The sequence below is a fragment of the Paenibacillus sp. FSL P2-0121 genome (assembly GCF_037975345.1).
GTDB lineage: Bacteria > Bacillota > Bacilli > Paenibacillales > Paenibacillaceae > Paenibacillus_AQ > Paenibacillus_AQ odorifer.
Map to the genome: position 1 here is coordinate 5,475,591 of NZ_CP150245.1, position 461,373 is coordinate 5,936,963.

Annotated in this window: 381 protein-coding genes, 10 tRNA genes, 3 rRNA genes, 1 pseudogene, 3 riboswitches and 4 other annotated features (2 of these 402 running past the window's edge); of the genes and pseudogenes, 86 read left to right on the top strand and 309 right to left on the bottom strand. The window is 44.8% G+C overall.

Annotated elements, in window-relative coordinates; translation table 11 throughout:
- From MKY54_RS24205 to MKY54_RS24215, 3 genes are all read right to left on the bottom strand, one after another.
- Positions 1-173: the start of a glycosyltransferase family 4 protein gene (locus MKY54_RS24205; RefSeq protein WP_280753810.1), read on the bottom strand. The gene continues 928 nt to the left of window position 1, outside the view; only the first 173 of its 1,101 coding nucleotides appear in the window; it begins with the start codon at positions 171-173; the stop codon falls past the left edge of the window.
- A 22-nt stretch (positions 174-195) separates the two neighbouring features.
- On the bottom strand, positions 196-1,404 hold the full coding sequence (locus tag MKY54_RS24210) for a glycosyltransferase (protein ID WP_076185497.1): 1,209 nt from the start codon (positions 1,402-1,404) through the stop codon (positions 196-198).
- Positions 1,405-1,562: 158 nt separating this feature from the next.
- The gene (locus tag MKY54_RS24215) at positions 1,563-1,937 is read right to left on the bottom strand and encodes a hypothetical protein (RefSeq protein WP_339188196.1); all 375 of its coding nucleotides are present in this window, start codon (positions 1,935-1,937) and stop codon (positions 1,563-1,565) included.
- A 273-nt stretch (positions 1,938-2,210) separates the two neighbouring features.
- Between MKY54_RS24215 and MKY54_RS24220 the strand changes: the two genes are divergently transcribed.
- Positions 2,211-2,654 (top strand): carboxymuconolactone decarboxylase family protein, encoded by a 444-nt coding sequence (locus tag MKY54_RS24220; protein WP_076129676.1) that lies wholly within the window; start codon positions 2,211-2,213, stop codon positions 2,652-2,654.
- Positions 2,655-2,832: 178 nt separating this feature from the next.
- Here the strand turns inward: MKY54_RS24220 and MKY54_RS24225 are convergent, their stop codons facing one another.
- Positions 2,833-3,285, bottom strand: coding sequence for a MarR family transcriptional regulator (locus MKY54_RS24225; protein WP_076105880.1), 453 nt, complete (start codon positions 3,283-3,285; stop codon positions 2,833-2,835).
- A gap of 128 nt (positions 3,286-3,413) precedes the next feature.
- On the opposite strand from MKY54_RS24225, the gene MKY54_RS24230 reads away from it, so the two are divergent.
- The 3 genes from MKY54_RS24230 (at position 3,414) to MKY54_RS24240 (ending at position 4,998) form a co-directional block, all read left to right on the top strand.
- A complete protein-coding gene (locus MKY54_RS24230) occupies positions 3,414-3,860 on the top strand; it encodes a GNAT family N-acetyltransferase (RefSeq protein WP_076129675.1) in 447 nt (148 codons plus the stop codon).
- Positions 3,857-4,474, top strand: a complete 618-nt coding sequence (locus tag MKY54_RS24235; RefSeq protein ID WP_339188199.1) for a YitT family protein — start codon at positions 3,857-3,859, stop codon at positions 4,472-4,474. The genes MKY54_RS24230 and MKY54_RS24235 overlap by 4 nt, the downstream gene beginning before the upstream one ends.
- A gap of 68 nt (positions 4,475-4,542) precedes the next feature.
- Positions 4,543-4,998: a GNAT family N-acetyltransferase gene (locus MKY54_RS24240; RefSeq protein WP_036677596.1), complete on the top strand. Its 456-nt coding sequence runs from the start codon at positions 4,543-4,545 to the stop codon at positions 4,996-4,998.
- Between the two features lie 202 nt (positions 4,999-5,200).
- Here MKY54_RS24240 and MKY54_RS24245 read toward each other — a convergent pair whose 3' ends face one another.
- Positions 5,201-5,620 (bottom strand): Rrf2 family transcriptional regulator, encoded by a 420-nt coding sequence (locus MKY54_RS24245; RefSeq protein ID WP_036677599.1) that lies wholly within the window; start codon positions 5,618-5,620, stop codon positions 5,201-5,203.
- A 294-nt stretch (positions 5,621-5,914) separates the two neighbouring features.
- On the opposite strand from MKY54_RS24245, the gene mnmA reads away from it, so the two are divergent.
- The gene (mnmA, locus tag MKY54_RS24250; RefSeq protein WP_076129704.1) at positions 5,915-7,036 is read left to right on the top strand and encodes a tRNA 2-thiouridine(34) synthase MnmA; all 1,122 of its coding nucleotides are present in this window, start codon (positions 5,915-5,917) and stop codon (positions 7,034-7,036) included.
- 368 nt (positions 7,037-7,404) lie between these two features.
- On the opposite strand, the gene MKY54_RS24255 is transcribed toward mnmA, so the two are convergent.
- The 10 genes from MKY54_RS24255 to MKY54_RS24300 all read right to left on the bottom strand — a co-directional run bounded on the left by MKY54_RS24255 (position 7,405) and on the right by MKY54_RS24300 (position 23,990).
- Positions 7,405-10,389, bottom strand: coding sequence for a glycoside hydrolase family 48 protein (locus tag MKY54_RS24255; RefSeq protein ID WP_081393676.1), 2,985 nt, complete (start codon positions 10,387-10,389; stop codon positions 7,405-7,407).
- 32 nt (positions 10,390-10,421) lie between these two features.
- Positions 10,422-13,154 carry a glycoside hydrolase family 9 protein gene (locus MKY54_RS24260; protein WP_339188201.1) on the bottom strand — a complete coding sequence of 911 codons (2,733 nt, stop codon included), beginning with the start codon at positions 13,152-13,154 and terminating at the stop codon, positions 10,422-10,424.
- Between the two features lie 292 nt (positions 13,155-13,446).
- Complete coding sequence (locus MKY54_RS24265; protein WP_076129672.1) at positions 13,447-15,297, bottom strand: oligopeptide ABC transporter substrate-binding protein; 1,851 nt, start codon at positions 15,295-15,297, stop codon at positions 13,447-13,449.
- A gap of 19 nt (positions 15,298-15,316) precedes the next feature.
- Entirely contained in the window at positions 15,317-16,222 is a 906-nt protein-coding gene (locus MKY54_RS24270) for an ABC transporter permease (protein ID WP_076129671.1), read from the bottom strand.
- 27 nt (positions 16,223-16,249) lie between these two features.
- Complete coding sequence (opp4B, locus tag MKY54_RS24275) at positions 16,250-17,212, bottom strand: oligopeptide ABC transporter permease (protein ID WP_036677612.1); 963 nt, start codon at positions 17,210-17,212, stop codon at positions 16,250-16,252.
- 4 nt (positions 17,213-17,216) lie between these two features.
- The gene (locus tag MKY54_RS24280; protein ID WP_036677615.1) at positions 17,217-18,152 is read right to left on the bottom strand and encodes an ATP-binding cassette domain-containing protein; all 936 of its coding nucleotides are present in this window, start codon (positions 18,150-18,152) and stop codon (positions 17,217-17,219) included.
- On the bottom strand, positions 18,139-19,155 hold the full coding sequence (locus MKY54_RS24285; protein ID WP_076129669.1) for an ABC transporter ATP-binding protein: 1,017 nt from the start codon (positions 19,153-19,155) through the stop codon (positions 18,139-18,141). The genes MKY54_RS24280 and MKY54_RS24285 overlap by 14 nt, the downstream gene beginning before the upstream one ends.
- 379 nt (positions 19,156-19,534) lie before the next feature.
- A complete protein-coding gene (locus MKY54_RS24290; RefSeq protein WP_076281197.1) occupies positions 19,535-20,839 on the bottom strand; it encodes a replication-associated recombination protein A in 1,305 nt (434 codons plus the stop codon).
- A 294-nt stretch (positions 20,840-21,133) separates the two neighbouring features.
- Positions 21,134-21,415 (bottom strand): CD3324 family protein, encoded by a 282-nt coding sequence (locus tag MKY54_RS24295; protein WP_076129667.1) that lies wholly within the window; start codon positions 21,413-21,415, stop codon positions 21,134-21,136.
- Positions 21,416-21,806: 391 nt separating this feature from the next.
- Entirely contained in the window at positions 21,807-23,990 is a 2,184-nt protein-coding gene (locus MKY54_RS24300; protein WP_339188206.1) for a UvrD-helicase domain-containing protein, read from the bottom strand.
- 500 nt (positions 23,991-24,490) lie between these two features.
- On the opposite strand from MKY54_RS24300, the gene MKY54_RS24305 reads away from it, so the two are divergent.
- Entirely contained in the window at positions 24,491-25,258 is a 768-nt protein-coding gene (locus tag MKY54_RS24305; RefSeq protein WP_339188207.1) for a hypothetical protein, read from the top strand.
- Positions 25,259-25,313: 55 nt separating this feature from the next.
- Here MKY54_RS24305 and MKY54_RS24310 read toward each other — a convergent pair whose 3' ends face one another.
- From MKY54_RS24310 to MKY54_RS24355, 10 genes are all read right to left on the bottom strand, one after another.
- Positions 25,314-26,612, bottom strand: coding sequence for an NCS2 family permease (locus tag MKY54_RS24310; protein WP_036677630.1), 1,299 nt, complete (start codon positions 26,610-26,612; stop codon positions 25,314-25,316).
- 239 nt (positions 26,613-26,851) lie between these two features.
- Positions 26,852-27,607 carry a tRNA threonylcarbamoyladenosine dehydratase gene (locus tag MKY54_RS24315; RefSeq protein ID WP_076130395.1) on the bottom strand — a complete coding sequence of 252 codons (756 nt, stop codon included), beginning with the start codon at positions 27,605-27,607 and terminating at the stop codon, positions 26,852-26,854.
- 61 nt (positions 27,608-27,668) lie between these two features.
- On the bottom strand, positions 27,669-29,447 hold the full coding sequence (gene aspS, locus MKY54_RS24320; RefSeq protein ID WP_076130396.1) for an aspartate--tRNA ligase: 1,779 nt from the start codon (positions 29,445-29,447) through the stop codon (positions 27,669-27,671).
- Positions 29,448-29,502: 55 nt separating this feature from the next.
- The gene (hisS, locus tag MKY54_RS24325; RefSeq protein ID WP_036677635.1) at positions 29,503-30,756 is read right to left on the bottom strand and encodes a histidine--tRNA ligase; all 1,254 of its coding nucleotides are present in this window, start codon (positions 30,754-30,756) and stop codon (positions 29,503-29,505) included.
- Between the two features lie 192 nt (positions 30,757-30,948).
- Positions 30,949-31,086 carry a hypothetical protein gene (locus MKY54_RS24330; RefSeq protein WP_175617365.1) on the bottom strand — a complete coding sequence of 46 codons (138 nt, stop codon included), beginning with the start codon at positions 31,084-31,086 and terminating at the stop codon, positions 30,949-30,951.
- 367 nt (positions 31,087-31,453) lie between these two features.
- Positions 31,454-31,903 (bottom strand): hypothetical protein, encoded by a 450-nt coding sequence (locus tag MKY54_RS24335; RefSeq protein WP_036677637.1) that lies wholly within the window; start codon positions 31,901-31,903, stop codon positions 31,454-31,456.
- Between the two features lie 48 nt (positions 31,904-31,951).
- Entirely contained in the window at positions 31,952-32,461 is a 510-nt protein-coding gene (locus tag MKY54_RS24340; protein ID WP_076105448.1) for a type 1 glutamine amidotransferase domain-containing protein, read from the bottom strand.
- 150 nt (positions 32,462-32,611) lie between these two features.
- Positions 32,612-32,767 carry a hypothetical protein gene (locus MKY54_RS24345; protein WP_175617366.1) on the bottom strand — a complete coding sequence of 52 codons (156 nt, stop codon included), beginning with the start codon at positions 32,765-32,767 and terminating at the stop codon, positions 32,612-32,614.
- 133 nt (positions 32,768-32,900) lie between these two features.
- On the bottom strand, positions 32,901-33,344 hold the full coding sequence (dtd, locus tag MKY54_RS24350; protein WP_036677641.1) for a D-aminoacyl-tRNA deacylase: 444 nt from the start codon (positions 33,342-33,344) through the stop codon (positions 32,901-32,903).
- Between the two features lie 21 nt (positions 33,345-33,365).
- Complete coding sequence (locus MKY54_RS24355; RefSeq protein ID WP_036677643.1) at positions 33,366-35,546, bottom strand: bifunctional (p)ppGpp synthetase/guanosine-3',5'-bis(diphosphate) 3'-pyrophosphohydrolase; 2,181 nt, start codon at positions 35,544-35,546, stop codon at positions 33,366-33,368.
- A gap of 313 nt (positions 35,547-35,859) precedes the next feature.
- On the opposite strand from MKY54_RS24355, the gene uraA reads away from it, so the two are divergent.
- Positions 35,860-37,173, top strand: coding sequence for a uracil permease (gene uraA, locus MKY54_RS24360; protein WP_038572987.1), 1,314 nt, complete (start codon positions 35,860-35,862; stop codon positions 37,171-37,173).
- Positions 37,174-37,426: 253 nt separating this feature from the next.
- On the opposite strand, the gene MKY54_RS24365 is transcribed toward uraA, so the two are convergent.
- The 6 genes from MKY54_RS24365 to MKY54_RS24390 all read right to left on the bottom strand — a co-directional run bounded on the left by MKY54_RS24365 (position 37,427) and on the right by MKY54_RS24390 (position 44,295).
- The gene (locus tag MKY54_RS24365) at positions 37,427-37,945 is read right to left on the bottom strand and encodes an adenine phosphoribosyltransferase (protein WP_036677647.1); all 519 of its coding nucleotides are present in this window, start codon (positions 37,943-37,945) and stop codon (positions 37,427-37,429) included.
- 208 nt (positions 37,946-38,153) lie between these two features.
- Positions 38,154-40,556 (bottom strand): single-stranded-DNA-specific exonuclease RecJ, encoded by a 2,403-nt coding sequence (gene recJ / locus MKY54_RS24370; protein ID WP_076130397.1) that lies wholly within the window; start codon positions 40,554-40,556, stop codon positions 38,154-38,156.
- Between the two features lie 29 nt (positions 40,557-40,585).
- Positions 40,586-41,536: a cation diffusion facilitator family transporter gene (locus MKY54_RS24375; protein WP_036677651.1), complete on the bottom strand. Its 951-nt coding sequence runs from the start codon at positions 41,534-41,536 to the stop codon at positions 40,586-40,588.
- A gap of 143 nt (positions 41,537-41,679) precedes the next feature.
- Positions 41,680-42,582, bottom strand: a complete 903-nt coding sequence (secF, locus tag MKY54_RS24380; protein ID WP_052097271.1) for a protein translocase subunit SecF — start codon at positions 42,580-42,582, stop codon at positions 41,680-41,682.
- A complete protein-coding gene (secD, locus tag MKY54_RS24385; protein WP_036677653.1) occupies positions 42,572-43,822 on the bottom strand; it encodes a protein translocase subunit SecD in 1,251 nt (416 codons plus the stop codon). Before secD ends, secF begins: the two co-directional genes overlap by 11 nt.
- A 221-nt stretch (positions 43,823-44,043) precedes the next feature.
- Complete coding sequence (locus tag MKY54_RS24390; protein ID WP_036677655.1) at positions 44,044-44,295, bottom strand: post-transcriptional regulator; 252 nt, start codon at positions 44,293-44,295, stop codon at positions 44,044-44,046.
- A 196-nt stretch (positions 44,296-44,491) separates the two neighbouring features.
- On the opposite strand from MKY54_RS24390, the gene spoVB reads away from it, so the two are divergent.
- A complete protein-coding gene (spoVB, locus tag MKY54_RS24395) occupies positions 44,492-46,090 on the top strand; it encodes a stage V sporulation protein B (protein WP_076185511.1) in 1,599 nt (532 codons plus the stop codon).
- Between the two features lie 4 nt (positions 46,091-46,094).
- Here the strand turns inward: spoVB and MKY54_RS24400 are convergent, their stop codons facing one another.
- Positions 46,095-46,859, bottom strand: a complete 765-nt coding sequence (locus tag MKY54_RS24400; RefSeq protein WP_076130399.1) for a DUF421 domain-containing protein — start codon at positions 46,857-46,859, stop codon at positions 46,095-46,097.
- 226 nt (positions 46,860-47,085) lie between these two features.
- On the opposite strand from MKY54_RS24400, the gene MKY54_RS24405 reads away from it, so the two are divergent.
- Together MKY54_RS24405 and MKY54_RS24410 are read left to right on the top strand one after the other, a co-directional pair.
- The gene (locus tag MKY54_RS24405; protein ID WP_036677660.1) at positions 47,086-47,478 is read left to right on the top strand and encodes a TIGR04086 family membrane protein; all 393 of its coding nucleotides are present in this window, start codon (positions 47,086-47,088) and stop codon (positions 47,476-47,478) included.
- Positions 47,479-47,572: 94 nt separating this feature from the next.
- Entirely contained in the window at positions 47,573-48,412 is an 840-nt protein-coding gene (locus MKY54_RS24410; protein ID WP_248549480.1) for a phosphatase PAP2 family protein, read from the top strand.
- 107 nt (positions 48,413-48,519) lie between these two features.
- Here MKY54_RS24410 and yajC read toward each other — a convergent pair whose 3' ends face one another.
- The 11 genes from yajC to MKY54_RS24465 all read right to left on the bottom strand — a co-directional run bounded on the left by yajC (position 48,520) and on the right by MKY54_RS24465 (position 61,335).
- Positions 48,520-48,840 (bottom strand): preprotein translocase subunit YajC, encoded by a 321-nt coding sequence (gene yajC, locus MKY54_RS24415; RefSeq protein ID WP_038572999.1) that lies wholly within the window; start codon positions 48,838-48,840, stop codon positions 48,520-48,522.
- A gap of 49 nt (positions 48,841-48,889) precedes the next feature.
- Positions 48,890-50,026: a tRNA guanosine(34) transglycosylase Tgt gene (tgt, locus tag MKY54_RS24420; RefSeq protein WP_036677666.1), complete on the bottom strand. Its 1,137-nt coding sequence runs from the start codon at positions 50,024-50,026 to the stop codon at positions 48,890-48,892.
- 21 nt (positions 50,027-50,047) lie between these two features.
- Positions 50,048-51,076 (bottom strand): tRNA preQ1(34) S-adenosylmethionine ribosyltransferase-isomerase QueA, encoded by a 1,029-nt coding sequence (queA, locus tag MKY54_RS24425; RefSeq protein WP_076130401.1) that lies wholly within the window; start codon positions 51,074-51,076, stop codon positions 50,048-50,050.
- A gap of 9 nt (positions 51,077-51,085) precedes the next feature.
- Positions 51,086-53,185 (bottom strand): SpoIID/LytB domain-containing protein, encoded by a 2,100-nt coding sequence (locus tag MKY54_RS24430; RefSeq protein ID WP_076130402.1) that lies wholly within the window; start codon positions 53,183-53,185, stop codon positions 51,086-51,088.
- Between the two features lie 32 nt (positions 53,186-53,217).
- On the bottom strand, positions 53,218-54,225 hold the full coding sequence (gene ruvB / locus MKY54_RS24435; RefSeq protein WP_036677672.1) for a Holliday junction branch migration DNA helicase RuvB: 1,008 nt from the start codon (positions 54,223-54,225) through the stop codon (positions 53,218-53,220).
- Between the two features lie 36 nt (positions 54,226-54,261).
- Positions 54,262-54,879, bottom strand: a complete 618-nt coding sequence (gene ruvA, locus MKY54_RS24440; RefSeq protein ID WP_036677675.1) for a Holliday junction branch migration protein RuvA — start codon at positions 54,877-54,879, stop codon at positions 54,262-54,264.
- A complete protein-coding gene (gene ruvC, locus MKY54_RS24445; protein ID WP_036677679.1) occupies positions 54,876-55,379 on the bottom strand; it encodes a crossover junction endodeoxyribonuclease RuvC in 504 nt (167 codons plus the stop codon). Before ruvC ends, ruvA begins: the two co-directional genes overlap by 4 nt.
- A gap of 245 nt (positions 55,380-55,624) precedes the next feature.
- Complete coding sequence (locus MKY54_RS24450) at positions 55,625-56,350, bottom strand: BofC C-terminal domain-containing protein (RefSeq protein WP_076130403.1); 726 nt, start codon at positions 56,348-56,350, stop codon at positions 55,625-55,627.
- 697 nt (positions 56,351-57,047) lie between these two features.
- Positions 57,048-59,174, bottom strand: a complete 2,127-nt coding sequence (locus tag MKY54_RS24455) for a CocE/NonD family hydrolase (protein WP_076130404.1) — start codon at positions 59,172-59,174, stop codon at positions 57,048-57,050.
- An 11-nt stretch (positions 59,175-59,185) separates the two neighbouring features.
- A complete protein-coding gene (locus MKY54_RS24460) occupies positions 59,186-60,346 on the bottom strand; it encodes a membrane dipeptidase (RefSeq protein WP_076278864.1) in 1,161 nt (386 codons plus the stop codon).
- Between the two features lie 14 nt (positions 60,347-60,360).
- Positions 60,361-61,335, bottom strand: coding sequence for an ornithine cyclodeaminase family protein (locus MKY54_RS24465; RefSeq protein WP_076185517.1), 975 nt, complete (start codon positions 61,333-61,335; stop codon positions 60,361-60,363).
- A gap of 182 nt (positions 61,336-61,517) precedes the next feature.
- On the opposite strand from MKY54_RS24465, the gene MKY54_RS24470 reads away from it, so the two are divergent.
- The 3 genes from MKY54_RS24470 (at position 61,518) to MKY54_RS24480 (ending at position 65,247) form a co-directional block, all read left to right on the top strand.
- The gene (locus MKY54_RS24470; protein ID WP_076278866.1) at positions 61,518-62,453 is read left to right on the top strand and encodes an aldo/keto reductase; all 936 of its coding nucleotides are present in this window, start codon (positions 61,518-61,520) and stop codon (positions 62,451-62,453) included.
- Positions 62,454-62,973: 520 nt separating this feature from the next.
- Complete coding sequence (gene fabV, locus MKY54_RS24475) at positions 62,974-64,164, top strand: enoyl-ACP reductase FabV (protein ID WP_076303067.1); 1,191 nt, start codon at positions 62,974-62,976, stop codon at positions 64,162-64,164.
- A 162-nt stretch (positions 64,165-64,326) separates the two neighbouring features.
- Positions 64,327-65,247 (top strand): aldo/keto reductase, encoded by a 921-nt coding sequence (locus MKY54_RS24480; protein WP_256715863.1) that lies wholly within the window; start codon positions 64,327-64,329, stop codon positions 65,245-65,247.
- A 210-nt stretch (positions 65,248-65,457) separates the two neighbouring features.
- Here the strand turns inward: MKY54_RS24480 and MKY54_RS24485 are convergent, their stop codons facing one another.
- The gene (locus MKY54_RS24485) at positions 65,458-66,240 is read right to left on the bottom strand and encodes a hypothetical protein (RefSeq protein WP_076281186.1); all 783 of its coding nucleotides are present in this window, start codon (positions 66,238-66,240) and stop codon (positions 65,458-65,460) included.
- A complete protein-coding gene (locus MKY54_RS24490; protein ID WP_339169432.1) occupies positions 66,237-67,178 on the bottom strand; it encodes an ABC transporter ATP-binding protein in 942 nt (313 codons plus the stop codon). The genes MKY54_RS24485 and MKY54_RS24490 overlap by 4 nt, the downstream gene beginning before the upstream one ends.
- Before the next feature lie 156 nt (positions 67,179-67,334).
- On the opposite strand from MKY54_RS24490, the gene MKY54_RS24495 reads away from it, so the two are divergent.
- From MKY54_RS24495 to MKY54_RS24505, 3 genes are all read left to right on the top strand, one after another.
- Positions 67,335-68,072 (top strand): LytTR family DNA-binding domain-containing protein, encoded by a 738-nt coding sequence (locus MKY54_RS24495; protein WP_076130411.1) that lies wholly within the window; start codon positions 67,335-67,337, stop codon positions 68,070-68,072.
- Positions 68,065-69,354: a sensor histidine kinase gene (locus MKY54_RS24500; RefSeq protein WP_076308784.1), complete on the top strand. Its 1,290-nt coding sequence runs from the start codon at positions 68,065-68,067 to the stop codon at positions 69,352-69,354. Before MKY54_RS24495 ends, MKY54_RS24500 begins: the two co-directional genes overlap by 8 nt.
- Before the next feature lie 560 nt (positions 69,355-69,914).
- Positions 69,915-70,544, top strand: coding sequence for a glycoside hydrolase domain-containing protein (locus tag MKY54_RS24505; RefSeq protein ID WP_076308783.1), 630 nt, complete (start codon positions 69,915-69,917; stop codon positions 70,542-70,544).
- 364 nt (positions 70,545-70,908) lie between these two features.
- Here the strand turns inward: MKY54_RS24505 and MKY54_RS24510 are convergent, their stop codons facing one another.
- From MKY54_RS24510 to MKY54_RS24530, 5 genes are all read right to left on the bottom strand, one after another.
- Positions 70,909-72,726, bottom strand: coding sequence for a M56 family metallopeptidase (locus tag MKY54_RS24510; protein WP_076308782.1), 1,818 nt, complete (start codon positions 72,724-72,726; stop codon positions 70,909-70,911).
- 2 nt (positions 72,727-72,728) lie between these two features.
- The gene (locus MKY54_RS24515) at positions 72,729-73,118 is read right to left on the bottom strand and encodes a BlaI/MecI/CopY family transcriptional regulator (RefSeq protein ID WP_076308781.1); all 390 of its coding nucleotides are present in this window, start codon (positions 73,116-73,118) and stop codon (positions 72,729-72,731) included.
- Between the two features lie 342 nt (positions 73,119-73,460).
- Positions 73,461-74,468, bottom strand: a complete 1,008-nt coding sequence (locus MKY54_RS24520) for an iron ABC transporter permease (RefSeq protein WP_076130413.1) — start codon at positions 74,466-74,468, stop codon at positions 73,461-73,463.
- On the bottom strand, positions 74,465-75,514 hold the full coding sequence (locus tag MKY54_RS24525; RefSeq protein ID WP_080742574.1) for an iron ABC transporter permease: 1,050 nt from the start codon (positions 75,512-75,514) through the stop codon (positions 74,465-74,467). Before MKY54_RS24525 ends, MKY54_RS24520 begins: the two co-directional genes overlap by 4 nt.
- Positions 75,501-77,486 carry an AraC family transcriptional regulator gene (locus MKY54_RS24530; RefSeq protein ID WP_076308780.1) on the bottom strand — a complete coding sequence of 662 codons (1,986 nt, stop codon included), beginning with the start codon at positions 77,484-77,486 and terminating at the stop codon, positions 75,501-75,503. The genes MKY54_RS24525 and MKY54_RS24530 overlap by 14 nt, the downstream gene beginning before the upstream one ends.
- A 652-nt stretch (positions 77,487-78,138) precedes the next feature.
- On the opposite strand from MKY54_RS24530, the gene MKY54_RS24535 reads away from it, so the two are divergent.
- Positions 78,139-78,459, top strand: coding sequence for a ParA family protein (locus tag MKY54_RS24535; protein WP_076308779.1), 321 nt, complete (start codon positions 78,139-78,141; stop codon positions 78,457-78,459).
- Positions 78,460-78,666: 207 nt separating this feature from the next.
- Here the strand turns inward: MKY54_RS24535 and MKY54_RS24540 are convergent, their stop codons facing one another.
- The 6 genes from MKY54_RS24540 to MKY54_RS24565 form a co-directional block, all read right to left on the bottom strand.
- The gene (locus tag MKY54_RS24540) at positions 78,667-79,821 is read right to left on the bottom strand and encodes a hypothetical protein (protein ID WP_036687478.1); all 1,155 of its coding nucleotides are present in this window, start codon (positions 79,819-79,821) and stop codon (positions 78,667-78,669) included.
- Positions 79,822-79,895: 74 nt separating this feature from the next.
- Positions 79,896-80,978 (bottom strand): hypothetical protein, encoded by a 1,083-nt coding sequence (locus MKY54_RS24545; RefSeq protein WP_339188213.1) that lies wholly within the window; start codon positions 80,976-80,978, stop codon positions 79,896-79,898.
- Positions 80,979-81,059: 81 nt separating this feature from the next.
- On the bottom strand, positions 81,060-82,268 hold the full coding sequence (locus MKY54_RS24550; protein WP_036687475.1) for an ABC transporter permease: 1,209 nt from the start codon (positions 82,266-82,268) through the stop codon (positions 81,060-81,062).
- Entirely contained in the window at positions 82,261-83,124 is an 864-nt protein-coding gene (locus tag MKY54_RS24555; protein ID WP_036687473.1) for an ABC transporter ATP-binding protein, read from the bottom strand. Before MKY54_RS24555 ends, MKY54_RS24550 begins: the two co-directional genes overlap by 8 nt.
- Entirely contained in the window at positions 83,114-83,782 is a 669-nt protein-coding gene (locus tag MKY54_RS24560) for a hypothetical protein (RefSeq protein WP_036687472.1), read from the bottom strand. The genes MKY54_RS24555 and MKY54_RS24560 overlap by 11 nt, the downstream gene beginning before the upstream one ends.
- Positions 83,783-83,825: 43 nt before the next feature.
- Positions 83,826-84,761: a serine hydrolase gene (locus tag MKY54_RS24565; RefSeq protein WP_036687470.1), complete on the bottom strand. Its 936-nt coding sequence runs from the start codon at positions 84,759-84,761 to the stop codon at positions 83,826-83,828.
- A 404-nt stretch (positions 84,762-85,165) separates the two neighbouring features.
- Here MKY54_RS24565 and MKY54_RS24570 point away from each other — a divergent pair, with 404 nt between their 5' ends.
- Positions 85,166-85,519 carry a BlaI/MecI/CopY family transcriptional regulator gene (locus MKY54_RS24570; RefSeq protein WP_051491512.1) on the top strand — a complete coding sequence of 118 codons (354 nt, stop codon included), beginning with the start codon at positions 85,166-85,168 and terminating at the stop codon, positions 85,517-85,519.
- Positions 85,520-85,745: 226 nt separating this feature from the next.
- Here MKY54_RS24570 and MKY54_RS24575 read toward each other — a convergent pair whose 3' ends face one another.
- The 44 genes from MKY54_RS24575 to MKY54_RS24790 all read right to left on the bottom strand — a co-directional run bounded on the left by MKY54_RS24575 (position 85,746) and on the right by MKY54_RS24790 (position 123,139).
- Complete coding sequence (locus MKY54_RS24575) at positions 85,746-87,599, bottom strand: ABC transporter ATP-binding protein (protein ID WP_036687469.1); 1,854 nt, start codon at positions 87,597-87,599, stop codon at positions 85,746-85,748.
- Positions 87,600-87,930: 331 nt separating this feature from the next.
- Positions 87,931-88,119, bottom strand: a complete 189-nt coding sequence (locus MKY54_RS24580) for a hypothetical protein (RefSeq protein WP_036687467.1) — start codon at positions 88,117-88,119, stop codon at positions 87,931-87,933.
- Positions 88,120-88,188: 69 nt separating this feature from the next.
- Positions 88,189-89,733, bottom strand: coding sequence for a radical SAM protein (locus MKY54_RS24585; RefSeq protein ID WP_076130852.1), 1,545 nt, complete (start codon positions 89,731-89,733; stop codon positions 88,189-88,191).
- A gap of 684 nt (positions 89,734-90,417) precedes the next feature.
- The gene (locus MKY54_RS24590; RefSeq protein ID WP_036687464.1) at positions 90,418-90,987 is read right to left on the bottom strand and encodes a sigma-70 family RNA polymerase sigma factor; all 570 of its coding nucleotides are present in this window, start codon (positions 90,985-90,987) and stop codon (positions 90,418-90,420) included.
- Between the two features lie 200 nt (positions 90,988-91,187).
- Positions 91,188-91,266, bottom strand: a tRNA-Leu gene (locus tag MKY54_RS24595).
- 19 nt (positions 91,267-91,285) lie between these two features.
- Positions 91,286-91,362, bottom strand: a tRNA-Arg gene (locus MKY54_RS24600).
- Between the two features lie 10 nt (positions 91,363-91,372).
- Positions 91,373-91,447 (bottom strand) — tRNA-Gly (locus MKY54_RS24605).
- Between the two features lie 36 nt (positions 91,448-91,483).
- Positions 91,484-91,556, bottom strand: a tRNA-Lys gene (locus MKY54_RS24610).
- 14 nt (positions 91,557-91,570) lie between these two features.
- Positions 91,571-91,648, bottom strand: a tRNA-Asp gene (locus tag MKY54_RS24615).
- Positions 91,649-91,673: 25 nt separating this feature from the next.
- Positions 91,674-91,750 (bottom strand) — tRNA-Met (locus tag MKY54_RS24620).
- A 90-nt stretch (positions 91,751-91,840) separates the two neighbouring features.
- A tRNA-Val gene (locus MKY54_RS24625) sits at positions 91,841-91,916 on the bottom strand.
- A gap of 89 nt (positions 91,917-92,005) precedes the next feature.
- Positions 92,006-92,080, bottom strand: a tRNA-Glu gene (locus MKY54_RS24630).
- A gap of 170 nt (positions 92,081-92,250) precedes the next feature.
- The gene (locus MKY54_RS24635; protein WP_143765096.1) at positions 92,251-92,460 is read right to left on the bottom strand and encodes a hypothetical protein; all 210 of its coding nucleotides are present in this window, start codon (positions 92,458-92,460) and stop codon (positions 92,251-92,253) included.
- 237 nt (positions 92,461-92,697) lie between these two features.
- Positions 92,698-92,814: ribosomal RNA gene (gene rrf, locus MKY54_RS24640) — 5S ribosomal RNA — on the bottom strand.
- A 137-nt stretch (positions 92,815-92,951) separates the two neighbouring features.
- Positions 92,952-95,876 (bottom strand): 23S ribosomal RNA (locus tag MKY54_RS24645).
- Positions 95,877-96,139: 263 nt separating this feature from the next.
- Positions 96,140-97,697: ribosomal RNA gene (locus tag MKY54_RS24650) — 16S ribosomal RNA — on the bottom strand.
- Together the 16S, 23S and 5S rRNA genes form the textbook arrangement of a ribosomal RNA operon.
- A 452-nt stretch (positions 97,698-98,149) precedes the next feature.
- Positions 98,150-99,799: a LysM peptidoglycan-binding domain-containing protein gene (locus tag MKY54_RS24655; RefSeq protein WP_339188216.1), complete on the bottom strand. Its 1,650-nt coding sequence runs from the start codon at positions 99,797-99,799 to the stop codon at positions 98,150-98,152.
- Positions 99,800-100,103: 304 nt separating this feature from the next.
- Positions 100,104-100,985, bottom strand: a complete 882-nt coding sequence (gene ilvE, locus MKY54_RS24660; RefSeq protein ID WP_036685189.1) for a branched-chain-amino-acid transaminase — start codon at positions 100,983-100,985, stop codon at positions 100,104-100,106.
- A gap of 4 nt (positions 100,986-100,989) precedes the next feature.
- On the bottom strand, positions 100,990-101,877 hold the full coding sequence (pheA, locus tag MKY54_RS24665) for a prephenate dehydratase (RefSeq protein WP_036685188.1): 888 nt from the start codon (positions 101,875-101,877) through the stop codon (positions 100,990-100,992).
- On the bottom strand, positions 101,874-102,851 hold the full coding sequence (gene thrB / locus MKY54_RS24670; protein WP_076129384.1) for a homoserine kinase: 978 nt from the start codon (positions 102,849-102,851) through the stop codon (positions 101,874-101,876). The genes pheA and thrB overlap by 4 nt, the downstream gene beginning before the upstream one ends.
- Before the next feature lie 59 nt (positions 102,852-102,910).
- Positions 102,911-104,197, bottom strand: coding sequence for a homoserine dehydrogenase (locus MKY54_RS24675; protein ID WP_036685184.1), 1,287 nt, complete (start codon positions 104,195-104,197; stop codon positions 102,911-102,913).
- 33 nt (positions 104,198-104,230) lie between these two features.
- On the bottom strand, positions 104,231-104,668 hold the full coding sequence (locus MKY54_RS24680) for an ACT domain-containing protein (protein ID WP_038573029.1): 438 nt from the start codon (positions 104,666-104,668) through the stop codon (positions 104,231-104,233).
- A 158-nt stretch (positions 104,669-104,826) separates the two neighbouring features.
- The gene (locus tag MKY54_RS24685; RefSeq protein WP_339188218.1) at positions 104,827-106,188 is read right to left on the bottom strand and encodes a hypothetical protein; all 1,362 of its coding nucleotides are present in this window, start codon (positions 106,186-106,188) and stop codon (positions 104,827-104,829) included.
- A gap of 66 nt (positions 106,189-106,254) precedes the next feature.
- A complete protein-coding gene (locus MKY54_RS24690) occupies positions 106,255-107,031 on the bottom strand; it encodes a hypothetical protein (RefSeq protein ID WP_038573031.1) in 777 nt (258 codons plus the stop codon).
- Between the two features lie 14 nt (positions 107,032-107,045).
- Entirely contained in the window at positions 107,046-107,792 is a 747-nt protein-coding gene (locus MKY54_RS24695; RefSeq protein WP_076129386.1) for a hypothetical protein, read from the bottom strand.
- A gap of 10 nt (positions 107,793-107,802) precedes the next feature.
- The gene (locus MKY54_RS24700; RefSeq protein ID WP_038573034.1) at positions 107,803-109,125 is read right to left on the bottom strand and encodes an SPFH domain-containing protein; all 1,323 of its coding nucleotides are present in this window, start codon (positions 109,123-109,125) and stop codon (positions 107,803-107,805) included.
- Between the two features lie 210 nt (positions 109,126-109,335).
- On the bottom strand, positions 109,336-110,646 hold the full coding sequence (gene obgE, locus MKY54_RS24705) for a GTPase ObgE (protein ID WP_036685174.1): 1,311 nt from the start codon (positions 110,644-110,646) through the stop codon (positions 109,336-109,338).
- Positions 110,647-110,661: 15 nt separating this feature from the next.
- A complete protein-coding gene (locus MKY54_RS24710; RefSeq protein ID WP_076105522.1) occupies positions 110,662-111,402 on the bottom strand; it encodes a Spo0B domain-containing protein in 741 nt (246 codons plus the stop codon).
- A 243-nt stretch (positions 111,403-111,645) separates the two neighbouring features.
- Positions 111,646-111,957, bottom strand: coding sequence for a 50S ribosomal protein L27 (gene rpmA, locus MKY54_RS24715; protein WP_036685171.1), 312 nt, complete (start codon positions 111,955-111,957; stop codon positions 111,646-111,648).
- A 17-nt stretch (positions 111,958-111,974) separates the two neighbouring features.
- Positions 111,975-112,310 carry a ribosomal-processing cysteine protease Prp gene (locus MKY54_RS24720; protein ID WP_036685168.1) on the bottom strand — a complete coding sequence of 112 codons (336 nt, stop codon included), beginning with the start codon at positions 112,308-112,310 and terminating at the stop codon, positions 111,975-111,977.
- Positions 112,311-112,322: 12 nt separating this feature from the next.
- Positions 112,323-112,634, bottom strand: a complete 312-nt coding sequence (rplU, locus tag MKY54_RS24725; protein ID WP_036685166.1) for a 50S ribosomal protein L21 — start codon at positions 112,632-112,634, stop codon at positions 112,323-112,325.
- Between the two features lie 14 nt (positions 112,635-112,648).
- Positions 112,649-112,735 (bottom strand) — a sequence feature (ribosomal protein L21 leader region).
- Positions 112,650-112,817, bottom strand: coding sequence for a hypothetical protein (locus tag MKY54_RS24730; RefSeq protein ID WP_155288184.1), 168 nt, complete (start codon positions 112,815-112,817; stop codon positions 112,650-112,652). Its footprint overlaps the feature before it by 86 nt.
- A complete protein-coding gene (locus MKY54_RS24735; RefSeq protein WP_076129388.1) occupies positions 112,798-114,039 on the bottom strand; it encodes an Rne/Rng family ribonuclease in 1,242 nt (413 codons plus the stop codon). Before MKY54_RS24735 ends, MKY54_RS24730 begins: the two co-directional genes overlap by 20 nt.
- Before the next feature lie 54 nt (positions 114,040-114,093).
- Entirely contained in the window at positions 114,094-114,936 is an 843-nt protein-coding gene (locus tag MKY54_RS24740) for a M50 family metallopeptidase (RefSeq protein WP_076129389.1), read from the bottom strand.
- Positions 114,929-115,825, bottom strand: coding sequence for a M23 family metallopeptidase (locus tag MKY54_RS24745; RefSeq protein WP_076303223.1), 897 nt, complete (start codon positions 115,823-115,825; stop codon positions 114,929-114,931). The genes MKY54_RS24740 and MKY54_RS24745 overlap by 8 nt, the downstream gene beginning before the upstream one ends.
- Positions 115,826-116,026: 201 nt before the next feature.
- Positions 116,027-116,821 (bottom strand): septum site-determining protein MinD, encoded by a 795-nt coding sequence (minD, locus tag MKY54_RS24750; RefSeq protein WP_036685156.1) that lies wholly within the window; start codon positions 116,819-116,821, stop codon positions 116,027-116,029.
- Between the two features lie 5 nt (positions 116,822-116,826).
- The gene (gene minC / locus MKY54_RS24755) at positions 116,827-117,486 is read right to left on the bottom strand and encodes a septum site-determining protein MinC (protein ID WP_036685154.1); all 660 of its coding nucleotides are present in this window, start codon (positions 117,484-117,486) and stop codon (positions 116,827-116,829) included.
- 79 nt (positions 117,487-117,565) lie between these two features.
- Entirely contained in the window at positions 117,566-118,096 is a 531-nt protein-coding gene (mreD, locus tag MKY54_RS24760) for a rod shape-determining protein MreD (RefSeq protein WP_081386380.1), read from the bottom strand.
- On the bottom strand, positions 118,096-118,974 hold the full coding sequence (mreC, locus tag MKY54_RS24765) for a rod shape-determining protein MreC (RefSeq protein WP_076129391.1): 879 nt from the start codon (positions 118,972-118,974) through the stop codon (positions 118,096-118,098). Before mreC ends, mreD begins: the two co-directional genes overlap by 1 nt.
- Before the next feature lie 62 nt (positions 118,975-119,036).
- Positions 119,037-120,071, bottom strand: a complete 1,035-nt coding sequence (locus MKY54_RS24770; protein WP_036685150.1) for a rod shape-determining protein — start codon at positions 120,069-120,071, stop codon at positions 119,037-119,039.
- A gap of 38 nt (positions 120,072-120,109) precedes the next feature.
- Complete coding sequence (gene radC, locus MKY54_RS24775) at positions 120,110-120,799, bottom strand: DNA repair protein RadC (RefSeq protein WP_036685147.1); 690 nt, start codon at positions 120,797-120,799, stop codon at positions 120,110-120,112.
- Positions 120,800-120,824: 25 nt separating this feature from the next.
- Positions 120,825-121,421: a Maf family protein gene (locus MKY54_RS24780; RefSeq protein WP_076277490.1), complete on the bottom strand. Its 597-nt coding sequence runs from the start codon at positions 121,419-121,421 to the stop codon at positions 120,825-120,827.
- Between the two features lie 34 nt (positions 121,422-121,455).
- Complete coding sequence (locus tag MKY54_RS24785; protein WP_036685144.1) at positions 121,456-121,701, bottom strand: DUF4321 domain-containing protein; 246 nt, start codon at positions 121,699-121,701, stop codon at positions 121,456-121,458.
- A 199-nt stretch (positions 121,702-121,900) separates the two neighbouring features.
- Positions 121,901-123,139: an SPOR domain-containing protein gene (locus MKY54_RS24790; RefSeq protein WP_076194477.1), complete on the bottom strand. Its 1,239-nt coding sequence runs from the start codon at positions 123,137-123,139 to the stop codon at positions 121,901-121,903.
- Positions 123,140-123,355: 216 nt separating this feature from the next.
- Here MKY54_RS24790 and MKY54_RS24795 point away from each other — a divergent pair, with 216 nt between their 5' ends.
- Positions 123,356-124,342 carry a diaminopimelate dehydrogenase gene (locus tag MKY54_RS24795; protein ID WP_339191276.1) on the top strand — a complete coding sequence of 329 codons (987 nt, stop codon included), beginning with the start codon at positions 123,356-123,358 and terminating at the stop codon, positions 124,340-124,342.
- A 92-nt stretch (positions 124,343-124,434) separates the two neighbouring features.
- On the opposite strand, the gene MKY54_RS24800 is transcribed toward MKY54_RS24795, so the two are convergent.
- The 15 genes from MKY54_RS24800 to hemA all read right to left on the bottom strand — a co-directional run bounded on the left by MKY54_RS24800 (position 124,435) and on the right by hemA (position 146,613).
- Positions 124,435-125,622 carry a glycosyltransferase gene (locus MKY54_RS24800; RefSeq protein WP_339188223.1) on the bottom strand — a complete coding sequence of 396 codons (1,188 nt, stop codon included), beginning with the start codon at positions 125,620-125,622 and terminating at the stop codon, positions 124,435-124,437.
- 337 nt (positions 125,623-125,959) lie between these two features.
- Entirely contained in the window at positions 125,960-127,132 is a 1,173-nt protein-coding gene (locus tag MKY54_RS24805) for a GGDEF domain-containing protein (RefSeq protein WP_143765076.1), read from the bottom strand.
- 18 nt (positions 127,133-127,150) lie between these two features.
- The gene (locus tag MKY54_RS24810) at positions 127,151-128,317 is read right to left on the bottom strand and encodes a GGDEF domain-containing protein (protein WP_076129397.1); all 1,167 of its coding nucleotides are present in this window, start codon (positions 128,315-128,317) and stop codon (positions 127,151-127,153) included.
- A gap of 209 nt (positions 128,318-128,526) precedes the next feature.
- On the bottom strand, positions 128,527-129,903 hold the full coding sequence (gene murC / locus MKY54_RS24815) for a UDP-N-acetylmuramate--L-alanine ligase (protein WP_036685137.1): 1,377 nt from the start codon (positions 129,901-129,903) through the stop codon (positions 128,527-128,529).
- 6 nt (positions 129,904-129,909) lie between these two features.
- On the bottom strand, positions 129,910-131,286 hold the full coding sequence (locus MKY54_RS24820; protein ID WP_339188226.1) for a folylpolyglutamate synthase/dihydrofolate synthase family protein: 1,377 nt from the start codon (positions 131,284-131,286) through the stop codon (positions 129,910-129,912).
- A 5-nt stretch (positions 131,287-131,291) separates the two neighbouring features.
- Positions 131,292-133,991, bottom strand: coding sequence for a valine--tRNA ligase (locus MKY54_RS24825; RefSeq protein ID WP_076129400.1), 2,700 nt, complete (start codon positions 133,989-133,991; stop codon positions 131,292-131,294).
- Between the two features lie 103 nt (positions 133,992-134,094).
- Positions 134,095-134,378: a binding site (T-box leader), on the bottom strand.
- A 194-nt stretch (positions 134,379-134,572) separates the two neighbouring features.
- Positions 134,573-135,940 carry a LysM peptidoglycan-binding domain-containing protein gene (locus tag MKY54_RS24830; protein WP_076305449.1) on the bottom strand — a complete coding sequence of 456 codons (1,368 nt, stop codon included), beginning with the start codon at positions 135,938-135,940 and terminating at the stop codon, positions 134,573-134,575.
- 331 nt (positions 135,941-136,271) lie between these two features.
- On the bottom strand, positions 136,272-137,207 hold the full coding sequence (locus MKY54_RS24835; RefSeq protein ID WP_339188228.1) for an RluA family pseudouridine synthase: 936 nt from the start codon (positions 137,205-137,207) through the stop codon (positions 136,272-136,274).
- Positions 137,204-138,490 carry a glutamate-1-semialdehyde 2,1-aminomutase gene (hemL, locus tag MKY54_RS24840; RefSeq protein ID WP_076129443.1) on the bottom strand — a complete coding sequence of 429 codons (1,287 nt, stop codon included), beginning with the start codon at positions 138,488-138,490 and terminating at the stop codon, positions 137,204-137,206. Before hemL ends, MKY54_RS24835 begins: the two co-directional genes overlap by 4 nt.
- Before the next feature lie 97 nt (positions 138,491-138,587).
- Positions 138,588-139,586 (bottom strand): porphobilinogen synthase, encoded by a 999-nt coding sequence (hemB, locus tag MKY54_RS24845; RefSeq protein WP_076129402.1) that lies wholly within the window; start codon positions 139,584-139,586, stop codon positions 138,588-138,590.
- Positions 139,587-140,470: 884 nt separating this feature from the next.
- Entirely contained in the window at positions 140,471-142,018 is a 1,548-nt protein-coding gene (gene cobA / locus MKY54_RS24850) for a uroporphyrinogen-III C-methyltransferase (protein WP_339188230.1), read from the bottom strand.
- A gap of 5 nt (positions 142,019-142,023) precedes the next feature.
- Positions 142,024-142,977: a hydroxymethylbilane synthase gene (gene hemC / locus MKY54_RS24855; RefSeq protein ID WP_076129403.1), complete on the bottom strand. Its 954-nt coding sequence runs from the start codon at positions 142,975-142,977 to the stop codon at positions 142,024-142,026.
- Positions 142,978-143,729: 752 nt separating this feature from the next.
- Entirely contained in the window at positions 143,730-144,377 is a 648-nt protein-coding gene (locus tag MKY54_RS24860; protein ID WP_339188232.1) for an NAD(P)-dependent oxidoreductase, read from the bottom strand.
- A 5-nt stretch (positions 144,378-144,382) separates the two neighbouring features.
- Positions 144,383-145,210 carry a cytochrome c biogenesis protein CcsA gene (gene ccsA / locus MKY54_RS24865; RefSeq protein ID WP_036685126.1) on the bottom strand — a complete coding sequence of 276 codons (828 nt, stop codon included), beginning with the start codon at positions 145,208-145,210 and terminating at the stop codon, positions 144,383-144,385.
- Between the two features lie 5 nt (positions 145,211-145,215).
- Complete coding sequence (gene hemA / locus MKY54_RS24870) at positions 145,216-146,613, bottom strand: glutamyl-tRNA reductase (RefSeq protein ID WP_076194493.1); 1,398 nt, start codon at positions 146,611-146,613, stop codon at positions 145,216-145,218.
- 631 nt (positions 146,614-147,244) lie between these two features.
- Between hemA and MKY54_RS24875 the strand changes: the two genes are divergently transcribed.
- Positions 147,245-147,679, top strand: a complete 435-nt coding sequence (locus MKY54_RS24875; protein ID WP_143766868.1) for a VanZ family protein — start codon at positions 147,245-147,247, stop codon at positions 147,677-147,679.
- Between the two features lie 412 nt (positions 147,680-148,091).
- On the opposite strand, the gene rfbB is transcribed toward MKY54_RS24875, so the two are convergent.
- The 31 genes from rfbB to MKY54_RS25030 all read right to left on the bottom strand — a co-directional run bounded on the left by rfbB (position 148,092) and on the right by MKY54_RS25030 (position 184,257).
- Positions 148,092-149,087, bottom strand: a complete 996-nt coding sequence (rfbB, locus tag MKY54_RS24880) for a dTDP-glucose 4,6-dehydratase (RefSeq protein ID WP_076099447.1) — start codon at positions 149,085-149,087, stop codon at positions 148,092-148,094.
- Between the two features lie 32 nt (positions 149,088-149,119).
- Positions 149,120-149,677 carry a dTDP-4-dehydrorhamnose 3,5-epimerase gene (gene rfbC / locus MKY54_RS24885; protein WP_339191278.1) on the bottom strand — a complete coding sequence of 186 codons (558 nt, stop codon included), beginning with the start codon at positions 149,675-149,677 and terminating at the stop codon, positions 149,120-149,122.
- A gap of 20 nt (positions 149,678-149,697) precedes the next feature.
- The gene (gene rfbA, locus MKY54_RS24890) at positions 149,698-150,576 is read right to left on the bottom strand and encodes a glucose-1-phosphate thymidylyltransferase RfbA (RefSeq protein ID WP_339188237.1); all 879 of its coding nucleotides are present in this window, start codon (positions 150,574-150,576) and stop codon (positions 149,698-149,700) included.
- Between the two features lie 144 nt (positions 150,577-150,720).
- Entirely contained in the window at positions 150,721-152,166 is a 1,446-nt protein-coding gene (locus MKY54_RS24895) for a hypothetical protein (protein WP_339188239.1), read from the bottom strand.
- Positions 152,167-152,243: 77 nt separating this feature from the next.
- Complete coding sequence (locus MKY54_RS24900; protein WP_076179302.1) at positions 152,244-153,248, bottom strand: glycosyltransferase family 2 protein; 1,005 nt, start codon at positions 153,246-153,248, stop codon at positions 152,244-152,246.
- A gap of 74 nt (positions 153,249-153,322) precedes the next feature.
- On the bottom strand, positions 153,323-154,540 hold the full coding sequence (locus MKY54_RS24905; RefSeq protein ID WP_339188241.1) for an O-antigen polymerase: 1,218 nt from the start codon (positions 154,538-154,540) through the stop codon (positions 153,323-153,325).
- 36 nt (positions 154,541-154,576) lie between these two features.
- Positions 154,577-155,680 (bottom strand): glycosyltransferase, encoded by a 1,104-nt coding sequence (locus MKY54_RS24910; protein ID WP_076179304.1) that lies wholly within the window; start codon positions 155,678-155,680, stop codon positions 154,577-154,579.
- Positions 155,677-156,273 carry a CatB-related O-acetyltransferase gene (locus tag MKY54_RS24915; protein WP_076179305.1) on the bottom strand — a complete coding sequence of 199 codons (597 nt, stop codon included), beginning with the start codon at positions 156,271-156,273 and terminating at the stop codon, positions 155,677-155,679. The genes MKY54_RS24910 and MKY54_RS24915 overlap by 4 nt, the downstream gene beginning before the upstream one ends.
- A 127-nt stretch (positions 156,274-156,400) precedes the next feature.
- Positions 156,401-157,720 carry a nucleotide sugar dehydrogenase gene (locus tag MKY54_RS24920; RefSeq protein WP_076179306.1) on the bottom strand — a complete coding sequence of 440 codons (1,320 nt, stop codon included), beginning with the start codon at positions 157,718-157,720 and terminating at the stop codon, positions 156,401-156,403.
- Positions 157,721-157,753: 33 nt separating this feature from the next.
- Positions 157,754-159,001 carry a glycosyltransferase family 4 protein gene (locus MKY54_RS24925; RefSeq protein ID WP_076179307.1) on the bottom strand — a complete coding sequence of 416 codons (1,248 nt, stop codon included), beginning with the start codon at positions 158,999-159,001 and terminating at the stop codon, positions 157,754-157,756.
- Between the two features lie 20 nt (positions 159,002-159,021).
- Positions 159,022-160,218: an ATP-grasp domain-containing protein gene (locus tag MKY54_RS24930; RefSeq protein ID WP_179087397.1), complete on the bottom strand. Its 1,197-nt coding sequence runs from the start codon at positions 160,216-160,218 to the stop codon at positions 159,022-159,024.
- Between the two features lie 46 nt (positions 160,219-160,264).
- The gene (locus MKY54_RS24935) at positions 160,265-160,885 is read right to left on the bottom strand and encodes a sugar transferase (protein WP_076179308.1); all 621 of its coding nucleotides are present in this window, start codon (positions 160,883-160,885) and stop codon (positions 160,265-160,267) included.
- Between the two features lie 14 nt (positions 160,886-160,899).
- The gene (locus MKY54_RS24940) at positions 160,900-161,907 is read right to left on the bottom strand and encodes an NAD(P)-dependent oxidoreductase (protein WP_076179309.1); all 1,008 of its coding nucleotides are present in this window, start codon (positions 161,905-161,907) and stop codon (positions 160,900-160,902) included.
- Positions 161,908-161,927: 20 nt separating this feature from the next.
- The gene (locus tag MKY54_RS24945; RefSeq protein WP_339188245.1) at positions 161,928-163,142 is read right to left on the bottom strand and encodes a DegT/DnrJ/EryC1/StrS aminotransferase family protein; all 1,215 of its coding nucleotides are present in this window, start codon (positions 163,140-163,142) and stop codon (positions 161,928-161,930) included.
- A 231-nt stretch (positions 163,143-163,373) separates the two neighbouring features.
- Positions 163,374-164,396 carry a copper amine oxidase N-terminal domain-containing protein gene (locus MKY54_RS24950; RefSeq protein ID WP_076179311.1) on the bottom strand — a complete coding sequence of 341 codons (1,023 nt, stop codon included), beginning with the start codon at positions 164,394-164,396 and terminating at the stop codon, positions 163,374-163,376.
- A 2-nt stretch (positions 164,397-164,398) separates the two neighbouring features.
- The gene (locus MKY54_RS24955; protein ID WP_076179312.1) at positions 164,399-165,061 is read right to left on the bottom strand and encodes a hypothetical protein; all 663 of its coding nucleotides are present in this window, start codon (positions 165,059-165,061) and stop codon (positions 164,399-164,401) included.
- Between the two features lie 23 nt (positions 165,062-165,084).
- Entirely contained in the window at positions 165,085-166,917 is a 1,833-nt protein-coding gene (locus MKY54_RS24960; protein WP_339188248.1) for a nucleoside-diphosphate sugar epimerase/dehydratase, read from the bottom strand.
- 41 nt (positions 166,918-166,958) lie between these two features.
- Positions 166,959-167,645 (bottom strand): CpsD/CapB family tyrosine-protein kinase, encoded by a 687-nt coding sequence (locus MKY54_RS24965; protein ID WP_036685074.1) that lies wholly within the window; start codon positions 167,643-167,645, stop codon positions 166,959-166,961.
- Positions 167,626-168,405: a Wzz/FepE/Etk N-terminal domain-containing protein gene (locus MKY54_RS24970; protein ID WP_036685072.1), complete on the bottom strand. Its 780-nt coding sequence runs from the start codon at positions 168,403-168,405 to the stop codon at positions 167,626-167,628. Before MKY54_RS24970 ends, MKY54_RS24965 begins: the two co-directional genes overlap by 20 nt.
- A 119-nt stretch (positions 168,406-168,524) precedes the next feature.
- Positions 168,525-170,516: an S-layer homology domain-containing protein gene (locus MKY54_RS24975; protein WP_076274666.1), complete on the bottom strand. Its 1,992-nt coding sequence runs from the start codon at positions 170,514-170,516 to the stop codon at positions 168,525-168,527.
- Positions 170,517-170,651: 135 nt separating this feature from the next.
- Positions 170,652-171,434 (bottom strand): CpsB/CapC family capsule biosynthesis tyrosine phosphatase, encoded by a 783-nt coding sequence (locus MKY54_RS24980; protein ID WP_339188250.1) that lies wholly within the window; start codon positions 171,432-171,434, stop codon positions 170,652-170,654.
- Positions 171,435-171,538: 104 nt separating this feature from the next.
- Positions 171,539-172,207, bottom strand: coding sequence for a ribosome biogenesis GTP-binding protein YihA/YsxC (gene yihA, locus MKY54_RS24985; RefSeq protein WP_036685063.1), 669 nt, complete (start codon positions 172,205-172,207; stop codon positions 171,539-171,541).
- Positions 172,208-172,219: 12 nt separating this feature from the next.
- Positions 172,220-174,583: an endopeptidase La gene (gene lon / locus MKY54_RS24990; protein ID WP_076279991.1), complete on the bottom strand. Its 2,364-nt coding sequence runs from the start codon at positions 174,581-174,583 to the stop codon at positions 172,220-172,222.
- Between the two features lie 234 nt (positions 174,584-174,817).
- Positions 174,818-176,527: an ATP-dependent protease LonB gene (gene lonB, locus MKY54_RS24995; protein ID WP_038573063.1), complete on the bottom strand. Its 1,710-nt coding sequence runs from the start codon at positions 176,525-176,527 to the stop codon at positions 174,818-174,820.
- Between the two features lie 933 nt (positions 176,528-177,460).
- Positions 177,461-177,604 (bottom strand): hypothetical protein, encoded by a 144-nt coding sequence (locus MKY54_RS25000; protein WP_179086850.1) that lies wholly within the window; start codon positions 177,602-177,604, stop codon positions 177,461-177,463.
- Positions 177,605-177,619: 15 nt separating this feature from the next.
- Positions 177,620-178,291 (bottom strand): BlaI/MecI/CopY family transcriptional regulator, encoded by a 672-nt coding sequence (locus MKY54_RS25005; RefSeq protein WP_339188253.1) that lies wholly within the window; start codon positions 178,289-178,291, stop codon positions 177,620-177,622.
- Positions 178,292-178,492: 201 nt separating this feature from the next.
- Positions 178,493-179,620, bottom strand: coding sequence for a flavodoxin-dependent (E)-4-hydroxy-3-methylbut-2-enyl-diphosphate synthase (ispG, locus tag MKY54_RS25010; protein ID WP_339188256.1), 1,128 nt, complete (start codon positions 179,618-179,620; stop codon positions 178,493-178,495).
- A 112-nt stretch (positions 179,621-179,732) separates the two neighbouring features.
- Positions 179,733-180,989, bottom strand: a complete 1,257-nt coding sequence (clpX, locus tag MKY54_RS25015; protein WP_036685052.1) for an ATP-dependent protease ATP-binding subunit ClpX — start codon at positions 180,987-180,989, stop codon at positions 179,733-179,735.
- Positions 180,990-181,001: 12 nt separating this feature from the next.
- Positions 181,002-181,592, bottom strand: a complete 591-nt coding sequence (gene clpP / locus MKY54_RS25020; protein WP_076129430.1) for an ATP-dependent Clp endopeptidase proteolytic subunit ClpP — start codon at positions 181,590-181,592, stop codon at positions 181,002-181,004.
- Positions 181,593-181,978: 386 nt separating this feature from the next.
- Positions 181,979-183,313: a trigger factor gene (tig, locus tag MKY54_RS25025; protein WP_076303255.1), complete on the bottom strand. Its 1,335-nt coding sequence runs from the start codon at positions 183,311-183,313 to the stop codon at positions 181,979-181,981.
- Positions 183,314-183,411: 98 nt separating this feature from the next.
- Entirely contained in the window at positions 183,412-184,257 is an 846-nt protein-coding gene (locus MKY54_RS25030) for a hypothetical protein (RefSeq protein WP_036685042.1), read from the bottom strand.
- A gap of 279 nt (positions 184,258-184,536) precedes the next feature.
- Between MKY54_RS25030 and MKY54_RS25035 the strand changes: the two genes are divergently transcribed.
- Positions 184,537-184,610 (top strand) — tRNA-Arg (locus tag MKY54_RS25035).
- Positions 184,611-185,580: 970 nt separating this feature from the next.
- Here the strand turns inward: MKY54_RS25035 and pstA are convergent.
- The 4 genes from pstA to MKY54_RS25055 form a co-directional block, all read right to left on the bottom strand.
- Positions 185,581-186,408 (bottom strand): phosphate ABC transporter permease PstA, encoded by an 828-nt coding sequence (gene pstA, locus MKY54_RS25040; protein ID WP_076194563.1) that lies wholly within the window; start codon positions 186,406-186,408, stop codon positions 185,581-185,583.
- Positions 186,409-186,458: 50 nt separating this feature from the next.
- On the bottom strand, positions 186,459-187,406 hold the full coding sequence (gene pstC, locus MKY54_RS25045; protein ID WP_339188260.1) for a phosphate ABC transporter permease subunit PstC: 948 nt from the start codon (positions 187,404-187,406) through the stop codon (positions 186,459-186,461).
- Positions 187,407-187,488: 82 nt separating this feature from the next.
- Positions 187,489-188,349 carry a phosphate ABC transporter substrate-binding protein gene (locus MKY54_RS25050; protein ID WP_038573065.1) on the bottom strand — a complete coding sequence of 287 codons (861 nt, stop codon included), beginning with the start codon at positions 188,347-188,349 and terminating at the stop codon, positions 187,489-187,491.
- Between the two features lie 54 nt (positions 188,350-188,403).
- Positions 188,404-189,840 carry a stalk domain-containing protein gene (locus tag MKY54_RS25055; protein ID WP_339188261.1) on the bottom strand — a complete coding sequence of 479 codons (1,437 nt, stop codon included), beginning with the start codon at positions 189,838-189,840 and terminating at the stop codon, positions 188,404-188,406.
- A gap of 341 nt (positions 189,841-190,181) precedes the next feature.
- Here MKY54_RS25055 and MKY54_RS25060 point away from each other — a divergent pair, with 341 nt between their 5' ends.
- The 6 genes from MKY54_RS25060 (at position 190,182) to MKY54_RS25085 (ending at position 197,124) form a co-directional block, all read left to right on the top strand.
- Entirely contained in the window at positions 190,182-190,370 is a 189-nt protein-coding gene (locus tag MKY54_RS25060; RefSeq protein ID WP_339188264.1) for a hypothetical protein, read from the top strand.
- Between the two features lie 60 nt (positions 190,371-190,430).
- A complete protein-coding gene (locus tag MKY54_RS25065) occupies positions 190,431-190,610 on the top strand; it encodes a hypothetical protein (protein ID WP_339188267.1) in 180 nt (59 codons plus the stop codon).
- Between the two features lie 563 nt (positions 190,611-191,173).
- Positions 191,174-191,905, top strand: coding sequence for an ABC transporter ATP-binding protein (locus tag MKY54_RS25070; RefSeq protein WP_339191281.1), 732 nt, complete (start codon positions 191,174-191,176; stop codon positions 191,903-191,905).
- Entirely contained in the window at positions 191,902-192,951 is a 1,050-nt protein-coding gene (locus MKY54_RS25075; RefSeq protein WP_076277516.1) for an ABC transporter permease, read from the top strand. Before MKY54_RS25070 ends, MKY54_RS25075 begins: the two co-directional genes overlap by 4 nt.
- A 57-nt stretch (positions 192,952-193,008) precedes the next feature.
- Complete coding sequence (locus MKY54_RS25080) at positions 193,009-193,698, top strand: TetR/AcrR family transcriptional regulator (RefSeq protein WP_076220316.1); 690 nt, start codon at positions 193,009-193,011, stop codon at positions 193,696-193,698.
- 81 nt (positions 193,699-193,779) lie between these two features.
- Positions 193,780-197,124 carry a DEAD/DEAH box helicase gene (locus tag MKY54_RS25085; protein ID WP_076303261.1) on the top strand — a complete coding sequence of 1,115 codons (3,345 nt, stop codon included), beginning with the start codon at positions 193,780-193,782 and terminating at the stop codon, positions 197,122-197,124.
- A 73-nt stretch (positions 197,125-197,197) separates the two neighbouring features.
- Here MKY54_RS25085 and MKY54_RS25090 read toward each other — a convergent pair whose 3' ends face one another.
- From MKY54_RS25090 to MKY54_RS25100, 3 genes are all read right to left on the bottom strand, one after another.
- Complete coding sequence (locus tag MKY54_RS25090; RefSeq protein WP_339188271.1) at positions 197,198-198,982, bottom strand: exosporium glycoprotein BclB-related protein; 1,785 nt, start codon at positions 198,980-198,982, stop codon at positions 197,198-197,200.
- 430 nt (positions 198,983-199,412) lie between these two features.
- Positions 199,413-202,124, bottom strand: coding sequence for a collagen-like protein (locus MKY54_RS25095; RefSeq protein WP_339188273.1), 2,712 nt, complete (start codon positions 202,122-202,124; stop codon positions 199,413-199,415).
- 45 nt (positions 202,125-202,169) lie between these two features.
- Complete coding sequence (locus MKY54_RS25100; RefSeq protein ID WP_036687001.1) at positions 202,170-202,529, bottom strand: hypothetical protein; 360 nt, start codon at positions 202,527-202,529, stop codon at positions 202,170-202,172.
- A gap of 249 nt (positions 202,530-202,778) precedes the next feature.
- Positions 202,779-202,997: a binding site (T-box leader), on the top strand.
- Positions 202,998-203,037: 40 nt separating this feature from the next.
- On the opposite strand from MKY54_RS25100, the gene argS reads away from it, so the two are divergent.
- On the top strand, positions 203,038-204,903 hold the full coding sequence (gene argS, locus MKY54_RS25105; protein WP_339188275.1) for an arginine--tRNA ligase: 1,866 nt from the start codon (positions 203,038-203,040) through the stop codon (positions 204,901-204,903).
- Positions 204,904-204,959: 56 nt separating this feature from the next.
- Here argS and MKY54_RS25110 read toward each other — a convergent pair whose 3' ends face one another.
- From MKY54_RS25110 to MKY54_RS25140, 7 genes are all read right to left on the bottom strand, one after another.
- Positions 204,960-208,304, bottom strand: a complete 3,345-nt coding sequence (locus tag MKY54_RS25110) for a cellobiose phosphorylase (protein WP_339188277.1) — start codon at positions 208,302-208,304, stop codon at positions 204,960-204,962.
- Positions 208,305-208,350: 46 nt separating this feature from the next.
- Positions 208,351-210,519, bottom strand: a complete 2,169-nt coding sequence (bglX, locus tag MKY54_RS25115; protein ID WP_076281897.1) for a beta-glucosidase BglX — start codon at positions 210,517-210,519, stop codon at positions 208,351-208,353.
- A 109-nt stretch (positions 210,520-210,628) separates the two neighbouring features.
- Positions 210,629-212,233, bottom strand: a complete 1,605-nt coding sequence (locus MKY54_RS25120; protein WP_076129208.1) for an extracellular solute-binding protein — start codon at positions 212,231-212,233, stop codon at positions 210,629-210,631.
- A gap of 57 nt (positions 212,234-212,290) precedes the next feature.
- On the bottom strand, positions 212,291-213,190 hold the full coding sequence (locus MKY54_RS25125) for a carbohydrate ABC transporter permease (RefSeq protein ID WP_036686985.1): 900 nt from the start codon (positions 213,188-213,190) through the stop codon (positions 212,291-212,293).
- 17 nt (positions 213,191-213,207) lie between these two features.
- Positions 213,208-214,131, bottom strand: coding sequence for an ABC transporter permease subunit (locus MKY54_RS25130; protein ID WP_036687012.1), 924 nt, complete (start codon positions 214,129-214,131; stop codon positions 213,208-213,210).
- A 62-nt stretch (positions 214,132-214,193) separates the two neighbouring features.
- Complete coding sequence (locus MKY54_RS25135; RefSeq protein WP_339188278.1) at positions 214,194-214,943, bottom strand: alpha/beta hydrolase-fold protein; 750 nt, start codon at positions 214,941-214,943, stop codon at positions 214,194-214,196.
- A gap of 24 nt (positions 214,944-214,967) precedes the next feature.
- Positions 214,968-215,981 (bottom strand): LacI family DNA-binding transcriptional regulator, encoded by a 1,014-nt coding sequence (locus MKY54_RS25140; protein WP_076142395.1) that lies wholly within the window; start codon positions 215,979-215,981, stop codon positions 214,968-214,970.
- Positions 215,982-216,425: 444 nt separating this feature from the next.
- Here MKY54_RS25140 and MKY54_RS25145 point away from each other — a divergent pair, with 444 nt between their 5' ends.
- Positions 216,426-217,334, top strand: a complete 909-nt coding sequence (locus MKY54_RS25145; RefSeq protein WP_339188280.1) for a serine hydrolase — start codon at positions 216,426-216,428, stop codon at positions 217,332-217,334.
- 1,618 nt (positions 217,335-218,952) lie between these two features.
- Here MKY54_RS25145 and MKY54_RS25150 read toward each other — a convergent pair.
- Both MKY54_RS25150 and MKY54_RS25155 read right to left on the bottom strand, forming a co-directional pair.
- Positions 218,953-219,026 (bottom strand) — tRNA-Arg (locus MKY54_RS25150).
- Between the two features lie 209 nt (positions 219,027-219,235).
- The gene (locus MKY54_RS25155) at positions 219,236-219,592 is read right to left on the bottom strand and encodes a hypothetical protein (RefSeq protein WP_036686975.1); all 357 of its coding nucleotides are present in this window, start codon (positions 219,590-219,592) and stop codon (positions 219,236-219,238) included.
- A gap of 144 nt (positions 219,593-219,736) precedes the next feature.
- Here MKY54_RS25155 and asnB point away from each other — a divergent pair, with 144 nt between their 5' ends.
- Positions 219,737-221,581: an asparagine synthase (glutamine-hydrolyzing) gene (gene asnB / locus MKY54_RS25160; protein WP_339188283.1), complete on the top strand. Its 1,845-nt coding sequence runs from the start codon at positions 219,737-219,739 to the stop codon at positions 221,579-221,581.
- Between the two features lie 113 nt (positions 221,582-221,694).
- Here the strand turns inward: asnB and MKY54_RS25165 are convergent, their stop codons facing one another.
- The 4 genes from MKY54_RS25165 to MKY54_RS25180 all read right to left on the bottom strand — a co-directional run bounded on the left by MKY54_RS25165 (position 221,695) and on the right by MKY54_RS25180 (position 224,704).
- A complete protein-coding gene (locus MKY54_RS25165; protein WP_036686969.1) occupies positions 221,695-222,531 on the bottom strand; it encodes an aldo/keto reductase in 837 nt (278 codons plus the stop codon).
- A 155-nt stretch (positions 222,532-222,686) separates the two neighbouring features.
- Entirely contained in the window at positions 222,687-223,142 is a 456-nt protein-coding gene (locus MKY54_RS25170; RefSeq protein WP_036686965.1) for a cupin domain-containing protein, read from the bottom strand.
- A gap of 102 nt (positions 223,143-223,244) precedes the next feature.
- Entirely contained in the window at positions 223,245-224,180 is a 936-nt protein-coding gene (locus MKY54_RS25175; protein ID WP_076129203.1) for an SPFH domain-containing protein, read from the bottom strand.
- Positions 224,180-224,704 (bottom strand): NfeD family protein, encoded by a 525-nt coding sequence (locus MKY54_RS25180; protein ID WP_248549552.1) that lies wholly within the window; start codon positions 224,702-224,704, stop codon positions 224,180-224,182. Before MKY54_RS25180 ends, MKY54_RS25175 begins: the two co-directional genes overlap by 1 nt.
- 512 nt (positions 224,705-225,216) lie before the next feature.
- On the opposite strand from MKY54_RS25180, the gene MKY54_RS25185 reads away from it, so the two are divergent.
- Both MKY54_RS25185 and MKY54_RS25190 read left to right on the top strand, forming a co-directional pair.
- A complete protein-coding gene (locus MKY54_RS25185; protein ID WP_339188287.1) occupies positions 225,217-227,196 on the top strand; it encodes a glycosyl hydrolase family 18 protein in 1,980 nt (659 codons plus the stop codon).
- 60 nt (positions 227,197-227,256) lie between these two features.
- Positions 227,257-229,683, top strand: a complete 2,427-nt coding sequence (locus tag MKY54_RS25190; protein ID WP_339188290.1) for a glycosyl hydrolase family 18 protein — start codon at positions 227,257-227,259, stop codon at positions 229,681-229,683.
- Between the two features lie 390 nt (positions 229,684-230,073).
- Here MKY54_RS25190 and MKY54_RS25195 read toward each other — a convergent pair whose 3' ends face one another.
- From MKY54_RS25195 to MKY54_RS25205, 3 genes are all read right to left on the bottom strand, one after another.
- Positions 230,074-230,730 carry an XTP/dITP diphosphatase gene (locus tag MKY54_RS25195; RefSeq protein ID WP_076220464.1) on the bottom strand — a complete coding sequence of 219 codons (657 nt, stop codon included), beginning with the start codon at positions 230,728-230,730 and terminating at the stop codon, positions 230,074-230,076.
- Between the two features lies 1 nt (position 230,731).
- Complete coding sequence (rph, locus tag MKY54_RS25200; protein ID WP_036686952.1) at positions 230,732-231,490, bottom strand: ribonuclease PH; 759 nt, start codon at positions 231,488-231,490, stop codon at positions 230,732-230,734.
- Between the two features lie 163 nt (positions 231,491-231,653).
- Complete coding sequence (locus MKY54_RS25205) at positions 231,654-232,787, bottom strand: GerMN domain-containing protein (protein ID WP_312151619.1); 1,134 nt, start codon at positions 232,785-232,787, stop codon at positions 231,654-231,656.
- A gap of 269 nt (positions 232,788-233,056) precedes the next feature.
- Between MKY54_RS25205 and MKY54_RS25210 the strand changes: the two genes are divergently transcribed.
- Complete coding sequence (locus MKY54_RS25210) at positions 233,057-233,665, top strand: phosphatidylglycerophosphatase A (RefSeq protein WP_339188294.1); 609 nt, start codon at positions 233,057-233,059, stop codon at positions 233,663-233,665.
- 1,341 nt (positions 233,666-235,006) lie between these two features.
- On the opposite strand, the gene MKY54_RS25215 is transcribed toward MKY54_RS25210, so the two are convergent.
- The 5 genes from MKY54_RS25215 to MKY54_RS25235 form a co-directional block, all read right to left on the bottom strand.
- Positions 235,007-236,017, bottom strand: a complete 1,011-nt coding sequence (locus MKY54_RS25215) for an MBL fold metallo-hydrolase (protein ID WP_339188295.1) — start codon at positions 236,015-236,017, stop codon at positions 235,007-235,009.
- Positions 236,018-236,055: 38 nt separating this feature from the next.
- Entirely contained in the window at positions 236,056-236,790 is a 735-nt protein-coding gene (locus tag MKY54_RS25220; RefSeq protein ID WP_076279956.1) for a class I SAM-dependent methyltransferase, read from the bottom strand.
- A 152-nt stretch (positions 236,791-236,942) separates the two neighbouring features.
- The gene (locus MKY54_RS25225) at positions 236,943-238,634 is read right to left on the bottom strand and encodes an alpha-glucosidase (RefSeq protein ID WP_076129196.1); all 1,692 of its coding nucleotides are present in this window, start codon (positions 238,632-238,634) and stop codon (positions 236,943-236,945) included.
- A gap of 71 nt (positions 238,635-238,705) precedes the next feature.
- Entirely contained in the window at positions 238,706-240,361 is a 1,656-nt protein-coding gene (locus MKY54_RS25230; RefSeq protein WP_339188297.1) for a response regulator, read from the bottom strand.
- The gene (locus MKY54_RS25235; RefSeq protein WP_339188298.1) at positions 240,362-242,182 is read right to left on the bottom strand and encodes a sensor histidine kinase; all 1,821 of its coding nucleotides are present in this window, start codon (positions 242,180-242,182) and stop codon (positions 240,362-240,364) included.
- A 238-nt stretch (positions 242,183-242,420) separates the two neighbouring features.
- Between MKY54_RS25235 and MKY54_RS25240 the strand changes: the two genes are divergently transcribed.
- From MKY54_RS25240 to MKY54_RS25250, 3 genes are all read left to right on the top strand, one after another.
- A complete protein-coding gene (locus MKY54_RS25240) occupies positions 242,421-243,797 on the top strand; it encodes an extracellular solute-binding protein (RefSeq protein ID WP_076186349.1) in 1,377 nt (458 codons plus the stop codon).
- Positions 243,798-244,004: 207 nt separating this feature from the next.
- The gene (locus MKY54_RS25245; protein ID WP_036679565.1) at positions 244,005-244,889 is read left to right on the top strand and encodes a sugar ABC transporter permease; all 885 of its coding nucleotides are present in this window, start codon (positions 244,005-244,007) and stop codon (positions 244,887-244,889) included.
- 27 nt (positions 244,890-244,916) lie between these two features.
- On the top strand, positions 244,917-245,807 hold the full coding sequence (locus tag MKY54_RS25250) for a carbohydrate ABC transporter permease (RefSeq protein ID WP_036679567.1): 891 nt from the start codon (positions 244,917-244,919) through the stop codon (positions 245,805-245,807).
- Positions 245,808-245,899: 92 nt separating this feature from the next.
- Here the strand turns inward: MKY54_RS25250 and MKY54_RS25255 are convergent, their stop codons facing one another.
- The 10 genes from MKY54_RS25255 to nifB all read right to left on the bottom strand — a co-directional run bounded on the left by MKY54_RS25255 (position 245,900) and on the right by nifB (position 256,916).
- The gene (locus MKY54_RS25255) at positions 245,900-247,030 is read right to left on the bottom strand and encodes a homocysteine methyltransferase (protein WP_076186351.1); all 1,131 of its coding nucleotides are present in this window, start codon (positions 247,028-247,030) and stop codon (positions 245,900-245,902) included.
- A complete protein-coding gene (locus MKY54_RS25260) occupies positions 247,027-247,779 on the bottom strand; it encodes a HesA/MoeB/ThiF family protein (protein WP_339188299.1) in 753 nt (250 codons plus the stop codon). Before MKY54_RS25260 ends, MKY54_RS25255 begins: the two co-directional genes overlap by 4 nt.
- Before the next feature lie 38 nt (positions 247,780-247,817).
- On the bottom strand, positions 247,818-248,384 hold the full coding sequence (locus MKY54_RS25265; protein ID WP_076186356.1) for a DUF269 domain-containing protein: 567 nt from the start codon (positions 248,382-248,384) through the stop codon (positions 247,818-247,820).
- Positions 248,368-248,772: a NifB/NifX family molybdenum-iron cluster-binding protein gene (locus MKY54_RS25270; RefSeq protein ID WP_076186358.1), complete on the bottom strand. Its 405-nt coding sequence runs from the start codon at positions 248,770-248,772 to the stop codon at positions 248,368-248,370. The genes MKY54_RS25265 and MKY54_RS25270 overlap by 17 nt, the downstream gene beginning before the upstream one ends.
- Positions 248,738-250,075, bottom strand: a complete 1,338-nt coding sequence (gene nifN, locus MKY54_RS25275; protein ID WP_076186360.1) for a nitrogenase iron-molybdenum cofactor biosynthesis protein NifN — start codon at positions 250,073-250,075, stop codon at positions 248,738-248,740. The genes MKY54_RS25270 and nifN overlap by 35 nt, the downstream gene beginning before the upstream one ends.
- Complete coding sequence (gene nifE / locus MKY54_RS25280; RefSeq protein WP_339188301.1) at positions 250,065-251,429, bottom strand: nitrogenase iron-molybdenum cofactor biosynthesis protein NifE; 1,365 nt, start codon at positions 251,427-251,429, stop codon at positions 250,065-250,067. Before nifE ends, nifN begins: the two co-directional genes overlap by 11 nt.
- Before the next feature lie 160 nt (positions 251,430-251,589).
- A complete protein-coding gene (nifK, locus tag MKY54_RS25285; protein ID WP_339188302.1) occupies positions 251,590-253,131 on the bottom strand; it encodes a nitrogenase molybdenum-iron protein subunit beta in 1,542 nt (513 codons plus the stop codon).
- A complete protein-coding gene (nifD, locus tag MKY54_RS25290; RefSeq protein WP_312149186.1) occupies positions 253,128-254,591 on the bottom strand; it encodes a nitrogenase molybdenum-iron protein alpha chain in 1,464 nt (487 codons plus the stop codon). The genes nifK and nifD overlap by 4 nt, the downstream gene beginning before the upstream one ends.
- A 75-nt stretch (positions 254,592-254,666) precedes the next feature.
- Positions 254,667-255,536: a nitrogenase iron protein gene (gene nifH / locus MKY54_RS25295; protein ID WP_235219430.1), complete on the bottom strand. Its 870-nt coding sequence runs from the start codon at positions 255,534-255,536 to the stop codon at positions 254,667-254,669.
- A gap of 3 nt (positions 255,537-255,539) precedes the next feature.
- Entirely contained in the window at positions 255,540-256,916 is a 1,377-nt protein-coding gene (gene nifB, locus MKY54_RS25300; RefSeq protein WP_339188307.1) for a nitrogenase cofactor biosynthesis protein NifB, read from the bottom strand.
- 661 nt (positions 256,917-257,577) lie between these two features.
- Between nifB and MKY54_RS25305 the strand changes: the two genes are divergently transcribed.
- Positions 257,578-258,405 (top strand): TerC family protein, encoded by an 828-nt coding sequence (locus MKY54_RS25305; protein WP_036679597.1) that lies wholly within the window; start codon positions 257,578-257,580, stop codon positions 258,403-258,405.
- Between the two features lie 78 nt (positions 258,406-258,483).
- Here MKY54_RS25305 and MKY54_RS25310 read toward each other — a convergent pair whose 3' ends face one another.
- The 6 genes from MKY54_RS25310 to MKY54_RS25335 all read right to left on the bottom strand — a co-directional run bounded on the left by MKY54_RS25310 (position 258,484) and on the right by MKY54_RS25335 (position 268,797).
- On the bottom strand, positions 258,484-260,145 hold the full coding sequence (locus MKY54_RS25310) for a response regulator (RefSeq protein ID WP_076194609.1): 1,662 nt from the start codon (positions 260,143-260,145) through the stop codon (positions 258,484-258,486).
- Complete coding sequence (locus MKY54_RS25315) at positions 260,123-261,886, bottom strand: histidine kinase (RefSeq protein ID WP_076310368.1); 1,764 nt, start codon at positions 261,884-261,886, stop codon at positions 260,123-260,125. The genes MKY54_RS25310 and MKY54_RS25315 overlap by 23 nt, the downstream gene beginning before the upstream one ends.
- 83 nt (positions 261,887-261,969) lie before the next feature.
- Positions 261,970-262,857, bottom strand: coding sequence for a carbohydrate ABC transporter permease (locus MKY54_RS25320; protein WP_076099478.1), 888 nt, complete (start codon positions 262,855-262,857; stop codon positions 261,970-261,972).
- A gap of 19 nt (positions 262,858-262,876) precedes the next feature.
- Entirely contained in the window at positions 262,877-263,782 is a 906-nt protein-coding gene (locus tag MKY54_RS25325; RefSeq protein ID WP_036679607.1) for an ABC transporter permease subunit, read from the bottom strand.
- Positions 263,783-263,965: 183 nt separating this feature from the next.
- Positions 263,966-265,630 carry an extracellular solute-binding protein gene (locus MKY54_RS25330; RefSeq protein ID WP_339188309.1) on the bottom strand — a complete coding sequence of 555 codons (1,665 nt, stop codon included), beginning with the start codon at positions 265,628-265,630 and terminating at the stop codon, positions 263,966-263,968.
- Positions 265,631-266,424: 794 nt separating this feature from the next.
- Positions 266,425-268,797: a YcdB/YcdC domain-containing protein gene (locus MKY54_RS25335; RefSeq protein ID WP_339188311.1), complete on the bottom strand. Its 2,373-nt coding sequence runs from the start codon at positions 268,795-268,797 to the stop codon at positions 266,425-266,427.
- 224 nt (positions 268,798-269,021) lie between these two features.
- Between MKY54_RS25335 and MKY54_RS25340 the strand changes: the two genes are divergently transcribed.
- Positions 269,022-269,906, top strand: a complete 885-nt coding sequence (locus MKY54_RS25340; RefSeq protein WP_339188312.1) for a serine hydrolase — start codon at positions 269,022-269,024, stop codon at positions 269,904-269,906.
- Positions 269,907-270,053: 147 nt separating this feature from the next.
- Here the strand turns inward: MKY54_RS25340 and MKY54_RS25345 are convergent, their stop codons facing one another.
- From MKY54_RS25345 to MKY54_RS25460, 24 genes are all read right to left on the bottom strand, one after another.
- Positions 270,054-270,416 (bottom strand): HAD-IIB family hydrolase, encoded by a 363-nt coding sequence (locus MKY54_RS25345; protein ID WP_256721105.1) that lies wholly within the window; start codon positions 270,414-270,416, stop codon positions 270,054-270,056.
- 131 nt (positions 270,417-270,547) lie between these two features.
- The gene (locus tag MKY54_RS25350) at positions 270,548-271,636 is read right to left on the bottom strand and encodes a low temperature requirement protein A (protein ID WP_076186426.1); all 1,089 of its coding nucleotides are present in this window, start codon (positions 271,634-271,636) and stop codon (positions 270,548-270,550) included.
- 199 nt (positions 271,637-271,835) lie between these two features.
- Entirely contained in the window at positions 271,836-272,828 is a 993-nt protein-coding gene (locus tag MKY54_RS25355; RefSeq protein ID WP_081387615.1) for a carbohydrate ABC transporter permease, read from the bottom strand.
- Between the two features lie 3 nt (positions 272,829-272,831).
- Positions 272,832-273,707 (bottom strand): sugar ABC transporter permease, encoded by an 876-nt coding sequence (locus tag MKY54_RS25360; RefSeq protein WP_081382489.1) that lies wholly within the window; start codon positions 273,705-273,707, stop codon positions 272,832-272,834.
- 4 nt (positions 273,708-273,711) lie between these two features.
- Positions 273,712-276,084, bottom strand: coding sequence for a DUF5696 domain-containing protein (locus MKY54_RS25365; protein WP_076194600.1), 2,373 nt, complete (start codon positions 276,082-276,084; stop codon positions 273,712-273,714).
- 18 nt (positions 276,085-276,102) lie between these two features.
- Positions 276,103-276,717, bottom strand: coding sequence for a YIP1 family protein (locus MKY54_RS25370; protein ID WP_076129177.1), 615 nt, complete (start codon positions 276,715-276,717; stop codon positions 276,103-276,105).
- On the bottom strand, positions 276,714-278,204 hold the full coding sequence (locus MKY54_RS25375; protein ID WP_339188314.1) for a hypothetical protein: 1,491 nt from the start codon (positions 278,202-278,204) through the stop codon (positions 276,714-276,716). Before MKY54_RS25375 ends, MKY54_RS25370 begins: the two co-directional genes overlap by 4 nt.
- An 11-nt stretch (positions 278,205-278,215) precedes the next feature.
- Positions 278,216-279,076: a carbohydrate ABC transporter permease gene (locus MKY54_RS25380; RefSeq protein ID WP_036679629.1), complete on the bottom strand. Its 861-nt coding sequence runs from the start codon at positions 279,074-279,076 to the stop codon at positions 278,216-278,218.
- Position 279,077: 1 nt separating this feature from the next.
- Positions 279,078-280,043 carry a sugar ABC transporter permease gene (locus MKY54_RS25385; RefSeq protein ID WP_052097291.1) on the bottom strand — a complete coding sequence of 322 codons (966 nt, stop codon included), beginning with the start codon at positions 280,041-280,043 and terminating at the stop codon, positions 279,078-279,080.
- Positions 280,040-282,970 carry an extracellular solute-binding protein gene (locus MKY54_RS25390; protein WP_280753685.1) on the bottom strand — a complete coding sequence of 977 codons (2,931 nt, stop codon included), beginning with the start codon at positions 282,968-282,970 and terminating at the stop codon, positions 280,040-280,042. The genes MKY54_RS25385 and MKY54_RS25390 overlap by 4 nt, the downstream gene beginning before the upstream one ends.
- Before the next feature lie 167 nt (positions 282,971-283,137).
- Positions 283,138-284,574, bottom strand: coding sequence for an extracellular solute-binding protein (locus MKY54_RS25395; RefSeq protein WP_339188315.1), 1,437 nt, complete (start codon positions 284,572-284,574; stop codon positions 283,138-283,140).
- 75 nt (positions 284,575-284,649) lie between these two features.
- Complete coding sequence (locus MKY54_RS25400; RefSeq protein ID WP_339188318.1) at positions 284,650-287,223, bottom strand: alpha-L-arabinofuranosidase C-terminal domain-containing protein; 2,574 nt, start codon at positions 287,221-287,223, stop codon at positions 284,650-284,652.
- Positions 287,224-287,693: 470 nt separating this feature from the next.
- Positions 287,694-288,446: an ABC transporter permease gene (locus MKY54_RS25405; protein WP_076129172.1), complete on the bottom strand. Its 753-nt coding sequence runs from the start codon at positions 288,444-288,446 to the stop codon at positions 287,694-287,696.
- Entirely contained in the window at positions 288,440-289,216 is a 777-nt protein-coding gene (locus MKY54_RS25410) for an ABC transporter ATP-binding protein (RefSeq protein WP_076129171.1), read from the bottom strand. Before MKY54_RS25410 ends, MKY54_RS25405 begins: the two co-directional genes overlap by 7 nt.
- Positions 289,197-290,189 carry a MetQ/NlpA family ABC transporter substrate-binding protein gene (locus MKY54_RS25415; RefSeq protein WP_143762423.1) on the bottom strand — a complete coding sequence of 331 codons (993 nt, stop codon included), beginning with the start codon at positions 290,187-290,189 and terminating at the stop codon, positions 289,197-289,199. Before MKY54_RS25415 ends, MKY54_RS25410 begins: the two co-directional genes overlap by 20 nt.
- A gap of 236 nt (positions 290,190-290,425) precedes the next feature.
- Positions 290,426-290,899 (bottom strand): YhcH/YjgK/YiaL family protein, encoded by a 474-nt coding sequence (locus MKY54_RS25420; protein ID WP_339188323.1) that lies wholly within the window; start codon positions 290,897-290,899, stop codon positions 290,426-290,428.
- 30 nt (positions 290,900-290,929) lie between these two features.
- On the bottom strand, positions 290,930-291,784 hold the full coding sequence (locus tag MKY54_RS25425; protein WP_051491079.1) for a MurR/RpiR family transcriptional regulator: 855 nt from the start codon (positions 291,782-291,784) through the stop codon (positions 290,930-290,932).
- 23 nt (positions 291,785-291,807) lie between these two features.
- Positions 291,808-292,686 (bottom strand): ROK family protein, encoded by an 879-nt coding sequence (locus MKY54_RS25430; protein ID WP_339188325.1) that lies wholly within the window; start codon positions 292,684-292,686, stop codon positions 291,808-291,810.
- Between the two features lie 23 nt (positions 292,687-292,709).
- On the bottom strand, positions 292,710-293,399 hold the full coding sequence (locus MKY54_RS25435; protein WP_339188327.1) for an N-acetylmannosamine-6-phosphate 2-epimerase: 690 nt from the start codon (positions 293,397-293,399) through the stop codon (positions 292,710-292,712).
- Between the two features lie 24 nt (positions 293,400-293,423).
- The gene (locus MKY54_RS25440; protein ID WP_080742596.1) at positions 293,424-294,266 is read right to left on the bottom strand and encodes a carbohydrate ABC transporter permease; all 843 of its coding nucleotides are present in this window, start codon (positions 294,264-294,266) and stop codon (positions 293,424-293,426) included.
- A gap of 13 nt (positions 294,267-294,279) precedes the next feature.
- Entirely contained in the window at positions 294,280-295,155 is an 876-nt protein-coding gene (locus MKY54_RS25445) for a sugar ABC transporter permease (protein ID WP_076129168.1), read from the bottom strand.
- A gap of 84 nt (positions 295,156-295,239) precedes the next feature.
- Complete coding sequence (locus MKY54_RS25450) at positions 295,240-296,646, bottom strand: extracellular solute-binding protein (RefSeq protein WP_076218768.1); 1,407 nt, start codon at positions 296,644-296,646, stop codon at positions 295,240-295,242.
- A 148-nt stretch (positions 296,647-296,794) separates the two neighbouring features.
- Positions 296,795-297,436 (bottom strand): SGNH/GDSL hydrolase family protein, encoded by a 642-nt coding sequence (locus tag MKY54_RS25455; RefSeq protein ID WP_076305162.1) that lies wholly within the window; start codon positions 297,434-297,436, stop codon positions 296,795-296,797.
- Between the two features lie 5 nt (positions 297,437-297,441).
- Entirely contained in the window at positions 297,442-298,353 is a 912-nt protein-coding gene (locus MKY54_RS25460) for a dihydrodipicolinate synthase family protein (protein WP_038573110.1), read from the bottom strand.
- Positions 298,354-298,860: 507 nt separating this feature from the next.
- On the opposite strand from MKY54_RS25460, the gene MKY54_RS25465 reads away from it, so the two are divergent.
- A complete protein-coding gene (locus MKY54_RS25465) occupies positions 298,861-299,046 on the top strand; it encodes a hypothetical protein (protein ID WP_036679656.1) in 186 nt (61 codons plus the stop codon).
- Between the two features lie 200 nt (positions 299,047-299,246).
- On the opposite strand, the gene MKY54_RS25470 is transcribed toward MKY54_RS25465, so the two are convergent.
- Positions 299,247-300,176, bottom strand: a complete 930-nt coding sequence (locus MKY54_RS25470; RefSeq protein ID WP_339191283.1) for a phosphotransferase — start codon at positions 300,174-300,176, stop codon at positions 299,247-299,249.
- Between the two features lie 248 nt (positions 300,177-300,424).
- On the opposite strand from MKY54_RS25470, the gene MKY54_RS25475 reads away from it, so the two are divergent.
- From MKY54_RS25475 to MKY54_RS25490, 4 genes are all read left to right on the top strand, one after another.
- A complete protein-coding gene (locus tag MKY54_RS25475) occupies positions 300,425-301,636 on the top strand; it encodes a sugar efflux transporter (protein ID WP_052097297.1) in 1,212 nt (403 codons plus the stop codon).
- A gap of 87 nt (positions 301,637-301,723) precedes the next feature.
- Positions 301,724-302,272 (top strand): hypothetical protein, encoded by a 549-nt coding sequence (locus tag MKY54_RS25480; protein WP_339188331.1) that lies wholly within the window; start codon positions 301,724-301,726, stop codon positions 302,270-302,272.
- Positions 302,273-302,527: 255 nt separating this feature from the next.
- A complete protein-coding gene (locus tag MKY54_RS25485) occupies positions 302,528-303,061 on the top strand; it encodes a sigma-70 family RNA polymerase sigma factor (RefSeq protein ID WP_076129163.1) in 534 nt (177 codons plus the stop codon).
- Complete coding sequence (locus tag MKY54_RS25490) at positions 303,048-304,217, top strand: DUF4179 domain-containing protein (RefSeq protein WP_339169596.1); 1,170 nt, start codon at positions 303,048-303,050, stop codon at positions 304,215-304,217. Before MKY54_RS25485 ends, MKY54_RS25490 begins: the two co-directional genes overlap by 14 nt.
- Positions 304,218-304,315: 98 nt before the next feature.
- Here the strand turns inward: MKY54_RS25490 and MKY54_RS25495 are convergent, their stop codons facing one another.
- Entirely contained in the window at positions 304,316-306,268 is a 1,953-nt protein-coding gene (locus MKY54_RS25495) for an AraC family transcriptional regulator (RefSeq protein ID WP_339188333.1), read from the bottom strand.
- Positions 306,269-306,389: 121 nt separating this feature from the next.
- Between MKY54_RS25495 and MKY54_RS25500 the strand changes: the two genes are divergently transcribed.
- Positions 306,390-306,719, top strand: coding sequence for a hypothetical protein (locus MKY54_RS25500; protein WP_339188335.1), 330 nt, complete (start codon positions 306,390-306,392; stop codon positions 306,717-306,719).
- Positions 306,720-306,892: 173 nt separating this feature from the next.
- Here the strand turns inward: MKY54_RS25500 and MKY54_RS25505 are convergent, their stop codons facing one another.
- From MKY54_RS25505 to MKY54_RS25540, 8 genes are all read right to left on the bottom strand, one after another.
- The gene (locus tag MKY54_RS25505) at positions 306,893-307,357 is read right to left on the bottom strand and encodes a phage tail protein (protein ID WP_339188337.1); all 465 of its coding nucleotides are present in this window, start codon (positions 307,355-307,357) and stop codon (positions 306,893-306,895) included.
- A 92-nt stretch (positions 307,358-307,449) separates the two neighbouring features.
- Complete coding sequence (locus tag MKY54_RS25510) at positions 307,450-308,349, bottom strand: hypothetical protein (protein ID WP_076186413.1); 900 nt, start codon at positions 308,347-308,349, stop codon at positions 307,450-307,452.
- Between the two features lie 622 nt (positions 308,350-308,971).
- Entirely contained in the window at positions 308,972-309,388 is a 417-nt protein-coding gene (locus MKY54_RS25515) for a hypothetical protein (RefSeq protein WP_081387279.1), read from the bottom strand.
- A gap of 32 nt (positions 309,389-309,420) precedes the next feature.
- Positions 309,421-311,160, bottom strand: a complete 1,740-nt coding sequence (locus tag MKY54_RS25520) for an ABC transporter ATP-binding protein (RefSeq protein WP_339188340.1) — start codon at positions 311,158-311,160, stop codon at positions 309,421-309,423.
- Positions 311,157-312,938, bottom strand: coding sequence for an ABC transporter ATP-binding protein (locus MKY54_RS25525; RefSeq protein ID WP_339191284.1), 1,782 nt, complete (start codon positions 312,936-312,938; stop codon positions 311,157-311,159). The genes MKY54_RS25520 and MKY54_RS25525 overlap by 4 nt, the downstream gene beginning before the upstream one ends.
- Before the next feature lie 171 nt (positions 312,939-313,109).
- On the bottom strand, positions 313,110-314,129 hold the full coding sequence (locus MKY54_RS25530; protein WP_179086330.1) for an AraC family transcriptional regulator: 1,020 nt from the start codon (positions 314,127-314,129) through the stop codon (positions 313,110-313,112).
- Between the two features lie 200 nt (positions 314,130-314,329).
- The gene (locus tag MKY54_RS25535; protein ID WP_076130854.1) at positions 314,330-315,091 is read right to left on the bottom strand and encodes a SagB/ThcOx family dehydrogenase; all 762 of its coding nucleotides are present in this window, start codon (positions 315,089-315,091) and stop codon (positions 314,330-314,332) included.
- 166 nt (positions 315,092-315,257) lie between these two features.
- Positions 315,258-315,482, bottom strand: a complete 225-nt coding sequence (locus tag MKY54_RS25540) for a LuxR C-terminal-related transcriptional regulator (RefSeq protein WP_019908812.1) — start codon at positions 315,480-315,482, stop codon at positions 315,258-315,260.
- 215 nt (positions 315,483-315,697) lie between these two features.
- Here MKY54_RS25540 and MKY54_RS25545 point away from each other — a divergent pair, with 215 nt between their 5' ends.
- The 8 genes from MKY54_RS25545 to nagA all read left to right on the top strand — a co-directional run bounded on the left by MKY54_RS25545 (position 315,698) and on the right by nagA (position 325,293).
- Positions 315,698-315,865: a hypothetical protein gene (locus MKY54_RS25545; RefSeq protein ID WP_169744806.1), complete on the top strand. Its 168-nt coding sequence runs from the start codon at positions 315,698-315,700 to the stop codon at positions 315,863-315,865.
- A gap of 1,162 nt (positions 315,866-317,027) precedes the next feature.
- A complete protein-coding gene (efeO, locus tag MKY54_RS25550) occupies positions 317,028-317,915 on the top strand; it encodes an iron uptake system protein EfeO (protein ID WP_339188343.1) in 888 nt (295 codons plus the stop codon).
- A 5-nt stretch (positions 317,916-317,920) separates the two neighbouring features.
- On the top strand, positions 317,921-319,258 hold the full coding sequence (efeB, locus tag MKY54_RS25555; RefSeq protein ID WP_339188345.1) for an iron uptake transporter deferrochelatase/peroxidase subunit: 1,338 nt from the start codon (positions 317,921-317,923) through the stop codon (positions 319,256-319,258).
- Between the two features lie 238 nt (positions 319,259-319,496).
- A complete protein-coding gene (locus tag MKY54_RS25560) occupies positions 319,497-321,101 on the top strand; it encodes an FTR1 family protein (protein ID WP_339188347.1) in 1,605 nt (534 codons plus the stop codon).
- A gap of 198 nt (positions 321,102-321,299) precedes the next feature.
- A complete protein-coding gene (locus MKY54_RS25565; RefSeq protein ID WP_076130419.1) occupies positions 321,300-322,280 on the top strand; it encodes a LacI family DNA-binding transcriptional regulator in 981 nt (326 codons plus the stop codon).
- A gap of 234 nt (positions 322,281-322,514) precedes the next feature.
- The gene (locus MKY54_RS25570; protein ID WP_339188350.1) at positions 322,515-323,393 is read left to right on the top strand and encodes a MurR/RpiR family transcriptional regulator; all 879 of its coding nucleotides are present in this window, start codon (positions 322,515-322,517) and stop codon (positions 323,391-323,393) included.
- Positions 323,393-324,121 carry a glucosamine-6-phosphate deaminase gene (nagB, locus tag MKY54_RS25575; RefSeq protein WP_076130421.1) on the top strand — a complete coding sequence of 243 codons (729 nt, stop codon included), beginning with the start codon at positions 323,393-323,395 and terminating at the stop codon, positions 324,119-324,121. The genes MKY54_RS25570 and nagB overlap by 1 nt, the downstream gene beginning before the upstream one ends.
- Positions 324,109-325,293: an N-acetylglucosamine-6-phosphate deacetylase gene (nagA, locus tag MKY54_RS25580; RefSeq protein WP_339188353.1), complete on the top strand. Its 1,185-nt coding sequence runs from the start codon at positions 324,109-324,111 to the stop codon at positions 325,291-325,293. Before nagB ends, nagA begins: the two co-directional genes overlap by 13 nt.
- A gap of 80 nt (positions 325,294-325,373) precedes the next feature.
- Here the strand turns inward: nagA and MKY54_RS25585 are convergent, their stop codons facing one another.
- Positions 325,374-326,408 (bottom strand): YhcN/YlaJ family sporulation lipoprotein, encoded by a 1,035-nt coding sequence (locus MKY54_RS25585; RefSeq protein WP_076281923.1) that lies wholly within the window; start codon positions 326,406-326,408, stop codon positions 325,374-325,376.
- A 201-nt stretch (positions 326,409-326,609) separates the two neighbouring features.
- Between MKY54_RS25585 and MKY54_RS25590 the strand changes: the two genes are divergently transcribed.
- Positions 326,610-327,677 carry a glycosyltransferase family 4 protein gene (locus tag MKY54_RS25590; RefSeq protein ID WP_076219322.1) on the top strand — a complete coding sequence of 356 codons (1,068 nt, stop codon included), beginning with the start codon at positions 326,610-326,612 and terminating at the stop codon, positions 327,675-327,677.
- 76 nt (positions 327,678-327,753) lie between these two features.
- Here MKY54_RS25590 and MKY54_RS25595 read toward each other — a convergent pair whose 3' ends face one another.
- The 8 genes from MKY54_RS25595 to wecB are packed head-to-tail and all read right to left on the bottom strand — an operon-like array spanning position 327,754 to position 334,712.
- Positions 327,754-328,791, bottom strand: a complete 1,038-nt coding sequence (locus tag MKY54_RS25595) for a glycosyltransferase family 4 protein (protein ID WP_339188356.1) — start codon at positions 328,789-328,791, stop codon at positions 327,754-327,756.
- Entirely contained in the window at positions 328,788-329,510 is a 723-nt protein-coding gene (locus MKY54_RS25600; RefSeq protein ID WP_339188359.1) for a glycosyltransferase, read from the bottom strand. The genes MKY54_RS25595 and MKY54_RS25600 overlap by 4 nt, the downstream gene beginning before the upstream one ends.
- A 33-nt stretch (positions 329,511-329,543) precedes the next feature.
- On the bottom strand, positions 329,544-330,119 hold the full coding sequence (locus MKY54_RS25605) for a class I SAM-dependent methyltransferase (RefSeq protein WP_076141519.1): 576 nt from the start codon (positions 330,117-330,119) through the stop codon (positions 329,544-329,546).
- A gap of 5 nt (positions 330,120-330,124) precedes the next feature.
- The gene (locus MKY54_RS25610; RefSeq protein WP_076130428.1) at positions 330,125-330,841 is read right to left on the bottom strand and encodes a glycosyltransferase; all 717 of its coding nucleotides are present in this window, start codon (positions 330,839-330,841) and stop codon (positions 330,125-330,127) included.
- A complete protein-coding gene (locus MKY54_RS25615) occupies positions 330,838-331,809 on the bottom strand; it encodes an NAD-dependent epimerase/dehydratase family protein (RefSeq protein WP_339188363.1) in 972 nt (323 codons plus the stop codon). The genes MKY54_RS25610 and MKY54_RS25615 overlap by 4 nt, the downstream gene beginning before the upstream one ends.
- Positions 331,806-332,645, bottom strand: a complete 840-nt coding sequence (locus MKY54_RS25620; protein WP_076130430.1) for an SDR family oxidoreductase — start codon at positions 332,643-332,645, stop codon at positions 331,806-331,808. Before MKY54_RS25620 ends, MKY54_RS25615 begins: the two co-directional genes overlap by 4 nt.
- Entirely contained in the window at positions 332,642-333,628 is a 987-nt protein-coding gene (locus MKY54_RS25625) for a polysaccharide biosynthesis protein (protein ID WP_036679704.1), read from the bottom strand. Before MKY54_RS25625 ends, MKY54_RS25620 begins: the two co-directional genes overlap by 4 nt.
- Complete coding sequence (gene wecB, locus MKY54_RS25630) at positions 333,618-334,712, bottom strand: UDP-N-acetylglucosamine 2-epimerase (non-hydrolyzing) (RefSeq protein ID WP_076195127.1); 1,095 nt, start codon at positions 334,710-334,712, stop codon at positions 333,618-333,620. The genes MKY54_RS25625 and wecB overlap by 11 nt, the downstream gene beginning before the upstream one ends.
- Positions 334,713-334,835: 123 nt before the next feature.
- On the opposite strand from wecB, the gene MKY54_RS25635 reads away from it, so the two are divergent.
- Positions 334,836-335,105, top strand: a complete 270-nt coding sequence (locus MKY54_RS25635; protein ID WP_339188367.1) for a hypothetical protein — start codon at positions 334,836-334,838, stop codon at positions 335,103-335,105.
- 258 nt (positions 335,106-335,363) lie between these two features.
- Here MKY54_RS25635 and MKY54_RS25640 read toward each other — a convergent pair whose 3' ends face one another.
- The 4 genes from MKY54_RS25640 to MKY54_RS25655 all read right to left on the bottom strand — a co-directional run bounded on the left by MKY54_RS25640 (position 335,364) and on the right by MKY54_RS25655 (position 339,502).
- On the bottom strand, positions 335,364-336,836 hold the full coding sequence (locus MKY54_RS25640) for a glycosyltransferase family 4 protein (protein WP_339188370.1): 1,473 nt from the start codon (positions 336,834-336,836) through the stop codon (positions 335,364-335,366).
- 171 nt (positions 336,837-337,007) lie between these two features.
- Positions 337,008-337,178, bottom strand: coding sequence for a hypothetical protein (locus MKY54_RS25645; protein ID WP_175619029.1), 171 nt, complete (start codon positions 337,176-337,178; stop codon positions 337,008-337,010).
- Between the two features lie 53 nt (positions 337,179-337,231).
- On the bottom strand, positions 337,232-338,347 hold the full coding sequence (locus MKY54_RS25650; protein ID WP_076134266.1) for a glycosyltransferase: 1,116 nt from the start codon (positions 338,345-338,347) through the stop codon (positions 337,232-337,234).
- A gap of 54 nt (positions 338,348-338,401) precedes the next feature.
- Positions 338,402-339,502, bottom strand: a complete 1,101-nt coding sequence (locus MKY54_RS25655) for a DUF3880 domain-containing protein (protein WP_076098583.1) — start codon at positions 339,500-339,502, stop codon at positions 338,402-338,404.
- A 253-nt stretch (positions 339,503-339,755) separates the two neighbouring features.
- Here MKY54_RS25655 and MKY54_RS25660 point away from each other — a divergent pair, with 253 nt between their 5' ends.
- The gene (locus MKY54_RS25660; protein ID WP_076130435.1) at positions 339,756-340,508 is read left to right on the top strand and encodes an AAA family ATPase; all 753 of its coding nucleotides are present in this window, start codon (positions 339,756-339,758) and stop codon (positions 340,506-340,508) included.
- A 328-nt stretch (positions 340,509-340,836) separates the two neighbouring features.
- On the opposite strand, the gene MKY54_RS25665 is transcribed toward MKY54_RS25660, so the two are convergent.
- The 12 genes and pseudogenes from MKY54_RS25665 to MKY54_RS25720 form a co-directional block, all read right to left on the bottom strand.
- Positions 340,837-341,751, bottom strand: a complete 915-nt coding sequence (locus MKY54_RS25665; protein WP_076280494.1) for a phosphotransferase — start codon at positions 341,749-341,751, stop codon at positions 340,837-340,839.
- A 77-nt stretch (positions 341,752-341,828) separates the two neighbouring features.
- Positions 341,829-342,761, bottom strand: a pseudogene (locus MKY54_RS25670) (IS1595 family transposase); the annotation flags it as partial.
- A gap of 287 nt (positions 342,762-343,048) precedes the next feature.
- Complete coding sequence (locus MKY54_RS25675) at positions 343,049-344,464, bottom strand: hypothetical protein (protein WP_076302431.1); 1,416 nt, start codon at positions 344,462-344,464, stop codon at positions 343,049-343,051.
- Positions 344,465-344,472: 8 nt separating this feature from the next.
- On the bottom strand, positions 344,473-346,371 hold the full coding sequence (locus MKY54_RS25680) for an LTA synthase family protein (protein ID WP_339188373.1): 1,899 nt from the start codon (positions 346,369-346,371) through the stop codon (positions 344,473-344,475).
- A gap of 206 nt (positions 346,372-346,577) precedes the next feature.
- Positions 346,578-347,741 carry a hypothetical protein gene (locus tag MKY54_RS25685; RefSeq protein WP_339188376.1) on the bottom strand — a complete coding sequence of 388 codons (1,164 nt, stop codon included), beginning with the start codon at positions 347,739-347,741 and terminating at the stop codon, positions 346,578-346,580.
- Positions 347,741-348,313: an RNA polymerase sigma factor gene (locus tag MKY54_RS25690; RefSeq protein ID WP_076130440.1), complete on the bottom strand. Its 573-nt coding sequence runs from the start codon at positions 348,311-348,313 to the stop codon at positions 347,741-347,743. The genes MKY54_RS25685 and MKY54_RS25690 overlap by 1 nt, the downstream gene beginning before the upstream one ends.
- 140 nt (positions 348,314-348,453) lie before the next feature.
- Positions 348,454-349,791 (bottom strand): 5'-deoxyadenosine deaminase, encoded by a 1,338-nt coding sequence (locus MKY54_RS25695; RefSeq protein WP_339188379.1) that lies wholly within the window; start codon positions 349,789-349,791, stop codon positions 348,454-348,456.
- Between the two features lie 70 nt (positions 349,792-349,861).
- A riboswitch (purine riboswitch) is annotated at positions 349,862-349,960 on the bottom strand.
- A gap of 1,759 nt (positions 349,961-351,719) precedes the next feature.
- Positions 351,720-352,250 carry a GNAT family N-acetyltransferase gene (locus MKY54_RS25700; RefSeq protein WP_076179672.1) on the bottom strand — a complete coding sequence of 177 codons (531 nt, stop codon included), beginning with the start codon at positions 352,248-352,250 and terminating at the stop codon, positions 351,720-351,722.
- 142 nt (positions 352,251-352,392) lie between these two features.
- Positions 352,393-352,809, bottom strand: a complete 417-nt coding sequence (locus MKY54_RS25705; protein ID WP_076130443.1) for a hypothetical protein — start codon at positions 352,807-352,809, stop codon at positions 352,393-352,395.
- Between the two features lie 4 nt (positions 352,810-352,813).
- Entirely contained in the window at positions 352,814-353,116 is a 303-nt protein-coding gene (locus tag MKY54_RS25710) for a hypothetical protein (RefSeq protein ID WP_051491084.1), read from the bottom strand.
- On the bottom strand, positions 353,113-353,457 hold the full coding sequence (locus MKY54_RS25715; protein WP_036679724.1) for a hypothetical protein: 345 nt from the start codon (positions 353,455-353,457) through the stop codon (positions 353,113-353,115). Before MKY54_RS25715 ends, MKY54_RS25710 begins: the two co-directional genes overlap by 4 nt.
- A 24-nt stretch (positions 353,458-353,481) precedes the next feature.
- Positions 353,482-353,769 carry a hypothetical protein gene (locus MKY54_RS25720; protein ID WP_036679726.1) on the bottom strand — a complete coding sequence of 96 codons (288 nt, stop codon included), beginning with the start codon at positions 353,767-353,769 and terminating at the stop codon, positions 353,482-353,484.
- 195 nt (positions 353,770-353,964) lie between these two features.
- On the opposite strand from MKY54_RS25720, the gene MKY54_RS25725 reads away from it, so the two are divergent.
- Positions 353,965-354,480, top strand: a complete 516-nt coding sequence (locus tag MKY54_RS25725; RefSeq protein ID WP_076278183.1) for a GNAT family N-acetyltransferase — start codon at positions 353,965-353,967, stop codon at positions 354,478-354,480.
- A gap of 65 nt (positions 354,481-354,545) precedes the next feature.
- On the opposite strand, the gene MKY54_RS25730 is transcribed toward MKY54_RS25725, so the two are convergent.
- The 6 genes from MKY54_RS25730 to MKY54_RS25755 form a co-directional block, all read right to left on the bottom strand.
- Positions 354,546-355,277: a sugar phosphate nucleotidyltransferase gene (locus MKY54_RS25730; RefSeq protein ID WP_076130445.1), complete on the bottom strand. Its 732-nt coding sequence runs from the start codon at positions 355,275-355,277 to the stop codon at positions 354,546-354,548.
- A gap of 47 nt (positions 355,278-355,324) precedes the next feature.
- Positions 355,325-356,062, bottom strand: a complete 738-nt coding sequence (locus MKY54_RS25735) for a glycosyltransferase family 2 protein (protein WP_076142551.1) — start codon at positions 356,060-356,062, stop codon at positions 355,325-355,327.
- Positions 356,059-356,979 carry a glycosyltransferase gene (locus MKY54_RS25740; protein ID WP_111505479.1) on the bottom strand — a complete coding sequence of 307 codons (921 nt, stop codon included), beginning with the start codon at positions 356,977-356,979 and terminating at the stop codon, positions 356,059-356,061. The genes MKY54_RS25735 and MKY54_RS25740 overlap by 4 nt, the downstream gene beginning before the upstream one ends.
- Positions 356,976-357,818 carry a glycosyltransferase gene (locus tag MKY54_RS25745; protein WP_256717266.1) on the bottom strand — a complete coding sequence of 281 codons (843 nt, stop codon included), beginning with the start codon at positions 357,816-357,818 and terminating at the stop codon, positions 356,976-356,978. Before MKY54_RS25745 ends, MKY54_RS25740 begins: the two co-directional genes overlap by 4 nt.
- 549 nt (positions 357,819-358,367) lie before the next feature.
- Complete coding sequence (locus MKY54_RS25750; protein WP_139330224.1) at positions 358,368-358,583, bottom strand: hypothetical protein; 216 nt, start codon at positions 358,581-358,583, stop codon at positions 358,368-358,370.
- Positions 358,580-363,268, bottom strand: coding sequence for a WIAG-tail domain (locus MKY54_RS25755; RefSeq protein ID WP_339188387.1), 4,689 nt, complete (start codon positions 363,266-363,268; stop codon positions 358,580-358,582). The genes MKY54_RS25750 and MKY54_RS25755 overlap by 4 nt, the downstream gene beginning before the upstream one ends.
- Positions 363,269-363,485: 217 nt before the next feature.
- On the opposite strand from MKY54_RS25755, the gene MKY54_RS25760 reads away from it, so the two are divergent.
- Together MKY54_RS25760 and asd are read left to right on the top strand one after the other, a co-directional pair.
- Complete coding sequence (locus tag MKY54_RS25760; RefSeq protein WP_076219591.1) at positions 363,486-364,580, top strand: YheC/YheD family protein; 1,095 nt, start codon at positions 363,486-363,488, stop codon at positions 364,578-364,580.
- A gap of 86 nt (positions 364,581-364,666) precedes the next feature.
- On the top strand, positions 364,667-365,458 hold the full coding sequence (asd, locus tag MKY54_RS25765) for an archaetidylserine decarboxylase (protein WP_076130450.1): 792 nt from the start codon (positions 364,667-364,669) through the stop codon (positions 365,456-365,458).
- Between the two features lie 1,743 nt (positions 365,459-367,201).
- Here the strand turns inward: asd and gpmA are convergent.
- The 3 genes from gpmA to MKY54_RS25780 form a co-directional block, all read right to left on the bottom strand.
- Positions 367,202-367,945 (bottom strand): 2,3-diphosphoglycerate-dependent phosphoglycerate mutase, encoded by a 744-nt coding sequence (gene gpmA, locus MKY54_RS25770; protein ID WP_076141983.1) that lies wholly within the window; start codon positions 367,943-367,945, stop codon positions 367,202-367,204.
- A 779-nt stretch (positions 367,946-368,724) separates the two neighbouring features.
- Positions 368,725-369,510, bottom strand: coding sequence for an AraC family transcriptional regulator (locus MKY54_RS25775; protein ID WP_036679782.1), 786 nt, complete (start codon positions 369,508-369,510; stop codon positions 368,725-368,727).
- A gap of 316 nt (positions 369,511-369,826) precedes the next feature.
- The gene (locus tag MKY54_RS25780; protein WP_339188390.1) at positions 369,827-371,332 is read right to left on the bottom strand and encodes a PLP-dependent aminotransferase family protein; all 1,506 of its coding nucleotides are present in this window, start codon (positions 371,330-371,332) and stop codon (positions 369,827-369,829) included.
- Positions 371,333-371,475: 143 nt separating this feature from the next.
- Between MKY54_RS25780 and MKY54_RS25785 the strand changes: the two genes are divergently transcribed.
- The 3 genes from MKY54_RS25785 (at position 371,476) to MKY54_RS25795 (ending at position 373,776) form a co-directional block, all read left to right on the top strand.
- The gene (locus tag MKY54_RS25785; protein ID WP_339188393.1) at positions 371,476-372,093 is read left to right on the top strand and encodes a pyridoxamine 5'-phosphate oxidase family protein; all 618 of its coding nucleotides are present in this window, start codon (positions 371,476-371,478) and stop codon (positions 372,091-372,093) included.
- 111 nt (positions 372,094-372,204) lie between these two features.
- A complete protein-coding gene (locus MKY54_RS25790) occupies positions 372,205-373,506 on the top strand; it encodes an aminotransferase class I/II-fold pyridoxal phosphate-dependent enzyme (protein WP_036679816.1) in 1,302 nt (433 codons plus the stop codon).
- A gap of 150 nt (positions 373,507-373,656) precedes the next feature.
- On the top strand, positions 373,657-373,776 hold the full coding sequence (locus tag MKY54_RS25795; protein ID WP_212592220.1) for a YjcZ family sporulation protein: 120 nt from the start codon (positions 373,657-373,659) through the stop codon (positions 373,774-373,776).
- A gap of 530 nt (positions 373,777-374,306) precedes the next feature.
- Here the strand turns inward: MKY54_RS25795 and MKY54_RS25800 are convergent.
- The 6 genes from MKY54_RS25800 to MKY54_RS25825 form a co-directional block, all read right to left on the bottom strand.
- Entirely contained in the window at positions 374,307-382,151 is a 7,845-nt protein-coding gene (locus tag MKY54_RS25800; protein WP_339188397.1) for a glycoside hydrolase family 3 N-terminal domain-containing protein, read from the bottom strand.
- A gap of 262 nt (positions 382,152-382,413) precedes the next feature.
- Complete coding sequence (locus tag MKY54_RS25805) at positions 382,414-383,634, bottom strand: ABC transporter permease (RefSeq protein WP_076141980.1); 1,221 nt, start codon at positions 383,632-383,634, stop codon at positions 382,414-382,416.
- Position 383,635: 1 nt separating this feature from the next.
- The gene (locus MKY54_RS25810; RefSeq protein WP_339188400.1) at positions 383,636-384,382 is read right to left on the bottom strand and encodes an ABC transporter ATP-binding protein; all 747 of its coding nucleotides are present in this window, start codon (positions 384,380-384,382) and stop codon (positions 383,636-383,638) included.
- Positions 384,379-385,887, bottom strand: coding sequence for a DEAD/DEAH box helicase (locus MKY54_RS25815; RefSeq protein ID WP_076127920.1), 1,509 nt, complete (start codon positions 385,885-385,887; stop codon positions 384,379-384,381). The genes MKY54_RS25810 and MKY54_RS25815 overlap by 4 nt, the downstream gene beginning before the upstream one ends.
- Positions 385,888-385,984: 97 nt before the next feature.
- Positions 385,985-386,761: an SDR family oxidoreductase gene (locus MKY54_RS25820; RefSeq protein ID WP_076127922.1), complete on the bottom strand. Its 777-nt coding sequence runs from the start codon at positions 386,759-386,761 to the stop codon at positions 385,985-385,987.
- Between the two features lie 28 nt (positions 386,762-386,789).
- Entirely contained in the window at positions 386,790-387,245 is a 456-nt protein-coding gene (locus MKY54_RS25825; protein WP_036679793.1) for a chemotaxis protein CheX, read from the bottom strand.
- Positions 387,246-387,499: 254 nt separating this feature from the next.
- Here MKY54_RS25825 and MKY54_RS25830 point away from each other — a divergent pair, with 254 nt between their 5' ends.
- Both MKY54_RS25830 and MKY54_RS25835 read left to right on the top strand, forming a co-directional pair.
- Positions 387,500-388,402, top strand: a complete 903-nt coding sequence (locus MKY54_RS25830) for a LysR family transcriptional regulator (protein WP_038573173.1) — start codon at positions 387,500-387,502, stop codon at positions 388,400-388,402.
- A gap of 71 nt (positions 388,403-388,473) precedes the next feature.
- Positions 388,474-389,283 (top strand): histidinol-phosphatase, encoded by an 810-nt coding sequence (locus tag MKY54_RS25835; protein ID WP_339188403.1) that lies wholly within the window; start codon positions 388,474-388,476, stop codon positions 389,281-389,283.
- 143 nt (positions 389,284-389,426) lie between these two features.
- Here MKY54_RS25835 and MKY54_RS25840 read toward each other — a convergent pair whose 3' ends face one another.
- The 7 genes from MKY54_RS25840 to MKY54_RS25870 all read right to left on the bottom strand — a co-directional run bounded on the left by MKY54_RS25840 (position 389,427) and on the right by MKY54_RS25870 (position 396,232).
- Complete coding sequence (locus MKY54_RS25840; RefSeq protein ID WP_339191286.1) at positions 389,427-390,158, bottom strand: NADPH-dependent oxidoreductase; 732 nt, start codon at positions 390,156-390,158, stop codon at positions 389,427-389,429.
- Positions 390,159-390,368: 210 nt separating this feature from the next.
- On the bottom strand, positions 390,369-390,911 hold the full coding sequence (locus tag MKY54_RS25845) for a GNAT family N-acetyltransferase (RefSeq protein WP_051491088.1): 543 nt from the start codon (positions 390,909-390,911) through the stop codon (positions 390,369-390,371).
- A 38-nt stretch (positions 390,912-390,949) separates the two neighbouring features.
- A complete protein-coding gene (locus MKY54_RS25850; RefSeq protein ID WP_339188407.1) occupies positions 390,950-391,879 on the bottom strand; it encodes a metallophosphoesterase in 930 nt (309 codons plus the stop codon).
- A 57-nt stretch (positions 391,880-391,936) separates the two neighbouring features.
- Entirely contained in the window at positions 391,937-392,728 is a 792-nt protein-coding gene (locus MKY54_RS25855) for a DUF3891 family protein (RefSeq protein WP_076127959.1), read from the bottom strand.
- A gap of 210 nt (positions 392,729-392,938) precedes the next feature.
- Positions 392,939-393,703 (bottom strand): succinate dehydrogenase iron-sulfur subunit, encoded by a 765-nt coding sequence (gene sdhB, locus MKY54_RS25860; RefSeq protein WP_036679800.1) that lies wholly within the window; start codon positions 393,701-393,703, stop codon positions 392,939-392,941.
- A gap of 75 nt (positions 393,704-393,778) precedes the next feature.
- The gene (sdhA, locus tag MKY54_RS25865) at positions 393,779-395,521 is read right to left on the bottom strand and encodes a succinate dehydrogenase flavoprotein subunit (protein ID WP_076127961.1); all 1,743 of its coding nucleotides are present in this window, start codon (positions 395,519-395,521) and stop codon (positions 393,779-393,781) included.
- Between the two features lie 45 nt (positions 395,522-395,566).
- Positions 395,567-396,232: a succinate dehydrogenase cytochrome b558 subunit gene (locus MKY54_RS25870; protein WP_036679804.1), complete on the bottom strand. Its 666-nt coding sequence runs from the start codon at positions 396,230-396,232 to the stop codon at positions 395,567-395,569.
- Positions 396,233-396,634: 402 nt separating this feature from the next.
- Here MKY54_RS25870 and MKY54_RS25875 point away from each other — a divergent pair, with 402 nt between their 5' ends.
- Positions 396,635-397,537, top strand: a complete 903-nt coding sequence (locus tag MKY54_RS25875) for a LysR family transcriptional regulator (RefSeq protein WP_076184757.1) — start codon at positions 396,635-396,637, stop codon at positions 397,535-397,537.
- A 524-nt stretch (positions 397,538-398,061) separates the two neighbouring features.
- On the opposite strand, the gene MKY54_RS25880 is transcribed toward MKY54_RS25875, so the two are convergent.
- Positions 398,062-398,733, bottom strand: coding sequence for a TrkA family potassium uptake protein (locus tag MKY54_RS25880; RefSeq protein WP_036679808.1), 672 nt, complete (start codon positions 398,731-398,733; stop codon positions 398,062-398,064).
- Between the two features lie 13 nt (positions 398,734-398,746).
- Complete coding sequence (locus MKY54_RS25885) at positions 398,747-400,105, bottom strand: TrkH family potassium uptake protein (protein ID WP_254857061.1); 1,359 nt, start codon at positions 400,103-400,105, stop codon at positions 398,747-398,749.
- A 64-nt stretch (positions 400,106-400,169) separates the two neighbouring features.
- A riboswitch (cyclic di-AMP (ydaO/yuaA leader) is annotated at positions 400,170-400,345 on the bottom strand.
- Positions 400,346-400,665: 320 nt separating this feature from the next.
- Here MKY54_RS25885 and MKY54_RS25890 point away from each other — a divergent pair.
- On the top strand, positions 400,666-402,342 hold the full coding sequence (locus MKY54_RS25890; RefSeq protein ID WP_339188412.1) for a CPBP family intramembrane glutamic endopeptidase: 1,677 nt from the start codon (positions 400,666-400,668) through the stop codon (positions 402,340-402,342).
- A gap of 88 nt (positions 402,343-402,430) precedes the next feature.
- Here MKY54_RS25890 and uvrC read toward each other — a convergent pair whose 3' ends face one another.
- Together uvrC and trxA are read right to left on the bottom strand one after the other, a co-directional pair.
- Entirely contained in the window at positions 402,431-404,383 is a 1,953-nt protein-coding gene (gene uvrC, locus MKY54_RS25895) for an excinuclease ABC subunit UvrC (RefSeq protein WP_303047858.1), read from the bottom strand.
- A 121-nt stretch (positions 404,384-404,504) separates the two neighbouring features.
- Positions 404,505-404,822: a thioredoxin gene (gene trxA / locus MKY54_RS25900; protein ID WP_036679814.1), complete on the bottom strand. Its 318-nt coding sequence runs from the start codon at positions 404,820-404,822 to the stop codon at positions 404,505-404,507.
- Positions 404,823-405,175: 353 nt separating this feature from the next.
- Between trxA and MKY54_RS25905 the strand changes: the two genes are divergently transcribed.
- Positions 405,176-405,334: a YqzM family protein gene (locus MKY54_RS25905; RefSeq protein ID WP_094902239.1), complete on the top strand. Its 159-nt coding sequence runs from the start codon at positions 405,176-405,178 to the stop codon at positions 405,332-405,334.
- 423 nt (positions 405,335-405,757) lie between these two features.
- Here the strand turns inward: MKY54_RS25905 and dnaI are convergent, their stop codons facing one another.
- From dnaI to MKY54_RS25920, 3 genes are all read right to left on the bottom strand, one after another.
- Positions 405,758-406,714: a primosomal protein DnaI gene (gene dnaI / locus MKY54_RS25910; RefSeq protein WP_339188415.1), complete on the bottom strand. Its 957-nt coding sequence runs from the start codon at positions 406,712-406,714 to the stop codon at positions 405,758-405,760.
- 18 nt (positions 406,715-406,732) lie between these two features.
- Positions 406,733-408,271, bottom strand: coding sequence for a DnaD domain protein (locus MKY54_RS25915; protein ID WP_076193307.1), 1,539 nt, complete (start codon positions 408,269-408,271; stop codon positions 406,733-406,735).
- Positions 408,272-408,511: 240 nt separating this feature from the next.
- Entirely contained in the window at positions 408,512-408,808 is a 297-nt protein-coding gene (locus tag MKY54_RS25920) for a YuiB family protein (RefSeq protein WP_036685224.1), read from the bottom strand.
- Between the two features lie 374 nt (positions 408,809-409,182).
- On the opposite strand from MKY54_RS25920, the gene hemQ reads away from it, so the two are divergent.
- Entirely contained in the window at positions 409,183-409,941 is a 759-nt protein-coding gene (hemQ, locus tag MKY54_RS25925; protein WP_339188420.1) for a hydrogen peroxide-dependent heme synthase, read from the top strand.
- 67 nt (positions 409,942-410,008) lie between these two features.
- Here hemQ and MKY54_RS25930 read toward each other — a convergent pair whose 3' ends face one another.
- Together MKY54_RS25930 and MKY54_RS25935 are read right to left on the bottom strand one after the other, a co-directional pair.
- Positions 410,009-410,287: a hypothetical protein gene (locus tag MKY54_RS25930; RefSeq protein WP_036685228.1), complete on the bottom strand. Its 279-nt coding sequence runs from the start codon at positions 410,285-410,287 to the stop codon at positions 410,009-410,011.
- Position 410,288: 1 nt separating this feature from the next.
- A complete protein-coding gene (locus tag MKY54_RS25935; protein WP_036685230.1) occupies positions 410,289-411,482 on the bottom strand; it encodes an NAD(P)/FAD-dependent oxidoreductase in 1,194 nt (397 codons plus the stop codon).
- A 331-nt stretch (positions 411,483-411,813) separates the two neighbouring features.
- Here MKY54_RS25935 and MKY54_RS25940 point away from each other — a divergent pair, with 331 nt between their 5' ends.
- Positions 411,814-412,788 (top strand): NAD(P)/FAD-dependent oxidoreductase, encoded by a 975-nt coding sequence (locus tag MKY54_RS25940; RefSeq protein WP_076128050.1) that lies wholly within the window; start codon positions 411,814-411,816, stop codon positions 412,786-412,788.
- Positions 412,789-412,919: 131 nt separating this feature from the next.
- Here MKY54_RS25940 and sda read toward each other — a convergent pair whose 3' ends face one another.
- Positions 412,920-413,063 carry a sporulation histidine kinase inhibitor Sda gene (gene sda, locus MKY54_RS25945; RefSeq protein WP_036685584.1) on the bottom strand — a complete coding sequence of 48 codons (144 nt, stop codon included), beginning with the start codon at positions 413,061-413,063 and terminating at the stop codon, positions 412,920-412,922.
- A gap of 315 nt (positions 413,064-413,378) precedes the next feature.
- Positions 413,379-414,041, bottom strand: coding sequence for a YheC/YheD family protein (locus MKY54_RS25950; RefSeq protein ID WP_076127972.1), 663 nt, complete (start codon positions 414,039-414,041; stop codon positions 413,379-413,381).
- Positions 414,042-414,374: 333 nt separating this feature from the next.
- Here MKY54_RS25950 and MKY54_RS25955 point away from each other — a divergent pair, with 333 nt between their 5' ends.
- Complete coding sequence (locus MKY54_RS25955) at positions 414,375-414,584, top strand: hypothetical protein (protein ID WP_036685233.1); 210 nt, start codon at positions 414,375-414,377, stop codon at positions 414,582-414,584.
- Between the two features lie 507 nt (positions 414,585-415,091).
- Here the strand turns inward: MKY54_RS25955 and MKY54_RS25960 are convergent.
- Complete coding sequence (locus MKY54_RS25960; protein ID WP_076128052.1) at positions 415,092-415,544, bottom strand: GNAT family N-acetyltransferase; 453 nt, start codon at positions 415,542-415,544, stop codon at positions 415,092-415,094.
- A 107-nt stretch (positions 415,545-415,651) separates the two neighbouring features.
- Entirely contained in the window at positions 415,652-416,011 is a 360-nt protein-coding gene (locus MKY54_RS25965) for an iron-sulfur cluster assembly accessory protein (protein WP_036685235.1), read from the bottom strand.
- A gap of 457 nt (positions 416,012-416,468) precedes the next feature.
- Here MKY54_RS25965 and mqnE point away from each other — a divergent pair, with 457 nt between their 5' ends.
- Positions 416,469-417,575, top strand: coding sequence for an aminofutalosine synthase MqnE (gene mqnE, locus MKY54_RS25970; RefSeq protein ID WP_036685236.1), 1,107 nt, complete (start codon positions 416,469-416,471; stop codon positions 417,573-417,575).
- 51 nt (positions 417,576-417,626) lie between these two features.
- A complete protein-coding gene (locus tag MKY54_RS25975) occupies positions 417,627-418,688 on the top strand; it encodes an NAD(P)/FAD-dependent oxidoreductase (protein ID WP_280753729.1) in 1,062 nt (353 codons plus the stop codon).
- A 410-nt stretch (positions 418,689-419,098) separates the two neighbouring features.
- Here MKY54_RS25975 and MKY54_RS25980 read toward each other — a convergent pair whose 3' ends face one another.
- Complete coding sequence (locus tag MKY54_RS25980; RefSeq protein ID WP_036685247.1) at positions 419,099-419,353, bottom strand: YuzB family protein; 255 nt, start codon at positions 419,351-419,353, stop codon at positions 419,099-419,101.
- Positions 419,354-419,434: 81 nt separating this feature from the next.
- Here MKY54_RS25980 and MKY54_RS25985 point away from each other — a divergent pair, with 81 nt between their 5' ends.
- Entirely contained in the window at positions 419,435-419,683 is a 249-nt protein-coding gene (locus MKY54_RS25985; protein WP_036685249.1) for a NifU family protein, read from the top strand.
- A 158-nt stretch (positions 419,684-419,841) separates the two neighbouring features.
- On the opposite strand, the gene MKY54_RS25990 is transcribed toward MKY54_RS25985, so the two are convergent.
- From MKY54_RS25990 to MKY54_RS26050, 13 genes are all read right to left on the bottom strand, one after another.
- The gene (locus tag MKY54_RS25990) at positions 419,842-420,708 is read right to left on the bottom strand and encodes a MetQ/NlpA family ABC transporter substrate-binding protein (protein WP_036685252.1); all 867 of its coding nucleotides are present in this window, start codon (positions 420,706-420,708) and stop codon (positions 419,842-419,844) included.
- Between the two features lie 57 nt (positions 420,709-420,765).
- Positions 420,766-421,425: a methionine ABC transporter permease gene (locus MKY54_RS25995; RefSeq protein ID WP_076099375.1), complete on the bottom strand. Its 660-nt coding sequence runs from the start codon at positions 421,423-421,425 to the stop codon at positions 420,766-420,768.
- Entirely contained in the window at positions 421,425-422,441 is a 1,017-nt protein-coding gene (locus MKY54_RS26000; RefSeq protein ID WP_076127976.1) for a methionine ABC transporter ATP-binding protein, read from the bottom strand. Before MKY54_RS26000 ends, MKY54_RS25995 begins: the two co-directional genes overlap by 1 nt.
- 102 nt (positions 422,442-422,543) lie before the next feature.
- Positions 422,544-422,679, bottom strand: a riboswitch (SAM riboswitch).
- 102 nt (positions 422,680-422,781) lie between these two features.
- Entirely contained in the window at positions 422,782-423,516 is a 735-nt protein-coding gene (locus MKY54_RS26005; protein ID WP_076127978.1) for a Cthe_2314 family HEPN domain-containing protein, read from the bottom strand.
- Between the two features lie 155 nt (positions 423,517-423,671).
- A complete protein-coding gene (locus MKY54_RS26010; RefSeq protein WP_339188424.1) occupies positions 423,672-424,655 on the bottom strand; it encodes a heme A synthase in 984 nt (327 codons plus the stop codon).
- Between the two features lie 101 nt (positions 424,656-424,756).
- On the bottom strand, positions 424,757-425,101 hold the full coding sequence (locus tag MKY54_RS26015) for a thioredoxin family protein (RefSeq protein WP_076127982.1): 345 nt from the start codon (positions 425,099-425,101) through the stop codon (positions 424,757-424,759).
- Positions 425,102-425,179: 78 nt separating this feature from the next.
- On the bottom strand, positions 425,180-426,805 hold the full coding sequence (locus MKY54_RS26020) for a polysaccharide biosynthesis protein (protein ID WP_076127983.1): 1,626 nt from the start codon (positions 426,803-426,805) through the stop codon (positions 425,180-425,182).
- Positions 426,806-426,831: 26 nt separating this feature from the next.
- Positions 426,832-427,317 (bottom strand): DUF456 family protein, encoded by a 486-nt coding sequence (locus tag MKY54_RS26025; RefSeq protein WP_038573189.1) that lies wholly within the window; start codon positions 427,315-427,317, stop codon positions 426,832-426,834.
- Between the two features lie 58 nt (positions 427,318-427,375).
- Complete coding sequence (locus MKY54_RS26030) at positions 427,376-428,143, bottom strand: Cof-type HAD-IIB family hydrolase (protein ID WP_339188426.1); 768 nt, start codon at positions 428,141-428,143, stop codon at positions 427,376-427,378.
- A gap of 75 nt (positions 428,144-428,218) precedes the next feature.
- The gene (locus MKY54_RS26035) at positions 428,219-430,324 is read right to left on the bottom strand and encodes a penicillin-binding transpeptidase domain-containing protein (RefSeq protein ID WP_076193375.1); all 2,106 of its coding nucleotides are present in this window, start codon (positions 430,322-430,324) and stop codon (positions 428,219-428,221) included.
- Positions 430,325-430,355: 31 nt separating this feature from the next.
- Positions 430,356-432,431, bottom strand: a complete 2,076-nt coding sequence (locus tag MKY54_RS26040) for a penicillin-binding transpeptidase domain-containing protein (RefSeq protein ID WP_339188428.1) — start codon at positions 432,429-432,431, stop codon at positions 430,356-430,358.
- 172 nt (positions 432,432-432,603) lie between these two features.
- Positions 432,604-433,749, bottom strand: coding sequence for a transglutaminase-like domain-containing protein (locus tag MKY54_RS26045; protein WP_076127989.1), 1,146 nt, complete (start codon positions 433,747-433,749; stop codon positions 432,604-432,606).
- 63 nt (positions 433,750-433,812) lie between these two features.
- On the bottom strand, positions 433,813-434,250 hold the full coding sequence (locus MKY54_RS26050) for a hypothetical protein (RefSeq protein WP_076127990.1): 438 nt from the start codon (positions 434,248-434,250) through the stop codon (positions 433,813-433,815).
- Positions 434,251-434,520: 270 nt separating this feature from the next.
- On the opposite strand from MKY54_RS26050, the gene MKY54_RS26055 reads away from it, so the two are divergent.
- Both MKY54_RS26055 and MKY54_RS26060 read left to right on the top strand, forming a co-directional pair.
- On the top strand, positions 434,521-435,708 hold the full coding sequence (locus tag MKY54_RS26055; RefSeq protein WP_076308836.1) for an MFS transporter: 1,188 nt from the start codon (positions 434,521-434,523) through the stop codon (positions 435,706-435,708).
- A gap of 133 nt (positions 435,709-435,841) precedes the next feature.
- The gene (locus MKY54_RS26060; protein ID WP_339188430.1) at positions 435,842-436,189 is read left to right on the top strand and encodes a DNA primase; all 348 of its coding nucleotides are present in this window, start codon (positions 435,842-435,844) and stop codon (positions 436,187-436,189) included.
- Positions 436,190-436,284: 95 nt separating this feature from the next.
- On the opposite strand, the gene MKY54_RS26065 is transcribed toward MKY54_RS26060, so the two are convergent.
- Both MKY54_RS26065 and cyoE read right to left on the bottom strand, forming a co-directional pair.
- The gene (locus MKY54_RS26065; RefSeq protein WP_036685589.1) at positions 436,285-436,902 is read right to left on the bottom strand and encodes an SCO family protein; all 618 of its coding nucleotides are present in this window, start codon (positions 436,900-436,902) and stop codon (positions 436,285-436,287) included.
- 23 nt (positions 436,903-436,925) lie between these two features.
- Positions 436,926-437,858 carry a heme o synthase gene (gene cyoE, locus MKY54_RS26070; protein ID WP_036685285.1) on the bottom strand — a complete coding sequence of 311 codons (933 nt, stop codon included), beginning with the start codon at positions 437,856-437,858 and terminating at the stop codon, positions 436,926-436,928.
- A 232-nt stretch (positions 437,859-438,090) separates the two neighbouring features.
- On the opposite strand from cyoE, the gene MKY54_RS26075 reads away from it, so the two are divergent.
- Entirely contained in the window at positions 438,091-439,092 is a 1,002-nt protein-coding gene (locus MKY54_RS26075; RefSeq protein WP_076218717.1) for a metal-dependent hydrolase, read from the top strand.
- Positions 439,093-439,197: 105 nt separating this feature from the next.
- Positions 439,198-439,386, top strand: a complete 189-nt coding sequence (locus MKY54_RS26080; RefSeq protein ID WP_036685291.1) for a hypothetical protein — start codon at positions 439,198-439,200, stop codon at positions 439,384-439,386.
- Positions 439,387-439,388: 2 nt separating this feature from the next.
- Here MKY54_RS26080 and trpS read toward each other — a convergent pair whose 3' ends face one another.
- Positions 439,389-440,375 carry a tryptophan--tRNA ligase gene (gene trpS, locus MKY54_RS26085; RefSeq protein WP_036685592.1) on the bottom strand — a complete coding sequence of 329 codons (987 nt, stop codon included), beginning with the start codon at positions 440,373-440,375 and terminating at the stop codon, positions 439,389-439,391.
- A 63-nt stretch (positions 440,376-440,438) separates the two neighbouring features.
- Positions 440,439-440,678: a binding site (T-box leader), on the bottom strand.
- A 134-nt stretch (positions 440,679-440,812) separates the two neighbouring features.
- On the opposite strand from trpS, the gene MKY54_RS26090 reads away from it, so the two are divergent.
- Together MKY54_RS26090 and MKY54_RS26095 are read left to right on the top strand one after the other, a co-directional pair.
- The gene (locus MKY54_RS26090) at positions 440,813-441,787 is read left to right on the top strand and encodes an aldose 1-epimerase (protein ID WP_076184767.1); all 975 of its coding nucleotides are present in this window, start codon (positions 440,813-440,815) and stop codon (positions 441,785-441,787) included.
- Positions 441,788-441,988: 201 nt separating this feature from the next.
- The gene (locus MKY54_RS26095) at positions 441,989-442,219 is read left to right on the top strand and encodes an alpha/beta-type small acid-soluble spore protein (RefSeq protein WP_036685295.1); all 231 of its coding nucleotides are present in this window, start codon (positions 441,989-441,991) and stop codon (positions 442,217-442,219) included.
- A 153-nt stretch (positions 442,220-442,372) separates the two neighbouring features.
- On the opposite strand, the gene MKY54_RS26100 is transcribed toward MKY54_RS26095, so the two are convergent.
- Positions 442,373-442,783 (bottom strand): hypothetical protein, encoded by a 411-nt coding sequence (locus tag MKY54_RS26100; RefSeq protein ID WP_036685297.1) that lies wholly within the window; start codon positions 442,781-442,783, stop codon positions 442,373-442,375.
- Between the two features lie 612 nt (positions 442,784-443,395).
- Positions 443,396-445,195, bottom strand: coding sequence for a M3 family oligoendopeptidase (locus MKY54_RS26105; RefSeq protein ID WP_076184769.1), 1,800 nt, complete (start codon positions 445,193-445,195; stop codon positions 443,396-443,398).
- A 118-nt stretch (positions 445,196-445,313) separates the two neighbouring features.
- On the opposite strand from MKY54_RS26105, the gene MKY54_RS26110 reads away from it, so the two are divergent.
- Positions 445,314-445,505 (top strand): YycC family protein, encoded by a 192-nt coding sequence (locus MKY54_RS26110; protein WP_036685305.1) that lies wholly within the window; start codon positions 445,314-445,316, stop codon positions 445,503-445,505.
- Complete coding sequence (locus MKY54_RS26115; RefSeq protein WP_036685307.1) at positions 445,502-445,732, top strand: hypothetical protein; 231 nt, start codon at positions 445,502-445,504, stop codon at positions 445,730-445,732. Before MKY54_RS26110 ends, MKY54_RS26115 begins: the two co-directional genes overlap by 4 nt.
- 78 nt (positions 445,733-445,810) lie before the next feature.
- Here the strand turns inward: MKY54_RS26115 and MKY54_RS26120 are convergent, their stop codons facing one another.
- A complete protein-coding gene (locus tag MKY54_RS26120) occupies positions 445,811-446,527 on the bottom strand; it encodes a DUF2225 domain-containing protein (protein ID WP_036685310.1) in 717 nt (238 codons plus the stop codon).
- 36 nt (positions 446,528-446,563) lie between these two features.
- Entirely contained in the window at positions 446,564-446,947 is a 384-nt protein-coding gene (locus MKY54_RS26125) for a globin (protein ID WP_076134176.1), read from the bottom strand.
- A gap of 412 nt (positions 446,948-447,359) precedes the next feature.
- Here MKY54_RS26125 and ylbJ point away from each other — a divergent pair, with 412 nt between their 5' ends.
- The 4 genes from ylbJ to MKY54_RS26145 all read left to right on the top strand — a co-directional run bounded on the left by ylbJ (position 447,360) and on the right by MKY54_RS26145 (position 452,352).
- Positions 447,360-448,622 (top strand): sporulation integral membrane protein YlbJ, encoded by a 1,263-nt coding sequence (gene ylbJ / locus MKY54_RS26130; RefSeq protein ID WP_036685315.1) that lies wholly within the window; start codon positions 447,360-447,362, stop codon positions 448,620-448,622.
- A gap of 74 nt (positions 448,623-448,696) precedes the next feature.
- Positions 448,697-449,500: an NAD kinase gene (locus MKY54_RS26135; RefSeq protein ID WP_036685317.1), complete on the top strand. Its 804-nt coding sequence runs from the start codon at positions 448,697-448,699 to the stop codon at positions 449,498-449,500.
- Positions 449,501-449,646: 146 nt separating this feature from the next.
- On the top strand, positions 449,647-450,831 hold the full coding sequence (locus MKY54_RS26140) for a copper amine oxidase N-terminal domain-containing protein (RefSeq protein WP_339188434.1): 1,185 nt from the start codon (positions 449,647-449,649) through the stop codon (positions 450,829-450,831).
- 81 nt (positions 450,832-450,912) lie between these two features.
- Entirely contained in the window at positions 450,913-452,352 is a 1,440-nt protein-coding gene (locus MKY54_RS26145) for a S41 family peptidase (RefSeq protein ID WP_076128004.1), read from the top strand.
- A 583-nt stretch (positions 452,353-452,935) separates the two neighbouring features.
- On the opposite strand, the gene MKY54_RS26150 is transcribed toward MKY54_RS26145, so the two are convergent.
- Both MKY54_RS26150 and lipA read right to left on the bottom strand, forming a co-directional pair.
- A complete protein-coding gene (locus MKY54_RS26150) occupies positions 452,936-453,601 on the bottom strand; it encodes a YutD family protein (protein ID WP_081387240.1) in 666 nt (221 codons plus the stop codon).
- Between the two features lie 236 nt (positions 453,602-453,837).
- The gene (lipA, locus tag MKY54_RS26155) at positions 453,838-454,743 is read right to left on the bottom strand and encodes a lipoyl synthase (protein ID WP_036685320.1); all 906 of its coding nucleotides are present in this window, start codon (positions 454,741-454,743) and stop codon (positions 453,838-453,840) included.
- Positions 454,744-454,997: 254 nt separating this feature from the next.
- Here lipA and MKY54_RS26160 point away from each other — a divergent pair, with 254 nt between their 5' ends.
- Complete coding sequence (locus MKY54_RS26160; RefSeq protein WP_076128006.1) at positions 454,998-456,098, top strand: M23 family metallopeptidase; 1,101 nt, start codon at positions 454,998-455,000, stop codon at positions 456,096-456,098.
- 38 nt (positions 456,099-456,136) lie between these two features.
- On the opposite strand, the gene MKY54_RS26165 is transcribed toward MKY54_RS26160, so the two are convergent.
- Positions 456,137-457,837: a glycoside hydrolase family 13 protein gene (locus MKY54_RS26165; protein WP_339188439.1), complete on the bottom strand. Its 1,701-nt coding sequence runs from the start codon at positions 457,835-457,837 to the stop codon at positions 456,137-456,139.
- Between the two features lie 122 nt (positions 457,838-457,959).
- On the opposite strand from MKY54_RS26165, the gene MKY54_RS26170 reads away from it, so the two are divergent.
- Positions 457,960-458,988, top strand: coding sequence for a LacI family DNA-binding transcriptional regulator (locus tag MKY54_RS26170; RefSeq protein ID WP_076128009.1), 1,029 nt, complete (start codon positions 457,960-457,962; stop codon positions 458,986-458,988).
- Between the two features lie 510 nt (positions 458,989-459,498).
- Here MKY54_RS26170 and MKY54_RS26175 read toward each other — a convergent pair.
- Positions 459,499-461,373, bottom strand: the 3' portion of a protein-coding gene (locus MKY54_RS26175; RefSeq protein WP_076184774.1) for a carbohydrate binding domain-containing protein. Its footprint extends 1,131 nt past the window's final position; 1,875 of the gene's 3,006 nt are visible here — the last part of the coding sequence; its start codon lies beyond the right edge, outside the window — the gene reads right to left on this strand; it ends in the stop codon at positions 459,499-459,501.

Genomic DNA, 461,373 nt, shown 5'->3' on the forward strand with positions numbered 1-461,373 from the left:
TCACTATTGGTAATATGCGTTTGAATGTTACGGATATTCTGCTGTCCTTTTCCATGGTGTGTATACAGTAAATGGCACTCTACACCGCGAGCATATAACGCTTGGCAGCGAACTCGGTTCAGAGTTTGCATACCACCACTCGGGTTATAAAAAGTGAACAAAATCTTCATCATGATCACTCATTCGCAAATTATTTTAGGTAAAAGAGGTCTTCAACAAATCATACAAATCTGCGCTGCGAAACAGCTCATTATAATAGTGGCTTTTGGTCGAGGGGACATGTCTGTGTCGAAATCCAATCAAGCTATGATCATCCGTGTAGTAGTTGGAAATCGTATCCCCACCCGTAGTAATCAAAGCTTCCAGCATGTACTCAATATCGAGCGCTCCTATAAAAACCTTTGGACCTAAAACTATCGTAAATGGGGTGGATAGCTGCTCAATAGCACTGCAAATCGCGTGTGACTCCACAGCCCCAGGCAGCCAAGCGAACGCTGTCGCAGGATGAGGTATGGTTTCCAATAGAGCTGATGGCTGACGTGTAGTTGATAAATCCAGCACCCGGCATTCATAATTGCTATACGTTTGTTCGTACAGATTCTCTATCCTCGTTATTTCATCCGCACAAGCATTCACTACAGGATATAAAACGGTAATCATCGCCGGAATCCCTCTGCGAAACCGCGCCTGATGGCGGGTCAAATGATAGGCATATCTCCATCTACGATGATTTTCAACCGAATGTAACTGGGCAGATACACTAAAGGTAGAATCTACACGATAATTCACCAGTTCCACCGGTATAAAGCGAATCTCACAATGTTCAGCCAGTCTCAGCCAGTAATCATAATCTTCCACCGGTTCCATTCCATAAGCTCCAACAAGCTTCGCAATCTGTGTTTTGTACATAAAAGATACGCCAATGAGCGAATAATCCAGCAATCTCTCTTTGGGCTGTGACTGATAATTACGCTGCGTAGCCAATTGATGTTCGTTGTGAAGAAACTTTCCCTCGTTATCGATGCTTTGAAAAGAACTGAACACGATGCCTAACTCCTGTGGACCTCTAACTAGCGCCCCCCGAAGGATTTCGAGGAAACGGGGTTCATAAACATTGTCGCTGGAAACCCAACTCAAATATTGAATACTGGGCTCACTAAACAAAAGATCAAAGCCAGTATTCAGTGCATGTGCTATACCCCTGTTCTGTGCGTAAGAAATAACCGTTACCCTCGGATCTTCGACAATAATGGATCTCACGAGCGGTTCCATATCTGGTGCTCCATCGATCACAACAACCAGCCGAAAATTGGTAAAAGATTGGTGTAGAACAGACTGCAGAGCTTGCCGCAGAAACTCCGGCTTTTGGGTATACACAGGCATAACTACTCCTACATCCGCCATGATTTTTACCTCTCTCTACATTGGAGTATAAAATCAGTATATTTTGATTCCTCTCATATGATTGTGTGAATGCCCCTAAAATACTTTATTGCGCCTAAAAAAGCAGCAATCGCCCTATTTCTTTCAGCGACTGCTGCTTAATGGTCTAAACGTTACTATTATATAGGGATAGATAATGCGGTAATCTGCATCAATTCAGATTGAAGCACTCGCTGATCAGTAACTAGATTTCCGAACTCGTCCAGCCCATACACGGAGGTAACTACTTCTGCCAAAGGAAAAGGACTACTAATTTGTACCTCGTAAGCCAAATTGCCCCCAATGAAAAACTCTCTAATATCAGAACTCTTTGCAGGAACGTAATACCCTGTGACATAAAGCGGAGTAAGAGCTGGCATCGAATATGGAACACCAAAAACTTCGACGATCATCATTGCACTCGCATTACTTGTGTTACGAACACTGACTACTACATTACTTGCTGCAGTACCAGTTGCTCTTGTATTTGTAATAAGACCTGTTGTATAAGGCATTTCCTCACTCCTCCTCTTGGTTTCTATCAACTTATTCACCAGGAAGCCGATAGTTGTGAGGCAAGAGGAAGGGGAAACTCGTGGAATAACAGCCAATTAGACAGGTAGAAGATTATATTGATATCATTTCCGTTCCGCTTTGAGGATATGTCGGCGGGTGATTTCTGCCTTCTTATAAATAAAAAAATAAGTACAAATGTTCGCATATAAAGAATAATAGTGTTAAAATAAAGTTATACTATTCCTAAACTAAAGCCTAAGGAGTCTTGCCTAATGAGTCAAAGAGTTGCTTACAATGAAGTTGCACCTGAGGGTATGAAAATCATGATGGATATGGAGATGTACACCAAAAAATCTACGATTAATCGGACTACAAGAGAACTTATCAAAATCAGAGTTTCTCAAATTAACGGATGTGCTTTCTGTATAGATATGCATACATCCGAAGCTCGTAAAATGGGTGAAACTGAACAACGAATTTATTGTTTAAATGTTTGGGAGGAATGTAGTTTTTATACACCTGAAGAGAAGGTTGCTCTCGAACTAGCTGAGCATATTACGCTGATCCCTTCCAAAAGAGTTCCGGATGAGCTATATAAGCAAGTACGTGAACATTACGATGAGAAACAATATGTTGATCTTGTGCTGATTATTAATCAAATCAACAGTTGGAACAGAATTTCTATTGCAATGGGAAATACCCCCGCAGCACAATAATTAACATTAATTAACCTTAATGAACACTTTAGGGTGTTCTTTTTTTATTCTCCGCTCCGTACGTTCCACGGCTCCGTTGATATATGAATCATCTTATTAAAATGCCCTGCCAGTATATCACTAGCAAGGCATTTTTTTATGCAATCGTGTTGGGTTAGTTCAATAACAATTGCTGATTTTAGTACTCTCTTTTATTTCCCTTCTTTACGTATTCCCACTCAACCTCAACATTTTTCCTAACTCTTTGCAAAAGTTGAAACAAGACTTCCGTTTCTTTTTCAGATAATCCTGCTAACGCAACCAAGTCGGTATGGTCCCCTTCTCTCTTCAGAAAAGAGTAGGCTTGTTTGCCTTTTTCAGTTGTGAATAACCTTTTTATTTTTTTGTTCGTTTCATCGTCTTTCTTTTCAATAAAACCTTGGATTTCAAGCTTCTGAATCGCACGTGCTGCTGTTGTTCGGTCCACCTTTATCATTTCCGACAGCTTTTCTTGAATAATGCCCGGATTCTCATATATCCGGACCAGATATAAATACTGCCCCTTTGTAAGCTCTAATTCCTTGAACTCTATATTACTTATGGAATCTAATGCCCTCGCTATCATTCCAACTTCACGAAGGATCTCTTTCATTCAATCACCTACCAGTTCCAATAATGTTGTATTTACAACAATATTGATTGTATATATACTTATAATTGTCGTTAATTCATTATGACGTTTTTCCTAAAAAAAACAAATACAGAATGGAGTAAGCAAGAATGAATCTTAAAAGAATTACACTAATCGAGGAACTTGAAGCTGCATTTTCAATCAGAAAAAAAGTATTTGTTGAGGAACAAGGCGTTCCCCTTAATGATGAATTTGATGAATTCGATACACTGAATGGAGAATGTGAACATGTCCTGGCCTATTATGATGGGCAACCAGTTGCCACAGGAAGGATCCGCGTTCTTGATGGTATAGGTAAGTTAGAGCGTATTTGCATCCTAGAACCTTATCGTAAATTTGGAATTGGGAAAAAAATCATTTCTGCATTAGAAGAGATCGTGGTGGAAAAGGGTCATCAAAAAGTTAAATTGCACGGGCAAACTCAGGCGGAGGGCTTCTATAAAAAACTTGGTTATCGGGCTTCATCTACTGAATTTATGGAGGATGGCATCCCTCATCTTTTAATGACTAAAGATCTTTCTGCTTCAAAAGAATGAAGAAGTTTAGTGTAACTACGTTTTCCATTTTCACTTGCGGGATTTTCATCTTAACCCTAGGCGTTTCACTAACAATAATCTCTGACCTTGGAGCGTCACCTTTTGATGCGCTTTTAGTGGGTCTATCCAAAAATGTCGGTCTTACAGTAGGCAGTTGGGAAGTGCTGATCGCATGCCTATTGATTGGATGTAATTCATGTTTATCCAAGCAAAGACCGGAATTATTAGGGCTGGTAACTGCATTCATAGCAGGCTTAGGTATTGATATGTGGCTTTTTTTGTTTAACCATCTGATCGAGCCTAATCTGTGGATCAGTAAAATTGCTTTTTATGGTTTAGGCTTAATCGCAATTGGATTAGGTACATCCATTTATTTATACGCAAATTTCGCACCGATTCCTGTGGACCGGCTAACATTAGTACTGCAAACGATAACTAGGCTTAGTATACTATTTACTAGAACAATCATTTATCTTGTTTTCTTATTTGCAGCTATTATTTTCAATGGACCTATTGGGATTGGCACTCTACTTACCATTTGTTTAGGCGGATTAATTCTTAATTACTTTATGCCACTTACACAGAAATTCTTGGACCGATTGCTACAACATTAATAGCGAACTCCGCTAAAGAAACTTGATGTATACAACAAACCATAATCTTATCATTGGGAGTGAATAATTTGGAGATTAGAATCGATAACTTAACCGGAACCGAAATCATAGCATTGATCAGTGAACATCTTCAGAGCATGTTTGAGCAATCTCCCCCAGAGAGTGTACATGCGTTGAATTTAGATAAATTAAAAACACCTGAAATCACCTTCTGGAGTGCCTGGGAGCAGGGCGAACTCTTAGGTTGCGGTGCTCTTAAAGACTTGGGTAGCCATCATGGTGAAATCAAATCCATGCGTACTTCTACCAAGCATCTTAGGAAGGGCATTGCATCTAAAATGCTTGCCCATATTATTAAAGAAGCTAAGCAACAAGGCTATCGGCGGCTGAGCTTGGAAACCGGATCCACTGAAGGGTTCGAAGCGGCTAGAAAACTATATGAACAATATGGGTTTGAATACTGTAGTCCGTTTGCAGATTACATTGAAGACCCCTATAGTGTTTTTATGACGAAAGAATTATAAGTACTGTAGAGGTGCTTACTTGACTACTAATCAATGGATACCGATTCTCGCAGCGTTCATCGGAGCCTTTTGCTGCTGGATTGCGCTCCTTAATAAACGTAAGAACAAATAGAATCACAGATAATAAAAGATAAAAAAAGACTCCCAAATGGGAGCCTAAAGGTTGATTCATAATACTGTTGAGTTATCTTTCATTGGAGATCTAAATATAAAACATGTAATTGTCAGCCAAACTCTCTTCTTTGTAGTTAATCAAATCATAAAGTGTTGTGGAATCCAGCACATCGGCAATACTGTCGCGAATACGCAACCATAAATCCCGTTTCGCTGCATCGTCCTCTTCCGTAAAGTCTACAGGAGAGATAGGACCCTCCAGCACACGGATGATATCACCGGCAGTGATAGCATTCGCCTCACGCGACAAAATGTATCCGCCATATGCTCCACGAATACTTTTTACAAGTCCTGCATTGCGCAGAGGAGCAATTAGTTGCTCCAGATAATGCTCGGAAAGACCATTTTTCTCAGCGATACTCTTAAGTGAAGTTGGTCCTTCACCAAATTTCAGTGCAAGCTCCATCATAATTGTTAGTCCGTAACGACCTTTGGTTGATATTTTCAAAGGGGCACCTCTTTCAGTTTAATGTCTGATTATTGTATACTATTGATTCGGCAAGTCATTTGGATTGTCATATCAAGGTATTCCGATAATTACTCTCAGTTTATGTTATCATATCCGAAGTCACAAATGAAATGGAAAACAAAACATTTTACGAGAATGTTCACCCCAGGTGGACATTTTGTTGTTTCCAGTCTCTTATTTCAGAGGTTTAGAGTAGACAGGTATGTTATAATACATTTTGAGCCGGGTGTTCCATGAATGACCGGTATTTTGGGTACAGAAATGGTGATTACGATGACAAAAGCAAAACAAGACACCCGTGTCGTCGTCGGCATGTCCGGAGGGGTCGATTCCTCCGTCACGGCGCTTCTGCTCAAGCAGCAGGGCTATGACGTCATCGGCATCTTCATGAAGAACTGGGACGATACCGACGAATTCGGAGTATGTACGGCCGAAAGCGATGCAGAGGATGTTCGCCGCGTATGCGAGCAGATTGATATTCCTTACTATACCGTTAATTTCGAGAAGGAATACTTTGATAAGGTATTTTCTTATTTTCTCGATGAATATAAGGCCGGCCGGACGCCAAATCCTGACGTCATGTGCAACCGCGAGATTAAGTTTGGAGAATTTTTGAACAAAGCTCTTCAGCTTGGTGCCGATTATGTCGCAACTGGACATTACGCACGTGTTATAGAAGAAGATGGTGTGTATAAGCTGCTCCGCGGCGTAGACAACAATAAGGATCAAACCTATTTCCTGAATGCACTGGGGCAACATCAACTCTCTAAAACAATGTTCCCTATTGGACATCTGCCGAAACCTGAAGTGCGGAGAATTGCTGAAGAAGCAGGACTTTACACTGCCAAGAAAAAAGATAGCACAGGCGTCTGCTTTATCGGCGAGCGCAACTTCCGCGAATTCCTCAGCCAATATCTCCCGGCACAAGCTGGCGATATGGTTGACATAGTAACTGGAGAGATCAAAGGCCGCCACGACGGACTTATGTATTACACGTTAGGCCAACGCCAAGGCCTTGGTATTGGTGGCTCTGGCAACGGCGAACCGTGGTTTGTAGCTGAAAAAGATCTTAGCCGCAACATTCTTTATGTAGTACAAGGAGACAAGCACCACAGCCTGTACTCCACTAGCCTGATTGCTTCCGGTGTTAACTGGATTGACGGTCAAGCGCTTGGGCAAGAGCCGCTGAAATGCACCGCCAAATTCCGGTATCGCCAGCCAGATCAAGGCGTGACCCTTACAGCGCGTGAAGATGGAACAATTAATGTAGCCTTTGATGTTCCACAAAAAGCGATCACACCTGGTCAAGCTGTTGTCTTCTATCTCGGCGAGCAATGTCTCGGCGGCGGAACGATAGAATACGCGGAGAAGGTTGTTCCTTCAGCACAAGTGTGAATGTAAACCAAGCTTCTATAAAAGCTTGATCTACAAGTATTCGTAGTAACTCACAATATCTAACTAACATACCAAAAGCACGAAATAGTTGTATTTAATACAGCTATTTCGTGCTTTTTTATTTCTTTTTGGGTTTTAGTTGCACATTGTACAGTTAAACTGAGCTTATATCTCAATAAGTATCCATATACTGATAAATAGTTGTATGAAGTGCAATTAAATTACGTTGGCGCGGCTAGAGCCTATTTTAGTTGTAGGAAATACAATTAAAATGGACATGAAGCCACAATTAGTCGAAGTGCAGTCGCTAACCAGCCAATAACAAAAAAAGCCCCAGCCAAATAGCTAGGGCTTCCCTCATTTAGACTTTAAGGCTCAAGTCCCCATGCTAGAGCACCATTCAAGTACAACGGCACATGATTCCATTCCGTGTACGATGTTTTGGTAGGGTCATAAGAGTAGTCTCCAACCTCGTTGTAATTACTCCAGTCCGTTTTATTGACCCGGATCTGGATATCACCCGTGTTGGCTCCCGGTGCAAGACTGCCTGCACCTGCGCCGAAGGAGATTTCTAAATAATAGTCCGCTCCAGTTTTGGCAGGGTCTACCTTCACGAATGTTCCCTGTATATTACTTCCACCGATGTTAGCATAGTCAACATTAAATTGTTGAGGTTTATCGCCATCAATCGTGTAATAATACCGCAGCTTTACATCGCTAAGCGCTACAGCCGTATCCCCATTGTTAACAATTTGCAGCTGCGGGCGGAACTGATTATCTCCCGGATTGGCATCACTTGTCCGATACTTCACCACCAAATCTCCTTGTGCCGGAATCGGTACATCCATAGGCTTGGCGTGTGCCTCAGGGGAATTCGGACTCTCCCCAACCACGTTGGAAGCACTAACTACATAGTAATAATCCGTACCGTTAACCACGGAAGCATCACTGTAAGTAGCTTGAGTGACAACAGCCACATCGCTATAAGGACCGCCAGTTGTTGCAGCTCTTTTCACAGTATAGCTTGTAGCTCCAGTTACGTTGTTCCAACTAAGATCTACAACTTGGTTACCAGCGACCGCACTTGGTTTAGAAGGTGCTTTTGGAGCTACTGGCTCAGTAGGCACGCTGCTGTTGATCAGTCGATCGTATTCTGCATAAGCAGTTGCCATATCTACTTGCGACCAGAAGCGATGGTAGGTAAATTCAGGGGCTCCATTGTCCCAAGTTTTAGTCACTTTATTAAAAGAAGTATTGTATTTGTCCAGCAGATATTGCCACTTGGAGTCATTTACGATATTTGGACGGATATCGGTATAGCTTGCATATACCCCATTTCCGCCTTTAGCAGGATCGGAAGGCACTGTTGATGTACCAGGGATCGTATTTCCTTGGCCGAATGTACCTGTCCAGCCGCTTGGGAAATAGACTTCTTTAGTGAAATAGCGAGAATAATCTGCACGGCTTTCGGTAGTTGCAATACCAATTCCATCGTTATAACCCCATGCCGTGTCTAACAAAGATTTAGCCAGTACCTGAGCTTCTCCTCCCAGAGTACTGTAGCTGCCATGTTCAGCTTTGGTGCCAGCCGCATAGAAGGTAAGTGCCTTAATATAGCTGCCCAGTACACCTGTATCTTGGCTTGGACTCTTAGTTACGGCTTTCAGGTTACTGTTTGCGGCAGAACCACTGAAGCCATTCCACGTATTAGGTTGTCCTGTCCATTCCACATTACCTGGAATCCAGAATTCTCCTGGTGCAGAGACTGTAGCCACTTGTGGATTGGCGCCTCCAAGAATTCGATTTCCTTGGCTGTTCAGATAGTAACCTTCTGCATCCGTAACTGGACGTTTGTTGGCAAAGGCATAATCTTTAGACCAATCTACCCAATTTTCTATAACTTGTTTTGCCATTTGGAAGTTTTCAGATGTAGTGTCTCCGTTAGAAGCAAGGATATAGTACAGCTCCGCTACCCGCTCCACACTCCATGCCTGCATTCCGAACCAGTTATTGGATGGAGGATCGTGGTAGACTGGAGCTTCGTCATAGGCCATGCCATAAAAAGTACTGGTTCCAGCTGGATAAGCCTTGTAGGCGCCTTGATAACTATTGGTCGCTCCACCGGCAATTGCCCCTTCAGAGGACTGCAGCCAAGTATAAAATTCCAATTGACGTTTCAGAGAGTTTTCCCAATCCTGCCCAGCTGTAGCTGATGACGGAATCAGACCACCATCCGAATCAGAAAGTGCGTAGGCAGCCACGACATTCTGATACCCTTGGTGGGCATGGCTCGCACCGATTCTCCAAGCCCAGTTTCCTGTTGCTCCAAGTCCACCGCCCCATGCGGTATACCAAGCCAGAAGATATTGATTGGAATCTTTGCCAGTCCCGGCATCAGGGGTGCCGTCAGTAGCTGCACTTCCTACTTTTTGGAAGTATTTATCATACATACCGTACCGCAGGAAATCGCCCATTTTCTTAGCTTTATTCAAATACACTGTATTGTTGTAGCCGAGCTCTTTAGCCCAGTACATTGCTTGTACTGCCCGTGCATCGGCATCTGTAGCATTCGTGTAACGCCATTGAGCGGAAGGCACGTTAGCTTCTTTTGTGAACAGGCTCATGAAGCCTTCGTTTGCTTTTCCGAACGTTTTGTCATCTTGAGACGGGTGAGGGACCGCCTCCCAAACGGACTCTTGTTCACCCCGTTGGAATGTATTCACATAAGCGGCTGTATGCGTAGGATTCAGCAAGTTGCCGAAGCCGTACCAGTTGTCCACGTCTACCAGCCAGTGCATCAAGTAGGTCTGGTTGTTGCCATACGTCGCCTTCAATTCAGCATCTAGCGGATCTTTACCTGCTGTATACTGGCCACCTAGCTGACTTGGATACTGATCCGGCTGAGCATGCTCCGCTGCATACGTAGCCGGGCTGTTCGGATTGTAATAACTCATGGTTGGCTGTTCTTCCTTGCCATCACCTTCGTTAATAGGAATGATATATTTCTCCATGTTGTCCCAAGCTGATTCCAGCTTAGTCCAGTCCCCTGTGTGATAACCATAGAGTACCTCAAGCCACATCCAATAACTGTAAGCTTCCGAGGTCGTCATATGTCCGTAATCAGGGGCTTCACTCATCAAGGTCTCTACCGCATGATAAGGTACTCCTTCGGCAGAGAAATAACCATTTGCGGGGTCTTTTAGCTGCGCATATAATTGCAGAAATCGCGTCTGCTCGTTAGTTGAAGCGTGAGCAGTCTGAGGTCTAAAATTAAATAGACCGGTCATGAGTGAGAGAAACAGGACTGCGGCCATTATTACAGAAACAGGCTTCTTTATTAAGCTCAATTTCATCATCTTAGGCAAGCTCCCTCTCTTGGATATATTTATGGTTCTAAGCCCCATACAAGTGTTTCACCTTGATAAAGTGTAACCTTATTCCAATCGGCAAATGTCTGCTGAACCACGCTGTAGGAATAATCATCCGTTTCATTATAAGCCGTCCAGTCCGTCTTATTGGTGCGAGCCTGAATCTCGCCGCTATCTCCACCAGGCGCTATACTTCCAGCCCCTGCACCAAAAGAAATCTCCAGATAATAATCCGCGCCCGTACTGGCGGGATTCAGCTTAACAAAACTGCCGCTTAAATTACCACTGCCCACTACAGCATAATCACAATGAAACTGTTGTGGTTTATCCCCATCCACAGTGAAATAATAACGCAGCTTCAAGCCGCTAAGTGCCACAGACTCGGTTCCTGTATTCATAATTCGGAACTGAGGGCGCAGCTGTCCATCACTGGCATTCGTATCATTCGTACGATATTGCACCTTCAAATTTCCCGTTGTGGGCTGTGTCGGTTCTTGGGGTTTAGCACTAACCTGTATAGATGGCAAGCTCTCCCCTACACTATTCGTGGCAGTGATCACATAATAATAAGTGGTTCCGTTCACCCGTCCACTATCCATGTAATCCGTTCCCGTGACATTCTCAAGCACCGTATACGGGCCTCCACTCACTTCACTGCGTTTAACGGTATATTCACTGACCCCGCTAATCGCACTCCAAGTCAAATGGACAGTCCCATTACCTGCTACAGCCTGAACATTAGTCGGACGTGCAGGGACTTGAGGTTCTCCAGGTTGTCCGCCACCCGCTGGAAGTTCTCCATACATGTGTACACCTGCATCAAACACCGGAATGTTCGCTGTTTTTACAGGAGTTACTCCTTGAGCTGCCACCCCTTGGAATGAAAAATCATTAGCATTATTCCAGAAGTTAGTGTTCAGCGGAGCTGCAATTCGGAATTGAATCTCCTTACGATGAGCAGATTGTCCACCCGGATAAATCAAAGTACCTGTAAAATCAACCTTAGTATAGTAGATATGGTTAGCTGCATCGTAAGGCTGAAGTGCAGACACCGTTCCACCCTGATTGTAGCCTCCCGCTGTAACCGTAATATCCTCAGGACCATAACCAGCCGCTATCGCTTCACTAAGATCCACATAATAGTTAAAAGACATCTCTTTACTGGCCCTTGCCGGCCAGCCCGTACGGTTATTCAGCAATGCTCGAATCTCTACGAAATTGCTGCCACTAGCATTCACAGAGGCTTCGACAAACATCTCATCTTCACGTGTCTCTGCAGGTGGAAATTGTGCAAGCGGCTGTTGCCCTTGTCCATGCAGCAGCACCATTTTTGCAATAGCTCCTGTAAAAGCTGCATTGTAATCGGTTGCAACTTCATTCGAGACATAATCGTTAATGGAGTCGGTGTAGCTGTCTGTTTTGGACGGGCCTCCAACTAGCGCTCCGTACAAGACATGGCGATGATTTACCGGAACGCTCTGACTATCATTCCATGATCCATGTGAGGTTCGATGATGGGGATGCTGAGGAGAATTGTTACCAAAACCGATAACATAACTGCTGTTTCGTGGATTGTCACCAAGCATATACGTAATTTGTCTCTCCGCGAAAGAGCGCGCCGTATCTTTCTTCACCGGATCGCTCACCCAGTCTGAGTAAACGAAGGCCATAAAAGCCTGATTGGCTGCATAACGCAATGCGCCCCATTGATCCAGATGGGCTAGTCCGCCAGGTGTATAGGCAACACGGTCACTTGTTCCACCAACTCCAGTCGTCCAATACTGCATATTCCGTTCAGTGGATTGAATGAACTTGGTCTGCCCGGTGATTCGTGCCAACAGTAATTGAGCGCCATAATGCTTGTCGTCCCAAGACTGTGTCCACTGATACCCCCAGTTTCCAGCCTGATTCGTTCCCCATTGATCGCTTGCTGCAATAGCCTTATTGAGATACTGCTGATCGTTAGTCGCCAAATACAACCAGACAGCCCCCCAGCTCAATTCATCCGCGTAACCGCTCCAAGAATTATAATATTGTTTGACGTCGGTAATGCTGTCGGAATAGGAGCCGCGATAAGTGTCTGCAAAATTGTAAAGCTGTTTAGCATGCAGCAGCAGCTTGTCCGCGTATACGGCATCCGTATCCCTGAAAATAATGGATGCTGAAGCTAACGCTGCAGCTGTTTCTGCGGCAAGATCTGATCCGGGATGAGTGGCATCAATTTTGTAGGAAGGTCTCTGCATCTGCATGACTTCTGCGGGTCCCCACCAATTATGATCGGTTGTTCCGTTACCAACTTGTCCCCACAGCTCGTTAGGAGCGGTATGAGCTTTCACAAAATAATCGGTTGCCCAGCGAATATTGTCTAAAATTTCCTCCAGCTGCCCAGACCCCTCATATCCTTGCTTGTACTCATAAACTGACCACGCCAGCATCGTTGTAGAATAAGCCATAGGCAAACCGAATTTAACGTGATCACCGGCATCGTACCAACCACCAGTCAGATCATGTCCCACATCCGCCCCGTCCAAAAGACCGGAATCGCCCCGCCATTCCACCCGATTGTTATCTGGCAATTCACCAGACCGCTGTGTTTCGTAGAAATAAATAGATTTTTGTAGAACCTCCGCATAGTTGTAGTCTCCGGCCGCTGCCTCTGCTATCGCCGGTTGAAATGCAGCATTTGAACAAAATGTAAGCGCAAACAACAAACTGAACACCAGTCCTTGTTTCCTATACCTCTTGATCATTTCTACTGCCCCTCTCTTCAGTGAATGCCACAAGAAAGATTACACCTCAGTCCCGTAACACCTCCCTCACTTGAATCAGGTACCCGTCATTGCGATCATCCACTCACCTCACTCTAAGAGCTATATTTAAGCGAAAGTTTCGCTCTCACCCAAAATATACCATATATTTCATTAAAACACTATATTTTTACAGTAAATAATGCACAAAATATAGGAATTATTGTTAATTTTATGAAAAATAAAAAACAGCAGCTCAGGATCTCTCCTTGAACTGCTGTTCATTAATCCCCTCTTACTGAGCTACCGCAGCTTTATCTGCAGAAACCGCAATGTCGTTATAATAGATTCCAACTCCATCACTAACAGCCCAATAATTCAGGACTCGGTTATTAACCGGCACTATTACAGCACGATAAAGTGTTGGGAATACTGGAATCTCGTCAACCATAAATTGTTGCCACTCTTTATAGATTTCTTTACGTTTGTCTACATCAAATGCAGCCTCGGAGATCCCTTCGGAGAGCAAACGATCGTTCTCTGCACTCGAGTAACGCGGGAAGTTATAGATTGCATCTTTGCCATACAGACCTGATGGGTCAACGTCAATCCCTACACCCCAAGCGCCTTGGTACACATCAACAGTAGGATCATCCTCACCATTTTGACCTATGCGATCATAGAAAGTATTAAACTCTACCATCTCCAAAGTTACATTCAGACCAATCGCTTTCCAGGATTGTACATAATATTGAGCCAACGGCTCAGCAATGTCTCCACCAGTCATCGAAATGAAATTAATCTTCAGCTCGCTGCCATCTGGATTCGTTCTAAATTCACCGTTTAGTTTGTAACCAGCGTCATCCAGGATCTTCTTAGCTGCTTCTGGATCATAAGCTACACCTGGATTGGAAGCATCATGGAATTCAGGATGGGAGGGTGGAATCAAGGTAGTCGCATTCCAACGCAGACCATTATAGAACTTTTTACCAACAGTATCATTGTCAACCGCTGCCCACATTGCTTTACGAAGATTCACATCCGCCATTTTAGCTTTAGGATCGGTAACAACCTCTTTTTTCGTTGCATCCCATTTACCAAGCTTAAAGCCTATATACGTATAAGCACGATCAACCGAACCCAGGAATTCAACGTTTGACATCTTTGCATTATCAGGGTATTGATCAATAGGGAAGGAATCCACCAAGTCAACTCCACCAGATTTCAGTTCTTGTACAATCGTTGTTGGGTTGATAACCTTCAAAATTACTTTATCCAGTTTAGGGGCTCCGCGCCAGTAATCTTCATTCTTAACAAATACTACAGACTCACCAGGAACGATACTCTCTACTTTAAAAGCTCCGAAGCCAATTGGCTTTTGGCGGACTTCAGGGGAAGAGGAGATTTTGGCAACATCCATGCCGCCAAAGATATGTTTGGCTAATGGATAAATCCATATGCTACCCGTTAACAAGGAAGGTGTAGATTGCTTATAAGTAATTTGCAGTTTCTTATCACCCAGCACTTTAATCCCGGATATGGTCTTGGCCTTACCGGAATGGTACTCATCCATGCCTTCAATATTAGTGAAGTCAGAACCGTAACGAGGACCATCATAAGCAGGATTACCAATAACTTCATGGGCGAACAACCAGTCTTCAGCCGTTACTGGCTTACCATCCTGCCAGTTTACATTGTCGCGAATCGTAAAGGTAAAGGTACGTCCATCTTCTGCAACTTCATAAGTAGCCGCACCATCATTAGTATAAACATAGTCTTTATCCCAAGTTAACAAACCTTCATCAAACCAGTTCAGAACTTGAGCATCTGGATCTCCAGAATAGAAGTTCCAGTTCAAAGTGCCTTCAAATGGACTATCGGAAACAAGTCCAAATGTAATTGTCCCTCCGTCAATAGCTTCACCTTGGTTAGTCTTAACGTTACTGAAATCTTTAATGTTATAAAGTCCGTCTTCTGCCTCAGGCGCGGCCGTTGCTTCTGCGGTTGCCGCAGGTGCGCTGGCGTTAGGAGCTGCTGTTGATTCAGCCGCTTCGTTGTTGTTCTTGGAGCCGCAAGCCGCAAGAGCGAACAACATTACAAACATTAATGAAACTAGTAAAGCTTTTGAACGAATGGCTTTTCTCATTTAATCATTTCCTCCCTTATTATCCTTTTCTTTGTCTTGCGTCGGTCGCACGTTTAAGCGCTTGACCCACATTATTTATACTCAACATCAATACCAGGATCAGCAATGATGCGGGTAACCAGATCCACCATCTGAACTCAAGAGTCTGCGGATTTCTCGCATAGCTTACTAGAGTACCCAGACTGGGTGTACTTTCTGGAAAACCAAAACCTAGAAAGGATAGGCCTGATTCCAATCCAATATTAGCTGCCAGATTCAAGGTCATTGTTACGATAATGATTGAGCTTAAGTTCGGCAGAACTTGCGTAAACATAATTTTTAGATTGGAGGAGCCTAGGGTCTTAGATGCCTGAACATAATCCAATTCCTTCTCTTGTAATGTCTTGGAACGAATGAGCCTGGCAATCCCCATCCAAAGAAATGCTGTCATGATAAAGGAGAAGGTCAACGTATTGTATTTAGGAACTGCGCTGACAAAAGCTATAACAATCATTAGAAAAGGTAGAATCATGAAGAAATCCACAATACGCATCGCGACATTATCTACCGTTCCACCAAAGTAACCTGAGACTAAACCTACCAGAATACCGATAATTCCCGTAAAAAATGTAACCATAAAGGCAATAGACATGGAATTTCGTGTTCCTATAATTAATTGACCGAATACATCCCGTCCTCCATAATCAGTCCCCAGCCAATGCACAGCCGAAGGCTTCTCATATAGGGCGAATAAGTCAACCGTGACAATTTCTTTCTGATCTAAAAATAAGGAGATCCCATATACAGCAGCAATAATCGTAAATAGGAAAATCAATGAGACCAGTGCCAGCTTATCCCGCACCATCTCCCGCCAAACAATTTTGAAGCCCGATGGACTTTTATCAGTTTCCTGCAGCAGAGCTATCTCTGCGCTCGTCTTTGCCATTTCATTCACCCCAAAGTGTTCATCTTCTTATTTAATCCGGATACGAGGATCTACGATACTTAAAATAATGTCTGATAACAACGCACCGACGATGGAAGCAACCCCATACAGAAGAACGAGGGCTGTTACCACGCTGAAATCCCGAATCGTTATCGAACTTAGAAACAGCAAACCCATTCCTGGATAGCTGAAGATCGTTTCAACGAACACCGTACCACCAATTAGCCCAGTGATCTCATATCCAAAAAATGCAGCGATCGGCAGCAAGGAGTTTCTCAAAATATGACGATTGTATACGCGTGACTCTGAAGCCCCTTTAGCTCTAGCAGTGAGAATGAAATCTTTTTGCTTCGTATCAATGATCTCATTTCTCAGATATTGTACGGTCCCAACCGTTGCAATTAGCGCCATAGATAGCGCAGGCAGAAGCAGATGATAGAATTTACTCCAGAAGTGACTTAGTGTACCTGGAACTTCCCCGGGACTGACACTGCCGCTGGTAGGAAACCAATGAAAATGAAATCCGAAAACCCATACCATTAAAAGTGCAAAAATAAACAACGGTGCAGCAAATCCAATATAGGTATAGCCAGTTATCAAGCGATCCAGCCACGAATCGTTATAACGTCCGCTGGTAATACCAAGCGGGATAGCAATAAGGTATGTAAGAATCAGCGTAACAATCGCCAGCCAAAGGGTATTCATCAGGCGTTGTCCGATTAGCTCTGAGACCGGCATTTTGAAACGGAAGGACTGGCCGAAATCCCCTTGTATCGCTTTAGTGATCCAATCCCAGTACTGGATGTACCATGGATCATTTAGACCGAGCTTTTCTCTCATCGCATCAATGGCCGCCGGATCAATATTCGGATCGAGCATTCCTGAGAGTGCGTCACCAGGCATCGCCTTCGCCATAAGAAAAACAAGAATACTTAATAGAACTACTTGAGGGATCATTATAAGAATTCTACGAACGATAATCTTCCACATATTCTCAACCTTTCTCAGGCAAGGCTACCAGATGAGTCTCGGAAATTGATTTTAATGGATAAGCCATGCCTTCTTCATCAAAATAATTCCGGTGCGCTTGTTCATATTCCTTGCTTACTGATTTTCTGAATTCCGTCTGCTTTTCTCTCTGTTTCGGATCAATATCAGGAATGGCGGCAATGAGTCGTTTGGTATAAATATGCTGAGGATTGTCAAAAATATCTTTAGCAGTCCCTTGCTCCACATGTCGTCCTTTATACATAATCCCTATGTGATCGCACATATGCCTGATGATCCCGAGATCATGACTGATAAATAGAAAAGTAAGATTCAGCTCTTTTTGAATGTCCTGCATGAAGTTAAGCACCTGTGCCTGTACTGAGACATCTAGCGCAGATACCGGCTCGTCAGCAATAATAAGTTTTGGCTTGAGTGCAATTGCTCTGGCAATTCCGATCCGCTGCCGCTGGCCGCCAGAAAATTCATGCGGATATTTCAGGATGTTCTCAGGACTTAAGCCTACTTGTAAAAGCAATTCCTGCACCCGGCGTTTTTCTTCCCCTGGAGACATTTTTTCGAAATTACGCAACGGTTCTGCAATAATATCGAGTACACGCTTCTTAGGATTTAAGGAAGAGTACGGATCCTGAAAGATCATCTGAATGTCTTTGCGGACATTTCTTTGCTTTCGTACACCCCTCAAGGCCAAATCTTGCCCTTCAAAAATCACGCTGCCGCTAGTAATAGAATTAAGACCTATAATCGCGCGACCCGTTGTCGTCTTTCCGGAACCAGATTCACCAACCAGACCATAGGTTTGCCCAGCTTCAATGGTAAAATTAACATTATCGACAGCCTTAACTACGCCAACTTCCCTTCGAAAAACACCGCCGTGGATCGGAAAATGTACTGCTAAATTTTTAACCTCAAGAAGTCCCATTGTGGATTGCCTCCTCGTTAGTATCAGGGAAATGGAAATTGTTATAACAGGTGCAGCGAACGAAATGTCCGGGTGCGACTTCATGCAGCTGTGGGTTCTCCTCATGCTCCGATTCAGGAATCCAAGGCGTCCGTGCCGAGAAACGGCAGCCCTTACGCGGAAGGTTTTGCAGTGGTGGAACAATCCCCTGAATCACATGCAACCTGGATTTTTCTTCTTTTGCCGTTGGAATGGAGTTTAATAAGGATCTCGTATATGGATGTTTCGGATTAGACGTCAACGTAAAAATATCTGCGATTTCGACGATTTGTCCGGCATACATCACCGCAACACGGTCAGCCATTTCGCTTACAACCCCTAAGTCATGAGTGATTAAGATAATGCCTGCTTCCATATCGTTTTTTAATTTTTTAATAAGTTCAAGGATTTGTAATTGGATAGTCACATCTAGTGCTGTGGTAGGCTCGTCGGCGATCAAAAGCTTGGGTCCATTGGCTATCGCAATGGCGATAACCACCCGCTGCCTCATGCCACCGGATAATTCGTGGGGGTATTGCTGATATGTATGCTCGGGACGGGAAATTCCAACCTTGGTCAAAAGATCAATGACCTTCTCTTTTCGCTGTTTCTTAGAAAGCTTGGAATCATGTAGGATAAGTACTTCTTCAATCTGTGAACCGATGATCATTAGCGGGTTTAAAGCGGATAAAGGATCTTGAAAAATCATAGACATTTCTTGGCCGCGCAGCTTGTTTAGTGCAGCAGGAGACATAGTAACGATGTCCTGGCCCTTGTATTTGATTTGTCCGTCAATTCTGGCTCTGGTATGCAGCCCCATAATGGAAAAGGCGAGCGCACTTTTTCCTGAACCAGATTCTCCAACGATAGCCAGAATTTCATTTTTGCGAACAGACAGGGTAACATCATCAACCGCAGCATAATAGTCGTCTGCAATTCTGAACGATGTCGACAAATTTTTGATTTCTAGTAGTTCTTCGCCCATATTCATCACCCTAACGACAAGGATTTCAAAATTAACACAATGAAAATATTATGTAAATTTTGATATAAATAGTGTTGATTTTCATGAAACATTTTGAAATAACCAATGTGATGATAATTAACACTGTTAAGAATACTACCAGTAGTTCAATCGGAAATAAAAATGAACATCTCGTAACTTTGTAGTTCATTTTAATTAACTTATGGTAAATTATCAATCTTTTCCTATAAAAAATTTTCAATCGATGTGATTAAAAGTAACGTAGGCAACAAAAAAACGGCTCTAGGCCGCCTTTTTTTGGGAATTATTTAGTTCGACTGAAAGTTAAAATCTTTGGCTTTCCAGCATGAAATTGGAAGGTATTACAGTCGCTAGCTGCTCACTGCTCCCGCCGAAGCTTTTGATTATGACGAATCTTAATCTCATTGCCTTGCTCAGTAGCTTGATAAAAAACATGCTGAGAAATCTCCTTAGGCAAATACTCTTGCTTCACATAATGCCCCGGAAAATTGTGCGGATATTGATATCCTTCATGCCCTAACGCAGTTGCACCTTTATAGTGCGTATCACGCAGATGCAGCGGTACCTCCGCTGATTTGATCTCATCCATACTTGCCATTGCATTGGAAATAGCCATAACCACAGCATTAGACTTCGGACTTTCCACTGCAAAAAGAATAGCTTGGGCAATGTTCAGCTTCGCCTCTGGCCAACCATTGTTTCGATACGCATCCAGCGCACTCACCGCTTGAACCATAGCTTGGGGATTAGCCAAGCCGATATCCTCACTGCTGGCTGCAATCAGGCGCCGAATAAAAGTCATAGGGTCCATTCCAAGCTTTTCTACCGCATACAGAAACCAAAACAACGCGGCGTCGCTGGAACCACGAATACTTTTATGAAAAGCGGATAGCACATCATACTGCGTAGATTCATCAGCCTTCACAATGGGGCGCCGAATGGATTCCTCCGCCACCTCCAGCGTGATATGAACACTTCCATCAACTTGCGGCGCGGTAGTCAGGGCTGCCAGCTCCAGCGCGTTTAGTGCCCGCCGGATGTCTCCATTAGCCATTGTTGCAATATGCAACAAAGCCTCCTCATCGACCTGAAGCTCCATAAATCCAAGACCTTTCTCTTTGTCCGCCAAGGCTCTGCGCATCGCGATCAAGCTGTGTTCACTCGTTAATGCCTCCAGCTGAAATAAGGTGGAGCGGCTCATAAGCGCCCCATTAACATAATGGAACGGGTTCTCTGTAGTCGCTCCAATGAAGGTAATAGTCCCTTTTTCTACTGCTGGCAAAAGCGCATCCTGGCGTGAGCTATTAAATCGATGCACCTCGTCCAGGAACAGGATCGTCTTAGTGCCGTACAATGTTTGATTGTTCTGAGCTCGCTCAATAACCTCCCGTACATCCTTCACGGTAGCTTCCACCGCATTCAGACGTACGAACTCTCCTTGCGTGTGATGAGAAATAATATGCGCGAGTGTCGTCTTGCCGCATCCCGGGGGGCCATAGAGCAAAATCGAAGAGACTTGATCCGCCTCAATCGCTCTTCGCAGCAGCTTCCCCCGACCTATGATATGCTCTTGACCAATATATTCATCAAGATTCTCCGGTCTCATCCGGTCCGCAAGCAGCCGTCCGCCCCCGGTGTCCTCTCCGAAAGAAAATAAATCCATAACTCCACTTCCTTGCTATATTCTTGTAAAAGCTCAATGTAAATCCTCTCTATCATACCATATCACAGGGAAGGATTAGGATGCCCTGCCGGGTCAAGGTAACAGTATCAGCATAGACTTATTTTACGCCAAAATAAAAAGAGCATGATCTCGTCTTAGAAAGGCGGGAGCCATGCTCTTTTTTCAAAATATAAGAAAGTATAGGTTTCACGCTACACTTTATCCTTATGATTTCTCGCATAACGCTTACCGTCCTTCTAAGGACACCAGAGGCGTTTATGCTTGAATTGCAAGCTAGCAATTTACTGCCAGCCGCATTTTTGATATGATTTTACGAATGCTTTCTTCCGATAGATGGTACTTCTTCTGAAGCTCCGCTACGGAATCACCGCTTCGATGACAACTGAAAATTTCCTTGTTCCGGTTCGCTATTTCTTTCCTCGAACCGCTGTTCTCGCCCCATCGAACCCGCTCTTCCGTCTTCTTCGGGATGTAGAGCAGTTCACCTTGGATGTATCCCTGAAGCTCTTCGAGCAAGCCAGGGGGGAGCACATCCTTCCCATTTACATAACTCAACTTGCATTTCCTCCTTCAACAGGTGTGTCCCTATGCGTCGGTCAACTAAGTTTTTAGTTATAATCACGTCACCTGCCTCCTTTCTTCTCCTCATATTTGGAAAAATCCGTAATTTCATTATATAAAAACCTTTTGGTAGCGTCTACATTCGATTTCATAAATTTCGTTCTTATGGATAAGTGTGGTACTTCTTATGTTAGTAATAAGGAGGCCGAAAGGCCTCCTCGCTTTAAGCAGGTTTCCGTCTTAAACGGAAACCACCTCGTATACTGAAATCATTTCAATCAGCCTCCTTCCAGAAGTGTTCTTGCCCGGCCGGACACTTATTATTAAGCCATACCTATGGGGGAGTTACAAGACCAAGAACAGTTATAACCATTCTCCACCAGTCTTACTCTCCCTCAGAATCGCTTCCAATCGCCGTTTGCACATAGGAAGGAACTTCCCCATTATGGAGCAGCCACAGCTCATGGAGAGCACGTGTACAGCCGACATACATCAGCTTCGCGTCCCAAGCCGTCGCTCCATAATGGTCTTGATCGGCATCTGCTAAGATCACCGCATCGAACTCCAAACCTTTTGATAAATAGACAGGAAGCACCGATAACCCGCCCTGATATTGCGTCATACTGCCATCAATCAGATGAATATCTTCAAAATGCTGTGCCAGCTCCGCATATAGTTCTGCAGCCTCATGAAGATTTCTTGTTAGGACAGCCACCGTACGGTATTCCCTTCCTGACAGAGACTTCAGTGCAGAGGTTATTGTCCGCAAGCGAGCTTGCTCATCAGCCACCAGTTCCCCGGCATCCTCGCCATAGGCGATCATACGCACGGGATCTCCACTACGAAACACAGGAACAGCCAGCAATGAGCTCTCCACACCTGAAGATAGAATTCCATTAGCGAAGTCTATAATTTCCATAGTAGAACGATAGCTGCGTGTCAGCGCGTGATAAGCCGTGTTCTCAGGGGCAAACAACGTCTGCATCTCTTCCCACGCGTGTACGCCTTTATAGGCATGTATGCCCTGCGATAGATCACCCAGGATCGTAAAGGAATGGCCTCGCACATATAAATCCAGAACGGCAATTTGGAAAGGTGAAAAATCCTGGGCCTCATCGATTACTACATGGTCAAAGCGAGTAACGCCCTCATCACCATTCAAAAGATAATGGATATACAGCAGCGGAGGTAAATCCTCTTCACGTATGATGCCTTTTTTCAGCTCTTTTGCCGTTTCCTTCAACACAGCTGCCGGAATTTCCTCTGGCGGTTCAACCGGCCAATCCTCAGGAAGTTTAGCTGCTCGGAAAATTTGCTTATAGATCGTTAATGGATCATATTTAGGCCATTTGGCACTATAAGCCTTCTCTCGCTGCGCGCCTTTTTTCTTGCGATCCTTCATAGCAGCAGCTGACGGACTCTTCTTCAGTTCCATCTCAATCCAGCGATGAATCCGCGCCATTACCCGTTCCTTGCGCTTGGCTGGAGGATAGGGAGCATACTCCTCATTATGCCAGCGCAAAATCATAGAACGGCGTAGCACCGCACCCTCCCACGGGCTAAAATCACCCTCAGGTACAGAGCTGCTTTCTAATAGCTCGATGCTGGAATCTATGATTCCCATCAGCACCGTGGAACCCTTGAAGCGCCCTGGTGTCTCTTCTGTAATTACCGGCATGCCGCCAGGGGTTTCGAACCAGCGGTTCATCGTCTCTGTCGCATCCTGTTCCGGCAATTCCAGTCCTAGTACATTAGCCGCCCAATCCGGAAATGTACTTTGAGCAATATTACCTACCCCGAGCTCAGGCAATACGTCCGAGATGTAATCCAAAAACATCCGGTTTGGTGCAAAAATGATCATTTTTTCCGCAGAAACCTGATCCTTGTATTGATACAGCAGAAAAGCAAGCCTGTGCAGTGCAACGGTTGTTTTACCGCTTCCTGCCACGCCCTGAATGATTAGCGCTGTATTTTTGGCAGCACGGATAATCTTGTCCTGCTCCTCTTGAATGGTCGATACGATATCCCGTAGACGATTATCCTTGTTCTCCCCAAGTCGATAGACGAGAAACTCATCTGATACAATCGGTGCATCGCTTTCCCGATTGTACGTATCCGCGACCCGCTCCAGAATTTGCTTCCGAATCACCACGTTGCGTTTGAGGTATACCAGCCCCTCTATTAATCCCTCAGGAGCTTCATAGGAGGCTGGCTCGGTACCGCCGGTAAACGAATAAAACAGGCTTGCTACCGGTGCGCGCCAGTCGATGACTAGCGGACGGTCGCTTACCTGCTCGCGGTCTACGCCGATTTTGCCTATATAGAGTGCCTTCCGTTCATTCTCATCATTGCCTTGAAAATCAAGCCGTCCGAAATAAGGCTCCTGCCTAAGCTTGGCAAGATCTTTGCGCTTCTGATCACGGTTCGCTTCCAGCACCTGTTCCGTATAGTCATGTCCCGTGTACACTGGTGTCTGCTGGAGCTTCTCCAGCAAAGTGTCAATTTCAGTAAGCGCTTGATTCAGCCTGTCTTCTTCCTCTTGATAGGCACTTTGAAAGTTGTCTTCCAATTTCAGTTACCTCCTAAAAGTTTATCGAGCTTAAATTTTCATGCTCCTACGCCCATTTCTCACGCAAAAGGATACCCATTGTAGCACAATCAGCACTTAAATACCAAATCTTTCAAATGATTTGACTAAACTTATAAGTTGTTCTCCAACCTAAAGCCCTTTGGTGCACCTTAGCATGCACAAGCGCCGAATGTTCGGGACAAACCAAAGGATTTTTTGCCTTTGGTTTCAGCGTTCGCACGCATTTAGCTCCGAGCAGAGGCTTTTTTGCCTTTGGTTTCGGCGTTCGCACACATTTCGCTCCAATCAGAGGCTTTTTTGCCTTTGGTTTCGACGGCCAGGCACATTTAGCTCGCATCAGAGGCATTTTCGCCTCTGTTTTCGGCGTTCGCTCGCATTTCGCTCCAATCAGAGGCATTTTTGCCTTTGGTTTCGACGTCCAGGCACATTTAGCTTCCATCTACGGTTTTTATACCTTTGTTTTCGTCGTCCGCTCACATTTGGCTCGCATCAGAGGCATTTTTGCCTTTGGTTTCGGCGTTCGCATACGTCTGGCTCCGATCAGAGGCATTTTTGCTTTTGATTGCGGCGTTCGCATACGTCTGGCTCCGATCAGAGGCATTTTTGCTTTTGATTGCGGCGTTCGCATACGTCTGGCTCCGATCAGAGGCATTTTTGCCTTTGATTTCGACGTCCAGGCACATTTAGCTCGCATCAGAGGCATTTTCGCCTCTGTTTTCGGCGTTCGCTCGCATTTCGCTCCAATCAGAGGCATTTTTGCCTTTAATTTCGACGTCCAGGCACATTTAGCTTCCATCTACGGTATTTATCCCTTTGTTTTCGACGCTTCCACGCATTTGGCTCGAATCAACGGTATTTTTCCCTTTGATTCTGACATCTACGCGCATTTAGCTCCATTCAACGGTATTTATACCTCTGTTTTCGACGCTTCCACGCATTTAGCCCCAATCAACGGTATTTATACCTTTGTTTTCGTCGTCTACGCGCATTTAGCCCCAATCAACGGTATTTATACCTTTGTTTTCGTCGTCTACGCGCATTTAGCCCCAATCAACGGTATTTATCCCTTTGTTTTCGACGCTTCCACGCATTTAGCCCCATTCAACGGTATTTATACCTTTGTTTTCGTCGTCTACTCACATTTAGCCCCATTCAACGGTATTTATCCCTTTCTTTTCGACGTCTACGCACATTTGACTCCAATCAGCGGCACACGCATTTACCTCTTTGATTTCAACGCGGGCTAATAGAGCTAATAAGTGTGTAACAGGTCCCTCGCAATCAAAGAAACCGGATGCCGCACTATAGCACAGCCTGCAAAATAAAGTTAGCCACAAACAAACCAGCAATTCCATACAACGCAGGTGGCACTTCCTTCCCTTTGCCCAGCGCCAGCTTCACAATTGGGTAGGTAATAAAACCAAAAGCCATACCGTCCACGATGCTATAGGTGAATGGAATCATAACCATGATTAGAAAAGACGGGAACAGCTCGGTCAAATCACTTAAGTCCATCTCACGCACATTTTGTACCATTAGTCCGCCGATCACAATCAGGATCGGTGCGATCGCACTGTCGGGAATATAGGATAACAGCGGTAGGAATAAAAAGGTCGCCCCGAATAGAAGCCCTGTTACCAGCGAGGTGAGACCCGAACGCCCGCCCGCAGCTATTCCTGCATTAGATTCTGCAGCGGCCACGACCGGACTGCTTCCGAAAAGACCCGCGGCGATATTAGCAAGCGAGAGCGCACGCAGGCTGCTTTTGAAGCGTTCTGGACGGCCTGCCATCATCGTCTGCGAGGCTACAAGACCGATATTTTCAAATACAACGATTAACAATAACAGGAATACAGCAATCCAGAACACCAGGCTCACAATGCCGCTCCAGTCCATACCGAAAAATAGGCCGCCATAACCTGAGAATACATGCCCTGAGGCCTGTTTTTCCGGTGCATGTGCAGCTCCCAGCAGATAGGCTAGTCCTGTACCAACCAGCATACTTATCAGCAGGCCTCCGTTAGTTCCCCGGATAAATAACACTAAAGCCAGCAATAAAGTCACACAGGATGTAATAACTGCAGGATCACTAAAATGTCCTATGGCAACAAAAGTAGTCTGATGGGCAATCACTATCCCACTCTTTTGCAGCCCTATAAAGGTCAGAAACAGCCCTATACCGACTGTAATGGCATGCTGCAGGTTTTGGGGAATTGCCTCACTAAGAATACGATAAAGTGATGTAAAGGCCACGATAGCGAATAACACGCCTGTTATAACGACTACAGTAAGCGCCTCTCTCCAGTCCAGTTTCATGGAATGAACAAGCGTATAAGTGAAAAATGCGTTAATCCCCATCCCGGGAACCACGATGATAGGCGTCTTCCCGCCAAAAGCCATCAGCAGACAGCCGGTAATTGCGGTCAACAGTGTAGCCACCATTGCCGGTCTAAGCGGCATCCCCGCGTCATGGAGAATCGTCGCATTCACCATAACAATATAAACTGAAGCAAAATAGGAGAGAATCCCTGCAGCCCATTCCCGTTTCCAGTCATTCTCAGGCGCAAGCCCCACACTATTTCGCCAAAAATTCGATTTCATGTACAAAAACCTCCACTGATATTAAGTTCCGCAGGCGGATATTACCCGGATTATAAATCTAATAATCAGCCGTTCATCCCGGTTCAGCTATTATGCCTATTTGTGGCCTGCTTCTTGCAGAACCCGCCTGTTTAACGACAACAAAAGGGCGTACGCAGCCGGATTCCAGCTACTCGCCCTTTTGTCCATTACTCTAATCCTATAACTATAATTGAAACAGCCTCAGCTCAGCGATTCACTTACAAGCTGACGCCTCCAGCCTCAAGCAAGTCACGCACGGCAACGCTGACCATAATTAGGCCGGCTACCGGTGGAACAAATGAATTGCTGGCTGGCGGTTGTTTCGCTTTACGTCGATCCGGCGCATTCTCCGGAACAATCTTGTCCGTAACATCCTGACGTGGCTTCATTGGCGGCTCCGTAGAGAAAACCACCTTCACGCCTTTCTTAATCCCATCCTTACGCAGCTTCTGGCGAATGACCCGGGCAATCGGATCATACGTTGTTTTGGAAATGTCCGCTACCTGGAATCTTGTAGGATCCATTTTGTTGGCAGCGCCCATGCTTGAGATCATAGGAATTCCACGTGCCAGACATTCTTTAATCAAATGGACCTTGTAGATAATCGTATCCGAGGCATCAATCACATAATCCGGTTTCAGCTTGAACAGTTCCTCATAGGTTTCTTCCGTATAGAACATGTTCAGCGCAATCGCTTCACATTCCGGATTAATCAGCTTCACACGGTCTACCATCAGTTCGGCCTTCTTTTGCCCAACCGTTGTAGTAAGTGCGTGGATCTGCCGATTCACATTGGTAATGTCGACGGAATCCTTATCAATCAGAATCAGTCTGCCGATCCCGCTACGAGCCAATGCCTCAACAGCCATACCGCCAACACCGCCGATACCAAGTACCGCTACTGTGCTGTTCTTCATAATCTCCAGACCTTCCGGTCCGATCGCCAGTTCCGTACGTGAGAACTGATGCAGCATGAGGTCAGCCTCCTTCAAAAGCTATGGCGAAGCAGAAATCTGCCTTGCCCGCTTTATTTAATTATTCTTTTTCTTTCTTTGGTTTAAGAGCCAGCTTAATATGCAGTTGCTCCAATTGTGAACCGTCTACTGGTGCAGGTGCATCCATAAGCAGGTCCGTTGCACTTGCCGTTTTCGGGAATGCGATGGTTTCGCGTAGATTTGTACGACCCGCCAGCAGCATAATTAGACGATCTAAACCGAAGGCAATACCACCATGTGGAGGTGTACCATATTCGAACGCATCCATCAGGTAACCAAATTTCTCGTAAGCAACCTCATCTGAGAAGCCGAGAGCTTGGAACATTTTTTCCTGTACTTCACGTTTGTAAATCCGCATGGAGCCGCCGCCTACTTCATAACCGTTCAGAACGATATCGTAGGCTTGTGCACGAATTGCACCTGGATCTGTGTCGAACAGATGAAGATCCTCTTCACGTGGACGAGTGAACGGATGGTGTTCTGCTACATAACGTTTCTGATCTTCATCATAACCAAGCAATGGGAAGTCAGTCACCCAAGCGAACTTGAACACGTTATCGTCGATCAGACCCAGCTGACGTCCGATTTTGACACGAAGGGCACCTAGAACGTCCGCTACAACCTTTTTGGTATCAGCGGAGAACAACAGTAGGTCGCCTTCTTCAGCGCCTGTACGCTCCTTCACAGCGGCAATTTCTTCTTCAGTGAAGAATTTGACAATCGGCCCTTTGAACTCGCCGTCTTTCACTTGAATCCAAGCCAAACCTTTCGCTCCATAACGCGCAGCATAAGGTCCGAGATCATCGATTTCTTTACGAGTCCAAGTCCCACAGCCTTTAGCATTTAGACATTTCACTTCTCCGCCTTTTTCGATCACGGAAGCGAATACCTTTACGCCACTTGTGGCAACAATATCGTTCATTTCTACAAGCTCTAATCCAAAACGCAGGTCAGGTTTGTCTGAACCGTATTTGCCCATAGCCTCAGCATAAGTCAAACGTTGGAATGGAAGCTGAATATCCGCTCCTACAGTTTCTTTAAACAAACGCTGCATCAGGTTCTCCATCATGCCAAGCAGCTCATCCTGAGACAGGAATGAAGTCTCGATGTCCACTTGTGTAAATTCCGGCTGACGGTCAGCACGCAAATCTTCATCACGGAAACAACGAGCAATTTGATAATAGCGTTCAATGCCACCCACCATCAATAACTGCTTGTAGATTTGTGGAGATTGTGGCAATGCGAAAAATTCGCCTTCATGCACACGGCTTGGCACCAAATAATCACGAGCACCTTCCGGTGAGCTCTTAGTTAGGATTGGCGTCTCTACGTCAATAAATCCTTCACTGTCAAGGAAATCGCGGAAAATCTTAGAAGCTTTCGAGCGTAGCAACAGCGTTTTTTGCATTTCTGGACGACGCAGATCCAGGTAACGATATTTCAGGCGAAGAGATTCGTCTACTTCCACTCCATCTTCGATGAAGAATGGAGGAGTCTTAGCAGCGTTCAGCACTTCGATGTCTGTAATTTGAACTTCAATCTCACCTGTTGGCAGATTGCGGTTAATGGTTTCTTCATCACGTTTAACCACTTTTCCTTTGACAGCCAAAACATACTCACTGCGAACCTTATCCGCAATTTGCAGTGCTTCGCCGGAGTAGTCCGGGTTGAATACAACTTGCACAATACCGCTTCTGTCACGCAGGTCAATAAAAAGTACGCCCCCAAGGTCGCGGCGGGTCTGGACCCATCCGTTCAAGGTTACCGTTTGTCCAATATGTTCTGGTGTTAATTGCCCACAGTTATGACTTCTTTGCATAATTCACCATTCCCCTTTTTATTTAAAAATACATTTCTACTTAAAAAGTCTTCTTCTATACCAACGCCTGAGCCAGCTCTTCGAGCTTCACAGTCTGCTGTTCCCCTGTGCTCATCGACTTCAGCGCAATTACACCATTCTTCAGCTCGTCTTCGCCAAGAATCGCAGTATAACGTGCCGACATACGGTCAGCTGACTTCATCTGCGCCTTCATCTTCCGGCCGAGGTAGTCGCGTTCTGCCGAGAACCCTTGGCTACGCAGAAAGTATAGCTGCTTGGAGATTTCAATGTCAGCCTCTTCGCCAAGAGCTACAAAATACACATCCAGTGGCTTCGCAGTCTCCAGCTCTACCTTCTGATCTTCCAGAATAAGAAGAATACGCTCCAGCCCGATCCCAAAACCAATACCCGGTTGATCCGGTCCACCGATTTCTTCAACCAAACCGTTGTAACGGCCTCCGCCGCCTACGGTATCAATAGAGCCAATGCCAGCTGCTTTATATTCAAACGCAGTATGCGTGTAATAATCCAAACCACGTACAAGACGAGGATTAATCGTGAACTCCACACCCATGATGTCGAGATGCATCTTAACCTTCTCAAAATGAGTTATGCATTCATCATCCAAACTGTCCAAAATGGAAGGCGCATCTGTAAATTTATCCTGATCCACCTTGCAATCCAGCACACGAAGCGGATTACGCTCGATTCGACGCTGACAGTCACTGCAGAGGTTATCCTTCATCGGTCTAAGGAATCCCAGCAGCTTCTCCCGGTAAGCCGCACGGCTTGGTGCATTACCCACGGAATTAAGCTCCACTCTTACATCCTTAAGACCTAGATCCTTATAGAATTGATAGCCCATAGAGATTACTTCTGCATCAATAGCCGGATCCACGGCCCCAAACGCCTCAATCCCAAACTGATGGAACTGGCGATATCTTCCGGCCTGCGGACGCTCATAACGGAACATAGGTCCGATATAATACAGCTTGCTTACATCAGGTTCACCGTATAGCTTGTTCTGAACGTAAGCCCGCACGACACCAGCCGTTCCTTCTGGACGAAGAGCCAAATCACGGTCGCCTTTGTCCTTGAACGTATACATTTCACCTTCCACGATATCCGTTGTTTCGCCTACTCCACGTTCGAATAACCCTGTGTGCTCAAACATAGGTGTGCGAATTTCCCGGTAGTTAAAACGGCGGCATAAATCTCTGGCCTTCCCCTCAATATACTGCCATTTCTCCACAGCACCCGGAAGCACGTCCTGCGTTCCTGTTGGTTTCTCGAATCTTTCTTTAGCCACAGTCTATCCCTCCTAAAAAATAACCCCTCTAAAGCTGTTCTCTTCATCTGTTTCTATTGCAGAAAAAGCAAAAAATCCCTCGCCCTGTTTTATAAAAAAACAGGGACGAGGGATTATCATAACCAATAATACACCACGTGGTACCACCCACATTCCGGATCAGTAAAAATATACTGAAGCCGCTCAAAGCGGTTAACGCCCGCCTACGCGTAAACGGCTACTGATCGCGGCAATCAACATTGCCCACTTTCGCCGTACGTTCTCGGGGAGGTCATTCATTCGCTCATCAACAGAATCCTTGCAGCCAAGCGATACCGGTTCATCATCCACTTAAGTAGATGTCATCCGAATCGACAAGGGATTCTTCTCTGGAGTTGTGGGTTCTCGAATTACTTGGTCCCGTCATCAAAACCATATGATAAAATCGTATATTGTTAACATTCTACTGAACTACTGCATTAAAGTCAAGGTAGTAAAAAGGATGCCTAGTATAAATTTTGACAGCTTCCGAGTTTTTTATTCAGCAATTATATTGTAATAAAAAAAATGACCTGCAGCCGAATGCTGCAGGTCCATCATCATATATTATTAAAAAGGGGGTCATGCCTTTATTATAAACACGCTATATTAAGGAATCATGTACGGAATATTACGATTATATTACATTCCATGAAAGCGGTTTATTTTTAATAGAATACTATTCGAATTGTTCAACATAAGCCCCTTTACCCCGGAGGATTTCCACAACTTCATTATAATTCTCTTCTGCTATACTTAGCTCCATCACATAACGAAGTTCACTTAAATCCCCATCTTCGAGATCTCCTTCTGCCACGTTCGCACTAACCTGATCTTCATTCACACTATAATGTGTTTCAGGGTCAGCCCGAGTGTCGGAAGCGGCAATGCCAGGAACCAGCATAGCTCCAGCTGCAGGTGTACTAGCCGTTCCAAGCGTTCCAGTTGTGCCTGCGACTACAGATGCACTATCCAGTGGAATGATTGGAAACAGAATATTACGATCATTGCCGATAGGGTCTGTGAGTGGCCAAACCTCCAAGCCATCCACCTTATAGCTAATCAATGCTGTTTTTGCGCCTTCTGCTTCATTTTCAGTTCTGAAATACGCTTGGATTTTTCTGCTCATTGCCATTACCTCCTTGGATTATAAGACTCTAATTTAAATATTGCTTATTTATTTCAGGACCTTCAATATTTCACGAACAAATGCAGGCTCATCTTTTGGTGTACGCGAAGTAATGTAATTGCGATCAACCACTACTTCCTCATCCTTAAACTCCGCGCCGGCATTCACAACATCATCCTTCAGCGGAGGATAAGAGGTAATGGTGCGTCCCTTAAGCAAGTCTGCACTGATCAGAATTTGCGGTCCGTGGCAAATAGAGGCGATAGGCTTGCCTGCTTCATTTGCTTCTTTTACAAACTTCAAAATATCGGCATTTTGCCGTAAATTCTCGGGGGAAGAACCACCCGGGATGACAATCGCGTCATAATCACTTGCTTGAACATCGGCGATCGCCTTGTCTGCTGCGTAGGAGACTTCTTTCTTTTTACCTAGCAAGGTCTCCCCTTTTTTCAAACCAATAATGTCAGCTTGATGTCCTGCCTTTATAATTTCATCATAAGGAACCTTCATTTCAGAATCTTCAAAATCATTAGCCAGTAAGAAAGCAACGTTACTCATGTAATAGTTTCTCCTCTCTGTCTTTAGCAATTAATGATGTTCTAATTATTCTTTCTTGTGGTCTATTACCCTTATGAGGATGCTTTCTAACCTTTAATCGGAAAAAAGGCTTCCTTCACAACACCGAAAAAGCCGCATTTTCCACCCGCTTCAGGTACGCGGCAAGAGATTGCGGCTTCTTCCTTTCATCACTAGTGGTTCGGTCTCGCCGTCTAGCTTTTTGGCTAATGCACAGGCTTCCATAGGACTCCCAGTCGGTAATGCCGGGATACTTCTCCATACCCATGCCTTCTGTGATTGTCTCATTCTTAAACTCCTGCCTTATGCGTGATATCTGCCTGCATTTAGTTTATCCAGCTCAAAGAAGCTCTATCCGCATAAAAAAAAGATGTCGAAAGTTAGCTCCGGCCAGAAGCAATCTTCGACATCCTCTATTTCGTTAGCTGCGGCTATCCAGAATGAGAGTAACTGGGCCCCAATTGGTCAGCGACACATCCATCATCGCTCCAAATATGCCCGTCTCCACCTGAAGACCTCCAGCTCTAAGCTCTTGATTAAAATAATCATAAAGACGCTCGGCCTCCGCAGGAGCTGCAGCTCCCATGAAATTCGGCCGTCTTCCCTTACGGCAATCTCCGTATAAAGTAAACTGGGACACTGAAAGAATAGCTCCGTTAGTATCCGTGACACTATAGTTCATTTTGCCAGCATCATCTTCAAAAATACGCAGTCCAGCTATTTTATCCGCTAAATATTTGGCATCCTTCTCTGTATCTTCATGGGTAACGCCGACAAGCAGCATCAGGCCATTGCCAATCGCTCCGGTCACTGTCTCATCCACGGTTACTTTGGCGTCCTTACAACGCTGTACTACAACTCTCATCGCACTACTTCGCTCCTTGCCTTATTGCATGATCCGATTCACTGTATATACATCCTTGACTCGTTTCACTTTATCTACAACGGATTGCAGATGCTCCGTATTACGAATAAGGATGGTCATATGAATCATTGCCATCTTATTCTTGTCAGAGCGCCCAGTGACCGCTGAAATGTTCGTTTTGCTCTCGGACACAGCCTGCAGTACTTCATTGAGCAGTCCATTGCGATCATGGCCTGTAATCTCAATATCCACACTATAGTTTGCTTCCATCGTGCCTTCCCATTCCACTTCAATCACTCTAGCTGCTTCTTCTCCGTCACCTTCACCCGGAATATTAGGACAATCCTGGCGGTGTACAGATACGCCCCGGCCCCGTGTAACATAACCTACAATGTCGTCACCCGGAACCGGGTTGCAACATCGTGCAAAACGAACAAGTAAGTTTTCAATTCCTTTTACACTAACGCCATTGGTGGGTTGATTTCTTCTCTCGCCGGAAGACTTGATCTCCTTCATCTCTGAAGTAAGCTCCAAGTGGTTAGCAGCTTCTTCCTGCTCCTTGCGCAGCTTCTCCGTCAAACGGGAGGCAATCTGCGAAGCGGTAATCCCACCAAAACCAACGGCAGACAACATATCCTCTACATCATTAAAAGCGAATTTTTTCGCAGCTTCCAACAGTTTTTCATCAGAAATCCACTCGGAAACTTCGACATTCAGGCGCTTCAGCTCACGTTCAATCGCTTCGCGTCCTTTTTCGACATTTTCCTCACGTTTTTCTTTTTTGAACCATTGTTTAATTTTGCTTCTTGCGTGAGAGGATTGTGCAATTTTGAGCCAGTCACGGCTAGGTCCGTAAGAATGCTTAGACGTCAAAATCTCAACAATATCGCCCGTCTTCAGCTTGTGATCAAGCGGCACGATCCGCCCGTTCACCTTGGAACCAATCGTACGATTGCCCACTTCTGTATGAATGCGGAACGCGAAGTCAAGAGGCACAGAACCGGCAGGAAGCTCAATAACCTCACCTTTAGGAGTAAATACAAACACGAGGTCTGAGAAAAAATCCATTTTTAGTGATTTTACGAACTCTTCGGCATCCTTAGCTTCATGCTGCAGCTCCAATATTTCGCGAAAGAAAGGCATCCGATTCTCCGGATTAGCATTATTACTGCTGCCTTCTTTGTATGCCCAGTGTGCGGCTATCCCGTATTCTGCCGTGCGGTGCATTTCCCAGGTGCGAATTTGCACCTCAGTAGGCTCTCCGCCTGGTCCTACCACAGTAGTATGCAGAGATTGATACATATTGGCTTTTGGCATAGCTATATAATCTTTAAAACGCCCCGGCATTGGCTTCCATAAGGTATGAATAATTCCAAGGGTTGCATAACAGTCCTTGATATTATCCACAATGATACGAATGGCCAGCAGGTCATAAATTTCATTAAACTGCTTATTTTTTGTGCTCATTTTGTTATAAACACTGTAAATATGCTTCGGGCGGCCGGAAAGATCACCTTCAATGCCCATTTCATCCAGCTTGGCACGAATACGGCCAATTACGCTGTCGATAAATTGCTCACGTTCAGCCCGCTTCTTATGCACCAGATTAGCAATCCGGTAATACTGCTGCGGGTTCAAGTAACGAAGCGCAATATCCTCCATCTCCCACTTAATCGCGGAAATCCCCAGCCGGTCAGCTACAGGACAGAAGATCTCCAACGTCTCATAAGAAATACGGCGCTGGCTCTCTTCAGATTGGTATTTTAACGTTCGCATATTATGCAGACGGTCCGCCAGTTTAATGACAATGACCCGGATATCCTGGGCCATAGCAATAAACATTTTGCGGTAATTCTCGTTCTGCTGCTCTTCCTTTGAGCGAAAGCGAATACGTTCCAGCTTCGTTAAGCCGTCAACAAGCATTGCGCAGGTATCGCCAAATTTAGCGCGGATTTGTTCCAGTGAGACCGTCGTATCTTCCACCACATCATGCAAAAGCGCTGCAACAATAGATATAACATCCATTTGCATATTGACGACAATATCTGCCACCGCCAGCGGATGCAGAATGTATGGCTCCCCCGACTTGCGGATCTGCCCGTGATGAGCCTGATCGGCAAATTCATAAGCTTCCCGGATGCGGAGAAGATCTTTATCTTTTATATAGGCGCCAGCCTTATCAATTAATCGCTCAATGCCCATTCTCGTCGTATCCGATTCCTTTCTATAATAAAATGAACCCGCAACTGTTCAAAAATCTGCAGGTTCCAATCATTTCATTTGTCCAAGCTTACTTACGCCCTTATTCAAAGTTGTCTATAATTATGAGGCTTAAGGAGGATTACGTCAACACTTGCCATCTCATGGTATTCCAGAAGTAAAAGTAATTAAATTCGGACAAATTAATAACACTTGTGAAAATGTTGTTGTAAAAAAGCCAAGTTCTATTTAATCTAGTAAAGGCGGATTTTCGCCGGACAACCTAATATCAGATAAGAAAGAGGAGTGAACTCCATTGCAACGCGAAATTCAAGTTAACGAAAAACTTCCATGGGGCCCAGGCTTTCTATTAAGTCTCCAGCATTTGTTTGCCATGTTTGGCAGTACAGTGCTAGTGCCTAACTTGTTCGGGGTCGACCCTGGAATGATTTTGCTTATGAATGGTATCGGTACATTGCTGTACATTTGGATCTGTCGCGGTAAAATCCCTGCGTACCTTGGTTCCAGCTTTGCCTTTATTGCACCGGTATTGTCAGTACTCAGTCGTTACCCAAATGATCACATGAAAGGATACTCGCTTGCTTTGGGTGCTTTTATCGTCACTGGTATTATATTCGTGCTCGTGGCATTGATCATTCGTTATGCAGGAACCAAATGGATTGATGTTGTTTTCCCTCCAGCAGTAATGGGAGCGATCGTAGCTACGATCGGACTTGAACTTGTACCTGTTGCCGCACGAATGGCAGGACTTATTGCTCCTGAAGGCGTTGCAGTTGCAGACTGGACTCCAGATGGCAAAACAATCGCACTTTCTATGGTGACACTTGGTGTAACTGTAATTGGAGCTGTACTCTTCCGCGGTTTTCCAAAAATCATTCACATCCTTATTGGTATCGTCACTGGTTATGGTTTAGCATATATTTTGAAAATGGTGGATACCGCTGCTATCTCTAATGCAAAATTTTTAGCGCATCCTTCCATTGTTACTCCTTCATTTGATTGGAATGTAATATTCACTATTATCCCGGTATCATTAGTTGTTATTGTTGAGCATATTGGACATTTACTTGTTACAAGCAATATTGTCGGCAGAGACTTGGCAAAAGATCCTGGACTTGACCGCTCTCTGATGGGGAACGGGATATCTACAATTATCTCCGGTTTTATCGGTTCTACTCCAAATACAACCTACGGTGAAAATATCGGGGTTATGGCGTTGACTAAAGTATATTCGGTATATGTAATCGGCGGCGCAGCGGTGATTGCTATTCTGCTTTCATTCTCTGGTACTTTCTCCTCCGTCATCGCTAATATTCCAACCCCTGTAATGGGTGGTGTATCCCTGTTGCTGTTTGGTGTAATTGCGGCTTCCGGATTACGTATTTTCGTTGAGCAAAAAGTTGATTTTTCCAAGGCTACGAACATGATCATGGCTACGTTGGTACTCGTTGTCGGAATCAGTGGTACAACCCTTACTATGGGCAACGTTAAACTAAGTGGTATGGCGCTGGCTACAATTGTTGGTATCGTATTGGCATTGTTCTTCAAACTCATTGAAGTGCTTGGACTGTCTAATGATGGCGGAGAAAGTGATAAAACTGCCCATTAATCGGTTATAAAAAATAGAATTTTAAAAAAGCTGCTCCAACATCCATTTATGGACTTGGGCAGCTTTTTTTATTGACTCAGATACAAAACAGCAACTCTCCGCCACAAGGCAGACAGCTGCTGTTATTATCTTACATTTTCCAATTAATGTTTAACTTCCACACTTTGCGTCACGCGCTAATCTTTGCACTTTTCAGCATAATTCGAGAGCCGAATCCCCGTTTATTTCCCGGGAAAAGACAAACTTTACAAGATTAATCCTCGTAATTCACCAAGGAAAGAACTTCAACTCCAGAAAGCTTATTACGCCCAGCAAGCTCAACCAGTTCAATCAGAAAAGCAGCACCTACCACTTTACCGCCAAGCTGTTCTACAAGGTTAACCGAAGTAGCAATGGTTCCACCAGTAGCCAATAAATCATCAGCGATCAATACTTTTTGACCAGGCTTGATGGCATCTGTATGAACAGCAAGGGTGTCCTTGCCATACTCAAGATCATAACCTACCTCTATAGTCTCATATGGAAGCTTGCCGCTTTTACGAATCGGCACAAAACCTACTCCCATCGCATAAGCAAGAGGTGCTCCAACTACGAAGCCACGTGCTTCTGGTCCAGCGATAACGTCGATTTCCAAGTGCGCTACGAGAGCTTTCAACGCGTCAATCGCTTGGCGGTAAGCCTCACCGTCTTTAAGCAATGTGGTGATATCTTTAAAACTAATACCTTCTTTAGGGAAATCAGGAATCACACGAATACTATCTTTAAAATCCAAATTTATCATCTCCTATAAGTTTTGTTAGCATAGCTGCTTTGATTTCAGATCGACAAAACTTGCTTCGTAAGCATTCGCTTTGTTTTGTAAGCATAAGCTACAGTGATTTCAGATCGGCAAAACTTGCTTCGTAAGCATTCGCTTTGTTATATGAGCGTTGCATTTTTATACACCGTTGGGTACGCTCAGCATCTCATATTTGCATGGATTATGATACGCCTAAACGACGCGATAACATCCAGTCCTGTAACTCTGACAGGCTGCCCTCCATGAAGTATTGCTCCATCTCCGCCATCTGTCCCAGTCGGACAAAATGACTCGAAGCTGTCAGACTTTTAGCTACTGGCTGAGTAATAAACGCCACACTTCCCTGACTTCTTTTAATAAAATCAAGCTCCTCAAACACATCAAGCATGTTGTTAAGCATGCGGATACTTAACGAGGACTGGCGGCTTAACCGCAGCAAAACTTCGTTCTCAGGCGTTGCAACTGAGGTGATCGAAGCCAACAGTTTATATAGTATTTTGAAATGATCCCGTGTCGGAGTAATAAGTCGTTCTCGGCCATCCTTGATAGAATGCAATAACGCAATATTATCAGCATTAGGGAAGGTTTGGAGCAGCGCATCCAGTTGTTCAGGAGTCTCCGGCATATCCAGTATGCATAACAGAGAGACATGCCCTGACTCCTGAAGGGGCTCATCCTTAACAGCAGCGCTAATGCCAGCTTCTTTATCATATACCCATAAAGACATTCCTATCAATTCACTTGCAGGCGTACTACGTCCGTTCTGAAACACTGCAGCAGCTCGATACGGACCCGCACCACTATAAGGAAGAAGTAGTTCTCTAATATGTGCGGCTTGCCGTACGGCGTCAGCAGCACCACGAAGATCGAATAACTGGGCATCCTGCACAGATAAATCCTGCAGCATCAGCTGTGATTTGCGTGAGCCATTCCATTCATTGATCGACAGCTCAGCTAACACGTTGATCGTAGTACCCGCCGGTAGCAGCCTGGATAAAGCGCCTTTACCAAACGCCAAGGCTTCAATGCTGTTTTTCCCCTGCTGCAATACAATCTTCAGGTGTTTTCCATCTTGACCCATTGTACGTGTCTCTTTCACAGTAGCCCCACGAATAATAAACTTCGGCAACGGATTAGACATTCCGAAAGGTGCAAGCCTTTCCAATTCTAGCGCGGTCTGCAGTGATAAATCCGAGATTGACACCTCTGCATCAGCGGAAGCAACAGGAACGAAATGCTCTGACGTTAACACCCCGGACGCATATTCATTTAATGCTGCAGCAAAGACTTCTAATCCATCCCGATGCAGGCTCATTCCCGCAGCGGCTGGATGACCTCCAAAATGATCCATTAAATCAGAACAAGAAGAAAGTGCAGCGTAGATATCAAGTCCAGGTATGGAGCGAGCAGAACCTTTGCACATTCCGGTCTCTGGATGTATATCCAGAATGATCACAGGCCGATAATAACGCTCCAGTAGTTTGGAAGCCACTATACCTACCACACCTACATTCCAGCCATGATCAGCAAGAACAATGATGTCTGGGATTTCGCCACCCTGTGTCATCTGCTCCAGCTTGGCAGTGGCCTCAACAACAATTCTTTCTACCACCAATTGGCGTTCTTTGTTAAGCAGGTCAAGCTCTCCAGCTAGCTGCTCTGCCTCAGCCGCATGCTCGGTAGTGAGGAGGGACACAGCCCGTCCAGCATGATCCAGGCGACCACTGGCATTGATGCGCGGCGCCATGCCAAAAGCGATATTGACCGCACTCACAGTGCTCATGTTCACACCGCTGACAGCGAGTAAGGCACGAATCCCCGGGAAACTTGAATGCCGCATACTTTCCAAGCCATTTCTAACAATCTCACGGTTCTCGCCAAGTAGCGGCATTAAATCCGCAACCGTTCCTATCGCTGCAATCTCTGCCCATTCTGTGGGAGTCTCTTCCCCTAGAATAGCCTGAGCAAGCTTATAAGCCACACCTACACCCGCTAATCCTTTGAACGGATAAGGGCAATCTGGCAGCTTGGGATTAATAAGCGTATAGGCCTCTGGCAAAAGCTCAGGAGGTTCATGGTGATCCGTAACGATCACATCGATCCCCAGTTCATTAGCGTAAGCAACCTGATGATAAGCGCTAATGCCAGTATCTACTGTAATGATTAAGGAGACACCTTGCTGTAAAGCCCAATCCAGGGCATGATTATGCAGCCCATAACCCTCATTAGAGCGGTGTGGGATATAAATATCAAAGGAAGCGCCTAAATAGCGCAGCAGATGAATCATAAGTGCTGTGCTGGACACCCCGTCGGCATCATAATCGCCATAAATAAGAATATGTTCTTCATCTTTTAAAGCCTTTCTAATTCTAGGAACCGCTTCAGCCATTCCTTTGAGTAGGAACGGATCATGCTGTTCTTCCTCACTGCCATCCATGAAGCTTAGAGCTTCATGAGGCGTGTTCATTCCTCTATTTACTAATAGTGAGGATAAGAGTGGAGAAATAGAAAGGCTCCGGGCCATATCCCTAACTGTGTCGGGATTGGCTGCCGGAGATTGCCATCTTGTTTTTGAATAAAGCAATAGAACTCACCTTTCTCTCACCTTGCAAACTACTGAAGCAACGTAGGAATATCATTATCCGGCAATTCATAATTGCTTTTGTACGGATAGCCGGGATCATAAGGAACAACGTCCATATGCACCTCACCGACATGAACAAACCGGTGCTGCAGCAGCTTCCTAGCGCATTCCGAAATATCCTGTGCTTCCATCACCGTAATCCGCGGATTCACACTGATTTTCACTTGAAGATTCACATAATTCCCTTGCTCAAGTGCCTTCAAATGTTCTACGCGAATGACGCCATGAACACGTTGCACTGTTTCAATAAAATTAGCGGCTTCCTCCGAAGGAAGCTCCTGCGCGTTTTTAGTGTTAATAGAGCTAGCAATGAGTGAATAGCCTTTACGAAGAATTAAAACTCCGGTTAAGAGCGCGGCAATAGGATCCATATAAGATAGAGGATGCCAATAGGTACCACCCATGGATAACGAAATTCCGACTAATACTGTGATAGATGTATATAAGCTGAAACGATGACTATTAACATATGCAGCATGACTGCCATCACCTATTTTTTTAAAGTAGCGATATTGATATTGAAAAACAGCTTCTTTAAACACAATAGATACTAAGACGGTTACAAACGCCAGCTGTCCGTGTGTAGATGATTTTCCATCTGTTAAGTCGCGGATTGCAGAGAATGCGATCTGCAGTCCCCCCATAAGAATAAATACCGAAAAAAGTATAGCCAGCAGCGGCTCCTTAGTGCCCCGCCGTTCTTCGATCCGTTGCTTACTCTTTCTCCCTTGCTCAGAGCGCCACGGAAGAATATCCGCCAGTTTAGCTGCTGCATCTGCTCCGGAATACAAAGCATCCCCCATTAATGCCTTGCTCCCTGAAATATAGCCAAAACTCCCCTTAGCTACTGCCAAAGTAACATCGCTAATGATCCCTGTCCAAGCAACCGTCTCGCTTTGCGGTGATCGTTCTTTATTCATACGAGGCCCTCCTTACCAATAGCAAGTAATCTCATGATGATTCAATACACATGACATGACCCTAAAGATTTCGAAAGCCGCGTCGCATTTGACGCGGCTTTCTTAAACGTATAAGAAAAGTAGAACTTCGATGCTAATTTCTTCTAACCTTTATTCGGGCTGCTCTTCACTTTAACCTTCTCACGCTTTTTAAGCACTAACCAGAGTGGACTTGCAATAAAGATGGAAGAGTAAGCTCCGAAGAGCAAGCCGATTACCATCGCAAGCGAGAACATCTTAATCGACTCGCCTCCGAACAATAACAGGAAGAACGCCGCAATAAATACGGTAAATGCAGTATAGAGAGAACGCATGAGCGTTTGAGCCACACTTTTGTTCACAAGGTGTTTCAAGTCTTCATAAGTTTTCTGTTTACCAAAACGTAAATTCTCACGGATACGGTCAAAGATAACGATCGTATCATTAATGGAATAACCGATGATCGTAAGCACCGCTACAATGAACGTCAAATCCACTTCCAAGCGGAAGATAGAGAAGAGCGCGACTACGATAAAGGCATCATGGAGCAAGGCCACAATCGATGCCACGGCGAAACGCCATTCAAAACGAATACTTACATAAATAATAATCCCCAGACAAGAAATCAGAACTGCATAAATAGCATTACGTGCCAATTCTTTAGCCATTTCAGTGTCCACGGTGTTAATTTCAAATGATGCTTTGTCATCCAGCTTAAGGATTTCAGCTTTTAGGGCTTCATCTTGAGCCTCATCAAGAACTTCGTCATAACGAATATTCACACGCTGATCACCAAACGAAATCGTCGGTTCATGATCGACATCGATTGCACTAGTTGCAGTCTTAACCTGATCCAAGTTCAAATTCTTGGATAGGGAGATGTCCACATTAGATCCAGCTTTAAAGTCAACGCTGTAATTCAGGCCAAATGTCGCCAGGAAAATCAATCCTGCTACTGTCAATGCGATAGAGAAAATATAGAAATATTTACTCAAATGTACGAAATCAAGCTCTTTCTTAAAGCGCACGGATTTCACTCTCCTTAACACCGAAGCTCTTCGGTTTGTTCAGCTTACCCGCTTTGACAAGCTGGCTAAGCAACCAGTGGGAGAAATAAAGATTCGTGGCGATACTCAGCACGATTTCTACAATCAGCACCAATGCAAAGCCTTTGACCGCACCTGTACCGAAGGCAAACATAACTGCTGCCACAATAATAGTAGTCACATTGGAGTCCATTACTGTCCGGAAAGAGGATTTATTCCCTGCCTTAACGGAGGACAGTATACTTTTTCCACTGCGCATTTCTTCCCTTATCCGTTCGTTGGTAATGATATTGGCATCGACCGCCATACCTATACCCAGAATAAATGCGGCTATACCAGGCAGCGTCAAGGTGAAGTCCGCGAAGACGAAGACCGCAATTAGCGCCCATGTATGCAAGAGCAAGGCAAAACTAGCCAAAAGACCTGGCAAACGATACATTCCGATCATGAAAATAAGGATAATCACAGAAGCCAGCAGACCTGCTCGAATCGTTTGATCAAGCGATTGCTTACCCAGGGTAGCACCCACACTTTGGGAATATTTCTCCGTCAGCTTCAGTGGCAATGCACCTAGGTTAATCGTGTCTGCAAGTTCGCGCGCTTCCTTAATTGTATAGTTACCAGAAATAGAAGCACTGCCATCGGTAAGTACTGCTTGTACCGTAGGGTCAGATAGTTTGTTCTCATCCAAGTAAATTGCGAGATTCTTTCCCAAGAGACGTTTAGTAATCTCTGCAAATTTGTCCTTGTCCTTAATCTTGATGCTGATGATTGGCTGATTCAGGTTATCCCGTCCAACTTCTGCAGCACCTTCAACAAAATCACTACCTACCAGTTCGATTTTGCTGTAAGTTCCCTCAGCGTCACCTTCAGCAGCACTACGGAAAGTCAGAACTGCAGGTTCCTTCATTTTTTTACGAACCTCGGCTTCATCCGTTACGCCCGCAATTTTCAAACGGATACGGTCCGTACCTTCAGTAGTTACCTCTGGTTCACTTGTTCCGAGCGCATTCGCCCGTTTTTCTAAGCTTTCCGCTGTCTTCAGCAGAGAAGCTCGGGACAATGCTGCTCCCGCTTCCATAGGCTCAGCATGATACAAAATCTCAAATCCGCCTTTCAGGTCAAGACCAAGTCTAACCTTGTCCAGCAGTCCAGGAGTAGTAAATGCCATAACGCCTGTCAAAACGAGCACGGTAATAAAAAAGCCCATTAGTCTCTTCATGCTCTAGCTAGTTCCCCTTTCATTAACTCAATATTCCTATTATAGCTACACGCGAAATGACCGTCAATTCACAGCATTGATAGAGCTATACTCACACAAAGAAACGGCCGCCCCTGCTTAAATCAGCAAGACATCCGTTTTAATAGGAGATGTGTAGTTATTATTCTCTTACTTTACTGCTTTATCAGGCAGTTCGCAAAAAGAAATATGTGGTTTATTGTTCAGTTCAACCCCCGATAGGCCGCAATAGTCAAATAATTCATGTAACTATTGGCTTTCAAGGAATAAATGTCGTTTACCAGCTTATGTAGGGGAGGCAAACCTTCCTTATCATAATTACGGCTGATGCAATCCCAAATATCCTTGCTGGTTACATACTCATAGCCGAGGAGCCGGAATTCTTCAGCTTTGCTGCGGCACATGGCTTCGATTTCTTCACTATGTTGATCATGATTCCACTGTTCCGATTCCACGTGTTGACACCTCCAAAGATCGCTCATGTTCGTATGCTCACCATAGATATTCGACTCTTGTTCTTCGCTTTCCTTCTTCCGTCACAAAAAGTTAATGCCACTAAAACAAGGCATGCCGAGATAGGGGTACAGCATATCCATAAGAATAGACAAGTTCGCCAGCGTTTTATTTCATTTTGGGAAGAAGGCGTGACCTTTGAAGAAACAGAGCTTTATACAAGGAACTTTAATCTTGCTAGCCGCCGGCATCATTAATCGGATGCTTGGATTTATTCCCCGGATTGCTTTACCCCGTATTATCGGAGCAGAAGGTGTGGGTCTGTATCAGCTCGCGTATCCTTTTTTTCTTGTGCTGGTTACTGTCATTACAGGCGGGATTCCACTGGCGATAGCCAAGATGGTGGCGGAAGCAGAAGGAGAGAATCGGCCTGAAAAATCACGGCTGATTTTACGTACTGGACTTGCTCTTAGTATTGGACTTGCAATCTTCTTTACATTGGTTGCTTTGGTAAGTGCCTCATGGGTCTCCAATGTTATCTTAACAGACCATCGAGTTTATTATACGTTTATTGCCATGATCCCAATGATTGGGATTGTCGCCGTATCTGCAATTTACCGCGGTTATTTCCAAGGCAAGCAGAACATGATTCCATCGGCGCTCTCCTCCATCTTCGAATCTTTAGTTCGAATATTCTTTATGCTCTGGTTCTCCTGGTTGTTGCTTCCTAAGGGTATTGCTATGGCGGCGGCTGGAGCGATGTTAGGTGTGACGGTTGGAGAAATTGGCGGAATGTTAGCGATTCTGTGGCAATATTATGTCATTACTAAAAAAGATAAAAAGCAGACAAATCCGACTCCAGAGCAACCCGCTCTCGAGCCGGAGGTTATCCCATCTGATACACAAGGTGTGAAAGCCAACTCCCCCATATTACGGCGGTTACTAGGCATATCCATTCCCGTTACGGCAAGCCGGCTTGTAGGCTCTTTTTCTTATCTGCTGGAATCTATTATTACTGTGCGCAGTCTCGCCTTGGCAGGTATAGCCGCTGCTGCCGCTACAGCTCAGTACGGGTCTTTACAAGGGATGGTTGTTCCTTTATTGCTGCTGCCCGGGGCATTAACCTCTTCACTTGCTGTGTCTCTGGTTCCTTCCATATCAGAAGCTGCGGCAAGAAAGGACTTGCCCACCATTCACAAGCGTATGCATCAAGCGTTGCGGCTTGCGCTGGTAACAGGGGCTCCTTTTGCTGTTCTTATGTATATCCTGGCGGTTCCGCTATGCAATTTGTTATATGGTAACGCGGATACAGCTCCTATGCTGAAGCTCATGGCTCCATTCGCCTTGTTCATTTATGTTCAAGCTCCTTTACAAGCTGCGCTGCAAGCTATGGATCGACCGGGCAGGGCACTCATCAATACCTTAATTGGAGCAGTAGTCAAAATCATTCTGATCGTAATACTGGCATCGCAACCTGAATATGGAATTTACGGCGCCATCATAGCCATTATTGTGAACAGCATTCTGGTTACGATGCTTCACGGATACAGTGTGGTCAGTCTTATTTCATTATCTTTAAGAGTAACCGAAACCATAAAAACCTTATGTGCAATGGTCATTATGGGAGCGGGCGTGCATTATGTATACACTTCCATTCCCATTGCAGATGTACAATGGATTCAATTTATATTTGCCTCTGCGATAGGAATGGTCCTGTATTTCGGAATCAGTCTGTTAGCTGGCCTTATCTCAATTCGTGACTTGGACCGTCTGCCGTTTATCAAACGCAGGCTCTAAAAAGCTATCTGTTGTCCAAACGGTCGACATAAATTCTGCCCTTATGATCTATGGAGCATAGAAATACATTTTTGAAATCAGATACTCCTTTTTGACGAATTTGAGTTCTTAACCAAAATCTGGTTTTTCCAATCATCTCTAAATTCTGATCCTGCACCTTGCCATCCATAATCAGAGGGATTGGAAGTCCTTCATATCTGATCTTATTCTTCGGCAGCTCTATCTTACGGTTCTTATTTCCTTTATTATCGTCACTCTTTTTATGCTCAGCAGCTGCACTGCTATTGCCTGATGGGTTAGAGGATGAACTCCCCTTCTCTTTCTCGAATACCGTTAGCTGTCCACTAGGCTCCAGGATTGCAAATTCCACGTCAGCAGGACTGGCGATGTTCTGTCCACGCAATTGCTGCAGCAGATCATCGATATTATATCTCTGCCTACGCATTTCACCCCGGTGCAGCTTGCCGCCAGAAATGAGTATGCTCGGTTTGCCGTCCATTAAAAGTCTGAGCTTTCTGCTCTTAAGACTGAGCTGAGCCACAATTACCTGTATCAACACCAATGTTGCCATCGGAACGACTCCTTCATAGATCGGCCGATTAATATCCTCAAGCACAAAAACAGCAATCTCGGCAATCATGATGGAGATCGTTAAATCAAATACAGACAGCTTACCTATTTCCCTCTTCCCCATGATGCGCATACACAGGAATATGAAGAAATACATCAGCACGGTCAAGAAAATATGGGTAGAGATATGCTGGAACATATAGCTTCGCTCCCCTCCATTCTCACCCGCAGACTTGTTTTCCCGGGTGGATTAATGTAACCCTATTCTGACCGCTCTGTGCAGGGAACATTCGGAAGCCGGCATATTAATTAATGGTAAAAAGGCTGCAATGCCCTTTCTTGTACTATTGGGGCAAGCCATCCCATACAATGAATAATAACTATGTTGATTCTTTTTCCTCAAAAAAACTTTAGGAGGTTGTACCATGTATTTAATCCGGCGCATGTTCTCGTGGAGAATAGCCAATCCTGTGTTATCTGGCCTATGTCGATCATTCCTTTGGATGCTGATGGGTGCGTTTGTCCTCTCACTTTTGTTATGGGGCAGCAGTCTGAAGGAGCAGGATCTCTCAATGTACACGTACATTGTACACGGCATAGCTGCAGCATTCGGAGGACTAACCGCCGGTCGCAGAGCCACGAGCAAAGGCTGGTATCAAGGAAGTCTTACAGGCGCATTTTATGGGATTATCGTTCTGTTGATCGGTTTTTTGGCACTGGACAGCGCACCCTCTGGTGTGGATCTGCTATGGGTTCTGGCAGCCGCAGCAATTGGCGCTCTCGGCGGAATGTTTGGCGTTAATTTACAAAAAAGCTAAAATTATAATTCCATTAAATTCGAAACATTCCTTGAAAATATGTTAAACTGTGATCATCTGACTTCATTAAGAGATCAAGGAGGCTTCGATTGCTTTGTTTTACCAATCAATGAACCATATTGTTTTGTACACAGTTGCATTAGTAGTGATATTAGTATGGATTGGCGCTAAACGTAATCCACTCATGGCATTGGTTGAAATTGGGAAAGAGATGCTGCGATCCTATAAGTTTTTGTTGCTGATTGCAGGAATGTTTGGCGTATTAGCCATAAATAAATATGAACTGCAAATTGAACAAAAAATGCATCTTACCTCTGATTATACGCCGTTTATATTTGGTCTAGAGGGTCATTTTGTCCAAGCCGTTCAGGATATATTCTACAGTCCATGGTTAACACCGATCATCGTCTTTTTCTACATTTTCATGCTTCAGTCTGTTCTAGCAGCATCATTAGGGGTCTATCTGTTAGATAAAAACCGGGTGATGTTATATGCCACCTGCTATGCTATTATTATCAACTATGCCTTGGCGATTCCATTCTATCTTTACTTCCCGGTAAACGAGGTTTGGTCCTATCTGCCAGCGGGCGTCAAATTTACTATGCTGGATGTATTTCCGAAATTCGAACAGGAATATAGACCGCTATCCGGTCTCAATAACTGCTTCCCGAGTCTACATACGTCCATATCTGTTACAATGGCACTTCTGGCCTTCCGTTCAGGGAACCGCCGCTGGATGGCCATCACTAGTATTTCCGCAGTTGTAATCGTCTTTGGAATTTTCTATCTGGGCATTCATTGGCTTACAGATATGATTGGTGGAACCTTGCTAGCTGTACTAGCCTCTACAGTTGGAGTTCAACTCGCCAAATTAACTTTGCGGGGACGTGAAGAGTCGCTTACCGTTCCGAGCCGCGTAACAAATGTACGTTAAAGTTAAAGTTAAAGTTAAACTGCTAAATCTTAATAACCTTAAAGATCAAAAAAGCGGTGTCCTCTCCAATGAGAAGACACCGCTTTTTATGTACTTAAATAACAAGTCTATACTTTCTCTTCGACATCCGTCGCCACAGCGTGGCTGATGGAACCGCGATCAAAAGTCAGCTTAGTTACATCGTTGACCCGCAGAACCACGATATCATCAGAAATCTCCATGATCGTACCGTGAAGTCCTCCAATAGTAACGATTTTATCGCCCTTTTTCAGAGCTTTCAACATTGCGTTACGAGTTTTGGTCTTCTTTTGTTGCGGACGAATCAGCAAGAAGTAGAATACTACAAACATAAGGACAAAGGGACCTACCAGGCCTAGTATACTACCTCCACCACCTGCGCCAGCTGCATATTGAAACGATTGAATCATATTTCTCCCCCCTTTCAAGTACATTAAAGCATGACTCTTAAATCAAACCCTAAAAGCCTTTAAGATTATCATATAATCCGTATTTGGCAAAAAACTCATCGCGAAAATCAAGCAGCCGATCTTCTTTGATGGCTTCACGCACTTTACGCATTAAATCCAACAAGAAGTGCAAATTGTGGTATGTCGTCAATCGAAGTCCGAAGGTTTCATCGGCTTTGATTAGATGGCGCAAATAAGCGCGGGAATAATTCCGGCATGTATAGCAATTACACTCCGGATCAAGCGGCCCAAAATCACGGGCATACTTAGCGTTGCGTACAACGAGTCTTCCCTGACTGGTCATCGTTGTTCCATTACGGGCAATACGAGTAGGCAAGACACAATCGAACATGTCTACTCCTCGGATTGATCCTTCCAGCAGCGCATCCGGTGAACCCACGCCCATCAAATAGCGAGGTTTGCCTTGTGGCAGCAGGGGAACTGTATAATCCAGCACTTCATACATTAGCTGCTTGGACTCTCCGACGCTGAGCCCCCCAATAGCATACCCCGGGAAATCCATGGAAGTCAAATCAGCCGCGCTCTGACGGCGCAGATCTTCATACATGCCCCCTTGCACGATAGCAAAAAGACCCTGATCGTTAGGACGAGCATGACTTTTCAGGCAACGTTCTGCCCAGCGCGTGGTGCGCTCTAGGGATTTTTTCACATAATCATATTCAGCCGGGAATGGAGGACATTCATCAAATGCCATCATTATATCTGAACCCAGAGAGTTCTGAACCTCCATCGCTACTTCCGGAGACAGGAATTTCTTATCCCCATTTAAATGGGAACGGAAATGAACTCCTTCTTCCGTAATCTTGCGCATGTCGCTTAACGAGAATACTTGAAACCCGCCGCTGTCTGTCAGAATCGGACGATCCCAGTTCATGAACTTGTGCAGTCCACCAGCTTCACGAACAATATCATGGCCTGGTCTTAGAAACAGATGGTAAGTATTGCTCAAAATAATATGGGCATCCATCTCTTTCAGCTCTTCAGGACTCATGGTCTTAACTGTAGCTTGTGTGCCGACTGGCATAAATGCTGGTGTCTCAATCACACCATGTGGAGTGTGGACTCTTCCAAGTCTGGCTCCGGATTGTTTGCACGTTTTGATGTGCTCATAAGTAATTGCTGCCATAAGTTAACCCATCCTCTTACCTTAATAAATAAACATTGCATCTCCAAAGCTAAAGAATCGGTACTTCTGCTCTATCGCTTCTTCATAAGCAGCTAGAATATGTTCCCGACCTGCCAAAGCGCTAACCAACATAACCAAAGTAGACTTTGGCAGGTGGAAATTAGTAATTAGCGCATTTACTACACTGAACTTATACCCTGGATAGATAAAAATATCCGTCCAGCCGCTGCATTCCACAAGCGGACCACCTTCACATTGTCTTCCGACCGTTTCAAGTGTCCGACAAGACGTTGTGCCAACTGCAATAATACGGCCGCCTCGTGCCTTAGTAGCATTTATGGTATCTGCCGTTTCTTGAGACATTACGAAATACTCAGAATGCATAACATGCTCTTCAACCTTCTCTACAGACATCGGACGAAAAGTACCGAGACCTACATGAAGGGTGATATAAGCGATATTTACACCCTTAGCCTCAATCTGTTTCAGCAATTCTTGGGTAAAATGAAGCCCTGCGGTAGGCGCAGCGGCCGATCCCTCATGCCGAGCATACACAGTCTGATATCGTTCACGATCATCCAGTGTTTCCTTAATATAAGGTGGCAACGGCATCGTTCCCAGCCTGTCCAGAATCTCCTGAAAAATACCCTGATATATGAAACGAAGCGTACGGCCGCCCATATCAGCTTCGTCCTCGATAACGGCACGAAGCTCATCACTAAAGATAATCACCGCGCCTGTCTTGAGCTTTTTCCCTGGCTTTACAAGTGCTTCCCAGCGATCATCCCCAAGATTCTTTAGGAGAAGCACTTCCGCCTTAGCACCAGTATCTTCTTTCACTCCAAACAATCTCGCTGGAATGACTCTCGTATCATTTAGAACAAGCGTGTCTCCGGGATTAAAATAATCAATAATATCGGTAAAATGCCGGTGAGCCAGCTCTCCATCCTCCTTATTCACTAGAAGCAGTCTAGAAGCACTGCGATCAGCGAGAGGTGTCTGGGCAATCAATTCTTCCGGCAAATGAAAATCATAAGCATCTACATTCATGGTCTGTCTTCATTCCTTAACTATAGTAACGTTCTTATAATAGTGTTGCAATATTTGCTTGTAATCATACCCGCTGTCCGCCATGCCTTTCACGCCCCACTGCGACATGCCTAGACCATGGCCGTTGCCTTGTCCAATGAACAGAAAGCCCGAGCTGTTAGTGATCACTCTGGCCGCAGAATCTCCGCCCATCACTACAGTTCCACTGCCATTCACATTAACCTTCCCCGATGCGGAAAGCACGCCAGCACTCTGCGAGCTGCTAATTGTGGCGGTAGCGCCGTCAGCGCCTAATACAGTATAACTTCCGGGTGCCACAATATCAAACAATGTACTAGGTAATCCATTAAACGCGGAGCGGAACATATCAGGATATTTCACATTCAGAGCCTGACCATTAGCTTTCACCTGAATCGCTCTTCCAGAAGGACCGCGCTGGGTGACCTGCAGGTTAGAGATGCTGGAAGGGAGCGTGCTTGTTGTTTTACCCTGCAGGCTTTTTAGAAGTTCAGCAGAGGTATACGGCCCTTTGATCCAGCTATAGCTGCCAGACTCATATACTTTATCCAGAGCCACAGCGTTCTCACCCGGATTCAGCTTTCCGACTGCACTAACACTGCTCTCAATAACTGGCAGAGGACGTATATTCACATCTTTGGTTGTAGCGGTAACTATATCGAGTCCGGCAGCGGTTTTGCTGCCCGTCAATTTAATATTATCTTCACGTGCATAACCAGAGGTACCATTCGCAAGCAGAACATAATACCACTTCTTAGCAGCAGCAGCCGAAACATCTTCAACGCTTGGAACACTAGCAAATACATCGCCACCATTCGCCCAAACCTCTGAAGGGTCAGCTGTCATACCTCCACTATTGGAAGAAAATACAGCCTCAACAACTTTACCACCACTCATCAGCACTTCACCAGCAGTAGTATCTACAGCTTTGATAATGGAGGGAGCTTCAGACCCGATTCCGTTATATACCTGACTAAGAGTGGTATCTACTACATTCGCTACATCAAAACGGTTGCCTTGGGACAGCGCATAGCTGCGGGCGGCGACAGCCTGAGCTTTTAGCGCTTCTTCTGGCCAGCTGGAGGAAACCTCTCCTCCAACTACGGCATACAAATATTGCTCCAGCGGCACTACATTAATTACAGCCAGCGATCCGCTCAAATTGCTCAGTTCCAAATTTCCGCGATATGTACGCTTGGATCTTTCCACTAACTGAATCCCAGCCTCGCTGCCTGCAGCAAGAAATTTAGCATTGCTTCCAGAAACCAGATAATGATCGGCTTGAGTTTCACTGCTAAAATCCAGTCCGGCATCCTTACGCAGTATTAATCCAGGCGAGGTCGCCACCGAAACCGTAAATTGTGGTGCCGCCGTAGACACAGCGGCCTGAACAGCTGTTAAATCACTATCGTTGGCAGCTTCGCCTACCCATACCTCTACTTGTGCACTGCCATCGTTTCCTGCCAGAAACACCTTCCAAGCATCCAAACCAGCTGCAGTGAGGCTATTAAGCGCCACATCTGCTTCCTGCTCCGAAGAATAGCGGCCAGCTGATAAATGTTTATTACCTTTCACTGCTGGGGTTTGGTCAGCAGGAATGCTCAACCCTGCTTTGACTACACGGGTAAGCCCATCCTTGGCAGCTGCTTCACTAGCATAGACGCCCGTGTACAACTGATACACAGTCGCTCCATTTCTGGAGATTGCAAAAATCTGCGGTTTATCGGAGGTGGATTGGAGCTTTTTAGCTGCATCCGCTGCTGTCTGCCAGCTTGAAACCTCCATCACCTTAACTCTATATCCGTCCAGACTTACACGAATTTGCTTCTGTGCTGGGACAGACACCAAAGGAGCACTTCCTGCTTGATCCGACAGCAAAGTAAAGCTTTGCGTTGATAGCAGTGTTACTGCTGGCACAGTGGATTTATATTTACTTCCAATATCAGCATAAAGAGCAACTCGTATCGTGCTATTAGAATCGGCATGACTGGCACCCGCAGGGATCAGGAAACTTCCTACAGCAAGCGCAGCCGCAAGCAATCCTTTGCTTAGCGGGGCGACCCCTCTCCATTTCCTCTTCGTATGCTTCATCCAGCATCCTCCTTTATAATTGTAGTGACGAACTAGTGCTGCTCCGGAGGGAGCGGAAGCCCTAAATGATGATAAGCGGCCGGGGTTACAATTCTTCCACGCGGACTCCGCTGCAAGAACCCTATCTGTAGCAGGTACGGCTCATATACGTCCTCAATCGTCTGACTTTCCTCACCAATCGTAGCTGCAATCGTATCCAGTCCTACAGGACCGCCGCGAAAGCTTGAAATCATAGCACTTAACATCTTGTGGTCAATACTGTCCAGCCCACGCGGGTCCACCTGAAGCATCTTCAATGCTTCCCCAGAAATTTCAGGAGTTATAATTCCATCTCCGCGCACTTGAGCAAAATCACGGACCCGCTTCAATAAGCGGTTAGCAATCCGCGGCGTGCCCCGCGAACGAAGCGCGATCTCTTCTGCCGCATCGCCAACAATCTCAATGCCTAAAAGATCCGCATTTCGAGAAACAATGTAACTCAGCTCATCTATGTTATAGAATTCCAGGCGACTGACCACTCCGAAACGATCACGCAGTGGCGCAGACAGTAGTCCTGCCCGGGTTGTGGCACCTATCAGTGTGAACGGCGGCAAATCCAATCGTACCGAACGGGCACTTGGCCCTTTGCCGATCATGATATCCAGCGCGAAATCCTCCATCGCAGGATACATAACCTCCTCAACCGTGCGGTGTAAACGGTGAATCTCATCGATGAAAAGCACGTCGCCTTCCTGCAGATTCGTCAGCAGAGCGGCAAGATCGCCTGGACGCTCTATCGCAGGGCCGGAAGTTGTTCGCAGGTTCACACCCAGCTCATTGGCGATAATATTAGCGAGCGTTGTTTTGCCCAGACCCGGAGGTCCGTACAGCAGTACATGATCCAGCGCTTCGCTTCTCATTTTGGCCGCTTCTATATATACTTTCAGGTTTTCTTTCACCTGAGTCTGGCCGATATATTCTCCCAGATAACGAGGACGCAAGCTTAGTTCTACCGCCTGCTCATCCATCATCAAATTCGCGGATATAATCCGGTCATCCATTTCCTATCGCTCCCTTTCTTTAGGATGTGTACGGCTTTACTTAGCTATATATAGCAGCCCTAGTGCTTTCTTCATCAGCACATCTACAGTGCCTGTCTCTGCTCCCTCTTTCTTCAACGCGAGCCACACGCGGTCCAATTCGCTTTCGGTATAACCCAGCCCCTTAAGCGCATCCCGCGCCTCTTGCCAGGCCAATCCATCCGTTGCTTCTTCCGTTGGCACTGCAAACAATCCCGTTTGCATTGAAGCCATACTGAGTCCGTCCAGCTTGTCCTTCAAATCAAGGATCATACGCTGTGCCGTCTTTTTGCCAATGCCCGGTAATTTCGTTAAGAACGTTATATTCTCTTGATAAATCGCTGAAATCAACTGATCCGGTGTTCCACCTGTCAGGATTCCAAGCGCAACCCTAGGACCGATGCCAGATACCTCTATCAGCTTGCGGAACAATTTTTGTTCCTCACGAGTCGGGAACCCAAATAATAGCGTAGCGTCCTCACGTGTTTGGTAATGAATATAGATCGTTACAGGTCCTTCTACTTTAGCAAAAGCATAAGGATTCGGGCAGAATACCCGGTATCCTACTCCCTGCACATCCAGCACCACATATTCCGACTCCAAATGAACGACGGGTCCTCTTAAGAAATCTATCATTTTCGCAATACCTCATTTAATTTAGAATTAAGACTGCTCGAATGGGCATGGCATACCGCTACCGCCAGCGCATCCGCCACATCATCGGGTTTCGGAATCGCCGATAGCTTCAGCAGCAGCTTCACCATTTCCTGGACCTGCCGTTTCTCAGCCTTACCATAACCCACAACAGCCTGCTTTACCATCATAGGTGTATATTCCGAGACGGGGAGACCCCGCTGTACTGCAGCTAATATAGTCACACCGCGGGCCTGCGCCACTGGCAATGCTGTAGTAACGTTGCGAGCGAAAAACAGCTTTTCTATCGCCACAGCATCGGGTTTATATTTATCAATGAGCTGACCCATGCCTTCATAGACATGCAGCAGTCGTTCTTCTTCAGGCGTATGAGCCTCAGTCTGAATACAACCATATTGGACGGGGGTCAGTTTATGTCCTTCCTTATCCACAAAGCCAAAGCCGACGATCGCCAGCCCCGGATCAATTCCCAAAATACGCAAACACGATCTCTCCTCTATAACAGGCAGATTATTCCACCGTTTTCATCCATTCCTCCGCCATGAAGCGAACATATGTATTCCTTCTAACCATTATAGCAAAAATCGCCCTTGCGGGAGAAAAAAAGTTTACTGTTTGCAGCGAAATGGCAACTTTAGGCCTACAGCTAAGACTCTTCCCCGTTTCATTTCACACAAAAAAGCTGCCCTCAGCCATTAATAATGACTTTAGGACAGCTTTATCAAAGCTATTGCTTGTTCTGCATGACATGCTCAGCAGCTTCGCGGGCATAATCACTGAAGGTAGACAGCACACTGTTGTACTCTTCAATATCCTGAACACGAATCCCCTCATGAAGCTCTTTCCAAATATTTTCCGGCAATGAGGATTTCAGGGAACCCATATCCATTTGAAAAAAAGTCTTCAGTACCTTCTCCTGAACTGGCGGACCTTTAAACAAGGTCAAATTCCCAAACGCATCTACACCAATGTAAGCTTCATTTTTTATCATTGTCGATAAATCATTCACTTTTTGTTCCAGCCACAAATCCCCTTCTGAACTAATCCAACCGCTCCATTCAGGGTGTTCATTGATTATAGTCTTCAGCTGAAGCGGGTTCTTTACGCCCGGCAACGTCTGAATCTCTTCTCCGGACACATAGGTTGTTTTTAAATGAACGGTTCTGCTGAGCCCACTTTGGGTGATGGTTTGCAGCAGTTGTTCATTATTTAAAGTGCCCTTCTCTTTTGCCTCATCACTGTCCTCGCCTACTTTAAAGACAGCTGCGGCCAGCTCACTATCGGCACTATCCGCCCAGCTAGAATTCGTCAGCAGTCCACTGATTTCCTCAGGTACCTGCATACTGCGCCAAGCCAGTACAGTAAAAGCTATACAAGCAGCTCCTACCCAAAGCGCCTTTTTCCAACGTCTCCATCGCCGCCAAAGTTGTTTTTTTAAGCGAAACGCGTTCACGTTAATCCCTTCATTCTGGTTTTTCCCTATTGTGACCTAAGAAGGGAGCATTTATGCGCTTTTCTGTGAATAATCGACATTTCTCCAAAAATACAAGGTTGACCTTGCAGTATAGTTCAAGATTTATGGTATAACCAATAGACTATTAGTTCTTAGTGCGCTATGCCATTGGATTGGGCGATGGCGTTTGGGATGGTGGCGATGTAGGCGTTCTGCGTTTGCGTGCTGGGGAATGCGTTCTGGTGCTGGGAGTATGTGTTCTGCGTTTGCGCGTTGTGCGGAGTGGATCTAAAACTAATTAGGGAAAAACTCCCTGAAAGTAGGAGAAATTTGCTCTAAATGAACGAAACCAGGGAATTCCTCCCTAATAAATAGGCTATTTTCCTTATTTCCGGGGAATCAGACATAAAATTAGGGAGTTTTTCCTCAATTATATGCCTGACGACCAGAATCCTAAGAATTTCAGGGAGAAATTCCCTAATCGCTCTATAAGAGTTTTACTTTTCGCTTCAATTGAAGCATAAGCTCATTCTTCACTTTTTGTTTCACCTAGGCCTCACTCGGTGTTCACTCGGTGTTCACTCAGTACTCTCTCGGTACGTCACTTGAAGCATCATTTGTCATCAAATGCTGCTTCAGCTTCAAGTGTTAATTCCCTTTACCTTTGTACAGCCCCTTCTTCGTATTAAAATCACATTTAAGCGTTAGGAACCACCGGTAGCTTCACATGGCTCGGATACTCACGATTATGGTAAACAGTCTGCAGCACAGTAATCGCTTCTGAATCTTCATACGGATTACTGCCTGTATTTGTATTAGGGAAAGCAACGAATTTACTGGACGAAGTAATCGAGAACCGAATTCGGTGTCCCACAGCAAATCTATGGGCAATATTCGGCATGAAAATATCATATTTCTCCACCTGCCCAGGAATCAGCAGCTCAGGCGCTTCCAATCCATGACGGTATTTAGCTCTGACAATATAATTGGATAACCGGATAGAGTCCCCTTGTTCATTCACGTCACTAAGCGTAACAACCCAATCCGTATCTTTGCCAGTGCTGGCAGCATAGATAACCGCAGACAATTCTCCGGCCACAGTCAGCTCATCCGTCAGAATATCACTAGTGTAGACAAGGATATCATTGCGCAGCTCGTATTTTCGCAAATTCTCAGGCTCTCGTTCACCGCTATCATTCATAGGATCATGAGGATTATAGATATAAGTATCTTCAGGAGAATGTTCCTCAGGCGCTGCAAGCAGTTGCCCATCCCCTTGTCCTGAATTCGCTCGCCCGCCGCTGGAAAGGTAGAAGGAAGAAGTTGTGGCTTCAGCAGGTGTCCAATCCGCGGACGTTCTCCACTGATTTTCACCAACAACATAATAAGAGGCTCTAGGCTCCTGATCTATTCCATTTGGAATGCCTTTGAGGAAGCGGTCGAACCAGCGCAGCACAGAAACATCGTAATCATAGATTACAGCATCATTGCCGAAGCTCACACCTTCATAGTCTCTGGCTCTGTTAGGCCCGTGCTCCCAAGCGCCCAGACGGATTTTTCGATTTGGCACATCATGTTCTGTTAGCATTCTCCATGTTTCCGATACGCCGGCGCTATCGCCGTCATACCAGCCTGAGATAACATACATAGGCACCTGCACCTGATCACCGCGCTCGGTAAAAGTACAGTTTTTCCAGAAATCATCATACTCCGGATGCTGGCTCCACAGATCCCATGGACCTGATGTTTTGCCAATCATTTGCTGAGGGATCTCTTTAATCGGTCTTGCATCAACGGCTGCTTCCGGATTCACCGTAATGCCTCCAAAGATATCAAAATCCGTCCGAGTACCCACAGATTGAGCAAGAGTCCAAGAGAGCAATGGCCAAGAACAAAGGGTTCCCCCTTTGCGAACGGTATCAACAAATGGAGAGCCCACGTTCACTTCATCCACAACCGCCTTCAGATTCGGGTGCCCACTGGTGGCCGCCGCCACAACAACAAAACCTAGATAGGATGCGCCCCACATGCCGACGTTGCCATCCGACCATTCCTGAGCAATAATCCAGTCAATCGTATCATAACCGTCATCCCGTTCATTATAAAAAGGAATCAGTTCGCCTTCCGAATCCGCCCGACCTCTAACATCCTGCGATACTACTGCATAACCTTTATTGGCCCATCTCATAAAAATCTCTTTTTTTCCGTTGCGGTCATAACATGTTCTTACGAGAATTGTCGGCAGCTTAGTTCCCGGCTTAATGCCCTCTGGTAAAAAAACATCTGTCGCCAACTTCACCCCATCGCGCATCGGAATCAGATCAGTACCCAAATCGTTCACACCATATTCTGCCTTGGATAGAAGAGGATCGTCGTAGACCACTAACGGAGTCAGCTTCTCATAACCTGCTTTAACCATAAGCTCAATACCATACCGATTCGGCGTTAAAAAAGCGATAATTTCCCCGTCCAAAGTCACAATGTCCAGAGCCGTCTCTTTGCGCAGCGCCCATACTTGTGAGGTCAGTTCGCGGCCTTCAATCTGCGCCTGATACTGGATATGCTTTTGATAGATATCGCCATTACTCAGCACTACCTCGTCTTCTGCCCATTCTGCATTAGCATAAGCATCCAAATGTTTATGGATTTTTTGAAGCGGGAGTACGGTCTTGAACTGTCCATCCAGCACATTGTCCTGCATTTGCGTTCTTCTGCGCGGATCGACCTTAGCTAGCATGATCTGTTGCTCTGTAAAATGAATTTTGCCTGTATAAACACCAGAAAAGTAGACGTTAAATGTAGATGTGTGTAAGTAGGTTGTCATCTGTTTATCCCCTATCCGCAAATTTCTTCAAATACGCGCAGCCAGTTGCCGCCCATGATCTTAGCAATATCTGCATCCGCATAACCGCGGGCAACCAAACCTCTAGTAAAGTTAATAAAATAACTATATTTCTCAAGTCCAGCAACGGTTTCTGTAGAAGGTCCGTCTCCTTTGGCGAATCCAAGCTTGGGTGCGATATGTTCTTTAAAATAAACCAATGACCAGAGCACATCGCTCATCGGCCAATCCGTTCCAATTCCGACATGATCCACGCCTACAAGCCGGATTACATATTCGATATGATCCAGCACATGGTCAATAGTTGTATGTTTAGGATCTTCATGAACAAACCAAGGCATAGCAAAAATACCAATAACTCCACCCGTCTTGGCTATCGCGATAATCTCCTCATCACTTTTACAGCGCATATGCGGATAGATCGCCTCTACACCCGTATGTGAAGCAATCACAGGAGTTGTGGAATAAGCGCAGGCATCTAACGTAGTCTGTTTCCCGCAATGCCCCGTATCTACAATGATCCCCAGCTTGTTCAAGCGTGCAATGAATCTTTTCCCAAAATTAGTGACCCCGGCGTTCGATTGTTCTGCGCAGCCCGCCCCAATCTGGTTCTGATTGTTGTAGGTCAATTGTATAATTCTTAATCCGAAGTTATAAAGTACATCTAATTGATCGAGATTCGTGCCCAGACCATCCGTTTCTTGTGCTGTGATAATGCCCGCTTTATAACCATTACGCTTGGCAGCACGTATGTCTTCGGCAGTTAAGGCTTTGATTAACCAATCTGCAGAATCAAATTGCAGCTGTACCTCTGCCATGCTTGTAATGATGCTGTCTAAGGATTCCAAATGAAGTTCGCGGTTCCCTGCTGTAATTCCGGACTTGTACCACTCTTCCTTATACTCAGGGATCTCTCCGCTCGCAGATAGCTTTGTGATGATTTTTGCAGGCATACTGCTGTATACCATTGGCTCATCTTTATAAGGCTCACATAATTCTTTGATTCTGTCAGAGATAGAGTCTGGAATCGCGCTTGGAGATAAGGGGCCTTGAAACAGCAGATCGATAATAATGTTCTGTTCATGCAAGCGTTTAGCCCGCTCCTCCTCTTGCTCCGTCAACTTGAAATCATACAGACCTTCATAAGTGCTCATCGTGTAGTCGCTCCTTAGAATGCAATTTCAGTGCCTTTATGTAATCTAACAGCTTCATTATATATAAAATTAGCTGCTGCTAAATCCTCAATGGCCAGCCCTAATCCTTTAAAAAGAGTAATGTCAGCTGCGGACCTTCTGCCCTCGATAGTGCCACTGATCAGCTCACCAATCTCCCCGACAATATGATCTGCTGTAATTTTGCCTTCGTTCAGCGGGATTAAATAATCACCAGATTCATTCTGAGCGGATTCCAGCCGATCTACATATAACTTAGCTAATTGGACGGTCTCCGAATCCAGCTCACGGTCATTTGGTCTGCATGCGCCGACAGCATTGATATGTACACCCGGTTTCAGCCATTCTCCCTTGAGCACAGGTTCGGTGGATGCCGTCACGGTACAAATGATATCCGCTGCGCTGACTGCCGCTTGAACTGTCTCGGCAACAATGATCTGCACATCATATTTTTGGCTCATCTCCATTTGAAAATCCTGTGCCTTTGCGAGTGTCCTGCTCCATACTTTTACCTCACGGATGGGTCGAACCCGCAACATCGCTTCCAGATGACTTTTTGCTTGTTCCCCAGTTCCAAGAAGAGCAAGGATTTCGGCATCCTCTCTGGCCAGATATCGGGTTGCTGCTGCACTGACTGCCGCCGTACGAATGGCTGTAATCTTTTGTCCATCCACTATAGCTTTCAGAACACCCGTAGATGAATCGAATAGGGTAACAAGACCTTGATGAGAAGGCAGGCCTGAACCATGATTGCTGGGAAATACACTGATGATTTTGGCACCAGCTACCTCTTCATGCTGCAAATAACCCGGCATTAAGCCGAGCAGATTGCTCTTTTGTAAAGGAAGCACTTGTCTTAAGCTTTGTACGGCTTGTCCAGCGGACAGAGCCTTCAAAACAGATTCCATAACGGAGATGCAAGATTCCATAGCTAACAGTTCGGCCACTTCATTTTGATTAATGACTAGCATAAGACGGACCTCCTTCTCCTCATCATGATTGCACGAACGCAAATATAAAATTTTCTTACTATCATAACTTATCCGGTTTAAATATTCATGTATAAAGCTGGAAGGCAAAATTTGTCCTGACCCGAGTTATTCTCTATACTTAATATAGTACGTATTATATTTTAAGGAGCTGACTATTGATTATGGCTAATAAAATAACTTTAGGAAAAACCAATCTGCAGGTTCTCCCGCTGGGTCTGGGTGCCAATGCTGTTGGCGGGCATAATTTATTTCCGGGTTTAAATGATGAAACCGGCAGAAATATTGTGCGCAGCGCTCTGGATCATGGGATTAATTTTATTGATTCCGCCTTTATTTATGGACCAGGAAGATCCGAGGAACTGATTGGCGAAGTGCTGAAGGAAAGAGGCGGCCGCGACAATGTGGTCATTGCTACTAAAGGCGCTCACGTGATTACCGGTGACAAGATTACACTCGACAACTCTCCAGCTTTTCTAAGACAGTCTGTAGAAGACAGCTTGAAACGCCTCCAGACCGATTATATTGATCTTTACTATATTCATTTCCCTGATGAAAGCACACCTAAGGACGAAGCTGTAGGTGAACTTAAGAAGCTGAAGGATGAAGGGAAGATTAGAGCCATCGGGGTGTCTAACTTCTCCATTGATCAGCTGAAAGAAGCCAACAAAGACGGTCATGTGGATGTTCTTCAATCCCACTACAATCTGCTGCATCGTGATGCGGAACAAGATTTGCTGCCTTATACGCAGGAGCATGGCATTTCTTTCGTGCCCTATTTCCCACTTGCGTCGGGCCTGCTGGGCGGCAAATATAAGCAAGGCGATACATTCAGCGACATTAGAAAAAATGACCCGCTATTTCAAGGGGAGACCTTTGCCAAGAATCTGGAGAAGGTGGACAAGGTTCGTCAGATTGCCAATGCTAAAGGTGTCGAAGTCGCACATGTCGTACTTGCCTGGTATTTGACCGTACCTTCCATCGATGCGCTTATTCCGGGCGCCAAACGTCCTGAGCAGATCGTTTCCAACTTAGAGACGCTGAAGGTGCGGCTGACACCAGAAGAGATCAAAACTATAGATTCCATATTTAAGGCGTAATCTAGCCTCATTAGATTAAGGGGTTGTCCCATGGCCACGAAATGGCTGCTGGGGCAGCCCCTTTTGTGCTTGGGTTCATCGGATGATTCGGGTTAGATAGTTCGATTGCCACGATTCGTAAGATTCGTCATTCGTTCGTTTTATTTCCTTCGTACGTTCGGTCGACCTATCACAGCTCCCCGCACAATGCCCCTATCGGACACAGTTGACCCTTAACGCAGCATTATTGCACATTTGGAATTCCAACGGACCTCATAGCCTCTATTGGCACAAAATACACCTAATATGAACCTTTTTCTAAGCAATAACGTCTCTGGGGTCCGAAACCCTGCTGAAAAGGCGATAAATTTGCATATAACGTCATCTGGGTCCGTAAGCGGCAGCGGATGGCAGTCGATCGTAGTGGAGAGCAATCATTCTTCTCCAATATCCTAAATTCTTTGTATTAGTAAATATTGTTTGCTATACTTTCTCTGAAGTAACATTGGACTTTAATTTTTATAAAAAGGGGAATTCCTTGATGATTATTCAACCTAAAACTCGCGGATTTATATGTACAACAGCCCATCCAGAGGGATGCGCCAAACAAATACAACAACAAATTGAATATGTAAAAGCACAAAAGAAAATTGAGGGACCTGCTAATGTACTAGTCATTGGCGCTTCTACCGGATACGGACTAGCTTCCAGAATTTCAGCCGCTTTTGGTGCGGGCGCCAACACCATTGGTGTTTTCTTTGATAAAGCTGCTGAAGGTCAACGTACAGCTTCTGCTGGCTGGTACAACTCTGCTGCTTTTGAACAACAAGCAGCGCAGCTTGGACTTAAATCTCACAGCATAGTTGGCGATGCCTTCTCCGATGCTATCAAAGAGAAGACCATTGAATTGATTAAAGCTGAATATGGCACAGTTGATTTAGTTGTCTATAGTGTCGCTTCACCACGCCGCACTCATCCGGTAACAGGAGAAACCTTCTCCTCCGTCATTAAACCGGTGGGAACCGCTTATTCGAACAAAACCTTGAACTTCCATACAGGTGAAGTTTCCATGACCACTATTGAGCCTGCTTCAGAAGAGGAAGTACGTCAGACCATCGCAGTTATGGGCGGCGAAGACTGGAGAATGTGGATCGATCAGCTTCAAGCAGCTGGCGTGCTTGCCGAGGGAGCTACAACCGTTGCTTACTCCTACATCGGGCCTGAAATCACTCACCCTATCTATCGCGACGGAACGATTGGTCAAGCCAAACATGATCTGGAACAAACAGCGATCCAACTGAATGATCGCCTGTCCACTCAAGGTGGACGTGCTTTTGTTTCCGTGAACAAAGCTCTGGTAACCCAATCCAGCTCCGCGATTCCTGTAGTCCCTCTTTATATCTCTGCATTGTATGAAGTAATGAAGGAAAAAGGGCTGCACGAGAACTGTATTGAACAAATGTACCGTTTATTCTCTGAGCATCTTTACAGTGGGGGCGAAGCTACTGCTGACGGAGGCTGCTTGATCCGAATTGATGACTGGGAAATGCGTGAGGATGTTCAGACTGAGGTTATGAAACGTTGGGACGAGCTGACAACCAACAATGCAGGTGAGCTTGCTGATCTTGAAGGCTACCGCCAAGATTTCTTTAATCTGTTTGGTTTTAGAACAGAGGGTGTAGACTACGAAGCTGACATTGATCCTAATGTCGACATTCCAAATATGTATTAATAACTGATCTATAGACAAATGAGGTTATCTCTGAAGTAGTGAATTCTACTGACGAGATAACCTCTTTCTCTTTTAGATAGACATTGGCTTACCTCCCCTCTTTATGATATGGTTTGATTGAATACTGCATGTTCTACTAACATTCGAAGGAGTGAGTCACTTTTGGTTAAAAAAATTAGTGTAGCAAACGGCGCACTTGAGGTGTCACAAATTTCGCTTGGCTGTATGCGGATTGCTGATTTATCTGCAAAAGAAGCAGATACACATGTACATAGTGCCCTCGAGCTCGGAATAGACTTTTTTGACCACGCCGACATCTACGCAGCTGGCAAAGCCGAGGAAGTATTCGCAGGTGTACTGGAGAACAATCCGGGTATGCGTGATAAAATGATGATCCAAACCAAATGCGGAATCCGCAACGGTTTTTTTGATTTCTCCAAGGAACATATCCTGCAATCCGTGGAAGGCAGCCTTAAGCGCTTGAAAACAGACTATATCGACGTCCTACTGCTTCACCGTCCTGATACGCTATTCGAGCCAGAAGAAGTCGCTGAGGCTTTTGATATTCTGGAAAGCAAAGGTATGGTCAAACACTTTGGTGTCAGCAATCAGAACCCGTTGCAAATCGAGCTGCTTAAAAAAAGTGTAAAGCAACCGCTGCTGTTCAACCAGCTGCAATTGAGCATTATGGTCACTGGCATGATTGATACAGGTTTCAATGTGAATATGACTAACTCCGGTTCAGTTGTTCATGATGGCGGGATTTTGGAGTACAGTCGCCTGCATGACATGACCATTCAGCCTTGGTCGCCTTTCCAATATGGCTTCTTTGAAGGCGTATTCTTAGATAACGATAAGTTCCCTGAATTGAACGAGGTCATTAACCGCTTAGCAGCTGAAAAAGACGTAACCAATACAGCGATTGCCATCGCATGGATTCTCAGACATCCGGCAAATATGCAGCCTGTCGTTGGCACAACTAATACGCAGCGCTTGCGTGATATTGCCAAAGCTTCCGATATTACTCTCACTCGGCAAGAATGGTATGAAATCTACCGTGCTGCCGGCAATGTCCTTCCATAAACACCTAAAGCCACGAGGTACGTTATTAACGTACGCCGTGGCTTTTTTACCAGAGAGCGATTCAATCCTCACGTTCTAGTAAAACTAGATAGACAGCGTCAAGATATTCGTATACTCACAAAAAGAACACAAAAAATAATAACTACTACCGAAATACTTAAGATCATAGTGAATCTTTTGTTATCCTTTTTCATAATCCATCCTTCCTTCCTATAGATGCACATCTCTCTTTTCAAAAGAAATTAAAGCAACGCTCAAGCAAACTCCTATGATTACAACAGGGATTAGGATCATACGAACACCCTCGTTTAGGGTATATATTTCATGTGAATTTACAGCAGAGAATTTAAAAATTTGCGTCGTTAGCGTATTTTCAGAAATCACTCTCAGATATACATACGAAGAGTCTTTCAGATAACCACTGAGCAGAAAATCGCCAAATACAAAAACAAACGTGGCAATAACAGCGGTAGCCGATTTTTTCATCAATACTCCTAACAACAGCACGACAGCGGAATAAGCTGCGAGATACAAAATATTGAATCCAATAGCCCCCATAGCAACGATAAACTTCCCCTCTAAGCTTTCATTTCCGATATGGGAACCCGTAACAAGCGCTGCCAGCATATACAATACATAAAAAAGACCAAAAAATTGAATTACCCACCATAATACCACTTTTAATTCGGTCAGATATTTTCCCAGTAAATATAATGACCTGCTCTGACCCGAAGCGATAATGGTTTGAACCGACCCATACTCAAATCCCTCGGTAGCAAAAAAACAAACGTAAATCGGGATGATAAAATACAGAAAAAAAGATAACTGAATGCTAGTGATTAAAGGCTCTAAAGGACTGTCTATATCAAATCCTACTTGTACCCCCATCCAAACCAGTAATAAGGCACTTCCAAACAGCAAAAGAAGACTTATCCCCTTGAACATGGGATCCTTGGTTACATAATAAGCTTCAGCCTTAAGAAAATTCCTCATTCGTTACCTCCAGCAATTAGATCCATATAATAGTTCTCAAGATTTGGAGCCGACAGGTTAATCCCTTCAATATGGATGCCCCGCTTTAGAAAAAAAGACATCAGCTCTTCTAGATTTGTACTCTCTTTAGGAATTTGAATTTCTCCAGCTTCGCTGATCGTAATGGTTTCTAGTTGGAGTTCACTTTTTAAAATCTGAAGTGTCGCTGCGGGATCAGCCGTTCGAATACAGATTTTTGTTTCCGCCGTATGTAAGAGTTCCTCCGCAGAAGCTTCTTTGATTAACCTTCCTTTATGAATAAAACCGTATTGGGTCGCAAGTAGCTGCAACTCACTTAAAATATGACTGGAGATTAATATAGTCACTCCTTGTTCTTTGGATAGCTTCTCCAGGATCTTTCGCACTTCAACAATGCCTGACGGATCAAGACCATTAATAGGCTCGTCCAATACCAGAAATTTGGGATCGTTAAGTAGAGCAATAGCCAGACCTAAACGTTGTTTCATCCCAAGGGAGTATTCTGAGGTTAGCTTAGAACCGGCATCTGCCAGAGAAACTGCCTGCAATACTTCCGCAATTCTGCTCTTATCCTTAATCCCAAACGCACGGCAATAAAACGTAAGATTTTGCTTCGCATTTAGATTAGGATAAAGCGCTGGCCTTTCAATTAGAAATCCAACCTTTCGCCTCGCCTCGTGAACAGCTTTTGTGTCCTTTTTTTCAAAAAGAGAGATTTCGCCATGTGTCGGATGTACCAATCCGCCTATTATTTTCATTAATGTAGTTTTACCTGCCCCATTTTCGCCAACAAACCCATAAATATCTCCTACCCCAATCGTCATATAGACATCCTGAAGCGCAAAAGACTCTCCGTATTGTTTGCTTAAACCTTTGGCCTCAAAGATCGTTTGAGTCAAATCAAACACTCCTCTTTTCACTTTTCCACATCCTAACATGTTGCCATGAACTCTACATTCAAACTGTAACAATCAAGTTAGTTAATGTAATTATTAAGAAGGATTTGTATAATGTGACTTATATGGTCGACAAATTCCCGGATATTTTGGACAATTCTTGGCGAAAGGAATGATAAAGTGATACGTATTGCTGTCTGTGATGATGACTTTCCCACTACTGAATTAATAGAGAGACTTATTCTGGAGACTCAAAGGAATTTCACAAGTAAAATAGAGGTGTCGATCTTTTATTCCGGAGAAAGCTTCACTAAGGCCATTCAAGAGGCCTGCGCGTTTGATATTATTTTTATGGACATTGAAATGGCGGATATGGATGGAATAAAAGCTGGGTATGTACTGCGGGGAAATGATGAAAATGATCTAGTGCAGCTTATCTATGTCTCTAGTCATGATGAATATCATCTGCAACTCTTCGATGTTCAGCCCTCGGGATTTATCAAGAAACCTATCGATTCAGAGATATTTAAGCAAAAACTGATTTCTACGATTGAAAAAGTAATTCGCAAGCTCCAGCAAGGCAAAAAAAACTTCTTATCACTACAGCAAAAAGGAAAAGAAATTCTAATCCCCTATCGAAATATCATCTATCTGGAAAGCAACCGGCGGAGAATTATTCTTTATTCCTGCAAGGATCAACTCGACTACTACAGTACACTAAACGAGGAAGAGCAGAAGCTTCCTGTGAGCGATTTTGTCCGAATCCATCAATCCTACATCGTTAACTTTTACTTTATTAAAGAAATCAGTAACCAAGGAGTAATTCTCCTAAATGGTGAAGCCTTACCCATTAGTGCAAAATACAGTGCCGATTTTAAGAAAAAATATCTGAAATTCAGGGGGAGTCTTGTTGGATAATATCTTTCTGGAGGAGTTATTTTATCTAGTAACGCTTCCACTTTTACCTATCATCATTCATTACTTCTACAGCCATTGTTTCGTTAGCCGACTTACCACCAAAGCCAATCTTGTTATCGTGTACTCCCTATATTTCCTCTGTATTGTCTTTCTGCACTATAGCTCACTGCCAGGCTCAATCCTACTCACTCTCAATATTGGCCTGATTGCTCTCTTATCTTTTTTTTACAATGGAAATATCAAATGGCGGATCGTTGCCGCTCTTTTTCTGGTTGCGCTTATTACGCTTAGTGAGTTATCACTGCCCCTATTTTACTCGACAAAGGGATATATTCTGAACCAGTTTCTTTCCAAGCTGCTGATGTTTATATTAGCTTTTGTATCCGTGCGCGTAGCTAAAGCCTTTGGAAATGGCGGGTTATCTAAATGGTATTGGGTTCTATTATTTATTTGCCCTTCTATAAGCACACTAGGGATCTACAGCTTCGCATCCAGCCTTTATATGCAGTCCTTCCCTACCCTTGTTCCAATCCTGTCCACAGGACTACTCATTATAAATTTATTGATATTTATCTTATGCGACCGTATGTTAGTTATCCAATCTGTACAGAACCAAAGTTATTTACTTGAGCAACAAAATGCTTACTATGTAAATCAATATCTTTTGACAAAAGAAATACAGGAAGAATCTTTTAAGTTCCAGCATGATATTAAAAATATTCTCATAGGTTTACGCGCAAAGGTACAATCCGGTGAAGCTGCCAATCTAAATGAGTTGGACAACTTACTGGGGCAAATAGACAACCCAATAGGCGTTAGCAATAGCGGGAATACGATTATTGATTCCATTATCAACTACAAGCAGCAGGTCGCTGAAAAGCATCAGATCCCCTTCAAGTTAGACTTGAACATCCCTGCACAACTGACGCTCGACACCACAGTTATCAGTGTGATTTTAGGAAATGCACTGGACAATGCCATTGAAGCTTGTTGCGATAAAAGAAATGAAGAGTGCTATATAACCATACATATGCATTATCTTAATGAAAGCTTGTTCATCCGGATTCAGAATCCTTATGTGAATGAAATTCATACGAATCGTTTTGGCGACATCTGCTCCACAAAAACTAATAAATCCGGTCATGGTATAGGCTTAAAAAGTATCCAGAAGGTCGTAGAGGATAGTAATGGCTTAGTAGATATTTCATATAACAATAATCTATTTCAAGTCGAAATTGTTCTTTTTATGGTCCCCTGTAAAAAAAGGAACAGCCTATCGTAAGTACAATAGGGTGTTCTTTTTTAGTTAACAGTAAGATAAATCGAACCTCCACAGTTTTCCTCTCGATTTTGAGTAAACATATTATTGTGAGGATACCGAAATATAAGTCTAAGAATAGAAATCTAAAAAGCCAAAAAAAATTCTTGTACAATGAAGCTTTTTCGCGGCTTTTTCCGCATTCACAAAAAGTCATAAGGATACAAAACTCCCACAGTTGGACATTAGAAAGAGAACGAAATGCACTACGAGAAAACCAACTCTCCCCTAACAAACTTAAGCGAAATTTAATAAAAATCTCAATAAAAATGCAGATCTGTTCTTCTTTTTCTAGATTAGATTTATAAATATGCTAGTTACTCCTCAAACAATGAATCTAGCACGGTTGAACCTCATATCCAACTAAAGTCAATTGCCTCTTTTATATCTACTAAATTATTCCCCCAAGAACTTGTGAACTATTTCTCATATACTATTTTAGGTTGGCGCCAATCTTTCTCATAGAGGTCTTATGAATGCAGTTTAAAGAAATCTATCTAATAATTTGAAAGAAGGAAACCACATTGGCACTGGGTTGTGATACTGCAACAAACGTTACTTCAGCAAGATTGATGACACTTCAAAATAATAACTTTACATTTGTTGGACGATACCTGAACCGTGTAGAAGGTTCTCATGACGGGCTTACAGATGCTGAGATTACACGAATTTCTAATGCTGGGCTGTTCATAGTATCCCTTTATGAAAACAAAGGTGGAACAACTGTCAGTTACTTTACGAATGCACAGGGTGTTAGTGATGCGAAAGATGCTGTAGAATTGGCAAATGACTTCGGACAAACGAATGCCACTCCGATTTATTTCGCCGTGGATCGCGATATGACCACTACTCAAATTACTGGAAATGTTGTGCCTTATTTCCAAGGGATAATGTCAGTTCTAAACAGCAGCACTCAAAATCCTAACGGTTATAAAGTGGGAATCTACGGTTCAAGAGCTGTTTGTGCCTACATCCGCGGCTCCTTCTCAGCTACGACACGTTATACTTTTATCGTCGATAATAGCTGGGCAGGGACTTTCAATGATTGGAACTTACGTCAATATAATTTTAACACCACGCTTGGCTCAGGCAACGGTCAGATTAAGATTGATTACGTAGAGTCATCTTCTCATGGAGGAGGGGGTTGGAAATAGTAACCTATTTTATTCAAATTGAGAAACAAATAGAAGGGATCCTTTAGCCTCCGAATTTTCTCACTGCTGCATGTACCGCTAGATACCTTATAATATCCTATAAGAAGTTGCATCTGTAACACAACATATTAATTCATTGGATTCATGTTATTTTTTAATCAATGAACGTTGCAAAATTGGATCCCTTACAATTCGCTAATACTCTTTTCGAATATTTCTCTCATAGGCTTCTATCCTTAGGCATACTTTAGGATAGAAGCCTTTTTGACTTTAGTTCGGGAATTAGTATTCATCGTATCTATTTTTCCATTATCTGAGATCCCATTGGACAATCAAAAAGCGGCCATTCCAATGGCCGCTTTTTTTAAGGATTTAGAAGCTTATCATAAGCTTCATCATAAACCCAAGTGATTCCTTCATCTTTACTGGTAAGATATATAGTTCCTGCCACACCGGTATCTTGATCAATTAACGAGATAGGGAACAGTCCTTCCTTTCTATTAAAGATAGGAGAAAGGGGATTTTTTTTATATTTATCAAACTTTTCTGGAAGCGATACAGCAAGCCTTTCCCAAGTTTGCCCCTGATCTTTGGTCCAATAAATTACAGGACCCTCATCCATATAATATCTGTACCCTAAAAACCCGATATCCGAACTAGAAAACCCCACGCCGGTCAAATGTTCCGAATAAATATCATTTGGATTGCCTATCTCTTTCCACGTCTTACCTCCGTCAGAGGTTTGATATACGTAATTCAGCGCACTCCCAACTCCTTGTGAAGCACCACTGACCAGCCAACCATCATTTTTATTCGTGAAACCGATAAATTTTGTTTCATATCCCATTGCTCCAGGAATAGGATAGTCATTCCATGTCTGTCCCTTATCATTACTGATTAAAACATGCAGCGGCAATGATTTTCCATCTGCAAAACCATAAACAATAGCTGTTTTATCCTCGGATATAAAATAACCGGTGTTCTCTTGCCCCATTCCCAGAACCCCTCCGGTCGTATCCAATTTTAATGGCACATTTGCTTTAACATCTCCATTCCGATATGAAACAGAAACGTTCCCCTCTGCATCTATGGAGTACGAATTGCCAGCATCATTAACAACAACTTGCTCCCCATCAAAGCCAATGGAATAGATCGTGCCGGGTTTGATGAATTCGCTGCCTTTTATATTAGTGCATGCCGCCAACACGCTGATTACCCCGATCAAAAGCAGGACGGTATAAAATAGAGTGATGCCGTTTCGTTTTTTCTTCGTATTAAGAATAGATATAAATCGCTCTTTCATAGAAATTCCCCCTCCTGAAAAGTTAGTTGATAAAGCCAAAAAGCGGGGATCCGAATTCTGCATGACAGATAAGATAGCCTCACAATATTTTTTACGGTAAGATAAGCTTCGTGTACCCACTACCGTCTCATCACAGTAAATTTCAATTTCACGTCCTGCTTGGCGTACCATGAACCACACGAAAGGATTAAACCAATGAATTGCATGTACAATTAAGAGGAGTATCTTGTATATAATGTCATGTCTCTTATAATGAACTAACTCATGCTTGAAGATAAATTCAAGCTCTTCATCGTTATATTGATCATGCGGCAAGAAGAGAATCGGCTTGTAAAAACCAACTAACATTGGATTTGGAACCTTTTCACTAATTAAAACGGTGATGGATAATTTCATTTTCATTTCTTTATAAACTTGGTTTATTTTCAATACCATCTGGTCACTTAAAAGAGAATTACTCCAACGAAGAGACTGTTTTCTGAAAAAGTAGTAACTGGTAAAATGATAAAGCAAAAAAAGTACGAACCCGGAAAACCAGAGCCAAGTTAAGATGTCCATAAGAGATGGTATATGATTTAACGATGCGGCCTGCTGAACAGGATGAGAAATCCCTGACATATCAATTTGTATGCTGTTGGAAGGAATGTCTTGAAACACTGTACTTATCTTTGAGCTATCAGGAAGCGGAATCCGTACGACATTATTGGCAAACGAAATGTTAAACGGAAGTAGCAAGCGTATAGTCAAAATCATCCATATCCAATATTTCCATTTTGCCGAATAGTTTTTGCTTAACCATGGAGACAAGAACATTAAAACGAAAATCATTAGACTTGTCGTTACTGAAATTATTAAAAAATCCGAAAAAAGGCTGGTCATTATCAGGATTCCTCTCTTTCTACCCGGTCAAGCATTTCACGCAGTTCTGCAAGATCATTTCTATCGATAGCCTTGCCATTGTACAGCGACATCACCATATCTTGAATAGAATTACCGAATAGTTTTTCAAGAGTAGATTTTCCTTCACATTCCTTATAATCCGTTTCTGAGATGGCTGCACGATAACTATTGCTCCGTCCCTCCTTTTCACAATACAGAAATCCCTTATCAACGAGTCGCGAAAGCACCGTCATTAAAGTAGCCAAAGCCCAATTTCGTTTATTACGTAATTGATCCGATATGTAGGAAGAACTCACTGGATTCCCAGTTTTCCAAATGACAAGCATAATTTCTAACTCTGCATCAGGTAGCTTCTTAATTTCATTAATCATGAATCAACCTCCATATTATACAGTTGTATAACTGCTTTTATTATACAACTGTATAAATAAAATGCAAGTGATCTTTTCTTTTGTTTCTATAAATTAGAGACGTTGAAAAGTAGGAAAAGGTTTGCACCTTATAGTATCAATGCTAAATCATCGAATGCGAAGCTAACGGTATATACTAGAACTTTGGAAATAGGGTAATTCAGAAGTAGTAGTAGAGGAAAATCTAATGCTCCTATTAGAAATTCAATAAGCTCTGAAAATGAAAAAGGTCTATAAAATCGCTTATTAAGCAATCTTATAGACCTTTTTAGTATACGGTGAGAGGCTCGAACCTATCGATATTTATTTTGAACGCATCAATAGATATAGGAAGTAAGGCACACTCAGCATTGTTACAATAATTCCTGCGGGAATATCTGACTTAAAGCTGACCGTTCGAGCAATCGTATCCGCTACAAGCAGCAATAGCGCACCAATAAGCGCTGAAGTAGGTAGAAGCACTTTGTAGTCGTGACCTACCAGCTTGCGAGCCACATGCGGACTAATCAATCCAATAAAGAAGATCGAGCCCCCGAGCGCTACACAGCCAGAAGCTATGCCTACAGCCGCAATCGCCAAGCGCAAAAATTTCTTCTTTACAGCGACTCCTAATCCTATCGAAATTTGGTTGCCTAGCACCAAGACGTTCAATGTCCTGAAATTAAAAAGAATATATACGAATAGCAGCAATACCCAAGGTGCCAACAAGCTGATATAAGACCACTTGTCCCCCCATAAATATCCTGCTTGCCAACGCTGCGCAAACTCATACTTCTGGTCATCAAGCTTTAAGGTCAGGAATAGCGACAGCGCACTAAACCCCATATTGATCGCAACACCAGTCAAGACAAGTCGTGTAGAAGAAATCATACGACGTTTTCTATAGGCTAGAACATAGATCAGAGCTGCTGCCAGCAGACCACCTAAGAATGCCATAGACGGCAGTAATAATGTTATAGCGGCGCCTTGAATGCTTACCGTTGAGATAATCAGCAACACCATAAGACCTGAACCTGAGCTAATACCAAGCATGCCGGGATCAGCCAGATCATTGCGCAGCAAAGCCTGCATAACTGCACCTGCCAGTGCCATCCCAAATCCAACAAGTATCGCTAATACGATCCGAGGAAGACGAAACTTATAAACAACGAGATTATGCTCCTCTGGACCTTGTCCAAGCAATACTTGAAATACTTCAAGTGGATTGAGGGACACCTTTCCCATATTAAGACTAAGAATAGCTCCTGCAATAAGCAGTATTAAAAGAGATAGAATCCATATTGTAGCCTTATGCGATTTAACAACATTCATTTGAAGGCTCTCCTCTCTTTGCTCGCAATTAGCAAGAAGAAAGGAACACCAATCATTGCAAAAATAATGCCCAGTGCTGTCTCTGCCGGACGATTAATCAGCCTTCCTGCGATATCCGCTACAACCATAAGTGCGCCGCCGTAAATGGCTGATGCCGGAATAATATAACGATAATCTACACCTACAAAAAAACGCATAATATGCGGAATAATCAACCCTACAAAGCCGATTGGCCCTACAAGTGCAACAGCTACACCCGCTAGTAAAAGGACCGCAAGCGTAGCTATCATCTTAACGAGAACGATCCGTTGCCCGAAGCCTTTCGCAATCTCTTCCCCCAAGTTTAAAACAGTGATAGAGCGTGCAATGAATAGTGACAAAGCCAGTCCACCTAAGAACCAAGGTATAACTAGCCTAATTTCCACCCATGTTGCTCCAGCCACACTACCCGAAGTCCAATAAGCAAGGGCACGACCAATTCCATAGTTTAATGAGATAAATGACCCCACAGCTCCAAATAGCATTGTAATTGATATTCCAGCTAGCACCAGTCGTTGAGGTGTCATTCCTGAACGATTCAATGAAGCGGCAAGATACGTTAATCCTGCTCCAAGTCCTGCGCCAATAAAGCTAACCAGCAAGGTTGTTGTCTGCAGTTGCCCTGGAAGAAAAACCAGTGTAACGGCCATTGCAAGAGCTGCTCCTGCATTTACTCCCATTAATCCGGAATCTGCTAAGGGATTTCGCGTATAGCCCTGCATAACCGCTCCTGCTACCGCGAGACACATACCTGCAATAATATCAGCTGCTGTACGCGGAATTCGAAGGGCATGAATAATCTGATGCTCGGTCAGTTCAGGATCAAAATTAAAAATCGCTGTCCATGCCATTTTCAGGCTCATGGAAGCAGAGCCAAATGAGATAGAAGCTGCTACTGAAAGTAGCAGCAGCAGTATCCCTAGGAGTAGAAACAGACCGAAATACGATTTCCCTCTTAAATCAGGGATAACGGTTGTTCTATCATCTAGCTTTCTATTTTTTTTCATACGCTGACACTAGCTTCTCAACTACAAAATCTAGCTGCTTATCAAGAGAGTAGATATCGGAATAATATGAAAAATCAAACCCGATTTCGATCAATCTACCTTCTTTGATTGCTGGAATGCTGTTCCAAATTGGATTGTCTGACAAATCATCAGCCCCATCCCATACAGAGCGGAACACGAAGTCTCCTATATACTCAGGTAACACCTCTAAGGAAACAAACCCTCCAGTAGCCTTCTCTCTGCCATCAATCTTTTTCTGAAGAATCTCTGGTGCTTTTAGCCCTAAATATTCATAAATGATCTGAGAGCCCCTTCCATAAAGCTTGCTATCGATCACCGCCATCTCTTTTTTGCCGCCTTCGATAATGGTTACTGTCTTATCCAAAATTCCAAGTTCATCAAGCTGCTGCTTGCTCTTCTCCAACTTCTCGTGGAAATTATCTAATAGAGCTTGTGCCTCCTGCTCCTTGCCAAATACCTCGCCAATCTTCATTACACGTTCATCCGTCGCCATTTTTTCATAAGGAATTGGAACGGTCGGTGCAATATCCTTAAGGATTTCGTAAGTTTCTTCAGAAGCAGCTATGATCAAGTCCGGCTTTACTGCCATAATAGCCTCTGGATTAGGCTCATACCATGAACCTAGATCTTCAATCCCCCCAAGCTCTTCTGCAAAGGCCGCTCCTTCAAAGACACTCGAAGTCCCTACTGGCTTAATGCCGAGGGCCACAAGATCCCCTTGAAGGTATAACACGACAACCCTCTTTGGATTAGCTGGAACAACAATATCTCCCTTTATTGTAGAGATAGTTCTTGTCTGAGTCTCCTTATTGGCATTGTCAGCTGCAGTTGAATTATTTGCTGGTGATGATGTAACTTCAGAAGCTTTGGATCCATTAGAATTTGTGACATTAGAACCAACACTTGCAGATCCACATGCACTTAATAGCAAGGTAAAGCTAAGCAGCATCGCTACAATAAAACTTGACGTCTTTGTTAATCTCATAGGTGAAGACCCTCCGGTTATTTCATTATGGTAATAGTAATGATAATGATTATCATACTCAATAACATTATATCGGGAGGATATGTGCTCGCCAATGGAGAATTTGGCGGTGGTAAATGGACGATTGTCCGATGAGCTCACCTGCCTGCTTTCCTTGCGGAACCGGATGGGAGATTGACCATTGTATTTACTGAACATGCGACTGAAGTAATATACATCGTTATATCCAACTTCTTCTGCAATATCGCGAAGTGGAGCATCGGTACATCGTAATAGCTCTTCTGCATGTTTAAGCCGGAATCGTATCAAATATTCAATCAAGCTAAACCCTGTCTCCCCTTTAAAGCGGGTTGATAAATGACGAGGGCTATAATTAAATTGCTCCGCTATAGATTCTAGTGATAAATTATGACGATAATGCTCCTCAATATAACGGACAACCTGCCCAATGACATCCGGTTGCCTGAGGTTAATTCCATCCTTTGTAAACTGCTTTAATAATTCATGTATAAACTGATAGAACAAGCCTTTAACTTGAATTCTTTCCAATTGGCTTCCTTGTGCCCAAAGTTGTTCCATTGCCATTAGTTGATAGTGCAGTGGTAATGGCTCCAAAGACTCGAAGCTATACTGCATCCGAAATGGATTGCTGCGTTCCAAAAGTCTTGCTAAATCCTTTCTTCCTGGCAAGGAGGCTCTATAGAATAATAAATAGTATTCAAACAACTTCCCTGTCTCTATACTTAGTCTCATGCCCTTGCCACCATGCACAATAAAGTGACGGTCTGCGTCGTAATCTATGCCGTTGAGATTCAAGCTGGCCGTACCCCGCACACAGTAGATAAATCCGCATGCTGGTAATACATAGCCTTGCAGCTTGTCCCCAGGCTCCATCACAGCATGTCGAATATCAAGTACTTTAACAGCGGCATAATTCCATGCGAAAATATGATCTTCCAGCCTCATCTTTGCAATACACTCCGATCTGCTCCACAATCTATTTGAATTAATTATATTTCACAATAAATGATAATGATTATCAATTAGTATTAGGTAGTTCCTCTATTTTGTCAATCGCTGTTTAGTATCATGATTGCTTATAGCTTTCGAAATGGAGCTTCCTCAGGAATGCCTCTATCTCATTCACATATCCGCTTACATTAATCTTCCTCAGTACAACTAAGTACAATTTCTTATTCACACTTGAAGGATGTATCAAAAGTTTTCCGGCACAGGCATGAACGGAATTGTAAAAAAACAAACAAAAAAGTTCATCAGATATAGTATCTAATGAACTTTGAGTTGATTTAGTTGGTACCGGTGAGAGGACTCGAACCTCCACGGTTTCCCTCTCGATTTTGAGTCGCTCATGCTATCGGGAAGATAGCAGAAACTAAGTCAAAGAAAAGGAATCTAAAGCCCGCGAAAATCCTTGTAAGATCAAGTTTTTTGCGGGTTCTTTCGTTAGATTTAAACGCCGCAAGGCTTCCGAGAATCTTCTCAAATAGTAGTCGCTTTTGCACAAATGAGAGAACTCGGAGAGAACTATAACAGATCAGCCCGCTCCCTATCATTGACAGATAATATCGAAGCTTTGGCTTCAGGGAGGGGAATTGATATGAGAAAAACAACATTAAACACTATCGCTAATCAAAAAGGCAGTACAGGTAAAACCACCACCGCTTATAATGAAGGAAAAAAGATATTACTGATTGATTTTGATCCTCAAGGGAATCTAACGATGTACTTTGGTATCGAACAACCTGATAAACTCCCTTACTCTATGTTCAACATCAAGAACGCGATGATGACGGACGAACCGCTTCCATCGCCCGATGAGTGCATTCATTCTCAAGGTAACATTGACCTGATTCCTAGCAACACTTGGCTTACTCAATATCAATGCTTTGGTAGCACTCAACTGCTCAGATCATTGTGAAGGTAAAGAAGCGAATCAATCCACATATTCGCATTGAGGGCGACTTGATGACCAGGTGCGACACCCGTACCAATTTATATAATGAAACCATTCGTCTAGTGAAAGTGTGGTGTATCATAGAAGTCAGTCGTCCGGCAAGTTTATTTTGATCAATGAAAATGGACTCTAGACTCCAAAGCGAGGAAAACTGTCGGCCTGTCTTTTACGTTATTCAAAAATAATTAAGTCATCTATCTCCCCTAACGCAAAATACAAGAATCCTTTGAATTTATCAATCGTAACATTCCGTAAAATATCAGCAAAATCTTCATAATCTTTTATTACTTGAAAATTATTAAAGTAAACTTTATTCAATATCTCTGCTTCGCATTCACTTCGACTTATTGGACTAAATCTATTACTGTATACATTTATCCTTAACTCCTCTTTTAACTCGTGGAAATTTACACTTTCAAGCATGAAATTTATTATCTGTTCCACATCTATGGTTATCTTATTTGGAGTCTCGTAAATATCATTGCTGCTCGTTAATTCAAATATATAGTAAATTCTAGTAGAGTCCTCATTACTAAAAAATATAATTTCAAATTTACAGTTATTTTTGACACCATAAGCTTTATCTAATAATTTGCAAATACTTATCAAGTACAATTCATTGAGAATCGTTTGTTCTTTGTTAAAAATCTTAGAAAAATAAGTACTAGAAAGTGCAACTTTTTTATCACTATTACAAAATAATTTAAATATTTGTACATCTATATATAAATTAGATGCTATCCGTTCCAGTTCTTTGTCATGGAATTCTTGCTTTTCCACACAACCTCTTCGCTTTGTTTTTTGAGGCAAGTCAGAAATAACAAACTCATTTTTTTCATGATTAAAAATGAAATATCTTAAATTTCCTGCTACATAAATACTACTTAAAGTCTCAAATAATTGGTCAACGTTCAAACTTTTTACGTCCTCAAGTAGGCCTATTGGTCGAGAAACAATATCTTTATTTAAAAAATGAATCATTACATTGATCTTTGCCACCTCATTGTGTTTCGATAGTATTTCTTCCTCGACCTCTCTAATGGCCATTAACATTAAGTCATAATATTCATTTTTATTATCTAATATCCTCCCCACATAGTTTTCAAATTCAAAGATAAGGTTTAAACCTACTTGGTACTTCGCATTGCTCCAACTATATAAGCAATAGCAGTAACTTGTTTGTCCTCTCAAATTACTTTCTTTCTCTGTGAAAAAATCTTTGAGCATCGCCAGTATAACAAAGTGCTCTAGAACGTGAGCTAAACCGTTGTTGCTAATACCATCTTTTTCTGATCCAGCTTCGCATAAAATAAAAAATGAATACATCATCTACCTTCTTTCCGAACTTCACTTCATTTTTTTATCCTTGATGTGTTTTAACTTTATGCGTAATGCTCAATCTAAGAAGTAAACCTCATTTTATTAATCCATCTTGGCAAAAATAGTAGGAGTATAAATAAAACTGCAACAGTAATGGAAGGAACGGCAATAATTCTAGAAATACCTCCATAGGGTTCAAAACTTGTGTAATAGCTATTGAACTTGGCTATCTGCATGGGCAGAAAATTGCCCACATAATGTTTCAGAAAGAATACCTCGCTCATCTGAATGGCGTAAGATATGGCTATGGTGAATAGTAACAGGGCGTAGCCAGTATAAATCTGTGTGACTAATACGCTGATCAATAAAGTAATCCCTGTCATCAGTGAGATTGCCACATATCCAATAACCAGGTTGATTAAAAACTGCTCGAAATAATTCACCGCAACCATTGATAAAAAAAATTGTGGACTACTTTGTATAGGCAAATCCGCTCCTTGTAAACCGTACATAAAGAATATAGGCGTAATGTAAATCGCTACCGCCGTCAGATAAAGCAATAAAGAGAGCTGGAAGGCGTTGATAATCCGTATCCTACTCAGCTTACGTTTTCCAAACCTCGTGGATTTGACCAGTCCGTCCACGCCCAAGGTCTCGTCTTCATTAAAAATTGGGACCAGTAGAATGGAAATGAGAACCAGGACAATAAAAACACACTGGCTCATCCCTGAGTTAACGTTCTTCCATCCCTCGGCATAACCCATCCGGATAGGTTCGGAGAGAGAAGCCGCTGCAAAATTCCCGTTGCTGATTCCTTCCCTAGAACTCCCCGCTTCCTTCTGTGCACTTTTGATGATGTCTGCCCTGTCCTGATAAAATTGTTCTGCTGAGACATCCCGTATTCCAGTCCAGTTCCAGCCATACACTTGGATAAGCATATCCAAGGCTGGCAAATCTGCAACATCCGCTTTATTCCTGTCTTCTGGTAGGCTAAGTTCTCTGTATTTTTCCAAAATTTTATTAATCTCAACTTCATCCAATACCTCCGGTTGATAGAAATACCGGTATTCCGTCCCATCTGTTACCTCATATCTTGCCTGATTTAAATAACCTGTTTTGATGGTGTCTAAGTTGTAAAAGGTAAGTATCAGAAACAATGCCAACAAAAAACCGAATATGTTTATGTTTAGGATTTTACTTCTGTTTACTTTTGATAAATAGCTCATGATTTCACCTACCTTCCTCTACTGTAAATAATATCTTCTCATCCATATAGAGATACCGATTCGAGATAAGAGAATGTACACAGTACCCAGAAACAGGGCGACAAAAACATAAGGAAATACAGTATTACCCACAAAATATAATTTCTCTATGCCTATAAGATTATTGATAAAGTTCTGAGGCATGAAGACCATCACTTTTTCAGTCAGCGCCCCCCTCCCCATCTGATAAGTATTTACGAGATAAAAATAAATCAGTGAAAGTGCTAATACCAGTTTCCCTCTTTTAAAAACCACGGACAAAAACAGGATAAGATGCGTCACGACAAGTGTGGAAAAGTATCCCATGGAAATATAGAGTAACCCCTCTTGAAGCTGATTCATAGAATAAAATGTAACTGTTCCGATTTGAACCGAAGAGTCCCAGCCGTGCAGCGTATACACTGCGGTAATAAACAGCAGTATGATCGCAATATACACAAAATAGGCTATCGTAGAAAACACACAAGCGGCACCAAGCTTGTAGCTGAGCAGCCTCCTCCTGCTCTCCTTGGTGGATAAGGTCACCTTGTCAATTCCTTTGCTGCTGTTTTTGGAGAATCCCTCGCATAGGATAAAGGCCAAGAACATAAAGAAAAGGTAGATCGTATTTAATAAACCTATTTTCAGGTACTCCCAGCCACTATCGTATTTGAATAAAAATGGGGTGGGTACTTTTTGCATTTTCTGGGATATGATTTCGATTTGTTTCTCTGTATAAGGAAATAGATTTTGTTCAGTGGATAAATATTCGGTAAAACTGCCCTTCCAATCTACATAAAAATTGGAGAGTTGCTCATCCGTTAAATTTAAGCTGTTATCGAGAACACGGTACTTTATATATGGAAAGTTCAGTTCCCAGTTCAGCGCATCGTGAGGAAAAGTTAATCTTTTTCCCAACTTGCGATCTGTATCTACTTCGCCTTCAATATAAGGTTTGTCCACGCTGTTTTCGTAGTTTTGTTTCATTTGTAATAAATAATCCGTCGTCATCGTGCCCTCAACCGTGCGCTCCCTTAAAATTTTCCAGCCTCCAAGACCGCTATGTATGGTTCCCTCATCATCCAAGACATCTATACTCTTGGCGGTTTGAATCCAGGGGATCAGAATAATAGTGAGAAAGAGTAGGCTGATAATTACTGTATTTTTATTTAATATTTTTTTCAGTTCTAATGGAATGAAATTACGCATGGCTCCCACTCCCTAAGTAGATGTAGTAATCTTCCAGCGTGGGCTCGCATACGATTGCGCCTGATTCCTTTTCTCCCAAGTAACGGACATTAACAACGTTTTCTTCCTGCCGGATCCGTACGATCAGGTGCTCCTTTTTAAAGGAGGCCAGTCGCTCTCTGTCCATCTCCTCAGTAAATACTTTTCCTTTAATCCCGGATAACATCTTTTGCACATTACCTTGCTCTTTAATTTTCCCCTGATTTAGGATGATCACATTGGTGGTAATTGCTTCGATATCCGAAATAATGTGGGTAGAAAACAAGATGATCTTGTCCTGTCCCATTTCGCTTATGATGTTTGAAAAACGGATTCGCTCATGGGGGTCAAGCCCAGCGGTGGGCTCGTCAAAAATTAATATCTTCGGATCGTTAATAATGGCTTGGGCAATGCCCACCCGCCTTTTCATCCCTCCGGAAAAGGTTTTGACCTTTTTATTAGCAACATTCTCCAGGTTGACAAACTGTAATACCTCTGGAACTTTGTGCTTCAGTTCTTTTTTTGACAACCCCTTCAGTGCTCCCATATATTCCAGATATTCTGTTGCTGTAAACGCGGAATAAACCTCGAAGTCCTGGGGAATATATCCCACAAGATTCCGGTAGTCGTCGTTCATATGGAAGATATCCTTGCCGTTAAAGGTAACCTTACCACTAGTTTGATGGTCAATTGCCACAAGAATTCTCATCAAGGTGCTTTTCCCTGCCCCATTATCTCCCAAAAGCCCATACACACCTTCAGGCAATGTAAAATTTAGTTCACTGATTGCCCGTTTCATTCCAAATGTTCTTGTTAAATTCTCCGCTTTAATTTCCATCGCTAATTTCCTCTCTCAATTGATATACGTCTCCTTCCGAGAGAACTTGCCATTCTTCTCCCGTAGACTTTCTACCTAACAGGAGGTTGGTATATTCTCCGTCCAGCTTTTTCACTTCCCATGCGAACAGATTTTCATTTTCGAATCCTGCTATGATACCTGTTTTTTCTTCCTTGTATAGAATATTTTGGATTCTCGGATCATCAGTGTTTCCCCTAGTGCCATTGTCCGCTGGTTCGGGAAACCGATCTGAATTTTCTCTCATGTATGCATCAACTGTTTTGTAGATGCCTGTTATATCCTCGATAGAAAGAGATGGAACTTCTATTGTTGGCCTAATTGAAGACTCTTTTCTTCCTTGCTCCCGATAAGTTCTTTCATTTTTTTTCCTCCCTTCATCAAGACGTTTGTCCAAAGCAATATCCTCAAAAGTCCTTTTATCATCTAGCGTTGCATCCTTTGGAGATTCCTCATTGCCCGGATTCTTATTCTCTGACTTTACATCCTTCGGATTATTATCTAAGGTAATTAAATCCTCTGAGATGGTTTTATCATCCTGTATGCTTGCATATTCTGAGTAGCTGCTTTGATTTTGGAAGTAGAGGCTTCCTCCAATCAAAATGGTTATAGTTAATACAAACATTAAGATTTTTTTCACTAAGACACCTCCATTTTTAATATGTAATTCTACATTTTATCGTTTATTTCAACTGACTTAATTTTCCGTATAAATTTAAAGTATCCCTAATCTGAGCCTGATCTGGATGACTAATGTCCTTTAATGGCGCCCCCATGACGATGATTATATACTCACGGTTATTCACTAACCCAAGTGTTGCCCAACATTGTCCAGCAGCAGATGTAGTTCCCGATTTACCTCCAATAATTTTGAAGCCGATTTGCTGATCTTCATTAAGGTACTTCAGTACCGTCGATTCTAACTGAATCCCTTCTGGATGGTCTGTTGTTGATGTCGTCAGGTATGTCTCTTGAGTAAACATCTTTTTAAAATCCTCGTTCGCTAATGCATAATCCAAAAGCTTTCCCACGTCTGAAGCGGTTGTATACTGATTGTCATCATGAAGGCCCTCAGGACTAGTGAAATGTGTACCATTTAAGCTGAATTCAGCGGCTTTATCATTCATCATCAAAACAAAATTTTCCACACTTCCCGCAACATGGACAGCTAAAGTGTTTGCCGCTTCACCACCAGAAGTGAGAAGCGTCCCATATAACAAGTCTTGGTAGGTAACCTCCTCATCTTCGCGAAATCCGGCCATAGAAGAGTTACTTGCAAGAAGCTCACCGAACGTTCTCCGGTCTACCGGCGCGATTACAGATAAGTCATCAACATGCTCAAGGGTGACAATTGCGGTCATAATTTTTGTCAGTGAAGCAGGATAAACCTTGGCTCCCGCACTTTCTTCGTAAATGGCTTGATCAGACTCTCTGTCATAGACATAAATATATGGACTGGCATAAGTGTTCTGTCCAAAGAATGGCAAGACCTTTTGTGAATCTAAATTCAGTTTACTTGCTGTTCCTATTAGCACTCCGAGAAGAACAATTGTGAATACTGATATTCTTACTAACTTGGGTTTCCTGTTCTTTAGCTTGCTACGTTCACCTTTCTCCATTTCCATTTTCTCCCTATTCTTCTTGGTACAAAGTATAGATTCAATACCTTAAAAATCTAGGTGTGTAGATCTTAAATTTTTCTTAAATAAATGGTTTGTGCTTTACTATTCTTCTCTACTTCATTAGTATCCAGCCGTACACGAACTTCAACCGAGCGTTATATATAAAATGTTTCAAATAAATAGTGACATCAAAAAAATATCATCTAAATATTTTACTGCAATGTTGGTATTGCCTAACGTTGATTCTTTCTTTGTAAATCACTCATATATCCCTTAATATGCTCCAATAACAAACCAGTAAATTTTAAGAATAAAAAAATATGATGTCACTATTTTAAGATTGATATATTGCAATTTAGCAATTATAATAAACACAACCTACTATATGAAAGGTGAATGAAATGAAAAAACTGCCTAGAATCAGTCAAAAAGAACAAGATGTGTTATTGGTTTTTTGGCGAGATGGCGGAAATTTAACCGCATCAGCCATCGCAGATAAAGGGGATGGATTGGGTATTAATACCGTTCAAGCAGCGGTTCGGAATTTATTGAAAAAGGAATATATTGAAATTTCTGACATTGTATATAGTGGCACCGTACTAACAAGAAGTTATAAGCCTGTTATAAGTGCAGAACAATATGCTGCATATCAGTTGCAAATTTTAAAAATAAATGCTAAGAATTTTTCAGTATCGAACTTTGTAGAACATTTTAAAGAAAATAATGAGTTAGATTGTTTAAAAGAATTGAAGTAGTTATATAAATCCAAGTTTAATCTCACCGTAGTTAAAGATAAAATTCATATAGGACGAGTATGAAAACTGAAAAATTAAGTATGTCAAGCATTTTGTTGATATATTATATAGACATCTGTTTATTCCTTCTTCGAGAATTACAACAATACAGGAGTATCAGATGTTTTTCCATTTTCACCTTTTGGACACTTTGTCAAGCACTGATTACTGCTTTGAGCTCTTTATATTATTTCAACAACTCACCTGCAAGAGCAGGCTCTTTAATGAATCCTTTATAGTTGTCTGCTTGAATGTCATACAGCTCCGCATATATTTTATTATTGCTAATCAGAAAATCATGATCACCCACAGCGTCTACTTTTCCTTCGTGTATTACAATTATTTGATCAATATTTTTTATATTAGTGAATCTATGAGTAATAATTATATTAATCCTCTCTGTTTTTTTATTTACCATATTTTCAAAGACTTCACTTTCTGTCTTAGCATCTAAAGCTGCTGTTGGTTCATCAAATACCATAACGTCTGCTTCCCGGACGAAACTTCTTGAGATAGCAAGTCTTTGCCATTGTCCTGTTGAAATATCCTCACTATTTTCCCATCCAATCAATAAATTTGTATCAAATTTCCTATTTAATTCATTAATAAAATCATGTGCTTGACCTAAGACGGAAGCTTCTATTATAACTGGCATATTGTTAATATTATCAACCATTGAAATTCCAATATTTTCTCTTATTGTAAGCGGAAACTTCACAAAATCCTGGAACATCGCGCTCATTTTCTCAAAATAGGCTTTCTTGTCGTACATAGTTCTATTAATGCCATTGATTAATATCTCGCCTTTTGTTGGTGCATATAACCCTAAAATGATCTTGATCAACGTAGTTTTTCCACTTCCGTTATATCCGACAACTGCATAATCAAATCCCTTTTTTAATGTCAAATTTATATCTTCTAATATATGGTTACATGAGCTTGGATATTTAAAATAAACTCCTATAAACTCAATTGAATCCACGACAAAATCCTTTATTAAATCCTCCCTAACTTCCTCGCTTTTTATTGAATTTATTTTGTTTAACCTCTCAAAGCTCAATAAATACAAACAATTTTCATATAGTGTCAAAGCACAGCTTATTAAATTGATCAAAGCATTTTGCAGCTTGGTAGCAGTTTCAATACTCATTATGATCACACCGATTGACAGTTTACTCATAATACCATTAACAACTATAATTATTTTCAATAAATAGGTCAGTAAATGTTGAATAGAATCACCTACTGTAGATTTTATAGTCAAAGTTCTTTTTACATTTTTATCTTGCTCAATTATCTTTTCAAAAATATTATTAATGATATTCTGTATAAAAGATATGTTGGAAAATAATTTCATTTCTTTGAAATTTTCATATGTAACTATCATATCCTTTAAAGAACTATAGTACCTAGTTTTTTCATATCGTTTATCATATACTTCAAATAACTTTGACATAGATTTTAAATTAATTATTGTACTTGGGACTATTGATAGTATGATGATAATCACTATACTTATCTGGTAAGATGCCAATATACTTATTGTACCAACGAATAAAGTCATATTCATGATAATCTCAACAATGTTATTCAAAATACCTATACTTCTCACTGTTGACTCGTCATTTGTTTTTTGGATGTCATTATGTAGTCTTGGATCTTCGAAATCTTGCATTTCCATGCTGTCTACAATTTCAATAGTTTTATTTGTTATATACTTATCAACTAATACAGTATAAATTTCCTTTACATAATTTGTAGTTTTATTAATAATTAATTTTATTAGTACAATAATGAAATGAAGAAGAAAGAGATATATTATGATAATATAATCTTTGTTGTCATTTATTAAAAGAGAACCTATTTGATCTATTATATGCTGCCATACAATTAAGTTTATGATATCAGGTAAAGCCATAACAGAACTTAAAACTAAAATTAATATGAAGTATTTTTTTGAAGAGGCGAATAATACGCTTAGAGTAGTTTTTATAATAGCAAAGTAGTTACTAAAGTGTCTAAAATTGTTGAATTTCTTCATCTCAATTATCCTCCAGTATTAATTGTGTTCTAAGTACTAAGGACGTGACTAAACCCTGAAGAATAATGTGGTATGGATATTGTATTTCAATATAGGTCATAGCCTTCTGAAGAGTAACTCCAGTCTAACAACCTTAGATTTGAATACAACAGTGTCTTCGTCGGTATTGGACGAAGACACTGTTGTATTGTGAAACTCAATTTCTTGCCGCGTCGGAGTTATACGCGTTGTTTACAGAACCGACGCAAGAGCAATTACAATCAGGTTCTGAAATTTTATTTAACTGAATAGTTCGTTAATTGAGAATTACACATACTGCTGGTTTGTAAAACTAGTTTCTTGCTGCGTCTTGGTTAGCCGCTTCATTTACAGAACCGATGCAAGAGCATTGACAACCAGTTCCTGAAACCTTAGTAGCTGCTTGGTTCGCTAATTTAGAGTTACACACACATGGCGCACGAAAAGCTATGCTCTCATTGTCAATAGCTTGCTGTTGATATGGATTCATAATTTTCAGCATATTCTCACCTCCTTTCATTATGTATTTATCCAGGTTTAAATGAGAACAATTAAACCGAGAAATTAATTGTTATAAAAGAACATCTTCGTTAAAGATTGCTAATTGTTCCGGTGATGTCCTAAGTAAGTTGTGATAATTCCTTAAACTACGTTCTGTTGTACTTCTATAATATTCACACTCTGCAAGATCAGGTTCCCTGACTCCCGAAGAATCCATTCTGTCTACATAACAACTACTACAAAGTTTAGCAGCCCAACAATCAGAGCAAATATTTTCCCAAACTTCGGAAAATTCATAAACATATTTTTTATAAATCTTTTCCTCAATAATCCCTTGATTTATATTTCCTATTGAAGGACTGTTTCCTATCCTTTCACATGCGAGAAAATCGCCATCTGCGGAAACAAATAATCGTCGGGATCCAACAACACAACAACCGTTCATTGGCACAAAATTAGTAGCTCTTTTTGTTACGCTTCTTTTATGAATTCTATCAAGTGAATTAAAGATAGTTTGTTCTTTAATTTCTTCCAAATTGCTAGTAATACTGATTTGCTTATCCTGCCATTGTCGTAGCGATTGGTCATTATAATCGGAGCTTTTAAGCAATTCTTCAGGCACAGTACCAGGACCGGCATAACCTAATTGATATCGGAAATCTTCATGAGTAAAATCTAAATTTGTAAAAAAGTCATCTATTTGAGAAACCTTTTCTTCGCTAAACGGAGGCATGTACACCGCATTTGCACTTATGTGCATTTCCTTACCATTTTTTCTAGCTACACTATTTAATAATTTGAATTTCTTGAAAACGTCATCAAATGAGCCTGAGCCATTCTTATAGACTCGATACATATCATGTATTTCTTTGGGACCATCAATGCTACAAAGAATAGATAAATTGTCAACGGTAGAAAAATATTCAGCCATTTTGGGGGTTAATACAGACAAGTTAGTAGTAAAAGAAAATTGTATAGTCCTTCCTGCTAAAGCAACCTTCGAGTATTCAATAACTTCTTTTAATAGCTCGAATTCAAGTAAAGGCTCTCCACCGTAAAAAGTAATAGAAACTTCCTGCTGATCCCCATAAAGTTTCATGTAATCAATAGATTTAAGCGCCGTATCAGATGACATTCTTTTTGAAGTAAACGCCCGATTGTGAGGATACCCATCATGGTATATACAATAGCGACAACGCATGTTGCATTTTCCAGTTAATTCTAAAATGAGTTGCGTTGTCCCTGTATTCATTTCATTTTTTATATACTCTAGGGATATGTCATTATATAAGTGCTTAATTTTGAATCCTTTGAATAAATCCTCCTCATTAATTGAAGTCATTAATTCATCTACATTAACGTTGTGAGCATAAATATATTGATTTAATTCATCTAAGCTTTTATTAGAGGAAATTAACAATTCAAATAACTGAGCTATATCATTGTCAAGCATCACAACCTTACTTGTACCACTATCGTAGAAGTAGTAAAAGTTATGTTCAGAGAATATCTTCCCTATGGAAAGTGCTGTTTGTGCTGGTTTTTCTTTTTTGTATTCTTGGATGTAATTAAAGAGTTCTGAAAAGTTTTCGAAGTTATCTTTATATAGATCCATTTCATTACCTCCTGCCATTAAAATACAACTCTTGAATATTATTATAGTAACATATTAAAAAAATATCAACACATTAATTTTTTAATATGTTACTTTCGGTCTTACCACATCTAGGTTATGAAGTTTAGTAGGCGAAAACTCTACTTGATAAGACTAAACCGAGCCCCATATTTTAATAGACAACTTCGCATAGAAACCTGCAACACTCTAAATCAAAAAAGAGCAGCATAAGCGCTGCTCTTTTTTGCTAGGCTAGAATCGGAGTCTTAATACTTGAATTCATACGAATAGGAGTTTATTGTCTCCAGAACCGTACTATTTTCCACAAATTTTGTTATATGTACCACCCGGTAGGTATTCCCGGAATTGACATAGTTAAACCCGTTCGAAGCATGTGAGCCCATGCTCGAGAAAGACTAGGTCCAAGACTTCACATCAGACCATTGATTGCTGCTGTTTTACCTCTTTTGTAGGGTGAGAGTAATAGAAGTATCATAATCCGTATAAATCTTTATTGTTCTCCCACTCTCGATAGTCAGCGAAACAGATGTCACCGAGATATACTATAAAGGGTATTATTATCTTCTCCTGTACAGCAGGTTCAGCATATTCTACTCTCTAAGGTCATGCAAATAAAGATTTCTTCGTAATTCCCCTCTATTTTTTTCTTATTCAGATGTTTCTTCATACTCCACTTCCGCCATTCTTAAGAAGCAGCTTCATTGCTCTGCGCCTGGCTCTGGTCAAATAAGATCTAATATTCACCGCTTGGACATCCATAGAAGCAGCAAGCTTGTGATCACTCCATTCAAGAATGTACTTGTTATACAATAAAGTCTGATCCCGTTCTGATAACTCACTGAGTATCTTGGCAATCTCTGTGTAATCCTCCTTGAGGCTATACATCTCCTCGATGCTAGGCTGCTTGTCGGCTATTTGCTCTATACTGTCAGCGGTTATCCCTGAAGAGGTATGATTCAGATGTCTTTTGCGCTGCTTCGCATGATTAATACTAGTATTATGTACGGTATGGACCAGATAGGATACTTGTTTATGCAGGTCTAGGGAACGCAATAATGCGGCTTTACTGATTAGTCTGACGAAGGACTCCTGTATCATATCATCAACAACATCATAGTCCTGCAAGATCTCATAAGCCTTCTTTTTCATAATAGGATAATACCTATCGTATAGCTCTGTTAGAAATACAACATCCTCGTTAACTTCTACAGTAGATAGGATGGTGAAGAACATGAATATTCTCACTCCCTTTAATTTACATTATAATACATAATAATAGTTTATCCACCTTATTATGGAAGTGATGTATGATTCACAATATATGCTACTAGAAGCATTCAGCGAAACAAAAAGACCACTCTAAATAGCTATATTTAGAAAATAAAAAAAACTTGTAAAATTGCTGGAAGCAATCTTACAAGTTTTTTTCGATATACCGGTGAGAGGACTCGAACCTCCACGGTTTCCCTCTCGATTTTGAGTCGAGCGCGTCTGCCATTCCGCCACACCGGCAAAGTATTAAGTTAAAATATGGCGCGCCCTGAGAGATTCGAACTCCCGGCCTTTTGATTCGTAGTCAAACGCTCTATCCAGCTGAGCTAAGGGCGCAAAATTTATATGGAGCGGACGACGGGAATCGAACCCGCGACCCTCGCCTTGGCAAGGCGATGCTCTACCGCTGAGCCACGTCCGCACACGGTATGTATTGATGTCCGACTCACTAAAGAAGTGAGCCATGAAGGACTCGAACCTTCGACACCCTGATTAAAAGTCAGGTGCTCTACCAACTGAGCTAATGGCTCATAAAGCAAGAAAATGGCGGAACCGACGGGATTCGAACCCGCGGTCTCCTGCGTGACAGGCAGGCATGTTAGGCCAACTACACCACGGTTCCAGAAGAATAATTGCTTAATGAAAATTGGTTGCGGGGGCAGGATTTGAACCTGCGACCTTCGGGTTATGAGCCCGACGAGCTACCGGGCTGCTCCACCCCGCGTCAGTAAAAAAAGTATTAATTCCCTTGGATCCCCCGGAAAGTATCCGGAATCCTCAGTGAAGCATTAACTTCACTTTTGGGGATGTGTTATGGTGGAGGCTGAGGGGATCGAACCCCCGACCCTCTGCTTGTAAGGCAGATGCTCTCCCAGCTGAGCTAAGCCTCCATATAAAGAAGCAACTTAATTATCATAACATAATCAAATCTGTAATGCAACCATTTTTTCTAGAAGTCTGATGCTGTTTCAAGAAGAAGTGGTGACCCGTATGGGATTCGAACCCATGTTACCTCCGTGAAAGGGAGGTGTCTTAACCCCTTGACCAACGGGCCGTTTTAAAAACAAATTGTTTTGACAACAAAAAAGATTATATCATGTATTATTAAGTATAGCAATACCTAAACTAATTATTTTTCTTTTTACTCTTCCCTAGGTAATAGATTGATATGAAGCTTTTGAGCTATTATCTCAACGATTTCACCTATAGTTCTATCATTCGTGTCTAGATGCTGCTTAAATACCTCGTGATCAAGCCCTCTGATGCACCTGTCGATCTGCTGAGCAGCCCAAGAGTCTTTTCCTTCACTCTAATGCTTAATCTCTTAAGCAAGGTCTCTCGGGAGGCACACAAACTAAAATGATAAAGCTCTATACCTCCATCAATTAACTTGCCGATGATTTCCCTGCAATAATCCGGATTCACTAGGGTCATAGGTACGATAATTATTCCATCATATTCGCTAGCTATATTTTTCTTCGATAAATTTCATTTGCGGTTTCTGTCTTCGCTGGACCAAAAGCACCATTTATCCATATAATCATGATCATTTGCCTCCATGATACTAATTTTCATTCAAAAACCACTTCACAGTGATTGCCTATCCTTATAATAAGCTGCTAAATATCGTACAAAAAGACCACTGTCGATTACTCAACAGTGGTCTTGCGTGCTTGGCAACGTCCTACTCTCCCAGGACCCTTCGGTCCAAGTACCATCGGCGCTGGAGGGCTTAACGGTCGTGTTCGGGATGGGTACGTGTGGAACCCCTCCGCTATCGCCACCAAACATGGGCATTTGCGCGTAAATGCATCAGGTTCATCGCCAAATGCTGAATGAATTCATCATCACACAGTCATTTGGACTATATAAATCTGAGCTTGATTCCTGAAAACTGAATCCGAAACGAATCTGCATTCTACGTATAGGATAAGCCCTCGACCGATTAGTATTGGTCAGCTCCATGCATTGCTGCACTTCCACCTCCAACCTATCTACCTCGTCGTCTTCAAGGGGTCTTACTAATTGGGAAATCTCATCTTGAGGGGGCTTCACGCTTAGATGCTTTCAGCGCTTATCCCGTCCGTACGTAGCTACCCAGCCATGCTCCTGGCGGAACAACTGGTGCACCAGCGGTACGTCCATCCCGGTCCTCTCGTACTAAGGACAGCTCCTCTCAAATTTCCTGCGCCCACGACAGATAGGGACCGAACTGTCTCACGACGTTCTGAACCCAGCTCGCGTACCGCTTTAATGGGCGAACAGCCCAACCCTTGGGACCTACTTCAGCCCCAGGATGCGATGAGCCGACATCGAGGTGCCAAACCTCCCCGTCGATGTGGACTCTTGGGGGAGATAAGCCTGTTATCCCCAGGGTAGCTTTTATCCGTTGAGCGATGGCCCTTCCATGCGGTACCACCGGATCACTAAGTCCGACTTTCGTCCCTGCTCGACTTGTAGGTCTCGCAGTCAAGCTCCCTTATGCCTTTGCACTCTGCGAATGATTTCCAACCATTCTGAGGGAACCTTGGAACGCCTCCGTTACTCTTTAGGAGGCGACCGCCCCAGTCAAACTGCCCGCCTGACACGGTCCCCGTACCCGGTAAGGGTACTAGGTTAGAACCTAGATACGATCAGGGTGGTATCCCAACGGCGCCTCCACCGAAGCTTGCGCTCCGATTTCTACGGCTCCCACCTATCCTGTACAGATCGTACCCAAATTCAATATCAAGCTGCAGTAAAGCTCCATGGGGTCTTTCCGTCTTGTCGCGGGTAACCTGCATCTTCACAGGTATTAAAATTTCACCGGATCTCTCGTTGAGACAGCGCCCAAGTCGTTACGCCATTCGTGCGGGTCAGAATTTACCTGACAAGGAATTTCGCTACCTTAGGACCGTTATAGTTACGGCCGCCGTTTACTGGGGCTTCGGTTCATAGCTTCGGGTTACCCCTAACCACTCCCCTTAACCTTCCAGCACCGGGCAGGCGTCAGCCCGTATACTTCGCCTTGCGGCTTCGCACAGACCTGTGTTTTTGCTAAACAGTCGCTTGGGCCTTTTCACTGCGGCCCCCTCGTGCTATTCACACTACCGGGGCACCCCTTCTCCCGAAGTTACGGGGTCATTTTGCCGAGTTCCTTAACGAGAGTTCTTCCGCGCGCCTTAGAATTCTCTTCTCGCCTACCTGTGTCGGTTTGCGGTACGGGCACCTTCTCCTGGCTAGAGGCTTTTCTTGGCAGTGTGAGATCATGACCTTCGCTACTACAATTTTCGCTCCCCATCACAGCCCAGCCTTAACGATGTGCGGATTTGCCTACACATCAGCCTCACTGCTTAGACGGACATCCATCAGTCCGCGTCACTACCCTCCTGCGTCACCCCATCGCTCATAGCGGATTACGGTGGTACAGTAATTTCAAACTGTTGTCCTTCGACTACGCCTTTCGGCCTCGCCTTAGGTCCCGACTTACCCTGAGCGGACGAGCCTTCCTCAGGAAACCTTGGGCTTTCGGCGGATCAGATTCTCACTGATCTTTTCGTTACTCATACCGGCATTCTCACTTGTGTAGTGTCCAGCGCTCTTTTCAGTACACCTTCAACCCCTACACAACGCTCCCCTACCCCAGATACATAGTATCTAGCCATAGCTTCGGTGGTGTGTTTAGCCCCGTTACATTTTCGGCGCAGAGTCACTCGACCAGTGAGCTATTACGCACTCTTTCAATGGTGGCTGCTTCTAAGCCAACATCCTGGTTGTCTGTGCAACTCCACATCCTTTCCCACTTAACACACACTTGGGGACCTTAGCTGATGGTCTGGGCTGTTTCCCTTTTGACAATGGATCTTAGCACTCACTGTCTGACTCCCGGCAATAAGTATATGGCATTCGGAGTTTGACTGAGCTTGGTAATCCTTGCGGACCCCGCACCCAATCAGTGCTCTACCTCCACTACTCTTATACCGAGGCTAGCCCTAAAGCTATTTCGGGGAGAACCAGCTATCTCCGAGTTCGATTGGAATTTCTCCGCTACCCCCACCTCATCCCCGCACTTTTCAACGTACGTGGGTTCGGGCCTCCAGTGCGTGTTACCGCACCTTCACCCTGGACAGGGGTAGATCACACGGTTTCGGGTCTACGTCCACATACTCAATCGCCCTATTCAGACTCGCTTTCGCTGCGGCTCCACCTTCTCGGCTTAACCTTGCATGTTAAACGTAACTCGCCGGTTCATTCTACAAAAGGCACGCCATCACCCATTAATAGGGCTCTGACTTTTTGTAAGCACACGGTTTCAGGTTCTATTTCACTCCCCTTCCGGGGTGCTTTTCACCTTTCCCTCACGGTACTGTTTCACTATCGGTCGCCAGGTAGTATTTAGCCTTAGCAGATGGTCCTGCTGGATTCATACGGGGTTTCACGTGCCCCGCACTACTCGGGATCCGTCTCGGAGAGAATACAGTTTAGGTTACAGGGCTTTTACCTCTATCGCGGGCCTTTCCAGACCTCTTCACCTACCATATTCCTTTGTAACTCCATGTGAGACGTCCCACAACCCCTAAGAGCAAGCTCTTAGGTTTAGGCTGTTCCGCGTTCGCTCGCCGCTACTGACGGAATCACTATTGTTTTCTCTTCCTCAGGGTACTTAGATGTTTCAGTTCCCCTGGTCTGCCTCTACATTTCCTATGTATTCAGAAATGAGTAACTGCGAATTACCACAGCTGGGTTTCCCCATTCGGACACCCCCGGATCAAAGCTTGCTTACAGCTCCCCGAGGCAGTTTCGTTGTTCGCCACGTCCTTCGTCGGCTCCTGGCGCCTAGGCATCCTCCGTGTGCTCTTATTAGCTTAACCTTGATTTTTCCGCAGGAAAATATCATACGATGACATTCTCTTTGGAATCATCTCACTAATAACATTTACTTGTTTGCACAAGTTGCTAAAAGATGTTCTAAAACGCAAATTCGTTTCGGTATCCAGTTTTCAAGGATCAAGTCTTACTTGAGAGCTTAAACTCTCAAAACTGAGCAACGAGTGAGTAACAGGCCTAAACCTGAGATTGTGGAAGTTAAACTTCCGATTTGAATGTTCTCATTGCAGAGAACGATTCTCCATAGAAAGGAGGTGATCCAGCCGCACCTTCCGATACGGCTACCTTGTTACGACTTCACCCCAATCATCTACCCCACCTTCGGCGGCTGGCTCCCTTGCGGGTTACCCCACCGACTTCGGGTGTTGTAAACTCTCGTGGTGTGACGGGCGGTGTGTACAAGACCCGGGAACGTATTCACCGCGGCATGCTGATCCGCGATTACTAGCAATTCCGACTTCATGCAGGCGAGTTGCAGCCTGCAATCCGAACTGAGACCGGCTTTGATGGGATTGGCTCCACCTCGCGGCTTCGCTTCCCGTTGTACCGGCCATTGTAGTACGTGTGTAGCCCAGGTCATAAGGGGCATGATGATTTGACGTCATCCCCACCTTCCTCCGGTTTGTCACCGGCAGTCACTCTAGAGTGCCCAACATTACTTGCTGGCAACTAAAGTTAAGGGTTGCGCTCGTTGCGGGACTTAACCCAACATCTCACGACACGAGCTGACGACAACCATGCACCACCTGTCTCCTCTGTCCCGAAGGCCGCTGCTATCTCTAGCAGATTCAGAGGGATGTCAAGACCTGGTAAGGTTCTTCGCGTTGCTTCGAATTAAACCACATACTCCACTGCTTGTGCGGGTCCCCGTCAATTCCTTTGAGTTTCAGTCTTGCGACCGTACTCCCCAGGCGGAGTGCTTACTGTGTTAACTTCGGCACCAAGGGTATCGAAACCCCTAACACCTAGCACTCATCGTTTACGGCGTGGACTACCAGGGTATCTAATCCTGTTTGCTCCCCACGCTTTCGCGCCTCAGCGTCAGTTACAGCCCAGAAAGTCGCCTTCGCCACTGGTGTTCCTCCACATATCTACGCATTTCACCGCTACACGTGGAATTCCACTTTCCTCTTCTGTACTCAAGCCACCCAGTTTCCAGTGCGACCTCAGGTTGAGCCCAAGGTTTAAACACCAGACTTAAATAGCCGCCTGCGCGCGCTTTACGCCCAATAATTCCGGACAACGCTTGCCCCCTACGTATTACCGCGGCTGCTGGCACGTAGTTAGCCGGGGCTTTCTTCTCAGGTACCGTCACTCCGGTAACAGTTACTCTACCGGACGTTCTTCCCTGGCAACAGAGCTTTACGATCCGAAAACCTTCATCACTCACGCGGCGTTGCTCCGTCAGGCTTTCGCCCATTGCGGAAGATTCCCTACTGCTGCCTCCCGTAGGAGTCTGGGCCGTGTCTCAGTCCCAGTGTGGCCGTTCACCCTCTCAGGTCGGCTACGCATCGTCGCCTTGGTGGGCCGTTACCCCACCAACTAGCTAATGCGCCGCAGGCCCATCCCTCAGTGACAGATTGCTCCGTCTTTCATTCTTCTCTCAGGAGAAAAAAGAAATTATCCGGTATTAGCTACCGTTTCCGGTAGTTATCCCAGTCTGAAGGGCAGGTTGCCTACGTGTTACTCACCCGTCCGCCGCTAAGTTATTTTGAAAGCAAGCTTTCAAAATAACTCCGCTCGACTTGCATGTATTAGGCACGCCGCCAGCGTTCGTCCTGAGCCAGGATCAAACTCTCCAATTAGTATTGAAAAGAGCGATATGCTCATTTTGAAACATCTGACGAGAAAATTAATTCTCTAATTTTGGATTTCACTTACGTGATTTCCTACTCACTCGTTGTTCAGTTTTCAAAGATCAAGTTCTCGTTGGCGCCGTTTAATGTCTCAGCAGCAACTCTTATAATATATCATGCTTTCTGATTTATTGCAACTTTTTTTTCAAAGTTCTTTGCAATCTAATTCAGATTAACACTCACCAACCGAAAGCTTTATAGTTCCTCTTTGCGACTGGATTTATAATGTACCATATATCCCTATATAAAAACAATACTTAAAAATTTATATTTTATAAATAAGTGCTTTTGCCCCACTTTATTTAACATCTTTTATCCCTATTTACCTATAAAAAAACGTGTAGATTCTTAGGATACAGAATCTACACGTAAGTCAAACAACGGCTTAATATATAAATTTATTAGTTTGAAATCCAAGGATTTCTACGTTTTTTAGTACTCGCTGCTGAACCTTGAGATTTCGTAGCAGCTTTGCTTTTCTTGCTGCTAGGTTGACCTGAAGTCTTTGCTTTTTTGCCTGTTACTGTTTCCTTTGCTACATTCCCCTTATTCTTGAGAGAAGCGTTAGAAGTTGACTCATCAGTCTCTGTTCTAGCCGTTTCGGGAGATTCCTGCACGAACGCTTCAGGTTCTTGAATTTCCGGCACCCGATTATGCTGCGAATAATTACCTATCCCTGGATACTGCGGATTGGATGGAATATTAGAGTTATCCGGTCCACCAAATGCTCCAAGCGTAGAAGTAGGTACCATTCCCTGATTAGGCATTCCTGCTCCATATGCGGAAAAAGCGTTTGGATTCCCATATTCAGGATAGGTGTTATATACAGGCATGTCATATGAATAAGTTTGCACTGGTTGAATATGCACGCCTCCGCACCCACAAGTTGGCCAAGGAAGGTTCGGCGTCTGTCCTCCATATTGAGGAACAGCATACGGGGAGAAATCCCCGCCAACATTCATGCCAGCAACATTAGCCTCCATCGGATTCCATTGTTCTGGGCTTATGTTTGGCGCGGCATTTGGATTCCATTGCTCTGGGCTTATGTTTGGCGCGGCATTTGGATTCCACTGTTCCGGGCTTATGTTTGGCGCGGCATTTGGATTCCACTGTTCTGGACTCATATTAGAATACATATTGCCCGAAAAATAACATGGTGAAATACATTCTGGTGCATAAGCCATTGGCTGAACATAACTTGGTGCCCAGTTCATGTTCATATTAGGGCTATTTTGATATGAATCATAGAGATAAGGATTTCCTCCCAGGCCCGGGTATCCGTTGGAATTGTCCCATGAGCAATCATTGTCTGCTTTCTTCTCAGCTTTAGGTGCTTCTTGTTGAGCAATCGGTTCTTGATTTGGAACCGTAATCTGAACAAATAAACTCTGCATTTCAATTTCTTGCACTGGAGCAACTTCCATTTGCATATTAGGCGCAGGATTGGGTGCAATGTTTTGTGTATTAATAGGGGCGATGTTTAGCGATGGGTGTGGTGCAGAATTGGATTCAGGTGAGATATTTGTCACTGGTTTAGGTGCAGGTTTAGCTTCTGGCTTGGTCTCTGGTTTTACTTCTGGTTTAGTTTCTGGTTTAGGTGCAGGCACTACCTCAGCAGCAGGCTGTTCTTTAGGACCTGTATATTCCTTGCCACCCACCTGCGTTTTCTCTGAGGCGTTAGAAGGTGTATACCCAGGCTGTGTCGGTGAGGTATTGGATACTTTTTTAGGAATATTAACTACTTCCCCTAGCATAAGTACATTTGGATTCTTTAGTTGGGGATTGGCCTCAACCATATCCTTTAAAGGAATTCCCCAGGCTTTAGATAATTTCCACAAGGTATCTCCTTGTTTAACGGTGTGCTTGTAGTAAACTTCACTGTTCTCCGGTACGGATACAGGGGCCGTAGGTATTTTTACTTTGTCTCCAACCGCTAACACATTCGGATTACTGATCTGCGGGTTTGCTTCAATAATTTTTTGTAACGGCACTCCGTACTTTTGCGATAAGGCATACAAACTATCGCCTTGTTTGACAATGTGTATTTTCACGTAGCATTAACCTCCTAAAAGTTTTGTGGAGTATTGCTTTCTTTACAGCTACACAGCAAAACTGACTTCGAAAGCAAACACCCTTTTCATGGAACATTGCTCTCTTACAAAGTTATATGCGGTACAGCCGCCTCCTTCGTTACTACATCTTATGCAGCCCATGGGCGAATGACATCCCCGAAATAAAAAAAATCCTTTCATGATCCATGAAAAGATTAACCGGAGACTCCCGTTTTCTTCTGCATGTATGCATAAAAGGACTTCTGATGCGTATTCAATGCTATTTACATTGTATGATTAGTCTTTATTCCCAAACCTTATAGCCATCTTTATCAACCACATTACGGAACTCTTCGAGCAGCTTCAAAGTGATTGGACCCGCTTGTCCTTCACCAATGATCCGGCCGTCAATTTCACGTGCTGCAATAACCTCAGCAGCTGTGCCAGTGAAGAACACCTCGTCCGCTATATAAACATCATGCATTGTGAACGGTTCTTCTTTCAGTTTAATACCTAATTTCTCACAGAGCTCAATGATCGCCAGACGGGTAATTCCTTCAAGGGCTCCCAAGTAACATGGAGGAGTGAAAACTACACCATTTTTGATGATGAAAATGTTATCGCCCGATCCCTCAGTAACATAACCTTGAGCGTTCATCATGATGGCTTCGTCGGCTTCTGCCAAGTTGGATTGGATTTTTACTAGGATATTGTTTAGGTAATTAAGCGATTTGATCTTTGGATTGAGCGCATCCGGAATATTACGGCGTTGGGACACAGAAACTGCACGAAGTCCGTTCAAATACGCTTGTTCTGGGTAAATAGCCAGTTGCTCAACGATAATAATTACACTAGCTTTTGGACAACGGCGTGGATCAAGCCCTAAGTTCCCTGGTCCCCGGGACACGATCAGTCGAATATAGCCGTTACGCATGTCGTTAAGACGAATCGTTTCAGCCATAGCTTCCAGCATCTCATCATACGTTAGCGGAATGTCCAGCATGATCGATTTTGCCGAATCATACAGTCTGTCCAAATGCTCTTTACATTTAAAAATATTGCCGTTATAGATACGGATACCTTCAAAAATACCGTCTCCATACAAAAAACCGTGATCAAAAACGGATACCTTTGCATTTTCCTTCGTTACGTGTTGTCCATCCAAATAGATCCATTGCTCAGCCATGAATTTACTGCACCTCCGCTTTCTCTTCCTCATAGGTGTATGTGGGATACGAGCCCAGAATCCTTACCTGACAGCCTAAAGCACTAATTTCTTCAATAGCCCCTGGCAGCAGAACAGATTCTATCGGTTCCAGCACATCAATATAAAAATAATAAGTACCCAGCTTCTTCTTCGTTGGTCGTGATTCAATACGCGATAAATTCAGTTTCCGCCAGGAAAAAGCAGCAAGCACCTGATGCAAGGCACCTGGAAAATCCTCTGGCAGCGTTACTAGAACACTCGTCTTTACTCCTGTGCTGCTCCGCGGAAGATCTATCTTCTGTGGACCCACCAGGACAAACCGTGTGTAATTGTTGTTGTGATCTGTAATTTGCCGATCTACAATCTCCAGCCCATGAGTAGCGGCGCCAAGAGCGGTACCGATAGCAGCCCAGCCCTTGCCGGGATTGTTTTTGACGATTTCTACAGCTTCAGAGGTACTTCCAACCGACTCCAGTTCAGCCCAAGGGGCATGCTTACGAACAAATTGCATACATTGTGCCATTGCTACGGGATGCGAAAGGATTTTTACCATCTTGGTGAAATCCTTGTTGCCGTCTGTATCTGTGAATTCCCTTGGGTTACCGATAAGATTCTGTATCGATGGAAAAATCCATTCCGTCTGCATTGGCAGATCCACTTCATTGATGAGCCAATCGATGTGAAGACTAACTGAGCCTTCAATGGTATTTTCAATCGGAATCACGCTGTAATCGGTGGTACCATTCGCCGTAGAGAGAAATACATCGGAAATTAACTTGTGATGCACAAGCTTTACAGGTTCACCGTTAAACAAATGCAGCAGCGCTTCGTGGGATACCGAGCCCTGCGGCAATACCGCTATTGATTTCATGACCGTACTCCTTTTATCATATCCAAAAATGATACGTTTTGCATCTCGTTTATTTCAAGCAGCTCTGTAGTAACTCCAGAAGCACAAGGTGTTAACCAGCAGGTCCGAGCGGAAATGCCATGTTCCTGCATCGTATTCTTCAAGAAGGCCTCAAGCTCACTCTTACGGGTCTCTTGGCGATCCACTAAACATAGCAGAGTCGGTCCAGCACCGCTAAGTGCGATCCCTAAAGCACCGTGTTCAGGAGCTTCTGCGAGCAGCTTCTCCATGCCCGGTATAAGCGGTGCACGATACGGCTGATGCAGGCGATCCTGCATCGCTCTGCTAAGCAGGTCAAGCCGGCCTGATGCCAGCGAAGCCGTCAATAGAGAGGTTCTGCTGATGTTGTACACAGCATCACTAACTGAGATTTCTGTTGGAAGCAATCCCCGCGCTTTTGTGGTTTCCAGTTCGAATTCAGGAATAACCACCAGCACCTCAAGATTTTGTGGTGGTTCTAGCCGAACATAATCCGCATGTTCACCATCCCACACCGCAGTAATAATGCCGCCAAACAAGGAGGCACCCACATTATCGGGATGTTTCTCAAGCTGGGTAGCCATATCAAACAGCTTAGCATTATCCAGCGGAGAGCCAATCATTGTGTTCGCTGCGGCCATTCCGCCAATAATAGCTGAGGCACTGCTGCCGAGTCCACGCGTAAGCGGAATTTCCGAGTACATGGATATCGATAATTCAGGCACCGTAACGCCTGCCTCTGCAAATACCATTTGAGCGACCTTATAGAGTAAATTGCTCTTATCCTGAGCCACTCCATTCATCTCATCACCATATAGATGAAAAACAGTCTCCTCTGCTTCCTCCATCTCAATCCAGGCATATAGCGGCAAAGCCATACCCAGAGTATCGAAGCCCGGACCAAGATTGGCAGTACTAGCAGGCACTTTAATCCTAGCTCTTCCGTAAATACTCATAACAGGTACAATCTCCTTACTATGTTTTGAAATATGAAAGTATTAGTTCAGTGGCTTGGTTAACCTTCCACACGATAATGGCTCTTAATCCGGCGGATGACTTTCAGCTCCTCGAAATGGCGCAGCACTTTGTTCATGCTTGCTTTACTAGCGTTATGAGTGACAATAATGATCTCCGCATCAGGATTATTGGGATTGGCTTGCTGAACTACTGAATCCAAACTCACATCATATTCGGCAAACACTTGAGTAATCTTAGCCAATACCCCTGCTTTATCATCAACATGCAGAAGCAAAAAGTTTTTATAAAAAATAGCTTCATCACTCTTAAGCTTTTTCTGCTTGTAAGGTACTTTTTGCTTCAATCCATTCACACCTAGTTTAAGGTTCTTAATGACAGCTACCAAATCAGCTACCACTGAGGTTGCAGTTGGCATTGCGCCCGCACCCGCACCGTAGAACATGGTCTCTCCCACTGCTTCCCCGTATACGTAAACTGCGTTGAACACGCCATTGACGGAAGCCAAGGGATGACTAGCCCGAATCAAGGTTGGCTGAACACTGATGCTGAATTCTTCATCCTGACGTTCAGCGATGCCTAACAGCTTAATTTCATATCCGAGACGTTTCGCAAAGGCGATATCCGCCTTACTCACCTGAGAAATCCCACTCACACTTACATCATGCAGCTCCACGTTAGTACGGAAACCTAAGGTTCCGAGAATCGCCATTTTGCGGGCAGCGTCCAGGCCTTCCACATCCGAGGTTGGATCAGACTCTGCGTATCCCAGATCCTGCGCTTCTTTTAACACATCATTATAGGATGCGCCTTCTTGGCTCATTTTGGTTAGTATGTAATTAGTCGTTCCATTCACGATACCTATAATCTTCATAATCTTATCTGAGGAAAAGCCCTCGATAAGTGTGCGGATAATCGGAATGCCTCCTGCTACGCTAGCCTCATAAAAGACATCACATTGCTTCTCCTGCGCCTTAGCAAGAATCTCCGAGCCGTGCAGCGCCATCAAATCCTTGTTCGCAGTTACGACATGTTTACCGCGTTCCAAAGCTTCAAGAATATATTCTTTGGTTCCCGCGATTCCCCCCATAACTTCAACGATGACATCAATTTCAGGATCACGAATCACATCCCATGGATCTGTCGTTATTTTAGCAGGATCAACCTCGATTTCGCGTGGTTTATTAGAATTATTCACAGCTATACGTTCAATGACAATTGAAGAGCCTACCTGGCTGCTTAAATCCTCTTGATTCCCTTCCACGATACGAACTACACCTGTGCCTACTGTTCCCAGGCCCAGCAACCCCACTTTAACCGGCTTCATCTGTCTCCTCCTAAAAGTTTACGAATATAGTTCCTATCCCTGTCCAACGATTAAAGCACGCTTCACTCCTGGAATCTCTTTCAGACTATCCAGCATCTCTCCGAGTTCCTCATTTAAGTGTGAAATTTCTACGGAGATCACCACATTTGCCCGCCCTTGCAGCGGAATACTCTGGTGAATCGTCAACACATTAGCCCCATGTCCCGCTACAGAGCCTAGTACCTTGGAAAGCATTCCAGATTCGTGCTCCAAATCCATGGAAATCGTAACGATCCGCTCTCGTTCGAGCTGATGGATCAAGTGAATTCCATCCTTGTATTTATAAAAAGCGCTTCGGCTTAATCCCACCTGCTCTACACCTTCATTTACGGTCTTCGCATCCCCGGCCTCAAGCAATTGTTTAACCTGCATAGTCTTAAGTACAGCATCAGGCAATATGTCCTCCCGGACCAAATAATAGCGTTCTCTCACGAACGTCCTCACCTCAAAGACTTTTGTGTTTTCTTAGTGGACATTATATCGGAAAAGGCTTGTAAAATGCAATAACTTTATCTGGATGCTCCAAGGCCGGGTAGTTAGGTGTAGTAAAACCCCCGGATTCCCGGGGGCAGAAGGCAATCGTATGTACACTAACTGTATGGAATCGTCGTCCCGCAATAGTCACAGATTTTATCCTGCCCTGGAAGTACTCTACTCTTAGCACCGCAACTCGGACAAACGATGGATTTCGGCAGTTGGACAGGTGGCTTAGGCCTATTCTCCGACAATGACTGCCGCCCAGATGATGGCTGGTTCTCTGATGCCGCGGAGGGCTGTGCCCGGTCAGGATGTACAAGATTGGGCGGTTGTTTATCTAAGAGCTTAACACGTCCTTCATAATAGACAAGATCAGAAGCAAGTAACCCCCATCTCACCAAATACCGTAGGTCTCTACGTACATCATCTTCACTTTGTCTCGTGATATCAGCTAAATTACCAATATGTCTAACATCATCCACTACGATCAGCATGAGATACTTCTTGCACAGAAAATCAAAGTTTTCTGTTGCAAAGGTAGCCCTCCCTGCAAAGCTGTCCGCCGGAATTATAAAGATCACGTAGAGGACCACCAGAATGATCAATAAAGTGTACCACTTAAAATCCCCTTTGTAGGTCCCCACGGCGAAGAGGACAGCAAGTTCCATAAAAGCTCCCATACATACATGATAGAGCAATTTGTAGTTAAATGATTTCCTCTCATTCTTATAATGAGTGCTTACAAAACGAAGCATCGCAAGTACAAACCCAAGCGGAGCAAACAAATAGGCAATCGCCATGATGATTCGATCAAACACTGTCCGGTCTCGCTTGTTACGGTAGCGAAGGTTATTCTCAGGCGCACGCACCAGTGCTTGTGCCCGTTTGGAATAAATAAGCTTCGGCGGCAATTTTACAAATGGATTGTCTACACGTCCTTCATAATAAACAATATCTGGAGAAAGCACTCCCTGATCTTTTAAATATTCCAAAACCTCGCGGACATTCTCTTCACTGAATCCGCGAATATCGGATAGGCTGCCGATATGCCTTATGCCGTCCACAAGAACCAATGCGATATAGTCATTGCAAAGATAGGTGAATCCCTCTCTCCATCCTACGGCCCTAACCGACAATTTGATGGCGGGAATCCTAAACAATGCGTAGATAATCACCAGCCTGATCAAGAGTGCGACATAATCGATTTGACCGAGTAGCTTGCTAATAATGAAATAGATCGCCAATTCTACAAAGGCACCCATACACGCATGATAAAACAGGTTAATATTGCTTGCTTTGCGCTGTCTCTTGGAATGTGTAGATAATAACCGAATGGCAGCCAATATAAAGCCAACCGGAGCAAATACATACGCAAACACAATAGTCGTATAATCAAACGCCGTCCGCTCATATTCATGCTTGTACACAGGTTTTCCCGATGTCGGCGGCTGTCTGCGTATATCCAATCCACTCATTTTGTCTTTAATCCCCTTATTTATGTAATCCTATATGCGATGCAGCTAATCTGTTGGTTGACGGCATTAATTGTACGGGATCTTCGTTCCACAGTAATCACAGCTTTTAGATTGGCTTGGGAGCACAGTATTCTGGGCTCCGCACCCCGGACAACGGATAGACTTAGGCAGTTGCGGCGGAGACTGAGGCTGCGCAGGTATCTGCTGCCCCGATGCTTGGGTTCTCCCCGTTCCTCCAAAGCCCGAAGTACTTTCAGGGTAACCTTGATTAGCTGCTGATGGTTCTGGCGTCTGGCGCCCTTCGGATAATGCGACATCAATATCAAGCAGTCCTTTATCCTTCAGATACTGGACATCTCTCCGTACATCACTTTCACTTTGGCCTATTCGTTCAGATATACTGCCAATATGCCGGATATTCTTATTTTGAATCAGCTCTATATAAGAAGTGTTAAGCTTAGAAAGGGTATATTTAGCTTTCGCTGTCACACTGGCCAGTATAAAAGCTGGAGTCAAAAACATGATTGCAATTAAAATAAGCGTTGATACTAATTCAGAAGTTCCAAATTCCCCATTGAGCGCACTAGAAAACATAGCAATAGAAAGTTCAACAAACCCACCAATAAATACATGCATCAGCAGATTGAGGTTAGTCGGTCTGCGGTAATTTTTGTAATGCGTTGTCATCAAACGTAACAAGGCAAGCACAAGTCCAACTGGCATCAGCAGATAAGCAGCCGCGAGAATAACATAATCAAACCCGGTACGTTCGTATTTAAGCCGGGGAACGGCTGCATTTCCTCCCGGGAGCGGTGACGGCTCTTGTAGGTTCAAACTGTTCATGTAGTAAACTCCTCCTATTTAAGTGCCGCTAATTCACGGTTACGCCGCTGAAGTGTAGACTTTATACTCTCTGACATCTCATTTACTTCTACCTGCCAGCCCTCATGTGGCTCTTGGGTCGCCAGCAGTAGCTTCACGTGATCATGTAACAGAGAAATCTGCTGCTGCAGAATATCCTCTGTAGCATATAAAGACGGTTCTGATATCGGATCACTGTACTTAAATTTTTCCTCCAACATATCTAACACGTTCACTAGCTGCTCGGATTCGGAATTCTTCCAGCTACTAGCCAGCTCACTCATTTCAGTTAATTCGTTCTGATACCGCCGAAACTTTTGTAAAGACCTTTTGGCTTGCTGTTCCCCTGCCCCAGCATTCCACCCGTAAAGCCCTATCGCGGCCAAAGTGATCGCTCCTAACACAAGAATCAGCAATTGTTCGGCTGCGTACCACAAGGCGGGTAACTCCAGCAGCCAATCGAAGAGTAAGGCCGATACAAATACGATGGCTGCATAGATTCCCGTAATGATTGCGCCGCTGATAAGAACAGGCGGAGTCTGCTGAATGCTACTTGCCGTTCGGAGCCAAAAAATACAATAGCCATAGATTACACTTTCTGCTAGCAGAACCGCGGATAAAGAAATTATGAACCGAAACAGTGAGTCAGAGAAACCTAATCCAATAAACGAGAAGACTGTCAGTACTATAGCTACCGCATAAATGATGGTAATAATGTATATATATCTCCTGCTTTTGTTCATTAGGTCCTCCTTAGCCTGCTTTTGTTCCGCACTCTGCACAGAATTTTTGTCCAGCTTTCAGCTCATGTCCACAGCCGCTGCATTTAATCACCATGCTGTCTCCACAATGAGGACAGAATTTCACCCCTGGCGCTACCATAGTCCCACATTTACCGCAAGCTTTAGGCATTTCTTTTCCACAGGAGACACAAGAAGCCGCTCCCTCAGGATTATCTGCTTTACAGGATGGGCAAGGACGATAAGGATTCCCGCAACCTGGACAGAACTTAGCTCCCGCATTTAGTTCATGCCCGCATTCAAAACATTTGATCTTGTTCGCAGAGGGAGAACCTTGCGGGTTGCCTCCAAGCGCCTGCCCACAACCGCTGCAGAACCGTCCCTCTACTGGATTCATAACTCCACACTTAGAGCAGGAACGCTGCTCTTGACGTATAACTGTAGTCCCTGAATCCAAGTTCATCCCTCTAGTCATACGGTTCACCATATCCATAGCGGGTCCAGCAAATCCCATTCCAAGTCCAAGCCCCATCCCGGTGTTCATCATGCCCACTCCAAGATTGCCAGGATTACCTGCCGCTTCTTCCATCGTGTCAAAACCACGCTCCTGCTGATAGGTGAAGCCCATGATATCCATTTCCGCTTTTTTAGCCAAAGCTTCCTTCAAACGAATCGTTGCCGGATCATCCTCTGGAATATTGATCGAATCAATATAGAAATTATTCAGCTCAATGCCATTATCCAAGAAAGCCGAGGCTAGTCGGCCCTGAATATGTTTGGAGATCTCTGCAACATAAGCATTAATCTCCAGTATGCTGATTTGCTTGTGCACAAGGTAAGAAGAAATAAGTTCATTTATATTCGACATCAGCAGTCCGCGGAAATAACTGATAAGCGTTTCATGATCAAACTGCGGGAGCGTCCCTACGAGCTTCAGCAAGAATTTTCGCGGATCATCGATTTTTACACCAAACTGCCCAAAAGAACGAACAGAAATCATAATTTTGTATTTGGGATCCTGAAGCTGTAAAGGTGAGCTTGTTCCCCATTTGACATTCATCGAATTCGTCTTATTCACATACCATACTTCAGCCGTAAATGGTGATTTTCCACCAAAAGGAAGATTAACGATATTGGATAAAATAGGTATATTAGCGGTGCTTAGCGTGTGCCGCCCAGCTGTAAAAGAATCAAGCGCTTGTCCGCCCTTGAATAGAATCGCTTCCTGGGATTCATTAACGATTAGTTGTGTCCATGTCCCCAGCTCCTGGTTAGGATATTTCCATGCAAATATACCTGGAGGACCGTCATACTTCACCACTTCTATAATTGCCATCTGCTATTCCTTCTTTCATTATCTTATATATAAATAACGTGTACGCTCCCAAATGGGAATTAGTGTATTTCGATATTTATTGTATACGATATATATCGTGTTTTGGGTTCTTTTATTGAAAAAAATTACTGATCTCCTCACAAAAAAAGCGCCAACTATGCTATCCCTTTACAGGAAAACCATAGTTGGCGCTTCATAGTCAGCTAAATATTAATAGTAGCTGCTGTTCTCAACGAATTCGAATTCGAAATCAGCGATACGGACAATCGTTCCTTCTACAGCACCACGTTTACGAAGCTCGGCATCTACACCCATATGACGCAAAGTCCGTGCCAGCTTGAGAATCGCATCATGTGTGCTAAGCTGCATGCGCTTCAGCATACGTTCGATACGTGGGCTTGTGACCACAAACGCCTCGTTATCACGTGTAATAGTAAACGAATTATCCTCTTCTGCTTCCAGCTTATACACCTTACGTTCAGTAGTTTCAGCAACTTCCTCAACCACCGGCGCAACCGGAATGCTGTCGAGAATATCCGTTGCACGATATAGGAGCTCCTGAACACCCTGACGGGTAAGGGATGAAATTGGCATGATTTCTAAATCCGGCCGCACCTCAGCTACGCGTTCGCGGAAAGAAATAAGATTCTCTTCTGATTCAGGCATATCCATCTTATTCGCCGCCACAATCTGCGGACGATCGATTAGACTAGCATTGTACTGCTTCAGCTCATCATTAATTAGAACCCAATCCTCGAAGGGATCACGGCCCTCAGAGCCAGACATATCAACTACATGAATGATGATACGCGTACGTTCAACGTGACGCAGGAATTCGTGACCCAGACCTATGCCTTCACTAGCTCCCTCGATTAATCCAGGCAGATCCGCCATCACAAAGCTTCGGCCATCCCCAACATCCACTACCCCTAAATTCGGTGTAATTGTTGTGAAATGGTAAGCTCCGATTTTGGGCTGAGCAGCGGACACAACCGACAGCAACGTAGATTTACCCACACTCGGGAAGCCTACAAGCCCTACATCAGCCATTACCTTAAGTTCCATAACAACATAACGCTCTTGGCCTTCTTCACCGTTCTCCGCAAGCTCTGGTGCAGTATTATTAGCTGTGGCAAAACGGGTGTTACCCCGGCCTCCACGGCCTCCACGTGCAACTACAACCTGTTGTCCATGACGCGTCATATCGGCAATGATCTCTTGCGTATCATCGTCAATCAGAATGGTTCCTGGCGGAATACGAACGATCATATGATCCGCATTCGCTCCATGTTGGCTTTTGTTCCGTCCTTTAATCCCTTTGTCAGCTTTGAAGTGGCGCTGATAACGGAAGTCCATCAACGTGCGCAGTCCCTCATCTACACGGAAAATAACGTCGCCTCCACGGCCTCCGTCACCACCGGCAGGACCACCCTCCGGTACATATTTCTCCCGGCGAAACGCAACGAGACCATCCCCGCCGTCACCGCCTTTAACATAAATCTTAGCTTTATCTACGAACATAAATGTTCACCTTCCTCACATTTCAAGCGGTAATCGCAGCTCTACATAAGCCCTGCTAGGCTTAAACTGCTCTGCTTTCATGATTTTCCCTTGTACTATATTATAAATTTGCCCTTTGAGCAGCTCGGGATTGCCATGCTCCCCCTCGCCTTCGAAGGAGATAAGAATGTCTCCTCCATCCTGAAAAAAGCCAAGGCGCAGCTTGCGCGTCTCCCCCTGAGGAGCCAGCCCGTTGTACTGATAAGCCCGTATGGTCTGCATAATCACTGAAGTCAGCTCATCTCCTGCTTCTGGATTTAGCTTGTCCTCTAGCTGCAACCCTTCCTCCACCTGAACTTCCAATTCCAGACTAGACCTGTTAGTTCGGAAGGATTGGATATAGAAAACCAATGAAGGAATGCCCAACTTAGCGATACGACTATCAAGTGCTATGCGTTCCTTTATTCTTTCCACACACTCCACGGATTTATTAGGCTTTCCAAGCTGAATATATCCGTATAGAATCTGCAAATCGTTCATCCAATCATGTCGATGATGATTCAGTGTCCGAATCGCCGCCTGTTGCAGAGTGTTCTCTTGTATACGCAGCTCCCGTTCATAATGACGCTGGCTCCAGATAAAACTGAAAGCAACGATTGCCACTACCCAGACTCCGAGTAATAGACACGTCAGAAGAGAAGTATGCCAATACAAAAGACCTAAAGGAAGCATTACGGATAACATGACTGCCCAGATTGCACTTTTCCAGGATTTCATTCTTTCTCCCCGTCCCTCAGTTCGCAAAATTCATGACTTCGTTTAGATAATTTGTTTTGTTAGTATCATTTACCATTTCCTAGTATAACACACGCGTTCACTGTAGTTCACCAGAGATAATAACGAGATTTTCACATCTATCTAACCATTCCAACTTTGCAACACAAATAATTATGAATATTCTACAAAAAAGCCTCCGGCACTCATGCCGGAGGCTTCTACTTGCTCATATGGTCCGTAAGCTTACGCTTCCAGTGCCGCTGCTACCGGAGCGACATCAACTGGGTACACGCTCACTTTTTTGCGATCGCGGCCCCAACGTTCGAACTTCACTACGCCATCCACCATTGCGAACAAAGTATCATCTTTACCGATGCCTACGTTAGTTCCTGGGTGAATTTTTGTTCCGCGTTGACGAACCAAGATGTTACCGCCGGTTACTGCTTGACCGTCAGCACGTTTCACGCCAAGACGTTTGGAATGGGAATCCCGTCCGTTTTTTGTGGAACCTACACCTTTTTTCGATGCGAACAATTGAAGATTCAATTTCAACATGTTGTCAACCTCCTTCTTTAAATATTTACTTGCTGTATTTGAATATACTTCCCGTATGATTCTGCGATATCATTCAGCATTACGACCATGGATTCAAGCAGTAATTGTACCTTCGCGGAAGTATCGAAATCTTCAACAGAACTTAATGTTCCACTTAAGAATCCGTTCTTCATGGATGTATCCATGGAGATTCCGGTCAAGGTCTCAATCGAATTGACGGTTCCAACTGTTACAGCGGATACCCCGGCACATACGATATCTTCGCCACGCTTCGCATAACCCGCATGCCCCTTAACCTCAAAGCCAACGATAGTTCCTAGATCCGATAATCGTGTAATCCGCACGCTAATCATTAACGCACCTTCTTACGCTTGAATCTTCTCGATAGTTACTTTCGTGTACGGTTGACGATGACCTTGTTTCTTGTGGTAGTTCTTCTTAGGTTTGTATTTGTAAACTACAACCTTAGCGCCTTTACCATGTTTCTCGACTTTAGCTGTTACAGACGCGCCGCTTACTAGCGGAGTTCCTGCAGTCAGACCACCATCATTAGAAACAGCCAATACACGGTCAAAAGTTACACTTGCGCCGTCTTCAGCTTCCAACTTTTCAATGAACAAAACGTCGCCCTCTTGGACTTTGTATTGTTTACCACCAGTTTCGATAATTGCATACATTTTACTTGCACCTCCTCATGTCTCAGACTCGCCTAGTCTAGGTGGCAGAATTCCCGTAGGAACTGCGCTTATGTACCCGATCGGAGCGGTTACAGCATGTGCAGGATCAACTGCATCAAACACATACTTGAAGATAGTATCATACTTATGACTTATCGTCAACTCATTCCAGCCATTCTCCAACTTTTCCGGTTCCCCCGCAGCACTGGCAAATCACAGGCGCAAAGCTGGCTGAATCATGCCTTGCCTTCTTTCTGGTCATCTCGAGCAGCCCGAGTCTTGTCCACCCCAAAATATGTGTTTTGGTGCGATCCTTGCAGATCACTTTCTCTAATCGCTCTGTGACCATCTTGCGGTGAAGCTCTTGTTCCATATCAATAAAATCGACAATAATGATTCCACCAGTATCGCGTAACCGGATCAAACGACCGATCTCCTCAGCTGCGAGCAAATTCGTATTAGTAACCGTTTCTTCAAGCGATGCTCCGCCAATGTATTGAGCGGTGTTGACATCAATTACGGTTAACGCCTCTGTCTCATCCCAGATCATTGTTGCTCCGCCCTCCAGCGTGATTTTGCGGCTGAAGCTCTTGAGTAATTGATCCTGAATACCATAAGCAGCGAAAATAGACTCCGCTCCATTATAAAGACAGACTGGCTTGTACCCTTCAGGAGCCATGTCGTCCAGAAAGGCTGTTGCTTCTCTAGCTGCGGCAGATGAATCAATAATCAACTGATCCCGTTGCGGATTAAAGGCATCTCTTATAAAGCGTTGGACAATACTAAGATCACGATGTAGTAAAGCGGGAGCCTCTACCGTTTGTGCCTTACGTGTAATATTCTCCCATTGGGCACGCAAAAAAGAAAGATCACCCTCCACAGCTTCATGTGGCTCGTCCTGAGAAACCGTCCGCATAATAAGCCCTTCTTCTTTCATTCGCAGACGTTCTCCGATTCCTTTGAGACGACTGCGCTCTGCATCCCGGCTTATTTTTTTGGAGACACCGACGTATTCTGCAAAGGGCATGTACACCATCCAGCGCCCGGGCAACGTATAATGAGTCGTTACACGCGCGCCTTTTCCGCCGCTCGGCTCTTTCCGCACTTGAACAACAATATCCTGTCCCGGCTGCAAAAGCGTCTCGATAGAGGGCTTCACATCAGGCTGTTTATCCAAATTAGGATGCAATACATCATCAACATATAAAAAAGCATTCTTCTTCTGTCCGATATCAACAAAAGCAGCCTGCATACCTGGAAGTACGTTAATCACACGGCCCTTGTAATAACTGCCGACCAACCCTTGCTGCTGATCGCGTTCAGCCGCGTACTCCACCAGCCTTCCGTTTTCCAGAAGAGCCATTCGGGTAATGTGCTGCGTGCAGTGAACGATCATCTGTTTCATGGCTTCACCTCTGGTTTCGTTCGTTCATTCCTTCACATTCTCTGCATAAATACACTATATTCCGAAGTAGGTTGATATTAAGCGCTGTTCCGGCACAACAGCAACAACATTTCCTTTACCGTTTAACACATAGATAAAATGATATTGATTACGTTTAAATAGACGCAATATATCATCTAAAGGTTTCGCAGATAATGCAACTATTGGACGAGCTACGCTTCCTGTTCGCAAATGATACTCATAAACAGCCTCCCGATTCATCAAAAAAGCAACAAACCGGTACGGTAAATTACGATGGTCGGTAAAATTCGAATACAGCAGAAAAGCTCCGATCATGACCATATTCAGCCTAAGGCCTCCACCCGCTCCAAGAGGCAGCAGCGCATATATAATCACAAGGACACTTGCGGCTACACTCACCCGTCCAGTCCATAACAAAGTGTAGTAATAAGGAAGCACTAAACTAATAGTGGCCTGAAGCACTTTACCTCCGTCAAGCGGCAGCACTGGCACTAGATTAAAAAGCCCAATAATGGCATTGGCATGAATAAAATAGGTCAGAAATTCCTGATTGCCATAACCGGCTTGTTGAAGTCCCAAAGCAATTACGATCATAATTCCATTTTGCAGTGGACCGGCAAGGGCTATTCCGATCTCACGACTGGCTGTAAGCCGCCCATGATCTTCAATAACAGCCACTCCGCCAAACGGTAGAAGCTGAACCGACTTAACTGTAACACCAGCCAAAAGAGCCGCAACGACATGTCCCATTTCATGAATGAAGACAATCGTAAATAAGGTGAGCAGCTCTAGAAATTGTCCCGTGACCACGGAGAATAACATAATGATCACGAACAGTGGATGTAGTGACAGTTCGATACCAAAGATCCTAATCAAACGATACCACTTCTGTAGGATCAATATAAGTCTTGTCTTTCATCACTGCGAAAAATAGTGTTGAAGCTGAGGATACGTCCTTCTCCATCATCCAACCGAGTGAATCCCCGCTCTGCACCCAGTCATCAACCTCCAGCTTGGTGCCGCTCAAATGTCCGTATTCTGCAGTGACACCGCCTGAATGCTGAACAGCAATTCGAATGCCCCCTTCCAGCTCTTTAGAGATGGAGAGAATACGTCCCATGTCTATACTTTTCACCGTCACATTTAAGGTTGAATCGATTTGAGGCATAATTTCCACCCCTTTTAGCGTAGATGCAAAAGGCTGGACAATGCTCCCAGCTATCGGGGCAGTGAGTTGATGATGAGCGGCCACTTTTTGAGCAGGCTCATCTTTATCCCCAAATATCGGAATGAACGCTGGAGCTCCGTTAAAGTTCTCCTCATACCAGACTCTCACAGCCGTGAAATCCATGTCATTGCTTAACGCATCACTAATAAAAGCTTGCATCTTATAGGACCATGGCTGATGTACCGCAAAAATCCCCCACACTGCTCCAAACACAAGAACACTAGCAACAAAGCGCCGAATAAAACCGGCAGTAAAATTTGAGCCTCCACCGCCGTTATCCTCCCAGCCTCCACGACTCTTTTTCCACATCACCTCTGGATCGGGCTCTACAGAGGATTGATCCGCATTCTTAAATCCTGTTCCCCATTCCTTAAAGCTCGTACTCTTATCCGGCATAATAAATAAAGGGGGAGCGTCCGCTATTTCAAGTTCCGGGACTTCCGAAACTCCTGAGACTGCTGAGACTTCCGGGAGTTCCTCCAATAAACTACGAATACGCTCCTTGCGGCGATTCTTGATATCTGATTTCTGATCCATATTTATCCCTCCGGACGGGCATGTTTTACTTCCATTTTATGAAGCACGGAAGTCTCTTTAGAACAAGCCCCTCCAAGGTAGGCCATTTAAATCCCGGAAATGCCATACATTCATATTTATTCAAAAAAATAAGCCCCACCATAGATTTCTCTACTGGTGGGACCCGTGTATGCTTCTTATCATAGGATTGCTTAGTAAAAATTAAGCCATGCCGAAAAATTTCTTAAGTTTCTTAAATGCTCCCGGTTTGCGGTCAAGCTGCATCAGGGGTACAGCATCACCTAAAATTCGGCGTGCAATATTGCGATAGGCAATAGCAGCTGAAGAATCGGGATTCATAACTGTAGGTTCTCCGTTATTTGCGGCTTTAATGACTAGTTCATCATCCGGAACAATTCCGATAAGATCAATGTTCAGCACCTGTAATATATCCTCAATATCAAGCATATCCCCAGACTTCACAAGACCTGGACGAATACGGTTTACCACCAATTTCGGCGATTCCACACTCGACTGTTCTAATAGTCCGATAATACGATCGGCATCCCGCACAGCGGCATGCTCTGGTGTGGTAACCACAATCGCTTTATCCGCACCGGCAATCGCATTGCGGAAGCCGTGCTCGATTCCTGCCGGACAATCGATCAGAACATACTCATATTCCTTCTTTAGTTCAAGAATGATATCTCTTACTTGTTCAGGAGAGACAGCCGTTTTATCCTTTGTTTGAGCTGCAGGCAGCATATACAATTCATCAAAGCGCTTGTCTTTAACGAGCGCTTGATTAAGGCGGCAACGTCCTTCCGCTACATCCACAAGATCATAAATAATACGATTCTCAAGCCCCATAACTACATCCAGATTACGCAGTCCAATGTCGGTATCGACGAGACATACTTTTTTGCCCTGCAGTGCAAGTGCGGTTCCAATGTTGGCTGTTGTGGTTGTTTTGCCAACTCCGCCTTTGCCCGAGGTTACGACTATCGCTTCTCCCATGGAGGCTACACCCCTTTAAACACATTTAAATCCTGACGTAATTTGACCAAATTATGAATCTTATCGATCTGCATAGCTCCGTTTGTTAAATATGCAAATTCCATACTGCTTTCTCGGGTTTCCCATTCATCGGGCGGACGACTAATAATATCGGCAATTCGCAGCTGCGTTGGAGACATTAAAGAAGCAGCTATAATCGCTTCCTCATTCCCGTCTACTCCAGCATGCGCCATCCCTCTTAGCGAACCTAGTATATAAATATCGCCTGAACAGGTTATGGTCCCCCCAGGGTTCACATCCCCCAGATATAGAAGATTTCCGTTATGGTGCAGCACCTGACCGGAACGTAGAATTCCGCTCATCAGAAACAATGCGTCATTATCCTCACTGCCGGGCGCTGGAAGCGCCTCTATAGATCGAATCAACAGATTTCCCTGTCCCTTAAGAATCTCCAGCACAGCTTCCTTGTCTTCCTCAGTTACGGTACGATTGCCCAGCTTTATGTCCACATGTACAATCGGTCCAGTTAAAATATTTTGATGGCTGTGCTCCAGCTTATAGCGAAGCTCGCTCAGAAGATCTTCAAAGGGACATTTGTCGTCTAGCAGGAATATCAGGCCATCCTTGATGCCCTTAATCCTTACATGCTTGGATTTTACTGTCATATGCCTGGCCCCCTATCCTCATTCATTCGTGCCGGGCCCCTTAAATTCCTGCTTTGTATAGAAAGAAAATAGAAGCTCTTTAAGCCGCTTCTTCCTTATTCGTTTCTTTCTTGATTAGCTCAAGCTGGCGCCGAACCGGTATGTAGAAGAGTAGCCCGATGGCAAAATGAAAAAGCATCGTCGGCAGCATGTGATTCAAAATCGCCCAGCTATAAGGTTCTTGATTAAGATTAAATACACTATAGATACCAAATAGTATACTATCCCCAAGTAGACTTCCAAGCAGAACCACAGTCATCATAAGGGGCAGCGGAGCACGTGGAATCTGAAATAAAAGGCCGATTAAATAAGCCGACAATCCCATCGCAAAAGAGTGTGCTCCAAGAATTCTGCCGTAAAAAACGACATCATGCAGCATTCCAAAACATAATCCCAATATAAGTGCTGTATGCCGATGATGATATATAGTCACGAACAATAACACTACAAAAACCAAATTCGGAATGATTCGCATCTGCCACACATCTGGAATCAGCCAAGGTAAGATGGTTCCCTCCACAATAAATAAGAGGAACAGTATCAGAATAAGAACTGATCTGCGCATATTCACTATTCAGCACGCTCCTCCGTAAACACAACAATCAAATGCTTCCAGTCCTGAAATTCTGCTGAAGGCTTTATCACTGCTGTGGAGGTTAATCCAAATTCACCAACATCGACGCTTTCAACTGTGCCTATTGTCAACCCCCTTGGATACAAGCCTCCAATACCGGAAGACAGAATAGTATCCTCCGCTGCAATAGGATCACCCGGTGGAATCTTGGTCATCAGCAGTCTGTTCGTCTCTGGATTATAACTCTCAATCATCCCAAAGGACTTACCCTCTTTATTAAAGGCAGTTGCCGCAATAGGCGGCTGGGAATTAGGATCATTAGTGTCCATCATGGTCATCAGTTTCACAGTAGAAGTGAAATTGCTAACTTGACTGATAACACCTACCAGACCATCGGTTGAAATAACAGACATATTAGGTCTGACACCATCTTTGGAGCCTAAATCAATTACAATGGTGCTGTTGCTTGGTTCTGTAGTCTGGCTAATTACTTGCGCAATACGATATTCATACTTATACAAATTCTTCTGTTCTTTAGTGAATTGCCATTTTTTTTCCAAGTCTTCATTCTGTGCTTTAATAAAATTATACTGGGCTTTATCACGTGCATACTGGGCAGCCATAATTTTAAGCTGTTCATTTTCTTTAGCAAGATCACTCAGATTTCCAATATCTTCAAACAAGCCCGCTACATATCCAGCGGGCTTGTAGAACATTTTTTGCACGAAACCAGTCGAATCTCTGAGAAAGTTCTCCGGCCAGGACAAGCCTTTCCTTGTTGCCAAGCTGAAGCCCATTACCACAATGAACAGCACCAGTGTAATCAACAGAATAAACAGACGTTTATTGCTTAAGAGTTTAAACAGTTTCAACACCCTCTAACAACAGTATTTCTCCCATAACAGGGGTTGACTTACACAAGTGGTAGAACATCATCTTATCTCTTCGAACGAAGACTGGATCCGCTGCGGCTCTTGAACAAATGAATGTTCTCAAGTGCCTTACCGGTTCCAATAGCTACACAGTCCAGTGGATTCTCAGCAACAATAACCGGCATTCCCGTCTCACGTGCAAGCAGCTTATCCAAGTTGCGAAGCAAAGCTCCCCCACCTGTCAAAACAATTCCACGATCCATAATATCTGCTGCAAGCTCTGGCGGACATTTTTCCAACGTTACTTTAACAGCTTCAATAATAGCATTCACTGTGTCAGACAAAGCTTCACAGATTTCATCAGAAGTAATTGTAAGTGTTTTTGGCAGACCTGTTACGAGATCACGGCCGCGAATTTCCATGGTTTCAGCCTTTTCAAGAGGAAGGGCAGAGCCAACATCCATTTTGAGCTGCTCCGAAGTACGTTCACCGATCATCAGATTGTATTGACGTTTGATGTATTGAATGATGGACTCATCCGCTTCATCACCTGCAACACGCACTGAACGGCTAGTAACAATACCGCCGAGCGAGATTACAGCAACTTCAGTTGTACCTCCACCGATATCTACAACCATACTACCTGTAGGCTCCCATACTGGCAGATCCGCGCCGATAGCAGCAGCAAAAGGCTCTTCGATAATGTAAGCTTCACGAGCTCCAGCTTGTTTGGTAGCATCTTCTACCGCACGTTGCTCTACAGCAGTAATGCCAGATGGTACGCAGACCATTACATTAGGGTGACGCTGGAACATAGAACGCTGTTTCTGTGCTTGACGAATAAAATATTTAATCATCGTAGCCGTTGTATCAAAATCAGCGATAACGCCATCTTTCATCGGACGGATCGCACGGATATTTCCAGGTGTACGACCGATCATTTTTTTGGCGGATTCACCCACAGCTTCAATCGTCTTAGTATCAGTGTTAATGGCTACAACGGAAGGCTCTCTTACAACAACACCCTTACCGCGTACGTAGACAAGCGTATTCGCTGTCCCCAAGTCAATTCCTAAATCTTTTGTGAAACCACCCAACATGCTAATTTCTCCTTTTCCTAAGTAAATCTACATTTATATTACATATGTCCTTTTTCTTTCAAGCTTACGAAACTGCTATCTCCGATAATTAGATGGTCCAGCACATCTATTCCGATAATCTCGCCTGCCTGAAGCAATCTAGCAGTTAGGGAAATATCTTCTGGACTAGGTGTTGGATCACCACTAGGATGATTGTGCGCGCATATAATAGAGGCGCTACTGCATTTTATAGCTGCTCTGAATACCTCACGAGGATGAACGATCGAAGCATTCAGGCTGCCCATGGACAATGTTTCTTGTCCAATCACATGATTCTTCGTGTTCAGAAACAGACAGACAAAATGCTCCTTTTGCAAATAACGCAATTGCTCAGTCAGAATCTCAGCAGCGTCCCCAGGACAGCGGATAATGACCGGCATATTGAACCTGGAATTCGCAAGGCGCCTTCCCAGTTCGATGCCTGCTTTTAGTTGTACGGCCTTGGCAGGACCGATACCGTTGATTTTGGTCAGTTCTTCGATGCTAAGGTCAACTAGCCCACGCAGGCCACCGATCTTCCCCAGCATCTGCTGTGCAATATGAATAGCCGACTCGCGGCGTGTTCCCGTACGCAGCAGAATGGCTAACAACTCCGCTTGACTTAATGATTCCGCCCCATAATGCATCATGCGCTCTCTAGGTCGTTCTTCATGGGGGAGGTCCCGCAGCATAATTGGTTGCGACTCCATCCCTATCCCTCTTTCCCCAGGCTTCCTACCGGATCAATACAGTTATACCGAACTCGGATAGCATTTCGCCAAGAAGCGACAAAGGCAATCCGACTACATTGAAATAACAGCCTTCAATTCGTTCCACCAAAATGGACCCAAGCCCTTGTATCGCATAAGAGCCAGCCTTATCAGCGGGCTCTCCCGTAGCTATATAAGCAGCAATTTCCTCTTCAGTCATTGCCCTCATCGTTACGGAAGTAACACGGTGCTCCACTATAGTCTTCCCATTCGGGAGTCCGAGGCAGGCTACACCCGTGTATACCTTATGAGTTCGGCCCTGAAGTCTGGTAAGCATCGCTTTGCTGTCCAGCTTGTCCACCGGTTTGCCTAGCACAGTATTATCTAGTACAACAATTGTGTCGCTTCCTATAATGACTGCGTTACGCTCTCCGGCTGTAGCTACTACGGCTTCTGCTTTTCGCAAAGCTAGACTGCGCACGATTCTCTCCGGCGTCCAATCCGGCGGTGTGCTCTCATCAGCTTCGCTGGTAATGACCTCAAAGGGTAAACCCAGTAAGGATAACAGCTCACGTCGACGCGGTGAACCTGAGGCTAGAATAATGAGTGGTGAGTTGTCCACGTTGTAAACGTCCCTTCTTGCTCAGTAACGAGAGTTACAGTCTGCGGTACAGCCATACAGCTGTAATAATACCGGCGAGACTAAGCATGCACAATTTCAAATGAATAGTGATGTCATAGGTTATGATGTCTAAATCGGCTCGCGGAGACCATTTGAGCACAGTCGATGTTGTTAGAAAAGACAGAGCCTTTACGGGCTGCAGCAGCTTGGCGATCCAGGCTCCAGCCAGCCAGCCTAGAATTAGAAATAACAGCAGTGTTCCTACATTTTTCTTCTTCATCTCAGTCTTCCCTCGCCATTTTTTGACACCCTAATTATTATACGGTGAAACGGTGATCAATACAAACGTAAAATCCCCTACGGTAATGTTTACCACCTTTTGCCCTAAAAGTTGCGGAACGATACCCTTCTCCGAAAAAAACAACAAGCCCCCAATTCCCCGGAGACTTGTTGTTATTTTGAATCCGCAATCCAAGCATTCAATTCATAGCAGACAGCAGCTGTTTTTGGCTGGTCAAGAAGCTCAGCATGGATTCCTGCACTTCCCAAAGCAGGGCTTGCGCCTTGTTCTTGTTATATTCACTCAGTGCTGAAATTCCTTGGCTCATAGATTTCTCTAGCGCTGCGCAAATGCTTTTGGCTTCAGGCGTTATGCCTTGCTCCAGAGCTTTAACAGCTTCACTCCATTGGAGATGAAGATCACTCACAGCTGAGGTATTAGCTGCCGCATCCGTTTGTCCGCCACTGAGTAAAGAAGCGGATTGACTGCTTAGTTCACTGAGCAACTGTCCACTCACCGCAAAATAACTATTCACAGCCTCCGCATTTCCGGCAAATCCTAATCGTTCCACTCCGGGAAGATCCACCTCTCTTACATAAAGCTCAATCCCTTGATTCTTCAGTCCACTGCTGAGCAGCTTAGCTTGTTCACGGTCAGAGGACATTCCGGCATATACACGATTTCCGTCAGCAGGGTCCAAGCCCGCAGCCAAGCCAGCGTCCAACAGCTCTTGTCTAGCTTGTTCCGCGCCTGCCGGCGTACTGAATACGCCATACTGCAGCAGGTAGTAGCTTTGCGCAGCCACTTGAACAGGAATACTGTTTTTGCCAGCATCATCTGTGCCCGTAACCGGCAATCCCGAGGTTCCTACACCTGCTGGATCATTAGCTCCGGAAGTCTGCCCTGAAGTAGCCAATGTATCTGTTATCCCGGTTCCTGAACTACTATCCATGTTTCCTCCATAAAAAAAGGAAAGCGCCGCATACCCAAGCAGTAGACCTGTGCCGATGGCCCCCACCACAGACAGGGATAATTTCCACCAATACGATGGGCGACGAGTATGATATGAGCCCCCATAACCTCCCGTGTAAACCTCTGCTGATTTATCTCTGTCATCTAGTACCAAATCTGAGAGCAGATACGATTGCTGCGTATTTCTGAAATCTCTATCCTGTTCGTCCCATTCTTGCTGGCGTGGATCTACAGTTCCTGAGTAATAGTCGTAAGCATCCTCCGGCGGTGCCTCACGCGTAGAGCGTAGATCAGGTTCTTGCACCCAAGTATGCTGCTGTGCTGGACCGACCTCCTTGCGCAACTCCTCTGCATATTCTTCAGCTGTACCCAGTCCGCCACTGGACCAGCGCTCCACTACCTGCGGTTTTGGCTTAGGCTCGTCCTTATTCACGTCAAATCGGAATGTCATTCTTCCGTTATTCAACAGTAACACCTCACCTCATCTAATCTATATGGAAATATATGATAGACAATAGAGAGATATGCTATTTTTATAGCCAAATGAATAATGAAAGTTATACGGATTCAGTTTACATTACATGTAACTTTTATATACTATATAAAAAGAGCTAAAAGTGTGCACTATACTAGTTAAGCTAGAAATAGGATTTTAGTTCATTACAGTTTAGGAGGGCTTTTTCTGAAACAAAAAATTCAAGCAGCAATTGTGGGCTACGGTAATTTAGGAAAAGGTGTACGTAAGGCCATTAACCAAAGTGAAGATATCGAGCTGGTTGCGATCTTTACGCGCAGAGAGCCTGGACAACTGGAAGCCAGTGAAACCGGTGTGAAATTCGAGCATATCTCTGCCGTCGAACAATATAAGGGAAAAGTAGATGTTATGATTCTGTGCGGAGGATCGGCTACCGATCTGCCAGAACAGACACCAGCTATTGCCCGGATGTTTAATACCGTGGACAGCTTTGACACTCATGCCAAAATCCCTGAGTTCTTTGCGACCGTTGATGCCGCAGCTAAACAAGGCGGAACACTCAGCGTAATTTCTACGGGCTGGGATCCAGGCCTGTTCTCCATGAACCGTCTGCTAGCTGAAGCTATTCTTCCACAAGGTAAAGAATATACTTTCTGGGGTAAAGGCGTCAGCCAAGGTCACTCTGATGCCATTCGCAGAGTAGAAGGCGTTAAAGGTGGCGTACAGTATACTGTTCCAGTACAAGAGGTTATCGAGGCCATCCGTGCGGGTGAAACACCAGAACTCACTACTCGTGAAAAACATCTTAGAGAGTGTTTTGTAGTAGCTGAGACAGGTGCAGATCAAGAGCGCATTCGCGAAGAAATCGTGAATATGCCGAACTATTTTGCAGATTATGATACTACAGTTACTTTCATCACTGAAGAAGAACTGGCAGCTCAGCATAGCGGTATTCCGCACGGCGGGTTTGTTATTCGCAGTGGGGTAACAGGAGAAGGCACGAAACAAATTGTTGAATTTGGCCTGAAGCTGGAGAGCAATCCTGAATTTACAGCTAGTGTGCTTGTGGCTTATGCCAGAGCTGCTCAGCGTATGAGTCAAGAAGGTCAAAGCGGAGCGCGTACTGTATTCGATATTCCACTTGGGATGTTGTCTCCGAAATCACCAGAAGAACTGCGCCGCAACTTACTCTAAAATCCTGTCAACAAATAACCCGCGTAGGACTTTTAATGGTCCTCGCGGGTTATTTGTTGTCCAGAGCGGCAAGCATCATGTCTGACAACCCTCTATACAAGACTAAGAATCTTACTCTTAACATGATTCATTTCGTAATTCTTCAACAAAGTCTCATGCGCACGATCCGCAATAATAGCACCAAGCTCAGGATTTTTCAGTAAATTCAGTACACTTCCAACCACCTCAACCGAGGTATTAGCCAGCAAAATATTTCGGTTATGCTCACAATTCAGCTTCTCACACATGATAGAGCTAGTAACCACCGGGGTTTTAAGCGCCCAGGATTCTAGTATATTTCTAGAAACTTCGCAGCCTTCAAGGATGGGCACCAGAACAGCTTTAGAACGTCGTATGTATTCATTAGAGGAATTTACTGATCCAGTGACTATGACCGATTCATCTTCCTTAATCAAAGTCATGACCTCCGGGTGAACCTCTGAGCTGATAATATAACTTTTGATATCGGGCACTTGCTCCTTAATCATGGGATAGGTTTTTTTAAAGAATACTCGGGCTGCATCTATTCCCAGTCTCATATTCATATTCCAGTGCAGCACAATTGAATTTTCTTTAGTTACAGGCTCTGCAAAAGTCTCATACTCATTCATCTTAATGAAATGGGGGACAACATGAACCTTACGGGCATCCGCAAATGATAGAGATTTGAACGCTAGTGCATCCCATTCCGAGGTTGCTAAAAGTAGACCCGTTTTATTCATTAATCGCCGTTTATTCCTACGATCCCAAGCGGCATTGAGTTTATTATATGGATTCTTCCTGCTTAACTTTCCTGCCTCTCCGGCAGATCCTCCGCTTCCGTTTGCAAAACTATAGGTATCTGTGATCACACTGGCTTCTGGAAGCAAGTTCCGCACCATATCAATGCATTTACCCAATAGGACATGCGATATAAATACATGCTTGTAATTATTCGAACGGCAAAGCTCTAAAATAGTGTTCTTCATATCTTTATCTATATGACTTAAATTTGAGAAATTCCGCAGTTTATGTAAGGGGCGCAGCATTGGCCTCCAGGTCGTATAATCTTCATTAATGTTATGAACCGTAAGTGCCGTCCGCTCATTTATAGACACGGTTTGGTTGGCACTGCCGTACGTCAGCAAATCTATATCAAATTTCCCAAGCAAAATCTCGAGAATACTCCCTGTTCTCATTTCTCCTTCTAGATCCTCTGCGCTTTGATTCTGGGCTGATAGGAACAGCATTCTTTCTCGCATGACTCTGGCTCCTTGTATTTTGTAATAAAAACCCCCATCTACTAACTGAAACTTTAGATGCAGTTCAATAGTAACTCATTTCAATTAAAAGTTTTGTCGATTTATAGGAGAAGTCTAAAATTTTTTAAGTTTTTTTCTGAGTTTCCAAAATTCTATCACGATTTACCCTTATAAAACGCCACATTTTCTAAAATATAGACTAAAACCCCTTTTTTTACGCCATACATAATCATGAATTGCTCTATGGATAGAATTCGTAATCGTTAGGTAATATGTACTACGACTCTTTGCATACAAAAAAAGCATCTCCCTCGCTTAATGTCGAAAGGAAGACACTTTAGTTGTCGTAGCTTCTAACTACACAGTTCCGGCCCTTTTTCTTAGCCTGATACAATGCAGTGTCACTAAGTTTATAAAGAGTGTTCAATGCGTATCGTTCACCTGAATCCACCGTGATGATGCCAACACTTATCGTGTAATGCAAGGGTACACCATGAATGACCGCCCCTGTAACGGCTGTGCGCATCCGCTCTGCAATCATATCACTGTTTTGTTCATCAGCTCTATGCAGCAGCACAGTGAACTCCTCACCACCGAATCTTCCGAACAGATCACCATTGCCAAGCTGCTGTTTTATTTTATGAGCCAGATCTTTTAGAACGTGGTCGCCGGTATTGTGGCCGTAGGTATCGTTTATGCGTTTAAAGTGATCCACATCCAGCAGTAAAAAAGAATACGGCAGCTTCTTCATCGCTGAGGCAGCTATTAAAGGCCGGGCGCGCTGTACAAAGGATCTGCGATTCAAAATACCTGTCAACACATCATAAGTGGCCACCCGTTCCAATTCTGTAAAGGAATCCTCCCTATAAAGCAGCATGATTCCTGCAGTTCCTAAGAACATAAGCAAATAAATCCCCAGATAAAAAAATATCTGCAGCCAGTGAGAGGTCTGTGCATTCCATCCTAACATCGAATAAAACGGTTCAAGTCCCTTGCTAACCAGCGCTAAAATTACAACAAAGTACAACAATCCTATGGTTCGCTGGAGAGAGGTCTCTCTAATCTTCACAGCTAATATATAAGCTGGCAACGCTATGATCATAATCCCAAATAGACAAGTTGCAGCCATAACCAACCGCTCATCTGGCATAATTATATGCAGTAGCACTACGATGACAATGGATACTCCGAACAGGATCGTATAATATCGTTCAATCCTACTCCCAAAAACTCTGAGAAGCATCAGAAGCGCTAAGCTTTCCAGCGTACCTCCAGCTAAAGCAAGCAGCATACTGATTGGAATGGGAAGTCGTGAGTCTGTGAAATCATTCAGCAAAAGGAGAATTAAAGCTGCCAGCTGCAAATATTTTGCCGTGACAAACAAGGTAGAAGTCCGTTCCTGCGCGTAACGCAAACGATAGACGACAATAAGCAATACCGTAAAGGATTGCCACATAAAGAGGCAGACCAGCAGTGTCTTGAGATCCAGATGCATGTTAGTGAATTTCACCCCCTGTATTCTCCATGCTCAATAAATATAATTGTATCTGACCACTCGGTTTCTTCCTTCTTGTTTGGCTTGGTATAACGCTTTATCGCTCAGCTTGTACAGCTTATTTATCCAGATCTCCTGATCCGGTATGATTGTAATTACACCTATACTAACTGTATAGCCTTGTAAAAGTTTTTGTGTAGGCGTCTTCATTACTGCCTTTCGTAACACTTCAGCTTTCCGGTCACAGCTAGCTTCATCCAGCCCGCAAAGGATAACTGCAAATTCCTCGCCGCCAAGCCTGCCAAATAAATCGCTGTTTTCGAGGTTGTCCTTAATCGTCAATGCGAATTCTTCCAGAACAACATCGCCGGTATCATGGCCGTATGTATCATTGATTTCTTTGAAATGATCCAAATCCAGCAGCATAAACGAGAAGTACTCTTGCTCAGCAACTGCCTTCTCAAGCCGTACCTCAGCTTCCTCAAGAAATGCTCCACGGTTTAGGATTCCAGTCAAATCATCGTAGCTAGCGATTCGTTTCAGTTTTACAAAGGAATGCTCGTTAGAAAGTAGAATAAAGCCTGCGGCTCCCACAATCAACAATAAATACATCCCCAGGTAATATAAATACTGCGAAAGATTAGTTGTGAACACGTTCATCTCTGGCTCCCAGATCAATGCAACAATCGCGCGGAGCAGCATAATCCCTGCAAAAGCGTAAAACAATATTCCGAGTATCTTCTGAAGAGGGGTGCCTTTGGGGTTCACCGTGAGGTGGTAAGCTGGATAGACAATAAACAGTATCGACCATAGTGAGGTACAGGCTATGCGCCAGCTGGAATGATGAAAGAAGATCGCAACAATACTAAAAGTAATCGAACTAAGTATGGAAAGCGTTATGTAATACAACTTTATCCGCTGACCAAGGATTCCCATCATCAGCAATAAAGCAATAATCTCCAGACAGCAGCCTAAAAGAATCAAAGCGTTGCTAAGTGGAATGGATAAAGCGCGGGGGATATGACCCCATAATAATAATGAACACCAGAAGAGCAGCTGCACCGCCTTTGAGCGTATGAATAAGGTGGATGCCCTGTCTTTAGGAGCGCTCCTCCGGTAATTGGTTATCAGCAGCAATATAAATAGATTTCCAAAAATAAATAAATACACTAACGTTTTGATATCAAGCTGGGAGTCCATGAGTCACCACCTACACGGAAAAATTGATCCTCTACTGACAGCACTATAGCACTCAATGGCTGGTTCAGCAAATACCCTATTTATTTCATTTTTTAGAATGTACATACACCGCTTAAGTATACAAAAAAGCACTTCCCCCTGCACGGAGCTCGGGGGGAAGTGCTATGGTCAAGAGAATATGAATATTCTCGTGTAGGCCTGTGTTTGTATTAACGCTTCTTCAAGCCGTCCGCCAATGCGTATCCAACCTTCCAGATATCGCCTGCACCCATCGTAATCACTAGGTCACCTGGGGCAATACGAGGTTTCAGATCAGCAAGCACATCTTCTTTGGTTGGCAGATGTCTTGCACCAGCGTTACTGTTCTGCACAATAAGCTCAACCAGCTTCGCAGATGTAACCCCCTCAATCTGCTTCTCACCTGCCGGAGAGTAGATGTCGGTGATGATCACCTCATCTGCTTCGCTAAAGGCGCGGCTGAAAGCATCTAGCAGGAAGAACGTACGTGTATACCGCTGAGGTTGGAATACGGCAATAATCCGTTTCCCCGTTGCCTTAGCAGCACTGATTGTCGCCTGAATTTCAGTTGGGTGATGCGCATAATCATCGATGACCAGAATGTCATCGACTTCTCCGAGCACTTGAAAACGGCGCTTCGCACCATGGAATTTCACGATCGCTTCAGCGATTTTTTCAAAAGAGATTCCTGACTTCAAACAAGCGATAACCGCAGCCATTGAATTATACAGATTGTACTGGCCTGGCACGGATAGTTCAATTTGTCCCAATACTACGCCATTATGGTTCATCGTATATGAAACCTGACGGTCGCCAAGAACGATGTCTGTGGCAATATAATCTGCAGTCTTCGACTTGATGCCGTAAGTAATCACCTTACCTGACACTTCAGGCAATAAAGAAATCACATTCTCGTCATCTGCACACACAATCGCAGTGCCGTCTTCACGGGTCTGGTTCATAAACTGTACATAAGCAGCCTTGAGACGGTTAAAATCTCCGCCGTAATTCTCCAAGTGATCTGCTTCCACATTCGTGACAATTCCAAGCCAAGGGTGATAGTGCAAGAAAGAGCCATCACTCTCATCCGCTTCCGCCACTACATAATCGCCTTGTCCTGCCTTTGCATTCGTACCGACGTTCATAATCTCTCCGCCGATAATATACGTAGGATCAACTTCACACTCTTCCATTACAAGTGCGATCATAGAGGATGTAGTTGTTTTACCATGCGCTCCGGCAACGGCTACCCCTTTACGTTCGTTCAATAAACGGGCTAACATTTGTGAGCGGTGCAGAATTGGAATCTTAAGACGCTCTGCTTCCACCCATTCCACATTATCGCTGGACAAAGCCGTAGAGTACACGACGAGATCCGCACCTTTTACTTGTTCTGCTGTATGCCCAATATAAATCTTGGCACCTTTAGCAATCAATTTATCCGTCAATTCTTGGGCAGCCACATCGGAGCCCGTAACCGTATATCCCATTTCTAGCATTACTCGGGCAATCGCGCTCATACCGTAGCCGCCGATCCCTATAAAATGCACACGTTCAGTAGTATCCAACAGTCGTCACCAGCCTTTTTCAGTATCGGGTTGCTGCAAAAGTGTACCGCGCACGTCAGAAATCAAATACAGCGTACCAGATACGACGGCAAGGTCATCCTCCGCTGTAATCGACTTCAGTTGTTGCAGCGCTTTTCCCCAATTATGTTCTACTATGATTACCAAGTTTACCTTGGCATATTTATCCCGCAGACTTTCTGCGATAACCTGCAGATGCTCCGCGTCCATTTTGTTCTGGAAATCCGGTTCGGTCAGGATGAGCGTATCCACTATAGGCAGTATATGCTTAAAGTAGGATTCATGATGCTTATTTGCCATCATTCCCATAAGTAAATTTAATTTACCGTATTTATAGAGCTGTGGCAGGCTTTTGGCAAGGCTCTCCGCGCCTTCCGGATTATGTGCTCCATCCAGTACGATCCTCGGAGATTTACTTACCTCTTCCAGCCTTCCAGCCCAAAATGCATGACGCAATCCTTCCAGAACATCTTCATCCTCTAGCATGAACGCCATATACTGGCGCAAAACTTCAAGAACCATCATGGCTCCTGCCGCATTGCTAATCTGGTGTTCGCCTTTCATCACAATCCCAAGTTCAAGCGAACGGAAGGGACCCTTAAAGTTAAAGGTCTGCACATCCGCATGGATTCCAGTAGCTTCATAGCTAAAATCTTCTCCGGCAAGATAAAGAGTAGAGCGGCAAGCCGCCGCTTTCTCCTTGAGTACAGCCACGACTTCCGGTTGATTTACGCAGCTAACAACAGGTACACCGGGTTTGATAATCCCGGCTTTCTCCATTGCAACCTTCTCAAGCGTATCTCCCAGAATATCCATATGGTCATGGCCGACATTTGTAATCACCGACACGATCGGAGTAACGATGTTCGTTACATCCAGCCTTCCCCCAAGCCCAGTCTCCCATACGACAACATCCGGACAAGAAACACCCGCAAAAAATAGAATGGCCACAGCTGTAGTTACCTCAAACATCGTTGGTGAGCCAAATTCCGTTTCTGCAATCTCATCTACCAAAGGACGAAGGGTATTCACTAGCTCAAGAAGAGTTTCTTCAGGAATGTCCGTATTATTATATTGGAACCTGTTCGTGAACTTCGTAATATACGGAGACGTGAAGGTGCCGACAGAATAGCCGCTTTGCAAAAGTGCGCTTGTCAAAAAAGCACAGGTGGAGCCTTTGCCGTTGGTACCCGCCACATGAATAAATTTCAGCCGACGGTGCGGGTTTCCCAGCTTGTCCATCAACATCTCAATTCTGTCTAAACCTGGCCGGATTCCAAAAGGAATCAGGCCCTTGATCCAGTTAACCGCTTCGGTATATGTCGCAAGAGGGGCGGTGCTCCCGCCCCGATTTAGGTCATCCATGTCTCTTATCCTCTCAGCTCTGCTATGCGGGCAAGTACTTTCTCACGTTTGGCAGAATAATCTGCCTGCTTCGCCTGCTCCTCTTCGATAACTTTTGCGGGAGCTTTGGCCACGAAGCCCTGATTGCTCAACTTTTTCTCTACGCGTTCTACTTCGCTGTTCAGCGTCTGCACTTCTTTTTCCAGACGAGCGATTTCTTGTTCAATATCAATCAGCCCCGACAAAGGCAGAAGCAGTTCCGCTCCCGTTACTACAGCGGACATTACCTTGTCTGGCGTTTCCGGATTCAGGCCAGCTTCGAAAGAAGAGGTATTGCAGAAACGTCCGATGTAGTTGTCGTTACGAGTAATGATGCTCAGTGTTTCCTCATTGCTCGCTTTAATAATCAAATCAACCTTTTTGCTCATCGGTACATTTACTTCAGCACGGATATTACGAACTGCCCGGATTACATCCATCAGCAGGTTCATTTCCGCTACCGCTTGCGGGTTCTCCAGAGCAGCATCATACTCAGGCCAAGCAGCCAAAGTGATTGTCTCTCCTTCATGCGGCAGATGCTGCCAGATTTCCTCCGAAATAAACGGCATAAACGGATGGATCAAGCGCATCGTGCGGTCGAGTACATAAGCAAGTACGGACTGTGTCTTCGCTTTGGCTGCGGCATCCGTTCCGTAAAGCGACAGCTTCGCGAACTCAATATACCAGTCACACAAATCGTCCCAAATGAAGTTGTACAGCTGGCGGCCGGTCTCGCCGAACTCGTACGAGTCAATTAGACGCGTAATTTCACGAGAAGTTTCGTTCAGACGGTGTAAAATCCAACGGTCAGCCGTAGTTAGCTCCCCAGTAATGTCAATATTCTCGAAGCTAACTCCTTCAAGATTCATGAGGGCGAAGCGTGACGCATTCCAGATCTTATTAGCGAAATTACGCGCCTGCTCTACCTTTTCCCAGCGGAAGCGTAAATCCTGACCCGCTGTGCTGCCGGTAGAAATCATATAACGCATAGCATCTGCGCCATACTTCTCGATAACCTCAAGCGGATCTACACCGTTGCCGAGTGATTTGGACATTTTTTGTCCTTCAGCATCCCGTACCAAACCATGCATCAATACGTCCGAGAATGGTTTCTCTCCGGTGAATTCCAGTGCCGAGAAGATCATCCGCGCTACCCAGAAATAAATAATATCGTAGCCCGTTACGAGCACATCGTTCGGATAGTAACGTTTGAAATCTGCACTGTCTTCATTCGGCCAGCCTAGGGTTGCAAACGGCCAGAGGTTGGAGCTAAACCAAGTATCCAGAACATCCTCGTCCTGTTTCAGGTCGGTTAAGCCGCTGATCCGGCGCGCTTCTTCCTCGTCATTCGCCACAACCAGCTCACCGGTAGATTCAGAATACCAAGCCGGAATACGATGCCCCCACCAAAGCTGACGGGAAATACACCAGTCGCGTACGTTTTCAATCCAGTTCAGGTAGGTTCTCTCGAACCGTTCAGGTACAAAGTTAACCCCATTACCATCCTTCTGTGCATTGATGGCAGCTTCGGCGAGCGGCTGCATCTTCACGAACCATTGTGTGGACAGGTACGGCTCAACAACCGCTCCTGAACGTTCACTGTGTCCAACTTGATGCACATGATCTTCAATAGAGATCAGAACGCCTTGCTCCTTCAGATCCGCCGTGATGGCCTTACGGCATTCACTCCGGTCTTGACCTTGGTAAGGTCCTGCTTCTTCGTTCATCGTACCGCTCTCATCCATTACGTTGATCTGCGGCAAATTGTGCCGTTGACCTACCTCGAAGTCATTTGGATCATGAGCTGGCGTGATCTTAACCGCACCGCTACCAAACTCTTTATCTACATACTCGTCAGCGATAATTGGAATCTCCCGGCCGATAATCGGCAGGATCAGGGTTTTACCAATCAGATCTTTATAACGATCATCCTCAGGATGAACAGCAACTGCCGTATCACCCAGCATCGTCTCCGGACGTGTGGTCGCTACAGTGATATGTCCGCTGCCATCTTTAAGGGGGTAACGCAGGTGGTACAGATGACCGTTAACTTCCTTATATTCAACCTCGATATCCGACAACGCCGTACGAGCCGCCGGGTCCCAGTTGATGATACGTTTACCGCGATAGATCAAGCCTTTATTATAAAGCTTAACAAATACCTCGCGAACTCCCTTCGACAAACCCTCATCGAGGGTAAAACGCTCGCGGGAGTAGTCAAGGGAAAGTCCCATTTTTGCCCACTGCTCATGAATGGTGTTCGCGTATTTGTCTTTCCAATCCCACACCTGCTCCAGGAACTTCTCACGTCCGAGGTCATGTCTAGAAATCCCCTGCTCGCGCAGCTTCTGCTCTACCTTCGTTTGTGTTGCAATACCTGCGTGGTCCGTACCTGGCAACCAAAGCGTATCGAAGCCCTGCATCCGTTTAGTACGAATCAGGATATCCTGTAATGTGAAATCGAGCGCATGCCCGATGTGCAGCATTCCCGTTACGTTTGGCGGCGGGATCACAATACTATAGGCTTTAGCATCCGGACGCTGGCCTGCGCGGAAATATCCGCCCTCTGTCCAGTAGGAATACCATTTCTGTTCTGCTGCCTTCGGATCATACGTTGTTGGCATCTCGTTTTTAGATTCATTCGTAGCAGCAGCATCTGCCGCTGTTAGATGGTTTTGGTCAGCCATTCTCTGATACCTCCACTAGTTTACTTGTAGTTGCTTATAGTTGTTAATAAAGTTGCTGTATAGAGCTCACAGGTCTCTGAAAAAAACAAAAAGACCCCTCGTCTCAAAGGACGAAAGGTCATTCTTTCGCGGTACCACCTTTGTTTCGCGCCAATGAAAAATAAAACTACACTTCTTACCCTACGGATTCAGAAGCTTAGCGCGACACTCGTACAGATAACGGCTGCTACCGGCCACAACCTAACTTATCCTTCACAAATATGAAGATAAGCTCAGAAGGGCGACTCCGGGGCGACTTCGGGGGCTGTTTCCTACGGAATGTCACAGCACTTGCAATTCCGCTCTCTGAAGGGCTGACCGCCTACTCTTCCCGTTCCCAGTCTTTACTTAGATATTGCTTACTCCATAATACATTTTGAGCCCCCCCTAGTCAACCTGGATACGCCTTTGCAGCGGGACTTTAGGCTGAATTTCGACTTATTTCTTCTGAAGCATCCCTTCCAACAATGAAACAGCAAAAATCCCGATCCTAATACCTGATCGGGATTCACCTATTCATGTGTGTACGCATCACGATTCGATTACGGGATGTACAACACTTGACCTTCCTCTACACTCTGCCCGGATAAGCGATTATACATTACCAGCTCCCGCGCACTTAGCTGATACTTCTCTGCTATGGTATCCAGTGTTTCTTCACGCTGCACAATACACAGCCGAACTTTGCGGAACATGTTAGCTCCATCCGCACTGGCAATGAATCTGCTCTTCCATTCCGTATTATTGCCAACCTCTGGAACGTCCACTGCTGCAGATGTGTTTCCTTCCGACTGCAGAGCTTCCTGCTCTTTACGGACACGACTGGAGCTTAGTAAAGAGGAGAAGGTGAGATGTTCTTTTTCCGGAATTTCTGCTTCTTTTTTACTGCCCAAGGCGATCTTAAGATCTTGTTTCTCCTCATGAGAAGCCACACTCTCTTGTGAAACAAAAACTTCGTTCGCATTCTCATTAATCGGCGCAGTATTCTCTTCTTGCTTAGGAAGCGCATTATTAGCCTCATTTTCAGAAGCGAACACAGGGATATCCTGAATTGCATCTGCACTAACGGCTGGAACAGCGGTCTCTCTAGGAGTAAAATATTCCTCTGCCGACTGTTGGTTCTCTTCGCTCACATAGCTTGCTTGATTCAGCTGAGACACCTCAACCTCTTTGTTCTGGGCCTCGGCTTTAAACCAGTAATCGGATAAACCCGCTTTAGCATCCTCAACTTGGGAATCCAGACTATGTGTCCGTGCTTTAGCTCCCTTGTCCTTCTCCTGACCGGATGAGAAATTGACTACAGGGGACGTATGAGCGACTCCACTTGAGACTAATGATTCTTCTGTTTCCTGTTCATTCGCTTCGGCATGCTCATGTTCTTCTACAGCAACCTGTGAGGCATCCTCACCGAAGGTCCACTGAGAATTTTCATAAAGCGCATCATTTTCCTGTTCTTGTAGCTCCGCAGTAGCTTCTACCCTGTCATCATTCACAGGAGAATAGGCGACTGTATACTCCTCTTGCTGCCAGGCTGGTTGAGGTTGAGGGTCCGCACCACCGATCCCCCGCAGCGATAATACGCCTGTTATATTCACAGTGCGCATCGTGAGCAGATCGATATCAAAATTCTCAATCTCTACCCCAATATCTTCAATCGAGCTGACGCGTGTAAGCGGAACAGTGATTTCCACGGGAATGGCATGCTCCAGACGTTGTGTTCGGTCATCTTCACTCCGGTAAAGCCCGGTAAGCAACAGCTGACCATATAACTCGGCACGATCCTCCCGCTGAATCACCTGAATTTCCGGAAGTAGTTCAACCTCCTCCAGCTCAGCTATTCCCGGAAGCTCTTCCGAAAGGTGAATGCGTTCGTAAATATCAAACCGCAAGCCGTGGGACTGATCAAACACGGGATATGTCCTCCTTCTTGGCATAATCTAACCCTGAGACAGGCCCAGAGCATAAGCCCAAAATGTTACTCCCCACATGTATATGCTTCAAACAGAGAGGCATGACAACTTTGGTAGTACTAACCGGACAGGATGCTAATAAATTTCATGAATTTAAGAGCTCACCAAACCTTCAGCCTGCTGATAGATGCACTACTTCGTAAGAACAAAGTATTATATGCTGCTTTTATGAATAAGACATGGATAGATGTTTTTTTTCTGAAAAAATAGAAAAAGAACAGCAGAACCAGCTTTTGCTGATTCTACTGTTCCTTAGCCACTTACGTATCTGTCAGGGTGCTTCAGACAGCAGCTCTCGCAGCTGCAGCATATCCTCCGGCCACGGATCGCTGACTTCCAGCTGTTCTCCGCTCCAAGGATGGCGGAAGGACAATGCCTCGCCATGCAGGGCATGGCGGCCGGCAGCGCTGGAAGCCCAAACCGGACCGCCATATAGTTCATCCCCATACAAGGGATGACCCATATGGCTGAGATGAACGCGAATCTGATGCGTCCGTCCAGTCTCCAGCTGCACATGCACCAGGCTTCCGCCATGCAGTGCCTCGCGCTCGATGATTCGCGTCACGGCAGATTGTCCGCCGGGCGAGACCCGTCTGCGCGCAGCGTGATGCCGATCGCGCCCAATCGGGGCATCGATCACCTTAAGCGCAGGCGGCACGATGCCTTCAACGATCGCGGCGTAGTGCCGCGAGATGCTTTTTTCACGCATATTCTCGTCCAGGACTAACTGTGCGAACTCATTTTTCGCATACATCACCGGACCCGTTGTATCTTTGTCCAAGCGGTGAATATGGCGCACAGCCACATTTTCGCCGGAAGTGATATAATGCGCAGCTACGAGGTGATCCAGAGTTACACCTGTTCCACTGCCATCTGGATGTACCGCCAGCCCAGCTGGTTTATGAGCTACCAGGCAAAAATCATCCTCATACAGCACCTCAAGCTCTTCCCATATCGGTTCAAGCCCCGCATCACGATCGGGAAAAAGCGCCAGCCGAAGCCGGTCGCCTTTCCACTGAATGCCTCCCTCGCGGCGTAACCGCAGATGAAGTTTCTCGGGCATGCCTACAGTTTCTAACAGCCACTTGTCAATCGTTGCCTGCGTATCCTCTGCTCCAGTAATGATTTTCCCGGGTGTTACCTCCAGCCACTCTCCACGCCGGGTCCAAGCGCCACCACCGGTTCTTTCTCCGGCTCCGATGCTCAAAGGGCCTTCAGGGCATTATAATGGCCCTCAATGGTATCATCAATATCTTGCTCACTATGTGCAGCCGATATGAACATCCCCTCAAACTGTGAAGGTGGCACACTGATGCCTTGGTTTACCATATGACCAAAATAACGACGGAAAAGATCCGTGTCACTGGACTTAGCCGTTTCAAAATTGATTACAGGTCCTTCAGTAAAGAATGGGCAAACCATCGATCCCACCCGGTTGATAGTGAGCGGAATGCCAGTCTCAATTGAATTCTTTTTCAAACCCGCTTCCAGACGTGCACCCAATTGTTCCAGACGATCATATACTTCCGGGGTCAACAGCTTGAGCGTAGTATATCCGGCTGCCATCGCCAATGGATTACCACTAAGTGTGCCCGCCTGATAAATCGGTCCAGTAGGAGCGATTTGCTCCATGATCTCTCTTTTGCCGCCATAAGCACCCACTGGAAGTCCGCCGCCGATAACTTTGCCAAAACAAGTTATATCCGGAGTAATCCCGAACAAGCCTTGAGCACAGCCACGATTAACACGGAAGCCTGTCATAACCTCATCAAAAATAAGCAGCGAACCATTGTCAGAAGTTAATTTACGAAGCCCTTCCAGGAAGCCTGGAAGCGGTGGAACCACGCCCATGTTGCCGGCAATCGGCTCTACGATCACTGCGGCAATCTCATTGCCAAAACGTTCGAAAGCAATCTGAGTGGACTCCAAATCATTGTAAGGAACCGTAATGGTATTCATTGCAACGCCTTCTGGGACACCCGGGCTATCCGGCAAGCCCAATGTAGCTACGCCAGAGCCAGCCTTAATAAGCAGACTATCGGCGTGACCGTGGTAGGAGCCTTCAAATTTCAAGATTTTGCTGCGCCCAGTGTAACCACGTGCCAAACGAATCGCGCTCATCGTAGCTTCCGTTCCAGAGTTAACCATGCGCACGATATCTACAGATGCCACTCGTTCAACAACAGTTTTTGCCATTTCCGTTTCGAGTAGCGTTGGAGCGCCAAAGCTTGTCCCTTTTACCGCCGTCTCCTGCAATGCCTTCACAACCTCAGGATGCGCATGACCCATAATCAGCGGACCCCATGAGAGCACATAGTCGATAAAGCTGTTGCCGTCGATATCAAAAATTCGCGAACCTATCCCATGATCCACATAAATCGGAGTCAGACCTACGGATTTAAACGCCCGTACAGGGCTGTTCACCCCGCCGGGAATATATTGTTTTGCTTCATCAAAAGCCTTCCGGGACGCTTCCTCTTTACGCGCCATTGGCACATTACTCATGTATCTTCACTCCTATTCTCTTCTTGGTTACACAAGCTTGTACAAACATATATTAGCTGCCGCGATGTCGGTGTGATGAAGATTAGCCGCGCAGCCAGCGGGCTGCATCTTTTGCAAAATAAGTAATAATAATGTCCGCACCAGCACGTTTCATGCCCGTCAGCATTTCCAGCACAACGGCTTGCTCGTCGATCCAGCCTTGCAGTGCCGCTGCTTTTACCATGGAATATTCTCCACTCACATTATAAGCCACCAAAGGAAGATCAAACTGATCACGAATCGTACGAATCACATCTAGGTAAGCCAGAGCCGGCTTCACCATTAACATATCCGCGCCTTCCAGCACATCGGATTCTGCTTCACGAAGTGCTTCGCGCAGATTGGCAGGGTCCATTTGATATGTTTTGCGATTCCCGAACTGTGGTGCTGAATCCGCTGCTTCGCGGAAAGGGCCATAAAATGCCGAAGCATATTTGACCGAATACGACATAATCGGCACATGCTCAAAGCCGTTCTCATCAAGTCCCGCACGAATTGCGTGAACGAATCCATCCATCATGTTGGAAGGGGCGATAATATCTGCTCCAGCTTTTGCTTGGGATACCGCCGTACGAGTCAAAAGCTCCAGCGAAGCATCGTTGATAACATCGCCATGGACCACACCATTCACCGTATGCGTATGCACCATTCCACAATGTCCGTGATCCGTAAATTCACAAAGGCAGGTATCTGCAACGACCAACAGCTCTGGGTACCACTGCTTGATCAAGCGAGTAGCCTCTTGCACAATTCCATCCTCTGCAAAACCGGAAGAACCGATAGCATCCTTCGTCTCAGGAATCCCGAACAATAATACAGCCGGGATGCCTAGTGCGGCAATCTCGTCCACTTCTGCTTTTAAGGTATCCAGCGAAAAATGATACACACCCGGCATCGAGCTAATCTCATTCTTCACACCTGTTCCATAAGTCACAAAAATAGGCTGTACCATATCCAGCACATTCAGTATCGTCTCCCGCACCATGCCACGAATTCCAGCAGAACCGCGCAAACGGCGGTGACGTGTAATTGGAAAGCTCATTTGTTCATCCTCCTGAAAAATAAAATATAAAACCAAATTATGTGTCTGGCAGCAAACTACAACTAGCCGCAGCCAAGTCTAAATTAGCTACAACCAAACCGCCGACCACAGGCTAACTACGTATAGTTGTAGTTTGTGCAACTATCTCGATGTTTTGTCCTAATTGTAAGCTTTAGTTGCATTCTCTACAGTTATTTATTACAAAAGTGCGAAGATTCCTCATTTAGCGGATATTTAATTGCACATACTGCAACTAAACTCGGCTTTAGCTGATATATAGGAAATTTAATTGTATAAAGTACAACTAAACCTAAACCTCAAGCAGATCTGCTCACATTAACCTACTGCATATTCTCTACATACCAGTTAGTTTACAACCAAATATTATCCTCCGAACTCCATAAGTAACTACGTTCGGGTTCAATTTATATGTTACTTGAAGGTAGCGATGTGGCACTTTTGAGCGTAGATATAACGGCGAGTAAACTAACAAATGTTAGTTAGTAAAAGTAACCGCGAACTCATTAATAACTACCCACTCACGTGTAACCACGAACTATTTAGTAACTACGAACAAACTCTAAACTCACATGTAACCACGAACTATTTAGTAACTACCAACACACATGTAACCACGAACTCACATGTACCTACGAACTATTTAATAACTACCAACTCACATGTAACCACGAACAAAACTCTAGCCTGTAATCTAACTAAATATAAGCTGAGCGCTATATTTCTAAGCAGGCACTGCCTTTCTCCGTAGAACAGCTACTACTCTCCCCGCGGAGTAATCAGCTTCTACCTTCCCACCAGAAAGTAAGCTGCGTAAACTAAGCACACCTGTAAACTATTGCTTCGTTCTATCCTCGATCCGAGCGCTACTGCAGCTGAGTCTCCGCATTCCAGCGGCAGAGCTCCTGCACCAAACCATCTATGGTTGCCTCTTCAGGCAAGAGTCCCGGTGTCAGTCCCGCGTCTACCGCAGTCAGCTCCGTTAACGGGCCGATGCAGGCGATTTTCACATTTGCAAGCAGCGGGAGCGGATCTTCAAGCCCCATCCGTTTCAGGATGTGTATGAAATTACGCACGGTTGACGAGCTGGTGAAGGTTACCGCGTGAACGCGACCTTCCTCTAGCAGCTTCAGCAGCTCGTCGTCATCCTCACCAGTGACAACCGTTTCATAAGTATCCACGTCTGTCACCTGAAGGCCAAGCTCTCTCAGCTTGTCCGGCAGCCAGTCCCGCGCCAGATCGCCGCGCGGCAATAGCACGTTCTGCCCCGGCAGCAGCTGGGGACCGAACGTCTCAATCAGACCTTCCGCCTGAAACTTTGCCGGAAGTTCTTCAGCAATCACCCCGCGCTGCGCCAGCGCGGCGGCTGTGCCTGGCCCCACCGCTGCAATACGCGCGCGGTGTAGCCCGCGAATGTCCGCCCCCAGCTCCGCCAAGTGGCGCCAAAAAAACTCCACGCCGTTCGGGCTAGTGAAGAATACCCAGTCGTACGATTCCAGCGCGCCAAACGCCGCTGCAATCTTCGCCTTCTTCTCTGCCCCTTCCGGCATGATCGTCTCGATCACCGGGAACTCGTAGGGTTCCCCGCCGAGTTCTTCAATTCTATCCACCAGCTCGCTTGCTTGGCTGCGAGCCCGTGTCACCACGATGCGTTTGCCGAATAACGGCATCGCCTCGACCCACTTCAGCTGCTCACGCTGCAGCACCACGTCGCCGACGACGATGACTGCCGGCGGCTGAAAATCCGCCGCCTTCACCTTCGCCTCAATATCGGCGAGGGTTCCCGTCAGCGTCTCCTGATCCGCGCGGGTGCCCCAGCGCACAAGTGCCACTGGTGTTTCTGGCGGCCGCCCGTGCTTGATCAGCTGAGCGCTGATGTAACCTATTTTAGCTACGCCCATTAGAAACACTAACGTTCCCGTGGCGTTCGTTACTTTATCCCAATGAATGGAATGATCCAGTTTATCCGGACTTTCATGCCCGGTGATAATCGACAGGGAAGAGGCATGATCGCGGTGCGTAACAGGTATACCCGCATAGGCAGGTACACTGATCGCTGACGTGATGCCCGGTACGATTTCGTAATAGATCCCATTTTTGCGCAGCAGCTCCGCTTCTTCACCCACCCGGCCAAAAATCGTAGGGTCCCCACCCTTAAGCCGCACCACTGTTTTCCCCTGTAAAGCCAAATCAACTAACAATTGATTAATCTCTTCCTGCTTCATCGTGTGGCGATCCGGCAGCTTGCCTACATAAATCTTCTCCCCGCCGGGTTTCATGCATTTCAGCAATCTAGGACTTGCCAAGCGATCATACACCAGTACGTCGCTTTTTTGGATACACTCGAGGCCTTTCACAGTAATCAGCTTTGCGTCCCCGGGACCTGCACCTACCAAATAAACCTTCCCCGTCAATCCACTCATCCCCTAACGTCTGACAGTATCTTCTCCGCTCCTCTTGCAATCAGCTTTTTAGCGACTTCTTCGCCGAGCTGTACCGGGTCAATCCCCGTGCAAGTTTCTTTCAAAATCGTTGAACCGTCCGGTGTTCCCACCATCCCCGTTAACGAGATTACTTTGTGCTCAGCGGTAGCAGCTTTGGCGGCTGTGTCAAGCACCGCATGAGCACCAATCGGCACTTGGCAGCCGCCATTCAGCACGCCAAGGAACGTGCGCTCCGCCGCTACCGTTAATGCCGTATCGGCGTCGTTGTATAATGCCAGCAGCTTCCGCAGGTCAGCGTCATCTGCGCGGCACTCGATGCCGAGTGCGCCCTGCCCTACAGCGGGCAGGCAAACCTCCGGCGGCAGGTAGGCGCTCACGCGATCCTGCCAACCCATGCGCGACAGCCCCGCCGCTGCCAGCAGGATTGCGTCGTATTCGCCGCTCTCCAGCTTGCGCAGCCGCGAGTCAATGTTGCCGCGCACGGGCTCAATGACCAGATCAGGCCGCAGCGCAGCGAGCTGGCTGGATCGGCGTAGGCTGCTTGTGCCTACGCGTGCACCCTGAGGCAGCTCGTCTAGCGAGACGCCTCCGTTAGAGATCAAAACATCACGCGGATCGACACGCTTCGGCACAGCACCATTGATCAACCCATCCGGTAACTCGGATGGCATATCCTTCATGCTGTGCACCGCCATGTCGATTTCTTTTTCCAGCATCGCTTGCTCGATTTCTTTCACGAACAACCCTTTGCCGCCTACCTTCGATAAAGTAACGTCAAGAATGCGGTCACCTTTGGTGACGATCTTTTTCACTTCAAAAGTAAAACCAAAACCATGCTCCTCGCTAAGTCGCTCCAGATCAGCAATCACATGTCCCGTTTGCGTCAACGCAAGCGCGCTCTGTCTACTCCCCACTATAACCTTACGCATTTATCCATTCCTCCTGGTAACGTTCGCCTCTTACTCTTCACCGCAGAACCTTGCACTAGAAATCCAAACCCAAACTAACCAATTAACTACTCTCACTCTAAAAAAGGCATTATTGCCCTTGAATTCGCTACTTCGGATGATCTCACCAAATTTGAGGCATTTTTGCCTTTCATTTAACTCCTTCGACGGCTGTTGCTCATTTAGAGGGCATTGTTACCGTACATTCCGCCATCTCAGCTACTTAAGTCCAATTCAACAGCATTTATACCGTACATTCCCCCATCTCAGCTACTTAAGCCCAATTCAACGGGATTTGTACCGTACATTCCGCCATCTCTGCTACTTAAGCCCAATTCAACAGTATTTATACCGTACATTCCACCATCTCAGCTACTTAAGCTCAATTCAACGGGATTTATACCGTACATTCCACCCTCTAAGCTACTCCATCCCAATTCAACGGGATTTATACCGTACATTCCGCCATCCAAGCTACTTAAGCTCAATTCAACGGGATTTATACCGTACATTTCACCATCTCAGCTACTTAAGCTCAATTCAACAGTATTTATACCGTACATTCCACCATCTCAGCTACTTAAGCTCAATTCAACAGTATTTATACCGTACATTCCACCATCTAAGCTACTACGAGCCAAATCAGCCATATATCATGTTACTCAAAACCGCTCATCCACTTCATATCTTAATCTAACCCAATTTTCTAATCTTTACAGTGTCCACGCGCACTTTTACTCCACCCGTTGCTGAGCAATCCAAGCGTCCATATCCTCCGGGCTCCACGCTATGAAGGTACCCTTACTCATCTCGTTCAACACATCCAGCGTGCCAAGCTTCCGCAAAAGCCTTCCACGAACTTCAGCAGAAGGTTCATTTTCCTTAATCCGGGTACGCATGGCATGCACAAAATCCAAATATGGTTCATATGCCGCATCCAGCGCTTTTTCAAGCACATTTTTGATCTTCGTTGCCGCAAGCGGGCCAGCACCCGAAGTAGATACAGCTACTGTCAAACGTCCCCTCCGAACCACTCCGGGCGTGATAAAGTTTCCCGCTTCCGCATGGCTGGCCACATTCACATGAATTCCAAGCTGCCTTGACTCCCGCGCAACCTCTTCATTAACCGCCCTATCGTTAGTGGCTGCATATACGAGAAAGGCCCCACGGAGATCTCCGGGAGCATAAGTACGGTCCATCCAGATCAGAAGACCTTTTTCAGCTAGAGAATCAAGCGGATCTGTCAAAGAAGGACTAATCACCTTAACCGCCGCTCCAGCTTCCAACAGTCCGCTCACCTTACGTTCAGCCACGACACCACCGCCAATAACCACACAGTGCTGCCCTTCACAATCCAGCATTATGGGTAAATAACGCGCCATACCCCTCACTCCCCGCTCCAACCGTGAAAATCAGACCAAGAATTCAACAGAAAGTTCAAGATAATAAAAGCATATCCTAAAATCGCCCAGCGAGCCATACTTACTCCACTTTTCCGCCCGGACTTCTTAAAGATAATATAAAATATGTAAATCCCAAGACCGATAAGAGTCGTTAATACTTTTAAATCCTTCAATAAAAGCGTCCGTCCCTCAGATACTATAGATAAACCCGCCACCACCAGCGATATTCCCAGCAAAGGCGTGCCCACCAAAATAGCGGTGTAAGAGTATTTATCTGTAGTCTCCAGGTTCGGCAAACGACGGATCCGGTCGCTCCATTTCTTGCTTTTGAGTCTGGTGTGCAGGAACAAGTACAATATTGCAAAAACCGTCCCTAACGTCAGTGCTGCAAAACTCATATTTGCCAAAATCACATGCATCGTCAGCCAGCCATACACCGCACTCCAAGTCTCAAGCGTATGCCCACCCGCCGTCAGCCACACCCGATTAAGCAGAAAAACACTAAACCCGGCCATACTGAGCAGCAAAATCGTAAACTCGCCACCACGTGTAAAAGCCACCGCAAGCGAAGTCAGCACAATACTAAACGCAAACCAAAACAAGAAATCATAAGGTGTAAAAATAGGCAGGCCTTTCTCCTGAGAGAAACGAATTCCAAGTCCTGCAACTTGCAAAAGACCCACAACAACAAGAAGCCCCGTGCCTAACCGCTTCCCACCCGGACTCCTTTTAAGGCAATCCGAGAAAACAAACAGCAGGCTCAGGGCATAGACCAGCAGAGCGGCATCATATATTCCGTTCAGCAGTTGCATATTATTCACCCACCCAGCAAGCCTGCCGGAGCAAGCGCCGTTTTAGGCACAGAGAAATCAGCGCTGCCAGCCGTACGTTCTCCAGAACTAGACTGCTTCACCGGGGCAATGTCTCCATCATCTGAATCGGATTTGAGCTGTTCCTGCAACGCAAAGATTTTGGAAAAATAATCAAGAGCTTCATTCCCTTGCTTACCGCCGGACAGCTCTTTAATTACATTGATCGGATCATGCATCATCTGGTTCACGATACTTTTAGTCAGGCGGCGGATCACTTTCCGCTGATGCTCGTCCAGCTCGGGCAGCTTGTTGAACAGACTCTCCATCGTTTCTTCATGAATCGTATTCGATTTATCCTGGAGCGCCCGGATCACCGGTCTTACCCCAAGCGTCTTGAGCCACAGTTGGAACTCATCCATTTCTTCGCTGATCATCACTTCAATCTTCGCAGCTTCACTTCGGCGCATTTCCAGATTATTCTCCACAATGCCCTCCAGATCGTCAATATCATACAAAAAAACATCCGGCACACTTGCCGCCGCAGGATCAATATCACGTGGTACAGCAATATCAATCATAAAAAGCGGCCGCGAAGGGCGGCGTTTCATAGCATGCGCTACCTTATCAGCCGTAAGCACATACCCGTCTGCTCCTGTCGAGCTGATCACGATATCTACTTCATTTAGAGTTGTTAACGCATCTTCAATCGTGCTTGGCTTACCCGAGAACTTCTCCGCCAATTCAATCGCACGCGACAGCGTACGGTTAGCGACAATCACTTCTGCCGCACCACTACTGTATAGATGCTTCACGGTAAGCTCGCTCATTTTGCCGGCGCCGAGAATCAGCACTTTTTTCCCAGTGAACATGCCAAAAATCCGCTTGCCCAGCTCCACAGCCGCATAACTGACCGATACTGCGCTCTCGCCGATTGACGTTTCACTATGTGCTCTTTTGCCCAGCGTCACCGCTTGCTTGAACAACCGATTGAACCAAGTTCCAGTTACACCCTCAGCCTGAGCTGTGAGAAAAGAACTCCGCACCTGTCCCAGGATCTGCGTCTCCCCAATCACCATGGAATCCAGGCCGCAAGTCACGCGGAACAAATGCGCAATCGCCTGTTCGTCTTCATAAATATACATATGCTGAGCAAATTGCTCGCTTTTCACACCAAACCATTGCTCCATAAAGCCGCGGATGAAATAACCAGCCATATGAAGGCGGTCCATCACCACATAAATTTCCGTACGGTTGCAGGTAGCTACTAAGACCCCTTCTAGCACACCCTTCGTCTTCATCAGTTGATGGAGCGCTGCCGGAAGATCACTTTCCGCAAAAGCAAACTGTTCCCGAACCTCCACGGGAGCCGTACGATAATTCAGGCCAACGACGACGATGTGCATCGATAGTTCACCATCCTAGTCTCTATAAGTTGCTGAAATCCAATTATATAAATTAATATCTTACATACCGTTCACTTTCACAACATCTCAAAACACTGTGTTAAGTATATCACACGAAAATAAGACTTTTTACAGATTTTTTGAACGCTTTATGAAATCCAGATAATAATTATTATAAATAAAAAACCGTAGGTTCGCTACGGTTAGGATGAGTTATTTTTAGCTAATTTATTTTGTCTTCACTTTACTGTTACAATTTCCACTTTGTAATAAATGGAACTTAATGTTTCATTTCAAGCTTATTTATTATTCTCACTTTTTAAAGAGCCTTACTTACTTGAAACTCTTTTGTCTAAAGGTGATTCTCAACATTACGAAAAATCTAATACGGTTTTTAAAAAAAGTGTCGATAACTCTTGAACATTATAGATATTACAGTTCGAAATGTTTTTTAAATGATGATTAACTAGACAGAAAATAACTGGTCTTGGATTGTAAAAATACTATATGAAAAACAGAAAGTTAATGTAATTATCTGAAATAGAAGAATTTAATAGATAATAATAATCTGAAGTAAAGAACTTCATTGGAATTTCAATTGCATTTCTGTAATACTAAAGGAACTTATATATTGAAAGTAGGTATATTAATGCGAACTGCTTCAGTCTTTATTTGGGGAATTGTTTTATTTGTATTTACTTGTGCATTTAATTCGAAATTTTGGGAGACCGGTCAAATCCCTACTTTTCATTGGATACCTAATCCTGATTTTCATGCTCTACTCAAAACCAATCTTACATTATCTATAAGTAACATTATTCAAAAAGTCGGTCATTTTTCAGGATTCGCAGTCCTCGCCTTTCTACTGTACAGATGTAATAATAGTGTTTGGAAAAGCTTTATACTTTCCGTAACATATGCTATTTTGACAGAACTTCTTCAGTTATATTTTGGGCGTGACGGCAGAATATACGATATAGTCATTGATACAGCTGGTGTTTTCGTTGCACTTTCTCTTGTGTGGATTACAAAGCTTATTAATCAAAAGGTCGGAATAAATCATTAAATCTTTTAAGTTAGTTGTCATTTTTAGAAATAAGTATATGTTACATAATTAAAACGTTATTTTGATACACACAGTAAATAGAAGTTTGGGGAATCATAGAATATATTTTCACTTAAGCCATAACTATAACAATTTATACATTGTCTTCCTCTGAGATTGATGTAATTTTAACCTAAGGACTTTCTTTACCAAGATAATAATACCTGGGCGTATCATCTATTAGATTCGTCTAACAATCTCCCGAGCATTATCGTTTATCTCAAAGCTTTGAGATAATAAACTATTCTCTTGAAATCTAACAGCATACATAAATAGCTGCCTATTTTTAAAAAAAACTATAAGCAATTCCAGGATTACTACGTAACATGGATTTAGCTTATAGTTTCTTTCTTAACGATAAGTCGTTCATAAATCACTTATGCGATTCGTTACTAAGGATTTGTTGCCACCATTCAGCATTATCAATATACCATTGGATCGTCTGCGCAATTCCGGTCTCAAAAGTATAAGTTGGCTTCCAACCTAAATTCTCAAGTTTCGTTGGATCAATGGCGTAGCGTTTATCATGTCCTAATCTATCTGTTACAAATTCAATCAAATCTTCAGATTTCCCCAAGGTACTGATAATCGTCTTAACTACTTCAAGATTAGTTCTCTCATTATGACCACCTACATTATATACTTCACCACTTACTCCTTGGTGCACAACAAGGTCAATGGCCGCACAGTGATCCCAGACATGGAGCCAGTCGCGAATATTTTTTCCATCTCCGTATACAGGAACCTTCTCTTCGTTTAATACTCTTGAAATGGTTAGTGGAATCAGTTTCTCAGGAAAATGATAGGGGCCGTAATTGTTCGAGCAGCGTGTTATGTTCATTGGTAAACCAAAGGTCTCATAATACGCACGGACTAGCAAATCAGACGCTGTTTTGCTAGCACTATAAGGACTGTTAGGCTGCAAAGGTGTTTCTTCGGTAAAAAATACAGTAGGATCAAAATCGAGTTCGCCATACACTTCATCCGTAGAGACATGGAGGAATTTAGTAATGCCGAATTTTTTAGCTGCATCCAGTAGTACCTGTGTCCCCATAACATTCGTACGAACGAATATCGCAGGATCAGTAATTGAGCGATCCACATGACTCTCCGCAGCAAAATGAACAACATAATCGAATTTCTCCAACTCAAAAAGAGACAATATTGCCTCTCGGTCAGCAATGTCAGCTTGAACAAACCGATAGTTGGATTTGGACTCAATATCCTTATGTTTTGTTAGATCACCCGCATAAGTTAACAAATCCAAATTCACAATATCATAATGCGGATATTTATCTACCATATACTGTACGAAGTTGCCTCCAATAAATCCGGCACCACCTGTAACCAGCATCTTTTGCTTACTCAATGAACGCACTCCCGATCTATTAGCTTTATTAGTTATTGTAAAAAAAAATTCAAATTAGCATCTTTTAATAAAGGCGCCTTCTCATCCTTGGCAGATAATACAGGTGTAATATGAAGAGGCCATTCGATGCCAATAGAAGGATCATTCCAGAGAATACCCCCATCACATTCCGGGGCATAAAGCTCATCGCACTTATACTGAACCTCTACGTCTTCTGTTAGTGTCATGAATCCATGTGCGAATCCTTTTGGGATCAGCAGTTGCTTTTTGTTCTCAGCACTCAGTTCAATGCCGAACCATTTACTATAGGTAGGACTACCTTTTCTGATATCTACGGCTACATCAAAAATAGCACCACGTGTACAACGAACCAATTTCGTCTGTGCCTTGGGATGTAATTGATAGTGCAAACCACGTAATGTTCCTTTAGTCGCAGAGTAGGATTGGTTATCTTGTACAAACTCCATCTCAATTCCATGCTCTTTAAACTTAGCTCCGCTATACGTCTCCATAAACCAACCGCGGTGGTCCCCAAAAACAGCCGGTTCAACGACTAATACGCCTTGCAATAAGGTTTCTGTAATTTTCATCACTGCCACACTTTCAGTTATTAGTATTGTATTTTACCTGTAGCTACTTTCATCAAATACTGACCATACCCCGTCTTACTTAACTTCTCCCCGCAATTCCACAAGTGTTCTTTAGTAATCCATCCATTAATATATGCAATTTCCTCCGGAGCGGCGATCTTGATTCCTTGATGATCTTCAATAGTCCGTACAAAGTTAGTTGCGTCGACAAGACTTTGATGAGTTCCTGTATCTAACCAGGTGAATCCCCGACCTAGAAGTTCCACATCAAGCTCACCAAGATTTAAGTAAGCTTCATTAATGGAGGTAATCTCCAATTCTCCACGTGAAGAGACCTCAACGTTCTTAGCAATCTCAATAACTCTGTTATCATAAAAATATAGACCAGTAATTGCATAGTTAGATTTTGGTTGAGTTGGTTTTTCTTCCACGCTTAATACTTTACCTTCTTCATTAAACTCTACCACGCCGAAGCGCTCTGGATCTTGTACATGATATCCGAATACCGTTGCTCCTTGTTGTTTAGAAGAAGCACGTTGCAACATTTTCCGCATTCCATTGCCATAGTAGATATTATCTCCAAGGATCATGGCAACTGAATCATCACCTATAAAAGATTCACCCAAAATAAAAGCCTGCGCTAAACCATCAGGACTTGGTTGAACTATGTATTGTAGTGAGATGCCAAATTGAGAACCGTCACCTAATAAGCTTTCAAATCTAGGCGTGTCCTCTGGAGTGGAAATAATAAGAATCTCTTTAATGCCCGCTAGCATTAATGTGGATAGTGGATAATAGATCATTGGTTTGTCGTAAATGGGTAAAAGCTGCTTACTTGTGACCATTGTTAATGGGTATAGGCGCGTACCGCTGCCGCCTGCTAAAATTATACCTTTCAAGATAGATTCATCTCCTGTCAAAATTTCTAAATCATAATATTTTTACTTCTATTTCACCTAATTATCAGTTCTCATATCAATCTCTCTCAATATAGTTTCTTAATTATAGAAACAATGAATACTAGTAAAAGATATTACCAATTATTAAATTTTAATTAATCTTTTAACCTTATTAAAACTAGCTATTGCATCTTTCCTTTTAATCAACAAATATAAGCCATAGAATAGTAAATATATCGATACCCCTGTCCACGTAGATGCAAGCCACCCTGTCATTATAAATATGAAGGTCATTACTAATTCCAATATTATATCTTTAAATACTTTAATTTCAAGAATTTTCGCTAAGAGAATTTCTGCAAAAATACATCTAAATGATAGAACAATAACTATCGATATAACAGACAAAGTTAAATTTTCATAAATAACCGTGAAAAGTGCTGTAACAATGCAGCTTATCATTACTGAGACAGCATTCACAAATAAAATAATCTTTTCTTTTCTCAATGCTTTAAGATACGTATTTATCAGCAGTGACATTTTCCCATCATATATGCACATTGGAAATACCAACGCCATGTACATTAAACTTTCTCGATACTCAGGTAACCACAATGTTAAAATGATTCTCAGTGGATAGTAAAATATAAGCACTCCAATTAATGGAACCATTAAAAATGTTCTCATATTTATATAAAGTTCCGGAAATTTATCCTCATCCATTCTTCTTAACATTGGAAACATAATAATACCTAATGCACTAATAAATATCATCATTAAATTTGAAACACTTAAAGTCAAGGAAATTCTACCAAATGTAGAAACATCCCATGTTCTCTCGATACCATACCTTACTATCCCTATTATCAATACACTTGCGATATTCGCGAGCATCAGTTTTATACCAATATTAATATTTGCCATTGTCTCTTTCACATTAAAAGATAAATCACTGAGTTTTCTAATTACAATATCATTACAAAAGTATATAGCATAAAGTAATGAGCATGATTTTCCGATTAAGTCTGCATAAATCAGTAATTTATAATCTCTTACCCCTATTAAAAGTAAAAAAATTACCAATGCAATATATAACAACCTATCACTTATTGTACATTTGGCATACTCTTTTATACGATTTGTACCTTGTAATATATATAGCAGCATAATTCGAGTGTTAGAGATTATCGCACAAACACCCGTCATTTCTAATATAAATAACTTATGTGAATTCCCCACATAAAATTGACAATAGAGAAGTAATCCTATAAATATAGTCGTTTGAAAGAAAAATTGCATCCAAAACTGAGAAAAAAATATCTTTTTATTTAAATCTTTGTAATCTTGCCCACCATACCTTAAATATATTCCGTCATTCCATCCAAAATGTAAAAAACCAACATAAAAAGAATAAAACATATATAATTGCCAATATCCATATTCTTGCACTCCAATTAATTTTGGGACAATTAATATTACTAATGCAGAGACTATCATTGTTAATATATTCGATGAAAATGTATATGAAAAATTTTTGACAAAAGTAATGACTTTATTATTCAAAATTAATCCCTCATCTTTTGAACTCATTCATTTAAGAAACATCAGATATCTATCTGTCTCAAATACCGACTATCCTTTGTAATAAAACACAAAAATAAATTAATTTATTTATTATTTATTTCTTTAAATAACTCATAATCTATATGATTAAAATTTCGCGTATAGTATCTTATTCTTTGTATAGTTTCTATGGTACTCTTATAATCTTTTGTAAGCATAAATATTTTTATACCTATCGCGTTTATATAAAATATCCTCCATAGAAACCAATAGTTATAATTATAAAACTCTTTTTGATTTATTATTCGATTTGAGAAGTGTAATATGTATCGATTGCAATTTTTTTTCTTTGTATTGTTTGTTTTATTAATTGAACTACTTACTTTATGATAAATAGTTGCACTCAGTATTGTCTCAACTTTAATATTATTTATTTTTAATCTTTTACAAAAATTGAAATCTTCTTCTCCAAAAAAGAATTTTTCGGTAAGAACACCTATTTTCATTAATATCTCATTTCTAATCAAAAGTGCACACCCAGTAACAAACGGTGTTTCTATAACTGTTTTCCCTTCTTGGATATATCTATCTATCTTCTTTTGTGAATAATACTTACGATCTCCATACCAAGTAAATCGACCGCCTGCATTCCACAATTTGTTTTTATCATCAAAATATCTAATGTTACAACTTGCGGCACCAGTATCTTTTTTAATATCCATATAATTAATCATTTTCGTTATAGAGTTCATTAACATTGTAGTATCATTATTTAATAAAAAAGAATATTCGAATTTGGATTTTATTTTATTTAGAATCAAATTGTTGCCTTTTGCAAATCCTAGATTATATCTCCCTTTAATTAAAGTCAAACCTCCCTCTTCAAATTCACTCATGCTCTGAAATTCTGTATCTTCAACTATCCTATAATTAAATTTATAATTATATCTAAGCCATTCTTCAATAAAAGTTAAAGAATTATCGCTAGATCCATTATCCAGTATGAATATAGAATGGTTGTTCCCCTCATATTCAACAATAGATTCTATACATTCGATAGTGTCTTGATAGCCATTCCAATTTAGTATTATCAATCCCACCTTATTCACGTGGCACCTCGATTAACTTATATTTTATAGATATTTATGTTAACAATAACAATATCAAATACAAACGAACCATCTTAGAAAACTATTTTCTTCTTCAAAATAATTTCAATCACGTATAAATAAATAAAATTCAATACAATACCAGATAAAGTTAAGAAATTACCAAAAAACATCATGGAAATAACTGATAACATATAAGCAACTAAAGCTATATTTCCCCCAGCACTCATAGCATTATTATAAAAGTAATAAACTATTGAAAAAAATACTGTTATATAAATAGTAGCTACTAAAAAGCCAGAATTATATACACTTTCAGCAAATAATCCACCAACATTAGTATTCAAAATATCAGAGATAGGAACCGGAAATGTGTATGCAGGATAAATGTAATCACCTGTTGAAAAAATAGCCTTTACAATATTTATAGGAACAGTAAACATAATTGAAATTCCCTGAATTGAATCAATATTATTATGAAAAAAATAATTTGTGGATATTAGTGGTCCAAACAGATATGAAAAGAAATGTTTTACTGAAAACTCTAAGGACACAATAAAAAGATTTTTATCAAAATACCCCAAGGTAATAAGTGGTTTAACGGCATAAATTCCAATGAATACCAAAACACCAACAAACACTGTTAATAATACATATTTTAGAGTTTTTCTGATATTTATATTTCTAATGATGCCATAGAAAATTATCATATGTATAAAAGAAATAAAAATATTGTATTTCCCTCCAAACAAAAACAGATTAAAAAAAACTAATATTATTAATATTAAGTAGTGCGCTTTTTTTTTGTTATCTAAATACAATATTAAAATGTACGGTAATAATATTGTGGATAAACTTCCTATGTGTGCAAAAATACCAAAAGATTTCCCTTTAATATTTTCAATACCATACATATTTATGGATTGAAAAAGTGATATATATTTCGCGAGAACTCCAATACAGAATAACAACAAAATAAATTTTGAATATGTTTTAGTTATATTGTGTTCATAATTCTGAATATTGTATGTATAACTATTTGCATCCTTTTTCTTGAATAAGCGAAAAAATATACTTATAAGGAAAATTATTATTAAAAAATATAATATATACACAATGGAATCGCTATCCACCTTATAAAAATCTAATAATCTCACGCCAAAAAAATTATTAAAAGGAATCATTAATAAATAGATTCCAGATATTATTATAAAAGGATTAAGGAAAGTTTTATATAATTTGTATTCAAAATATATCAGAGTACTTATAACAAAAGTAAAAATAAACTCCATAAAAACACCTACACTTCATCTTTTATTAAAAATAATCTAAATTATAGTGTTAGAATATAATTGTTCCATAATAGAAACATTTTCCTTCCAATCATACAGTTTCAAAACTCTTTCCCTTCCTTTTTTGCCCATTTCTTTTCTGAGATTTTTATCAAGAATTAATTTCATTAAGGCTTCCGCTATAACATCAGGTTTCATTCTTTCAACAATGATACCGGTAACTCCATCTTCAACTACTTCTTTGAATCCATCTACATCTGTAGCTACAACTGGAAGTTCCATTGCCATTGCCTCTACTACTGCTACACCGAAGCTTTCACTATCAAGGATGCTGGTCACACAAAATATATCGAATTCTTCCAATGCTTTAGGAACATCAGAATTCGATATTGTACCTTTAAAAAATATGACATTTTCCAAATTATAATTAACAACTAAATCAATCAGTTCTTGTTTTTGGCTACCGTCACCGTATATATACAAGCTTATTTTATTTAAAAGATCTTTACGACCTTCGATTTCCAGATTATCTATTAGTATTTTCATTGCATGAATTAGAAATGATATTCCATATTTAGAATTTAAAGTTTTTATTATCCCTATATTTAACTTTTCATCATCTTTTTCCTTGCTTTTTCGCGAGAATTTTTCTAAGTCTACTCCGAATGGAGTCACTTCAATATTTACTGATTCCGTATTCAGCAGTTTTCTCACTTGCTCCCCCATACAAAAACTAGTAGAGGCGATTTTATTCGCATATAATAAATTCTTTCTGATAATTTTCATTTTTATTTTGCTTTGATAAGGAAAGTCGTATACATCACTTCCCCAAACTGATAAGATCAACGGCTTTATTTTTGTAATTCGTGATAACGTCCCGTAACCGCTAGCATAGTGTGCGTTAACCACATCAGGACAGATATTCTTAAATATTCTCATTAATTGAATAGAATTAATATAATAACCTAAAGAGCCTTTATATCTAAGCTTATGTTGGATTACTCTTTGGTCTATAATATTTGCTCCAGATATATGATCAGAGTTATAAACTAAATGAACCTCATGACCATTATCTACAAGGCTATTTACCCATCGCACCGTATGAATACTGTTGGCCCCAGATAAAAATAATATCCTCATATTACATTCATTCCTTTATTAAGATTAATTGTTTTTTCTAAAGATTTAATTACAGTTTTCGCCTCTTCTATATCATACTCATACCACCGACTTTCATTAATGGCCTCAATCAGTTGAGCCTCAAAGCGATATTTGATTACTTTAGCTGGAACTCCTACTGCAATTCCATAATCAGGAACATCGTGAGTAACTACAGCATTTGCACCAATAACAGCGCCATTACCAACTTTAATTCCTTGCAAAACAACCACATTTGCGCCACACCAAACATCATTTCCTATTATCGTTGGATTTGTGTTTAAAGAATGTCCAATTAACGCAGAGCTGATTTTTTGGTATGTCGTGATATAAGATACACTATGAACTCCTTGTCCTATTTTAACAGCAGGACCTATTGAACAATAATTACCGATTATTGCATTATTGACCATCGAATAAGGACCAAAATAATTATGCTTTCCTAGCAGAGCACCTTCTTCTATAAAAACACCTTTTGTAAATTTATTTTTTTTTCCTATTTTTTTTGCATAAACCCCCTTTTTCCCTATAATAATTCTATAGATTCTAAAAATTGCTTTCTTAAGAAAGCCCATCGATTATCACCTCATTTTCTTACATTTAATATAAACTCTCATTCGGTATCCACAATTAATAATTTTTCAATAACCACTAACTGTTATATAAATAGTGATTAATATATTTCTAAAATATGACTATAATCTATAATCTCCAAAAACTATATCCTTTTTTTTCAATTTCTTCTTTCTCTAAAATACTCTTCACATCAATGATTACCTTCTCGTTATTGTCGATTTGACGGAACATGCGATCTATTTGATCCAAATTCAACGATTTAAACTCATCATGCGCTACCGCAAATACAAGACAATCCGCATCTACAACAGTATCAATATTAATTAAGTTGACACCATACTCTTCCTGTGCACTAACAGGGTCTGCATAAGGGTCCACAACAATCGGTTCAATACCGTATTCTCTCAATCTATTAATTATGTCACTTACTTTTGAGTTTCTAGTATCGGGACAGTTTTCTTTAAATGTTATACCAAGTATAATCACCTTAGCCTTCTTGACTACTTTGTTAGAGAGAATGAGTTTTTTTATAATAGCATCAGCTACAAATTCACCCATTCCATCATTAATTTTTCTACCCGAGAGTATAATTTGACTATGATAACCTAATTTTTCTGCCTCATACAAAAAATAATATGGATCTACCCCTATACAGTGACCTCCTACTAATCCTGGATAAAAACCTAATGCATTCCATTTTGTGTTCATTGCACTAATAACTTCATTAGTATCAATTTCCATACGATCAAACACCATTGCTAACTCATTCATAAAAGCTATATTAATATCGCGTTGAGAATTCTCCACTACTTTCGCAGCCTCTGCTACCTTAATTGACGGTGCTCTATGTACACCTACAGAAATTACTAGTTCATATATTTTAGATATTTCTTCTAAACTTTCAGCATCCATAGCTGAAACGATTTTTTTTATATTTTCAAGTCTATGTACTTTATCACCAGGATTAATTCGTTCAGGAGAATAGCCTACTTTAAAGTCAACCCCGCATTTTAATCCTGATTCTCTTTCAAGAATAGGTACGCATATATCTTCTGTTACCCCTGGATATACAGTGGATTCATAAACAATAATAGATCCTTTAGCCAAATTTTTCCCCAGAATAATACTAGCACCTACAACTGGAGATAGATCTGGTGTTTTATCTTGATTGACAGGAGTAGGAACAGCAACAATATGAAATTTTGCTTCCTTTAATTTAGCTTCATTCGTTGTAAATTCTATAGTTGAGTGTTTTATGGCATAATTACCCACTTCATTAGTCGGATCTATACCCTGTTTATAAAGGTTAATTTTCTGTTCATTTAAATCAAAACCGATAACGTCAACTTTCTTTGCGAATGCTACAGCAATAGGCATTCCAACATATCCCAGTCCTATCAAAGATATTTTTTCTTTTCTATTTACAATTTGGGTATATAGTGTCATGTTAATTACCTTTCTTTATTACAGTATTATTTACTAATGGTTATTTTGTTTATATGTATCAGATACCAGAGATAAATAATCAAATAGCTGTTTGGTTACCTTATCCCCATTAAACTTCTCCTCATATAAAAATCGTGCATTTCTCTTATTTTCCTCATGCATATTTCTATTGTTATAGTACTTTAGAATTTTCTTACTTAAGTCTTTCCCATCTTTGTAATGAAATCCACATTGAAATTCAGATAGAAGATCTTCCATAGATCCCGTCACGCTTACCAATATAGGCAAACTCGCCGATAGATACTCACCAAATTTATTAGGAGTATTAGTTTTATAATTTATACTATCTACATATGGTGCAATTCCCACACTAGAGAAACTTAATAGTGATGTAATCATATCCTTTTCAATCCAACCAGGAAAAACTATATTATCAGGGGATCTTTGCATAATCAGATCCATATTTTCTCCCGTACCACATAATACAAACTTAATATTCTTCTCTTTTTTTAAGAGCATTGCTGCTTCAAGTACACTATCGAAATCAAACTGACGTCCAAAATTCCCTGTAAATGCTACAATAAAATCATCTTTTGATAGTTTATAGGTTCCCCATTTTTCTTCGAAGTTAGCTTCATCTGATGAATATTCAAAGTTTGGGTATCCTATTGGTATCACTCTATCTAGTAATTTTCTTTCACGACCTGATAAATTCAAACCGTACTGTAAAAAAACTTCTGATAAGCCAATGATTGAGTAGGCATTTTTCAGTGTATTACGTAAAGAGCGTCTACATAATGCTACGTATGGTAAAATTAACTTTTTCATTCCTTTTGGTACTACTTCTACAAATATTTCTGGCCACAAATCACGCATATCAACAACAACTGGCACTTGCTCTTGTTTTCCATATTTCGCAACCATCTTGATAACTTCAATCGGAGTATTCCCTGCCAATATCACATCTGGTTTTTTTTCAGAAGACATTAGTTTTCTTATCCCTTTTGCTGCCTCTTGGTGGTGAATAATCCTTTTTACTGAAACATTTTTTTTGTATCCATTAACGAATGATACGTGAAGATGATAGTTTTTTTTCAACAAGATGTCTTCATCCTGACTTACTCGTTGAATTTTTTTATAATGATCAAAGGAAACAGAGAACCAATGTACTTCATTCTCAGTATTTGATATAAAGTTTGCTAAGTTCCCAACTCTTCTCAATCGAGTACTCTCACCATCAATTGGTAATGGTTCTCCAACACCAATAATCCATATATTCAAAATTTTGTCTCCTTGCTGTATTAATATTCGACTAAATCAACCTGAATCATATCGATTGCACATTCACAAGTTTGCACTGCATTCGCAACGGTTGATGATTGGGCGATAACAAAACCTATTCTGTCTGAACTGCTGTTTATAGCTTCAATAGTATCTCCAGTTTTCTTTATAAAGCTAATTTGCTTTACTCCCTTAAGTTTTTCTGCATTTTCAACGTTTCTAATATTTTTAATTACACCTTCCGAAGTTTCGAAGTATCTAATTGCAGAACTCATCTCATACTTAGTTTCCACATTCGGTTTTTGACCTAATGCGATCTCTATGCAACACTTTACCATATCTACTCCAGTGGATAATGGAACTAAATGTGTAGTAATATTATCTCCACCTAGCCTTGCACCAACCTCTACAATTTTAGGTCCCTCACTTGTAACTATTATTTCAGTATGAGATGGTCCATTATTGATACCTATAGCTTTTATTGCAGAAGTTGCAACCATTCTAATTTTCTTTTTAACATCATTAGATAAACAAGAAGGTTGCGAGTGGCCCATTTCTACAAATCTTGGCGAACCGGTTGTCAACTTATCTGTAATTGCAATAATATGTATATTTCCATCTATACTTATTGTTTCTACGCTAACCTCTGGCCCTTCCAAGTATTCTTCAACTATAATTTCCCCGCTTCTCGAATGTTGTTTACTGTAATTAAAAGCATGTTCAATCATTTCATAATTTTCAATATTGTTAATCAAAAAGACACCTCTGCTGCCAGAATTATCTGCAGGTTTCACAATATATCGATCTTTAAACTGTTGAACAACTTTTATATATTCTTTAAAAGTACCTACTTTATAAAAAGTAGGTATTGGGACGCTGTGTTCTTCCAAACACTCCCTCATTACAGCTTTATTAGTTGCCTTCAGAGCTGTTTCCTCCGAAACTCCAACAATATTTAGTTCTTTAGCTACTGCTGCAACAGTCCTCATTGGCATATCACTAGCAATAGTAATTATCCCATCCACGTTGTATAGTTTGGCATATTCAACTACTTTAGGAATATCTAGAGTACTAATCTCAAGACAAATATCAGCACTATTAAATCCGATAGCATTCTTATCCATATCTACTGCTACAACTTGCAAGCCCATTTCTTTGGCTTTCAAAATAGCTGGTAACTGTAATAAACTAGCTCCAAGTACCATTATTTTTTTCATAGAGTCCTCACATCAACTGATTTTTGCTTATGGCTAATCTTTACTCTTATTCAATATTCACTACATCCTTTTTAATACTTAAATCTTCTCTATATATATTTTTTGAAAGCAAAACGCTCTTTACTGTCATGCAAAATATTTTCAGATCAAACAAAAATGACATTTTTTCCACATATATTATGTCATTCAGAAGTTTTTCCTTAGTACCTACGGCGTTTCTATTGATAGCTTGGTTATATCCTGTTATACCCGGTCTTACGCTTAATATAGTTCTTTCTTCTTCTGTATAATTATTTAACCACATAGCTGAATCTGGTCGAGGACCGATAAAAGCCATATCCCCCTTTAGAATGTTGAGCGCTTGTGGAATTTCATCAATACTGGTTTTTCGAATTATTTTACCAATTTTAGTGACTCTTTCGTCGTTATCAGAATTGTATGTAGAACCATCTTCAAGTCTAATATCCGGTGCATTAACCTTCATAGATCTAAACTTAATCATTTTAAATATTTTACCATTTTTCCCTATTCTATCAGGGAAATAAAATATTGGTCCTCTATCTTCAATTTTGATTGCAGTACCAACGATAATAATTAATAAGAGCACAAAAGGTAACAGTAATAATGAAAAGAAGAATCCGATTATTCTTTTTATGAATTTATACATTCATCTTCCTCCACTCAATAATTAAATAAGTCTTTAAATTTATTATTATCCATATCTTTCTTATAATCAGTCATCATTTTTTCAAAATCGGAATAGTTTGGAACGAATTCAAAGTCTCTTCTTGCTTTATCTATACTGAACACAAAAGATCTAGTATTATTAGTGACATCCTTTCTATACTTAATTTTTGATATCTTTTCAGAATTTTTCGCAAATATCTTCGAAATAACCTCAGCTTGTTTCTTTAGAGTTACAGCCTTACCAGAGGTCATATTATATAAGCCAGATGTTCTCTCGCTCTTCATTGCTAAATAAAAGGCATGTGCTACATCCTTAACATACACAACATCTCTACTGAGCTCTCCATCTCCGTATATTGTTAAATCTTCTCCAGTACTAGCCTTATCTATAAATATTTGCAAACCAGATTTCAATCTCGTTCCATTTACATATAAAGATCCATGCGGCCCCACTCCATAGACTGGTGGTAATCTAAATATAGAATTTTTCATTCCATGTTGCTGATTGTAATATTCCATTACATCCGAAGCAGCATTCTTTGATATAACGTACGCTGCATGATCACCTATAAATTCAAATCCCCTTGGTTCGTCCTCGGTCAGAGGTCGGTCTTTGCTCCAAGAATTAAATACATCTGCATACGATGCTGTTGAGATCACCCTTTTTATACCATTAACTCTGCAATATTCGAGCACATTAATAGTACCAATTGTATTTACAAAAAAATAATCCGCTGCATTTTCATTCTCTTCAATTTTGACCGGAACATTTGCTGGTAATAATCCCGCTAAAAGAATCACTCCCTCCACATCTTTTATAGGAAGCTTTTCAAAATCTTTCTTATTAGATATATCTAGATTAATATAATCAACACCAAGACTCTTATAATATTCTCTGAATTTATCATTTCTCCCAGTTACCAACACTTCACAGTTTTGCTTAAGGAGTTCTTCAACTGTATATACTCCAATAAAACTTGATGCTCCAATAACAAGAATCATAGTTATTTCCTTTCAATCATTTAGATTTTTAGAATTTCTTTCAATCGTTCTATTACGTACTCTACTTCTTCATTTTTCAATAAAGTATGAAGGGGCAATGTTATTTCATTTTCATATTGTTTATAAGCGTTAGGATAATTTTTAATATCAAATCCTAATTCTTTATATGCTGTAAACATAGGTAATGGTTTGTAGTGGACATTACATGCAATTCCCACATTTGCCATCTTAGTTATAATTTGATTTCTTTCAAGTTCTCCGATACCAGGTATTCTCACTAAATACAAATGACCACTTGATAAAAATCTCTCATCAAAATGCTTATAACTTTCTAATCTCATAGGAGCTAATGCACTATCATACATTTCAATAATTTCTCTTCTTCTGCTCATTAAACTATCATATCTATTCAATTGTACCAATCCAATTGCAGCTAATATATCCGTCATATTGCATTTATATCCAGGATATATAATATCATATTCCCATGAACCCTTTTGAGCCTTAGAGAGGGCATCTTTAGATTGACCATGCAAACTGAACAGCATATATTGGTTGTATAACCATTCATCATTTAAACCAATATCATTACGCCAAACAGCTGCCCCCCCTTCAGCAGTTGTTAGATTCTTCACAGCATGAAAAGAAAAGCATGTGAAATCTGCAACCTGTCCACTCTTTCTTCCATTAAATTCAGCACCAAATCCATGTGCTGAATCCGCCATAATAATCACTCTATTAAAGATTTTCTGCACGTCGTTGTTAGCCTTAAAAAGATCACGCTTTCTTTCCACCACTTTATAAAGCTCATCATAATCACACATTTTCCCTGCTAAATCCACTGAAATTATAACTTTAGTCTTTTCATTAATTGCGTCAGCTAGTTTTGAATAATCCATTTCAAAGGAGTCTTTAGCAACATCAACTAATACAATTTTTGCCCCTACATGTTTTATCACAGAAGCAGTAGCTGTATAGGTATAGGCTGTGGTTATAACTTCATCCCCGGCACCAACACCTAGAATACGAAGTGTTAATTCCATTGCAGCTGTTGCAGAATTTAGACAAACTGCTTTATTCACACCAATATATTCAGCAATTTTAAGCTCAAACAACTTCGTTCTAGGGCCGGTAGTGATCCAACCAGATTTTATAGTTTCTATTATCTCTGAAATCTCGACTTCAGAGATATCTGGTGGTGAAAAAGCGATATTTCTTACTTGTATTCCATGCATTCTGATTGCCTCACTTTGTAAACCTTCACAGGCTTGTTTTCAGTTAAGATAACACTATATTTTTTTTGATTATATCTATTCCCTTTATACAATTAAAACAAGAATTGGATATCAAACTAAAACCGAATATACTAAACAGCTATGAAAGATAAGTAAAATCACCCTAATGGTTTTTCGATTATTAACATATAATGATTTGAGTGTAGCCATCTAAACTGAATCTAACATCCCTTAATCCGCCATTCCCGCAGCCAAATCCTTCCCCAACTGAAGCTGGGATTCAAATTCACTTTTATATTGACTAATAATTTCTGTACTGTACCCATTGCTGTTCAGTTTTTGTTCAGCATCAGCAACTATACTATTGAAGCTAGCAGTGAATGAGGCTAGTTGTTGTACCCCTTTAGCTTTAATACTTTTCTTACTCGCCTCATCTGTTGCTCCAACATATTCAAACGCAATACTCATTAATGTAGATTGGCTTTGATTTTTAAGCGCCGTAAGTTTAGCTTCTGTGTCACTGGTGATAGTTTCATATGAAACCTTTCCAGTTCCCGCAGAACCCCCACCTATTGCACCAGTTGAATCCGTTGGCACTGGTGTCGCTACTGGAGATGGATTCTTACCATTGTTTGTCGATCCATTAGTGGCTTGTTCCTGATAAGCCTTGGAAGCTGCAGTAATGGTCTTCGTCTTCTGATCCCAGCTAATGTTATGACCTACAGATTCCGATAAAAAACGTAGGGGTACATATAAGGAACCATTCAGTATAAAGCTAGATTGACCTGTAGGCAAAGCCTTGGTTGCACCGTTAAATACATAACTCGCCTTAACTTGATTGAGGACAATATTCTTCGCTGCTGCTGAAGAACCATTCCCGTTCTTTGCATTCATTAGGTATTCTTTAATCACAACTAGCTCTGAACTGCTAGGCTCTGCTACGGTAACTTTAACATTTTTAGCATCCCAAGCCACACTCTTCTGCAAAGCATATGACATAAACCGTAATGGAACATAAGTTGTATTGTTGTACATGAATACATACTGACCTGCGGGTGGTTGAATACTCACACCGTCAAAAATCAAATTCACGTTCATACTTTGCACTTTAATCGTATTAGTTGCAGCCTTAGTCGTTGTACTCGGTACCGCAGCCGCTGCCGATACAGATATAGGTGCGGATGCTGTTAATGGTGCTAACCCAATTGAAGCAACTAATGATAGAGCTACGACTGAGAATATTGCTTTAGACATACTTATTCACTTCCCTTTTCTTTTTCTTGTACGATCACTTGGTCATACGTTTTCCCTTGGCTTATTCCATACTTCTTTGCAATTTGAATAAGTTGATTGTATTGTTCTTCTGATACTTTACCTAGGATAATACTCCGAGCTTCCCGCTTTTCTTTAGGCGTTAAGCCACCCTTTGCCAAATCTTTAAGATGATTTATATCTGATACACTAAGTTGACCAAGTACTATTGAAGCTACATCTGCTTTATCTTTAATCGTTACAGTCTCTTGAATTTGTTTAGCTTTATCCGTAGAGATCTGTGCTGTATAACCATCTTTTTGTTCAGATGATGGAGCTTTGGTCGGTTCACTAGTAGTAGAGGTTGTTGTTTCTCCAGCAGTTTTACTGTTACTTTGATTACTACTTCCATTATCATCTACAGGTGGAGTACTAGGAGTACCAGATTCTACAGGATCAGCATTACCAGTTGTTACTGTATCTTCTCGCACTGTTCCTTGATCTTGACCATCACCAACATTATCCTCAGACTCCAGATCAAAACCATCTACCATTGAATTCATCAGCTTATCGACAGCGTAATTCGCGGCGAACAAGCCGCCAACACCCAGCACTACAATAACTGACAGCGTCCATAAAAGGATCTTTTTCCATCGTTTGTTGAACACTTTATATCCCCCTTTATGAATAGTTAGCTAATAGCAACTTGGGCAACGGGCTGCATTGGTACAATCTGATTGATTATTTCGCGGATGACTTCTGGTTCCTCAGCGAGAACACGTTCCAAACGTTTAAATTCCAGTTCTAACTGGTTCAGACTTATGACATTAGGTTTACCGATAAAGATTCTTCCATGATCGGTAGAGCCTAAATTCTCTTCATCTGTAAGCAACTCTTCATATAACTTCTCACCCTCACGAATACCGGAGAAATGAATATCAATGTCCTTATAGGGTTCATATCCAGAGAGCGTGATTAAGTCTTCCGCCAACGTTAGAATCTTAACCGGCTCTCCCATATCCAGAATGAATACTTCTCCGCCTTTGGCGAAAGAACCAGATTGGATGACAAGCTGTACTGCTTCCGGAATCGTCATGAAATAACGCACCATTTCTGGATGTGTCACAGTGACTGGACCTCCGGCAGCGATCTGCTGCTTAAAGGCTGGAATTACACTACCACGACTGCCAAGAACATTTCCAAAACGCACAGCAGAAAACTTCGTTTGACTTGTGGTGTGCAGGCTCTGCACATACATTTCAGCAATCCGTTTAGTGGCACCCATTACGCTGGTTGGGTTAACCGCTTTATCAGAAGAGATCATTACAAATCTCTCGGCACCATATTTATCTGCACAATCCGCAACATTTTTGGTGCCAAAAACATTATTTTTAATGGCTTCCGAAGGGTTCCGCTCCATTAAAGGAACGTGTTTATGTGCTGCTGCGTGAAAGACTACATGCGGTCTATGGCCACTGAATATGTCCATCATTCGACTGCGATCCTGCACATCTGCTATCACGGTTACAATGTTCAACTCCGGAAAACTCTTACGAAGTTCCATTTCAATCGTGTAAATACTGTTCTCACCGTGTCCAAGTAACAATAGCTTGTCCGGACCAAAAGGAGCAATCTGCCGGCATAACTCCGAACCAATAGAGCCGCCAGCCCCCGTAACTAACACCGTCTTATGATGTACATAACCTAAAATACTGTTCAAATCAGCTACATTCGGTTCACGTCCTAATAAATCTTCTACACTAACATCCCGAAGTTTCTTAACTGATATTTTCCCAGCGATCAGATCGTTAAGAGCCGGGATTATCTTCAGCTTAGCTCCAGTCTTTTTGGCAAGATTAATAATCTCAGAAATCTCAGTACGTGAAACAGAGGGCATGGCAATAATAATCTCATGAATTTCTCTTTCTTTCACAATAGCTGGGATAGCATATCGATTACCTAATACAGGAACACCCAATATATACATATGGTATTTATTCGCATTATCATCAATGAAACCGACTAATTTGGTATGTGCAAAAGAGGGTCCCATCATTTCCCGAGCAATTAATAACCCACAATCACCAGCACCTACAATTAGTGTATGGGTCTTAGTGTCTTTGTAATTGATTCGGTCATTATGAAGTACTCTCCATACAAATCGAACTCCACCTACTAATAAAAGAATAGTCTCCATGGACCGAACTTCTATGGCAAGAGGTACTCTATCCGGCAAAATTAGATACGCCAGTGCAAATGAAAATAAAGACCCTACTACAATAGCTTTAGAAACCGATATAATTTCACCGATACTGGCATATTGCCACATTCTTCGGTAAAGACCGAAGTATATCAGGCTTCCACCAAATGCAAATGTTGCAATCAAACCAAATTGCAGCATCTGTACAACATATTCCTGAAGAGCATGGTTAGGGTACCGAAACAAATAAGATGTCACAATACTGAACCAAATGATCGCAAGATCAATGAAGAATAAAAGAATCACTCTAGATTTCGCTGTCATTTTCAGTGCCTCCAAAAATAACATTTTTAATTATGAATAAATCAATTTCCATAGTAGTAGTAATAGTACCCTTCACTAGCTTTACGTTTTACATTATTGAGAACAACGCCGAGCATTTTTGCACCTACACGATCTAGATTAGCTTTAGCTTTTACTGCGATATCGCGTTTTACCTTACCATAGCTGACAACCATAATAACGCCATCACTCTTCGAGGCCACAATTTGTGCATCCGTAACCGCTAATAGTGGTGGAGTATCAATAAGAATGACATCATACCGCTGACGCAAATCCTGTAAAAGAGTGCTCATCCGATTAGATGCCATCATTTCCGCCGGGTTGGGCGGGATTGGTCCAGAGGTCATGATTGAAAGATTATTAACACCGGAATCTTGGACAGTGTCCTCAAGAACTGCCTGCTGAGACAGTAGGGAGGATAAACCAAAACGGTTACTTAGTGTAAAAGTCTTATGTGCCGTTGGCTTCCGCAAATCGGCGTCAATCAACAATACTCTTTTATCTGCTTGTGCGTAAGCTGCCGCCAGGTTAGCAGATACCGTCGATTTACCTTCTTCCGGTCCGGATGAAGTGACCATAATCACTTGAATAGTCTGATCTACAGAAGAAAAATCAATATTCGTGCGCAATGCGCGAAACGCTTCAGAGACAGGAGAGCGTGGGTTCGTAACGGTGATCAGATGGCGTTGTTTATTTGGAAGCTGTGACATGTTCGAGGTCCCCCGCCTTTCTGGATGATTGTTTCTGAGTTTGTGCGGCACCTTGCTTGCTTTCATCTTGACCCAATCTTGTAATCATGGCTATGGTAGGCAAACCAAGATACTTCTCAATATCAGCTTCTGTCTTCAGGGTGTCATCCATATATTCCAGCAGGAAGGCAATCCCTAATCCAATCATCAAAGAGACGATAAAAGCAATAGCCATGTTCAGTAAAACATTCGGTTCTACCGGCCGTGGCTCAACAGTTGGATTCACTTTAGCTTCATTCAGAATCGATACATTTTCCACATTAAATAGACTTGGAATTTCTTCCTTGAACACAAGTGAAATGGCATTCACGATTTCAGCAGCCCGCTGATAAGAATTATCTCGAACGACAAGTGTCATCACCTGCGTATTATTTACGGAACTCACATTAACCTTTTTTAATAGCTCTTCCGCAGTAATATTGAATTGCGGATAATCCTTTGTAACAATATCAAGGATGGCCGGAGTCTTAATAATTTCCTTATACGTATTAATTAATTGAATATTGGTATTAATCTGGTTTAAATCAAGCTGCCCCACCGCTGACTGCGTCGGTGTTTGGTTAACGATAATCTTCGTGGATGCCTCATATACCGGGTTTTTAATATACAGACTATATACACCAGCAATACCGCACACCAATACAACTATGCTGAAAATGAGCCATAGTCTCTTCCTGACGATCTGAAAATAATCGCGAAGATCCAATTCTTGTGATGACAAGTGAAATTACCCCCAAGCTATTTCTGAAATATTTCGATGCCTGTTCAAATCTTCCCTATTTGCAAAAAAATCGCCTCCTCTCACCTACATGAGAGGAGGCTGTATACTATAAGTTTTATTTACTTGAAGTTAATAGTACGGTAGATAATTACTGCTGCTTCAGCACGGGTAGCTGTATCGTTCGGGTTGAACTTGCCAGCATTTCCGATAACCAGGTTGTGGCTTGCTGCAAACGCTACGCCATCTCTTAGGGATGCGCTGATCTTAGCAGCATCAGAGAATTTACTGATTGCAGTAGAATCGGTTTTTGCATCAGGATTGATAGATTTCAACGCACGGGAGATCATTGTTGCCATTTCTGCACGTGTAATAGTTGCATTAGGATCAAATTTGGCCGCACTGCGTCCAGTGATAATCCCTTTTTCTGCTGCAACTGCTACATATGGTGCATACCAAGCAGTTGAACTTACATCGCTAAAGCTTTGTACAGCAGAGTTGTTTTCCAGGTTAAGCGCACGAATCAACATTTTGGAGAACTCAGCACGAGTTACGTTGTTCTTCGGTGCAAATTTACCTGCTCCGACTCCTTCAATCGCACCTTTAGCAGCTACGACTTGAATTTGTCTACCAGCCCATGCTTGTACAGCAGCAATATCATTAAAGGAGACTTTATTCTCAAGTACTGCGTAAGAAGAGAATGTATCACGTGGTTCTACGATGAAATCTCCATCAAGAACTCCACCTTGGAATTGCAGGTCGCCGTATACAAGCTTACCAACGGAAAGCAATTCTTTATCAAGACCATCAGTATTCTTAAGTGGCAATTTGATAGTAATTGGTTGTTTAAATGTGCTTTGTGCCACACCGTTCACACTAAGTGTGAATTCATACACATCCGAAGCCAATTTCAGCTTGGTAACGGAAGTTACAACTTCTGGTTTAGCTGTAGTTACTGTCAAAGAAATCGCTGTGTTGAATTGGCTTACAGGAATCGTTACAGTTACACCGTTGAAAGTAACGGCGATATTCGCAATACCTTTAGCTTTTGCAGCTTCAATAATGGCTTGGGAAAGTGGAACTTCAACTGTAGTAGCGTTTACTGTTCCCAGATTCAGGGTCAAAGTAAGACCAGTTTTACCAGGGTTCGCTGCAACCAGCTTATCAAATTCTTTAATTACATCAGCATCAACCAATTTCAAGGTTGCTTTACCGTCAACAATGCTTACGAGCTTAGATACGTCATAGATTCCTGGAGTTTGAACAGGAGCTACAGGCGTTGTAACACTTCCATTTCCGCTTCCACTACTACCATTACCGTTGCCGTTGCCATTACCGTTGCCATTATCGCCTAATCCGTAGGCTTTAATATAAGCAAATGCAAGTGATTTCGCCGCAGGTTTTGCGGATTTAATATTATTGTTCAGGTTTTTCAGTGTTTCTTTCACATCACTAGCAGTAACTCCAAGCTTGTCCAACGCTTGACTTACTGTGAGTGCTCCTGTTCCTGTTGTATGGCTCAATACTTTTGCAATAGCTTCATCCAACAAAGTATCGTAACCGGATTCGGATGTGAGAATTGCCAACAAATCTGAAGTTGACTTGCTGCTTACCAGATCACGAAGTTCTGTTTCAATACTGCTCAAGAATTCAGCAACACTATCAACAGTAAGTCCAGACACACCCGCTTTATTTGCAATTTTGCTCAGCAAAGCAATGTTTTTGTCGTCGTTACGGATCACTTGAATTCCGGAGAAGTCATTTTCATACACATCATAGACTACACTAGTAACACTTTGGAACAATTTAAGTGATGTTTTTGTTTCCGCTTCATCCAGTGTAATATTTTTCAGAATTGGAGCAAAAATTTCTACGAATTCTGCCTCACTCAGTGCTGCAACCTCAGTCTTCAAATTGTAGAGATAAACTGCATCTGTTGCGGATAATTGTTTGTAAACAGCAAGAACCTTATCCTTAACTGCTGTACTGCTACTAACTGTAGCCGCAGATGCTGTGCCTACTGCTCCAAGGCTTCCCAACGGAAGACCCGCTACGGATGCTGCTACCATACTTGCTGCTAATGTTGATACTACTAGTTTCTTTTTCAAAGTCACTAAATATCCACCTCTTCTTATGTATTAAAATACTGTACTACCATAGACCTAGAACAATTCGCCCAAATGCTACGCTATTACGTATAGCATTAAATCACCCAATAAAACCCATTCTACCACTATTAGGTAGATTAGTCAGCCCTTTCGGAAAAAAAATCCAAACAATTTTTGTCGGTTTCCCCTTGTTTGTACGTATTTTCCATGAATAACCTCGCCATTGGTCATAATTTGCTGAGCATTGCCGCGAACATAGTCACGCATCTCAGGGCCTAATTCTTTCTCCATAACCACATAAGCAGCGTTTAATCCAAAAGGACGATGAACACTGTCATGTGCATCAGAGGCCAACACATGTACTGCATTTCTACGGCATAGCTCCAGCGACAATTTCTGTAGCTTATTCCCGAAAACACCTGCAAGACTCTGTGCGGTTACCTGCCCAAGTGATCCTAGCTCTATCAGTCTCTCTAGTTTAGAAGGATCAGCAGCTATTTCAGCATTGCGCTCCGGATGAGCGATGACCGGAACGAACCCTTGAATGATCAGCTCGTGGCAGATTTCTTCCATGTTACGTGGTACTCGTGAAGAAGGCATTTCCAGTAAAATATACCGCGAATCTGCAAGACTCAGCAGTTCCCCCCGCTCCAGATCATTCAGAAGTTCACCGTAGATACGGATCTCTTGACCTGGAAGAACAAGCAGTGGATTACCAGCCTGACGAAGTCTCTCATTCATCATCTCCACAGCTTCTTTAATCTTGGGGGCATTATTCATATATTGACCGTTGGCATGATGTGGCGTGGCGATGACTGAAGTAATCCCTTCTCTGTGGGCGTCTTGCGCCATGGCAAGAGCAGCTTCCCAATCAGAGGCTCCGTCATCCAAAAAGGGTAAGATGTGGCAATGAATATCTATCATATGTTATCTATCGGTCCTTTTCCATAGAAATTTTAGTTTTATCAACAAAAAAATACAACCATTCCCACCAGGAATGGTTGCTTGATTGTAAATGAGTTCATATCTTACGCTTCGGTTGACTCCTCTTGCTGAGATTCATTTGCTATCATTTCAGCATCCTCTGAATCCGGAGATTCATTCTCAGAAGGGCGAATATACCCATCGATTAAGCCCCAAAGCTCGTCTTTGCCGAGACCAATTTCCGAGGAGAATGGAATAAAATTATCCCCTGGCAGCACGCCCAGCTCCTGCTTCATGGTCTTGATATGCTTTTGCCAGCGTGTCTTCGGAATTTTATCCGCTTTGGTCGCTACAACGCACATAGGCAGATCATAATGCTTCAACCAGTCGAACATCATCTTATCATTGCTGGTAGGCGAATGCCGCAGGTCCACAATAAGCAGAACAAGCTTCAACGTATCGCGCTCAGAGAGGTATTTTTCAACCATTTTACCCCATACCGCGCGTTGCGTCTTGGAAACCTTGGCATACCCGTAACCTGGAAAGTCAACAAAATACATGCTGTCTTCATTGATACGGTAATAGTTCATGTGTTGTGTCTTACCAGGCGTGGAGCTTGTCCGAGCCAGATTCTTACGGTTAATCATTCGGTTAATGAGGGAAGACTTCCCCACATTGGAACGCCCTGCCAGAGCAACCTCTGGCAAGGAATCATCAGGGTACTGATCAGGGCCAACGGCACTGATAATAAATTCGGCAATATTAACTTTCATAGGACTTCCTTTCTAATGCACACTACTCGGTGGCTCACTGCTAATTTCATTATGATGCTCAACTAACGCATGATGCAAGACCTGATCCATATTAGATACCGGTACGAACTCAACATCATTACGTACACTCTCAGGAATATCTTTCAAATCCCGTTCATTGTCTTTGGGAAGAAGGATCTTTTTATATCCAGCTCGGTGAGCAGCAAGAGATTTCTCTTTCAATCCACCAATGGGCAGTACACGTCCCCGCAAGGTGATTTCCCCTGTCATCGCCACATCCTTCGAAACATAACGTTTCGTGAGCGCGGAGATCAATGCGGTTGCAATCGTAATCCCTGCAGACGGACCGTCCTTCGGAATTGCACCTTCCGGAATATGGATATGAATATCAATCTTCTCATAAAAATCGGGCTGGAGCCCCAGCTCCTCCGCCTTCGAACGAGTATAGCTGAATGCGGCCTGTGCCGACTCCTTCATTACATCGCCAAGCTGTCCGGTGAGGGTTAGTTTACCTGTTCCCTGCACAACCGTAACTTCGATCAGCAATGTATCGCCGCCAACCTCAGTCCAAGCCAGCCCAGTGACCGTACCGATCTGATCTTCAAGCTCGGCCATACCGTAACGATATTTAGAAGCCCCAAGATAATCCTTGATGTCGTCAGGAAGAATGACCACTTTCTCTTTTTCCTCAGACACGATTTGTTTCGCAGCTTTGCGGCATAATGCTGCAATCTGCTGTTCCAAATTACGAACACCGGATTCACGGGTATATTCGCGGACAATGCGTAATAAGCTATCGTCTTCGATAATCAGTTGATCTTCTGCAAGACCGTGGTTTTTCTTCTGCTTAGGCAATAGATAACGGCTGCCGATTTGCAGTTTCTCCAGTTCCGTATAACCTGGAATGAACAGCATTTCCATCCGATCCAGCAAAGGACGCGGAATATTATGCACTACGTTCGCTGTTGTTACAAACATTACGTTCGACAAGTCGAACGGCAGCTCTACAAAATGATCACTAAACGTGTTGTTTTGTTCTGGATCCAACACCTCAAGCAGCGCTGAAGATGGATCTCCACGGAAATCCGCAGCCATCTTATCGATTTCATCCAATAGGATAACCGGATTAATCGTACCCGCCGTCTTCATGCCTTGGATAATCCGACCCGGCATCGCACCTACATAAGTCCGGCGATGACCTCGAATCTCCGCCTCATCACGTACACCACCTAACGAGATACGGACGAACTTGCGATTGAGCGAACGGGCGATGGAACGAGCCAGTGAGGTTTTCCCCACCCCTGGAGGACCTACAAGACATAAAATCGGACCCTTAAGCTTCTTAACCAACTGCTGAACGGCCAAATATTCCAATACCCGTTCCTTCGGTTTTTCCAAACCGTAGTGATCCTCATCAAGTACCTGCTCGGCCTTTTTGATGTCAAGATCATCCTCTGTCTGTTCACTCCAAGGGAGACTGAGCAGCCAATCTACATAGTTGCGAATAACGCCGCCTTCCGCAGAGCTGACTGGCATTTTTTCCAGCCGGTCGATTTCTTTCTCCATCTTTTCTTTCACGCGTTCCGGAACATTTTTCTCTTCCATTAGCGTCCGCAGCTCTTCCGCTTCTCCTACCCGGCCTTCCTTCTCGCCGAGTTCTTTCTGGATCGCTTTCATTTGCTCACGCAAATAATATTCCTTCTGCGTCTTTTCCATCTGCTTTTTGACACGTTGATTGATCTTACGTTCAAGCTCCAGCACTTCACGCTCATTATTAAGAATATCAAGAAGCTTCTCCAGCCGTTTACTAACATCAATCGTCTCGAGAATTTCTTGCTTATCCTTAATTTTTAGCGATAAATGACTCGTAATGACATCCGCAAGTCGACCAGGCTCTTCTATATCGGATACAGCAGCGAGGGTCTCTGGGGTCACTTTTTTGGATAACGTAATATAGTGTTCGAACTGATTGAGTACTGTACGCATCAGCGCGTCACATTCTTGATCGCTATCTTCTTCTTCCGGCAGCTCACGCGCCATAACCTCATAGTACTCATCATTATCGATATAATTAATAATTTCGGCCCGTTCTACACCTTCAACCAGTACACGTATCGTACCGTTTGGAAGCTTCAGCATTTGCCGCACATTGGCGACAGTACCGACCCGAAAAATATCGTCCTGACCTGGCTCTTCAATATTCACTTCCGACTGGGAACAAAGAAGAATCAAATTATCTTCAACCATAGCTTTCTCTAGCGCCCGAACTGACTTCTCACGGCCCACATCCAAGTGAAGAACCATGCTTGGGTACACAAGAAGCCCTCTTAGCGGCAATAAAGGAAAACGACGACCTTTTGTTTTATTTGTCATCATCGCTTTCGCACCTCCCATGGCTCTCAATTAATCTCATATGCATTCATTCTAACAAAAGCAGCCCCAAAACACCAACAGAGTCCTTAGATTTCAAGAAGAACCGACTTGCTTTTCCATAAATAGAGACAACGTTTCTTGTAGCATTTAAAAAGGAAGCAGCAGAAATGCCTGCAGCCTCCTTTATTTTACAGCGACAAATCTCACCTTATTCTTCGAATTAGGGATCAATTTAGTTTAACCCTTTGCAGATTCACCAGCGGCATCGGCCTTTAGGAGTGAAGGTGCAGCGGAGAACAGCTCTCCAGCAACTGCAGGCAACCTTACATCAGCTGTATCGGCACCGAACAGGTGACGGAACACCTCTTCTACTGTTTCCATTGGAATAACGCGTAATGGCGCGAGGTCAGCGAAGAGAGACTGCCAGTTTTCTTTTGGAATAAGCACTGTAGTGGCACCAGCTTGAAAAGCAGCTTCTACTTTGGCAATTACACCGCCCACTGGCTTAACTCGACCATGGATGCCTATCTCACCTGTGATCGCTACCGTGTTATCCACGGGAAGTCCACGAATAGCGGAGACAATTGCTACTGCCATCGCTACTCCAGCAGAAGGTCCGTCAATCGGTGTACCCCCTGGGAAATTCACATGTAGATCATAACGATCGGGCTCCAGATTCATCGTACGCAGTACGGTCAATACATTCTCAACTGAGCCCTTTGCCATACTTTTTCGCCGAATCGTGCGGGAGCCTCCACCGATCTCTTCTTCATCCACCACACCTGTCACGTTCAATCTGCCTTGGCCGTTCACAGCAGGCGCTGCGGAAACTTCGATTTCGAGCAGAGTCCCCATCCCCGGTCCATACACAGCAAGACCATTGACTAATCCAATCTGCGGTGCCGAAGGAATCTTGCGTTCCGTACGCAGCGGAAGCTGGCTGCTGCCTGCCACCCATTCCACATCAGCAGCATTTAGTGTATCTCTCTGCTCAGTTAAAGCTAATCCGGCAGCCAACTGAATCATATTAACTGCCTCCCGGCCGTTGGTTGCATACTGTTGCACCACAGTGACTGCTTCCGGACTTGGTTTAAGCCCAATTTTCTGTATCGCGTCACGCGCGATCACGGCAATCTCATCCGGCAGCAGCGGGCGGAAATAAATCTCCATGCAGCGCGATCGCAGCGCAGGTGAAATCTCATCCGGAGAGCGCGTAGTAGCGCCAACTAGACGGAAATCGGCAGGCAATCCATTTTGAAAAATATCATGAATATAAGCCGGAGTATTATTATCCTCCGAATTATAATAAGCGCTCTCTAGCAGGACCTTCCGGTCCTCAAGCACTTTAAGCAGCTTATTCATCTGAATAGGGTGAAGCTCTCCTATCTCATCCAGAAAAAGAATCCCGCCATGCGCCTTAGTCACCGCGCCCGGTTTCGGCTGTGGCACACCCGCCACACCCATGGCCCCTGCACCTTGATAAATAGGATCATGCACAGAGCCGATCAACGGGTCAGCAATACCACGCTCATCAAAACGAGCGGTAGTGGCGTCAATCTCTGTGAATTTGGCGTCACTTTTAAAAGGAGAAAGCACATTCTTTTTCGCCTCTTCCATGACAACACGCGCTGCCGCAGTCTTGCCCACTCCCGGCGGACCATAAATAATCACATGCTGCGGATTAGCGCTGCAAAGTGCGGCTTTCAGGGCGCGCAGCCCATCTTTTTGCCCGACAATATCTCCAATAGAAGCCGGACGTGTTTTCTCCGACAATGGTTTAGTTAATGTAATCATCCGCATTTTCCGTAACTTGTCCAGTTCCTTGCGCGACTCTCGTTCTACTGCTGTCTTATTTGTCTTCTGACCCCGCAGCAGATTCCAAAAGTATACGCCGATAACCAGCGCGAAAAAGAGCTGCACGATCATCACAACTATACTTAATTCCATAGGTCATCCTCCTGTTTCGTTCAGTCTACCTTTCCACCCTTGGCTACTATTAGGTAGTATAGCCGTTTCGGTAATTAGTAAACGCGAATTTGAGGATTTGTTGAATTGTTGCAGTAGGATAGACTCTGATAATTAACTATAAGGGCATTAATGAGTATGGGGAGTACGAATGTAGCTTAGGTAAATTTTAAAAAGGAGATTGTTGAGGAGGTTGGAGAGGAAGGAATGCGGAGAAATGAGGGAGAGATTAGTGGAAAGGGAATTTGAGTAACTGTGGTGTTAAGGGGAATCGTCATACTTAGTAACTGAGGATCGTGATCGGTGCTACGTGGGGGTAAGGAACCTAGTTGTGCGTACCGCTAAGGGTAAGGGCGTCGGGAGTTTCCTGTAGACGTTTAGTTTGTTGAGTTCGAGGAGGTACTTTTAGAAGCTGAGTCAGCTGGACGCATTGGGTTACTTCTAAAAGCTGAGTTAACTGGGGATGGTGAGCTACTTCTAGAAGCTGAGTTAGCTGGGGACGGTGGGTTACTTCTAGAGGCTAAGTCAGCTGGGCACGGTGAGCTACTTTTAGAAGTTGAGTTAGCTAGGGACGGTGGGTTACTTCTAGAAGTTACGTCAGTTTACCTCTAAGATGCAGAGTTAACTTAATTTGCTGAACATATCCGTTTGTATCTCCTATGCCCGTAGAAACATCCTATTTAGTACAAAAATCTAAGTATCATTGGTACCCTGCCAAATAATTAGGGAAATCCTCCCTATTTATCATTGATTCACGACCTCAAAGCTGCCAATTAGGGAAATCCTCCCTGATTATTGGACGAATCACACATAAATGGGAGAAATGCTCCTTTTATTAGGGAGTTTTTCCCTAATAAGCTTGATTTTGAGCCATAATCGGCTTATTTCAGGGAGAATTTCCCTAATTGTTGCGTTTTACTTCATAACGGACTTCACATCAAGCTCCTTCACATACCTTCTTTTCAAATTTCCACCTTCAGCAAAAGCCATGGCCAACATTGTTACGCCTATATGATCAGCCCCATCAAACACTTCTGCTACACCTGCTCCATCAGCCACCAGCCTTTACAAATATCAATCCCAGTAATAAAGAACATCACGAGCCAGCTTATACTCAACATTTTTGACGCCGATTCCCCTCTTCACAGGAGTAAGCCAGCCTTTTTCACAGAGATTCTTTAGCATCATGCGTACTGTTTTGGGATCTAGCGTGAAATAATCAGCGACTTCTTTAGGGCGTATCACCCCAGCTTGACGCACCACTAAACGCATGATTTCCTTCTCAGCGATTAGCAGTCTGCCACGCGGTGCATCTACAATTTGGTAGCGGCTTAGCGCCAAACGCAGCAGTGTAACACATAACTCAGGGCGCTGTTCAACATCATCATAGGCAAATGAAATTACTTGATAACCCATTCCGTACAGAAAAGTTTCACGATTTAGCTCATTACAATACTTCAGCCTATCCATGTCTCTTACATGAGCTGCATACCCTTTGATCTCAAACAAAAGCTTGATCGGCCCCGGCAAAAAAGCAAAATCAGCAAAATAAGCTCGTCTTTGTAAATCCAGCACCTCATACTCCGGATGAAGATTATTGAAATCACCACAAAGCGGCCACCAGACATTCTGCAAAAATAATTTCTCGGCGTGGCCATGCCCTCTCTCCAGCCTCCCCCGACGTTCGCCCGTTCTGCTTGCAAGATGCTGCGCAATAAATTTTTCATGGGCTTGTTCATAGTTCATGTTTACTCATCCCTTCCTCCAAAATGGAAATAAACGCAAAAAAAACGCCCCATGAGCCCCGGATATACCGGAACTGCACAGGACGTTCTTCGCCACTTAGATCACTACTTACCTAACGTCGCCCAAAATTACTATACGATGCTAAGAAGTGTTTATAATATTATGAGATTGAAAATTCTTATAAATACCATTCAGACCAAGTTACTTCGATTGCACCGGAGGTGCAAGGTTAGCGTGGGCGCGGCCTGGGATTTCGCCCGTTGCCTCGTAAGCCACCACGATCGCATCAATTTCCTTTTTCAGCTCGTTCACGAGTTCTGCTTCAGGCACTTTACGGATCATTTGGCCGTAACGGAAAAGCAAACCTTCCCCACGAGCGCCAGCAATACCGATATCTGCTTCACGTGCTTCACCAGGACCGTTAACAGCACAGCCAAGGACGGAAACTTTAATAGGCACCTTAAGCTTCGAAATGTATTCTTCCACCTCATTAGCGATGGAGAAAAGATCGATATCCAGTCGTCCGCAAGTCGGACAAGAGATCAGCGTCGCCGCGTTAGAGATCAGACCAAACGTCTTCAGCAGCTCACGCGCCACCTTAATCTCTTCAACCGGATCGGCACTAAGCGAGATACGCAGTGTGCTGCCGATGCCCATAGAGAGCAGTGCACCAATACCTGCGGAGCTCTTCACTGTACCAGCAAACAATGTGCCAGATTCTGTAATCCCCAAGTGCAGTGGATAAGGGATAACTTCCGCAGCCTGACGGTAAGCTTCGATGGCCATTGGCACATCGGATGCTTTTAGAGAAACGATAATGTCGTGGAAATCCAGTTCCTCCAGAATCCCAATATGGTATAACGCACTTTCTACCATGGCTTCTGGGGTTGGATATCCGTATTTCTCCAAAAGGTGATTCTCCAAAGAACCAGCGTTTACACCAATCCGAATCGGAATTCCTTTTTCTTTACATGCTTTAACTACCGCTTCTACCTTTTCGCGACGACCAATGTTCCCCGGATTAATCCGTACTTTATCGATGCCGTTCTCGATAGCCATCAACGCTAGCTTATAGTTGAAATGAATATCCGCTACGAGTGGGATATGAATCTGTTTCTTGATCTCCTTGATTGCGGCAGCCGCCTCTTCATTGTTGACAGTTACGCGTACTAGCTGGCAGCCTGCTTCCTCAAGCCGCAATATTTCAGCTACAGTAGCCTCCACATCAGCGGTTTTGGTTGTACACATGCTTTGAATCGCAACCTCGTTGTTTCCCCCAATAATGAGCCCGCCAACATTGACAGGACGGGTTTGGTGTCTCAAGAACATGATTTTTCTCCCCCATAACGCCAAAGCTCCACCCCTTCGCTCCCGCTAATGTGAAGCGGGATAAGCGGAAGAAAGGTGGAGACTGTGACATGTATTGTTAAGGAAAAGCGGCTTACGCGCTTTCCTCTTTCTTCTTGTCTTTCTTAAGGTTGAGCTCAGGCAAAGCTTTCTCCTGAACGACCTGTTCCGTGATCACACAATCCTTAATATCATCGCGTGAAGGAACTTCATACATCACATCGAGCATGATGCTCTCAATAATCGCGCGCAGTCCACGGGCTCCCGTATTACGTTTGATCGCTTCCTTGGCAATTGCTTCGAGTGCCAATGGTTCGAACTTCAACGCTACGTTGTCCATTTCCAGCAGCTTGATATATTGTTTAGTGAGTGCATTTTTAGGCTCGGAAAGGATACGTACAAGCGTATTCTCATCAAGCGGCTCCAAAGTCGAGATGACTGGCAGACGGCCTACAAATTCAGGAATAAGACCGAATTTGAGCAAATCTTCAGGCAATACCATCGACAAATATTCGCCAGGCTTAAGATCCTTTTGTCCTTCAACTGCTGCGTTGAAGCCAATGATTTTTTTACCGATACGGCGTTTAATCATTTGCTCCAGACCGTCAAAGGCACCGCCAACGATGAACAGGATGTTCGTCGTGTCGATCTGAATAAACTCCTGGTGAGGATGCTTACGTCCGCCCTGCGGAGGCACAGAAGCAACAGTTCCTTCCAGAATCTTCAGAAGCGCTTGCTGCACACCTTCGCCGGAAACGTCACGAGTAATGGACGGATTCTCGGATTTACGTGCTACTTTATCAATTTCATCAATATAGATAATGCCGCGTTCGGCTTTCTCCACATCGTAATCTGCAGCTTGAATGAGTTTGAGCAGAATGTTCTCAACATCCTCGCCAACATAACCAGCTTCCGTTAAGGAAGTAGCGTCTGCAATAGCAAAAGGAACGTTGATAATCTTCGCCATCGTTTGTGCTAACAAGGTTTTACCAGAACCTGTTGGACCGAGCAAAAGGATATTACTCTTAGTCAGCTCAACATCTTCGATCTTGCTTTGGCTGTTCACGCGCTTGTAGTGGTTATAAACCGCTACAGAAAGAGATTTCTTCGCTTGCTCTTGACCGATTACATATTGATCCAAAATATCACGAATTTCCTTTGGTTTTGGAATATCCTTCAGATCAAGCTCTTCCTCATGACCGAGCTCTTCTTCCACAATTTCCGTGCAAAGCTCGATACATTCGTCACATATATAAACGCCCGGTCCTGCTACAAGCTTACGAACCTGCTCTTGTGATTTACCGCAAAAAGAACATTTCAATTGCCCTTTTTCATCATTAAATTTAAACATCTAACCACCCCTTTAAGATTTCATCGGTGAAGAAAGAACCTGGTCAATAAGCCCATATTCCTTGGCTTCTTCCGCGCTCATGAAGTTATCGCGGTCTGTGTCCCGTTCGATTTTTTCAAGGGGCTGACCTGTGCGATCTACATAAATTTGATTCAGCTTCTGTCTCGTCTTGAGGATCCAGTCAGTGTGAATCCAAATATCAGACGCTTGACCTTGAACACCGCCGAGCGGTTGATGAATCATAACTTCGCTGTTGGTCAGCGCATATCTTTTGCCCGGCGCCCCAGCTGTTAGAAGGAGCGATCCCATGCTTGCTGCCATCCCTACACAAATGGTTGAAACATCCGGTTTGATATATTGCATCGTATCGTATATACCCATGCCGGCTGTTACTGAACCACCGGGTGAGTTGAGGTACAAGTGAATGTCCTTCTCGGGATCATCTGCTGCCAAAAACAGCAATTGAGCAATAACCAGATTGGCGACATCATCGTCAATCGCACTGCTTAAGAAAATGATGCGATCCTTGAGCAATCTGGAATAGATATCGTACGAACGTTCTCCACGACTTGTTGATTCCACAACCATTGGTACCAGACTCATGCCACCAACCTCTTTTCTCTGTACAGATTAGTCTTATCGTTTCAGAAATATTTTAACACGTTCACGGCGCGATGTCATTTTTTCACTACAGTGGACAGTCCGCTGCTTGTGAATTGTGACGTTACCGCCCCTATTACCTTATTGCCATACGTTCATACGGATACCTATGTAGTCACATATATTTGCGGCCGAGGATAAAAATAAGGCACGTAACGAAACTTACGTGCCTTATCATATCTGTATGGAGGCCGTGTAACTTGGCCGTTCTAGGTAGTGTCAAGCTAAAACGCCTTCGGCGTCCTTTTAAGGACGGTAAGCGTTTATGCGAGAATTATAAGAATAAAGTATAAAGTGAAACTTATACCTTCTTATAATTTTAAAATATCCTACTCAGCTTTAGTGTCTTCAGCAGCTGGTGCTTCTTCTACTGCTTCAACTTCTACACTATTGCTAACAAGGAAATCAATGGTTTTACGCAACGAAAGCTCTTCGTTCAAGCTGCCCAGTGAACCGTTAGCTGCCAAGATGCTGCGGATTTCTTCTGGAGTACGTTTGTAAGCTTCAGCCATAGTAGCCAACTCTTCGTTAACTTCTTCTTCGGAAACTTCAATGTTCTCTTGTTTTGCGATAACTTCCAATACCAGGTTGTTGCGAACGCGTTTTTCAGCATCGCCTTTCATTTGGTTCTGCAAGTCTTCACGAGTTTGGCCGGAGAAGCTAAGGAACATATCCATGTTCATGCCTTGTTGACGAAGACGAGTGTCGAAGTCACGAACCATATTCTCAACTTCACTGTTGATCATAGCTTCAGGGATTTCAACTTCAGCGTTAGCTGCTGCTTTATCAACAACTGCATTCTCACGAAGGCCTTTCAGTTCTTCCTCTTTACGGGATTCGAGCTGAGCCTTCAAATCTGCTTTGTACTCATCCAAAGTTTCGAATTCACTTACATCTTTAGCGAACTCATCATCCAATGCAGGAAGTTGTTTGCGTTTGATTTCGTGCAGCTTCACTTTGAATACTGCTTTTTTACCCGCAAGGTTCTCTGCATGGTATTCATCAGGGAAAGTAACTTCAACATCTTTGAAATCTCCAGTAGCCATTCCTACCACTTGCTCTTCGAATCCTGGAATGAAGGAGTTGCTGCCAAGCTCAAGAGAGTGACGTTCAGCTTTTCCGCCTTCAAACGGTACATCATCAACATATCCGTCAAAATCGATTACAGCGATGTCGCCGTTAGCTGCTGCTTCTTCTTCAACTACTACAAGCTCAGCATGACGTTCTTGCAGACGAGCAAGTTCAGCACTCAACTCTTCTTCAGTCACTTCAGCTTTTTGTACTGGAACTTCCAGACCTTTGTAATCGCCGAGCTTCACTTCAGGTTTAACCGTGATCTTCGCTTTGAAGATAAAGGATTGGCCTTTAGCAAATTGCTCAATATCAACTTCAGGACGGTCTACAGGGAAGATGTCAGTTTGTTCAACTGCTTCACCGTAAGCTTCAGGAAGAAGAATGTCGATTGCATCTTGGTACAAGCTTTCTACACCAAAACGGGATTCAAAGATCGGCCGAGGTACTTTACCTTTACGGAAGCCTGGTACGTTAGCTTTTTTAACGACTTTGTTAAAAGCTTTATCAAGTGCTGCTGTTACGCGTTCTGCGTCTACTTCTACTTCAAGAACTCCAAGGTTCTTCTCTATTTTTTCCCATGTTGCTTTCATATTATACTTTTCCCTCCAAAATATAGGTTCACAAGTTTACTTCAAATAATGATACAATCCACGCACAGAATAACCATTATATTATATACAACATTACTTTATTTATCAAGTAGAGAAGTCTTTACAAAACCCTTGAGAGCACGATAAGCTCCCTCAAATTGAAAGCGCATGCCGTCTGTGATGCCATACATTCCACGTGTCTCTTCCTCTTGTCGGGAGCCGTTTAAACTCTCAGAAACAAATTGGTGCAACGCTCCTGCCCAAATATCCAGCAAAACGTCTTCGCCTTCCAGCAATTTCCGATATTCATCCGACCCATAAATCGACATGATGAACTGGCCCCAGAGCTCTTGTGCAAAATAATACAGCGTAGGCTCATGCACCTCAGCCTGCCCGGCTACCCGCTCCAGCACATGACTCACCTGCGGAGGAAAATCCTCCGTCTGCAGTGGCACGCTCTCGATCTCTACAAGTACCTTTTCATGGCCGCGAATCAGCTTCACTGTTCCCTGCATCCCACGCCGCTTAAGCGTCTGCAAGGTCCGAAATTGCAGCAGTGGATGAACATTATCCCCCTGTAGCCAAGTGGTCAGCTCCTCGTCAACGCCGCCACCTTCCAGATAGGATAGCTGCTCTAGTGCAAGTATTGTCGCCTCAGACAGAGGCTCGTTCATCACCCGCTGCAGCAGCTTTTTGGGATACCCCGTATCCTCGTTCATTTTAGATTTGGCCAAAAAGCGGGCCATATCCTCTTCCCTTAAATCTTCGTCTTCGGGGTGAACAGCTCCCTCCGCATCTCCATTCTGGGACGCGTAAGGAAATGCCGTTTCGAGCCATTCCAGCAGGGACCGCCATTCCTCGTAATTTCGCTCTTCCTGTCCTTGACACTGCAGCAAAAAACGAAGCAGCTCCATCGCTTCCCCGTAGCGTTCACTTTCCAGCATCACCGTCAGCTGGATTTGATAATAGTCCAGTGTCTTGGGGAACAGGACGATATTCTCTTTGGTGGCGGGGGAATCCGAATGTTTAATGAGGGCACCTCCTTATGTCTACTTATGTGAATGGAATCCTAACCATTATAAAAGTTATTAATACCTTAAGCTTCTTCCGAAACTTAATAATTGTAGATTATAGCATACCCCGTACTCTTTTTAAAAAACAGCTTGAAAAAAAACACCCCATATGATATGATAATTCCTGCTTGCTTTTCTGCCAGCAACCATGTCCCGGTAGCTCAGCTGGATAGAGCATGCGCCTTCTAAGCGCACGGTCGGGGGTTCGAATCCCTTCCGGGACGTCATATAGAAACAGCCTTCCTTCGGGAAGGCTGTTTCTGTGTTCAGGGGAGGGGTTGGGCGGAGCTCAGGGAGTCACTGGGACGAATAGACGGCTGAATGACTGAGCTTAAAGATTCGAGGCTCTAGATTAGCCGAGTCTCAGGGGTTCATGGAGCTTGGATTCGAAGCTCAGAGCCTGATGAAAACTTAGCCTCGTCGGAGCTCAGGATCCGATAGAGCTTAGCATTCGAAACTTAGAATTCAGTGAAAACCCATGCCTCGTCGGGCTATGAGTCGATGGAGCTTAACTTTTGATGCTCGCTCGGACTTGGTCACACTTAGAACTCATTGGGGCTCAGGGTTATGTGAAGCTTAGCAATCGTTGATCAGTTTTTATGAGTCACTGCCAGGTCATCCCCCGTTTAGCATTAGAACATTACGGCTGCTTTTCCGGAGAAACGCCGCTACATGCTATCTAATTGCATTTTCTGCAACTAAAAGTACCCTTTTACCTCCAAAACTCGCTTTAATTGCATTTCATACACTTATATTCTCAGATTTACGCCTAGAATGGCCTATTCACCATTTTTAACTGCACAAAGTGCAATTAAACCCAAACAAACCTATCCCCCTTAAAAATAAGTGCATAAAGTGCAATTAAAAACCACTCTTATTACCATTACTCACTCATCACTCACCACTCACCACTCACCACTCACCACTCACCACTCATCACTCTCTACTCATTACTCATCACTCACTACTCATCGACTATTACTCTTCACATTCCCATTTCTGATTTTTAAATATAGGAACTTTTTTAGCTTTCTATAAGCGTGGCCAATCCAATTACTCAAAGACACGCGCATTAGCAATTTTATCGAAGGATGAGAGTACCTTTTGCTTATTTAATCGGGAATAAAAAAACTGTTCACGGCGATTTCTCGCCGAGAGACAGTTTTTTATGCATGTCTTCCTATATTAGCGGAATCAGCGCCCTTTGCGGCGATTTCCGAGCCAGAGCGGAAAACGGAAGGCAAAGTTAATAAACAGAACTACAAATACGAGTACTGCCGCTGATTTGTCAGCGATTTGCCGCGCATCTTCTACAATTGCTTCAGATTGTACATACCAGAGATGCACTGCAAGGGTTTCACCCGGTGAGAACAGATTAAAGTCCCACATTTCGCCCGAGGTACTGAGACCCGCGGTAAGGATAATAACCGCAGACTCCCCGAAGGCGCGTCCAGCAACGAGACAAATCCCAGTAACAATGGCTGACATTGCAACGGGTAGAACTACTGTGCGGATCACGTGGAATTTAGTCATGCCCAGTGCATATCCAGCTTCACGCATCTCCCCAGGAACAGCACGAACCGCTTCCTCCGTCACACGTGCAAGCATAGGCAGATTCAAAAGCGCCAAGCTTACCCCACCGCCAAGAATCGTCAGGCCGATCCCAAAATATTCAGCAAATATCGCAAGTCCAAGCATACCAAATACAATTGAAGGAACCGAAGAGAGAGCTTCTACACATATACGCAGGCCGCCTGTAAAAGCATTATCCGGAGCATACTCCGCCATATAAATCCCCGCACCTAAACCGATAGGGACGGAAATAAGCAGCGAGATGAACAAAATATAAAAAGAGTTGAAAAGTACAGGACCGATCCCGCCACCTACGTCAATCTCTTCAGGCTGTTTAATCAGGAAGTCAGGCCGCAGTGCTGGCAGACCTTTACTAAGAATCGTGAAGAGCAGCCAGAAGATTAGCAGCATAACTAAAGCCCCAAGCGTATAAAACCCTATAGTCGCCATCTTATTGCGTCTCTGAGCACGCGCTGTATGCTTTGTACTTGCGAATCCGTTCACGCTGCATCCCTCCTTTTTCTACCCAGCACGCGGATGATCAGAATCAGTACAAAGGAAATCACCAGCAGAAGAAAAGCCATCATATGTAGGGCATAATTCCAGGTTGATTCAAACTCTACATTCGAGATTTGCATAACGATGTTACTAGTCAAGACCGAAGCAGGTGTAAATAAGGTTTTCGCCAACTGTGGTGTGTTTCCGATAACCATAACTACAGCCATTGTCTCCCCCACAGCACGAGTCATCCCGAGAATGACCGCGGAGATAATTCCTCTGCTAGCCGCAGGCAAAACAACACGCATAATAACTTGCAGACGGGTAGATCCAAGAGCGTACGCAGCATCCCGATATTTGCGTGGAACAGCGACAATTGCATCATCACTGATTCGGCAAATTGTTGGCAGGACCATTAATGCGAGCACGAGGGCCGCAGCCAGTAATCCATCGCCCAAGCTCTCCCCACTAACTCTACGCAGAAAAGGAAGTAATACCGTTAAGCCTAAATAACCATATACTATAGAAGGAATACCAACGAGCAAATCGAGCACTGGGCGAATGAAGGTCTTCATCCACTTTGGAGCAATCTCCGCACAGAGCACGGCCATACCCACAGAAATAGGTACTGCGATCAGCAGGGTCAAAGCCGTCAGTGAAAGTGTATTTACAATGAAGGCAGCAGCCCCAAAGGAGTCCTCTTCAGGCGTCCAGTTAAAAGAAAAGAAAAAGTCCGCAGGCGAGAGATGACCAAACAGAAGCAGCGCCGTTTTGCCGATAAATAGAATTACAAGTCCAAGCACGAAGCAAAGTGCAAGAATGCTGTATAAGAAATAAAAGCGGAATAATCGGTTGCTAAACATATGTCTACTGTGACGTTTGGAGTTGGCGCTAACTTCTGTAACGCCCTCCTTAACCTTAGTTGCCAGGTTGTGGACTGGTGCCCCCATACTTTCCCTCCTGTAAGCGGCCAACCCCGTATCAAAATCGGGGCTGGCCGCTGTTACCGTTCAATATGATCTTCAGATGTTATTAACCCTTCATTGCTGCGATCGGAATGAATTTAAGCTTTTTCAGAGAACCTTGTTGGAACTTTTTGCTTTGTACGTATTCGATAAATTCTTTAGTTGCGCCAGTAGGTTGGCCTTTAGTCATGTAGTAACCATAAGCCCAAATCTTATAAGAACCGTTAATTACGTTGTCTGTAGTAGCTGCGATACCGTTGTGTTTCACTGCTTTTACGTCGCCACTTACATAAACAAGGTCGATATAACCGATGGAGTTAGGAGTAGTTCCTACTGCTGTTTTCATGTCGCCGGATGAACCTGTTTCTTTGTAGTTCTTAGCTTTTTTAACGATATCTCCGCCATCCAAGGCTTTAGCTTGATAGTTAACGCGGGTACCAGAACCGAAAGAGCGAGTGATGACAACGATATCTGCATCTGCGCCGCCTACTTCTTTCCAGTTGGTGATTTTGCCAGCGAAAATGCCTTTAAGTTGTTCTGTTGTGAGGTTATCTACACCCACATTTTTGTTTACAATCGTTGCAAAAGGAATGACAGCTACTTTGTTCGCTACCTGTCCGTCAAAAGCTTTGAAGCCTGGTACGTCGATGCTAGCATCCCAGTCGCAAGCGCCGATATCAGCGATGCCTTTTTTCACAGCTTGTGGTCCAGTTACAGAACCTTTACCAGATGCTGCGATTTTTACTTTAGGGTGCAGCTTTTGGAATTCTTTTGCCGCTTGCAAGGTCAATGGAAGAAGTGCGGTTGAACCGTTAACGGTGATTTTGCCACTAAGTGAATCTGCTGCTGCTGCAATCCCTGCAAAAGATGCGGTTACCGCGATTACGGCTGTTAAAGCCGTTACTGTTAATTTCTTGAAGATTTTCATTGTACTATTTTCTCCTCTCGGCTCTAGGCCGTTAAAATATGTTTGGGATAATCATTATTTAGTCAGTTGCAGCCCTTTACCGCCTTGGATAACCCATACGCTGTCGCCGCTCACAATCGCAAGCTTGCTTCCGTCTTTAGATACAGATACTTCAGATACATCTTCAGTCGTACGGAACAGTTCGGTCTTTGCACCACTACCATCGATAGAATAGATCACTGTGCTTCCGTCTGCCGTAGTACCTGCCACTACCAAACCATTGCTAACGCCAGTGGACCAATTCACTTCGATATCAAGTGCAATATTAGTGCTGGTTGCGTCCGCTTTTACAAGCTTCAGGGTATTCTTCGCATTGCCGTCTGCATCTGCGCTCAGGTATGCCACATTTCCATCAGCCAAAATCTCTGGGTAAAGCTTGTTATCCGCTGTGGTTGTTAATGCAGCTGGTTTAGCATCTTTTGTAGCCAGATCAAGCTTGTAAAGCTGCTCTCCTGCCGAGCTGAAGTCTACCGTAAGAGAATCTTCTGTGCTGTCTGCATCATTTTTAGCAACACCCGTCAAATTAACGATATAAACGGCGTTTTTTTCGTCAGCAGAAATGCGCAGTTCAGATTTATTCTCAACCTTGTCAGCCAAAACGGATTTAACATCACCAGTCTCTACTGAGATTTTAGCGATTTTTTCTTGCTTGTCTCCTTGGACGAAATAAATGCTTTTCCCATCTTTGGACCAAACCAGATCTGTCTTCACGCTATTGTCGGTGCCTAGTGTTTTAACAGCTCCGCTAGACAAGTTAATCAGATTCAGCAAACCTTTCTCATCATTAAAAGCTCCCCACTGTTGATCCGGCGATACTGCAAAGTCCACTGCACTGTCATTTGACGAAAACACTTCATAGTTACCTGGTTCTGTACTGAATTTGATAAGCTGAGTAGTTTCAGCATCACTTTTGTTCGCAATCAGGTTACCAGCTGCCGTCCAGTGCAAAGTATCAAACAATCCTTCCGGACGTGCAAAGCTCAAAATCGTGCTAGCATCAGCATCCAGCTCTCCACCTAATGCAATAACTAACTTAGTCAGCTCTACATAGGTTTTACCGTTATAAAACACTGGAGCCACTGTGAACGATTCGGAATTACCATCTACTTGATAGCTCTTTGAGCCTGTTTTGAGTTGCACATTATGTAGTCCTTTGCTGTCGTTAAGTTCAAACCCGCTTGTTCCCAGTACTACCTTAGCCCCAATTTCACCAGCTACCTGAGTCAGCGAGTAAAGCTTGTAACCACTGCTGTTAATGGTGTTAAACACAATCGGCGTTCCGTTTACATTCCAAGTAGTTGTACCTTCTTTAACTGCTGTAACAGCAGCGACTTGATTGGTAGCTACAGATTTTACATTACTGCCGGTGCTAGCTGCAGATGCACTTCCAACGCCTACTGTTGCAAGAAGTGCTGAAGCCAACGTTGCGCTAATCCATTTACTGTTTTTCAATTAGATTCACCCTTTTCGTATAGGTAACTGCTAATGTCATTTTCGTCTACAATTGTCAATTCTGTTGCAGAGGAATGTAATGGAAATATTAACTAGTATTCTTTTTTTAAAAAAATCAGGTATATTAGCTCATTTAACAATTTTCTTGCTCTAAACCAAATGAACTAAACAGCAAAAACAGCCTTTTTTCGTAAAAAGGTGCTTGGTGTGGCTACCTTATTTAGTTGGAGAATTGTTTGGGATTTGGTGAGACGTAGGGACTAATTTGAGATTGCAGGCGGGTGGGGGAAGCTTGTTGCCGAGGTGGGCGGGTGGAGTATATTGGGAGGTCGCTTGGGCGGGTGGGAAAGCTTGTTGAGGAGGTCGATGGGCACTTGGAGTATATTACGGAGGCCGCTGGGCACTTGGAGTATATTGCGGAGGTCGCTTGGGCGGGTGGGGAGCGTATTACGGAGATCGCTTGGCGCGTGGGGAAGCTTGTTACTGGCGAGAGTCTGCTATCAATTATGTGGCTGCTGCTTACGATTTAAAAACTAACTGGTCTGTTGGGGCGCTTTCTGCGTAAGGGGCATCGTAGGAGATTCGGCTGATTGTACGGGATTTATACCGTTCTTTTACTGACTTTAGTAGGATTGGGCTCATTGTGCGGGATTTATACCGTTCTTTTGCTAACTTTAGCGGGATTGGGCTCATTGTGCGGGATTTATACCGTTCTTTTGCTAACTTTAGCGGGATTGGGTACATTGTACGGGATTTATACCGTTCTTTAGCTGACTTCAGCAAGAATGAGCTCACTGTACGGGATTTATACCGTTCTTTTACTTGATTTATCTAAATCATGCCTATTTAGTGGCATTTATGCCCTTCTTTTGTCTGGTTTAGGTAAACCCGTGCTATTGTGAGGCATTTATGCCTTTCTTTTAGCTGATTTAAGTAGATCGACGCCATTTAAGGGCATTTATGCCTTTCTATTACCTAGTTTAGGCGGACTGGCGCTATTTAGTGGCACTTTTGCCTTTTATTCAGATCATCTCTATCTATATACATAGTAAAAGGACATGTTGAATTAACAAACGTCAATCGGGATTAAGCTAATACTGTGGGATACCTTTGTATAAAATATATGGTTTACAATTCCTAACTTTTGATGCACAGTAATGAGTGAGTACTCACTCATTATATAATTAGAGTGTTTAACGCAATGCAGTTCATCACCATCACCATCACCATCACCATCACCATCACCATCAACATCACCATCAACATCACCATCACCTTCTACACCTTCAACTCAAGTAAGTATCCCAGAACATTCAGAATCGAGGAGATAAACATGGGTTCAAAGATTCCAGTTATTTCAGTGAGCCATGTCGGGAAAGCGTTTGGAGAGAAACAGGTGCTCGAGGATATTTCGCTTCAAGTGGAACGTGCGGAAACCTTTGGCATACTAGGGCCATCGGGCTCAGGAAAAACAACATTAGTGAAGCTGCTTACAGGTATCGATGAGGTAACCTCCGGCGAGGTGAAAATACTTGGCGTGACGATGCCGAAGCTGACTATGCTGCAACAGATTGGGTATATGGCCCAGTCTGATGCCTTGTACACGGAGCTTAGCGCGAAGGAGAATCTGGAGTTTTTTGCAGCGCTATATGGACTAAAGGGGGAGCAACGCTCCAAACGCATCACAGCCGTAATGGAGATCGTTAATTTACAAGATCATTTAAGAAAAAGAGTAGACCAATACTCCGGCGGGATGAAACGCCGCTTATCATTGGCGATCGCGCTGCTGCATGAACCGCCGTTGCTTATTCTTGATGAACCTACAGTTGGCATAGACCCGGTGCTGCGGCTATCCATCTGGAAGGAACTAAAAGCGCTGAACCAGAAAGGCACCACCATTGTGCTGACCACGCATGTCATGGATGAAGCTGAAAAATGTGACCGGCTCGGAATGATCCGTGATGGCAAGCTGCTTGCTGCCGACACGCCTGCCGGACTGCTGCAAGCCACCGGTTCAGCTTCTATTGAAGAAGCCTTTTTATATTATGGAGGTGTGCGTTCATGAGAATCCGAGCGATCACCTTAAGGATTTTGCGACAGTTTATTCATGATAAAAGAACGATGGCATTAATGTTCATTGCACCACTCCTCGTTCTAAGCTTAATGAGCTTGGTCTTCAACGGTGACGCCTATGAACCCAAAATCGGTGTGTCCGGTGTACCTCTAAATATGTCAGCTGCGTTAAAAGAACAAAATGCCATCATCAAAGAATATGCCAGCGCAGAGCTGGGAAAAGGCGCTTTAGTTGAAGGAAAAATTGACGCTTTGATCACTTTGAACGGAACCGCCGGAGATTCGCAAGTAACGCCTCAAGTGCTGTTAGAAGGTAGCAACCCTACAGCCAATAAGGCAGTAATCATGACGCTGCAACAAATCTCCCAAAAACTTCTTCCAAGTACAAAGGAACAATTACAGCCGCAGATCAGCTATCTTTACGGTTCTGAGAATATGAAGACGATCGACCGTTTCGGTCCCATTATGATTGGCGTATTTGTTTTCTTTTTCGTATTCTTGATTGCAGGTGTATCCTTCTTAAGGGAACGAACCACAGGCACGCTTGAACGCCTACTTTCGACTCCATTAAAAAGATGGGAGATTGTGCTCGGGTATGTATGTGGTTTCGGCATATTTACCGTTTTTCAGGCGCTATTGATCTCATGGTATTCCATACAGATTCTTGGCATTATGATGACAGGCAGCTTTGGTTACGTATTGCTGATCACATTACTCCTATCGATGACAGCGCTGACGTTGGGCACACTGCTGTCGGCTTTTGCAGCCAATGAGTTGCAAATGATACAGTTCATTCCACTCATTATAGTGCCACAAATCTTCCTCAGTGGATTATTCCCGCTCGATACCCTCCCACTGTGGCTCCAGCGCGTTGGCCTCGCTACACCGATCTATTACGGATCAGAAGCTCTGATGAACATTATGGTCCGTGGCAAAGGATGGAGCGCAATTGCAATGGATGTCTATGTACTTATAGGATTTTCGCTGCTATTTATGCTGCTGAATGTATTGGCACTGCGCAAGCATCGCAAAATGTAACTTCACAAAAGCTATTATCATTGAAACAAAATGAATCAAGCATGGAGGGTTATTGTAATGAAAGAGGAAGTTTCTACGGAACAAAATATAGAAGAGCAGTGGATAGAAGAGCTGCTGACCCTTGGCAAAGACGAGAAACTGACACCGAAGCAGATTTCTATTCTACAAGCGGCGATTGAGGTGTTTTCCGAAAAAGGATACTCTGCGACATCCACGAGTGAAATTTCTCAGAAGGCGGGCGTGGCGGAGGGAACGATTTTTCGCTATTACAAGACTAAAAATGATCTGCTGCTTGCCATAGTAGGTCCTACCATGAGTCGCATGCTTGCGCCTTTTGTGCTGCGGAATTTCAACGGCGTGCTTGATATGCCCTACGACAGCTTTGAGGAGTTCCTGCGGGCATTTATGATCAATCGGCTGGATTTCGCCCGCAAGAATTTTAAAATTCTTAAGATTCTTATTCAGGAGATTCCTTTTCAGCCAACAGTTAGAGCGCAGTTTGTAGAGAATATTCTTAGCAAAATACTGGAGCGCGTGATTGATATTGTTGAACATTTTAAGGAAAAGGGTGAAATCATCGAGGTGCCTACACCCACACTTATACGCTTCACACTCTCATCTGTCGTAGGTTATTTGATGAATCGCTTGCTGCTGCAGCCAGATAAGGACTGGAACGACGAGGAAGAAATCAACCTGACGATCGCTTTTATCATGCATGGAATAAGTAAAACAACACCCCCTATTTGATGCGCACGCCCGTTCTGTTATCATAAGTACTATATTAAATTCGGGCTTTTCAAGATCAAGTTATGAGGAAGGAATTATGTTATGGGCTTTAGTGTATCAGAACGGGTAATCAAACTGCTGTGCGGCAAGTCTATTTTTGAAAAAGGATTAGCTTATTACCAAACTGAAAGTGTCGATATAATTGAAGTTGAAGAATACAATGACTCCATTCCAGATTTGCCCCGCTCTCGATATGAAGCCATTGTTCAGGGGGCGATCGACTATGAAGTTATGGTGGTCATTGATATTGATGGGGATGTCCAGGCAGAGTGTAATTGTCCAGCCTACTCCCATGGGGGGCCATTCTGTAAACATATCGCGGCTGTGCTGATCAACGTTGACGCCCTTAAAACTGGCCGAGATCGTTCAGAGCCTACCGGAGCTTCGCACCTGTCCTCTATAGAAGATACTGAGATTCTAACCCCACGTATTTTTACAGATACTGCGCAAGACAACGGGGGAAAGTCCAGAGATCAACAGCTCGTGAGCAGCCTACTGGGGATGTTCAGCAACCATACACCGCGTCCTAGCGGTACGGGGGCTTTTGTAGATAACAGACTTCCTCTAAATATAGAGTTTACATGCAAGCCGTTCACTTATAGTTACAGCCACACCATGCTGGGTATAGAAATGAAAGTCGGTCCAAAACGTCTATATATTGTTCAGAAAATAAGGGGATTTCTAGAAAGCGTACACCGCGGAGAATCCTTTGAGTTCTCGAAACATTTTATCTATGATCCTGCCATTTACAGCTTTCGGAAGGAAGACAATGTTGTTCTACAGAAGCTGATTGATATTGTATTAAATGAAAAAATGTACCGCGATAACGTAACTCCTTACTCACCTTATGGGGGAAGTATTGGGGGAGATCGTTTGCTGGCCGTCCCTCCTTTTTTCTGGGAGTCGCTTCAACCTGCGCTTTCAGAGGTCTCGTCGGTATTTTTGCAACAAGAAGAGGTGCTATACGAAGGCATCCACGTGTCCAATGAGGCGCCTCCACTCAGCTTTGAATTTGAACAGGCAGAAGAGGATGGATATCATCTGGATATTCAAGGACTTGAGCAGATTTCGGTCTTAGAAGATTACGGGATAGTACTATCGGAAGGTAAGTTGCTGAAGCTATCCCCTCAAGAATGCATACGCCTTGCTGAAATGAAAAAAATGCTGGATTCCTCCCGCCGAAATGGTATCGATATTGCCCCCGAGCAAATGGAGTCTTTTATGGACAAGGTTATTCCTGGTCTGAAAAAGCTAGGCAACGTCCATATCGCCGATTCCATCGCGGATCGGATTGTCCAACATAGGCTTATCGCGAGACTTTATCTGGACCGTGTGAGAGATCGGCTGCTCGCCGGACTAGAGTTCCAATATGGTGACATTGTGATCAATCCCTTAGATGAAAAAGCCCATGTTCGCGGGACGAATTTGATTCTTTTGCGAGACGGGGAGGGAGAAGCCCGCATTCTGGAGCTGATGGAGCACGAATCCTTCGCTAAAACTGAAGGCGGATATATTATGACAGACGAAGAGGGCGAGTACGATTTTTTGTACCATACCATTCCGCTGCTGGAACCGCTGCTTTCGGTCTATGCGACCTCCGCAGTCAAAGCAAGACTGTTCACGAGCACTACACCCCCAAAGGTGAGCATTAGTTGGAATGAAAAGACGGACTGGCTTGATTTTAAATTCGATATGGGCGGGATTCCAGAAGCTGAGATTGTTATGGTTCTAAAATCCCTGCAGGAAAAACGCAAATACTACCGCTTGCCTGATGGGGCCCTGCTACCGCTGGAGAGCGAGGAGCTTCAAGAAATCATTACCTTTATGAATGATATAGGCATCCGGGAAGGTGAGATCAAAGGGGTGGAATTTTCTCTGCCCGTTGTTCGCGGGCTACATTTGACCTCCACGGATGCTAAGAGTGACTCCATTAAGCTGGGCAGATCCTTTAAAAGGTTACTTGCGAACATGCGGAATCCTGAGAATCTTGATTTTCCTATACCTGACAGTCTGGTTCCTGTGCTAAGGGATTATCAACAATATGGATTTCAGTGGTTGAAGACGTTGGCCCATTACCGTTTTGGTGGTATTTTGGCGGATGATATGGGGTTAGGCAAAACGCTGCAAAGTATCGCTTTTCTCCTGTCAGAACTTCCAGAGATCCGCCAGAATGGATTGCCTGCCCTAATTGTCGCTCCTGCGTCTCTCACTTATAACTGGCTTAATGAGCTTAAAAAATTCACGCCAGAGATCAAAGCTGTCATTGCAGACGGTAGTCTAATTGAGCGCGGGCGGATTTTAAAAAATACAGCAAAAGCTGATGTAATCATCACTTCTTATCCGTTGCTTCGCAGAGATGTTCAGCTGTATGCTAAAAAGTCTTTTCATACCCTGATTCTCGATGAAGCACAAACTATAAAAAACCATACTACACAGACAGCCCAAGCTGTAATGGCGCTTCAAGCCCGGCACCGTTTTGCACTTACGGGTACTCCCGTGGAGAATGCGTTGGAAGATTTATGGTCCATTTTCGGCACCGTGTTCCCTGGGTTGTTTCCAGGCAAAAAAGCTTTTCATGATTTACCAAGAGAAACGGTTGCGAAGCGGGCGCGTCCCTTTTTGCTGCGGCGCTTAAAGAGTGATGTGTTAAAGGAACTTCCGGACAAAATCGAATCCGTACAAGCATGTGAACTGCTGCCGGAGCAAAAAAAGTTATATGTAGCTTATCTCGCCCGTTTGAAAAAAGAGGCGCTTAAGCATTTGACCCAAGATAGCTTCGGCAATAATAATCGGATCAAAGTTCTGGCGGGACTAACTCGTCTGCGCCAGTTGTGTTGCCACCCTGCTCTTTTTGTCGATGGATATGAAGGAAGCTCTGCTAAATTCGAGCAGCTGCTCGAAATTATAGAAGAATGTCGTAGTTCGGGTAAACGTATGTTAGTATTCTCACAATTCACAGAGATGCTCGGCCTGATTGGGCGTGAACTAGGATATCAGGGCATTCCATACTTTTATTTAGATGGTCAAACGCCTGTTTCTCAACGAGTAGATTTATGTAATAAATTTAATGAAGGAGAGCGTGATATTTTCTTAATCTCCTTAAAGGCCGGCGGGACCGGGCTCAACTTAACTGGGGCAGACACTGTAATCCTTTACGATCTTTGGTGGAACCCTGCCGTCGAGCAGCAAGCTGCGGATCGGGCTCACCGTATCGGGCAGAAAAATGTAGTGCAAGTAATTCGTCTCGTCACCCAAGGCACCGTAGAGGACAAGATGTATGAGCTGCAGCAGAAGAAAAAGAACTTGATCGATGAGGTCATCCAGCCAGGTCAAGAAAGCTTGTCTACCCTCACAGAGCAAGACATCCGGGAGATTCTAATGATCTAAATAACAACGTTGGAGAAAAAATCAGGATATCCTGCAGCCCATAGGGCTATCGGGATATCCCTTTTTCTTCAGATTATGCGATTGTAACTCCTGCACTAGCATAGCCAGCAACAGTTGTTGCAACGTCAATGCCAGCCGTGACCGTCGAAGTGAAGACCAACAACAAGCGTTCTCCCACAGTTACAGGGATGCTCAAACCTGTGGTATTACCACTGCTAATAGTTCCAAGAGCAATTAATCCTGTAAGCGGAGGACTTAACGTAACTAAAGCCCCAGGTACTGCTGTGAAGGTATTGTTAGGTGTAGTAGATCTGTATAATTGAGCCGTGATTGTTACCGTAGACCCCACCAAACTAACGGAAGCTGTCGCACTGAAATAGGCTGCCATAGACGTAATCGTTCCAGTTCTAGGAACCGAGAACGCAAAGTTCAGCAAGGTTCCAGCCGCTCCGGTGAGATCTATAGTACCGCCTGTAATACTGATATTAGTTGCACTGCTACCAAAACCAACTGCACTTGAAGTATTCAAAAGCCCCCCTAATACAGTGGTCATTGCTACTGGAAGACCAGAAGAATATGGAATAATTGCACCTGAACCAGTAGCACCTGTTGCTCCCGTTGCTCCAGTACTTCCTGTCGCTCCAGTTACACCAGCAGTTCCTGTCGCTCCAGTTACACCAGCGCTACCCGTCGCTCCCGTTGCTCCAGCACTTCCTGTCGCTCCCGTTACTCCAGCAGTTCCTGTCGCTCCAGTTACACCAGCGCTACCCGTCGCTCCCGTTGCTCCAGCACTTCCTGTCGCTCCCGTTACGCCAGCACCTGTTGCTCCCGTTGCTCCAGCAGTTCCTGTTGCTCCCGTTGCTCCAGCAGTTCCTGTTGCTCCGGTTACGCCAGCACCTGTTGCTCCCGTTGCTCCAGCAGTTCCTGTCGCTCCCGTTGCTCCAGCAGTTCCTGTCGCTCCAGTTACACCAGCACTACCTGTCGCTCCCGTTGCTCCAGCACTTCCTGTCGCTCCCGTTACGCCAGCAGTTCCTGTCGCTCCCGTTGCTCCAGCACTTCCTGTTGCTCCCGTTGCTCCAGCAGTTCCTGTTGCTCCGGTTACGCCAGCACCTGTCGCTCCCGTTGCTCCAGTGCTTCCTGTTGCTCCCGTTGCTCCAGCAGTTCCTGTTGCTCCGGTTACGCCAGCACCTGTCGCTCCCGTTGCTCCAGTGCTTCCTGTTGCTCCCGTTGCTCCGACGCTTCCTGTCGCTCCAGTAGCTCCAGCACCTGTGGCTCCGGTTTCGCCAGTACTTCCTGTCGCCCCCGTTGCCCCTGCACTTCCTGTCGCTCCCGTGGCTCCAGCACCTGTGGCTCCGGTTACGCCAGTACTTCCTGTCGCCCCCGTTGCCCCTGCACTTCCTGTCGCTCCCGTGGCTCCAGCACCTGTGGCTCCGGTTACGCCAGCACCTGTCGCTCCCGTTGCACCAACGCTTCCTGTAGCTCCAGTAGCACCTGTAATTCCTATATTTTCTCCATATAATTCAGAGTAGACAAGGCGATGAGCAGTCACTAATTGACCTGTGCTACTCTTCCCCCAAACTGAAATTTGAATGGGATCATCAATCGTAATAGGTGTTGTGAATAGAAATTCAAATGAATCAAAGTTTGCATAATAATCCCTATTAACCACTTGATTAGGAGCTAAATTAACCTGTTCACTTACATATAAAGTTCTTGTCCCATTCATATAATAGCCTTCGACTTGAACCGTTGACGGAGTATCATCACTCTGATTGACAATTTTAAGAGTAACAAGCTGAGTAGGTCTTACACCGCCTACCAGATTATTTTCTATAGGACCAGTAGATAGTTGACTCAATTTTCAACACCTCATTTTTTATGAATTTTAAAATACGCTTATTATTTGAATTGCGAAAATCAAATCAACCGAACAAGATTCTCCTCAATAGCTTTGTAAAAAACGTGGTTTTATCTATAATCATTCCTCCTACCTACTCTAAGTTGATAATCTATGAGCCTAGAAAATTAGTTCCTATTTTTTGGCTCTTTATAGTATTATTCTTATTTTGAATTAAGGTGTGGACATCCATTTAAAAACTACTATTACACATATTTGATTTATTAAAATAAGCTAAAAATCTGTAATGGTTTAATAGAATAAGAATCTAATAAGCAACGTTCCAGTCGACTTATAACATATGCCAACAAAACAGAGGGTAACCCGAGAGCCACACTAACGGCTACCGAATTACCCCTGTTATAAACACTGAACTTGAAGATAAATAAGCTTAAGTTAATTCATGAACAGACCAGACGATACCTGCTGAGTTCGCTCCACCCAAATTCAAAGGAACCGTCAAACCATTTGCCACATAGAACAAGCCAATCACATCACCTGCGGTTAATGCAAATTCTCCAGCTAGCGTCACAGTACCACTTCCCAAAATTGCTCTCAAATCTAATATAAGCGCTACATTCACATCAAGTACTGGGAACAACCCACTTACCAGATTTGTTGCAGTAGGAGAAGTTCTCTGAACTACGAAAGCCGGATTAACTCCAGCACCAAGACTGATAGAAAGTGAGGCAGTTGTGGAATAATTGATAGTCGCTTCAATCGAATATCTACCAGTTGTCGGAATGGTATAATTTCCACCAACTTCGTCGAAAGACGGGCTATCATAAAAAGGTGTTGTCACAGTCCAGCCAGTTAATTGTGTAGATGTGGAAATTGCCAATGAGGGTTTGAAAGCAGAAAACCCTTCTTGTTGAATATTCGGACCTGTTGCTCCAGTTACTCCGGTAGCTCCGGTAGCTCCGGTAGCTCCGGTTACACCAGCTATTCCAGTCGCTCCTGTTACTCCAGCTACTCCTGTTGCTCCCGTTGCTCCTGCTACTCCCGTTGCTCCAGTCGCTCCAGCTTCACCCGTTGCTCCGGTTGCCCCAGCTACTCCTGTTGCTCCAGTTGCTCCGGTTACTCCTGTTTCACCCGTTGCTCCGGTTACACCAGCTACTCCTGTTGCTCCAGTTGCTCCTGCTACTCCAGTCGCTCCGGTCACTCCAGCTTCACCCGTTGCTCCGGTTACACCAGCTACTCCTGTTGCTCCGGTTACTCCTGTTTCACCCGTTGCTCCAGTTACACCAGCTACTCCTGTTGCTCCTGTTGCTCCTGCTACTCCAGTCGCTCCGGTTACTCCTGTTTCACCCGTTGCTCCTGTTGCTCCGGTCACTCCTGTTTCACCCGTTGCTCCGGTTACACCAGCTACTCCTGTTGCTCCTGTTGCTCCAGTTGCTCCTGCTACTCCAGTCGCTCCAGCTTCACCCGTTGCTCCGGTTGCTCCAGCTTCACCCGTTGCTCCGGTTGCTCCAGCTACTCCCGTTGCTCCGGTTGCTCCGGTTGCTCCAGCTACTCCTGTCGCTCCCGTTGCTCCGGTCGCTCCAGTTGCTCCAGTTGCTCCATCCGCTCCGGTTGCACCAGTCGCCCCAGTTACTCCGTCTGCTCCTGTCGCACCAGTCGCACCAGTCACTCCATCGGCTCCGGTCGCTCCTGTGGCACCCGTTGCTCCATCGGCTCCCGTTGCTCCAGTTGCACCAGTCACTCCATCGGCTCCGGTCGCTCCTGTGGCACCCGTTGCTCCATCGGCTCCCGTTGCTCCAGTTGCACCAGTCACTCCATCGGCTCCTGTCGCACCAGTTACTCCGTCTGCTCCTGTAGCTCCAGTCTCTCCTGCTCCGGTAGCACCCGTTGCTCCAGTTGCTCCGTCTGCTCCCGTTGTTCCCGTTGCACCCGTAGCTCCAGTCTCTCCTGCTCCGGTCGCTCCGGTAGCACCCGTTGCTCCATCCGCTCCAGTTGCTCCCGTTGCACCAGTCGCACCAGTCACTCCATCTGCTCCTGTTGCCCCAGTCTCTCCTGCTCCGGTCGCTCCTGTGGCACCCGTTGCTCCATCGGCCCCCGTTGCTCCAGTCGCCCCAGTTACTCCGTCTGCTCCTGTTGCCCCTGTCTCTCCTGCTCCAGTCGCTCCCGTTGCTCCGTCTGCTCCCGTTGCTCCTGTTGCACCTGTAGCTCCATCTGCTCCTGTTGCCCCAGTCTCTCCTGCTCCGGTCGCTCCCGTTGCTCCTGTTGCTCCATCCGCTCCCGTTGCACCAGTCGCGCCAGTTGCTCCATCGGCTCCTGTTGCCCCAGTCTCTCCTGCTCCGGTCGCTCCTGTTGCACCCGTTGCTCCGTCAGCTCCCGTTGCACCAGTCGCCCCAGTTACTCCGTCTGCTCCTGTAGCTCCAGTCTCTCCTGCTCCGGTCGCTCCTGTTGCACCCGTTGCTCCATCGGCTCCTGTTGCACCTGTAGTTCCATCGGCTCCTGTTGCCCCAGTCTCTCCTGCTCCGGTCGCTCCTGTTGCACCCGTTGCTCCATCCGCTCCCGTCGCCCCGGTTGCACCAGTTACTCCATCTGCACCTGTTGCCCCAGTCTCTCCTGCTCCGGTCGCTCCAGTTGCTCCGTCTGCTCCCGTTGCACCAGTCGCCCCAGTCACTCCATCTGCCCCTGTTGCACCTGTCGCTCCAGTCTCTCCTGCTCCGGTCGCTCCAGTTGCTCCATCGGCTCCGGTCGCTCCCGTTGCACCAGTCGCACCGGTCGCACCAGTTATCCCTTGCGTTACACCAAGCAATTCTGCATGTACAAGTCGATGGGCAGTCACAATCTGGCCAACGCTATTTTTTCCCCATACTGAGATTTGAATCGGATCATCTACCAGACTTGTAGTTGTAAAAATAAATTCAAACGCATCAAAATCGGCATAATAATCACGTGTTATAACTTCATTAGGTGCTACATTTATCAGCTCGCTGACATATAAAGTTCTTGTCCCATCCATATAGTATCCTTGAACAAGAGCCATTGATGAATCAATGTCACTTCGGTTATCAATTTTGACAGTAACATGCTGAGTAGGTCTTACACCCCCTACCATACTATTGTCTATCGGTCCGGTAGATAAATAACTCAATTTCTCATCACTCCTTTAACGTTAACTGTGTCACAAAAATAATTATTAAATTAATACTGCCTGCTTCTCCCACGCAACTATGCGATGAGGATCTACCAATGCCCCCGAGTTCTGTTTTCCCCAGACTGAAATCCCAACCTCTGCTTCAACTGCTTCTACTGTTGTAAACACAAATTCAAATGCGTCCAAGTCGGCAAAATAGTTCTTAGTTAAAACTTGATTAGGTGCTAGATTTACTGTTTCATTCACATACATCGTTCTTGATCCGTTAAGAAGGAAACCTTGAATAACTAGATTATAAGGATTAAGAGAATCCCGATTAACTACTTTTACGGTTACCAGTTGCGACGGTCTGACCCCTAGGATCGGGCTGTTATCTATAGGTCCAGTAGAAAAAATAGCCATGTTTTATTCACTCCTCCCTTCCACTACAATTTGAAAGTTTAGTGGCTCCGTATAGTAATATTCCTTGGCTTGAGTTAGCGTGTGGACTGTTGTGCAAAGGAACAGCTAGTCCTATAACAAGACAGCCTTCTTTTTCCAAATTTATAATCTACTAAACTGATAATCTAACAACAAAGAGCAACCAAGATTGTTAAGAAGCTAACCACTATTGCTTTTTATGAAATATTAGGTATACTGGTAAAAATTAATTAAGCATCGATGAGCGGGAGAGTAATTAACGAGATCTAGTCCTCAGCGAGCCGGGAGAGTGTAAGCCGGTACAGATCCCTTTAATGAAGCGCACCCGTGAGATGGACTTCTGAACCTTAGTAGGAAGTCCCGGCTGAAGGCCGTTATCCCGTAAGGTGGCTGAACAACTTGTTCAGCAACGAGAGTGGTACCGCGAGCGCTAAAGCCCTCGTCTCTTTTGAGACGAGGGCTTTTTTGTATTTTCAAAGGAGGGTATACCATGTTAAATCAAATCATCAAAGACGGAATCGAGCACAGTGTACAACGTGTATTCAATACCTTAGGAGCTGACTATCCAGAGGACATTGCCATTCTGATCGAACAGCCAGCAAATCTAGAACATGGTGATTATTCATGCAATATCGCTATGCAGCTAGCCAAAACTCTACGTAAATCCCCAATGGTCATAGCAGAATTAGTGAAAGCAGAGCTTCAATTCCAAGGGCGCTTCGCCGGTCTTTTACAAAAAGTTGAAGTCGCTGCTCCCGGATTTATCAATTTGTATATGAATTGGCAAAGCTGGGCTGAACATTCCTTTGAACTGCCTGCCAGCACTGGGGAAAAAGTCATCATCGAGCACACTTCTATCAACCCCAACAAAGCCGCTCACGTAGGTCATCTAAGAAACGCCTGTATCGGCGATACTCTAGTCAGAATTATGAAAAGAACTGGGTATAACGTAGAGGTCCATAACTACATTGATGATCTCGGCAATCAGCTGGCGGATACAGTTGTTGGATTATTAAATATATCTTTAGAAGGGGAACACCAACGTTTCGGTGATTTTTGCTGGGATCTTTATGCCAAAGTGAACAAAGAATATGCGCTGAACCCTGAGATGACACATAAGCGCACAGATATACTGCACTCCCTTGAACAAGGGGGCGGTAACGAAGCCTGGCTGGGCAACCTTGTAGCTGAACGCATCGTTAGAGAGCATGTAGAGGAAATGAAACATTTTGGAATTTATTATGATTTGCTGGTATGGGAGAGCAGTATTTTAAAAGAGGGATTTTGGGCAGCCGCAGCTGAGCTACTGAAGCAGACAGCCGTTTTTGTACAAGAGACTGAAGGTAAACTCGCAGGCTGCTGGGTGCTAAAGCAAGGAACAGAGGCTAACATTGGAGCGGATTCAGAGGAGCATCAGCTCGATAAGGTGCTGGTGCGTTCGAATGGGATTTTAACGTATACAGCCAAAGATATTGCCTATCATCTCTGGAAATTTGGTCTTTTGACCAAAGATTTCTCCTATAGCGAATTCTCGTCCGGTTTATGGACAACTGGATTAACTGGAACCCAAGAATCTTATGGGCAGGCGGACAGAGTCATCAATGTGATCGATTACAGACAGGAATATCCACAACAGATGGTTAAGCAAGCCTTAGGGGCACTAGGTTATAACGAGCAAGCAGACAAACTCCATCATGTGAGCTATGGTGTTGTATCTCTTAGTCCCGCTTCGGCGGCCGAGCTGGGTATAGATATTTCAGAAGGCAAATCTTCTTATGCTATGTCCGGGCGCCAGGGAATCGGGATTAAGGTAAGCGATCTGGTGGAGCTTATGGAACAGAACATTGAGCACACACGTTCCGATAAAGACGGCCTCTCCAGCCGATTGATTGCCACTGCTGCGATTCGCTACTATCTGCTGCGGTTTAATTTAGGAACGGAAATCGTGTTTGATTTCAAACAGGCTACCGAAATATCCGGCAATACCGGAGTTTATCTGATGTATACTTTTGCGCGTGCGACAAGCGTTTTGAGTAAAGCTACGATCCCAATCCTTACAGCTGCCGCACAGCTTCAGTTCCCTTCCGAATTGGAAAAAGCAGAGCTTGCGCTGCTAAGACAGCTAAGCCTCTGGCCCGAGATATTACATTCAGCAAGTATAGAGTTAACGCCAAATACGCTCTGCACTTACGCACATACCTTAGCTACACTGTTCAACAACTTCTATTCTGCATGTCCGATTCTAAAAGGCGATCCAGCTACGATCGAATTCCGCCTCTGGCTCACTTCAAGATTCAAAGACATCTTGGGAGATGTGCTCGAAGTGCTTGGGTTACCGACACCGAGCCGAATGTAAAAAACACAAAAAAGGCAATCTCCGCGCTTAACGCGGAGATTGCCCTTCTATATATGTTACTTATAAATCTCTATCACATTTCCAGCTTCCGTGCTGAGACGATCAAAGTCCGCACGTTTGATGCGAACACCACCACTACGATAGCGGTTAGGTGTACCTTCTGTTTGCACTTCCGTACCGTTGATAGTAATTTGACTAATCTCACGACCTGTAAGGTGATAGATAAAGTCTACCTTAGTGCCTGCATATTCAAAACTAAAGTGCATTCCATCCAGCGAGTCCGGCAGAATAGGGTCAACAATTAAGTCTCCACCTTCCGTACGGATCCCCAGTGCATTCGAGATTAACTGGTTCATATAGATCCCAGGACCGCTGGAATAGATTCTCCAGCCACCTTTAACAGCTACGTCACCATTGCGCAGTTTATCGAAATTCTCCTGTGCCTCATAACGGGTGTTAAATTTACCATCCGAGCTACTGAAATAGGAGTTAGCTTGACGTAGTTCAGCGTTTGGCACCACATCGCGGATTCCGATCGGATTAATCGCTGCCAGACCCTTCCAGACCTGATCGGTTTTACCGAGCTTAGCCATAGCCTCTACATAACGGATATGTGCATGCACATACTGAAGTCCAATTTCCCGGCCAAAGTTAGCCGCTTGCTCCGCACGTTTGAAATGAGTGCTGACCCCGCCAACATATTGAGCTGGACGATTCATCAGACGCACACCGTCAGGGCAGAATAGTTTATCCTGAATGACATCATAGTGTGCTTCGGCCTGTTCCGGAGTAAGCAGCTCACTGATCATACTGCGCGTCATAGGCAGCAGACGGTACTGAATACCTGTTTCTGTGTCACTTGGGTGCACCATAAGCTTAATCTGCTCAGGGTCCTCCATATACAGGAAGCCAGGAATCACTTCGGATTGAAGCATATGAGTATGGAAATCCTTACGGATTCCTTCCACCATCGCCTTCAGTTCCTCTGCCTCAGCTTGATCAACTGAACGAAGTACCTCTGAGAACTGATTAAGTGTCTGATAGGTAAGCGCCACTGTCCAGCTGCTAACCATATACTGCTTCAGCTGTGGATTTGCAGGCTGGAGCGTATCATCCCAGTCTCCATCACCGTAAGAAGACAGATGTGTGTCATGCAGGAAATGATCCTTAATATAAGCAATTTCCTTCCGTGCGTGATCCAGCAACGTCGCTTTTTCTTCTGTAAAGTCAAAGCTGTGCTTACGGGTATACGGTACTGTTGCTCCCAAGATGCTGTAATCCTGAGTTACTGCCAAGTAGTCTCCAAGCACCTTAAGCGGCCATACAATAATATCTCCATGACTTTCTTCTTGTTGTATCTTCGTGTATTTATCAAACATGAACCACTGTGGCCAGTTGCCATCATCTTCATATTGATGACTATACAGCGTCAGCAAAATTTCCCGAACCTGTTCGTATTTTTGCGTAGCCATGAAATATTCCACAGGTCCCTGACATACATCCCGGGTTCCCCAAGCAGCGCCACCATATTGCTCTAAACCATGTGGAACCGAATAGTGAACCAGCATGTTATGTGTGTACCACCAAGTCAGAGCGTTAACCTTAAACAGTTCACCTTCTGTTCCGTCCCCAAGCGTCAGGCGGAAGCCATTCATCACACCAGCATAAAACGCGCGATAAGCAGAAATTTCTTCCTCAGCTGAACGATTTCTTGGAGCAAGTGACTTACCATCCAGAAGCCCTTGAATATTCAAGGTCCATTCACTGCTGGCAGACAGCTCCAGAACTGCTAACGGCGCTTCAGTTGGTTGAACCGGAGAGACAAGTCTACCTTCATCCTGCAGAGTTAACTCCGCACCCTGTACCTGTAATTTATACTGTAAGTCAGGATATTCACCAGCACTTAGTGCGCTTCTGTCAGCCGAGAAGATTACTGCTCCACCTTCTTGCTTAGATTGATATGGAAGCTCGTATTCATTAACGTTCATGGTGATTTGATTAGTGACTAAATAACGATAAGCTCGTCCGCTTTCCGAACGCACATTCAGGAATATCTCTGGCGAATCTTCGGTGGTGTAGTTCGTAATAATGAAGCATTCACCATCTGTTCTGTAATACCAACGAGCATAGTTGAAACCAACCTCAAATAGAGAAGGCATGGTCAGCAAACGATATTCACCGTTCCACTCTACATAAATGCGTTGTCCTGAAGCTTTTGGAATGTTAAGCGCATTTCTTGGATTGGACATTAGCTTGTTGAAATTGGTATTTCCAATTACCACTTGGGAGTTAAAGATCCCGTACATATAAGAAGTTGTTGTGATGACCTTATCATTAAGTCGAGCGTTATCCCCACTCATCAGGATATGGCCGTGTGGCCGTTCTACGCGCATTTCTTTCTCTTTTAATACTACGTGCTCATAATTCTCAGTGAAAAAGGAAAGTAGTGTGTCTCCTTCTCTCTCCTCCTGATAACGAACCGGAAACAAGACCCCGATCTCTTTCTCTGTCAGCGAATCTGCAGCCAGCGGTGCTCCCAGCTCCTTCGAGAAGAAAGAACGTTCAAGTGCTGCTTCAGCTTCTAAAGGTAAATCTTTAACAGCATCCCAAGCCGCAGCAATATCATTAGCAAATTCTAGCGCAGTGATCGCTTCTGGATGATCTTGCTTAAACAATCCGTAGAACACAAACCGTGTTTCCCCGCTCAGCTTCACCCGTTCCGATTGCAGCGCAGTATATGCAAATTCATATTGATAGATCTCATTACTTAATTGCTCACGACCCAAGCTCTCTGGTTGGTTGGTTTCTTTATAGGACAGTCCAAAGAATTGAAAACCGTCTGTTGAGAAGCTTGTTGCCTTGGTAAGTGAACCCTGTTGCAGATATGGGAATTTCCCGCCCTGCGGCTGATTCTGTCTAGAGCAAACAACGTACCCGTTGGATTGATCCTCAAATACCGCATGATCGATATACTGTGACAGGTAAGCTTCATTACTGCGGACAGCGGCGATATCAGCAATCCCTACATCCTGTCCGTACACAAGATCTACCTCTGCATTTTGTCCAGTAAGCTTCACATCCCAGAACCAAGCTCCTCCTGCAGTAGGGGTGAAAATAACTTGATATTCAATATTTTCCGCGGTACCTTCCCAAACCAAACGGTTTCCAGCCTTACGTACAGTGCTTGAAGAATGAATGCCCAGCAAAGGAATGGCTTGAATGTTTCCATCATTGTGCACTCGCAAATATAGATTGGATAATGAACCATCCACAATGCTTGGCAGCAATTGATTGATCATTGTCCGTTCGTAGAGGACTTGGAACAAGTCCCCGCTGTTTGTAAAAGTGAAGGATAGATCCCCGGCGTTTAAACGGATGTTAGTATTCAAATTAGTAGTCATATTATACACTTCCTCCATTACGGCGTTACTGCCGTATATATTCTACTTATGCTAATGTTAAGCAAAAATCCCGTTCTTTAACCTCATTGCTGTTCGAACCGACGAATAATTTAAATCGTCCCGGATCGCTGCTAAAGCTTAGATCGCTATGATAGTAACGAAGCTGCTGTTCGGTAAGTGTAAAGGTCACTTCACGACTTTCCCCTGGTGAGAGGTTGATTTTGGCAAAATCCTTCAGTTCCTTCATTGGTCTGACGACCTCTCCGGAAATGTCTCGGATATACAGCTGCACTACCTCTTCCCCATCCACTTCTCCAGTATTGGTCACCGTAACTTTTATTTCAATAGGCTGATTTTCAGTCATGATATCACCGGACAGAATTGGTTCACTATAGCTAAATGTCGTATAGCTCAGTCCAAAACCAAATGGCAAAAGCGGTTCATTAGGAATGTCCAGATATTGCGAGACATAACGTTTGTCGGCACCCGGAGCATGAAGTGGGCGTCCAGTGTTGAAATGATTGTAATAGACTGGAATCTGCCCAACGGATACCGGGAAAGACATCGTTAATCTTCCTGAAGGATTCTCATCTCCATAAAGTAGACTGGCAATTGCCGCTCCGCCTTCACTGCCCGGGAACCAAGCTTCCAGAATAGCATCTGCATGCTCGTACACACCGGCCAAGTCTAGTGGACGTCCATTAAACAACACCACCACGATAGGCTTATTCAGCTGTTTCAGACGTTGTAAAAGCTCAAGCTGCGCTTCCGGCAAACGGATATCTGAACGGCTGCCCGCTTCTCCACTCATCTCTGAATGTTCACCAAGCGCCAGTACAATCACATCAGCTTGCTTAGCAGCCGCTTCCGCCTCCAGCCACTGTTCCTCTGTAAAGCTATCGACTCCAGAACCTTCTGCAACAGTAATCTTACCCGCACCTGCGCGAGCTTGAAGTGCTGGTGCAAGACGGCTTGCCTCTTCCGTTGAACCCAACCACGACCACGGTCCAAGAATATCTCCGCTAGTAGCAAACGGTCCAATTAGCGCAATCCGTTGCTCTGCAGCAAGCGGCAGAACCTGATCATTCTTGAGCAGTACGCAGGATTTAGCCGCCAACTCACGCGCCGCATTTCGATGATCTTCACAGAAGATTACCTCACGCTCTTTCTCGACGTCAGCTCCGCGGAACGGATGCTCGAACAAGCCCAATCTTTGCTTCAATTTCAAAATACGAAGCACAGCTTCATCAATAATCTTCTCATCTACTTGTCCATCTGCAACAAGTGCCGGAAGCTGATGAACGTAACAAGCCGTCATCATCTCGATGTCTACACCAGCTTTGATGGCTTTAAGTGCTGCCTCAGCCTCATCCTCGGCGACACCATGTGGGATCAGTTCCTTCACTGCACCCCAATCCGAAATCAATACGCCATCAAATCCCCATTCTTCGCGAAGCAGCTGGCGAAGCAGCTTGACGTTGCCGCTTATCGGAATCCCATCAATCGTATTAAATGAAGTCATGACCATTTCTGCACCTTCATCCAGTGCTGCACGATAGGCCGGCAGATAATATTCACGCAGCTGCCGCTCCGATAAATCCACCGTATTATAATCGCGACCGCCTTCGGATAGACCATAGGCAGCAAAGTGCTTAATACAAGCCGCCAGACGATCCACATCACCAGTCAAGTCGCTTCCTTGAAATCCGCGCACAAACGCACGGGCAAACCTACCATTCAAATATGGATCTTCTCCTGTAGATTCCATTACTCTTCCCCAACGTGGGTCCCGTACAAGATCCGCCATTGGCGCATAAGTAACGTGCACACCGGAGACCGCCGCTTCTTTAGCCGCAATCTCGGCGCTCAGCTCTGCGCGATCCATATCCCAAGAGCAGCCAATTGCCAGCGGGACCGGAAAAATCGTCTTGAAGCCATGCACAATATCCGCCATCATCAGCAAGGGAATGCCCAATCTATTTTTGCGTAAATGGGCTTCCTGAACCGCGATGACTTGCGCTGCACCTGATAGACCAAGTACAGAGCCGCTGCTCTCGATCATGTGGTCCGTAATTCCCATGGATGCCATAGGGCCAGTGATTTGTCCTCCATCCTCTGCCCCTTCATAGAAATTAGCGGCTAGCTGCTGCAATTGTGCAATCTTTTCTTCAAGCGTCATCTGGTTCAACAAGGTAGTCAGTTGCTGCTCATTCATTTCAAATCCTCCATTGTTCAATTCTGCCGATGCCTATGAATGGAAAAACCCGTGTGCAAGAATTGCACGCGGGTCCTGTAGGTTCATTCCTACATGCATAGGGCGAAAGCTATTTTTTTAGATTGTTTAGTTCATCTAGAACCGGCTGAACGAGGGATTGTTTGCTCTTAACCCATTCTTTCCAGTTCGCCTCTAGATCGCCTGGTTTCAAAATCAGGTTAGTGTATTCTGTAGCATAGTCAAAGGAAGCCTGATTTTTAGCCTTGGAATCATACAACTGGTAGTCCCAGTCATATTCTGCCGTTGCTTTGTCTTTTAACGCAAGCTCAGCTTTTTCCTTGAACAGTTCTACAGAACGATCGCGATATTCTTTTTTGATCGCAGGGTTCACGACACTAAAGTCATCCGCCAAGACATACAGTCCTTCAAAACGGTTCGGATATTTCTTATCCAATGTTGTTCCTTCAGGGAGTAGGCTGATTAATTCGCCATTTTCGCCTTTTTTCCAGTCTGTTCCTTCAAAGCCCAAGTTAACAGTCAATTGACCTTCTTTACTTGTTGTATATTCCATGAAGTCCATAATCCGTTCAAATTTCTCTTTGCTAATATCTGGCGAGAAGATTACAGCAGACCAGAAGTTAACTTGATCAAGGTTACGATATTTACCGTCATCGCCAAGTACAATAGCTGTGTGTACTAGGTCATCACTATTTACACCTAGGTTATCTTTCATTTTAACGTCCATGTCTTTTCTGTAAGAAGCCAAACCACCTAGACTCGTAATACCGGAAACACCGTTAACTGTGAACTTTTGGCCAGATTCACCATTTTTCCAAGTATAAAACTCAGGGTGCAGTAATCCTTCTTTATAAGTAGTTTGAAGTTCTTTCAGTGCCGCTAACGTTTCATCGTTGGCTGGACCCCATTGGTATTTGCCATCTGCATCTTTATAGAATGCTGACTCTACTCTGGAATGCACGCTATTAGCCATTACAATATTAGTCAAAGCATCGTTGATGTCATAAGAAATAGGAATGAGTTTATCTCCTACCTTGCCAGGGTCTTTCTCTTTAAGCAATCTAGCAAATTCCATCAGTTCTGTAGTAGTGTAGGCATCCTTCAATTCAAAACCAACGGCTTTAGCCCAGTCAGAACGCAGAGCAATTACTCCGATTTGGTTAATGAGCGGATCTGCCGGCTTGTTCTCAAAGTATACCGGTCTTGGCAGAACATAAGTGCCACCTACCGCTTTCTCCAATTCATCGCCAAGTCCTGTCAACTTATAAGCGGCTGCCACATTCGGCCAGCGTTCTTTCCAGTCATCTGGCAGCTTGTACAGCAGCCCTTGATCAATGTAATTAAGCGCATCACCGTGAACATAGTTCCAGCTTGCTACGTCAGGAAGATCACCAGAGTTAATCCATAGGCGAAGCTTCTCAGCCCATGAATCCCATTCAATATAGTTGTAATCCCATTTAATATTGAACTTATCCGTAAAATATTTATGATACACGTTATCAAAATCAGATTCTGTTGTCTTAATGGTACTGGCTAACGAAATCTTCAACTCATCTTTATATCCATCTGTTGGATTGCCTGAATTTCCGCTATTAGCATTGTTGTCTGAGCTTGAGCATGCTGCCAACATGATTGGAGTAAGACATAAAACACCGGCAAGGATTGACTTTACAGATTTTCTTTTTAAAATATTCATTTTGTCCTCCTTAAATTGTGTGACTGACCCTCTTTTATATGGATAAATCATAAACCACTAGGTCTTGATAGCCCCTGTAAGTACCCCTTTGGCAAAGTGCTTTTGGAGCATTGGGAAGAAACACATAATAGGAACCATGGTAACGAATACTGCCGCCATTTTCATACCCATGGAGAATGATTGTTTACCCACTGCGTCAACACTTGTGGCATTCGATGCATTCACTTGGGCTTCCATAATGATAGATCGCAACACGTTCTGCAGTGGCATCTGATCCGCTTTCCGCAGGAAGATCATGGCGTCATACCATCCATTCCAGAAGGCTACTCCGTAGAACAATGTGATGGTAGCTACGATTGGAGCAGATAATGGCAGGACTACAGAGAACAGGATTCTCCATTCCCCAGCACCATCAAGTCGCGCAGATTCCATCAGGGACTCAGGCAGACTGCTAAAATAGTTCGACATCAGAATCAGGTTAAACGCACTGAAGCTTCCAGCCAGAATAACTGACCAAAGGTTGCCTGTCAGATGCAGATCCTTCATCACCAGGTACAAAGGTACAATCCCGCCATTAAAAATCATTGTGAACAGGACAAGCATAAAAATCAGCTTTTTACCCGGGAATTTATTGCGGCTAAGGCCGTAAGCCATACTTGTCGTTAAGAACAAGCTAAGCGGGAGTCCTAAGATTAAGATCTTAAAGGTATTCCAATACCCTGTCCCGATCCGCCCATCAGCAAAGAGTGCCCGATAGGATTCCAGTGTTGGGTTCTTCGGAAATAACATCATAGGGTTATCAGCGTATTCTTTTTGCGTAGAAAAAGAAATCATAATGACATTCCAGAATGGAATAAGAATGGCCAAAGCGCCTACACTCAGAATTACGAAAATCACATAATCCATAGCGGTCATTTTTTTATGGTCTTGCATAATTGTCAGCTTTTTTTTACTCATACATTTGCACTCCTTTCTTACCGGAATAAACCGTCTCCGCCCATAAGTTTGGCAGCTCTGTCTGCCAGAATCAGCAGAATCATATTAACAAGTGAACGGAACAAACTGACTGCAGTGGAGAATGAAAAGTCTGTTGAAGACTGGAACGTGATTCGGTAGATATACACATCTAGTACTTCCGAGACGTTTTTCGTTGCAGCGTTGCTCAAGTTAAAGATTTGGTCAAATCCAGATGACATCAGGCCACCGACAGAAAGGATAAACATAATCGTAATCGTCGGAAGAATGTTAGGCAGAGTAATGCGGAACATTTGCTGCAAGCGTGTAGCACCATCAATCTGTGCGGATTCATATTGGTCTGTATCAATACCAGAGATAGCGGCCATAAAGATAATGGCGCCCCAACCTGCTGATTTCCAGATATCCGTAAGATACAACATCGGAACGAACATTTTTTCAGAACCCAGGAAGTTAATGCCTGTCCCGCCAAACATTTGAATGAGGCTGTTAACCAGACCATCATAGGAAAGCACATTGATAACAACCCCGGATACTACGATCCATGACAGGAAGTTCGGAAATGTAAACACCGTCTGTAAAGCTTTTTTGTAACGATTCATGCGCAGTTCATTCAGCAGCAATGCCAATATGATTGGAAAAGGGAACTGAATAATCAGCTTACCGATGTTAATGGTTAACGTTCTCCATACGGCGTCAATAAAAGCTGGGTCACGGAATACATAGGTGAAATTCTCGAATCCGCTCCATGGGCTGCCCCAAATTCCTAAATTCGCTTTAAAATCTTTAAAAGCCAGAGATAGACCACCCATCGGCAGATAAGCGAATAGGAAAAGCCACACTAGTCCAGGAAGCACCAGAGTATAGACCATTCTGTTCTTCCAGACTTCTCTTAGGAACAGTTGGAATCTGCTGTCGTTCATTTTTTTAGCCGGTATTGCAACTTCGGATTTCAATTTGCATCTCCTCACTCTGCTTATGTCTTTTAGTTGTACAAGAAATCAAAGGTTGTCTTCAGATGTTCCTCCCAGAATCGCCATTCATGAGTTCCAGGGGTCTCAACATACTGAAATTCATAAGGGGTCGTCTCCAGATAAGCAGCGAATTCCCGATTCATCTCCACAAACGGATCTTCCGAACCACAGCAAGTCAGAATCGAAGGCAGGTTACGTTTATCGTCGACCAATTTAGCGGCTAAAGCGTACAGATCCTGATCCGGCTTAATTTGTAAGCGTTTTCCAAAAGTACCCGCCATCTCCCTCGCCATGTCCTTGGACATTTGCGGATCGTTTAATCGTTTCTGGAGATCGGTAACTCCTGATAACGAAACCACTTTGCTGTAACGCTCGGGATAGGTAAGTCCACATTTCAGAGCGCCATACCCGCCCATCGATAAACCAGCGATATACGTCTTCTGCGGATTATCATCCAACCTCATCATTCGGCCACAAAGCTCGGGAAGCTCATGGGTCACATAGTGGAAGTAATCCAGTCCGTACTCCATGTCTGTATAATAGCTCCTGTTTACTTGGGGCATTATGACTGTACAACCATATTGACTTGCATACTGCTCAATAGTAGTCATCCTGTGCCAAGTACTGGCGTTATCACCAGCACCATGCATCAGGTAGAGCGTTCCTCCAGACATGTTGCCTGAATCGACGGGGGAGATAATACTGATGGTCGTTGTCATTCTCAAGGTAGGAGAGCCTGTCTCAACTGTTAATAATGCCATGAGTTATCTCCTTTTCGTTCTTATTCATTTGTTTATTTTCTTGCAAGATCCCCGCTTAACCAGTACGGATTCGAATACCATATGTTTGTTTTGCGAATCACCTGTGATCAGGTCAAACAAAATTTCAACACTGGCCTTCGCCATATCCACTCCGGGTTGGCTGATCGTATCCAGAGATGGATGATAATATTCTGCCATTTCAATCCCGTCGAATCCGATAATCGAAACATCATTTGGAATTGATAAGCCCAAGGACAATAACGCCTTAGCCGCCCCAATGGCAATCGTATCTGATGCAGCAAAAACAGCAGTGATATCTTTTTTCTTATTGAGCAGACGTTTGGTAGCTGTAAAGCCAGAGCTTGGACTATATTCACAATCCTCTACCATTGAAGGGTCGTACTCAATTCCATGCTCCTCAAGCGCTTTGATATATCCCATAAGCCGCCGATTACCTGTTGTATTTTGCACCAGAGGAAATCTGGCCAAAAAACAGATATTGCGATGTCCTAATGAGATTAAATAGCTGACAGCCTTATAAGATTCCTGAAGATCATCAATGATCACGCTTGAAAAAACAGCAGGATCGACTTCTTTTGTAGTCGTGATGGTAGTCAGAACAAATGGAATTTTTAATTGTTTGAATTTATCTTCGGAGTGATCATACGTTCCGCCCATAAAAATTACGCCATATAGATTTTTTTCTTTTACAAGCTGTAGAGCGATATCGATCTCGTCTACTCCATCTTCTACATGCTGGATCATTAGCGGACATCCCCGCAGGTTCACCTGGCGTTCAACTTCTTTGATCATGTCGGCAAAAAACGGGTTTGAGATCCCTTTTACCATTAGTGCTATGGTATTGGATCGCGTTTTTTTCAAGTTGCTTGCATTACCGTTTGGAATATAGTTATGTTCTCTAACAACCGCCATCACTTTAGCTCTAGTTGTATCGCTTACAACACCGCTATTATTGATTACTCTGGAGACTGTGGCGATACCCACGCCTGATAGCCTTGCAATATCTTTGATATTCATATTTACCTTGCTCCACTCCTATGATGAGTCCCCCCTTCACCCGATGAAAATCAGGTTGTGGAAACGCATGAAATGATGGGAAACGTTTCCCACGACATCATTTTGAGTCCTTAGCGCGTTTTTTTCGCTTACTTCGTCCATTATGAACAGGTAATTTTTATAAGTCAACTAAAAAGGCAAAAAAAATTGTGATTCATCACTTTTTATTTGGTTAAAATTACAATAAGTCTATAGTTATTCAATCTACAAATTAGAAATAATTGGTATTTATATATCAAACAATAGTTTTCCTTGTTTTATTGACTTTAAAATAAGAATGGAATACCATCAATTTAGCGATTTTTATCGCAATAACAGAAAACGTTTCCACTCATTTTTCTAGTTTTTCTTTTTGTCACTTCGCTATCCTAGCTAGGAATATCAAGAGAAAGAAGGACTCTTTTTATGTTGAACATGGCTCCATTCGCAGCTAAGGCTCGTGAACGAAACCTGAATATCTTCAATGTTCGTGTGCTTCAAAACGGTAACCTTGTGGGAAAACTGGATCTCACGGAGGATATTCGGCGCTTGCAGCATTCCGTCAGCAAGTCTTTTACTTGTATGGCAGTAGGTCTTGCCATTGATGAAGGGAAGCTGACACTGGAAACAACGCTTAGAGATGTTTTTCCGGAGTATGCCTCTCCTCTTAAACAAACACCTCCTTCCATGCAGCCCGGAGATATAACTTTGTTCGATTTGCTGCGAATGAGTACAGGGCACGACTCCCCTCCATTTTGGGCTGAAGAGAGATTAGCCTTGAAGGATAAAAATTGGGTGCAGCATTATTTGTCTCTGTCTTTAGACAGAGCTCCCGGAGAGAAATTTACATACAGCAGCGGAGATACCATTATGATCTCTGCAATGGTGCAAGCCCGCGTCGGGCAAACCGTAAAGGATTATCTGGTACCTCATTTGTTTGCACCTCTGGGCATAAACAATGTCGATTGGGAAACAACACCTCAAGGGGTAACCCTTGGCTGTGCCGGACTTCAGATTAACACGGAAGAGTTAAGCCGGTTTGGACAGCTGCTTTTACAGCAAGGAAAGTGGCAGGGCCAGCAACTAATTCCCGCAGCATGGATCGATTTTGTTACACAAAAACAGATCGACAATGATGGAAACGACGACTGGGGAGAAGGATACGGCTGTCAATTCTGGCGCTGCTCCCACGACGCTTACCGTGCCGATGGCGCTCATGGACAATTCTGTCTTGTGGTGCCGGACGCTCAAGCAGTCATTGCAATTAACAGCATGGAAGATAGCATGCAGGGAATCCTGGATACCGTCTGGGAGGAAATCTGGCCGCTTCTTTAGGAGCGGTCTTTTTTTATGGCTTGAGGTTAGCGTGCGCATAATGGGTAATTTACATTCTTCCGCGATTAGTACTTAACACCGCCAAGTAACCAGCGCTGTTTGAGGCTGAGGAGGCTTGCGGACTCAGATGACGTTATTTACTCTTTTATCGCCTTTTGAGCAACGTTTCGGACTCCAGCGCAGCTATTCCTGAGAAAGTAGCTCATTTGGGGCACATTTGGTACCAATAGCGACGATGGAGTCCGATGACATCGCAAATCCCGCACTTTTCAGCATTTAAGGTCCTCTGTGTCCGATAGCTGCTGCGTATGTGCAAAATAAGTAACTCAACAGATGATAAGTAACTAAACACGCCCAAGCGTTCACACCAATAAATGCTCAAACCGTATGTCCCCAACGCCAAACACGCCATGCAGTCAACACCAATAGATGCACAACACCAAGTAACCAGCATTACTTAGACTGAGGAGGCTTGCGGACTCAGATGACGTTATTTACTCTTTTATCGCCTTACGAGCAACGTTTCGGACTCCAGTGCAGCTATTCCTGAGAAAGTAGCTCTTTTGGGGCACGTTTGGCATCAATAGCGACGATGGAGTCCGATGACATCGCAAATGTGGCGCTTTTCAGCATTTAAGGTCATCTGGGTCCGATAGCTGCTGCGTATGTACAAAATAAGTAACTCATCACACCAAGTAACCATTACTTTCTGAGGCTGAGGAGGCACGCGGACTCAGATGACGTTATTTACTCTTTTATCGCCTTTTGAGCAACGTTTCGGACTCCAGTGCAGCTATTCCTGAGAAAGTAGCTCATTTGGGGCACGTTTGGCATCAATAGTGACGATGGAGTCCGATAACATCGCAAATGTGGCACTTTTCAGCATTTAAGGTCATCTGGGTCCGATAGCTGCTGCGTATGTGCAAAATAAGTAACTCATCACACCAAGTAACCATTACTTTCTGAGGCTGAGGAGGCACGCGGACTCAGATAACGTTATTTACTCTTTTATCGCCTTTTGAGCAACGTTTCGGACTCCAGTGCAGCTATTCCTGAGAAAGTGGCTCATTTGGGGCACGTTTGGCACCAATAGCGACGATGGAGTCCGATGACATCGCAAATGTGGCACTTTTCAGCATTTAAGGTCCTCTGGGTCCGATAGCTGCTGCGTATGTGCAAATGTGATCTAGTCGCTCGAAGTTTGATGTTCAATGATGGTTAGCAGCTCAACACACCAAGTAACCAGCATTACTCAGACCGAGGATGCTTGCGGACTCAGATGATGTTATTTACTCTTTTATCGCCTTTTGAGCAACGTTTCGAACTCCACAGCAGCTATTCTTGAGAAAGTAGCTCATTTGGGGCACGTTTGGCATCAATAGTGACGATGGAGTCTGATAACATCGCAAATTCCGCATTTCTCAGCATTTAAGGTCATCTGGGTCCGATAGTTGCTGCGTATGTACAAATGCGGGCTAGATGCTGGAAGTTTAATGTTCAACGATGACTCGAATTTCGACGTTTAGATCAAGAAGGAAGACAAAGCACCCCGTGTGTGACCTCGAACTAAAACTCGCGCACGCAAAAACAGCCTTCCCGAAGGAAGGCTGTTAATTGACGTCCCGGAAGGGATTCGAACCCCTGACCGTGCGCTTAGAAGGCGCATGCTCTATCCAGCTGAGCTACCGGGACATATAAGAAATAAATACTATGTATTGACGCAACGATATTTATTATACCTTATTCAGCGGATTTTTCAAGTCAAAACAACTTAGAAAAATAATAAAAGTGTTTCCGGTGCAGCTTTTTCACACATCAGCGTAACCACAGGAAATGAAAAAAACGGCATTTCTGCCGTCCTTTTCAGCCATTCCAGTGTGCGTTTTACAAACCTTCGATATTTACTCCAGCTTTCGAAAACGCTTCTCCAGCTGCTTTTTTAAATCCCCAAAAGTGAGTAATTCTCGTTGAAACTTGGAATGCTCATCTTCTGGCGACATGAAGTTACTGCCTGTAAATGCACTTGAGGTCACATCTTGAAAAGCGTCATGCATATTGTTATCAAACCAATCGGTGGAGGTATCAGCATCATTAGTCAGAATACGGACAATCTCATATCCTTCTTCACGCCGATCCTCAACGATATACACCAAAAGCGCAGGATCACTAACAGCACCCGGCAAAACACCCACTTCTGCACAAGGCGCACCATCGTACTCCATCATTCTGCGAATTTTGGCGTCTTTAATATAATACACCTGTCATCCTTCCCTCCTGGCAAATTCCCCTCTCCCCTAGTGTTCGGATAAGGACATACATTTTATGCCTTCCTTCGGCATATATCTGTATTACTTGGCAAAAAAGTAAGGACAACAATCGCACAAAAGAGAGGATGAACCATCATGTGCGGAATAACCGGATTTATCCAGTGGCGCGGAGATCTCACTCAGCACTCGCAGCTGCTGGTCAAAATGACTGAAACTTTAGCAAACCGCGGCCCCGATGCAGCCGGAACCTGGATCTCAGGCCCCTGTGCTTTCGGTCACCGCAGACTTAGCGTTATCGATCCGGAGAACGGTGCCCAGCCCATGATCACCCGCCATGAGGAACAGGTATACGCGATTGTTTACAACGGCGAATTATATAACGCCCTCGAACTCAAACAGGAACTTAAGCAGCGAGGGCATCAATTCCGCACCCAGTGCGATACAGAAGTGCTTCTGCATTCCTATATCGAATGGGGGCCGGATTGCGCAGAGAAGCTCAATGGAATCTTTGCTTTTGCAGTATGGGACGGTCTTCGGGACCAAGTCTTTTTTGCACGTGACCGTTTAGGTGTGAAACCCCTGTTCTACAGCAAGGTTGATGATGTCCTGGTTTTTGGCTCAGAGCCTAAAGCGTTACTACAGCATCCCAAGGTACAACCAATCGTCGGTCCTGAAGGTCTCGCAGAAATCTTCATCATCGGTCCAGCGCGTACACCGGGTCATGGTGTTTATAAGGATATGCAAGAGCTTCGTCCAGGTCATGCTATGATCTATAGCCGTGAAGGTCTGCGCAGTTATGCCTATTGGAAGCTGGAGAGCGCAAAGCATACTGACAATGAAGCAGAGACAGCCGCTAAGGTGCGTGAACTGCTCCAAGATACACTCGAACGCCAACTGGTCTCAGACGTCCCTGTTTGCTCTCTTTTGTCGGGAGGGCTGGATTCCAGTGCGCTGACGGCACTTGCAGTGGATTACTACAACCGGAATGGTCAGGGACAAGTGGATACTTATTCCGTAGACTATGTAGATAACGACAAACATTTCAAAAGTCATACTTTCCAGCCGGGAGCAGATGGGCCGTGGATTAAACGAATGGTCGATGAATTGAATACAAACCACCACTACATCTCGTTCGATACCCCGGAGCTTGTAGAAGCGCTGGATAATGCATTGTACACTAGGGATTTACCAGGGATGACCGATGTGGACTCTTCTTTGTACTTATTTTGCCGGGAGATTAAAAAGAACGCGACAGTAGCTATTTCCGGTGAAGCGGCGGATGAGATTTTTGGCGGATACCCTTGGTTCCACCGTGAGGAAATGCTCTCCTCAGGCACTTTTCCTTGGTCAGTTGCTCCGAAAATGCGTGCAAGTCTACTTTCCCCAGAAATTAACGAGTGGATTCGTCCACTGGAATATTTGGGTGACAGATATAGTGATGCGGTGGCTGAAGTTCCGAAATTGGATGGAGAAACAGGAAAACAAGCACAAATGCGCGTAATGTCCTATCTGAATATCACCCGCTTCATGCCTACTCTACTAGACCGTAAAGACCGAATGAGCATGGGCGCAGGGCTAGAGGTACGTGTTCCTTATTGTGATCACCGACTCGTTCAATATGTATTTAATATTCCGTGGGAAATCAAGAATCTGGGGGGCCGTGAAAAAGGGATTTTGCGTAAATCTCTTGAAGGCATTCTTCCAGACGATGTGCTCTACCGCAAAAAAAGCCCTTACCCCAAAACTCATAATCCTGCCTATTTAAATGCGGTACGAACTCAGGTATTAAACATTCTGGATGACTCCACTTCACCCCTACTTCCGCTAATTAATGCTGCCAAAATCCGTGAGATCGCCGCTTCCCCAGAATCCTCAACCAATCTGCCTTGGTTCGGCCAGCTCATGTCCGGTCCTCAGCTGTTTGCTTACCTCGCCCAAGTGGATCTCTGGCTGCGTAAATATAACGTCTCCATCCAATAAGCGCGTAGAGAACTGAGGTAATCGACAAGCCAAACAGCAAGTCCCCGTATCCGGTGGCTTGCTGTTTGGCTTGTATTTGCAATGATTACTCTACGATCTTATCTGAACGATCTTTAAAAGTTAAAGTTGTCCGGGTCCGGGCCAAATCGATGGTCTTTGTTCAAGCCCTCGATAGCTTTGACATCCTCGTCACTAAGCGTAAAGTCAAAGAATCCGGCATTCTCCTTGATTCGATCCGCATGTACGGATTTAGGAATCGTAATGACACCTTGCTGCAAATCCCAGCGAAGTACAATTTGAGCAGGGGTCTTGCCATACTTCTCAGCCAACTCTTTTAAGAGCGGTAGATCAAGATTCCCCTGCATTAATGGACTCCATGCTTCAAGCTGAATACCCTGTTCATTGGCATATTTCAGCAGCTCGCGCTGAGTCAACAGCGGATGGAATTCCACCTGATTCACCACAGGCACCACTCCGGTATCCTCGATGATATCTTTCAGATGATGAACCTGAAAATTGCTCACGCCGATAGATTTGATGAGGCCTTCTTTTTGCAGATGAATTAAGGCCTTCCATGTCTCACGATATTTCCCTGCCACCGGCCAGTGTATGAGATACAGATCTAGATAGTCCAGACCCAGCTTGCGCCGGCTATCCTCGAACGCTTTTAGCGTAGATTCATAACCTTGATCAGGATTCCGTACTTTAGTTGTAATAAACAACTCATCCCGGGCCACTCCACAATCACGAATAGCTTGTCCTACGCCTTCTTCGTTATTGTATCCGGCTGCCGTATCAATACTGCGATATCCTAATTCCACTGCGGTTTTGACCGCATGAATAACCTCTTCGCCATCTTTAGTCTTATACACGCCAAGACCCAGCCACGGCATGGTCACCCCGTCATTTAAAGTAGGACCACCCGAGAACGGTGCATTCAATTCACTCATCGCTTAACCCTCCAAGCTTATTGTTATTTCGTTAAACATACTTAACCTATTTATCCACTTAAGAAGCAAACGCTACCATAAAAAGTATAGCAGATGGCTTCATCATTCCCCAAATCCTTACAAAAAAACGGAGGCGTAAGCGCCCCCGCTCTTCTTTATTTCTCAATTAGTTTGAAATCATCAAAATGGAATTCAGGAGAAACAATACAGGATACCAGCGTTGGCTCTTTGCCTAACGAGCGCGCGGCCTGCCATACTCCCGCTGGAACAACCACTTGTGGCTGCTGGCCTGCAGCAATATCGAGACCCAGAATAACTTCCTGCACATCCTCAGGCTTATCTCCATTACCTCCGAGACTTAGCACGATTGGACTACCGGAATGCCACAACCAAACTTCATCGGACAATACAGTATGCCAATCAGATTGTTCGCCTTCGTGAAGTAAAAAATAAATTGAAGATGCCGAATGACGTGATCCAGAATAGCTATCGCCTAACACTTCCTGCGAAATTTCAAATTCCGAATTCCAAAGTCTTTTGTACCAACCACCCTCAACGTGAGGCTGTAATCCAAGCAGTTCAACTAGCGGTGAAATTTCTTTTTGCGTCACAGTAGCTTCTCTCCTTCAAAGTTAGCATGAACAACAATAGCTTCGTATGCATAAGGTTGTTTTTGCTTTTTACTTTAACGGAATAAGCTCGAATTGTAAAATCTATTTACTGTCCTTGCTCGCTTTGAAGACTTCTGCAATCGCTCCAAGACTTCCCAGCGTTTCAACAGCGCTTGTTGGCAAGAACACTTTATTAGCAGGACCTTTGGCAATCTCAGCCAGAGCCTCGAAGGAACGATAAGCCAGAACATGCTCATCCAGACCTGCCGAACGAATTAGCTCAATGCGTGATTTTTCTGCTTCTGCCACGGCTTGAATCGCTTTAGCCTCACCGTGTGCTTCCAGCTCTTGCGCCTGGCGAGAACCCTCCGCTTGACGGATACGCGCTTCTTTATCGCCTTCTGCTTTTAGAATCTTACTTTGTTTATCCCCTTCAGCGCGTAGGATCATATCCTGCTTGGCAGCTTCCGCCTCCAAAACAATGGCACGTTTGCTCCGCTCTGCTTTCATCTGCTTATCCATCGCTTCCTGAATATCCAACGGCGGTTTGATATCGATAACTTCCACACGCTCGATCCGCACGCCCCACTTCTCAGTAGCTTCATCGAGAGCAAGACGAATATCCGTCGAAATCTTTTCCCGTCCAGACAAGGTCTCATCCAATTCCAGCTTACCGATGATTTGCCGCATTGTTGCCGTCGAAATGTTTCTTACCCCATACACATAATCAGAAATACCATAAGTAGCTTCCTCTGGTCCAACCACCTGGTAGAAAATAATCGTATCAATCTGCACCTGCACGTTATCCTTTGTAATTACCGTTTGTGGAGGTACATTCGCTTGTTGAATCCGTAAATCATGGTACGTGCGCACCTGATCAATTACAGGAATCAGAATGTTCAACCCCGGTGTCAGCAGACGATTAAATTTACCGAGCCTTTCCACTACGCCTACCCGTTGCTGTGGTACGATTTTGACTGTTAATGCCACAAAAACTACGACCACTACAATAATAATTGCGATAATTGCCCATTGCATTAGTTCATTTCCCCCCATCGTTCTACTTCGATAATCGTCGTGCCTCTTTTCACTACTCTTACAACCTCATCCTTGCCCAGATTCTGATCAGAGCTCGCGCTCCACGTATCTCCGCCTACCTTCACTTGCCCGTAACGTCCCTGCTCTATCGGCTCAACAACTACTCCTTGCCTACCGATGATTTCTGTACCTGTATCCTTGAACCCACGTGAATGGCGAAATCTAGAAACCAGTGGTTTCGAGAATATAGTCAGACCAAGTGCGACCAGTGATCCAAGGACCACCTGAAACAAAATGGCTTCGGGAACAATCAGCGACACCAAACCTGCGGCCAAAGCACCAATACTAAGCCACAATAAATAAAAAGTAAGCGTCATCATCTCAACAACAAACAGGACACCGGCTGCGATCAGCCAAAACACCCACACAACCATCGGTGAGCCCACCACCTTCCGTATGATACTACTATAACGAAAAGAAACATCGATGCGTTGCATAGTTCCATAAATAAATATTTCAGGCATGTATATGATTTATATTCATTACATCGGTGGTTATGTGTTTCTTCATGAGTTTCTTGATAAAAGGCGAGTATACAAATCCAAAAGGGTTCACTTTTTGAAGAGTCACTATAAATTAGAAAATTCTCCCCCTATATCACCTGATTTTATCCCTAGCGCAATTGCAAGCTATGCTTGAGAATAAGAGTTACCATCACCCATTTATATCTAATTCATCCTAATTATCCAACTTCCAAACAACCTCCTCTATTCATTCAAACCATACACAGCATGTTACATCTTTTAAAATCCAAGAAACAGCAGCACACAAAAAGCATAAAAGAAAGCGCTTACTGATTGGGTAAGGCTTGATTTGGACCGCTGCTTATTTGCTGCTGAATCTACGAATTGAACTTCAATAGAATGATAGGGACGCCAAGGGTGATGGTGCAGTACAACCGACGGGAGGTGAAGGTCAGGACATCTTGCCGAAAAGAATTTCGAACTACACTTTGAATCTAGGAGGTAGAAATTCAATGATCTTCACGAAAAAAGCTTCACGCAAAACCTTTGCAATTGCGATGATCGCCGCGCTTGTTCTGACACTCTTTTCCACCCTGGGCGGCAGTCCCAAAACAGCCAACGCCGCACAGGATTACAAACTGGTTGGTTATTACGCTTCATGGGCCGCTTACGGACGTGCTTACAATGTAACTGATATCGATCCCACCAAAATGAATGTCATTAACTACGCTTTTGCGGATATATGTTGGAATGGCATCCATGGCAATCCCGACCCCACTGGACCTAATCCGGTGACCTGGTCTTGCCAGAATGAGCAAGGCCAAGCCATCAGCGTTCCGAACGGTACGATTGTTCTTGGTGACCCGTGGATTGACACTGGAAAAAGCTTCGGGGATGACAAATGGGATGATCCCATCAAAGGTAACCTGAAGCAGCTATGGAAGCTGAAGGAAAAGAACCCGAACCTGAAGACCCTAATCTCCGTTGGGGGCTGGACCTGGTCGAACCGTTTCTCGGATGTAGCTGCGACAGCTGCGACCCGTGAGGTTTTTGCCAATTCCGCGGTTGATTTTATTCGAAAATACAAGATGGACGGCGTGGATCTCGACTGGGAATATCCAGTAAGTGGTGGACTCGCAGGCAATAGCTACCGTCCTGAAGATAAAGAAAACTATGTACTGCTGCTGCAAAAAGTTCGCGAAAAGCTGAATACAGCCGGCGCGGCGGATGGAAAAACCTATCTGCTGACCATTGCTTCCGGGGCAGGCCCAACGTATATCAACAATAATAATCTGGCTGGCATTGCTTCCGTTGTCGACTGGATCAATATTATGACCTATGACTTTAATGGGAGCTGGAACACCACCACCGGACATAATGCTCCGTTGTACTATGATCCCGCAGCTTCCGCTTCGGGCTTAACCGAACCGCAAAATTTTAACATTGATAAAGCGGTAACCTCCTATCTTGCGAATGGTGTACCTGCGAACAAGCTTGTACTTGGCATGGCTTTTTACGGTCGTGGTTGGGGCGGAGCTCCTGCTTCAGGAAACGGCCAATATCAGGTGTCCGCTGGCATCTCACCAACGGGTACATGGGAAAAAGGCAGCTATGATTTCTATGATCTCGAAGCCAATTATATCAACAAAAACGGTTATACCCGCTATTGGAATGATACATCCAAAGTGCCTTATCTCTATAATCCAACAAATCAAACCTTTATCAGTTATGACGACGTAGAATCCTTTGGCCACAAGATCAGCTACCTGAAGTCCAAAGGTCTTGCAGGTGCTATGTTCTGGGAAACAAGTGGTGACCGGAACAAAACACTAACCAATAAACTAAACGCCGATCTTGGTGGCGGAGTGGTGCAGCCGACACCGACACCATCCACATCACCAACACCTACACCAACTGCAACCGCTACACCTACTGCAACTCCAACTGCAACACCAACACCAACACCAACGCCAACTGCAACCGTGACGCCAACCCCAACGCCTACACCGGGACAATGTTCGGCAGCGACCTGGGGTGCAACAACCGTATACACTGGCGGACAGCGTGTCTCCTACAATGGCTCAGTCTATGAAGCCAAGTGGTGGACGCAAGGGGATCGTCCTGATCTTAGCGGAACTGATGGGGTCTGGAAATTCATCAGCGTATGCGGAACAGCGACACCAACACCAACTGCAACTGTGGCCCCAACTTTAACACCTACGGTAGCACCAACGGTAGCACCAACGCCTACCGCAACCGTTGCACCTACGCCTACTTTAGCGCCAACACCAACTGCAACCGTTGCACCTACACAAACTCCTTTACCTACCGCTACGCCTACTTCGGAAGGGTCTAGCTGGGGAACAGGCGTTGCGTACAAAACAGGTGATGTCGTCGCTTATAACGGAAAAACATATACCTGCTTGCAGCCCCACACTTCACTTCAGGGCTGGGAGCCAGCCACCACACCTGCGCTATGGAAGCTCAATTAAAGACTTGCAGGAAGCATCGTTCCTGAAATAACATTATCCCCCTTTGGAGGTATATTAAATATGATTGCAAAAGCACGTGCTAAGCGCAAAATATCCATAAGTTACCTTGCTGCGCTAATGAGCCTAATCGTTCTGGTTCCACTTTACACCGGGACAGGTGCATCCTTACCAGTGGCCCATGCCGCGGAAACAACACCCTCCGCTCCCGCTCCAGCAGCTGATCACCCTCGTAAAATCGTTGCTTACTTCCCAGAGTGGGGCGATCAGGAGAACAAAGGATTTTACACCGTAGACAAGATTCCGTGGGATAAAATTACCCATATTAACTACGCCTTCGCCAAGGTAAATCCTCAAACGAACAAGATTGATCTCATGGACCGTACAGCTGCAATCGAAAAAGACTATCCCGGTCAGCTGACCACCCTGCCTTTTAAGGGGCATTTTAACCAACTGGTTAAGTACAAACAGCTCTATCCTGATGTCCGCACCCTGATTTCTGTTGGCGGCTGGTCGGGTTCCGGAGGGTTCTTCAACATGGCGAATTCAGAAGCCGGGCGAGAAGCTTTTGCCAATAGTGTTGTGGATTTTCTGCGTACCTATCAGTTCAACGGAGTAGACATCGATTGGGAGTACCCTTCTGGCACTGGGCAGTCCGGTAATCCTAACGATTTTGCCGTGGCAGAACCGCTGCGTACCGTAAATTACAACAACTATGTTCTTCTTATGAAAAAACTCCGCGAAAAGCTCGATCTGGCAGGTTCACAAGACAATCAGAAATATGACCTGACTATTGCGGCCACCGCCTCTTCCTGGATTCTTGGGGGCATGAAGCTTGGGGAAGCCAATCAGTATTTAGACTGGGCGAACCTTATGACCTATGATTTCCATGGGGCTTGGAATGGATATGTAGGGCCGCATTCTGCACTGTACCCGGATTCCCGCGATACTGAAACTGCTGCGCTGGGCACTCCGGTTCTAAATACCGACTGGGCGGTCCGATACTATCTTGGAACGCTTCCTCCGGAAAAAATCGTGATCGGAGTTCCTTATTATTCACGAGGCTGGAAAAATGTGAATGGAGGCATCAACAATACCGGCCTTTACGGCACAGCTCCGACAACCGGTGGGGGAGCAGATGGCCAATACGGGATCTGGAATGATCCCGCACCAGAGCAGCCTGCTGGTGCAAATCCGATCTGGCATGTGCTAAATCTGCTCAAAGATCCAGCGAATAAGCGCTACTTCGATCCTGTTACCAAAACACCGTACTTATTCAATGCAGACAAGAAGATTTTTCTTACGCATGAAGATAAGGAATCTCTTGGCTACAAGCTGGATTACATCAAGCAAAAAGGCTTGGGAGGTATGATGTTCTGGGAACTAACGGGCGATTACTCTGAGCAGAGCGATGGCACTTATACGTATGGCAATTCTCTGACCGATTTTGCCTATGATCAGCTGAAGACAGCCACGCCACCGGGTGGAGCTCCTAAGCCGCAGTTGCCTGAACCTAAAAACTTCATCCTCAGCTTCAGCGGCGCCTATGATCATCCGAACTATACCTATTCATTAAAAATAACGAACAATACCGGCACAGATATTTCCGGTGGCTGGAAGCTGGAGTTCGACCTGCCAACAACTACAACCCTAACCTCGGCATGGGGAGCCGGTAGCGTTGAGCAAATCTCCACGGCCTGGGATTTCAACCGCTACCGTATTACAGGTACAGCTACTCAAACTATTGCGAATGGAGCTTCACTTGAAATTCCGGGTATGATGAAGCTGAACTTTTCAGGCGGTCCACAGCGAATCACCCTGAACGGAAACTCGTCCCAACAGGAATACGATAAACTGTACGGAGGCATTACACCTACGCCAACACCAACACCGTCTGCATCACCGACACCGACACCGACTCCGACGACTACACCTACAACAACACCGACTCCGACGGCAACCGTGACGCCAACGCCAACTGTAGCGCCAACACCTACTCCTACGCCGGGACAATGTTCGGCAGCGACCTGGAATGCGGCAACCGCATATACTGGCGGACAACGCGTTTCCTACAGCGGCTCACTCTATGAAGCCAAGTGGTGGACACAGGGAGACCGTCCCGATCTTAGCGGACCGGACGGTGTCTGGAAATACATCAGCGTGTGTGGAACAGCAACTTCTACACCAACGGCAACTGTAGCTCCAACAGTAACACCGACTTTGACACCAACGGTGGCACCGACGCCTACTGCAACCGTTACTCCAGCGCCTACGGTGGCACCGACGCCCACCGCAACCGTAACACCGACGCAAACTCCATTACCGACTGCTACTCCTACTTCGGGAGGGTCTAGCTGGGTAACAGGAGTTGCTTATAAAGCAGGTGATGTCGTCGCCTACAGTGGAAAAACGTATTCCTGCTTGCAGCCTCACACTTCACTTCAGGGGTGGGAGCCAGCTTCCACACCTGCTCTTTGGAAGCTGATATAATCCGGTACTCTCCTTGATTCCAACAAGGAGAACATCCCATTATTAGTGCAGAGGCATTCTCATCCTTTGGGGCTTACGTTACCCCAGTTGACGTTATTTACAAATTTCAAGCCTTTGGAGCTGTGTATCGGACTCCAGTGCTGCTATTCCCTATAAAATGCTTCTTTCGGGGTGTTTTTCGTGCCCATAGCGACTTTGGGGTCCGTTCGAATCTCAAATATCGGATAAAGCTGCGTTTAAGGTCAGCTGTGTCCGGGTAGCCGCTTCATACGGGTGAATGTGCTAGAATCGAACGAAGTTTGATGCTTTGTTTAAGGGGAAGGAATAAAAAACGGGGGTGCCCAGCAGCCATTTCGCGGCTTTTGGACACCCCCACTTTTATATAAAAATCTATTCCTGCGATAGGCCGCCTTCGGCTGCCAGTTTTTTCTCCAGCTTTGCCGTCAGCAGTCGCAGTGCAGTTCCTCGATGGCTAATCTGCTGCTTCTCTTCCAGCGTAAGCTCGGCCATAGTTTTTTCATGTTCCGACAGATAAAATAGCGGGTCGTAACCGAAACCGCCAGCACCTGATGGTTCTGAAGTAATCCAACCTTCGACCGCACCTTCTGCGGTTAGCTCCTGCTTGGAAACTGGATCGTACAGCGATAAAGTACAGACGAACCTAGCCGTGCTCAGCAAAGGCTGATCTGTGTCTTCCCCCTGTTTCAATCTCTCTAGCTCGCTAAGCAGCTTCAGGTTATTTTCCCCATCCGTAGCGTCTTCACCGGCAAAACGTGCAGAGTACACACCCGGTCTGCCATCCAAAGCATCTACACAAAGACCCGAATCATCAGCGAGTACCGGAATTCCAAGTGCATCACCTACGGCTTTGGATTTTTTAAACGCATTCTCTGCAAAAGTAGCCCCGTCTTCCACCACATCGGGCAGATGCGGATAGTCATACATACTCTTAACTGTCAGGCCCAGCGGGGCAAAAGCGTGCTCGAATTCGCGCACCTTCCCCTTATTCTTCGTTGCGACAATGAGAATATTGCCCTTGGAATTCATGTTACACCTCTTGGCCCGGTTGGCCGGAAGGGATTTTCAGAGCAATCGCTCCGAGCGCTTCTTTTTGCGCCGCAATCAGTTCATAAATTCCCTTCTCACCTAGACCTAATAATAGGTCCAGCTCTTGACGCGAGAATGGTCTTTCTTCGCCAGTCCCTTGTACCTCAACAAAAGCACCGCCGCCGGTCATGACTACATTCATATCCACTTTGGCTTTAGAATCCTCTTCATAATTCAGATCGAGCAATGTTTTATCTCCTACAACACCTACACTAATTGCTCCCAAAAAGTCTGTTATAGGAAAAACAGCCAGCTTGTGCTGTAGTGCAATTTTATTAATAGCAAATGCCATGGCAACAAAAGCGCCTGTTATCGAAGCCGTCCGAGTTCCCCCATCCGCCTGAATCACATCACAATCCAGCGTAATACTGCGTTCACCTAACGCTTGTAAATTCACCACGGAGCGAAGCGCACGGCCGATCAGCCGCTGGATCTCCATTGTACGTCCGGTAAGTTTACCGCGTGCAGCTTCACGTTGATTACGGGACTGGGTGGCCCGAGGAAGCATCGAATATTCGGCAGTTACCCAGCCTTTTCCTTGTCCTTTAAGAAACGGAGGCACTTTTTCCTCTACAGTAGCCGTACAAATAACTTTGGTGTCTCCCATCTCAATGATCACGGAGCCCTCAGCATATTTATTCGTTTGGGTCGTTATTGTCAGCGGCCGTAATTGGTCGTCAGTTCGCCCGTTTGATCTCATCTTTTCTGCCTCCTACATCGTATAGCTAATAGTTTAGTGTGAGTCCCGTTTCCCTGTTGTTCATTGCGGCAGTTCACCGTTCGGGACGTTACGTCTTTTTGAGCAACTTTTATTCTACCAAAGAGGAGGCACAAAAGCATCTTTTAAACCTTAGAAGGTCATTCTATAACGGGAGCTCGTTCAAAAATTCAGGTGCAGAAACAGGTTTGCTATAATCCACATTGTCAGTGTCAGTAATCGATTGTTTGCCGTTCAAACGAATTTGAACCAGAGCATCTTCCGTATTTTGCGCAACAGTCAGAACAACCGATTCCAGCAATTCGGCAGGAACTTCCTTCCCATCTGCGAACATATCGTCAGTCAAGGATACAGTAACAACACCGTTTTGTCCGGCTTCAACCGAATCAAGTGATGTGCCCTGTGTCATAACCATTTCCAGACCGTCTCCGGATTCAGGTCCCGCAATCAGTTCATTGATAGCAGCAGTCAGCTGCTCTTGCCCTGCGGGTACAAAGCGCGTAACCGGAACATAATATTGGATACCGTCAGGAGATGTTGTGGAAAAATAAACAGTAACCGCACTAGAGTTCATCAAAGATGGACCTTGTTTTGGCAGGTTAATGCCCATTGTGCGGGACAGCGGGCGATCCAGCGGAGTGCCTTGAAGCGGCATTTCCGTAAGCTTTTTACCATCTACCCAGAACTGCACACCTTTAATGTCATCTTGACCGGTAAGTGTCCAAGTGATCGCTTCAAGGATTTTGCGTTCATCCGCAGCATCATAGTTGTTAAATTCCGAATTGAACTCAACAACTGCCAAATTCGACTTGTCTACCGTAATGCTTTGCACCTCAGTTCCAGCTGGTAGAATGCCTTGGAAACCTTCTGGCAATGAGGACGCATATTCTCCCTTATTCACTAATGCCATTAAAGAGTTCTTGAGCGTGCTGGAATCTTTGCTTTTTGGCAGATTTAGCGACACTGGAGCGAGTAAGCCATTTCCATCTTCCAAATATACGGTCGTCCGGTCACCGGAAGCCGTTGCTTTATCCGTTGCTTTAGCGGTTTTGGTGCTGTCCTTCACAACTGCTTGTGCATCATCCTGAGCCACTGGACCAAATACACCTGAATCCAAAGAGTTATTTCCCTCTGTCTGTAACATCTGCGCTTCAACCTCAGGTGGCGGAGCATCAATCGATGCTGATTCCGAACCGAACAAGCCGCAACCGGACAGTGCCAGTGGAACTGCGAGTAGGCAGACTGCGGAAATCCCGCGGATTTGTTGCATTGTTTTCATCATTTATTACCCCTTTCAAGGTTAGATAGCATTTGTACTGCTATGTATACGAGACCTTTGTCCAAAAAATAACAACTGCTTATCCTAAATTGTTGGAAAAGCCTGTGCGCTTTATTTTCAGGTTAGGTTGGATCTAGATTTTAATTCATATAGACTCCGTTTTCTGGACAAATACTTTTTCTAAACGTACAATCTGAGATAACACCAGCGCTTAACATCATGCTAACGAACGTTGTAATGCAAAGACTTAACTTACGAGGTGACTAATCATGGCTGATGAACCAATCGCAAAAATACCTTACAGTCTGAACAGCAAGGCAGTCGCAGATGCGACCAAAATGTGGTTGAATAAGCGTGGAGTGAACCTGCAGGAAATCGCAGAGCTCGTTATGTTTCTGCAAAAAAAATATTATCCAAACTTAACGATGGAAGAATGTGTCCATAACGTTGAGATGGTACTCAGCAAACGAGAAGTGCAAAATGCGGTACTTACGGGCATTCAATTGGACATGCTCGCGGAGGAGGGGAAGTTGTTTCCACCGCTTCAGGATATGATCGAAAATGATGAGGGATTATACGGAGTGGATGAGATTCTGGCTTTCTCCATCGTAAATGTATATGGCAGCATTGGCTTCACCAACTATGGTTATGTGGACAAGCTTAAGCCAGGCGTTCTTGAACGGTTGAACGACAAAAACACCGGACAGATCCACACCTTCCTCGACGATATCGTCGGCGCGGTAGCCGCTGCAGCTAGTAGCCGAATCGCACACCGTAAGCAAGCTGAGCGTGAGATAGACCTCGAACTTCCGCATTCACCTGAGGATCGCGAAGAAACTGCAAGGAAACTTGCAGAACATGAAAAACAACCGGAGTAACCGGTGTTTTGGGTACACTCTAAGAATTAAAAAGCGATTGTTTCGTAACCCTTGCGGGTTATGAGACAATCGCTTTTTTTGAGGTTGGGTTGGGTTGGGTTGGGACCGTTTTAGGGAAAAACTCCCTAAAAAATACCGAAAATCGTTCAAAACCTAAGTTATTAGGGAATTCTTCCCTAATAACTCTACGAAAACCTTAATTTATAGCTACATTCGTAGATTATTAGGGAGAAATTCCCTAATATCCGCTCTACACCCCCACAAACCTCGAAAAAAGGGATGAATTCCCCAATTAGTAAATATCAGCAATTAGTTACTCGGTAAGATGTGTTTCTACCCACGAATAGCGGCATCTGAGTCCGAATGATCTGTGTGACACATGAGTAAGTAATCAAATCTGAGCCCGAATGATCAGCTTGACGCATGAGAAAAGTAATCAAATGGTAGTTGGTAATGCGTTCGGACTCAGGTGACACTATACTCACATATCCCCATTGATTTGGACACTTTCGGACTCCAGAGTCGCTATTCACTCAAAAATGACCAATAACTACCCATTACTCTAGCAATAACGCCTCTCCGGTCCGATACTCACCTCAAAAGTCCCAAAACCCACGAATAGCGGCGTCTGAGTCCGAATAACCTGTGTAACGCATGAGTAAAGTAATCAAATGGTAGTTTGGTAATGCGGTCGGACTCAGGTGACCCTATTTCCATAAATCACCCTTGATTTAGTCACTTTCGGACTCCAGAGTCGCTATTCACTCAAAAATGACCAATAACAACCCATTACTCTAGCAATAACGCCTCTCCGGTCCGATACTCACCTCAAAAGTCCCAAAATCCACGAATAGCGGCATCTGAGTCCGAATGATCTGTGTGCATGAGTAAGTAATCAAATCTGAGCAAGAATGATCAGCGTGACGCATGAGTAAAGTAATCAAATGTTAGTCCGAATGATCTGTGTAACGCATCAGTAAGTAATCAAATCTGAGCCCGAATGATCAGCGTGACACATAATCAAAGTAATCAAATGTTAGTCCAAATGATCAGCGTGACGCATGAGTATGTAATCAAAGGTTTAGTTGGGTATTCGATCGGACTAAGGAGCTCAATATTCATATAAATAGCACCGAAATATACTCTCTACTTAGTCACTAAAACCAAAACCCAAAAAAGAGCAGTCCCAATAACACAAGACTGCTCTGTACCTCTACTCGATCATAACATTCATATCTCAATTCATTTCATCATTCATCATTCATCATTCATCATTCATCATTCATCATTCATCATTCATTTCATCATTCATTTCATCACTCTTCGATCGTGATAGAAACTCTAACTAACATGGTCACCAGCACTTTCAGATGCTGCAAACAAGATAGCACCGTCCGCCTCTATCATCACTGCTCGCTCCCGGCGCATCAACTCCGCTAGATGCGCCAGTGTCTCACTCATCGCAAAGCGCATCTGGTGAACGGTGGTTACCCGGCTGCGAAACAGAATTTCGCAGACGGCGAAGCCGCTCAGCGGACCGTTTGCGAGCAAGGCTGCCGTGGTATCCAGCCGCTCCTCATGATGAGCGAGCAGGCTGCTGACCCGATGCGCAAAGCCCGTGAACGGTTCCCTATGACCCGGGAACGCCATGCTGACCGGGTAGCTCCCCAGCTCCCGCTGCCCCTGAAGAAACGTCTGCAGCGGCTGTGGATCGCTGCCTGGAAGCAGGCTGACATTGGGCGAAATCTGCGGCAGCACAGCATCGCCGCAGATCATTTGCCCGCTGCCCGCATGATAGAAACTCACATGTCCCGGTGCATGTCCGCCAGTTACAATCAATTGCCATTCACGGCCACCCATCCCGAAAGGCTCTACCTCATTCAGATAAGTTACAACCGGCTGTGGCTCTACTTGAGCGTCAAAGCTCTCCAAATGCGCTTTAATTCCACTCGACCATTCCTCCGACATTCCGTGTCTGATGAAATATAACGGCAAAACTTCATTGATATCCGTGTTACCGCCCCACATCAACATCGCTTCGGCATGAGCACGTTCAGTCATCCATACTTTACATCCGGTCTGCGACTGCAACCATCCCGCCAATCCATAATGATCGGGATGATGATGCGTTACGACGATATCCCGCACGTCCTTCCACGACAATCCCAGCTCCTGTAGGATCGCATGCCAGCATTTTTCTGTCTCCGGGCTACGCGGACCGGGATCGATAATAGTAATTCTGCCATCCTCATCAGGCAGAATATAGCTGTTCACTTGACGAAGCGGCGAGTCCATGGGCACCGAGACCTGAAGAATGTTCTTGTCCCATGAAGTGATATCCGCCTTAGACATGGTGCGATCACCGCCTTTGAATCTTTTTCCTGATACCATTACGATCGAATTCCACTAAAAATCATCCGCGTGGAGCTTTCTGCATTATAAACCTCATCTTCATAGCTGCCATGCACAGCTTCGAGCTGTAAACCCGCTTCCTCGATCATTCCGCTGAATTTCTCCAATGAATACAGCTTCACACGTTCATGATATTGACGAGATGTAGAATCATTCTTAGAGGTTAAAATGATGTCCTTCTTCACATACCCATCCTCGATCCGCCGCGACTCATCAATCAGATTCTTTCCATCCTCACGGGTAGAATGCGGCACCAGATGACGAATCACATACGCAGGGTTCAGATAATCAATAACAAACTTGCCACCCGGCTTCAACATCCGATAGATTTCACGCAAAACCTTTACCTGCTCCTCATCCTCTTCAAAATAACCAAAGGAAGTGAATAGATTAACCACAGCATCGAAACCTCCTATTAACGGTAGGTCCCGCATGTCAGAACGCAGCCAAGTTACCTGCTCCGCTCCTTTTTGAGATCTTGCCTCACGCAGCAATACCTCTGATAAATCTACTCCAGTTACCTCGTACCCTGCTTCCGCAAGTGCCAGTGAATGACGTCCCATCCCACAACATAAATCCAGCACTTTGGAGCCTGGCGGTAGTCCCAGCCACGAGATCATTCGTTCAACTTCTTTACGAGCTCCACCAAAGTCTCGATGTTTGTATACGACCAGATAATCCTCTCCGAAGCTCTTTTCATACCATTCAGTCATGTTGTCTCTCCTCCCACAGGCGTCTTCCTGTAACTCCACTCTATGTATGTTAATGTATCGCCATTGTACAGTCTTTTACTCACAAACTCAAAGAAGAGTTGTCACAGTGGAGCGCTCAGCCCCTTCATGACAACTCATTCCTGTAGCTTCCCTTACACAAGCTGCTGCAAATATACTCGTGCTTCATAAGGACGAAGTTTAAGCGGTTGGATCTGCTCATCTTTTTCCACGGAATAATTAGAAATTAACAGCTCAATATTGTCTGGTTGGAACTCCGCTGGCCATTCGAATACAGGCTCTCCATCATAAAAATTCAGAATAACCAGCAGCCGCTGATCTTCTAATGTCCGAGTATACGCATATATCTCTGTATGCTCTGCGAGCAGCAGCCCGTAGGCTCCATAAACGATGACTTTGTGTTTTTTTCTCAGGGCAATCAGCTGTTTATAGTAGTTGTAGATGGAATCGGGATCTTTAATCGCATTGCCAGCGTTGATCTCCATATAGTTGGAATTTACTTCAATCCAAGGAGTCCCCGTCGTAAAACCACCTGCGTGACCATCGTCCCACTGCATCGGGGTGCGGGCATTATCCCGGCTTTTATGATGAATGGCAGACATAATCTGCTCTTCTGGAACGCCGTTTTTTCGCTTTTCTTCATAATAATTAAGCGTCTCTACATCCCGGTACTCATCAATGGATTCGAAACAGACATTCGTCATTCCAATTTCTTCGCCTTGATAAATATAAGGTGTGCCTTCCAGCATGTGAATGAAGGTCGCCAGCATTTTAGCCGAAGGAATCCGGTAAAAAAGGTCGTTCCCAAACCGGGACACTGCGCGCGGCTGGTCATGGTTGCAGAGATAATTCGCATTCCAGCCTTTGTCATGCAGAACCGTCTGCCAATTACTCATAATCTTTTTCAGCTCCAGTAGACTCCATGGGACGACATCCCATTTCCCACTACCTGCCGAAGCGGCATCCAGAAACATATGCTCAAACTGAAAAGTCATATTCAGCTCCCGGCGACCATCACCTACATAATCAAGCGCCTGCTCCGGTCCAAGTCCTGAAGTCTCTCCTACCGTCATAATATCGTAGAAATAAAGCACTTTATCATATAAATTCTGTAGCAGGGTATGCACATCTGCCAGATTGGAGAACATTCCATAAGCTCTTACGGTAGGTGTTCCACCTGGATTATCCGCATCCGGGTAACCTTTCGTCTTCACGATATGTGCAATGGCATCAAAGCGGAATCCGTCCACACCCTTCTTCAGCCACCATTCCACCATCTCATGCAGCTTATCAATGACCACCGGATTCTCCCAGTTCAGATCAGGCTGATATTTGGAGTAAAGGTGAAGGTAATATTCATCCGTCCGCGGATCATGCTCCCACACCGAGCCACTGAAATAAGACTCCCAGTTATTCGGGGGACCTCCATTTTTTCCTTTTCGCCAAATATAGTAGTCCCGTTTCGGATTGTCCTTCGACGATCTGGATTCAACAAACCATGGGTGCTCATGTGACGTATGGTTCAGAACCAAATCCATCATCAGCTTCATCCCACGTGCGTGCATCTCCCTCAGCAAATGGTCAAAATCATCCATCGTGCCAAATTCCTTCATAATGTCACAGTAATCACTGATATCATAACCGTTATCATGGTTTGGTGATTTATAAATTGGGCAGACCCAAATCACGTCTACACCTAAATCCTGCAGATAATCCAGTCTGGATATGATTCCTTGCAAGTCTCCAATCCCATCTCCGTTACTATCCATGAAGCTAATCGGATAAATTTGGTACACGACACTCTCTTTCCACCATTTCGGGTTCATTTCTCGGTTACCTCCTATTTAGCTATATGTAGAGTTTAACCACACAAAGCCTAGTAGATAACAATTTACTCCTACTTCCCTAGTCCCTTTTGATATTGTGAGGGCGTAAGTCCGGTCCATTTCTTAAAAGTAGCACTGAAGTGGCGTTCTTCCCCATAGCCCACTAACTTTGCAACGGCGTACATTTTTAAGTTTTGGCGGAGCAGCTTTTTTGCCTCTTCTACCCGGTATTGATGCAAGTAATCGAGAAAATTCACACCCAGCTCCTGGCGGAACAGTGAACTTAAATAAGTATTAGATACATAAGCTTCCTTCGCAACATAATCCAGAGACAGATTGGTATTATATTTGTTACGGATGATCTCAAGCGCTGTAACTACTGTTCGATGCAGAGGGCGATGTTTAGAAAAAGCTTCCACCACATTCTGCATGATCTTATTCAGGATCGTAGATAATTCTTCCAGCGTCTCGATCTGTGGTGCCTGCTCCATCCAATTGACCAAATGCTGCTTCCATTCGAATCCAGCTACTTGTTTTTCCTGCGCAAGCCTCTTAAGGCGAACGACAAAAGCGGTTGCCCGAATATTCACCTCCTGCTTGAGGCATCCGGGGTTTCCGCGAAAACGTTCCAGCCACTGCTCCAGCAGATCGAGGGCAAGCTCATTACTTCCTGCACCGACTGCCACAAGCATCTCATCCTCCAGCACATTTAATTCAGGATCATCTAAAATCCCGATCTCCTGTGCGCCACCCCCAATAACTCCTGAACCTTCTGTAAAAAAATAAACGCCGCCTTTCCCGTTCAGAAAGCGGGATTCCATGGCCTGAAGCGCTTCTTTATAAGACAGGTGAGCTTCCGAAATATCCGCACGACAGGAGCCTACAGCAATACTGATTGACAGCTTGAGGTATTTCTCCAGATTGCTTTGCAGCATCCCAATCTGCTCTTTTAAATAGATGGGGGTTCGGTAAGACTTGCGGGAATCCGTTCCAGCTAAACCACTGCCGATCCAGAGCAGGAGATTGCCATCATGGAAGGTCTCGATTTTTCCTTTATAGATAGGAGACAAGGTCTCACTAATAATATTTAGGGCCGCGTAACGTAAAAGTACAAAATCCTGTCCAGACCCACCGGCAGAGGGAGGATCAAAATCAAAGCTGACCAGCCCAATCTGCGGACCTTCGTGACTAATAGCCATAGCTAACTCACCGATCAGCTCCTGCCGCCGCTCCAGCGGAACCGGAGGATGATGAATCCATTGGGACAGCACTTGGCTTTTGACAAGCGGTGCATTTTTATGCCAGGAACGATCTCTTTTTAGCTGCTCATTCTCCTGACAACGCTGCCTTTCAATTAGCTCCTTAGCCTTGAGTACCGTCTTCAGAATTTCCTCCGGCCGGCACGGCTTCAGCACATAATCGACAACCCCCAGCGCAATCGCTTGTTTCGCATAAGAGAACTCATTGTAGCCAGATAAAATAATCGAGCGAAAGTCGTAACCGCGACGCCGTCCAGCTTCGATTAGCTCCAGACCATTCATCTGCGGCATGCGGATATCCGTTAACAATAAATCCGGCTGTTCAGACTCCATCAGAGCCAGCGCTTCACTTCCGTTCCCCGCTTCGCCCATTACCTCAATCTGATGCGAATTCCAGTCAATCATATTGACGATACCCTCACGGATGGTGTCTTCGTCTTCAGCAATCAGCAGCTTCAGCTTCATCATTTAGGGACCCTCCACAGTGATATGAATGATAATACGTGTGCCTGCTCCTTCTACACTCTCTACTTGCAATGAGGCTCCGGCAAAAAACAAAGCTAAACGTTCCTGTACATTCGAGAGCGCAAACCCCGAGCGTCCAGCATTCTCCTCTTCCTCCGAAATAGAGCTTCCTCTCGCTAAACGCTGATGTAGCTCCTGAAGTCTTTCCGGCGTGATTCCCACCCCGTTATCTTGAACTTCGAGCACAATAGTCCTATCTTTGCGGAAGGCGCGAATCGAGATTAGTCCGCTTCCAGCCAGTGGCTCGATCCCATGAATCACTGCATTTTCCGCCAGTGGCTGGAGCAGCAGCTTCGGAACTGTAAAATCCTTGATACTCTCATCCAAGGTAATTTCGAACTCAAAACGTTCTCTAAACCGATTTTTTTGCAGGAACAAATAATTCGTCACAAGCTCTACTTCCTGTTCCAATGTAAACGTATCCCGCCCATCATTTAAGCTCAGCCGGAATACTTGAGAAAGCGAATAGACCATATCCGCTATTTCTTTGTCGCCCTTCTTCTCAGCTTCCCAACAAATCGTATTCAGCGTGTTATATAAAAAGTGCGGCCTGATCTGTGCCTGAAGCGTTTTCAATTCTGCTTCCTGCTGCTTCAGTTTGGAGGCATATACATCATTGATGAGCGATTTGATCCGCTGAACCATTAGATTATAACCATGGCCCAAGAGACCAATCTCATCATTTCCTTCAAAAAATACGCGCTGCGTGAAATCCCCTGTCTGGAATCTGCGCATGGAGCGGGAAAGTTTTTTCAGCGGTTTCGTTATTGAGGCGGCGGCGAGCCAGGTAACCATTAAGCTAACTGCTAAGCACAGAAAAGCGATCGTCACCGTGACCTGTGAAATCTGTCCCAGCTCTTTGACAAGCTGCCGTTTGGAATGCACCACCACCACATACCAACCCGTCGTTTCTGACTGCAGATGCGAGACAATCCACTGTTTGTGATCCGCTGTAGACTCCAGTCTCTGCTCTAGGTTCAACTTAGGATCGCTGTCCGCAAAATACGGAAGATCAAGATCTCTTTTGCCGATCCAGCTCCGGTTAGAAGCCGTAATGATGAGCCCGTCTCGATCTACCACAAACATATCTACATCATCTTCAGAGTTGTCTAGATATTGGCTTCCAATCTTACCAGCATCGACCCCGATCACCGCTAGCCCTGCCGGTTTTAAAGTATATACATTCTTGATAATTCTGGAAAGTACAATCTTATGATAATGATCACCAACAAATATGCCATCCGTGGGTCTGGACAATCCAAAGGTTGGACTGCCTGCGGCTTCAACGGCTTCCTTGTAGTACGAGGTTTGGACAAAGTTAGAGAACTTCATGCCAGTCGTCAACCCGGCTTGGTTCGCAGCAAAAGGCTCCGCCCCGTTATTCTGGTCTTCCAAAGAGTATAGAATCAGGGATTGAATCGAATTGCCAGCGACCATCAGGTTGGTGACCGTTTTAAATACGGAATTACGTTCTTTTTGTGCTTCTGACGACACTAAGAGCCGCTGCACACTTTCATCCAGAAAGAGTGTATTGGAAAAAGAAATCATTCCCCTCACCATCTCATCAATCTGCTCTGCTGTTTTTCGGGTCAGGTGATCCTGTGACTGTTTCATTTTCTCCACCACCTGCTGCGAAGAGATCTGATAGGAGTTCCACCCCATAGCAAATATAGTCACGAGAAGCAGCGGCACAAACCATAATAACAGCTTAAACTGGAGCGGAAGATGGCGATAACGGCTTAATAAGCGGATGTTTCGATTCATGAGAACCACCTTCATGTATAATCAATAAATGTGTAAACCAAGTATAACTGAAATCATTAAACCCTGAACCAGCTTTTTACAATCACTGAAAAATGCCTACATAGTTCTTAAATATGGACCATGTTTCTATCGGTCATAAACTCTTAAGATGGGGATGCAAGATGAAACGACATTGTCGTCCTCGTTTGATGACAGCCGTTCTCGTGGAAATATATCTCATAAAAAAGGTGGGTTTTTGATGAAAGGTAAAGGAATAAAGCTAGCACTTATGAGTCTAATGCTACCAGCTCTGCTGGCAGGCTGCGGTGGCGGAAATAACAATGCGAAAGCTACCAATGCACCTACAAATGACAAGGCCGAAGCTACTGCCGAAGCAACAGCTAGTGCAGGGGAAAACACACCCGCCGAAAAAATCACACTGAAGTTCTTCACCGCGCTCGCGGATCGGGCCAATGGTTCAGGTAAGGTAGAGCAAGACATTATCGATGCTTACATGAAAGAGAACCCTAACGTCAAGATTGAAGTGGAAGCGCTTCAAGATGAGCCTTACAAATCAAAAATCAAAGTATATGCCTCCAGCAATCAGCTTCCCGATATCATTCAAGCCTGGGGTCAGCCCTCCTTCCTGAGTCCGCTGCTGGATAACGATCTGCTGCTTGAACTGAACAGTGCTGACTTCGAAGGTAATCAGTTTGTGTCCGGATCCATGGACGGCTTCAGTAAAGACGGTAAGCTTTACGGCTTGCCGCGTGGTGCCGACTACATGGTGATGTACTATAACAAAAAAATATTTGCTGACAACGGCATCGAGGTGCCAAAAACAACAGATGATTTGCTTGCCGCCGTCAAAACACTTCGTGCCAAGAAAATTAACCCGATCGCTATGAATGGTATGGACGCTTGGACACTGCCTATCTGGTATGAATTTGTAGCCCAACGTCAGACTGGCGATTTCAATACAATGGATGAAGCTGTGGCACGTAAAATATCCTTTACAGATCCTAGTCTGGTTGCAGCTGCAACTGAAATGCAGCAATTCGCCGATGCTAAAGGTTTTGCCGATGGCTGGCTGACTGCCGATTACGGTGCTGCACGCAACTTGTTCGGACAAGGGCAAGCTGCCATGTTCTTTATGGGCGCTTGGGAGTCGGGTCTGGCAACAGACGAGAACTTCTCTGAAGAATTCCGCAATAACGTAGGTGCTTTCGCATTCCCAGCTTCAACTAAAGGTAAAGCAACCGATGATGCCGCTTGGTATGGTGGTGGATATGCAGTCAGCAAAAACTCCAAACATGCTGAAGCCGCTGTTGATTTCTTGAAATATTTCTTCGCTCCAGAGCATTGGTCTAAAATGCTATGGCAAGCTGGCGCGGGTACACCTGCGCAGCAATTCGATCAATTCCTAACGGGTAACGAAACCCAGCTGCAAAAAGAATTGATTGAAGTGTTCAGCTCCATGACCTCTTCCAGCGGTACTCCACTGCAGGATGTGGGTGACGATGAGTTCAAGCAAAAGGTAATGGAGGCGCATCAAAGCCTGCTTTCTGATGCGATTACCCCTGAAGAATTCGCCAAAGCACTGGATGCTGCATCCGATAAATTCGCTGGTAAATAAACCAGAGAACTACAAAAAACATGAACCTTAGCGCTCCTGAAGTAACCTTATAGATGGCAGTGCGCAAACCCCGGCTTCCCCCAGAGGCCGGGGTTTTGTTTTCGAAAAAATGTATACACCGATCTGAAATTTACGGCATGTTCCGGTGCCTGGCTTCCCGTTACGATGGTAATAGATAGATTACTCTTTAAAAGGACGGAGATTTCCATGCACAGAGTGTTAAGCGACAAAAAAGCGATATTCTTACTCATCGCACCTGGACTGTTCCTATTTGCTTTTATGATCTGCATCCCTATCTTCATGAGCGCTTATTACGGTTCTACGGATTGGGGCGGAATCGGCAAATACAATTTCATCGGCTTTGATAACTACCGCGAAATTCTATTTCATGACAAAGTGTTCTGGAGATCGCTGGTCAATGCCCTGCTCCTGACCGCCGCCACTGTATTTTTACAACATCCCTTTGCCATTCTCATGGGGATATTCCTAACCAATTCCGGCAAATACGAAAAAATATTCCGGACGATCTTTTTTATCCCCGCTGTAATTTCCGTCGTCGTTACAGCCAAGCTGTGGACCGGAATTTTCCATCCGAACTACGGACTGCTCAACAAGCTGCTAAGCGGAGTTGGATTGGACGCACTTACGCATGATTGGCTCGGTGATCCGAAGACAGCCATCTGGTGCATCATCATTGTTGTTATGTGGCAAGGCTTTGGGTATGCACTGCTGCTGTATTATTCAGGTCTGCAAGGCATTCCGGAAGATTTAAGCGAAGCCGCAAGAATCGATGGCGCCAACAACTTTACCCTCTACACGCGTATCATCATTCCGCTGCTTTCGCCGATGATGCGGGTTGCCATCATCATTGCCGTCACCACCTGTCTTAAGCAAATGGAAACCGTATTCTTAATGACCAACGGTGGCCCTGCAAATAGCACACAGTTCCTAGGGAACTATCTGTACAAAACCGCCTTCTCATCATCGCTATACGGCTATGGTAATGCCATTTCGATTCTGTTTATTGTGTTCTGCCTGATCCTAACCGTTATCCTCAACAAGATTTTAAAGAAAGATATCGGAGAATTTTAAAGAAACCCTGTAACCGGAGGATATCCTATGAATAATTCCTTATCGCCTGCCGCTTCACCCCCTAAGCTAAACCTTCACAAACAAGAACGCAGAAAGCCTACAACGGGCAAAATTCTAATGATGGTGTTCCTGTGTATCATCGCGTTGATTCAGTTATTTCCGCTTATTTGGTTGATCGATTATTCCCTGCTCAAGAGCGGTGAGTTCTTCGGAAGCTCATTTCTGAAATGGCCCTCTCCACCCCAGTGGGAGAACTATCGAAACGCTTTTACCTACGGGCGTGTGCCACGTTATTTTGCCAACAGTCTTATCATTACAGTGATAACTGTTATGCTCTCTGCGCTGGTGTCCCTGATGATGGGATATGCGTTTACCCGGATGAAATGGAAGCTAAGTGGCATTGTCCTCTCTCTAATCATGTTAGGCATGATCATTCCCATTCACGCCACATTGCTGCCAAACTTCATTCTGTTTAACAAGCTTGGGATGCTGAACAATATGTACACATTGATTTTGCCTTACTCAGCCATTGTCATCCCCATGAGTGTCCTGATTATGACCGGGTTCCTGGAGACCATCCCACGGGCCATTGAAGAGTCCGCCGTTATTGATGGCAGTGGCATTTACGGGTTAATCTTCCGTATCATCCTGCCCATCACCAAACCGGCGCTGGCAACCATCTGTGTGCTCAACTTCATCAGCACTTGGAATGAATTCATTATGGCGAATACCTTCCTCACCTCGGAAGATCTTAAGACGATTCCCTTCTCCATTATGAAATTCACTGGTGAGTATTCATCCAACTATGGTGCACAGTTCGCGGTTATGACGATCATCGCTATCCCCACCATCCTGATCTACCTGCTCTTCACAGAACAGATGACCAAGGGTATTACCGCTGGAGCGGTTAAGGGCTAACACAATAAACTTAATCCTAACAACATTAAAAGGCTGACAAGACAGGTTTCGTACCCGTCTTGTCAGCCTTTATTCATTCTTACTAATATCTCTTACGGTCGTTGCCAATCCTCCCTCAGCCATTCAACCAAGAGGAGCTCTGGCACATTCACTTTATTAACTTCGGCATAGTCTCTCACCCGTTCAAGCAAACGTCCCGCGGTTCCAGCGCTAACCTCTAAACCATGTGCGTTCAGAACATGCATGATTCCACCACTTCCGGAATGTTTACCTAACACAAAATGATGTGCTCTCCCCACCTCTGTGGGATCAAAGGTCTGGTAGGTGGCTGTTTCTTTCAACAAACCGTCAACATGTATCCCAGATTCATGTGTGAAGGCGAGTGATCCGACGATTGGTTTGGCATCGCCGACACTTCGGCCCGAGGCTGTGATCACCCTATCCGCCAGCCCTTTCAAACACTCCGGACGTACGCTGCTCTCTCCGCCATAAAGATAACGCCAAGCCATCACTACTTCTTCCATTGCTGCATTCCCGGTACGTTCACCAATCCCTGCTACCGTAGTGCTTGCCCAGACCGCACCCGCGGCAATACCGCTAAGTGTGTTTGCAGCCGCAAGACCAAAATCATTGTGGCAGTGTACCTCAAGCTCTACATCTACAGGAACAGCACTAAGTAATGTGCTTACCCGCTCTGCCATTTGACCCGGATGATGAGCAGATACCGTATCTGCATAACGGAACCAACGAATGCCTTCTTTATATAATGTATTTACCAGTTCAACCAGGTACTCCATACTTGCCCTTGAAGAGTCCTCCATCCCCACCGACACAGTCATTCCTAGCCGTTGACCATATTCCGTCGCATGCAGTAATCTTGTCAGACCTTTGGCAGGTGTTAAACCTAGCTTACCTTGTAATTGAATTTCCGAGACAGGGATCGATACATGACTCCAGTTCACACCCGTCGCCCAAGCTTTGTCGATATCACTTTCCAAAGCCCGATTCCAAGTCATCATCTTCATAGGTAGACCTAAATCTGCGATAGCCGCAATATCTTCTTGCTCTTGCTTGCCCATGGCAGGAATTCCTACCTCTGCTTGCTCCACTCCGCATTCCGACAGCAACCTTGCGATTTCCAGCTTTTCTTCCCTCGTGAATGAAACTCCAGCCGCCTGTTCACCATCCCTAAGTGTCGTGTCACATAGCCTGAGACTTTTCACGGTTTACCTTCCTCTCCGCAGCAAGTGCAATTCGGATTACGGGTAATATGGACGCTGTAACAGGCGAAGTCGAGTGAATTGAAGCGATGCATTACGCCCGCATAAGTCGTCCCTACCCTTGTAACCCATTTTACGGCTTCCAACGCAGCCAGACAACCCGCAATTCCGGAGGTTGCTCCCAATACTGGAAAGCCAAACGGTTCCCATTCTGGATTCACATCCGGATAAAGACACTCTAAGCAAGGGGTTTCACCAGGTATAACCGTTGTTAGTGAAATCTCAAATCCATACATCGCCGCCTCTACCATTGGCGTGCCGGTTTCTACACATAGGCGGTTCAACGCATATCTTTCCGGAAAATCATACCGTGCATCAATCACTATATCGGCTTGTTCTACCCAAGTTTTTGCTATATTATATTCTATCTTCGAATTAAATCCTTCCATTTCAACATTTGGATTCAGACGTTTTAGCTGCTGAATGGCTGTGCTCATCCTTTCCATACCCAAATGATCACTGTCCATCAAAATCTGTCGATTTAAATCTGGAGGCACAATGTTTCCTTCATGCGCCAAGATCAGCTTGCCGATTCCGGCAGCAGCTAAATAAAGTGCGGCAGTGCCTCCAAGCCCTCCAATTCCAGCAATCATCACTGTAGCTTCTTTTAGCGCTTTCTGCCCGCCTTCTCCAAGCAGCTTCAATTGGCGAGCGTATCGTTCCAGTTCGGTGCCGCCTACAAGCTGCTCCATGTTGCTCCCTCCCTGTGGCTGAGCTGCATCATTGGAATCTAACCCTCCAGACCATCCGTTCCATAAAGAGCTGTCATTTCATTAAATTTATCCATAAAGGCTAACCCTTCTTCTACACAAGCAACGCCGTAGCGAATTACTTTCTCCTCAGAGGTAAAAGGAAACGGAAAACCTGCTCTCAAGCTTTTTAACACAAGAATAATCCGATCACTATATAAAAGAGCACGCCCAAATCCTTCCCCGTTTATTTCAGATGAACTCTGAACCAGAACCCCACTCTTCTCCTCGATCACGCCCGCCACCGCCTGAAACAAGAGAGGAACCTGCAAACGGACTTTTGGAGAAACCGCGCAGTTAAAATCAGATTTGTTCTTATCTTCAGGGGAAGCGAGAAACAATCGTTCGATCTTCTTCTGTGGTGAAAGAGAAGCATGTCTTCCAAAAAAGTCTTCTGTATCAAGCAATTGACACAACCGCCGTATGAACATCTCTGCTATATCTTTATCCAGCTCTTTCTCCGTGGTTCGACTACGGTGTTTTAATGCTGATGCTTCCGGAGCAACCCGGACCTTTAATGCAGCACTCTCATTAGCTATGGGATCCATCTACACTCGCCCCTTCCGCTTCATTTTCAGCATGTAATACCTTGGCTAGCCACATTGGTGGTTTGCCCTGTAGCATTTCAACAATCCGCTTCACTTGCTCATCAATAGGACTGCCTGGTGGAACCTTTACCGGCATAATTTTACGACGTGTGACTCTTGCCGCTGCTGAGGCTCCAATCTGCATGATGAATATTAGCGTGCAATCCTCTACCACCTCCAGACGACTCTCTATTTTGCCTGCTTCATCCTGATTGAGAATCGTTGGCAGTTTACGAAGACCTATAAGCTCCCCGCCACTTTTGGTAACTTTATAAATTGCGAACATCGGACTCTGCCCAAAATGGGCATTCACTCTAATTCCATCCTCTGTAGCGAATGCTACTTTCACGATGTTCCTCCTCCCTTCGCATTAACAGATTCGCCGCTTTATTCGTCCACTCCATCGCTCCCCGATACCCTACAGAAGTGGCCATATAAGCACCAAGCTCATTCCAAACGGGAAATCCAGCCGCCATAAATGCTGCATCTAACCGCGCCGCTCCATTTATCCCATGTGAGTTACCGATCCATAAATCTGCACCTTTACCCAAAAACTCAACATCATCCAGATCACCGACCCATACCTCTCGTTCCATCTCAACCACCAAAGGAGTTTCATAGGAAGTGACCAGTGCCTTTTGCTCCACCCCCAGCTCTTCGAGCCAAGAAGATACGGTATACAAATGATCTGGCTCCAGCGCAACAAGTGCAGACATTCCCGCAAATTGAAAATGAGCATCCAGCATGCTATCCAATAAATTCTCTCGTTGCCAGCAATAACGAAGCTGTACCGGCTCCCCGCTAATTTGATGCAGAAATTGCAAAATATCATCCGTTGCTTTAAGCCCCATAGCACTCTCGAATACTTTGTAGGGAGTTCCCAGCGCATTATGCAGTCTTCTAGCTGGACGCTCCATACTTCCGCCGATGGCAAGGGTTAGACCCGAATGCAAGCTTTGCAGCATCGAATCTAGAGGCACCCCACCTCTTGTTAGCGGTGAAAATCCTGTCAGCAGATGCCCAGACAAAGAGGTCGATATATCAGGTACAGCGATTACCTCAAAACCGAAGGAGGATATCATTTCTTTCAGCTCCATCACATCACCCGGCGTCAGAAACGATCCCGGCAAGAGGGTAATCTGACGTGAATTCACACTCCTTGAACCCCGATGGCCTACCTGCTGAATCATCTCATCAAGCATCGCCTCCACGGTAGAACTGAACCCCGATTCCAATGAACCGCGAAAGTCAGGTAAGGTGACGGAAAAAGCAAGCCCACCCCGCATGTTCCGCTCCCTTTTATAGGTCTTGAGCATGGATTGATAATCCACTCCAGCCACATCCGTCAGCTCAGTCCCAATAATGCCTATAATGTCTGGTCGGTGTTTACTGAGTATGGTATTTAGAGCTTCCTCTAAATTACGATTCGCATCAAAGATTACATCCATCTCCTGCAAAGCAGAGGTCTGTACGGCTATAGGCTCGCGAAAATGCCGGGTAAGCAGCGCCTTCGGAAATGCGGAACAACCTTGCGCGCCATGCACAATAGGCAATGCCTTGTAGCAACCCTGAAATGCCAGTACGGAACCAAGGGATTGACCGATTTTGATTGGATTAACTGAAGTAGGTTTACTCCTTTTGTTAACGGTCATAGGAAGGTTCCTCCTTATCCCAGGGAGCGGCACTGGCAGCCAGCTTCCAGATTGGATTAGCAAGAGAATACGTCAGCTCCTTAGCCAGCCTTAGTAAACCTTCGTAACCAGCATAGGCCTTGTGTCTTTCTTGATTAATATCGATAAACGGAATCTGCTCTTTCATTGCCACATACATATTCCGTCCGCCAGCAATCATAATATCTGCCTTACGATCCCGGACGGTTTTGATAATTCGGCTTGCCCCGCCCTCCGGGATATATTCGGTGTCATCACCAACACGATCCGCTATACGCCGTATATCATCTTCCGTGCTTTTGTTCGTGCCTACACCTACCACCTGAACGCCTAACTCCTTCAGTGCGGAAATAATCGACCAGCTTTTTACTCCACCCGTATAGAGAACTGCTTTCTTTCCTTTAAGCAGCTTGCGGTAGGGACGCAGCTCCTGAATCAGTCTGCTTTCCTCTCGTTCCGTCAACCGATCCACACGCCGCTCCATCTCACGGTCATTCAGCAAATAAGCCATTTGACGTAAGGAATAAGTTGTCTCCTTGGCCCCATAGAAGGAGCCTTCGAAATAAGGAATGTGGTATCTTGCCTCCATTTCTTTTGCCAGACCTAACAATGCACGGCTGCACACAACCATATTCACTTTTGCATGATGTGCCCATGTAATTTCCTTATATCTTGCATCCCCTGTAATTCTGGACATTAGCGTAATTCCAACACTCTTCATTAATTTCTCGATATCCCAGATTTCACCCGCGATATTGTACTCCCCAATCAAATTCACACCTAAAGGAATCTCAATCTCTGGTTCACCTGTGCCAATGACATATTGTAGCAGCGCTTCACCAGCCAGCCGATTTCCAAGATTCTTACTGCCTACGAATCCGGGGCTGTTCACGGGGATCACAGGAAGCCCCAATCTGCCTGCCGCTTCCTTGCATACCGCATCCAAATCCTCGCCAATCAATGCTGTCACACAGGTCGCATATACAAATATTGCCGGAGGCATAAAGCGCCCGGCAATATAGTCAATGCTATCTTTCAGTTTCTTTTCTCCGCCAAAAATAATATCGTTATCGTTGAGATCTGTAGTGAATCCGTATTGTGAAAGCGAAGGCCCGCTTGACAAAGCCCCTCTACTTTCCCAGCTATTCCCGGCACAAGCAGCCGGCCCATGGACAAGATGCGCAGCATCCATGATCGGCAGCAGCGTGATTTGGGCTCCGTCAAAGGAGCAGCCCCCAGCCGCTTCGCCCGGCTTGGGGCGTGGACATGGTTTCGATTTCGGAGTTAAGCTCCCGCAAGCTTGCGCGTCGAATACATCGTTTCTGATGGACTCCATCGTACCACCTCCCGTAACTGAATACTCCTTACGCTTAAAATGCTCAGTTATTCAGTGTCACTACGATAAATATTGGACTTCCGGCCGCTCCCCAACGCTCGGCTCCGTATGAGGACGAGCGAATGAATCGGAAGTATACATTCGGCTTAACGTTCTCCTACTAACGAACAAGATCGTGGTTGAAGCCAGATGAATCCTCATCCAACCCCTGCAGGATTGTATTTACTATAGTAGTTAACAAATTCAAGGCACCTTGATAACCGATAATCGGATAACGATGCAGATGATGGCGGTCAAAGATAGGGAAGCCTACACGGATCAACGGTACGTCGGCATCTTTGGCAGCAAATTTAAGATGAGAGCTTCCAATGGCCAGATCCACAGGATCATCAATTAGCAGAGAGCGCATATGCCACAAATCATTTCCGATATGAACCGTTGTTTCTGCTCCGTAGGGGCTGGCAGCAAGCAGAGCTTTCGCTTCTTCTTTAAATCCGTTTTCCCCATTAGAGCACACAATATGAATAGGCTCTATACCGACTTCCAGACAGAATTCAATCAGGCCGATCAGCAAATCCGGATCGCCAACTAAAGCCACTCGTTTGCCATGCAGATAAGGGTGGCTATCGAGTAAAGCATCCACTACCCGGCCACGTTCTTCCACAAGCTCAGGCGGAATGGGCAATCCCGTTAATTCACTGATAGACTCTATTAGCCGATCTGTCGCATGAATGCCCAGCGGAGTCGACATCGCAACGGTCTGTTGTTTCCATGTGCCGCTGATGTATTCCAACGTTTTTTTGACAGAATATTTCTGAATTGAAAGAGTACCCAACGCATTAGCTGCCTTCGGCACATCCGCCAGCTTCGTTCCCCCATAATAATAGGAATATTCACCTGTAGCCGGGGAATCAAAATTGCCGCTGTGGTCACCAAGGAAGGTGTAGCCTGTATCAAACGCGGCAAGGATTTTTCGAATTTCCGCAAAATTCCCCGTATAAGGCTCAAACCCTAAAATGACATTCAGCTTCTCTCCAGTTCCCTCTCCACTGCCAGGGGTAGCTTCAATCCCAGAGCGGATGAACAAGGTACTGAGGATAGACTTTAACATGGAGTCGTAACCTGTAATATGTGATCCGGAAAAGCTTGGCGTGTTGGCGTAGGGCACTGGAATTTCGTTCGAAATTGCACCCTTCTGGCGGGCATTGGATATAAACGCCTGCAGATCATCCCCTATAACCTCAGCCATACATGTAGTGGATACAGCTATCATCTCTGGCTTATAGAGCGCCACACTATTTTCAAGACCATCAATAAGATTATTCATCCCTCCAAACACCGCACCATCTTCTGTCATAGAGGAAGAAACTGCGGGGGTCGGCTCCTTGAAATGACGGCTTAAATGACTACGAAAATACGCAGTGCAGCCTTGAGAGCCATGTATAAACGGCAGAGTTTTTTCGAATCCCAGCGCAGCCATCAAGGCTCCTAGGGGCTGGCATGCTTTATGAGGATTAACTACCAGTGAGGTGCGGGCAAAATTCTTATCCTTATATTCAGACGACTTCGAGTAGGTTAATGCTTCTGCTGTCTCTTGCTCACTGCAGGGTGCCTCGAATGCTTTTTTCCCTTCACGTTGCTTCACATAGGGTTCAGTTTGAAATAATGTATTGTAATCTGGGATCTCCAGTTTGTCCTTCATACGCCCGCCTCCTTTTTAGGGAGTGATCCTGTTTTCCCTGAATTAATCAAGCTCCACACTGGGCTGTTAATGGTCATGTCCATGTCCTTAGCAAAAATCTTAAACCCATCATAGCCATGGTAAGGACCACTATAATCCCAAGAGTGCATTTGCCGGAAAGGAATACCCATCTTGTGATACACATATTTCTCCTTCACACCCGAGCCCATCAGATCAATATCAAGTCTTTGCGCAAGCTCTTCCAGCTCGTAAGCGGTTGGATCATCGTAAATAATAGTGCCTTCCGGAAGTTCAGGAAATGTCTTCTCGTAATCATCCTTGTGAGCGAACTCATAACCTGTGCCCACTACCTCCATCCCCAGATCCTCATAAGCCCCCAGTGTATGGCGGGCACGTAATCCGCCTACCAGCAGCATGACCTTTTTACCTTCCAGCCGGGGTTTAAATTTAGAGATTATCGCCTCCATTTGTGGCGTGTACTTAGCGATGACTTTCTCGCAGTTTTCCTGAATATATTCATCAAACCTTGCGGCGATGGCTCGAAGGCTTTCAGCGGTTTTGGTCGGCCCGAAAAAGTTGTATTCCAGCCAAGGAATCCCATATGCTTTCTCCATCGTCGTTACCATATAGTTCATGGAGCGATGACAGTGAATCAGATTGAGCTTCGCCTTATGCGCAATCGCCAATTCATTGATGGTTCCATCCCCAGACCACTGCGCAATAACACGCAGACCCATTTCCTCCAGTAAAATGCGTGAAGCCCAAGCGTCCCCACCGATGTTATAATCTCCGATAATATTAATATCGTAAGGACCACATTCCGCAAGCTCCTTCTTCCCCATCAGAAAATCACGGATCGCATCGTTAGCAATATGATGACCCAAGGATTGGCTAACCCCACGGAACCCTTCACAACGAACGGGAATGATCGGGATACCTAGCTCGATAGACATTTTTTTGGACACCGCTTCAATATCGTCTCCGATTAGCCCCACAGGACACTCTGATTGGATCGAAATTCCTTTAGCCAGTGGGAACATTTCTTTAATTTCACGGCAAATGACTTCAAGCTTCTTGTCACCGCCAAATACAATATCTGTCTCCTGAAAATCACTCGTCACCTGCATAGCCGTAAAATTATCAATGCCCAGTGTTCCGTTGGCATAATTCCGTCTTGTTCCCCAGCTATATTGCCCACAACCTACAGGACCATGGCTGATATGCACGATATCCTTGATCGGGCCCCAGACCACGCCTTTCGAACCGGCATAAGCACATCCTCTTTGGGTCATAACCCCCGGACGGGACTTCATATTCGATTTGATGGCGCATTTACCACAGTTTATTAACTCTTCATTATTGATTTCAAAATGCTTCTGACGATCCTTCCGTGCCTTTTCCGGGTAAGCCTCAAGAATCTCTTCGAGCATCTTTTGGTTATCTTCGATATTAAGCCCCATTCTGAACCCTCCTCATCCCTTAGAGTGATCCAGTGAACAGCCGTCTCTCCACTCCTGTTCACCGGACGAACCTAATTATTGGCCAGATGCCTTCAGCTTTTTCAGCGCCGTCTCTTCATCCTCAATCACACCAAATTCCATGAGTAAATCCTCCAGCTCTTCCATAGAAATCGGGGTCGGGATTGTCATCATATTGTTATTCAGGATCTTTTCTGCCAAAATCTCATATTCTCTCGCTTGCTGATGATGAGGATTATATTGGGCCACGGTCATTCTTCGCAGCTCTGCATGCTGAACCACATTATTCCGCGGGACAAAATGGATCATTTGTGTATTCAAACGGCGTGCCAGCTCCATAATGAGCTCATCCTCACGGTCCGTATTACGACTGTTGCAGATCAGACCGCCCAATCTTACGCCACCGCTGTTGGCATACTTTAGAATTCCGCGCGCAATGTTATTGGCCGCATACATAGCCATCATTTCCCCGGAGCATACGATATAAATTTCCTGTGCTTTATTCTCACGGATCGGCATTGCAAATCCACCACATACCACGTCACCAAGTACGTCATAGGATACAAAATCCAATCCTTCATAAGCCCCTTGCTGCTCCAAAAAATTAATAGCTGTAATAATCCCGCGGCCGGCACAACCCACACCCGGTTCAGGTCCACCACACTCCACATTAAGAATGTCGCCATATCCCAACTGAACTACATCCTCAAGCTCCAAATCCTCAACCGTTCCTCTTTCTGCTGCCAATTGGAGCACTGAATTCTGAGCTTTAGTGTTCAAAATCAGCCGTGTGGAGTCCGCTTTAGGATCACAGCCTACGATCATTGTTTTTTGACCAAATTTAGTGGCGAGCTGCGCCAAAGTGTTCTGCGAAGTTGTGGATTTACCGATACCGCCCTTACCGTAAAAAGCTATTTGTCTCATCATTCATCATCCCTTCGAAATCGATATATTTTCAAAATAAGAGCTGAATTTCACACTTTCTAGAATCGCATCCTGTATTTCACCTTTACGCACCAGAGGCAATACTCCGGCTTTATTTAAGCTGGCGCGAGGGACATCGCCAATACCAGAACAGAGCAATATTTGACAGTCCTGTAATATAGAAATAATTTCTTGTAACGTGGCATTCTTATCCCCATTACAATCCGCTTTACCGTGGCAATAGGCCTGAATCTTTCTGATACCTAGCAGTTTCACGTTTATTCCATCCGTTTCATAAACCATGAACTCTGTCGCGTGACCAAAATGTTGATTGACCTTATCCCCACCACGTGTAGCAACAGCGACTTTGGTGGTGTGCTGCCCTTGCTGGAAAGAGTTCTGCCTTAGCTCTTTGGCTTTGACACGCTGACGGATTTTGGCATCGAGTTCACGTTGAAAGAGCGCTCTAGCTTGCTCATTAATAACTGGATTTTCATCCATCTTTTCTAATATAAAATCCTGATTACGATCCTGACCTAGCAGCCCAATGGCATCAGCACGGCATTGCCGACAATGGCGCATGACCTTCATCCCTTCGCGCCCAAGCACTTCCTGCAGGTTGTGCAGTTCTTTAGGACGCGGCGCCTTGCGCCCATCCCGTTCATACTGACTTCCCGGTGCGATAATTAAAGGCGTCACATTATGCAGAGTTGCCCCGAGCGCTTTAACTGTTCGCGATACTTCAGGGAGATGATGATCATTGACCCCTGGAATCATAACGGAATTAACTTTAACAAGAACACCTTGCTGCGCCAGCAGCTCCAAACCTTGAAGCTGGCGGCTGATCAGCAGCTCCGCTGCTTCTTGTCCTTCGTACCGGATCCCTTCGTCAACAACCCATGGATAAATTTCACGGCCCACATTGGGATCAACGGCATTGATGGTGATCGTGACATGACGGATACCTAGCGCTAGTATGGCGTCTACATGCCTGTAAAGGGTCAATCCATTAGTACTCAGGCAAAGGGTAACATCAGGGACCTGCCGCTTGACTCGTTCGAACGTGTCAAAGGTTCGTTCTGGATTCGCCAGCGGATCACCCGGACCTGCAATCCCAACTACCGACAGTTGCATCAGCTGTGCGGCTACACCTTTCACTTTGCGTTCAGCTTGCTCTGGAGTTAGCACTTCACTAACTACACCAGGCCTGCTTTCATTCACACAATCGAATTTCCGGTTGCAGTAATTACATTGGATGTTACAGGCGGGAGCAACCGGGATGTGCATCCTAGCAAAAAAACGATGAGCTTCCTCACTGTAGCAGGGATGGCGGCTGAGCTCCTCCTCTGCTTCAATGGATAACCTCGATGACGCCTGCGGCATTTCTCCACCTCCTAAAAACTTTATGCAGCATGAACTTCTAGTACTTCTTTGCAGTAAAACTCACTCTGATAGAACAACTGATGTAATTTTAGTTAACACAGATCTCGCTTGATCGCTTTGATTAGTTTCATCATATTTTCATCAACCTACATCGTCAATCGAGTTTTCCCTTTTTAAGTCTGTTTTTCCTTATGTTTGCAGTTTCGTCATATTAAATGTGAGTTTATATAACCTATATCTATCATGTTTCCGTTTCCATTTTATTCAATCTCTGTTGATTCTCCGTCATCATGTCATGTTTCTGGCCATTTTAAGGAATCTTAAAAGATAGAATCCATTTATTTCTGCAACTTTTATTGACAATGACTTTCATCTCGTATATGATCTCTTTAGGCAAGAACACATTGAATAATCTTAAAAATTTAATATATCCCGTAAAGGGGAGTAGCTGTTAAATAAAGTCGTCAATACGAGAATATGAGGATATTCTCCGGCTTTATTGGCAATTCACATTGTTAGCGAGACCTTTACCAATCAGGTTAGACCTTTATTCCAAAGGCTAATCTGTTTGGTAAAGGTCTTTTTTATATAAATTTGGTTAAAATGGTAGGGTAGATATCTTTTGGTAGATATTTGCATTCAAAAAGGGAGGACAACAGTAATGGATTGGGGATTATTATTAGAGTACGGTTGGGTATTGCTTGTTCTGGTAGCACTAGAGGGACTACTCGCCGCAGATAACGCATTGGTATTGGCAATTATGGTTAAGCACCTTCCTGATGAGGAAAGAAAAAAAGCGCTGTTTTACGGATTAGCAGGAGCCTTCGTGTTCCGATTCGGTTCGCTATTTGTCATCTCCTATCTGGTCGATATCTGGCAAGTACAAGCCATCGGCGCGATTTATTTATTATTTATCGCGGGTAATCATATTTTCCGAAAACTGTTGTTTAAGAAGCCCGTCACAGATGAAGCTGCTGAAAGCGGCACTGACGGTGCGGTCAATAAAAAGAAATCCAGCTTTTGGTTTACTGTTCTGAAGGTAGAAGTTGCTGACATCGCCTTCGCGGTCGATTCCATCCTAGCCGCAGTTGCACTCGCGGTTGCTCTTCCTGCAAGTGGTCTTCCAAAAATCGGAGGCCTTGATGGTGGACAATTCCTCGTCATCTTTGCCGGTGGATTTATCGGTCTGGTCATTATGCGTTTCGCAGCTTCCTTCTTCGTTAAGCTGTTGCATTCCCGTCCAGGACTTGAAATTGCAGCCTTCTTTATCGTAGGTTGGGTGGGTGTTAAGCTGTCAGTCATTACATTGGCGCACCCTTCACTTGGTGTTCTGTCCGAAGATTTCGCTCATAGTACCTGGTGGAAAGCCACCTTCTACGTTGTGCTCGTACTCATCGCTGTAATCGGCTGGTTTATGAGTAGCCACAAGGTTGAAGAGAATGTTGGCGAGAATCCGGTTCGAGAAGTAGACAAACAACTCGGTAAATAATCGTTAAAATACAGCCACAAACCATACCCCGAAAGATGCACCTTCTGAACAGGTGTCCGTCTTTCGGGGTATTGTTATTTATCCTCGTTTTTGCTCTCGATATTCCTGCGGCGTACAGCCAACGGTTTTTTTGAAGAATCGAAAAAAATAGTGCTGATCACTAAACCCGAGCTGGCCGGAGATCTCGTGCATTTTTAGAGCAGTTCCAAGCAGCAGCTCCTTACTCAGCTCCACTTTTTTCTCCAGAATATAATCAGAAATCCCCTTCCCTGTCGTTCTTTTATACCAGCGTGACAGATAGGACGGATTAAGTGAGACTTCCTGCGCAATCCGGGTTAAGGACAAATCATCGGCCAGATGGGATTTAATATATTGGTGGATCATGGACAGGATATTCGATTCATCATGTTTATAGGTAGCGCTTCTGTTCGAGATAATCCATTCAAAAAACGTGTGATAAAAAGAGATAACATCCGACCAGTGTGTATTGATATTAAAATATAACAAGCGTGATAAATTCATACCGCTATGTGCTTTTTCCGTTAAACCTAATTCTTGTAAAGTCTGAAGCAGGGTGTTGCTGATCCCAGACATTAATCTTAATCTCAAAAAAGGATCCTCCGGCCCACCTTCCCCCGAGAGCTCCACCCATTTGCGAAAAGATGTGCCCCAATCGAGATCACCTTCAAGCAGCCTTTGTTTTAAATAGTCGAGCAGTAATTCCGCTGTTGCATTTCGATTATGCATAGAACCTGGACTTGGGCCCACTTCCTTGGTATTTATCCTCAGCAGCTTTTCCATCCCCAGTCCGGGGCTATCAAAAATGGCTAATCGTAAACGGTTCAAGGCATAGTTCAGCTCATGCCAATGCACTTCCTGATCACTGGCGATGATAGACACAGATAGTTGCAGACATTTGCCACAGGCTTGCTGAACGGATTCCATTGTTCCGTGGACGAAGCGGAGCGTTTTTAACCAGAGCTCTTCTTCCTTGATTGAGGATACACTTTCACTTTTAGGCTGAACAAAACAAGCTATCGTCCCCGGATCCAGATCCACAGCCTTAACTTCAACCTTGTCGCTGAGCAGCTCCTCCGCAATATTGGCTACCGCATAACGAATTAAGCTCCGGTCTGAAGCCGTTTCATAATTTCGCCAAGCCTCCATTCGCATAATAATAGGCAGGACGGGTCCATCCGCGTTGAACGGGAGCTGAATGGCGTCGAATTCAACCTGCAAGCTCTGCCGGTCTATCCGTTCGGTGCGTCTTAGAATATCGTGTAATAATTGCTGCTGTAACTGGGGCAGCGCGCGCGGGAGCTTGTCGCGAAGCCACTGGCTTTTATAGAAATAATCCTCTTCTGAAGATATTTTCTCCAAAGTCAGCTCCACAGCGGCACGAATTTTATCCATCCCCTCTGTCTTCAATAAATAGTCGACTACACAAGGATTTCGGATCGCCTGATGGGCAAAATCGAATTCATTATGTCCTGTCAGCAGAATTACTTTACAACGTGGCCAGCGGTCGACAATTTCCTGAATTAACGCCATCCCATCCATACCTGGCATACAGATGTCACTAAGCACAATATCTATTTTTACGGTATTAAGCCAGTCTATGGCATGATCCGCTGAATGAACCTTTATGATCTCCAAATCTTTAAAATCTGCCTTTACAAAAAATTCGTACAGCCCATCCAAAATATTAGGCTCATCATCAACTATCATCATTCGTTGCATCCTGCACGTCCCCTTTAAGCGGTAAATTGACTCTTACACAAAGTCCGCCCAAACTGCTTCTCTCTGCCATCAAGCCATAAGGGGAACCAAATTTGATCCTCAATCTCTGATTTACATTTAATAAACCCGTGATCTCCCCCTGAATGGCATTCTGCTCGGAGAACTGGCGCTGCAAGAGATTTAACTTGTCCTCACTAAGTGAGTCACCGTTATCTTCTATTATAATAGTCAGCGTATGCTCAACTTTTTCATAACTCATTTTTAATAGGCCATTGCTGCTTTTTTGCTTAAGCCCATGCTCGAATACATTTTCAATAATGGGCTGCAGGAGAACCCGTGGGACTTTGATGTCCCGGCAATCCGCTGCAATCTCATCTACCTCAGCTCTAATTCTCGCGCCAAAACGAATCCGCTGTATAGCCAGATAGACCAAAGCATGCTCCTGCTCTTGCTGCAAAGTAACCTCCTGGGCGGAATCCCGGGTCATGTACCGAAAATATTGCCCTAAATAATCAGAGAATTCCTTGATCAGCTCTACATTTTCCACCTCAGCCATCTGTTTTATGCTAAATAGACTGTTATAGAGAAAATGAGGCGTGATCTGCGATTGTAAATGTTTAAGCTCCGCTTCCCCTGTCCGGATACGCTGCACGTAGTTCTCATCGATTAACGTATTCAGATGCTTAAGCATCTCATTGAAACGAGAATATAGATACCCAAACTCATCCCTGCGGGAGTGAGTTATAAAGATCCCCGTCTGCCCCTGCTCCGCTTTCTTAAACCCCCTGATAAGAATAGACATCGGGCGATGAATCATCCTGTATGTCCATAAAGAGAACAAGATAATGATCACTATCGAGACAACGAACAACAACCATAGCAACAATGAGTAGACATGAATCGGCTTCATGAGCACCGTATTGGGAATATTTGCGGTCAGCCTAAAGTTATTGCTGTGATCGTAGAGCGAATAGTAAAAAGAATTATCAAAACGATACCGCTGCACACTTACAGTCTCTTCACTATTTAGTGGTTTCTCTATGGGGAACAACCTGGGCTTCTGGTCAGAAGTTGATATCACATAATCGTTATTGCCGAAGGCTAACGTAATATCGCTCCCCCCTGATACCGCAAATTCTTTCAAACGCAACTCAAGCTCAGGTGAGGAAAGCTTCACTCCCAGCAAAAAATTAGGTGAAAGATTACGATCCAGATTATAGGGATTACTGCGCAGTAAATATAACTCGTCTTCGTATTTAGATAAAGCACCCTTCAGATTACCCATAGTGGCCAGCAGACTTTGCCATTCCTCGTTGGTGACATCCCTAACCCCCACCGCAGCGCTAACCCGCTTATTAATTTCCGGGACATAATACACAACATCACTAATATAAGGACTGGTTTCTTTGATTTGTTTTAGCTTGGTGTATATATTGTTCAGATTAGAATCCACTTCGTACCGGCTCATAATTGGAATACGGGTACTGAAGGTAGCCAGCGTTTCATCCTGAGAGTACTCCGTGACTAAGCCCGTTATCCGTTGCAGCTCAAATTCAAGATGGCTGTAGTAAAAATGAACCTTCGATTCGTTCGCCCTCTCCACTTCAGCTTGCATTTGGTTGGAGCTATAGTAAGTAATAGATATACTCAGCGCGCAGAGTGGAAGCATGACCAATAGGAAAGCTCCGATCAGCTTGATCACAATGGAATCGGGGTTCCACCCGATGGAGAATGATTTCATTGGAATTTTCTCCCTCTTCTATCGAATAATAATAAAGAAGGAGCCATGTTCAGGCTCCTTCTTATTTTTAGGTCCAGTCCAGTTTAACCCTTTACACTACCCACGACTAGTCCATGCACAAAATATCTTTGCAGGAACGGATAAATCGCCAGGATCGGAATGATAGACAAGAAGATCTGGGAGGCTTGCGTTGTACGGTCTGAGATTTGGTTTAATAACGCAGCTTGTTCAAAAGTAATATTTTCGGTCTGGATCGACACCTGCTGAAGTATGGATTGTAAATAGGTAGCCAGCGGATAATGTTCCGGGCTTCTCATATAAATCATGCCATCGAACCATGCATTCCAGTGACCCACCAAAGCGAACAACGTAATGGTCGCAATACTTGGCATAGATACCGGCAGATACACACTCCACAACGTACGTAAGTGTCCTGCGCCATCCATCCATGCGGCTTCCTCCAATTCTTTGGGCAAACCTCTGAAGAAATTGAGCATAAGCAGAACATTAAAGATCGGCACCGCGCCCGGTATAACAAGCGCCCAGATGCTATCCAGCAGCCCCATTTCTTTTACAATTAAATAACCAGGAATCAGACCCCCACTAAAGAGCATCGTGAACACAAAAACCCAGGCATACACGGTCCGTGAGCGGAAGGACTTTGCCTCTTTAGACAGCGGATAAGCTACTAGAATCGTAAACAACAGGTTAACGGATACGCCAAGCACTACCCGGAGCAGGCTAGTTCCAAAGGAGTGAATGAACTGGTTGTTCTGAAGGATATATTTATAGGAAGAAAGAGTGAAATCCACAGGCCAGAAGGTTACGCTACCCGCGTTAACAGCTGCGCTGGAGCTGAAGGAGATCGCCAGAATATTCACGATTGGAAAAAGACAAAGCACCGCGAGCAAAGTCAGAAATACATAATTGCAACGGAGAAACCAACGATAAGCAGTTGAAGTATGGTGCATTTAGTCCACTCCTTTCTCTCTAAAAAATCCGATATTTAGCAAAACGATACGCCAGATAATAACCCAGCCCGATAAATACGAAGGAAACTACCGATTTTATCAATCCTAGTGCGGTCGATACAGAGTACTGAGCATCCTGTAGACCAATTCGGTAAATCATCGTGTCCAAAATATCACCTGATTCATACACTAGCGGATTGTACAGGTTGAACACTTGGTCAAATCCCCCATTCAGGACGTTGCCAAGGCTGAGTGTAAGCATCAGGATCATAATCGGGCGAATACCCGGAAGCGTAATATGCCAGGTCTGCTTCCATCTTCCGGCACCATCGATTACAGCAGCTTCATAAAGAGAGGAGTCAATGCTGGTTAAAGCCGCCAAATAAATAATCGTCCCGAATCCAAACTCCTTCCATTGATCTGTGATCACTAGTACGTATGGGAACCAGCTATTGTCCGCTAGAAATTGAATAGGCTGCATGCCTAGTGCTTTTAAAAGCATGTTGACAATCCCGCTGCTCGGAGACAGTACATCTACGATAATCCCGCCCAAGATAACCCATGAGAAAAAGTGCGGCATATAAATAATCGTCTGAATCGAACGTTTGAAGCCGTTTACACGAACCTCATTAAGCAATAAAGCCGCTATAACTGGCACGGTCAGCCCAGCAATAATTTTCATGACGGAGATAAATACAGTATTCCATACGACCTGACCAAAACCGGGAAGCTCAAACAAATAACGAAAGTTTTCGAGCCCTGTCCAGTTCATATTCTTAAACCCTGAAATCGGGGAAAAATTCTGGAAGGCAATTACAAGGCCAGCCATTGGAATATAACTAAAAATAATGATCACTATTAAGGCAGGTAAAATCATTAAATGGAGCGGAATATTACGTAGAAATTGCTTAGTATTAAAGTGCATATGCTTTCTCCTCCTTGTATCTCAATTATAGAGCAGCCCCAAATTGCCTTAATAGTGTAGCGTATTGACTTTAAGTATCTTTTGTTGACCTGGTTATCGAACCGAATAGCTGTTCAGCCAAAAAAAGAACTGCCCGTTTGTCATTATCATGACTAGGGGCAGTCCTCTTCTGCGTCGTTTTTACTAGTTTGCTTTTACGATATCATTTACTTCTTTCGTTATTTGATCTCCACCGAGCTTTTTCCAGTTGGCTACGAATTTGTCGAATTCATCGATAGGAAGACTTCCGTAAATGATTTTGACAAAGGTCTCTGCACGCAGTTTATCCAAGGTAGCCGCTTTGCTGTTCATCGTTTTAGTTGGGGCATAAATGAACTCATTCATCAACACCAAGTCATTGTCGCGGTAGTGTTTGATAACCGATTGTGAGCTAAGCGGCCCAAAGATCCGTTCCATATGCCATTTATCAAGATCTCCACCGCGGTAGCTTTGAATATCATCATAGAATAATTTAGCTTCAAGGCCCATGTTTGAGGTATCTCCCGATTCAAGGGCTTTTTCCACTTCATCCTGTGCCTTTACATTTTTGTTCGGTGGCAGGTTGGATACAACCGCGTTTTGGAAGCCCAGACCTGTGTCCCCGTTCAAATATTTTGCCCGTTCTGTTTTAGCGGACTCCCCAAACATTTTCTCTGCTTGGAAGTTAAGCAGCTTGATCAATGCCTCCGGATGTTCGTAGCCCTTACGGACCGCGAATACGCCACCAATTGTAAGATGGTTTTGGGTTTTGGCAGGTTGGTCATCAATAGATTGTACTGGATAAGGCACCCAGTTAACATTTTGATCCTTTTTAATCATGTCCTTTACTTGGAAAGGGGCCCATTGCGGCAAAAATAACATACCGGATTTACCAGCATTCACATCCTCCATCGCTTTGGCAAAGTCTTTTACCCCAAACTCTGGATCAATGACTCCTTCCTTATACAATCTTTGCAGCTCCGCAAGTCCAGCCTTTACCTCCGGTTGAATCGTACCATTCACAACCTCGCCATCGGCGTTTTTGATCCAAGTTTCCAGGTAAGCATGGTACCCGAGTAGAAACGCATTGATTGGCAAGTCCTTGTTCAACGAAATGCCGTAAGTATCCTGTTTGCCATTTCCGTCTGGATCTTTAAATGTAAAGTCTTCTGCAATCTTAATAATATCCTGCATGGATGTTGGCTCTGCCAGATTCAGCTTGTCCATCCAGTCTTTTCGAATCCATATCATATCAGAGGAATCCAGCGAACCCGGGAAGCTTACCATCGCCATCAGTTTTCCATCTTTCGTAACCGGCTTTAGCCCTGCTCCGTCCTCTTCTGCGTAATATTCTTTGACAAGATCCGAAGCATATTTATCAAATACCCCGGTCAAATCCTCCAACATGCCAGCTTCATAAAGCTGCTCGAATTGCACCGTGGACACCTTTAACAAATCAGGTAAATCCCCGCTCGCCAAGGTAACATTCATTTTATCGTTATAGTTAGCATCAGCCACAATCCAGTCATAGGACACTTTAATCCCAAGCTCTTCCTCGTATCCTCTGGTCCAGATGTTATTGGAATGTGTATCGCCCTGCGCCAACGTCTCTTTGCCTGTTTCGTTCATCGTGGAGCGAAGTTTGATCGGCGGATCATATTTGGTTAAAGGGCCGCCTTCCATTTCCGTTTGCGCACTAGTGTTTCCCTCTGCGCTACTACTACTGTTTCCACTACTGTTTCCACTATTATTGCTGGAGCAACCACTGAAAACTAATGATAAAACAATGGCCGATGCCATTAAAGGCAAGCCTTTAATCTTTTTTTTCATCTATTGAACCTCCCTTATTTTCTATATCCTAATTGTAAGAAGAAAGCGTTAACACAGCGAGTGTGAACCGTTTACATTCGGTATCTTTTCTTTACCTATTCATGTTCGCCTAACAAAGCTCCGCTTTAGGGTCACTCTGATTATCATAATACTGTGAGTTTGTAAGTGTCTATGTATTGGTAATTAATCACACAAAAAAGAGGCTGATCCTTATGCTATCCCTTAAGAATCTTAGCCATCAAGATTACCTATATAGTGAGCCGGCGGTTGCATAGTGTAGGCGGAATGGACTGAGGACTGCGCGGAGGATTGTGCTGAGGATTGCGCGGAGGATTACGCTGAGGATTGCGCGGAGGATTACGCTGAGGATTAAATTAAGCGTTGAATTAAGCGTTGAATTAAGCGTTGAATTAAGCATTGAATTACGCGGTATTACGCGTTTAATTGTATTTAGTACACTTATAATGCATCAAATCACTCGGCCAAAGGATATAAGTGTATTTCGTACACTTATATTCTTGCTTTTCTCGCCAATAGGTGAATTCTCTAGTTTTTAGTTGCAGAGAATGCAATTAAAGATACACATGCACCTTTTGCATAAGAAATAGCTGTATAGAATGCAGTTATTTTGCGGATTCCAGCAAGAATCGGCGCACAAAAAATGCTGAGAGAATACTGGAAACTGCATCTGCCAGATAGAGATGCTTTATTCAATCCGCCGCGCTGCAAACTAAAAAACCAGGCAGCGATTCTCCAATCATCGGAGAATCGCTGCCTGGCTGTCTTATTAACACTTATTGACCTATGATCTGATCGGTCTTTCCTTGCAGCTCCACTAGCTTCATGATCACCGAAGCCGCCAGCGCTTTTGTTACATTCTGCTGCGGATTAAACTTGCCGTTGTCATCCTTTAAGAGTCCCAATTTCACAACAAGAGCCACGGCCCCCTTATTGTTTATAGCTGAGCTATCACTAAACTGACTTACAGTCACATCTTTATCAAGATAAGCTGTGAGTTTATTGTATTTCAAGAAATTAGCCAGATGAACAGCAAGCTGTTCCCGGGTTAACTTACTCTCTACTTGCAGGCTTTCATCCTTATTGATCCATTTACGATCTGCTGCAAAAATAACTGCATCATAATATGAATTCTCTGGCTTCACGCCTGCCACAGTTTTTCGTTCATTATTATTATAATAATTGGTGAAATTCGGACTAGAAGCTTTGGCAAGATAGGATAACCAATCACCGACAGTTATTTCTTGATCCGGGTTCACTTTGCCGTCGGCATCCGGTGTAATCACATGGTGGTTTACCAATTCTGATAATTCCCGCTCTGCTGCATGACCTTTGATGTCCGTTGCAGATAGTTGAGCATCCTGCTGACCGAGGTAATCATACACCGCAACCCATTTTCCAGTAGCTGCATCCAAAACCTGATTCAATCCATTAGATTCATCAAAGGTTGTATCATATACCAGCTTCACCTTCGGTGCGACATAGTTACTATAAGTATTGTATCCACCAACCTGAGTATATTTCAGCTTAGTCTGATATTTAGGCTTATAACTTTCGAGCGCTTCTTTCTTGGAAATTGTTGCATCAGGCGATAATGTGATTCCATCGATACCGCTTATCCGATTCCCCATGTAAGAAGTCAGTCTGCCGTAAAGATCCAAACTTACCGTAATGGTGCTGTCACTCACAGGAATTCCTTGATGATATCTAATAAACTGGTATCCATATCCTGATCCGTCTGAAGTCAAACTCGAATTATCCCCGTATTCTACCAGCTTTAGCTTCTGGCTCGCCTGAGGATATAGACTATTAATTATACTAAGCGCTTTCACCTTCGCTTCAGCCTCACTAAGCTTCTTACCTCCAGCAGGTGCCGGCTCTTCCTTCTTCTTATCCTGAATAGCACCATAAGCTTGAACCTGGTACTGCAATACTTCACCGGTCTTTGCATCGATCTCGGCAGAGGATTGTTCTGGAAAGCCAGCACCAATGTAACGATCATTTCCATTACTGCCCCAGTATAGCTGCCAGATTTTCCGATCTGAATCCTGATAGTCATTTCTCAAGGTTTGCGAGATCAATTTACGATCTGCCGGGATATAAGCAACCTTCTCTACAAGCTGTGCTGCTTCTTTTGCAGAAAGCTCTGTACTAGAACTTCTTGCCTGAAAAACATCCTTGCTCTTCGCTACTTCTGAATACACGACTGAGGTGGATACGGATTCTTTTCCTTCATAATCTATCCGCTTACCCGTTAATGCATCGATAGGATATAGAGACTGATCTATTGGACGCCAGCCTAGGATCCAGTTGTTAGGTTTTCCGTTCTTATAAATAGGAATGTAAAATAGGCCCACATCAAACTGTTCCGCAAATTGCTTCTGTGCTTGCTCCAAGGTAATCTTGGGCTGTGCAGACGGGTACTCAAGCCCTTGAGAAGACTTAGAGAATTGCGTTACAGTTCCGTTACCATCCACAACTATGTTAATGCTGTCTGAACCAGAAGGAATACCATTTTTCAGAATACTGAAGTTATATCCATATTGAACAGGACCGAATAATGATTCCGAAAAATAACTATAACCAACATTCTCATTTAATTGCAGCTCACTGCTCTTAACCGATGAGGCTGCCTTAGCCACAAAAGTCTTAGCGATCTCCAATGCCTGAGTCTGAGATACTTTCGGTGGATAATAGGATTCGTTCTTCTCCTGGGAGAATGAGAGATAGGTGTTGATGATATCACCATTAATGGCGTCTACCTCACTGCTAAAACCATATCCCATATTCCCTTCTTGAACCTGCCACTGAATATGCCAGATCATTTGATTTGCTGGAGCTGGGTAGCTTTGGTTAGATCCCAGTTGAACATTGTTTACAGTTGCATCTTTTAGAGATGGGAATAGTTCTTTTAACTTTGCAATGGCTTGCTCCTGCGTGAATTTCACTTTTGCAGGATCAGCCTCAGATTTCGTAGTCGTAGCTGGAGCCGCTGATTGCGTACTAACCTGCGTTACGGAAGTGTTGCTGCTAACAGATATAGAATCGGCTGCGGCTAAGCCAGGGGGTAAGAGTAACGCGAGTGCAACGGAAGTGATTAATACCGTTTTAGCTGTTTGATGAACAAAAAGAGTACTATTGCTTTTCAAAAGAATTCATCCTCCTCTAACACGTGATTCATATTATTATACAGATATTTTCTTGTATTTTCCATAATTATTTAACGACAGGAAATTACGACATTTTTGTGATGTGAGCTATAATGGTAAACAGTTGCAGCTATAATTCATCTAGAAAGGGGGTCACCGACATTACTGACTGGAACCTTCAGCCGCTTATTGACGGTATTACTAACCTAGACATTCGCAGTTGTTTGATCATTCAACATGGAGAACCCGTACTGGAGCATTACCGCGATCCACAAATCGCTGAAGAGCTTGGCAAAATCAACTCGTGCACCAAAAGCGTACTCTCCGCCTTAGTTTGCATAGCCATAGATAAACAAATGATTCCACCTCCAGACACACCTATTTCTTTATTTTTTCCTTCATTAAAAGAAGATCGTGACCCACGTAAAAGAGAGATCACTATCGAACACTTATTAACGATGACCGGAGGCTTTAACTGGACAGAGTTCGGTGGGCAGAATTCTTTTCCGGCCATGACTAAAACCGCAGACTGGATAAAATTTGTGCTTGCACAGCCATTAGCTCATACACCAGGAACCGTGATGACTTATAACTCAGGCTCCTCTCAGCTCTTGTCCGCAATCCTGCGTGATTGTGCTGGACAGGCGGTTACAGAATTTGCCGAAGATCAGCTGTTTCAACCACTTGGCATTCAAAGCTATCACTGGGAGAGCGATCCGCAAGGCATACATACCGGTGGGTTCGGACTTCATCTGAAGCCGGAGGATATGCTGAAATTCGGCTTACTTTATTTGCAAGAGGGACGCTGGAAGGATCAGCAGATCCTTTTTTCAGATACAATTCAGCAATCTACTCGCCCTTACGTTGAAGCCAATCATCCGCAAAAAGGATTCTACGGCTGGCATTGGTGGGTATCCCAATTCAATGCAGGTTCAGAGCAACAGCCGAACGAGATCCCTTATTATTTTGCACTCGGCTTTAAAGGCCAGCATATCATTGTAGTTCCTGCTTACGAGCTGGTTGCCGTTATCACCGCGGATAAGTACAAAAAAGGCTCTCCTGCAAATGTTTTCGGCCGATTTATTGTGCCAGCTCTTCTAGGGCAGTAAGAACCAGGAATCACATGCAGTTCTATGTGTGGATACCACACAATCCATAAAGCAGCCGCAGCCATAGACTGATAAAGTCTTGGCTGTCACTGTTAGATTTGTACAAATGATCGCAATTAATTTTTCTTCAACTCGTTTGCTGCAAGCTTAAATGACACCAAATTTCTTTAATGCGTAGGCTATCCCGCCTTCACTTGCTTTTTTTGTAACAAAATCGGCTTTTTGTTTAAACTGTTCCGCACCGTTTCCCATCGCAATGCCCAATCCCACATACTCCAACATGTCGATATCATTCCCACCGTCACCAAACGCGATAGCCTCTGACTTGCAAATATTCAGATAATCCAGCACCTGTTTAATCGCCGTTGATTTAGAAACTTTTGTTTCTTCAAGCACATTCATAACGTATCCGTGAAAACGTTCGAACCGTAATTCAGGAAATCTTGGGATACTTCTATCAATTTCACTCACTAGAGTACCGTCCACATCAAAAAATACAATCTTATACATATTATGAAATAAGCCTCCCCGTTCGATCGTAACTAGATAGATTATATTTCATGGGATCTAAAACAAGAAGGAAGCCGATCACACGGATCAGCTTCCTTCTTATTTTCGTATTCAGCTTCGGCACAACAAGCTTACGTCGTTAATTTTGCATATACCACAAAAAATAACATCATTTCACCAATGATCAGGTAATTAGGTATAAGGAACAACAAATCTACTACGAAAAAAACACCAAGTAAACCTAATAATAACGTCAAATGGAATATCCCTAACCGTTGCTGTATACGTCTATATTTATGGAAGACCAGTGAGGTAGAGAAGAAGTAGAGCAGGACCGATCCAAAAATAAAACACACCATAAATATATAATTTAATTGATCTAAAAATAGCAGTTGGATCGAAGCTGCAATCATACTCAAGGATACATAAATAAATAAATGCCCGTAAATTATGGTTTGCCCGGCAGTCTCTATAGTCTTATCCACTTTCTTTTCAACATTATCAAAATATTGCCACCACATAGCTATAATTAATAGAAAAGTTAATAATGCAAATACAATAGATTGCCATGTCCAGTGGCTAGACTGTAAAACCGCAAGGATACTGACCACTGATTCCCCAAGCAGAATAAGCGTAAACAACGAGAAGCGTTCCAATAAATGATGAGTATTGATCGGACTTTTCACCAAGTATTTCCGGCCTACTAATGGAAGCAGAATGTCTACAGTAATTCCCGCATACAAAACTACATAACGCATCCAAGAGTCAAAGAAAAGTGATAAAGAAGAGATCATTAATCCAATCCAAAATCTGCTTCCCAAATACCGGGCAGTGCTCTTTCTATCAGCCGCTTCATTCTTATTTATCGTAAGATATTGAATGGCTGTCATAGCTCTTAAACCAACATAACCTATTAAGAATGGCATATAATATTGATCAAAGTTAACCGATAAGCTCGCCGTCATTATTAATACAAAAAATAATTGTAGAATCAAGAATATCCGATGTGAAAAGATATCTTGCCCAAACCGATTCACAAAAAGCGATTGCCCTACCCAAGCCCACCAGATCGGAATAAATATTAAGATAAATTTGGATAAGTATTCAAGTGGAATTGTACCCGCCTCTACATGCAATAGGACATGGCTCGCTTTTGAAACTGCTGCTACAAAAAGCAGATCATAAAATAGCTCCAGCCAAGTAACTTTCTTCTCAGCAATGGATACTGTACTGTGCTCAAATCCCGATGTGCGTTTATTCATCGTCTGACTCCCTTGGTTTGGATGTATATTTCTAATACAGTTTATCGAATACTTATCCATCTTAACCGAATTGATATACTAATTTGAAGACCCTTTACCTAAAAATAAAACCAGCAAGCCTCCACACAGAGAGCTTGCTGGTTTTTAGTAAATAAAGTTATTCCCCGGCAATACCGGAGCGTTCCACACTTTCTACAAAATGACGCTGTACGAACAAATACAGAATCAGAATTGGCAGAATGGTTAGAATACACGCCGCCATAACCTGATTCAGTCCAGTTGGGGCCATCCCAATAGAACCCGAAGTCATTTGCGACATCGTCTCCGCTGCCTGATTATTGGAACCATAAAACATCGCTAATCGCTGCGACAGATTATAGAAATCCGGTGTTGTTAAATACGTATTCGGTTCAAAGCTGTCATTCCAGTGCCATACCACAGAGAACAAGAATACGATCAGCATTGCCGGCTTGGCGATAGGAAACATGATTTTCCAGTACGTTCTGAATGCGCCTGCACCATCGATACGTGCTGCTTCCTCCAACACTTTAGGCATTCCGCGATAGAACTGAATAAAGATCAGTACGAATAATGCCCCCTTCAACCCGTGCCCAAACATAGAAGGAACCACAAACGGCAAATGTGTATTAATCCACCCCAAGTCACTAAAGAACAAATACAGTGGCACAACAATCGTCTGCGGTGGAACTAGAAAAGTAAACAGCAGCAGAACGAAACATACTGCGTAGCCTGGGAAACGGTATCTGGCAAAACCATAACCGATTAAGGAACAGCTTAAGATTTGCAGAACCGCACTCCCGAAAGAAATAATCGCACTATTTGCGAACCCGGCCCAGAATTTAAGCGAATCCCATGCCAGAAAATAGTTGCCAAAACTTATCTTTTTCGGAAGCCATTGCACTGTGGCATCAGCTACATCTGTTACTTGCATCATGGATTTGGATACCATGTATAACAAGGGATATAGGAATACGAACGTTAAGCTGAGAATAACCAAGTAATAAAAAGCGATATTCAGCACCTGAAGCGAACGTTTCACGACCCTGTCCAGCCTGCCGCTTGCTTTTAGACGAGTTGTCAGATGTTCCATGTTCGTTGTCCGAACCTGCTTTACGGATTCCTTCAACATCTTCTACTTCCTCCCTTCGGTGGCACCGAGCGACTTGCTGAATAACAGGAAGACCAAACCCAGAACCAAGAAAATAAACACAAAATAAATCCAGCCCATCGCTGAGCCATATCCAAAATCATTATTCTTAAAGACGACATTCAAAATATGACTCATGATTTGATTATCTGCCTTCGTGAATGAGCTGACGATACTAAACAACGTGTTTACAAGCATCATCGGCATAATCATCGGGAAGGTGATTTTCCAAAAGCTTTCCCACGCGGTTGCTCCATCACATTTGGCCGCTTCATACAGTGAAACAGAAATCGTCTGTAACCCCGCTAGAAAAATCAGAATTTGCACGCCAGAATCCCACATCACCAGCGTTAAAGATTCTGCATATTTCAGCAACGACTTCAAAATGTCGCCGGGGATAAAGTTATGGAGCTTATCATATAAATCCTGATTATAAAAAATTGGTAAATTTGCGGCACCCTGATCCATCAATTTGCCCAGAATCGCCCCTGAAGCAATGATGACCGGCAAAAAGAACACGCCACGAAAAAAGGTTTTTCCTACGAGTCCGCGATTTAGCAGAATCGCACAAAAGAGCGAAAAGATAAGAATTAACGGAACCTGAGTCACCGTCGACACCATCGTCGATTTCAGCAGAGGCAAGAAATTAACATCTGTAGTAAAAGCGGCGCGATAATGCTCCATCCCAACAAAAGTGGCCAGTAAACCGCCTTTGCTCACTTGGAGATCCTGAAAGGAATAATACAAGGAACGGCCCAGCGGAACAGCCATAAACACCAGAAATCCGACCAGCCACAGGCCGATGAAGGAATATCCTTCAACGAAATAACGCGCTCGCATCGATAGCTTTGATTTTTTCACTTCATCATCCTCCTGTTACCGCATAGCTGAATGCCTCGACGGTCTGACCAGACACGTCAACAGACTGCTCATTATAGTTGACTATAATGCTCACACCGTTTGCATAAGTCGTCCGAAAGACCTTACTTTGCAGCTGCTCATGATTCGTCATTTGCTGGTTGCTAATGCTGTCATAGACCTCTTTCAATGCGAGATAATTCTGCACAGAAGGTGCCAACCAGTTCTCAAGACTAGAGCTGAACAGCCGGTCTGCCATGGTTCTCTGAAGATCGCTAGTCGGAGCATAGGTTAATTCATAACTTGGAAGGGCTCCATATTCCAGCGCCCGTAAGGTTTGGTTACGGGAATCATCGTACAGATTAACCGGGCTTGCTGTATAAGGCACTAAGCCGTGTAACACTAGTTGATAAAAAGGAATCGCCCGATCTGTATAGACAAATTGACTGGAGTCGAGCGGCACCTGATCAATCCGGTTCACATGTCCTAATGTATAGGCAAAACCATAATCTACTGCCGTGTTAAGCTCACCCTTACGGAAGTTATCCAATGCATTAACATAAGTATCTTCTGTAAGCTGGCGGTCCGTATTGGATTTATTATCCTCATCGGAGTATAGCAAGCTTCCAAAGTGTTCAAACTGCACACCCTTCACACCCAGATCCTGAAACTTGCTTAACTCAGCATTACTGCGTTTTGCGATAACACTAGGTTTCATTAAATAAAAATAGTCATCCGTATTCCACCGGGTAGAGAGATAATAGACGTACTGCTTCAAGACTTCACGATTAATACCGCGGACAGCATCTCTGCTTGCCTTCACGCCGTTGCTATCTTGGTAAGGTTTCACGTAGTTAGCTTTCAAATAAAGATTTACGCCCTTGCCTGCGGCATATTCCTGAAGCTCTTTTAGTCCCTTATTGCCTCCCAGCTTCTTCTCAACAGGGAATTGTTCTGGCTGGTTTCCGTATAAACCATTTTTGGACCATCCCTCGATCGTAATCTCTAGCTGAGTAACACCCTCTGCCTGATATTGATCAATCATGTCCTTGATTTGTTTAAACGTAGCTGCTTCTATAAAAGTTGAACCGATGACTTCATCACGTGAAATCCCACCGAGCACTTGAAGATACAATGGCGTGTTCTCAAGAACTACTTCCTTGACCTTTTTCTCCTCCATTAAGTAATTACGGTATTCCTTCGCCATCCCAACGTAGTTGGCTTCCTCACCTTGGAGCAGAACATAACGTACGTTACGATCGGTTTTGATCATCTCACCCTGATAATAAGGAATTTGGCCGGAATTGCCGACAAAAATAACATCATCCTTGCGCAGGGTAAATTCACTTGATGCTCTATAAAGCGAAATAGCGCGAATGCCTGATGGAACACCGTTGATTTTAGCGTCGGTATCTCCCTTAGTAACAATTGCTAAATATCCTGTGTCTCCCTGATAGATTCCAAACACTGGCAAAGCGATAGCTTTTTTAAGAGGTGCCGCCTTTTGCCAAGAGTTATCCGTAATTTCATGATTTTGTTTCACAAAGGTTTCGTCCCCGCCGTAAATGTATTCAGAATAACCTTTCAAATAAGCGGGATGATCTTTCCGAAACTCCAGCAATGCCCCTGAACCATCTGGAAGCATCATTGCCCCCTCTGCATCTTCTCTAGCCGCATGAAAAAATGGCAGCACCTCCAGACTCGTGAATTTCGCATTCCCCTCTTCCTTCAAATACTCCTGTGGAATGGAAGCCTCAAATCCATTAGCAGTCAGTCTGTACTCCAGAGCAAAAGAAAGCTTCAGGCTAATAAAAGCAAACTCCGCGCGGACGACATCTTGCTCAATCGTTACGGTAACCGTGGAGTCTTCATCTTTAAGTGGGTAGACCTGTGTAATGTCAGCCCCCTGTGTGTATCTGGCATAAATTGGCGCGGTCGTATATTTCTTAATATTTGGCATGGCTGTTCGCTCCAGCTGTGGAGATCCAAGCCACTCCTTGTTTGTGATTTTGTCTGTGATGCGAAGATTTCCCGATTTCTCATCTACATATAAAATATAGCGTTCGTTCTCCAATGCTTTTGTTCCAGGCGTGACCGGCTGTAGCTCAACCTTCTGTACAGGTGCTGCTACAGCGGCTGGAGCCTGCTCTTCTACGGGATCCGTGGTCTCCTTTTCTTGCACAGAAGTGGCCTGCCCTTCAGCTGGTTCAGTCACCACCGATGTTTGCTCTTGCCCAACCTCTTTGCTTTCTTCAGTCTGAACAGACTGCGCAGCGGTGGACGGATCGGCGGAACTGTGTTCGGGTTGAACATTTATCACTGCGAACAGCATCATCACAACAATACAGAGAATGGCCCGCACTTTAACTTTTTTTCTCATCGTGTTACCTTTCCCTCCTTACGCGCGCAATCTCAATTCTTTGAGCAGATCGACAATAAATGAAACAAATTGATTGGAAATACCAAATAGCAAAATGCCTACAAACCAGATAATGGCGATCCCTATTACACTGATTATGGTGATAAAAATAACCTTGCGAATCTCAAAATCATGCAGGATCTTCACCTTCATTAAAATCAACCAAGCCACCCAAAGAATCACAAACTTGTGCAGCAGATTGAAGGTTGAAGCCTCATCCAGCGAAAGGACCAACGTTAGCAGTGTGACTGGGATGATAAAGAGCATGTATGGAACAAGCGCAAAGGCACTGCCCACAAAAATCTCTTTAAATTTCCCCTCACCATCCATAATCGTACTGACACCCCAGTTCGAGACACACCAGGTCAACCAAGGAACGATAAGCCAAATAAACTCATGAAACATAGAGATTTCATGCGGCTCTCTAGTTTGAAAAGCATACCCTGTAATCAGAATCGAGATCATTCGTGCCACAAAGGTCAGTAGAACGATGGCAATCCCCTGTATCCAGCGGATACGCTGCTTTCCTTGAATATCGTTATAGAACTGATAAGGATGAACTACAACCTGATGAATCATTCGCAAAGTGTTCATCCAATCTCCCCCTTTGCCGGTTCCAAAACTGCCTTGTTTCCTCTATACAGCCAGGCATGGAATCTCCGGTATAATCTCGGCGCACTCCAGAACAGTACTAAGAACAGTCCAATTCCGCCGGCAAAGAAATAAGTAAAGTGCTCCCGGATATACAATTTACGATATTCGCGGAAAGCGGATGAATAGTCAGCTTTGGAATTTGAAAGCTTGAAATAGCTCATAGATTCCTTATATTGCTCTGCTTTATAAAGCGCTTTGCCGATAGCCTGATAAGCCATATCATAATTGGCGTTCAATCGCAGCACCTCTTGCCATAAGGATTGCGCTTCGTCATAGCTGCCATCTACATATAGCAAAGATGCCTGATGAACCAAATCCGCAAACGGCGTGGTCCGGAAGCGATCGATTCTGCCCCGTCCTTTATCCACTACATAGATCAGACCATCAGCGGTTTGATCTACGGCGGAAGGAGTCACGAAGAGTCCATTCTGATCCCCAATCCCGCCGAAGCTGAATAACAAATTCCCCAGCTTGTCATATTGAAAGACTTTACTGGACTGCAAATCCAGCGCGGTTATAAATCCGTTCTTATCAATACTGATCCCCATAAAGGAAGCCATACTGAATGGACCCTCGGAGTAATAATCGCCGTACCAGCGTTTACCAATGTTCAGCGTATCTACGCCTACCGGAGATAACCGTTTGATCTGGTTATACTCTTCGCCCAGGGTTGTGCTGTAGATAAATCCTTCTTCATCCAGATCCACGTTGGAGAACTCAGAAGGTTTAACGGTCGCCAGCTGGTTCTGCTGCTCTTTGGTGGCCACCAGCTTAATTAAGAGTCGTGTCCAGGAGAAGCCTACATGGTTCGCTCCATAGAACCCCTTGAACTTACCGCCCGAGTCAATTTGCAGCAACCCCTGCGTGTTACCATCGCTCACCACATACATATAATCACGCTTATCTACAACTAATTTAGAAGGAGAATAAGAGAAATTAGCACCCAGTAATGGGCTATCCGGTTTTAGCAACTCTTTTACGAACTTTCCATTTTTATCAAAAATAGCAATACGCGCGTTTTTTGTATCTGCTACATATACCGTTCCATCCTCTTTCACGAATACACCCTTCGGCTCTTGCAGCTTGCCGCTGCCTTCCGTATCGCCGATCAGATTTAGCAGACGACCGTCCTTATCCATATGAACAATGCGGCTATTGCCCGTGTCTACTACATAGAGTGAATCGTCATCACTAATAAAGAGAGATTCCGGATTTTTGAAGGACCCCGTATCTGTTCCTGTTGGATCGATAGAAGAATCGTAGAGATAACCATTAATCGAGCGGACCTCATTGCCGGACTGATTCCACGTATACCCCTCATATGGGGCTTCACCAGCTAGCGCCTGCCCTGGAAGCAGCAGCACTGGCAGTGTCAGCGTCACCATTAGCCCTGTTAGCAGCATTTTTTTCATATTACGTCCTATCATCATGACTCCCCCTATTCCTTCAGCCCCGAATGGGCCATTGTCTGAAGCACCATCCGCTGCGTTAATATAAAGACAAGAATAGTCGGGAGAATCATCAAGAAGCTTGCTGCTGCCAAAGTGCCTACCCTAGCAACGACTCCGGCTCCACCACTGATGGTTTGGATGGCAAGCGGCAATGTCTTCATTTCCTGAACAGTCGTATAGACCATTGAAGGATACGGATCATTCCAAGCAGAAATGAAGCTAAATAAAGCAAAAGTCGAAATCGCCGGCTTAAGCATTGGCATCACAACCACCCAGAATACCTTCCATTCTGAAGCCCCGTCTATGCGGGCCGCCTCTAATAAAGCGTCTGGAAGCTGCCGCAGGAACTGGGTCATAAGAAACATTCCCATCGGTGCAGCCAGATAAGGTAAGATCATTGCAAAATACGAATTCATTAATCCGCTGCGGCTAATCAGCAGATATTGCGGTATTTGCAGTACTAAGGGTGAAAACATCAGCGCCGCCACAATCATACTAAAGATAGCGCTTTTAAATGGCATATTGTGCTTGGCAAGCGGATAAGCCGCCATTGCTGAAATTAAGACACCCCCGACCACAATCCCCGATGTAACGACCACGCTATTGAAAATAAACCGTGAGAACGGCACCGCCGAAGTTCCGGTAATTAACAGCAAATCACGAAAGTTCACCAACGTCGGATTCACTACGAAAAACCGCGGTGGGAACAGGAATAGTTCGCTTGTTGGTTTTAAAGCAGTCACTGCCATATAGACAAGTGGCAGCAGCATAATTAGGCCAAACACCGTTAAGAACAGATATAAAAAGATGCCGCCATAGTCAATACGCCGTAAATTTATTTTGTGCATCCTAATCCCTCCCCAGCACTTTGAAGATGAGACGGTTGAGCCCAAGCATCAAAGCGAACAGTAATACAGCAATCGCTGACGCATATCCCATCTCAAAGCGGATAAATGCGTAGTCGAACAGATGCGCCATAATCGTATGGCCTGCATAAAGGGGACTCGGAAATCCAACAAGCCGCATACTGACGTCAAAAACGGTAAGCGAACCGACCACCTGCATCACCGCACCGAATAATAGCTGTGGTTTGACGCATGGAATCGTAATGTACCATAGCTCCTGCCAGCGGTACTTGACCCCATCAATTGAGCCAGCTTCATATAAATCTGTCGGTACATTTTGAAGTCCGGCCAGAAAAGCAAGGAAACCTACCCCCATACTCATCCATAAGGAAACTATGATGATCACCGGTACGATCGAATCTACATTTTGTAGAAATAAATAAGGTTCATTGATAATCCCCAGCTGAATGAGCCAGTGATTGAGCAACCCCTTGCGGTCTCCGGCGAACAAATACAACCAAACCACGGACATTGCTACTGCACTTGTAATCGATGGCACATAGTAGCATAGGGTATAGAAAAAGCGGAACTTCTGCGGAATCTGGCTAATCAGCCAGGCCAGCAAGAAGGCCATAATATAACCTATCGGACCTGTAATAATAGCAAATTTCAGCGTAATCCCAACAGCTTTAAGAAAGATATCGTCGTCTACAAACAACAGCTTATAGTTAGAGAAGCCAATGAATCTCGGTGTCTCAATAATGTTGTAATAGCTGAAGCTTAGAACGACGGACATGATAATAGGAACAATTGTAAAAACGGTGAACAAAATCAGGAAAGGGGCCAAGAAATAATAGGAAACTTTATTTTTCTTGATATCTAACCAAAGCTGAGTCCATTTCCCGGGAGTTTTCGTCGGCTGCATCTGTACGGCTTCGTTCTGTGCCGGTGTAATTATTTCACTACTCATTTCTGACCTCCTTCCTCTTTGGCGCTTGAAGTCTGGGAAGTTTCAATTCCGAACTCTTCGCGTTTCTTACTGAGCTCTTTATTGATTTCACGCACACCTTGCTCCATCGCCTCCCGCGGGAATTTACCGTTGAGCACAATCTCATTCCAGATGTTGGCGATATGCCGGGTCGTGTAATATCCTCCAAGCACCACTTCGCGCTCTTTAAACCACTCCCACTGTTCCATAATGGCGTCGATATCATCTTGCTGCCACGGCAGACGTTTGAGTGCTTCAACATTGGCTGTATTCCAACGAGCTTCAACACCCAGCAAAGACTCAAGCTCTGAGCCGAAGTTCTCCTGTGCATCCGCACTGGTCCACCATTTCAAGAACTCCCAAGACTCTTCTTTCATATCCGTATCCTTAAAAATAATTCCTGTCTGTGCAAGCCCGCCTGTAGAACGGTTAATCTGTCCATCTGCTTGTTCAATACCCGGCATTGGTTTCATGCCCCACCAGCCTGTCAATTCAGGTGCGGCAGTAGATAACAGAATGTATGTGGAATAATCAGCAACGCCGATTGGCATCTCTCCAGAACGGAAACGGTTATAGAAATCCGCTTGTTTCTGCAGCTTATAGTTCGTAAAGAGTCCCGTCCACATTTTCATAGCTGTCAGTGCTTCTGGTGAATCCAGATCAGACAACATCCCATTATTCTTATAGAAATCCCCGCCATACTGGAATAAGAACGGCGCAAACTCATTAATGGCTAGACTCGGATTGTTCGGGGCATGTGGATAATAGAAGTCCATCCCGTTTTGTTGCAGCACAGGAATCAGTTCCATAACCTCTTGCCACGTATTCGGAATATCCTTCTCGCTAATGCCCAGCTGTGCCATAATATCTTTCCGGTAAAAGAGCATCGTGAAGTTCTGATTCTCCGGCAATGCGAAGTCTCCGTTATCATACTTATAAGGAATCAGTGCACCCGCTCTGAAACGTTCAGCAACCTCTTGATAATCTGAGAATTCATTCAGATTCACGAGTGAATTCCGCACCGCGAAGTCAATCGGCACTTCACCCTCAACCCCCAGTGCCACATCGGGAGCAAGTCCGGCAGTATTGGCTAATAACAGAATCTGCTTCTGATCCGCTGCAAGCGTAGGAATAATATTGACGTTCACCTTGATGCCCGTGTTTGGTGTAAAGTCCTCATCCACCATTTGCTTAATGATCTCCGCCCAATCACGTCCACGAGAGATCCAGACATCCAGCACCTTTTCATTTTTGTACGTATTCCCTATGCCGCTGTAATCCTTTGTAAAAGAACTAAAGAAGTCATACGTCATCGTCCCTACACGGGTATACCAAGGAGCCGCGTCTTTAGGCCATGGCTGATCTTCCGACTTCACTTCAATATAGTCCATTACAATACTCTGCTTCATTAATCCGTTGACCCATAAGCCAAGCGATGACTGCAGATCCGTAAATTGCTGAAGACGACCTGGAATACTTGAGGTATCCTTCGCCATTTCCAGGAACCGATCACGTGCTTCATAAAGCGTACTCAGCTCAGAGCTTCCATCAGCAACGCCAAAAGCATACATATCCTGCACAGCATCATCCAACGTCCGCGCCATCAAATGTAAACGTGGCACAAGATTAGGAATGTTCTGCTCCAGCTGCCAATCCCCGTTTGGATCAGGGTTCGTTCCCGTTACCTGCGTGATTTCACGTCCCAAAAGAGACATTTTATGTGTAGTGTTCAGCACAGCTTCAATCATTCCGCCTACACCCGATACTTGAACTTCCATCCGCAACGTATGCTTGCCTTGTTCGAGATAAAAGAAGTATTCTCCGTCCTCATTTCCCAGCTTGTTTACTTGCCATTCCGCTTTGTAAGGGAATTTCAAGGCATTCAGCTCTTGGAACGGTACCTCGCCATCAATCATAATCCGGCGTTCCACCGGTATCCCGTTTAGGAACCACTGGCCGTAACGAATTGCGATATTGTAGAGCCCTGACTCAGGAATCTCGAAATCCCATTCCGCCCATTGTCCACCCGTACGCCACCCGACACCCCCAAAACTATTAAGCACAATAGCATCTTTGTTAAAAGGTTCGGTGAGTGGCTCCCGGTCCTCGATCCGCTTCAGCGTTGGATCTGAACGAAGGGAGGATTCTTCTGCCTGAATTTTGATCACTTGATTCTGAACAGGCTTGTAACCCTTATTCTCATACTCCTGCTTCACTTCCGCATAAGTCGGGAGCGGTTCTGGAGAAAATATTCTCAGTTCACTAAGTGCGGCCGGCTCTCGGATGGCTTCCAGCTTCACCGTATGCTCCCCTTTGGTCAGATAAAAGCGAAAGGGATCCGCAGTTCTGGCCTCGGCATCTCGAAACTCCCGATATTGCCAGCCTGTTACCTCTTCCCGCTTGGGATTAAATTCATTCCCTTGATTGTCCAGCCATGGCTCTGCACTTTCCTTCCACATCCGCTGGAATTCCATTTTTTTTACTTGAGAGAATAAATACTCCCCATCAATCTTTACGCTTCGAATGATCGAGGATCGTTTACCAGGAAGGGCATAATACTCCATCCCCATCTGATACAACCCATCTGCCGGAACCGTAAATGTATATTCCACCCAGCTATCCTCTGCTTTAAGCGCTAGTACCTTGCCGGGTTTTCCACCAAGATCCGTCATTACCTCTGTACCTTCAGAACTAATGGCCTTATAATCCGCCGAAGGAATAGCAAGCGTAAAATCCGATGAGTCCTTTGCTCCATCCTGTTGTTTTTCCTCGTAATAGCTTAAGTAAGAGGCTTCGAGTTTTGAATTCACACTATCGCTTTCTAAAATAGAGCTTTCATCAACATCCGCATAAACGGGGATGCCATCCATCGCTGAATTATCAAACCCTCGTGATTGATTCCACCACACTAGGGAGACTCCTAAAAGTACCAGTAACAACAAACTAATCTTATATTTTCGCAGTATGCGTAACACGCATCGGTCTCCTCCCATCTTTACGGGCCTCTCGGACTTAAGTGAATACAAGCAGGGCAGCTCTGGCAATTGCAGGCTGCCCCTCCTGTTATTAGATTTCCTTACGGCTGCATTCCCATTGCCTTTTTAAAGGCAGCAATTTCTTTGGAAGCTTGCTTCAAGACATCATCACCAATTTTTTGAATAGCCGTCTTGGAATCTGTGTTCTTAGCCAGTGCATCACCGATCGCGGCTATAAAGATTTCCCAGCCCTTGTTATCTACTGGTGTAAGGTGTTTGACTGGAATATCGTTGCTTAATTGCTCATATAGTTTAAATTCCTCTTGCCCACCCAGATATTCATTTTTAGTGTTTGCGTACCAATCAAGACTGGAAATATCCTTGTAACCCGGCTGAATGGAATGTTTTGTCCAAATTTTCCAAGCATTTTCACTTCTCATGCTCCACTGAATGTAAGCCCATGCCGCTTCTTTATTTTTGCTTTGCGAAGGGATAACAAAGCTTGATCCGCCCATTCCCACGTTAATTCCTATTGGCAACCGGGTTACCTTCCATTTTCCGGCAAGCTCAGGGAATGTTTCCTGAAGTCCGCGCGCTCCGAATGAACCCGATACGACACCAACCAAATCACCTTTTAGAACTAGCTGTTTACCTTCGTCTGAGCCATAACCGATATGAGGTGCCCAGCCCAGCTGTTGTCCACGTTTTGTAATATCAAGAACCTTCACCATTTTGTCCGTATTACGTGTCCAGTTCATATCCTTATCAAAGTAGCCGACTTCATCTCCTGCCCATACGATCGGGCCATCGCTCCACTCCATGAAATATTTACCGTTAGCTTTCAAAATTTGAGCCAGGTTCAAGAGATTCTCTTCATCTTGCATGTATTCGCCAAGCTCAGCAGGATCACTTGGCAATCCAAGCTCTTCAAAAATGTCTACACGGTAGTAATAAACCCCCGGTGTCATATCCCAAGGCATACCAAGCAGCTGTGAGCTGTCTGGTGTCATCCAACGCTCCCAGTTATATGGAACAACCAGATCTTTATATTTTCCAGCGTTATAAGGCTCTTCCAAAAGATTCTCCAGCACATTGCCCGCCATATAGCGATTCAACTGGTACATTTCTACTTCTGCTACGTCCGGTGCCCCGCTACCTGCGGCGATTGTCGTTTGCAGCTTGTCATGCAGGTCGCCAAAGGGCATAACTACCGTCTTCAACTTGATTCCAGGATATTCAGCCATAAATGCAGCGCCGACTTCCTCGAACACTTTTTCATTAAAGGCCCAAACGGTAACCTCACCTTGAATATCTTTGCTTGGCAGGTCGTTGGCAGGATCTACTGCTTCCGTGCCCTCAGTAGCTGTTGCATTGGTTGGTTCACTAGCATTATTAGTTTTTTCAGTGTTCGTTTTACCGTTGTTAGATGCATTTTTATTCGTCGTTGAGCTTCCAGCGCTGCTACAGGCTGACAGAATAAGCACAAAAACCATTAACATACATACGACTAAACTGCTCGTTTTTCTTTTCGAACTCATAACCTAACCTCCCTCTTAAATTGAACAAATAAATGCTTGTTTATAGTGAAGGAGTGAACCTCCCTCCGTGACCGGCTATTTCCCCCCTTCCTTTAGTCTTAACACGGTCACGGAATATTTCGGGAATTCAAACTCCAGACTACCTTTGTCTACACTTACCTTTTGAGTTACAGGTGCCACCTTGTCAGGTTCAGCGAAGCTATTCTCAGCATTTAAATCGTCCGACTGAAGTACGGTAGCTGTTCCTTCCAGGCTTGATGTGGCAAGTCCGGTAAAAGAAACATCCGTGCGCTGAGCAGTGTCACCCGCATTAACGACTTTAACGATCAGCTCACCTGTGGCAAGATCACGGCTCGCAGTTTGGAACAGCGGCCCTGCTGGACTTTCATCGTTCACCTCTTGTATAAGCTCGTCGTCGAGATAGAGCCGGATATTAGCACCTGATAATTCAATGCGGATATCGTACAATTTCCCAGTCTCAATCCTTACAGGAACCGTTCTTCCGATGACTGCTCTTGTTCCACCTACTGATTTTTCAATCGCGCTCTGCGTATTTCCCCAGCCGCCAAGATTCCACCAATAGAAGTTGCCTTCATCTTTAGAGCCGAACATAATGAGCATACCTTCTGCTCCGCCAGTCTTTTTCGCCTTAAGAGAAAGTGTATAATCACTCCAGGAAGCCTCACCGGCAACTGCGCGAATATCAATATCATTAGAAGTCTGCTTAAAAGTACCCTTGGATTGTTCCCAGTCCCCATTGTTTAGAGTCCAGGCTCCGGAATCCTCCTTGAAATGATCTTCAAAAAGAACGTCATCACCTTTCGCTACTCGTACATCGCTGTACTCTACCTGGGTGGCCCAAGTCCCCAAACCAATTCCACCTTGAATGGATTGCTTACCGGAGGTTTCTTCTTGACCTAGAGCCACAAGTGAGGTTGGAAGAACTACATCCCCCTTATTGCTTCCGAACATCTGCTGCACATGATAAGAAGGTGTTCCGTAGCTAGTCGATGAATCAAACACAATAGCGTCCGGGTTCCAAGTACGATCCTTCGTATTCACAAACAACGGGGCATAAGAGGACATTTTCACGATATCAGAATTCCGTTCCATGCCCATCATAAAAGCCGCCTCGCCGATTGCAGCGTTCAGATTGCCTTCTCCAGCGCCCTTGGTCACCGCATACTCACCAACATAAATCTCAGGACCACTCCGGTCATAAGTATCGTATCTGTTCGAGTTGCTGAGGAACCATTCAGAGGTTTCATAGTAATGCTCATCAACCATCTCGATAGGCTCACCTTCAACTGCCGCATTGGCAATGAGATGAATCTCTGGATACTTCTCTTTAATTGCTTTATAAAACAAGCCATAACGCTTAATATATTCACTCATCTGGAAATTGTTTTCGTTACCAATCTCTACATATTTCATATTAAAAGGCTCCGGATGACCATTGGCGGCTCTTTGTGCCCCCCATTTGCTAGTAACCGGTCCGTTTGCATATTCAATGGCGTCCAGCGCATCTTGTATCCATGGCTGAATTTCACTGACTGGAACGGTATTCTGCTTGGCTATAGGATCTCCGTTATGTGAAATCCCGATATAAGCTACATATAATGGTTCCGCTTTCAGATCTTCGGCCCATTGCAGATATTCGTGAAAGCCCAGCCCATCTGAGGAGCGGTAATCCCAATATCCCTTATGACCGGGACGCGTTTCAATCGGACCAATGGTGTTCTTCCATTGATAAGCATCAGTTGGCGTTTTCCCTTCCACGAAACATCCCCCCGGAAAACGAACGAATGCGGGTTTCATCGCAGCTACCTTTTCAGCCAAATCGATGCGAAGCCCATTCTCCCTGTTGTTCCAAGTCTCAGGAAACAAAGACACCATATCGAGATAAACAGTCCCTACATTGGCAGCAGAGATTACAATTCGTGCGTTTGCTACAGTACCTGTAGAAGTCAGTGTGTATGTATATGGATTCCATCCTTCTTTTAACTTATCAACGGTCTGTTCTGCATATAGCTCTTTGCCATCTGGGCTCTCTAACGTTATACGCAGTGGCATATTGTCCCCTGGCTCTGGCCGCGCATAGAATGACAACTTGTAACTGGCCTCCTTCGTCAAAGCAATCCCCCAGTAACCATTATTCACAGCAGATACCGAACCACCCTCGGCAGCTGATGATACTGTTAAAGCCATTGCCTGGGTCTGAGCATCGTTCAAAAGCTTAGTGCTGGTCAGAGCAAGCTTCCCTTTACTCCCTCCTTTTTCATCCATCCACCAATTGAACAGTGTGACCGAACTATCCTCAAAGGAACGATTGGAAATCAGCTCTGCATATAGCCCTCCATCTCCCGCATGATTAATCTCTTCGAAAAAGGCTCCGTACAACATCGGGCTGATCTTAGCTCCCGGATTCGCCGTATCCACAGTCAACGTATATGCGGTTCCACTACTTGTGTTAGCTGCTGTCGCCGTTGGAAGAGTTTCCTTTCCCGCTTCACCCGTTGCTTCTTTGGCAGACTCCTGAGACAGTGTTGCTGGGTTTTCGCCCTTAGAAGCCCAATAATACGTCAGCCCGCCAATCACAATCACGAAAATCAGCACCGTAAGCCATAGCTTCCGTCCATAATTATTCAAAGATAATTCCCTCCAACTTTTTATTAGCGTTTTCATTTTTATGAAGTGAACAGATCCTTCCATTCGTAATAACTTAAAATCATTTCACAAAACCTAAATGAATCCGTTTCCATTGATAAAATACCATACTAAAATCGGGTTGTAAATAAATTAAACTAAACCTTTTTATACTTTTATGAATATAATTTCCAATAGATTTGCAAGAAATCAAGAGATTTATTAGTTTTTTTAAAACAAATTCCCTCTTTTCATCTCACCATCTTTATATTTTTCTAAAATAAACGGGAGTTTACAGCCCTAAGTAAGTTTAATTTTCATTTTTTCCTTCATTTATTTTACTGTTTTATTTTTCCATTCAAATAATAATGAAACTAAAATTAATTGTGTTGCCCCCAAAAAATCATATAAAAAAAGCTCCCCCTTGCCCAAACTCAGGCAAAGGAAAGCTATCGTTTAATTTCCAACTAAATTTAGTTCCGCCACTTCATAAACTTGTAATCAAGAAAATCAACAAGCAAGAAGAGAATAAAACCGACCAAGCTGAACAACATAATTCCCGCATACATCTCCGGATAATCTAATCTTAACCACGCATCCATGATGAAAAAGCCCATACCATGCTCTGTTCCATAGATCTCCGTAAAAAACAGTACAGATATCGCCGTTCCAAGCGAAATACGAATCGTACTCAGAATTACTGACAATGCCCCCGGCAGTGTCACATGCCAGAACTTCTGCACAGCGCTGGCACCTATACTAGTTAAGACATCATAGGTATTGTCCGGAATAGCCTTAACCCCATCCCTTACCGAAATGATGATCTGAAACAATAGAATCAGCATGATCATTAGGATTTTGGACGTCTCCCCAAGCCCGAAGAACAGCATCACTACTGGAAGCAGGGCAATTTTGGGAACAGGATAGGTCAAGTAAACCACAGGGTCCAGCAGTTTGTTCCAGGTCAACGAACGTCCCATTAGAAGACCTACAAGCAGTCCAATAATTAACGCCAGTACCACACCTGCAAAAATTCTGAACAAGCTATACCCTACATTTATAGCAATATCCTGCGCTCCTAACTGAAACATCGCCTTATATACAGCAAAGGGACTTGGCAAAATCGAATGGTTCATAAGTAAAAATGCGATATACCAGACTACATTCATACAGACAAATACAAATAGCAGCCTTACTAGATGATGAAGTCGACGTTTGTTTACCATATCTCCTGCATTACCTTTCTAATCCGCTTAGTCTGCTCAAAGAAATCCACACTGTCCCGCTTATCCTCATGCTTCATATGAAACACCAAATGATTATCAATAATTTCAGGTGTAGTTTCTTTGTTGGACGGCATGACGATAATCTTTTGCCCCAGCAGAATCGCTTCTTCCACATCATGAGTGACAAATAATGTAGTCGTCGGGTTAGCCATCCAGTTCTCTAAAAAGAGGACCTGCAGCGTTTCCCTTGTTATCGCATCGAGTGCAGAGAATGGCTCGTCCAGCAACAGAATAGTAGGCAAAATGGCAAAAGCTCTGGCAATCGCTACTCTTTGCTGCTGGCCTCCACTGAGGGATAAGGGATAACGTTCTGCTAAATCAGAGATCCCCATCGACGAAAGCCACTGCTTAATCTGCGTCTCCCGTTCTTGCTTGGATGAACTTGCCGTATGCGTAATCTTCATCGCTATCTGAATATTATCATGTACAGTCTTCCAAGGAAGAAGCCCGTAGTTCTGCGGCACCAGCCCGATTAACGTTTCTTTCTCATGTACAGATTTCTCATTAAAAAGAATTTGTCCCTGATAGCTAGGCAGCAAGCCCGCAATCGCCCGTAATAAGGTTGATTTTCCGCTGCCAGAGGGTCCGATAATGGTGTAGATCCCATGTTCCGGCAAAGATAAATCCACCTGACCTAAGGCTAATTGTCCGCTCTTATATTCTACTTTCAGATCCTTTATGGCGAGTCCTTTATTTCTTGAATTGGACATCAGAAATCACATCTTCAGCCGAGATATTTTTGCTAAGCAAACCTTTTTCCCGTGCCCAAGCAAATGCAGCCTCTACTTCCTTCACATCCACTTGATAAGCTGGTACATAATCCGGTACCTTGATCTCATCTTTTAATGTTTCTGGATATCCTACTTCTTTGATTACAAGATCGATATATTCAGATTGTTCATGGGATTTCATATAAGCTACTGCTTCATCATAAGCAGCATACATACTGCGGATAGCTTCTGCTTTGGCATCAATTGCAGTTTGCGGGAAAGCTAATACGAACGGATTTACTCCCGCAGTTATCGTTGAGCTCAGTACACGCAGGCCTGAGGTTTTACCCATCGTTACAAAAGGTTCTGGCAAAATTGCCGCATCCGCCTTATTATTCTTAAGCAATTCTAAACGGGTCGGAATCTGTGGAACCTCTGTCACTGTGATATCAGCTTCGGTCAGACCTGCTTGTTTCAGCATCATGGCCACTGTATATTGTGTGGAGGTATTTTTGGACAAAATCACGGTTTTCCCCTTCAAATCCTTCACATCCTGGATCGATTCATTTCCAGTCAGTAAATCAAATTCCCCAAAAGTTGTACTGGTGATCTTCACATCCAGTCCAGCCTCATTGTAAATGGAGATCGCAACCAGGTCAGCACTTAGACCATCCAGCTTGCCTGCTTGAAAAGCTACATCCCGATCTTTGGCGCTTTTAAACGTCTGGATGTCCAGATCCACACCGTGGTTTTTATCGAAACCTTGTTCATGTGCGATGATAAAAGGAATAGCATCAATCGAGGGCAATAAACCTAGCGACAAGGAGGTTACTTCTTTTGCAGCCTCTGGAGCAGCTCCCTCTGACGATTCTGTATTTGTATTATTTTTCGAACCACAACCCACTGCAAGTGCAGCGATGACAACAACCATCATAGATAACAACAACATTCTCTTTAGACCTTTATTCTTCATTTAACTCTCCTGCCTCCATTATTCTTTCTATAGTGTAATTCTCTGTAATATTCTTTGCTCACTCATAAATGTGCATGCAAAAAAATCCTTAAGCTCTACAAAAAAAGCTTTAGGCATGTTAAGTTTACCACCAATCTTTATATTTTGTATATTTATAAATTTAGATATAAGTAAATAGAAGCGACGCAAAAAAAGCTGACAGCGGAATGGTTCCGCTACCAGCCTCAATCTCTATGTTATGGAGTTAGTAGATTTGTGTGGATTTTAATGACAGCTTTTTTAATCTGCTGCCCCGGTTGACCCATGCCCGGTCTGTGAACATCATGAGGGAAAAAGACCACGAACATTCCAGACTTCAAAGATAACAATATTTCATCTGCTGATGGGGGATAAAGCGCATATTCTCCTTCGGCATCGTAAGGCTTAATGGGTTCAATCCCTTCTTGCAGGGGTGCCCAGCCAATCGTTTCTTCACCTTCGATCAGATAATGCACATCAATATAAGTCTCATGTTTCTCTGCGACTTGTTCCTCCAACGATTTTGCCTCAAGAGCCATAATGGAAGCATACATTTCGTTCCCGCGGATTTCGATTCGCCCAAGATCAGGATCATGTTGTAAGATTACTTTCAATTCCTCAACAGCCTCAACAATGACAGGATTCTCATACTTGATATGCTCTTCCCAAGATGACAAAGAACCTAAGATCATAACTTCCCATTCCCCTCACATCTTAATGTGCTAAACCAGTTTCTCACTGACTGCTGAAGCTGTAGTTTCTTTATTGATTATGGATTGCTCACTAGTCTTCTTGAAATATTCTACATATAAAATATCAAGCAGATAGAGCTGCGATATCTTTGCAGATAATGAACCCCCTTGCAGCGGTCCTTCATTAGCACCACATAGCAGGGTCAGATCGGAGTACGAGGTTAACGGTGACTTTTCAAACCTGGTAATGGATATTACTTTGGCTCCTCGTTCCTTTGCTTTTCTCGCAACCTCAATGCTATCCTTGGTCGAGCCGGAATAAGAAATCACAACAGCGACATCCCGGTTAGACATCAACGCTGCCGACATCATCTGCAGATGTGAATCCATTAAACATTCCGTTTTGTTCGTAATACGCATAAATTTAATCTTGGCTTCCATAGCTGTGACTAGAGAAGAGCCCACACCGAAAAACAATACACGTTCTGCATTAATCAAATACTCAATGGCCTCACTGATCTTCTGTATATCAATTAAATTATAGGTCTCGTTGAGTGCACTTACATTCGTGGTCAGCACTTTAGAAGCAACAGCTTCAATCGTATCATCCATCAGAATTTGATCGGTAAGCTGCGGGATCTCATTCTCCACAGTGATGCTATGTGCCAATGCGATCTTGAACTCTTGATACCCTTTATAACTTAAAGATTTGCAAAATCGAAATATACTTGATTCCCCAACATCACATGCATCTGCAAGATCAGTAATCGACATGTAGACTACACTTCTCGTATTCTCCAGTACGTAGTCCGCTACCTTCTTCTCCGTATTCGTCAAATTATTGTATTTAGAATGAATTGAAGAAAAAATACTGATTGTCCGCAAAAAAGCCCCTCCTTTTCAATAAATTAATGTACGAATAAGGAGGAAGCTCCCAGCAGACCTGCCTTATTCCCTAATGAGGCTTTAACAATTCTCACTCCCGCAAAGCTTTCCATAATCAAAGACTTCGTGCGTTCTTCTACCCTTCGAACCAAATCTTCTTGTTCCATTACGCCGCCACCAATAATAATCGCGGATGGATTGAAGATATGTGTGATAGAGGCTAAACCCACAGCCACTTCAGTAATCCATAAATCTAAAATACGTTCAAGCTGCTCATTTCCGCTCTCTATTTTATCAAATAAAGCTTTTCCGTCCGTGCATTCGGGATCTGCCAGCTGAGCCATCTTCACTAAAGCTGTAGTTGAAGCGTATTTTTCATAATACGGCAGTCCTTCTACTCCGGATGTGGCCGACAATGGGTGAGTAAAGATATGGCCAAATTCAGCCGCTACCCCATTAGCCCCTTTATAGATTTGGCGATTAATGACGATCGCACCGCCAATGCCTGTGCCAAAGGTTAGACATAAGAAATTGTTAAAGCTCTGAGCAGCCCCAAAATAAGCCTCGCCTAATGCTGCTGAATTCACATCGTTCTCTACCATAACAGGTTTATGAAAATGATGGGTGACAATATCCTTAATTTTCATTCCAGTATATCTAGGTATATTTTCGTTAGCATAGACAATAAATCCTTCTTCTGCATTAACTTGGCCCGCGGTGCTTATGGCAATGGCATCAAAATGATCGTATTCTGCAATCTTTTCCAGCATTCTCGAGATTACATGGGGTCCCCCCAAGTAGCTTTCTGTTGCATACTCCTTGAAGTCATGTACATTCCCCTGTTTATCGCATATACACATCTTGGTATTGGTACCGCCAATATCTACGGCTACAATTCTCATTCCCATCTACCCTCTCTGGCGTTCTACTGAATAGCGTTCACAAACCGTTTCGTAATCTCCATCGGTCTCGTGATCGCAGAGCCAACCACTGCTGAATACACACCTAAATCAAACATGGTCTTTAATTCTTCAGGAGTGGAAACCCCACCTTCAGCTATAACGGGAACAGAGAAGTTGTTGACGATTTGTTGAACCAATTCAAAATCTGGCAAGTTGCGGCCTTTAGTAGCCTCTGTATAACCGCTCAAGGTAGTTCCTATCAGATCAAATCCCAGCTCAACAGCCTTCGCAGCTTCCGCAAATGTAGAACAATCCGCCATAAACAGTTGATCTTTATAGGTCTCTTTTAAAAGTGGAAAAAGTTCAGAAATAGTAGATCCGTCCGGGCGAATCCGGTCTGTAGCATCCATAGCAATGATATCTACCCCTTCGCGGTACAGCTCATCGACTTCCTTTTGAGTGGGTGTAATAAAGACTTCAGAGCCTTCATACACCTTTTTGATTATCCCAATGATCGGCAGATTCACTTGCTTTTTGATTTCTTGAATATCCGCTACGCTGTTTGCCCGAATTCCAGAAGCCCCGCCTAAGTAAGCAGCATAAGCCATTCTCCCCATAATAAACGGGCTATGCATCGGTTCTTCTGGTAAGGCTTGACTGGAAACGACTAGTTTATGTTTTATTTTTTTAAGTACATTATTTTCAGTATTCATCAGTAACCCACTCCACATTTTTATTTATTCTTTAACTGCTCCTGCCGTAATCCCATTGGTGAAGAACCGTTGGAATAACATGAACACTAGCAACATCGGAATTGCAGCGATGGTAGCTCCGGCCATTTTATAAGCGAAATTAGGATTCAAATCCTGCATTAAGGTCGCAGTACCAACCATTAATGTTTTCATTTTGTTCTCTTGGCCTATAACCAGCTGCCACAAGTAATCATTCCAGACTTGCACGAAATTCAGAATAAATAAGGCTCCAATACCAGGTTTGACAATAGGCAACATGATGCGCGTGAAGATTCTCCATTCATTTGCACCATCTATTCTCCCGGCTTCTCTTAAGGCATTAGGGGTTAAATCGAAGAATCCCTTTAATAGGAACACTCCAAATGCACCCGCCACGTTCGGCCAAATCATACCGTTATAACTATTTACCATTCCAAATTGTTGGGTGATCCGGAATAAGGGCACAATCATAATTTCTTTAGGAATCATCAAGCTTGATATAAAGATAATGAAGATTATATTTTTACCTTTAAAATTAATCTTTGAGAACGCATAGGCGGCCATTGAGCCTACAACGATAACCAAAATAGTAGAAACACCTGATACATAAATACTATTAAAAGTCCATCTTAAAGCCGGCTGGTTCTGAAATACATCCACATAGTTGGAGAATGTAATCGATTTGGGCCACCAGTCTGGAGGCATCTTCACAACATCCGAGCTGTTTTTAAGTGAACTTGTGAATAACCAATATAGTGGAAAAAGATTAAGGAGTGCGAAGAGGATAATGATCACATTCGATATCACATCAAACTTCTCTCTCTTTTTCTTGTTTTTAATCTTCGACATGTTGTATTCCCCCTCACTTCACCTTAATCATGCTTCGTAGCTGTGGCACAGACAATATCAATGTAATCACGAACATGATAACCCCTACCGCAGAAGCTACACCGAGTTGGTTATATTTAAAGGCATTATTATAAAGGTAGTACATCAGCGTTACGGAGGAATTGTTCGGTCCGCCACCGGTCAATAACTGAATAACTACAAAGATTTTTAATACGGCAATAATATTGATAATCGTAATATAAGTTGTTGTAGGTCCTACCGAAGGAATCAGGATCTTTGTAATCACTTGCCATCTGCTAGCACCATCGATTTCTGCTGCTTCAAAAAGCTCTTTCGAGACACCAATCATCGCAGCTATATACAGAATAATTGCCTGGCCCACGTTAGTTGCGAAGGTTACAAATATCACGACTGGCAGAACCGTCTTTGGATTTCCCAGCAGATTAATCGTCCCTAGTCCCATGTCTTTATATAGATAAGAGATAAGTCCGTTAGCCGGATTCAGCAAAAAGCTCCAGACCATACTCATAACCACCATGGACACCATTACCGGGATATAATAACTTCCTCTAATAAAGGAAACGTACTTAGCATTCTTATCAAATACCGCAGAGGCTACGAACAATGCAAACCCCACTGTAAGTAGAACGATAAATATTACGAACACAACGGTGTTGATGGTAGCCTTAAAAAATACCGGATCATTAAACAATGTAGTGTAATTGGCAAAACCCACAAACTTCTCGCTGTCATAATTAATCTGGTATAGACTCAGCCGCATCCCTTCTAAGATCGGATAGACAAGAAAGGCTAAGAATACTATCATCTGAGGTAAAATAAACAGATAACCTGTAATATTCTCTTTTAGGTAATTACTACGTAGTTTCATATCGTTTACCTTTCTAATTAACAGCCCTAGAGTCTCTTCAGACCCTAAAGGCTGTCAATCGTGTATTGTTTATCTGGTCTTAGATTATTGGAAAATTACAGAGCCAGCTTTATTGGTCTCAATCACCTTGTTGCCACTTGCCTGATAATCTTGCACAAACTGTTCCGGTGTCTTAGCTCCCATGTAAAGTGCTTGTAGCTCTGGATATAAAACCTCTCTTAATTGGCTGTATCCTGGAACGTTGCCTGTGAAGTTGAACAAATATTTAGAGTTGGCATCGTAAGCTGCAAACAGTGGATTTTCTGCTTTAAGTGCTTCGGCTACAGAACTTCTTACAGGAATACCATTCTTAGAGGATTTAACTAACTCAGGATCGCTTGAGAAGAACTTCACGAAATCCTTAGCTACTTCAGTCTTCTTAGCATCTTTGGACTTGAATACACTAGCGCCTACTACATAAGTAAAGGATAGAGGATCTCCGCTTTCCGACGGAATATTAGCAAGTCTCATATCGAATTTCGCTGCCGTACCGTCCGCCATATTTGCTTTCGTACCATTAAACAGAATCGGGTTAGTGAAACTGATTGCTAATTGCTGATTTTGGAACATAGCATTGGCATCATTAGAAGAAACAGATTCTGCGCCTGGATTTGTATATCCGCCGTCATATAGGTTTTTCAGCCAAGTTGCAGCTTTAACTCCGTTCTCATCGTTCAGGACAATGTTGCCTTGATCATCAAAGAACTTATTGCCGAACATTCTCATATAGGCAAGGTTCCATGTATCGCCCTGATTATTTACAGCGAATAATGCCATTGGATATGCATTGGAATACTTATCCTTCGGCAGATTGTTTTTGAGACCCTCAAGAATTTGTTGATATTCATCCAAGTTCCAAGTTTTGATTTCGGATTCTTCACCCACAAACTTTTCCAAGCCTGCTGCTTTAAACATGTCCGCGTTGTAAACCAAGGTGCCTGGGTTGTGCTGGAATGGATAGAAATAAATATCTTCTCCGAACGTTACAGCGTCCCAGTAGTTTTGAGCAATATCGCTTTTCGCGTCTTCATCAATGATGTCGGTCAAAGGAACCAATGCTCCCCGGTGAACGTAATCGCCCATCGGGAATACACTCTCAAAGAACACATCTGGAGGTGTTCCTCCGCTTAAGTTAACGTTAAGCAATTGATCGCGCTGATCTCCAGCAATGACCTCTATTTGAATATCTGCATCGTATTTATCATATTGTGCTTTGAATTTCTCAGCGGCGTGCTTTAGGAAGCTATCATAGTCCGCGCCTGCCTCCGTGGCATCCACAACACCCTTCCACTGTGGAGTCAGCCATACTCTGATCGCCACTTTTTCCTTCCCAGATGCAGAAGAATTATCGGATGTATTAGAACTCGCAGCATTGTTACCTGAGCAACCTGAAATTAAAGAAATAATCACCATTAGCGCAACCATTGCCGAGAGTAAACGTTTTTTCTTCATTTATAAACCTCCCTAAAAGTTTTGTGAGCATTACCTTCTCTGAATCGCTACGTACAAAACTCGCATCGAAAGCATACGCTTAAAGTTTTGTGAGCATTATCTTCTCTGAATCTCTTCGTACAAAACTCGCTTCGAAAGCATAGAACCTTTAATTTAAAATCCGTTTAGCATGGTATTGCACTAAATCGGCCATGTTGCGATGTCCTTGCGGATCAAGATGCATATAATCAATTTCATTCATCGATACATGGTCTCTGGAATCTACAAAGTGGATACCAGTTCCCGTTAGCAAAGCTGCAAGATGCTCAGCGAGCTCCATAGACTTCTCACTACATCCGCTACCCATTGGTTTGCCAATAGGGGTATGAATATACTCTGCTCCAATCGGAGGGGGCGCGATTACTAGAACCTCTGGAGCCTTCCCCTCAGGTCCTGCACCGCTACCTTTAGCTTTAAGAGCCAGTCTAACAATACCTTGTGCGATGTTATAAGAAGTTAATCCAAACCTTTCTTTGGTATCATTGGTCCCAAGCATGATCACAACCAAGTCTAATGGCGAATGTGACATTAGGCAGGGATAGATATAGGAAATTCCAGAAAGTCCTTCAAATAGAGGGTCCTCACTGACACTTGTTCTGCCGGGAAGCCCTTCTTCGATCATACGGTAGGCGTCACCCAATTCTGTATGAAGAATTCCCGTCCAACGAATATCATCCTTAAATTTGCGGTCTGTCTCTGCGTCGTAGCCCCAAGTATTAGAATCGCCAAAGCATACGATGGATTTCTTCATTTGTCTTAACCGCAATATCTTTCAATAGCTTGATCAATCAATTTCATAATGTCTGCGATCGGACCAGCATCTTCAGCGGCTACTGCCTCAAGCGGTGCTCTTACGCTACCAATGTTTACGCCTCTTAATTTTAGAATCTCTTTTATTCCGGCATACATGGCACCTTTGAGCGAACAAAGGGCGATGATAATATCGTTGATATCGCTTTGAATTTGTCCAGCTTCTTCGAACTTACCAGCCTTAACAAATTCATTTGCTTGCAGGAACAGCTCAGGCATAACCGCATAGGTTCCACCGATTCCCGCATCCGCTCCCATGATTCTTCCCGCAACATATTGTTCATCCGGTCCATTAAATACCACTACATCTTTTCCACCCACTCTTTTGAATCTTTCAATATCCATAGTCGGCATGGAGGAGTTCTTCACACCAATCACCTTTTTGTTCGCAAGCAGCTTCTCAAATAGGGACGGAGTCAGTGTATATCCAGTAGTCTGAGGAATGTTGTAGATGATGAAGCTTAGAGGGGTTGCCTCCATAATCTCGCTCCAATATTTATAGACTGCACTATCAGGTAACTTGAAATATATAGGCGGGATTGCGGATAATGCATCGTATCCTAAGGTTGCAGCATGTTTCGCTAACTCAATACTATCTCTAGTGGAAGGGGCACCCACGTGGGCAATCAGTGTCATTTTACCTTTCAGGTTACTAGCTACGTAGCTTAGTACCGCTTTGCGTTCGTCGAGACTCTGGTAAATACATTCTCCTGAGCTGCCTCCCACATATACACCTTGAACTCCTTTTTCAAATAAGTAATCACATAAAGCATGCGTCCGGGATTCCGAAATATTTCCTTGATCGTCATAGCAGGCATAAAAGGCAGGTATAATTCCGTGGAACTTTGTGAGTGTCATTGTTAATCCCCCTTAAGTTGTGAGCGGTTTCTTTTCTACATAAACAAAATATCATTATATTTTGCTTTTGTAAATTATTTTCTCTATTTTTAGAAAAATAAAATTTATTTCCACCAATCTTATTTATGATTAGCAAAATAATGGTTTTCAGTGCAACTCGCAGCTAATAATCATTTATTTTTCCATATTCATTAGAAAATAATCCTGTAAATTCTCCACCCTAAATTTATTTCTTCAGGGCAGTATTTGTTGGATATACGGATGTAAAATAATTCAAAAAAGTGGTACTAATGAGTATCCTTTCAGCTTCACTAAAAGTGTCTCCTACAGGGAGACACTTCTCTCCAGATGAAGCACAAAACCTAAATAACACACAATGTTCACTGAATAATCTGTGTTTTTCAGACGGACACACCTTTTAAAAAATGGAGTTTAGGATTATAATGAAAGCGTAAACAAAGAACAACAAAATCTATTTTGTTTCTTCGCCAAAGGAGGCTGGAGGAAATGCTAGCAGGACTTAAGGAACTTAAAAATTGGGTGACAGAAAACTGGAATCCAACATTGAATACAGGTAATGAGGACTACCGGAAAATGGAGTACTCCGTGGAGCGCCATCTGCACACTCCGCAATCTCCGAAACCACTTAGCTATGAAGAAGAGGCTCGCATCAAGACCGTTAAATTTCATTAATTAACCCTTTCAGATAAAGATTGATTCATAACGAAGATATCAGACCGCCAGTTCTGGAAGTAATTTCAGTGGATGCGGTCTTTTATTATGCCTTGTAGTTGTATAACGAAAAAACCTCCTCCACCCTAAAGGGTGAAGAAGGCTAATAGGTTACTTTCGAGGACATGCAGTAGGTTATCAATCCAAACACCTTGTTTAGTTCATCCTTCGATAAACCTCAGCGCGCGTTCCGATTGATAATCAGCTAGGCCTTGTGCGAATTGTTGATCAGGAAATCCTCTATGCAGCAGCTTTAATCCACCTGAAGTTAAGGAGACATGATGGTGGAATTGATAAAATAACAACCTATTATGATCCAGAGCATCGTTCTTTAAGTACCGATAGAAATCCCCAAATCTCATCTGCAAAAAACTATGCTCATGCTCAATATCATAAAACATTGCTCCTTCGATATCGATCAAAAAGGGCTCCAGTTTATCGTTAACCATAACATGGTCAGGACCCAGTTCCCCGTGAATAAACCCATATTGCTGTCTGGGTTCAATTTTTGATTCAAGCTCGTACAACTTATCGAGCAGTTTGCTTTGATTAGACCTGATCTTCTCAATATGTTGGGAGGCATAGGCTAGCTGTACTTTCGCATTTTCCATTTGTAATAAATGACATTGTCCCATGCTGCTCTCGTTAGCATTTGCTTTCCCAAAAACATGCCTCTCGTGGGTATGCATAGCAGTAAGCATTTCCCCCACACGCTGAAAAACTTTATCTTGAACACGTAGCTCGGGATGATGAAAATAGGTTTCTGCCATTCTTCCATCTATATATTCAACCAGAGCATAATCGAAAGAGTAACGATCTCTTTCCTTATTCAGATCATAAAGAGCAGGGGTCTGAATTCCATGTTGTGTTAAGTACCTGTTATTTAATTCGAATAAATGACTTCCATAGGATTGTTCATTTATATCTTCATTTGCTTTTTCTTCTTTAAAATAATTCATAGAAAGATCCCACACATACAAAACGCAGGAAAATCCATTACTGCACTCAATCTTGTAGACCACCTTTTGTGCGCCGCCATGCATGCGCGAAACACGAGCAACGAAATAACTGCTGCCAAAAACCCTACTAATATAATCCTGTAAGTCAGCCTTATCGAGATGACAAGCAGCGTCCATTAACAACACTCCATTTATTAGGTTTTGCCGGCTTCACAATAGTAAATAAAATCCAGCCGAAAGTATAGACTTATTCTTTCTGATCAATTATGATGTTGAATAAGGTCTTGAAAAAAACAAGCATACAAAAAGCCGTTGGAATCAATTTCAACGGCTTTTTTTTATGAAATATCTAAACAAATATAGAGGAGTACTTTCACAACATGTTCAAACGACTAACTGCACTATTTTCGATTCCCTCTTATGGCTTACTCTTTTTATGTATGTTACTGCAGGGGATGGGGATTTCACTCAGCGCACCCTTTTTATCCATTTATTTCACGGAACAGCTTGGAGTATCTGTCGGGCTGTTTGGTGTTTTTCTGGCCACCACGTTAATTGCCGGGATATGGATCAGTACACTAATCGGAAGACGCTCTGACCTCGGCTTAAATCGAAGAAACATTTACCTTGTCTCCACGCTCTGTAATGCTCTGGCTTATAGCGGATACTTGCTCATTGGGGATTTTACGATCTTATTCATCTACATGATTGTGTTCACCGCCCTCGGTGCACCAGGGATGCCTCAATTGTTCGCCATAGCTAGAGAAGCAGTGAATAAGAGCGATTTTACGGATACTGCGTTTGCAAATTCTACCTTGCGTTCTGCTTTCTCTCTCGGCTTTATTACAGGTCCTTTAATCGGTACTCTGCTAATTGCTGCTGTTGGGTTTAAGGGGATCTTCTCGGGCACCATCGGAGTATTCCTGCTGGTTGCCTTACTTATTTCGCTATTCCTGAAATCAAATACAGAAGTGAAAAGCAGTACTGCAGAAGTAAAAGTAAAAAGTTTCCGGTTGGGTCAGAACCGTAATGTTCTGCTTCCTTTTCTGATTATGATACTCATGTATGTAGCCCACTGGACGAGTAGCATCAATACTGCCCTCTTTATTACCAACAATCTAGGGGGAACAACAAGCGATGTTGGTTTAGTCAGCAGTATTTGTGCTGCGCTGGAAATTCCTTTTATGATCATGCTGGGACTACTTAGTGCGAAATACAGTAACCGAATCCTGATGATGTGCGGAGCCATTTTCGGAGGAGCTTATTATCTCGTTGTCATTACTTCAGGCGCGATGTGGCAAATGCTTGCAGCCCAAATTTTGCTTGCCTTTTTTGTTGCCGTTATTTCAGCGATTGGCATTAGCTACATTCAGGATCTGCTTCCAAACATGCCTGGGTATGCATCCACGCTCTACTCTAATTCATCCACGATCGGCAGACTGATTGGCAGTCTTGTTGGCGGGTTATTAGCTAGTGTTGTTGGGTACCGGTATTCATTTGTGCTCTGTTTCATACTCGTCATTATTTCTACAATCATGCTTGCGGTAAGCGGACGTTACTCTGTAGATGATCCACAAAAACTAGCGATTTAATCCGCTTTTTCGGGCTTCATTCAGCCCTTGAAACTTCTCCATATTTTCTCGCGACTAACTAACATATCCTTAAAAAGGTGGGGTTAGATGTTAAAAACTATTGCAAGAATGCTCATGTTGATGTCTTTAATCTTTCTGGCAGCATGTGCAGGGGATGTTAAACCCATCGAGGAGCCGAGCATAGGAGCAAATACGCCAACCCAAAGTCCAGCGATGAATACGCAGAAGCCGCAAAACACAGAACCCAAGCAGCCAAATGAAACCAGCTTTAAAGCAGAATTGTCGATAAATCTGAAATCATATTCAGATCAATTGACAGAGTATGATCTCCCCGCACTTGAAGTGCTGGAAAAAAACCTAACTGCTTTGGTTGAGCATGACCACACACTTTATCAATCCGGGTTCGTAAACAAAAAACTAGCAGATGCTATGGAACCTTATTATGACGAACAATATCAGTACAAATTCACAGACATCGAAAGCATCGATTCCATGTTACCCAACGAACATCAGGTGAATATAACGGTAATCGGACAACGCTTGGATATGGCCGCAAAGACAGTTGAAAATGTAAAAATGCTATACGCTATTCGGCCAAACGATCAAGGGGAATGGGTCATTTATATCATTGATTGATTGATTGATTGACTGACTGACTGATTGATTGACTAACTGACTGACTTGCTTATGAAAAATCGTCGACCGATTCCTGACAGGGAATTTGAACGGCGATTTTTTTGTGAAAAAAAACCAATTTCTCACCTTGCTAGCATTGCGAGATGCGGAGAATTGAATCATGTTTGTGGTAACCTTCTAGCTACCTACCCGATCTAATATTTAAGTAACGTTACGAACATCCTAAGACTTCTAGTCAAGAAAGCAGGTAAATCTTTGCATATAGATCCTATTGTCGTCAAAGCCAAAGCTGGAGACCCTGAAGCATTCGTGCAGTTGATGCAGGAGATAGAGTTACCTTTATACAGAACTGCAAGGTCCATCGTCAACAAAGAAGAAGATTGTGCAGATGCCCTGCAGGAGACGATGCTTAAAGCCTTTAAGAACATCCATACACTCAGAGAGCCCGCTTTTTTCAAAACGTGGATCTTCCGGATTCTGATTAATGAATGCAATAAAATGCTCAAAAACAACTCAAGAGCCCTCCCTTATGGAGAGCTTCCCGAAGTCCCTTCCACTTCCAAGGATTATGAGAAAATCGAATTATGGGATGCCGTTCAACATCTTGAGGAGAACCTCCGGATTGTCATTCACCTTCACTACCTACAGGACATGCCGATCCGTCAAATTTCCGACATTCTCGAAATTTCTACGGTTGCTGTGAAGACCCGGCTGCATCGCGCCCGCAAAAAGCTAAAGCATTCATCTCAATTCAATCAAGAAATGGAGTTGCGACATGGTAAACACTAAGTTAGAAGAACAGTTAAAGAACTGCCAAAGCCTACTTCCCGCTCAGTTATCGGATATTGCCCGCTCCAAACTGAATGAGACTTACCAAATCATCAGGGAGACCGATAATTCCATTTCCCCCATTCAGAGAAAGATGGATGCATCAAGAACTTTTAATAAGTGGTTGATTTCCACTGCAGCCGCTGCAATTCTTGGAGTTACAGTCCTCGCTTCCGGCTTTGTATCGCCCGCAATGGCTGGTGCACTCAAGCAAATTCCGGTTTTGGGACAAATCTATTCATTATGGGGCGAAAAAAACTTAGATCCCGGTGTTCAACAAGCCGGGGATTTCATCACAAACGTAAACCAAAGCGTGACCCATAGCGATGTGACCATGAATATCCCAACGTTGTTATTTGACGGAACCCGAATTCTTATGAACCTAACCACTCCTGGAAACCGTCTGGCTTCGGAGCCCAATTCGCCGCCTTCAGATGCCAATAAAGGGGCGGTGGATAAGTTTGAGGTTCTCTATAAAGGTCAACCTCTGCTCTGGAGTTACGAACACATGGATGGTGAGACTGCTTCCAGCATAATGGTTCAGGTTTTGAATACTTATTATGATCCGAGCACAACAACACAGACTGTCCAGTTCCCTGATCAGTTTGACTTGACTGTAAATGTAACGTTAAAGGGTTACGATGTCCCGTTCGAATTCGTTCTGCCTGTTACCAAATCAACGCCTGTTACCGCACTAACTTCAGAGGAGACCAAGCATCACGATAACATTAACTTGCAGATCAGTAAGGTAGAAATCACCCCAATCACAACGCAGGTATCCATTGAGTACAAAACCAAACCGGGCCAGAGCGTAGAAGAAATGCTCGCTTCTATCCCTTCGAAATATAAGGGTGCTAACGGGGGCGTCATCGCTCTTCAATTTGACATTGTCGATGAACGTGGCGTTCAACTGAAGCCCATCGGTGCTCACCCCTTAAGCGAATCTTATAATGTTCGTTTTGAACCCTTCAAGACTATACCGAATACCGTAACCATCAAACCGTACTTAGTCATTTCCGAAGGTCAAGCCCTAGCTGGGACTAAAGGACTGTGGGAAGACAACAATATGGTCAAGGAATATATCCCTGAGCTGGAGACTGTACTTTCGGTCCAATAGTTCATTTGTAAAAGGGTATGCAAAACTACAAAAGACGAAGCCATAATAGGCTTCGTCTTTATATTTAGATGGCTTCAGGTAGGTTCAATCCAATAAGGTTATTTTGATGAAGCCAGCTTCGATAATTTGTCGGCAATATCTTCGGCTTGTAATAAGGAGGAGTATGAATCTGCTGCAAAATATTTTTCCATATCAATCTCAATCATTCGATTGTTTTTGACTGCATCCAACATCTTCCATGTTGCTGGCAACTTAGGCGGTTCTTTGTCCTTTACGGTAAGGACAATAACGTAGTCACCTACATAATCATTTACCGTTTCCCAAGAAACTTCAACCCGGCTCATTTCCTTATCAATGATTTCACTTTGAACTTTTGGAGCGGGGTTCAGACCCAAAATATCGTAAGTAGCTCTGCCGCCTCTCTCACCCTGATTACCAATGACCATTAAAAATTTCTCTACGGTGATATAATCTACGATAGAAATAGTTGCATCTTTTGCAAGTACATTATTAATTTTTTCGCGGGCAGCTATTTTACGTTTTTCGAAATCTGCCACAAACTGTTTAGCCTCTTCTTCTCGATCCAGAATTTCTCCCATAGCTGTAATCTCTTCTTGAATCGTTGCGTATTTACTTGTATCAAATAATACGGTCGGTGCGATCTTAGAATAGTTACTATAAGCATCTTTATTCCAGGTTATGATGACGTCTGGCGCTAGCTCTAATACTTTTTCAAAAGAAATACTTCCTTCTGCCCCTATATCTTGTACCGTCTCATCTAAGAAAGGTTTGAGAAACTGAGAATACTCCAGTTGGGTATTTGATGCGCCAACCGGTACTACCCCAACTGCTAAGACTGGTCCCAAATCCCAGTCAACTACAACACGTTGGGGATTGGCTGGAACATTAACATCCCCCATGACCGTTGTTATTTTCCGTAAACCCGTATTTTCAATGGCCTGATTGGAAGGTTTACTTTGTGTTGGTTCTGCTCCCGCATTGCTATTACGGCTAGTGTTCCCATTTCCGCAAGCTGTAAGTAACAGTGTGAGCACAAGCATTAGCATTAATCCTTTTTTCGTTTCGATCCCCTTTAACATCTGTTTATCCCCTTCAAGTTTTAATTGATAATGATTATCATAATCAATATAACAAGCAGAAGAATATTTGCCCATGGAGGATAAGAACTCTTGCCATGGACTATCTGAAACGATCAAACCTGACTTCACCTTATTTTTGTATTGAACTGGCGTTGTCCCAACCTGCTTCTTAAACAGACGGGTAAAATAAAAGACATCACTATAACCTACGCTTACAGCAATCTCCTGTACGGTGGCATCGGTTTGAATCAGTAACTCCTTCGCTTTAGCCATCCTGGTCTGAATTACATATTCAATGGGACTTCTCCCTGTACGGCGTTTGAACTGCCTCGATAAGTATTGAATGCTATAATTCCATACCTCTGCCATAGATTCAAGTGAAATAGGTTCATAATAATGTTTGTGAATGTATTGAATGATCTGTTCCACTAAATCTATTTCTTTGGGGGCAACTCCTTGAAGCTGTAACTGCTGGACAAGTGTATATACGAACTGATAAAACTGGATTTTCGCCTGGAACCGTTCCATAGCCGGTCTGCGATTCCATTCCTCATACATCGATTCCGCATGACGGTATAAAACAACCGGAGAATTTGGTTTACATGCATATTGCAGATGAAAAGGGTTATTTATATGATAGGATTTCAATATTGTTTTACTAGCTTTAGTAGAAATACTACCTCTATATAAAATGTAATAGTATGTGACATCCTCATGTCCAACCTCGAACTTGATGTTACTTCCTTTTCCCGCATGTAAAACAAAGAATCGTTCTAAGGAATGCCTATTACCATCCAACCAGATCGCACCTTGTCCCGACACGACAAATATAAAACAACTAGCTGGGAGTATATGTTGCTGTTTACTCTGTCTACGTATCACATGTTGGCGAATATCCACCAGTTGAATCCATGAAGCGTCCCATACCTGGATGTATTCTTCCCAATTCACTGTTAAACCTCCCAAGTCCAAAAGCATGCTAACCCTTTGCAGCTGCAAATCCCTATACAAACCAAAATCGTAAACGATAACCATTATCATTGTCAAATGATAGGTGACTTGTCGAACACATTTGAATGGATCAAATCTGATGCCCCCGGAGAGTCTCCAACCAAGTCGATATAGCCAAGCCACCTCAGCTCTTTTCTACGGGATTTATCCCGTACATTTCACCGTCCCAGCTACTTCAGCTCTTATTTGCGGGATTTATACCGCACATTCCACCGTTCCAGCCACCTCAGCTCTTTTCTACGGGATTTATCCCGTACATTCTACCGTTCCAGCCACCTCAGCTCTTTTCTACGGGATTTATACCGTACATTTTACCGTTCCAGCCACCTCAGCTCTTTTCTACGGGATTTATACCGTACATTTCACCGTTCCAGCTATTCATGCAAAATAATTATGAAGTACGCTCGCAACTCCAGTTTTCGTTGCTCTATATAATAAATTCGGCCTCTTGAATGAGAGTCCATTCCCATAGATAACCTACGCAAATTATCTATATCGGCAAGATTTAGGGCCATCCTTTTACAGGATGGCCCTCTCATTGATTAAGTTGCAATTTTGCTAACCTTAATACTCTCCTTTAATTACAAAAAACGAACCCCGAATTGTTCCGGCTAACTTGGACTTCTGCCTAGCAAACTTAAACTTCTCTTCAAGCTCCTTTGGGATCTCCATCCCCTCAGAAAGCTTAAAACCAACAGCCCGCTTCTTAGGGTCATCCACCGTATACATAACGTTGACTGCAAGACCATCCTCATAAAAGACATAAGCAAATTTAATGTTTTCCACTTGAAAACGCGACGTTTCTAAAGGCTTGGCCGCAAACTCAATATCACGTTCTTCTTTTAAAATTCGGTTCACATAATCAAGGGTCTCCTGACTTTCGCTGGCTTGTACAACCGTAAACTCATGTTTGTATTTGTTCATAAAGTAACGGGCCTCATTAGCACGCAGACCAGCAAGTGCATCTACTACAGGTGAAGATTCTAATCCAACCGTAGACACATCTTTAAAATCAACGATATAGGACATTTCCATCTCTCCTTTTCTCTCATTATTACCAAAAAAACTTATCGTTACTTAGGATACGGTTCGCGTGTTGTCTGTAACGGCAAGTTTCTGTGTTAACTGCTGTGCTCTTTTTCTATTAAAGTGACCATCTCACGCTTCCACTTTTCTCGCTCCTCTGGCGGGATCGGCTCCCCTTTGTCATACAGAAATCTAATCATATAGAACCCATCCTTCGTAAGCAGGCTGGTAACAAGTTCATGCTCTAATACATTATTGTTCATCAACTGCGTCTCCACTATAGAGCTATTATCAGTCTGATGCAGTACTTGAGCGGTCAACAAGGTCTCTTGGGAGATATAATCCGCTGTATGCTTCTCTACAGAAGATGCCTCTATCTTATCAAAATAATTAATCGTGAACGTATGCGAAGGTTCGTACCGATGGTATTCTCCCAGCGGATAATATCCGATAAATTGACTGTTACTGTAGACATGGAAGGTTGCAGGTACATAGCTATCAAGTTGAAAATACGGGATGAATCGCGCAATGCCTGAATTGATCTCTTCTCCAGGAGGAATGACCGCATCCACACCACTAAGGAAATCACCCTTCTTATCTACATAAATCGTGCTATAAGGGCTGTACCTCGTAATCCAAATTGAACCATTCTCCTTCACAGCCTCAACGTAATAACTGATTATTTGATTTCTTTTTTCCTCACGTTCATCGGCGGGGTTGATACAGGTATGAATGTGCTTCCGAGTGTATGTAAAGACTGCTTTAGTGGCATCCATTGACAGCAATTCAAATTCGAGAATTTCAGATTTTATATTATAGATTTGAAATGTCATCATTAATTGAAAATGATTTAAAAAGGACATTCCCCTCTTATCTGGATGAAATCTTTTGCTCAAACCTTCTTCATCCTTATCCATATAAGCCTGCTCCAAGCCTTCAACCAGGGCCTGCAGCTCCTCTTTGGTGATGCCTTTATTTTTTTTAAAGAAAAACATGTCTTCTCTCCCCTCATCATCAATCTACTTCCAATTACTTGCTCCTATTTATTATACGGGCATACCTGTGTACTTTTCTAGTTATGAAGAAACCATCCCTGACAAAGAAATGGTTTCTTTGAGTAGGTATACCTTTCGGTCATCCCTACATTTTAAAATGTTCACGAACTAACCTAAATTGTTCTTCTACGCTCATGTTTGGTGTTCTTTCTATGGTTTTGATGCCCAGCCTAGTGCATTCTCTCTTCCGGGATAAACGGTAATATAAATTCAGGCATTATTCCTAAATCTATTAGGATTGGTTGGTCATCAGGTAACTTCAGCAAGTCAATAATAAAGAATTCCATCATCTCTTCGACCACTTGAAATAACCATTGGCTAGAGATCATCCTCTAATGTTTGAAAACCTAATTCCTCTACAAACTTCTTGGTTTAATTGTTCTTTCAAATAATTATTATTTATCTTCATCCAACACACCCCATTTATATTTCAAAAAGCTTACTCTGACACGTTGGTTGTGAGCGGTTGGCGGATTCTTATCTTTCTAGACAAAAAAAAGCCTTCCCACCCAAAAGGGTGAAGAAAGCTTAAATGTGTATCCCCAAAATATGGGCAGCTATATTAGGTTTTCGTACCTGAGGGTGTCTTAGTCAATTGCTCCTCCAGCCACCTTATCGCCTCAGACTCTCCAGAGAAGGCGCCTCCGGGGCAGCCGTAGGTTCTTTTAGTGGACAACGCTGTAACTGGCTTGTAGACAGCAAGCAACTTTGCATTCTGCATTACGACCGCGATGCCTGAACAATATTGGGCGATTTCCCGCTTGTTCATCTTGCACCAGTTCATATACAGCTGTGTGACCGCACGCTCTGGACGTGTGTTTTTCTCAGCAGAATGCACCATCAGCAGGCCGAAGGCAGATCGGCGCGCGAGCAGTTCTTCCCAATAAGCGATATATTCTTCTACTGTCTCCTGATCAAACGCCTCCCCCAAACTAAGGCTTATGATCGGCCAAGCGGATTCATCCTTTGTTATAGCCATACGTTTCCCTCCTAAAATGTGCCGAGCATTGCCTAAGATGTGATGCGGAATCCAACGGATTGCTGTTGCAGCTTCCAGAGCCGGTCGTACAGTCCGCCGCGCAACAGTAAGGCTTCATGTCGTCCCTGCTCGACCAGCCGACCGTCTTCCAGTACGATAATGTTGTCCGCACCGCGTATGGTTTTCAACCGGTGGGCGATAACAATGACGGTTCTGCCCATAATCAACGCATCAATTCCTTTCTGGATTTCGGCCTCATTCTGCGGGTCAAGCGATGCAGTAGCTTCATCCAACAGCACAATTGGAGCGTTCTTGAGAATCGCACGGGCAATGGAAATTCGCTGCTTCTCCCCTCCGGACAGCGTACTGCCGCCTTCGCCTACCGGCGTGTCATAACCAAGCGGTAATTTCATGATGAAATCATGGCAGTGAGCCATTTGCGCTGCCTGCTGAATATCCCGCTGCGACGCCCCCGGCCGCCCAAAAGCAATGTTGTTCCCGATGGTATCTTGGAATAGGTACACATCCTGAAACACCACCGATACAGATCCTAGCAGATGTTCTGGATCAATATCCTTGATGTTGCGCCCACCTAGCAGAACGCTCCCTTCTTCAGGATCATAGAAACGTGAGATCAGGCGCAGCACTGTACTCTTGCCGCTGCCTGACGGGCCCACAATTGCAGTTAGTGAACCTTGCGGCATTTCCAGACTTAAATTTTTGAGAACAGGCTCTCCTCCATAGCTGAAGGTTACATTGTCAAACCGAATGGTGCTGCTTTTAGGAAGAGGACTCGTATTACCTGTCATTACCGGCTGGCGTAGCAGGTCTACTATACGTTCACCCGCTTGTTCGTTATAGCGGAATTCGGCATAATTGGCTAGCGCTGTGGTCAATGGATCATAGATACGTGTGCCGACAATAAGGAATACTGCCAACTGCAAAATACCGAGCTCCCCCCCTAATAATAGATGAACACCTACGTATACCATTAAGGTCAGTCCCGCACGAAGAAGAGCCATAGCGGTTAGAATAACCGGACCGAACATTCCTTCCAGCTTCACACTTTCCTTCATCAAAGTTTTAAAAGAGTTATCCAGACGGACAAATCGTTCTCCCGTCAGGTTATAGGCCTTCATCACCCGTATACCGTTCAAGTATTCTTGCAAGCGGTTCGCAGCGTTCAGCTTGGCCTTCATATGATCCGCTCCGAGTCTCCGCCGCAGCTTGCCCGATATATACATGATCAGGAGAGCAACCGGCAGCGCTACGAACATGGAAATCGCCATCCGCCAGTCCAAAAACAGTAAACCAGCAAGTGCAAATATCGGCAGGACAAAAGCCCCCGCAAGCTGTGGCAGCAGATGTGATATGCCCGTCTCAACGAGCGTGAAATCGCCCATCATCATATTGGCTAAATCACCTGGGTCCCGGCGAGTCAGGTAACCCAGCGGAAGCTTCCGCAGATGTTCTGCTAATTCCGCACGTCCCTGTGCAGCAACATTGTATGCCCCGCGGTAAGCGGTGCGATAGGCGGGAATCTCACTCAGGAACATCAGCACCATGACGGCGACAAGCCCTGCGCAGATCCACCAAAGGCGTTCTGTCTGAAGTTCTGCGCCTACAGTAATATAAGGAGCAAAAATCAACCGCACCGCCTCAATTACAAGCGCGAACGGAAGCACACTAACTAGATTAGCCAACAAGGAAAAAAGCACAGGCTTCAGCAACTGCTGCGGTTTACCGGCAGTAATATTATGCAATACCTTCATAGCTGATCCCCTCCTTTTTCCATATGCCAATCTCCGACGTCAGTGTAGGCATGCCACATTTTTGCGTAAAGCCCGTCCGCCTCAATCAAACCTGCGTGCTCTCCACGTTCCACGATTTCTCCATCCCGCAGCACCAGAATTTGTGCAGCTTCACGTATAGAGGAGAGTCGGTGAGCAATGACAATAACCGTCTTGCCGCGCATAAGCTCCGTAAGTGCTAACTGCATATGAAACTCATTTTCCGGGTCGGCAAAAGCGGTCGCTTCGTCGAGCACGAGCACTGGTGCATTTTTGAGAATAGCCCGAGCTACCGCAATGCGCTGCTCCTCACCACCCGAGAGATAGACACCGCCCTCACCAATTAACGTATCGTATCCCTGCGGGAGCCGAGTAATGAACTCGTCGCATTGTGCCGCTCTGGCTGCAGCCTGGACTTCCTCCAAAGTCGCTCCCGGTTTGCCGACAGCAATATTCTCATACAAAGTGTCATAGAACAGGAAGGTTTCCTGAAATACAAAAGCAACTGTATTCATTAATTCATGGATTGCCATATGGCGAATATCGACTCCACCGATGCGGATCGCACCCACTTGCGGGTCCCAGAACCGCGGCACCAAGCTGGCCACCGTCGATTTTCCCGAACCTGACGGGCCTACCAGTGCTGTAACCTTCCCTTGTTCCGCACGGAATGAGACTTCGCTGAGCGCCGCTGCAGTCCCTGCATCTTCACTGTAGGAGAAGGTTACATCGACAAATTCAACGTCAAAAGTATGCGGAGATAGCGGTTCTGCTATTTCCGGTACAGGCTGCTGTGCCAAGAGACGGTCCATCCGCTCCACGCCTTCGCCAATATCCCGAGTGCTTGAAGCCAGCAGAAGTAGCTTGTAGAGCGGAGATGAAACGCCGGGTGCCATAATCAGAAAGAACAACAGCACAAGCGCAAAGGACATGGAATCCGGCCGACCGCTTAGCATGAAGACGCCCACCGGCAAAATAAAGGTAAACGGTGACGCAAGCAATGTTTTGAATAAGATATAACCTGTTTGATAACGGTCCGTATACTCCAGACAATAATCGCGGTAGCTGGTCATATCACTGTAAAACTTTCTGAAAGAATGCACCGTCTGCCCGAACACCTTAACCGCGGGCATCCCCCGTACATACTGCACCGCCGAAGTATTGATCTGCTCCAACGAATCATGATACTGCTTCACACTGGCCTTGCCACTGCTGCTCATCATAAGCGCTGACTGCACACCTAATCCTATAATTATCGGCAGCAGGCAAGCTACCGCCAACGGCGGACTAAGCCAAAACATCGCCACGATCATCAGCACTGTAGAAGCCAGCACGCTGACTAAATCGGGAAGCTGATGCGCTACGAAATTTTCCACCTTGTCGACATTCTGCTCTAGCGTCTTCTTGACCACGCCTGTTGAAGTCCCGTTCAGGAAACCGAGCGGCAATCTGCCCAAATGCTCGGTCATTCGCACACGCAAATTATATTGAATACGAAAAGCCGCAATATGCGAGCACATAATACCACAATACGAAGTCACCAGCCCTCCGATTAACCCTCCAAGTGCAATCCACCCCCAGCGGATCATATACGCACCGTCGACCTGTCCAGGCGATGAAGCATGGCGCAGCAGCTCTGCCAAAATGAAATAAACAGACAAAAACGGAATCAGCATTAATACGGCGCTGACAGATGACAATATTCCGGACAAGAGCAGCAAACCTCGCTTCTCTCCGGCGATCTCCAGCAGCCTTGGCATGCCGATTTTGGTTTTACTCACAGCCGTTCCCCCACTCTTGGTAATTACGCGCAAAAAAAGTGCACTGAGAATGATTCTCTGTGCACTAGTGTATAGGAACGTTGTTCACGATTGCTACCGTTTAAGGGATTATAATTAACCAAATCAGGAGCATCTGTGCAGGATACGGACTTACAACTTAATACCGAAGAGGCGCTGCCTGCCGCTGATCAGATATTCTCCTGGACGCACACCGAACTTTTTGCGGAAGGCTGCCGAGAAATGACTCACATTACCGTATCCAACTCTGGAGGCTGCTTCACTTACAGTCATACTCCCTTGTTCCAGCAGCTGCTGCGCTCTCTGCATCCGTTGTTCGATAACGTAGGCATGCACGGTATAACCAAACATTTCCTTAAAGCCCTTTTTCAGCTTGAACTCATTGAGGCATATAATGCGAGAAAGGCCTGCAAGCGTCGGCGGGTGCAAATAATCACGCTGTAAAATCTCCTTAGCGAGCCGCAGGCTCTCCATATCCTCTCTGGACAGCTTGACCGAGCGTGGAATCCGGTCTGCTTCATATAAAGATTCATTGAGATAGACCGCCATAAGCTCCAGCATTTTGCCCTCCAGATAAAGTTCACGCATGCCATGGCTATAGGAACAATCCGCAATCTGCGATAGAATGAAGCGGATGGATGGTGTGATGTTATTTTTTCCAAAAAACAAACCCGCACCAGCTCCGATGCGAAGCCGTGTATCCTCAGTCAGACCACTGGTCATCCGCTCAAATTGTGCAGGGCTCATATCTATGCTGATGAATCGGTACCCCGCTCCACTCAGGTATGTGCAGTTTTCACTTCTTACTCCGCCATGAAACAGCGCAATTTCTCCTGTATCTATAACAAAATAGTCCGATTTCAGCGAGGTCCCCCACTCAATGCCATGCCCCATGCAGAATGCCAGCTCTGTACGCGGAGTGCTAAAATTGCCCTTCGCTTCGATATCCCGATTAAAACAGAGATTAAAATCTGTCATCTGGATATACCCATGGCTAAGCAGGCTGCGGCAACTGCCTTCCCCTATTTCGACTGGAGGTTTAATCTCAAAATGAGCCCCATCAAAACGATAATTATAATCCACCCCTTCACATGTAAGCGTCTTATGGGCATCAATCGTTTCTGCTTCTTTCAGTCCATTGCTTCGCTCCATGCACATCCCTGCTTCCTCTTACTTTGGGTTAATTATATATGCAATGAGAATGATTATCAATTAAACATTACGATTTCCTCTTCGTTCAGACTGAGCAGTTGGGCAAATACACTGGATTATAATCAAAAAAACCTTTCCCACCCCGAAGGGTGAAAAAGGCTTATATGTCTCACTTCCGAAGCCGTATCTAGCCTTCATAGCTACTCTCGTTTCTTCCCAACTGCCCCAAGATAGATAACAAACTCTTCATCGCCGTCTAATTCTAAAATCTCATCTATCAACTTTTGATCATAGATTCCAATTGCGCAAGCACCTGCACCGATGGATTCGCTGGCTAAATAAAGGTTCTGGCAGACATGTCCAACATCGATGAGGATTTTTTTGTGAGCAGAAATATCATACTTCCATTCGGAGCGGTAGGGTGTGGTACTCCAGGCAAACAATACAGAAGCCTTTTTGGCAAAGTTAGGGACAAAGGGCTGATCCAAAGTAATAGCATCAATCTTTTGTTCAAGTTGATCTAATTCAAACATAAATAAGAGCTTATGTTCCACAGGCAGGTATCTATAGATCCCTTGCCCAATACCCTCTACACGCATAATCATTAAATAGGTTTCAAAGGTGTGCGTCGCCCCACTGCAGGGTACAGTCCGCAGCGTAAGTCCGTTCTTATTCATGCCGCTAATCCCTTGGGTAGCCCATAATAAATAGGATAACTCCTCCAGACTAACAGTATCCTCAGAATAGAACCGTGTACTTCTTCTTTGATCTATACAATCAAAAATATTATCTTTACTCACAACGTCTTTGCTGACCTTGGGCAAATCAATAATTAGTGAATCTGAATCAAATGGCTTAACAATTGGCGGTTGTGCAATTCCCTTGATCTTATCTGTTTTGATATGTTTGAATTCATGAAAATTGGATTTCAGAAAATTTCTTTGTTGTTCATATCTGGTCATAACAGATCCTCCTGAACTACCTTAATAGCTCTAATTTATCATGTCATAAAAATCATACGGTGATCTAACTCACTCTTCAGTTGTTTTTGTGAGTAAACAAAAAACCTCCCTTTGCCCCGAAGGGCAAAAGAAGGCTTAAACGCGTCACTTCCGAAGACATGGCCAGCTATATTTTCAGCTCCCCAAGCTTGATCAGCTCGACAACCGCTTGTGAACGGCCTTTAACGTTTAGTTTTTGCATTACATTGGAAATGTGGTTTCGAACTGTTTTTTCGCTGATAAATAATAAGCCAGCGATATCACGAGTCGTTTTGTCCTGCACGAGAAGCTCAAAAACTTCGCGCTCACGATGAGTCAACAGAAATTTGCTGTGGTGTTCGTTCCCCTTCAATGGTGTCACCCCTCCTTGCCCTGGGTTTGTTTGGTATAACAAGGTAAAGGGATACAGTCAAAACATATTATGTATTGTTGATGTTAATGGTGCTGTCACAATTATAAAATGGGCTTAGTTCATTCAAATGCAAAAGTCTGAAATTTTCATGAATAAGAACATCTTTTTTCAGGGCAAACTACGGTTTGTTGTTCCTTATTAAAGGAGGTGTATGTATGAGCCATTCAAAAAACAATCAACCTACCAAAGCAGAAGTACAAACAACGAAATTAAACAAATTACCACTCGTAGGTAAATTCGAACCTGAATTTTCTGCAGAGGAAGCTGCAGAAGTGTTCGAAAACCAACCCTCTGCAGATCATGAATCCCATAATGAACGATAAAAAGCGGATGACGCCTTGATCTTATTCTTAAGCAGATCAAACCTTTAAAGAATGGAGCTGTCACATTAACAGCTTAATTAACTATAAATGAGACGGTTCCCTTCATTTAAACATCGTAAACTACATAAAGCAGCGATTCGCCATTAATGGGAATCGCTGCTTTATGTTTGTAGGCCGTTGGCTGCCCGCTCCAATAGTGTATTCACCAGCCCCAACTGAGGCTTTCGGACCCAGATGGCGTTATTAACAAATTTATCGCCTTTTGAGCGAAGTTTCGGACTCCAGTGACGCTATTCCTTAGAAACAGGCTCATATAGGGTACTTTTCAAACCAATAGCGACTATGCGGTCCGATAGCGACTCAAATATCGCATAATACTGCATTTAGTGTCATCTGGGTCCTTTAGTTACTGCTTATGCGCAAAAGTTCGCTGGGGCCGTTACTACTGCGTACGCGCAAAGATTCGCTGGGGCTTTACTGCTGCATACACACACTGGTTCGCTAGGTCGGTTACTGCTGCGTGCGCACAATGGTTCGCCGGGTCGGCTGCCCACTTCAATAGTGTATTCACCGCCCCTACTGAGGCTTTCGGACCCAGATGGCTTTATTAACAAATTTATCGCCTTTTGAGCGAAGTTTCGGACTCCAGTGACGCTATTCCTTAGAAACAGGCTCATATTCGGTACTTTTCAAGCCAATAGCGACTATGCGGTCCGATAGCGACTCAAATATCGAATAATGCTGCATTTAGTGTCATCTGGGTCCTTTAGTTACTGCTTATGCGCAAAGATCAAAATATCGGTTACTGCTGCGTTCACGTAAAGCTTCGCTGGGGCGGTTATTGCTGCGTTCACGCAAAGGTTCGCTGAGACTAGAGCTGAGTTCGTTGTTGCTGAATATGCGAAGAGAATAGTTGGGCCCATTACATACTACTGTGTACGTTCACTGGTTCGCTGGCGCGGTTACTATTCTGCTTTTTCAATTGTAATCGGATACATTGCTACAAACTATACTCCCAACCCTGGGAGTTTTTTGTCGTGCAATTATTACAATGAGATACATCACATTTTTATATTGACAGTAATTGTATACGGACTTATGATAAGTCCAGCATAATTGATAACGATTATCATTTAGATATAAAAAAAGGGGTGTTTTTTTAATGAAATTTACTTATGCTGTGCCTGCAAGTCTACTTGCGGCCTCCATACTGTTCACTGGATGTGCCAATAACAACAACTCTACAAATACTGCTGCCAACAGCACTACAGCCACCAACGCACCGACGACTGCAGCAGCTACCAACACACCGGAGACTGCCACCGCTGACTTCACGTCAGCTATAGATCAATATCGCACATACGTCATCCAGCAATGTGATGAATTTGTGAAGCAAACAGAGAGTTTCACCAACGCTGTAAAAGAGGACAAGATTGATGAGGCTAAGGCGCTCTATGCTCCTGCCCGCATGTATTATGAACGGATTGAGCCTATTGCAGAAGCCCTTGGTGACTTGGACCCAAATATCGATGCCCGGGAAAATGATGTAGATGCGGCAGAATGGCGCGGTTTCCACAAGCTTGAGAAAGCACTCTGGCAGGACAATACAACTAAAGACATGACAGAAGTTGCTGACCAATTGCTGAAGGATGCACAGCTGCTGCGTGCGAAAGTGGAGACCGTTGAGATCAACGCCAATCTGCTCGTAACTGGTGCTGTTGAGCTTTTAAATGAGGTCTCCTCCTCCAAAGTAACCGGAGAGGAAGAACGTTACTCGCACACAGACCTGTATGATTTCGTCGCAAACGTTGAGGGTGCGCAAAAGATATACGAGCTGTTAAAACCAGAACTAGCTAAAAAAGATGCCAATCTTGAAAAAACCATTGGTGAACGATTCGCTGCCTTGCAAGCTGAGCTTGCCCCTTTCAAATCCGGAGATGGATATGTTTCCTATGAAGAGCTGAAAGAAGATGAAGTACGTAAACTGAGTCAGAATTTGGACGCCTTGGCTGAGCCATTGTCCAATATGGGAACTATTCTAGGAGTGTGACCCTCATGAATAAACATAACAAGTTCACTGGAGTACCAGGTAATCCTGAAAGTCCCCCTCTTAATGATCAATCGAAGAATGAGCCTATATTTGGTAAAAAAGTAAGCCGCCGCGATATGCTGCGGCTTACTGGCGCCACTGGCCTTGGTCTTTTGTTAGGGGGCGGAGGTATCGGTGGAATTATGGCTGCGCGTAATGCTGTAGCTGAGCCAACGAAGGCCGCAGAAGGTGATTCCAGTTCCATTCCTTTTTATGGGAGCCATCAGGCGGGGATTTTGACACCTGCACAGAACTTTATTTATTTTGCTGCCTTTGATTTCACCACAACCAAACTGGCCGATGTGAAAAAACTAATGCAAGCATGGACCACTGCCGCTGCCGCTCTTACTACTGGCGAGCTTATTGGTGACGTAAATGACAACCCCAATCTTCCACCCTCAGACACCGGGGAAGCGGACGGGCTAAACCCTGCACGGTGTACGCTGACCTTTGGTGTTGGTCCTTCTTTTTTTGATGAAAGATTCGGCTTAGCTTCGAAACGCCCAGCCCTATTGGCCGATCTTCCGGCATTTGCGGGTGACAATCTTGATCCGAAATGGTGTGGCGGGGATATTTGTGTGCAAGCCTGTGCGGATGATCTGCAGGTCGCATTCCATGCGATCCGTAATCTGGCGCGTATCGCCCGGGGGACTGCTGTACTGCGCTGGACACAGGAAGGTTTTCAACGCACTGGAGCAGCGGATCCCAAGGGGGCTACGCCACGCAATCTTTTGGGTTTCAAAGACGGCACGGGCAATCCCGATACAACCGATAACGCTGAAATGAACAAAGTGGTCTGGAACAGCAGCAGTGACGGTCCTTCTTGGATGAGCGGCGGCACTTATATGGCGGTACGCCGGGTACGTCTGCGTATTGAAGTCTGGGATCGGTCGTCGCTAAGTGATCAGGAGGCTACCTTCGGGCGTTATCGTCACACCGGAGCTCCACTCGGAGCTAAGGATGAATTCGATGATCTGGATCTTTCAGCTGCGGACGCTTCCGGGAAACCTGTCATTCCGGTGAATTCACATTCCGCATTGGCGCATGGTGACGGTACAGTCAAAATGCTGCGCCGCTCCTATTCTTTTTCCAGCGGTTTGGACGTCACCACGGGCCAGCTTGATGCAGGTTTGTTATTCATTAGCTTTCAACGTGATTTAATGAAACAATTCGTTGCCATTCAGCAGCGCCTCTCTAAGACTGATCTTTTGAACGAATATATGACTCACACCGGCAGCGCGGTATTTGCCTGCTTCCCCGGTGTCCGCAGTGGCGGCTTTATCGGGGAAACACTACTAAGCTAAATTTATGGCTGTCCATTATTGAAGGGGGATTATCCCGATGTTATCTCTTACGCATCCTAAACGGCAAATGCCAAAGGTTGCCTTGCTGATTCTGTTTGGCTTTTTGTGTATGCTTTTGCTCTCCAGCCCCGCGGGGGCGGAGGGCGATGGCACGGTCGACGAGCTCCTGCCGCCGGTCGGCAGCGCGCTCGTCGAAGCCGGCCAGAGCCGCTGGGACGCGGCCGCGGCCGATGTAGAAGTGTTCGCTGCGCTGTGGCGCACCGCGAACACAGGCACGCCGGACCCGGCACTCGCCGGTCCGGCTGCTGCCGTTGACGCCGCGCTTGCAGACGCGGCGAAAGCCCTTGCGGCGGGCGGCGGCGAGCCCGCCAAAACCGCACTGTCCACGCTCGCGAGAAGCGTGGACGCGTACGTCACCGCCGCCTCCGGCACGGTCGGCGGTGACACTGGAGCCGCCGGACGCGAGACGGCGGCGAAGCTTTTGCCCGCGGCGGAACGCACGCGGGATGCGGCGCGCAGCGCCGACTGGAGCGCGGCAGCGGCAGCGTACCGCGACATCGTCAGCGGATGGAAGCCGGCGGAGCGCAACATCCGGGCGGACGATTCCGCCGTCTACAGCCTGCTGGAGACGCGAATAAGCCTGCTGCGGATTGCGCTGCAGGCTGAACCGCTTCGCGAGGCATCGGCGAAATCGGAAGCAGAAGCTCTGTATCAACTGCTGGCTGATTACAGTGAAGGCAAAACCATTGACGCTGGGGATACTTCCAGTGAACCAGCTTCTATAGAGGGATTAATCAGCTACCTGAACAAAGCATCCTCCGCTGCCAAAGACAATAACAGCACAGAGGCCGCTAACATCATGGAGCAATTCATCATAGCCTGGCCTTCTGCCGAAGGGCAAGTCCAGATCGCCTCACCAACAGTCTACAACAATATCGAAAATGAGAGTGCGGCTGTCACAGGTTACCTGCTCTCAAATCCGCCTAAACTGGATCAAGCTTTAACCATCATGAACAATATGCTTAGCGAACTAACGCCTTTGGCTGGTGAAACCACTTATAATGCTTGGGATGCCGCTTTGATTCTCTTGCGCGAAGGGCTTGAGGCTATTCTCGTCTTGTCAGCTCTTCTTGCTTACCTGAAACGTGATGGGAACGCCAAAGCGCAAAAATGGATCTGGTCCGGTGCAGCTGTCGGCCTCATCGCAAGTATCGGATTGGCTGTTGTGCTCACTTATACCATTTCTCGGGCAGCTTCCGGGGGAGCACGGGAGATGATTGAAGGAATTACTGGTCTTGTCGCAGTAGTTATGATGCTCACAATCGGACGCTGGTTACATAGCAAATCAAACACTGCAAATTGGAACAACTACGTGGGTAGGCAAGTTGATGGCGCGCTGGCCAAAGGAAACCTTTGGTCACTGTCCTCCGTTGCAGCGCTTGCTATTTTACGTGAAGGTGCAGAAACTACAATTTTTTATGTGGGCATGGCTCCATCCATCAAGCTGTCTCAATTACTGCTTGGGATTGGATGTGCTCTGATTATTCTTGGTATTGTAGGTTATGCAATTATTGCCTTGAGTGCAAAATTACCGATTGCCGCCTTCTTCCGTACAGCTACAATTCTGATTTATTACCTAGTATTCCGCTTTCTTGGGGAGAGCATTCACTCGCTTCAGGTTGCCGGCAAACTTCCTGCACATGTACAAGAGGGCTTGCCTTCAATTAACTGGCTTGGCATGTATCCCACTTGGGAAACCTTGCTTCCACAGCTGCTTGTCCTGTTGTTTATTGTGTGGGAGCTGTTTCGGAACAGATCGCCAAAGGCTTCACGAACAGCTTAGTTTTATTAATACAATAGATATACCGGTCCGTCACGCCCTTGTGGTTACGCCGGTTTAGTCCGGTAATCTCTTGCATTTACAGTCTAATTTATGAAATGGATTCCATAGCAAGCTTTTTATTTGGGAGGTAATTTGCGGACAATATGATAAAATAAAATGACTATACACAAGCACCCAAGGGAGGCTGTTTGTACTCTAATGGCTAATATTAAAGAAATTGCCCGTATGGCTGGTGTTTCCGTGACAACAGTCTCGCGGGTGCTCAATAATCACCCTTATGTAAGTGAAGTCAAACGAACCGCAGTCCTAAATACTATTGAGAAATTAAACTACACGCGTAATATGAACGCCGTGCATCTGATCACTGGGCGGACTCAAGCTATAGCTGTTATTATTCCGTATACCAACTTATTTTATTTCTCAGTCATTATTGCAGGCTTGGCTCAAGAAGCACTGCTGGCTCAATACCGGCTCGTTCTCTGCCAAACCGATTATCGTACGGAAGAAGAAATTAAGGTGCTTGAGATGCTGCGGAACAAAGAAATTGACGGTGTAGTTATGGTCTCTTCAACAATGAGCTCAGAAGCTATTGAAGAATATACAGCTTATGGTCCTATTGTGGTATGTCAGGATAGGGGAGAACGCCAATTTTCTTCTGTATATATTGAGCATTATTCTGCTTTTCGCAGCGGCCTTCAATATTTGAATGATAAAGGTTACCGCCATATTGGCTACTGTGAAGGAAGACCACACGGCAGCAGCAGCTCTATCCGACAAATTGCCTTTAGAGACTTTCTAGAAGCTACAGATCAGCCTTACAATGATGAATGGATGATCTATAACTGTCTGACCGAAGAGGACGGTGCCCGCGTACTTCACCAACTGCTGCAGATGAAGAATCGTCCTGATGCCCTGATTATTTCAGCAGGCGATCATATAGCGGCTGGTTTAATCATCGAAGCTTGGAAAAAGGGCATCCGCATTCCTGAGGATCTGGCCGTCATCGGATTTGATGATCAGCCTATCGGCCGAACGTTAGGTCTGACCACAGTAGATAATCAGTTAACTGAAATGGGCATATCCGCTTTTCGGATTATCTATGATCAGATCCAGCGAAATGATGGACAACCCGTTCACCGCAAGCTTGAGTACCGTATTATAGAACGCAATACAGTATAGTATAGTATCCTTTTCATCTTATATCTCAGTAATTACATCATTTTAACGGTCCACTTTGCAGCCTTCTGCGAGTAGACCGTTTTTTATTTTTGCATATTCCCCTTTAGTATTCATTTTTATCCCTTGCTTCCGAATGGAATTTGTTTTATCCTAAATATGAAAATAATTTTCTGCATTTAGTTAATAATCATAAAAATAATTTCAATACCCCATTGAAACGAGGTGGATGAATGGATGTCCCCAATACTGCATGCACTCGAGCATGAGAAGGCCAAGCTCTCTCAAATGGAACGAAAGCTGGCTGAACGAATTCTCTCCTCACCAGGCGAAATCGTTCATATGGGCATTACAGAATTAGCAGAACAATGCGGAATAAGCCCGGCAACGATCACACGTTTCTGTAAGGTGCTTCATTTTAAAGGCTTTCCGGATTTCAAGGTGAAGCTGGCAGCAGAAATTGCTCATAGTGATGCCGCGCCGCAGGATGGTGGCTCTTCTTATCAAGATATTGTAGCCGGCAACCCACTCTCCGTGATTGTGGAAGCGATGCAGACGAACCATCTGACCTCCATCCGGGATACTACCTCACTGTTAGATCTGGAGCGATTGCAGGTAGCAGTTCATTTATTGTGCCAAGCACGCCGCGTTGATCTATACGGGATGGCGACCTCTTCCATTGTCGCTCAGGATTTCTATCAGAAGCTGATCCGCATAGGCGTAAATTGTACTGCTTTTGCTGATTCCCATATGCAGATTACCTCTGCTTCATCACTCACCAAAGGTGATGTCGTATTTGCAGTATCCTATTCGGGAGAGACTCCCGAGACCATTGATGCCTTGATGTGTGCGAAGGCTAGCGGAGCAAGCACTATCGCACTAACCTCTTATGGCAGCAGCACCTTGGCTACTCTGGCGGATATCCCCCTATTCTCCTCATCTTTGGAGAAAGGCATGCGCCGGGGAGACATGGCCTCACGCATAGCTCAGCTTCACATCATTGATATTTTGTTCACTGGAATGGTCAGCACCCGTTTTGGGGATTTTATTCCTAGACTGGAGCAATCTTATCTCAATGTCCAACAATACCGAAACAAACGAGGAGGACAATCCTAATGAATATTCTAAAGTTCCATAGTGATGAAGATTTCGTACAAACGGGTGCGAATCTTATTGCCAGCCTGCTGCAAAGCAATCCTAAAGCCGTGCTCGGTCTTGCGACCGGAAGCTCCCCAGTTGGGGTTTATGCCAAATTGGTTGAAATGCACCAAAAAGGACTTGTGAGTTTCTCTAAAGCAACTTCCTTTAATCTGGATGAGTATATCGGCTTGCCTGTCGACCATCCACAGAGCTATCGCAGTTTCATGAACGAGCAATTATTTAACCATATAGATATTGATCCAGGACAGACACATATCCCTAACGGAAACGCAGCGGATATGGAAGCAGAATGCCTTGCATACGATAAAATGCTGGAAGAAAACGGACCCGTTGACTTGCAGATTCTCGGTATTGGCAGCAACGGCCACATTGGATTCAACGAACCCGATGCTAACCTCAGCAGCAAAACCCATGTCGTCGACCTGCTTGAAGATACCCGGGAAGCAAATGCTAGATTCTTTGACAGTTTGGATGAGGTCCCTCGGCAAGCGATCACAATGGGCATTGGAGGCATCCTAAAAGCACGCCAAATCCTCTTATTAGTTCGTGGTGCCGGCAAAGCTGAAGCCATCCGCAATGCTGTTGAAGGCCCGATTACAACCCAATGCCCTGCATCTTTGCTGCAGAGCCATCCAAATGTAATCGTTCTCGTAGATGAAGGAGCAGGCAAATGGCTGAAATAAATAAAGAACTAGAACAGTTGCTGTTCGGTAAGGTACTGACTCCCCAAGGTTTAATTGAGCACGGTGTGATTGCCGTATCTGGAGAGCAGATCCACTATGCTGGCGATGCGGCTTGGCTTCCAGAGCGTTACGCGCATTGGCCTGCCAGTGGTCAAGCAACGGATCTTCTGATCCCCGGATTTGTAGATGTACATGTTCATGGTGGAGCTGGCCACGACTTTATGTACAGTGATACTGAATCGCTGAATGCCATCACTAAGTTCCATTGTTCCCAAGGAACAACAACAATGCTGGCTACAACCATGACCGCTTCCAAGTCTGCTATTGACCAAGTATTCTCCGAAGTCAGCGCTTATCGCGCTGCTGAAATGCCTTACACACAAATCGCAGGCATGCATTTGGAAGGACCCTTCATCAGCCCTAAATGGTCCGGCGCACAAAATCCAGAGCATATTGTTCCTGCCAATATTGAGTGGCTAGCACAATGGGAGAACGATTATCCAGGAATGATCCGGCAAGTCACGCTTGCTCCGGAACGTGAAGGTGCCCTCGAAGCTATTCTCTGGCTGCGCAAGCACGGTATAACTGCAGCGCTCGGGCATACGGATGCCTCCTTTGAAGAGGTTATTGCCGCAGCAGATGCTGGACTTAACCAAGCTGTGCATATGTTCAATGCGATGACACCCCTACATCACCGTAAGCCTGGAGCGGCTGGAGCTATTTTGTTCGATAAGCGCATTCGCGCAGAGATTATAGCCGACGGGATTCATGTTCATCCCGCAGCCATTTCTATATTGACCCGTCTCAAGAAAGAGAACAATTTATTACTGATTACTGATGCCATGTCTGCAACTGGACTTAGTGATGGTGAATATACAATCGGTGATTTACCTGTACTCGTTCAAGATGGCATCGCTACCCTTAAAGATAATCCCGCTGCTCTAGCTGGAAGCACACTAACGATGATTCGCGGCTTCCGTTATCTGATCCAAGAGGTAGGACTCACCTTGGAAGAGGCCTCCCGCGCTGCAAGCCTTACGCCAGCGGCGTCCATTGGAATGGAACGAAGCATTGGCTCCTTGGAGGCTGGAAAACGCGGCGATATCCTACGCCTTGATGCTGAATTTAATATTCGCGGCGTATGGATCGGCGGACGTCCAATCACCACTTAATAAAATTAGCTCCAAACAAAAAAGCAACAATTCTCTCCAGATGGTGAGATTGTTGCTTTTTTATTTAGATCACAAAATCATTAATAATTACGTGTTGGGAAAATTCGTTCAACCATGGTACGGAATTCATCCACAAATCCTTTTATCGGATGACCGGCACGAGCCTCTTCAGCATAAACATTGGCGCGTTCCACGAAGTCAGGATTTGCTGATACGTATACATCCTTAATTCTCGCATCATGTTTTTTAACTTCTGCAGCAATTTTATCTTTAATTGCTTTGGTAACTGTTTCTGTTTCTCTTGTATTTATGGTGTTATTTGTGTTATTCGTGCTATTGGTGTTGTACATATGCGTCGAATTACTTCTGTAATTCGTATCATGGGTACTAGGAGTGGTACTGCGCATGCCCATTCCCATTCCAGTTCCCATACCTTTTCCCATCCCCATATCTACATCATGTTTCGAGCCATTGCTGTTCAGAAGAGGACCATTATTATAAGTATGGTTTCTTGTCGTACCTGTTCCCATAGTACCTGTACCTGTTCCTGTTCCCAACATATCCGCTCCCAAATTCCCCATGCCATTGATTCCATTTCTGGTTGCCGGTCCAGTACTTGTTGTACCAGGAACTGTATTTACAGTACCTTTTAAGGCTCCGTTCATACCATTGGTTACGGCTCCAGTATCATTCATTCCATCACGGCCAATTTTCACTCTTCCTGTACCAGACATTACGCCAGTCGGGCCGTAATTGTGAGGAGTGGTTGAGGATTTTGCCCGATACGATGGAGTCCCTTTGGCACGCAGGCCAGCAGTTGCATCATTTAAAGTTACTGCTACATACGCGCTTTTTCCTGCAAGCATTACATTCGCTGAGCGGACTTCAGGCATTGCAGCAATCCGGTCTGCAAGCTCCTGACTAACTTCCATCTTAGTGATGTTATGCGTGCCACCGCGTACGGAATTCACACCAATACGCCCATCATTTACTCCCCGGACACTATTGGTTTGCACATTCGATTTTTCTGCCGTATTGGTTCCACACCCTGTAATACTCACCAAGCCGAGAAGCAATGCAGCTGAGACTGACATACTGATCTTGGATCGCAACATGAATTCATCCTCCATCTCTAATGTTGTATGTGTGCAGTGTACGATCGTTAGGATGACCTTCTGAAGAACAAGCTATCCTGAAAGGATTTGGAACTATGCCGCTTTGACCGTCACCCGCGAGTGCAGATCGGCGTATCTTATAAACAGTAAGCCATATCTCAACAAGTCGGTATTACTCCGCAAAAGTCAGGAGGCTTGTGCATGAAAGTTCTATTTACGTTTTATGTACCGAGTGGCGGGGTGGAGACATTAAATAAGCTGCGATGTGAAAGTCTCCAGCGAAGTGGAATCGAATGCCATGTTTTATATCTAATGCCGGGTTCAGGCCAGAATACGACCAATTTTCCGGTATTTGTCTCATCTTCAGATGAAGAAATTAAAAATTTGCTGGAGACCCATAATTACGATGCCATTATTGTTACATCTGATTATTTATTACTGAAACGTCTGCGTGAACTTGGTTACCGCGGTATTATGATATACGAATCTCAAGGCCTTGGAAAACGCAGTCATGCGGAAACTCTGATCAGAGATGCCGTCCCTTATTTACGTTCTTATTGTAATGCAGTACTAATCCCGCCAACCGATCATTTATTGGAGCTGTTTATTGAAATCTGTCCCTGGCTGCATCGTTATGTAATTCCGAATATTGTTGATGTCCAGTCCTTTCAGCATATCCCTGCTGAACCTCCCGCTAATCCGGTTATCGCTTGGGTAGGCCGGCTAGAGAGCAATAAAAATTGGCGGGAATATTTGAGAATCGCCCATGAAATTCGCCTTTATAAACCAGATATTCATTTGTGGATGTTCCATGATCCTAATTTAGCCGCAGAGGATCAGAAACAATCCTTTCAGGAGGAGCTACACGCCCTAGGGCTGAATGATCGTCTAAGTACTTTTACCAATATTCCTAATCATGTAATGCCCATTTATTATTCCTCGATCGCTAATTCGGGTGGATTCCTGTTAGCTACCTCCATTACAGAAGGATTTGGATATGCTGTTGCCGAAGCGATTTGCTGCACTTGTCCAGTACTTAGTACAGATTCCGATGGTGTCAGATCCTTTATTGTTCATAATGTCACGGGTAAATTTTACCCGCTTGGCAATATTCCAACTGCCGTCAACGAAGGACTGGAGCTTATGAACAATATTCCTCTGCGAGAGGGTCTCCGCCAGCAAGGAAGAGGATATATGGTCTCACGCTTCGGAACCGAGAAGTATGCGCAATCTTTTCGTGAAATGATGAATTCCTATGCCATCTTCTAACCGATATCATGCAAAAAAACCTTCAAGCCACTTCTCACGTGGTATTGAAGGTTTTTTATATTTTAAGGACATATTATTAAGAGTTCCTCGCTACGATCTCAAACAGTGCATTCTGAAACAATTGTGTGCTTTTTTCCCAAGTGAAATGCTGTGAATCCTGCTCCCCCTTACGAGCCAGCCGCTGGCGTAAATCCGGGTCTTTAATTAAGGTTATGATATCATCCGCGAGCCGATTCTCAAACCGGTAGGACATTAAGCAGTTATGGCCATGCTTGCCATATTCCATATTCCCACCGGAGTAAACAGTAACGAGTGCTGCTCCACAACGCATAGCCTCGATGCCTGGTAACGATCCCGTATCATACGTACTTGAGCTTACAAAAATATCGCTCTCACTATAATGGTAACAAAGCTCAGTATCATTTGCAGGAGTCCTTATATGATATCGTTCGTCCGCTAATAAAGTTTGCAGGGTAGTCGACTCAGCAAATTCACCAGGAGGAATGATCAAATAAAGTTCAACTTCTGGATGAAGTCTTCTGACCCGATTTAACTGTTCAAGCAAATAGTCTTGTTCACGATGGCCTGAGAATCCACCCTCTGGCTTTCGCATAACCGCGGAAACTACAAGCTTATTTTCAGGTTCACGAATGTTCAAATTTCTAAAAACAGGATTCACACCAATGGGCACGATTGTCCCCTTAATCCCATGATTCATCTGGACGATTTCTTGCTGCCAACGGGATAGTACAAGCAGATTGCTGGTTAAACTATAGGATGCAAAAGAACGGCTATTGTCAGGTAAAAAAGTGGGCTCGTAGCAAAGCGCTAAACGAATATGAATCCCTTTTCCCTCATTACTTGCCTGCTGCGATACCTCGACTGTGGTATAAAAGTTGGAGACAATCACGTCCCCCACTGGAAAATCGCTGGCCGACAAATCACCATCTGCCGCATAACGCAATTCACAATTTATCTCGTATTCAACGACACCATCGCTGGGCAAGAGGATCGTAATTTCATGACCGATCTCTGACAGACGATTAGCCAGTTCTGCCAGCATCCGTTGTGCTCCGCCCCTAGATAGAGTTAGAACAGGAAATATTAATTTCATTCCCCTCTCTCCTTTAGCAGCAGATGCGATAGAACCCCATGATGTTTTGCTTGTACCAGTTCTATCTCTCTTTTCTGCGCCTCACTATAAATCACTGAGCCCATCTCTTGATGCACTCGATAATCAAGCTGCGGATACTCAATATAAGACCAGCTAAAATGCGGTAAAATACGCAGCCATAAATCATAGTCTTGAGTATATAACAACATTTCATCGAACGTTCCTACAGCACGAAATATATCCATATGAAGAAGAACTGTACTCCCATTCACCGGACAACCCAACATCATAGTCTCAATAAAATGGGCTCTGCTGCTAAAAAGCATACTTACCGTATCTGAGATCCGTTCTCCCTGCTCATTTATATAATAATAAGCTGTATAGTTAAACAAAGTACCCGTACTTTTGAGCTTTTCTATTTGGTTTTTGATTTTATCCGGGTGAAATTGATCATCTGCACTGAGCCAGGCAAAATACGTTCCGGTAGCCACTTCTATCCCTTTGTTCAAAGCAGAAGCCGTCCCTCCATTACTCTTTTGTATATAAATGATTCTGTCACGGAAGGGGGCCAACTTCTCCAGCCATAGGGTAGAACCGTCATCGACTACAATAAGTTCTATATTCGGATAGCTTTGATCCAAGACACTTTGGATGGCGAGATCCACATACGAACAGTTATAAAATGGGATGATCACCGATACTTTAGGTTCTTCACTCATACGCGCTCACCTCCTTCACCCGGAGCTCAACTTTTATACTGTTTTACAAGCAAGCAGGGCATCTACTGGTGCATGGCCCTCCCCGAATGCTTCACGAAACGATGGGTTTTGGGCATGATGGAAACCTTTAAGTACCGTTACCTCATACCCAAGTGCAATAAAATCCTCCGGCTCCCATCCGCTCCGATGCTTTTGAAAATACTCTCCCTGCAAATGATAATGATCCATACCCTCCTGTGGAAAAAAGCCCCGAGGGGTAAATACAACTACTCGGTTATTGGCGATTCTTTCGGCCATCCCTAGCAGAGTCTTCGCTTCATTTTTATTAAAGTGCTCTATTGAATCAATAAAGGTAACCGCTGAAAATGTTTTGGGGAGGAATAATTTATCCATATGACTGGCATCTGCATGTACCGGAATAATATGAGGTGACTTATATTGACGATGCAGCAGGTACGGCCTGTGAATTTCTAATCCAAGCACTACTGCGGCTTCATATCGTTCAAGCAGGGTACCGGTGCCGCTGCCGATATCCAGAATACTCTGGCAGAATTTCAACTGTTCCAGTAAGACTGGCAGAAAGTCATTCACTTCAATTTCCCGGTACATTACCTTCAGCCCCCCATAGAAGAAATCAAGTGCTGCAGCGAATTCTTGTAGCGGGCATTGGTCGCAGCTGCCTCTGCCATAATTACATCAAAATATTTGATCGTTCCCATGCCCTCATGCGTCCGGTAAGCTGTGAGGGATTGATTCAACATCACCGGTGGATATCCGTTCAGAATGGCGCGGAACCATAAGTCATAATCATGGGTGTAAGGAAGTGATTCATCAAAAAGCCCGATGGCTCCAAATACCTCTCGTTTAAACATCACTGTACAGCCATTAATGGGATTACCGTGTAAAAAACAACGTAAGTAATCCAGGTGACTAGGAAACAATGGCGCAGCATTCAGCTGAACCAGCTGCGATTGAGCGTTAATATAATTAAAGTTGGTATAGGAGATTAACAAGTGGTTCTGCTCCATGAACAGAACCTGATTGTTGATCTTATCCCGATAAAATAAATCATCCGAGCTAAGCCAGACCACATAGTCACCCGTTGCATTCAATATGCCGTGATTCAGTGCGGAGGCGGTTCCCCCATTGCCTTTGCCCAAATAATGAATTCGGGAAAGATACGGTGTAATTAGATTGCTATGGGCATGCGAGCCGTCATCGACAACAATGATTTCGTAAGGTTCCCAAGACTGGGAGAACGCACTTTGCAGGGCGTGCTCAATATAAGGACAATTATAAAAAGGAATCACTACCGAAACCTTCGGTCTCATAACAACCTCCCCTCCCCGCTAACTCGGTAATAATTCAGAATATCCATTAACGATTGGTTAAGCCCAATTTCCGGAAGCCAGCCCAGTGAAGTCACATCAGCCTCAGGGGTTGATGCTTCTGAATGAACCTTCTTATCCGCTGTGGCTGCGATCTCTGAAATAGCCCGTTCAGCATCTGCAGGTCCCCAGTCCATTGGCACTGGACCTACAGAATGACTGAGCAACTGCTCCGCGATCTCCCCGAGTTCCCGCTGCTTCCCCGAATCGATGCGATAGATGGTTCCATTTGTACCTTTACGCAAAATGTAATCATAAGCTCTAACGGCATCTCTTACATCTAAAAAATCACGCAGCGCATAACGAGAAGAGAGCTTAAATGGAGGTATTTCCTCTTCTGGCTGGCCTTCACTTCGGACAATGTGCTGTGCTAATAAAGAGCAGAAGCCGGTGGAAGGACCGGGACCAATCAGATTACAGGGCTCAGCCAGCAGAACCGGCTGTTTAAATAAGGTGCCCCAAGCGAGGGACACCAGCTCTTCTATTGTTTTGCTAAGACTGTACGGGTGTGGTGGCCCAGCCACCATACCCGGTTTGAACTTAAGTCTGGAGCCAGCCACTAGAATCCGACTGCTCGGCAGGCTTCGCATGGCCTCCAGTAAATATAAGGTGGCCATCACATTGGTCTCCATATAAAGCAAGGGATTAAGCCATGACTCGGGTACGGAGTTCTTCCCAGCCAAATGAAGGACAGCGTCCGGTGTAGTTTGCTTGATCATCTCAGCTACTGCTTTCCGGTCACTTAAATCACAAATATATATCTTTACTCCTTCTGGAAAAAGAGTGGAGGCAGCTGTCGATTGCGGCCGCAATACAGCGATAACCTCAGCCCCTCCTGCCGAAAATAATCGAACGGCATGTTGCCCGGTAAATCCACCGGCTCCGGTAATCAGAAGTCTTTGACCTGTCATAAATACATCTCTGACTGTTTCATCCAGTCAGCCAGTTCCTGCAGCATTAAAGGATATGAAGGCAGCGGCAAGAGGACATCCGCTCTTGTATTCACTAGTGTACGATCCTGAATATGTTCATCCTCAGGGATGATCTCCACATTTTCTTTATGAAAAGCCGCCTGAATATGCTGAAGCAGCTCATATTTACTTACCGGCTCTGGATGCGCTAAATGGATTAGCCCCGATACGGGGGAATCCAGCATTACATCCACTGCTTTGGCTAATTGGAGCGTTGTGACCCCGTTCCACATCACCCGCCGGTATCCTGAAACTTTACCACTCTGCGCCAGGAACCAATCCATCAGACCAATACCGCCTGAGCGGATTTCGGGACCAATAATGGAAGTGCGAATCGTAAGATGCCCGGGTTTTTGCACCTCACCGAGACTTTTCGAAATTGCATATACAGAGGTTCCATCAGGAGCATCCTCTTCGGTGTACCCTCCGCGTGTTCCTTCGAACACGCAGTCGGTACTGATATGAATGAGCCTTGCCTGAACATCCTCCGCCTTTCGCCACAAGTGATGAGGGAGAAAGCCATTCACGTGGTAAGCCCCAATTTTGTCACGCTCCGCGAATTGATTGAGAACCCCCATTGCATTGATAATGCAATGAGGGGAAACGATATCGACCAGCTTCTCAACTCCGGCTATATCGTTCGCATCTACATACAGCCCGCCAAGATCGCTCTTATCCCGGGTTGTATGGAAGACGTGATGCTTGCCCTGGCGGCGAAAATAATCCGCCAGCATATGCCCCGCCATACCGTTTCCACCTAGGATAAGCAGCTTCATTGCAGGAACCCTCCCCGGATCAAGATGCTTTTGATCTCTTCCCGATCCATCAGATTCGTCTCTGAACTGAAGCTATTGAAAGAGACATGAGGATAAGCGCTATAATGTGCCTTTAATTCCGGCATGTTCAGCGTAGGGAGAATTACTAGATACTGTTCATCGTAGACAACGGTAGTTAAGCTTTCGAAATCGCTCATCAGAATCTCGTGGATTTTCTCCCCCGGACGAATCCCGGTCTCAACAATACTCACATTGGACTCTCCGGAAGCCTCAATCAGCACCTCAGCAAGATCGATAATTCGGCAGGTAGGCATAGTCATGACGAAGATTTCTCCACCCAAGCTAACCTCAGAAGCTTTAAATAATAACGTAATAGCATCGCGTAGGGTAAAAAAGAAGCGGGTCATTTTCATATCCGTAATGCGTACCTGACCCTTATCTTTAATCTGCTTCATGAACAAATGCACTACGCTGCCGTTCGTTCCGAGCACATTACCTCCGCGTACAGTAACGAACCGGGTGTTTGAGCCAATCAGATTGGCATAAACGAACAATTTCTCCCCGATCGCTTTGGTCATTCCATAGAAGTTGGATGGGTTCGCAGCCTTATCGGTAGAGATGTAAATTGCTTTCTCAACGCCATTTACAATGGCAGCTTCGATCACATTTTGAGTTCCCACTACATTGGTTTTGAGTGCTTCATAAGGCTGATCTTCACAGACTGGAACATGTTTGAGCGCCGCCAGATGAAAGATGTAATCAACGCCACGGCAGGCTGCAATCAGCGCATCCTTGTCACGGATATCGCCAATGATAAAGCTGAGACGTTGATCTTCAAACTCCCGGCTCATCGCCACTTGAGCGGATTCACTGCGGGAGAATACGATGATTTCCTTAGGATTTTGTGGCAGAAGTTGCCTAATCAGCTCATGCCCCCAGGAACCAGTTCCGCCTGTGACCACAATCCTTTTATTATTGAACATGCAGGTTCCCTCCAAGCAAGAATTTAACTACCTTGACCGAAACATCCGGAGTCATGTATCCTTCCGGTGCCTCCCAATCCCGATTGAGCGCCGTCATCAGCTTGACGCTGCGCAGAATACTTTTCTGATCTACACCTGAGACTACATTGCTGCCACAATCCACTGTTTCTGGACGTTCCGTCGTTCTGCGAATCGTAACTGTTGGCACTTTCATCAAGCAGCATTCCTCCTGTACAGTCCCGCTGTCGGTGATGGCACATAAGGCGTGCTGTTCCAAGTAGACAAAATCAAAAAATCCGAAAGGTTCATGAAATTCAACTAGTGGGTTCATTGGAAGGGAAAATTGCTCGGTAAGTTTGGAGCGAGTGCGAGGATGAATGCTGCATATTAAACGAATTCCAAAATGCTCAGCCACTGCGTTAAGACCCGACATAATTTGTACAAGGGACTCTGGATCATCTACATTCTCAGCACGGTGGGCCGTGACTAGGAAATACTGTCCTGCGGTAAGCTTCAGCTGCTCCAGAATGTCGCTGGTCTGGATTTTGTGCTCAAAGTGGGTCATGACCTCATGGATCGGATTTCCTGTTAACACGATACGCCTGCTAGGGAAACCTTCGCTGATTAGATGTCTTTTGCTCTGCTGCGTATAAGGCATATTAATGGTCGAAACGGCGTCGATGACACGGCGGTTTTTCTCTTCTGGTACTTGGAGGTCATAGCAGCGGTTGCCCGCTTCCATATGCACCACCGGAATTCCCATACGTTCAGCCAAAATCGCGCATAACGCGCTGTTCGTATCGCCCAGAAGCAAGACGCGATCTGGCTGTTCTTTTAGTAAAATGCTTTCTAGCCCTCCGAACATGGCGGCAAGCTGGCCGCCTAGTCCTGCTTGTTTATCCTGCAGCACATAATCCGGTGCCCGCAGTCCCAGCTCAGCAAAGAAAATGCCGCTGAGACTGGCGGTGAAGTTCTGGCCTGTATGCACCAGGATGTGCCGCTCAGCATGTTCGTCGAGAAGCGGAATGATTACACTGAGGCGAATGATTTCAGGCCTCGTGCCTAAAATCGTCATGATCTTCATGAGTTCACTCCCCTGCCTGTTTAATTATGGTCTGACTTGGCTCAGTCAGCGGACTGTGCTCTGGTTGCTGGATTGAGATCATTGAGCGGGAAATGTACCGTTCATTTGGCTCAAGTTGCTGGAATGAGATCATTTAGCGGGATTTATACCGCTCATTGGGCTCAGGTTGCTGGAATGAGATCATTTAGCGGGATTTATACCGCTCATTGGGCTCAGGTTGCTGGAATGAGCTCTTTTTGCGGGATTTATACCGCTCATTTGGCTCTGGTTGCTGGAATGAGCTCTTTTTGCGGGATTTATACCGTTCTTTGGGCTCATCTAGCTAAATTCGCTGCATTCAAGGGCATAACTGCCTCTCTTTGCGCTCAGCTTGCCGAATTCGACGCATTCTAGGGCATTTATGCCTCTCTTTGCGTTCAGATTACCGAATTCGACGCATTCTAGGGCAGATATGCCTCTCTTTGCGCTCAGCTAGCTGAATTCGACGAAATCTAGGGCAAATATGCCCCTCTTTGCACTCAGCTAGCTGAATTCGACGAAATCTAGGGCAAATATGCCTCTCTTTGCGCTCAGCTTGCCGAATTCGACGCATTCGAGGGCAAATATGCCTCTCTTTGCGCTCAGCCTGCCGGTTCGCTGCAATCGAGGCATTTACGCCGCGCGCCGCCGCCCACCGCGGCGGGCCCGGCGGCGCTTGCCCCCGGTGGTGCTGCGCCGCCGGGCAGAACCTTTACGCCGCTTGCGAGCAACGCGGCGCAAAACCAACGGACGCCCGCTTCGCCGGCGCGCCCGGGCTTTGCCGCGCCGCTTGCGGGCGACGCGGCTTGGCAGGCCCTTGCTTCGCGCCGGCAAAGCCGGCGACGCTGCGGGTAAATCAGGCTGGACAGCAGGTGGTTCCACCACCACCACGCTGTCAGCCTCGTGCACCGCAGGTGCGCTGCAATAGCGGAGGTTCCACATCTCCGCAAGACCCTGCAGGCGGCTCCGATAAGCCGCCGGACCATAGACGGCGTCGACGCGCTCCCGCGCTTGACTGCCTAGAGTCAACGCTAATCCCGGCTGCGCCAGCATGACGTTGACTCTTTCTGCCAGCGCGGAAATGTCCGATGCTGGCACGAGATTTTCGCCACAGCCCGCTGCGTGCAGAATTTCTCGCAAGCCCCCAGAGTCGTAAGCGACCACGGGCTTTCCAAAAGCCATTCCTTCCAGAGCAGTCATGCCGAAGCCTTCGCGGATCAGACTAGGAACCACTAGCACATCCATGGCGCAATAAGCAGATGGAAGACATTCAGCATAACCAACAAATTTAAACCGGGTGTACAGTCCCTCAAGCTTTACCTTGCGGACACAACGCTCATAATAGCTTTTATCGCCAGCTGACCCAATGACAACAAATTTCGAGCTTGGATGAACCGCGTGCACAAGCACAGCCATTTTCACAAAATGTTCTAGACCTTTTTCTTTGTTGATAAAAGAAGAAATATAACCGATCAGCTGTTCATGCGGTTTAACCCGCAATTCCCGCCGCCGTTCGCTCCGAAGCTTGCTCCAAGCCTCAATCATCATCTCTTTATCATTCCAAGAGGGAGGCAGCTGGATCACTTTTTCCGCTCTCACGTCCTCTGGAAAGCAAGCTGCAGCTGTTTGTGAAATAGCTAGTATCTCATCACTATTCCGATGAATCAGCCCTACACTAATAGGTGTATATTCATTGTCTGTTATCGTCTCTGATATTTTCCATATCACCGGAATGCCCAGTGACTTTGCAGCCATTGCTGGCAGAGCATGCACACAGGTACTTGTAATAACAAACGCCGGGCGCAGGGAATTCAGCCAGTCTGTTAATTCGTGATACTCCCTGCTTTCCTGGAATTTCTGAGCATCTGCCTCCAACCCTGCATAAGGAGTGTACATTCCATATAAAAGAGGAATCGAAAGCAACTGTACACTTATTCCACAGCTTCGAGCCTGAGAAGTCAGCTTGCCGTCCTGAGGCGCAACGAGAATACAATTAAAGTACGGAGAAAGCTCCTGAGCGAAAAACAACAATAGCTTCTCCGCTCCCGTAATACTGCGTGTATTGGATACATGTGAAAAGAGGACGATTGTAGCTTTGTCAGCCATGGCGTTTCGGCGCTCCCTAACGAGGGGCCTGGAGCAGCCATTCACCTCCTTAAAAAATTTACAAACTTAGCGCTAAGTTCTATCCTTCGCAGTAAAACTCTCTTTGAAAATGGTCGCTCCTGTGACTCGCAACATCGCTTCCGCTTCGCTCTAGAATCTCGTCAGTCAATTTCAATTCGCTCCCGAGCTTCGCCCCTTCACTTCCACTCTGCTCTCGAATCTAGCCAGTCGCTTCCGCTCCGCTATACAAGCCCGCTCCAGACGTTGCTTCTTTTCATCAGGCCACAGGCATAAGCTGAGGTTCGGTTCTACAGTATATCGAGGAAAAACAGATGCCGGCACGACACCTGTCCCCTGGTAAGCGCACATTTCCGTTCCATTTCCGGGCATATGACCTAGCCATAAATTACTGTTAACAGCTGGTGTATACGTTTGGTGTAGGTGTGATCCTTAAGCGTCCGTTCAAAAGCGCGCAGGGCAATCGCACGGCGTTCTTCCTCATGAGTCAGGTAATAACGGATTTTATCCATCATTTCTTGAGGGCTTGCAAAAGTCTCAATTTCTTCACCAGGTTTGTAGAAAGATCCCATATCATCTCTGGCATCCACTAATTGCAGCGTACCCGTAGCCGCGATTTCAAAAGTACGCGGATTAGGAGATACCGCCGGAATCGAAAGCGTATTGTTGTTCACTACTTCATCAATGTGCGAGCGGTGGAGGTTAATGACGATTTTGGATCCGCTGTAAGCTACCGCTGTTTCCTGTGGTGACATCCACTTACCAATCTCAATTCGATCTCCATAGAGTGCCGCCTCAGGCAGACGGTCCCACCAGATGCCGTTAATCACCGTGTTATAGTTCATCAAATCCGGAAGAATCTCACGGAAGAAATTAACCCGGTTCCAATAGGCAGAGCCAATAAAACTAACTTCGCGATTCAATGGTGAACGTGTTGTAGTTGGACGGTAATGCTCGCGGTGAGCGGCAAAAGGAAGATAATGAACTTCAGGGCAGCCAAGTCCCTTATAAAAATCAATACAATTACGCTCAAGCGTGAACACAAAATCGTAATGCGCCACAATTTTAACTGTAAAATCAGTGTAATAAGGATCATCTGTAAGCCAAATGGCTGTCTTAATCCCGCTAGCCCGAAGAACGGAGATCTGCTCAAGCGGTAAATCCATACCATCCAGCACAAGTACCAGATCCGGTCTTTGAGCGGCGGCTAACTCCACTAAGTTTTGACGCACATCTGTTATCGTGACTTGTGTGGTTAATTTTTGCAGCGCGTAGAGGACTGCATCGTCTAATGGAGAGTAGGGATATCCTTTACCAGAAGCCACATACATTACATGAATATTCCGTACAGGAAATACTTCTTCTGGCCGACCATCTAAAATCGCAAGCCGTCCCCGTAAATATCCCTCATCATATCCGCCCTTAAAACCACTCAGACGACCACGAAGCTTTTCTTCCTCTGGAGGTGTCAGTGGTAGCGGTGGTGCAGGCATAATAAATTCATTGTTGTTTATCATCATCCTCGCTCCTTTATCCCGTTATAGATTTCATACACTTGAAGCAATCACATTCAGCAAATGAGGCAAACGCGCAGTGAATGTATGGTTCCGCATGGTTGTCTGTAGTCCCCGTAAAGCGTAAATTCGGCGCTCTTTTTCATGCTTCAGATAGTACTCAATCTTCTCCTGCAATTCCTTAGCAGAGCCAAAAGTATCCAAGTCATAACCTGGCCGATAATAATTGCCCAGATCCTCACGAACATCCGTAAGCTGCATAGTACCGCAGGCACTGATCTCATAAGTACGTGGGTTGATAGAGCGTGATGGTAAACGGAAGCTATTCCGGTTATCCTGCCCCTCCTCCCACGGACGGTGAATATTAATGACTAGCTTTGCACCACTGTAATAGTTCGCAGTTTCCTCAGGTGGGATAAAGCCATTGCTAATAAAAGGGGCAAGCTGGTCATAAGTCGCAAGCCGTTCCCAGAAGCCGCCAGCGATCAGCACCTTCTTATCCTTTAAATAGGGGGCAAGTTCATCAAACAGCGCTGTCCGATTATGAAATGCATTGCCAATAAACACAATGTCGTACTTATACTGCGGTGCCGTACGGCGCGGATAGAACATCTTTGGATTGACGCAAAGCGGTAAATAATGAACGGATGGAACTCCAAAGGATTGATAAAACTCCACACAACCGAGCTCATGCGTAAAGACGTGATCATAATGCCGGCAAATCACTGAAGTATCCTCTGTAAAATAAGGATCATCCACAAACCAGATCGCAGTCCGAATGCCCAGCTTTCTGATTTCTGTAATCTGTTCTAAATGATTTTCCGGAAAAACATGCAGTCCATTCATAACCAGCACTGCCCCGGGCATCTCCCGAGCTGCGGTCTCCAGCATAGTTTCTGGAGTGCTTATCACAAGCTCACTTACAAGCTGCTGAAGCGCCTCAATTACCCCAGTATCGATTGCATGGAACCCTTGAGGAACATACATTAGCTTAAATGGCCGACAGGCTTCGACCTCTACAGTACTCCGACGCTGCACAGCCTCACACATGCCAAGACGATATCCTTCGTGATAACCGTCGCGATAATCTCGCGGACGCTTGTGTTTTCTCCTTTTCGCTTTCACGGCCTTCACCCTGCCCCGTTGTATTCTCAAGACAGTATAACTATATGCGGAGTCAGCACTCGCCTCATGGACATCTGTCATTACTAGAACTAAATTGGCAGATGTACCCTGTCTTTTGCCCGGCTTGCCCGAACCCCACCAGATTTCATCCACTCGCTGGATGCTGTTATACTATAAAGGTCTAGCTAGAGGCACTAAACTTGTCATCTCTGTCCAATCTGTCCGAAGATGATTACTTTTTGAAATTCACAAGGGGGGAACTATGAATAACACCACGTTGTATTTGCGACACGCGGAGCTGCTGCGTGATCTGGTGCCATCCTTTCAAACCTATCCATTTCATCTGCCTGCTGTTCGAACGCTGGATCGCCTGACTTTTCAAAAACCAGTGACCTTTCTTGTTGGAGAGAACGGCACAGGCAAATCAACCTTGTTAGAGGGAATTGCTGCTGCTTGGGGCTTTAACCCTGAGGGTGGAACGCTAAACTTTTCTTTTAACACTCGTTCCTCGCATTCGAATCTTTATGAGTATTTTAGAATTGCTAGAGGGGTTAGACGGCCGAAGGACGGCTTTTTTCTGCGTGCGGAGAGTTATTATAATGTGGCTTCTTATATTGATGAGTTGGATGAACAACCCGGTGGCCCACCGATCAAAGACTCCTACGGAGGCAAATCTCTGCATGAGCAATCCCACGGAGAGTCTTTTTTAGCTACATTCGTTCACCGTTTCGGCGGCCGCGGTCTTTATATCCTCGACGAGCCTGAAGCAGCGCTTTCCCCCTTACGTCAAATGTCTCTGCTGGTGCGTATGCATGAGCTGGTCGGGCAAGATTCACAATTCATTATCGCAACACATTCCCCCATTCTGATGTCCTATCCCGGCGCTGAAATTTTTCTCTTGGAGGGGGAGGGAATACGGTCCGTCGCCTTGGAGGAAACCGAACATTATACCGTGACCAAAGCGTTTATGAACGATCGTCAAGGGATGTTGCGTGAGTTATTTGAAGATGAATAAGCATACACGACTTCGACGTCCCTTTAAGGACGGTAAGCGTTTAAGCGAGAAATATAAGGATATTTACAACATGGAACATATAAATTCTTATATTTTTGGCTATGTTAAATTCTAATGTTGATATTTGACCATAAGAAAACCGCCTTCGTTGAAAAGGCGGTTTATTGCTAGCTATCGTGTCCCGTTAGCGCAACGACTTACTCTGTTGAATTTCGTGTTCCTCAACATAAAGCGGCATCAGAGAAGGCGGATCGTACCTTATCGCGGCCTTTAAACGACAAAATGGTGCCGATAGCCATAGCCCCATAGCCGCAACGAAATAATAAGCCTAATCCGACAGTGCCCGCATGATGTTGGATTTCGCCTCTGCCGCAATTGCTTCATTCCCGTCATCGACCGCTTGCATTAAGATCAGTATGGGGATGTATACCGCGATTAGCCGCGCCAGCAGCTTCGTTTCCTCGTCCGCTCCTCCGTACGTTTCGAAAAACACGCCGCGAGCGTAAGGTGGTAAAAAGCTATAAGCAACGCTCAAATCGCAAGCCGGATGGCCTACGCTCAGATCGCCCCAATCAATGATGCCGGAAACGATCCCGTTCTCATTCACAAGCATATTTTTGAAATGAAGATCGCCATGTAGCAGTGCATTCACCGCCTCGACACGGTCCTTTTGCAGCCTGCTAATATACGCTTCGATCACACCGGACTCCTCCGGCGACAAGTGTTCAACCACCTTCGATAGAAAGCCCTCCAATTTCACTTTGCGCGATGCTATGTCCGTCAAGTTTCGATGATCTTGCTGAACTCCGCACTCCAGCGCCGCCTGCACCGGAAACTCATGCAATCTCCGCAAAAATTTCGCCAGCGTCTCTGCCGATAAAGCCCGGCGTTCTTCCGTCAAACCGATTGGGAAATCTCCTAGCACGTAGTCATAGCCAAGAAATGGTGCCGGGTATTCGTCACTTGCTTCGCCATAAAACAACGGTTTCGGATAGGGGATGGTTATATATGTCTCCAGCTTTGGCAGCAGCTTCCCTTCCATACGAATCGAGCCAACTGCAATCGTTCTTCTTGGAAACCGGAACACGTACTCGTCACCGATGAGAAAAACCGTATTGTCCCAACCCCAGCCCAATCGCTTCACTTGCTTCGATGACAGCTGAGGGAATTGTCTGCCGATCAGCGTCCGCGCCTGCTCTTCGTTAACCTCCCACTCCGCATCCCATACATTCGTTCCTCCCATGAATTGTCTGCCTCCTCGTTCCTTACGTTATTTAGATGTTTACATTCCCTAAAAGTTACGCATAACTGCCCGTTAGCTTAACAAGAATAAGCAGAAAGCCGAAGTTTGGTGTTCGTGTCGGTCACAGTAAACAGGCACGATTTGACCAACATATTTTTCTTATTCGATGCGGTATTCTCATATTCCTTGCTGTCTATGTAACGAAACCACGCCAAGTAATTCTGCAAATACTTTGTTGCAACACCATTGAAGCGATCCATCCATTTCTTCAAGCGGCTGTGGGTGCTGTTTACGTTTTGGATATGGTACACGCCTTTCACACGTTGTTTTCCGTCGGTCTTGAATCGGTAATGAGTCATGCCTTTTGAATTCGCATAGGAGCTAAATGCCCTCCATGAATCAGTGCATAACACGTTTGAGTCAGATAGATGACCACCAATCGCTTCGTCTAATTTTGTAATCCGAATACGTCCACGCCCAAGTACGCCAGAGTAAGTCATTTTCTGACGGTCACGGGCAACCAGCACGCACACTTGATCGTGGCTTATACCACGATATTTCGCTTTGCCGCCACGTTTACGTGGCTTGCGTTCGGTAATATTCCGCTTGCCCTTTTCCGAGTAAAGAAAGTAGGTCTCGTCCATTTCAACAATATCTTGAAATGCTTCGGTTGGAATCTGCTTCAGAGCGGAAAGAATCTTATGCCGCCAGTAAAACAAGGTGACATGCGTGACTTCATCGTTTAACTGCTCTGCACATTTTCTCAGAGAAAAGCCCTCAATCATGCATTCGATAAAACGAACCCACATATGAGGTCGCCTCATTCGTTGCAGAGGGGTGTTCGTAAGGTCATTGAATGTTTGGCGACAGGACTTACAACGGTAACGTTGACGTTTAACCTCTCCAGTGCGTGTTCTTACAGCCTACTTTCCAAATCGAACAACAGAATGGTTTTTGCAATGCGGGCAAACAAGTCCATCTTTATGCTTCTGCTCTTGAATTTCATCAATCGCTCGAACTGGAAGTGCCACTCCCTTGGTTCGGGACTGCAAAAAGTAGATAAGTTCTCGCTTACCATTATCGTCCAACGTATCAGCAAGCTTTTTCAGTTCCTTTAAATCCATAGGCAAATCATCTCCGAACAGTTATATCGCCCTTATTATAGAACACTTGTTCGTAATTATGAAATATCAACAACAAAGTTTAACATAGCCATATTTTAAAAAAAACAGCAGGTCTCCAAATCGGAAACTTGCTGTTTGCTTTGTGTTATTTTGTGTTTGATAGGTTCTTGAAATTAGCGTCTCGCAATCCCCGTCAGCTTGTGAACAATCCATCCAAACATGACTACAACCATCATATCGAAGCACACATTAAACAAGAATAAATGCTTACCGATGTCAGCCCTTCCGTCCCCAAGAATCGGAACCAAGAAGGAGAAAATCCCTATTAGCCCTAGCAGCATCAGCAGCTCGCCGGCAACTTTGCCACGAATATCCCTGCTGCGGAAATACTGGAACAAAGCTCCCGCAAAATACACCAGATAGAATATGGAGAGAAATCCGAGCGTGTGCGGAATATGTTTGTTTTTGAATTGGCTCCATGCACTGTAAGTATAGGATAATGCACCTGCTGGTTTATTCTCGCTTTTCTCATAGTTTCCTAGATAATACGGGCGAATCGCCATGCTGTTACTCGCAGCATATTTCATATTATCTATCAACCGGTCCGGATGCTTCAGATAGAAGAACAATACATCTTTATGAGATACACGGTCATAGAAGTCCGGAACCAGCGAAGGATCATCCTGCTTAATCACTGTATCGGTCTGAAAATAATTTGTACCCGCCAGTACCTCCAGCCGCTCCGGCAATCCGAGATCCTGCAAGTCTCCCTTCACATCCGGCGATTCGTTTAGAATCCCAAAAAACACCGTTTGATACAGATTAATATGCTTAAGATCTTTTGGCGCTGCCACATACAAAACGATGGATACAAGAAAGATGGCAATCGAAAAACGTAACGCCAACTTCCTCCATTTGCCCTCTCCGTCAAGCATCATAAACCGCAAGAAAATCAGTGCAAAGGCAATCCCAATCGGTGCATTCTGGATTTTGGAGGTGACCAGAAACAGAATCGCGATAAAAAATAAGGTTAATCCTTTAGTGGTTGGCTTCTCTTGGCTGGTTAATCTTAATCCTAATGCAAATGTCAGCAGCATAAACACCATCGACACTGGTTCTCCAAACAAGGAGTTGAAATAGGCCACATACCCGATATCGTAAAATACAAATAAGATAGCTGCTCCCAACAGCAGCCCTGTAACATAAGAGCCACGAGCATTATACTTCACCAGCAGCCAAGTTGCCGCCAGTAAAAGAAGCCCATAAACTGCACCCAGCAAACGAACATCAAAAAAGCTGCCATGGATGAGCCCGCCGATCAATCTCGGCACAAGTACTATAAAAATCTGTGAGGATGGATAAAAACCTCTAAATAAATTTTCATACGCAAAACTGGAATGACTAAAATTGAAAAACTGGTCGGCATACGATGCTCCAGTATCATAGTAGTTCAGACCGATGGTATTCATCATACGCAGAAAATCTCCGTTATCGGCAACACCAATAAATGGCCCTACGAATAGCAAATAAATAATGATACCGCAGCCGGCAAGGCCTACGAGATACTCCGGTTTCCAGAACTTTTTCATGATTCCCCCTATCTCTGTGGTAACAGCTTCACATATTCGTCGGACAAATTCATTAGCTTCAAAATATACTCATAATCAGTCTGATATTTTGTGAAATCCGATACTGGCTTAAGCGTATCCAACGACACAGCTTTACCATCAGCAAAATCTTTACCAGGCACATAGAGAATATCATCATTAAAGAAAGAACCAGAAGGCAAATAATACCGCATTCCTAACACATTACGATCAATGTTCAAGAGATCATGACCAAATGCTGTATAACCTTCTTCTTTTAAAGAAACCCCCAATAGGTTAGCTATTGTTGGAAGAATATCCAACTGTCCACCGGTTCTCTCTACTACCTTCCCTTGCTCCATTCCTGGTACATGTACAATCAATGGAATATTAAAGCGACTGATTCGGGAATCGTATGGAATCCCCAGTGCACTTTCCACTTGCTCCGGTGGCACATCCTGCGGCTGCAAGCCAAAATGATCGCCATACATCACCAGCACAGTGTTATCCCACATTCCATTTTTCTTCAAACCCTCTATTAAAGTTCCAATGGCATAATCAGTATAGTTAATAGCAGTCAAATAATCGCCAAGCATCGTGTTTTTTAACTCATCAGGCACTGATATCTTCTTAAAAGAGTCCGGAATTTGGAAGGGATGATGGCTGGACGCCGTCACCATTTGTGCGTAGAAAGGAGTTCCTTTCTTCTGCAGCTCTGCCAATTTCTCGACACCCGTAATATAAAGCTGTTCATCGGAAGCACCAAACGCATTAAAATGATCATTGGTAAAATAATCTTTATCATAATAGCCGTTAAATCCAAGTGCAGGATATAGCTCATTCCGATTCCAAAAGCCCACTTGATTCACGTGAAAGGTGTACGCCTCATATCCTTTATCTCTCAGCAGACGTGGTAGGCTCGGCAGTTCTCTGTCCCCGAATCCAGTGGACATTGCCAAGGTCCCGATTGGATAAATCGACGTGTTGCTCATAAATTCAGCGTCAGAAGTATTGCCCGGACCAATCTGCTGGTAGACATGGGGGAAGTAAAATCCCTCATCTGCCAACTTGTTCAACACTGGAGTCAGCTCTTGACCCTTCAGGGATTGATGCAGCGGGAAGTTTTGGAAAGCTTCCATTTGGATGACAATTACATTTTCGCCCTTTTGCGAGCCAAAATAATCAGGTGCTGTGCCCGCGGCCTTACTACTATAAGGATAGGAAGCTTGCAGTTCATCAATCTTCGCGATGGTATCCTTAATATCTCCGGTTCCAATGAGATTGTTATCTTCCTTGACCTTAATTGCGGCAACGACCTCATAATTCAGGAATCCGGCACTTTCTGCCTGCACAAGCTCATTTGTAATTCCCCGCGCAGAATTGACAGAATTGGCCGATAAGGCAAAACCTCCAAGAATAGCCACCAGAATCACCATCATATGTGCCAATCGTGTGTTCCGGGAGCTGAATCGCTCACGCTCACGCGGATAGGCTTTTCCATGCTTCCATCTGCGGATCAAGACATAGATTGCCATGATCACAAAATCAGCGAAAAATAAATAATCAATAGTCTGTATCGTTGATTCTACGCTTGCCTTCACTTGAAACACCTGATTCAGTTCATATAAAGCCAGATACGTAGGAACAGAACCAAAGTGATTGAAATATACACTGGCTGCGAACAGCAGCAGCGATAATATCCCGTTAAATGTCCAATAGACAGCTGTTCTCACCCGCGAAGGAGTAATGACTGTCAGTATCCCCATGATGAAGAGGACTGGAGCAACATCTGCTGCAATCCACTCCCAAGCAATTCTATCAAAGAACAGCACTCTCAGCAGGAGCAGCTTCAACCATAGCAGCAGGACAACAATATAGAACTGAGCTCGATTCGGCCCGTGCTTTTTCACGTTTTAATCCCCTCTTACCTTTTCATTTGTTCTGATTATGAACTCTATTCATCTTTTCTGTAAAATATCAGATTGTTCTAGTATAACAATACTTACTTTTTTTATCAAAAATGTGCACCTTTCGCTCCCACTACAAATAGGGAAATCCCACGCCTTTTCGGCTGTGGAACCTCCCTATTTAAGCCTATTATGTTATGCCTTTCAATCTAAGACTGGCTTGCTGGCAAATCCTCTTTTACCTTCCAGATCGTTAAATCACTATCATAATATACAGTGATCTCAGGACTGCCAAGCTTATGAAAGGTGAGATTCCCGGGCTCCTGATCTCTTTTAAGCAAGCTATATTCGCTCACATCAGCAACGCTAAATATCTTAGTCAGCAGAGGTGCTGCCTTCTCACGTAGGCGATCCCCATCAATTAGAGACAGCTCCCGGTCTAATACCGTTAGTTGTTTGGGATCTGTTTTATCACTAGCACGAGGATTTGTATCACTAATCTGCTCAATCCTTCTAGTAACAGTATCGAACGTAACCGAAACCTTTGATCCGTATTGCAGCGTAAGCGTATCCTGATCCTTGTCCATAGCCCGAAATACTAAACTAAGCTCTTCACCTCCGTTACCTCTCAACACCTTCAAGGCCTGTTCCCCAGCTTGACGCATCTCTTCTGATACCGCCGAGGCCTCAAGCGTGGCTGATGCGTAATCGAATTCACCATTTACAAATCCGATACGCCATTTCTCCGCCCTAAAGTTATTCTCAATTTTCACGCCAGAATGTTGTGTAACATCATATTCAGCGTATCTGAGCACTTCATAAGCTGAATCATTCGCATAACCCAGTTTGCCCTTGATCTCTTCCGCACGGGTATTCATTTCAGCGTCGATCTCCGCAGCTGTCAGAATCCTACTCATCTTCGTTTGCACCAGTTCTCCTGTCTCATAATTGATCCAGATATATGCGGAGTCCTCACCTTTCTGGTAAGAGTAAAATATCTGCTGTTGCTCCTTAAGCCATTCCCGGTGATCTAGCGGATAAGTCTTTCCAAGTAAACTCTGCATCACCTGATCTGCGTTCCGCTGTAGCTCAGCCTCCGTGAAATGCGACGAAACCTCAGTTTGCGCAGGGTTGCTTGATTCATTACCGAGGAACCTTCCGTTCAGAAAGAATACACCTAAGCCCAACAATACAATAAAACTCGCCACAGCCAACAATTGCACAGGCAGTCTTTTTCCTGAGTAAGATTTCGCTCCCTGTTGATCTTCTTGAATTCGGCGAATGACGTTGTCTGCATGCCTCATAGTAAACATTTCATTTCCAAAAGGTCCTTTTCGGGCCTGAGCATACCATTCCGGTTTATGATCCTCCATCATTCTACCCCCTTTAATTTGTTCTGAATTTTTTGCCGCGCTCGGTGCAATCTTGATTTTACCGTTCCGTGACTCAAGTTCATCAGTTCAGCTATTTCTTTTATAGAGAGTTCATATTTCAAATCCAGGACCAATATTTCGCGCAGCTTTGGAGACAATGCCATAATTAGATCCCATATCTCACCAATGGACTGATTACCCAAATACTCCATCTCCGCAGATCGGGCTACGCCAAGAGGTTCGATAGTTTTTTCCCGCTGCTTCACATCAACCGTGGACAATGGCTGTACACCACCCCATAAGCCCGAACGAAAAAAGCGCGATTTCCGGTGCGAAAAAACAGTATTCCTGGCAATCGTAAGCAACCATGCTTTAAATGAAGAATTCCCCCGGTACGTTCCAATCCTGTAATAACATTTAATGAATACTTCTTGAGCCAGATCATCGGCTTGTTCAGAATTTTTGGTAAGATAATAGATATAATTCCATATATCCTCTCCGTAACGGCTCATGATTTCTCTTAGTTGCTGTTCATTCATCGTCTCGCAATGCTGAAGACCTTCCAGTTCCAATTAGCTTCACCTCACTTAATACGACCTCATAAAAGGCACTTTAGTTCCCTTATGTTCATATTTTCTCATAAAAAAACAGGGGGTCCAGTGATGATCCCCTGCGAATGATAAGATATCCGAATCCGAATCGACCTCTCCCCTCAAACGATCGAGGTATGCGTGAGTAATCTTTTAATAGAACGGTTAGCTTCATTTAGTACAATATCTTTATCCACAGTCTTTAGCAAACCTCTTTCCATCACGATCTCCCCGTCGATTATCGTTGTCTCCACATCTGCCCGCGTAGCGGAATATACAATTCTAGAGATGGGATCTACGTCGTAAGAGGGGAAGGTATGAAAATTGTAGAGATTCAGGAGCACTAGATCTGCTTTTTTGCCTACCTCGATACTCCCGATCTTATGCTCCATCCCTACGGCCTTCGCCCCACCAATAGTAGCCATACGGAATACACTGCGGGCATCCATGGTTGTGGGTCCGTGATGAGGCTTTTGAATAATCGCCGCCAATCGCATCTCATTAAACATATCCAGATTGTTATTGCATGGAGCGCCATCCGCTCCCAGACTAAGAGAAACATGCTCATGAAGCATCCCTGGTGTGTCGGCAATTCCGGAGGCCAATTTCAGATTGGAACCCGGGCAATGACTTACATGCACCCCTCGATCCCGCAAAATCCGCCGCTCCTCAGCATCCAGCCACACGCAATGCGCCAGTATAAGCCGTTCATTGGCTAATCCTAGATGGTCCAGATAGACGATGTTACGCATGCCAGTCATGGCCTGCACAATCTCAATTTCCCCTAAATTCTCAGACGCATGAGTATGCACCTTCACATCGTATCTTGCGGACAGATCTCGTACCTCGGTTAATAAAGGCTCTGTACAGGAAATCACAAAACGTGGAGAAAATGCATACTGAATCCGGCCGTTTCCATAACCATTCCATTTTTCCAGTAGATCGACACTTTCCTGCAAAGAAGATGCGGTATCCTCCTGCAGCGCCTCAGGCACATCTCCCCCTTTTTGATCCATCATCACCTTGCCGGACAAGGCCCGGATTCCACTTTTAGCTATAGCCTGAAACGCAAAATCCGTATGATGGACAGTCTCCATATCCACAATCGTCGTCGTGCCGCTGGTGATCAGTTCGCCGATGCCAAGCATAGCCGAATAATAAAGGGATTCTTCATCATGCGCGGCCTCTAATGGCCAGATTCGTTTGCGCAGCCAATCCATCAGCTCCAGATCGTCCCCTTTACCACGGAATAACGTCTGGCATAAATGAATATGAGTCTGAATAAAACCCGGAATTAATGTACGGTTCGTAGCATCAATGATCTGCTCGTCGCCCTGCGGGATCAGGCCAGTGCCGATTTCAACAATGAGATCATCCTTAATCCGGACATCCCCGTGTATTATTTCCTCTTGCTTGTTCATCGTAATGATTTCGGCATTTTTGATCAAAATATTCCCCATAGCCCTTCTCCCCCTCATTGAGTTAATTCCAGCACAACTTCACGCTTGTAACACAAAAAGGCCACAAAAATATGCCTGAGCATATTTTCGTAGCCAGAAATTTACGGTTCCCGGTAGAGACCCTTAAACCAATTATTAAGGATATACGAAAAAAAGACTATTCATTTGTAATTTGAATAGTCCAATAATAATCTAAAGACAGGTTATACGTCAATATACATGACATATAAAATCGATTTCGTTTTATTAATACTGTTTCATAAAAGTGATTTAGAATTTTATGTTATGTTAAATAACATAATTCGATTTATGATCACGATTATTCTGTTTGAAGAAAATTTCGATCACGATACCCTGTACTTCGCGTCAGATTTACTGTCAGGAAAACATAAAAAATAAGCTATCCAAGAGCTATTTCATGGCTTAAGAGACAACCGTTTCGTTCGATTAAGTCGGCCATTTCGCACGATTAGGTCGACCATTTCGGACAGTATCTCTGCTTACTCTAACGCGTTGTGCTAAACCGCTGTGCATATAGCACGGTACGGTGGACTAGTCAGAGCCCGAAAGTGTACGTCTAGCTCTATTCATCTAACTGACCTATGCCGACCCTACTGCTACTCAACTGCTACTTCTGCACTGCTTCGGCTTCTTGTATTTCTCCCCTACGCCTACTCCACTGCTTCTGCACTCCTACATTCTCCTTGCGCCCACTCCACTGCTACGTCTACTGATACTGCTTCTACTACTGCCCCTACACTACTCTTATTTCTGCACTTCTACGTTCCCCTTGCGCCTATTACACTGCTACGTCTACTGCTTCTGCTACTACTGTCCCTACACTACTTCTACTTCTGCACATCTTTGTTCCCCTTGCGACTATTACACTGCTACATCTACTGCTTCTGCTACGTCTACTGCTACAACAACTACAACTACAGCTCCTACTCTACTCCTACTTCTGCACTTTTACTTTCTCCCTGCGCCTACTCCCCTGCTACTTCTACTGCTTCTGCTACTACTGTCCCTACACTACTTCTACTTCTACTTCTGCACATCTATGTTCCCCTTGCGACTATTACACTGCTACGTCTACTTCTGTTTCTACTACTGCCCCTACACTACTCTTATTTCTGCACTGCTACGTCTACATCTACATCTACATCTACTTCTGCTTCTACTGCTCTCGCTACGTCCACACCACTGGTGAGTCATAATCCTCCATGCTTTCGGACCCAGCTGACGCTATTTGCACATTTATCGCCTTTGGAGCAGTGTTTCGGACTCCAGTGACGCTATTCCCTCGTTACAGGCCCATATGCAGTGTGTTTTATAGCAATAGCTGCGCTGGAGTCCGATAGCATCCCAAATGTGGGAAAATTCCGCGTTTAAGGTCATCTGGGTCCGTTACTGTCGAGTCATACTCAGCCGCTGATGCTTATGGACCCAGATGACGCTATTTGCACATTTATCGCCTTTTGAGCAAAATTTCGGACTCCAGTGACGCTATTCCCTCGAAACAGGTCCATATGTAGTGTGTTTTATACCAATAGCTGCGCTGGAGTCCGATAGCATCCCAAATGTGGGAAACTTCCACGTTTAAGGTCATCTGGGTCCGATAGTGTCGAGTCATACTCTGCCACTGATGCTTTCGGACCCAGATGACGCTATTTGCACACTTATCGCCTTTTGAGCAGGGTTTCGGACTCCAATGACGCTATTTGCACATTTATCGCCATTTGAGCATGGTTTCGGACTCCAATGACTATTTGCAAATTCATCACCTTTTGAGCAGGGTTTTCGTAAGCGCAAATGCTACATAATCAAACAAAGTTTTTGTTTAGAGAAAGGTGTTATTTTCACGAAAAAAGAGGATATCCCAGCAGCCATTTGATGGCTCTGAGATATCCTCTGGTTCTCTTGCTATGTTAAGCTTCCGAATTTCCGTGCTTTTCTAGAACCTTCTCGAACACCGGAAAATTAGCGGTGCGCCCCGGAAAAGTTACTTCACCCCTGCGATCATAACCTAACTTGGGATATAGGGCGAGTGCCCCAGTGTTCTTAGCATATGTATCCAGACGGATACTGGAATAACCATTCTGGCGAGCATATTCTTCTGCATAAGTGCTAAGACGGCGCGCAATTCCCTTCCCTTGAACTTCGGGATGCACAGCCAATCTATGCATAATTAAATGAGGCCCTTGCGTTTCTGTCCAGTCAATCTTCCCATACTGCTCGGATTGGTGCTCGTCCAACACTAGAATGCCGGCCACCGCATTGTTCTCCTCACATACCCATAGATTGCCACGTTCAATGTCAAGGGAGATGATCTCCCGGTTCGGATAATGCTCGTCCCACTGATCGCTGCCACCTGCTTGCATCACCTGTACGCATTTGGCAATCAGCTCCATAATTTCATCAATCTCATCTTTGCGTGCTCTGCGAATCTCAGTACCCATGAATCATCCCTGCCTTCATCTTAACCTCATATTATTTTCACTTTCATTATGAAGTTTATCACATCGGCAGCGCAGCAAACCAGTCCGCACGAAAACCCCAAGACCCGCTCACGGACGGAGCGGATCTTGTCATCTGTGTCTCCTAGCTGAATTCCAGCTTATGCCCGTCCTCGAAGCCCTTGGCGAAACCGGCGTCGAACCCCACGTTGTATGCTTCGGTGTAGCCCTGTTGAAAGGCGTCTGCCGGAGGCGTTTCCGGCGAAACGCCCAGCTCCGGGGGGAGCGGAATTACCTGTGGAGCAGGCGGAGCCTCGCTCACGGGTACCACAATCACCGGTGGCTGCGCAACCCTTACTTTACGAACAAGCTTACGACGAAGTCTTCTTTTCTTGCGTAGCAATAGGCCTTTTTTCGACTTCCCATAACGAGCAGTTTTCCGGGCAAGAACTCTGCGGGATTTACGGGCTAGCCCTTTACGAACTTTTGCTTTCCGCGAGAGCAGCAATGTGCGTCTACGGGTTCTGCCTGAACGTAGCGTTCTGCGGCTTTTTTTCTTCATGCTTCTACTCCTCCTGTGCTCCATGTTCTCTGGAGGTTCCTACGGCGTATGCCTTGCTCAGCCATGGCGCAGCAGGAATTCCCCGTTTAGGACGATGTAGTGAAATCCCGGACATCATCCGGCACATCGCACTCTGATACCCACTTAAAATCCTGATATTGTCGCTCAATTTGCGGGCCGTCAACTCAGATTGCTCCGTCAATTCGGCGATGCTCTCCAAGATGGCCGCCAAAGCAGCCTGACTGCGCGAAATGGAGCGAATCATCTCCAGCTTGACGGCATGTTCAGAGAGACGGTCCCCGCTCATTTGCTGTCTTCTCCAAAACTAAAGCCATCACCTGACATGTCTCCAAAACCTTCCCCGCCACCATCGTCTTCACCACTGCCCAGCACTGCTTTTAAATTGCTGTAGAGTCCGTTCTCCAGTTTGGTCAGCCCTTCGACCATCTCCACGATGACCTCGTGTATAGAGAGGGACTCCTTCAGTTGCTCACTGTGGGAATCAAAGGCTCTAGCGTGGATATGATGCTGTGCCCACTGCTTTACCTTTTCAGCTTCAACCGCCTTAGCTTCCAGAATCAACGCAACGTTCCACTGGATGGCGGCGGTGGACTCCAGCATTTGCAGATAAGCCTTTTCTCTGCTCATCTTCCGCCTCCTGCTCCTATAGCGTTACTCTTCTTCTTGACCGTTCAATTCCTTAATCACTCTGCCTACCCCATCAGCCATCGCTTCTTCCAGATCTGCAAGTGCATTCAAGTAAGCAATAATGTTCTTGTTTACCTGAGTTGAGCTTTCGATCATCCCGCTGATCCCATCAAAATCAGGCTCCGCATCTGGCAGATCGTGGACAATTTGCGACATACGGACAGCCACATGGCGCTCAGCGTCTAGAATCCGCGCCATCTGTTCGTGCGTATGGGCCATGTGCTGCAGGACTTTAGTTATTTTACTCTGCACCTTCATGTCTCCTTTGCTCAAACGCCCTGCTACAGCATATGCGGCAGGAGCCGGGACGGTGCCGGGATCCTCGACAAGTTAAGGCTCTATTCGTGACTGGAATGACATAAAAATTACGTTATTGCTAAGTACATTTAAAAGGATTAAAATGTGAAATGCACAATCCTGAGTTTACCAAAGGTTGGTGGGGAATATATGAAGCTTGAAAGCAAGCGTATCGATCTAATACCTTTAACTGCCCCAGAGCTCACGCTAGCAATAGATAACTATTCGGAGCTACAGCAGCAATTAGGCTTAGCTGCCATCAGTGCGGCGCTTGATGATGAAATGCAATATGCTATGCAGATCAGGCTAAAAAAGGTGCAGCAGGACCCCGACCATTACCTATGGTTAACGAACTGGGCCATCATCCATCGGGAAGATCAATGTATTATAGGATTCATTATCCTTAAAGGTTACCCGAATGAGAAAGGCGAGGTTATTCTAGGGTATGGGATTGATGAGAAATATAGAAGAAAAGGGTATGCAACAGAGGCACTACACACAATTAATGCATGGATCTTCTCCCATCCCCAAGCTGTCTATGTAATCGCTGACACTGAAAAAGATAATACAGCCTCCCACAAAGTATTGGAGCGTCTAGGCTCTGAGAGATACAAAGAAACTGAGGATTTAATCTGGTGGAGGATTTCTAACCCCCGAGCTCTCTGAGTAACGCGTGATTTCAAAGCCCTTGCGGCTATCTATAGCAGGATTACAACAAAAAAAGCACTGCCTTATGGCAGTGCATCCTTTAACTTTTCCCCCGCCTCGTGTAAAGACTGGAACGTCCCCGCATCACTCCACCAATCCTTAAGCACATCATAACTAAGTCTGCGATCAGCGGCGTATATATTATTTACATCGGTAATCTCCAGCTCCCCCCTCTTGGAAGGCGATACCCGCCGGATGATATCAAATACAGCTTCATCGTACATATAAATACCAGTTACACAATAATTGGTCTTCGGATGCTCAGGCTTTTCTTCGATATAAGCAATCCATGCCGCATCTTGACTATCAAACACAGGTACACCGTATCTGCGCGCGTCCTCCACCGGCTTCAGCAACACCTTTGCAGTGCCCGCCGGCTGACGAAGATAACTCTCCACATAAGGCTTCAGATCATCCATAAAAAGATTATCCCCGAGCAATACAACAAATCGTTCCCCTGGGAAAATGAACCCTTCTGCTAAATCAAGCGCCTCGGCAATGCCTCCGGCAGCTTCCTGAATTTTATAGGTCAGAGATACACCAAATGCAGCACCGCTGCCTAAAAAATCCGTGTATAATCCAGCAGACTGCTTGCTTATGACCAGAAGAATGTCGGTAATTCCTCCCCGGCGAAGCCGGTCTATGCCGTAACAGACCATAGGATATTTGCCGACCGGAAGCAAATGTTTGTTCATAAGCCGGGTCAGCGGTTGAAGTCTAGATCCTGTTCCGCCCGCCAGTATGACTCCTTTCACTTACTTTCCTCCTCTTTATCTACGTCCTTTGCCTTCGGATCTGCACTTCATATAAAATTAATAGGATCTACATTCCATTTATCTATAAAGATCTTGCGATTTCGTTCCACCAGTTCTTGCAGTCCGGTATTGTAAACTTGCTTGAAACTTGCACTTCCTTCATGGTGCACCAAGCAATCCCCGGCGATAAGCAGCCGATATCCCTTTATCCTGGCGCGATAACAATAATCATCATCTTCGTAATGTCCAGGTGAGAATCTCTCATCCAGTAGACCTACGGAAGTTAGCAGCTCTCTTTTGAATAAAAAACATAATCCTACCAGCCGTCTCGTCTCCAGCCATTTCTGGGGATTTGGAAGGTTCGCCCTCTCAGCAGCCTGATGAAAACCTATCAGACCTTCATAATCGGTCTTCACCTGTTGACGTCCACTGGCATAGTTTGTGACTGGTCCAACAATACCTACATCAGGAGCACTATATAGAGCCCTCTTCAGATTAGTTAACCATCCTTGAGACACCACTACATCGTTATTCAGCAGCAGGACTTCATCACCTGACGCTAGCTGTAGCCCCAAATTGCATGCAGTTGGAAAGCCGCGATTGTCTGGCAATGAAATAAACGTTATATGATTCGCACGGCAATAGGTGTCTGTTCCGTCCGTTGAAGCATTGTCCACTACGATAATCTCATAAGGCGGCGGAGTGTAGGCACGAATAGATTCCACACAGGCCCGCAGCAAGGGCAGCGCATTGTAGGTTGGAATAATAATACTCGTCAGCGTCATATCCGATTCCTCCAAGCGGCTACCTGTCTGCGGTACTCACGCTGTGTTTCACTACTTAGCAGACCGCCAGCTTTTCGCCGGGAAAGAACCTCATGTAGAGCCTCAGCATGATCTCCTATGATCAGTTTTTCCACAGCATTTCCAACCCCTGTATTTGCCTTGCGCAGCCGATTATGTTTAATAACATTTACCGTTCCTACCTTCTCCACCCGTAACTTTTCTAATACAGAGCGAGCTTGGGCTTTAGGTGGAACCATTAATTCACGGTAGCCTATGGTCTCAAGCGCATGCCGCGAAAGCGCATGAGGAACAGCTGTCATAGAGCTAACCCCGAGATCGTACCTATCCAGAGCATAATTCAGAAACAGTTTGCTGCGGGTGACATCATCACATAATCCAAAGGAAGGCATCAGTGAGTCTAAATCATTAAGAGCTACATCAATTCCGCGATCTACAGCCGCCGTGAATGAAACGAGCTGAGAGGCCGGAATGACCATATCTCCATCCAGAAAAAGCAATATATCCCCGCGACTCAGCTTTGCACCGATAGCCCGGCCCACATCATGTCCGACAGACTCTGGGCAGTGTACTACAATGGCTTGACGATGTTGTCTAGAAATAGGAAAAGAGTTATCACTGCAGCCATTAAGTACGACGATAATTTCTGCAGGTTCAAGCCGTGCAACCTGATGCAGCAGACGTGACAAGGTCTGCTCCTCATTACGCGCGGAGATAATGACTGACAAAGTCCCGCGTAACTTCGGTAATTTCAGAGTCTCCTTGCCTGCCTTCGATTGCCGAGACAGAAGCGGGCGAGCAGCAGCGTTGGCTTTTACAGAGCGATTGGCTGACCTGTGACGGATTGGGCGTTTCTTTGCCGTTCGAGCTGCTGTGCCTCGTAAAGTTGCAACCATCATCTCACCATCTCTCTGCGCCGGGCTCCGTCGCCAAAGCCCGCTCTGTTCCCCCGATGTTCCAGCAAGAGGGATACAGCCTCCATATGATCCGCTGTAATTAACTGCTGCAATGGATCTATGCCGTCTTCCTTGCGTCTCACCGCATTTAACTTCCCTACAGGTACTTTGTGAGCGGCTACCACTTGCAGTCCACTAAGAATTGCCTGGGCATGCGCCAGTGGAGGACGTGATAATGAATCGCACCCTAGAATATCAAGTGCTCTGCGGCTGATTGCGTGCGGAACTGCCGTCATCGAACATCCCTTCAGATCTGGACGGCCAAGCAGAATATTCAGTGCATGTTTAGACAGCACCACCGGATGGGGGGACAGCTTCCGGACCGGACCGGAATAATCATTAAGCGCTATGTCCACTCCACCACTAACAGCAGTGACGTAAGGACGCAGCCCCGAAGCAGGTATCACCAAATCTCCATCTGTAAACAATAGGATTTCTCCCTTGGCTGCCTCAGCTCCCACACTACGGCCAGCGTCGTGTCCAAGCGGCAACTCATAGGAAATAACACGCGCACCTAGCGATTGTGCAATCCCTGCCGTTTGATCAGTGGATCCATTCACGACCACAATTACCTCGCAGCGCGGATGGACCCCTCTGGCTCCAGATATCACTCCCGCAATGGTCTGAGCTTCATTCATGGCTGGAATAATAACCGAAACATAGGGATTAGGATGGTTAACTATAGGGACTACAGCGACTTGCCGCACTGGGCGTGAAGTCCGCCGCTTCATCCGAGAGACCCGCCGCCCTGTGCGGCGGGCAGAAGTTCGTTTGGGCTTCATGCTCATCCACCTTCCTTACAGAGCCAATTCTTCAGGCTGAGGGTTACATCACAGTTTATGTACTACAACGCACAGGGTAACGGCAATTGTCTCCTGTCGTTCTGAAAACAGGACAAATGTACTCCCCACCAAACTTCGGCTTAGATACATTGCGCATAGCCAGCTGCCGCGGACACAACCTGCGGCGGTAACGAACGCAGTAACGCAGCAGGGGGATTAGGTTAGGACGCTATCGGACACAGCCGAATCCGCATCAGGTAATTGTACTTTAGCGCTATCGGACACAACCGAATCCACAACGGATGATTATACTTTTGCGCTATCGGACACAACCGAATCCATAACGGATGATTATACTTTTGCACTATCGGACACAACCGAATCTGCAGCGGATGATTATACTTTGGCGCTATCGGACACAGTTGCTCCTATTCGCCGCATTATCACACTTTTAGATTATTAACGGACTCCATAGCAGCTATTGGCATCAAAAGAACCCAATAAGGCTCTATTTCTATACAATAGCGTCACTAGAGTCCGAAACCAGCCTCAAAAGACAACAAACCTGCAAATAACGCCATTTGGGTCCGTAAGTAGTAGCAGATGTTTAGAGTACCAGGCTATCGGACAGAACCGCAGCCACAGCGATTGATTAAACCCGGCGATGCTGACAAGTACCGTTCCCCACCAAAAAAACAGAGCAGCGATCTCCAATAAGGAGATTCGCTGCTCTGCTGTTTTTAAGAGGAATTGCTTAAGGTTCAATCAAATACACGATCATCTGCTGCCGGTTTAGCTAAGGGAGCACCTATAGCAATCCAAGAGATAACCCCATAGAAATGCGGAGTTTCGCGCAACCGCACCACTTGAATCACTGCTTCTCCATTGGCTCTGCTCTTTAAGGAAGCATAGAAGTAAGGCTGATTGGTCATGGCAACAAGCACATAACCCGTATGCCCAAAGCTCTCATCAAACGATACGGTCACCTCTACACTCTCTGCATCCCCATTGAACATAAATGCTGTCATTCCAAACTGCTGTAGTGCTTCTCGCTTCCCAGCTGTCTGAATCGGACTGAAGGACAGATGATCTGTATTTACAGAGTTCGGTGCCAGATGAGTCCCGTTTACTGCACCTGGGGAAATATGATATTCCTGAACACTTTCTTCTTCCAGATGGCGGGCTTGAATCGCAAACGAAGAGATTTTGGATGCTACTACTGCTTCATCCTGAAGCTCTGTTGTCCCTACTGCACCTTCTGTCAGATGAGCGGACTCGATGCTGCCTTCCTTCAGCTTAGCTCCGTTGATACTGCCATCCGGGAGCAGGGCTGAGCTGCGTGTTTCATCCGCAAGATGCTCTAATTTGATGATGCCAGGCTGCAAATGCCGATCTGCCACGATCTTGTCAGCAAGATGCTCTCCGTAAACACTCCATGGTTGTAAATGTGAAGAACTCACGGAGCCTTCAGCGAGTTTTTCTTCCGTAATGCTGCCATCCGGCAACAAATCCGCACTGCGTACCTCTTCTGCCAAATGCTTCAGGGTGATGCTGTCCGATCGAATATGGCGGCCATCCACCGCATCCCCGGCCAAATGACCTCCAGAGACGCTGCCTTGGGCTAAATGGAAAGACTGAATCGTCGCAACTTCAATCTTCTCGCCTGTAATACTGCCTTCCGGCAATAAATCAGCGCTGCGCACTTCTTCTGCCAAATGATTCAGAGTAATGCTTCCAGCACGGATATGGCGGCTATCTACCGCATTCCCCCCTAAGTGTCCCCCATAGACACTGCCAGGAGCCAAATGGTAGGCAGTAATAGATCCACCCTCCAACTTTTTACCGGTAATGCTGCCATCCGGCAGTAACTCGGAGCTGCGTACCTCATCCGCTAGATGTGCTAGCTTGATCTCACCTTTTCCAATATGGAGACCTTCTACTGCAGACGGACTCAAATGAGTTCTATCCACACTTCCAGGCACTAGATGAATTGCTTCTACGGAGGCTTCCGCCAGCTTCTCCCCAGTAATGCTTCCGTCTGGCAGCAGTTCGGAGCTGCGTACCTCATCCGCCAGATGCGCTAGCTTGATCTCACCTTTTCCAATATGGCGTCCTTCTATTGCAGACGGACTCAGATGAGTTCCCTCCACGCTTTCAGGTACAAGGTGATTTGAATTTATGGATGCTTCCGCCAGTTTCTCCCCAGTAATGCTACCGTCTGGCAGCAAATTGGAGCTGCGTGTTTCTTCGGCCAAATGAGCCAGCGTGATCTCACCATATCGGATATGACGTCCTTCTATTGTGTCCGGACTCAAATGACTGCCATCTACGCTTCCAGGCACCAGATGATTAGAATTTACGGATTCTTCCGCCAACTTCTCCCGAGTGATGCTACCGTCTGGCAGCAAGTCAGCGCTACGTGTTTCTTCGGCCAGATGAGCTAACGTAATCTCACCTTTTCCAATATGGCGTCCTTCGACAGAACCTGAGCTTAGATGAACGCCTTCCACACTGCCAGGTACTAGATGATTTGAATTTACGGAAGCATGTGCCAGCTTTACTCCAGAAATACTACCGTCTGGCAGCAATTTAGAGCTACGTGTTTCTTTTGCCAAATGAGCCAGCGTGATCTCACCGTATCGGATATGACGTCCTTCAACTGTGTCTGGGCCTAAATGGCTGCCATCCACACTGCCAGGCACTAGATGTATAGAACTTACGGATTCTTCCGCCAGCTTCTCTCTAGTAATGCTACCGTCTGGCAGCAGATCAGCGCTTCGGGTTTCATCGGCAAGATGAGCTAAGGTAATCTCACCTTTTCCAATATGACGTCCTTCGACGGAACCTGAACTTAGATGTCCGCCTTCCACACTTCCAAACACTAAATGAATAGAATCTACGGATGCTCCCGCCAGCTTCTTCCCGGTAATACTGCCTTCAGGCAGCAAGTCGGAGGTATATGCATCTGCAGCCAGATGAGCAAGCGTGACCTCACCCGGTAGGATATGTCGACCTTCTACAGAACCCGAGTTCAAATGGCTTCCGTTCACACTTCCAGGCAGGAGATGGTTGGAATCTACCGATCCTTCTGCCAGCTTCTCCCCAGTTATGCAGCCGTCTGGCAGCAATTCAGAGCTACGTACCTCTTCCGCCAGATGAGCCAGCGTGATCTCACCCGGTAGGATATGACGGCCTTCAATCGTATCGTTACACAGATGGCTGCCGTCTACACTACCAGGTGAAAGATGCTGAGAATCCACGGCACCTTTTACCAGCTTAGAGCTATTAATACTGCCCTCTTGGATTTGAACTGCAGAAATAGAATTCGGAAGGATATGACCATTCCCGATAGACAACGGCCGGATATGCGCCCCACTGACACTGCCAGGATTCAAATGTCTACTTTGAACAGCACTTTCGCTTATGGTTTTCGAACTTACAGCATTTACCGACAAATGCTCAGCTTGAACTGCTGACGCCGCCAGTTTACTGGATTCTATGCTGCCGTCTGCAAGCTTAGCCGAAGTGACTGCTAAATCACTGATTTTATCCGTTGAGACACTTTCCGGTGAAAGCTTCAACGAGGTTACTGCATGATCGGCCAGATGATGAGGCTGCACGGCTCCTGCTGCCAGGTGAATTTCTCTCACCGCAGCGGAAGCCAGCTTATCTCCTGAAACTGAGCCCGATTGAATCGCAGCGGAAGTCACACTATTTTCACCAAGATGTCTTCGTTCCACGGCTCCCGTGGCCAAATGATCCTTATTTACCACAGCATCCTGCAATACACGGCCGCTCACACTGGCATCCGCCAGATGTTTTTCCTCCACTGTACAAAAAGCGATATGTTCGCCACTGACTACTTCACGCGCAATCGTGCTGCCAATCACTGCACCTGCTGCCAGCTTAGCTGCATTTACACTTCCATCTGCCAACTTGGCTGAAGTAACGCTCTGTGCACGAAGATGCTCCCCACCCACAGATTCTGAAGCCAGCTGTTCTCCAGTCACAGCACCGGAAGATAAATGTTGAGTCTGAATAGCTTCTTCCTTGAGCTGCTCCGAGCCGACCGCTTCCGCAGCTATATGCGAATGATTCACTGCTTCGCGTTCCAGATGAATAGAAGTTATGGCTTGCATAGCAATTTGCGGTCCGCGGATGGCGGATTTAGCAATATGTCTTGTGGTCACTGCTTCGTCTGCCAGCTTATGTGGGAGAATGCTTTGGTCAGCAATTTTGGACGAGGTTACCGCTTGCTCCACTAGCTGCGCAGTCCCTACTGCACCCTCAGCCAGCTTTAAAAAAGAGATGCTGCGGTCAGCCAAATGCCGACTTGATATTTCGCCATCACCGATATGATTACCATTCACACTTTCTGGGCTTAAATGTACGCTTCTTACGACATCTGCACCAAGTTGCTTAGAACCTATAGCTCCATCAGCTAAATGCCCGCCTTCGATAATACCCGACTGCAGCTGTTCCTTACCGATCAATTTGCTGGCAAGCTGATCAGAACCAATCGCTCCCGGGGCCAGATGTCTGGCGGTTATCAAAGCGTCGCTAAGATGGCGGCCTTCAATGACAGCATCCGCTAGCTTTGAGCTGCTGATTTCACCATCAGCTATTTTATCGCCAGATACCGCTGCATCGGCCAGCTTGGAACGGTCAACACTGCCGTTTGCCAGGTGGCGGCTTGTGATGCTGCTGCTTCCTATTTTGTCACTAGTAACGGCTCCATCTTCCAGTAAATCCGCAGTAATAATCAAATCGCTTAAATGGCGGCTCTCAATAGCTTTATCTGCAATTTGACCGCCGCCTATAATCCGATCAGCCAGCTTCTCTGGACTAATACTGCCATTTTTCAGCTTCTCTCCACTGATCGAATGATCCAGCAGCTTACCGCCACTAACGCTTCCTTCTGCTAAATGCTCGCCCACTATCGATTCTGGTGCGATTTTTGCAGAAGTGACTGCCTTGTCCGCGATATTGATACTCTGTACAGCGTAATCTTGCAGCCAAGGTGTACCAATAATGCCGAACTTTAGCTTAGAACCGTCAATGGTACGTGGAGCGATTTTGGCTCCGGTCACCGCTGCATCCGAAAGATCATCTGTATAAACGGGCTGATAACGTTCTTTCTCTGGAGGAGCGAACCATACGGTTTCAGGAAGATTATCCGCCTGTTTCTGAAGCTGCGCTTCCTCTATAAGCTCCGGCTCCAATTGTAGAACTGGAGCAGAAGTTGGCTCCTCTAGAACGACTTCAGCTATTGCTCCCCCACTTACCTGAACTTCCGCGATCTCTGCTTCACTGACTCCGTCACTGTTATTCCCCGAGCTTCTAGAGCTGCTTTTGGTATCCAGCATACTCAGTTCCTCTTTATTGGGATTATCTACAAAATAGAGTCGTTTCTGTGGACTGCGCGGCTGCTTTTTTTTGGAACCCCTCACAAGCAGTCTCCTCCTTCCATCTAATGTTTCTCCTAGGCATCATATGCAGCGGTATGGGCTTATGACACCCTTTTGCGATGAGGCCTTCATAAGATTATGTATAAAAAAAGGCATCTGCCTTCGCGCATTCGTCCACCCTGACACGCGGGTACAAACATACTATGACAAGAGTAGAAAAAGCAGGGATCATGTAACCGATGAAACAGGAGGAACAAACATGGGGCATAAGCTCGTTGGAATATTACTAAATGCCGATATGCACCGGGGCGTTCCCCGGCTAAAAACAGGACAGGAGTCTCTATCCAACTATGAAGAGGCCGCGGCGGCATACGGTTTAGTCCCTTGCTTCCTGAAGCTCGCGGACATCGATACGGACACAGGCTTTAGTGCCGCCTATATAAAGGGAGCTAATGGATATAAAAGCGTAGTTGTTCCTACGCCTGCTGTTATCCATAACCGGGCAATATACAGCAAAAACAGCCCTGGAATGCAGCGTCTGCTGAAGCACTATCCCCTGATTTTCAATACATGTAATCGATACGGCAAAGATGAGATCCATCAGCTGCTTGAAAAAAATACGGAGCTTCGCGAATATTTACCCGTAACAACGAGAGTCTCAGGCCTAAAAGAAATGATGAATCTTTATCCCGATCTCATTCTTAAACCTTGCCGGGGAAGTATAGGGAATGGGGTCATGCGGCTGGTCCGCAAGGGAGCTCAGCGTTGGACCTTGAGCTACCTCTCCCCTTCGATGCAGCGCTGGAGAAGTATTCCCGTCAATCAGGCGGCGTTGCCACAAGCGCTCCGCGCACGCCTAACCTCCGTGCCTTATCTTGTACAAGAACGTATTCCCCTTGCTGAGATTGGAGGACGTCCCTTTGATCTACGCGTCACCGTTCAGCGCGGCTGGGGAGGAGATTGGCAGGTCACTGGGCTCTTCGCCAAACTGGCTGCCCCAGGGGGCTTTGTCTCCAATATAGCCCGCGGAGGAGAAGCGTTAAGCTCCTCCCTCGCGCTCGAAAAGGCCTTTTCAAGATCCACAGCGGCCCACATCCGTATGTCTGTCGAAATACTTAGCCTTGCAATCGCACGGTGTCTGGAGCAAGACCTTCCCGGACTGGCCGATATCGGACTGGATATAGGCATTACTAAGGACGGACGACTCTTCTTCATAGAGTGTAACGGTCGTGACCAACGCTACGGATTTCATAAAGCCGGCCTTACGGAAATTTGGAAAGACAGCTATCGCAGACCTATGGGATACGCGCGTTTTTTAATAGAAACGAACAGTACGGTATATAACAGTTATTGATTTGTCTCCTATTCTATGTCAATATAATGCAGAGCAGAGACGACCCGTATACAACCGTACTGCTGCATTATGGAAGGGAGATGGGCATGGTAAAACAATTGCTACGGCTGATGACCGAGCTATCCTCACACCGGTGGCTTTCACGGTTAATGGGATCTTTTTCTCATAGTAGAATCAGCCGTTTTCTTATCCCGGCATTTATTAAGACTTATCAAATCCCCTCCGCTCAAGCGGAGAAAAATCCTGGAGAATATCTCACTCTTAATGAGTTTTTCAGCCGCCGGCTGAAGCCGGGCATGCGGCCTATTGCAACCGACGCTGACGCTTTGGTTAGTCCCGTAGACGCAACGATTACTGCTATGGGTGACATTAACGCCGGTACGATTATGAATGTAAAAGGGCAGGATTATAAGATCGAGGATCTCCTTAATCACTCCCCGCATCTGGAGCTGTACAAGAAGGGTTTTTTCTTCGTTCTTTATTTGAGTCCTACCGATTATCACCGGATTCACTCTCCCCTTACTGGACAAAAGGTGGAGAGCGATTATATTCGCGGACGGGCCTATCCTGTCAACGATTTCGGAATGCGACATATGAAGGGTGTCCTGAACCGCAACGAACGTCTCATTACGTATATTGCCGGGAGTCACGGAGAAACCGCGGTAGTAAAGGTAGGCGCAATGAACGTCAGCAGTATTCGTTATACGGATGATACCGCTGCCGAGTGGCAAATAGGCGATGATCTGGCTTATTTTGAGTTTGGCTCCACCGTAGTGCTGCTCACGGAAAGCGGTACCTTTACCCCGAGACCCAAGCTTGAGGTCAACTCAAAGGTAAAAATGGGCGAACTACTGGGAACGTTGCATCGACCTTTGTAGGGAGATTTAGGCGAATTTCAAAAAAAATTAGAGGGTGCCTCAAAAGCCATGAAATGGCTGCTGGGGTGCCCTCTAATTTTTGGGACTTAGTGTGGAGCACAGTTGCGGAGGCGAACGCTCTAGCTATCGTCTAACCATCGTGTACCAATCGTCCAGCTATCATCTACCTATCGCTAGCCAACGTATACATATCGTCTAACCAACGTACACCTATCGCTAGCTATCGGACCCAGCTGACCTTATACGCGGATTTTTGACACATTTGCGATTCTATCGGACTCCACCGCAGCTATTGGCATGAAAAACACCCTATTTGCGCTAGATCTTAGGCAATAGCGGCGCTGGAGTCCGAAACTCCGCCCAAATGGCGATAAATGAGCAGATAGCGGCGGCTGAGTCCGTAAGCATTTGCAGAGCGTTGGTCGAGGTTGGTCGAAAGTTAGTTAAGGGCTGGTCGAGTGTTAGTGGAGGGCTGGTCGAGCGTTGGTCGAGAATCAACGGAAAGTTGGTGAAAGGTTAGCCTCAGCGCTATCGGACCCAGATGACCTTATACGCGGCTTTTTCACACATTTGCAATTCTATCGGACTCCACCGCAGCTATTGGCATGAAAAACACCCTATTTGTGCGAGATCTTAGGCAATAGCGGCGCTGGAGTCCGAAACTCCGCCCAAATGGCGATAAATGAGCAAATAGCGGCTGCTGAGTCCGTAAGCATTTGCAGAGCGTAGGTGGAGGTTGGTCGAGTGTTAGTGTAGGCTAGTCGAGTGTTAGTGGAGGGCTGGTTGAGGGCTGGTTGAGGGCTGGTCGAGAGCTGGTGGAAGGTGTGCGCTCGCCGCTATCGGACCCAGCTGACCTTATACGCGGATTTTTGACACATTTGCGATTCTATCGGACTCCACCGCAGCTATTGGCATGAAAAACACCCTATTTGCGCTAGATCTTAGGCAATAGCGGCGCTGGAGTCCGAAAATCCGCTCAAATGGCGATAAATGGGCAAATAGCGGCTGCTGAGTCCGTAAGCATTTGCAGAGCGTTGGTGGAGGTTGGTCGAAAGTTAGTTAAGGGCTGGCCGAGAGTAAGTTGAGGGTTAGTCGAGCGTTAGTGGAGGGCTAGTCGAGCGTTAGTGGAGGGCTAGTCGAGCGTTAGTTAAGGACTAGTCGAGCGTTAGTTAAGGACTAGTCGAGCGTTAGTTAAGGACTAGTCGAGCGTTAGTTAAGGACTAGTCGAGCGTTAGTTAAGGACTAGTCGAGCGTTAGTGGAGGGCTAGTCGAGCGTTAGTGGAGGGCTGGTCGAGCGGTAGTGGAGGGCTGGTCGAGCGGTAGTGGAGGGCTGGTCGAGCGGTAGTGGAGGGCTGGTCGAGCGTTGGTCGAGAATCAACGGAAAGTTGGTGAAAGGTTAGCATTCAACGCCATCGGACCCAACTGACCTTAAACGCGCCATTTTCGCACATTTAATTGGTCACAAACACACTAATAACAAAAAGGACAGCCCCAAGGCTGTCCTTTTATCTTTTCATGTAACCCACCTATTACACCTGTTGCGCCTATTTAACCTATTAAACCTGTTATGCTTATTCAACCTGCTACGCCCTAATATGCTTATTACACCTAATACGCCTGTTACGCTTATATAACCTATTACACCTGTTGCGCTTATTTAACCTTTACGCCCCGTTTTGCTTATTACTGTACACCCGTCATACTCAATACACCTGGTACGCCTATACGCTTATTACACGCCAATTACACATGTCCCTGCTTAGCAACATCAAGCGCCTTGGCCGCTACCTGTTCCGGATCGCCTAGATAAAAGCGACTGATAGGATTCATGTCCTCATCCAGTTTGTACACGAGTGGTACTCCAGTAGGGATATTGAGCTCCAGTAATGCCGCTTCATCAATATCCTCCATAAATTTAATCAATGCACGCAGCGTATTGCCGTGGGCTGAGATAAGCACCCGTTCTTTTTTACGCAAAAGAGGTACGATCCGGTTTCCCCAGAAATCGCCTACACGATGTACAGTGTCCTCCAGGCTCTCTCCACGCGGGATATCTCCCGGACGAACACTGCTGTAGCGAATATCGTTTCTGGCATATCTAGGATCATCAAGCTCCAGCAACGGGGGTCTCACCGATAAACTCCGCCGCCAGATATGCAGCTGCTCATCTCCATATTTTAGTGCTGTCTCGCTTTTACTTAATCCCTGCAATGCCCCGTAATGGCGCTCATTCAATTTCCAAGACTTTTGCACGGGAATCCACAGCAAATCCATCTCATCCAGTACATAGTTAAGAGTTTTAATCGAGCGTCTGAGTACCGAAGCAAAAGCCAGATCAAATGTATACCCAGCGTCCTTCAACAGCTTACCAGCAGTCTTTGCCTCTTGGATACCCTTCTCAGTTAAATCCGGGTCACTCCAGCCTGTGAACAAATTCTGTACATTGTACTGGCTCTCACCATGACGTATAAGTACGATTTCGTACATTTTCTCTCTCTCCTTCCAACTATGAACCTTATATATTCTACCGACGAACAACATTATGCGAAACGTATCGCAGAAAGCTCTCACCTTAGTAATAACCCAATCGTAGAAATAAATATCTACCGCTACCTCATAGTTAGGCCAATTAAACATCCTCAAAGGTACGTGAATGAGGCGTGCATGGAGCGTGAATGGTGTGTGGATATTGCGGTAAATGAGCGTACGCTTCATTGCAGAATGTGCAACAGAAAATCTTAACTATCACTTGAAGATACATTACATTGTACTTCGTGCAATAGATTATCGTGATAATCTCTAGAAAGGCTGTTTCTCCTGAATTTGAATGTAAGATGTGCTTCAGAATTCAAATTCGACTGCTATTAGAGTCAATCTATTGTACAAAATACAACGTGAGGCACGATGAAATGCCCATCAGTTACTCTAATCTTCGACTTAAGTTCATTATATATATCATTTTCTAACAACACAAAAAAACCGGATGCCTCACGGCCCCGGCTATTTATATTTTTAGTCATATCATGCGATTCTATGCTTGCTTGTTCAATTAGAACCAGCTATCCACGACAAAAGCATTCGCCTGCTTTAACCGTTTTAAGCGGTTTCTAAAAATACCTCCGCCTCCACTCTTACAATCCGTGTTGCAAATTCTGCGTCTGATGATCATGCCAAGAGTCTCCTTCCAAGAAGTTATGTAAATTCTCTGTAAACTAAACTGCAAAGTATTTACCCTTGGTTGAACAAACTGAAACAAAAAAAGTGAATCAGCGGATCTCAGATGGACTTTTTCCGGTATATTGCTTGAACTGGCGGCTGAAAAAGAAAATGTCACGATACCCAAGCGCATCTGCTACCTCAGTAACATTCATTCCCGCGTACAGCAGTAAATGCTGAGCACGCTCAATCCGGGCTCGGATGACATAAGACTGCACAGAAGAACCCGTAAGCTCCTTGAACTTAATTGAAAAATACCGCGGTGAAAGCCCCGCACGAGCAGCAAGATCCTCTACACGATGTGCAATCCCCGGATGCTGGCTCACATAGTTCGCTATTTCGTGAATGATTTCTGTCAAATGGTTGCTAACATAACGTTCTACTGGCTTCACACGGTCCTCCCTCAGCAGATGAATCATCAGCTGCTTCAGTACAAGCTGCCCTTCTTCCTCAGCGGCGTAAGTATCCACCAGAAATAGTCGAACGTACCGAGCAAGCAGATGTTCAAATTCAACGGTTTCTGTAAGCTCACGATAGGGCAGCGGAATATCCGTCACCTCTTCGGAGACATCAAAATGAATATATGTAAGTACAAGTGGCTTTTGCGGATTATGTGTAGCACTTGTATGGTCACCCGGACGAAAAAGGAAGCAGCTTCCCTTGCCTACTTGAAAGGGTTCATCGTTACGCACAACCGTCCCTTCCCCGCTCCATACATAAAATAAATCATAATTTTGCAGCGACTTCTCTCTTTTTTGCCATTTCCAGCCCGGCTCGCATACAATCTTAGCCAGAGCCGGCAAAATAACAAAAGAGGACGGCGATGCATGCAGCATAACGTTCCCTCCTAAAAGTTTTGTTAGCATAACCTACTTTAAACTTCTTCGCAAAACTTGCTTCGTAAGCATTTCACTTTGTTTTGTGAGCAAACCTACTTTAAACCTCTTCGCAAAACTTGCTTCGTAAGCATTCGCTTTGTTTTGTTAGCAAAACCCACCTCGTAAGCATCCGCTTTGTTTTGTTAGCAAATCTGCTCTTTCTGACTTCGCAGTGTCTATATAGTTTTGTTTAGCTTAATCTACTCCGAGTTTCTTCGTCAAAATTCTTAAGCATTCGGTTAGTTTTGCATTTCATCTTCTTTATCATACCTTGTCATGTTGCATTTTGTACATCTTCCCACGCCAGATGCAGGCTTGTTATCCCTTCCTCCAGCTCCGCGGCATTCAGATGGGCAAAAGAAAAACAAGCGGCCGGCGCTCCCGGTGATAGCTGATATAACGCGGCATCTCTAAAATCCGTGCCGCGCCTAAGCGCTGCCGCTCGGAAAGCAACAAACTCTTCGCTGCTGCGCAGCCAGCGGGCATATACATGCAAGCCCGCATCACCAGGCAGCAGCTCGAAGAGCTCCTTAAGCCGTTCCGACAGCAGCGTCCTGAGGATGCGTCCGCGTTCACCATAGATGCGTGTCATCCGGCGCAGATGACGGCCATAGCCGCCTGTATTCATGAACCGCGCCAAGGCTCGCTGCTCCAGCAGCCCTACCGGCAAGGGCTCATATAGTGCCTTGGCGGCGATAGTCGGCTTTACTAAAGGGGGCGGAAGCACTGCAAAGCCGAGCCGCAGGCCTGAAAACATCGTGTTTGAAAAGGAGCCCACATATACGACCCGCTCTTCACGATCCAGTGCTTTTAAGGGCTCGATAGGACGCCCAGCCCAACGGAACTCACTGTCATAATCATCTTCAATGATTACTGCATGATGCCGCTGCGCCCATTCCAACAAGGTTCGGCGTCGTTCCAAAGGCAGTACCACACCCGTAGGAAATTGACGGCTCGGCGTAACAAACAACAGCCGGGCATCCCAATCCTCCGGAATAAGACCGTTGCCATCCAGCTCCCCTGCCAGCAATCGGCCTCCGGTGATCTCTACGGCTCGGCGAATCCCGTGAAAGCCCGGGTTCTCAACGACCGCTGAGCCTTCTGCATCCAGCAGCAGCTGCGTCAAAATAACGATGCCTTGCATCGAGCCGCTGAACAATACGATATGCTCTGCATCCGCGCGAATCCCGCGGGTAATCCGCAGATGTGCAGCGATAGCTTTCCGAAGTCCTTCATCGCCTTGAGGTGGACAAGTGCTTTGCAGCAATCCACCTTCCTTCCCTCCGGCATAAGAGAGCGCACTACGCCATTCGGAGTAAGGAAAATGTTCCATCCGCATACCACTACTCTGGAAGCTCACTACTTTCTTGTTACTCTTTCCATAGAAGGGTATCGGGCGCGCAAGCAGCCGCTTTCCCCATGCCGAGATTGGAATCGTAGTCTCGCTTGCACAATCTCCTCCAGCAGCATCTGCGTCTTCACCCAAAGCCCGGTTCTCACCGTCACTGCGACTGGCAGCTGAAGCAAAGCTATCTTCCGATACGAATGTCCCCCGCCCCGTTTCAGTCCTTACATAACCATCAGCGAGCAACATTTCATACACCTGCGAGACCGATCCGCGCGACAGCTCATAGTGCTTAGCAAGACTTCGTGTAGACGGCAGCGGAGTGCCTCCCGGAAATGTTCCTTCCAATATTCCTGCGCGGAGCGCGTGATATAACGCTAAATATTTGTAGCGGTGTATCGCCAGATATTGATCGTATGCCAGCGTGATATTCATCGTTATCCTCCTTGACCAGCAAGTGGTCCATTAAAAACTATCTTAATTGGTCCTTTTTAATTGTCAACCACTCTACTATTCTTTAAAGAACATTTACATTGGAGCAGACGCTCTAGACTAAAAAGAAAGAGGACGTGATCCCTATGCGCAGAAAAGAATTTAAAGTAGATCAGGAGGAAGATTTGGTCTCTTTTCTTAACGGAATGAGTTTTGGTTTTCTCGGTACAAGCGATGAACAGGGGCAACCGCGGGTGACACCGCTGAATTTTGTATATACAGATGGTTGTTTCTATTTCCATGGCAGTCATGCTGGTGGCAAAATGAAGTCGATCCGCAATCAGCAGAAGGTCTGCTTTACGGTAGCGGATGAGTATGCCCTTATCCCGTCTTATTTTAGCGATCCCGAGCTGGCCTGCCCAGCAACCGCCTATTTTAAAAGTGTGACCGCCTACGGCACAGCCGAACCTGTTGAAGACATTAGTGAAAAAGCCAGTGTACTCTCCTTATTTATGAAAAAGCTCCAGCCCGAGGGGGGTTATGATTCCATCGATGCAGAGGACCCTAAATATCGTCCCCGTCTAAAGGGTGTTGCCGTTGTGCGCATTACCCCCGATGAGATCACTGCGAAGTTTAAGTTTGGGCAAAACCTAAAAGAAGAAGAGCGCTCCGGCATCATTTCCGGCCTGTCTGAAAGAAATAATCCGCGTGATGAAGAAACGATAGAAATGATGAAAAAATACTGCCCTTTCCACGCCGAATGATATTTTTTAAAAATCGTATCTTTCCAAGTGACGGTTGCAATTGGCGGTGATATAATGTTAGGCAATGTTAACAGTATGTTATCCCCAAAGAACCCTGGAAGGATGAAACTGATGAATCCACTAGCTGGACAATTAAACGAAAGTATCAAAGCAGGAAATGAACATGTGTATGATATGCTCTCTACGCTTGGCAAAGAGATTTACTTCCCAAAAGAGGGCATCCTGAGCCAATCCGCTGAAGCAGGAGCTCACGCCAAGAAATACAACGCAACCATCGGTATTGCTACTGAAGGTGGCGTACCTATGCACCTCGGCGTCATTCAGGATAAACTCTCCGCTTACAGTCCTAAGGATCTTTATAGTTACGCCCCTCCGGCAGGTAAACCAGAGCTGCGTACTGTATGGCGTGAAAAGATGCTGCGCGAAAATCCATCGCTAGAAGGTAAAACCATCAGCAATCCCGTTGTAACCAATGCCCTGACTCACGGGCTTAGCATTGTCGCTGACCTCTTCGCAGAGCCAGGTGACGCGATTATCTACCCGGACAAGAACTGGGAGAACTACGAATTAACCTTCGGAATCCGCCGCCATGGGGAGACCGTTAACTATCCGCTGTTCACAGAAGAAATGACGTTTAACAGTGCAGGTCTGGAAGACGCGCTGCTTGCTCAAAAAGAACGCGGCAAAGCGATTGTGCTGCTGAACTTCCCTAACAATCCTACCGGATATACTCCAGGGATTAAGGAAGGCGATGAGATCGTTGCAGCTATCCTTCGTGCGGCTGAGGAAGGCATCAACGTTGTTGTTGTAAGTGATGATGCATACTTCGGGTTATTCTTTGAGGATTCACTTAAAGAATCGCTGTTTGGCAAACTGGCTCATCTGCATCCTCGTGTGCTTCCAATCAAGATTGACGGTGCGACCAAAGAAGAATTTGTCTGGGGCTTCCGTGTGGGTTTCATCACTTATGCCTCGGAGGACAAAGACCTGCTGGCAGCATTGGAGCAAAAAACACTAGGCATCATCCGTGCCACCATTTCCAGCGGTGCGCATCCTTCGCAGACCTTCGTACTAGACGCCTTGAAATCTCCGGAATTCGAAGCACAGAAGGAAGAGAAGTTCCAGATCATGAAAGGCCGTGCGAATAAAGTAAAAGCACTGCTGGATAGCGGCAAATACGGCGAGGATGTGTGGACGTATTATCCTTTTAACTCCGGTTACTTTATGTGTCTGAAGCTGCACACAGTTGCGGCTGAAGATCTCCGGCTTCACCTGATTCATAATTACGGACTAGGCACTATTGCTTTGGGTGAAACTGACCTACGTATTGCTTTCTCATGTATCGAAGAGGAACAGCTCGAAGATCTTTTCGATCTTGTATACGCAGGTGTTCGCGATTTAGAAAAAGCCTAACTGAACTTTATATAGCTTACAATCAGCTCCGTTTTCACGGAGCTGATTTTTTTTGTACACGAATCCGACATTGGCCTATACACGCCCCACTCTCCGCACATACAATACGATGTACTCAAGTACAACACACACACCGAAAGGGGAATGAACATGAGCGAAGAAGTTAGAGGCGGATATGGATGTTGTGGAGGTGGCCCATTCACTAGCACTGGCGCCATCCTGGTTCTCTTTATCTTGCTGGTTATCATCAGCCGTTCACTTTTTGTCTAACCATTAATGACAGTCTCGGGAGAGAGCTTTAAGCTCTTTCCTATTTTCAATCCCTTTTTTTTCACAATAGACGTGGGTGTCCAGTAGGTCATGATAATGGCTGCTGTGACGTCTGCGTCTTTTTTTAAAAATTCCACCTTGTTCTTAGCACCAACCGCACCAACCTTTGTTACCTCAGATCACATTTGCCCGCACAAAAGCAGCTATCGGACACCGCAAACCCTAAAGGCAGTATAATCCCATATTTGGTTTCCTTACGGACCCCAAAGCCGTTATTGGCATGCCAAACCCCAAATATGAACCTCTTCATAGGGAATAACGCCACTGGTGTCCGAACTTCCCCGATAAAGGTTGTAGATTTGCAAATAACGTCAACTGGGTCCGTAAGCCTCAGGGGATAATTATGATCGGCGGCGGAGGTGCGGGCTTAATGTAGATCCAACAACCACACCTAAAAAAGGCTGTCGCAAACGTAGAAAATCTACGGCTGCGACAGCCCAAAAGCTTAAAGTATCTTTACAACTGATGTATTACAGATTGTACAAGTTGTAGATCAAAACCGCTGCCTCTGCACGGGTGGTAACACCTTGTGGATGAATCCGCAAGCCGTCTCCCTTGATCAGGCCAGCACGTATTAGTGCTGCCACACTGTCACGTGCAAACGCTGATACTTGCTGGCTATCCGTGAAACGGGTCATTGAAGCTCCGTTGCCGGCTGGAAGCTGTCTGCCGGCTGCTGCAATCGCTTTTGCAGCCAATGTCATCATTTCCTGCCGCGTAACAGAAGCGTTAGGATCAAAGCTTCCATCTGGACGACCAGTGGCGATCCCCAACTGCTTCGCTATAGCCAACGCTTCATATCTGTAATCGCCAGGCTGCACACCTATGAAGCTTTCTGCACTAACGCCTTCCAAGCCAAGCGCTTTTATAAGCAGGAGCACAAAATCTCCCCGCTTCACTTCCGCTTGAGGCACAAATTGATCCTCTGTCATTCCGTTGATGATGCCTTTGGAGCCAAGCACCTCAATCGCATTGCGGGCCCACTCAAATTTACCGATATCCCGGAATGTCTTCTCCGTAAAGGTGATACTGTACGTACCAGAGAGAATTCCTGTAAAGGAAACCATCCCTGTAGCAGCGATATATCTGCCACTTGGAACAACCGTTAGAATCCCCAACGGATTCAGACTATGAATCGTTATATGTCCTTCTTTACCGCGTTCTTCTGATCGTGGAATATACGGTAGGGACACCTTAACCCGCATGTCAGGACTGTTCCATACGGCTTCCTTGCCATTGATAGTTACGCTCAGTTTAAATTCTGGACGAGAATCTGAATCCACCTTGGTTATCGTAATTACCCAAGGGGTTCCTGCCTCTTTTGCCGCTTGTTTCAGCAGACTACCTGGCAGCTCCAGCACACCAAATTCAGTATGAACGACCAATGAAGTCTTATCATCTGCAAAGATTATACCGTTTGGCAATTGCAGCTCATAACCCTTAGCTGTAGCTACTGCCGGTATATCAACAGTAACCGCTGAAGTTGCTCCACTTAAGCCTGCTGTAGCAGCCTTTTTCAAGCTCTCCAGGTCTACACTTGCTCTCGCCGCACCGGTATTACTGTTCAGCACTGGTGTTGCTGTAAGGAGGGTGCTGCCGGTTACACTGCCTGCATTTCCGCTTGAATTCCCCCCTGTTGTTCCGCTGTTGCCACCACCTGTGGTACCCCCGCTTCCGGAAGTTGGTGCTGTCGTTGGCCGAGTAGTCGGTTCAATGGTTGGACTTGGGGTTGGTTCAGGCGTTGCTGTTGGTGTAGGTGTTGGATCAGGTTTATCCGCAGAAACAATATATTCAAAACTGGAAATATCACTTGGCTTCCAGCCCTCTTTTACAGCAATCGCCTTAATCGTCTTGCTCTTGCCTACATAAATCACTCCACTATACAGTTCGCTGGCTGCTGTAGGTACAGTGCCATCCAACGTGTAGTGAATAGACGCTCCAGCTGTAGCTGTAGTTAACTTCACGGCAACCTGCCCTGTATAAGTTCCCCCGGCAGGATCAGCCTGCGGTGCAGACACCGTTTTCATATCAACCACTCCGCTGATCACATACGTGAATGGAGCTACAAAACTGTTCTCCATGCCCTCTTTTACCGCTATCGTACGAAGAACTGTGACTCCTGCTGCGTCAATAGTTCCGGTATAAAGTGGACTGTCTGCTGTAGGCAATGACCCATCGGTTGTGTAATGAATCTCTGCTCCTGATGTCGCTGTAGTAAGGCTGATCGTTTGTAATCCGCTGTAAGCTCCCGGTTTCAAAGAAGAAACAGGTAAGGAAACCTTTGAATGAATCGGCTGCTCTCCTTCTTCCGTCCGTTCCAGCGTAAACCAATCTAGATTGGCACCGTCATTATTGAAGCTCATCCGTACTACCTGTTTTCCTTGCGCAAGTTGTACGACACCACTCGCCAGCGTGTAATTCGACCATCCACCTGTAGTAGGCATAGGCACTGTTGAGAGTTTTGTACCCTTTACAGATAACGTAGTGCTTACCCCGCCTTGTGCTGTAGCATACCGATATACGATTTTATAAAATCCGGCTTCAGTAATATCAAGGACATAATCCATGGAACCCCCTGCAACGGTAAACCCTACATTTCTAAAGTCCAGCACACCGCCAGTCATGGTACTCTGAATTCCATTGGGTGTAGCATCGTAATAATTCTCGGCTTCCACCTTTAAAGAACCAGCGCCATCCATGATTTCTTCAGTATAAGGTTCTATTTGAATACCACTTAGCTCGTATCCTGCTGATCCAGCTTGCAGGCGCAGCTTCTGTTCACCCGCCTTCAATTGAAGAACGGTGCGTATGCCAACGGTTTGCGAGTAAAGATTCGGCACATCAACGGTTCTTAATGTCTTCCCATCCTCCGTTTTATAAATAATGCCCTTAGGAGCACCATTCGCGGAAGTTACGGTAAGCGTAAAAGCATAGTTTCCATCCTGCGGCACGTTTACCCAGTAATCGATGCTGTCTCCAGCATCAATGCCGGTCAGCTTCGTTCCGCTGCCTTGACCGCTGACTGTGATCCCTTGCAGCTGGTAGAATTGATCCAGTGCGTTCAAGCTTGTGACTTCTATAGGTGCTGTAGCACTAGTTGTTCCTAAGAGCTTAACCTCCGCACGCAGCACGCCGCCACCACTTGAATCGGCATAAGCATTTGCTGGCACATTTACGGTAAGCTGCAAATCACTATAATACGGGGTATGATCATTCCAGGCCAGCGTCAGCTTCACATGGGTAGGGTCAAGTAAGGCAGCTGCCCCAATACTTACATGCCCCTGATCCTTACCTGGGCCCGAGACAGAAATGCTCTGAATGGCATCAGGATTAAATGTCCCTCCTGAAAGGCTGACTACCAATTCATTCCCGTTCACTTGATAAGGCAGAGTACTCGGAGAAAGACTGATGCTCTCTTCGTCGTTGATTGCTGTAACTATAAGAGGCAATTTCAGAACATGTACGCTGCCAAAAGACTGATTTGATTCTGTCTGATACACATCAGCGGTAACCGTAAGAATACGATCCGTGTCGAAATCAATAATTCGCGTACCCGCTAATACGACCTTCGCTGTATAATCATCCACCCGGTATACGCTATTGACAACTGTACCTTCGTAACCTTCAATAGACCAATAAGCGGTGTCCAGTTCAGGTGCATATTTGTCATTTACTAGCTTGACGATAACTTCTGCACCCTCCTCATTTCCTTCTACCAGAGCAGTCTCCGATTGAAGCGCGGGGCCGATCGTAAGCGACTGCAGATGAAATCCTGCTCCATTTACTTTCATGGTCAGCGTCTGCTCCCCGGCAGGCAAGGTTACCGTTCCATTAGCTATTTGCCAATTGGACCATCCCCCCGTCTTCGTCAAAGCATAAGTAGCTGCCGTTACCGTTACTCCATCCTCTCCCGTCAGCAGTTCCAGCTCTGCATCATCCTGATTAGTAGCATAGGAGATCAGGAGTGGGTAGGTACCGCTGGCAGGTACATTAATCTTGTACTTCACCCAATCGCCGGGGTCAGTATAACCCACTGCACCACCCGTTACTAATACACCTGAAGCTGTCGTGTAGTCTTGCCCTTGAAGCACAGCAGGAAGCTCATGTGATCCGGAAGGCGCTTGGCGTAAAGCTAATGAACGGATATTATAACCGTTCCCGTTCGTCTTCAAGGTGAGCTTGTGAATGCCCTTGTTCAGAGAGATCAAGGATTGATAATCTGCAAAATCGGTCAGACTCTCCGTCTGCTGCACAATTGGAAGCGTAGCAATGACCTTACCATCTTCACTAATCTCCACCGATTTTCCGGCGCCATCGCTGAATTGAGCGGCATGCTTAAATTGAAGTGAATATTCACCGCTCTCTTTAACATCAATCACATAGTCGAAGGTGGACGATGCGTCTGGCGAGAACCCGCCAATATAACCCTGCTCATTCACAGTGTAAACCCCTTGCGCTTCTTCAAAATCAACAGCATTCACTACACCCGGCACCGCCTGTATACCATTCAGACGTTCCCAGCTATAAGTGCCCACTGATTTCGCCGGCAGCACAGCACTAATTTGCGCACCGTCCACTAGCAATTTAAACGGCTGTGGATCCGACGTCTGGTTGATTACTACCGTCACAATCTCTTTTCCATCTGGACTAGCAAAAGCTACGTTCGTTACAGTACTGCTTGAGCCGTAGTCACTATCAATCCGCACGTACCCCGGTTTAACGAATTTTGTATATTGGCCCATCAGATAATATTCTGGCAGCAGCCAGTAATGGTTACGGTCTCCCGAATCCTGCACAATCGGGGTTGGGTCTGGCGTTCCGGTCCACTGATGGGAGGCAATATCACTGTCCAGCATCGCTACCCAGGAGTTATAGCTGCGGGCCCAATTACGGAAATATTGTGCAATGCGGTCTGCGCCTGAGGTACCCCAGACTGCGCGTTCGGTCAAATATACATTTTTGTCAGGATAGAGATTATGGAGTTGGGTCATCAGACCAAGGTCACCGCCATAATCATGAAAAGCAGTTCCGTCCACCGCATCGTAGGCACCTAATTCAGGATTGCCTAGGATTTGTGCTGGATAGGCCATCGTGTCACCAGGATTATGATCAAATGTCCACAGCTTCACGTCTTTGAAACCATGTTCATCTAATTCCTTCCGCAGCAGTTTAGCCAGCTGGGCTTCTTGCTCCCACGGCATTTTGGTGCTTGGATATTCAATTTCCAGCAAAGGTTCATTCTGCAAGGTCAGACCTTCAAAGGTAATTCCCAGCTTCTCGTACTCCTGTACGAATTTAAGATAATATTTGGCCAGTACAGGCAGATATTCATCCTTCACTTGGCCTTTGATCATACTGTCTGTAGTCTTCATCCAACCGGGCGGGCTCCAAGGTGAGGCGAAAAACTTAATATCCGGATTGATGTTTTGAATTTTTTTAACCGTGCTGATGATATGGTAGTCAATGTCCTTTTGGATGGAGAAATTCTCCAAATTAATGTCGGTTTGTCCTGGAGGCATATCATCGTAGGTATAAAATTGTTTATCTGTAAAGTCAGCCGTCCCAATCGTCAACCGGAGCATACTCATTCCGATCCCCGATACAGGATCAATCATTTTCCGCAGCAATTCCTCCTGCTTCGCCGCAGACATCTTCGCCAGATTATTGACCGTCGATTCCTCCATGGAGGTACCGATCCCTAGAATAGATTGATATTTCCGGTCAGGATCAATATGGAGCTCTGTACCTGCCTTCACGTCGGGAACCACAATATCCAGCTTCGCCTGCTCTTCCAGCTTCAAATCACCCTCTTGATAACGGTCAGCATAATACCACTTCCGATCGGAAGGATCTCGCTCACTCGATACCCAAGAGCTAACTACATCTGACTTAATAACATGTTTAGTGCTTTCCCCGCCATCTCCGGGATTCGATGGATCTACAGGCACATCACCTGTTCGAGTGAAGCTTACCCAGTTCAGGTTGATATCCCCACCGGTAAATTCCAGACGGATCTTTTGCAACCCTGCCTTCTTAAACACAACATTTTCTACAGCTTTCGTCTGCCAATTCTGCCAGCCACCTGTTGAGGTCACGCTTAATGTTCCTAGCTTAGTTCCCTCTGCTGATTTGATGTTGACGCCTGTAGTGCCACTATTAACGGAATAGCGGAAATCGGCTTGATACGTACCTGCTTGCGCCACATTCACGTTATATTCGAGCCACTGTCCAGCCGAGGTATAGCCGACATTGAGACCGCCACCTATATCCTGCGTATTTTCAGTTTGCAGTCCTGCGCTTTTGTTCAAAAAATCCTCTGCTTCAATTTTGCCGGGAATCGGCAGGGAAGGAATCTCTGGAGCTTCCGGATCGACAGGAGCGGTTGGAAGCTTTGGTGTTTTCTCATTTTTGGTCAAGCCATATCCCGTTTTGAATAACACATTTGTACTGTTATTGTCTGCCGGATAATTGTTCAAAGTGAATGGCCAACGAATCGGATTTTTGCCTACAAAATCCTTAGTACCAAATAACACATCAGCTACTCCAGCACCCTCTGTGCCTGGTAGCCAAGCTGCCACAAGCCCATCCCAATCTTCCAATTGGCTGGCTATCGTCATTGGACGTCCAGACACCAGTACAACGATAAGCGGAATATTAGGATCAGCAGCACGTATATTCGCAAGTGTCGCCAGATCCTGCTCATCCAGATTCAAGCTGGTCCGGTCGCCATCGGTCTCGGCGTAAGGTGTCTCACCGATAACAGCGATCGCCGCATCATAACCCGCAGCCCCACGCCCATTAAGGTTATATGTGACCGTTGTAGAAGCAGGAACAGCCTCCTTTATCCCTTCGAGGATCGTCGTGCCTTCAGTTATATTGCCCGACTTCCCTTGCCAAGTGATCGACCAGCCGCCGGCTTGGTTACCGATATTATTAGCGTTTTTACCCGCTACGAATATTTTATCCATCCCGCTTAATTGCGATAGAATTGGACTTCCATTTACCTCATCGTTCTTCAAAAGAACAAGCGACTCCGCCACAGCTTGGCGGGCTAATTTGCGGCTTTCTGCTGAGCCAAAAGCACTCAACAGCTCCGGTTCGCTTTTGGGATGCTCGAACAATCCTGAAGCGATTTTGACCTGCAGGATACGTTCTGCCGCATCATCTATGCGCTCAGTAGAGATTTTACCTTCGCCTACAAGTTCTGTGATGTACTTAATCGTATCCTTCCAAACGGTCGGCATCATGAACATATCGACTCCGGCGTTTACGGACACATTTAGCTGGTTCTTCAACCCGCTAACAGCTTTGCCTTCACTATCCACTGTGATTTGCTGCACAGCGTTATAATCCGAAATAACGAAACCGGTAAAGCCAAGTCCGCCATTTTTCTTGTCACCCTTCAAAACATCGGTCAGCAAATGTTTATGGGCATGCATTTTAAGACCTTGGATGCTGTGATAGGAGGCCATAACCGTCTGCACCCCTGCGTCTACAGCTGCTTTATAAATTTTCAAATCCTTATCCATGATCTCTTGCTCGGTATATTTAGTGATGTTGCCTTGATTTACACCATTATCCGTATAACCTTCACCTAGATAATGTTTTGCAGTTGCCGTGATTGTATCTGTCCCTGCCAATGCAGCAGCAGTCCGTCCTTGCAGACCAAACACATAAGCCGCACCTAGTTCTGCTGAAATATCCTGATTATCACTAAAACCTTCATAGGTTCTACCCCATCTTGCATTATGAGGGGAGGCTATCGTTGGGGCAAACGTCCAGTTCGCTCCTGTTGCGGCTACTTCCTTAGCAGCAGCTGCACCAATAAGCTCAGTCAATGCGGGATCATTAGCAGCCCCTAGGCCAATATTATGCGGAAAAAGCGTCGCGCCTTTGACATTGTTATGTCCATGCACCGCATCCACCCCATAGAGCAGCGGAATGCCTAATCTGGTAGACAATGCACCATCCTGATAGCTATCAATCAAACTTCTCCAGTTATCGCGAGTGCTGTCACTTTCTTTTCCGTTAGGGAATGAGCCTCCCCCGCTGAGTACAGAGCCAAGAGCATATTTCTGTACCTCCTCAGGTGTGACGGCAGCTCTTTCTGCTTGAACCATCTGCCCAATCTTCTCTTCCAGCGTCATTCGGGATAATAGATCCGCAGTGCGCTCCTCCACACTTTTTGTGGGATCATAGTACACTGGAACTCCTGAGGCATCCGCTGCGGCCCGAGGTATACCCGCCTCAAGCACATTCAAGAATAAGGATGATAGTAAAAGCGCCACCATGAATATTGATAATCTTCTTTTCACGCCTGAATCCTCCCCCAATACTGTTTTGTTGGTACAGATGACTACGCCTATGAATGGAAGCGTATACACGATGTAAGATACAGGCTTATTATGCTGGAGCCATCTGGTAAAAGACATACAGCATTTTTTAAATACTCTGTTCCGTTTTTGCAAATTTAAGGACTTGCCCGGCTCAAATTATGCTTCCAGCAAAAAAAGGCTCTCTCATTCGTAGAATTTCTCTACTGTGAGACAGCCTTTTTATTGTGAATATGAAATTGCCTTACAGATCGTCGTCATCCAATCGTGCCGCTTTGCGGGACAAGTATCCTTTAAACAGAAAGACTACCACAATACCTGCCGCTAAGGTAAAGATCACTGGCATCAGACGGTCACCTATGGAAGCTAAGAAAGGTAATCCAAGAACCAATGCCACAACCAGATGCGCACGGAATACAAATTGTGTTGTGTTGTCCGCCTTACTGCCTTCAGGAAAAGGATACACTGTCAGCCAAAAAGACTCGCTATGCAATTTGCGGAGTGCCGACAATTGAACACCAATGATGAACAGGAAGAACAAATAAATTCCGGTGCCAAAGTAACTATCACGGTTCCACCAATTCAGCAGCAGAGCCAGCACCGATATCCGCATAATGATTCCAAAGATATCGCCCCGGGCAAAGCTTTTGGTCAGCAGATACCGATAAGCAGTATCCTTGCGCCAAGGCAGCTTAGCGCCCCATTTGGAAAGATAACGGCGGGAATACACCCGTTGCTCACGGCCCGGCACATCCACGAACCAGCCCAGAACCATCAGCGCACGTGCACCTTGATTGTTTTCCATGGCGATCAGTCTTTCCCATGGCACAGCGTGACGTCCGGGCACAGACAGTGCAGCAAGATAGGCTGCTGCCAATAACACCATAAATATCAGGCTCGGGCCGGCAGGCTGCCACAACCAAGCGGCAATAATCAAACCTCCAACTGCCCAGCGCAAGAAAGCATACACACCTGCCATCGGACGTGACAGCATAGCTATCTCTTTCCATAATCCATAACTCGCGATCAGCTTCACAGCAATCAGGATCAACACTGTAAATAAAAGTCGCTTGGGAGAATCATCTGTACGTATGTACAACGGCCAAAGGGTGATCAGTACAAATAACAAGCGAATGATCTTCCACACGTTTCCACTGACCCAGGATGGTGCAAAATATTCCTTCATGCGGTGACCCTGAGGCAGCAGAAAGATCGTATCCGGGGTCTGCAAATAGGTTCGGAAGCCGCTATGCACTGTCGCAGGCAACAGTAATGCTAACATAATCCAGCGAATGGGAATGCCTTCAGGTACATTTTGTAGCAGCGATGTATACCAAGCAGAGAAGACAATCAACACGAACAGGAAGACCATGGCTACGCCGCTTTGAATGATATATCCCACATAAGGAAGCATACTTCCCATGAATCTACCGCGCCGCGTGCGCCGCAGCTCTTTCAAATCCATATTATCTCCCTCCCTGAACCAGCTCGTAGAACAGCTGCTCCAAAGTCAGCCCCTGATGCCCGGCAGTTGCCGCTATTTCCGCCAGCGTGCCCTGTGCAATCACCTTACCTTTATGCAATACAATAAAACGGTCGCAATAATTCTCTATTGTGGAAAGAATATGAGAGCTTAACAGAATCGACGATCCAGAGTTCTTCAGATCCATCATGAAATCAAGCAAGGAGCGGATCCCTAGCGGATCCAATCCTAAAAAGGGCTCGTCGATGACATATAAAGCAGGTCGTGCAACGAAAGCGCACATGATCATAACCTTCTGTTTCATCCCTTTGGATAGATGGGTCGACAGGGTGTCCATCTTATCCTCCATATGGAACAGCTTGGCAAGATGCGAGGTGCGGGATTCATAATCCTTTTGATCTACCCCATAAGCTCTGGCAGTAAATTCAACATGCTCACGAACCGTCATTTCGTCATACAGCAGCGGCGATTCCGGTACAAAAGACAACGCATTATTGTATCCAACGGGATCTTCAGCACGCGTCTTGCCCTGTACGGTGATATCGCCCTTATGGGGCGACATCAATCCTAGAATATGCTTCATCGTCGTACTTTTTCCTGCTCCGTTTAAACCAATCAATCCAACCATTTCGCCAGGCTGCACCTGAAGTGCAATATCATGCAGCACTGGCTTATTCAGGCTGTACCCACCACTGAGACCCGTAATTTGCAATACGGGAGCATTATTCATTGACCGTCACCTCTCGGAGTTTTGTCTTTCAACCACTTTGGAGCTCCTTTATTTTTACGGTTCTTCTCACGTTCCGCATTGCTGCTGCGTTTGCTCCGTGCAGGAGTCGCATCTCCGCGTGCTCCCGCAGAAGGATTCGCGCTGCGCTGTGAATCGCGTTGTTGTTCTCCGCTTGTTGTTTCACTTGTGTTAATCGTAGCCATTCTTTTGGCAGGCGGTGTACCTGCTCCAACGGATGGCGACTGAACATTGGAGGCTCCAGATGTGCTAACAGGCGGCTTGCCGCTGCGTGGAGCAGATCCATCACGGCGTTGCCCACTGCCTTCATTACTCCGTCCCCGTCCATTGTGCAAAGCGCTGCGTGCTTCATCTGCTGCAAGCACCTTACCACCGACCATCTCCCGCTCCTCAAGCGCAATATCCAATTCGCGGGCGAATTTCCGCATGATAAAGGTCTGTTGCTCTGTAACTATTGTTACAGATAAGCCGCGGCGTCCCATCCGTCCGGTACGGCCTGCACGGTGTACATAATGTTCAGAATCAAAAGCCGGATCGTAGCTAACTACCAAAGAAAGATTCTCAATATCCAGTCCTCTGGCAGCTACGTCACTGGCAACAAGCACACGAAATTTGCCTTCCCGGAAACCTTTTAATACATTGCTGCGCGTTACCTTATCGGCATCTCCGTAAAGTGCTGCCGCAGTAAGCCCAAGATGATTCAGCTTAGCCTCAACCTCGGCAATATCATCTGTAGCATTCACGAACACAATCGCTTTATCGGGATTGTAATGGCGAATCACCCGGCGCAGCATGTCCATTTTGTTACGCTCTTCAGCAACAACATAATGATGCTCCAAGCTTTCAGCAGTCATTACACCTGGAGCAATCCCAACCTCTGCCGGATTCTTCATTTCACGATTAGCCAGCGCTTTCGTCTCTGGTCCGATCGTTGCCGACAGCATAACAAGCTGGCGTGAACGCAGCGCACTGCTGACAATCTTTGTAACTTCGCCGGCTCCGCTAAGCTGGAACATTTGGTCCGCCTCATCCAGAACAATAGTACTCACTTCATGCATCTTCAATTTACGAAGTCCAATCAGCTCGCGGATCCGCCCAGGTGTTCCCACAACTAGCTGTGGATGCTCACGCAGCTTGTCAATCTGGCGTTTGATTGCGGCCCCGCCAATAAGACCCATAACTCGGATTCCGCGCTGTTCACCATAACGTTCCGCCTCGCGTAAGATTTGCATCGCCAGCTCCTGTGTAGGGGCGAGCACCAGCTTTTGGACCACCTTCTGCTCCGGATTAATCGCTTGAAGCAGCGGCAATAGATAGGCCAGCGTCTTACCCGTTCCAGTCTGGGAAGCTGCAATAACATCTCTTCCCTCTAGTAGAAGCGGTATTGTCTGCTCTTGTACCGGGGATGGAGCGTTAATGCCGAATTCCGACAACCGGGCAATGAGGTCTTCCTGAATGCCGATAGCCGCAAAAGAAGCTTTATTCATAAGTGTAATTCATCCTTTTCGCTTGAGATAATATCTTCATTATATGCCAAAAAGGCCTCTCCACCAAATGGAAGGCCAATAAAGCTGACAACAGGGTCTATTTTCTGTTCATCGCATTATAAGTAAGCTTGTCCGCCAGGCGAGGAAACAGCCCGTAAAGCCGTATGCCAAACCCTGCCAGACCCGGAAGATCGAGCTCTTCTTTGCCGGTCTCCATAACCTTAACGATCTTAGAAGATACGTGCTCTGGGGTCATCATCATCCGGGCTACACTCTTCTCATAATTGCCAGAGGGGTCAGCCGTTTTGAAAAAATCGGTGGCGATCGGCCCCGGGTTCACAGCCGAGACGATAATTCCACTCTTCCGCAGCTCCTGACGGAGCGCATTTGTGAATCCGAGTACAGCATGTTTGGTAGCCGTATAGGCTACGGACTTGGCTGTGCCTATCTTCCCTGCCATGGAAGCCACATTTACAATCTGGCCGCTTCCCCGCTCCAGCATATGTGGAACAACAGCTTTCGTGCACCGGACAATCCCCATGTAGTTAACATCCATCATATCGTCAAATTCATGAGGCTCCATCTCTGTAAAAGCAGCAAATTTGCCGTACCCTGCGTTATTTAGCAAAATATCAATTCTGCCGTATGCCTCCAAAATTTGTGCGAAGGTCTTCTGAACACCCTCAGCATCTGTTACGTCACAGGTGTACAGTCCAAAAACGCCCGGGATACCGGCCGCTGTTTCTTTCAGCTTCGCTTCGGAACGTGCTACCAGGACAGGGATTGCCCCCTTTTTACTAAGCATCTGTGCCGTTAATGCACCAATGCCGCTGGACGCTCCTGTAATCACAACAACCTTATCTTTGAGTACCATGAAAAGTATTTCAGCTCCTAACTCTTGCCTAAGAGATCATCACCTGAATATCCATCTCTCCAACCCCATCCATCAACAACGGAATACTAAGCGCTTTACGAGGCATAAAAGACATGCTTTCCATCTTCATAATCTGAGGAGGACTTATATCCACCGAAACACCTTGATTATATAGAATGGTACTGGCATTCCCACTGATCATATTGCTCAGCTCTGAAATTGCACTTTGACCCATCTCATCCATCTCGGTGATCACAAAGCCACCCATCATAATCGATACCATTCGCAAGGCTACCTGCTCCGCGATACCAAATATAATATTTCCGCTCAGTTGGCCTGTCATCCCTACTTGAATCCATATATGATTATCGATCAGTTCAATTTCTTTAATGCCTAAACTCCCCGTAGAAGGCGAGACCTGAATTACTTGTTCTATAACAGTCCGTGCAGACTCTAGAAACGGATTAATTACTTCTGCTTTCATGAATGTCTAGTCTCCCCCTTTATCGTGCTTTGGTCATATACCAAAAGTCCCAAGCAATATGGATATATTATACTTTATATATCGGCACAATTCAGCAAAAATTAATGCATATGTCGAATTCAAACCCAAGATAGTTTAGGCAGCAACATTGCTCTGCCGGGTATTATCTCCTATAATTTAAACAAATGCCAACGTGGAACGTAAGATATTAACGCAATTACACATCCAATTCGATGGTCCAAAGGAGGTATTCCATGAACATCAGCCAGCTGGAGACACTAATAACAATTTCCAAAACGATGAGCTTTCGCAAGGCCGGAGAACTGCTTAATCTGACCCAACCAGCGGTTTCAGCACAGATTAAGAGCCTTGAAGAAGAGTTCAAGACTCAGCTGGTTGACCGAAACCAGCCTGTTACATTAACGGATAGAGGGACTGTCTTTCTGGAGCATGCGGAACAAATAGTGAGGATTGTCGAGGAACTTAAGGAACGGCTTGCAGATCTTGATGAAAATCCCCAAGGTCATATAGTTTTAGGCACAACTACCTCAATCGCTATTCAAATTTTACCGCGTATTCTATCTTATTTTAAAGACCAGTTCCCCCATATCAAAACATCAATTTCCTCTATGTCCTCATCACAAATTTATCAGCATGTCGAAAACGGCATTGTTGATGTCGGCATCGGTTATTTAATTGGACGTAGCCCGGGCATGTCTACTTCCATTTTGTATTATGATACCTTCGAACTGGTGGTCTCTCCCAGACACCCTCTCGCTCAAGTGAAGACCGCTGGGATAGAAGCCTTAAGCAAAACCCCGCTGATTCTGCTCTCACCAGACACAGTGGGCCGTAAATTTGCGGATGAGGTTCTGAACAAACATGGCATTCAACCTCAGGTCATTATGGAGCTGACCAGCAGCGAGGAAGTGAAACGGATGGTCGAGCTCGATTTGGGCGCCGCCATTATTTCCAAGCAGTCAGTTACCGCTGAGGTTCGAGCCGGCACTCTCAAAATTGTGCCAATTATTGAGCTGGAGGTCACGCATCCTGTTGGTGTGATCACGAAATCAGGAAAATACGTAAACTCTGCTATGAGGCAGTTCCTAAGCGATCTTAAAGGCATGCCAGAAACCCAATTTATCGGGTCTGAATAAATCCCACCCACAAAGTGGAACCGATTACTTCTGGGCTGATTGCATAACCTTGTTTAAAGGAGATGTTCTTGATGAAATTTGATTTACACACCCATCATTTCCGCTGTGGCCATGCTGACGGAACGATTAGAGATTATATCGAAGCTGGGATTGCCGCTGGATTGGGCGTTATAGGTATTTCCGATCATACTCCCTATTTCGGAGATCCATCCGATCAGGCTTTTCCCAAAATCGCAATGGCTAAATCCGAATTTGCTAATTATGTAGATGATGTTCTCTCCCTCAAAAAAGAGTACGAAGGCGTTATCGACGTCCTGTTAGGCATCGAATCAGATTACTTCCCCGAACATGCTGAGATATACAGCAAGACATTATCCGCCTACCCTTTTGATTATGTGATTGGATCGGTACATAGTGTTGGTGGAGTCAGCATTTTTAACAAAGGGCGCTGGAAAAACCTTAGCAAAAATGAGAAGATCCGCGTGAAGTCTGAATATTACCGGTTGATTGCTGATTCCGCACGCAGTGGTATGTTCCAAATACTCGGGCATATTGATGCGATGAAGGGGAATTATCCTGCTTTTTCCGAAATTCCTGCACCTCAGCCGATTGACGATTGTCTGCGTGTAATTAGTGAATGTGACGTGGCCATCGAAATCAATACCTCAGGCGGAACTAAGCTGGTCGGCGGCTGGTATCCCTCTGAAGATATTCTGGAGCGGGCACTACATTTTGGCGTAGAGGTTAGTTTCGGTTCGGATGCACATAAGCCGTCCCGGGTCGCTGAGGATCGTGATGCGGTAGCTGCACAGCTCAAAGCAATAGGCTTTACACACTGGGTTTATTACAAGCAGCGCCAAAAAGTCAAAGTTTCTCTGTAATCAAGCCTAAACGCCTTCAACGTCCCTATAAGGACGGTAAGCGTTAAAGCGAGAAATTAAATAATGCACCAAGCGTTATTGGTTTAGGGGCAGGGTTCACCCTCCGTTAAACCAATCTCAGCTTGGTGCATTATTTTGTTTATTTACAGATTATCACAGCTAAAACCTTGTTGTTTCAGCGTACGTTTCGCATCTCCATATTCCGGGTTGATCTCATAAAAATGAGCAATCGTACTGGTCCAGTCTCTCTCCGTCATCCCCTGCTGCTGCAAGTATTCACGGTGGGTTTGATTATATGCCTCCAGGAGGCCTTGTACATCCGGATTGTATTGCTCCTCATGAAATATAGCTTCCAGCGGCAGCCGCGGCTTCTGAGAAACCTCCTCCGCTGGGTATCCCACGCAGAGACCGACGACAGGGAATACGTACTCCGGCAGCTTCAGCAGTTCAATCACACCCGCTGTGTTGCGGCGCACACCCCCAATAGGAATGATGCCCAGTCCCATGGATTCCGCCGCTGCAATCGCGTTAGACAATGAGATTCCCACATCTGTAGCTCCAACCAAAAGCGCATCCACATCTTTTACGGCTTCAAAAGACTTGCCTTCCAGCTCACTAGCTACTTTAGCTCTATAAAAATCCATGCAAAACACCAAAAAAACCGGTGCTGCCGCTACATGCTTCTGATTTCCGCACAAAACTGAAAGCTGCTGCTTACGCGCAGGATCTTTGATGGCGATTATCGATACCTGCTGTCCATGAACCCATGACGGTGCGGCTTGAGCCGATTCAATCATTGATTGTAGCTTCTCTGGCTCCACAGGCTGGTCTGAATATTGCCGGAAAGAACGATGATTTTTTAATGTTTGTACCACTTCATTCAAAATGTTACGCCTCCTTGGTCATTCCACTCCATAGTATGTTAATCATAAACGATCGGATTCGGTACTGCCAATCACTTACGCTACTCTTTTCAAACAAAAAAAATGGACCCGAATCATCGGGTCCCAAAGCAGTATATTTTTAAAAGGGGGTCATGTACTTAGTTTAACCGCACACTGTTAGAGTTTGATAACGGCATTATTTCATTTGTGTAACAATGTGAATACTTTCATTACATCGTCCAAGGAGCCGACTTTGGGCATCACCCGCTCCAGCTTCATACCGTTCTTGAGCATCACACGTTCCGATCTAATATTATCTCCTGTGCAGCGTCCTTCGATCCTTGTTATCCCAAGGGTATGAACACTATAGTTCAAAAACAAACCCACGGCCTCCGTCGCCAGCCCGCATCCCCACCATGCCGGGTCCAGCATATATCCTAAGGTAGCTGTGCCCTCACGGCGGTTCCAATTCTGCAAAGCCACTATACCGATCAACCGCTGCTGCCCCTTTAAATAGATCCCGGCATGCAGCGCACAAGGATCGAAGGCAAATAACATCCGGTTTACCAGCTTCTCCACCTGGGCAGATGCTGATCCAGGGCCGGAGCGTACTAGAATATGGCGCTGCACATCTGGATGGGAGAGCAGCTGCCGCAAAGCTAAAACATCCTCAGGCATGATCAGCCTCAGATCTACCGCTAAACCATGTTGTGTCTCTAACAACACTGCTCCATAGGTGCTCATCTTCTCTCCCCTTCCGTGCAGCTAAAATTCCAGCCTAATCAGCTCATGGACCGATGCAGCGTCAGAACCGTTAATTCTGGCCTACACAATAACCGAAAAGGCATGTATGTCTCTCCAAACCCTCTATTCACATACACAGGCATGGCTTTGTCTTCTGTATAATACAATCCATTTATGTATTTAAGAGATCCATAAGGTGTAAATGGCGCACCTATAAAGGGCAGGCGAATTTGTCCGCCATGACTGTGCCCGGAAAGCTGTAGATCAAATGAATAGGCCTGTGCGGTATCCGCATAATCCGGCTCATGCATCAAAAGGACGTTAAAGGTTCCTTCAGGAACACCAGTAATGGCTTTCGCTGGGTCGGGTTTACCGTGTAACAGATCATCCAGACCCGTAACCGCCATGACTGCCCCGCCTCTTTTTAGAAGGTAGGATTTATTCCTTAGCACCCGGAAGCCCGCAGACTCCAGCAGCTCGGTAACCAGCTGGGTATTCTTGTAATCATGATTGCCTAATATCGCAAATTTACCCAATGGCGCACTTAACGCTGCCAGCACCGGTACGGCTTCAACAAGATCCTCAGGATCGCTGTCCACAATGTCACCCGTGAAGCAAATAAGATCCGGTTCAGCTTTGCTTATATGTTTAGCGAGTCGGGTCAGATCCCTGGCATCCTTATTAAATCCGAGATGCGTATCACTGAAATGAACAAGCTTCATCCCTGAAAAAGCGGAAGGAAGCTCCTTAAAGCGCAAGTCCAGCTTAGTGACCTCAATCCAGTTCGGCTCCCCCTGCCATGCATATCCGCTTGTAAGCAATCCTGCGCCGATTACAGCAGCCGCACCCCGAGTCAGGAACTGCCGGCGGGTAATTGTTGACTCGCCACCAGAACGCCCCTTAGAGGTGTCCTTGTGGATCTTATCGCCATTCTTATTGGGAGAAGCCCCAGACGATTGTATCTTCATAGGGAGATTCTCCTTTCTTTACCTTTTCCCCGAAAAACAGATGGTCCAAATAATAACTTATATATTATTTCGGGCAGTTAGAACAATCCGGCATTCTTTCTCCGGAGTTTCGCTGTAAGCGCGTGCAATCCCTTTTTTTGCGATTTCTGATTTTTGAACTCGTCTCAGCATAAATGCTACTTCCAGCGTTTTTTCAAAAGGAAACGGTTCAAGCATTAACGTTGACTTATCCTGCCACTCCGCTGTGATAACACGACCTGACGTAAAACTGAAATCTTCAGTACCTGAGAACCCTTCACGCCACCATGGATGCTCCTCTGATTTCGGACACCCTGGCTCATTTAAGGCCAAATACAAGGACAGATCATCGCAGAATTCTAAAAGGCGGGCATCATAATACAGCTCATCTTCCCCAATAGGCTTGGAAGCTTCAAGTTCCCGATGGATACGTGCTCTGCGTTCCTCTTCATGTTCTTGATACAATGTAAGTTCTGGATAATCGAGTCCCGCAATCTTAATAAGCCGCTCAAAATGCAAGCTGCACAGCAACGCTCCGTACGGTGTGTGTTCCTCGATCTCATCTAATCCACGCTTATAAAAGGTCAACTTAGGCACTACAGGAAAATCAATAAAGGTGTAGGGTGCTTGCTCCGCATCATTCCAGAAAGGGGTCTCATCCAGATCAATCCAGCCCCTATCATGCTGTGCTACTGCCCACAGTACCTCTTCCCGGCGTCCTTCAGTTGGCACATGCTGCTCTTTGAACCCAATGGCCAGCTCTCCGGCAAGTTTCCCGTGATCATGCTGCTTAACCATTACAATTGCTCCATCTTGCTCCCGACAAATCACGATTATTCCTCCTTGTTCCACAGCTAACATTACGTTAACAATGGATATTATAGCATAAATTGGTCAATGTTCTGAACCTGCTCCAGCCCTGCAAGACTTTCCCGCCTCAAGCAGATAAGAGAGTCTTAACAACATAAAAAAAGCTACCCCCAGCGAATGGAATCCACTTTGAGGATAGCTCAATAGATAAACATTTGGCGGTACTATTAATTACACACCTAACCAACGTTTGAACATATGCTTCGTTGTTTGCTTGTTAATTTCTGCAATGGATGTCGTAAGAGGAATCCCCTTTGGACAAGCACGTACACAGTTCTGTGAGTTACCACAGCCATCGATCCCGCCATCCTCCATCAGAGCATCCAATCTTTCGTCAGCGTTCATTTCACCTGTAGGATGAGCATTGAACAGACGTACTTGAGAAATGGCTGCCGGTCCGATGAAATCCGTCTTTTCGTTGACATTCGGGCAAGCCTCCAAACATACGCCACAGGTCATACATTTGGATAATTCATAGGCCCACTGCCGTTTTTTCTCCGGCATCCGCGGTCCCGGTCCAAGATCGTACGTACCGTCAATCGGAATCCATGCTTTCACCCGTTTTAGCGCATTGAACATCCGGGTACGGTCAATGACTAAGTCACGCACCACCGGAAATGTCTTCATAGGCTCAATGCGTACAGGCTGCTCCAGATTGTCTATAAGTGCAGCGCAGGCTTGGCGGGGTTTGCCATTAATCACCATGGAGCAAGCTCCGCACACTTCTTCTAAACAGTTGGAATCCCAGCATACGGGAACTGTGCTGTCACCTTTGGCATTCACAGGGTTACGCTGAATTTCCATCAAAGCACTGATCACATTCATACCTGGACGATAAGGAAGTTCAAATTCCTCGACATACGATGAACTTTGTGGATCGTCCTGGCGGGTGATGATAAACTTTACGTTTTTGGGAGCTGCAGCTGTTTCCGCCATAATGGTTCCCTCCTAAAATTGCCTGATTTTATTTCATGAAGCTTGCCTCGCAAGCTATTCTGTTACTGGAAAGCATTAATCCTTCGAATAATCGCGTACCCGTGGAGGAATCAGCGAGACATCCACTTCGTCGTAGGAGATTTGTGGACCCTCTGCAGTCCAGGCTGCTTTTGTGGTCTTCAAGAACTCCTCATCATTACGATTCGGGAATTCCGGTTTGTAATGTGCACCACGGCTCTCATTCCGCATAAGCGCTCCAAGTGTCATCGCTTCGGACAGCTCCAGCATATTCCAGAGCTGGCGAGTGAAGGCCACACCTTGGTTATTCCAGCGCGATGCATCATTCATATTGATCTTGCGATAACGCTCCTTAAGCTCTTTGATTTTACCAATGGTCGCTTCCAGCTTCGGATTGTGCCGCACCACGGTCATATTAGCGGTCATCCATTCGCCCAGTTCCTTGTGGATCACATAAGCATTCTCTGTCCCTGACATTGCCAATAGAGACTCATATTTGTCCGTTTGCTTTTTGTGGAAGCTATCGAATACGGAAGAAGAGATATCCTGCGATGATTTCTTCAGACCTTTAATGTATTCAACAGCCTTTGGTCCTGCGACCATACCGCCGTAAATAGCAGATACCAGAGAGTTGGCGCCTAGACGGTTCGCTCCGTGATATTGATATTCACATTCTCCGGCTGCAAAAAGACCCGGAACGTTCGTCATTTGATTGTAATCAACCCACATGCCGCCCATAGAATAGTGCACAGCCGGGAAGATCTTCATTGGTATTTTACGGGGATCATCCCCCATGAATTTTTCGTAAATTTCAATAATCCCGCCAAGCTTCACGTCCAGCTCTTTCGGATCCTTGTGAGAGAGGTCCAAATACACCATGTTCTCGCCATTAATGCCCAGCCCTTGATCCACACACACATTAAAAATTTCACGTGTAGCAATATCGCGCGGCACCAAGTTACCGTAGGACGGATATTTTTCTTCGAGGAAATACCACGGTTTCCCGTCTTTATAAGTCCAGATACGGCCGCCCTCGCCACGTGCCGATTCCGACATCAGGCGGAGCTTGTCATCTCCCGGAATAGCCGTTGGGTGAATCTGGATAAATTCTCCGTTGGCATAATGTACGCCCTGTTGGTATACCGCACTTGCGGCTGTCCCTGTATTAATTACGGAGTTCGTTGTTTTGCCAAAAATAATACCCGGCCCGCCGCTTGCCAAAATAACAGCATCCGCAGGAAAAGTCTCAATCTCCATCGTCTTAAGATTCTGGGCACTGATGCCGCGGCATACACCTTCGTCGTCGATGATAGCTGAAAGGAACTCCCAGTTCTCGCGTTTAGTTACGAGACCTTCAGCTTCCCAGCGGCGCACCTGCTCATCCAACGCGTACAGCAGCTGTTGGCCTGTAGTCGCGCCGGCAAAAGCTGTACGGTGCCGCTTCGTTCCGCCGAAACGACGGAAGTCGAGCAGACCTTCCGGTGTGCGGTTGAACATAACGCCCATCCGGTCCATAAGGTGAATGATACCTGGCGCAGCTTCACACATCGCCTTAACCGGCGGCTGATTCGCCAAAAAGTCACCGCCATAGACGGTGTCGTCAAAATGCTCCCAAGGGGAGTCGCCCTCACCTTTGGTATTTACAGCGCCATTGATGCCGCCTTGCGCACATACGGAGTGTGATCTTTTTACAGGAACTAATGAGAATAAATGGACATGCGCACCAGCTTCCGCTGCCTTGATGGTAGCCATCAGGCCGGCCAGGCCGCCGCCCACGATAATGATATCGGATGTTGCCATGATAGTTCACTCCTTTTATCGAAAATATCAGAAAGGATTCTTAAATTAAATGAAGGTCTTTATGGACTGGGCAATGGTTGCTGCAGTTTGAAATTCACTGTCACGGAAAGTAACCAGCGAAATCAGGAACATGAAAGTTACTAATACAAATATGCCAAGACAGAGGTAAGAAGATACCCGCTGTGCACGTGGACCTACGGTGATTCCCCAGCTGATCAAGAAAGACCAGAGACCGTTCGAGAAGTGGAAGCATGCAGCAACGATACCGATAATATACAGTGTCAGCAGAAGTGGCTGAGTCACGATATCATGCATCAGACCGCCTAATTCTTCGTGCTCCACATTACCCACCGCCACCTGAACCCGTGTTTGGAACAAGTGCCAGACGATAAAGATGAAGGTAACAATACCTGTAATCCGTTGCAGGGTATAACGCCAGTTTCTTTCAATGTTGAAACGGTTCAAGTTCGGCTTGGATTGATACGCAATATAAAGTCCGTATACCCCATGGTACAGCAGAGGAAGCCATATACCGAACAATTCCAGGAAGAAAACGAGCGGCAGGCTGTTCAGCCATAACACGCTGTCAGTGAAACCGGAAGCGCCACCCTCTACAGCCGCAAAATTCGTCATCATGTGCTCAATGAAGAAGGCTCCAAGTGGGATAACGCCTAGCAAGGAATGAATCTTTCTGGAATAAAATCCTTTCATACAAAGTAACCCCTTTCCGATTAAAACAGCGTTTTCATTAATGGGTATTCACCGCCGGAACTACATTTGACACAGGATAACGTTGACAATCCAATGACATAATTCCTTAATTTACCGTTATCCTAGAGTTTACCGGACTTAGTTTTATTTTTCACAAAATGTGAATATCTTGTGTCACTTTTCATGTTACTCTTTTTTCGCTTATAAGGGAATTGCAATCTAATTATTAAACGTTATACAATAAACGCATAAGAATAGATTTTATATGATAATAATTCTCATTTAGCAAAACAACATTTTCCGACATAACCTGATTTTCCTTATGTAATAAGAACAGTTACTCTTACGGCTATGAATTTCATCACTACTGATCGTACATCGCATTAGGAGAGGAACTCAATTATGTTTGACGATTTAGATGTTTTTGCAGCAGTTGTGGAACATTCCAGCTTAAACCGGGCCTCACGCCAGCTCAATCTATCCCAGCCCGCCTTGTCTCGCAAAATTTCTAAACTCGAGGAACGTCTGGGGGTCGCACTGTTTAATCGTTATGGCAAACGACTGGAATTAACCGAGGTTGGGCGTCTCACTTATTCCTATGCGCTTGAACAACGGCAGCAGCGTTCCAAGTTTCTGGAAGCCCTTTCCAAATTTAAAGAGGGGGAGCCAAGGCTTGTCACCTTGGGGGCTAGTCTTACCTCACTGCAGACCACGCTTCCGCCGCTGGTAAACGCTTATATGGATAAATATCCGACCGCAGAGCTGAAGCTGATCACAGGCCGAACGCATGAGATCGTATCCTCAGTTAGTGAGGGAAAATCAGATGTAGGTCTGATCGCTTCCTCTATTCAAGAACCCGGGTTACGCTGCATTTCTCTGTTTGAGGATCAACTGCGACTGGTCGTCTCAGAGCAGCATCCTTTAAATTTATCTTCCAAGCTAACCATGGATAATCTATCCCGGCTGCCTATGATTCTCTTCTCAAAGGGGACCTGGTACCGGCGTCTGACGGACGATCTATTCCAGCGCTGCGGGATTGATCCCGATGTGCGCATGGAGATTGACTCCTTCGAAGCCATCGTACGGCTGCTTCCGACTGTCAAAGCGGCTGCGTTGCTGCCAAAGTCTTATCTGCGTCCAGAACTGCTGAACGGCGGCGGGCTGGTGTCCTTACATATCAAGGAGCTGGAGCAGACTCAACGGACCACCTGCCTGATCTACCGTGACGATGGAAGCATGAGCACGGCGGCTCGCAGTCTGGTGCAAGTTACCGAAGAGATGTTTCTGACAGAACGTGAGCGGTAAAGCCGGACCAAATGAATCAAGGGGCGCACCTAGTGATCTCCAAATGAGGTAATAAGTGAAGTACTTATAGCGTAATTAGGGAATTTCTCCCTGAAATTTAGAGATTTTTGTTCAGCAGACTTAAAATCAGGGAAAACTTCCCTAATTTTCGGCTGATTCAGTAACTAATAAAGGAATCCCACTGTTTATTAGGGAGGAATTCCCTGATGTCGTTCATTTAGAGCGAATAGCGGCTATTTTTAGGGAGGTTTTCCCTAATTAGTTCACACCCACTCTGTACATCGTACAAACAAAGAACGCATATCGCCCATATTCCACCGTCACAGATACCACAAATCATCTACTACAGCCGTACGAATATCACACCTAACAACTCGTCCACCGCACAAACCAATATATTAGAACACTACGCGTGGTCTATAGCCATATGGCATAGTGAAATCCATTACTTTTCCTACTCTTTACTCCATAAAAAAGAAGCTGCCCCCAAGTAGAATTCACTACTTTTGAGTCAGCTTCTTTTCCTATGATTCTTGGTTCACAACTTCACTCTCAAAACGGTCAATACTTTCATTAGGACCAATGAGTACCATAACATCGCCTTCACTTAAATAATCATGGGCAGTTGGAGCGACGATTATTCCGCTTTCCCTATTTAGGGCAACAATACTGCAGCCATATTTAGCTCTTGTATTTAAATCAGACAAGCTTCTGCCGTTCATGCAGGACGGTACGGTCAGCTCGACAATTTTATAATCCTTGGACAGTTCAATATAATCCAGCAAATTGGGCGTCACCAGCTGATGTGCCACACGAATCCCCATATCCCGCTCCGGAAAAATAACCCGATCAACCCCCAGCCGCGACAGTGCGCGGCCATGAAGGATAGAGATTGCCTTAGCCACCACTTGCTTGACTCCAATCTCCTTCAACAAAATGGCCGCCAGAATGCTTCTCTCCATATTGTCACCAATCGCAACAATCCCACAATCAAAGTTCCGTACACCAAGCGAGCGCATAATTCCCTCATCTGTAGCATCTGCTACTACCGTATGCGTCAGCTGATCGCTCATTTCCTCCACGCGTTCTTCATGGTGGTCAATGCCGAGCACCTCGTAGCCCATTTCCATCAGCTCAAGCGCCAGGCTTGAACCGAAGCGACCTAAGCCGATTACTACAAATTGCTGTGCTTTCATTTCTAATTAACTCCTATCCAATAATTATTTTACCTTCCGGATACTTATACAGTGGTTTACCCTGTTTGGGACCGAGTGCATACGCTAAGGTTAGTGGACCTAGCCGACCTGCAAACATCGTCAGACAGAGTAGAATCTTACCGATCGCTGACAGTTCCGGAGTTAGCCCCATAGTCAGTCCTACCGTAGCAAAGGCGGAGGTCGTCTCAAACAAGATTGCCAAGAAATTACTGTCTTCAGTTGTGGAGAGTATCATCGACACAGAGGCGATTAACAACAAAGCCAGCAGCGTGATCGTTAATGCCTTGTAGATGCGCTCTTGAGCCAGCCGATAACGGAACAACACAACATCTTCCCGTCCACGCAGCATAGCAATTACAGCACCAATCATCATTGTAAAGGTTGTTGTCTTGATCCCGCCGCCCGTTGAGCCCGGAGAAGCACCAATAAACATAAGAATCACTATAAAAAATTGTGTAGCCTGCCGAAGTCCAGCAATATCTACTGTGTTCGCGCCAGCCGTACGGGGAGACACGGATTGAAAGAAGGCCGATAATATTTTACCGCCGAAATTCAGTGAACCCAGGGTACGAGTGTTAGTAAACTCAAATATAAAAATAACCAAAGCTCCGATCAGAATCAGCCCTGTGCTGGTGGACAGGACAACTTTACTATGTAGAGACAGCCTGCGGGTTACCCGAAACTCCACCAGATCTGACATTACAATAAAACCAATCCCGCCGGAGACAATCAGAAACATCACAATAATATTCACAAGCGGATCATATACATAATCAGTTAAACTGCGAAAATCCCCAAAAATATCGAACCCCGCATTATTAAACATAGACACCGCATGAAATATGCCATAATAAATCGCTTTTCCCAACGGCATATCAAAAGCCCAGCGAATAGACAGCAGCACAGCGGCACAGCCTTCTATGACAAGAGAATATATGAGGACTCTCCGGATCAGTCGCACAATTCCTTCCATAGAGCCCTGATTCATGGCTTCCTGTAGGATTAGCCTGTCCCGCAAAGATATTTTACGCTTTAACACCAGTGAAAATAGAGTGGCCATGGTCATAAAACCTAAGCCGCCGATCTGGATCAGAATCATAATTACGGTTTTCCCAAAAATGGTGAACGAAATTCCGGTATCCAGCACAACAAGCCCTGTAACACAGGTTGCCGACGTTGAAGTAAATAATGCATCAATAAATTCCACGGAATTCCCGCTTGTGCTTGAGATGGGCAGCATAAGCAGCAGGGCCCCTATCAGAATGATCGATGCAAAACCAAGCACCAGTATCTGCGGCGGCGAGAGCTTCAGAAACTTAAATTCAGAAATCCTGCGAAACTGTGAAGCCACTTTGCTCACCTTCTTATCAAAAATTCCAACAAAAAAAGCACTGGAAAACCAATGCTGACTTGGTTCCTGCAGTAAATTAGCCTACGAGGTTAGCTGTCGGATTCGGACTGTGCAGGCTGCCCTATTCGTTCCCAGAACGAAATTCACCCCTGATGAAAGTGCCATTTATCGTGTACACTCCACTTTTCATCACTTCTTATGGTTCCCCCGTTTTCACCAGAAATTCGGCTACTATACAATTGCATACAAATTATATACGTTATTTAGTGAATTCACAAAGACACAATTAATGCTCATTCACATGAAAAAATGCGGTTTAAAGAGACTGCATCAAAAGGAGTGCCTTTTCTCATCACTTTTCCGTGTTTTCCCTGCAATTACACCGATTCTCATCATTCGTGCAGAAATGAACACGATAAAATTCATGGTATAAATTCACATGACTATTCTATACTATCTCTATTACCCATAAAAAGAACATATAATGTTTTTTGTAACCAACCAGGCACTAATACTATAATGGAACATAACATTGTCAGTACATAACAAGGAGGCGTTACATGAATCCCGTCGGCCAGCCCTTACAGCAACGTGCCCTCTCCAAGAGGCTCATCATCTCGGGCATTATCGGTCTTATTCTATTTATTATGTTTCAGATTTCCCCTTCACTGCTTAGTAGCCCTACAGGTGAAGATACCACCGTCATTAGCAAGGCAGAAGCCCGTGACCAAGCCATATTATTCGCAGAACAAAAGCTCAACTACACCGAAGCACCAAACGATCAATGGAATGCACTTTACCAGACGGACTCTTCCTTTTATGGTTATATGTCTCGCGAGAAGCTTGTGGAGGACTACACCAAGAAAAAATTGGATCAAAAATATCCTTTTGATGTCTTTCGGGCAACGCTTACTCCTTCAGCGGAGCAAGAGCCGCAAATCATCGTTGACCTCAATATGTATACCGGTAAGATTGTCGCTTTCTCAAAGGCTGCAAAAGTTGTCTCCGATGAGGGGCCAGGCATTGCTTCCGTTGGTGCAAAAGAGGACAAGGGAGCTGACCTCACTCTAGCGCAGAAGGAGAATCTTGCTCGTCCTTGGCTTCAGGAATGGGAAGTAAATCCTGCCAAACTACAAATTGAATCGAATACAGGAAGCCATGGGCTAGTATATACGGATAGTACTGTTCAGGTCGGCGAATCCTTATTGCACTATTATTTTGATTTCAGTGGAGAGCAGGTATCCAGCTTTAATGCCGGATTCACTGCACCAGCTTGGCATACCTCCTACGTACAAGGACAGACCTCTTTAGCGGAAAAGCTAACATTATTCGGTTACGGTATACCCACACTGATTTTAGGAATTCTGGCACTCGTCTACAGTATTCTTAGAAGAGAGCATACTTCCTTTAAACGTGGAGTATTCCTAAGCTCAGCCTATTTTGTAATCATGATGATCAGCACCTATAATATGCTGCCTGAATCTACGGGTGAAGGGCTAGAAGCACAGATTACCTCTGTCATTATGTTTATCATTTATGCTTTGTACAGCCTGCTGATGTCCTCCTTGCTCTACTTCTCTTTAGTGGGCGGCAATGGCTTATGGCGAAAAGAGGAAGGCATGAACCCTTGGCCCCGCGCCAAAGAGCCCGGCTATGGACAATATGTGTTGGACAGTATCCGGGCTGGTTACATCTGGGCTTTCGTTCTGCTAGGGGTGCAGACGGTTATGTTCATCATATTATCGTTTACCTTGCACAATTGGTCTACTACAGACGCCACCCAATCTCCTTATAACATGAGATATGCTTGGCTTCTGCCTATCGTCGCATGGCTCGCTGGTTTATCTGAGGAAGCCATTTATCGCTTTTTCGGAATTCCTATGCTGAAAAAGGTGTTCCGGAACACTTTTGTCGCTTGCTTGATCACCACGTTGGTTTGGGCGTTTGGCCATACGTTATATCCGATCTATCCCATCAGCTCCCGTCCCATTGAGCTGACCGTAATCGGGCTGCTGTTCAGTTATATTTTCCTTCGTTACGGATTTATTGCTGTCATGTTCAGCCACGTCGTGTTTGACAGCATCCTGATGGGCGCTACGCTGATCTTTATGAAGGAGAGCGTAAATGTAGGCGCGGGTATCTTCGCGATTATTATGCCGTTCATAGTCGCTTACATCGTCTATCGATTTAATCCACCACAGAAACCTAAGCCGGTGGAGCCTTCTTCTTTGATTTAAACTAATGTGAAGACGTAATAAAATTAAAAAAGGGCATCAAAGCAGCTTTAGTCGCTGCTTTGATACCCTTTTTCTTTTGTCACCATTGCTATGAGGTTGGCTCTTCATCCTTGAGCGCATCAAGAATTTGTTTTGCCAGCTTTTCTCCAATAGAAAGTGTACGGAAATCATCCACGGAGGCTTCTTTAATTTTCTTAAGCGATCCGAAATGCTTTAGCAGCGCTTTACGGCGCTTCTCACCTATACCAGGTATAGAGTCCAGCTTGGAGGTAACCATGGACTTCCCGCGCTGTTCACGGTGGAAGGTGATCGCGAACCTATGGACCTCATCCTGAATCCGCTGCAAAAGGTAAAATTCCTGACTGTCCCGGGCTAGCGCGACAGGCTCTGGCGGATCTCCAACCAAAAGCTGAGCCGTCTTATGCTTATCATCCTTAACAAGGCCGCAGACCGGAATGAATAATCCCAGCTCATTCTCCAGAATATCAATAGCAGAGGAGATTTGCCCTTTCCCTCCATCGACCACGATAAGATCCGGTATCGGAAGATTCTCCTTCAATACCCGCTCATATCGCCGCCGAATGACCTCGCGCATCGTTCCATAATCATCCGCACCCACCACCGTACGAACCTTATATTTACGGTACTCTTTTCGTGCAGGCTTGCCATCAATGAAGACAACCATCGCTGAGACCGGATTAGTCCCCTGAATGTTCGAGTTATCGAACGCCTCAATACGGCTCAAGCGCTCAAGCCCCAAGCTCTCGCCTAAGCTGATCGCTGCTCCAGAGGTACGCTCTTCATCCCGTTCAATCAGCCGGAATTTCTCGTCGATAGCCACTCTTGCATTTTGGCAAGCCATGCCAACCATCTGCTTCTTAAGACCGCGTTGTGGCACAAGCACCTTAATGCCCAGCCACTCCTGCAGAATGGAGGCACCACCAGCGGCATCCACGATCCCTGCTGCCGCAGCTTCCTCCGCCGCCGTCGCACGTGCCTCAGCCTCTTCAGCCGATTCAGGAGTATCTTCACCCTGTTGTAAATCCGCTTCTGCTGGAGCAGCTATGGCGATCTCGGGTTTAGTCTCTTTATTAGCCAGAGACTCCTCATCGAGCACATCCGGCAGCAGGATCTCCTGCGGCAAAGCGGGATTATCACTATAATACTGCGTCACATAAGACATAAAGTCACTGTAGGCTTCACCATAGAACGGGAACACGGAGGAATGGCGCTGAATCATCTTCCCTTGTCTCATGTACAGAATCTGTACACACATCCATCCCTTGTCTACAGCATAACCAAATACGTCCCGGTCCTTAGTATCTGTAGTGTTGATCTTCTGCTTCTCCATCAATGCATCGATATGGATAATCTGATCCCGCAGTTCCTTCGCCCGCTCAAAATATAATTCCTCAGCAGCTTCCTGCATTTTTTGCTGTAAATCCTTTTTGACCGCCTCATGACCTCCGCCTAGAAAAGCAGCGATGTCCTGCGTAATCTGCTCATACTCGGATTTCTGAACCTCCTTCTCACACGGTGCCAAACACTGGCCCATGTGATAGTAAAGACAGACCTCCTTTGGCATCACGCCGCATTTACGAAGCGGGTACATACGATCTAGGAGCTTTTTAGTCTGCTGAGCAGCATAACCATTAGGATAAGGGCCAAAATATTTTGCTTTATCTTTAATCACCCGGCGTGTAACCTCAAGGCGCGGGTGAGTTTCATTCGTTATTTTTATATAAGGAAACGTCTTGTCGTCTTTCAAAAGCACATTATAACGCGGCATATGTTTCTTAATCAGATTACACTCTAGAATGAGCGCTTCCATGTTACTGGACGTAACGATGTATTCGAAATCAGCAATATTAGCGACAAGCCGCTGCGTTTTACCATTATGACTGCCTGTAAAATAAGAGCGTACCCGATTCTTAAGTACCTTCGCTTTGCCCACATAAATAATAGTGCCTTCCTGATTCTTCATCAGATAGCAGCCAGGCAGATCGGGTAGTAGTGCCAGTTTATTGCGGATATTGTCCAAAATGATCCCCTCCAGCTAAATTGGACCCATGATTAGTTGGCATTCAGCACACAAAACGCCTCCGGAATGAACCGAAGGCGCTGAGTGGCAGGGCCGAGGCCCGAACAGTAGCATCTATCAATTATTGATGTTTTGCTACGATATTTTTCAGGGATTCTTTGGAGTTCAGTCCCACAACTTTATCTACCGGTTGACCATCTTTGAAGAAGATCAGAGTTGGGATACTCATAACACCAAAACGGGAAGCCGTTTCCGGATTCTCATCCACATTCAATTTTGCAATTTTCACGTCGTCTCCCAGCTCTGTGGACAATTCATCCAAGATTGGAGCGAGCATTTTACAAGGACCACACCAAGGAGCCCAGAAGTCTACTACTACAGTACCTTGACCTTCCACTTCGTTACTGAAGGATTGGTCAGACACGTTCACGATAGCCATGATATTGTTCCTCCTTTAAGTTTTGCGAAGCATTACGCACATCTTAAGCCAAAGCTTAGTTCATGGAAGCTGCTCCGTAATATGAGTTAATAAATTGTTTCATGTAATATGATAACCAAATTACCACTTACCGACACATTACAAGTATAACATATCTTTATGGGATATGTGAAATATCACTCGCAATTATATTGCCTTCAATGTATTTTTTTTGCGTACTCTTTTCTTTACAACCTCCCCAGCATTTCGGTATACTTAAAGAAAGCGCATTAATTGTCAATGACTTATTTCATAAACTAATGTCAATTTGCATCTAATAATACAGGGCTTGTCCCTGTAAGGAGGCAGAAACTATGGATGTTAACGCGCAAGTACGGGACCCACGAGAACATATCAACGAAGAACCCCGCAATGATCTTGGGGATTTAATGACCGGATTTTTCGGAATGACCACGTTTATGACGGTTGTCTTTTTCGGAATGGTCATCCTTAAGTTTATTCTCTCGGAGTAAAGGAATCATCGCACAATAAAAAGAAGCTGTCTCAAAAGTAGTGAATGCTACTTATGGGGCGGCTTCTTTTTTTGGAATAATGAGGGAAAACCTCCCTGATTATAGCTGATATTTGCTATAAATGAACGGAATCAGGGAATTCCTCCCTAATAATCGGGAGAATATCTGTTTTCGCTGACGAATCAGTTCATTTTTAGGGAGACTTTCCCTAATTATCGATCAGATTCAGTATGCCCGCCAGATGCTGCAACCCGAAAGTGTGTTTGAACAAGTGAAAAACAATCAGGACTTAAGACGATCCTGCTTCGTAGCAGGGAAAAAGCGGCGTTTGAGTCCGAATAACTAAAAAAACGAAGAGCAGCGATCCTCCAATAAAAGGGGAATCACTGCTCTTTTGAATTTTACATTATGAATATTCCAGGCTTATCTATTGGCCCCTCTCTGATTCTCCCCATGCAGTGGAAGAACATCCACAAAAGGAGCAATGCGATCCATTAGTCGTTGGCCTTTATAGACCTCTTCACCATCTTTGCTCGTAAAGCTAAGATGTTTCTCCAAGCCATCCAACGGATAATTCGAGGTGTAGAAGGTTGGTTTGCGGTTCATCCGATAATTCAAGATCGCCCCAAGTACATGATCACGAGCCCAAGGATTCAAATTTTCCGCACCAATGTCATCAAAAATAAGTAAATCGCAGCTTTTCATCGTATCAACAGTTTCCTTCATCTTCTGGCCATCCATCATGATCGATTTCAAGTCCTCTATAAAGTCTGGCATGTATACGATCACTCCGGTATATCCAGCAACAGCAAGCTCATGCAGTAAATAACACATCAAAAAAGTTTTGCCTGTTCCAAAAGAGCCATGTAAATAAATGCCGCGTGAAGTCAGGCCTTCCTCTTTAACATTCGTGATATAATCAAATATTTTATTCACAGCCGAGACCCGGCGCGGGTCTTTGCCCATAATATCTATCTCATCATAACCGCCGTTAAGTACACGCTCGTCCACATAAAAGCTACGAATACGTTTGCGGATGTTATCCTGATTATCTTGTGCCACTTTAAGTCGGCATGCCGTCTTGCGTTCATATAGATCTACTGAACCATTCACAGTTTCTACCGTTAGTTTACTATAATGGCCAGGAAAATCATTTGGACACTTCTCTAGTCCTGGGCAGTTCGCACAGTTTCGGCTTTCCTCTACATATTGATACAGGCGACTCATATGAAGCCGCAGTCGTGATTCGTCCAGTTCAGGATGTTCGGACTGTAATGCCTTCACAAGTGGATGATTGAATAACCCCTGTTCAAGATCGCGTTGACGCTGCCGTAGAGTTGGATTGTTGATCGAACGAAGTACATCGCCCATAGACTCCATTGTTCCACCTCTCTTTCATTAAGGCGTTTGCGATACGCCTTTTTTCTTACTAGCCTTAATTTCTGCTGCTTTCTTCATCATCGCCGCGAATTCCTCTTCCGATACTGTTCCAGCACTTCCATCATCCAGCACAATCGGAATTTCCGGTTTATTGGAGCGGCCTGTATTTTTGGCATAAGAACGTGATCGTGTTCCTCCAGCAGCATTAGCCGTTGTCCCCTTGCCCTTCACTTTGGACTGATCTCTAATATATCTTACAGCCTTCTCGTAGGTGTTCACTTGTTTAACCAGCATATTGGAGGCGATAGCCTCTACAAAATTGCGGTTCATCCGCTGTTCTCCACCCGAGGCTACCATAGTCATTAAATAATGAATGAGTACATTAATTACTTCACCGCTCAGCTTATAGTTCAGATCTATTTTCTCGAACATATCCATCAGATGGCTGGGCACTGCACCCGGGAAAAAGGTTTGTAGCAGTCTCGTATAAGGTTCGTTCCGCAGCATCATATTATATTGGTGAATGTCACATTTGGACAAAAATTGTGGCGGTACTTCTACATAATACTCCATCTCAACAGATTGCTCTGGTGGTGCTATAGAATCATCATTCTCTTCGGTCGCACTGGACCGGATAGAAACAACTTTCGCAGCTGCAATTTCACGTTTTTCCTGTCGTTTCATATCTTGCCTGAAATGTTGGCTCGCTTTATATTGCAACGCATCCAGCATGACCTCGCCCTCCGGTGAGAACACTCCATCCTCATCCAGCAAACGACATAAATCCTGCGGACTCAGTTCGTATTTATGAGCAACATAGTTAATTACACCCATTTGAGTATGGTCAAAGCGCAGTTTTTCTACATGAGCCCGATTCACAGACTCCCGTGGAAAACGCAAAATAATGTCACTGTATCCAATTGCCTGCTCTCCGGATTCAAGCGTGCCGGGCTGTCGAACAGAGGCTACCTCTGCCAAAGCTTGCTCCAGCTCATAATCAATGACATGTGTATTAAGTTGAAAAATATCATAAAAAGGCACGGAAATATTCTCTTTGCCTATAGATCTGCGGCTCCACTCTTCCGGCTCGCGATTCCAGAACTGTTCCCGTAAGGACAGCACAGCAAATTTGCCAATCTTATCACGTAACAGCAAGGTTAAATGCTGAGTGGCAAAAAAGTCGGCTGGCGATAGCGGCGGCATTAGCTCATATTCATATAAATAATCATCTGTTTCCGGCACATAGATTCGACAGGTCTGCAACAGACCCACTGCTTCTAACCGGGAAGCCTGATCAATTAAATATTTGCGGCCTTTCTCATTGGGTTCAACACCCAAAGTCATAAATAGCCTGCGCTGTTGCTCCACTCCAGAATAGCCAATGCTATCTGCTGGCACATGTTCAACCAGCAAGCGATAGAAACTGATTGCAAAGGCTCCTACCATAGGTTGATATACAGAGCTAAGCATACGTCCATCTATAACACTAAGACCAAATTCGCGGGAAACGCAGTACCGATGATGTTCGGTGAAATGATGTAAGTTACTCATCCGCATCTACGGATACCCCCTTGTTTACACGAATTCATACAGGATTCTATTCTATCACAAATTAACATAGCGAAAATGTAAATAAAATCCCAATTTCGACTCTTTTCGCAATATAATCAACTTCTTCTTACGAATATCTACCTCTATTAAACAAGAAGAAACGGCTTCGCCGACCTCTAAAGAGGAAGGTATCCCGTTTCTCGCAGAAATATAAGACTGATTCATAACATAGGCTCTTTCAAATCTTTAAAACATCTTGTAACCGCCAAAGCGCAGCTTTTGAATGGTCCATCCACTAAGTATAGCACCTGCAAGACCAGCGACACCTGTAAGATAATCAACAAAGTGGAAACTGGAGAGATGCTCCCAGAGCGACATCGCGTTTCTATCCCAAATAGAATAGATTACGACGGGTAGAATAATAAGTACGAATAGATAAGCGGGAAACCAGGTTGTCTTCATTAACATGTTAAGAATAAAGCCGATACCAAACATCATCACAAAGAATAAAACGGCTAGGATAAACACTGGAATAAATCCCATCTTACCGTCTCCACCCCTTTCTATAAAGAAGCGCACATCTTTTACAAGCTAGTAGTAAGTTTACTAGAAAAAATGTCACGAAGCAATGAACTTTATTCAAATTCACGCACTAATTCGCACACTTAGAGGATGCCTCCGTTTGCTCTTGGCGGCTTGATTGCGATACAATGCAAGTAGATTAATCAGATCATACATAGCCTATGAAGCAGATGCTTCGTAAGACTAAGTTTATGCTTCAATTGCGAGTTTTACGCGATGTTATTTTGGGCGAGGCTTATGCTTCGTAAAACTAAGCGTATGCTTTCGAAGCAAGTTTTACGCGATGTTATTTTGGGCGAGGCTTATGCTTCGTAAAACTTTTAAGGAGTGAGATCATGATCGAAGCCGCTATGACACTGGAAGGCTGGTATGCCCTGCATGACTTCCGCTCTCTGAACTGGACCGCTTGGACGGCAGCAGATGATGAAGAACGTGCCGTTGCCCTGGAAGAACTACATGCTTTTATGCAGGAATGGAGCCCTGTTGAGGAAGCTAAAGAAGGCAGCACCGCAGTATACTCCATAGTGGGCCAAAAGGCCGATTTTGTAATGATGTTTTTGCGCGAAAGCCTAGAAGCTTTGAACCAGCTTGAGACCGCCTTTAACAAAATCGCTTTTGCTCAATATACAACCAAAGCTTATTCATATGTAAGTATTGTTGAATTAAGCAACTACGCTGCTGGTGGCAGTGGCAGCGACGGCAGCGACCCTATGCAGAATCCGCATGTTGCCGCACGTTTAAAGCCTATTTTACCGCAAGCGAAACACATTTGTTTCTATCCTATGAACAAAAAACGCGAGCTTGCCGATAACTGGTACATGCTTGATATGGACAAACGCCGGGAGCTCATGGCTTCACACGGGTTAATTGGACGTTCATATGCAGGTAAAGTGAAGCAAATTATTACCGGCTCCGTCGGTTTTGATGACTGGGAATGGGGCGTGACTCTGTTCGCTGAAGATGCACTGCAATTCAAAAAGCTGGTATACGAAATGCGTTTTGACGAAGTAAGTGCTCGCTACGGCGAATTCGGACCTTTTTATGTCGGCAATCTGCTGACAGAAGAATCTTTTGAAGAAATGCTCAAGCTGTAACAACAAAAAAAGGGTGTGTCTCCAGTTCGCATGGAGACACACCCTTTTTAACTGCCATATTATTAGATTAAGACACCGAAGTTCCTGAATCCTCATCTTCGTTATCCTCATCATCTTCACGTAAACTTTCCAGATATTCAGCCGTGGCCCGATCCCGAGCGCGCCCTTTATCCTTCAGGCGTTCGATACCAGGGAGAATGAGCAGATCAATTTCCTTCTGAACGATATAAGCCAGATCATACTGGTTCTGATCCTCCAGATAAGATCCAACCTCTATCAGTCCGTTATAACGGTCCAATTCTTCCCGAGTCAGCAGTCCGCGTACCTGTACGCTGCAATGGCGCATCTTATAAGAATCTTCCTTTTTTCAGAACCAGCGGAATTCCGCCGATAATGAACAAGTAGCGCATATCTACAACTTTTTTCAACTGAGCTGCAGTCCAGCCCTTGTAAGTTTTGCTGCCTACTACAGCGATTCCTTGGCCTTTGCCTAGGGAAGCTACGGTTCCTTTATTGCTGAATGCGAATTTCTTCGGCTGTTGATTGCGGATTGCCGCCACCAAATTATGCGCACAGCATTCACCCTGCTGCATAGCAATTTGAGCGGTTGGCGGGTAAGGGCGTCCTTCCGGATTAATCATAAGGGAGCCATCACCAATAATGAAGATATTCTCTTGGCCCGGTGCACGTAGATATTCATCTACCTTCACGCGCCCACGCATAGCTTCAAATCCGGCAGCCTCAATAAGACGATTGCCACGGATTCCGCCTGTCCAAATAATTGTGGAGGCTTTGATTTCTTCGCCTGATGCCAGAATTACCCCGTTTGGCAGACACTCCTTGATCGCAACACCCATCTTGAAGGTAACTCCCTTTTTGGTGAGCAAGTCCATCGCATACTCAACAAGCTCAGGAGCGAAACCAGGCAGTGCTGTCGGAGCAGCCTCTACGTTATATATATTAACCATACTTGGATCAACGTCATATTCTTTACACAGTCCAGGGATACGGTCAGCTAATTCAGCTACAAATTCGATACCGCTAAAGCCGGCACCACCGACAACAAAATTAATATGCTCCTGAGCATTGTTCTCGTTCTTGTACTTAGCGAATTGATATTCAATATGCTCGCGAATTAAACGAACGGAATTGATGCTCCGGATTGTCAGTGCGTATTTATCAAGTCCAGGAATACCAAATGTTTCAGGCTCTCCACCTAAAGCAATGACAAGATAATCGTACGATAGGGTACCATCCTCCAAAATAATCTTTTTCTGCTGAGTACGAATTTCCTGAACAGATGACTTCACGAGGTCGATCTTGAATTCATCGATTAGTTTCGAAATGGACACCCGAGTGTGTTCAATACTGTCCGTACCCGCCGCAGGCATATGTAGATGGGTAGTAAAATAGTGGTACTCGTGACGGTTTACAAGCGTGACATCCGCTTCATTATAATTCAAAGCCTTCTGCAAGCGCTGTGCGGTCAAAATACCCCCATAGCCCGCGCCTAAGATAACGATTTTGGGAATACTACTCATGTTCCGGCTCCTTCCAAGAGGTAAATCTGTCTTTGTATTTTTTATTGAAACAATGTACGGTCCTTTTTGTGAATTTATACACTTATATTTAGAAGAAATTCCAATCAAACTTGAAGCATTTCTAAATTGACCATATCCATTGTAAACCTTAGTGTAGCATTAATCAAACATTAAAATACTAAAAAACGTCACACTTTTATTGACTTCTAAAGTCTTTCTTTGCAGGTATGTGTCACAATGATTATAATAAGAAGGTACACAAGTATGGCAAAATGAATATATCAACTCGGAGGTGTAATATCCCGTGACCCAAGAGCAATCCAGCGTTCCTATGAGCGACCTTTTAATCATAGGTGGCGGGCCAGCTGGCATGTTTGCCGCATTTTACGGCGGAATGCGTCAGGCATCAGTAACCCTTATTGAAAGTATGCCCCAATTGGGGGGACAACTTGCTGCCCTTTATCCAGAAAAATACATTTATGATGTGGCAGGTTTTCCAAAAGTAACAGCACAAGAATTGGTCGACAACCTGTCTCGGCAAATGGATATGTTCCAATCCAATATCCGGCTGGAGGAGAAAGTGATTTCTGTTCAAAAACGGGACGAACGTCATTTTGTGGTTACAACCGATGTAGCCGAATACCACAGTAAGGCGATCATCATTACAGCTGGTGTAGGTGCATTTGAACCTCGTCGTTTGGAATTACCCAACGCTGGACGTTTTGAAAAAGCAAACCTCCATTATTTTGTAAATGATCTAAACGCCTTTAAAGATAAAAAAGTTCTGATCAGCGGAGGCGGTGACTCTGCAGTTGACTGGGCGCTCATGCTGGAACCCATCGCTGAACAGGTAACCCTGATTCACCGCCGGGATAAATTCCGTGCGCATGAACATAGCGTTGAGAACCTGATGGCTTCCAAGGTTAACGTAGTTACCCCTACTGAAATTACAGAGCTGCATGGTGATGAGTTCATTACCAAGGTTACATTGTCAAATATCAAGACCAAAGAAACTCAAGAAATTGAAGTGGACAGCGTTATTGTTAACTTCGGATTCATCTCTTCCCTAGGTCCTATTGCCGAATGGGGTATTGATATTGAAGGGAACTCCATTGTTGTTGACTCGCGTATGGAAACAAGCATTCCAGGCATTTTTGCTGCCGGCGATATCACAACTTATCCTGGTAAGCTGAAGCTGATTGCTGTAGGATTTGGCGAAGCTCCAACGGCTGTGAATAATGCTAAGGTGTACATTGATCCAGAAGCGAAGCTTTCACCGGGTCACAGCAGTAATATGAAACTCTAATCTATTAACACAATAAAAAAGGGTATTCTTACAGACCTGTTGATAACAGCCTGTGAGGATACCCTTTTATGTTTGTTTGTGCCTCGCGGTTTTATATATGTAGCCTGCTACAAAGTTATCCTTTGCGCTTTTTAATGAAGAACCGCATGTACTGGAGAGTGTAAGTTTCGTTTGCGAATTTCAACGAGTAGAAGAGCGATGAAATCATGCTCTAGTTGCAGCTCTATTGCTCTATGGTAAGAGTCAAGCAGCATCTCATCCGACAATTCAACCATAAACTTCATCTACCTTTCCTTTATTTGGATCTGAATCTATCATATCAAACTATCATTTTTCGAACAAGCGTTCGCGTTATCCACAAGTACATGTGGAAATCCTGTGTATAAAATGTGTGTAAGCGTTATAAAGGTACTAGCTACACAGTGGACTATGGGGATAATAGTTATACACAGGATTGAACCACTTGTATACAGCTAAAAATATATTTTTATTGTAAATAAATTACAATGTTATTTACCCCAAAAGAACGCAACTAAACGCAATTTTATCTTACTACTCTATTATCGTCAATTCTTAAAATAATTGTTAATTTATTGAGGTCTTGTATTAACCTCCAAAATCCATATTTTCCCCGAATAATCCACAGCATAATCAAAGCCCAGCTCACCTATTCCCGGAAAATGCCGTTCCATAATTCCGATACATACATGGGTTAGTCTCCGCATTTCTGCTTTCTTCGCTGAAGCTTTAATCCGCGGCAACGATCTACGAAGTCCTTCACGACATGATAGCATCGTTCCCCCTTTACAAAGATTGGTTACGAACAGACCTGGCCGAGCCAATCTCCCTACCATGGAGCGAAATTCCCAAACCTCACCATTCTTAACTACTTTGACCCGATAATCAATAGGCCGTCCACCGATTCTCGCCAGGGAAATCCCTTGTTGAATCAAATATCTGCGTCTTGCCTTCACAGTATTAAGCGCACGTCTCATGGATCCAAAATCCTTGTAAATTCGAGTTCTGTCCATATAGGTGAATCCATAACCGCGACTATCCCGAAAAACTTTGATTACACCGTAACCTCCGCCACCCACAATAGGTTTAATGACAACATTTCCATATCTACGAAGCATTGCCAGGAGCGTTTCTGCCCTGTACCCCCTCGTCATTGGGATATAGGGTGCAACCCGAGCGTCGGTCAGCAACGCCTCTGTCTTCAGCCACTTACTGGCCAATTGTCTTCCTGCCATCGTCCTTTCCCTCCCTTCACAATCCAGCCTACCCTATACATTACTCAGAGAAGGTCTCGCCCTCTTGTATGATTGTCCGTGTAAGATGCCGCTCTTAGCAAAAAGGGCTTAGTGTTTAGCACAGCATCAGTCGACAGCGACAGGGTACAACCGCGGATTTTGTAGATTCAGTTCTCAAGAAATTCGACATCATTATCTTAATGGATGAGTTCACTATAACTAGAATAATCTTCAAAATCGTTGTATTATTAATAGCGGTTACATTTTCAATTTCTACTATTATAGTGAGTACTAACAGAATCACTAAAAAGCACAGCGCGGGGAGGGCTCAGAATGGCACAGTTTTTTGAGGTTTTATATTGGGTGGCTATGCTTGGGATGTCCATTGTATTGGCTGGAACGACTATACTGATCTGCGCCATTGGCTTTAAATTTATTAAAGACAAACGCAGAGCACTGGGTACGGGCTGTATCGCCTTCTCCCTTGGAGCTGCAGCACTCATCGTATTTATGATTAATTACAAGTTTATTATTCCAGCCTAATGTACGCAGGGACTGCCTATAAACAGCTTATTTCTATGCACAGACGGTCCGACCATCGCAAAAAACAACAGAGCAGCGATTCTCCAGTTATGTGGAGAATCGCTGCTCTGTGTTTTTAAACAATAGCTATCTGCTTCAACAGTGTCGTTAACCCATGAGCATTTCGGACCCAGATGACGTTATTTGCAGATTTTCAACCTTTGAGGCGTGGTTTCGGACTCCAGTGACACTATCGCTTAGAAAGAGCTTCATATTTACTGATTTTCATAGCAATAGCGGCAATGCGGTCCGTTGGCACCACAAATATGGGAAAATGCGGCGTTTAGGGTCATCTGTGTCCGATACATGGCTTGCGATACATGGTTAGCGATATATCGTTCGTGATACATGGTTAGCGATATATCGTTTGTGATACATGGTTAGCGATATATCGTTTGCTTCCTATGTAAAAGAATAAAGAACTACCCCAGCGCCCATTAAATGACTTCTGAGAAATTCCCCTATTACTCATAAATCCAGCGACAGGCGTATCATATCTATGACTTGAATCCCATTTTCAAAGATTTCTTCACTGTAATGCCTAATAAAAAAATCTCTATCAATGCCGGTGATTCTGAATCCACATTTCTGATAAAGTGCCAATTGTCCAACACTCGAATTACCTGTGCCAATTTCAATGGTTTTTGCTCCAAGCAGCTTGGCATTCTGAATCGCATGGTTCAGCAGCTGCTTACCTATTCCTTGCCCGTGTTTATTTTCGTCGACGGCGATATTTACGATTTCTACAGTCTCCGGTCTTGTCTGCAGCACAACGTAGACTCCGATGATGCTGTTATCGACCTCAGCCACACAACATAACCCTCTTTGTAAATATCCGTTAACTAAGCTCTCCGAAGGATCTGCTAATAGAAGTAATTCTAATGGAGGCTGTTCACCAGCTTTTAATTTTCTGATTTCCATTTCCATTTCCGAACTCCTTGTGATGATTTTTGTCATTGAGAATAAAAAAAACTCCAAGCCTGTGTTGTTAGAATCCAACACGGGGCTTGGAGCCGTGATTGCTGTGATTAGCAAGGCTCTTCGTTAGGTTTCCCTGCATCCGTAGCTGTCCGGAAGCTTGAACCGCAGCCGCAAGTTGCAGTAGCGTTAGGGTTGTTGATGGTGAAACCACCCGTCATGCCGGATTCTTCAAAGTCGATTTCGAGACCATCCAGGTAACGAAGGTTCTCCTTCTCCACAACCACTTTCATGTCTTGAATGTCCATATATACGTCCTGATCGGTTTCATTATCATCAAAGCCCATAGCGTACGAGAATCCACTACAACCGCCGGGCGTTACTCCAATACGGAGGAACATGTTCGGTACTTCTTGTTCAGCAAGCATCGCCTTTAATTGTTCTGCTGCCTTTTCACTAATATTAATCATGATCTCATCCTCCTACAAATTCGTCTCCCTTCATAAGCGGAAACTTATGTTTAAGGGACCTTCCGGCCAAAAGTTATTTCTTAAAAATATAAGAAAGTATAAGTGTTCACCTATTCTTTATGTCTTATATTTCTCGCTTAAACGCTTATCAACTTTATAAGGATGCCAATGACGTTTATGCTTGATAAATTCAGTATAACCGACTATTCCGTTACCCTCAAGTCACAACTGCCTTCGGCATGACCCTTCACAGCAAAAAACACCATCAATATCAAGCTGTTGATACCCTTAGGAGAGTAGGTTTATAATAGGGAAGGCACTCTAAGTAAAAATTCGGAAATTTGTCACGGAGGCAAGCTCGCCTCTTTCTTTTTTAGAATGAACAGCTACCACTTGGGTACGTCTGGAATTTATCTTCGAGCAATCTGCTCGTAAACTTTCAGGAGGAAATCATAATATGTCTACTCTTTTTACCCCCCACACGGATGCCCGAATGGCGAACATTATTGATAAGGTTCGCAGCGGCGAAAGATTGAATTTGGAAGATGGCGTTTATTTATATCAAAGCAACGATTTACTTACCATTGGCCAGCTAGCGAATGAAGTCAATATCGCCAAGAATCACAATCGGGTATATTTTATCGAAAACATGAGTCTATATTTCACCAATGTTTGCGAATCGCACTGTGCATTCTGCAATTTCCGCAAAGATGATGGAGAAGAGGGAGCCTATACCCTTTCCGGTCAGGAAATGGTGCAATATGTCGAACAGCATATCCACCCAGGCGTACGCGAATTCCATATTGTTGGTGGCCATAACGACAAGGTTCCCTTCCAATATTATGTGGATTCTTTAAAAGCTTTGAACGAACGTTTCCCTGAGGTTACCTTAAAAGCCTACACTGCCGCTGAAATTGATTTCTTTACCCGTATTAGCGGTTTGAGTATTCGTGAGGTACTGGAACAATTGCGTGCTGCTGGACTGAAAACACTCACCGGTGGTGGTGCAGAAATATTATCCGACCAATATCGTAAAAAAATGCGTGTAGATAAAGCTAATGTGGAAGAATATCTGGAAGTCCATCGGACAGCACATCAGCTTGGGATGAAGACCCATACCACTATGCTGTACGGCTCCATTGAATCTCACGAAGACCGTATCCGCCATATGATGCAAATCCGTGATTTGCAGGACGAAACCAATGGCTTTATGGTATTCATTCCATTGTCCATGCAGCCTAAGAATAAAAACGCTGGCATCATGCGCCGCAACTCTGCTTATGAGGATCTGAAGACCATTGCGATCAGCAGATTGATGTTGGACAATTTCGATCACATCAAAGCGTACTTCATTAACATTGGCCCTCAGCTTACTCAAGTCGCGCTGAACTTCGGTGCATCAGATGTGCATGGCACAATTCTAAAAGAACGTATCAGCCACGCAGCTGGCGCCTTAACACCGGAAGGTCTGACTCGCGACGAATTGATCTGGCTAGTGAAAGGTGCTGGACGAATTCCTGTCGAACGTGACACTTTCTATAATGAAGTTAAGGTATACGAATAAGAAGACTACCTGAGATTTGTTATCCCATATTGGAAAGGAAGTTCGGTCAGCATGAGAACAATACTCGTTCTTGGCGGTGGCTACGGCGGCCTAGCCTTAATTCAAGAATTACTCAATAATCATCTTCCTCATGATGTTGAAATTATCTTAATTGACCGAATGCCTTATCAAGGAATCAAAACGGAATATTATGCGCTCGCCGCAGGTACCGTAACTGATTATCACCTGCGCATTCATTTTCCGGTTCACCCCCGGATTACTGTCCGGTACGGTGAAGTGAGTTCCATTGATTTGGAGAGCAAAATAGTCAGTATGGAGTCCGGTGAGATTGTATCTTATGATCTCCTAGCCATTGCTCTTGGCTGTACCGACAATTACCACAACATCCCTGGTGCTGATCAATATACCTGCAGCATCCAGACCTTTGCTGGTACTCGGGAAACCTACCGCCGTTTAAATGATGTGAAGCCTTACGGAACGATAAACATCGTAGGTGGAGGATTAAGCGGTGTTGAATTAGCCGCAGAGCTTCGGGAGAGCCGTCCAGACCTTAACATCGCTATTCTGGATCGCGGTGAACGTGTTTTGTCTGCCTTTCCGGCAAAGCTGTCACAGTACGTAGAGGAATGGTTTCATCACCATCAGGTGCAAACGCTGGGACGAATCTCTGTATCTCATGTAGAGAAGGATTCGATTTTTAACGGTACCGAGGAAATCCTTTCAGATGTGACAGTATGGACCGCAGGGATTCAACCTGTAAAAGTAGTTCAAGATTTGAATGTGTCGAAGGACCGTGGTGGACGGATTATGCTGGATGAGTATTATCGTATACCGGATTATCCGGAGGTATATGTGATTGGCGACTGTGCCAGTCTGCCATTCGCACCAAGCGCACAAGCCGCTGGAGCACAGGGTGAGCAGGTAGCTCAGGTTATCCAAGCGACCTGGCGCGGTGAGACTCCTAAGCTTCATCCTATTCGCCTGAAGGGTACTTTAGGGTCACTAGGAAAAAAAGCAGGATTCGGACTTATGGGACAACGCTCCGTCAAAGGACGGGTTCCCCGCATCCTCAAGAGCGGAGTGCTCTGGATGTCGAAACGCACTTTAGGATAAGCCTATGATTGGTTCATAAGTATTAAATGAAGCTACTCTCAGATAAACACGAGAGTAGCTTCATTACGTTATTGGTGCGTATACCCTTCGGACTCAGATGACCTTATTCGCAAATTTTCAGCCTTTGAAGGAGAGTTTCGGACTCCAGTGAAGTTATTGCTTATAATGAGGTTCATTTATGCTGTTTTTCAAGTGAATAGTGACTATGGGGTCCGATAGCAATCCAAATGTAGGAAAACACTCAATATAAGGTCGCCTGAGTCCGGTGGCACCTTCACGGTAGCCCCTGCACTCTCCAATATGTTGCCTAATCGATCAAATTGGTGGATTTTGTTCAAGTAAGGTTCCAAAAAGAGGGAGCACTCCATAATTTAGATTATGGAGTGCTCCCTCTTTTTTTCTCGAGAAATTTAGTCAAGATCTATATTAAACCAAGCCTCAAGCTCTTTGATCTTGGCCTCAATTTTCTCTTCTAGCTCTGCAACAGTGTCTGCTGCAATAATGTCACCTTCAACCATGGCGAAAGGCATTAAATAACACTCTCCACAATTGTTCAGACAACCGTATTCAATGACATCATAATCTGGATTTTCCTCCAGCTTATGCATTAGCTTGTCTGTTCCGTGACCCATGTTGCTGGAACAAAATTCAATAATTGGTCTCATGATGATCTCCCTATTCCGCCTAACCATTTTATTTTTTAACTTTTTGTACTATAATGAACTTACGAAAGGAGTGATTGAGAAATGAGTGAGAATGCACAAAGCACCGAAATGTATGATGAAGTACTAGAAGTGCTGGATAAGCTTCGTCCGTTCCTGCAGCGCGATGGCGGTGACGTAGAACTGGTCGATGTGGAAGACGGCATCGTTAAGTTGAAACTTATGGGTGCCTGCGGCAGCTGCCCAAGCTCCACGATCACCTTGAAAGCCGGGATTGAACGCGCCCTCCTTGAAGAAGTAGAAGGCGTTGAAGAAGTAGTTCAAGTATTCTAAATCCCGTTCAATAACCCTCCCGATTCTCCTGTATAGGAGATCGGGATTTTCTTATTATAGAGGATTTAACATTCTCTCACAACCTTAGAACATAAAACCCGCAAGCCAACTTGGCTGCGGGTTCTTGTTATGACTATAGACGAATTTAGCTTCATTCCTTAAAACGCTGGAATGATCGCACCTTCGTACTTTTCTTCAATGAAAGCTTTAGCTTCTGGAGAATTCAGGGCAGCAACCAGCTTTTTGATGGCTTCGGAATCTTTATTATCTTGACGGGTTACCAAAATGTTAGCATAAGGGGAATCTACACCCTCGATGAACAATGCATCTTTAGTTGGCACAAGACCAGCGTCTAGTGCAAAGTTCGTGTTGATCAAAGCAAGGTCTACCTCATCCAGTTGACGTGGGAGCATAGCTGCTTCCAACTCAATGATGTCGAGATTTTTCTTGTTTTCAGTGATATCTGCTTTTGTTGCAGCAATGTTTGTATCATCTTTCAAGGTAATCAGACCATTTTTTGCAAGTAGGATTAGTGCACGGCCACCGTTAGTAGCATCGTTCGGAATGGCAACTTTTGCACCATCAGCCAACTCATCGATTGATTTGATTTTTTTGGAATAAGCTCCAAAAGGTTCAACGTGAACGGATGCAACAGAGACCAGGTCGGTTTTATTATTTTTGTTTTGGTCATCCAGATACGGTTGGTGTTGGAAAAAGTTAGCGTCTAACTCCTTCTCATCAAGCTGCACGTTAGGTTGAATATAGTCAGTGAATTCTTTGATTTCAAGTGTAATTCCATCTTTTTCAAGCAATGGAGCAATAGCCTTCAAAATTTCAGCATGAGGAACAGGTGAGGCACCAATCACCAATTTTACTGGATCTTTAGTAGGTTCACTTGTTGCTTCTGCGTTTGGTGCTGTTGTAGCAGCCGAGCTCCCAGCATTATTAGATGCATTGTTGTTACCGCAAGCCGCAAGCACCGCAACCAGTGTCAGGCTAAAAAATGTAAGTAGTACTTTTTTCATTGTAAATCCCCCTCTAATCTATATTTTGTATTGAATAAGGATATATATGGATGTACCTTATTTCCGTGTGTAATGTTTTACGAGTCGGTCACCGGCCATTTGTAGCAATTGCACCAGTACGACAATAAATATTATAGAAACAATCATAATCTCCGTCTCATAGCGGTGGTAGCCGTAACGAATCGCCAAGTCACCTAATCCGCCGCCCCCAACCATACCAGCCATTGCTGTATAGGAGACCAGTGTAACCAGTGTGATCGTAACTCCAGCGAGCAGGCCTGGACGAGCTTCTGGCAAAAGAACACGCATAACGATTTGGTTCGTCGATGCTCCCATACCTTGTGCGGCTTCGATGACTCCGCGGTCTACCTCTCTTAACGACGTCTCTACCAAGCGGGCAAAAAACGGAGCTGCACCAATCACCAGAGGTGGAATCGTACCGAGTACACCAATGGAGGTTCCAACAACGGCTTTGCTGAAAGGAATTAGAGCCACCATCAAAATGATAAAGGGTACGGAACGTAGAATATTTACAAGTAATGATAAGACCGAGTAAGTTACTCTGATTACTATACTATTCGATTTCCCCCATAAATACAATAGAATTCCGAGTGGTAAACCAAGAATAATTGTGAACAATCCGGAAAAAAATATCATTTTTATAGTAGCAACCGTAGCATCCATCATTTCTTGCCAATTTAGATCTGCAAAATTCATTACGAAATCACCTCCACATCAAGGCCTTGAGCAATTAGCCTGGAGATCGTTACAGCAATCGCCTCAGCTGGCCCTTCGAACCGCACAATCATCTGTCCATAAGGCACATCTTTAATCGTTGAAATGGTACCATGTAAGATTGCAAAGCTTACACCCGTATCACGCACGACATCGGATAGTGCCGAGCCGTAAGTTTTTTCTCCGAAAAAAGTAATTTTGACAGCTTGAGAGTTATCCCCGGCAGCAGCATCAAGCGCCACTCGAAGAGGTCCTTCATTCTGTGTCTCACTGCGGATGAAATCGCGTGTAACCTCATGCTGCGGCTTGAGAAATACCTCTGTAACTTTGCCTTGCTCAACAATCCCACCACCATGAATGACCGCGACACGGTCGCAGATGCTCTGGATTACATGCATTTCATGTGTGATCAGCACAATGGTCAAATGGAATCTTTTATTAATATCGAGCAGCAGCTTAAGAATGGAATCTGTTGTCTGGGGATCAAGCGCAGAAGTGGCCTCGTCACACAGCAGCACATCAGGGTCACTGGCTAGTGCCCGGGCGATGCCGACCCGCTGCTTTTGTCCTCCAGATAACTGAGAAGGAAACTTATCTTTATGTTCTTCAAGCCCAACTAGAGCGAGCAGGTCTTTGACTTTTGTATCAATAGCTGTTCTCGACGTACCTGCAAGGCGCAGTGGAAAGGCAATATTATCGTACACGGTCGCTGAAGACAGCAAATTGAAATGTTGAAAAATCATCCCAATCTTGCGCCGCTGTTCCTGCAGCTGACCTTGGTTAAGACTGGTTAGCTCAACACCGTCTACCCAGACCTCTCCTTCTGTCGGACGTTCCAACAGATTAATGCAACGGATCAATGTACTTTTCCCGGCTCCAGAGTGGCCGATGACTCCGAATATTTCACCTTTCTCGATGGACAGATTCAATCCAGAAAGTGCTGTTGCCGCATTACTCCCTTTTCCATAAACCTTTGTTATCCCTTTTAGATTAATCAACTCTCGTCGCCCCCCCTTTATACTTCACTTATTCTATACAAAAAAACCTCCAACGATCGATGCAGATCGCAAGAGGCTCTGTGGGTTTATTAAGACAATGCCTTCTCATCTGCCAACGACCGCAACCTGCGCCATTGTAGGAATTAGCACCATGACATTTGTACAACGCTTCCCGCGCTGGATACAAATCGGTTGCCGGGCTTCATCGGGCCTATCCCTCCGCCGCTCTCGATAAGATAAAGTTATGAAATTATATTTTTTCTGAAATCGTACATACTTTAATGCAAGCATAAGTATAGTGAGTTTATCTATTTTTGTCAAAAGGAAATATATTGAACAATTACGATTTTATGCTCTTTACCTTGCTTATTTCCTTACGCAGCTGTTCATTGCTGTAGCTGAATGCCGCGATTAATGTCTTACAGTTCATTTCGAGCGATTGTTTTAAATCCTCAAGATGGCTATCCAGATCCTCGAGCTGAATTTTGTCATGCAGACCTTGGTGCCGCTGCCACAAATCATCCTGCATTTCGGAATTCATATAATGAATTTCAGCATTTCTGCGCTTGCGTAAATTCTCCAATGGATCGCGGTAGGAGTTCTTAATCTCTTCCAGTTGATCCGCTAATGCAGGATGCACATTCAATAATTGAAGCTGACGCAGCACTGTAAAGTAAGAAAAGTGCGTTTTTAATTTGGATGTTTTGAGATCATAAAAATGATTCAGTACCGTCCCAAGCTTGTCCAGAAGAGAGAAAACCCGGATAAAGCCATCTTTATAAAAATAAACATAACGTGCATAATCGCCCTGTTCCACCGGTGTCATATCATCCATATAACCCGCAATCACTAATTTCCGGTAAAAAGCGGCCGCGAACCAACTTTGCTCCAGTTCATCCAGAGAGGAAATCAGCCCACGTGTCCAAATCTCCAGCTTGCGGTATTCATGGTCATTATCCTCATGGGCACTCATTTCCTTGCGCAGCAATGCTGCAAAAGTGGCCATATTCTCCATCGCATCAGCCAACACACCGCTGTTCTTTCGAGGCGGCTCTCCAAGTAATACCCGCAGCATATCCCAGTCCTCCTAAAGTTTTGTTCAGCGTCTGCTTCCATGGACTGCTTCGTACAAAACTCGCGACGTAAGCATCGGCCAATCAGCTCCACGATATACCGATTTCCACTTTATTATTCCGCGGGTGAAGCACCTCTATCCACGGAGGGAATGTTCTACCAAGGCGGTGGAATCATTGGGCTCGTTACATTTTTTCCAGACACGACACTACTCGAGCGATTTAGCTGCCAGACTCTTACACTCATATAACATAAGACACCAAACAAACTGGCAATCAGCAAAATATGAGCCAAAGCGGCAAATATGTACAATCTTTCATTATCTAAGGTGTAAACCACAGCCGCCCCACTAAATACCTGCATCAAGCATAACAGCGCTGCAGCTATACCTAGCGCTCTAAGCTCTGGATAATCCTTATGTTTCCAAAATGCTAAATGCCCGAGCAGCGCAGTAAGCATGAATAAGATTAAAGCCGCAATCCGATGTGTAAAAACAACACCTACTCCTCCGGAAAGCTCCGGAACCCATTCTCCATTACAAAGCGGCCAACCCGAACACCCGCCTTGTGAATCCGTATGACTTACAAAGGCTCCAATATACACGACAATATAAGAATAGATGGCAGTAAAACAGGTTAAATTGCGAAAAGCCTTACTTACGGGCTTCTTTTGAGCCTCCAGTATATGATCATATTCGCGCGCTTCATGCCATCTCTTGGTTCCAAGAGCCAACATCATAGCGCTCGAAAAGGCGATCAAAGAAAAACCCATATGCAACGCCATTACAGCAGCGGATTGGGATTTAATTACTGCAAGCGCTCCCATACCACCTTGAACGATGACGAATACTAAGGTCATAAATGCATATCCCAGCAAATCGCGCCGAGTACGGGCATAACGCCAAAAAGCAAACATCGAGGCAAGTGAGAATAACCCTGCCAAACCGCTAAACAAGCGATGGGTGTATTCAATCATCGAGCCTATAGTATAAGCCGGAATTAATTTTCCATGACAGAGCGGCCATTCATTTCCGCATTCCAAGCCCGATCCAGTCTTCGTCACTACCGCTCCTCCGAGTACAGCGAGGAACATGATAAGGCAAGTAAGATAACTAAGCCATTTCAACTGATTTGTCGTCAAAAATATCACCCGCAGTTTTTAGTAATGAAGAAGCAGCCAGACTTATATTTCAAAAAACCACCGCTTTGCACAAACAGGCGAAAGCGGTGGTTCCTTAGGAATTACTTTTGAAGGCTTTGATGCACTTGGACCGCTTTATCAAGGAAATTCTCAATCTCTTCACGGGATTTGCGCAATTTATTAACGAATCTAACCAATTCCCGTCCATCCGAATATGCGACGAAGCTTGGAATACCCATAATATTTTGTTCTTGACTAACATCGCCCACGGCATCAACATCTACCTCAACCAGTGTAAGGCGGTCTGCATAAGACTGCTCTACCTCTGGGATAAAAGGATCGATAAATTTGCAATCCGAGCACCAGTCAGCCTTGAAGATGGCCACTGTTAATCGAGGTGATTGAATGGCTACCTGAAATTCAGCAGGAGAACTAATTTTGTCCATGATTTACTCAGTCCCTTCTTCAATATCTGTCTATTTTCTACTCTTTAAGTGAAGCAAAATGCAGTGTAGAAGTCAAACCTATTCTCTCATACGAACACGTGCAGGCTGTAACTTCATCAGCGGATTCAATAATTTTTGCAGCGCCCGCGGATAACTGGAGATTTCCTGTTTAGTCAGCACGCCCAGCACAATAAGCAGTACTAGATAAATAACAACAACAGCGGCTCCTACAACAAGACAAGTGATCAGAAACGCCAAACGTGCAGGCATCAGATCTGTTAACAGAATCCCAGCCTCATTCAAGCCATAACCAATCCCGCCGGACACAAGTACCGCAATCACGAAACCGCCCCAACGTTTGCCCATAATTTCAAAAGGCACAATCGATTTCAGCATCCGTAAGTTAAGCAAAGTAATGACCACGAAACAAAGTGCTGTTGCACCGATGATTCCGTAGATGCCAAATACCTTACTAAGTAATAAGCTTGCCACTAATTTTACAATAATACCCGCTAACACATAATACATGGAAATTCGCGATTTGCCCATACCTAACAAAATAGAGTTCGTTGTCATCATCGTAATCTGAAAGATCGTTCCTAAAGTAAGCATGGCTACGATACCACTGCCATCTAAACTACTGAATAAGAGGCCATTAACTGAATATGCAGCAACTACGAGTGATAGAACAATCGGTGCTCCTGTTAAAATAGAGATACGAAGTGCTAACGTCACTTGCCCTTTTAGATGTTTCTCATCCCGACGGGCATATGCAGCTGAAATAATTGGTATTAGTGAAGTGCTCAGTGCTATAGAAAGAACCGGCGGAATCCCGGCGACACTCTGTGCCCGACTCCCGAAAATACCCAAAGCACGTGTGGCATCAGCTACACCAACTTGTCCACTCAGTAACGGTACAATTAAAGATGTATCAATAAAGTTCACTACTGGAACCGTAACTGAAGATAGAACGATAGGAATGGATAATTTAAATATATCCTTATAAATTCCAAATAGAGGAAGCTTCGCTTCATTCGTTTCGTATAACGCAGTTTGCCCCTCACTACGCCGTAATTTCATAGCGTAATAGAGCATTACACCAAAAGCACCAACACTACCAAATACACTACCGAATGATGCTCCAGCAGCCATCCAAGTGTTGTCGTACCCTTTTTGTAACAATACAAATGCCAGAAGAACAGCTGTAGATACCCTCGCGATCTGCTCCACAATTTGAGAGATGCCACCAGCCATCATATTATTCCGCCCTTGAAAGTACCCACGCATCATTGCTATAGAAGGGAAGAGTAGGAGTGCCGGAGCTATGGCCCGGATCGCCAAAGTACTTTCAGGAACTTTTGCATATTCTGCATAATAAGGAGCACCTATGTATAACAATGCGCTCATAATTACGCCAACTACAACACCAAACATTAATGCCGCCCGATACACCTGTTGAGCTTCATTTGGCCTATTCAGTGCATAACGCTCAGATACCATTTTACTTAATGTACTTGGAATCCCTGCTGTAGCCAGCGGTAATAACATCAAATAAACTGTGTTTGCCTGCGTAAATGAAGCATTACCAACATCATTAAATAAATGCTCCAGCGGCACCCGCTGGACAAGCCCGAGTACCCTTGCCACCAAAGCTGCAGCAGCAAGGATAAGCGTGCCTTTAACAAAAGACTCTTTCTTGGACAAACTCTTTCCCCTTCTTCACTGTTAAATTAAAACCGGGCGACCCATATAAAAAAGAGGACGACCATAATTACCTGCAACACGATTTTGACCAAGGTGCTGCTAAATAAGCCGAGTATGGAGCCAACACTTACCTTAGCAGCTTTAGACGGGGAAGATCCCACAATCAATTCTCCAATAAAAGCCCCTAGAAATGGTCCAATGATAAGACCAAAAGCTGGAATAACAAAAGGTCCCAAGATCAGCCCGATCGTGCTCCCGATAATCGATGAACGTGAGCCGCCAAATTTTTTGACACCCCACGCTCCTACAACATAATCAGCAACAAAAAGAACTACAACGATCAGTGTTTGAATAATCCAGAACCAAACCCCAAAGGGCTCAAAAGAAAAGAACCAGCCGTATACAAAAAAGGCAAGATAGATCGCTAACGCACCCGGCAGTATAGGATACACAGCCCCTGCCAATCCTACAGCAAACAAAACAATGATAAGAATCCAACCCAGGATCGTCAATTCCTTAACCTCCTACTAGCATAATGCTCCATGGATTCACTTCGCAGTACTGCTTTTATTATTTGCTGCCTACAGAGGCTGCAGCTTCGGTAAAGATATACTTTTGGATGACCTCAGCAATCCCGTCTTGATTATTGGTCGCCACCACAACGTCAGCCTCTTGTTTAACCGTCTTTTGCGCATTGCCCATGGCAACCCCAAGCCCAGCCTGCTGGATCGCCGCCAGATCGTTAAGGCTGTCGCCCACAGCTACAACTTGCGACATTTCTATTCCCAGCAGCTTGCAGACTTCCTTTATTCCTGCTGCCTTATTCACGCCTAGAGGATTAATCTCCAGATTGTGCGGAGAAGAGTTCGTAATCTCCAGTCCACCCATATCTTGAAGACGAAGCAACAGCTTATGACGAAGCTCATCATCTTCAGTGTGATAACCGAATTTAAGCCATTCTCTACCCGTTACATCCCCATCCCAGTTATCCTGTTTAAGAACTTCGTCCAGAGAATAAGCCCAGAACCAGATGTCATCTGCTTTTGCAAGATCATACATTTCTTGTACCAGCTTGGGATCCATTAGTGATCTCCGGTATATTTCATTTGGCGCTCTCCACACCTCACTGCCGTTCACAGTGATCATCGGTGTCTCTAAACCTAGCTGCTCTGCATAGGGTAAGGCACTTACAAATGCCCGGCCTGTCGACAGACAGACATGAACGCCTGCGTTGACCGCCTTTTGAATCCATTCCACCGTTGTGGGTGTAATTATCTGTTCATCATTCAGTAGGGTTCCATCCATATCCAATGCAAGCAGGCGGTATTTGGCAATCATTTGCCACCCCTCCATTCTTGTATGCTCTCTATTGAGAAGCTGTTTATTTTTTAAATCTTAGCCATAGGGTCAGAGTTACTCGGTACCTGTAGTCTCTCCCTCCTTCGCATTATCATTAGTATTATTGCCAGACTGGAGACTTTTCTTTGGAACTCCATCAAGGCCATATTCCCAATCATAGGCATCAAATATTTTACGTGCGACTGGTGCCGCACTTTGTGAACCAAAACCACCTTCAGGGATTACAACCGCCACAGCCAACTTAGGATTATTACGTGGAGCATATGCAATAAATACCCCATTATCGCGAATTTCACCCTTAGCTACTTGCTGAGAGGTTCCCGTCTTACGGGCAAAGTCATAAGGGAAATCGGAAAAAGCACTAACTTCACTTCGCATCCCCTGCTTAATTTCATTCCAGTAGGACTTATCGAAGTTTGTTACTTCATCGAGCACCTCACGTTTAAACTCTTTGACTATATTTCCATCTGCATCAGTAATCTTGCTAACCAATTGAGGTTTAATCCGCTGTCCTTCATTAGCAAGTGTTGTAACATACTGCGCAAGCTGCATTACTGTATAACTTCCTTGTTGTCCGAAAGAGGCATAGACCAGTGCGGACTGCGCACTACCAGCAGCTTCTATATTGGTATAGTTTCTTTGACCCAAGAATTCATTTGGCAGGTCAATTCCCGTAGATACACCAAGGCCGAACTCTTTCATATAGACATCCCAGATGTCTATCCCTTTGCTTTTATATTTGTCATACAATCTTTTACCGACCATATCGACCATAAATGCATTCGAGGATTTCTCAATGGCTCTAGCAGGATCCAAAGAACCATATACGTGGTTAGAAGAGTTTCTTACCTTCGTTTCATGCCCAGACTTACCAAAAGTCGCAAAACCTCTATCCTGATAATAAGAAGAAGTTGAAAACAACCCTTCATTCAGGCCCACGAGTACACTCAAAGGTTTAATCGTTGAACCTAGAAGCAATACAGATCTTAGTCCGTTCCCTGAGGTTCCCGAAGAAATAGGAGTTATCGTACCGTTCTGATAGTTATCCATAATACTGTTCCAGACATCTGCAGATAAAGAACCCGTTGTCCAAACATTCGTATCATAGTCAGGCATACTCGCCATAGCAACAATATTGCCAGTATCTACTTCCATCGCTACTGCATATCCCGTTAAAGCATTCGGATGCGTTCTGCCTTGTACGGTATTAGAGTGCAACCATTTGAGCTGATCTGTTATCGCCTGTTCTGTCTTCATCTGAACGTTCTTATTAATTGTTGTCCAGATGTCATTTCCTTTGACAGGCGGAACGACACGCTCAATTTTCTCCGCCATATTCTGTGGATTGACAGAAATTTCCTGATAGCCGTTTTGCCCGCGAAGCTCACGCTGATATTTCAGCTCCAGCCCATCGAATCCAACAAATTCATCATCCTTATACGTTAGCCCTGGCTCCGGATTGTTTTTCATAGCACTTAGAATGTTTTTATAAATATTAAGACTGTTCGCGGATTTGAAGGGTTTGATATAACCAATCGTCTGTACAGCAACCGTATCTTTATCGTAATGACGAATGCTCTCCTCGACAATCTCAAGCCCTGGATATTCTCCTTTATGTTCCATGAAATAAGCAACTTCTTCAGTAGTCAGATCAGCCTTAATTCGCCGTGCCATAAAGCCAAGTGATTTACGGAAATATAAATCCAACGCATCAATTACATCTTTCTCCGTCATCTTCTCTGCATTTGGATCCCCATATTTATTGAAATCAGCTACCAGCTTGGCTGCCAATGCATCAGACTTGGCCTTAGCCTCTGGGGTCAGCGTTGTTTTACCGGTGACTTTATCTGTTTCCTTAGCCGTATACTCTTTATTGAGTGTGATATACAGCGATTGAACAGGTGTGGAATAAGCTAGCTTCTCACCACCTGCAGCGTATATAACCCCTCTCATGGAAGCTAACGGTACATTTTTAGTATCTCTACTCGTCTCTACCTCAGTTAAAGTTGGACCTTCCACGAACTGCAGAACAGCTAGTCGGATGATGATTACGCAAAATATAACGAACGTGCTAAAGAAAAACACGTTGAGTCGCAGGCCAATGGAACTTTTGCTGCTGGTCTCGTCAGGAGGTGAGGCCTGCTTACGGAAAAAACTCACAGTTTTTCTCTCCTTTTTCTCTAATTTAAGCTTATTGTTCTTGAACGGGATCTGCCACAGGTGGAATATTCTTCTTCGGAACCCCATCCAGCCCATATTCCCAATCATAAGCATCAAAAATCTTACGGGCAACCGGAGCTGCACTATTGGAGCCAAAGCCGCCTTCCGGAATCACAACCGCTACAGCCAGCTTCGGATTCTCACGTGGAGCAAAGGCAATAAAGACCCCGTTATCACGGTTTATATTTTTTCTATCCGTTTTTTCAGAGGTTCCTGTCTTACGGGCAAAATCATAAGGAAAATCGTCAAAAGCACTAACTTTACTGCTCATTCCCTGTTTGATTTCTCTCCAGAACGATTTATCAAAGGTTACGCTATTAAGCACTTCTTTTTTAAATTCCTTAACCACCTTACCTTGCGCATCAGTAATCTTACTTACAAGCTGCGGTTTAATTCGAACACCTTCATTTGCAAGTGTAGTAGCATACTGGGCAAGCTGTAATGTAGTATAACTGCCTTGCTGGCCAAAAGATGCGTAGACGAGCGCGGCCTGTGAGCTCCCTGCAGCCTTGAAATCTGTATAGTTAATCTGACCTGGTGATTCACCGGGAAGACCACTTTGTGTTGACACACCCAGTCCGAACTTTTTCATATATTCGTCCCAGACCTCTACACCTTTATCCCCCAGGTATTTCTTGTATAGTTGCTTTCCGACCATATCTACCATAAATACGTTAGAGGATTGCTTGATAGCATCAGCCGGATACAGTTTTCCATAGACGTGACCTGATGAATTTCTAACCGATGATTTATCATCCTTACCGAAATAGGTAATCCCCACATCGGGATAGGTGCTCGAGGTGTTAAAAAATCCTTCATTTAAACCAATTAATACACTTAACGGTTTAATGGTCGATCCCAAGAATACAAGTGAGCTAAAATCATGACCCGATCTCCCGGAAGAATTCGAGGTAATTGTACCATTCAGATGATTATTCATAATTTTATTCCAGACAGATGTAGGCAGTGAGTCCTTTGTCCATACATTCGAATCGTAATCAGGCATACTCGCCATAGCGACAATATTCCCAGTCTCTACTTCCATTGCTACTGCATAACCTGTTAAAGCATCAGGATGAGTTTCGCCTTGAACAGCATTGGTATGCAACCATTTAATCTGATCCAATATGGCCTGTTCAGTCTTCATCTGAACATTCTTATTAATGGTCATCCAAATGTTATTGCCTTTTACAGGGGGAACGGTCTGTTCTACCTTCTCCGCCATATTTTGAGGAGTGACCGAAATGACCTGATAACCATTTTCTCCGCGCAGTTCGCGTTGATACTGCATTTCCAGACCATCAAATCCTACATATTCTTCCGTTTTATACATAAGTCCCGGTGAAGAATTGTCTTTCATTGCACTACGAATATTTTTGTACATCGCTATGTCTTCGGTTGATTTAAAAGGTTTACCAAAACCCACCGTCTGCACAGCTACCGTATCTTTATCGTAGTGGCGTACACTTTCTTCCACAATGGTAATACCTGGATATTCATCCTTATGTTCCATGAAATAAGCTATTTCTTCTGAAGTTAGCCCTGCTTTTATACGACGCGGTACATAACCCAGATACTTTTTAAAGTCCAGATCAAGTAAATCCAGCACGTCCTGCTGCGTTAACTTAGGGGCATCTGCACTTCCATATTTCTCAAACTCCGCTACTAATCTTGCTGCAAGGTCATTAGACTTATTTTTCGCTTTTTCCGTTAGTGAGGTTTCACCCGTTACTTTATCGGTAGTTTTAGCTGTATATTCCTTATTTAGGGTAAGATAGAGCGACTCAACAGGTGTAGAATAGGCTATCTGCTCACCCCCAGCAGCAAAAACAATCCCTCGCATGGCTGCCAGCGGAACAAACTTCGTATCCCGTTTGATCTCTTCTTCTGTCAGCAAAGCTCCCTCAGTAAACTGCAAACCTGCAAGACGCACAATAATGATACAAAAAATAAAAAAAGTGCCAAAGAAAAACAGATTCAATCTCAGACCTACAGAATGTTTCGAAGATTTCCCGTCCGCAGGCGGGAGCTGCTTCCCAAAGCTCACCAGCTTTCTTCCCTTCTATATAAAATAATGTCTGAATTGCCTTAGCCAGCGACATTGCTCTTATAATGAAGGTGATTTCTAAGAAGCTGATTGTGAGCATTGCACTCGCATTTGTGTTAGAGCGGTTGGTATGAGTTTATTGTACCACACGGAAGGAGTGCGGCGCCCTCACTCAGAGTGCGTTCTCCCTAATATGCGTATCGTCAAAATCCTTCGGATTAAACCAATCTCCACTGCTCGCCCAAGTGGGATCCAATGGAATCCAAGCTTGCCGGTCACTTATATAAACTTCATTCCAGGCATGTGCGCCATACCCGCCTCGACCATCATAGCCTTGACCCGTTACAACGCGCACCTGCAATCCTTGGGAGCGGGCCATTACAGCGTAAAGACGGGCATAATCAATACATACCCCTATGCGTGTGTCGAAGGTATCCTGCGGGGTCTGTTCATGCCAAATTCTATTTTTTTCATAATTTTCCGCTTTGGCGTAATCATAAGTTACTCGTGTTCCTACCCAATCATACAGTAGTTTGGCTTTCTTCTCGTCTCCTTGCGCTTGTCCAATAATATCTTCAGCCGCACCCACAATATCTTGTGGAATGTCATGATCAATAACTTCATATTTTCTGCGCAGGATATCATTCATCTCAGCTGCAACGGTCTTCGTCAGAATAGGCAGCTTTTTCTGCACGGTCTCCCCAACAAAGGGCTCAAATACAGCGGCAGCGCTTTGACTGTAGATCGGAGAAGATTCCACATAACGGCTAAATTGACTTTCTGGATTTAGGCCAACACAAATGAAGAGAGCAAGCACAATAATCAAACCACGAGTCAAGCCTATAATTAATCCTATGATAGCTCCGCCCATACGGCTTACTTGCGTAATCTTTCTGTCCTTAAATGTCTTGGTGCGCCGTAGCTGATGGAATGGGAGCAGCATAGACAACAATCCCAGAAGCATGCGAATTAAGATATAAGAGAGCAATAACAACAATAGAAACCGCACCAGCGGCGATTCCGCCAGCACAGACACAGCCGTATAATAAATTTGCTGCCACTGGGTCAGCTGTTTATCAGGCAGACTTATTCCTGCTGCCCAAGTCTGTACATGAGGATTGAGATAAGCCGCAGCAGGAATGGCCAGCACCAAAGAAGCTATTGTATACAGTCCTGTTCCCAGCAGACCGAATAATCTTCCGGTAGCACTTGAGAACCCTCTGCTCCAGCCTTGCAATAGTGAAAAGACTACTACCAGCAGGAGGGCGATGGAGATGATATTTGCATCACTCAGACTAGTCAACCAACCGTTTATCATATCCAATCTCCCCTTTCAGTCGCCCGCTTGCTTGTTTTTGATAATAATTTAAACTGAAGCCGTTTATTGATGTTTCCGAGCTTCCTCGATAAATGTTTGTGTGGTATCAGTAATACTCCACTTCCCAAGACTAACTCCGCGGAAAGTAACCTCTACCTTATCTTCGCCAGTAGTACCTTTCACTTCAATATTCGGAGTTGTGATCGTAAATGTTCCGTCACCATTTGAAGTGTACTTCGCATCCTGCGCCTCTTTAAGCATAACCTCTTGTGCTTCCTTCTTCACCGTACTTACCGTTCCATCTGCCACCTTATTCACAGCGTTACCAATTTGGTCCATTGTCACACCACTATAGATGAATAGACCTACAACGATAATAATGACAATCGCCCATTTCAACATCGTTTTGACCAAATTAACAACCGCAAACAACAGAATGAGCGCAATAACAATAACTAACCAATTCTCTCTAATAAACTGTGACCACACCTCTGGATCCATCAACCTCACAACACCCCTATCACCTAGTTTCGTCCTAAGGATTATCTCCTCTATAGACATGACGCCAATATTAATTATTATACATGAATGCCCATCATAATTCATGGTTCCACAGCCAGAGAAAGGTATACCTGCTTATAGGAATTAAAAAAGCGGTATAAGCCCTCTCTGTCCCACGTAAAGTACAAGTAGTTGCTTAAATTTGATCTTCTTAAAATCCGCCTTCCTGCATTAATCTTTATTGTAGGTGGCTCTCGGAGGTGTTTCCCTGTGAAAACTGCGCTGTGGCTGTACCTGTTTCTTTTTCTGGCGTTTTTTGATTTACATGCACAGTATCCTATTCTAACGCCCTTTGCCATCTCTCTTGGTGCGGGACCCGCCTTTATTGGCTGGATGATGGGCATGTATTCGTTAACCCATCTTCCTGGCAATTTGCTCGCAGGCGTACTCGTCGATCGTAATGGCAGCCGCCGCTACATCGTCTTTAGCCTTGTTACTGCGGGAGCCATTCTACTGCTGCAGGCTCATGCTCAGCTTCCGTGGCATTTGCTGATGCTACGAGCAGCAAGCGGGTTCGCGCTCGCCTTCCTCTCTCCAGCGTGCATGACCTTGCTGGCTTCATTATCATCTGATGCTACTGAGCAGGGGAAATATATGTCCGGACATGGTATCGTTCATACCTTAGCTTCAGTGGTATCCCCAGCAGCGGGGGCCTTTATCGTAGCTAAAGCTGGCTATTCCGGCACCTTCACCACATTGGGATGGCTGCTTATCGCTACAGGCATCATGGCTTTTTTCAGTGTACCGGCACCTGCCCGGCGTTTAGTACGCCCTGTAAACTCTGCAGCACCTCCTTTAAAAAAACAGGATCTTCCTTCGGTCCCTATAACCGATGCCAATCCAGTTTCCAAACGTTATTATCTGCTGCCTTTTTTCGTTTCTTGTTCACAAGGGGTTCTGTTCTTTGAACTTCCTCTATCTCAGACCGGAAGTAATAGCATTGTTTCCACAGGCATTCTTTTATCGCTCCTTAGCTTAGGGGCTTTGGTAACACTCAGTTTGTTCTTCCTGAACCGCTTTTCCCCAGGAGGAAGAATAGCCGTGGCCTTGCTAGGAATGGCCCTTTGTTTTTTTGCGCTTGCCTCACTTCACAGCATTCCCGCTTCCGTTATTCTCTTTATGCTGGGTGCAGCTAAAGGAATATTATTTCCTGCAATGGCATCGCTCTTTATTAGTCTAGGTGGACCAGGACGTATGGGACGCACCTTCTCCATGCAGTCGATAGCCATGTCACTAGGCGCATTCGCAGGCCCTGTGGCCGCAGGACAATTAAGAGCCGTTGTTTCACCTTATTTCATTGCCTTTCTATTGCTGATGGTTGCACTATTACTGCTTCCGCCAAAAAATTCAACCAAACTGTCTACCTACTCTTCCAAATGGAATGGGCGGGCCGCATGATTTATTGTTTTTACGACATTTCCCGGGGAATGAAGATTTTCCTGTAGAAACAGTTGTTAAAACTGCTCCTCCTTCGGTAAACTATAATGAGTCTGTAAGTTCAGACTTCATTTCCGGAGGTGATTGTCAGCAAATGTCCATTACGATTATTGTCGAAGGCAAAAACGATCGCAGCAGATTACGACGCGTGCTGGTACCGGAAGTCGAAATCCTCTGTACCTTTGGTACATTAAATACGCTCAAACTCGAGTCCCTGCGACAAAAAGTAGGAGATGGAGAAGTATATCTTTATATGGATAACGACAGTTCAGGCAAAAAAATACGCGGGATTCTCCGCGATGCCTTTCCCGATGCCTGTCACATCTATACACGCCGGGGTTATGCCGGAGTGGAAGGCACTCCAGATGAATACAATATCAATCAGCTTGAAAAAGCGGGTCTGGAAGAGTTCATCATTTACCCTGAACCCATTCCTTTTTGATTCGCGATATATTGCCTAAGAAATTAAAAACGCCTTTTTCGTTATCCTTCAATAAATGGGATTCGAAAAAGGCGTTTCTGTTATGCGGTTATGTTCTATTCACGAGCCAATTCATTCAGCCTATCGGCAAGAAATTCAGGCGTTATGTTATCCGTATCCCCTGCGTCATACAATGCACGGAGACGATTGTCTCGATCAACCAATGCTATGCGATTGGCATGTACGAAATTTTCTTTACTATTCCCTGCAATTAGTACTTTAAAAGAATCAGTTGCCAGCTTACGAATGACTTCCTGATCCCCCCGTAAGAAGTACCAACCCTTATAATCTGCCTGGAAACGGTCCGCAAAGCTTTTAATGGCTTCACGCGTATCATTCTCTGGATCAAAAGAAATGGAGACGAACGCCGTATCTTTTCCAAAGCTGCCATCGTCGACCAGAATTTTCTGCGTCTGAGATAACAGAAACGTAGTTATAGGACATACATCCGGACATTGTGTGAAAAAAAAGTATACCAGCCGCGCCTTACCTTGTGTATCAGCCAGAGTAATCTGGTCTCCATCCACATTTTCAAGTGAAAAGTCCTGCACTTCTCCGATTACCGGCAGTTTTTCTTTTCCTAAATTCAAAGAATTAACTGCCAGATAACCAGCCATTACCAAAGCAAGCAATAGTAGAATCCAGGTCCATTTATAACGCTTAAAGGTCTGCACGGACAATAATACCCTCCCTCTTCTTAACCGTGAATCGTATTCAATACAAGTACGATCAAACTTACCGTTAGGTAGTTAATGGAGAAGAGGAAGTTCTTCTTCGCCCAGACTTCGTCATCTTTTGCTGCAAAGCCCATCAAGGTTATGATTAACCAAGCCAGGGACAGCGCTGTTGAAATCACCAGATAAAAAATGCCTGCATAATCGTAGGCGTACATTAACACTGGAATAGGCAGCAACAGTGCTACATAAGGAATCATTTGAAACTTCGTACGACGTGTTCCTTTGACTACAGGCAGCAGCGGAAATCCAGCGGCTCTATATTCTTCTTTACGTCTAATCCCGAGTGCCCAGAAATGGGGAGGTTGCCACAGAAACAACATCGCAAACATCAGCCAAGCCCCTAGATCAACTGTTCCCGTAACTGCAACGTAGCCAATTACCGGTGGCATAGCTCCAGAGATCGCACCTACTGAAGTGCTCCATGTTGATGTCCGTTTCAACCAAAGGGTGTATACTACAACGTAAACGAACATCCCTACAATCCCGAACAGACCGGCTAAAACTCCGGAAAAAGCAAACAGTACAATCAAGCCCGCAATCCCTAGCCCAATAGCATACAGCAATACGGTTTTGGGTTTCAGTCGTCCTGTAGGAAGCCCCCGATCGCGCGTTCTTTCCATCTTCATGTCCAGGTCACGGTCGAAATAGTTATTAAAAACACAGGCCGAAGCCATAACCAGCATTGTACCGAGCAGAGTCAGAACTAATCTGCCGTATTGAACATCCCAACCTGAAGCCAGCCAATATCCTGCAAAGGCAGCGATGAGGTTAGATCGGATAATACCGGGTTTTGTTACGGTAATGAAATCACGCCAACTTGCACCTTCCGGTGGAGATTTTGCAGACATAGCTGCAGAATCGGAAGAAGCTTGAAATGTTATATGATTATCCACACCAAATGATCCTCCTTCTAAACGAACTTCTAACGTTCTAGCCGAAGCACTAAATAGACTTCGCTGTTAACTTTATCATATCAAACCCGAGGAGACTTTGACAGTCATGGCACAGTATGTTCATGAATTTGACAATTACGTGACAATATTTATTTCCAGCCCGTTAATAACCTAAGCTGTATTTGGGTAATTATTAATAATGTACTTCCGAACAACAAAGGAGAACTGACCAATGGACACCGCTACACATTTAGTTATGGGCATAGGGTTAGCCGGACTTTCATTCGTAGATCCTGTCGTTGCTTCTGACCCTAAACTGGCCGGAGCCGTTATGCTGGCTACGATTTTAGGCTCACAAGCTCCTGATGCCGATACCGCATTAAGACTGAAGGACAATGCAATATATATTCGTAATCACCGGGGAATCACACACTCCTTGCCTTTTCTAATTTTGTGGCCCGCTCTGATTGCCCTAGTCTTAGGGCCTCTGTTTGGATTTACTGATTTGGCAGCTTTAAGCCATGTTGCACTCTGGGGTTTCATAGGCGTAGGCGTGCACGTCTTCTCTGATCTGTTTAACACCTACGGAACCCAGGCCGCCCGTCCATTTACTGAGAAATGGATTGCCTGGAATATCATCCACATTTTCGATCCATTTATTTTTGGCAGCCATATCGCAGCTATTCTACTCTGGATCACTGGGATTGTGCCGCCCAAACCTTTATTTATTACGCTTTATGCCTGTACCATTCTTTATTATATTTGGAGAACGGTTGTTCATGCCCGCCTTACACGAAACATCAAGCTTAAAGATATACACCATAATGCTGGTGAACGTTATATTGTAATCCCTACAATTTCACTTAAACGCTGGAACGTAGTTAAAGTGAAAAAAGACGGCAGCTATGACGTTGGACAGCTACTGAACAACCGCCTGGAATGGTTCAAACATGCGGTCTGCTCGAATCATCCCGCTGTCGAAATATCCAAGTCGCATCCAGATATTCAGTCCTTTCTATATTTCACCTCTTATGCGGTTGCCGAAGTGGAGGAGCTTCCTTCAGGATATATGGTGCGCTGGGGAGACGTTCGTTATTTACACCGCAAACAATACCCTTTTGTGGCTGTATTAGTTATGGATAACCAATATAAACCTTTAAATACTTATGTAGGCTGGCTTAGCAGTGATAAGCTCGACAAACGATTTTCCATCGACCCTGGTTCTTTACGATGAAACTGTAGACTTACTGAGAGATCTATTCTATAATCACAAAAAATCCCGGAGTATTTTATAATACTCCGGGATTCATTTTAGCAGACACGGAAAGGAAGGCTCTTAATGGGTAAAGGACTCTCACTTTGGTTCGCTTGTTCTTCTATTCTTATTCTCACTGCCGCTTCAATCGCGATCAGCTATAGCTTCTGGCTGGCACTTCTGCTTGGTTTTCTTTGCGTAATGAATATTGGCTGGGGATTTATCCTCAAAGCCAGAATTAGACGCAAACAGGAAAGCTTAAGCTCTGACTAAGATTAACGAGCTGGCAGAAAGCCCATCCGCTCTTTTACGCCATTCAACGTCTCAGCTGCAACAATACGTGCGCGTTCAGCACCTTCGGCAAGAATATCAGTGATCGCACCTGAACTGCGAATTTCATGATATCTTTGTTGCAAAGGCTCAAGTGTGGATACAACCACTTCCCCAAGATCCTTCTTAAAGCCACCATACATTTGTCCCTCATAACGATCGGCAATTTGCTGAAGGGACATTCCAGAACATTCCGAGTAAATACTCATCAAGTTACTAATCTCTGGCTTGTTAGCCGGATCAAAGATCACTTCACGTCCAGAATCAGTCGTTGCGCGGCTGATTTTTTTACGGATCACATCCGGCGAATCCAACAGGGCAATATAGCTGCCTGCATTCGGGCTGCTCTTGCTCATTTTTTTAGTGCCATCATCCAGAGACATAATGCGTGCGCCCACTTCAGGGATATACGGTTCAGGAATCGTAAAGAATTCGCCAAAACGGTTATTGAATCGGCCAGCTAAATCACGGGTCAACTCCAAGTGCTGCTTCTGATCTTCACCTACTGGCACAAGATCCGCATTATAAACAAGAATATCTGCTGCCATTAAAGAAGGATATACGAATAGGCCCGCGCCAACTGAATCCTTACCTGATGATTTATCTTTGAACTGTGTCATACGCTCAAGCTCGCCCATTGCCGTCAGCGTAGTCATGATCCAGCCCAATTCCGCATGCTGAGGCACATGAGACTGCATATATACATTCGAACGCACAGGATCAATTCCTGCCGCGATAAAGAGTGCAGCTACAGCTTCAGACTGCTCACGCAGTGCCGCAGGATCTTGAGCAACGGTGATCGCATGCATATCGACAACCATAAAGAAACATTGATGATCGTCTTGCAGCTTCACAAAATTTTTCAGCGCTCCGATATAGTTACCCAAAGTTAGAGAACCGCTCGGTTGTATGCCTGACATTACTTTTTTCAACATAATATAGACCTCCGTTAGATGTGATTTCCAATTTCCGAGAACGCAAAAAAAGCCTCATCCGCAAGGGACGTGAGACCGTGGTGCCACCCTTATTCGCTGCTTAACCTTTGTATAGTCAAAAGGAAACAGCCTTAGTCTTCCGTTAACGGGGAAGATCCGGCCGGTCTACTAGGGCATCTTGCTCCCGTTCAAGCGCGGCGCTCAGGGGTCCATTCATCAGGAGTGTCCTACCGGTTCGCATCAACCACCGGCTTTCTGAAGGTGCATTTCCTGTCTACTTGTCCCCGTCATCACATTCTCATCATAATTTAATGCCTTCATCATAGAACCATAAAGAGAAGTTGTCAAATCACTTAACCACTTCCGCATAAATCTGTTATGATAAGGTTATCCATGTTCTATTCGATTACAGTTACGATAAAGGAGCATATCTCATGAAACAGGTGACCAAAGGGCAGTGGGGCGGTTATGATACTTATATTTTGCACAGCCGCGAACTGGAAGTCACGCTTTTGCCGCGACTAGGAAACAACGTGATTTCATTGTTTGATGTAAAAGAACAACGGGAAATTCTGCGGCGGCCTGATGAAAGCGATCAAGCTTTCTTTATGCAAAAACCTTACCATTTTGGCATCCCGCTCTTAATTCCACCCGGAAGAATTCGTAAAGGAAAATTTCAATTCGAGGGTACAAGTTATCAATTTGACCAGAATACCGCTGGTGACAATCATATCCATGGTCTACACCGGACTCAATCCTGGTGTGTCAGCGATATTGAAGAAGACGAGGACGGTTGTGCAGTCACTACTGAATTCCTTACTGAAGATGATCCGCACTGGATGGAGCAATTTCCCATTCCACTCAAATTCGAAATGACATTCAGGCTTCAGGATGCCCGGCTCAGCCAGACTTTAAAGGTTACAAATCTCGGCGATCATCGTATTCCCTTTGGGATCGGCTATCACACCTGGTTTATGATCGATGGAGAACCTGAACGCTGGAATCTCAAGCTGCCCGTAAACAGCATTTATGAACTAAACGATGAATTGCTCCCTAGCGGCAATCTAATTCCACTTGGTGATCTAGATTCACTAAACTCTGGAATCAACCTCCAGGGAACTAATTTTGATACTGCTCTACGTATTGGTGACAAGCAGCCCGTAGAAGCCTTGCTATTACGCGATGATGGTTATGGTCTTCGTTATACAGCTGACGAGAATCATTTCCGTCACTGGGTCCTGTATACCAAAGGGCCGGCCGATCAATTTCTGTGCATCGAACCTTACACCTGGCTCCCGGATGCTCCTAACGTTTCCGATGACCCTTCCTTCACGGGCTTGCTGAAGGTAGAACCAGGTCAAAGTCTTGAGCTGTCCACTATGCTGGAAATGATCTATCCCGAGAATTAAAGCAGATATACATTATATCGGTCTTCCCTTGCGTTTACGTAAGAGAAGGCCGATTTTTTTGTGCGAGCTTAGTTATTTGGGCTTTCTACCCTTACTTTTAATCGACTAATAATTACCATCCTTAAAACCTTTCGATAGCATGCATGAATTAGCCTCTTAGCGCTCATACTATCTTCACAACGGGCGAAGGAGGTGACACACATGGGTCAAGCAGGTCAAGGTCGTAGCAGCCGTTCCAATAACCTTGTAGTTCCTCAAGCAAATGCAGCGTTGCAACAATTGAAATATGAAGCAGCACAAGAGCTTGGAGTAACGATCCCAGCTGACGGTTATTACGGGAACTACACTTCCCGCGAAACTGGTTCTTTGGGAGGTTACATCACTAAACGTCTAGTACAACTGGCAGAACAACAACTGTCCGGTCGTCAGTAACATCGTTATCTTAAGTGTTTTATCCGGCAGAGGTCTTAAAAAGCCTATTGCCGACTAGCTTTCAAACCTCTCACACTTCTTCTAGAAGCTGTGGGGGGTTTTTCTAATTTATAGCCTATAGTCCCAGCTGCAAACAATTTTTATGTAAAACGTTTAACTTAAAAATTGATCAGCACTCTCGGCGTAAGCATTACGGGGAGATCGAATCATCAGATTCGCCATATTATAATTAGACTCCAGCGTAGCATCTACGATTAGCTTGCCCTGTCTTATAGCGAATTCATAGCTGATCTCACCATGAGTCCAACGGCGTTTGTATTTCAGACTCTCCAGTGCCATTAAACGAAAAGAAGACTGCTGGCTCTCCGTTATTCCTTCCTTCACTTCTGTGAATCCACCCCCCCGACCGGCTAAAGGGTGATGACGTATGCCGAATTTGCCAATGGTATTATTTCGTATTTGCACAAATACGGTACCGGAAGATAGTCCTGATAATTCCTCTTGCAGTTCCCTAAACACCAAATCCATCTGTCTTGCTAATGATAGCTGTTCTGTCTTAAGCATATCTTTCCTCCTAAAAGTTTTGTGAGCTTAGCTTCTTCGAGTTTTCTTCGTCTTATAAATCGAACCCTAAATATTTGGGCTAAGAGTCCGTCGCCACTGCGGGGAATGTTTGGACTTCCAGCCGCTGTTGTCTCCAAATTTCTTGAATTCTTACGCGTATAGCGGGTGAAATTCGGAGACAAAGGCAGTCGCTCTCGCTCTTACAGTTCCAAAATTCCCCTCCGCCACTCCTTCCCCTTTTCCCAAGTTTCTGGTTCGATTTATATCGTTTTGTGAGCTTAGCTACTTCGAGTTTACTTCGTACAAATCGGCTTAGTAAGCGCTTACTTAAGCTTTTTGAGCTGAGCTCATTTGTCTTCCATGCAAGCCTTTTATAAGGCTCAAGGCTCATTATAGACCCCTTAAATACGTCAAACAACATTATTCTACAAAATTGGGTTATTATCCCTAGTAATGCGCAAAATTCATGGATCATTCGTATATTAATTTTTATAAACCGGGGGTTTTCGACATTTAAGCATTAAAAAAAGACCCCTTGACCGGGGTCTTTGCGTGTTCACACTGAAATTCCGTTATTTTTTGCGCACTGAAATTTGTCTTATTTTAGACATTTCATGCTAAATGCTCTGTCATCTCCAAGAACTCGTTGATATCAGCCACAATCAGATCTGTAGCTCCTTGCCAGAAATCCGGTTTTGTCAGATCCACACCCAAATGTTTGAGCACCAAATCCTCCAATGTCATCACGCCGGTATCCTGCAACAAGCTATCGTATTTGTCTGCAAAGGAAGCTCCCTCTTGTAATGCCAGACGATATAAGCCTGTACTGAACATATAACCAACGGTGTACGGGAAATTATAGAAAGGTACATCTGTGATATAGAAATGCAGCTTCGACGCCCAGAAGTGAGGATGGTATTCAGAAAGCACACCACAGAAAGCTTCTTTCTGTGCTTCCACCATCAGAGCGGACAGTTCCTCAGCATTTACAAGACCTTCCTTACGTTTCTCATAAAAGCGAGTCTCGAACAAGAATCGAGCGTGAATGTTCATAAAGAATGCCACACTGTTCTGTATCTTCGTTTCAAGCAGAGCCAGCTTCTCCTCTGCATTGCCCGCAGCTTTAACCTGAGCATCAGATACAATCACTTCTGCAAAGGTTGAAGCGGTCTCTGCAACGTTCATTGCATAATTCTGATTAAATACAGGTTGATCATCAAGCAGGTAGGAATGATAAGCATGTCCCAGCTCATGGGCCAATGTTGAAACATTGGAAGGTGTGCCGCTGTAAGTCATGAATATCCGTGATTCTTTACTCTCAGGGAAGGAAGTACAGAATCCACCAGGGCGTTTGCCATTACGATCCTCAACCTCGATCCAGTTATTATCAAAGGCACGCTCTGCAAACTCAGCCATCTTAGGACTAAATTTACGGAACTGTGTGACGATATCCTTCGCAGCTTGATCATAAGGGATCTTGCCGGAGGATTTGCCTACAGGAGCTTCGACATCGACCCATGAGAGAGAATCCAGCCCCAGCAGCTTGGCTTTACGCTGAAGGTAGGACACAAGTACAGGTTTGCTATTCGTAATCACGTCCCACATTGTATTTAAGGTGTCCTGTGTCATACGATTGATGCTGAGCGGATCTTTCAGAACATCGTCCCAGCCTCTGCCCTTATAGAGCTTCAGGCGGAAGCCTGCTAAGTGATTTAAGGTATCCGCGCAATTATCTGCCGCTTCAGTCCAAGCCTCTTCCCATTTATGGAACATCGTTTGACGCACTTTTGGATCTGGATCATCCAACTTATTAAAAGCTTGACCAGCAGATAGCAGCTTTGTTCCTTCTTCATCCTCAAATGGGATCTTGATCGAGCTCACAATCGTATCATAGTGCCCGCTCCATCCATGATATCCGTCAACAGCTAATTCCAACGCTAAGCTTTCCAGCTCAGGGCTCATCTTCTCACGGGCCAAATCACGGCTCTCGCTCAGTACGAACGTTAAAGGAGCAATCTCTGGACGAGCCATCCACTCAGCCCATACCTTGTCCGTAGTCTGACGAAGGACATTGCTAAATTGCGAGCTGATCCCTTCGAATCCAGCGCGCATGCTTGTCACTTTGGCCGCCAGCCTTACCGCACCCTTGTCCATCTGATTCTGAGCGCCTAGACAGTCTGCGAAGGAAGTGACCTCCACAAGTCTTCCTGAACAGCTCTGAAGCAATGCTATAACCTCATCCAATGCTTTTGTAGACGCAACATCCGTTGGTGCCACAGCATCCTTCACAAAGCCTTGCAAGGATAAAATATCTTTTTCAAGCTTGCTCAAGAACCCTTCTAACTCTGCAGACGAAGAACCCCCCGGAAAAATAGTATCAAGTTCCCAAGTCAGTGATAACGGTTGTTTCATGTGTACTCACCATTCCTTTGCTTTCATTTGACTTTCTTTGTAATTGTCTTAACACCATGGTAAAGTGAATAACGATATCTGAACATTTATAGCCGATAAACTTTAGGAGGGCATCCATATGAAGCCACTACAAATTTCACCGGAAACAGCCATTACGTTATCCAAGCAACTAGGCGTTCCTTTGGAACACTTGATGCATATGCCCCAACATATTTTACTACAAAAAATAGCGGAGCTATCCAAAAAAGAAAATCCCCCACAAACTGAGGGCGAAAATGAAGAGACTCCTTCTGGGAAGGACTCACAATGATTCCATTTAGTCATACCTGGCCTTATGACATCATTCTAGGCGATATGTATGTGCAATACTGTCCATTCTGCAACTCAGAGAATGTGCTTCTGCCTATGAAGCCAAAAGAATTACAAATCGTTCGTGACGGCAAGAAAAAACTGCTCGTCTTCCCCTGCTGCAGCGCCAGTCCTACAGTTATAGATAATGACGGCGATTACCTTTTGTTCGATCGAGCTGTCAGATAAGCAAATCCAAACATTTTCTTTCTACAAAGCGCAGAGGAGAATTTAATTCTCTTCTGCGCTTTTTGTTGTTCGCAAACATTATGAACTTGAAGACAAGCCTTCGATATCAACTTCAACATCTAGAGCCTCAGCACGCATTTGCTCCCGTAAAATAACCCACTGCTCACGTGCCGCTCGAATCATCGCCGCATCCATGATCTTCTGATCATTGATCAGACGGGAGAACCACATTACAGCCACTGAGTATTCTCCGATCCGCCGATTAAGTTCGCCGATCAGGTACATGAGCCGGGCATCATTGCCGGCAATGCCATCTATTTCATAGACCTTAACATACTCGTCCAAAGAATAGCGTAAAAAACGCTTCTCCTGCTCAGTCTCCCCTTGATAGCGATAGAGCCAAGCAATATGATGCAGCAGACTTGCGATAATCCGATCTTTATCGTTAATACTCTGAGCACATAAAAGCGCCAGCTTATAGGTCTCGAGCGCAGTTTCCCAGTCTCGTTTCTCTCCAAAGTCACGGCTCTTCCAGCGTTTTCCTACCTGTTCATTAAATGCCTTACGCTGGCGTTCCGTCAGCTTGTCAGCCGAATTTTCTGTGGAGGCAAACCCGCAATTGGGGCAGACCCGTACAACATAATAATCCGGATTCTCATTTTTATAATACGCGCAGAAATCAGCATCACGCCGAATAGCCTTTTTTAGACTAGGACGTACCCGCGAGGTTGAAAATTCATTTTCACAGTTGCAACACTTGACCTTAATAGAATATAGGGGTATTAACTCTGTCAAGTACTCTCATTCCTTTCAGGATCAACCTGTCCCTTGTTATTCCTGGGGCATGTTAACAAAATGATGTGCAGGACCTGCAAGGCGGCTAAGCACGAATGAACGCAGTGGTTCTTCGACTCCAGTCTCCACCAGTGCCTCTTTCATACATTGTAGCCACTCCTCAGCACGTTCTGGAGTAATAGGAATATGCATATGCCTTGCTCTCATCATGGGATGTCCATGTAATTCCGAATAAAGTGGACCCCCGCCAAAAAACTGTGTCAGGAATTGATATTGCTTCTCCAGAACTGGAGTAATATCTTCAGGGAACAAGGGTCCCAGCTGCGGATGAAGCTGTACCTTGGCATAGAACACTTCCACCAACCGATGTAGTGCTTCAGCCCCCCCTAGATTGTCATATATACTCTCATTTGGATTCATTGAGGTTACCAGCCTTCTTCCATATTAATGAAACGTTACTTATTTTATTATACCAAAGATAAGCATAACACGGATATCCGTCGAAAGTGCTCTCTAAACTACAGAAAAAAGGCGCTAAACTATAGTTCAGCGCCTGAAGAGTAAGGTTAGTAGGTCCTAAATTCCTCATCACCAGGAGGGACGAGAGAGACCCGGATTACATATACAAAAGCACAAACGAGAACTCCGGCTATAACGCTCATCGCCATCACTCCATCCCATTTAATCGTGTAACAGAGGGTGCATTTATTTATTACATAATATCATAATTCCTGCGAAAAAGCACAGATAATTGTAACCGCTTTCTCCATTTTTTTGTGCTGTTTGTCCCTCTTTTTGCATACATCTAACCATAGACCAGGAGGCGTTAATTATGACTTTTAAAAAGATTGGCGGCCCGCTGCTGGGATTCATATTGGCAGGTTGTATGCTGCTTATGTTACTTCATCCTGAAGCATCTCTTGCCGCAGCCTTACGTGGCCTGGCCATCTGGTGGGACGTGCTCTTCCCTTCACTGTTTCCCTTCTTCGTCATTTCTGAAATCATGCTAGGCTTAGGCATTGTCCATCTCTTCGGCGCTTTACTTGATCCACTGATGCGTCCCCTCTTCGGTATACCAGGCAGCGGTGGTTTTGTCGCGGCCATGGGATATGTATCAGGATATCCCGTTGGAGCCAAATTAACCGCTAAGCTGCGGGAGCAGAAGCTGATCAGCAGAATTGAAGGTGAACGCCTTGTAGCATTTACAACCTCCTCCGATCCTATTTTTCTATTAGGGGCGGTATCCGTTGGGTTCTTTCGCGATGCTTCTTTGGGGCTAATATTGGCACTAGCCCACTACGGAAGTGGCTTAATGGTTGGTCTCCTAATGTCATTTCATGGACGTAAGGAACAAAAGACCCCCACCCAAGACCCAACAAAAAGTAGTTCTGACGTCCCCTCTGCTCCAGCAAAACAAGGATTCGGCAGAATACATGCCGCACTCCTTGCGATGTCCGAAGCCCGGCGCAAGGATGGACGTAGCTTCGGGGAGCTGTTAAAAGGAGCGATCCAATCCTCGCTACAGCTTATTATTGTCGTAGGGGGTCTGGTTGTATTCTTCAACGTGCTAATGGAGCTGCTTGCCCGTGCCGGAATCCTGCCCTCACTATTTAGCCTGGCCGGATCTCTCGTCTCCCTTGTTGGAGGGCCTCCCGAATTAGCTCAGGCCTTGATCAGCGGATTATTCGAGGTCACCATAGGTGCCCGTTCTGCTGGTGAAGCCGCTTCTTCCATCCCGCTTCAATTCAAGGTCGCAGCAGCTGCCTTTATTCTCTCTTGGGGCGGATTATCTGTACATGCCCAAGTCGCCAGTATTTTGAACGGTACCGGGCTGCGTTATCTGCCGTTCTTAACTGCGAGACTAATACATGCCGTACTCGCAGCAGGTCTCGTGGTGCTGCTATGGAAGCCTGTGATGGGATCAGGATTGTCTTCTGCCTGGGTCTCTCTGCCAGCCTCCACCGCCTTTACACCTTCAGCCTCTGGTGTCACTGCCAGCCTAGCTCTACTGAGTCTTATACTGGCCGCTGCTCTTCTAGTGTCACTGCTTATTCCTGTCTTTATGGCAATGCTCCGATTGATGCGCCGAAGTTGATTACATATTGTGTTCCGGGGCAAGATTGATTATGATCGGTGTATGACGGAATTATATAAAGGAGCTTGTACATCTTGAGATATTATGTTCTGGACCGCGGTGATGAGCTGTCAATCAAACTTGCCGAGCAATTTCACAAGCTGGCGGCGGAGCGGGATTTGCAACTGGATGCCGAGTCTCCGGAAATCGTCATCTCGATAGGTGGAGACGGCACAATGCTGCACGCTTTTCATACCTTTATCGATCAGATTCCCAACTTAGCCTTTGTAGGTGTGCACACAGGACACCTCGGCTTCTATGCGGACTGGCAAGCAGAAGAGCTGCCCACCTTAATCGATTATATGTGCGGAACCGGTGATTCTGAGCCGCAGAAGCCGCGCATTGTGAAATATCCATTAATAGAGCTGGAGATTCACAAAAAATCGGGATCTTCGTCTCACATTGCCCTCAACGAATTTACCCTTAAAGGGGTGGATGGAACTATAATGATCCAAATCGACATCAATGATGTCACCTTCGAAATGTTCCGGGGCGATGGACTTTGTATTTCAACTCCCTCTGGCAGCACCGCTTATAACAAAAGCCTTGGGGGCGCTATGGTTCACCCTTCAATAGAAGCGCTGCAGATTGCCGAAATCGCGTCTATTAACAACCGTGTATTCCGGACAATGGGCTCTCCGCTACTACTGCCGAAGCATCATCATTGTGACATTTTTTCATGTAAAGACCAGCGTTTGCTGCTCACCGTAGATCATAACAACATTCCTGTTGATGACCTGATTTCAGTACGCTGTCAAGTTTCAGACAAAAAAGTCAGCTTTGCAAGGTATCGTCCGTTTCCGTTCTGGAACCGTGTCCGTGAAGCTTTCTTAGTCTGAGATCAGGGGATCAAAAAGCTGGAGATTTCAATATCTCCGGCTATTTTTGGTGTGACAAAACTAACACCAATTGATAGACATAGAGAGAAATCAAATGGTATAATGAGGCTATTTTACAAAGAGTTACATAAAAGGAGAGAGTACTGTTGAAAAAATTATTATCCCTCTTGAGCATAAGTCTTCTGGCCCTGATACTGGCGGTCCCGGCTTTTGCTGCTTCAAAACCGATTGATGTTTATATCAACGGCAGTAAGGTTTCCTTTACCGCAGGAACCCCATACTTAGCGAACAATTCTGTACTTGTCCCTTTCCGGGTCATCTTCGAAAAGCTTGGACTGCAGGTGCTTTGGGATGCCAAGACTGGAACAGTAACAGGTAAAAGTTCAAATCTGGCGATCAGCCTGAAAATTGGCAGCAACCGCGCAACCGTTAACGGAACCGTGAAAAAACTGACTACCGCACCAGTCTCCTCAGCTGGCACTACATACATTCCTTTACGTTTTATCGCAGAGGCAACCGGAGGCACAGCCGTCTGGAATTCAACCAGCAGAAGCGTGCAAATTACCACCCCAGTATCCAAAGATAAGGACGAAGCAGCGATTACAGCATTAATCCGTTTGTCTAATAAATATTTCAATGAAGAAAAAGCAATTAGCTTCTATTCCCTTATGGATTCAGAATCCTCTAATGCGGACTCGGTGGCGGATCTTAATGCATCCTTTGAGATTTTTGACATAAAAAATACTATTGAGAGTTTGGAAATCATTGATATTTCAGGCAATGACGCTACTGTCTATACACTGGAAAGCTCTCGCCGGACAGGTGGGGCCTATACGCCAGATACAGAGGACGAATACATGTATACACTTGTCCGCAAGAATGGAAGCTGGAAAATATCATCTGTGGAATCCCAAAGCTCCGTGATACTGCTGACTCGTGAACAAGCTCTAAAAACAGCAGCTAACATTCCTCAAAATGATGCGGATGCCATCAAAGGTAATATCACCAAATATTATCAAGCTATGAATGAACAAAATTCGGCCGCTGTTCTTTCCACCATGACTTCATACGGAGAAGAATATGATACTTCCCTTAAGGAAGATCTGGAAGATTTCTTTACTTCATATGACGTCATTTATACTCCAAGCGTTTCGAGTATCTACTATTTTAGCGCCAAAGAAGCAGCTATTTATGTAGAAAGCAAAGAGAAGGATGCCAGTGAAGAGGAAACTTTTGAGCAAGGCACGATCTTCATTTTATCCAAGTCGGATAACGGGGTATGGACTACTGATAACACCTACAGCGTTTACTATAAACTTGTGAAATCCTAACAACCATACGTCACAGAAAGTTAATTCGTGCAGTGTATACTTTCTTATCTTATAAATTATATAAAAAGGGCGTATGATTCCATGAAATCCAATAAAGTAATAAGTGCACTTCTAGGCAGCTGTCTGGCTTTATCCCTAACTTTTGCTCCAGTGGTGTCTGCTGCCGATGCCGCTCAGGCATCTACAGATAACCGTGATCTTATCAATGAAGTCATGAATATTCTGGAGAACTATAACCTCTCCGGTGTAGATAAGGATACCTTGATTCGTGGAGCCATTGACGGCATGGTGAACACCCTGGATGATCCCTATAGCCAATACTTCAATACCGAGGAAGCGGCACAATTTGAACATGATGTTGATCTGGAATACGTTGGTATTGGTGTTAGATTGCAATATACCGCAACAGAACTCTACATCGAAGACATAACACCCGGTTCGCCTGCAGAACAAGCAGGTCTGAAACGCGGCGATACGATAGTCAAAATTAACGGAATCCCCGTTGAAGAGACTGAAGGTGACGAGTTAAGCGGAGCCGCAGGCACCAAGGTCACTCTGCAGGTGCTCCGGAATGGAGTGTCTAAATCATTTCGTGTAACCCGGAATGAAATCAGCTCAACTTCCGTTACCGGAACCATTGTTGGACAGAAGATAGCCTACATCACACTGAGCGGTTTCACACAGAATTCCGATGAAGAATTCGCCGCCATGCTGAAAAAGATGCGCGCAGCAGGTATGAAATCGATGGTGCTTGATTTGCGTGACAACTTAGGCGGCTATATGGATTCGGCATACAACATTACCTCCAATTTTATGGATAAAGGCATTATGATGTATACCTCTGATCAAACCGGAGCACTTACTCCAGTAACGATTACCAGCGGCAGCAAAATAGGCGTACCCGTCGTTATTCTAACGAATGAGTACACTGCCAGCGCTTCTGAGGCGCTTACTGGCGCATTACGTGACAATAAGCTCGCTACCGTCGTAGGCACTCGTTCTTTCGGCAAAGCACGTATTCAGAGCCTGCTTCCAATGTCTAATGGAGACATGCTGAAGCTGACTACGCAGAAATACCTAACTCCAAATAAAGAAGACTTTAATCACATCGGCCTTGCACCGGATATTGAGGTTAAAGGCAAAACTGCACAGCTGATTACCGCTCTTCAGATTGCAGGAATGAAAAGCATTGAGGTTTCCGGTGATCATCATATCTTGAACGTCAACGGGGTTGCCTTTGCTGGTAATGTGGGTCTAATAAAGCAAGGAGATAAGACTTATGCTTCTTCGCTCGTATTAGGTGCACTGATCGAAGGCGACATCACATGGGATGCCAAGAACAAAAAAGTCATCGTAACGAACGGGGCAGGTAAAGCGACCGGCTTTACATTGTCCTCCAAAGAGGCGCTTTCTCAGAACGGCGAGACCTTCATTGAATTAAATGCCTTTAAGAAGAAGTTCCCTGCGCTTGTATGGAGTTACAATGCAACACAGAAACAATTGAAATTATCTGTAAAATAGATCCTTAATCTCACTAATCATTAAGCTGCTGAATCAAGCACCAATGAGTAAAAACAGGAGTTGTCACATAAGCCATGAAATGGCCGTTGAGACAACTCCTGTTCTTTGTTTAGTTGGATAATATTTGCACCTACGAAACATCTGTAGCACCTATCGGACATGGATGACCCTAAACGCAATATTAATCCATATTTGTTATGCTATCGGACCCCATAGTCGCTATTGGTATGAAAAACACCATAATTACGCCTCTTTCTAACGAATAGCTTCATTGGAGTCCGAAACCCCGCTCAAAAGGCTGAAAATTCGCAAATAACGGCATCTGGGTCCTTAAGCCTTAGGGGATGATGAAACTGCTGGGTCAAGCAGCCAACGACTAACAGCAAAGAGCAGCAGAGCAACACACAGCAGCACAGCAACACCGAGCCCACAGCACAGAGCAGCACTGAGCAACACCGAGCGGCACAGCAACAGCAGAGCAGCGATCTCCAAGTAACGGGAGAAACGCTGCTCTGCTATTTTTTATAAGAAAAAAAGCTGGCTCATTCGTAGAAGGACTCTACTTATGGTTCAGCTTTCATCATTAAGGTTGTGAATTTTCTATGTTTTGATTGTTTTGGTTGTTTTGAGCGCTTTGAGGTTTTGGTGTGTTTTGGGGCTTCTGAGACTGACCTTGTGGCGGTCTGCCTTGGAAATCCTTTTTGGATTTCTTGCCCTGTGAATCCTTGCCCCGGTGATTTCGGCTCTGATGTTCTCTCACAGGTCTATCCTTCGCCATATTGTCCTTAGAAGAAGTCATCTCTTTAAATGCCAATGAGTGATTCGAGCCTTGCTTAGAGGATGTTTCTTTAACAGAGAACTCTTTATCTGCAGCCGCTTCATCACTAGCTTCCCCTTCTTGCTCCAAGGCCTCTTCATCACTCGGCTCTGGTATTTCTTTGATTAAAATATCCTTGAACATGCCTTCCTGTGGTACCTCTTTCAATTTATGCAGCACAAAATAAGCGCAGCCAAAATTGCAGTATTCATTAATATAATCAACCATACCCGAAATCGCTGTATCCCGATTCACCTTAGGATGGTTGTCCCGGTAAAAACCTTTCAAACGCAACTGACTGTAACCCCAGTCACCGATAATATAGTCGTATCTTTCCAGCACCTCGCTATATCTCCCGCGAAACGCCTCCGGATTCCAACCATCCTTATGATCCAACATAAGTTCATAGCCTTTTCCGCCTATTACGATCAAACCTTTTGTCGCCTGCCTTTCTTTGGGTATCGTGGCGTTGATTATGCCGCCATCTATGTGGAATATTGGGCTTTCGGTCGCTGTTCTAGAACCGCTCCTACAGCACCAATATTCCCCTCCGATGACGCAAATCAACGATTTTTATGGGTAACCTAAGAGCAGAGATATCAGAACGCTGTCGCTTCTTCCTCCTCTTACTAACATTCTCCGTGAATTAAACCACAGAAAAGCAATAATTAGCTAGAAGAAACCGCACGCTCCTCGCGAGCTTGAGCTGCAGACTTCACCTGCTCATGCGCATGATAAGAGCTGCGAACTAGCGGGCCTGATTCCACGTGGCTGAAGCCACGCTTCATTCCCTCTTCCTTCAACAGTGCAAATTCCTCCGGTGGATAATATTTCTCCACATTTAAGTGTTTTGGAGTGGGTTGCAAATATTGTCCTAAAGTCAATATATCACAATTTACGGCTCGCAAATCATCCATTGCTTGTAAAATCTCATTCCACTCTTCACCGACACCAAGCATGATGCTCGATTTGGTTGGAATATTGGGTTTCATTTCCTTGGCTCTGCGCAGCAATTCCAAGGAACGAGGGTACTTCGCTTTAGCCCGTACACGATCTGACATCCGTTCCACGGTCTCAATATTATGATTAAGAATGTCTGGATTACTGTTCATGACAATCTCAAGACTATTCCGGTCTCCTAAAAAGTCTGGAATAAGCACTTCAACACTACATAACGGAAGGCGTTTACGAATCGCCGCTACCGTCTCAGCAAAAATCTGAGCGCCACCATCCGCAAGATCATCGCGGGCCACACTAGTCACCACACAGTGACGAAGATTCATTTTCTCTGCAGCTTCAGCTACACGTTCAGGCTCCTGCAGGTCCAGTTCTGTAGGCATCCCTGTATTCACTGCACAAAAACGGCATGCGCGTGTACAAATATCACCTAAAATCATGAAGGTAGCCGTACGGTTTGCCCAGCATTCATAAATATTCGGACACCTAGCTTCTTCACATACGGTATGTAAAGTTTTGGAACGCATCATGCTTTTGATTTCCTGATAGTTGTCACCGGTAGTTAGCTTAATCTTAATCCAATCCGGTTTAGGTTGCTTTGCTGTTTTATTAGACAAAATGATAAACCCCGCTTCCTCCTGAATGTGATGCTGCAGATGAAAGTTGCTGCCTCATATTATAACATGTGCGATTTACAATTGCCTGTTTTTGTGAAATATGCAGGGTGTATCATCTGGAGTTTCCAGCGAGATTTTTCTGGTACCTTTAGACAAGAACGGATAAAAAGTAGCATTTTGCACCAATCTATAAAAAAGCTTCATCCGAAGTAACTACATTCAATTTAATGCCCGGACAAAAGGAGGCTGTTATCTTGCTGGCCCTATTTAAGAATATTAAAAACCGGAGAACCCTGTTATGCCTGTCCGCGGCCGCTATCCTCTGGGGTGGTTTAAACCTTCCCGTTTCAGCAGCTGTAGCGCGGCCTACAATCCAACCGGTGATGAGCAGCGGGGATCCCGCTAGTGCTAGCAAAGAAGCGCAATGGTCTGGCCGTAGACAGCTTTATGAGCAAATGAGCGCAGCTACTGGTATCCCGTGGTTTAGGTTCGCAGCCATTGATCAATATGAACGCACGCTCGCCAAAAAGGGAGCCTCAGGGCAGCCTGTCTCCACGCGCCTTACAGCCATAAAGATCCCGGCACCGGTATGGGCAGGTCCACTCAATCCGGATCAGGGGGATACTTCCCCGAACTCCATTAGCTTCTTTGATGGTTTTGGCAGTGATGGCTCAGGAGACGGCATTGCTGATCCAGAGAATGATGCGGACGTTCTCTATAGCATGGCTAGACACTTATTGAAGTATGGACAATCCGCTAGTGATTTCAGTATCGGGGTCTGGGAGTATTATCACAATGGCCGCGCCTCGCAGCGCATTACCCAGTTCGCGAAGTTATATGAACATTTTGGACGGCTGGACCTATCCGGCAATGCCTTCCCGCTTCCCTTAAGTAACCTTTATTCTTATCGTAGCACTTGGGGCACTGGAAGAAGCTGGGGTGGAGCACGTATCCATGAAGGAACAGATTTATTTGCACCTCAAGGAGTGCCAGTCCGAAGCACCTGCTTTGGCTTAGTGGAGACAAAAGGCTGGAACCGGTACGGCGGCTGGAGAATCGGGATTCGCGATATTGAGAACCGTTACCATTATTACGCTCATCTATCTGGATATAACAAAACCATTTCTCGCGGAGATATAGTCACCCCCGGTGAAATTATTGGCTGGGTAGGCAGCTCGGGTTACGGCAATCCCGGAACTCAAGGGAAATTTCCTCCGCATCTACATTTTGGCATTTACCGCGATCGCGGAATTACCGAATGGGCTTTTGATCCGTTTCCGTTGCTGAAACAATGGGAGAATCAGGAATATAGAGACTTAAAGAACAAAAGAAGCAAAAAAAGTGCCGTAAATTAGAATAAGGTCCCTTTCCTTAGAGAGGGGCCTTTTCTTTTTTAATACAACATCAAACAGCCGAATGGTTCAATGCTGACCGTAAGCTTATTATTATTTTTAAAAATTACTCCAGACAATAAATCAGTTAATTCGTTCTTATCAGCTCGATATGGGCTAAGCTCTAGTTGGTAAGGGTTTGGAGAATTATTGATAATCAGCCCTATCTTTTCGTGCTCCACACCTCGTATGTAACCAAGCACATTACGAACTTCATCAGTAAACCAAGGACGGAAGGAGCCTTTGCGCAGAACCTCATGACTTTTTCTCAGAGAAATCAACTGTTGATACCACTTATGCAGCACTGCATTCTGAGCTTGTTCTTGCCATATCATAGCTTTTCTACAGTGGGGGTCCGTCGCCCCTTCCATCCCAACCTCATCCCCGTAATAGATCATTGGAATGCCGATATAGGTCATCTGGAAAAAAACAGCCAGCATCATACGTTCAACAGCGGTACCCAAGCGGTCCCAACCACGCCCACCTTCTTTACACGCTGTAAGAAACCGCAGGGTATCATGGCTGCCAAGCAACTGAAACATAGCTGAATTCGCCTGGTCATTATACAACGCCTCCTGATGGAGCAATTGCTCCATAAAGCGAACTGGCCCCGTCGATTGTTCCGCAAAAAATTCTAACACTGCATCACGAAGCACATAATTCATTCCTCCATCGAACTGATCCCCTCTAAGCCATGGCCCAGAAGCATGCATAATCTCACCGATCAGCAGGATTTCAGGATATTCAGATTTGAGTTCTTGCCGAAACCGGGACCAAAAACGCGGATTAACTTCATTGGCCACATCCAGACGCCAGCCGTCAATCCCTGTCTCGCGCACCCAATACTTCGCAACCTCAATCATGTAATTCGCCGTATCCGGATTGTCCATGTTCAGCTTTGGCATATGCGCTTCAGCTTTGGCAAACGTTTCATAATTGGGTACAGGGGTCTGCGTAACCGGAAAGGAATGAATGAAGAACCAATCTTTATACGGAGATTGCTCTCCTTTTGCCAACACATCCTTAAACGCGAAAAAGCGATCTCCCGAATGATTAAACACAGCATCTAAAATCACTTTGATTCCATGTCTGTGCGCCTGGCTGACCAGTGCCTTCAATCCTTCCGTATCCCCAAATACTGGATCAACCTTATAGTAATCGGAGGTATTATATTTATGTTCTGAAGGAGACTCAAATACAGGCGTCATATAAACAACGTTTACTCCTAACTGTTGCAGGTAGGGCATTTTGTCAGAGATGCCTTGTAAGGTCCCTTCGTTATAACTGCTGGGATAGATTTGATAGGTTACTGCATCCATGCTCCATGAAGGTAACTTCAACACCTCAGAATGATGGAGATATGCATATTGAAAAGAACCCGCGCGTTCCCGGTTCTCCGACGCCCCTCTCTCTCCATACCAGACATATTCACCAGCAGGATTAGTTACATGGAATAGATATCTGCATTTTTTAGTAGGGGTCTCAATGACCGCTTCATGTATCTCATAAACACCTGCCGACCCAATCCGCTCCATTTGCAAAGGAACTTCATGCCCCGGAGAATCATAACGGTCTGAGTAGATGACGGTACAGGATAATTGTTGTCCAGCTTGCGTGAACAGTCTGAGCTTCAAGATGCCCGTACCCATAGGATAGGCAAACGGATCTTCACTTGTATGATATAAAAACCATGTATGAGGCATAACTTCTAAACTCCTTTTTATACTTTTATCGTTAAATCTATGAGACTTATTGTGATTAGAGAGACTGCTAAATTTGTGTTATTATGGTTACAAATACCGTTCCGGATTATGAGGGGAAGACAATGAAAGTAACCATTTCTGATATTGCCAAAGCAGCCAATGTGGCTAAATCTACCGTATCCAAAGTATTAAACGATTCCCCAAAAATATCACAGGAAACGAAACACAAGGTTCGCGAAATTATGAAGCAAATGAACTATACACCAAGTAGTATCGCTACCGGATTAGCCAGACAAAGCAGCTGTAATATTGGTCTCCTGGTCGATATGTCCAAGGAAAGTGAATTTCTAAACCAGTTTTTCTACAACATCATCGGTGGAATAGAAAGTGTAATTGCACCTTTAAAATACGAGCTGACTATTTCCAATGTACAGCATAGTAGTCCGGAAGGACATTTTCTAAATAGACTTGTATTCAGCAAACGTGTCGACGGAATCATAGCGAATAACTCCGTACTAACGGAAGAGCTTTGCGAAGAACTAAACCGCTTGGAGTTTCCCTACATCTCCATCGGCGAAATTATGACTCCCGGAAGCTGGGTTGATTTCGATAATGAAGCAGGCGGCAGCATGCTGACCTCACATTTAATAAAGCAGGGGTACTCCAAAATAGCCTTCATAGGCGGGCAGCAGCAGGAAAAGATTTATACCCATCGTCTGAGTGGATATTTGCAAGCATTGCAGCAAGCAGATCTTGCCGATCAGCAGCAATGGATTATCAATTGTAAGGCTGATGAACATGAGAGCTATCATGCTGCACTTGAGCTTCTACAGAGCGAAGATCGACCAGACTCCGTAGTATGCATGAACAGCTATGTTGCCTTCGGGGTGCTTCAAGCTGCAAAATCACTGGATATTCATGTTCCCTCACAGCTCGGCATTGCCGCATTTGATGAATATCCTCTGTCCCGTTACACTACGCCTCCTCTAACCTCGCTGAATATCGACACCTTCCAGCTGGGGGTATCTTCAGGCGAGCTGCTGATGCAACGCATTCGTAATAACAACATACCCTCTAGGCATTTGCTTCTCGAGCCAGAACTCATTCCTCGTGAGTCAACTATGAGATCCCAGTTCCCGGCGGGAACGTAGTGAAGAGGCAGGAAGCTTGGTTGCTCTGACTGCTGATTTAGCTTGATTGAGCTTGCATAGCTGACTGAACATTATTGCGCTGAGTGCTGTTTCGGTTTGATTGTCTTGAGTAACTAACTGAGCTTGATTGAGCTTGTATAGCTGACTGAACTTTATTGCGCTGCGTGCTGTTTTGGCTTGATTGTCTGGAGTAACTGCTTTAGCTTGATCGAATTTGAGTAGCTAAAATGGCTACATCGGATTTAATTGCATTTTGTGCAATAGAAATCCTTATAGGATGGGTAACATTCGATTTAATTGCACTTTGTGCAGTCAAAACTCATAAAATCGGTAAAAAACAGCCTTTTTCCTGAATTCTACTGCACAAAATGCAGTTAAATCTTTCTTCCAGCTTCAAACAGAAAGTCTAATTGTACTTTCTGCAATTAAAAAGCTTCATACTGCTTACCAAGGAGCGGCCCCATACGGGAGCCGCTCCTTGTTGTGTTTAAGCTGTAGATATTATGAAGCTTATAGATCCTTCCAGCGCTGAACCGTCAGATTTACGGTTTGTGCACCGCCTGATGGCGTAAGGGTTCGATTGGAAAGATCCGATCCATTCGAATTCACCTCCACATTAGTCCAAGCGCCTCGTGTAACTTTGTATTGAATTGCTGTTCCCGCCGGTAGACTTAGTGTGATGGAGTAAATACCGTCACTACCCTTCGTCAGTTGGTAGTTCGGATCTGCCGCATTCCAGCTATTGAAGGAACCGGAGAGATAAACGGGACCACTCACAGGAGTAGACGCAGGAACAGTTGCTCGGAATGTAACACTATCCGCTTGTGGCTCTCCTGCGGTGATGTTACCATTCACCATACTCCAGGTGCCCGCAGCAAAATGATAGTTATTGCCTCCATTGTTATCCCATGTGCCACTGCCATTATTAAAGGCTGCGGTCAGCCCAGCTGCCGTGTCCAACTGAATCGTAACCGCCTTATATCCTGTAAAAGCAGAAGCTTGAAGCTGCTCGCCTGGAGACGTCGTCCAGACCGTTGAACCATCGAGCTTATAATGGATATAAGAGCTGCTATAAGCCGCATTCTTATAATAGATCGTTGCCGTACTGCCGACAGGTGTTGCCGTTGGTGTTGGCGTTACGGTGGGTGTCGGCGTTACCGTTGGCGTCGGTGTTGGCGTTACGGTTGGTGTCGGTGTCGGCGTTACCGTCGGAGTTGGCGTTGGTGTTACCGTCGGTGTCGGTGTCGGCGTTACGGTTGGTGTTGGTGTCGGCGTTACCGTTGGTGTCGGCGTCACGGGTCCACCCGATTGAATATTGCCAGTTGGTGTATAGGTCCAGGTGCCGGCACTAAATAAATAGTTGCTGCCCCCGTTACTGTCCCAAGTGCCGCTGCCATTGTTAAAGCAAGCTTCAAGCTGGCTGGCTGAGCCAATATTAATCGTTATTTTGTTGTAGCCTGCTACATCAGAGACAGGTATCGCCACACCCGGTGATGTCGTCCAAGTTCCTCCTGCAGGACGATAATGAATATAAGGCGAGGTATAGCCCTGCTTATAGTAAATAGTGACACTGTTCCCCGCTGGTGTTGTCACTGAAGCAATCGCGCTAAGGAGGGATAGATTGCCTGCTGCATCCATTGCTTTTACCGTATAGTCATACGTAGTACTGGCAGATAATCCGTTATCCGTATATGAAGTAGTTGCGGATGTACCCACTTTTACGCCGTTGCGATAAATTTCATATCCGGTCACACCTACATTGTCGGTGGAAGCGGTCCAGCTTACTAAAGCACTGGATGCATTTTGAACGGTTGCGGTCACGTTAGTGGGTACAGTTGGAGCAACTGTATCTGTAGGAAGCTGTTGTTTGGCATAGATTTTGGCTGCATTTGCACCCACGGTTACAGTGATCTGCTTGCCAGTTGCTCCACCCGATTGTACGGTTACCGTATCCGAAGTGTTCAACTGGTTATAAAGAACCGTCCCGACTGCCAAGCTGCTCTCTGCACGCAGTGGAATGGTAACGGTCTGCGAGCCGCTGGATTTATTACTGAATACGGAGATAACTTCCTGCCCCAGATTAGTTCCAGTGTCAATACGACGTGAAAAAGCATATAAGTTCTGTGCAGACCACATTTCACGTTGAGTGCCTGTACGGAGTGCCGGATTATTTTTCCGAATCTCATTAAGTTTGGCTACGTGCTTGTAGGTGCTGGCATTCTCATTAAAATAATTCTCTATTACATTGCCGTTTGCATCCCGTTTCACCATTGACCAGCGGTTCCAGGTATCGGCGATGCCTCCCGTCATAATCTGCCCATTACCATTGCCTTTGTTCTGTTCCGTACCTTGGAAGACAACGGGTGTTCCACGCACTGTAAAAAT

Coding starts and splice junctions, on each gene's coding strand:
- MKY54_RS24210 (WP_076185497.1), bottom strand. CDS start 1,404: ATGGCGGATGTAGGAGTAGTTATGCCTGTGTATACCCAAAAGCCGGAG.
- MKY54_RS24215 (WP_339188196.1), bottom strand. CDS start 1,937: ATGCCTTATACAACAGGTCTTATTACAAATACAAGAGCAACTGGTACT.
- MKY54_RS24220 (WP_076129676.1), top strand. CDS start 2,211: ATGAGTCAAAGAGTTGCTTACAATGAAGTTGCACCTGAGGGTATGAAA.
- MKY54_RS24225 (WP_076105880.1), bottom strand. CDS start 3,285: ATGAAAGAGATCCTTCGTGAAGTTGGAATGATAGCGAGGGCATTAGAT.
- MKY54_RS24230 (WP_076129675.1), top strand. CDS start 3,414: ATGAATCTTAAAAGAATTACACTAATCGAGGAACTTGAAGCTGCATTT.
- MKY54_RS24235 (WP_339188199.1), top strand. CDS start 3,857: ATGAAGAAGTTTAGTGTAACTACGTTTTCCATTTTCACTTGCGGGATT.
- mnmA (WP_076129704.1), top strand. CDS start 5,915: ATGACAAAAGCAAAACAAGACACCCGTGTCGTCGTCGGCATGTCCGGA.
- MKY54_RS24255 (WP_081393676.1), bottom strand. CDS start 10,389: ATGAAATTGAGCTTAATAAAGAAGCCTGTTTCTGTAATAATGGCCGCA.
- MKY54_RS24260 (WP_339188201.1), bottom strand. CDS start 13,154: ATGATCAAGAGGTATAGGAAACAAGGACTGGTGTTCAGTTTGTTGTTT.
- MKY54_RS24265 (WP_076129672.1), bottom strand. CDS start 15,297: ATGAGAAAAGCCATTCGTTCAAAAGCTTTACTAGTTTCATTAATGTTT.
- MKY54_RS24270 (WP_076129671.1), bottom strand. CDS start 16,222: ATGGCAAAGACGAGCGCAGAGATAGCTCTGCTGCAGGAAACTGATAAA.
- opp4B (WP_036677612.1), bottom strand. CDS start 17,212: ATGTGGAAGATTATCGTTCGTAGAATTCTTATAATGATCCCTCAAGTA.
- MKY54_RS24280 (WP_036677615.1), bottom strand. CDS start 18,152: ATGGGACTTCTTGAGGTTAAAAATTTAGCAGTACATTTTCCGATCCAC.
- MKY54_RS24285 (WP_076129669.1), bottom strand. CDS start 19,155: ATGGGCGAAGAACTACTAGAAATCAAAAATTTGTCGACATCGTTCAGA.
- MKY54_RS24290 (WP_076281197.1), bottom strand. CDS start 20,839: ATGGATTTATTTTCTTTCGGAGAGGACACCGGGGGCGGACGGCTGCTT.
- MKY54_RS24310 (WP_036677630.1), bottom strand. CDS start 26,612: ATGAAATCGAATTTTTGGCGAAATAGTGTGGGGCTTGCGCCTGAGAAT.
- MKY54_RS24315 (WP_076130395.1), bottom strand. CDS start 27,607: ATGCTGCATCAGTTCTCACGTACGGAACTGGCGATCGGACCGGAAGGT.
- aspS (WP_076130396.1), bottom strand. CDS start 29,447: ATGCAAAGAAGTCATAACTGTGGGCAATTAACACCAGAACATATTGGA.
- MKY54_RS24335 (WP_036677637.1), bottom strand. CDS start 31,903: ATGAGCAGAAAAATCCAAGCGTATTTCAGAACTGAAAATGAAGCAGAA.
- MKY54_RS24340 (WP_076105448.1), bottom strand. CDS start 32,461: ATGAGTAACGTTGCTTTCTTACTGGCTAATGATTTTGAAGATTCTGAA.
- MKY54_RS24345 (WP_175617366.1), bottom strand. CDS start 32,767: ATGAGACAATCACAGAAGGCATGGGTATGGAGAAGTATCCCGGCATTA.
- dtd (WP_036677641.1), bottom strand. CDS start 33,344: ATGAGAGTTGTAGTACAGCGTTGTAAGGACGCCAAAGTAACCGTGGAT.
- MKY54_RS24355 (WP_036677643.1), bottom strand. CDS start 35,546: ATGGGCATTGAGCGATTAATTGATAAGGCTGGCGCCTATATAAAAGAT.
- MKY54_RS24375 (WP_036677651.1), bottom strand. CDS start 41,536: ATGAATAAAGAACGATCACCGCAAAGCGAGACGGTTGCTTGGACAGGG.
- secD (WP_036677653.1), bottom strand. CDS start 43,822: ATGAAGAGACTAATGGGCTTTTTTATTACCGTGCTCGTTTTGACAGGC.
- MKY54_RS24400 (WP_076130399.1), bottom strand. CDS start 46,859: ATGTTCCAGCATATCTCTACCCATATTTTCTTGACCGTGCTGATGTAT.
- MKY54_RS24405 (WP_036677660.1), top strand. CDS start 47,086: ATGTATTTAATCCGGCGCATGTTCTCGTGGAGAATAGCCAATCCTGTG.
- yajC (WP_038572999.1), bottom strand. CDS start 48,840: ATGATTCAATCGTTTCAATATGCAGCTGGCGCAGGTGGTGGAGGTAGT.
- tgt (WP_036677666.1), bottom strand. CDS start 50,026: ATGGCAGCAATTACTTATGAGCACATCAAAACGTGCAAACAATCCGGA.
- queA (WP_076130401.1), bottom strand. CDS start 51,076: ATGAATGTAGATGCTTATGATTTTCATTTGCCGGAAGAATTGATTGCC.
- MKY54_RS24430 (WP_076130402.1), bottom strand. CDS start 53,185: ATGAAGCATACGAAGAGGAAATGGAGAGGGGTCGCCCCGCTAAGCAAA.
- ruvB (WP_036677672.1), bottom strand. CDS start 54,225: ATGGATGACCGGATTATATCCGCGAATTTGATGATGGATGAGCAGGCG.
- ruvA (WP_036677675.1), bottom strand. CDS start 54,879: ATGATAGATTTCTTAAGAGGACCCGTCGTTCATTTGGAGTCGGAATAT.
- MKY54_RS24455 (WP_076130404.1), bottom strand. CDS start 59,174: ATGACAACCTACTTACACACATCTACATTTAACGTCTACTTTTCTGGT.
- MKY54_RS24460 (WP_076278864.1), bottom strand. CDS start 60,346: ATGAGCACTTATGAAGGTCTGTATGATTTCAAGTTGACGGAGCAAGAG.
- MKY54_RS24465 (WP_076185517.1), bottom strand. CDS start 61,335: ATGCTAGTCATTAATCAAAATGAAGTGGCCGAACTGTTAGCTATGGAA.
- MKY54_RS24470 (WP_076278866.1), top strand. CDS start 61,518: ATGGCTAATAAAATAACTTTAGGAAAAACCAATCTGCAGGTTCTCCCG.
- fabV (WP_076303067.1), top strand. CDS start 62,974: ATGATTATTCAACCTAAAACTCGCGGATTTATATGTACAACAGCCCAT.
- MKY54_RS24485 (WP_076281186.1), bottom strand. CDS start 66,240: ATGAGGAATTTTCTTAAGGCTGAAGCTTATTATGTAACCAAGGATCCC.
- MKY54_RS24510 (WP_076308782.1), bottom strand. CDS start 72,726: ATGACCAGCCTTTTTTCGGATTTTTTAATAATTTCAGTAACGACAAGT.
- MKY54_RS24515 (WP_076308781.1), bottom strand. CDS start 73,118: ATGATTAATGAAATTAAGAAGCTACCTGATGCAGAGTTAGAAATTATG.
- MKY54_RS24520 (WP_076130413.1), bottom strand. CDS start 74,468: ATGAATGTTGTTAAATCGCATAAGGCTACAATATGGATTCTATCTCTT.
- MKY54_RS24525 (WP_080742574.1), bottom strand. CDS start 75,514: ATGAAAAAAAATAGAAAGCTAGATGATAGAACAACCGTTATCCCTGAT.
- MKY54_RS24530 (WP_076308780.1), bottom strand. CDS start 77,486: ATGAGGCTGGAAGATCATATTTTCGCATGGAATTATGCCGCTGTTAAA.
- MKY54_RS24535 (WP_076308779.1), top strand. CDS start 78,139: ATGAGAAAAACAACATTAAACACTATCGCTAATCAAAAAGGCAGTACA.
- MKY54_RS24540 (WP_036687478.1), bottom strand. CDS start 79,821: ATGTATTCATTTTTTATTTTATGCGAAGCTGGATCAGAAAAAGATGGT.
- MKY54_RS24550 (WP_036687475.1), bottom strand. CDS start 82,268: ATGCGTAATTTCATTCCATTAGAACTGAAAAAAATATTAAATAAAAAT.
- MKY54_RS24555 (WP_036687473.1), bottom strand. CDS start 83,124: ATGGAAATTAAAGCGGAGAATTTAACAAGAACATTTGGAATGAAACGG.
- MKY54_RS24565 (WP_036687470.1), bottom strand. CDS start 84,761: ATGGAGAAAGGTGAACGTAGCAAGCTAAAGAACAGGAAACCCAAGTTA.
- MKY54_RS24570 (WP_051491512.1), top strand. CDS start 85,166: ATGAAAAAACTGCCTAGAATCAGTCAAAAAGAACAAGATGTGTTATTG.
- MKY54_RS24575 (WP_036687469.1), bottom strand. CDS start 87,599: ATGAAGAAATTCAACAATTTTAGACACTTTAGTAACTACTTTGCTATT.
- MKY54_RS24580 (WP_036687467.1), bottom strand. CDS start 88,119: ATGCTGAAAATTATGAATCCATATCAACAGCAAGCTATTGACAATGAG.
- MKY54_RS24585 (WP_076130852.1), bottom strand. CDS start 89,733: ATGGATCTATATAAAGATAACTTCGAAAACTTTTCAGAACTCTTTAAT.
- MKY54_RS24590 (WP_036687464.1), bottom strand. CDS start 90,987: ATGTTCTTCACCATCCTATCTACTGTAGAAGTTAACGAGGATGTTGTA.
- MKY54_RS24635 (WP_143765096.1), bottom strand. CDS start 92,460: ATGACCCTAGTGAATCCGGATTATTGCAGGGAAATCATCGGCAAGTTA.
- ilvE (WP_036685189.1), bottom strand. CDS start 100,985: ATGGCTGAGCAATGGATCTATTTGGATGGACAACACGTAACGAAGGAA.
- pheA (WP_036685188.1), bottom strand. CDS start 101,877: ATGAAATCAATAGCGGTATTGCCGCAGGGCTCGGTATCCCACGAAGCG.
- thrB (WP_076129384.1), bottom strand. CDS start 102,851: ATGAGTATTTACGGAAGAGCTAGGATTAAAGTGCCTGCTAGTACTGCC.
- MKY54_RS24675 (WP_036685184.1), bottom strand. CDS start 104,197: ATGAAGCCGGTTAAAGTGGGGTTGCTGGGCCTGGGAACAGTAGGCACA.
- MKY54_RS24685 (WP_339188218.1), bottom strand. CDS start 106,188: ATGAGTGGATTGGATATACGCAGACAGCCGCCGACATCGGGAAAACCT.
- MKY54_RS24690 (WP_038573031.1), bottom strand. CDS start 107,031: ATGAACAGTTTGAACCTACAAGAGCCGTCACCGCTCCCGGGAGGAAAT.
- MKY54_RS24695 (WP_076129386.1), bottom strand. CDS start 107,792: ATGAACAAAAGCAGGAGATATATATACATTATTACCATCATTTATGCG.
- MKY54_RS24700 (WP_038573034.1), bottom strand. CDS start 109,125: ATGGCAATTATAGAAGTGGTGAAGTATGACGGTCCTCCAGGTATATTT.
- obgE (WP_036685174.1), bottom strand. CDS start 110,646: ATGTTCGTAGATAAAGCTAAGATTTATGTTAAAGGCGGTGACGGCGGG.
- MKY54_RS24710 (WP_076105522.1), bottom strand. CDS start 111,402: ATGAAATCCTGGAAAAGTGCAATCTGGGCAGTCATGTTATCCGTAATG.
- rpmA (WP_036685171.1), bottom strand. CDS start 111,957: ATGTTGAAATTGAATCTTCAATTGTTCGCATCGAAAAAAGGTGTAGGT.
- MKY54_RS24720 (WP_036685168.1), bottom strand. CDS start 112,310: ATGATTAGCGTGCGGATTACACGATTATCGGATCTAGGAACTATCGTT.
- rplU (WP_036685166.1), bottom strand. CDS start 112,634: ATGTATGCAATTATCGAAACTGGTGGTAAACAATACAAAGTCCAAGAG.
- MKY54_RS24735 (WP_076129388.1), bottom strand. CDS start 114,039: ATGAAACAGATGATCGTTCACTGCACGCAGCACATTACCCGAATGGCT.
- MKY54_RS24745 (WP_076303223.1), bottom strand. CDS start 115,825: ATGGATCAGAAATCAGATATCAAGAATCGCCGCAAGGAGCGTATTCGT.
- minD (WP_036685156.1), bottom strand. CDS start 116,821: ATGGGAGAAGCGATAGTCGTAACCTCGGGCAAAGGCGGAGTTGGCAAA.
- minC (WP_036685154.1), bottom strand. CDS start 117,486: ATGACAGTAAAATCCAAGCATGTAAGGATTAAGGGCATCAAGGATGGC.
- MKY54_RS24770 (WP_036685150.1), bottom strand. CDS start 120,071: ATGTTGGGTGGTTTCACAAAAGATTTAGGAATTGACTTGGGGACAGCG.
- radC (WP_036685147.1), bottom strand. CDS start 120,799: ATGGAGTCGCAACCAATTATGCTGCGGGACCTCCCCCATGAAGAACGA.
- MKY54_RS24785 (WP_036685144.1), bottom strand. CDS start 121,701: ATGAAGAAGAAAAATGTAGGAACACTGCTGTTATTTCTAATTCTAGGC.
- MKY54_RS24800 (WP_339188223.1), bottom strand. CDS start 125,622: ATGCGAGAAAGAATGCTGTTCCTATCAGCCCAGAATCAAAGCGCAGAG.
- MKY54_RS24810 (WP_076129397.1), bottom strand. CDS start 128,317: ATGGACTCCCAGCTTGATATCAAAACGTTAGTGTATTTATTTATTTTT.
- MKY54_RS24820 (WP_339188226.1), bottom strand. CDS start 131,286: ATGGATGACCTAAATCGGGGCGGGAGCACCGCCCCTCTTGCGACATAT.
- MKY54_RS24825 (WP_076129400.1), bottom strand. CDS start 133,991: ATGGCTGACCAAAACCATCTAACAGCGGCAGATGCTGCTGCTACGAAT.
- hemL (WP_076129443.1), bottom strand. CDS start 138,490: ATGGCGCGTAAAGAGGAAGCGTCCCGGAAGGCTTTTGATGAAGCAAAA.
- hemB (WP_076129402.1), bottom strand. CDS start 139,586: ATGAGCTTTCCAATTACACGTCACCGCCGTTTGCGCGGTTCTGCTGGA.
- hemC (WP_076129403.1), bottom strand. CDS start 142,977: ATGCGTAAGGTTATAGTGGGGAGTAGACAGAGCGCGCTTGCGTTGACG.
- MKY54_RS24860 (WP_339188232.1), bottom strand. CDS start 144,377: ATGGCGCGTTATTTACCCATAATGCTGGATTGTGAAGGGCAGCACTGT.
- ccsA (WP_036685126.1), bottom strand. CDS start 145,210: ATGCAACTGCTGAACGGAATATATGATGCCGCTCTGCTGGTCTATGCC.
- hemA (WP_076194493.1), bottom strand. CDS start 146,613: ATGCACATCGTCGTCGTTGGCCTGAATTATCGTACGGCTCCCGTGGAG.
- rfbC (WP_339191278.1), bottom strand. CDS start 149,677: ATGAAAATTACAGAAACCTTATTGCAAGGCGTATTAGTCGTTGAACCG.
- MKY54_RS24895 (WP_339188239.1), bottom strand. CDS start 152,166: ATGAGTTCAAAAGATGAGGGATTAATTTTGAATAATAAAGTCATTACT.
- MKY54_RS24905 (WP_339188241.1), bottom strand. CDS start 154,540: ATGGAGTTTATTTTTACTTTTGTTATAAGTACTCTGATATATTTTGAA.
- MKY54_RS24910 (WP_076179304.1), bottom strand. CDS start 155,680: ATGAGGATATTATTTTTATCTGGGGCCAACAGTATTCATACGGTGCGA.
- MKY54_RS24915 (WP_076179305.1), bottom strand. CDS start 156,273: ATGGGCTTTCTTAAGAAAGCAATTTTTAGAATCTATAGAATTATTATA.
- MKY54_RS24920 (WP_076179306.1), bottom strand. CDS start 157,720: ATGACACTATATACCCAAATTGTAAATAGAAAAGAAAAAATATCTTTG.
- MKY54_RS24930 (WP_179087397.1), bottom strand. CDS start 160,218: ATGAAAAAAATAATGGTACTTGGAGCTAGTTTATTACAGTTACCAGCT.
- MKY54_RS24935 (WP_076179308.1), bottom strand. CDS start 160,885: ATGTATAAATTCATAAAAAGAATAATCGGATTCTTCTTTTCATTATTA.
- MKY54_RS24940 (WP_076179309.1), bottom strand. CDS start 161,907: ATGATTCTTGTTATTGGAGCATCAAGTTTTATTGGAGTATATACAGTT.
- MKY54_RS24945 (WP_339188245.1), bottom strand. CDS start 163,142: ATGCATGGAATACAAGTAAGAAATATCGCTTTTTCACCACCAGATATC.
- MKY54_RS24950 (WP_076179311.1), bottom strand. CDS start 164,396: ATGTCTAAAGCAATATTCTCAGTCGTAGCTCTATCATTAGTTGCTTCA.
- MKY54_RS24960 (WP_339188248.1), bottom strand. CDS start 166,917: ATGACAGCGAAATCTAGAGTGATTCTTTTATTCTTCATTGATCTTGCG.
- MKY54_RS24965 (WP_036685074.1), bottom strand. CDS start 167,645: ATGTCACAGCTTCCAAATAAACAACGCCATCTGATCACCGTTACGAAC.
- MKY54_RS24980 (WP_339188250.1), bottom strand. CDS start 171,434: ATGATAGATATTCATTGCCACATCTTACCCTTTTTGGATGACGGAGCC.
- yihA (WP_036685063.1), bottom strand. CDS start 172,207: ATGAAAGTTAATATTGCCGAATTTATTATCAGTGCCGTTGGCCCTGAT.
- lon (WP_076279991.1), bottom strand. CDS start 174,583: ATGATGACAAATAAAACAAAAGGTCGTCGTTTTCCTTTATTGCCGCTA.
- lonB (WP_038573063.1), bottom strand. CDS start 176,527: ATGGAATTAAGTATAGTTGTGATGATCGTGCAGCTCTTTTTCGCGCTG.
- MKY54_RS25005 (WP_339188253.1), bottom strand. CDS start 178,291: ATGAACTATGAACAAGCCCATGAAAAATTTATTGCGCAGCATCTTGCA.
- ispG (WP_339188256.1), bottom strand. CDS start 179,620: ATGTTCTTGAGACACCAAACCCGTCCTGTCAATGTTGGCGGGCTCATT.
- clpX (WP_036685052.1), bottom strand. CDS start 180,989: ATGTTTAAATTTAATGATGAAAAAGGGCAATTGAAATGTTCTTTTTGC.
- clpP (WP_076129430.1), bottom strand. CDS start 181,592: ATGAGTCTGGTACCAATGGTTGTGGAATCAACAAGTCGTGGAGAACGT.
- tig (WP_076303255.1), bottom strand. CDS start 183,313: ATGAAAGCAACATGGGAAAAAATAGAGAAGAACCTTGGAGTTCTTGAA.
- MKY54_RS25030 (WP_036685042.1), bottom strand. CDS start 184,257: ATGCTGGAAAGTGAACGCTACGGGGAAGCGATGGAGCTGCTTCGTTTT.
- pstA (WP_076194563.1), bottom strand. CDS start 186,408: ATGGCGACTATAGGGTTTTATACGCTTGGGGCTTTAGTTATGCTGCTA.
- pstC (WP_339188260.1), bottom strand. CDS start 187,406: ATGGGGGCACCAGTCCACAACCTGGCAACTAAGGTTAAGGAGGGCGTT.
- MKY54_RS25050 (WP_038573065.1), bottom strand. CDS start 188,349: ATGAAAATCTTCAAGAAATTAACAGTAACGGCTTTAACAGCCGTAATC.
- MKY54_RS25070 (WP_339191281.1), top strand. CDS start 191,174: ATGGGTTCAAAGATTCCAGTTATTTCAGTGAGCCATGTCGGGAAAGCG.
- MKY54_RS25075 (WP_076277516.1), top strand. CDS start 191,902: ATGAGAATCCGAGCGATCACCTTAAGGATTTTGCGACAGTTTATTCAT.
- MKY54_RS25080 (WP_076220316.1), top strand. CDS start 193,009: ATGAAAGAGGAAGTTTCTACGGAACAAAATATAGAAGAGCAGTGGATA.
- MKY54_RS25085 (WP_076303261.1), top strand. CDS start 193,780: ATGGGCTTTAGTGTATCAGAACGGGTAATCAAACTGCTGTGCGGCAAG.
- MKY54_RS25100 (WP_036687001.1), bottom strand. CDS start 202,529: ATGGCTATTTTTTCTACTGGACCTATAGATAACAGCCCGATCCTAGGG.
- argS (WP_339188275.1), top strand. CDS start 203,038: ATGTTAAATCAAATCATCAAAGACGGAATCGAGCACAGTGTACAACGT.
- MKY54_RS25110 (WP_339188277.1), bottom strand. CDS start 208,304: ATGACTACTAATTTGAATACTAACATCCGTTTAAACGCCGGGGATCTA.
- bglX (WP_076281897.1), bottom strand. CDS start 210,519: ATGAATGAGCAGCAACTGACTACCTTGTTGAACCAGATGACGCTTGAA.
- MKY54_RS25120 (WP_076129208.1), bottom strand. CDS start 212,233: ATGAATATTTTAAAAAGAAAATCTGTAAAGTCAATCCTTGCCGGTGTT.
- MKY54_RS25125 (WP_036686985.1), bottom strand. CDS start 213,190: ATGAGTAAAAAAAAGCTGACAATTATGCAAGACCATAAAAAAATGACC.
- MKY54_RS25130 (WP_036687012.1), bottom strand. CDS start 214,131: ATGAACGACAGCAGATTCCAACTGTTCCTAAGAGAAGTCTGGAAGAAC.
- MKY54_RS25135 (WP_339188278.1), bottom strand. CDS start 214,943: ATGGCATTATTAACAGTTGAGACAGGCTCTCCTACCTTGAGAATGACA.
- MKY54_RS25140 (WP_076142395.1), bottom strand. CDS start 215,981: ATGAATATCAAAGATATTGCAAGGCTATCAGGCGTGGGTATCGCCACA.
- MKY54_RS25145 (WP_339188280.1), top strand. CDS start 216,426: ATGTTGAACATGGCTCCATTCGCAGCTAAGGCTCGTGAACGAAACCTG.
- asnB (WP_339188283.1), top strand. CDS start 219,737: ATGTGCGGAATAACCGGATTTATCCAGTGGCGCGGAGATCTCACTCAG.
- MKY54_RS25165 (WP_036686969.1), bottom strand. CDS start 222,531: ATGAGTGAATTGAATGCACCGTTCTCGGGTGGTCCTACTTTAAATGAC.
- MKY54_RS25175 (WP_076129203.1), bottom strand. CDS start 224,180: ATGCAATGGGCAATTATCGCAATTATTATTGTAGTGGTCGTAGTTTTT.
- MKY54_RS25180 (WP_248549552.1), bottom strand. CDS start 224,704: ATGCCTGAAATATTTATTTATGGAACTATGCAACGCATCGATGTTTCT.
- MKY54_RS25185 (WP_339188287.1), top strand. CDS start 225,217: ATGATCTTCACGAAAAAAGCTTCACGCAAAACCTTTGCAATTGCGATG.
- MKY54_RS25190 (WP_339188290.1), top strand. CDS start 227,257: ATGATTGCAAAAGCACGTGCTAAGCGCAAAATATCCATAAGTTACCTT.
- MKY54_RS25195 (WP_076220464.1), bottom strand. CDS start 230,730: ATGAATTCCAAGGGCAATATTCTCATTGTCGCAACGAAGAATAAGGGG.
- rph (WP_036686952.1), bottom strand. CDS start 231,490: ATGAGATCAAACGGGCGAACTGACGACCAATTACGGCCGCTGACAATA.
- MKY54_RS25205 (WP_312151619.1), bottom strand. CDS start 232,787: ATGAAAACAATGCAACAAATCCGCGGGATTTCCGCAGTCTGCCTACTC.
- MKY54_RS25210 (WP_339188294.1), top strand. CDS start 233,057: ATGGCTGATGAACCAATCGCAAAAATACCTTACAGTCTGAACAGCAAG.
- MKY54_RS25215 (WP_339188295.1), bottom strand. CDS start 236,017: ATGTCTAAGGCGGATATCACTTCATGGGACAAGAACATTCTTCAGGTC.
- MKY54_RS25220 (WP_076279956.1), bottom strand. CDS start 236,790: ATGACTGAATGGTATGAAAAGAGCTTCGGAGAGGATTATCTGGTCGTA.
- MKY54_RS25225 (WP_076129196.1), bottom strand. CDS start 238,634: ATGAACCCGAAATGGTGGAAAGAGAGTGTCGTGTACCAAATTTATCCG.
- MKY54_RS25230 (WP_339188297.1), bottom strand. CDS start 240,361: ATGATGAAGCTGAAGCTGCTGATTGCTGAAGACGAAGACACCATCCGT.
- MKY54_RS25235 (WP_339188298.1), bottom strand. CDS start 242,182: ATGAATCGAAACATCCGCTTATTAAGCCGTTATCGCCATCTTCCGCTC.
- MKY54_RS25240 (WP_076186349.1), top strand. CDS start 242,421: ATGAAAGGTAAAGGAATAAAGCTAGCACTTATGAGTCTAATGCTACCA.
- MKY54_RS25245 (WP_036679565.1), top strand. CDS start 244,005: ATGCACAGAGTGTTAAGCGACAAAAAAGCGATATTCTTACTCATCGCA.
- MKY54_RS25250 (WP_036679567.1), top strand. CDS start 244,917: ATGAATAATTCCTTATCGCCTGCCGCTTCACCCCCTAAGCTAAACCTT.
- MKY54_RS25260 (WP_339188299.1), bottom strand. CDS start 247,779: ATGGAGCAGCTTGTAGGCGGCACCGAACTGGAACGATACGCTCGCCAA.
- MKY54_RS25265 (WP_076186356.1), bottom strand. CDS start 248,384: ATGGATCCCATAGCTAATGAGAGTGCTGCATTAAAGGTCCGGGTTGCT.
- nifN (WP_076186360.1), bottom strand. CDS start 250,075: ATGACCGTTAACAAAAGGAGTAAACCTACTTCAGTTAATCCAATCAAA.
- nifE (WP_339188301.1), bottom strand. CDS start 251,429: ATGGAGTCCATCAGAAACGATGTATTCGACGCGCAAGCTTGCGGGAGC.
- nifK (WP_339188302.1), bottom strand. CDS start 253,131: ATGAAGGACAAACTGGAGATCCCAGATTACAATACATTATTTCAAACT.
- nifD (WP_312149186.1), bottom strand. CDS start 254,591: ATGGGGCTTAATATCGAAGATAACCAAAAGATGCTCGAAGAGATTCTT.
- nifH (WP_235219430.1), bottom strand. CDS start 255,536: ATGATGAGACAAATAGCTTTTTACGGTAAGGGCGGTATCGGTAAATCC.
- nifB (WP_339188307.1), bottom strand. CDS start 256,916: ATGCCGCAGGCGTCATCGAGGTTATCCATTGAAGCAGAGGAGGAGCTC.
- MKY54_RS25305 (WP_036679597.1), top strand. CDS start 257,578: ATGGATTGGGGATTATTATTAGAGTACGGTTGGGTATTGCTTGTTCTG.
- MKY54_RS25310 (WP_076194609.1), bottom strand. CDS start 260,145: ATGCAACGAATGATGATAGTTGATGATGAGCCTAATATTTTGGATGGG.
- MKY54_RS25315 (WP_076310368.1), bottom strand. CDS start 261,886: ATGAAATCATTCTCCATCGGGTGGAACCCCGATTCCATTGTGATCAAG.
- MKY54_RS25320 (WP_076099478.1), bottom strand. CDS start 262,857: ATGCACCATACTTCAACTGCTTATCGTTGGTTTCTCCGTTGCAATTAT.
- MKY54_RS25325 (WP_036679607.1), bottom strand. CDS start 263,782: ATGCACTTTAATACTAAGCAATTTCTACGTAATATTCCGCTCCATTTA.
- MKY54_RS25330 (WP_339188309.1), bottom strand. CDS start 265,630: ATGAAAAAAAAGATTAAAGGCTTGCCTTTAATGGCATCGGCCATTGTT.
- MKY54_RS25345 (WP_256721105.1), bottom strand. CDS start 270,416: ATGTATAAGATTGTATTTTTTGATGTGGACGGTACTCTAGTGAGTGAA.
- MKY54_RS25355 (WP_081387615.1), bottom strand. CDS start 272,828: ATGTTGAAGGAATCCGTAAAGCAGGTTCGGACAACGAACATGGAACAT.
- MKY54_RS25365 (WP_076194600.1), bottom strand. CDS start 276,084: ATGAGAAAAAAAGTTAAAGTGCGGGCCATTCTCTGTATTGTTGTGATG.
- MKY54_RS25370 (WP_076129177.1), bottom strand. CDS start 276,717: ATGAACACTTTGCGAATGATTCATCAGGTTGTAGTTCATCCTTATCAG.
- MKY54_RS25375 (WP_339188314.1), bottom strand. CDS start 278,204: ATGATAGGACGTAATATGAAAAAAATGCTGCTAACAGGGCTAATGGTG.
- MKY54_RS25380 (WP_036679629.1), bottom strand. CDS start 279,076: ATGCACAAAATAAATTTACGGCGTATTGACTATGGCGGCATCTTTTTA.
- MKY54_RS25385 (WP_052097291.1), bottom strand. CDS start 280,043: ATGAGTAGTGAAATAATTACACCGGCACAGAACGAAGCCGTACAGATG.
- MKY54_RS25395 (WP_339188315.1), bottom strand. CDS start 284,574: ATGAGTTCGAAAAGAAAAACGAGCAGTTTAGTCGTATGTATGTTAATG.
- MKY54_RS25405 (WP_076129172.1), bottom strand. CDS start 288,446: ATGGTAAACAAACGTCGACTTCATCATCTAGTAAGGCTGCTATTTGTA.
- MKY54_RS25410 (WP_076129171.1), bottom strand. CDS start 289,216: ATGTCCAATTCAAGAAATAAAGGACTCGCCATAAAGGATCTGAAAGTA.
- MKY54_RS25415 (WP_143762423.1), bottom strand. CDS start 290,189: ATGAAGAATAAAGGTCTAAAGAGAATGTTGTTGTTATCTATGATGGTT.
- MKY54_RS25420 (WP_339188323.1), bottom strand. CDS start 290,899: ATGATCTTAGGTTCTTTGTCATCTTGGGAAGAGCATATCAAGTATGAG.
- MKY54_RS25430 (WP_339188325.1), bottom strand. CDS start 292,686: ATGAGAATTGTAGCCGTAGATATTGGCGGTACCAATACCAAGATGTGT.
- MKY54_RS25435 (WP_339188327.1), bottom strand. CDS start 293,399: ATGAATACTGAAAATAATGTACTTAAAAAAATAAAACATAAACTAGTC.
- MKY54_RS25440 (WP_080742596.1), bottom strand. CDS start 294,266: ATGTCGAAGATTAAAAACAAGAAAAAGAGAGAGAAGTTTGATGTGATA.
- MKY54_RS25445 (WP_076129168.1), bottom strand. CDS start 295,155: ATGAAACTACGTAGTAATTACCTAAAAGAGAATATTACAGGTTATCTG.
- MKY54_RS25450 (WP_076218768.1), bottom strand. CDS start 296,646: ATGAAGAAAAAACGTTTACTCTCGGCAATGGTTGCGCTAATGGTGATT.
- MKY54_RS25455 (WP_076305162.1), bottom strand. CDS start 297,436: ATGAAGAAATCCATCGTATGCTTTGGCGATTCTAATACTTGGGGCTAC.
- MKY54_RS25460 (WP_038573110.1), bottom strand. CDS start 298,353: ATGACACTCACAAAGTTCCACGGAATTATACCTGCCTTTTATGCCTGC.
- MKY54_RS25465 (WP_036679656.1), top strand. CDS start 298,861: ATGCTAGCAGGACTTAAGGAACTTAAAAATTGGGTGACAGAAAACTGG.
- MKY54_RS25475 (WP_052097297.1), top strand. CDS start 300,425: ATGTTCAAACGACTAACTGCACTATTTTCGATTCCCTCTTATGGCTTA.
- MKY54_RS25480 (WP_339188331.1), top strand. CDS start 301,724: ATGTTAAAAACTATTGCAAGAATGCTCATGTTGATGTCTTTAATCTTT.
- MKY54_RS25490 (WP_339169596.1), top strand. CDS start 303,048: ATGGTAAACACTAAGTTAGAAGAACAGTTAAAGAACTGCCAAAGCCTA.
- MKY54_RS25505 (WP_339188337.1), bottom strand. CDS start 307,357: ATGTCCTATATCGTTGATTTTAAAGATGTGTCTACGGTTGGATTAGAA.
- MKY54_RS25510 (WP_076186413.1), bottom strand. CDS start 308,349: ATGTTTTTCTTTAAAAAAAATAAAGGCATCACCAAAGAGGAGCTGCAG.
- MKY54_RS25515 (WP_081387279.1), bottom strand. CDS start 309,388: ATGGCTATAACAAAGGATGAATCCGCTTGGCCGATCATAAGCCTTAGT.
- MKY54_RS25520 (WP_339188340.1), bottom strand. CDS start 311,160: ATGAAGGTATTGCATAATATTACTGCCGGTAAACCGCAGCAGTTGCTG.
- MKY54_RS25525 (WP_339191284.1), bottom strand. CDS start 312,938: ATGCCAAGGCTGCTGGAGATCGCCGGAGAGAAGCGAGGTTTGCTGCTC.
- MKY54_RS25530 (WP_179086330.1), bottom strand. CDS start 314,129: ATGGAGCGAAGCAATGGACTGAAAGAAGCAGAAACGATTGATGCCCAT.
- MKY54_RS25535 (WP_076130854.1), bottom strand. CDS start 315,091: ATGACCAGATATGAACAACAAAGAAATTTTCTGAAATCCAATTTTCAT.
- MKY54_RS25545 (WP_169744806.1), top strand. CDS start 315,698: ATGAGCCATTCAAAAAACAATCAACCTACCAAAGCAGAAGTACAAACA.
- efeO (WP_339188343.1), top strand. CDS start 317,028: ATGAAATTTACTTATGCTGTGCCTGCAAGTCTACTTGCGGCCTCCATA.
- efeB (WP_339188345.1), top strand. CDS start 317,921: ATGAATAAACATAACAAGTTCACTGGAGTACCAGGTAATCCTGAAAGT.
- MKY54_RS25565 (WP_076130419.1), top strand. CDS start 321,300: ATGGCTAATATTAAAGAAATTGCCCGTATGGCTGGTGTTTCCGTGACA.
- MKY54_RS25570 (WP_339188350.1), top strand. CDS start 322,515: ATGTCCCCAATACTGCATGCACTCGAGCATGAGAAGGCCAAGCTCTCT.
- nagB (WP_076130421.1), top strand. CDS start 323,393: ATGAATATTCTAAAGTTCCATAGTGATGAAGATTTCGTACAAACGGGT.
- nagA (WP_339188353.1), top strand. CDS start 324,109: ATGGCTGAAATAAATAAAGAACTAGAACAGTTGCTGTTCGGTAAGGTA.
- MKY54_RS25585 (WP_076281923.1), bottom strand. CDS start 326,408: ATGTTGCGATCCAAGATCAGTATGTCAGTCTCAGCTGCATTGCTTCTC.
- MKY54_RS25590 (WP_076219322.1), top strand. CDS start 326,610: ATGAAAGTTCTATTTACGTTTTATGTACCGAGTGGCGGGGTGGAGACA.
- MKY54_RS25595 (WP_339188356.1), bottom strand. CDS start 328,791: ATGAAATTAATATTTCCTGTTCTAACTCTATCTAGGGGCGGAGCACAA.
- MKY54_RS25600 (WP_339188359.1), bottom strand. CDS start 329,510: ATGAGTGAAGAACCTAAAGTATCGGTGATCATCCCATTTTATAACTGT.
- MKY54_RS25605 (WP_076141519.1), bottom strand. CDS start 330,119: ATGTACCGGGAAATTGAAGTGAATGACTTTCTGCCAGTCTTACTGGAA.
- MKY54_RS25610 (WP_076130428.1), bottom strand. CDS start 330,841: ATGAGACCGAAGGTTTCGGTAGTGATTCCTTTTTATAATTGTCCTTAT.
- MKY54_RS25615 (WP_339188363.1), bottom strand. CDS start 331,809: ATGACAGGTCAAAGACTTCTGATTACCGGAGCCGGTGGATTTACCGGG.
- MKY54_RS25620 (WP_076130430.1), bottom strand. CDS start 332,645: ATGAAGCTGCTTATCCTAGGTGGAAACGGTATGGCGGGGCATATGCTG.
- MKY54_RS25625 (WP_036679704.1), bottom strand. CDS start 333,628: ATGTTCAATAATAAAAGGATTGTGGTCACAGGCGGAACTGGTTCCTGG.
- wecB (WP_076195127.1), bottom strand. CDS start 334,712: ATGAAGATCATGACGATTTTAGGCACGAGGCCTGAAATCATTCGCCTC.
- MKY54_RS25635 (WP_339188367.1), top strand. CDS start 334,836: ATGAGATCATTTAGCGGGATTTATACCGCTCATTGGGCTCAGGTTGCT.
- MKY54_RS25640 (WP_339188370.1), bottom strand. CDS start 336,836: ATGGCTGACAAAGCTACAATCGTCCTCTTTTCACATGTATCCAATACA.
- MKY54_RS25650 (WP_076134266.1), bottom strand. CDS start 338,347: ATGCCTGCACCACCGCTACCACTGACACCTCCAGAGGAAGAAAAGCTT.
- MKY54_RS25660 (WP_076130435.1), top strand. CDS start 339,756: ATGAATAACACCACGTTGTATTTGCGACACGCGGAGCTGCTGCGTGAT.
- MKY54_RS25665 (WP_076280494.1), bottom strand. CDS start 341,751: ATGGGAGGAACGAATGTATGGGATGCGGAGTGGGAGGTTAACGAAGAG.
- MKY54_RS25675 (WP_076302431.1), bottom strand. CDS start 344,464: ATGAAAAAGTTCTGGAAACCGGAGTATCTCGTAGGCCTTGCCGGCTGC.
- MKY54_RS25685 (WP_339188376.1), bottom strand. CDS start 347,741: ATGGAGGATCATAAACCGGAATGGTATGCTCAGGCCCGAAAAGGACCT.
- MKY54_RS25695 (WP_339188379.1), bottom strand. CDS start 349,791: ATGGGGAATATTTTGATCAAAAATGCCGAAATCATTACGATGAACAAG.
- MKY54_RS25700 (WP_076179672.1), bottom strand. CDS start 352,250: ATGGGTACTGAGATTCGCAGAGCACGCAAAGATGAGATTGATGAAATT.
- MKY54_RS25705 (WP_076130443.1), bottom strand. CDS start 352,809: ATGAAGAAAAAAAGCCGCAGAACGCTACGTTCAGGCAGAACCCGTAGA.
- MKY54_RS25710 (WP_051491084.1), bottom strand. CDS start 353,116: ATGAGCGGGGACCGTCTCTCTGAACATGCCGTCAAGCTGGAGATGATT.
- MKY54_RS25715 (WP_036679724.1), bottom strand. CDS start 353,457: ATGAGCAGAGAAAAGGCTTATCTGCAAATGCTGGAGTCCACCGCCGCC.
- MKY54_RS25725 (WP_076278183.1), top strand. CDS start 353,965: ATGAAGCTTGAAAGCAAGCGTATCGATCTAATACCTTTAACTGCCCCA.
- MKY54_RS25735 (WP_076142551.1), bottom strand. CDS start 356,062: ATGACGCTGACGAGTATTATTATTCCAACCTACAATGCGCTGCCCTTG.
- MKY54_RS25740 (WP_111505479.1), bottom strand. CDS start 356,979: ATGATGGTTGCAACTTTACGAGGCACAGCAGCTCGAACGGCAAAGAAA.
- MKY54_RS25745 (WP_256717266.1), bottom strand. CDS start 357,818: ATGAAGCCCAAACGAACTTCTGCCCGCCGCACAGGGCGGCGGGTCTCT.
- MKY54_RS25760 (WP_076219591.1), top strand. CDS start 363,486: ATGGGGCATAAGCTCGTTGGAATATTACTAAATGCCGATATGCACCGG.
- asd (WP_076130450.1), top strand. CDS start 364,667: ATGGTAAAACAATTGCTACGGCTGATGACCGAGCTATCCTCACACCGG.
- gpmA (WP_076141983.1), bottom strand. CDS start 367,945: ATGTACGAAATCGTACTTATACGTCATGGTGAGAGCCAGTACAATGTA.
- MKY54_RS25775 (WP_036679782.1), bottom strand. CDS start 369,510: ATGCTGCATGCATCGCCGTCCTCTTTTGTTATTTTGCCGGCTCTGGCT.
- MKY54_RS25780 (WP_339188390.1), bottom strand. CDS start 371,332: ATGAATATCACGCTGGCATACGATCAATATCTGGCGATACACCGCTAC.
- MKY54_RS25785 (WP_339188393.1), top strand. CDS start 371,476: ATGCGCAGAAAAGAATTTAAAGTAGATCAGGAGGAAGATTTGGTCTCT.
- MKY54_RS25790 (WP_036679816.1), top strand. CDS start 372,205: ATGAATCCACTAGCTGGACAATTAAACGAAAGTATCAAAGCAGGAAAT.
- MKY54_RS25795 (WP_212592220.1), top strand. CDS start 373,657: ATGAGCGAAGAAGTTAGAGGCGGATATGGATGTTGTGGAGGTGGCCCA.
- MKY54_RS25805 (WP_076141980.1), bottom strand. CDS start 383,634: ATGGATTTGAAAGAGCTGCGGCGCACGCGGCGCGGTAGATTCATGGGA.
- MKY54_RS25810 (WP_339188400.1), bottom strand. CDS start 384,382: ATGAATAATGCTCCCGTATTGCAAATTACGGGTCTCAGTGGTGGGTAC.
- MKY54_RS25815 (WP_076127920.1), bottom strand. CDS start 385,887: ATGAATAAAGCTTCTTTTGCGGCTATCGGCATTCAGGAAGACCTCATT.
- MKY54_RS25820 (WP_076127922.1), bottom strand. CDS start 386,761: ATGGTACTCAAAGATAAGGTTGTTGTGATTACAGGAGCGTCCAGCGGC.
- MKY54_RS25825 (WP_036679793.1), bottom strand. CDS start 387,245: ATGAAAGCAGAAGTAATTAATCCGTTTCTAGAGTCTGCACGGACTGTT.
- MKY54_RS25830 (WP_038573173.1), top strand. CDS start 387,500: ATGAACATCAGCCAGCTGGAGACACTAATAACAATTTCCAAAACGATG.
- MKY54_RS25835 (WP_339188403.1), top strand. CDS start 388,474: ATGAAATTTGATTTACACACCCATCATTTCCGCTGTGGCCATGCTGAC.
- MKY54_RS25845 (WP_051491088.1), bottom strand. CDS start 390,911: ATGAGCACCTATGGAGCAGTGTTGTTAGAGACACAACATGGTTTAGCG.
- MKY54_RS25850 (WP_339188407.1), bottom strand. CDS start 391,879: ATGAAGATACAATCGTCTGGGGCTTCTCCCAATAAGAATGGCGATAAG.
- sdhB (WP_036679800.1), bottom strand. CDS start 393,703: ATGGCGGAAACAGCTGCAGCTCCCAAAAACGTAAAGTTTATCATCACC.
- sdhA (WP_076127961.1), bottom strand. CDS start 395,521: ATGGCAACATCCGATATCATTATCGTGGGCGGCGGCCTGGCCGGCCTG.
- MKY54_RS25870 (WP_036679804.1), bottom strand. CDS start 396,232: ATGAAAGGATTTTATTCCAGAAAGATTCATTCCTTGCTAGGCGTTATC.
- MKY54_RS25875 (WP_076184757.1), top strand. CDS start 396,635: ATGTTTGACGATTTAGATGTTTTTGCAGCAGTTGTGGAACATTCCAGC.
- MKY54_RS25880 (WP_036679808.1), bottom strand. CDS start 398,733: ATGAAAGCACAGCAATTTGTAGTAATCGGCTTAGGTCGCTTCGGTTCA.
- MKY54_RS25890 (WP_339188412.1), top strand. CDS start 400,666: ATGAATCCCGTCGGCCAGCCCTTACAGCAACGTGCCCTCTCCAAGAGG.
- trxA (WP_036679814.1), bottom strand. CDS start 404,822: ATGGCTATCGTGAACGTGTCTGACCAATCCTTCAGTAACGAAGTGGAA.
- MKY54_RS25905 (WP_094902239.1), top strand. CDS start 405,176: ATGGATGTTAACGCGCAAGTACGGGACCCACGAGAACATATCAACGAA.
- dnaI (WP_339188415.1), bottom strand. CDS start 406,714: ATGGAGTCTATGGGCGATGTACTTCGTTCGATCAACAATCCAACTCTA.
- MKY54_RS25915 (WP_076193307.1), bottom strand. CDS start 408,271: ATGCGGATGAGTAACTTACATCATTTCACCGAACATCATCGGTACTGC.
- MKY54_RS25920 (WP_036685224.1), bottom strand. CDS start 408,808: ATGGGATTTATTCCAGTGTTTATCCTAGCCGTTTTATTCTTTGTGATG.
- hemQ (WP_339188420.1), top strand. CDS start 409,183: ATGATCGAAGCCGCTATGACACTGGAAGGCTGGTATGCCCTGCATGAC.
- MKY54_RS25930 (WP_036685228.1), bottom strand. CDS start 410,287: ATGCGCCATTGCAGCGTACAGGTACGCGGACTGCTGACTCGGGAAGAA.
- MKY54_RS25935 (WP_036685230.1), bottom strand. CDS start 411,482: ATGAGTAGTATTCCCAAAATCGTTATCTTAGGCGCGGGCTATGGGGGT.
- MKY54_RS25940 (WP_076128050.1), top strand. CDS start 411,814: ATGAGCGACCTTTTAATCATAGGTGGCGGGCCAGCTGGCATGTTTGCC.
- sda (WP_036685584.1), bottom strand. CDS start 413,063: ATGGTTGAATTGTCGGATGAGATGCTGCTTGACTCTTACCATAGAGCA.
- MKY54_RS25950 (WP_076127972.1), bottom strand. CDS start 414,041: ATGGCAGGAAGACAATTGGCCAGTAAGTGGCTGAAGACAGAGGCGTTG.
- MKY54_RS25955 (WP_036685233.1), top strand. CDS start 414,375: ATGGCACAGTTTTTTGAGGTTTTATATTGGGTGGCTATGCTTGGGATG.
- MKY54_RS25960 (WP_076128052.1), bottom strand. CDS start 415,544: ATGGAAATCAGAAAATTAAAAGCTGGTGAACAGCCTCCATTAGAATTA.
- MKY54_RS25965 (WP_036685235.1), bottom strand. CDS start 416,011: ATGATTAATATTAGTGAAAAGGCAGCAGAACAATTAAAGGCGATGCTT.
- mqnE (WP_036685236.1), top strand. CDS start 416,469: ATGTCTACTCTTTTTACCCCCCACACGGATGCCCGAATGGCGAACATT.
- MKY54_RS25975 (WP_280753729.1), top strand. CDS start 417,627: ATGAGAACAATACTCGTTCTTGGCGGTGGCTACGGCGGCCTAGCCTTA.
- MKY54_RS25980 (WP_036685247.1), bottom strand. CDS start 419,353: ATGAGACCAATTATTGAATTTTGTTCCAGCAACATGGGTCACGGAACA.
- MKY54_RS25985 (WP_036685249.1), top strand. CDS start 419,435: ATGAGTGAGAATGCACAAAGCACCGAAATGTATGATGAAGTACTAGAA.
- MKY54_RS25990 (WP_036685252.1), bottom strand. CDS start 420,708: ATGAAAAAAGTACTACTTACATTTTTTAGCCTGACACTGGTTGCGGTG.
- MKY54_RS25995 (WP_076099375.1), bottom strand. CDS start 421,425: ATGAATTTTGCAGATCTAAATTGGCAAGAAATGATGGATGCTACGGTT.
- MKY54_RS26005 (WP_076127978.1), bottom strand. CDS start 423,516: ATGCTGCGGGTATTACTTGGAGAGCCGCCTCGAAAGAACAGCGGTGTG.
- MKY54_RS26015 (WP_076127982.1), bottom strand. CDS start 425,101: ATGGACAAAATTAGTTCTCCTGCTGAATTTCAGGTAGCCATTCAATCA.
- MKY54_RS26030 (WP_339188426.1), bottom strand. CDS start 428,143: ATGATTGCCAAATACCGCCTGCTTGCATTGGATATGGATGGAACCCTA.
- MKY54_RS26045 (WP_076127989.1), bottom strand. CDS start 433,749: ATGATAAACGGTTGGTTGACTAGTCTGAGTGATGCAAATATCATCTCC.
- MKY54_RS26050 (WP_076127990.1), bottom strand. CDS start 434,250: ATGGATCCAGAGGTGTGGTCACAGTTTATTAGAGAGAATTGGTTAGTT.
- MKY54_RS26060 (WP_339188430.1), top strand. CDS start 435,842: ATGTCCATTACGATTATTGTCGAAGGCAAAAACGATCGCAGCAGATTA.
- MKY54_RS26075 (WP_076218717.1), top strand. CDS start 438,091: ATGGACACCGCTACACATTTAGTTATGGGCATAGGGTTAGCCGGACTT.
- MKY54_RS26080 (WP_036685291.1), top strand. CDS start 439,198: ATGGGTAAAGGACTCTCACTTTGGTTCGCTTGTTCTTCTATTCTTATT.
- MKY54_RS26090 (WP_076184767.1), top strand. CDS start 440,813: ATGAAACAGGTGACCAAAGGGCAGTGGGGCGGTTATGATACTTATATT.
- MKY54_RS26095 (WP_036685295.1), top strand. CDS start 441,989: ATGGGTCAAGCAGGTCAAGGTCGTAGCAGCCGTTCCAATAACCTTGTA.
- MKY54_RS26100 (WP_036685297.1), bottom strand. CDS start 442,783: ATGCTTAAGACAGAACAGCTATCATTAGCAAGACAGATGGATTTGGTG.
- MKY54_RS26105 (WP_076184769.1), bottom strand. CDS start 445,195: ATGAAACAACCGTTATCACTGACTTGGGAACTTGATACTATTTTTCCG.
- MKY54_RS26110 (WP_036685305.1), top strand. CDS start 445,314: ATGAAGCCACTACAAATTTCACCGGAAACAGCCATTACGTTATCCAAG.
- MKY54_RS26115 (WP_036685307.1), top strand. CDS start 445,502: ATGATTCCATTTAGTCATACCTGGCCTTATGACATCATTCTAGGCGAT.
- MKY54_RS26125 (WP_076134176.1), bottom strand. CDS start 446,947: ATGAATCCAAATGAGAGTATATATGACAATCTAGGGGGGGCTGAAGCA.
- ylbJ (WP_036685315.1), top strand. CDS start 447,360: ATGACTTTTAAAAAGATTGGCGGCCCGCTGCTGGGATTCATATTGGCA.
- MKY54_RS26145 (WP_076128004.1), top strand. CDS start 450,913: ATGAAATCCAATAAAGTAATAAGTGCACTTCTAGGCAGCTGTCTGGCT.
- MKY54_RS26165 (WP_339188439.1), bottom strand. CDS start 457,837: ATGCCTCATACATGGTTTTTATATCATACAAGTGAAGATCCGTTTGCC.
- MKY54_RS26170 (WP_076128009.1), top strand. CDS start 457,960: ATGAAAGTAACCATTTCTGATATTGCCAAAGCAGCCAATGTGGCTAAA.